We start from the raw sequence: 461373 nt of genomic DNA on the forward strand, positions 1-461373 counted from the left end.
CCTTCGGTGGCAGGCGGCAGAGCAAAAGCGCCCACACCGAGGCGCTTGCTGGTTGCGCTCACCCATGCGTCGAGCTCCGCGGCCCACGCCGGATCGGTCTCCTGAGCGCTTCCTGCCAGGTACCGCACGAACGGCACAGTCAAGGGCAGGTCCGTCCGCCGGCCTTGACGGCCATCGAGATCCCAGACGATCTCGGTCAGGGTCCCCGCGGGCAGAAATGGGCTTGGAACATCGCAGTCGGCGATCTCGAAGGCATAGCGGTAGGCGTCATAGGTGCGGTGAGGCAGCTCATGCTCATACTTTCGGAACAACTGCCTCAGCTGATCCCAGGCTTGTTGGTCGATACGGGGTGCACGTGAAGTGCCGAGTGCGTCACCGCCTAGGATCGACGATCCATCCCAGTCGCGGTCACGGACGAACTGGGGAATCTGCCAGCCGAGGTTCTGCGCTTCCAACTCCCTGAAGCGATCCTGCATCGACCTGGCGATGTGGACCAGCCCCTGCACGCTCTCATCCAGGGTTTTCTCAGCGAGTTCCTGCAGCAGCACTTCGGTGAACTGTCCTGCGCCGCGGTGCGCCAGGTTCTGGGCTTCCTCTCCTTCCCGTGATGCATAAAGGGTGAACTGGTGACGACGCGGGACCGTGCCGCCGGGGTTGCGGTCCGAGGTCCCGAATCCTGGCGGGGATTTGACCCTGCAGGCGTCGACCAGTGCCACCTGCAGCCGAAAACGCGGCGGTCCCACCTCATCGGATTTCCACCATCTGAGTGTCGACTCCAGGTTGAGATGCCGGCCGTCCTTTCTCCTCGCGTCGGCGTACGGCAGCAGCATGTCGTTGCGTGAGTCGGTAAAGCCGTGCCCTGCCCAGAAGATCCACAGCAGGTCGCCGTCGCACTCGGGGAGGTCCCGGATGAGTGCATCTTCCACCTCCTCCCGACGGGCCTGCCGACAAGTACCCCTGAGCTCGGCCAGCCGTGGCGCTGCATCCCAGCCGAGCGACGTCGATTCCAGAGGTGAGAGAAAAAGCCGTACATGCGCCGGCGGGACACCCGCCGGCCCGGTGAGCCACTGGGCGAACCGCAACGCGTCCCGCGCCGCGCCCGGGAGGTTCCACGTGTGGCCGACCTCGTACTCTTCGATGCCCACGACCAGCGCGAAGACCCGGCCAGGGGATACGGACGAGAGATCCGCGCTGGGCATCTCTACCCGGAACCCTTCACAGCGTCGGCGATCCGGTCGTACACCGAGTCCAGCTTCCAGTAGGCGCTGTGGCACACGGGGAAGGGCTGTCGGCTGCTCACCTCGAAATCCGTGACGTCAGCGCCGGCGGGGAAGATCGGCTGTGCCTGGTACGCAAGCAGGTCCTGCCGGTCGTAGATGTTCAGCCACGTCGGGAAGCCCCTCGGCAGACCATCACCGGGCTCCAAGCTCGTGAGAGCCCCCAGCTCGTGCAGGAACGGCGCCTGGGAGCCGACAGTGGCGAGGAGCTTGAGCCCGGGCAAGGGATTTTGCTCGGCAGCCGCCAGTGCCAGCACGTCGACCAGGGCGATTCCCCCCAAGCTGTGCCCGATGACCACGGTCGGCCCGGGCGCTGCCTCGATCGTCTGCCGCACGTAGTCCCGCAGGGGCCCGCCGCGGGCCTGGTAGCGCAGGATGTCGCCCACCGCGGGAGTGGCTCCGGTGGTGATCCGGCCGCGCCAGTGGTTCAGCGCGGGCTGGGTGGTCACCCGCAAGGCGAGTGTTCCGAGTACCGCTCCGATTTTGTCCAGTGGGCCGCGGGCGGTGCCACCGAGCCGCTCGGTGATCATGTTAACGAGCTTGTCCCGCTCGGCGCCGGTGCAGAGGGCACTCTCGTCGGCGGCAGCCAGGAGCCAGGCCACCACGGCGCGTGCGGCAGCGGATGTCACCTCTCCGGTCGCGTCGGAATCCTGTGCCCGCGCGCATGCCGTCTTGAACTCACTGGCCTCGGCGACCGCTGCGAGCGCGGCCGAGTAGTACTCCGACAGGCCGGTCGCTCGGAGCAAGGCCTCCAGCGTGTCTGCGGCGGGCATGTCCGATGGAAGCTGGGCAAGCCGGTCGGCAACGGCTCGACCGGCGACCTGGACCCCGGGAGTCCCGTATCCCTCGGCGACACTGCTCAGCTCCGCCAGCACTCTCAACTCGCACAAGGGATCGGCCAGCAACAAGTGCCACTCGGCAGTCTCCTGATCCAGTGGAGTGGCCCCACCCGGGGCACCGCGAGTCTGGTGGTGCCCCGGGATCGACTTTCCGCCGGCGCCCAAGGAGGCACCGTGCGTGTCACCCCAGTAACAGGGCGGGATGTCGGCGTCAGGGAAGCGCTTGTGCAGCGCTTCCCTGACTTGCTTGAAGAGGGTGTCAAAGCGCTCACGCCGTACGCCGGTCCCATGAACGAAGAGGATCCGCACCAGCCCTCACCCTTCTCGAGCCCGTCAAACAGCATGGCATGTCAGATATGAGCTAAATCTACCGCTATCGAGGCATTCACGGACCTTGTGCGTACTCCATGTGCGCGTTTCAGTGACCCTGGCAGGCGAAGGCCGCCCACTGCTCCGGGGCCGCCGGATCGGCGTCGTGGAGGATGTCGGCCACGGCCCTCGGCATGCCGTCCGGGAGTCGCCGGTCGGGGTCCGGGCGCCACCGCTGAGTCTCGCGCCAGCGCCCGGGCCAGGGGCACACCGTGCCGGAGTCGGTCGTGGCACACGTACATCATCAGCCCCGTCGGCCCGTCCAACACCTCCCAGCGCGAGCCGGCCACACCGGTCGCTCCGGCGGCGAGGAAGGCCGTGGACAGGGTGACGGACTCGTCGAACTCCCCCGCCAGGTGGTCGCTGACGCAGGCGTCGAGCACGACGAGCCCGCCCGGCGCCCCCGCCGGGCGGGCTCGGGCCTGCTCCAGGATCACGCGGACCGAAAACGGGGCCGATCCCTCGGCGGCCCCGCGAGGAGCAGGCAAGCGTCGAGGGGCGACACACCCGAGGGCCGGGCGTCGCACGCCAGGTGCAGCACTGAGGCTCCTGCCCTTGCCCGCCCCGGCAGCGCCGACAGGATCTCGGCCGGCGCACCCGGCCCTTCGCCTTGCGGACCCGGCCGAGCAGCAGACCCTTCGGGTAGAGCGCCGCATGGATCTGCCGGGCCTCCGCGGCCGCCCCGGGCAGGGAGTCGTCCGGGTTGCCAACGATCACCGGCGACGCGCCCAGGGGCATCCGGGGACGCCCGGTCACCTCCTGGAGCTGGCGAGCCGCGGCCGCGTACGACAGGATCGTCCACTCCACGGCGCGGACCGGCCGACCGTCCTGCCGCAGCCCGATGCTCAGGACGGCCGCGTGCCACGGGATGCCGCCGAGCTCACCGAACGACACGAGCACCAGGTGAGGTTCGGAACCGGCCCCGCGGATGAGGGGGGAGCGGAGCAGCGGGGCCATCACCACGGGCCCGCCACCGTCAAGCGGACGACACATGCCGCAGAGGCGTGAAGGGCGACCGGACATGGGCCGCCCCGACGACTCTATTACCTGGTCGGCCGACCCAAAGGTCGTGGTCATCTACAAGGGGTACAACGTCTATCCGCAGCCGCTAGAAGAGCTGCTGTGCTCCACCCGGCGGTCGCGCGGGCGGCCGTAGTCGGCGCCCGAGCCAGACCGCAGGTGAAAATTCCCGACGGCTTCGCCGTCCTGGCCCATCTGCGATGCGGTGACACCTACGCCCAGTTCGCCGCCGGCTTCGGTGTCGGCATCGCGACCGTGTACCGCTACATACGCGAGGCCGTCGAGGTCCTGGCCGCTCTCGCACCCACCCTGGCCGAGGCGATGCACATCGCCCGGACCAAGGCGTTCGTGATTCTGGACGGCACTCTGTTGCCGATCGACAAGATCGCCGCCGACACCCCGTACTACTCGGGCAAACATAAACGTCACGGCGTGAACGTCCAGGTCCTCACCGATCCCTTCGGGCGGCTGCTGTGGGCCTGGCCCGCGCTGCCCGGCTCCACTCACGACCTGACCGCCGCCCGCACCCACGGCATCGTCGAAGCGCTCGCCGAGGTCGGCCTCAAGTGCTGGGCCGACAAGGCGTATCAGGGCGCCTGCAGCTCCATCCGTGTGCCCCTTCGAGGCCGTCGCCTCAAAGCGGTGGCAGCGCCGGCACAACAGCACGCGTGCCAAGATCCGCTGCCTCGGCGAGCAGGCCATGGCCACGGTGAAGGGCTGGTGCCTCCTGCGGAAGCTCCGCTGCAGCACCAACCGCATCACCGCGATCGTCCAGGCTGTTCTGGTCCTTCATCACGTGTCAGCGTGAGGGCGGAAAAGGCTCACGGTAGAAATCCACAGCTGCCGTGGCATAGCCGCATGGCGTCGACGACGGTCGTCTTCCCAGCACCCTCGCACAGGAGAACGGTTACACCGGGCGTCAGCTCCAGTTCGAGCGGATCTCCCGTTTCCTCGGGCGATCTCCGGGCACCGAAATCGCCGAAGGCCGGCGCCACAGGCGGGCGCAGGCGCGCATCCTCGGAACCCGGTCTGTCGCAGATGTCGGAGTTCAACGCTGCGTAGTCAGCACCAAGTCAGCACGGGAGGGGTTGGCACGGGTGCTGACATGGGGTTTCAGTCAGCACCAAACCAGCACGGGAGTCAGCACCGCGCCACCAAAACGTGCCCGATCAGTGCATCCCGGACAGCCCCTCTCCAGGCCCCTCGAAGGCCTTCGACAGGGTCGCAACAGCGGGCCATGGAGGCCGGGCGCACACGGCGCACCCGAACTATGGTGTCCCACCACATACGCCCCTGACCTGCTGCTTCCTACGGTGTGGCGACACCGAATCGTCCCCGTACCTGCCTGGAAGTGGTGCACATGGCCGCCGCAACTCCCTCCCCGACGCCACCCGGATCGCTGAAGCGCATCGTCGCCGCCAGTCTCATCGGGACCACCATCGAGTGGTACGACTTCTTCCTGTACGGGTCCGCCGCGGCCCTTGTGTTCAACAAGCTGTTCTTTCCCGAGTCCGATCCGCTCGTCGGCACCCTGCTGTCCTTCCTGACGTACGCCGTCGGGTTCGCCGCGCGGCCGCTCGGGGCGCTGGTGTTCGGGCACTACGGCGACCGGCTCGGGCGGAAGAAGCTGCTCGTGCTCAGCCTGCTGCTCATGGGTGGGGCCACGTTCGCCATCGGGCTGCTGCCGACGCACGCGACCGTCGGGTCCGCGGCGCCGGTGCTGCTGACCGTGCTGCGTCTCGTGCAGGGTTTCGCCCTCGGTGGTGAGTGGGGCGGGGCCGTGCTGCTCGTGTCCGAGCACGGGGACGCCAAGCGGCGCGGGTTCTGGGCCTCTTGGCCGCAGACCGGGGCGCCGGCCGGGCAGTTGCTCGCGACCGGTGTGCTGTCCGCGCTGACCGCCCTGCTCTCGGACGCCGCCTTCGCTTCCTGGGGCTGGCGCATCCCGTTCCTGCTCTCCGGCGTGCTGGTGATCGTCGGCCTCTGGATCCGTCTCTCCGTCGACGAGTCGCCCGTCTTCAAGGCCGCGCTCGCCGCCGCCCAGGAGCGCAAGGCGGTCGAGGGAGAGGGAGAGGGAGAGGGAGAGGGAGAGGGAGAGGGAGAGGGAGAGAAGCTGCCCCTGGTCGCGGTCCTGCGGCACCACTGGCGGGACGTGCTCATCGCGATGGGCGCCCGCATGGCGGAGAACATCTCGTACTACGTGATCACCGCGTTCATCCTCGTCTACGCGACCACCCAGGTCGGCCTGAGCAAGCAGACCGCCCTGAACGCCGTCCTCATCGGCTCCGCGGTCCACTTCGCGGTGATCCCGCTCTGGGGCGCGCTCTCCGACCGGCTCGGCCGCCGGCCGGTCTACCTGATCGGTGCGATCGGTGTCGGCGCCTGGATGTTCCCGTTCTTCACGCTGATCGACCGGGGCACCTTCGGCTCCCTGCTCCTCGCCGTGACCGTCGGCCTGGTCCTGCACGGAGCGATGTACGCGCCGCAGGCCGCCTTCTTCTCCGAGATGTTCGCGACCCGGATGCGCTACTCCGGCGCCTCCATCGGCGCCCAGTTCTCCTCCGTGGCCGCCGGCGCCCCGGCGCCGCTCATCGCGACCGCGCTCCTCGCCGACTACGGCGACTCGACCCCGATCGCCCTCTACGTGATCGCCGCCGCGCTGGTCACCGTCGTCGCCATCGCCTGCGCCAAGGAGACCCGCGACCGGGACCTCGGCGAGATCGCCGAGCGGACCCCCCGGGAGTCCCGGGTCGGTGCCGACGTCTGACGGATGCGGCATGGCCCCGTGGCCCGCTCCCGGTGAGCGGGGCACGGGGCTCTTCGCCCGTCACTTCCCGGGGACGGCGGCCGAGAGCGCGTGCAGGCGCAGGGCCAGCTGGATCTCCAGGGTGCGGGCCGGGGACTGCCAGTCGGGGCCGAGGAGCCGGCCGACCCGTTCCAGGCGCTGGGCCACCGTGTTGACGTGGACGTGGAGTTCGTCCTTGGTGCGGGCCGGGCTCATGCCGCTCGCGAAGTACGCGTCGAGGGTGCGGACGAGGTCGGTGCCGCGGCGGCGGTCGTACGCGACGACCTGGCCCACGGTCCGGTCCACGAAGCCGTCGATGTCCCGGCTGTCGGCGAGCAGCAGCCCGAGGAAGCCCAGGTCCTCGGCGGCCGCGCCCTCGCCGGAGCGGTGCAGCAGCCGGAGCGCGTCGAGGCAGCGGCGCGCCTCCTCGTACGCGACGGCCACCTGGTCCGGGTGGTCGAGGGGTGCGCGTACGGGGGCCGAGGCGCCGACGGTGACGGGCTCGCGCAGGGTGCCGCCGAGGTGGCGGGCGGTCTGGCGGGCCAGGTCGGCGGCGCTCTCCCCCGGGCCGAGCGGCAGCAGGAGGACCGTGCCGCCGTCGCGTGCGGAGGCGAGTCCGTGCCGGGTGGCGGCGAGGTGCGAGGCGGCGGCCCCGAGGCGCCGCCGGTCGGCGCTCTCCCGCCGGCCCTCGTCGGTGTCGGCCGCGCCGCCGGCCCGGTCGACGCGGGCGGCGAGCACGACGTGCGGCGCGTCGCTGTCGGTACGGAGCCGGGCGGCGCGCTCGCGCAGCAGGCGGCGGTCGCGGTCGGGGGCGTCGAGGAGGTCGTCGAGGAGTTCGCCCCGTACCCGCTGTTCGGCCTCGCCCGCGGAACGGCGGGCGAGCAGCAGCAGGGAGGTGACGAGGGCGGCCCGCTCCAGGGTGCGCTGGTCGACGGGGTCGAGGTCGGGCTGGCCGTGGAGCACGAGGGCGCCCAGGGTCTCGCCGCCGGCGGAGACGGCGGCCACCCAGTCGTCGCCCTCACGGACGGCGTGGCCCTCGGCGCGGCGGACCGAACCCGCGTCCGCCTCGGTGAACTCGACGGTGCCGCCGAGGACTTCGGAGACGGCGTCGGCCACGTCGTGGACGCCGCCGCCGTGCAGGACGAGCTCGGAGAGCCGGTCGTGGACCTCGGAGGCCCGCTCGATGACACCGCTGTGCTCACGGATGATGTCGTTGGCCCGCTCCAGCTCCGCGAGGGCGGAGCGGGTCTCGGCGAGGAGGTTGGCCGTGTCGATGGCGACGGCGGCGTGCGCGGCGAAGGAGCCGAGCAGCGCGACCTGCTCGCGCTCGAAGACCCTGGCCCTGCGGTCGGCGGCGAAGAGGACGCCGATGACCTGGCTGCCGAGGCTGAGCGGCACGCCGAGGATGGCGACGAGGCCCTCGTCCCGCACGGCCGTGTCGATCGTCCGGGTGTGCTGGAAGCGCGCGTCGTCGAAGTAGTCGTCCGTGACGTACGGGCGGGCGGTCTGGGCGACGAGCCCGCCGAGTCCCTCGCCCATCCCCAGCCTCAGCTGCTGGAAGCGCGCGGAGACGGAGCCCTCTGTGACCCGCATGTACGTGTCGCCGGCGGCCGGGTCGTTGAGGCTGAGGTAGGCGACCTCGGTGCCGAGGAGCGAGCGGGCGCGCTGGACGATCGCGCGCAGCACGGCGTCGAGGTCGCGGAGTCCCGCCAGGTCGTGGGCGGTCGCGAAGAGCGCGGACAGCTCCGCCTCGCGGCGCCGTCGTCCCTCCAGCTCGGCCCGGACGCGCAGGGCGAGCAGCTTGGCCTCTTCGAGCTCGGCCAGCGCCTCGGGGCCCGCGCCGCTCGCACGGGCGAGCAGCACGGGCCGGTCGTAGGCCTCCGTCGCGGCTCCTCGGGCGAGGAGTTCCAGGTAGGAGACGTGTTCGTGGGACATGGACACAGGGATACCTGCCGTACGTGTGGTCGCACCACCCCTGTGGACGACCTTCACCGGGGCATCCACAGAGGCGTCCTCAGTGAGCGGTCCAGCCGCCGTCGAGAGTGAGCGAGGTGCCGGTGATGAACGAGGCCTGGGGGGTGCAGAGGTAGAGGACGGCCTCGGCGACCTCCTCCGGTTCGATGAGCCGCTTGAGCGCCGAGTCCTTGAGCAGGACCTCGGTGAGGACCCGCTCCTCCGGGATGCCGTGGGCGGCGGCCTGGTCGGCGATCTGCCGCTCGACGAGCGGGGTGCGCACATAGCCGGGGTTGACGCAGTTGGAGGTGACCCCGCGCGGGGCGCCTTCGAGGGCGGCGGTCTTCGAGAGGCCTTCCAGACCGTGTTTGGCGGCCACATAGGCCGACTTGAAGGCGGAGGCGCGCAGGCCGTGGACGGAGGAGAGGTTGACGATCCGTCCCCAGCCCTGGTCGTACATGTGCGGCAGCGCGCCCCTGATGAGCCGGAAGGGTGCCTCCAGCATCACGGTGAGCACGGTGTGGAAGACGTCCGGCGGGAAGTCCTCGATGGGGCGGACGAGCTGGAGTCCGGCGTTGTTCACGAGGATGTCCGCACCGGCGGCGGCGCTCTCGGCCGCGTCGAGGTCGGTGAGGTCGAGGAGCCGGGCCTCGACGGTCCCGGGGAGCCCCGCGGCCTCGCCGACCAGGGCTTCCAGACCCTCGGCGGCCCGGTCGACGGCTCTGACCCGCGCCCCGGCGGCGGCGAGCCGCAGCGCGCAGGCGCGCCCGATGCCGCCGGCCGCGCCGGTGACGAGCGCGGTGCGGCCGGTGAGGTCGAGGGCGACGGCGTGGGGCAGGGGTGCGGTGGAGACGGAGCCGGAGCCGGGTCCGGTTACGGAGCCGGGCCCGGAGAGGGGTCCGGAGACCGAGCCGGGTCCGGAGACGGGTCCGGAGACCGAGCCGGGTCCCGAGACGGAGCCGGAGCCGGGGGCGGTGATGGGGGCGCTCATGCTCCGCACCTTATGAAGGGCCCACTCCCCCACCGATGTGTTCCCCGCCCATAGTTCAGCTGGTCTCTGTGGTGCGGAACCATGTGGGTTCGTCGGCGAGCGCCTTCTCGATCCGGAGGTACGAGAAGCGCTTCATCTCCGGCAGGTCGTCCACCTCGAACCAGCCGACCGCGGTCGACTCCTCGTCGTTGACCCGGGCCTCGCCTCCGACGGCACGGCAGCGGAAGGAGACGTCCATGTACTGGCAGGTGTCGCCGTTGGGGTAGACGACGGGCTTGCGCAGGGTCTCGACGAGCACGACCCGCTCGGGCACGCAGTGCACGGCGGTCTCCTCGTACACCTCGCGCACCGCGCAGTCCGCGGGCTGCTCGCCCGGGTCGACGATGCCGCCGATGATCGCCCACATCCCGTTGTCGGACCGTCGGCCGAGCAGGACCCGGCCGCGGTCGTCGAAGACGACGGCGCTCACCCCGGGGAGAAAGAGGAGCTGGTGGCCGGCCGTCTCGCGCAGTTCGCGGATGAAGTCAGGGGTACCCATGACTTCGACCCTAGATCATTCCTATGATCACATGTCGGGGCCTGGGCCCCGGGCTCCCCCGCCCGAGGTCGCGACTCCTTGGCCGGCGCTTGCCCGCCTCAGGCCGGGGGCCTACTCCGCGCGCGTGCGGCGGGCCCGTACGGAGCGGAGCGCCGACCAGCCGAGGCCCGCGGCCGCGAGCGCCACGAGCAGGGCCTCGGGCAGGGTGCCCATGCGGGTCGCCGGGGTGAGCGAGGAGCGCAGCGGCACCTCCTCGACCAGGACGTCGGGGGTGAACATCTTCGTCTGCGCGACGATCTCGCCGTCGGGGCGGATGACCGCGCTGACGCCGCTCGTGACGGGCACGACGACCGACCGGCTGTGCTCGACGGCCCGCACCCGGGACATGGCGAGCTGCTGGTAGGTCATCTCGCTGCGGCCGAAGGTCGCGTTGTTGCTGGGGACGGAGATGAGCTGGGCGCCGTGGGTGACGGTGTCGCGCACGGCCCAGTCGAAGGCCGCCTCGTAGCAGGTCGCGAGGCCGACCTTGGTCCCTGCGAGGTCGAAGACGCCGACCTTCGTGCCGGCGCCGAAGTCGCGGCTCACCCGGTCGACGTTGCTGTTGAAGAGCCGTACGAGGGGCCGCATCGGGATGTACTCGCCGAAGGGCTGGACGTGCCGCTTGTCGTACGTGGCCACGGGGCCCCGCTCCGGGTCCCACTCGATGAGGGTGTTGCGGAGCTTGCCGGTCGGCGGGGCGATGACCGCGCCGATCACGGTGGGTGCCCCGATGGCCCGGACGGCTCCGTCGATGACGTCGGCCGCGTCGGGGTTCGCGTACGGATCGATGTCCGAGGAGTTCTCCGGCCACAGGACGAAGTCGGGCTGCGGCTCGCGGCCCGCCCTGACGTCCTCGGCGAGCTCGTGGGTGCGGGCGGCGTGGTTGTCGAGGACGGCGCGGCGCTGGGAGTTGAAGTCGAGGCCGAGGCGGGGCACGTTGCCCTGGACGGCGGCGACGGTGGCGGTGCCGTCCTCGGCCGTGTCGTCGACGAGGGGCAGCGCCGCCACGGCGCCGGTGACCGGGACGAGCACGGCGAGCGCGGCGGCGGCGAGCGGGCCGCGCGGGACGGTGCCGGTGGCGCGGTGCACGCGGAACCGCCGGTACGCCTCGTACAGGCCGAAGCCGCAGAGGGCGACGGCGAAGCCGAGCACCGGCGTGCCGCCGACCGCGGCGAGCGGGAGGAAGACGCCGTCCGCCTGCCCGAAGGCGATCTTGCCCCAGGGGAAGCCGCCGAAGGGCACGCGCGCGCGTGCCGCCTCGGCGAGGATCCACACCCCGGCCGCGAAGAAGGGCCACCACGGAAGCCGGGAGACGGCCGCGATACCGAGGCCCGCGGCGGCCACGAAGAGCGCCTCCATGGCGGCGAGGGCGAGCCACGGGCCCGGCCCGACCTCCTCGCCGGTCCAGATGAGGAGCGGAAGCATGAAGCCGAGACCGGCCAGGTAGCCGAGGCCGAAACCGGCGCGGAGGCGACGGCCCCGCAGGGTCCAGCCGAGCAGCGCGAAGGCGGGCAGGGCGAGCCACCACAGGGGGCGCGGCGGGAAGCTCAGGAAGAGCAGGAGCCCGGACAGCAGGGCCGTCCCGGGCCGCACGAACCGTCGCAGGGGGGAACCCGGCTCGGGCGTGGTGTCGGCTCCGGACGCGGGGACGGGGGTGATGGTGGCGCTCACCTTGCGGAGTCTACGGGGCGTCCCTGTCGACGGAGTGGCGGCGGGTACGGAGCCGGCGGACCGGCCGTGCCGCCGCGTTCCACCGGCTCGGAAGCGGTTCAGACGCCCGTCGGAGCGGGCGGTACCGGCGGGGCGGGGTGGTGGAGACGGTCGCGGATGACCCGGACCGCGGACTCGGCGTCGTCGACCGTGACCGTGAACGTACGGCCGTCGCCGAGGCGCAGGATCAGGCCCTCGCCCCGTCTGACGACCACGGCGGTGCCCTTCTCCGGGCGCCAGCGGTAGCCCCAGCCGCCCCACTGGCGCGGGTCGACGCTCGGGGCGAACTCGGCGCCGACGACGTGGGAGAGGAGGATGCGCCGGCGCGGTACCCCGATGTGGCCGCAGCGGACCTCCATCGCGCGGTCGTCGACCCGCACGGCCACGTGGACGAAGGCGAGCGTGCCGAAGAGGACGAGCAGTCCGGCCGCGACGCAGCCGATCACCGCCATCAGGAGGGGCGCGATGCCGGAGGTCCACGCCGACGCGACGGCGATCGTGATGCCGAGGGCCATGAAGGCGGCACCGGCGGAGGCCGCCAGCCACTGGAGGCGGTTGGTGGCGCGGCCGGTCCAGACGGCGGGCGTCCGCTCGTCGGCTCGCTGATCCCGGGGGTACTGCCTCATACCGTGAATCGTACCCAGGATGGTGCGGACTCAGCGCGTCGAAGCGGGGTCACCGACTCACGCTCAGTGAGCGGGTGCGGCTGCCCCGAGCAGTCGGCCTTCGGCGTAGCCGAGGGCGGTGACGGGAAGCTGTCCGGGGCGTCCGCTGAGCAGGACGGAGAGGCCGCCGGTCGGGTCCGCGTCGGGCGCGGGCTCTGCGCCGATCCGGCGCAGGGCCTGAGCGGCGACGGCGTCGGCGGAGCCGTGGAAGACGATCGGCGGCAGCCCGGCGCGGCGGCGCGCCTCCAGGGCGGCGAGGATGCGCCCCTCGACCAGCTCGTAGTGGGTGCAGCCGAGGACGACGGCGCGGACGTCGGCCGGGGTGAGGGCGGCGGCCGCGGCGACGGCCCGGTCCACGGCCTCCTGGTCGGCGTGCTCCACGGCGTCGGCGAGCCCCGGGCAGGGCACCTCGGTGACCTCGGCGCCGTCGGCGAAGTCGCGGATGAGTCCGCGCTGGTAGGCGCTGCCGGTGGTGGCCGGGGTGGCCCAGATGGCGACCTTGCCTCCGCCCGCGGCGGCGGGCTTGATGGCGGGGACGGTGCCGATGACCGGGATGTGCGGTTCGAGTGCGGCGCGCAGGGCGGGCAGGGCGTGCACGGTGGCCGTGTTGCAGGCCACGATGAGCGCCGCGGGCCGGTGCTCGGCGGCGGCGAGGGCGACCGCGAGGGCGCGCCCGGTGAGGTCCTCCGGGGTACGCGGACCCCACGGCATGCCGTCGGGGTCGTTGGAGAGGAGCAGATGCGCGTCCGGCCTCAGCCGACGCACCGCGGCCGCCGCCGGGAGCAGGCCGATTCCGGAATCCATGAGCGCGATCTTCACCCGGTCACCCTAGCCGATGGGCCTTCCCCGGCCGGAGATCTGGGGCAGACTGCGGCGAATGAGCACCTTCGCCTGGTTCGCGATCGCCTCCCTGGCCGTCTGGGTCTGGCTGCTGTTCGGCCAGGGCTTCTTCTGGCGCACGGACCAGCGCCTGCCGCCGGTCCCCGAAGGCCGCGCCCTGCCCTCCGGGGGCGGATGGCCGCGGGTCGTCGTCGTCGTACCGGCGCGGGACGAGGCCGAGGTGCTCCCCCTGAGCCTGCCGTCGCTGCTCGCCCAGGACTATCCGGGCGAGGCGGAGGTCGTCCTCGTCGACGACGGGAGTACGGACGGCACCGGGAAGCTCGCCGTCGAGCTGGCCGGGGCGGCCGAGCGGTGCGGCGGACTGCCGCTGACCGTCGTGTCTCCGGGCGAGCCGGAGCCGGGCTGGACGGGGAAGCTGTGGGCGCTGCGGCACGGCATGGCGCTGGCACGCGCGCGTGAGCCGGAGTTCCTGCTCCTGACGGACGCGGACATCGCCCACGAGCCGGACAGTCTGCGGCTGCTCGTGGCCGCGGCGCGGGAGAACGGTCTCGACCTGGTCTCGCAGATGGCCCGGCTGCGGGTCGCCAGTCCGTGGGAGCGGCTGGTCGTGCCCGCGTTCGTCTACTTCTTCGCGCAGCTCTACCCCTTCCGCTGGATCAACGGGGCGCGGCCCCGGGCGACGGCCGCGGCGGGCGGCTGCGTGCTGCTGCGTACGGAGACGGCGGTGGCGGCGGGCGTGCCGGAGGCGATCCGGCGGGCGGTGATCGACGACGTGTCGCTGGCCCGGGCGGTGCGCCGGTCCGGCGGGCGGATCTGGCTGGGGCTCGCGGAGCGGGTCGACAGCGTCCGTCCCTATCCGGGGCTCGCCGAGCTGTGGCGGATGGTGGCGCGGAGCGCGTACGCGCAGCTGCGGCACAATCCGCTGCTGCTCGCGGGGACGGTGGCGGGTCTCGTCGTGGTGTATCTGGTGCCGCCGGTGGCCCTGGTGGTGGGCGCTGCGGCCGGGGACGCTCCGGCGGCCTGGGCGGGCGGTGCCGCCTGGGCCGTGATGGCGGGGACGTACCTGCCGATGCTCCGGTACTACCGGCAGCCGCCGTGGCTCGCGCCCCTGCTCCCCTTCACCGCTCTCCTCTATCTGCTGATGACGGTGGACTCCGCCGTGCAGCACTACCGGGGCCGGGGGGCGGCGTGGAAGGGCCGTACGTACTCCGCCGACTACGCGTCCCGGCACGGGGAGTAGCGCCGGCGATTCGGCACGTGCGCGCCGGGGTCGGCCAGGAGCGGCCACGTGCGCACCGGGGCCGGCCGTCACGGCCGCCCGTGCCGCCGGGGTCGGCCGTCACCCGTGCGCACCGGGGTCGGCCGTGGCACCGCCGCCCGTGCCGCCGGGCCGGATCGCCCCCTGCTGCCTATGGTGAGAGGAGTGCAAGGCCGGACGGTTCCGTGCGGGCAGGTGGAATGTGGGTACTACCGACATCGACTTCGAAGCGGTCTTCCGTGCCCTGCCCGGCGCGGTCGCCCTGCTGGACACGGACCTCGTCTTCGCCGACGCCAACGAGGCGTACCTGGCGTTGGCCGGCCACACGCGTGAGCAGGTGACGGGCCGCTACCTGTTCGACGTCTTCCCTGACAATCCCGGCGACCATGCCGCGAGCGGGATGGTCAACCTGCGCTCCTCCCTGCAACGGGTCGTGTCGAGCGGGGAGAGCGACAGCATGGCTCTGCAGCGCTACGACGTGGAGGACCCCGAGCGGCCGGGGGTGTGGGAGAAGCGGTACTGGAGCCCGGTCAACGTTCCGGTGTTCGGTCCGGACGGCACCGTGGCGCTGGTGCTGCACCGGGTGGAGGAGGTGACCGAGCTCATCCGTGCCCGGGGCACCCGCGGCAGCGGTGAACGTTCCCAGGTCCTGGAAGCCGAGCTGTACACCCGCGCGCGGGAGCTCCAGGAGCTGAACCAGCGACTGCGCGAGGCGCACGCCCGTGAGCGCGAGGTCGCGCTGCACCTCCAGCGGGCGATGCTGCCCGGGCTCTTCCCGCTCGACCACCACCGTGCGGCGGTGCGCTACCGGCCCGCCACCGGCTCCCTCAACGTGTGTGGTGACTGGTACGACCTGATCGACCTGCCCGACCGCGGGCACACCGTCGTCGCCGTCGGTGATGTCGTCGGCCACGGACTTCCCGCCGCCGGCGTCATGGGCCAGCTCCGCAGTGCCCTGTCCGCCGCCTCCAGGGTGGCGGCCGGTCCCGCGCAGGCCCTCGAAGCGCTCGGCCTGTACGCCCGCCATGTCGACGGCGCGGAGTCCACCACGGCCGTGTCGGTCTTCATCGACTGGAGCGGCCACTCCCTCGTCTACAGCAGCGCCGGTCATCCGCCGCCCGCGCTCTGTCACCCGGACGGCACCGTGACCTTCCTCGACCAGGCGACGGACCCCCCGCTCGGTGCCCGCCTCGAACACGAGGCCCGCCCCCAGAGCCGGACCGGCTTCACCGACGGCTCCACTCTCATCCTCTACACCGACGGACTGATCGAGCGTCGCCACGAGGACATCGACGCGGGCCTCCAGCGGCTCGCCGACTCCCTCTCCCGCCATCGCACCGCCGACCCGGACGACCTCGCCGACGCCGTCCTGGCCGACCTGATTCCGCCCGCGGGCATCACCGACGACACCGCTCTGGTCGTCCTCCGTCTGTGACCGCGCGGCGTGCGCGGGAGGACAGCGGGCCGTTACGGCTTGGACGAACGGGGCTGGGTCGTGGGGATGCGCTGCGTGAAGAACAGGGCGATGAGCGCGGCGAAGGCGAGAATCGCGAGTGCGGCGCGCAGTCCGTCGAGTCGCGCCGCGGCGTTCGCGTCCAGCGCATCCTGCGTCAGCTCTTCGCTGGTGCCGGCTTCGTCGAGGGCGCTCCGCAGCTGAGCGTCGGACAGGAACGGTACGCCGCTTTGGAGTTCGACGGCCGCCCGGCTCTTCACACTGGCCGGGACATCCGGATTCTGCTCCACGCCGGCCAGGAACGACGACGTGAGCGAAGCGATCAGGATCGATCCGGCGAGTGCGGTTCCGATCGAGGCGCCGAGGTTGGTGACGGCGTTCTGGACGCCACCGACCTCCGCGCTCTTCTCCTCCGTCACCGCGGAGACGGTGACGGACCCCAGTTGGGAGGCGAGTGCGCCCATCCCGAGCCCGATCAGGAGCATGGGAACCGCCACCACTTCCGCTCCGGCGTCCGCGTCGAGCGCGGCCATCAGGATCACCGCTCCGAGGAACAGCGCGATGATGCCGACCCGTACCACTCGTCGGGGTGAGACGTCCGGGAGGAGGCGCGGGATGAGGACCGCGGCCGCGAGCAGGGACACGGAGAGCGGCAGGAGCCGGGCACCGGTCGCGAGCGCGGACAGGCCCAGGGCGACGGAGAGGTAGAGCGGGACGACGAAGAAGACGCCCATCTGGACGAGGTACTGGAAGAAGAACATCGTCAGCCCGCCGCTCAGTTGCTTGTTCTGCAGCATGGCGGGGTCGAGCAGCGGTTCCCTGTGCTGCCGGACGAGGCGGGCCTCCCAGCGGAGGAACAGCCACATGAGCCCCGTCCCCAGCAGCATCAGCCACACCGTCAGGGAGACGCCGAACAGGGCGGGTGCGTCCGGCTTGGGCTGGAACCATCCCCACTCGTCGGAGCGGAGCACACCGTAGACGAAGCTCCCGAGCCCCAGGGCCGAGAGCGCCGCACCGACGAGGTCGATGCGCTTCCGTTCCGTACTCACCGCGTCGACGATCGGGCGTGCGAGGACGAAGATGCCCAGCACCACGAGGACCTCGCCGGCGAACACCCATCGCCACGAGAAGTACGTCGTCGCGACACCGCCGATGAGCGGGCCGACCGCGATCGCGACCGCTCCGGCCGCGGCGACGAGACCATAGGCGGCGGGACGGCGTTCCGTGGCGAAGTTGCCCGCCACGAGCGCCACGATGGCCGGCAGGATCAGCGCGGCGCCGATGCCTTCCAGGAAAGCCCAACCGATCAACAGCACAGGAAGATTGGGCGCGAGGGCCGTGGTCAGGGAACCGCATCCATAGATGACGCAGCCGATGAGAAACGCGCGCTTGCGGCCGATCAGCGCCCCGACCTTGCCGCCGGGGATCATGAACATCGCCATCACCAGGGTGTAGGCGGTGATGGCCCCCTGGATCCCCGCCACCGTCGTGCCGACATCCTCTGCCACGGTCGCGATCGAGACGTTCATGACAGAGCTGTCGAGCGCCATCAGGAACTGGCCCGCCGCCAACGCCAGCAGAACGATTCGCGCCTTCGCGGAGCCTTCGGCAGTGCCTGTTCCCCTTGCCATGCCCGGATCGTGCCAGAGACCTCAGGGGACGCGACGTACGACCCGCCGCACGCCCGGTGATCAAGCCGTGGGCGCCGGCGGCGCCGGTGCTGCCGGTGCCGTCGGCGGTGCCGCAATGGAAGAGAGCTTTGTCGGACCTTCGCCTTTCGACGACATTTCTCGTCGTCGAGTTCCCGGGCAGCGGCGTCACGGGGAAGACCTTCTTGACGCCGAGACCCACGAATGGCGAGCACCAGGGGGATGTCGCCCTTTGTAGCCCGTCCGCCACTTCTCGTTACCCCTGGAAACCTTGGGTGAAAAAACCCTCGCCGTTAACGCAGTCTTTAACGATGTTTTGGCAGGTCAGGCAGACAAAACCAGCGTAAAACGGATGACCCTAAGATGGGGGCTCCCCAACCAGCACATCGTGGGCTTAACTTATGTGCCATGACCTCCCCCCGCTCCTCCTATGGAGGCGGCTACTACACCGCGCCGTCCTTCCCGGACACCCCGATCTACGACTCCCTGGTCGCGGAGCGGGGCACGCCTCAGATCGCCCCGATCCGAGTGCCCGCCGCCTACGACACCGGCAGCAGCTTCCCCGGAAGCGGTTCCTACCTGCCGGCGCTCCCCTCGGCACTGCCCGCCCTCCCGGCGGCACCGAGTCCCCACCCCGCCCCCGCCTACGGCGGCGGGTACGGCTATCCGCAGCCTTCGCCGCAGATGGCCCCCGCGCCGCTCCAGCACGCCCCCGCCCCGTACATCCCGCAGCAGCCCGTGGCCCCGCGCGGCTACCCGGGCCCCCAGTACCCGCAGCAGCCCCGCCCGGCCGCGTCCGGGTACGAGGCGATGCGCCCGGCCGCTCCGCGGCCCGTACCCGCACAGGCTCCGGCCCCCGCGCCGGCGGCGTACCACGACCCGTACAACCGCCCCTACCAGGGCGGGGGTTACTGACCGGGCCACCCGCACCGGCCGACGGAGGCCGGGGCGGCTGGCAGGATGACGGCATGTCCACTCCTGTTCTCCGCTCCGTCCACGTCCACCCGGTGAAGGCCATGCGCGCGCTGACATCCACGGAGGCCGAGGTACAGCCCTGGGGGCTGGCCGAGGACCGCCGCTGGGCCGTCGTCGACGCCGCGGGCAAGGTCGTGACCCAGCGCCGTCACCCCCGGATGGCGCTGGCCACGGCGGATCCGCTGGCGGACGGCGGCGTCGTACTGTCCGCGCCCGGTCACCCGCCGCTGGCGGTCGAGGTGCCGCGCCCCTCGACCACCGTCACGGTGGAGATCTTCGACAAGTTCGTGGAGGCGGTCCCGGCCCACCCCGAGGCGGCCGCCTGGCTCTCCGCGTTCCTGGAGACGGAGGCCCGGCTCGTGCACATGGACGCGCCCGAGCACCGGCGCCCGGTCGACCCGGAGTACGCCCTGCCCGGCGAGACCGTGAGCTTCGCGGACGGCTATCCGCTGCTCGTCGCCACCACCGCCTCGCTCGACGCCCTCAACTCCCTCATCGCGCGTGGGGACCACGCCCACGAGGGCCCCCTGCCGATGAACCGCTTCCGGCCGAACCTGGTGATCGGGGGGACCGCCCCCTGGGCGGAGGACGGCTGGACCCGGCTCGCGGTCGGCGAGGTCACCTTCCGCGTCGCCAGGCCCTGCGGGCGCTGCGTCGTCACGACGACGGACCAGTCCACCGCCGAGCGCGGCAAGGAGCCGCTGCGCTCCCTCGCCCTGCACCGCAAGAGCGGCGGCCGGGTCATCTTCGGCCAGAACCTCGTCCCCGAGCACCGCGGCACGGTCCGGGTCGGCGACCCCGTGAAGATCCTCGACTGAGACCCGGCGCACCCGGCCCGATCCGCAGGACGGCCTCCCGCCGCGCCCCTCGCGCCTCACCGGCCCGACAGGCGGGGAACCGTCCCCCGGGGCACACTCGTTGGAGGAGCGGCGAACAACGAGGGGGTTCCGACGTGCGCGCAGCCACCGGACTCTGGCGCTGGCGGCACAATCCCCTGCGCCGGACCACGGACCTGATCGAGGCGTGGGTCGCCTTCGCGGCGGTCGTGCTGCTCTGTCTCCTCGTACCCCTGGCCGGCTGGGCGGCCGGCTCGTCCGCGCACGGCTCTCTCCAGCGCGCGGTCCGCGCCCAGCAGGAGCAGCGGCTGCCGACGACGGCCCGGGTGGTCCGCCTCGCCGACGGGCCCGCGAGCGGACCCCGGACGACCGAGACCGCCGGGGAGGAGCGCCTGCGCCGCTCCGTGGTGGCGCGCTGGACCGCCCCGGACGGCACGGCCCGTACGGGCACGGTGCCCACGGCGAGGCGGCACTCCGCGCCCGGTGACGCCTTCCCGCTCTGGACGGACCGCGACGGGCGCCCGGTGTCCGCGCCGATGCGGGCCGGCACGGCCCGCGCCCACGCGGCCGTCACCGGACTGATGGCCGCGCTCCTCACGGGCCTGCTCGTGGAGACCGTCCGCCGGCTCGCGGTCCGCCGGCTGCTCCTGCGGCGGTACGCGCGCCTGGACCGCGCGTGGGCCTCGGCCGGCCCGGACTGGGGCCGCGCCGACACCGGCAGCTGACCCCCTCCGCACCCCGTACGGGTAAGCCCTCACGACCCGTCAACCCCCACGCGCCGCGCGCGCTACGGTGGGGCATCCGATCAGCGGCGAGGCACGACGCGGGGGCAGGGCACACCCATGGCACAGGGCACGGTCCAGGTGACGCACACCGGCACATCGCGGTGGCGGCGCCGCACGGGCGAGTACGCCTCCCTCGCCGCCGCCCTGGAGGCCGCGAGCGACGGGGACGTCCTCACGGTCGCGCCCGGCACCTACCGGGAGAACCTGGTCGTGCGGCGGGCCGTCACCCTGCGCGGCCCCGAGGGTGGCATCGGCTCCGTGCGGATCGCGCCGCCGGACGGGGTGGCGCTGACCGTCCGTGCCTCCGTCACCGTCCAGGACCTGCACATCGAGGGGCAGGACGTCGCGGCGCCCGCGCTGCTCGTCGAGGACGGCACTCCGGAACTGCTCGACCTGCGGATCATGACCCGCTCGGCCGCCGGGATCGAGGTGCGGGGCGCCGCCCGCCCGACGGTCCGCCGCTGCACGATCGACAATCCGGCCGGGGTCGGCATCGCCGTGGTCGACGGCGCGGGCGGGGTCTTCGAGGAGTGCGAGGTGGTCTCCGCGGGGCAGGCGGGCATTTCGGTGCGCGGCGGGGCGCACCCGCGCTTCGAGCGCTGCCGGGTGCACCACGCCTCCGGCGCCGGGATCGCCGTCACGGGCGAGGGCAGCGGCCTGGAGGGCGTCGGCTGCGAGGTGTACGAGATCAAGGGTGCCGGTCTTCAGATCGCGGCCCGCGCCACGGCCCACCTCACCGACTCCTCGGTGCACCGCACCTCGGCGGACGGCATCACCCTCGACACGGACGCCGTGCTCACGCTCTCGGACTGCGACATCCACGACGTCCCGGAGAACGCGGTGGACCTGCGGTCGCGCTCGGTGCTGACCCTGACCCGGTCGACCGTCCGCCGCTTCGGCCGCAACGGCCTCTCGGTGTGGGACCCGGGGACCCGGGTGGACGCCAACGGGTGCGAGATCCACGACAGTACGGGCGACTACCCGGCGGTGTGGGTGAGCGACGGGGCGACCGCCGTCCTCGACGCCTGCCGGGTGCACGACGTACCGGACGCGCTGTTCGTCCTCGACCGGGGTTCGCGCGTGGACGTGGTCGACAGCGATCTGTCGCAGGTGCGGAACACGGCGGTGTCGGTGAGCGACGGGGCGACGGCCCAGCTCGACGACTGCCGGATCCGGGAGGCCTCCACGGGCGCCTGGTTCCGGGACCACGGCAGCGGCGGCACCCTGGCGGGGTGCACGATCGACGCCGTGCAGACCGGAGTCATCGTCACCAAGGGCGCCGACCCGACGATCGAGCGGTGCACGGTCACCTCGCCCGCCGAGGCCGGTTTCTACGTGTCGGCCGAGGGCCGCGGCTCCTTCCACGGCTGCCGGGTCACGGGCAGCGGCGGGTACGGCTTCCATGTGACGGACGGCTGCCGGACGAGCCTGCGCAAGTGCCGTACGGAGCGGTGCGCGCGCGGCGGGTACGAGTTCCCGGAGGAGGGCGCGGTCGCGGAGCAGTGCACCAGCGACGAGAGCGCGGTCCGCTCCTCCGTGCCCGACGGCGGCGCCGTCCTGACGGCCACGCAGTCGGCGGGGCTCCTCGGGGCGGTTCCCGTGCCGCGCACCCAGCCGGCCGCCCCGGCGCCGGTGGTACCCGAACCCGCCCCGGAGGCCCGCGCCTCGCAGGACGTGCTCGGCGAACTGGACGCGCTGGTGGGCCTGGAGAGCGTCAAGCACGAGGTGCGGACGCTCACGAACATGATCGAGGTGGGGCGCCGGCGGCAGGAGGCGGGACTCAAGGCGGCCTCGGTCCGCCGTCATCTGGTCTTCACCGGCAATCCGGGCACCGGCAAGACGACGGTGGCCAGGCTGTACGGCGAGATCCTCGCCTCGCTCGGCGTCCTGGAGCGGGGACACCTGGTGGAGGTCTCCCGGGTGGACCTGGTGGGCGAGCACATCGGCTCGACCGCGATCCGTACGCAGGAGGCCTTCGACCGGGCGCGCGGCGGGGTGCTGTTCGTCGACGAGGCCTACGCGCTGTCGCCGGAGGACTCGGGGCGGGACTTCGGCCGGGAGGCGATCGACACGCTGGTGAAGCTGATGGAGGACCACCGGGACGCGGTGGTGGTCATCGTCGCCGGGTACACGGCGGAGATGGAGCGCTTCCTCACCGTCAACCCCGGTGTGGCGTCACGCTTCTCACGGACCATCAGCTTCGGCGACTACGCGCCGGAGGAGCTCCTCAGGATCGTGGGGCAGCAGGCGGACGAGCACGAGTACCGGCTCTCGCCGGGCACGGACGAGGCCCTGCTCGTCTACTTCACGAAGCTGCCCAAGGGCCCGGCCTTCGGCAACGGCCGTACGGCACGGCAGACCTTCGAGTCGATGGTGGAGCGGCACGCGGGCCGGGTCGCCTCGCTCGCCGAGCCGAGCACGGACGACCTGACCCTGCTCTACCCGGACGACCTCCCCGAACTCCCCTGACGGTGCCGCTCGTCGGGCTCGCGGCGCTGGTGGGGCAGGGCCGGCGGCAGCCGGTCGAGGAGAGCGGTGCGCCGGTCGGCGAAGGCCGGGTCGGCCTGGTAGTCGGAGTGGCCCAGGATCGGTTCGGGCAGCGGGTGTTCGCGGGTGCGGCCGTACGCGACCGGGTCGCGCAGCACCTCCCCGTCGACGGCCGGCCTGCCGTCCTCCGCGGGTACGTGGACGGGGCCGCCGATCGGGTCGGTGGCCCGGTGGAGGTTGGTCCAGCAGTGCACCGTGCGGTTGAGGGCGCGCAGCGCCTCGGGCCCGAAGTAGGCGGGGAACCAGCGTCCGTAGAGCCGCTCCAGGGGTGAGCCGTAGGTGAGCAGTGCGACCCGCCCGCGGGTGGCGGGCGTCAGCTGCCAGACGGCGGCCGCGGCGAGCACGCTGCCCTGGGAGTGGCCGGAGATGACGAGGCGGCCGCCGGTGCCGCGGGTCCAGGAGCTCATGCGCCAGGTGAGGTCGGGGACGGCCCGTTCGGCATAGCAGGGCGGGGCGAAGGGGTGGGCGGCGCGCGGCCAGAAGGTGCCGACGTCCCAGAGGATGCCGATGGTGCGGCGGGCCGAGGCGTCCTTGTAGGCGCGGCGGCCCCAGGTGACGAAGAGGAGGAAGCCGAAGCCGATCATCCAGGACCCGAGGGCCTGGGCGGCGGTGGCGAGTGAGGCGATCGCGGGGTGTGCCCCGTCGAAGGCCCGGCCGGGGACGTTTCCGCTGGCCCAGGCGCCGACGACGGAGGCCGCCCCGAGGAGCAGGGTGGCGCCGGCGACGACGCCGACGAGGACCGGCGCGGAGTCGGTGAGCGCCGCGCGGGCCCGGCCGGCCGCGATCTGTCCGGTCCGGACCGGGTCGGGTTCCGCGTGGGCCCCGTAGTCGGCCTCGACGGCCGGCCGCAGCCGCCGGGCGGCGAACACGGTCCGTACGGCGAGGAGGGCGGCGGGCGCGAGCAGCAGCAGGAGCAGGACGGGGATGACGGAGGCCTGCCAGCTCAGCAGGACGGGCGGGCCGATCCGGGGTCCCTGGCCCATGCCCGGGGTGGCGGGGCCGTCGAGCCAGTCGGCGACGCGCTGGGCGACGCCTCCGGACATCACCCCGGCGAGGGCGCAGGCGAGCATGGCGACGGCCGGGCCGCCGAGGCCGCGCAGCGCGGTGCGGGGGTCCCTGCGGGGGCGCTGGAGCAGCAGGGCGACCACGCCGAGGGCGACGACCAGGCCGCCCTGGACGAGGGTGAGCGCGCCGAAGACGGCGTCTCCGGGGAGGGTGCCGGTGGAGACCCAGCCGGGGCGGGACCAGCCGGCGTGCAGGGCGGTGAGGGCGAGCAGGAGGAGTGAGGCGGCGGGCAGCCAGGAGACGAGGGCCCGCTCGAGGCACAGGTCGAGGCGGCGCTCGCTCCGACCGCGGCGGCAGACGACCCAGAGGACGACGGCGCAGAGGACGACGAGGGCGGCCCGGAGGGCGAGGCCGAGCGCGGCGCGCGTCCCCGTGTCGTGGCGGGCGGTGGCGGCGGCCAGGGCAGCGGCGACGGTGAGGAATCCGGCGGCGGTGTGCGCGGCGCGGAGACGGGCGACGAGGCGGCGCCCGTACCAGAATCCGGGGCGCCCGAGGGCTGGCCGGAGCTCGGCGGGGGCGGGGCCGACGGGGCGGTCCTCCTCGTGGGCGGCGGCCTCCGGGGCGGCCTGCAGGGCGGCCTGCGCGTCGGCCTCCGCGGGGGCTTGCGTCCCTGTTTGCTCCTCTTCCTGCGCCTCTGCCTGCACCTCTGTCGGTGTGTCGCCTTCCGTCGCGGCCCGTGCGTCGGCCCGCGGTTCCGGCGCGGGGGCGTCGTAGCCGGTGGGCGGGCGCTGGGCCTCGTACGCGCTCCAGGTCCGGTTGGAGAGATACCAGAGGAGTCCGACGAGCGCGGTCGGCACCAGCGCCGCGAGGGCGAGGCGGCGCCCGGGCACGGACCACCAGCCGCCGCTGTCGGCGGCGAGGAAGCCGAGCCAGGAGTACGCGTCGGCGCAGGCGGCGGTGCCGGCGCACTGCCAGGCCGTCAGGTCGAGCGCGACCTCGCAGGCCGCGGCGGTCAGGAGCACGGTCAGGGTGAGGGCGACGAGCCGGACGAGGACTCCGTACAGCCGGACGAGCCCCGGTCGGCCGACGGCGGGCGGGCGCATCCAGTGCGCCAGGTTGGCGACCATGAAGGGCAGGAGCAGCAGCCAGAGGGCGCGCGCGCCGTCGCCGGAGGTGAGGTTGGACCAGCAGTACGCCTCCGGTACCGGGCGCGCCGCGTACCGCTCGGGGTGGTCCTCCGCGTCGAGGTCCTCGGCGCGCCGGTGCACGGCGGCGGTCCGGTCGCCGGTGACCCGGACGGTCCTGGGGTCGTCGAGCATGTCCTGCGGGGTGGCTCCGCCGACCCCGTGGACGAGGAGTTCGAGCGCCGCGCCCCCGGTCTCCGGGGCGGGTGTGGCAGGGGACACTTAGGGGACTTCCTCTCTGAGTGGGAGGATGCGACGTCGGAATCAGGATCGCGGACGACCGTGCGGCAGCGCACGCACTCTCACCGAATCCGACACTGATCCCCTTGTCTCCTTTGGAAGGACCGGCCCCGGCGGTGACTGACAACCAGAACCTCCTCGCGGAACAGCGGCGCGCCCTGATCCTCGACGAGGTCCGGCGGCGCGGCGGTGTGCGGGTGAACGAGCTGACCCGCCGGCTCAACGTCTCGGACATGACGATCCGCCGCGACCTGGACGCCCTGGCCCGACAGGGCATGGTGGCGAAGGTGCACGGCGGTGCCGTGCCGGTGATCGAGGCGAGCACCCACGAGCCGGGTTTTGAAGCCAAGTCGGTGCTCGAACTCAGCGCCAAGGACGAGATCGCGCGGGCCGCCGCGGCGCTCGTCGTGCCGGGCTCGGCGATCGCCCTGTCCGGCGGGACGACGACCTACGCCCTGGCCCGGCACCTCCTCGACGTGCCGGACCTGACGGTGGTGACGAACTCGGTGCGGGTCGCGGACGTCTTCCACGAGGCGCAGCTGACCGGCGGCGGGGCCGAGGCGCGGCGCGGGGCGGCGACCGTCGTCCTGACCGGCGGGGTCCGCACACCGTCCGACGCGCTGGTGGGCCCGGTGGCGGACCGGGCGATCCGCTCGCTCCACTTCGACCTGCTCTTCCTCGGGGTGCACGGCATCTCGGTGGAGGCCGGTCTCTCGACGCCGAATCTGGCGGAGGCGGAGACCAACCGGTGCCTGATGCGGTCCGCGCGCCGTGTGGTGGCGGTCGCCGACCACACCAAGTGGGGCACTGTGGGCCTGAGTTCCTTCGCCGACCTGGGCGAGGTGGACACCTGGGTCACCGATCGCGGCCTGAGCGACGGGGTCCGCGGCGAGGTCGTGGAGCACCTGCCGGGACTCCTGGTGGCGGGCGAGGAACCGGCGTGACCCTGTTCCGGGTCGGGCGGACCGTACCGCTGGCGCCGGACGAGGTGTGGCGGCGGCTGACGGACTGGCCGGCGCACGGCCGTCAGGTGCCGCTGACCCGGACGAGCGTGCTGACTCCGGGCCCGAACGGGGCGGGGACGCGGTTCACGGCGCGGACCGGGATCGGCCGGCTGGCCTTCGACGACCCGATGGAGGTCGTGCGCTGGGAACCGCCGGAGGCGGGGCGGCCCGGCGTGTGCACGTTGGAGAAGTCCGGCCGGGTCGTACGGGGTTGGGCGACCGTCGAGGTGACGGACTCTCCCGGCGGCGGCAGCCGGGTGGAGTGGACGGAGGAGCTCTCGGTGCGGGGCCTGCCACGCGTCTTCGATCCGCTGCTCAGGCGGGCGGGGCGGGTGCTGTTCGGGCGCGCCGTGGACGGGCTGCTCCGGCAGGGCTGATCGCCGGGGCGTTTCCCGGCTCCCCTCACCCTCTGTGCTGTTGACATGACGTCAGCTAGGGTGCACTTCCGCGTCCGTCCTGGGGAGGTTCGGTCCATGGCACGCCGACTGAGGCCGGTGGAGCTCGACTTCACCGCATCCGCACCCGTCCGTCTGGCCTTCACGGCGACGCTGGCCGCACCACCGCCGGCCGTCTACCGGTCGGTGGCCGTGGAGGTGGGGAGCCTGCCCGCCTGGTTCACCGCCGTCACCTCCGCCGTCCCGACGGGCGACGGGGCGGGCCGGACCGTCCGGCTGCGGGGCGGGATCACGTTCGAGGAGACGATCCTCGCCTCCGAGCCCGAGGTCCGCTACGCCTACCGGGTCGACACGACGAACGCCCCCGGCGTGACGGCCATGGCCGAGGAGTGGGCCCTCTCCCCCGCCGGGAAGGGCACGCGCCTGCGCTGGACCATGGCCGTCGACGGCGCCGCCCCGTTCCGGTTCGCGGTCCTCCTCGCCCGCCCGGGCCTCGGGCTCTCCTTCCGGGACGCGGCGCGCCGCCTGGACCGGCGGCTCACTCCGGCCAGGCCCCCGTCTCCAGGAAGCGCTCGATAGCGGCGGTGTACGGGGCGATGTCGAGCCCCTGGTCCGCCAGCCACGCGTCGGAGTAGTACTTGTCGAGGTAGCGGTCGCCCGGGTCGCAGATCAGGGTGACGATGCTGCCGGTGCGCTCCTGGCGGACCATCTCGGCCACGATCTTGAAGGCGCTCCAGAGGCCGGTGCCGGTGGAGCCGCCCGCCTTGCGGCCGATCGCGGTCTCCAGGGCACGGACGGCGGCGACGCTCGCCGCGTCGGGGACCTTCATCATGCGGTCTATGGCCCCGGGGACGAAGCTCGGCTCCATCCGGGGGCGGCCGATGCCCTCGATGCGCGAGCCGCAGTCGGCCGTCGCGTCCGGGTCGCCCTGCGTCCAGCCGTCGAAGAAACAGGAGTTCTCCGGGTCCGCGACACAGATCCGGGTGTCGTGCTGCATGTAGTGGACGTAGCGGGCGATGGTCGCCGAGGTGCCGCCGGTGCCCGCGGTGGCCACGATCCAGGTGGGCTCCGGGTACCGCTCCAACGTCAGCTGCTGGTAGATGGATTCGGCGATGTTGTTGTTGCCGCGCCAGTCGGTGGCCCGCTCCGCGTAGGTGAACTGGTCCATGTAGTGGCCGCCGGTGCGCGCGGCGAGGGCGGCGGACTCCTCGTAGATCGTCCGCGAGTCGTCGACGAAGTGGCACTCCCCGCCGTGGAACTCGATGAGCCGGCACTTCTCGGGGCTGGTCGTGCGGGGCATCACGGCGATGAAGGGGACGCCGACGAGCTTCGCGAAGTACGCCTCGGAGACGGCGGTCGAACCGCTGGAGGCCTCGATGACGGGCTTGCCGGGGCGGATCCAGCCGTTGCACAGCCCGTAGAGGAAGAGGGAGCGGGCGAGCCGGTGCTTGAGGCTGCCGGTGGGGTGGGTCGACTCGTCCTTGAGGTAGAGGTCGATGCCCCACTTCTCGGGGAGCGGGAACCGCAGCAGGTGGGTGTCGGCGGAGCGGTTGGCATCGGCCTGGACCTTGCGGACGGCTTCCTTCAGCCAGGCCCGGTACGCCGGGTCGCTGCGGTCGACGTCGACGGTCGTCGGCGCGGCGGTCGCACTGTTCTCCGTGGTGCTCATCCGTCCCACTCCTTGCTCACTGCCACTGGTTCCCGCTGCCGACAATACCCCTCTCACCTGGGCAAACGTTCCCTTTGATGTTCCCATAGGCATCCCTTGTGGCAGGGCTACTGGTGCGGTCACGGGCGGCCCGGCACACTGGGAACGGCAACCGGGTGAAAGGGGCGGACCGGCATGGCGGAACCCGAGTTCAGCGCGAGGGGCGTACGGATCGCACGCTGGCCCCGTTCCCTGACGCGCGCGGGAGAGGTGCGGATCGAGGACGGCCGGCTCGCGCTGCTCACGAGCTACGGCAGCGAGATCGACAGCGCGCCGGTGAGCGCCGTCCGCGCCGGGCGGCCGTGGTTCGCGAAGGCCGACGAGGCGGTCGCGACCGTGAACGGGACCCGGTACCGACTGACCCTGCACCATGAGGGCGGCGACGGGCGAGGCGGGGGCGAGGCCGAGGAGTCAGGGCGCTTCCTCGCGGCGCTCAAGCGCGCGGCACATCGGTCCTGACCTGCCACGGATTGCCGCGAGTTGCGGGGCGGTCACCACTGGTTCACTCTGGAACCACCTCACTGAGGGTTCACCGGTGGTGACGTTACGATTCGGTCGCCACCCTGCTGTAACGCATGAGAGATCCGAATCTTCGTCTTCTTCCGGACTACTTCGGGGAGTCGCAGCCGTGATCAGCGAGCCGAGCAGGTACTACGCGGTGGAGCTCCAAGCCCTGCCGTCGCGGATCGGACAGGTCCGCAGAATTGTCTCCGCGCATCTGCGCCACTGGCATCTCGACGCCTTGATCGACCAGGCCGCGCTCGGTGTCACCGAGCTGCTGACCAATGTCCACCGGCACGCACAGCCGGACAAGCGCTGCACGGTCGAGATCGAGTTGCTTCTCGACCGTCTGACCGTGTCGGTCAGGGACCACGACCCCCGAATACCGGCGGCCGGTTCCCTTGGCGGGCTCGGCGGACCCGACGAGTGCGAGGGCCTCGCCGCCTTCGACGCGGGCGACGGGCTCGCCACCTCCGGCCGGGGCCTCGCCATCGTCGGTGCGGTCAGCGAGAGTTGGGGCATCCGCCCGTGCGGCGACGACGGGAAGGTCGTGTGGTTCACCCTCTCGGCGCCACCGTCCGTCGTCCCGTTCGAGGAGCACGCGCACGCCCTGCACGGCTCCACGACCGAGAGTCCCTACGGGGGGTACGCCCCGTTCCCCGGCGTCCCCTTCGGCACCCCGGCCGAGCCGGCCCTGGCTCCGATCTCGGCCCGCACGGCCCGGACGGTCCTCGCGGGCGGCGCGGCCCGCTCGGCCGGCACTGCACGCTCGGCCGGCACGGTCCCCGCGGGGCGAGCGGGCTGATCCCCGCGGGGCGAGTGGGTTGATCCCTGCGGGGCGAGTGGGCTGATCCCCGCGGGGCGAGTGGGCTGATCCCTGCGGGGCGAGTGGGCTGATCCCCGGCGGAGCGGGCGGGTTGATCCCGCGGGGACCTCCCCCGGTCACTCCGTCGCGATCGCCCGGAGGATCTCCAGGCGCGCCGCCCGGCGCGCCGGGCGCCAGGCCGCCACGGCTCCCGCGACGAGACCGACGAGGGCCACCGCCGCGAGGCGCACCGCGGGTACGGCGAAGGCGAGGGCGCTGTCGCCCGTCCCCTCCGACGCTCGGACGAGCACCCACCCGAGGAAGCCGCCGAGCACGAGTCCGCCGAGCGTGCCGAAGGCGGCGACGAGGACGGACTCCCAGCGGACCATGGCCCGCAGCTGGGCGCGGGTCTGTCCGACGGCCCGCAACAGGCCCAGCTCGCGGGTCCGTTCGTGGACGGCGAGGGTCAGCGTGTTCGCGATGCCGAGCAGCGCGATCAGGACCGCGAGCGCGAGGAGCGCGTAAACGAGGGTGAGCATCATGTCGATGCCGCCCGCCGAGGCCTCCGCGTACTCCTCCCGGGTCTGCACCTCCGGTTGGCCGTACCGGTCCGCGACCTCGGTCACGGCGGCCCTGCCCTCCTCGGTGGACACGCCGTCCCGGAAGGCGACGGCGACGAGCCGGTCGGCGTCCTGTGTGCGGTGCGGGGCCCAGGCATCCCGGGTGACGAGGTAGTCGCCGGCGAGGTCGGCCCGCTCGTAGACCGCCCGGACGGTGAAGGTCCGCCGGGTGCCGTCCGTGAACGTCAGCTCGGCCGTGCGGCCCGGCGCGAGGCCGACGGCGGCGGCCTCGTCGGCCGCGACGGCGAGGCCGTCCGCGCCGAGGCCGGTGAGGGAGCCCCGTACCTCCCCCAGGTCGAGGGTGCGGGCGAGCGCCGCCGGGTCGGTGACGGTCAGGGCGCGGCCCCGGCCGTCGACCTCCGCCACTCCGCGCCCCAGACCCACGGCCGTGCCGACCTCGGGGAGCGCCGCGACGGCCGGGGCGAGCCGGGGGCTGAGGCCGCTGCCGCCCGCGCCGAACGAGGGCGCGCCGATGGCCACGTCGCCCGCGAAGGAGCGGTCGACCGTGCGGTCCATGGTCGCCTTGAGGGAGGCGCCGAAGACGGTGAAGAGGGTGACGACGGCGACCCCGATCATCAGGGCGGTGGCGGTCGCCGCCGTACGCCCGGGGCTGCGCAGGGCGTTGCGGCGGGCGAGGCCGCGGTTGGCCCCGCGCAGGGGGCGGCCGAGCGCCCGTACGGCGACCGAGGCGGCCACGGGTCCGAGGACCACGAAGGCGGCGACGGCGAGGCCCGCGCCGGTCGCGGCGAGCCACGGCGACGGCGTGCCGAGCACTCCGGCCAGGACCGTGCCGGCGGCGGTGACCAGGAGTGCGCCCCCGGTCAGCGCGCGGGCGCGGGAGGTGCCCGAGCCGTCCACGTCCGTCTCGCGGAGCGCGGCGAGCGGGGCCGTGCGTCCGGCCCGTACGGCGGGGAGGAGCGCGGATCCGCCACAGACCGCGAGCCCGACGCCGAGGGGTAGTGCGAGGGAGGTGGCGGTGACGACCAGGTCGCCTTCGGGGAAGGGGAAGCCGATGGCCGGGAAGAGGGCCTGGAGCCCGGCGGCCACGCCGATCCCGGCGAGGAGTCCGGCGGCGGAGGCGAGCAGTCCCACGGCGAGCGCTTCGGCGAGGGTGCCGGTGACGACCTGACGGCGGGCGGCGCCGACGGCGCGGAGCAGGGCGTTCTCGCGGGTCCGCTGGGCGACGAGGACGGCGAAGGTGTTGTGGATGGTGAAGACGGAGACGAGCACCGCGACCCCGCTGAAGACCAGCAGGAAGGTGGTGAAGAGGTCGAGGAAGCGGCCGGAGACCATCTCGGTGTTCTCCTCGGCGGCGCGCTGCCCGGTGATCGCCTCGACCCCCTCGGGCAGGGCGGGGGCCAGTGCGGCGACCAGCTCCTCCTGGGTGACACCGGGCCCGGCGCGTACGGCGATGCTCGTCGCCTCGCCGGGGCGGGCGGTCAGGTACCGCTCGGCGTCCGCGCGCGTCAGGCCGGCCCAGGTCACCTGCCCCATGCCGTCGGCGCCGCCGAAGGTGGCGAGTCCGACGACGGTGACCCGTACGGGGTCGGGGGTGCGCAGGACGGTCGTGTCGCCGACGTCGAGGCCGGCGGCCTTCGCGGCGCCCCGGTTGACGACGGCCTCGCCCGGGGCGCGCGGGGTACGTCCTTCCGCGAGCCGGTACGGGTTCAGGGCGGCGTCCTCGATCCAGTTCCCGGCGAGGGTCGGCGGGCCCTCGCCGCCGACGGGGGTTCCGTCGGCGGCGAGGAGCTGGCCGGCGCCCTCGATCAGGGGTGCGGCGGCGGCGACTTCGGGGACCCGGGCGGCGAGGCGCTCGGCGAGGTCGGCGTCGACGGGGCCGCGGGTGCCCTGGGCCTCGCCGGCGGCCGTGACGGTGGTGGCGCTGCGGACGACGGCGTCCGTGCCGCGGGTGGCGCCCGTGAACATCGAGTCGAAGCTCGCGCGCAGGGTGTCGCCCATGACGAGGGTGCCGGTGAGGAAGGCGACCCCGAGGAGGACGGCGGCGAAGGTGCCGAGGAAGCGGCGCCGCCGGGCACGGAGGGAGGAGAGCGTGAGCCGGAGGGTGGCGGGGGTGCTCATGGCGCTCCTCCTGCGGTCGTGCCGGCAACGGGGTCGGTCGGGGTCCCCGCACCGGTCGAGGTCCCCGCACCGGTCCCGGTGCCCACGCCGGTTTCGGTGCCCACGCTGGTCCCGGTGCCCACGCCGGTCCCGGTCCCCACGCCGGTCCCGGTCCCCACGCCGGTCCCGGTCCCCACGCCGGTCCCGGTCCCCACGCCGGTCCCGGTCCCCACGCCGGTTTCGGTCCCCATGCCGGTTTCGGTCCCGGGCTCGAAGGCCTTCATGCGGTCGAGGACCCGGTCGGCGGTCGGGGCGGTCATCCGGTCGACGAGCCGCCCGTCCGCGAGGAAGATCACCTCGTCGGCGTGGGCGGCGGCGACCGGGTCGTGGGTGACCATGACGACCGTACGGCCGGTCTCGCGCACCGTACGGCCGAGCAGCCTCAGGACCTCCTCGCCGGAGCGCGAGTCGAGGTTGCCGGTGGGTTCGTCGGCGAAGACGACGTCGGGGTCGCCGACGAAGGCGCGGGCGACGGCCACCCGCTGCTGCTGTCCGCCGGAGAGTTCGCCCGGCCGGTGGTGGAGGCGGTCGCGCAGGCCGACGGTGTCGACGAGTCGGTCGAACCGGGCCCGGTCGGCGGTTCTCCCCGCGAGGTCGAGCGGGAGGGTGATGTTCTCCGCGACGGTGAGGGTCGGCAGCAGGTTGAAGGCCTGGAAGACGAAGCCGACGCGGTCGCGGCGCAGCAGTGTCAGCCGGCGGTCGTCGAGCGTGGAGAGGTCGGTGTCGCCGACGAACGCGGCGCCGGAGGTGAGGGTGTCGAGTCCGGCGGCGCAGTGCAGGAGCGTGGACTTGCCCGAGCCCGACGGACCCATGACGGCGGTGAAACGGCCGGCCGGGAAGTCGACGCTCACCACGTCGAGGGCCCTGACCTCGGTGTCGCCGCGCCCGTAGACCTTGACGGCGTCCAGGACCCGGGCGGCTGCGACGGCACTCGTGGCCGGGACGCGGGAGACGGGGGTGTGTGTGGCGGAGGTGTGCGTGGCGGGAGTCATGCCCGGCGCCCCTTGGTGGTCGCGGCGCGGCCGAACTGCTCCTCCAGGACGGTGAGCCGCCGCCAGTACTCGTCCTCGTCGATCTCCCCGGCGGCGAACCGGTGGCCGAGCAGGGCGATCGGCGAGTGCTCGTCCGGCCCGCCGTCGCGGCCGGGGCGGCCGCCTCGGCCCGGGCGCCAACCGGCGCGGCGGGCGAGGGTGACGATCCCCGCGACGGCGACGGCCCAGACGAGGGGGAAGAGGAGGACCCACGGGCCGGGGCCCGCGTGGGCGAGTGTGTTCATGGTGGTTCAGCTCCTCGGTGCGCTGTGGTGATGTCCGTGGTTCGAGACTCGCGCGGGGAGGGGGTCCGGGGCGTCGTACGGGCAGCGGCTTCGCGCGTACGACGACGGGAGTACGGCGGGAGGGCTGCGGGAGTACGGCGGGAGGCGTGACGGACCTTCCTTCTGTACCTACTGGTATGTACAGTGCGGTCATGAGCACCCCGAAGACCACCTCCGAGCGACTGGTCGAGGCGACCCGCGAGCTGCTGTGGGAGCGCGGCTACGTGGGCACCAGCCCCAAGGCCGTCCAGGAGGCGGCGGGCGCGGGCCAGGGCAGCATGTACCACCACTTCTCGGGGAAGCAGGACCTGGCGCTCGCGGCGATCCGGCGTTCGGCCGAGGAGCTGGGTGCGGCGGCCGAGGCGGTGCTGGGCGGTGGGGGTTCGGCGTACGCCCGGATCGAGGCGTACCTGCTGCGCGAGCGCGAGGTCCTGCGCGGCTGCCCGGTGGGGCGGCTGACCATGGACCCGGAGGTGATCGCCCGGCCGGAGCTCCGCGCGCCCGTGGACGAGGTGCTCGGCCGGCTGCGCGGCAGACTCGCCGAGGTCGTCCAGGAGGGCGTGGACAGCGGGGAGTTGAGCGGTTCGCTCGATGCCGGGGAGATCGCGGCGACGGTCGTGGCGACCGTGCAGGGCGGCTATGTGCTGGCTCGCGCCACGGGCTCACGAGCGCCCTTCGACAGCGCCGTACGCGGTCTGCTGACGCTGCTCGCCGCCGCCTGATCGCGTACCCGGGAGAAGCCGCCTGCTCCCGTACCCGAGAGAACCGGAGACCGTTCCGTGCACGCGATGCAGTACGAGATCACTCTGCCTGCCGACTACGACATGGGGATCATCCGCGAACGGGTCGCGACGAAGGGGCATCTGCTCGACTCCTTCCCCGGTCTCGGTCTGAAGGCCTATCTGATCCGGGAGCGGGAGGCCGGGTCGCCGGTCGACCAGTACGCGCCGTTCTATCTCTGGGCCACCGCCGAAGGCATGAACTCCTTCCTCTGGGGGCCGGGTTTCCAGGGCATCGTGAACGACTTCGGCCGGCCCGTGGTGCAGCACTGGACGGGCCTGTCGTACGAGGAGGGACCGGCGGCCGCGGCGGCTCCCCGCACCGCGACGCGCCGCAGGACGCCGCTCGGGGAGGGGGTCCCGCCCGGCGAGGCCGTGGCGGACGCGGTGGACCGGCACGCGCGGGAGGCGCGCCGGGACGGGGTGGTGGCCTCCGCCCTGGCGGTGGACCCGCGCCACTGGGAGCTGCTCTCCTTCACCCTGTGGGCGGCCACGGAAGCGCCCGCCGACGAGGGCGAGCGCTTCCAGGTGCTGCACCTGTCGGCCCCCGGTCGCGGGGAGTTGGGGGCCGGGCGGCGGTGGTGATCCGGTCGGGGGCCGGTCTCGGCCGCATCCGGTCTCGGGGCCGGTCTCGGCCGGATCCGGTCGCGGGCCGGTCTCAGCCCACGGCGACGAGGGTCAGGTACGTGATGCCGAGGACACGGCGGTAGCCGTTCAGCCAGGTCGACCGCTGCCGGTCGACGCGCTCACGGGTCTCGGCGGCGAGCGGGTGGTCGGGGTGGGCGGCGAGCCAGACCTCGGTGTCGTAGCGGTAGCCGGACTCGAACTCCTCCCACTCCTCGCTGCTCGCCGTCTCGATCCACGCGGGACGGAACCCCGCCTCGATCGCGAGGTCCACGAGGGAGCCGAGGGAGAGGTGGTCGCCGGCGTTCGCGCCGGGCCACATGCCGGCCAGCTCCTCGTCCGTAGGGGTGCGCTCCCAGAAGCCCTCGCCGAGGACGACCCGGCCGCCGGGCCGGACCAGGCGGCGCAGTTCGCGGAGGGCGGCGGCGGGGTCGTGCGGCTGGTCGGGGTCGCAGAGCGCCTGGCTCGAACCGAGACAGAGGATCGCGTCGACGGGGCCGCGGTCGGTGCCGAGCGCCGACTCCTCGACGAAGGCCACCCGTTCGGCGAGACCGCGCTCCTCGGCGAGGGCCCGGCCGCGGGCCAGGTCCTCGGCGTTGATGTCGATCCCGGTCCCCTTGGCCCCCGGGGTGTTCTCCAGGACACGCAGGAGCAACTCGCCCCAGCCGCAACCGATGTCGAGGACATCGGCCGGCTCCGCGGCGGCGAGCCGTTCGATCATGCGGGTGGCGCGGGCATCGGAGAGCGGCCCGTGGAAGGTGAGGTTGCCGAGGCGCGGGGGAAGATCGGAGTCGGAAGTGATCATGAGGCGGAACGTTACGTCGTACGGCCTCCACCGACCAGCGGTTTTCCGAAGTCCGCGTTTCCCCTTCGGCCGCGTCCGTCAGCCGTGCTCCTTAGGCGCCGGCCTCGCGGACGGCCGGGGCGATCTCGCGGCCCCAGCATGCGAGGGAGTCGATGTCCTGTGTGCCGCCGCCGGGTGAGAAGAGGACGAAGCCCGAGGCGCCGTGCTCCAGGACGGCCCCGGTGAGCTCCTCCACCCACTGGTCGACGGAGCCGCCGATCCAGCGCCCGTCCTCGTCGCGCGTGGCGGTCAGCGGCCGATCGGTGATGCGTCCCGGGAAGTTGAAGACGGTGCGGATCTCGCGCGGGTCGCGGCCCGCACCCACCGCCGCCTCGTCGACGACCGGCCGCGAGGTCCGGTACCGCTCGCTGAGCCAGTCCGCCGCGTGACCGGGGAGCCAGCCGTCGGCGACCCGGCCGGTGGCCTCAGGCGGACTCCCGGCCCAGCGCGACCAGCGGATCGTCCAGCACCGGCTGCCAGGCCAGCTCGGCCGCGCCGACCAGGCTGTTGTGGTCCAGGGTGCAGGGGAGGATCGGTACGCCGCCGCTGCGGCCCCAGAGGCTGCGGTCGGCGACGACCGCGCGGAGGCGTTCGGGGTCGGCGTCGAGGAGCTCGCGGTGGAGCCCGCCGAGGATGATCCGGTCCGGGTTGAGGATGTTCACCAGACCGGCGAGACCGAGCCCCAGCCGGTCGATCAACTCCCCCACGGCCACCCGGACGCCCGGGTCGTCCGGGCTCGTCCGCAGCAGGTCACGGGCCTGCTGGAGCAGTGAGACCTCGGGGCCGGGGTCCCGGCCCGCGACCGTGAGGAAGGCGAGCGGGTCGGTCTCGACGTCGAGGCACCCGCGGCTGCCGCAGTGGCAGGGACGCCCCTCCGGATTGACCGTCAGATGGCCGACCTCCAGGGCGAGCCCCGAGCTGCCGGTGTGCAGGCGTCCGTCGAGGACGAGCGCGCCGCCGACGCCCCGGTGGCCGGTGGCCACACAGAGGAGGTCACGGGCGCCGCGCCCCGCGCCGTGGCGGTGCTCGGCGAGGGCGGCGAGGTTGACGTCGTTCCCGGTGAAGGCCGGGCCCTCGATCCCGGCGGCCCGCACCCGCTCGGCGAAGATCTCCCGGACCGGCGCCCCGGCGGGCCAGGCGAGGTGGAGCGGGTTGAGCGCGGTGCCCTCGGGTTCGGCGACGGCGGAGGGCGCGGCGAGTCCGGCGCCGACGCAGCGGCGGCCGCTCTCCCGGAGCAGGGTGGCCCCGGCGTCGACCACGGCACCCAGGACCTGGGCGGGGTCGGCGGAGACGGTGACGCAGCCGGGGGCGGTGGCGACGATGGTGCCGCCGAGACCGACGAGGGCTGCGCGGAAGCCGTCCGCGTGCACCTGGGCGGCGAGGGCGACGGGCCCCTTCTCGTCGACGGCGAGCCGGTGGGAGGGGCGGCCCTGGGAGCCGGCGGCGGCGCCGGGGTTGGAGTCGACGCGGATGAGGCCGAGCGCCTCCAGCTCGGCGGCGACCGCGCCCGCGGTGGCCCGGGTGACGCCGAGTTCGGCGGTGAGGACGGCCCGCGTCGGAGCCCTGCCGGTGTGTACCAGTTCCAGCGCGGGGCCGAGCGCGTTGCGCCCCCTGTCCAGCCGTGTCCGGGTCGTCGTCGCCTTGCCGTTCATGGGGGCGAGTCTCCCATGATCGGGGCGCGCGCCGGACCCGGCCCCGCCCCGACTCCCCTGACCCGCACCCCCGGGCCGGTGCCGACGGGGACGATCCCGGGCCCACCACCGACCGGCCCACGAGCCCGGACCCGGCAGGTTGAAACCAGGGCCCGTCGACCCCTATCCTGAGTTTGTGCCGCTACTAAACAAAGTACGGACGGCCGCAACGGGGGGCCTCGGCGGAGACACCGCCATCCACTCCCTGTCCCGCCTCCGCTCCGCCCTGACCCTCTTCTTCGCCCTCGACGGATTCCTCTTCGCCGGCTGGGTGGTCCGCATCCCCGCCGTCAAGCAGCAGACCGGCGCCTCGGCCGGCGACCTCGGGCTCGCCCTCCTCGGTGTGTCGGCAGGCGCCGTCGTGACCATGACCCTGACCGGCCGGCTCTGCCGCCGCTACGGCAGCCACGCCGTCACCGTCGCCACCGCCGTACTGCTCTCCCTCTCGGTCGCCCTGCCGGCGCTCACCCGCTCCCCGCTCGCCCTCGGCCTCGTCCTGCTCGTCTTCGGAGCCGCGTACGGCGGGATCAACGTCGCCATGAACAGCGCGGCCGTGGATCTGGTGACCGCCCTGCGGCGCCCCGTGATGCCGAGCTTCCACGCCGCGTTCAGCCTCGGCGGCATGCTCGGCGCGGGCATCGGCGGGCTCCTCGCCGGGAGCCTGTCCCCCACCACCCACCTCCTCGGGCTCACGGTCGTGGGTCTGGCCCTGACGGCAGCCGCCGGGCCCGTGCTCCTGCGCCACCCCGCCCCCGTGGCGCCGGAGGCCCTCCCGCGCGGAGCGCACGCCGGGCCCGGTAAGCCCTCCGGCGCGGGAAGGCCTTCGGCAGCGGAAAAGCCGTCGGCGGCGGCACGCCGTACCGTCCTCGTCTTCGGCGTGATCGCGCTCTGCACGGCGTACGGCGAAGGGGCGCTGGCCGACTGGGGCGCGCTCCACCTCGAACAGGACCTGGGCGCCCATCCCGGGGTGGCGGCGGCCGGATACTCCGTCTTCGCCCTGACCATGACCGCCGGCCGGCTCTCCGGGACGCTTCTCCTGGAACGGCTCGGCCAGACCCGTACGCTCGTCGCGGGAGGGGTCACGGCCGCCGCCGGGATGCTCCTCGGCGCACTCGCCCCGACCGTCTGGGCCACCCTGCTCGGCTTCGCGGTCACGGGGCTCGGCCTCGCCAACATCTTCCCCGTCGCCGTCGCCCGCGCCGGTGCGATCGCGGGTCCCAGCGGGGTGGCGACGGCCTCCACCCTCGGTTACGGCGGCATGCTCCTCGGCCCGCCGTCCATCGGGTTCCTCGCCGACTGGTTCTCCCTGCCGGTCGCGCTCACCACGGTCGCGGTGCTCGCCGCCGGCGCCGCGGCGATGGGGTACTGGGCACGGAACGCGGGTGCTCAGCAGACGAGTTGAGTAGCCGTACTCACGCGGGCCGGAGCGTTCCGCCGCACGATGGGAGCACCCCGGGAGGCAACCGACCAGGCCCGGGGGAAGCGCTGTCGAAGCGGCGGGCGTTCCGCCGCGCACGAGGAGTCGCGATGACCAACCGGCACCCGCGGACGTTCGTCCGGCTCGCCTTCACCAACACGGCGTCGCTCGCGTATCTCTGTCTCGTCGCGGCGATCTCGGGCATCGTGGCGTACGACCTCGTCGTCACCCAGGCCTCCGGCGGCCTGGTGGGCGTCTGGCTCTTCTTTGTCACCCTGCCGACCAGCCTGGTGCTCCTCTCCCCGCTGGTCGACTCCACCTCGGCGGACCCGCTCTCGCTCTGGACGATCGGCGCCCTCCTGCTCGTGTCCGCGCTCGTCCAGTCGCTCGTCATCGGGGCGGTCCACGGCGCGATCACCGAAGTCGTACGCGAGCGGCGCCGGCGATCGGCCCCGTGAGCCCGCCGGCCGGCGCCCGCTCCTGCCAGAATCCGCCCCTTGGGCACAACCACCAGGGGATGGGGAACCATGAAGATCACGGAACACGTCGAGGCGCTGGAGACGGCCGGCCGGGCCCTCGCGGAGGCGGCTTCCGAGGCCGGACCCGACGCGGAGGTACCGACCTGCCCGGGGTGGCGGGTCCGGGACCTCCTCCGCCACACGACGATGGTGCACCGCTGGGCCACGACCTTCGTGGTCGAGGGGCACACCGAGTACCACCCGGGCGGCGGCGAACCGGCTCTCGACGGCGACGAGTTGCTGGCGTACTACCGGGAGGGGCACGCGGGCCTCGTCGCCGCCCTGCGCGCGGCACCGGAGGAGCTGGAGTGCTGGACCTTCCTCCCCGCGCCCTCGCCGCTCGCCTTCTGGGCGCGGCGGCAGGCGCACGAGACGACCGTCCACCGCGCGGACGCCGAGTCGGCGCTCGCGACCGGCCCGGGGACGGTCTCCCCGGCGCTCGCCGTCGACGGGATCGACGAACTGCTGTGCAGCTTCCACGGCCGCGACCGCAGCCGGGTGCGCACACCCGAGCCGCGGACCCTGCGGGTGCGCACCACCGACACGGGTGATGTCTGGACCGTACGCCTGTCCGAGACGGAACCGCCCCGGACGGAGCGGGGCTCCCGGGCCACGGCGGAGGACGACGACACCGGAAAGCCCGTGGACACGGAGCTGAGCGGCCCCGTCGGCCGGCTGTACCTCAGCCTCTGGAACCGGCTGCCGGCCGGCGCCGTGGAGCTCACCGGGGACGAGACTCTCGCCCGGCTGTGGCGCGAGAACTCAGGGATCACTTGGTCCTGAGGTTGGGGGCGGGGCGGTCCTGAGGCCGGGGCAGGGCGCCGAACCCTTCAGGGCTCGGCGTCCGGGATCGGGAGCCGCGTCCGGCGCGCCCGCGGTCACGAGCCGCGGACCCGGGCGTCCGGGGTCAGGAGCCGCGGACCCGGCGTCCGGGGTCAGGAGCCGCTGTTCAGCATCCGGGTCAGGACCTCGCGCTGGAGCGGCAGGACCTCGGCGTGACGCGCGAGTCCCTTCTCCGTGAGCCGCACCCGGACGCCGCGCCGGTCCTCGTGGCACATCCCCCGCAGCACCAGGCCGTCCTTCTCCAGGCGTGCGACGAGCCGGGACAGCGCACTCTGGCTGAGATGGACCCGCCCGGCGAGCTCCTGGACGCGCCAGGAGGCCGGGCCGTCCTCGGCCGCGCCCTCGGCGAGGACGTCGAGGACCTCGAAGTCGCTGGCGCCGAGCCCGTGCGGATGGAGGGCCCGGTCGAGCTCACAGGTCGTCCGGGCGTGCAGGGCGAGGACGTCACGCCACTCGTCCACGAGCGCGCGTTCGGACTTGTTCGCTGCCATGACCCGCACGTTAGCAGAAACGACCTCTTTTGTTGCACAGGAATTAAATGCGTTTGCATTCAATGCACGTGCATGTACCGTGCTGCGCATGACCTCTCCGCTCACCGCCGCACCCACGGCCGCCGCGCAGGAACGCTGGAGCCCGCGGCTCTGGGGCACCCTCCTCGTCCTCTGCGCCGCGATGTTCCTCGACGCCCTCGACGTCTCGATGGTCGGCGTCGCCCTGCCCTCGATCGCCACCGACCTCGACCTCTCCACCGCCACCCTCCAGTGGATCGTGAGCGGCTACATCCTCGGCTACGGCGGCCTGCTGCTCCTCGGCGGCCGAGCGGCCGACCTCCTCGGCCGCCGCCGGGTCTTCCTGATCGCGCTCGCCGTCTTCGCGATCGCCTCCCTGCTCGGCGGACTCGTCGACTCCGGACCGCTCCTGATCGCCAGCCGGTTCATCAAGGGCCTCAGCGCCGCCTTCACCGCCCCCGCCGGTCTGTCGATCATCACGACGACCTTCAAGGAGGGCCCGCAGCGCAACCGTGCCCTGTCGATCTACACCACCTGCGCCGCCACCGGCTTCTCCATGGGCCTGGTCCTCTCCGGTCTGCTCACCGAACTGAGCTGGCGCTGGACCATGCTGCTCCCCGCCCCGGTCGCCCTGATCGCCCTCGTCTTCGCGCTGCGCCTCATCCCGCACAGCCCCCGCGAGAACTCCTCCGGCGGCTACGACCTGCCGGGCGCCGTCACCGGCACGGCCGCGATGCTGCTGCTCGTCTTCACCGTCGTCCAGGCCCCCGAGGTCGGCTGGACCTCCGCCCGCACCCTGCTGTCGTTCCTGCTGGCCGCCGCCCTCCTCGTCACCTTCGTCCTGGTCGAACGGCGCAGCGCGAGCCCGCTCGTACGGCTCGGGGTCCTGCGTTCCGGCTCCCAGGTCCGGGCCCAGCTCGGCGCGGCGGCGTTCTTCGGCTCGTACGTGGCCTTCCAGTTCATCGTGACCCAGTACATGCAGTCGCTGCTCGGCTGGTCCGCGCTCCAGACGGCGCTCGCGTTCCTCCCGGCCGGTGCGCTCGTGGCGCTCTCCTCCACGAAGATCGGCGGGCTCGTGGACCGCTTCGGCACGCCCCGGGTGATCGCCGTGGGCTTCACACTGCTGGTCGTCGCGTACGCCCTCTTCCTGCGGATCTCCCTGACCCCGCAGTACGCGGCCGTGATCCTGCCCTCCATGCTGCTCCTCGGCGCCGCCTGCGCCCTGGTCTTCCCCTCGCTCAACATCCAGGCCACCAACGGCGTGGACGACCACGAGCAGGGCATGGTCTCCGGTCTGCTCAACACCTCGATCCAGGTCGGCGGCGCGCTCTTCCTCGCCGTGATCACCGCCGTCATCACCGCGGACGGGGACGCGTCGGCCTCCCCGCAGGCGGCCCTGGACAGCTTCCGCCCGGGTCTGGCCGTGGTCACGGTCATCGCCCTTGCCGGACTCCTGATCACGCTGCCGGGGCTCCGGAAGCGGGGGAAGGCCACCACGCCGCACGTCACCGAGTCGGTCGTGGTGGCGCGCTCCACACCCGAGAACTCCACGTCCACGGACTCCACGTCTGCGGACTCCACGTCCGCGGACTCGCCGGCGAAGGTCGCGGTCCGCGACTGAGCCCGGGTCGACTGGGCCGGGGGCTGGAGACCTACTGGGCCGGAGGCTGGGGCTGGGGGCCGGCTGGGCTGGGTGGGCTGGGGCCGGACCAGGGGCTCCGTGCGGAGCCTCAGCCCAGCCAGCCCGGCCGCACGAGTCCCGACTCGTAGGCGAGCACGACGAGTTGGGCCCGGTCCCGGGCGCCCAGCTTCACCATCGCGCGGCTCACATGGGTCTTCGCGGTGAGCGGGCTGACGACCAGTCGGCGGGCGATCTCCTCGTTCGACAGGCCGATGCCCACGAGGGCCATCACCTCCCGCTCCCGCTCGGTCAGCGCACCGAGCGCGGCGGTGGCCGCCGGGGCCTTGGAGCGGGCCGCGAACTCCTCGATCAGCCGGCGGGTGACGCCCGGGGAGAGCAGCGCGTCCCCGTGGACGACGGCCCGCACCGCCCGCAGCAGCTCCTCCGGTTCGGTGTCCTTGACGAGGAAGCCGGAGGCGCCGGCGCGGATCGCCTCGAAGACGTACTCGTCGAGTTCGAAGGTGGTCAGCATGACGACCCGTACCTCGCCGAGGTCCGGGTCGTCGGTGATGCGCCGGGTCGCCTCCAGGCCGTCGAGCCGCGGCATCCGGATGTCCATGAGGACGACGTCGGGGCGCAGCGCCCGGACCCGTTCCACCGCCTCGCCGCCGTCCGCGGCCTCCCCCACCACCTCGATGTCCGGCTGGGCGTCGAGCAGCGCACGGAACCCGGCGCGGACCAGCGACTGGTCGTCGGCGAGCAGCACACGGATCACGGGGTCTCCTCCGGACGGAGCGGGAGCACGGCGTGGACGCGGAATCCGCCGTCCGGCCGGCCGCCCGCCTCGATCGTGCCACCGAGCGCGGCGGCCCGCTCCCGCATTCCGGCAAGTCCGTTGCCGCTGCCGCCCGCCTCGGTGCCGGTGGCGGGCCCGTCGTCGTCGACGCGCAGGTCCAGGCGTCCGGGACCGTGCCCGATCTCCACCCGGGCGGTGCGGGAGCCGGAGTGGCGGACGACGTTGGTGAGAGCCTCCTGCACGATCCGGAAGGCCGCGAGGTCGGCGCCGGGCGGCAGCGCGGCGGCGGGCGGGCCGCTCGTCGTGACGGTGACGGTCAGGCCGGCGGCGCCGGCCTGCTCGACGAGTTCGGGGAGGCGGCCGAGGCCGGGTGCCGGGGCGCGGGGGGCGTCGCCGGGGGTACGGAGGGTGTCGAGGACCTGGCGCACCTCGCCCAGCGCCTCCTTGCTCGCCGCCTTGATGGTGGTCAGCGCGGAGCGGGCCTGTTCGGGGTGGGAGTCGAGCAGGGCGAGACCGACCCCCGCCTGCACGTTGATCACGGAGATCGAGTGGGCGAGCACGTCGTGGAGTTCCCTGGCGATGCGGAGCCGCTCCGCGTCGGCGCGGCGCCGCTCGGCGGCGGCCCGCTCCGCCCGCTGCTGCGCCCACTGCTCGCGCCTGACCCGTACCAGCTCGGAGGCGGCGAGCACGGCGACGGCGAAGGCCCCCGCGGGAAGCTCCTGGCCCCAGGGGGCGGGACCGTCACCCGTCGGGGGCAGCCACCGGTAGAGCCAGTGCGAGAGCAGCAGATGGCCCGCCCACAGCAGGCCGAGGGCCCACCAGGCGGCGGTCCTGTGCCCCTGGACGACGGCGGCGAAGCAGGCGACGGCGACCATGACGAAGACCGGGCCGTACGGGTAACCGGCCGCGAGGTAGCCGAGGGTGACGGCCGCGACGCCGAACACGACGGGTACGGGCCTGCGGTGACGGAACACCAGGAGCGCGGCCCCGAACAGCAGCAGGCCGCGTCCGAGGAGGTCGAGCGCCTCACGGTCGGGCTGGTTCCGCCCGGCGAAGCCGGTCCCCGCCATGACCAGTACGGCGATCACCAGCGTGGACCTCCACGGCAGCCCGCCCGTGTCCCGTTCCTCGGCCCACCACCCCCACGGCGCCCGGCCCGGCCCTTCGACACCGCGCCCGGCGGTCCGCTCCTCGTCCATACCCGCCACGCTAGCCGCGCCCGCCCCGGGAGGACGTCACCCCGGTGGGGTGGTTGCCCGTACTCCCTCCGGAGTAGGCGGCACCGAGGACGGCGCCGGGACGCGGGTGGGTCGGCGCGCCGGGCGGGGGCGTCGAGCGGGGGCGGCTCAGGCGCGCGGGAGCAGGCCCACGTCCTGGCCCAGGCGGCGGGCGGCCGTCGTGAAGAAGGCGTCGCGGTCCTCGACGACGCGGTGGAACTGGCCGAAGACCTCGAAGGAGACCAGGCCGAAGAGCTGGGACCAGGCCGCCACCAGGGCGACGCCGAGGGCCGGGGGGAGGTCCGGGGCCATGTCGGCGGTGAGGCGGACGGCCTCGGGGAGGAGGGAGTCCGGGAGCGGGGGGAGGGCGACGCCCTCGCCCCGGTGGGCCTCGCGGGCGATGTCGACGAGGACGAGTCCGACGCGGGCGGCGGGGGCGTTGGTGTCCTGGGGTGCGGTGTAGCCGGGGACGGGGGAACCGTAGATCAGGGCGTACTCGTGCGGGTGCGCGACGGCCCAGGCGCGGACGGCCCGGCAGGCGGCGGTCCAGCGGACGAGGGGACGCTCCCCGGCGGCCTCGGCGGCGGCCCTCTCGGCGGCGGCGCCCACGGCGTCGTAGGCGTCGACGATGAGGGCGGTGAGCAGGTCGTCGCGGCTGGGGAAGTACCGGTAGAGCGCGGAGGACACCATGCCCAGCTCACGGGCGACGGCGCGCAGGGACAGTTTCGCGGCGCCCTCGGCGGCGAGCTGGGTACGGGCCTCGGCCTTGATGGCAGCGGTGATCTCGATACGGGCGCGGGCGCGGGCTCCTCTGACGGTGGTCATGGAGAGCAGTGTGCCATTCGCAGAGCATCGATCCAATACGAGAGCGGTGCTCTTGCATCAGAGCACCGCTCCGTGCAGACTGGACCTGAGCGAGAGCACTGCTCACACTTTGATTCTCCGGGAGGAAACCCATGTCTGCTCAGCCCGCCACCCCCGCCGGCTCCCACGTCATCAAGCCCGGCTGGTTCACGATCAACGTCGTCAACCGCGCCGTCGCCTGGATGACCCGCCGTGGCATCAGCGTCTGGGGCTCCCGCGTCCTCGCGGTCCGCGGCCGCAAGAGCGGCGAATGGCGCCGCACCCCCGTCAACCTCCTGACGGTGGACGGCGCCCAGTACCTCGTGGCCCCGCGCGGCCACGTCCAGTGGACCCACAACATGCGCGCCGCCGGCGGCGGGCAGCTGCACCTCGGCAAGCACGCGGAGGCGTTCACCGCCGTCGAGGTCGCCGACGACGACAAGCCCCCGCTGCTCCGCGCCTACCTCAAGCGCTGGAAGGCCGAGGTCGGCGTCTTCTTCGGCGGGATCGGCCCCGACTCCTCCGAGGCGGAGCTCCGCGCCATCGCGCCGAAGCACCCCGTCTTCCGCATCACGACGACGGGCCCCGCCACCCCGGCCGTATGAACGGGCCGGGGCGGCGAGGCCCGTACGCATCGAACCCACCGCGGTACCGGTGGATCCGTCAGAACGCTGGGAGCGCCTCAGAACACATCAGAACGCGTCAGGCATCTCAGAGCGCCCCGGAAGCCTCCGAGGTCCCGGACCCGTCCCGGCCTCCCGCCTCCGACTTCGAGTTCGACTCCGACTTCGACTCAGACTTCGAGTTCGCCTCCGTGTCCGACCCTGTGCCCGGCCCCGTGTCCGCCCCCGTGCCCGACTGCGTCCCGGGCTCCGTCCGCTCCTTCGGCCCGACGCCCCGGCCCGCCGGGCCGACACCCGCCGAGCTGTCCATCCGCTTGTCCAGGATCTCCAGCGCCCGCCGGGCCATGCCGTTCGAGCGGACCATGCCGCCGAGCGTGGCCGATCCCCGCGTGATGTCCGCGAAGGCGTTCCACGCGGGCCGCAGCCCCGTGATGGTCGCGTGCAGCAGCCCCGGGCGCCGCTCGAAGAGCGCGAGCATCCGCCGCCCGACCGCCATCTCCACACCGAGCCCGGCCTTGATGGCGAACGCGTAGTTCAGGGCCTGCCGCCGGGCGTCGACCGCGTCGTTCGCCTCGGCGACCCGTACCGCCCACTCCCCCGCGAGACGTCCCGAGCGGAGCGCGTACGAGATGCCCTCGCGCGTCCACGGCTCCAGGAGCCCGGCCGCGTCGCCGCAGACGAGGACCCGGCCACGGGAGAGCGGCGAGTCGTCGGTGCGGCAGCGCGTGAGGTGCCCGGAGGAGATCGTGGGCTCGAAGCCTGCGAGGCCCAGCCGGGCGACGAAGTCCTCCATGTACCGCTTGGTGGCGGCGCCCTCGCCGCGCGCCGAGATGACGCCGACGGTCAGCGTGTCGCCCTTGGGGAAGACCCACCCGTAACTGCCGGGCATCGGACCCCAGTCGATGAGGACGCGGCCCTTCCAGTCCTCGGCCACGGACGGCGGCACCGGGATCTCCGCCTCCAGGCCCAGGTCGACCTGACCGAGCTTCACCCCCACATGCGCCCCTATGCGGCTGGCGCTGCCGTCGGCACCGACGACCGCGCGCGCGAGGACGGTCTTGCCGTCGGCGAGGACGACGGCGACGGTCCGCCGGTCCGGCACGGAGGGGCCGTGCTGCTCCACCCGGCTCACGGTGGCGCCGGTCCGCAGTTCGGCGCCCGCCTTCTGCGCGTGCTCGACGAGCTGCGCGTCGAACTCGGGGCGGTTGATGAGCCCGAAGAGCATCCGGCGCGAGCGGCGGGTGCGGGCGAAGCGGCCGTCCAGGGAGAAGGTGACGGCGTGCACCCGGTCCTGCAGGGGCAGTTCGAAGCCGGGCGGGAGCGAGTCCCGGGAGGGACCGATGATGCCGCCGCCGCAGGTCTTGTACCGGGGCAGCTCCGACTTCTCCAGGAGCAGGACCCGCCGGCCCGCGACGGCCGCCGCGTAGGCCGCGGACGCGCCGGCCGGGCCGGCGCCGACCACGACCACGTCCCAGACCTCCGCCGCCTCGTCCGCGCCGACCTCATCGGAGGCGGCGGTTCCGGGAGCCGTACCCTCAGGGTCCGCGCCCTCCTGCGCCGCGCCCTCCGGGACCGTGCTCTCCGGGACCGTGCTTTCGGGAGCCGTGTTTCGGGGAGCGGCACTCTCAGGAGCGGTGCGCTCGGAATCGGCGTTCTCGGGACCGGCGTTCTCTACCTGCTCGCTGCTCACGATGTGCTTCTGCTCCTGCATCCGACCGGTGGTCTGCTCTCGACGCATCCTACGGCGCGGTAGTCGAGACCCCGCGCCGTAGGATCTACGGTGCGTTCGCCGTACCACGACATACGACGAACGCACTCCCCACGTCGTAACGTCGCACCCACCAGGAGCGTGCCCATGACCGCGAATCCGATCGCCGAGACCGTCCGGTCCCTGATGCCCCGGGCCAAGGCCGAGCTCACGGAGCTCGTGGCCTTCGAGTCGGTGGCGGACGAGGCCGTGGCGCCCCGCAGCGAGTGCGAGGCCGCGGCGAACTGGGTCGCGGACGCGCTGCGCGCGGAGGACTTCCAGGACGTGGCGCTGCTCGACACGCCCGACGGTTCGCAGGCCGTGTACGGCATCCTGCCCGGCCCGGCCGGGGCCCCGACCGTCCTCCTCTACGCGCACTACGACGTGCAGCCGAAGCTGGACGAGTCCGCCTGGCTGACCCCGCCGTTCACGCTGACCGAGCGGGACGGCCGCTGGTACGGGCGCGGCACGGCCGACTGCAAGGGCGGGTTCGTCCTGCACCTGCTCGCGCTGCGCGCCCTCAAGGCGAACGGCGGCGTCCCGGTGACGGTCAAGGTGATCGTCGAGGGTTCGGAGGAGCAGGGCACCGGCGGTCTCGAGCGGTACGCGGAGCAGCACCCCGAGGTGCTGGCGGCCGACACGATCGTCATCGGCGACGCGGGCAACTTCCGGGTGGGTCTGCCGACGGTGACCGCGACGCTGCGCGGCATGACGATGATCCGGGTGCAGATCGACACCCTGGAGGGCAACCTGCACTCCGGTCAGTTCGGCGGTGCCGCGCCGGACGCGCTGGCCGCGCTGATCCGCGTCCTCGACTCGCTGCGCGGCCCCGACGGCTCCACCGTCATCGACGGCCTGCCCGGTGACAAGGCGTGGGAGGGCCTCCAGTACCCGGAGCAGGACTTCCGCAAGGACGCCAAGGTCCTCGCGGGCGTGGCCCTGCCGGGCGCCGGCACCGTCGCGGACCGGATCTGGGCGCGCCCGGCCGTGACCGTCGTCGGCATCGACTGCCACCCGGTGGCCGGGGCGACCCCGTCGATCCCCGCGTCGGCCCGCGCCCAGATCAGCCTGCGGGTGCCGCCCGGTCAGGACGCGGCCGAGGCGACGAAGCTGCTCTTCGCGCACATCGAGAAGCACACGCCGTGGAACGCCCGGGTGTCCATGGAGCAGGTCGGCCAGGGCCAGCCCTTCCAGGCGGACACGTCGAGCCCGGCGTACGCGTCGATGGCCGAGGCGATGAGGATCGCGTACCCCGGTCAGGAGATGCAGACGGCGGGCATGGGCGGCTCGATCCCGCTGTGCAACACACTGGCCACGCTGTACCCGGAGGCGGAGATCCTGCTCATCGGCCTGAGCGAGCCGGAGGCGCAGATCCACGCGCCCAACGAGTCGGTCTCGCCCGAGGAGCTGGAGCGGCTCTCGGTCGCCGAGGCGCACTTCCTGGTCAACTACGCCCGCTCGAAGCAGGTCTGACGGTCTGACACCGGGTCGGATTCAGCGCTCGGCGAAGCTCGCCGAGAGCGGACAGCCATATGGCGGACCTGCGCGGATGCGTAGGTTCGCCATATGGAACTCATCAGGATCACCCCTCGGCTGCACCTCCTCGACTTCTCCATCGGCCAGGCCTACCTCTGGCAGGACGAGCGGGAGCTGACGCTCATCGACGCCGGGTGGGCCGGTTCGGCGGACGCGACGACGGCGGCGATCCGGGCGGCGGGGCTCGACCCGGACCTGCTGCGCAGGATCGTGCTGACCCACTGCCACCCGGACCACGTGGGCGCGGCGCGGGAACTGGCGGACCGCCACGGCGCCGAGATCCTCGCCCACCGGCTCGACGCACCGGTGATCCGGGGCGAGGCCCCGGTCCCCGAGCCGGACCTCCTGGACTGGGAGCTCCCGCTGTACGAGCACGGCATGACCGTGCCGGAGGCGCCGCCGACCCGGGTGGACCGGGAGGTGGAGGACGGCGAGGAGCTCGGCTTCGGCGACGGCGCGGTGGTGGTCCACACCCCGGGCCACACCCCCGGTTCCCTCGCGGTCCATCTCCCGCGCCACGGCGTGCTGTTCACCGGTGACACGGTTGCGGCGGTGCAGGGCGTGACCTTCGGCGTCTTCCACGTCGACCGCGCCCTCGCCATGGACTCGATGCGCCGCCTCGCGAAGCTGGCCCCCTCGGTCCTCTGCTGCGGCCACGGCGCCCCGGTGACCTCGGACACGGCGGCCCGACTGGCCGCGGCGGTCGACTGAACGCCCCCGGCGCACACCGCCGACCGCGCCCCCCGGCCCCGCGGACCGGAGGAGACAGCCTCGTGATCATGAACCCGTCGCCCCGGGGCTTAGCCGGACGCCGGGCCCCGGACGCCGGACCCCGGGGCCGGGGCCCGAGGACGGGGACCCACCGCAGGCCTTGGACTCCGTGCCCGGGCGTCCGCCGCAGGCTCCCGGCCCCCGCCGGTGTTCACCCCACCGGGACCCCCGCCTCCAGGTTGAGCACCGTGCCGCGTTCGCGGGCGCGGAGGGCCCAGCGGAGGCGGTGGTAGCGGACCGGGGGCAGGAGTTCGGCGGCCTCCTCCTCGGTGACGAAGCGCCAGCCGCGGAGTTCGGAGCCGGGGAGACGGAGGCGCGCCGTGTCGGCGGCGCGGAGCCTACCGCCGTCGAAGAGGAGGCGGAGGCCTCCGTACCCCGGGGGCTGGGGACGTTCCCAGTCGACGAGCAGCAGACGGGGCACCGCGTCGAGTTCGAGGCCGATCTCCTCGGCCACCTCGCGCATTCCGGCGCGGGCCGGCGGTTCTCCCGGTTCGACCACGCCGCCGGGGAACTCCCAGCCGGGCTTGTACGTGGGGTCGACCAGCAGGAAGCGGTCCTCCTCGTCGAAGAGCAGGACGCCGGCGGCGAGCGTCTCGCCGGTCGGCTCGGGCGTCTGGACGATCCCGCACGGGGCGGCCAGCTCGGCCCGGACCGCGTCGGCGACGGTCCGGGCGACCTCGGCCACGGTGAGCGCGGAGGTGTCGACGGTGTACGCGTCCCCGGCGAGCCAGTCGAGCGCGGCGCGGTACGGCGGGATGTGGCCGTGACACCACTGCCGTACGCGGGCGTCGGCCTCGGGGTCGCCGTACTCGGCCCGGCCGTCGATCCGCTGCCGCAGGATCGTTTCCTCCGGAGCGAGGAGGACATGGCGCACCTCGATGCGGCGGGCGGCGAGCCCGCCGAAGATCTCGTCCCGGTACTCCTGCCGGAGCAGGGTCATGGGGACGACCAGGACCCCGCCGACCTCCGCGAGGAGAGCCGCCGCCGTGTCGACGACCAGGCGCCGCCAGATCGGCAGGTCCTGGTAGTCCTCGACCTCGGCGAGGCGCTTGGCCGGGAGCAGCCGACCCATGGCCCCGCCGACGAGTTCGGGGTCGTACAGCGTGCTGTTCGGGATCAGATCGACCAGTTCGCGCGCGGTACTGGACTTCCCCGCGCCGAACGCACCGTTGATCCAGACGATCACGATTTCCCCCTCTTCGGTAGCCCCCAGTGGCTTGCCCGCAACACCCTGCCACGAAAACCAGCGAACACATGTCCGAGCGGACGCTCGCGGGGCGCCCGGGGTCAGGCGCCGGTCCGGGCCACCGTCCCTGCCGCCCCTCCCGCCCCCGCCCATGTCGCCGCCGCCGCTCCGAGCAGGCCGGCGTCGGTGCCCGTGGCGGCCGGGACGACCGTCAGGTTCCGTACGAAGGAGAGCGTCGCGTAGCTCCCGAGGCTGCGGCGCAGCGGATCGAAGAGGACGTCGCCCGCGCCGGCCACCCCGCCGCCGACGACCGCGATGTCGATCTCGACGAGGGTCGCGGTGGCGGCGATGCCCGCCGCGAGCGCCCGCGCGGCGCGCTCGAAGGACGCGAGGGCGACCGGGTCCCCGGCGCGCGCGGCGGCGGCCACCGCCGCCGCGGAGGCGTCGCCGTCGGGCCCCGGCCGCCAGCCGTTCTCCAGGGCGCGGCGGGCGATGTGCGGGCCGCTGGCGAGGCGTTCGACGCAGCCGCGTCCGCCGCACGCGCAGAGGTCCCCGTCGAGGTCGACCGAGATGTGGCCGAGGTGACCGGCGTTGCCGGTGGGGCCGGGGTGGAGCCGGCCGTCGAGGACCAGGCCGCCGCCGACGCCGGTGGACACCACGAGGCAGAGCGCGTTGTCGTGACCGCGGGCCGCGCCGAGCCAGTGCTCGGCGGCGGTCATGGCGACCCCGTCGCCGACCAGGGTCACGGGACGTGCTCCGGTCCTCCGCCGGACCCGCTCGACGAGCGGGAAGTCGCGCCAGCCGGGCACGTTGACCGGGCTCACCGTCCCCCGCGAGGCGTCGACCGGTCCCGCGCTGCCGATGCCGACGGCGCCGGCCGCCTCCCACAGCGGCGAGGCGGCGAGCTCGTCCAGCACCGCCTCGACGGCCTTCATCACGGTCTCGCCGTCCTCCCGCGCGGGCGTGGGCCGTCGGGCCCGCACCCGGACGAGCCCCGCGGCGTCGACCAGCGCACCGGCGATCTTGGTGCCGCCGATGTCGAGAGCGACGACGACGGGACCGGAGGCGGGATCGGCGGGGGCAACGACGGCGGGACCAGAGGCGCATCCGGAGGCCGGGTCGGTGTGCATGGGCGCGGAGCCTCCAGTCGGGGGCCGGGCGAGCGGCCGAGGGCGTTCCGTACAGTCTCCCCAGTCTCCCGCGTATGACAACGTTATCCAGGGCCTATGCTCGGACTGAGACCGAGATCCGGACCACAGCCCCGGACACGGAACAGGAACATGGATCCGGAACCGGGGTCCGCGACGCGGACGACCCGGATCCGATACGACGGAGGAACCGCGCACCGTGGCCGACATCGCCCGCCGCACCGAGCACCGCTACGGCAATCGGCCCACGATGAAGGACGTCGCCGCCCGCGCGGGCGTCGGCCTCAAGACGGTGTCCCGGGTCGTCAACGGCGAGCCGGGGGTCACCCCGGACACCGAGCGCCGCGTCCAGGAGGCCATCGAGGCCCTCGGCTTCCGGCGCAACGACAGCGCGAGGGTCCTGCGCAAGGGCAGGACCGCCACCGTCGGGCTGGTCCTGGAGGACCTCGCCGACCCCTTCTACGGGCCGCTCAGCCGCGCGGTCGAGGAGGTCGCGCGGGCGCACGGGGCGCTCCTGATCAACGGCTCCAGCGCCGAGGACCCGGACCGGGAGCAGGAGTTGGCGCTCGCGCTGTGCGCGCGCCGGGTCGACGGCCTCATCGTCATCCCCGCCGGTGACGACCACCGGTACCTGGAGCCGGAGATCAGGGCGGGCGTCGCCACGGTCTTCGTCGACCGGCCGGCGGGGCGGATCGAGGCCGACGCCGTGCTCTCCGACAGCTTCGGCGGGGCGCGCGACGGCGTGGCCCATCTGATCGCCCACGGACACCGCCGGATCGGCTTCATCGGCGACCGCCCGCGCATCCACACCGGCGCCGAGCGGCTCCGGGGCTACCGCGCGGCGATGGAGGACGCGGGCCTGCCGGTCCGGGACGCGTGGGTCTCGCCCGGGTCGACGAACCCGGAGCGGGTGAGCGCCGCCGTACGGGAGATGCTGACCGCGCCGGAACCGGTGACGGCCCTGTTCGCGGGCAACAACCGGGTCACCGTCACGGTGGTCCGGGCCCTCGCCGGCCATCCGCACCCGGTCGCCCTCGTCGGCTTCGACGACATCGAACTGGCCGACCTGCTCGGCATCACGGTCATCGCCCAGGACGCCGCCGCCCTGGGCCGTACGGCGGCGGAGCGGCTGTTCCGGCGCCTCGACGGGGCCGAAGGGGCGCCGGAGCGGGTGGTGCTCGGCACGACGCTCCTCGCCCGTGGATCGGGCGAGATCGTGGCGTCCGCCGTCTGAGCTCGGCCCCTCAGTCGTCTGAGCGCGGCCCCTCAGCGGTCTGAGCTCGGTCCCTCAGCGGTCTGAGCGCGGCCCGTCAGCAGATCCGCAGGCCTGCCACGGGGCCGCCGCCCGCGCCGCCCGCGAGGTGCAGCACGCTGAGGTAGACGTTGGTGTTGCCGCTGTCGTCGTCGGTCCTGGCGAACCAGCGGCTGCTCCCGCCGCCGTACGTCTCGCCGCGGTCGAGGTCGACCTGGCAGAAGAAGACGTGCGGGCCGGCTCCGACCGTGCCCATCTCGCCGCCGTCGTAGCGGGTCGTCGTCGCGCTCCGCACGACCTGGCAGGTGGCGGAGGAGCCGACGGGGTCGCAGCCCGCGGGTGGTGCGGGGGCCTCGGTGCTGGGCGCGGCCGTGCTCCCGCCGGCCCCGGCGGAGGTGCCCGTCGTGGCGGTGCCGCCGCCGGGGGCGCTCGGGGCCGTCGTCCCACCGGGGGCCGGACCGTCTCCGGAACCGGGCTCGGTTCCGGTGCCGGTACCGGCGCCGCCCGCCGCCCCCGTGCTCCCGGCGGACGTACCGGATCCGGCCCCGGAGCCCGTACCGGGTTCCGAGTCCTCGGGGCGGGGGCCGTCGCCGCCCGGTCCCCGGTCGCTCGGACCGCCGGTGGCCGACCCGGAGGGTGCCGGCCGGGCGGAGCCCGTACCGGACGTCGGGGCGGTGCCGCCCGGTGCGCCGGAGGCCGGCGCACCGCTGCTCCCCGGGTCCAGCAGGCGCCCGGTGTCCCCGTCCGGCGCGCCGCTCGCCCCTTCCGCCGGGTTCCCGCCGGCCGCTTGGCGCGTGGTGTCGCGGTCCATGAGGGAGTACGTGATGCCACCACCGGCCAGCAGGACGGCGGCCACGGAGGCGGCGACCAGCGCGTTCCGGCGGCGTCCGGGCGGCGCGGCGGGCCGTCCGGCAGGGGCCCGGCGGCGCCCCGGACCCGCGGTACGGGACCCGGGAACCGGCACCGACGGCGCAGGCATCGCCGGGGGCACCGACCCCACCGGTGGCACGGGCACCACGGGCGGGCCGAAGCCCACGGGCCGCGCGGCGGGCGGACCGCCGCCCCACCCGCTCTCCGCGAAAGCCGCCGCGCCGGGGGCCGCTGCCGCTCTCGCGGGAGCCTCTGCCTCGGGCCCCGCCCCGCCGGGATCCGCCACCGCGGGAGCCACAGCCGCAGCCGCAGGAGTCACCACGCCTGGAACCACCCCGGGAAGCTCCCCCGGAACCACCCCGGGAACCACCCCTGGAACCGCCCCGCCGCGCCCCGGCCCCGCAGCGGTCTCCGTCACCGCGCCCAGCAGCCGTGCCGCCTCGCGGGCGCCCGGTCGGGAGGTCGGGTCCTTGTCCAGGAGGCGTGCCAGGACCGGGGCGAGGGGGCCGGCGCGGTGGGGTTCCGGGAGGGGTTCGGTGACGATGGCCGCGAGGGTCGACCAGGTCGACGTACGACGGAAGGGCGAGGCGCCCTCGACCGCCGCGTACAGCGTCGCGCCGACCGCCCACACGTCCGACGCGGGGCCCGGGTCCTGCCCGCGGGCCCGCTCGGGGGCGAGGAAGTCGAGGGAGCCGACGATCTCGCCGCTGCGCGTGAGGTGGGTCGCGGATCCGTCGCCCGGATCCTCCATGGTCGCGATGCCGAAGTCGGTGAGGACGGTCCTGCCCGAGCGGTCCAGCAGGATGTTGCCGGGCTTCACGTCCCGGTGCAGCACTCCCACGTCGTGCGCGGCGGCCAGCGCCTCCAGGACGTGGGCGCCGATCCGGGCTGCCTCGACCGGGTCCAGGGTGCCCCGCTCCCGCAGGACGTCGTCGAGGGAGGGCCCGTCGACGAGCTCCATGACGATGACGGGCCGGCCCTCGTGCTCGGTGACGTCGTGGACGGCCACCACTCCGGGGTGCCGGACGCGGGCGGCGGCCCGCGCCTCGCGCGTCATCCGCAGGCGCAGATCGGCCAGTTCGGGCGCGGCCGCGTCCGAGTACGTACGGAGTTCCTTGACGGCGACCTCGCGTCCGAGGACCTCGTCGACGGCCCGCCAGACCACTCCCATGCCACCGCGCCCGAGTTGGCGCACGATTCTGTAGCGGCCCGCGAGCCGCTCGCTCTCCCCCGATGACACCGCTGCCCCGTTCCTCTGTCGAGCACGTACGCGCTTCACGCGCGAACTCGCACAGGGTACGGGGCAGTTGGCCGGATCGGGTCGCCTCGGCGGTCGGCTCGGGACGGTGTGGGACGGCTCGGGACGGTGCGGGACGGCTACTCGGCGGAGGCGGTGAGGTCGCCTCGGCGCGGGGCGGCGAAGCGGTCGAGGGCGGCGCGGCTCATGCCGGTGAGGGCGTCGACCTCGGCGGTGTCGAGGGCGCCGCAGTCGATGCCGCGGAGCAGGTAGGAGGAGAGGGCCTTGGCGGTGGCGGGCTCGTCCATGACGTCGCCGCCCGCGTGGTTCGCGTAGGCGGAGAGTCGCTTGGCGGCGGCCTCGAAGCCCTCGCGGTAGAAGGCGAAGACGGCGGCGTAGCGGGTGGGGATGTGGCCGGGGTGCATGTCCCAGCCCTGGTAGTAGGCGCGGGCGAGGGCGCGCCGGGTGAGTCCGTAGTGGAGGCGCCAGGCCTCGTGGACGTGTTCCCTGGAGCCGACCGGGAGGACGTTGGTGGAGCCGTCGGAGACGCGGACGCCGGTGCCGGCGGCGGCGACCTGCATGATCGCCTTGGCGTGGTCGGCGGCGGGGTGGTCGCTGGCCTGGTAGGCGGCGGAGACGCCGAGGCAGGCGCTGTAGTCGAAGGTGCCGTAGTGCAGCCCGGTGGCGCGGCCCTCGGCGGCGCCGATCATGCGGGCGACGGCGGCGGTGCCGTCGGTGGCCAGGATGGACTGGCTGGTCTCGATCTGGATCTCGAAGCCGAGGCGGCCGGCGTCCAGGCCGTGGGCCTTCTCGAAGGCCTCCAGGAGGCGGACGAAGGCGGAGACCTGCTCGGGGTAGGTCACCTTGGGGAGGGTGAGGACGAGGCCGTCGGGGAGGCCGCCGTTCTCCAGGAGGCCGGTGAGGAAGACGTCGGTGGTGCGGATGCCCCGGTCGCGTACGGCGGACTCCATGCACTTCATCCGGATGCCCATGTACGGGGCGGCAGTGCTGTTCCCGTACGCCTCCGAGATCAGCCGGGCGGCGCGGGCGGCGTCCTGGTCCTCGTCCGTGCCCGCGTAGCCGTCCTCGAAGTCGACGCGCAGGTCCTCGATCGGCTCGCGCTCCAGCTTGGCACGGACGCGGCCGTAGACGTCCTCGGCGAGGTCCTCGGTGAGGCCGAGGACGGCGGCGAAGGAGGCCGCGTCGGGGGCGTGCTCGTCGAGCGCGGCGAGTGCCTGGTCGCCCCAGGAGCGGATGGTGCCGGCGTCGAAGACGTTACCGGGGACGTAGACCGTGTGGACCGGCTGGCGGGTGCCGGGGTCTCCCGGGTAGCGGCGGTCGAGCTCTGCGTCCACCGGCGCCAGGGAGGCGCTGATGCCCTCGCTGACCGCGCCCGCGAGGCTCGTCGACACCTTCTCCTGCTGACCCATCCCACACCCTCCTGTTTTCCGCTGCACGGAATCAACAATCCGTATAGCGAAGTTAATAGTCGGTCGGGACCCACGTCAATGGGTGTCCGAAACGGCCGGGGGCCGCGCGGCGACGAATCGCCACGCGGCCCCCGGACCGTACAGAACCGCAGGTCAGCCCTTGCGGGCCTGGACCTCCGCGGTCAGCTGCGGGACGACGTCGAAGAGGTCGCCCACCACGCCGTAGTCGACGAGGTCGAAGATCGGGGCCTCGGCGTCCTTGTTGATGGCGACGATCGTCTTCGAGGTCTGCATACCCGCGCGGTGCTGGATCGCACCGGAGATGCCGGAGGCGATGTACAGCTGCGGCGAGACCGACTTGCCGGTCTGGCCGACCTGGTTGGAGTGCGGGTACCAGCCGGCGTCGACCGCGGCGCGCGAGGCGCCCACGGCGGCACCGAGCGAGTCGGCGAGCGCCTCGATGATCGCGAAGTTCTCGGCACCGTTGACGCCACGGCCGCCGGAGACCACGATCGCGGCCTCGGTCAGCTCCGGGCGGCCGGTCGACTCGCGCGGGGTGCGCGCGGTCACCTTGGTGCCGGTGGCCAGCGGGCCGAAGGAGACCGCGAGGGCCTCGACGGCGCCGGCGGCCGGGGCGGCCTCGACCGGGGCCGAGTTCGGCTTGACCGTGATGACCGGGGTGCCCTTGGAGACACGGGACTTGGTGGTGAACGAGGCGGCGAACGCGGCCTGCGTCGCGACCGGGCCCTCATCACCGGCCTCCAGGTCCACGGCGTCGGTGATGATGCCGGAGCCGATGCGGACCGCGAGGCGGGCCGCGATCTCCTTGCCCTCGGCGGAGGAGGGGATGAGCACGGCGGCCGGGGAGACCGCGTCGTACGCGGCCTGGAGCGCGTCGACCTTCGGGACGACGAGGTACTCGGTGAACTCGGGGGCGTCGGCGGTGAGGACCTTCACGGCGCCGTGCTCGGCGAGCGCGGCGGCGGTGTCGGCGGCGCCGTTGCCGAGGGCGACGGCGACGGGCTCGCCGATGCGGCGAGCGAGGGTCAGCAGCTCCAGGGTGGGCTTGCGGACGGCTCCGTCGACGTGGTCGACGTAGACGAGAATCTCAGCCATGGGACTTCAATCTCCTGCGAACGAAAAGAGGGCGGACTGAAACGGCTCGCGCGAGCCTTAGATGAACTTCTGGCTCGCGAGGTACTCGGCGAGCTGCTTGCCGCCCTCGCCCTCGTCCTTGACGATCGTGCCCGCGGTACGCGCCGGACGCTCGGCGGCCGAGTCCACAGCGGTCCAGGAGCCCTCGAGGCCGACCTCGTCGGCGTCGATGTCGAGGTCGTCGAGGTCCAGGGACTCCACCGGCTTCTTCTTGGCGGCCATGATGCCCTTGAAGGACGGGTAGCGCGCCTCGCCCGACTGGTCCGTCACGGACACGACGGCCGGAAGCGAGGCCTCCAGCTGCTCGGAGGCGGTGTCGCCGTCGCGACGGCCCGTCACTGTGCCGTTGGGGCCACCCTCGATCTTGACCTCGGAGAGCAGCGTGACCTGCGGGACGCCCAGGCGCTCGGCGAGGATCGCCGGCAGGACACCCATGGTGCCGTCGGTGGAGGCCATACCGGCGATGACGACGTCGTAGCCGGTCTTCTCGATCGCCTTGGCGAGCACGAGCGAGGTGGCCATGACGTCGCTGCCGTGCAGGTCGTCGTCCTCGACGTGGACGGCCTTGTCGGCGCCCATGGAGAGCGCCTTGCGGAGCGCGTCCTTGGCGTCCTCGGGGCCGACCGTCAGCACGGTGACCTCGGCGTCGTCCGCCTCTTCGGCGATCTGCAGGGCCTGCTCGACGGCGTACTCGTCGAGCTCCGACAGCAGGCCGTCGACGTCGTCGCGGTCGACCGTCAGGTCGTCCGCGAACTTGCGGTCTCCGGTCGCGTCGGGCACGTACTTCACACAGACAACGATCCTCAAGCTCACGCCGGCTCTCCTACTGCATCGTCATAACTTGGCTGCCTTGTTGCTCGCAGCATAGGCGCCTGAAGGGCTGGTTTCCGGTTGGGGCGCCGGACGCCCCGCCCAAAATATTACTCGCCAGTACACCCAGTCCGTTACCAGTAAGCAAGCGCTCAGCCATGTGACCTTGCCAACGCGCGGAGAGCGGCGCGCGCGGGAACTCTCAGTCGCGCAGCGCGTTGAAGCGCCCGTGGTGGTAGAGGAGCGGCCGGCCCGCCCCGTCAGGGTCCCCCGCGACGGCCTGCGCGATCACGATCCGGTGGTCACCGGCGGGCACCCGGGCGATCACACGGCAGACCAGCCAGGCGAGGACGCCGTCGAGCACGGGCACGCCTTCCGGCCCCACGCTCCAGCGGGTCTCCCCGCCGAAGCGGTCGGCGCCGCTGCGCGCGAAGGTGGCGGCCAGCTCCTGCTGGTGCTCGCCGAGTATGTGGACGCCGATGTGCTCGGCCTCGGCCACCACGGGCCAGCTGGACGAGGTGGTGCCCACACCGAAGGAGATCAGCGGGGGATCGGCGGCGACGGAGTTGAGCGAGGTCGCGGTGAAGCCGACGGGACGCTCGCCGTGCGCGGTGATCACCGCGACACCGGCCGCGTGGCGGCGGAAGACGGAGCGGAGCAGGTCGGGAGAAGCCTGCCGGGGTGCGCCGATCGTGGGAACGGTACTGAGCTGGAGGTCCGGCGAAACCGTCATGGAGTTGTCCTTCTGCGAGGGCGTCATGAGGGGAGTCCTGGGGTGGTCAGACACCCGGACAGCGCGCGCTCGCGTTGCGGGCCAGGTCCACATGGGCCCGGCCGTAGAGAAGGAGTTCTGTGGGCACTCCGCCAGGGTGACGATCGGTGGCGGGTGCAGTCAAGTGCGTCCCGGGATGTGGGAGATGTGTCACCGCGTCAGACCGCCCGCCCCAGCGCGGCGATGACGTCCGCCCTGCGGGGCTGTCCGGCGGCCCGGCGGACGACGCGGCCCGTCCGGTCGAGGACGAGGACGGTGGGCGTCTTCGCGATGCCCAGTTCCCGTACGAGGTCGAGCCGTTCCTCGGCGTCGATCTCCACATGGGCGACGCCCGGCACCATGGCGGCCACTTCGGCGAGGGTGCGGCGGGTGGCGCGGCAGGGCTGACAGAAGGCGGTGGAGAACTGCACGAGGGTGGCCCGCTCCCCCAACTCGGCGCCGAGCACCTCCGGCCCCAGGACCTCCGACATCCTTCTCCCCTTTCCCGTACGGCTCTTCTCCCCCTTCAGCAGCGTCGCACGCAAGCGATCGATTCCCGCCACGACCACCGGGGGTGACGAGAATCTCCCTGTACGAAGCCGCCTGGACTGGTCACGGCGCCCCACATGGGGCACGATCTGCCCAAAGCCGAAAACCTACGGCCGCGTAACTTCGCCGGGAGAACCCGCTCCGGGCACACGAAGAAGAGGTTCCTCTCCGATGGCAGAACTCGTCTATCGACCGGTCGTCGGTGCCGCGCTGACCCTGTTCAAGGCACTCGACCTGAAGATCGACACCCAGGGTTCGGAGCACATCCCCCGCACGGGTGGTGCGGTGCTCGTGAGCAACCACATCAGCTATCTGGACTTCATCTTCACGGGGCTCGCGGCCCTGCCCCAGAAGCGTCTGGTGCGCTTCATGGCGAAGGACTCCGTCTTCCGGCACAAGGTCTCGGGACCGCTCATGCGCGGCATGAAGCACATCCCCGTCGACCGCGCGCAGGGCGAGCACGCCTACAAGCACGCGCTGGAGTCGCTGCGGGCCGGCGAGATCATCGGTGTCTTCCCCGAGGCGACGATCTCCCAGTCCTTCACCCTCAAGGGCTTCAAGACCGGTGCGGCGCGGCTCGCGCAGGAGGCCGGCGTCCCGCTGATCCCGATGGCGCTCTGGGGCACCCAGCGGGTCTGGACGAAGGGCCGCCCCCGGAACTTCAAGCGGAGCCACATCCCGGTGACGATCCGCGTCGGCGAGCCCATGGAGGCCCCTGCCGACCAGTACGCGGGCGCGATCACGCGGCGGCTGCGCGAGCGCGTCCAGGAGCTCCTGGAAGCCGCGCAGCGCGCCTACCCGGTCCGCCCCAAGGACGCGAGCGACACGTGGTGGGTGCCCGCGCACCTCGGCGGCACGGCGCCGACGCCGGCCCAGGTCAAGGAAGCCGGCTGACGCCACCGGTACGCGGGGTCAGAGCTCCGTAGGGAGCGTCCGCCCGAGGTACGGCCGGTCCGGGGCGGACTTCAGCACGCCCAGGACGGCCGGGTGCGGTTCGGCGTGGAGCACGGGGTAGTCCACCTCGCCGGACTCCGGCCGCACGGTCCAGGCGAGGCGCTCCTCCCCCAGCGAGAACCGGGCGTCGACGCCCGGCTTGTTGCCCCGCACGTCCTGGCGGGCCCACTTCCGCTCACCGGGCAGCAGGAGCGCGACGAGGCCGTGGACCACCGGGTTCGAGCCGTCCTCGTCGGTGAGCCGCTGGTAGCACAGGGCCGCCGGGATGCCGCGGGCCCGCAGCAGCGCGGCGTACGCGATGGACTTGGCGTAGCAGATGCCGGTGCGCCGCTCCAGGACGTCGGAGGCGCGCCAGGTGACGCGGAGGTCCCCCGAGTCCATGGAGTGCGGGATGGTGTCGCGTACGTACGCGTAGGCCGCCTCGGCGTATGAGTATGCGTCGGGATGATCGCCGGAGAGGCGGGCCGCCACCTCCCCGATGAGGGGGTGGTCATGGTCGACGGCCTCGCCGACCGCGAGGTAGGCCGAGATCTCGGGGTGCTGCTGCACGAGTTCCATGCGGTGAGAGCGTAAGGAAACGGCCGGACGGAAGTCAATGACTTTCCGCCCGGCCGTATATTCATGCAGCCGGTGCCCTGGGGCGACTACTGGCGTGCCAGCTCTTCCTTCAGTGCCTGGAGGAAGGAGTCCACGTCGTCCTCCGTGGTGTCGAAGGCGCACATCCAGCGCACGTCGCCGGCGGCCTCGTCCCAGAAGTAGAAGCGGAAGCGTTCCTGCAGGCGCCTGCTCACCTCGTGCGGCAGCCGCGCGAAGACCGCGTTGGCCTGCACCGGGTAGAGGATCTCCACCCCGTCGAGCTCGCGCACGCCCGCCGCGAGGCGCTGGGCCATCGCATTGGCGTGCCGGGCGTTGCGCAGCCACAGGTCCTTGGCGAGGAGCGCCTCCAGCTGCACCGACACGAAGCGCATCTTCGAGGCGAGCTGCATGGACATCTTGCGCAGGTGCTTCATGTGGCTGACCGCGTCCGGGTTGAGGACGACGACGGCCTCGCCGAAGAGCATGCCGTTCTTCGTCCCGCCGTACGAGATCACGTCCACGCCCACCGCGTTGGTGAACGCGCGCATCGGCACGTCCAGCGAGGCGGCGGCGTTGGCGATGCGGGCCCCGTCGAGGTGGACCTTCATACCCTTGGAGTGGGCGTGCTCGACGATCGCGCGGATCTCCTCGACCGTGTAGACGGTGCCCAGCTCGGTGTTCTGGGTGATCGAGACGACCTGGGGCATCGCCCGGTGCTCGTCCTCCCAGCCCCAGGCCTGCCGGTCGATCAGCTCGGGGGTGAGCTTGCCGTCCGGGGTCGGCACGGTGAGCAGCTTGAGGCCGCCCATCCGCTCCGGCGCCCCGCCCTCGTCCACGTTGATGTGCGCGGACTCGGCGCAGATGACGGCGCCCCAGCGGTCCGTGAGCGCCTGGAGGGCGGTCACGTTGGCCCCGGTGCCGTTGAAGACCGGGAAGGCCTCGGCGCTGGAGCCGAAGTGGCTGTGCATGATGCGCTGGAGGTGCTCGGTGTACTGGTCCTCGCCGTAGGCGACCTGATGGCCTTCGTTGGCGAGGGTGAGGGCCGCGAGGACCTCGGGGTGGGCGCCGGCGTAGTTGTCGCTGGCGAAGCCCCGGACCGACGGGTCGTGGTGGCGACGCGCGTCGGTCCGCGGGCCGAGGGCCGCTGTCACGGCTTGGGGGTCAGCCACAGACGCTGTCCATTCACTTCCTGGGCGGGCTTGCTCCACAGGCCGACGATCTCGTCGGCCAGGTCCTTGACGTCGGTGAAGCCCGCGAACTTCGCGTTGGGGCGCTCGGCGCGCATCGCGTCGTGCACCAATGCCTTGATCACCAGGATCGCAGCCGCCGCCTGCGGGCCGTCGTCGCCCCCCAGCTTGCGGAACGAGTCCGCCATGGCGAGGGTCCAGGCCTCGGCCGCCGCCTTGCCCGCGTTGTACGCGGCGTTGTTGGCCAGCGGCTTGTGCGCGCCGACCTGACTGATCAGCGCGTACCGGCCGCGCCCGCCGGCGCGCAGCAGCCCGTCGTGGAAGGCGAGCGAGGTGTGCTGGACGGTACGGATGAGGAGCTTCTCCAGGAAGTCCCAGTCCTTGAGCTCGGTCTCCATGAAGGAGCTGCTGCCGCGCCAGCCGCCGACGAGGTGGACCAGGCCGTCGATCCGGCCGAACTCCTTCTCGGTCTTCGCGGCCCAGTCGCGGGTGGCGTCCAGGTCGAGGAGGTCGACCGTGTCGCCGATGACCCGGGCGCCGCCGTGGGCGTAGCGGGCGGCGTCGACGGCCTCCGCGAGGCGCGCCGGGTCGGCGTCGGAGCCGACGACGGTGGCGCCCGCCTCGGCGAGGCGCAGCAGGGTCGCTCGGCCCGCGGGGCCGGCCGCGCCGGCGACCGCGATGACGGCGCCGTCCAGCGGCCCGCCGTTTCCGTTGGCGTTCATGGGCGACGCCTCCTCCGTGGTCTCCGTGCTGTCGGTGGAGTCGCTCACGCGGCGGCCCGCTCGGTGCGCGAGACGTCGGCGGCGGTGATCCCCTTCGTATCGGCGATCACGCCCTTCAGCTTCTTGGCAAGGGCCTCAAAGAACATGCTGAGCGGAAACTCGTCCGGAAGCACGTCGTCGACGAGCTTGCGCGGCGGGAGGGAGAGGTCGAGGGCGTCGGGGCCCTTGGCCCACTTCGATCCCGGGTGCGGGGCGAGGTAGGTGGAGACGAGCTCGTACGCCTTGAACCAGTGGACGAGCTTCGGGCGGTCGATGCCGTCGCGGTAGAGGGTCTCGATCTCGGCGCAGAGCTGGTTGGTGACCTCGGGGGCCCGCTGCCAGTCGATCTTGAGGGTGTTGTCCGTCCAGCGCACCACGTCGTTCTTGTGGAGGTACGCGAAGAGGAGCTGACCGCCGAGGCCGTCGTAGTTGCGGTTGCGGTCGCCGGAGAGCGGGAAGCGGAACATCCGGTCGAAGAGGACCGCGTACTGCACGTCGCGGCCGTGCGTGTTGCCCTCGGCCTCCAGCTTCACGGCCTCCTTGAAGGCGGTGAGGTCACAGCGGAGCTCTTCCAGGCCGTACATCCAGAAGGGCTGGCGCTGCTTGATCATGAAGGGGTCGAACGGCAGGTCGCCGTGGCTGTGGGTGCGGTCGTGGACCATGTCCCAGAGCACGAAGGCCTGCTCGCAGCGGGTCTGGTCGTCGATCATCGCGGCGATGTCCGCGGGCAGCTGGAGGCCCAGGGTGTCGACCGCGGCCTCGGTGACCTTGCGGAAGCGCGCGGCCTCGCGGTCACAGAAGATGCCGCCCCAGGTGAAGCGCTCGGGAGCCTCGCGCACGGCGATGGTCTCCGGGAAGAGCACGGCCGAGTGGGTGTCGTACCCGGCGGTGAAGTCCTCGAAGGTGATGCCGCAGAAGAGCGGGTTGTCGTAGCGGGTGGCCTCCAGCTCGGCGAGCCACTCCGGCCAGACCATGCGCAGCACGACCGCTTCGAGGTTGCGGTCCAGGTTGCCGTTCTGCGTGTACATCGGGAAGAGCACGAGGTGCTGGAGCCCGTCCACGCGGTCGGCGGCCGGCTGGAAGGCCAGCAGCGAGTCCAGGAAGTCCGGGACCGCGAAGCCGCCCTCGGCCCACTTGCGCAGGTCGGAGACGAGCGCGCGGTGGTAGGCGCCGTCGTGCGGGACGAGCGGGGAGAGCTGCTCGACCGCGGCGATGACCCGGTCGAGGGTCAGCTCGACGAGGGCGCGGGCGGGCGCGCCCTCGGGCTCGAAGTCGATGGAGCCGTCCGCGCTCTGCCAGGCGCGGATCTCCTCCACGGCACTCTTGAGCTCGGCCCAAGCCGGGTGGTCGATCACCCGGGCGTCGGTGGATATCCCCCCACCGGTCACGTCCTGCACAAGAATTTCCGTCATGCCTCTTCCTTCACAGGAGAACCTCGCGTCAAGACACCGTAACCATTGACGGTTCCTTGCCACAAGGGGAGCAAGAGAAATTATCCTGCGCGCCCCCCATGGAGACAGAAGTTTTTCCTGTCAGTCACCCCTCAGGCCACCCTTCCGCCGTGTGGATCGGTTCTGCCGCGTCAGCTCAGCGGCTTGATCAGCAGCTCGAACCGCAGATCGTCACGCTGAGGCACACCGAAGCGCTCGTCCCCGTACGGGAAGGGCGTCATCCGCCCCGTACGCCGGTAGCCGCGCCGCTCGTACCAGGCGATGAGCTCCTCGCGCACGGAGATCACCGTCATGTGCATCTCACGGACGTCCCACAGCTCGCGCACCCGCCGCTCCGCCTCCTCCATGATCCGCTTGCCGAGGCCCGCGCCCTGGAGCTCGGGGCGGACCGCGAACATGCCGAAGTAGGCGGCCTCGCCACGGTGCTCCAGCTGGCAGCAGGCGACGACCTCCCCGTCGCGCTCGACGACCAGCAGGCGGCTGCCCGGCGTGGTGATGACGGCGGCCACGCCCTCGGGGTCGGTGCGCTGCCCCTGGAGGATGTCCGCCTCCGTCGTCCAGCCGCCCCGGCTGGCGTCGCCCCGGTAGGCCGACTCCACGAGCGGGACGAGGACCGGAACGTCGTCCAGTACCGCCTCCCGGTAGTCGATCCGGCCGGTCTCCTGGGACGTGGCGGTGTCCATACGTACGGGCTCCCCTCGGGCGCTGACGATCGGCGTGCGCGATCGTCCCGAGCCTAACTCGCGCACCGCGCACTCCCCCTCGTACATCCGTGCGCGCCCGTGCGCCCGCGTGCGGCCCCCGGGCGGCGGGCATTCCTCTCGGCAGAGGGGGGAGGTGTGCTGTGCACGGAGCGGCCCTGTCGGGGTGGTTGATGGTCGCGCTCTGCGCCGCCACGGGCACGTACTGCCTGCTGCGGATGCGCGCGTGCGACGGGGAGGAGCGGCGCGCCGCCGGCGGCGAGGCGCTGATGGGCTTCGGCATGGCGGTCATGGCACTCCCGGCGGCGGTGGTGACGCAGCCGGGCTGGAGCTGGGCCGTGTACGCGGCGGTGTTCGGCGGGACGGCGCTGCTCGGCCTGGCAGGAGCCGCCCGGCGCGGCGGCCACCACCTGCACCACCTCGTCGGCTCGCTCGCGATGCTCTACATGGCGGTGGCGATGGCCTCCCCCGTCGCACAGGGAGCGCACGGGGGGCACGCCGCGGGGACGGCGGGCGGCATACCCGCGCTGACGGGCGGGCTGCTCCTCTACTACACCGTGTACGTGCTGCGCGCGGGGGCGCGGCTCGCACCCGTGGCGGCGGCTCCGGCGGCGGCGACGGCGGGCGGTCCGGGCCCGGCCTGGGCGACCCGGCCGGAGCTGACCCTCGCGTGCCGGCTCTCGATGGCCCTCGCGATGGTGGCGATGCTGGTGACCCTGTGAGCACGGGCGGCTCGGACTGATCGTCTCGGGCGGCAAGGGCAGTCCGGAAAGCGTGGACAACGAAACCGTGGCGTACGTCACTTGCCGTCCGAGGCCATACCCCCGACCAGTACCGCGCTCATAGGCTGACGCCCATGTGGGTCTCCCTCGCGCTGCTCCTGCTCGGCGTTCTGACCGCCCTCGCGGCCCCCCGACTGCTGGCGCGGGCCGACTGGGTGGAGCGAGAACCCGTCGTGGCGCTCTGGGTCTGGCAGTGCGTGGTGGCCGGGGTCCTGCTGAGCTTCGCGCTGTCGATGACCTTCAGCGCGTCCACGGCCTGGCAGACGGTACGGGGACAGCTCTTCGCGCCCGCGCCGCGCGCGGTGGTCGACGCGTACGAACTCGGCACGACCGGCCCGTGGTCGGGGGTGCTCGCGGTCGCCCTGGCCTGCGGCGGCGTCTGGACCGGGGCGATGCTCGGCCGGGAGATCGGCCAGGCGCGCGCCCGGCGCAGGCAGCGCCGCCGCGAGCTCCTCGTCCGCGCTCCCCTGTTGCCCGGGGAGCAGCCCGGCAGCGAGCGGCTGGTGGTCCTGGAGGGCGAGCGGGCGGACGCCCGGTGGATGGCGGGGACCACACCCCAACTGGTCATCACCACGGCCGCGCTGCGGCGCCTGAAGGGCCGGCAGCTGGACGCGGTCCTGGCACACGAGCAGGGTCACGCCCGGGCCCGGCACGACTGGCTCCTGCACTGCTCGGCCGCGCTTGCGGGCGGCTTCCCGGGGATCCCGGTCTTCGCCGCCTTCCGTGAGGAGATGCACCGACTGGTGGAGCTGGCCGCCGACGACGTGGCCTCGCGCCGGTTCGGCCGCCTGACGATAGCGCTGGCCCTCGTCGAACTGAACGAGGACCGGGGCGTGTTCGGTCCGGGCCCGGCGCCGGACGCCGATCTGCCTCAGCGGGTGCACCGGCTCCTGACCGCGACGCCCCGGCTGACGGCGGGGCGCCGGCTGCGCCTGACGGCGGCCGCGTCCCTGGTGCCCGTGGTCCCGGTCCTCGTGGCCTTCGTCCCGGCGCTCACCGCGCTGGGATAGCCGGGCTGTTCGCACCGTGGTCGCCGGTGGCTCGCACCGTGGTCGCCGGTGGCTCGCGAGGTGGTTGCCGGACACTCGCGCCGTGGTTGCCGGTCGCTCGCGAGGTGGTTCACCGGACGCTCGCACCGTGGTTGCCGGACGCTCGCACCATGGTCGCCGGTGGTGCGCCGAGCCGTTCGCCGTAGTGCAGCGGGGCCGTGCGTCACGTGGGACGCGTGCGACGGCGCGCGCGCAGGGTGCGCGGAGAGTCGCAAGGGGCGGTTCGTCGGGCAGGATCGGCGCATGCGATCCTCCGCCGTGGTCTCCGGAGTCCTGTCCGTACTGCTGCTCGTGCTCGTCGCAGTGGGGTGGTCCCCGTTGCTCTCCTTCGACCGGTCGGTCGCCGACGCACTGCACCGCGACGCCGTCGCCCGCCCCGGCTTCACCGACCTCAACCGTGCGCTCAGCGACTGGGTGTGGGATCCATGGACGATGCGTGCCCTGGCCGCCGTGGCCGTGGTCCTGCTGTGGTGGCGGCGGGAGCGGCGCATGGCCCTCTGGGTGGCCGCCACGAGCCTGGTCGCCGTCGGCCTCCAGCAGGGACTCAAGGCGCTGGTGGGGCGGGACCGGCCCGAGTGGCCCGACCCGGTCGACTCGGCGCGCTTCGCGGCCTTCCCCTCCGGACACGCGATGACCGCGACGGTGACGTGCGGGCTGCTCCTGTGGGTGCTCGCGCTGCACTGGCGGGAGGAGTGGCGCGGCTGGGGCGTCCTCGCCGGCGCGGCGGTCGTCTCGGTGCTCGGGGTGGGCTGGACGCGGGTCTACCTGGGCGTGCACTGGCCCTCGGACGTCCTCGGCGGGTGGCTGCTCGGCTGGTTCTGCGTGGCCGTGGCCGTCCTCACGTACCGGTGGAGCGAGCGGCGCGGCGCGGAGAGCCGGCTCTCCCGGGGCCCCGGGGCCTCCCGGGCGTCCGGGAGGAGAATGGGAGAAACACGATGAAGCCGCCTGTTCTGGACGATCCCCCGTGTCGCCCAGAACAGACGGCCTCCCCGTCGGCCTGCCACGGGGGCGCGCCGACGGGATGCGCTGAGTATATTGGCCGGCAGCCAGTCAACGCAGGAGCCAAGCATGTCCCCGCGCAGCCCATCGGTCAATGAAGAGCTCCGGCGTCGCTCACGTGAGCGGATTCTGCAGGCGACGGTGGAGCTGGTGTCGACGCACGGCTACGAGGCGACCACTCTCGGAGACATCGCGGAGCGTGCCGGTTCGGCGCGCGGACTCATCTCGTACTACTTCCCGGGGAAGCGGCAGCTCCTCCAGTCGGCGGTGCACCGGCTGATGCACCTCACGCTGGAGGAGGCGCTGGAGCGCGAGCCGCGGACGGAGGACGGGCGCGAGCGGCTGGCCCGGGCGATCGACGCGATCCTGGGGCTCGCGGTGGAGCGGCCCACCCTGATGCGGACCCACATGGCGGGAATCCTGCAGGCCGAGGGGTTCGTGCAGTGCTCGGAGCAGCAGCGCCTCGCCTTCCTGCTGCGGGACACGGTCACCCGGTACGGCTCCGAGGACGTGGACACGGACTATCCGCTGCTGCGCGCGCTGCTGATGGGCGCGGTGGTGGGGGTGCTGCTGCCGGGGGCCCCGATGCCGATGGCGCGGCTGCGGTGGGAGCTCTTCCAGCGGTACGGGCTCGGCTGGGAACAGGGCGCGCCGCCGGACGGGGGTCCGCCCGACGGCGCGCAGGTGGAGCGGGTCTGTCAGTCGTCGAAGTCGAAGTAGTCCGGCTGCGTCTGGACGTTGAGCTCGTCCATCCGGATCCGCTTCGCGGGGTCGGTACGACGGTCGGAGAGCTTCAGGACGTCGAAGCCCTTGGCGATGTCGTTCGAGTAGATGTAGCCGTTGTAGTAGTACGCGGACCACGAACCGCCCGTGGCGATGGTGGTGGCGGACAGCGGGCCGCGCTCGAAGTAGGCGATCTCCGTCGGCTTGGACGAGTCGGTGAAGTCCCAGACGGAGACGCCGCCCTGGTACCAGGCCTGGACCATGAGGTCCTTGCCCTTGACCGGGATCAGGGAACCGTTGTGGGCGACGCAGTTCTCGGTGTCGGCCTGGTGGCGCGGGATCTTGAAGTAGCTGCGGAAGACGAGCTTGCGCTTGTCGCCCTTGCCGACGATGTCGTAGATGCCGTCGGCGCCGCGGTTCGGGCCGACCACCGCGTTGCAGGTGGCGCCGCCGCCACCGCCGAGCTCGTCGGTGAAGACGACCTTGTTCGCCTTCTGGTTGAAGGTCGCCGAGTGCCAGAAGGCGAAGTTGACATTGTCCTGGACCTGGTCGATCACCCTCGGGTGCTCGGGGTCCTCGATGTCGAAGAGGATGCCGTCACCCATGCAGGCGCCGGCGGCGAGGTCCTTCTCCGGCAGCACGGTGATGTCGTGGCAGCCGGTGGTCTTGGAGACGCCCGGGTTGGTGGGACCGCCCGGGTTGCCGCCGCCGTCCGGGCCCTCGCCCGGGAAGAGGACGGGGAAGTTGACGATCGCGGCCTTCTCGGGCGCCTTGCGCGGGACCTTGATGACCGAGATGCCGTCGTGCGGGGGCTGGCAGTCGGGGAAGGCCGCGTTGGGCGAGTACGAGGAGACGTACACGTACACGTTCTTGCCCTTCGGCAGGATCGTGTGGGTGTGCGAACCACAGGCGGTCTCGACGGCGGCGACGTACTTCGGGTTCGTGATGTCGCTGATGTCGAAGATCTTCATGCCCTCCCAGGATTCCTTGACCGAGGCGGGCTGCGTCGTGCTGGCGCACGAGTTGTCGCTCCGGGAGGAGTCGGTGGAGAGGAAGACGAGGTTCCCGGAGACGGAGATGTCGTTCTGGGAACCGGGGCAGAGGACCTGGGCGACGGTCTTCGGGGACTTCGGGTCGCTGATGTCGAAGATCCGGAAGCCGTCGTAGTTGCCGGCGAAGGCGTACTTGCCCTGGAAGGCCAGGTCCGAGTTGGTGCCCTTGAGGGCGTCCTTCGGGATGTTGACGAGGTGCTCGATGTTCTGGCTGTGGACGATCTCGTCCACGCCGGGTATCTCACCGCTCTGAATGGCGGAACGCGCCTCTGCCGCCTGCTCCGTGGAGACGGTGCCCTGGACGAGGGCGTCTCCGGGGTCGGGGGTGGCCGCCGAGGGTCCGGCCGCCAGCATGGTGGCCAGCAGGCCGGCCGCGGCGGATGCCACGCCCAGGCGTCTGATCCGTGCACGCGAGTTACGCGGGGTACGCGGGATTCGCAACGAAGTCACTCCGTCCTCGCTGGTATCCGTTCAGCCTTGAACGGATGTTGGACCCCGGCAGTATGGTCCGTGGCGTGCTCATCTCAACAGATGGCAACACAGACGTAATGAAGGATTTTGATCGGTCCACACGAGAAAAGTGCTAGGAACGGTCACTGTCCCCGTAAGAAAACCTGGAGGTCGCGTTGTTGATCCGCCGTCAGCGTGCCGTCGTCGCCGTGGCCCTGTCCGCCGTCGCCGTACTCGCCCTGAGCGCCTGCGAGTCGGGGTCCGGGAAGGACACGCCGCAGTCCAAGGCCTCGGCCGGGGGCTCGGTGGTGGCACCGGGGAAGCCCGGCGAACCGGCCCGGCGCATATCGCCGGAGGAGGCCGCCCGGCTGCTCCCCGACGATAGCCCGAACAGTGCCGACTTCCGCTACACGCAGATGATGGTCGTCCACCATCGCCAGGCGCTCACGATGACGGAACTGGCCCCGCAGCGGGCCGGATCCACGCAGGTCAAGAAGGTGGCCGAGCGGATCGCGGCCGCGCAGCGGCCGGAGATCGACGCGATGGAGGGCTGGCTGAAGAACAACGGCGGGCCGCGCGAACAGAGCGGCCACGACCATCACTCGATGCCGGGCATGGCGACCGAGGCCCAGCTGAAGGAGCTGAGGAACGCGAAGGGCGAGGCCTTCGACGAGCTCTTCCTGAAGCTCATGATCACGCACCACGAGGGGGCCGTGACGATGGCGGCCGAGGTGCTGAGCGAGGGGAACAACGTCCTGGTCGAGGAGATGGCGAACGACGTCATCGCCCAGCAGACCTCGGAGATCAACCGCATGCGGTCGCTGTAGCGCGGCCGCCGTCCGGCCTGAACCAGGCCCCCTGGACACCTTCCGGCCCGAAGTACGCCTCCCGGGCACCTTCCTGCCCGAACTACGCCTGCTGGACACCTTCCTGACGGTCGGCCTGGGCCCCGGCCGCCGTCAGGACGGTGTCCAGGAGGCCGGGGAAGAGGGCGTCCAGGTCATCCCTGCGCAGGGCGTTGAGCTTGGCCGTGCCCCGGTACATCTGCTGGATGACACCGCTCTCGCGCAGGACGCGGAAGTGGTGCGTCGTCGTGGACTTGGTCACCGGGAGGTCGAAGTACGAGCAGCTCAGCGCGGCGTCCTCGCGCGCCATGTCCCGCACGATGCGCAGGCGCACGGGGTCCGAGAGCGCGTGGAGCACCCCTTCGAGGCTGATCTCGTCCCGCGTGGGGTGCTCAAGGGCGCGAGGGCTGGTGGCGGTCGTCATGACGGCGGCTCCACTTCATCCGGGTGACCCTCATTGTACGAGACCTCTCGTAGTTTGACAGATGCCGTACTACGATGAGTATCGTACGAGCGTCCTTCGAGGCCCCCGAAACGGAGTCCGTCATGAGCGTCGCCCTGTTCCAGCCCTACACCCTGCGTTCGCTGACCGTGCCCAACCGGGTCTGGATGGCACCCATGTGCCAGTACTCGGCCGAGCCGACCGGACCGAACGCGGGTGTGGCCGGGGACTGGCACTTCGCCCACTACGCCTCCCGGGCCACCGGCGGCACCGGACTCATCCTGGTCGAGGCGACCGCCGTCGCCCCCGAGGGCCGGATCAGCCCGGCGGACCTCGGCCTGTGGAACGACACGCAGACGGAGGGGCTGCGGCGGATCGCCGGCTTCCTCAAGGAGCACGGCACCGTGCCCGGCATCCAGATCGGTCACGCCGGCCGCAAGGCCTCCACCAACCGCCCGTGGGAGGGCCGCGGCCCCGTCGAGCCGGGCGGCCCCGGCTGGCAGCCCGTCGGCCCCAGCCCGGTCGAGTTCGACGAGGGCTACCCGGTGCCGACCGAGCTGACCGTGGAGCGCATCCGGGAGATCACCGGCCGGTTCGCGGACGCGGCCCGGCGTGCTCTGGACGCCGGCTTCGAGGTCGTCGAGGTGCACGGCGCCCACGGGTACCTGATCGGCGAGTTCCTCTCCCCGCACAGCAACCACCGCACGGACGAGTACGGCGGCTCCTTCGAGAACCGGACCCGGCTCGCCCTGGAGATCGTGGACGCGGTACGGGCCGTCTGGCCCGAGGAGCTTCCCGTCTTCTTCCGGATCTCCGCCACCGACTGGCTGGAGGAGCAGGGCTGGACGGTCGACGAGACCGTACGGTTCGCCGCGCTGCTGCGCGAGCACGGTGTCGACCTCCTCGACGTCTCCAGCGGCGGCAACGGCGGCCCGGCCCGGATCCCCGTGGGCCCCGGCTACCAGGTGCCGTTCGCGGCCCGGGTCAAGGCGGAGACCGGGCTTCCCGTGGCCGCCGTCGGCCTGATCACCGAGAGCCAGCAGGCGGAGAAGATCCTCGCCAACGGCGAGGCCGACGCGGTCCTCCTCGGTCGCGAACTGCTCCGCGACGCCTCCTGGGCCCGCCGCGCGGCCCGCGAACTCGGCGCGGAGATCCAGGCCCCGGCCCCGTACGCCTGGGCGATCTGACCGCTGCCGCCCCTACCCCTGCCCGGGGCGTCCGGAGGTGCGCGGGGACGTGTGCGGGGAGGTGTGCAGGGAGGTGCTCCGGAGCGTCCGGGGCGAGCGTCCCGCGGCGCCCGGGGAGGTGTCCCGCGGTGTCCGTCGGGGGTGTCCGGGGGCCGTTGTCAGTGGTCCGGTGCAGACTGGCCCGTATCCGCGACAACGGCGTCCTGGAGGTGGCAGACATGCCCGAGGTACTCCTCACCGTAGGCACCCGCAAGGGGCTCTTCATCGGCCGCAGGCACGACGGCCGATGGGAGTTCGACGATCCGAGCTTTCCCGCGCAGGCCGTCTACTCGGTCGCGATCGACACCCGGCGGCCGACCCCGCGCCTGCTCGTCGGCGGGGACAGCGCGCACTGGGGACCGTCCGTCTTCCACTCGGACGACCTCGGCAGGAACTGGACCGAGCCCGCGCGGCCCGCGGTGAAGTTCCCGGAGGACACCGGGGCCTCGCTGGAGCGCGTCTGGCAGCTCCACCCGGCACCCGGGCACTCCCCCGACGTCGTGTACGCGGGGACGGAGCCGGCGGCGCTGTTCCGCTCGGCGGACGGCGGGGAGTCCTTCGAGCTCGTCCGCCCGCTCTGGGAGCATCCCACCCGCTCCGGATGGGTGCCCGGCGGAGGCGGAGAGGCCGTGCACACCGTCGTCACCGACCCCCGCGATCCGGCGGCGCTCACCGTCGCGGTGTCGACCGCGGGGGTGTTCCGCTCCCGGGACGGCGGGGCCGCGTGGGAGCCGTCCAACCACGGGGTGTCCGCGGTCTTCCTGCCCGACCCGAACCCCGAGTTCGGGCAGTGCGTACACAAGATCGCCCAGGACGCCGGCGACAAGGACCGGCTGTACCTCCAGAACCACTGGGGGGTGTTCCGCAGTGACGACGCGGGCGTCAACTGGTCCGACATCGGGAAGGGACTCCCCTCCGACTTCGGCTTCGCCGTCGCCGCCCACCCGCACCGCCCGGACACCGCCTACGTCTTCCCCATCACGGCCGACTCCGACCGCGTCCCGGCCGGTCGGCGCTGCCGCGTCTACCGGACGAACGACGCCGGAGCCAGCTGGGAGCCGCTGACCCGCGGGCTGCCCGAGGGGGACCACTACGGCACGGTGCTGCGGGACGCTCTCTGCACGGACGACGCGGACCCGGCGGGCGTCTACTTCGGCAACCGCAACGGCGAGCTGTACGCGAGCGCCGACGACGGCGACAGCTGGCAGCTCCTCGCCGAGCATCTGCCGGACGTGCTGTGCGTCAGAGCGGCGGTGGTCTGAGCTTCCGGCGCCTTCCGGGCGACGGGCAGCCGTCCCGGGTCGACTCGGGACGGCGTGGGTCGTGTTCGGGTCGACTCGGGACGGCGTGGGCGGAGTTCGGGTCGCACGCGCATGTGATCCTCAGGCGGTGATTCCCGGCCAGCGACCGGGTTCCTTCCTGATTGCAGAGGACCACGGACCATGAAGCCCAGCCCTCTCTCCCGCGCCCGGCGCGGCCTGCTCGTACTCGCCGCCGCCCTCGGCCTCGTCTTCGGCGTCACCGCCGCACCGGCCCAGGCCGCGTCGAAGACCTACGACTTCACGTACACGATCAGCCCGCAGCACGCTCCGGGCATGTGCCTGGAGGTCGCCGACTGGAGCCTGGCGAACGGCGCGGCCGTACGCCAGTGGCCGTGCACCGGCAAGCCCAACCAGAAGTGGCACAAGGTCTACAACGAGGGCGAGTCCGGCGGCCCCTATTGGTACATGAACGCGAACAGCGGCAAGTGCCTGGAGATCGGCGGCTGGGCGACGAACAACGGCGCGACCGCCAACCAGTGGGACTGCCACTACGGGGCCAACCAGACCTGGTACGGCAACTCGGGTCTCATCTACCCGTCGTTCGAGTACGCCTCCAGCAAGTGCCTGGAGATCGAAGGCTGGAGCCTGAGCGCGGGCGCAAGGGCGCGCCTGTGGGACTGCCACTACGGCGCCAACCAGAAGTTCAACTTCACCTTCGCGTAAGCCGTCGCACGGGCCCTGGGACGGGCGTCGGGCAGTCGCCCGGCGCCCGTACGCCCCGCACGGGGACGCGAGGGGCGCACAGGGACGTGAGAGTCAGGGCAGGCGCCAGTCGACGGGCTGGGCTCCCTGGTTCAGGAGGAGCTCGTTGGCCCGGCTGAACGGGCGGGAGCCGAAGAAGCCGCGGTCCGCGGACATCGGCGACGGGTGCGCCGACTCGATCGCCGGGAGGTTCCCGAGGAGCGGCCGGGCGTTGCGGGCGTCCCTGCCCCACAGGATGGACACCAGGGGCTTGCCACGGGCCGCCAGGGCGCGGATCGCCTGCTCGGTGACCTCTTCCCAGCCCTTGCCCCGGTGGGCGGCCGGCTTTCGCGGGGCCGTGGTCAGGGCCCTGTTCAGGAGCAGGACGCCCTGACGGGTCCAGGGGGTCAGATCGCCGTTCGACGGCCGGGGCAGACCGAGGTCGGTGTTCAGCTCGCGGAAGATGTTCTCCAGGCTCCCCGGCAGCGAGCGGACCTCGGGCGCGACCGCGAAACTCAGCCCGATCGCCATTCCCGGCGTCGGATAGGGGTCCTGACCCACGATCAGGACCCGCACCTCGTCGAAGGGCTGCTGGAACGCCCGCAGGACGTTCGGCCCGGACGGCAGATACGTCCGGCCCGCGGCGATCTCCGCGCGCAGGAAGTCGCCCATCTCGGCCACACGCCCCGCGACGGGGCTCAGAGCCTCCGCCCAGCCGGGCTCCACCAGTTCGTTCAACGGTCGCGCTGTCACAGTCCGTCACTCTACCGGCCTACAGTGACACCCCGGTCCGGCCTGATCGGCGAGGCACACCCTAGACTCCCGCCACTTGCCCTGCCCCTGCCCCACTCCCACCAGGACGGTGCAACGTGGTTCCTGAGGTTCCCGTGGCTTCCGCGCTTTCGGCACTTTCCGTGGGTTCCGTGAACGAGTCCTCCGACGGCCTCGTCGTCGGCGTCGACTCCGGCGGGTCGGGGCTGCGGATCGCCCTGGCCGAGGCCGCGAGCGGCACGGTCCTCGACACGCTCGCCTCCCGCGAGCCCGTGCGGACCGGGCCGGGCGGAATCTCCGCCGCCCACTTCCTGGAGCAGGTCGTGCCGGCCGTCCGCACCCTCCGGGAGCGCGCGGCGGTGCGGGCTCCGGGCCGACGGCCGGTGCTCGCGGTGGCCGTGGGCGCCGCCGGAATGGCGACGCTCGGGGACGAGCTGCGGGACCGGCTGCCCGCGGCCTTCGCCGGAGCATGGGGAGTGCGCCGCCTCGCGCTCGCGGCCGACGCCGTCACCGCGTACGCCGGGGCGCTCGGCCAGCGGCCCGGCGCTGTCGTCGCGGGCGGTACGGGGATGATCGCGCTCGGCACGGATCTGGCGGCGTGGCGCCGGGCCGACGGCTGGGGGCACCTCCTCGGCGACTGCGGCAGCGGTGCCTGGATCGGCCGGGCGGGCCTGGAGGCGGCGATGCGCGCGCACGACGGGCGTCGTGGCGGTTCGGCGGCGCTGCTGGCCCGGGCCGAGAAGCTCTTCGGCCCGGTGGCGGGCCTGCCGGGCGTGCTCTACCCCCGTACCGACCGGCCCGCCGTGCTCGCCTCCTTCGCCCCGGAGGTGGGGGCCTGCGCGGCGGCCGGCGACCCGGTCGCCGCGGACGTCCTCGCCCGGGCGGCCGACCACATCGCGGACGCCGCCGAGGCCGCGTGCCCGCCGGACCCCGGGGCCCTGGTGGCGCTGACCGGCGGCCTCTTCAAGATGGGCGACCCCCTCCTCGTACCCCTGCGGGCCGCGCTCGCGGAGCGGATTCCGTACGCCCGGATCGTGGCGCCCGCGGGTGATCCGCTGGCCGGGGCGGTCGCGCTCGCCTCGGCGCTCGCCACCGGGACGCTGCGGCTGCCGGTGGACCGGACGCTGCTCCGCCTCTTCGGCGACCTGGCGCCGGAGACGGCGAAGGCGGCGAAGGCGGCGAAGTCACCGGATGAGGCGGACAGGACGAATACGGCAGATGCAGCGGATACGCCCGAGACGGCGGTGACAGCAGGGACGGCAAGGGCGGCAGGGGCGGCAGATGCGGCGGAGGCCACGACATCCGTCCAGGTCGGGGGTGGTACGGAGACCCCGGACCCGGCCGGAAGTGGGCAGGGAGACCAGACATAGCGGGACAGACGGCGCGCGATCGCACCTCACCGAACAGCGTGGCAGGCGAAACCAGTAGCATGCGGCGCCATGAGCTCCCCCACTGGGCCTGCTTCCGGCCTGCCTGTACGAATGCCTCGACCCCGCCAGTCCGGGCGGCACCGTCGCCCCGAACCCGCGGCGGCGCCCGAGGGCGCTCCCGCGCTGGTTCTCGCCGTTCCCGGTGTGCCGTCGGCCGCCATACGCTCCCTCGCCGAAGAGGTCGTGAGCATCGCCCGCTCGGAGCTGCCCGGCCTGGAGGCCGTGATCGGTTTCCTGGACGGCGACGACACCGAGTACCCGTCCCTCGCGACCGCGCTCACGGCGACCGCCGCACTGCGCGCCCAGCGTTACGAGCTGGCCGTCGCCGCGGGCCGTGACGTCGCCGCCCCGACGGGTCCCGCCGCGGTCGTGGTCCCGCTGCTCGCCGGCCCGGACAGCGCCCTGATGCGCCAGGTGCGCCAGGCCGTCATGGACAGCGGCAACACCGCCGAGCTGACCGAGGTCCTCGGCCCGCACCCCCTGCTCGCCGAGGCGCTGCACGTGCGCCTCTCCGAGGCGGGTCTCGCCCGTGCCGACCGCGCCCGGCTGTTCACGGTCGCGACGGCCGCCGACGGCATCATCCTGGCCACGGTCGGCGGCGAGGAGGCCGTGCAGGCCGCCGGGATCACCGGCATGCTGCTCGCCGCGCGCCTCGCCGTGCCGGTGATGGCCGCCGCGCTCGACCAGGAGGGTTCGATCACCTCCATCGCCGATCAGCTGCGCGCCGCGGGCTCGGCCCAGCTGGCACTCGCGCCGTACCTGATCGGCCCGGAGCTGGCCGAGGGTCTGCTCGACGAGGCCTCGAAGGAGGCCGGGTGCGCCGCCGCCGAGCCGCTGGGGGCCTACCCGGCGATCGGCAAGCTGGTGCTCTCGCAGTACACGGCCGCGCTGGGCATCCCACCGCAGCAGCCGCAGGGCGCGCCGTCGCTCTGAGACGTGCCGTAGTCGCTCTGAGACGTGCCGTAGGGGAAGGGCCCGCACCGGGAATCCGGGTGCGGGCCCTTCTCGTGTACGGCTCGGCAACGAGCTCGTGTGGGCTCAGCCGAAGACGACGCAGGAGGCCGCCGGGGCGTCGATCGCGCCCGCCCTGGCCGGGACGCCGGTCTCCGGGTCGAGGTCGAACCAGGTGACGTCACCGGAGCGCTCGTTGGCCGCGTACAGGCGTCGTCCGGAGGGGTCGAGGGTCAGGTCACGGGGCCAGGTGCCGCCGCAGGGCACGGTGGCGATCAGCTCGGCCTTCGCGCCGTCCGGGCAGAGGGCGAGGACGGCGAGGGTGTCGTCGCCGCGGACGGCGGCCCACAGGAAGCGGCCGTCGGGCGCCACGACGACCTCGGAGGGGTAGCTGGGGCCCGCGGTGCCCGCGGGGACGACGGAGGTCTCGCCGAGCGGTTCGAGGACGCCCGCCTCGGCGTCCCAGCGGCAGACGGTGAGGGTGGGCTCCAGCTCGTTGAGGACGTAGGCGTGGGTGCCCGCCGGGTGGAAGGCGAGGTGGCGCGGCCCGGTTCCGGGCCGCAGCGCGGACTCGGCGTGGAGGGTGAGCGTGCCGGTCGCGGGGTCGAGGGCGCAGACGCGTACGGAGTCGGTGCCGAGGTCCACGCTGACGATCCACCGGCCGGAGGGATCGGGGAGCACCTGGTGGGCGTGGGCTCCGCTCTGGCGGTCGGTGACGGGGCCGCTGCCCTCGTGCGCCAGGACCGTCGCGGCGGGGCGGGGGATGCCGTCCTCGGCCAGCGGCAGGGCGGTGACGCTGCCGGAGGTGTAGTTGGCCGTGAGGAGGTGGCCGGCGGCGAGGGCGAGGTGGGTGGGGCCCGAGCCGTCGACGGGGACGGGTGCGCCGAGCGGCAGGGGTACGGGGCCGGTCACGTCGAAGGCGGCGACGGCGCCCGGCTCGGTCTCGGAGACGGCGTGCAGCACGGGGCCGGCGAGGGCGAGGAAGGAGGGGTCGGCGACGGCGTCGGAGGCGCCGGTGACGGTCAGCGCGCCCGTGTCCTCGTCGACGTCGGCGGCGAGAACACCGAGCCCGCCCGCCGACGTGAACGATCCGATGTACGCCCGCGGCGCGCTCCGGCCCTGTACCGCCCCTGTGTCGCCCATGGCGCCTCCCCTCCCCGGGGCCGGTCACGGTCGACCGGCCGTCGTCCGGCCGACGGTAGCAGGCGGTCTAGACCAACCCGTTCCGGTGGGGGCGGGTGCGGCGGCTCGGGCCGCCGGGACCAGCGGGACGCGCCCGGCTCAGGCCGCCGGGACCAGCGGGGCGCGCGGCGAGGTGCGCAGCGGCGCCGCCGGGTCGACGGGGCCTGCTCCAGGCCGTGCAGGGGCCGAGGGGCCGCCTCGGCTTGCGGGCGCGCAGCGGGGCTCAGCGGGTGCACGAGCGGTGCGAGGGAGAGCCGGGCCCGGCCGAGCAGGAGCTCCAGTGCGACGGCGTGCGGCGCCGGGTCGGCGACGGCCGAGCAGCGCGTGGAGGAGTCCGGCCGACTGGCTCTGGCCTCGGAGCAGTCCCGCCCCACACGGCCCCTCTCAGGAACGGACCATCCACGCACCGGGCGGAGTCCGCAACGGAGCGTCCAGCTCCGTGAGCACGCGGGCGAGCCCCCTTGCATGGGCGAGAGCCGGCGCACCCGCGTGGACATCGCTCTCGGTCCGGAGGTGACCGTCCAGCTCCACCGCAGCCCCTTCGCGGGAAGTGAGGGCTTCCACGGCGGCCTCGACTCGCCAGCAGGCGGCAGCCAGGCGGGCGTCGTGACTGGCGTCCGGGTCGGCGGCCACAGCAACCAGTCCCCGCACCTCTCCGGCCGCTTCATCGAGGAGCACGAGGACTCGACGCGCTCGCTGCTTCCTCCCCCTGAAGGGGGTCAACGGATGCACCAGCGGAGCCAGCGAGAGCCGCACACGCCCGAGAAGTGCCTCCAGCTCGGCAGCGTGCGGCGTCGGGTCGGCGGCTTCCTCGCCGGCGAGGCGCCGCACGGACGCCGAGGTGGCGGACCGGACGCAGAGGAGCGCTCGCTGGATCCACGCGTCGTTCGTCGTATGCGTCCGGACGGGAAGGACCAGCGTCACGGCAAGGCCGGCACACGCGGCCCCGACGCCAGTCTCGGCCACGCGCAGGAGGAGCAGCGCGCCGTCCAGCACCCCCAGCAGCCCGTAGAGCAGGCTGGCCATCACGGTGACCGCCAGGATCATCCAGCTGTACGAAACGGCGGCGGTGTAGAAGATCCCGAACACACACACGGCGACCAGCAACGCGGTAATGACGGGCGCGCCGCCCAACGGGATGGCGACGAGGAATCCGGCGGCGATGCCGGCGACGGTGCCGAGGACGCGGCGGAAGCCCCGTACGAGCGTCTCGCCCCGTGAGGCCGTGTTGACGAAGATCCACCAGACGGTGCCGACGGCCCAGTACCAGCGCTCCTCCGAGAGGAACTGCCCGATGACGAGGGCCGCCCCCGAGGCAACGGAGACCTGGACGGCCTGACGGGTGGTAGCCCGGGCGAGCCCCGTACCGGGCAGAGCGGCGGGCACTGCCGGCGGCGGGACACGGCGCTCGATGGGCCACAACACGAAGCGCACGGTCGCGGCCGCACCCAAGGCAATGCCGGTGGCCGCGTACAGCTCGGGGAGCTGGGCGGGGAGGGCGTGCAGGAACTGGGTCACGAAGAACTGCATGAAGGCGAAGATGCCGAGCGCGTGTCCACGCGGCCCCCAGCGGCGCGCGTACACGCCGGCGAAGATCACGAGCAGCCAGGCCGCGTCGCGCAGGAGCGGGGCGCCGTGCAAGAGGGTCGCGACGGCGAGGACGGGGAAGCCGACCGTCGGCAGCAGGGCGGTGGTGACCGCCTGGCGGCGCACCGTGGGGTCGGCGACCGTGAAGAGGGCGAGCAGCGCGGCGAGGCCGGCGGTGATGGACGCGACGAGGGACAGACCGAGCAGCTCGGCCAGGGCGACCGCGAGCACGATGCCGACGACGGCACGCAGCGAGACCCTGAGCCTGACCCGCCCCGGATCCGGGGCCATGAAGTACTTCTGCACGGCGGCCAATCCCGCCCCCCTTGATCTGTTCCTCACCGCGCGCGAGGCTCCCCGGGGGTGGTGGGGGCTCGGACACGACGAAAGCACCGCGGGCCGGTCCGGCCTCGTCGCCGGACGGCGCTGCGCGGCGCCGAAGGTGTGTGATGGCTACAAGGATAGACCGAAGGGGGTACAGCGGCTCAACTCACTGACGAAACGGTGGGCCATTGGCCCACCATCGCAGCGGGGCGAGTGACCAGACGGGGCCATTGGCCCACGCCGCCCGCACACCGCCCGCCGGCGACGTACCGCGCCCTACCCCTCCGGGGCATCAGGGACAGCGAATATCCCGACGATCCGGAAACGCCGTGAATTCTGAGATCACGCACGGGCGTGTTCTTCACATCAGCGTCAGAGCCATTGAACGTGATTGAGTCTTGGGTGTGCCGACGAGGTCGGTGACGATCGCGAAGAAGCGGGCGTCGACGGAATCCTGGTCGCCGCCGGGGTTGTGTGGCGTGCGGCGCTCGTACTGGGCGATCCTCGTGTGGACGAACCGGGGAGCCACGCTCGCAGCCCTGGAGTTCGCCTGGGTCATCGACGAGATGCCCGCGTCTCTACTGGCCATCGTGGACGGCCGGCTCAGCTGGCCGGCCTGACAGGCTGTCCCCACCCTGAGCGCCTACGGCCCTGCAGCGGACAAGATCGCCAGGTGAGACACCGTCCAAGGGATGTCCCGCCAATAGGGTTCCGCCAGTCGACCCGGATCAGGGGTTCCGCCCGGTGGGGCCGCGGGCCCCTCATCGACGCACCGTGGCACACTCCTCCGTTGATCGCGAGGGCGCATGCCCCCCGGGGGCCTGGGAGGGAACAACTGTGAACAGGATGAAGCGTGCCGTCGTGGCAATCGCGGTCATCGCGCTTGGAACCGGGGGTTGCGGCGAGAGCGGTACCGGCACCGGGACAACTGCCGCTCCCGTGCAGGCGTCGCCACGGCCCGCGGGCACCGGGCCGCTCACGAAGGAGGTCGTGCGCATCGACCTCGACACCTCGGTCGCGGCCGTCGGCGTTCCGGCGAACGCGCCGGAATACGCCCGTCCATTCGAGGACGCTCCGGCCGGCTCGCCACCCTCGTGCGCCGTCGCTTTCAGGGGCATCGGTGACGAGACGGCCCCGCTTGACTTCGACCGCTTCAAGGCGGTGGTGGGCGAGCTGCGTGAACGCGACTGGCAGCAGTCTGGGGGGCTGAGGGAGCGCGAGACCCTGGACGGGGTGATCGGCGAGGCCCACGCGATCCTCAAGCAGCGTGGCTGGACCGTGAGCGTGCAATACGGGATCGCCGAGAAAACGAGCGCGATTACTCTGACGGCCTACGACGAGGCATGCATGAAGAGGAGTGGCGCCGACGCGAGTCCGCTCGGCTGACCGATCGCCCTTGCACAACCCACGAAGATCGGCTGGTGTGCCCGGCCTCATGGACACGGCGCCTGGGCAGCATGATGCCCTCCGTGACGAACAGCGCAGACCTGCATCCTGCCCGGATACCGGGCTATGGCGGTGGCCCCCTCACGTACCAGGCCGGGCTCCTGGACGAGCCGCTCTTCTGGCTGGGGCACCTCTCCTCGTGCATCCAGAGCGAGGAGGCCGAGGAACTGCTGTTCGGCGCGGAGTACGACGCGGCCGGCGCGTTTCAGCGGCGGCTGTGGGAGCGAGCCGAGTGGCCGACCGCCTGGCCCGGGTGGCCACCGCACTGGCGCCGTGACCAACCCGCGCCATTTCCCAGCGGGCGACGGGTCCGACGGATGGGTAGGCGTCCTACACGTCGAAACCGTCCACCCGCGCGCCCCCACGCCAGGCGCACCTCGGAAACCGCGCCACTTCACGCCTTGGGCGAGGAGGGCTTCCCGAGCCGCATCGACGGTGTAGGGCACCGTCGGAAATATGGTCGCCGGGTCAACCGTTTCAGCCGTTCCTGCACTGGGATGCCCCAGCAATGCGGTGACAACACTCATGGTGACTGCTGTGATTGCAAAACGAGTTCGTCACACTCGCCGGATCTCCCTTTCGCCAAGGAAATCGGAAATCCGGAAGTCCGGGAGAAGTGGACGGGATGAATGCGCAGGGGCCGGGTCAGACGTGCATTTCGGCCGATGCCGTGAGGAAGCCCAGTTTCGCCGCGCGGGCCCCGGCCTGGCTGCGGGAACTGGCGCCCAGGGCCGCCATGATTTCGGCGACGTGCCGCCCGTAGGTACGGACCGAGACCTCGAGTTCGCGGGCGGCCGCCTCGTCGGTGATCCCCCGCTGGAGGGCGCCCAGGATCCGCCGGGCGAGCGCGGTCCGCTCGCCGAACACGAGGCCGTCGCTGGCCGGGGTCGCCCCGCTCCACACGCCCCGGAACAGACTGCGCATGGCGTGCACGACCTCGGGGGCACGGATCAGCGAGACCCTGCCGCCTCCCGCGGGCCCGGCGACCACCAGTGCCGTCCGGCCGTCCACGACGAGTGCCTGGAGGGGAGGAACGGCGGCGACCCGGATCTCCACGGGGTTCTCGCTGCGCAGCTGGTCCCGGACGAAGTCCCCGTCGAGCCTGCTCGGCACGGCCAGCAGGCGGACCTTCACACCGGCCGCGGCCCGGCGCAGCTCGTGCTCGGCCCAGGACAGCCGGGCTGCCTGCGCGGAGAGGCTCGGTCCGCGGGCGTGGACCATGTCGATGCTGTGCGTGGCACCGTCGATGAGCTCGCACACGGTGTCGAGCACGTCGGCGCAGGTGCCGTCCAGCCGGGTGATCAGCCGTTCCTTGACGTTGCGGTCCCGGTGGAGGGCGATGGAGAGTTCGATGAGCGCCTGCACCTCCAGCAGCCCCCGCTCCAGCTCGTCTCGGGGTTGTACGGACGGTTCGATCACGCCTTCTCGCTTTCCGTGCGGCCGGTGGGGCCGTGAGGGGGGAGGGTGGGAGAGGTGGGGGGGGAGTGGGGGTGAGGGGACGCGGGGCAAGCCGAGTCAGTCGGAGACCAGGCCGAACTCGATCGCTCGGACGCCGACTTGGAACCGGGATCCGGCATCGAGTTCCCGCATGATGTCCGCGACGTACCGCCGGTACGTGCGCAGCGACACGGCAAGGTCCCGGGCTGCCGCTTCGTCGGTGCTGCCGGAGCAGAGCTGCCGCAGGACGTTCCGGCCCAGCTCGGAGCGGAGTCGCGGACCGAAGTGGAGCTGGTCATTCAGCCGTGGGCGCCCGGCCCACACGCACGCGAACAGCAGCTCCAGGGCCTGGACGGTGCCGACATCGCCGATCACCACGGCGGCTCCCTCCGCAGCCGTGCCGGAAACCACGGCGGCGGTGCCGTCCACGACGAGGGCGGCCCGGAGTTCCCGGTCGGTGACGCGGATCTCGGTGCGCGGCCGCTCCTGGAAGCGGCTCAGCCGGTCGGCGTGGACGTCGGCGGCGGTGGCGGTGCACAGCACCCGCACGGGCAGACCGGCCGGCACCCGGTTCAGGTGCCCGAGTACCGCATCGGTGAACTCTCCCGCCTCGGTCAGGGCAATGGCGATGTCGCGCCCGCCCTTGTCCAGCACCTGCGCCACCGCGTCGGCGAGCTCACTGCGCCCGGTGTGCGTCACCGGAACGGGCTCGGCCGACCCCGCGGCCTCCCGAATCAATGTCGAGAGGGTGGATTCGATGAGCTCCCGCCCCCGGAAGAGTGCGTCCTGCAGCCGGACGACGGCGTCCTGCTCCGGCCACCCTCTGCGTTCCGCGGGTACGTCACGTTGTTCCGCTGTCGCCGCCATTCGTGTGCCCCCAGCAACACGCGCAAATGATGCCTGCTCTCGCCCCCACGCAACTACGAGCTCCGCGCAGCCATTACCGGTTCAGCGGGTCCGGACCTTTCGTATACAACTCCGTATACAAGCGGAATCATAGCCTCACGTGGTGAAGATTTCACCAATCATTGAGAACGGGGCCGATATTAGGACGAGCACCTAGGCTCGTCAAATCGCGTCCAAAACAGCCGCCACCCCCGCACCGACCTGCGCCTTTCATGACCGCGCGACGGGGCAACCTCCCCGCGATGAACAGTCGTCGGTGGCGCATCACACACCATTCACTTATTGAAGGGTGTAACAATTCAACGGCAGAAATTCCCTTTCGTCCGGGCCTCACCCCCGGCGTCCCGGTATTCTCCCGTCGTTTCCCACGCGGACACCGAAGGGTCGGCACTCGGACCGCCCGGAGCGCTCGGACCGCTCGGCGCAATCAGCGCTCCGCCCGGTCGCGGACCCTCGCCAGCAGCCCCCGTACCGCCTTCGTGTGCGCGCCCGACTCGATGACCAGCTGCCGGTACACGAAGCCGAACGGCCCCGGGAACACCGCGTACGTACCCGCCACCAGCACCGTCCCCGAACCGTCCGGCTCCGGCTCCAGCGCGACGATCAGCGTGTACCGCGAGAGGAAATGGCGTCCCGTGAGGACGGCCCGGACGCCCGGTACGGACTCCACGACACGCATCCCGGGCAGCGTCGAGCCCAGCTCCAACGGCGGTCCCGAAGCGGCTGCCGGCTCGGCGCGCACCAGTCGGGCGTACGCCTCACTGCGTCCGCCCCGCTTCCGTCCGACCACCTCGGTCAGCGTCCGCCACACCTGTGCGGCATCCGCGGCCACCAGCACCCGGTGCTCGTCCACGAACGGCAGCCCCGTCAGCGGGTCCCGCCCGCCGGGCACGGACGGCCGGCCCCCGGCCCGCCCCTGCTCCCCCGCCCCGCTCACAGCGCCACCTTCCCGGCAACGACCTGCGCCCACTCGCGGTACCCCTGGGCGGAAGGGTGGAACCGGTCCCGGGCGAAGAAGTCCGGACCCATCGGCAGGACGTTCGCGGACGGGATCCACGTCACCCCCTGGACCTCCGAGCAGACCCGCTGCGCGACCTCGTCCAGCACCGCCGCCCGCTCCCCCAGGTAGCGGCCCAGCGTTTTCGGGATGGAGGGGAACTCTCCGAACGGCGGTATCCCCGTCACCAGGACCTGGTCCGCCCGCTGCGCGAGCTCGCCGACCACCGCCGCCAGATCATCGCCCCAGTCCTGCGAACTGCGCCGGGTCAGTACGTCGTTGACCCCCGCCAGCAGCGCCGCCACGTGGAGGCCGGTGTCCAGCTCGGGCACCAGTCGGTACCGGATACGCCGCGCCGTGGCCCCGTACCGGCCGAAAACCGACCAGTCCACGGGGCGCCCGGTGCGCGCACTGAGCTCCCGCGCGAACTGACCGGTGAATCCGTCCTCGTGCCGCTCCACTCCGCAGCCCGCCGCCGTCGATTCGCCGACCACCGCTATCCGCAGCGGTCCGGCACCGGCCGCCGCGTCGGCCGCCGCGCCCGCCGTTCCGCCGGCCGTACCGGAGTCGGGCCCGCCCGCAGGTGGCAGGGTCTCGGTGGACAGGCGCACGTACACCGCTTGTGCGGCGACGACGGGGATCAGCAGGGGGTTCATGAACGGGTCTCCCTAAGAGTGAGAGAGGTCGGGGTCCTCGCGGAATCCGGCACGGCCGTCCCAACCGTCCCAGCGGGGCACGACAGTAACCGACTGAGCGGGCAACAAGAAACCGGGCCACGAGCCTGGTTCCGCTCCCTCCTCAGCCTGGACAGTTTCGGACAGGCCACCAGGTCTTGAGGCCTACGTGGCGATACTACGGCCCGTTCCGGTCACGGAACTTGGCAGCTTTCCGCCGCTACTCGCCGGTTGCCTTCCGCCCCCGCCTAGCCTCCCCCCACGACGACCGGCGAAAGCTGAGCAACAACGGGGGAAGTGCATATGACGGGCGCAGATCGGCACCGGATAGCGATCGTGGGGATCGCCTCCCGGCTGCCCAACGCATCGGGACCAGAGGAGTTCTGGCGCCTGCTGGCCGAAGGCCGCGACGCCATCCGCGACCGCGCTCCCGAGCGCCCCTTCGGCCCCGCCCGGGGAGGATTCGTCGACGGCGTCGAGGAGTTCGACGCCGAGTTCTTCCGCATGTCCCCCAAGGAAGCCGCGGAGACCGATCCGCAGCAGCGTCTCGCCCTCGAACTCGCATGGCAGGGGCTGGAGGACGCGCGAATCGTCCCCGGTCCGTCCGAGACCGCGGGCCGGGAGGACCTCGAGACCCGGGAGGAAGCCAAGACCCGAGAGGAAGCCGAGCACCGGGCCGGACGGATCGGCGTCTTCCTCGGCGTCATGGCCGCCGACTACGCGGACCTCGTGGCCCGGGGCGACAGTCGCGACATCAGCCGCCACACCCTCACGGGCACCGGCCGCGCCATGATCGCCAACCGGATCTCGCACACGCTGGGCCTGCACGGACCCAGCATGACCGTGGACACCGGCCAGTCCTCCTCGCTCGTCGCCGTCCACCTGGCGTGCGAGAGCCTCCGTCGCGGCGAGGCGGACACCGCTCTCGCGGGTGGCGTCCACCTGATCGTCAGCCCGCTCAGCACCGCGGTGGTCGAGGCGGCCGGCGCCCTCTCGCCCGACGCCACCAGCTACGTCTTCGACGAGCGCGCCAACGGTTACGTACGCGGTGAAGGCGGCGGCCTGGTCGTCCTCAAGCCGTACGACCGGGCGGTCGCCGACGGCGACCGCGTGTACGCGGTCATCGAGGGCAGCGCCCTGGGCACCGGCACCGGCGAGGGCGGCCTCACCGTCCCCAGCGCCGCCGCCCAGGCCCGTACGGCCGGCGAGGCCCTGGCCCGCGCGGGTCTGGACGCGACCCAGGTCCAGTACGTCGAACTGCACGGCACCGGCACCCGCGTCGGCGACCCGATCGAGGCGGCGGCCCTGGGCGAGGCCTACGCGCAGGCCGCAGAGCGTACGGCCCCGCTGGTGGTCGGCTCCGTGAAGACCAACATCGGCCACCTGGAAGGCGCGGCGGGCATCGCCGGACTGATCAAGACCGCGCTGTGCGTGCACCACCGGACCCTGGTCCCGAGCCTGAACCACGTCCGTCCCAACCCCGACATCCCCCTGGACGACCTGGGGCTCCGGGTCGCCACGGCCACCGAGCCCTGGCCCGCCACCAAAACCCCGCAGATCGCCGCGGGCGTCACCTCGCTGGGCATCGGCGGCACCTGCTGCCACGTGGTCCTGACCGGTGTCCCCGATGATGTCGGGGGTACGGAACGCCACCGCGGGGAACTCCCGGCGGTTCCGGGTGTTCCGGCGGTTCCGGCGGTTCCGGCGGTGGTTCCGGCTGTTCCGGTGGTGGTGTCGGCGAAGTCCGTACCCGCGCTGCGTGCGCAGGCGGAGCGGCTGCGGGCGCACCTGAGCACCCGAGCTGAGTCCGGGCTGCTGGACACCGCGTACTCCGCGGCCACCACCCGCGCCCAGCTGGAACACCGCGGTGTCGTCGTGGCGGGTGACCGGGAGCAGCTGCTTGCCGGGCTTGCGGCTCTGGCCGCCGGGGAGCCCGGCCCGGGGGTGTCCCAGGGCCGTCCGGTGGGTGGCAAGACTGCCTTCCTGTTCACCGGGCAGGGTGCGCAGCGCGCGGGTATGGGTCTGGAACTGGCCGCCGCCTACCCCGTGTTCGCCACTGCCCTGGATGAGGTGTGCGCGGAGCTCGATCCGCTCCTGGATCGTCCCCTGCGTGAACTCCTCGCCGCCCCAGACACGACCCTGAACGCCACCGAGTACACCCAGACCTCCCTCTTCGCCATCGAGGTCGCCCTGTACCGGCTGGTCGAATCCCTCGGCATCCGCGCCGACTACTTGATCGGCCACTCCGTCGGCGAGATCGCCGCCGCACACGTCGCAGGAGTCCTCTCCCTCACCGACGCCTGCACCCTCGTCGCCGCCCGCGGCCGCCTCATGGGCAACCTGCCCGACGGCGGCGGCATGGCCGCCATCCAGGCCGACGAATCCGAAGTCACCGAAGCACTGGCCGGATACGAGGGCCGCCTGGAGATCGCAGCCGTCAACGGACCACGCTCCATCGTCGTCTCCGGCGACCTCGACGCCCTCGACACCTGGCTCCCCCACTGGGACAAGCTCGGCCGCAAAACGACCCGCCTGCGGGTCAGTCATGCCTTCCATTCCCCGCGTATGGAACCCATGCTCGCCGAGTTCCAGAAGGTCGCCGAAGGCCTGACCTTCCACCCGCCGCGCACCGCCGTCGTCTCCAACGTCACCGGCGACCTCGTCACCGACGAGCTGACCGACCCCGGGTACTGGGTCCAGCACGTCCGCAACGCAGTCCGCTTCCACGACGGCATCCGCACCCTCCACCACCAAGGCGTCACCCGCTACCTCGAACTCGGCCCGGACGCCATCCTCACCGCACTCACCCGCCACATCCTCGAAGACGAAGACAACCTCGTCCTCAGCCCCGCTCTCCGTGCCCGCCAGTCCGAGGCCGGTACCTTCGCCGCCTTCCTCGGCCACGCCCACACCGCCGGCATCCCCATCAACTGGCACACCTACTACGCCAACACCGGCGCCCACCCCATCGACCTCCCCACCTACGCCTTCCAGCGCGACCGGTTCCGCCTCGCGCGCACCTCCGGTGCCGGCGACCTGACGGCCGCCGGGCTCGGGCAGGTGGACCACCCGGTGCTCGCCGCCTGCACTCAGGTCGGCGACCGTGACGAGTGGCTGTTCACCGGCCGCATCTCCGGAGAAACGTTGCCCTGGCTGGCGGATCACGTGATCGTCGGCGAGTCGCTCGTTCCGGGTGCCGCGCTCCTGGAACTGGTCCTCGCTGCGGGCCGCGAGGCAGGCTCCCCCACCGTTGAGGAGCTGGTGCTCCAGGCCCCGCTGACGCTGCCCGCCGACGCGTCGGGCACCCAGGTGCAGGTCACGCTCGGCGCTCCCGACGAGGACGGGCGGCGCGAGGCCGCCGTCTACAGCGGTTCCCGGTCAGAGACCGTGTGCCACGCCCGGGGAGTCCTCGCCGTCCCGGCGGTGTCGGGCCAGGACTGGGACGCGGTCGAGTGGCCCCCCGCGGGCACCGAGCCGATCACGGTCACGGATCTGTACGAGAGCCTCGGTGACGCCGGATACGAGTACGGTCCGGTCTTCCAGGGAGTACGCGCCGCTTGGCGTGACGAGCGGTACGTCTACACCGAGATCGCGCTCCCCGAGGACGCGGCGGACACGCGCTTCGTGATGCACCCGGCTCTCCTCGACGCGGCCCTCCACGGCCGGCCCGCCAAGCATCGTTCCGGCATCGCTGCGCCCGAAATTCCCTCCACCTGGTGCGGATTCACCGTCCGAGCCGGTTCCGCGGCACCCGCCCGGGTCCGGATCGAGGCACAGGCCGAGTCCATCCTGCGGATCGACCTCGCGGACACGAACGGGCACGCGTGCGCCACCGCACACAGCGTGGTACTCAAGGCTGCCCCGCGCCGACCGGCGACGGATGCCCTGTACCGGGTGGAGTGGGTTCCCGCCGCCACAACACCCGTTGCCGCGGCCCCGGTTCGGGTCGAACTCCTCGGCCACACCTACGCGGACCTGGCCGCCCTGGCCACGGCGGTGACCTCCGGCCTCGATCTGCCCGAGTTGGTCGTGGCCGAGGTGGTGCCGCAGTGCACTCCCCACGAGACGACCCTGTGGGCCCTCGCCCTGCTCCAGGAGTGGCTGGCGACCGACGCCTTCGCCGACGCCCGCCTGATCATCGCCACCCGCAACGGCATCGCCACATCCGAGGGCGAAGCCCCCGAACTCGCACAGGCCCCCATCTGGGGACTCGTCCGCAGCGCCCAGTCCGAACACCCCGACCGCATCCTCCTCATAGACCTCGAAGACAACACCGACACCACCACCCCCGACTGGGCCGCACTCGCCGGCCTGGACGAGCCTCAGCTCGCCGTCCGTGGCGAGGAGGTCCGCGTACCGCGTCTCGGCCGGGCGCAAGCCCCGGCCACCGGTGCGGTGACCCGGTCCCTGGACCCGGAGGGCACGGTCCTGATCACCGGTGGTACGGGTGGTCTGGGCGCACTGTTCGCCAAGCACTACGTGGAGGCGTACGGAGCCCGACACCTCCTGCTGGTGAGCCGCCGCGGCACCACCGCCGAAGGCGTCACCGAACTCGTCACGGAACTGACCGAGCTGGGCGCCAAGGTCGACGTCGCCGCCTGCGACGTCAGCGACCGGGACGCACTGGCACGGATCATCGGCTCCCTGGAGCGTCCGCTCACCGCCGTCGTCCACGCCGCCGGAATCCTCGACGACGCCACCATCGAAACCCTCACCCCCGCCCACATCGAACGAGTCCTCGCACCCAAGATCGACGCCGCCCTGCACCTGCACGAGCTGACGGCCGGTCTGGAACTCTCCTCCTTCATCCTGTTCTCCTCTGTGGCCGCCCTCATCGGCAGCCCCGGCCAGGGCAACTACGCCGCCGCCAACGCCACCCTCGACGCCCTCGCCGCCCGGCGCCGGGCAACCGGACTCCCCGCCACCTCCCTCGCCTGGGGCCTGTGGGCCGAAGCCGGCGGCATGGGCGGAACCCTCGACGAGACAGAACTGGCCCGACTCGAACGCGCCGGTATGAGCGGCCTCTCCGCCGAACAAGGCCTCGAGCTCTACGACGCCGCACTCCGTCACGACTCCGCACTCCTGGTACCCGTACGCCTCGAACAGCCGGCCCTGCGCGACCAGGCCCGCTCCGGCCTGCTCCCCGCACTCCTGCGCGGACTCGTCCGCACACCCGCACGCCGCACCCAGCCCGCCGGCGGCTCCCTCGCCCAGCGCCTCGCCGAGACGGCAGAGGCCGACCGTCCGCGTCTGGTCCTGGAGCTTGTACGGGCCCAGGCCGCCGCCGCACTCGGCCACGCCTCAGCGGACACGGTCGATCCCGGCCGGGCCTTCAAGGACCTGGGCCTCGACTCGCTCGGCGCCGTGGAGCTCCGTAACCGCCTCACCCAGGCCAGCGGCGTACGTCTGCCCTCCACCCTCGTCTTCGACCACCCGACCCCCCAGGCGGTGGCCGAGTTCCTGCTCGCCGAGGCCGGCGGAGCGGACCCGGGCAGAACCCGTCCGGCGGCCCGTGCCGCCCGCAAGCCCGTCGACGACGAGCCGCTCGCCATCGTCGGCATGAGCTGCCGCTACCCGGGCGGGGTCACCTCGCCCGAGGAACTGTGGCAACTCCTCGCCGAAGGCCGCGACGCCATCACCCCGCTCCCGGACGACCGCGGCTGGGGCGAGGGTCTGTACGACGCAGACCCCGAGAAGGCCGGAAGGATCTACACCCGGGGCGGCGGATTCCTCGACGGCGTGGGCGAGTTCGATGCCGGGTTCTTCGGCATCAGCCCCCGCGAGGCCCTGGCGATGGACCCGCAGCAACGGCTGATGCTGGAAGCCGCCTGGGAGGCCTTCGAGGCCTCGGGCATCGACCCGGTCAGCCTGCGCGGCAGCGAGACCGGCGTGTTCTGCGGCGTGATGGCCATGGGCGACTACGGCGGCGGTGCCGGAGCCTCGCAGCCCGAGGTGGAGGGCTTCCGCCTCGCGGGCAGCACCACGAGCGTGCTGTCGGGCCGGGTGTCGTACGCCTTGGGCCTGGAGGGTCCGGCCGTGTCCATCGACACCGCCTGCTCCTCCTCGCTCGTCGCCCTGCACCTGGCGGCGCAATCCCTGCGCTCGGGCGAATGCTCCCTCGCCCTGGCCGGCGGTGTCACGATCATGTCCGGCCCGTTCCTGCTCACCGAGTTCAGCCGCCAGCAGGGTCTGGCAGAGGACGGGCGCTGCAAGCCGTACTCCGCAGCCGCCGACGGCACCTCCTTCTCGGACGGCCTGGGCCTGCTGGTTCTGGAACGCCTCTCGGACGCCCGCCGCAACGGCCACCGCGTCCTCGGTGTCCTGCGCGGCAGCGCCGTCAACCAGGACGGCGCCTCCAACGGACTGACCGCCCCCAACGGCCCTTCGCAAGAGCGGGTCATCCGCCAGGCCCTCGCCAACGCCCGGCTCGCCGCGGGCGATGTGGACGCGGTGGAGGGTCACGGTACGGGCACGCGGCTCGGCGACCCGATCGAGGCGCAGGCACTGCTGGCCACGTACGGCCAGGAGCGCGAGAACGGACCGCTCCGCCTGGGCTCCATCAAGTCCAACATCGGCCACACGGCCGCGGCCGCAGGCGTGGCGGGCGTCATCAAGATGCTCAAGGCGATGCAGTACGCCACGCTGCCGGGCACCCTGCACCTCGACGCTCCCTCTCCGCACGTGGATTGGTCGACGGGCGAGGTACGTCTGCTGGCCGAGGCCGAGCCGTGGCCTGCGGCCGAGGGCCGTCCGCGCCGCGCGGGCGTTTCCTCCTTCGGCATCAGTGGAACGAACGCACACGTGATCATCGAGGAGGCCCCGGCCGTCCTCGCGAAGACCACGGAACCCACCGGTGAGGAACTCCCCGCTGTTCCGGTGGTGGTGTCGGCGAAGTCCGTACCCGCGCTGCGTGCGCAGGCGGAGCGGCTGCGGGCGCACCTGAGCACCCGGCCTGAGTCCGGGCTGCTGGACACCGCGTACTCCGCGGCCACCACCCGCGCCCAACTTGAACACCGCGGTGTCGTCGTCGCCGGCGACCGCGAGGAGCTGCTCGCCGGGCTCGCGGCTCTGGCCGCCGGTGAGCCCGGTCCGGGGGTCTCTCAGGGCCGTCCGGTGGGTGGCAAGACCGCGTTCCTGTTCACCGGGCAGGGTGCCCAGCGTGCGGGTATGGGTCTGGAACTGGCCGCCGCCTACCCCGTGTTCGCTGCCGCGCTCGATGAGGTGTGCGCGGAGCTCGATCCGCTGCTCGGCCGTTCCCTGCGTGAACTCCTCGCCGCCCCAGACGCGACCCTGAACGCCACCGAGTACACCCAGACCTCGCTCTTCGCCATCGAGGTCGCCCTGTACCGGCTGGTCGAATCCCTCGGCATCCGCGCCGACTACCTCATCGGCCACTCCGTCGGAGAGATCGCCGCCGCACACGTCGCAGGAGTCCTCTCCCTCCCCGACGCCTGCACCCTCGTCGCCGCCCGCGGCCGCCTCATGGGCAACCTGCCCGACGGCGGCGGCATGGCCGCCATCCAGGCCGAGGAATCCGAAGTCACCGAAGCACTGGCCGGGTACGAAGGCCGCCTGGAGATCGCAGCCGTCAACGGACCGCGCTCCATCGTCGTCTCCGGCGACCTCGACGCCCTCGACACCTGGCTCCCCCACTGGGACAAGCTCGGCCGCAAAACCACCCGCCTGCGGGTCAGCCACGCCTTCCACTCCCCCCGCATGGAACCCATGCTCGCCGAGTTCCGGAAGATTGCCGAAAGCCTCACCTTCCACCCGCCGCGCACCGCCGTCGTCTCCAACGTCACCGGCGACCTCGTCACCGACGAACTGACCGACCCCGGCTACTGGGTCCAGCACGTCCGCAGTGCCGTCCGATTCCACGACGGCATCCGCACCCTCCACCACCAAGGCGTCACCCGCTACCTCGAACTCGGCCCCGACGCCATCCTCACCGCACTCACCCGCCACATCCTCGAAGACGAAGACGGGATCGTCCTCACCCCCGCTCTCCGTGCCCGCCAGTCCGAGGCCGGCGCCTTCGCCGCCTTCCTCGGCCACGCCCACACCGCCGGCATCCCCATCAACTGGAACACCTACTACGCCAACACCGGCGCCACACGCATCGACCTCCCCACCTACGCCTTCCAGCACGAGCACTACTGGCTCGGCTCCGGCAGTGAAACGGGCGACGTCACCTCAGCGGGACTCGACTCGTTCGGGCACCCGGTACTGGCTGCCGCCGTACAAGTGGGTACCGCGGACAGCTGGCTGTTCTCCGGGCGCATCTCCCGCGAGACCCAGCCCTGGGTCGAAGACCACGTCGTCCTCGGCACACTGATCGTCCCCGGCGCCGCCCTCGTGGAACTCGCACTCTCCGCCGGCCGCCACACCGGCACACCCGTCCTCGAAGAACTCGTACTCGAAGCCCCCCTCGTCCTGGACACCGACTCCACCCGCCAACTCCAGGTCACTGTCGGAGAACCAGAGGAAGACGGACACCGCCAGGTCGACCTCTACTCCCGCTCCGGCACCGAGGCCGTGTGCCACGCACGCGGCCGACTCGCCCCCGAAACCACCACACCCGTACAGGGACTACCCACCGCCTGGCCGCCCACCGGAGCGACCCCGATCTCCGTGGACACCCTGTACACGGAACTCGCCGACGCCGGATACGAATACGGCCCCCTCTTCCAAGGCGTACAGACCGCCTGGCGCACCGACGACGCCGTCCACGCAGAGATCGCCCTCCCCGAGGGAACCCCTGTCGACGGCTTCGCCATCCACCCGGCACTGCTGGACGCCGCCCTGCACGGCGGCCTCGAATGGCTGAACAGCGGGCCCGGCAACACCACAACCGCCCTGCCCTTCGCCTGGACAGGCGTCAACCTGCCCCGGACAGCGGGGACCCGGATCCGGGTGCGGATCACCCGCGCAGGCGACGACGCCCTGCGCATCGACCTCGCCGACACCGACGGCACGCCCGTGGCAACCGTCGACACCCTCACCTTCCGGCCCGTGGCACGCGCCCAACTCGGTGCGGCGGCCGGTCGTGACGCCGGGCACGAGTCGCTGTTCCAGGTGGAGTGGGTCCCCGTGGTCCTGCCAGAGGCGGGAGCGCCGTTGCGGGTCGAGCGGATCGGTGGGGACGCGTACGCGGATCTCGCGGCACTCGCCGATGCGGTGGCGCACGGGGTTCCGGTGCCGGAGCTCGTCGTCGCCGAAGGCGTACGCTCCGCTTCGGCTCAGGAGACCACCGAGCATGCGCTCGCTCTGCTCCAGGAGTGGCTGGCGGCCGACGTCTTCACCAACGCCCGCCTGATCATCGCCACCCGCAACGGCATCGCCACAGCCGAAGGCGAAGCCCCCGAACTCACACAGGCCCCCATCTGGGGACTCGTCCGCAGCGCCCAGTCCGAACACCCCGACCGCATCCTCCTCATCGACCTCGAACACGACACCGACACCACCACCCCCGACTGGGCCGCACTCGCCGGCCTCGACGAACCCCAACTCGCCCTGCGAGCCGGAGGAATTCTGGCTCCTCGCCTGAGCCGGGCGGCCCTCGCCGGGACTCCGGCGGACGCGGCCTGGCGCCTCGGGGTGGCGGAGAAGGGCTCGCTCGAGGGGCTGGCCCTCGTGCCTTCGGGGGCAGACCGGCCGCTGGACGCCCACGAGGTGCGGGTCGGAGTGCGGGCCGCGGGCCTGAACTTCCGCGACGTACTGATCGCGCTGGGCATGTACCCCGGTGAGGCCCCGCTCGGCAGCGAGGCCGCCGGCGTGATCCTCGAGGTCGGCTCCGGAGTCACGGACCTGGCACCGGGCGACCGCGTGATGGGCCTGATCCTGGACTCCTTCGGACCGATGGCCATCGCCGACCGGCGTCTGGTGGCGCCGATCCCCGCAGGGTTCACCTTCGCCCAGGCGGCCGCGGTGCCCCTCGTGTACCTGACCGCGTACTACGGTCTGGTCGACCTCGCCGGCCTGCGCGCCGGCGAACGCCTCCTGGTCCACGCGGCCGCGGGCGGCGTCGGCATGGCCGCCGTACAACTCGCCCACCACTTCGGCGCCGAAGTCTTCGCCACCGCCTCCACCCCCAAATGGGACGCCGTCCGCGCCCTCGGCATCACCGACGACCACATCGCCAACTCCCGCGACCTCACCTTCCGCGAACACATCCTCAACACCACCAACGGCAACGGAGTCGACGTCGTACTCGACGCACTCGCAGGCGAATTCGTCGACGCGACCCTCGACCTCCTCCCCCACGGCGGCCGCTTCATCGAAATGGGCAAAGCCGACATCCGCGACCCCGAAGTCATCGCCAAACAATGGCCCGGAGTCCACTACCGCTCCTACGACCTCTTCGAAGCAGGCCCCGACCGCATCCAGGAAATGCTCCAAGAGATCGTCACCCTCTTCGAACAAGGCACCCTCACCCACGCACCCCTGCGCACCTGGGACGTCCGACGCGGACAAGAAGCCTTCCGCCACCTCCGCGAAGGCCGCAACACCGGCAAAATCGTCCTCACCGTCCCCACCCCCTTCAACCCCGACGGCACCGTCCTCATCACCGGCGGCACGGGTGGTCTGGGCGCACTGTTCGCCAAGCACTACGCACAGACCTACGGAGCCAAGCACCTCCTGCTCCTCAGCCGCCGCGGCACCGCCGCCCAAGGCGCACCCGAACTCGCCGCAGAACTGACCGAGCTCGGCGCACACGTCGACATCGCCGCCTGCGACGTCACCAACCGCGAGGAACTCGCCCACCTCATCGGCGCACTCGAACACCCCCTGACCGCCGTGATCCACGCCGCTGGCATCGTGTCCGACAGCACCATCGAGGCCCTGACCCCGGATCAGATCGAGCGCGTCATGCGCCCGAAGCTGGACGCGGCCCTGTATCTGGACGAGCTGACGGCGGACAGCGAACTCTCCTCGTTCCTGCTGTTCTCCTCCGTGGCCGCCCTCATCGGCAGCCCCGGCCAGGGCAACTACGCCGCCGCCAACGCCACCCTCGACGCCCTCGCCGCCCGGCGCCGGGCAGCCGGACTCCCCGCCACCTCCCTCGCCTGGGGCCTCTGGGCCGAGGAGCGCAGCATGGCCAGGCTGCTGGACGAGAGCAGCGTGGCACGCTGGGCACGCATGGGCGTCGGGGCCATCCCCAACGACCTCGGCCTGGAACTCTTCGACCGCGCCGGGCAGGTGGACGGCGCCCTGGCGGTACCCGTACTCCTCGACCAGGCCGCGTTGCGCGCCCAGTCCCGGGCCGGCCTGCTGCCGGCCTTGATGCGGGGCCTCGTACGGGCCCCCGCCCGCCGCGAGCAGACAACGGGCGGCGGCACCCTCGCCCAGCGGGTGGCGGCGGCGCCCGAGGCGGACCGGCCGGGGATCGTCCTGGAGCTGGTGCAGGCACAGGTCGCGGCCGTGCTCGGACACTCCTCACCGCAGGCGGTCGACCCGGAACGGGCCTTCAAGGAACTCGGGTTCGACTCCCTCGCCGGTGTCGAACTGCGCAACCGCCTCACCCAGGCCGGCGGCGTACGGCTCCCCTCGACCCTGGTGTTCGACCACCCGACCTCCGGGGCCGTGGCGGCATACATCCTCACCGGCCTCGGAGAACCCGCGGCGCAGCGGAGCCTCTCCCCGTTCGAGGAGGAGCTGCAGAAGGTCGAGGCCCTGCTCAACCAACTGGCCGGAGACAGCGCGCAACTGGCCGAACTGGAGCCACGGCTCCGCGCCTTCAACAACCGGCTGTGGTCCGTCCTCGGCGGATCCGCAAGCCACCGCGACGAAGCGGAGCAGGACCTCGTCGACGACCTCGACGACGTGTCCGACGAAGAAATGTTCGACTTGATCGACAAGGAGCTCGGAACGTGACCCAGGGTACGGCTGACCAGCAGAGCAGCCGCTCGATGAGCGACGAGCAGAAGCTCCGCATGTACCTCAAGAAGGTCACCGGAGAGCTGCGCACCGCCAACCGCCGCGTCCGCGAGCTGGAGCAGCGCGACATCGAGCCGCTGGCCATCGTGGGCATGAGCTGCCGCTACCCGGGCGGGGTCACCTCGCCCGAGGAGCTGTGGCAGCTCGTCGCCGAGGGCCGCGACGCGGTCTCGGCGCTGCCCGGAGACCGCGGCTGGGAGCAGGGCATCTACGACCCCGACCCCGAGCGGATCGGCAAGATCTCCGCGAGCGGCGGCGGGTTCGTCGCCTCGGCGGGCGACTTCGACGCGGGCTTCTTCGGGATCAGCCCGCGCGAGGCCCTCGCCATCGACCCGCAGCAGCGCCTCACCCTCGAGGCCGCATGGGAGGCCCTGGAGGACGCGGGGATCGACCCCACCTCCCTGCGCGGTTCGAACACCGGTGTCTTCTGCGGCGCCCTGGCCTCCGACTACGGCGGCCAGATGCCGCCCGAGCTGGAGGGCTTCCGCCTGACGGGCACCACCACCAGCGTGCTGTCGGGCCGCGTCGCCTACACCCTGGGCCTGGAGGGCCCGGCCGTGTCCATCGACACCGCCTGCTCCTCCTCGCTCGTCGCCCTGCACATCGCCTCCCAGGCGCTGCGCTCCGGCGAATGCTCCCTGGCCCTCGCCGGCGGCGTCACGATCATGGCGGGACCCTTCCTGCTCACCGAGTTCAGCCGCCAGCGCGGACTCGCCGCCGACGGACGCTGCAAGTCGTACGCGGAGGGCGCGGACGGTACGGGCTTCTCCGACGGCCTCGGCCTGCTCGTCCTGGAGCGCCTGTCCGACGCCCAGCGCAACGGCCGTCGCATCCTCGGCGTCATCCGCGGCAGCGCCATCAACCAGGACGGCGCCTCCAACGGACTCACCGCGCCCAACGGCCCCGCCCAGGAACGCGTCATCCGCCAGGCCCTCGCCAACGCCGGACTCACCCCCAGCGACGTCGACGCGGTGGAGGGTCACGGCACGGGCACCCGCCTGGGCGACCCGATCGAGGCGCAGGCACTGCTCGCGACCTACGGCCAGGAGCGCGAGAACGGACCGCTCCGCCTGGGCTCCATCAAGTCCAACATCGGCCACACCTCCGCCGCCGCGGGCGTCGCGGGCATCATCAAGATGCTCAAGGCCATGCAGTACGAGACCCTGCCCGCCTCCCTGCACCTGGACGAGCCCTCCCCGCACATCGACTGGACCGCGGGTGACGTGCGCCTGCTGGCCGAGGCCGAGCCGTGGCCCGCCGCCGATGGCCGCCCGCGCCGCGCGGCCGTCTCCTCCTTCGGCATCAGTGGCACCAACGCCCACCTGATCATCGAGGAGCCCCCGACCGCGACCGCGGCCACGGAGCCGGAGACGGAGACGGAGGCGGCAGACGGGCCGGGAGCTCCTGTACGGACCCTGCCCGCCGTTCCCGTGGTGGTGTCGGCCAAGTCCGTACAGGCCCTCCGCGCCCAGGCCGAGCGCCTGGCCGCCCACGTGGCGGAGCAGTTGGAAGCCGGGCTGCTGGATGTCGGATACTCCGCGGCCACCACCCGCGCGCAGCTGGAGCACCGTGGTGTCGTCGTGGCGGGTGACCGGGAGCAGTTGCTTGCCGGGCTTGCGGCTCTGGCCGCCGGTGAGCCGGGACCGGGGGTGTTCCAGGGCCGTCCGGTGGGTGGCAAGACCGCGTTCCTGTTCACCGGACAGGGTGCCCAGCGCGCGGGCATGGGCCTGGAACTGGCCGCTGCCTACCCGGTGTTCGCTGCCGCGCTCGACGAGGTGTGCGCGGAGCTTGATCCGCTGCTGGATCGTCCGCTGCGTGAACTCCTCGCCGCCCCAGACACGACCCTGAACGCCACCGAGTACACCCAGACCTCCCTCTTCGCCATCGAGGTCGCCCTCTTCCGGCTGGTCGAATCCCTCGGCATCCGCGCCGACTACCTCATCGGCCACTCCGTCGGCGAGATCGCCGCCGCACACGTCGCAGGAGTCCTCTCCCTCAACCACGCCTGCACCCTCGTCGCCGCCCGCGGCCGCCTCATGGGCAACCTGCCCGACGGCGGCGGCATGGCCGCCATCCAGGCCACCGAATCCGAGGTCACCGAAGCACTGGCCGGATACGAAGGCCGCCTGGAGATCGCAGCCGTCAACGGACCGCGCTCCATCGTCGTCTCCGGCGACCTCGACGCCCTCGACACCTGGCTCCCCCACTGGGACAAGCTCGGCCGCAAAACCACCCGCCTGCGGGTCAGTCACGCCTTCCACTCCCCGCGCATGGAACCCATGCTCGCCGAGTTCCAGAAGATTGCCGAAAGCCTCACGTTCCACCCGCCGCGCACCGCCGTCGTCTCCAACGTCACCGGCGACCTCGTCACCGACGAACTGACCGACCCCGGGTACTGGGTCCAGCACGTCCGCAGTGCCGTCCGATTCCACGACGGCATCCGCACCCTCCACCACCAAGGCGTCACCCGCTACCTCGAACTCGGCCCCGACGCCATCCTCACCGCACTCACCCGCCACATCCTCGAAGACGAAGACAACCTCGTCCTCAGCCCGGCCCTGCGTTCCCGCCAGCCCGAGACCGACACCTTCGCCGCCTTCCTCGGACACGCCCACACCGCCGGCATCCCCATCAACTGGAACACCTACTACGCCAACACCGGCGCCACACGCATCACTCTCCCCACCTATGCCTTCCAGCGCGACCGGTACTGGGTGGCCTCCGGTGGCGGTTCCGGTGATCTGAGTGCCGCTGGTCTCGGCCGGTTCGGGCACCCGGTGCTGGCTGCTGCCGTGCAGGTGGGTACCGCGGACAGCTGGCTGTTCTCCGGGCGCATCTCCCGCGAGACCCAGCCCTGGATCGAAGACCACGTCGTCCTCGGCACACTGATCGTCCCCGGCGCCGCCCTCGTGGAACTCGCACTCTCCGCCGGCCGCCACACCGGCACACCCGTCCTCGAAGAACTCGTACTCGAAGCCCCCCTCGTCCTGGACACCGACTCCACCCGCCAACTCCAGGTCACTGTCGGAGAACCAGAGGACGACGGACACCGCCAGGTCGACCTCTACTCCCGCTCCGGCACCGAAGCCGTATGCCACGCACGCGGCCGACTCGCCCCCGAAACCACCACACCCGTACAGGGACTACCCACCGCCTGGCCGCCCACCGGAGCGACCCCGATCTCCGTGGACACCCTCTACACGGAACTCGCCGACGCCGGATACGAATACGGCCCCCTCTTCCAAGGCGTACAGACCGCCTGGCGCACCGACGACGCCGTCCACGCAGAGATCGCCCTCCCCGAGGGAACCCCTGTCGACGGCTTCGCCATCCACCCGGCACTGCTGGACGCCGCCCTGCACGGCGGCCTCGAATGGCTTGACGGCGGTTCGGGCAACACCACAACCGCCCTGCCCTTCGCCTGGTCGGGTGTCAGCCTGACGGGGACTGCGGGGACCCGGATCCGGGTGCGGATCGCCCCCGTGGGCGAGAACGCCCTGCGGATCGACCTCGCCGACGCCGACGGCGCACCCGTGGCAAGCGTGGACACCCTCACCTTCCGCGCCGTCGACGCGGCGCGGCTGGAGCAGTCCGGCCCGGCCGCTTCCGAGCCCCTCTACCAGGTGAACTGGGTTCCGGCTCCGGCCGCCGATGCCGCTGGACCGCTGCGCACGGTGGTTCTGGGCGAGGAGTACGCGGACCTGGCCGAGCTGGTCGCGGCCGTCGCCGCCGGTGCCGAGGTACCCGAGGCGGTCGTCGTCCCGGCCGAGGCCACGTCCTCGGTCCGTGAGACGACCCTGTGGGCCCTCGCCCTGCTCCAGGAGTGGCTGGCGACCGACGCCTTCGCGGATGCCCGCCTGATCATCACCACCCGCAACGGCATCGCCACAGCCGAGGGCGAAGCCCCCGAACTCACACAGGCCCCCATCTGGGGACTCGTCCGCAGCGCCCAGTCCGAACACCCCGACCGCATCCTCCTCATCGACCTCGAACACGACACCGACACCACCACCCCCGACTGGGCCGCACTCGCCGGCCTCGACGAACCCCAACTCGCCCTGCGCGGCGGCCACACCCTCGCCCCCCGCGTCGCCGCGGCCGAGACCACGGTGGCGACCGAACCGCGTGCGCTCGACGTGAACGGGACCGTGCTCATCACCGGTGGTACGGGTGGTCTGGGCGCACTGTTCGCCAAGCACTACATACAGGCCTACGGAGCCAAGCACCTCCTGCTCCTCAGCCGCCGCGGCACCACCGCCGAAGGCGTCACCGAACTCGTCACGGAACTGACCGAGCTCGGCGCACACGTCGACGTCGCCGCCTGCGACGTCACCGACCGGGACGCACTGGCACGGATCATCGGCTCCCTGGAGCGTCCACTCACCGCCGTCGTCCACGCCGCCGGAATCCTCGACGACGCCACCATCGAAACCCTCACCCCCGCCCACATCGAACGAGTCCTCGCACCCAAGGTCGACGCCGCCCTGCACCTCGCCGAACTCACCGCCGACCTCGACCTGTCCTCCTTCGTCCTCTTCTCCTCCGTAGCCGCCCTCATCGGCACCCCCGGCCAGGGCAACTACGCCGCCGCCAACGCCACCCTCGACGCCCTCGCCGCCCGGCGCCGGGCAGCCGGACTCCCCGCCACCTCCCTCGCCTGGGGTCTCTGGGCCGAAGCCGGCGGCATGGGCGGAACCCTCGGTGAGGCAGAGCTCGCCCTCCTCGCCCGCATGGGCATCAGCGCCCTGCCCGCCGAGCTCGGGCTCCGCCTCTTCGACCAGGCGCAGCAGACGGGTGCCGCCCTGCTGGCACCCGTACTGTTCGACCAGTCGGCGCTGCGCGCCCAGGCCCGCTCCGGCCTGCTCCCCGCGCTCCTGCGCGGACTCGTACGCATACCCGCACGCCGCACCCAGCCCGCCGGCGGCTCCCTCGCCCAGCGTGTGGAGGCGGCCTCCGAGGCCGACCGCCCGCAGATCGTCCTGGATCTCGTGCAGGCGCAGGTCGCGGCCGTACTCGGCCACGCCTCGCCGCAGGGCATCGATCCGGAACGGGCCTTCAGGGAGCTCGGGTTCGATTCACTCGGTGCCGTCGAGCTGCGCAACCGCCTCACCCAGGCCAGCGGTGTACGCCTGCCCTCCACCCTCATCTTCGACCACCCCACCCCGGCCGCCGTGGCCCTGCTCCTGCTCACGCAGGTCGCAGGAACGGAGTCGGCCCGCAAGCCCGTCGTGCAGGCGGCGCAGACCGGGGCCGAGGACGAAGAGCCGTACGCCATCGTCGGCATGGGCTGCCGCTACCCGGGCGGGGTCACCTCGCCCGAAGAGCTGTGGAAGTTCGTGTCCGAGGGGCGGGTCGGGATCTCCGAGTTCCCGCAGGACCGCGGCTGGAACCTCGACGGTCTCTTCCACGAGGACCCCGACCACGCCGGCACCTCGTACACCCGCGAAGGCGGATTCGTGCACAGCGCCGGTGAGTTCGACGCCGGGTTCTTCGGCATCGGGCCCCGCGAGGCCATCGCCATCGACCCGCAGCAGCGTCTCCTCCTCGAGACGGCCTGGGAGGCCTTCGAGGATGCCGGCATCGACATCACGGGGCTGCGCGGCAGTGACACCGGCGTCTTCTGTGGGGTGATGTACCAGGACTACGGCTTCGTCGCCCAGCAGAGCGACCGGCGCGCGGAGATCGAGGGGTACATGACCATCGCCTCCGCGGGCAGCGTCGCCTCCGGACGGCTCAGCTACACCTTCGGCTTCGAAGGCCCGGCGGTCACCGTCGACACGGCTTGCTCCTCGTCGCTCGTCGCCGTGGACATGGCCATCAAGTCCCTGCGGGCCAAGGAGTGTTCACTCGCACTGGTCGGCGGTGTCACCGTCCTGGCCAGGCCGAACGTGTTCGTCGAGTTCAGCCGCCAGCGCGGGCTGTCCCCGGACGGACTGTGCAAGGCCTACGCGGCCGGAGCCGACGGCGTCGGCTGGGCCGAGGGCGCCGGACTGCTCGTCCTGGAACGCCTGTCCGACGCTCAGCGCAACGGCCACCGGGTCCTCGGCGTCATCCGCGGCAGCGCGGTCAACCAGGACGGCGCCTCCAACGGGCTCACCGCGCCCAACGGCCCTTCGCAGGAACGCGTCATCCGCCAGGCCCTCGCCAATGCGCGTGTGACGGCCGCCGAGGTCGATGTCGTCGAGGGTCACGGCACGGGTACCCCGCTCGGGGACCCGATCGAGGCGCAGGCACTGCTCGCGACCTACGGCCAGGAGCGCGAGAACGGACCGCTCCGCCTGGGCTCCATCAAGTCCAACATCGGCCACACCCAGGCCGCGGCGGGCGTCGCCGGCATCATCAAAATGGTCAAGGCCATGGAGCACGAAACGCTCCCCGCCACCCTCCACGTCGACGCACCCTCCCCGCACATCGACTGGACCGCCGGCGACGTACGACTCCTCACCCAGGCCGAACCCTGGCCCGCCACCGAAGACCACCCCCGCCGCGCAGGCATCTCCTCCTTCGGGATCAGCGGGACGAACGCCCACGTGATCCTGGAGGAAGCGCCGGGCGCGACGGGCGGTACCGCTGTCGCGGTGCGGGGCCCGGGTGTGTTCCCGGTGGTCGTGTCGGCGAAGAGCGAGCGGGCTCTGCGTGAGCAGGCCGGGCGCCTGGGTGCGCATGTACTGGCAGACCCGGAGCTCGATCTGCGGGATGTGGCGCTGTCGTCGGTAGCGACTCGCGCCCAGCTGGAGCACCGTGGTGTCGTCGTGGCGGGTGACCGGGAGCAGCTGCTTGCCGGGCTCGCCGGTCTGGCCGCCGGTGAGCCCGGCCCGGGGGTGTCCCAGGGCCGTCCGGTGGGTGGCAAGACCGCGTTCCTGTTCACCGGACAGGGTGCCCAGCGCGCGGGTATGGGTCTGGAACTGGCCGCTGCCTACCCGGTGTTCGCTGCCGCGCTGGACGAGGTGTGCGCGGAGCTCGATCCGCTCCTGGATCGTCCGCTGCGTGAACTCCTCGCCGCCCCAGACACGACCCTGAACGCCACCGAGTACACCCAGACCTCCCTCTTCGCCATCGAGGTCGCCCTCTTCCGGCTGGTCGAATCCCTCGGCATCCGTGCCGACTACCTCATCGGCCACTCCGTCGGCGAGATCGCCGCCGCACACGTCGCAGGAGTCCTCTCCCTCAACCACGCCTGCACCCTCGTCACCGCCCGCGGCCGCCTCATGGGCAACCTGCCCGACGGCGGCGGCATGGCCGCCATCCAGGCCGACGAATCCGAAGTCACCGAAGCACTGGCCGGATACGAGGGCCGCCTGGAGATCGCAGCCGTCAACGGACCACGCTCCATCGTCGTCTCCGGCGACCTCGACGCCCTCGACACCTGGCTCCCCCACTGGGACAAGCTCGGCCGCAAAACGACCCGCCTGCGGGTCAGTCATGCCTTCCATTCCCCGCGTATGGAACCCATGCTCGCCGAGTTCCAGAAGATTGCCGAAGGCCTGACCTTCCACCCGCCGCGCACCGCCGTCGTCTCCAACGTCACCGGCGACCTCGTCACCGACGAGCTGACCGACCCCGGGTACTGGGTCCAGCACGTCCGCAACGCAGTCCGCTTCCACGACGGCATCCGCACCCTCCACCACCAAGGCGTCACCCGCTACCTCGAACTCGGCCCGGACGCCATCCTCACCGCACTCACCCGCCACATCCTCGAAGACGAAGACGAAAGCAACCTCGTCCTCACCCCGGCCCTGCGCGCCCGCCAGCCCGAGACCGACACCTTCGCCACCTTCCTCGGACACGCCCACACCGCCGGCATCCCCATCAACTGGAACACCTACTACGCCAACACCGGCGCCCGCCACATCAGCCTCCCCACCTACGCCTTCCAGCACGAGCACTACTGGCTCAGCCCCGCTCCCGTCACCGGCGACGCCGCCGGGGCCGGGCTCGACCGGCTCGGGCACCCGCTGCTCGCCGCCGCCGTCAAGGTCGGCGACCGCGACGAGTGGCTGTTCACCGGCCGCATCTCGGCCGGCAGCCAGCCCTGGGTCCTGGACCACGGGGTGTTCGGCACCGTCCTGCTGCCGGGTGCGGCCCTCGTCGAGCTGGCGCTCGCCGCGGGACGCCGGGCCGGGACGCCCGTACTCGACGAACTGGTCCTCGAGGCGCCGTTCGTGCTGCACGGCACGGCGGCCGCGCAGCTCCAGGTGACGGTGGGGAACCCCGACGAGGACGGTGTCCGCGAGGTGGCCGTCTACTCCCGTCCCGAGGCCGACACCGCGGGCGCGGGCGACGGCGACCCGGACGAGGACGCCGGCCGTGAGGCCGTCTGCCACGCCCGGGGCACCCTGGCTCCGGCCACGGGGCTGCCGGAGGTCTCGTCCCTGCCGTCGGCCTGGCCCCCGGCGGGGGCCGAGCAGGCACCGGCCGGTGCGCTGTACGCGCGCCTCGCCGAGGCCGGGTACGACTACGGTCCGGCCTTCCAGGGCGTGCGGAACGTGTGGCGTACCGATGGGGTCCTCTATGCCGAGGTCGCCCTGCCGGAGGAGCACGCGGACGGCGCCGAGGGATTCGGTCTGCATCCGGCGCTGCTCGATGCCGCCCTGCACGGCGGGTTCGACCTGCTGAAGCGGGAGGGCGAAGACTCCGCCACCCGTCTGCCCTTCTCCTGGTCGGGTGTACGGATCGGACGCACCGGTGCCTCTGGGCTCCGGGTCCGCGTCGGCCTCGCCGGCGACTCGGACCTGCGGATCGACATCGCGGACGAGCACGGCGCGCACGTCCTGACCGTGGAACGGCTCGCCCTGCGCGCCGTGGAGCAGGCCCAGCTGGAGGCGCGGAGCCGGACCGGCGTCAGTTCGCTCTACCAGGTGGACTGGGTGCCGGTGGCTCTGCGCGGGACCGCGGCCCCGCTGCGGGTCGAGGTCCTCGGGGAGAAGTACGCCGACCTGGCCGCGCTCGAGCAGGCCCTCGCCGAAGGTGTGGGTGCTCCGGACCTCGTGGTCGCCCATGCCGCTCCGGCCGCCGCCGTCGCAACCGGCACCGCCGTGGCAACCGGCACCGCCGTCGCCGCCGTTCACGAGAACGCCGAGCACGCGCTCGGTCTCGTACAGCAGGTGCTGTCCAGTGCCTGGCTGGGCGAGGAGACCCGGCTGCTCGTGGTCACCCGGCAGGCCGTCGCGGCCGTCCGGGGAGAGGACGTGCGGCCCTCCGAGGCCCCGGCCTGGGGTCTGGTCCACAGCGCCCAGTCGGAGCATCCCGACCGCTTCCTGCTCGTGGACGCCGAGGAGTCCGGCACGACCGCCGGGGTCGCGGGCGTCGACTGGGCCGCGCTGGCGGGTCTGGACGAGCCCCAGCTCGCGGTGCGCGGCGGGCGGGTGTTCGCACCCCGCCTGGCCCGGGCCGAGCTCGCGGAGCCGAGCGGGCCGTCCGCTCCGGACCCGGAGGGCACGGTCCTGATCACCGGCGGCACCGGCGGCCTCGGCGCCCTGTTCGCCCGGCACCTGGCCGGTACCCACGGGGCGAAGCGGCTGCTGCTGGTCAGCCGGCGCGGTCCGGCCGCGCCGGGGGTGGACGAGCTGGTCGCGGACCTGGCCGGGCTCGGCGCCGAGGCCAGGGCGGTGGCCTGTGATGTCACCGACCGCGGTGAACTCGCCGCGCTGCTGGGCGCGCTGGAGCACCCGTTGACCGCCGTCGTGCACTCTGCCGGAGTCCTCGACGACGGCACCGTAGAATCGCTGACGCCGGAACGCCTCCAGCGGGTGCTGCGGCCCAAGGTGGACGCGGCCCTGCACCTGCACGAGCTGACGGCCGGTCTGGAACTCTCCTCCTTCGTCCTGTTCTCCTCGGTGGCCGCCCTCATCGGCAGTCCCGGCCAGGGCAACTACGCCGCCGCCAACGCCACCCTCGACGCCCTCGCCGCCCACCGCCGCGCCCTCGGCCTGCCCGCCACCTCCCTCGCGTGGGGTCTGTGGGGCGAGACCGGCCACGCCGGGCTCGCGGGCACGGCGGGGTCCCAGGGTTCGGCGGACGCCGCGGGCACGCCCGGTGATGCGGCCGGTATGGGGAGCGGCCTCGACGAGGCCGAGCTGGCCCGTCTCGCCCGTATGGGCATCGGGGCCCTCCCGGCCGCGACCGGCCTGGAGCTGTTCGATCACGCGCTGACGCAGGACACGGCTCTCCTCGTGCCCGTCCGGCTCGACCAGCCCGGGCTGCGCGCCCAGGCCGGCGCGGGCACGCTGCCGACGCTGTTCCACGGACTGGTACGGATGCCCGTACGGCCTGCCGACACGGCGGCCGGTGGCACTCTGGCCGAACAGCTGGCCGCGGTCGGCGGGGCCGAGCGGGAGCGGGTGGTACTGCGGCTGGTGCAGGCGCAGGTGGCGGCCGTTCTCGGCCACGCCTCCGCCGAGGCGGTCGAACCCGAACGCGCCTTCAAGGAGCTGGGCTTCGACTCGCTGGGCGCCGTCGAGCTCCGCAACCGGCTCAGCCGGGCCAGTGGTGTGCGGCTGCCTTCGACGCTGGTCTTCGACCACCCGTCGCCGGGTGCCGTGGCGAAGTACCTGCTCGCCGAGGCCGTCGGCGGGGCCGCCGAGGAACCTGCCGTCGACCGGGAGCTCGAGAAGCTCGAGGGCATGGTCGCCGACCTCGCCGCCGGGGACCGGCAGCGCGTCGCGGACCGGCTGCGCGGCCTGCTCGCCACCCTCACGGAAAGCAAGCAGGACATGAGCGAGCTGATCGGGGCGGCCACCACCGCGGACGAGATGTTCCAGCTCCTCGACGCCGAATTCGGCGAGGTGTGACGCGTGACACCGGGATCTGACGCGCGGAATGACAACGCGACGCGTGACACCCAGATGTCACGCATGAACACGCAGTACCAGACGACCATCCAGGGGGACAGCGCAGTGAGCGCCGCAGGCAACGATCAGCAGCAGGAAAAGCTCGTCCGGTACCTCAAGCGGGTCGCCGTCGACCTGAACGAGACCCGGGCCCGCCTCAAGCAGTACGAGGACCGCGCTGCCGAGCCGCTCGCGATCGTCGGGATGGGCTGCCGCTACCCGGGCGGGGTGAGCTCTCCCGACGAGCTCTGGAAGTTCGTGGCCGAGGGGCGGGTCGGGATCTCCGAGTTCCCGCAGGACCGCGGCTGGGACGTGGAGGGGCTCTTCCACGAGGACCCCGACCACGCGGGCACCTCGTACACCCGCGAAGGCGGATTCGTCGAGGGTGCGGCCGATTTCGACGCCGCCTTCTTCGGGATCGCCCCGCGCGAGGCCGCTGCCGTCGACCCGCAGCAGCGTCTCCTCCTCGAGACGGCCTGGGAGGCGTTCGAGGATGCCGGCATCGACATCACGGGGCTGCGCGGCAGTGACACCGGTGTCTTCTGCGGGGTGATGTACCAGGACTACGGCTTCGTCGCCCAGCAGAGCGACCGGCGCGCGGAGATCGAGGGGTACATGACCATCGCCTCCGCGGGCAGCGTCGCCTCCGGACGGCTCAGCTACACCTTCGGCTTCGAAGGCCCGGCCGTGTCCGTGGACACCGCCTGCTCCTCCTCTCTGGTCGCCGTGGACCTCGCCTGCAAGTCCCTGCGGGCCCGCGACTGCTCCCTCGCGCTGGTCGGCGGCGTCACCGTCCTCGCCCGCCCGAACGTGTTCATCGAGTTCAGCCGCCAGCGCGGGGTCTCCCCGGACGGACTGTGCAAGGCCTACGCGGCCGGAGCCGACGGCGTCGGCTGGGCCGAGGGCGCCGGCCTGCTCGTCCTGGAACGCCTGTCCGACGCCCGCCGCAACGGCCACCGGGTCCTCGGCGTCATCCGCGGCAGCGCCGTCAACCAGGACGGCGCCTCCAACGGGCTCACCGCGCCCAACGGCCCCTCGCAGGAACGCGTCATCCGCCAGGCCCTGTCCAACGCCGGACTCGCCACCTCCGACGTCCATGTCGTCGAGGGGCACGGCACGGGTACCCCGCTCGGCGACCCCATCGAGGCGCAGGCGCTGCTCGCGACCTACGGCCAGGAGCGGAACGAGAACGGACCGCTCCGCCTGGGCTCCATCAAGTCCAACATCGGCCACACCCAGGCCGCGGCGGGCGTCGCCGGCATCATCAAAATGGTCAAGGCCATGGAGCACGAAACGCTCCCCGCCACCCTCCACGTCGACGCACCCTCCCCGCACATCGACTGGACCGCCGGCGACGTACGACTCCTCACCCAGGCCGAACCCTGGCCCGCCACCGAAGACCACCCCCGCCGCGCAGGCATCTCCTCCTTCGGCGTGGGCGGCACGAACGCCCACGTGATCCTCGAGGAGCCCCCGGCGCTGACGGAGCAGCCGGAGACGGCGAGCACCGCGGGCACGGCCGGTACGGACGCCGTGGCCGAGGCCGCCGCCCCGGAGGCTCCCGTCGCTCCCGCCCGTGAGCTGCCCGCCGTGCCCGTCCTGGTCTCCGCCCGCAGCGAGGCCGCCCTGCGCGCCCAGGCCGACCGGCTGCGCGCCCATCTGATCGCCGAGCCGGCGCTCTCCGTGAGCGACGTGGCCTTCTCGCAGGCCACCACCCGCGCCCACCTGGAGCGCCGGGCCGCCGTCGTCGCCACCGACCGGGGCGCGCTGCTGGCCGGGCTGGCCGCGCTGTCCGCGGCCGAGCCCGCCGGCCACGTCTTCCAGGGCCGCTCCGGTGGCGACGAGACCGTGTTCGTCTTCCCCGGCCAGGGCTCCCAGTGGGAGCGGATGGCCGTCGAACTCCTCGACTCCGCGCCCGTGTTCGCCGAGGAGATCGCCGCGTGCGGCGAGGCCCTCGCCCGCTACGTGGACTGGGACCTCGAGGAGGTCCTGCGCGGTGCCCCCGGCGCGCCGACGCTGGAGCGCGTCGACGTCGTCCAGCCCGCGCTGTTCTCCGTGATGGTGTCCCTGGCGAAGCTGTGGCGTTCCCACGGCGTCGAGCCGTCCGCCGTCGTCGGCCACTCCCAGGGCGAGATCGCCGCCGCCTACGTGGCGGGCGGCCTCAGCCTCGACGACGCCGCCCGTGTGGTGGCCCTGCGCAGCCGTGCCGTACGCGAACGCCTCGCCGGGCAGGGCGGGATGATGTCGGTCCTGCTGCCCGTGGACCGTGTCGAGAAGTATCTGGAGCGGTTCGACGGCCGGATCTCGGTGGCCGCGGTCAACAGCCCCGGCACCGTCGTGGTCGCGGGCGAGCCCGCCGCGCTCGACGAACTCCAGGCGGCCTGCGAGCAGGACGGGGCCCGCGCCCGCCGCATCCCCGTGGACTACGCCAGCCACTCCGTGCAGGTCGAGGGCATCCAGGAGGAGCTGCTGCAGCTCCTGGCCCCGGTCGCCCCGCGCAGCGGCACGATCCCCTTCTACTCCACCGCCCGCGGCGACTTCCTCGACACCGCGGAGCTCGACGCCGCGTACTGGTACCGCAACCTCCGCGGCCGGGTCGGCTTCGAGCCCGCCGTCCGCGCCCTCGTCGGCAACGGCGCGAAGCTGTTCGTCGAGCTCTCCCCGCACCCCGTCCTCACCATGGCCGTCGACGAGATCGTCCAGGACCTCGACGCTGCCGGGCGCGTCCGGTCCGTCGGCTCGCTGCGCCGCGGCGAGGGCGGCCCGGCCCGCTTCGCCACGTCCCTCGCCGAGGCCCACGTCGGCGGGGCCGCCATCGACTGGCACACCTTCTTCGCCGGTACGGGTGCCGAGCGCGTCCAGCTCCCCACCTACGCCTTCCAGCGCGAGCGGTACTGGCTGACCCCCGGCACCGGCACCGGCGACGCCACCGCGGCCGGACTCGGCCGCCTCGACCACCCGCTGCTGTCCGCCACCGTCCAGGTCGGCGACCGTGACGAGTGGATCTTCACCGGTCGTCTCGCCCGTACCTCGCAGCCCTGGACCGAGGACCACGCCGTCCTCGGTACGGTCCTGCTGCCCGGCGCCGCCCTGGTGGAGGCCGCCCTCACCGCGGGCCGCCAGGCGGGCACGCCCGTGCTCGACGATCTCGTGCTCGAGGCTCCGCTCGTCCTCGACGAGGACTCCGCCCGGCAGCTCCAGATCACCGTGGGGCGCCTCGGCGAGGACGGCCGCCGTGAACTGGTCGTCTACTCGCGCTCCGAAACCTCCGGGGAGGACGGGGACCGCCCGGTCACCCGCCACGCCCGCGGCTGGCTCACCGCCGACGCCGAACCGGCCCCCGCGTTCCCCGCCGCCTGGCCGCCCGCCGGAGCCCGGCCCGTCGCCGTGGACACCCTCTACGCCCGCCTCGCCGAGGCCGGTTACGACTACGGTCCGCTCTTCCAGGGCGTCCGCGCCGCCTGGAAGGCGGGCTCCGACATCTGCACCGAGATCGCCCTGCCGGAGGACGCGCGCACCGAGGGCTTCGTCCTCCACCCGGCCCTCCTGGACGCCGCCCTGCACGGCGGCCTCCTCGACAAGGAGCCCGGCGCCACCGCCGATCTGCCGTTCTCCTGGTCCGGCGTCCGCGCCGGCATCACCGGCACCGCGGCCGGCGTCACCCGTGCCCGGGTGCGTATCAGCCCCGCCGGGGACTCCGCGCTGCGCATCGCCCTCGCCGACGAGAACGGCGCACCGCTGCTGACCGTGGAGACGATGGCCTTCAGGCCCGTGGACCTGGCCCAGCTGGAGTCCGCCCAGCGCGGCGGCCAGAACTCCCTCTACCAGCTCGACTGGCTGCCCGTCCCGGCCTCGGCCGGCGCCCCGGCCGCCGAGCAGGGTGGTGTCTGCGTCCTCGGCGAGCTCGCCGCGGCCCCCGCGGAGTGGGACCGCTACCCGGACCTGACGGCCCTGGAGAACGCCCTCGCCAAGGGGGCCCCGGTACCCGGGACGGTCCTCGCCGCCCTGGACACCGACCCGGCGGCCGACGCGACGGATGCCGGAAGCAGCACCGCGGAGGCCGTGCACGCGAGCGCCGCCCGCGCCCTCGGTCTGCTCCAGCAGTGGCTGGCCGCCGCGCCGCTCGCCGACTCCCGCCTGATCGTGGTCACCCGGCGTGCCGTCGCCGCGAACGGCTCGGCGCCCGAGCTGGCGCAGGCCCCCGTGTGGGGTCTGGTGCGCAGCGCGCAGTCCGAGCACCCGGGACGGTTCGGCCTGATCGACCTCGACTCCGAGGGCGACCAGGTCGCCGGGGCCGAGGAGAACGAACTCGACTGGGCGGCGCTGACCTCCCTGGACGAGCCCCAGATCGCGGTCCGGGCGGGCGAACCCCTCGTACCCCAGCTGGGCCGTGCCGAGCTCTCCGCCCTCGCCGGGAACACCTGGCGGCTGGGTGTGGCGCGCAAGGGCTCGCTGGAGGGGCTGGCGCTGATGTCCTCGGACGCCGACCGTCCGCTCGGGGTCCACGAGGTGCGGGTCGGGGTCAGGGCCGCGGGCCTGAACTTCCGCGACGTACTGATCGCCCTGGGTCTCTACCCCGGTGAGGCCCCGCTCGGCAGCGAGGCCGCCGGCGTGGTCCTCGAGGTCGGCTCCGGAGTCACCGACCTGGCACCGGGCGACCGCGTGCTGGGCCTGGTGCTCGACGCGTTCGGACCGGTCGCGATCGCCGACCGCCGGATGATCGTCCCGATGCCCGAAGGGTTCACCTTCGCGCAGGGTGCGGCCGTCCCGGTGGTCTATCTGACCGCGTACTACGGTCTGGTCGACCTCGCCGGCCTGCGCGCCGGCGAACGCCTCCTGGTCCACGCGGCCGCGGGCGGCGTCGGCATGGCCGCCGTACAACTCGCCCACCACTTCGGCGCCGAAGTCTTCGCCACCGCCTCCACCCCCAAATGGGACGCCGTCCGCGCCCTCGGCATCACCGACGACCACATCGCCAACTCCCGCGACCTCACCTTCCGCGAACACATCCTCAACACCACCAACGGCAACGGAGTCGACGTCGTACTCGACGCACTCGCAGGCGAATTCGTCGACGCGACCCTCGACCTCCTCCCCCACGGCGGCCGCTTCATCGAAATGGGCAAGGCCGACATCCGCGACCCCGAGGTCATCGCCAAACAATGGCCCGGAGTCCACTACCGCTCCTACGACCTCTTCGAAGCAGGCCCCGACCGCATCCAGGAAATGCTCCAAGAGATCGTCACCCTCTTCGAACAAGGCACCCTCACCCACGCACCCCTGCGCACCTGGGACGTCCGACGCGGACAAGAAGCCTTCCGCCACCTCCGCGAAGGCCGCAACACCGGCAAAATCGTCCTCACCGTCCCCACCCCCTTCAACCCCGACGGCACCGTCCTCATCACCGGCGGCACGGGTGGTCTGGGCGCACTGTTCGCCAAGCACTACGCACAGACCTACGGAGCCAAGCACCTCCTGCTCCTCAGCCGCCGCGGCACCGCCGCCCAAGGCGCACCCGAACTCGCCGCAGAACTGACCGAGCTCGGCGCACACGTCGACATCGCCGCCTGCGACGTCACCAACCGCACCGAACTCGCCCACCTCATCGGCGCACTCGAACACCCCCTGACCGCCGTGATCCACGCCGCGGGCGTGCTCGACGACGGGCTGCTGGAGGGCCTCACCCCCGAGCGGCTCGACCGTGTCATGCGCCCCAAGGTGGACGCGGCCCTGCACCTGCACGAGCTGACGGCCGGTCTGGAACTCTCCTCCTTCATCCTGTTCTCCTCCGTGGCCGCCCTCATCGGCAGCCCCGGCCAGGGCAACTACGCCGCCGCCAACGCCACCCTCGACGCCCTCGCCGCCCACCGCCGCGCCCTCGGCCTGCCCGCCACCTCTCAGGCGTGGGGCCTGTGGGCCGATGCCACCGGCATGACCGGCGACCTCGACGCGGCCGAACTGGCCCGCGTGGAGCGCATGGGATTCGGCGCCATCTCCAACGAGCTCGGCCTGGAACTCTTCGACCAGGCCCAGAAGTCGGACGCCGCGCTCGTGGTGCCCGTACTCCTGGAGCAGGCGGCCCTGCGCACCCAGGCCCGGGCCGGCCTGCTGCCCGGACTGCTGCGCAGGCTCGCCAAGGTGCCCGCCCGCCGCTCCGGCTCCGGCACGGCCTCGCTCGCCCAGACCCTGGCCGCGGTACCGCCGGAGGAGTGGGAGCGCGTCGTACTGGACCTCGTACGCGGCCAGGTCGCGGCCGTACTCGGACACTCCTCACCCGATGCCATCGAGGCCGAACGGGCCTTCAAGAGCCTCGGGTTCGACTCCCTCGCCGGTGTCGAACTGCGCAACCGCCTCACCCAGGCCACGGGCCTGCGGCTGCCCACCACCCTGGTGTTCGACCACCCGAACCCGGCCGCCGTCACCCGCTACCTGGTCCCTCTGGCCACCGAAGGCGTCGCCGCGACCGGACACCAGTCCTCCGAGGAGGACCGGATCCGGGAGGCTCTCGCCGCCATCCCGCTCGGCCGGCTGCGCTCCGCGGGCCTGCTCGACGTCCTCCTCGAACTCGCCGTCGGCGACCCGGAGGAGACCGAGCAGACCGCCGAGGACTCCGAGTCCATCGACGAGATGGACGTCGAGGCCCTCATCCGCATGACGCAGGAGGACTCGGCGTGAGCACCGCACCCATCACGGCCCGGGCGGCAGCCGCACGCCCGCTGACAGCCCCGGCCGTCACGGCCTCGGCGGCAGCCACAGCACGACCGCACGAGGAGCGCTAACACCCATGGCAGATCAGAAGGACCTCATCGAGGCGCTCCGCAAGTCCTTGAAGGAGACCGAGCGCCTCCGCCTCCAGAACCGGCGGCTCCTCGCCCAGTCGACGGAACCGATCGCGATCGTCGGCATGAGCTGCCGCTACCCGGGCGGGGTCACCTCGCCGGAGGAACTGTGGCAGCTCGTCGCGGAAGGCCGCGACGCCATCACCCCGCTCCCGGACGACCGCGGCTGGGACCTGGCCAACCTCTACGACCCCGACCCCGAGCAGACCGGCAAGGTGTACGCCACCGGCGGCGGCTTCGTCGACGGCGTCGGTGACTTCGACGCGGGCTTCTTCGGGATCAGCCCGCGCGAGGCCCTCGCCACCGACCCCACCCAGCGGCTCGTCCTCGAAGCCGCCTGGGAGGCCCTGGAACACGCCGGCATCGACCCGACCTCGCTGCGCGGCGGGGACACCGGAGTGTTCTGCGGAACGGTGTCCTCCGAATACGGTGGCGAGAGTACGACCGACCTGGAGGGCTTCCGGCTCGCCGGCAAGACCGCCAGCGTCGTATCGGGCCGCGTCGCCTACACCCTGGGCCTGGAGGGTCCGGCCGTGTCCATCGACACCGCCTGCTCCTCCTCCCTCGTCGCCATGCACCTCGCGGCCCAGTCCCTGCGCTCCGGCGAATGCTCCCTCGCCCTGGTCGGCGGCGTCACCGTGCTCGGCGGCCCCTTCCTCCTCGTCGAATTCAGCCGTCAGCGCGGCCTCGCGGCCGACGGCCGCTGCAAGCCGTACGCGGCCGGGGCGGACGGTACGGGGTTCTCCGACGGGGTCGGTCTGGTCGTGATGGAGCGCCTCTCCGAAGCCCGCCGCAAGGGCCACCGCGTCCTGGCCGTGATCCGCGGCAGCGCCGTCAACCAGGACGGCGCCTCCAACGGCCTCACCGCCCCCAACGGCCCCTCGCAGGAACGCGTCATCCGCCAGGCCCTCACCAACGCGGGACTCGAGGCCAAGGACGTCGACCTCGTCGACGGCCACGGTACGGGCACCCGCCTCGGTGACCCGATCGAGGCGCAGGCACTGCTGGCCACCTACGGCCAGGGTCGCGAGAACGGCCCGCTCCGCCTGGGCTCCATCAAGTCCAACATCGGCCACACCTCCGCCGCCGCGGGTGTCGCCAGCGTGATCAAGATGGTCATGGCGATGCAGAACGACACCATGCCCGCGACCCTCCACGTGGATGCCCCGTCCCCACATGTGGACTGGGCCTCGGGTGAGGTGCGCCTGCTGGCCGAGGCCGAGCCGTGGCCCGCCGCCGAGGGCCGCCCGCGCCGCGCGGCCGTCTCCTCCTTCGGTATCAGCGGCACCAACGCCCACCTGATCCTCGAGGAGCCCCCGGCCGGCACGCCCGCCGAGACCACGGGGACCACGGGGGCCGCTGGGACCGCTGGGACCTCTGGGACTGTTGGGTCCGCCGAGACTGCCGAGACCGCCAGCACCGAGACCGGGAACGGGCCGGCCGCGCTTCCGGTGATCTTGAGCGGCCGCGATGAGGCCGCGCTGCGTGCGCAGGCGGAGCGCCTGCGGGCGCACCTGAGCACCCGAGCTGAGTCCGGGCTGCTGGATGTCGGATACTCCGCGGCCACCACCCGCGCGCAGCTGGAGCACCGCGGTGTCGTCGTGGCGGGTGACCGGGAGGAGCTGCTTGCCGGGCTTGCGGCTCTGGCCGCCGGTGAGCCCGGTCCGGGGGTGTTCCAGGGCCGTCCGGTGGGTGGTAAGACCGCGTTCCTGTTCACCGGACAGGGTGCCCAGCGCGCGGGTATGGGTCTGGAACTGGCCGCCGCCTACCCCGTGTTCGCTGCCGCGCTGGACGAGGTGTGCGCGGAGCTCGATCCGCTCCTGGATCGTCCGCTGCGTGAACTCCTCGCCGCCCCAGACACGACCCTGAACGCCACCGAGTACACCCAGACCTCCCTCTTCGCCATCGAGGTCGCCCTGTACCGGCTGGTCGAGTCCCTCGGCATCCGCGCCGACTACCTCATCGGCCACTCCGTCGGCGAGATCGCCGCCGCACACGTCGCAGGAGTCCTCTCCCTCAACCACGCCTGCACCCTCGTCGCCGCCCGCGGCCGCCTCATGGGCAACCTGCCCGCCGGCGGCGGCATGGCCGCCATCCAAGCCACCGAATCCGAAGTCACCGAACAACTGGCCGGATACGAAGGCCGCCTCGAGATCGCAGCCGTCAACGGACCACGCTCCATCGTCGTCTCCGGCGACCTCGACGCCCTCGACACCTGGCTCCCCCACTGGGACAAGCTCGGCCGCAAAACCACCCGCCTGCGGGTCAGCCACGCCTTCCACTCCCCCCGCATGGAACCCATGCTCGCCGAGTTCCAGAAGGTCGCCGAAGGCCTCACCTTCCACCCGCCGCGCACCGCCGTCGTCTCCAACGTCACCGGCGACCTCGTCACCGACGAACTGACCGACCCCGGCTACTGGGTCCAGCACGTCCGCAACGCAGTCCGCTTCCACGACGGCATCCGCACCCTCCACCGCGAAGGTGTCACGCGCTACCTCGAACTCGGCCCGGACGCCATCCTCACCGCGCTCACCCGCCACATCCTCGAAGACGAAGACAACCTCGTCCTCAGCCCGGCCCTGCGTTCCCGCCAGCCCGAGACCGACACCTTCGCCGCCTTCCTCGGACACGCCCACACCGCCGGCATCCCCATCAACTGGCACACCTACTACGCCAACACCGGCGCCACACGCATCACTCTCCCCACCTATGCCTTCCAGCGCGACCGGTACTGGATCGCGCCCAGCTCCGGTTCTCACGATCCGGCGGCTTCGGGTCTCGGCAGGTTCGGTCACCCCGTCCTCGCCGCGGCCGTCAAGGTCGGCAACCGCGACGAGTGGCTGCTGACCGGACGCATCTCGACCGACGCTCAGCCCTGGGTCGCCGAACACGTACTCCTCGGCAACATCGTCGTGCCCGGCACGAACCACATCGAGCTCGCCCTCGCCGCGGGCCGCCACACCGGCACGCCCGTCCTGGAAGAGCTCGTCCTCGAAGCCCCGTTGCTCCTCCAGGAGGGCGAGTCGGTTCAGGTACAGGTCACGGTCGGGGAGCCGGACCAGGACGGACGCCGGGAGGTCGCCGTCTACACCCGGCCCGAGGCCCGTGACGCGTCCCGGACCGAGGACGGGGAGGCCCCGGAGGCCACCTGCCACGCTCGCGGCACCCTCGCCCCGAGCGTCGAGGCCCCCGCGGCCTGGCCCGCCCAGTGGCCGCCGGCCGGTGCCACGGCCCTGCCGGTCGACACCCTCTACTCCCGTCTCTCCGAGATCGGCTACGACTACGGCCCGGTCTTCCAGGGGCTGCGCGCCGCCTGGCGTGACGGCGACACCGTGTACGCCGAGGTCTCCCTCGCGGACGAGCACGTCGACGCGACCGCCCGGGACTTCGGGATGCACCCGGCGCTCCTCGACGCGGCCCTGCAGAGCGGCGCCGTCCTGTTGAACGACGGCGAGGGCGGCCGCCAGTGGATGCCCTTCAGCTGGTCCGGCGCCCGGCTCGACCGGCTGGGCGAGACCCGGCTGCGGGTCCGTGTCGTCTCGATCGGCGATGCCTCACTGCGCCTGGACGCCGTCGACGCTGCCGGGGACCACGTCGTCTCCGTACGTTCCATCGTGGCGCGCCCGGTCGAACAGGCCCAGCTGGAAGGCGCCCGCCGCTCCGGAGCGTCGCCGCTGTACCGGGTGGACTGGACGACCGTTCCCGCACCCCGCCGGTCGGAGGCCACCACCCGCGTCGAGGTCCTCGGCGGGACGTACGCCGACCCGGCCGAGCTCGACCGCGCGGTGACCGCCGGCGCGCCGGTCCCGGACGCCGTCGTCGCAGTCATCGACCCGACGGGCTCCGGCCGGACCGCCGCGACGCTCGGGCAGACCGCCGAGCACGTCCTCGGTCTGCTCCAGCAGTGGCTGGCCACCGAGGCCCTCACCGGCTCCCGCCTGATCGTGGCCACCCGCCGGGCCGTCGCGACCGCCGTGGGCGAGACCGCGGATCCGAGCCAGGCCGCCGCCTGGGGTCTGGTCGGCAGCGCCCAGTCCGAGCACCCGGACCGCATCGTCCTCGTGGACCTGGACGAGCACGCCGCCGGCAAGGCGGACCTCGACTGGGTGTCGCTCGCCGCGCTGGAAGGGGACCCGCAGCTCGCACTCCGCGAGGACCGGGTCCTCGTACCCCGGCTGGCCCGCGCAGCCGTCACCTCCGACCGGTCGGCGGCCCCCGCCCTGGACCCGGAGGGCACGGTCCTGATCACCGGTGGCACCGCCGGCCTCGGCGCCCTCTTCGCGAAGCACTACGTACGCAGCTACGGAGCCCGACACCTCCTGCTCCTCAGCCGCCGCGGCACCACCGCCGAAGGCGTCACCGAACTCGTCACGGAACTGACCGAGCTGGGCGCACACGTCGACGTCGCCGCCTGCGACGTCAGCGACCGGGACGCACTGGCACGGATCATCGGCTCCCTGGAGCGTCCGCTCACCGCCGTCGTCCACGCCGCCGGAGTCCTCGACGACGCCACCATCGAAACCCTCGCCCCCGCCCAACTCGCCCGCGTACTGGGCCCGAAGGCCGAGGCAGCACTCCACCTCGACGAGCTCACCGCCGACCTCGACCTGTCTTCCTTCGTCCTCTTCTCCTCCGTCTCCGCTCTCCTGGGCGGTGTCGGCCAGGGCAACTACGCCGCCGCGAACGCGGCTCTGGACGCTCTCGCAGCTGCCCGCCGGGCAGCCGGACAGCCCGCCACCTCCCTCGCTTGGGGCCTGTGGGCCGAAGCCGGCGGCATGGGCGGAACCCTCGACGAGACAGAACTGGCCCGCCTCGAACGCGCCGGTATGAGCGGCCTCTCCGCCGAACAAGGCCTCGAGCTCTACGACGCCGCACTCCGTCTAGACTCCCCACTCCTGGTACCCGTACGCCTCGAGCAGCCGGCCCTGCGCGACCAGGCCCGCTCCGGCATGCTCCCCGCACTCCTGCGCGGACTCGTCCGCATACCCGCACGCCGCACCCAGCCCGCCGGCGGCTCCCTCGCCCAGCGCCTCGCCGCCGTCGCGGAGGAGGACCGGCTCCGCCTGGCGCTGGACCTGGTACTCACCCAGGTCGCGGCCGTCCTGGGGCACGCGTCACCGGCCGGTGTGGACCCCGAACGCGCCTTCAAGGAGCTCGGCTTCGACTCGCTCGGCGCCGTGGAACTCCGCAACCGGCTCACCCAGACCACCGATCTCCGTCTGCCTTCCACCCTCGTCTTCGACCACCCCACCTCTCTGGCGGTGGCCCGGTTCCTGCTGACCCAGGCCGGTGCGGTGGAGACCGCCGAGACCCGTCCGACGGCCCGTGCCGCCCGCAAGCCCGTCGACGACGAGCCGCTCGCCATCGTCGGCATGAGCTGCCGCTACCCGGGCGGAGTCACCTCGCCCGAGGAACTCTGGCAACTCCTCGCCGAAGGCCGCGACGCCATCACCCCGCTCCCGGACGACCGCGGCTGGGACCTGGCGAACCTGTACGACCCCGACCCCGAGCGGCCGGGCACGCTCTACGCCCGCGGCGGCGGGTTCATGTCGGGCGTCGGCGAGTTCGACGCGGGCTTCTTCGGGATCAGCCCGCGCGAGGCCCTCGCCATCGACCCGCAGCAGCGCCTCACCCTCGAAGCCGCCTGGGAAGCGTTCGAGAACGCGGGCATCGACCCGACGCGTCTCCACGGCACCGACACCGGCGTCTTCTGCGGGGTCGTGGCCACCGACTACGCCTCCCGGGCCCCCGAGGAACTCGACGGCTTCCGGCTCACGGGCACCACGGCCAGCGTGCTGTCCGGACGTGTGGCCTACACCCTGGGCCTGGAGGGTCCGGCCGTGTCCATCGACACCGCCTGCTCCTCCTCGCTCGTCGCCCTGCACCTCGCCTCCCAGGCGCTGCGCTCCGGCGAATGCTCCCTGGCCCTCGCCGGCGGCGTCACGATCATGTCCAGCCCGTTCCTGCTCACGGAGTTCAGCCGCCAGCGCGGTCTGGCAGAGGACGGCCGCTGCAAGTCGTACGCGGAGGGCGCGGACGGTACGGGCTTCTCCGACGGCCTGGGCCTGCTCGTTCTGGAACGCCTGTCCGACGCCCAGCGCAACGGCCGCCGTATCCTCGGCGTGGTCCGCGGCAGCGCCATCAACCAGGACGGCGCCTCCAACGGAATGACCGCCCCCAACGGCCCCGCCCAGGAACGCGTCATCCGCCAGGCCCTCGCCAACGCGGGCGTCGCTCCCACCGAGGTCGACGCCATCGAGGGTCACGGCACCGGCACGCGGCTCGGCGACCCGATCGAGGCGCAGGCACTGCTGGCCACCTACGGCCAGGAGCGGCACGAGAACGGACCGCTCCGCCTGGGCTCCATCAAGTCCAACATCGGCCACGCCTCGGCGGCCGCCGGTGTGGCCGGCGTGATCAAGATGGTCATGGCGATGCGGAACGGCCTCCTGCCCGCCACCCTCAACGTGGACGAGCCCTCCTCCCACATCGACTGGGAGGCCGGGGAGATCCGCCTGCTCACCGAGGCGGAGGAATGGAAGTCCACGGCGGAACGCCCGCGTCGGGCCGGCGTCTCGTCCTTCGGCATCAGCGGCACCAACGCCCATGTGATCCTGGAAGAGGCCCCGGCCTCCCCGGAGCCCGTGGCGATCTCCCGCGAGGAGTTCCCGCCGGTTCCGGTGGTGGTGTCGGCGAAGTCCGTGCCCGCGCTGCGTGCGCAGGCGGAGCGGCTGCGGGCGCATCTGGCGGAGCGGCCCCAGGCGAGCCTGCTCGACGCCGGGCTCTCGGCCGTGACGACGCGCGCGCAGCTGGAGCAGCGGGCCGTGGTCGTGGCGGGCGACCGGGAGCAGCTGCTTGCCGGGCTCGCGGCTCTGGCCGCCGGTGAGCCCGGTCCGGGGGTGTCCCAGGGCCGTCCGGTGGGTGGCAAGACCGCGTTCCTGTTCACCGGGCAGGGTGCGCAGCGCGCGGGTATGGGTCTGGAACTGGCCGCCGCCTACCCCGTGTTCGCTGCCGCGCTCGATGAGGTGTGCGCGGAGCTCGATCCGCTGCTCGGCCGTTCCCTGCGTGAACTCCTCGCCGCCCCAGACGCGACCCTGAACGCCACCGAGTACACCCAGACCTCGCTCTTCGCCATCGAGGTCGCCCTGTACCGGCTGGTCGAATCCCTCGGCATCCGCGCCGACTACCTCATCGGCCACTCCGTCGGAGAGATCGCCGCCGCACACGTCGCAGGAGTCCTCTCCCTCCCCGACGCCTGCACCCTCGTCGCCGCCCGCGGCCGCCTCATGGGCAACCTGCCCGACGGCGGCGGCATGGCCGCCATCCAGGCCGAGGAATCCGAAGTCACCGAAGCACTGGCCGGGTACGAAGGCCGCCTGGAGATCGCAGCCGTCAACGGACCGCGCTCCATCGTCGTCTCCGGCGACCTCGACGCCCTCGACACCTGGCTCCCCCACTGGGACAAGCTCGGCCGCAAAACGACCCGCCTGCGGGTCAGTCACGCCTTCCACTCCCCGCGCATGGAACCCATGCTCGCCGAGTTCCAGAAGATTGCCGAAGGCCTGACGTTCCACCCGCCGCGCACCGCCGTCGTCTCCAACGTCACCGGCGACCTCGTCACCGACGAACTGACCGACCCCGGGTACTGGGTCCAGCACGTCCGCAGTGCCGTCCGATTCCACGACGGCATCCGCACCCTCCACCGCGAAGGTGTCACGCGCTACCTCGAACTCGGCCCGGACGCCATCCTCACCGCGCTCACCCGCCACATCCTCGAAGACGAAGACGAAAGCAACCTCGTCCTCACCCCGGCCCTGCGCGCCCGCCAGCCCGAGACCGACACCTTCGCCACCTTCCTCGGCCACGCCCACACCGCCGGCATCCCCATCAACTGGAACACCTACTACGCCAACACCGGCGCCACACGCATCGACCTCCCCACCTACGCCTTCCAGCACGAGCACTACTGGCTCTCGCCGGACAGCGGGGCCGGAGACCTCACGGCGGCCGGGCTCGGGCAGCTCGGGCACCCGCTGCTCGCCGCCGCCGTCAAGGTCGGCGACCGTGACGAATGGCTGTTCACCGGCCGCATCTCGCGGGAGTCGGCTCCGTGGGTACAGGACCACGGCGTCCTGGGCATGGTCATCGTGCCCGGCACCGCCTTCGTCGAGCTGGCCGTGGCCGCGGGCACGCACGCCGGCAGCCCCGTACTCGAGGAACTGGTGATGGAGGCGCCGCTGATCCTGGACGAGGGCGCCGTGCGCCTCCAGGTCACCCTCGGCACGCCGGACGCGGAGGGCCGCCGTGAGGTTGCCCTCTACACCCGCCCCGAGTCGGGCGAGGACGAGGAGCAGGAGGCCGTGTGCCACGGCCGTGGCACTCTCGTTCCGGCTGACGCGCAGGCGAAGCCCGCCTGGCAGCCCACCGAGTGGCCGCCCGCCGAGACGGAGCCCGTCTCCGTCGACGATCTGTACGGCCGTCTGACGGAGCTCGGGTTCGACTACGGCCCGGCCTTCCAGGGCGTGCGAGCCGCCTGGCGCGGCGATGACGCCGTCTTCGCCGAGGTGGCACTGCCCGACGCGACCTCCGCGGACGGCTTCGCCCTGCACCCCGCCCTCTTCGACGCCTCCCTGCACGGCGGGCTGTCCTGGCTCGACCGGGGTTCGGGCTCCAAGGCCCGGCTGCCCTTCTCCTGGTCGGGTGTGAGCTTGACCGGGACGGCCGGGCAGCAGGTCCGGGTCCGGATCGCCTCTGGCGGCGACTCCGCCCTGAGCGTGGACGTCCTCGGTGTGGGCCGGGTGGAGACGCTGGCCTTCCGTGAGGTCGACCCCGCGAACCTGGACAACCTGCGCCGCTCGGGAGCGGCACCGCTGTACAGCGTCGACTGGACGGCCGTACCGGCCCCGCAGTCCGGCTCGGACGCCCGGATCGTGGTCCTCGGCGGGGAGTACGGGGATCCGGCGGCGCTCGGCGCCGCGGTGGCTGCCGGGCAGCCGGTACCGGAGCTGGTGGTCTCGGTGGTGGACTCCGCCGACGCCACGGTCCGGGAGGTCACCGAGCGGACCCTCACCCTGCTCCAGCAGTGGCTGGCGGCCGACGCACTCGCCGGAGCCCGCCTTGTCGTCGCCACCCGGAAGGCCGTCGCCGTGACCGCCGCCGAGGTCCCGGAGCTGGCGCAGGCACCGGTGTGGGGCCTGGTGCGCAGCGCCCAGTCGGAACACCCCGACCGCTTCCTGCTCGTGGACGTCGAGAACGCCGTGGACGCGGCGGCCGTGGACTGGTCCGCGCTCGCGGGCCTGGACGAGCCTCAGCTCGCCGTCCGTGGCGAGGAGGTCCGCGTACCGCGTCTCGGCCGGGCGCAAGCCCCGGCCACCGGTGCGGTGACCCGGTGCCTGGACCCGGAGGGCACGGTCCTGATCACCGGTGGTACGGGTGGTCTGGGCGCACTGTTCGCCAAGCACTACGTGAAGGCGTACGGAGCCCGACACCTCCTGCTGGTGAGCCGCCGCGGCACCACCGCCGAAGGCGTCACCGAACTCGTCACGGAACTGACCGAGCTGGGCGCACACGTCGACGTCGCCGCCTGCGACGTCACCGACCGGGACGCACTGGCACGGATCATCGGCAACCTGGAGCGTCCGCTCACCGCCGTCGTCCACGCCGCCGGAATCCTCGACGACGCCACGATCGAGTCCCTCACCCCCGGCCAACTCGCCCGCGTACTGGGCCCGAAGGCCGAGGCAGCACTCCACCTCGACGAACTCACCGCCGACCTGGACCTGTCCTCCTTCGTCCTCTTCTCCTCCGTGGCCGCCCTCATCGGCAGCCCCGGCCAGGGCAACTACGCCGCCGCCAACGCCACGCTCGACGCCCTGGCGATCCGCCGCCGGGCCGGGGGCCTGCCCGCCACCTCCCTCGCCTGGGGCCTGTGGGGCGAAGCCGGCGGCATGGGCGCCGGCCTGGACGCGGCGGAGCTCGCCCGACTCGAGCGCATGGGAGTGGGCGCCCTCTCCGCCGAGCAGGGCCTGGCCCTGTACGACGGGGCGCACCAGCTCGACTCCGCTGCGCTGGTTCCCGTACGTCTGAACACGGCGGCGCTGCGGGCGCAGGCCCGTGCCGGGATGCTGCCCGCACTCCTGCGCGGACTCGTCCGCACCCCCGCCCAACCCACCCACCACACAACACCCGACACCGGATCACTCGCCCGGCAACTCGCCACCGCCACCGAAGAAGACCGCGAACGCATCGCCATCGAACTCGTCCAAACCCACGTCGCAGCCGTCCTCGGACACACCACACCCGAAACCGTCGACCCCGAACGCGCCTTCAAGGACCTCGGCTTCGACTCCCTCGGCGCCGTAGAACTCCGCAACCGCCTCACCCAGGCCACCGGAGTCCGACTCCCCTCCACCCTCGTCTTCGACCACCCCACCCCCACCGCCGTCGCCCACCACCTCCTCACCGAAATCGGCGACACCATCACCACCGCCCCGGCGGAGCCGGTGATCGACCGGGAACTGAGGAAGTTCGAACGGGCACTCACCGAGGTCCTGGAGGAGGACAGGCAGCGCGTCGCGGCGCGGCTGCGGACGCTGCTGGCGTCCTTCGGCGAGTCGGAACAGCCGGCGGCTCAGCGGTTCGGCGCGGCCACCACGGCGGACGAGGTCTTCGACCTCATCGACGCGGAGTTCGGAGCGCTGTGACGGGCCAGGCAACGGAAACCGGCAACTTCATGACGACCAGGGGGAAGAGAAGATGAGCAGCGAAGAAAGCGATCTCCAGCAGGAGAAGCTGGTCCGGTACCTCAAGCGGGTCGCGGCCGACCTCAGCGAGGCCCGGGCCCGGCTCCAGGCGTACGAGGACCGCGCCGGGGAACCGCTCGCGATCATCGGCATCAGCTGCCGCTACCCGGGCGGGGTCACCTCGCCCGAGGAGCTGTGGCAGCTCGTCGCCGAGGGCCGGGACGCGATCTCTCCCCTCCCGGACGACCGGGGCTGGGACCTCGAGAACCTGTACGACCCCGATCCGGAGCAGCTCGGCAAGGTGTACACCCGCGGCGGCGGGTTCATGTCGGGCGTGGACGAGTTCGACGCGGGCTTCTTCGGGATCAGCCCGCGCGAGGCCCTCGCCATCGACCCGCAGCAGCGTCACACCCTCGAGGCCGCGTGGGAGGCCCTGGAGGCGGCCGGCATCGACCCGACCTCGCTGCGCGGCACCGACGCCGGCGTGTTCGTCGGCGTGGGCACCTCGGACTACGGGGTCGTCCCTGCGGGCGGGCTCCCCGAGGTGGAGGGCTTCCGCCTGACCGGCGCCACCACCAGCGTCGTATCGGGCCGCGTCGCCTACACCCTGGGCCTGGAGGGCCCGGCCGTGTCCATCGACACCGCCTGCTCCTCCTCCCTGGTCGCCCTGCACCTCGCGGCGCAGTCCCTGCGCTCCGGCGAATGCTCCCTCGCCCTCGCGGGCGGCGTCACGATCCTGTCCGGCCCGTTCCTGCTCACGGAGTTCAGCCGCCAGCGCGGTCTGGCCGAGGACGGACGCTGCAAGTCGTACGCGGAGGGCGCGGACGGAACGGGCTTCTCCGACGGCCTCGGCCTGCTCGTCCTGGAACGCCTGTCCGACGCCCAGCGCAACGGCCGCCGCATCCTCGGCGTCCTGCGCGGCAGCGCCATCAACCAGGACGGCGCCTCCAACGGAATGACCGCCCCCAACGGCCCCGCCCAGGAACGCGTCATCCGCCAGGCCCTCACCAACGCCGGACTCACCCCCAGCGACGTCGACGCGGTCGAAGGCCACGGCACCGGCACCCGCCTGGGCGACCCCATCGAGGCCAAGGCCCTGCTCGCCACCTACGGCCAGAACCGTGAGAACGGCCCGTTCCATCTCGGCTCCATCAAGTCCAACATCGGCCACACCTCCGCCGCCGCGGGCGTCGCGGGCGTGATCAAGATGGTCATGGCGATGCGGAACAGCCTCCTCCCCGCCACCCTCAACGTGGACGAGCCCTCCTCCCACATCGACTGGGAGGCCGGGGAGGCCCGCCTCCTCACGGAGGCGGAGCCCTGGCCCGCCACCAAAGGCCGCCTCCGTCGCGCGGGCGTGTCCTCGTTCGGTGTGAGTGGCACGAATGCGCACGTGATCCTGGAGGAGGCTCCGGCCTCCGCGGAGCCCGTGGCGATCTCCCGCGAGGAACTCCCCGCTGTTCCAGTGGTGGTGTCGGCGAAGTCCGTACCCGCGCTGCGTGCGCAGGCGGAGCGCCTGCGGGCGCACCTGAGCACCCGGCCTGAGTCCGGGCTGCTGGATGTCGGATACTCCGCGGCCACCACCCGCGCCCAGCTGGAACACCGCGGTGTCGTCGTCGCCGGCGACCGCGAGGAGCTGCTCGCCGGGCTCGCCGGTCTGGCCGCCGGAGAGCCGGGCCCGGGGGTGTCCCAGGGCCGTCCGGTGGGTGGCAAGACCGCGTTCCTGTTCACCGGGCAAGGTGCGCAGCGCGCGGGTATGGGTCTGGAACTGGCCGCCGCCTACCCCGTGTTCGCTGCCGCGCTGGACGAGGTGTGCGCGGAGCTCGATCCGCTGCTCGGCCGTTCCCTGCGTGAACTCCTCGCCGCCCCAGACACGACCCTGAACGCCACCGAGTACACCCAGACCTCCCTCTTCGCCATCGAGGTCGCCCTGTACCGGCTGGTCGAATCCCTCGGCATCCGTGCCGACTACCTCATCGGCCACTCCGTCGGCGAGATCGCCGCCGCACACGTCGCAGGAGTCCTCTCCCTCAACCACGCCTGCACCCTCGTCGCCGCCCGCGGCCGCCTCATGGGCAACCTGCCCGCCGGCGGCGGCATGGCCGCCATCCAGGCCGACGAATCCGAGGTCACCGAACAACTGGCCGGGTACGAAGGCCGCCTGGAGATCGCAGCCGTCAACGGACCGCGCTCCATCGTCGTCTCCGGCGACCTCGACGCCCTCGACACCTGGCTCCCCCACTGGGACAAGCTCGGCCGCAAGACCACCCGCCTGCGGGTCAGCCACGCCTTCCACTCCCCCCGCATGGAACCCATGCTCGCCGAGTTCCGGAAGGTCGCCGAAGGCCTCACGTTCCACCCTCCGCGCACCGCCGTCGTCTCCAACGTCACCGGCGACCTCGTCACCGACGAGCTGACCGACCCCGGGTACTGGGTCCAGCACGTCCGCAACGCAGTCCGCTTCCACGACGGCATCCGCACCCTCCACCACCAAGGCGTCACCCGCTACCTCGAACTCGGCCCCGACGCCATCCTCACCGCACTCACCCGCCACATCCTCGAAGACGAAGACGAAAGCAACCTCGTCCTCACCCCGGCCCTGCGCGCCCGCCAGCCCGAGACCGGTACCTTCGCCGCCTTCCTCGGCCACGCCCACACCGCCGGCATCCCCATCAACTGGCACACCTACTACGCCAACACCGGCGCCCGCCACATCAGCCTCCCCACCTACGCCTTCCAGCACGAGCACTACTGGCTCTCGCCGGACAGCGGGGCCGGAGACCTCAGCGCGGCCGGGCTCGGGCAGGTGGACCACCCGGTGCTCGCCGCCTGCACTCAGGTCGGCGACCGCGACGAGTGGCTGTTCACCGGCCGCATCTCGGCCGGCAGCCAGCCCTGGGTCGAGGACCACGTCGTCCTCGGGACCGTCATCGTCCCCGGCACCGCGCTGGTGGAGCTTGCGCTCGCCGCGGGACACCACGCCGGGACGCCCGTACTCGACGAACTGATCATGGAGGCGCCGCTGTTGCTGGACGGGAACACTGCCGTTCAGCTCCAGGTCGTCGTGGGCGAGAGCGCCCCGGACGGCCGACGTGAAGTCGCCCTCTACTCGCGCTCCGAGGACGGTGCGGAGGACGAGGGTCGCGAAGTGACCTGCCACGCCCGCGGAACCCTGTCCGCCGAGGTGGAGCAGTCTGCGGTCTGGGCGGCGCAGTGGCCGCCTGCCGGGGCGGAGCCCTTCACGGCCGAAGCACTGTACGACCGCCTCGTCGGCATCGGATTCGACTACGGTCCGGCCTTCCAGGGCGTGCGGGCCGCCTGGCGTGCCGGGGACGCGGTCTACGCCGAGGTCGCCCTGCCCGAGGGGCACGCCGAGACCGCCGGCGGATTCGGCATACACCCCGCTCTCTTCGACGCCTCCCTGCACAGCGGTCTGGACTGGCTGCTCCAGGGCGACGGGCCCTCGGTCGGACTGCCGTTCTCATGGGCGGGCGTACGTCTCGGCGAGACCGGGCGGGCCCGGGTCCGGGTCCGGATCGGATCGGCCGGCGAGAACGCGCTCCGTGTCGACGTCGCCGGAGAGCAGGGCGAGCCCGTCGTCAGCGTGGCGAAGCTCGCCTTCCGCCCAGTGAGCCGGGAACAGCTGGAGGCGGCCCAGGGCGGTCGGCAGAACTCTCTGTTCCGAATCGACTGGACGGCCGTACGCGCCTCCCGTGACACGGTGAGGACCGACGTCACCGTGCTGGGCGGGGAGTACGGGGATCTGGCGGCGCTCGGCGCCGCGGTGGCTGCCGGGCAGCCGGTACCGGAGCTGGTGGTCTCGGTGGTGGACTCCGCCGACGCCACGGTCCGGGAGGTCACCGAGCGGGCCCTCGCCCTGCTCCAGGAGTGGCTGGCGACCGACGCCTTCGCCGACGCCCGCCTGGTCATCGCCACCCGCAACGGCATCGCCACAGCCGAAGGCGAAGCCCCCGAACTCACACAGGCCCCCATCTGGGGACTCGTCCGCAGCGCCCAGTCCGAACACCCCCACCGCATCCTCCTCATCGACCTCGAAGACAACACCGACACCACCACCCCCGACTGGGCCGCACTCGCCGGCCTCGACGAGCCTCAGCTCGCCCTGCGCGGCGGCCACACCCTCGCCCCCCGCGTCGCCCGCGCCAACACAGCCGCACCCACCCCACATCCGATCCTGGATCCGGAGGGCACGGTCCTGATCACCGGTGGCACCGCCGGCCTCGGCGCCCTCTTCGCGAAGCACTACGTACGCAGCTACGGAGCCCGACACCTCCTGCTCCTCAGCCGCCGCGGGACCACCGCCGAAGGCGTCACCGAACTCGTCGCGGAACTGACCGAGCTGGGCGCACACGTCGACGTCGCCGCCTGCGACGTCACCGACCGGGACGCACTGGCACGGATCATCGGCAACCTGGAGCGTCCGCTCACCGCCGTCGTCCACGCCGCCGGAGTCCTCGACGACGCCACGATCGAGTCGCTCACCCCCGGCCAACTCGCCCGTGTACTGGGTCCGAAGGCCGAGGCAGCACTCCACCTCGACGAACTCACCGCCGACCTGGACCTGTCCTCCTTCGTCCTGTTCTCCTCCGTGGCCGCCCTCATCGGCAGCCCCGGCCAGGGCAACTACGCCGCCGCCAACGCCACCCTCGACGCCCTCGCCGCCCGGCGCCGGGCAGCCGGACTCCCCGCCACCTCCCTCGCCTGGGGCCTGTGGGCCGAAGCCGGCGGCATGGGCGGAACCCTCGACGAAACAGAACTGGCCCGCCTCGAACGCGCCGGTGTCGGTGCCCTCAGCGCCGACCAGGGTGTGGAGCTCTTCGACCAGGCGGTACGGCGCACGGACACCCACCTGTCCGTTCCCGTGCGCCTGGATGCGGGGGCTTTGCGGGCGCAGGCGCGTGCCGGGATGCTGCCCGCACTCCTGCGCGGACTCGTCCGCACCCCCGCCCAACCCACCCACCACACAACACCCGACACCGGATCACTCGCCCGGCAACTCGCCACCGCCACCGAAGAAGACCGCGAACGCATCGCCATCGAACTCGTCCAAACCCACGTCGCAGCCGTCCTCGGACACACCACACCCGAAACCGTCGACCCCGAACGCGCCTTCAAGGACCTCGGCTTCGACTCCCTCGGCGCCGTAGAACTCCGCAACCGCCTCACCCAGGCCACCGGAGTCCGACTCCCCTCCACCCTCGTCTTCGACCACCCCACCCCCACCGCCGTCGCCCACCACCTCCTCACCGAAATCGGCGACACCATCACCACCGCGGCAGCCTTCGGCGAGGTCCCGGGGGCCGTGGCGTCAACTGCGCAGAGCCGTGCGGAAAACCGGTCCGGCCTGGGCACTCTGGGGACCCTGCTGCGCCACGCACACACCTCGGGCTCGATCCGGCACACGGTGCCGCTGCTGTTCGAAGCCTCGCGGTTCCAGGACTCGTTCGCCTCTGCGGCCGAGCTCGGGGACACCAGTGGATACGTCGTCCAACTCGCGGCCAGGTCGGCCCCGGACACCGCCGCCCCGGACACCGTCGCCGCGGACGGGACAGCGGACGGGACCCCGGACGACCCCACGGCCGTCGTCCGCCACGGGGCCGGCGAGGACGAGAAGCGACTGAAGATCGTCTGCGTTCCGTCCTTCGTGGTCGGCTCGGGCCCGCACCAGTTCATGCGGTTCGCGGCCCGGTTCGAGGGCCGGCGCGACGTCTACGTCTGCACCCTGCCCGGATTCCGCGGCGGAGAGCCCGCACCCGCCAGCTGGGAGGCGGCCATCGAGGTCCTCGAACAGGCGATCCGGCACGCCGTGGGCGAGGACCCCTTCGTCCTCGTCGGATACTCCATCGGCGGGGTGGTCGCCCACTCCCTCGCGGCCCGGTTCGAGGCTTCCGGGGACTCCCCGGTGCCCGTGGTGATGATCGACACTCCCACCCCGGACGGCGAGGAGGAGACCGACCGGGTCTTCTCGATGGTGATGACGGAGATCCTGAGCCGCGAGGACGCGGCCATCGTCGTCGACGACGCCAACTGGCTCTCCATGGGCACGTACATGAGGCTCCTCACGGAACGCCCGGCTGCCCGGATCACCTCCCGCAGCCTCCTCATCCGCGCCGGTGAACTCCTCGGTGACACCGGGCAGTCCTGGCCGGCCTGGGAGATCGCGGACGACGAAGTGGAAGTCACCGCCGACCACTTCGCCCTGATCGAGTCGGCCGCCGCGGACACGGCGGACGTTACGGAAAGGTGGATCAAGGCATGAGCCTGCACCACACCACCGCCCCGGCGGCGCCTGCCTCCGGGTCGGTACCGGAGGTCCTCGCCGCCCGGCGGGGGCTGTCGATCGCCGTGGTCCTCACCGGGGTCTTCGTCTCCTCCCTGGACCTCTTCATCGTCAACATCGCCTTCCCGGAGCTGGCCCGGTCCTTCCCGGACTCCACGCTCGGCGACCTTTCCTGGGTACTCAGCGCGTACGCGATCGCCTTCGCCGCGCTGCTGATGCCCGCGGGGTCCTGGGCCGACCGGTCCGGCCGCAAGCGGGCCTTCATCGCCGGGTTCGTGCTGTTCACGGCGGCCTCGGCGGCCTGTGCCTTCGCCCCCTCGCTCGGTGTGCTGGTGGCAGCCCGGATCGCGCAGGCCGTCGGCGGCGCAATGATGCTGCCCAGCTCGCTCGGGCTGATGCTGCCGCTGTTCCCGGCGGAGAAGCGCGGCGCCGCGGTCGGACTGTGGGCCGCGATGGGCGGCGCGGCCGCCGCGGCCGGACCGCCCGTGGGCGGCCTCCTGGTCCAGGCGGACTGGCGTTGGGTGTTCCTGGTCAACCTGCCTCTCGGGCTCGTCGCCGTCCTCGTGGCCTGGCGGGTGCTTCCCGAGATCCGCGACAGCAGCCGCTCGGCCCCGGACGTGACCGGCGCGCTGGTGCTCGCCGCCACCATCGCGGCCGTGGTCGCCGCGATCGTGCAGGGCGAGGTGTGGGGCTGGGACAGTGTCCGGGTGCTCGCCCTGGCCGGAACCGGTGCGGTCGGTCTCGCGTACAGCGTGCGGCGGATCCTGCGCCACCCCTCGCCCGTCGTGGAACCGGCGGTCCTGCGCATCCGCTCGGTGGCCTTCGGGGATCTCGCCACGCTGCTGTTCTTCTCCGGCTTCGGCGCGATGATCCTGGGCTCCACCCTGTTCCTCACCCAGGTCTGGGGGCACTCCGTCCTGCGGGCCGGGATGGAGATCGCGCCCGGGCCGCTGATGGCGGCCGTGTGTGCGGTCCCCGGCGGAATCCTCGCCTCCCGCTACGGTGCCCGATGGGTCGGATTCGCCGGCAGCGTCCTCTTCGCCGTCGGAGGAGTCTGGTGGGCCGCCGCGACGGCCGTCGGCCCGGACTACGCCTCCGCGTTCCTCCCGGCGGGCATCGTCGCCGGCATCGGCTCGGGGCTGGTCCTGCCCAGCCTGTCGGGGGCGGCGACGCTGCCGCTGCCGCCGGAGCGTTTCGCCACCGGCACGGCCCTGATGTCGATGTGCCGGCAGGTGGGCCTCGCCCTGGGGGTGGCCGTGGTCGCGGCCGTCCTCGGCGCCCGGCCCGCGCTGGCCGAGTTCCACACCACCTGGCTGTTCATGGCGGGCTGCGGACTGGCCGGGGGCCTGGCCATGCTCCTCATCGGAACCGACCGGGGACCCGCCCCCGCCCCGGCCCCGGCCCCCGCCCCCGCCCCCGCCCCGGCCAGGCCCTGACCGCACCGCAGCACTCCACCCCGCAGCACTCCACCCCGCACCACACCCAAAGATCCGTACCTGATCCGCACCTGTGCGCAGGGGCGGGCGGATGTCACCGCCCGCCCCGGCACCTCGAAAGGATGACCCGCAGTCATGAACGCACCCCAGCATGCGGCTCCCGAGACCGGGCCGGCCGACGAGGCGCTCGCCGCCGCGTCCGGATGCCCCGTCGACCACACCGCGGCCGCCGCGGCCAGTACCCGCCCGTCCATACCCGCCGAGGCGCTGCCGGGGCCCAAGGTATCCGCGCTGCGTCAGATCCTCTCGTACTGGAAGAGCCCCTCGGACTTCGTGGAGAGCTGCCGGGACCAGTACGGGGACCGGTTCGCGCTGCGCATCCGGGTCCCTCCCCGTCCGCTCTACGTGCTCTCCGCGCCCGATGACATCAAGCAGATGTTCCTCGCTCCGGCCGACGTGCTGCACACCGGAACCGGCTCCGCCACCATCGAGAAGTTCACCGGCCAGTCCGGGCTGGCCTGGCTGGACGAGGACGCCCACAAGATCCGCCGCAAGCTGCTGATGCCGAGCTTCCACGGCAAGGCGCTGCACCGCATCGAGGACTCCGTCAACCGCATGGCCGTGGAGGAGGTGGCGAACTGGCCGCGGAACAAGGCCATGTCGCTGCACCCGCTGGTGCACCGTTTCACCCTGAACGTGATCCGTGAGGTCATCTTCGGGCGCGTGGTGCCCGCTCAGTGGGACGAGCTCCTCGAAGTCCTCATCGGGATGATGAAGTTCAACAACAGCATGGCCTCGGCCATGATGATCCACAAGATGTCGCCCGCGGCGGTGCGCGTGCTGCGCATGATCCGGCCTCTGGGGCTGGACGAGTTCCTGATCCTGCGCGAGCGCGCCAACGCCCTCATCGCGGGTGCGGTGGCGGACCGCCGGGCTGCCGGGGACCTCGACAACGACATGCTCTCGGTACTCCTCGGCATCACGCACGAGGACGGCACTCCCCTGTCCCAGACGGAGCTGCGCGACGAGATGATGACCATCTTCCTCGCCGGCACCGAGACGACCGCCGCCGCCATCTCCTGGGCCTTCGAGTTCCTCAGCCGCGAGCCGGAGGCGCTGGAGCGGCTGGTCGCGGAGATCGACGCGGGCACGGAGGACGCGTACCTGACCGCCACCGTCCAGGAGGTGCTCCGGGTACGGCCCTCGATCCCGCAGATCATCCCCCGTACCGTCGTCAAGCCCATCGAGATCGGCGGGGTCCGCTTCGAGCCGGGCATGGTCCTGTGGGCGAGCGCGTACCTCATGAACCGCGACCCCCAGCTCTACCCCGAGCCCGACCGGTTCCGGCCGGAGCGCTTCCTCGGGAGCAAGCCGGGTGTCTACACCTGGATCCCGTTCGGCGGCGGCCGGATCCGCTGCCTCGGCGACAAGATCGCCCTGCTGGAGATGAAGACCGTCCTGCGGGAGGTGCTGAGCCACTGCGAACTCCACCGGATCGACCCCGCGCCGGAGGCGACGAAGAGCCGCAGCGTCTCCACCCTCCCCGCGAAGGGCGCGTTCCTGGAGCTGCGCGCCCGTACCCCCCGGACGAGCCGCGCCGGAGACTGAGCCACCGGGCGGCGGGCAGCGACACGCTCCCGCCGCCCGCCCGACGAAGTACCGCGGTGCCGGTCCGGCCTCGTCGCCGGACGGCGCTGCGCGGCGCCGAGGGCCCTCCGCGCGTCGCAGGACGTCAGCCGCCGTTCAGTGCGTCGGCGACCGCGTGCGCGAACGCGTCGGGGTTGTCGAACATGATGTTGTGGCCGCAGTCGGGGATCTCCCGAACGGTCACACCCGAGGCCCGCAGTCCTGCCGCGTCGACGGGCTCGCCGTCGGCCGCCGGGTGGAGGAAGGTGCGGGGGACGGACAGACCCGCCAGATGCTCGCGCAGGGCGGGGGCGGTTCCCCGGGCCCGGTGGACCGTGGTGCGGTACAGGGCCTCGCGTCCCGCGAGGCGCATCGTGGACCACCAGAACGAACCGACCCGCTCCTCGGTCATCCGCCACCCGTCGGCCAGGAACTCCTCCTCCGTGTAGGCCGTGATTCCGCTGCTGCCGGGAGCGGGGACCGGAGGCGCGGGGTCCAGGACGGAGTCCACGAGGACCAGGTTCGCGACCAGCCGCGGGTGCCGGGCGGCGAGCAGGATCGCCACCGCCCCGCCCAGGCTGTGCGCGACGACTTCGACGCCCGTCACTTCGGCGGCCTCAAGTGCCGCCGCCACGGCGTCCGCGTGCGACTCCAGCGTGTAGGTGAAGTCCGTGGGGCGGTCGCTGATGCCGAAGCCGATCAGGTCGAGCAGCAGTGACCGGCGGCCGGTCAGCAGAGGGTGCGCGGCGGCGGCGGCCCAGTACACCGGCGAGGTGGCACCGAGTCCGTGCAGGTAGAGCCGGGTGGGCTCGGCGCCGGGGATCTCCACCCACCGGATCTGGTCGCCGTTCGGGGTCACGGGGGCATGGCGCATGGCCGACTCCTTGCTCGTGGGGTGGGGTGACACGCGACGATACCTCGGCATCGAGGTATAGCGGTACCGATATACCTCGCGACATCGAGGTGATCTGACAGCATGGCCCCATGCTCAAACTCGCGATTCTCGGGTTCCTTCGGGACCGGCCGATGCACGGCTACGAACTGCGCCGGCACCTGGCCGCGCTGACCGGCCACATCCGCCCGCTCAGCGACGGCACCCTCTATCCGGCGATCAAGCGCCTCGAAGCCGACGGCCTGCTCGTCCGCGAGACGGAGCCCGGATCGACAGCCGCCCCCCGGCACACCCTGCACCTCACCGCGGCCGGGCGGACGGCGCTGCTCGAACGCCTGCGCACGCCCGAGCAGCTGGACATCAGCGACGAGAACCGCTGGTTCACCGTGCTGGCCTTCCTCCGCCACCTCGACGACCCCGCCGAGCAGGCCGCCGTACTCCGCCGCCGGCTCGCCTTCCTCGACGAGCCCGCCAGCTTCTTCTACGACGACGCCCGGCCGCTCGGCGCCGAGGAGATCACCGACCCGTTCCGCAGCGGCATCCTGCTGATCGCCCGGGCGACGTCGCAGGCCGAACTCGCCTGGCTGCACGACATGATCGCCGCCCTGGACGACCAGCCCCACCCGCCGGCGGCGTAACCCCCTCCCCGCGCCGGGGCGCGTCCACGCCCCGGTGACTTTCCCCCGCGCCAGGTTTTGAAGCGATCGATTCAGAACATGCTACGGTTCCGTTCGGTCCCGATCGGAACCTCGGGGGAGGCCCCGATCGACGCACACGGAACCACCGTCGGTCACGGGGACTTCACGGCGCAGGCCCGGCAGGCCCTGACCAACGTGTCCACCGTCCTGAAGAACGCGGACTCCGGCCTCGACAAGGCGGTCAAGCTCACGGCCTTCGTCACGGACATCGATCACCAGCACGCTTTCGCGGCCCTCCGCGCGGAGCACTACGCCCCACCCTTCCCCGCGGAGAGCTTCATACAGGTCGCCGCGCTAGCGGACCCCGACTGGCTCGTCGAGATCGAGGCGATCGGTGCCGTCGCGAGCGACTGAGCGACCAGCCCTGCGGTCTGACCGCGGTCGTGGCCGGATGGGTCGAGGCAACGGGGAGCGGCCGCCCTGGACCTCCCTGGGGGCCCTCGGCGGCGGATGGACTCGCCGCCGCCGAGGGACCGTCACGCGTCCGGCGCTAGAACGTCGTTGGCGCGTAGACCTCGAACTCGTACAGCGAGAAGCCGTACTGCGTCGCCCGCGCTGTTCCCTGCATGCGGACGTAGCGGCCCGAGCCGGACAGCCCGGTCAGGTCGTCGGTGCCGCCGTCACCCGTGGTCGTGGTGTAGACCGTCGTCCACACTGTGGCGTCGTTCGACGTCTGGATCCTGTAGCCCGAGCCGTACGCGTACTCCCAGAGCAGCTTGACGCCCCCGATCTGACGGACCGTTCCGAGATCGACGGTGATCCACTCGTTGTCGGTGTAGCCGCTGGACCAGCGGGAGAAGTAGTCACCGTCCACGGCATTCACACCGGGCAGGTTCACCGTCTCGGTGCTGGAGACCGTCACCGGCTTGTTCGCGGCGAGGTTCCCGGCCTGGACCGACGTCGTCCAGGCGGGGTTGCGGCCGATCGCGTTGATCACCGTCACGAAGTTCGTCCATGGCGTCACCAGCTTCGGTGAGCCCCACGTCTGCTGGGCCAGCATCCGCAGCCCCTGCTTGATGTCGGAAGCGATGCGCTCCTCGGTCGCGACCCCGGGGTTGTCGCACCACACGTGGATCTTCGATCCGAGGTTCTTCACCTTCGACGCGCTGGTGATGGTCTGGCCGCCCTCGAACAGGTCGGGGTTCCACGTGTCGTAGCCCCACTGGCTGGACGGGCCACTCGGGCCGCCGGGGTAGAGCACGTAGTACGTGGGGCTCCAGCTCTCGTTGGAGATCAGGTGCCCGGCGTCGATGTGCGCCTGCGGCGACTTGCCGTGGTTGTACCAGAACTCCACGATGACATTCGGGTTGACGGTCACCGCGACGCCACCGCCGATGCCGTCGTTCCAGGCGCGGGCCGTCTTGCCGGCCGCGCGGACGATCCCGTTGGCCCAGTTGATGAAGCCGAGGTAGGCGTCCTTGCCGATGGCGTTGGCGCCATAGGTGGCCTTGGCGTACTGCTCCAGCTGCGGGTGGGCGCTGTAGGAGATGCTGTACTCGTCCGCGCCGATATGGAAGTACGGGCCGGGGAACAACGGCAGATACTCGTCGTACAGGTCCTTGATCAGCGCATACGCCGCGGGCTTGGACAGGTCGATGTACTGGTTCTGCACCACGCCGGTACTGGAGACCAGCTTCAGCTCCGGGTGGGCGGCCAGAATCGGAGCCATGTGGCCCGGCGCGTCGATCTCCGGCACGATCGTGATCTTGTACTTCGCCGCGAGCGCGACGAGGTCCCGCACCTCCTGCTTCGTCAGATGCTCCGCCGACACGACCTCAGGGTGCGAGCCGCTCTCGATCCGGAAGCCCTCGTTGTCCGAAAGATGCAGGTGGAAGTAGTTCATCTTCAAGTAGGCCAGTTCCTTCACGTGATCCCGCAGCCAGCCAGGGGTGAAGTACTTGCGCCCGTTGTCCACCATCAGACCGCGCTCCGGCTTGAGCGACCAGTCCCGCGCCGTACCCCGCGGGATCGACGATCCCTGCTTGAGCAGTTGAAGCACGGTCCGGGTGCCGTAGAACGCACCCCGATCATCACGAGCGGTGATCGTGATCCTGTCGGTGACGGAGAGCGTGTAACCCTCGTCGCCGATCTTGGTGTCGGTCGAGCCGAGCGACAGGAAGATGTCGCCCGCCTGCAGGTCGGCGGTGGTACCGGTCGACCGGGCGACGGTACGGCCGGCGAGCGCCCGCAGGTCATCGGCGAACACCTCACTCGTCGACGACAGGGCCGACGCGTGCGCGGTCGACGACACGATCCGCGTGGCGTCGGTGAACGTGAACGAGCCGGTGCCACCGGTCCACTCTTGCAGGGCCGGGATGGTCAGGGGCTTCGGATTCGCCGCCTGCCTCGCGGCCACCGGGCTGGCCGAAACCGAAACGGTGGCAACCAGACAGACGACCACGGCAAGCACGCCGCTGGACAACAATCGCAGGAGTCTCATCGGAACCTCGATGGGAGTAGGGACAGGACCCGTCTCAAGTAGATGACAGGTCCGGACCAATGGTCTAAACCACTTGACCAGTGGAGCGCCTTGTCGCGCCCATGTCAAGGGCGCGACGGCGGCCACGGGACCGGTGAGGAGACGGGCCCCACCGGCGCGGTCGTCGCCGGTGAGCGCGCGCACGGCGAGGGCGGCGCCGGCGTCCTCGTGGAGAGGGCTTCAGCCCTCGCCCGGCGGGAGCGTCAGGGCAAGCCGTTCCAACAGCCGTGCGTGGTCCGCCTGTTCATTCCCGTCGAGCCCCGCGAGGAGTCGGCGCCGGTTGTCCAGGTGGACGACGATGAGCTCGTCGGCCAGCGCGACGCCCTCGGCGGTGAGGGTGACGAGACGCCCCCGCGAATCGGCTTCGGCGACGGTCCTGGCGACCGGACCACGACCTTCCAGCCGGTCGACCCGCTTGGTGATCCCGCGGTGGTGACCAGGACGGTACGACTGAGTTCGCCCGCGGACAGCACGTAGGGCCCGCCGGCCCGCCGCAGCGCGGCGATCCTGCTGTACGCCGAGCGGTCGCTGCCCGCACACGCGGTCGTCCCCTCCGAGGCCGGCCCCCGGACCCCACGGGCCGACCCTCCCCCGGCCCTCCGCGCTCTCGGCTCCGACGCGCCGGGGTAGGTTCGTGGGACGTGCAGCGGGGTCGCCGACCGCCCCGGCCGATCACCCGCAGGAGCGCCAGGTGCACAGCCTCACCCACGACGACATCAAGACCGCCGCCGACCGCATCGACGGTCACGTCCGGCCCGTCGCCCTCGCCGGGCCCACGGACCCCGGCGGGATCCATCTCGCGCTGGAGCACATGCAGCACACCGGCTCCTTCAAGGCCCGCGGCGCCCAGAACTTCCTCCTGGCCCACCGCGAGGCCGGCACCCTCCCCGCCGCCGGGGTCACGATCGCCTCGGGCGGGAACGCCGGTCTCGCCTGCGCCTGGGCCGCCGGCCGGCAGGGCGTCCCCGCCACCGTCTTCCTGCCGGCCACCGCGCCCCGCGTCAAGGTCGCCAGGCTCCGCGGGTACGGCGCGGACGTCCGCCTGGTCGGCAACGAGTACGCGGAGGCCCTCGCCGCCTGCGAGGAGTTCGCCCGGTCGACCGGAGCGCTCGCCTCGCACGCGTACGACCATCCGCTGATCGCCGCCGGAGCCGGCACGCTGCTCGACGAGATCCGACTGCGGGTGCCCGGTCTCGACACCGTCGTCGTCGCGGTGGGCGGCGGCGGTCTCTTCGCCGGGGTCGCGACGGCGGCCCGGCACCACGGCATCCGTACCGTCGCCGTCGAGCCCGAGAACTGCCGCGCCCTCGACGCCGCCCTCCGGGCCGGCCACCCGGTCGACGTCACGGTCGACTCCGTCGCCGCGGACTCCCTCGGCGCCCGCCGCGTCTCCGCCACCGCGCTGCACGCCGCCCAGCAGGACGGCGTCCGCTCCGTCCTCGTCCCCGACGCCGCGATCGTCCGTGCCCGTCAGGCGCTCTGGGACGACCGGCGGCTCGCCGTCGAACACGCGGCCGCCACCGCCCTGGCCGCCCTGACCCACCCCGAACAGGACGTTCCCGGGCAGGAAGCTCCCGCTGCCGGATACCGGCCCGCGCCCGGCGAGACGGTCTGCGTGATCCTCTGCGGCGCCAACACCGACCCCACGGACCTCGTCACCCCCTAGAGGGGGGCGGAGCCGGAGCGGGAGCGGCGGGCACTCGCGGACGCGTCGCCGACGGTGGCACACTGGCCCGTCGATCCGCCGAAGGAGCACTCCGTGTCCATGATCCAGCGCCTGCGCAGAGCCGTCCGTCTGACGTACCGGCGTGCCGTGGACCTCAGCCACCCCGCCCGATCCCCGCTGGGCAGCGCGGTGGTCAACTGCGTGGTCTACATCGACGGCGTACGGTGCAACGGGCGCGGTTCGGCCGAGGAGGCACTGCGCCAGGTCCGCAAGGCCGTCGACGGCTTCGTCTGGATCGGCCTGCACGAGCCGGACGAGAAGGAGTTCACGGGGCTCGCCGATCTCTTCGGGCTCCACCCGCTGGCGGTCGAGGACGCCGTCAACGCCCATCAGCGGCCCAAGGTGGAGCAGTACGACGGGGTGCTGTTCGCCGTCTTCAAGACGGTCCGCTACGTCGAGCACGAGGAGCTCACCGCCACCAGCGAGGTCGTCGACACGGGCGAGCTGATGGCCTTCGTCGGGCCCGACTTCGTCATCACGATCCGGCACGGCGGCCACGGTTCCCTCGGCCCGCTGCGCGAGGCCCTGGAGGACCTGCCCGAGCAGCTGTCCAAGGGACCCTCCGCCGTGCTGCACGCGATGGCGGACCACGTCGTGGACGACTACCTCGCCGTGGCCGACGCCGTCCAGGACGACCTGGACGCGATCGAGAGCGCGGTCTTCTCCGAGCAGGCGGACCGGCGCGACGCGGGGCGGATCTACCAGCTCAAGCGGGAACTCCTCGAACTCAAGAGGGCCGTGACGCCGCTGGGCCGGCCGCTCCAGCACCTCGCCACCCAGCCGATGCCGCTGATCGACCCGGACATAAGGGCGTACTTCCGCGACGTGGCCGACCACCTCTCCCGGGTCACCGAGCAGGTCGGCTCCTTCGACGCCCTGCTCGACTCGATCCTCCAGGCCCATCTCGCGCAGGTGACGGTCGCCCAGAACGAGGACATGCGCAAGATCACCGCCTGGGCCGCGATCGTCGCCGTTCCCACCATGGTCTGCGGCGTGTACGGCATGAACTTCGAGCACATGCCCGAACTGCGCTGGACCTACGGCTACCCCGCGGTCCTCGGCGTCATGGTCACGGCCTGCTTCGTCATCCACCGGGGCTTCCGCCGCAACGGCTGGCTCTGACCCCCGCGGGCGCGGTGTCGCGGGGCGCGGTGATCACGCTGCCCGGGAAAGGTGATCACGGCCGTGCGGCGCCTGGCACGATGCTCGTGTGACCGACCGAGACCCCGCCACCCAGGACCTCTCCTCCGAGGACCTCTCCTCCTCGGGCCTCTGCTCCTTGATGGAGGACCCCGCCCGGGTCCTCCGCCACGACCGGGCCGCGCTCCGTGCCCGGCTGGCCGCCCTGCCCGGCGATGCCGGCGGCGTGGGCCGTGAGGTGTTCACCCAGGCCGAGGCCGTGTTCGGGGGCGCCCGGGTGTCCTCCGCCGAGTTCGCCTCGTGGCTGCACTTCGCCGCGACCGTCCTCGGGCACCACGCCTACGCGGAGCGGGTGGCCGCCGCCGAACCGGGGCTGCCGTGGCGGACGGTGTGGGCGTGGTGGCGGCCGGTCGGAGCGTACGAGGCGGAGCCCAACCTGAGCGGCGACCGATCGGCCGTGGTGTACGAGGCCGAGGGCCGGCAGCTGGTGAAGGTGTGGGCGCTGTGGTGCGAGGGCGCCTGGTTCGAGCTGGCCACCGGCCGGCCGTGCGCCGCCCCGGACGAGGAAGCGGCCGAACTCCTCGACGACGTGGAGCCGGACGGACCCCGGCTCTTCGACGGGGACGAGGACGCGTGGCCGCTGCACGCCCCGGAGTCCTGGGAGGAACCTCTCGTGGTGGACGGCGGACGGTACCTCTTCCTCGACGCGCGCGGGGTGGTGCTCGTCGAGGAGAACGAGAAGGCGTCGACCGACCGGACGGGAGGCGAGACCGACCCGGTGCGATGGACGGCGCCGGGCGGCGAGCCGTGGTTCCTGCCCCGGAACGACGGTGGCGGCGAGGGCGGTGCGGCCACGCGTGCGCGGAACGGTGCCGGGCCGCTCACCGCGGGCCGGCTTGAGCGGGTGTTCGGGCCCTCCTGGATCGTGCGGGTCCCGGAGGCGGACCTCCCCGGGGTCCTCACGCATGTGCCGACCAGGGCGCTCCTCGTCGGCATCGGCCTGCCCCGCCACTGGGGGGCCGGCATCACCTCGTTCGCGGTGGCGGGGGCCGAGGAGCTGCTGCGGCCCGGCGCCGACGGTCTGCTGCGGATCGGCGCCTTCGACCTCGGCTACTGCGATCCAGGGGAGGTCTTCGTCCACCCGGTCACCGGCGCGGTCTCCCTGCGGCAGCCGGACGGCAGCCACGGGCCGGGCGGGGACAGCCCCTTCCCCCTCGTCCGCGATCTGGAGGCCTTCGTCCGGTTCCTGGAGGGTGTACGCCGCCACATGGGCGCCTGCTGGGACCCGTACCCGGGCGAGGGCGGACCGGAGGAGTTCCTGCGGGCGATGGCCGCCGTGGACGCCGGGGCGCTGGCCGAGGGGGCGCCGGGATCGCAGGTCTGGGAGCACCTCTTCGCCTCGATCACCGAGCTCGGCGTCGAGGGCTACTGAGACGGCTGTCGAGCGGGGGCCCCGGGTACGAGCGGGGGCCCTGGGTACAGTCGAGAACCGGACATACCGACCGCGGGGGGCGAAGGAGGCCGAGCGGCCATGGCGGTGGACGAACTCGACACCCGCGTCCTGCGGCTCCTCATCGAACAGCCGCGGACCAGCGTGCGCGAGTACGCGCGGATCCTCGGGGTGGCCCGGGGCACCGTGCAGGCGAGGATCGACCGGCTGGAACGCGAGGGTGTGATCACGGCGACCGGTCCCGTCCTCTCCCCCGCCGCCCTGGGGCATCCGGTGCTCGCCTTCGTGCACGTCGAGGTGGAGCAGGGCCATCTCGACGAGGTCGGCGACGCGCTCGCGGGCGTGCCGGAGATCGTCGAGGCCTTCTCGATCACCGGCGGCGGGGATCTGCTGACGCGGGTGGTGGCCCGCGACGCCGGCCATCTGGAGGACATCATCCAGCGGCTGATCCAGGTGCCCGGGGTGGTCCGCACCCGGACCGAGATCGCGCTGCGCGAGCGGGTGGCGCACCGGCTGCTGCCGCTGGTCGAGGCCGTCGGGCGCCGGTCGGGCGGCTCGTGAGGGGAGCGCCGGGCTTCGGCGATTCCTCCAACGAGGCTGGCGGATGCGCCGAGATCACCCTTGATCCATTGCATCTGAGAGTCTGAACGACCTACCGTGGCACGCATGCAGTCCTACACCATCGGGCAGGCGGCGCGCCTGCTCGGCGTCAGCCCCGACACGGCCCGCCGATGGGCCGACGCCGGCCGGGTCGCGACCCATCGCGACGACGGCGGCCGGCGGCTCATCGACGGCCGCGCTCTCGCCGCCTTCTCCGTCGAGATCGCGCAGAACGCCCCGGGCGACGAGGACGACGCGTACACCTCGGCGCGCAACGCGTTCCCCGGGATCGTGACCGCGATCAAGCTCGGCGATGTCGCCGCGCAGGTCGAGATCCAGGCGGGCCCGCACCGGCTGGTCTCGCTCCTGACCCGCGAGGCGGTCGAGGAGCTGGGGCTGGAGGTCGGCATGCGGGCGACGGCTCGTGTGAAGTCGACCAGCGTGCACATCGACCGCGTCTGATCCGCTGATGCGCTGATCCGCCGGTCCGCCGGTCCGCCGGTCCGCCGGTCCACGGGCGGCGGGGCCGCCCAGGACGCGGAAGAACCTCCGGGACACGGGCTGTTCGACAGCCGTGGCCCCGGAACCCCTCGTGGGGGCTGTCCGCGTCCGGGGGGACGGGCAGCCCCCACCTCGACCCCCGTCAGGGAACACCGATGACACGCCTCCGCGTTCGCCCCGCCGGTCACGGCCCCCGTACCCCGATCGTCCTCGCCGTGCCCGCGCTGCTCGCCGTGGCGTTCCTGGTCCTCCCGCTCGTCGGAGTCCTGACCCGTACCGAGTGGGGCGCCTTCGGCGCGCATCTGACGGACCCCGGCACCGTGCAGGCCCTGAAGCTGTCGTTGGTGGTCTCCTTCTGGGCGCTCGGCCTGTCGCTGCTGCTCGGCGTGCCGCTGGCCTGGCTGCTGGCCCGGGTGCCGTTCCGCGGCAAGGCGCTCGTCCGCTCCCTCGTCCTGCTGCCGATGGTGCTGCCGCCGACCGTCGGCGGTGTGGCGCTGCTGCTCGCGTTCGGCCGACGCGGGCTCCTGGGCCCCTGGCTGGAGTCCACCTTCGGCATCACGCTCCCCTTCCACACCTCGGGGGCGGTCCTGGCCGCGACCTTCGTGGCGATGCCGTTCCTCGTCATCAGCCTGGAGGGCGCGCTCGGCGGACTGCGCCCCCGGTACGAGGAGACGGCCGCCTCGCTCGGCGCCTCGCCGGTCCGGGTCTTCTTCACGGTCACCCTGCCGATGGTCGCCCCCGGGCTGCTCGCGGGCGCCGCGCTGACCTGGGCGCGGGCGCTGGGCGAGTTCGGCGCGACGATCACCTTCGCCGGCAACCTGCCCGGCACCACCCAGACCCTGCCCCTCCATGTCTACCTGCTGCTCCAGGAGGAGCCCGAGGCCGCGACCTCCGTCTCCCTGCTGCTGCTCGCCATCGCGATGGCGGTGCTCGTCGCCCTCCGCGGCCGCTGGACCGGCACGCCGTCGTCGCCCCGGCGGGCCGCCCCCGCCCCGGAGCCCGGCCCCGAGCCGGTCGCGGGCGTCGGGCCGGTCGCCGGCTCCGCGCCCACGCCCGTACCCGGGCCCGGCACGGCCGCCGGGGAGCCGGCCGCCGGGGAGCCGGGCGGCGGGCGCTGGGCCCTGCATGCCGAGGTCGACGGCTTCACCGAACTCGCCCTGGACGCCGACCCCGGCACCACCATCGCCGTCGTCGGCCCGAACGGCGCCGGCAAGACGACCCTGCTCCGGGCCCTCCTCGGCCTCACCCCCCGGGCCCACGCCACCCTCCGGCTCGGCGACGCCGACGTCACCACCCTGCCCCCGCACCGGCGGCAGGTGGCGTGGGTGCCGCAGGACGGGGCGCTGTTCCCGCATCTGTCGGCCCTCTCGAACACCGCGTACGGACTGCGGGCGGGCGGGGTTCCGCGCGCCGAGGCGCGGCGGGCGGCCCAGGCCTGGCTGGACCGGCTGGGCGTGGGGCACCTCGCGCACCGGCGCCCCGCGCAACTGTCCGGCGGCCAGGCCCAGCGGGTCGCGCTGGCGCGCGCGCTGGCCGCCCGGCCCCGGCTCCTCCTCCTCGACGAGCCGCTGGCCGCGCTCGACCAGACGACCCGGGCCCATGTGCGGCACACCCTGCGCACCCATCTCGCCGGGTTCGGCGGTGTCTGCCTGATCGTCACCCACGACCCCGTGGAGGCCGTCTCGCTCGCCGACCGGGTCCTCGTCCTGGAGGACGGGCGCACCCTCCAGGACGCCTCGCCCGCCGAGGTGTCCCGCCATCCCCGGTCGCCGTGGGTCGCCCGGATGCTGGGCAGCAACGCCTGGCCGGGGTCCGCGAACGACGAGGGGCTCGCGCTCGACGGGGGCGGGACCCTCGTCGCCGCCGAGCCGCCGCCGCCCGGCACGCGGGCCCTCGCGATCATCGCGCCCGAGGCGGTGGCCGTGCACCGCGAGAAGCCGGGCGGCAGCCCTCGTAACGTCTGGCCCGGCACCGTACGGGAGGTCACCGCGAGCGGCAGTCGGCTGCGGGTCCTGGTCACCTCCGACCGGGCCCCCGACCTCGTCGCCGAGATCACTCCGCAGGCCGCGGCCGAACTGGGCCTCGCGGACGGGGTGCCGGTCTGGACCGGGGTCAAGGCCACCGAGGTGACCGTCGTGCCGCTGTGACCTCGACCCTCCGAGGACACGGCACGGCACGGCCGGGCGGGAAGTCGCGGAGGCGAGGGCGCGCGCCTCAGCGGGGGGGGGGAGCGTCCGTCTCAGCGGGTGGAGAGCGCGCCTCAGCGGGTGGAGCGACCGTCTCAGCGGGTGGAGAGCGCGCCTCATTGGGTGGTACGGGCCATGAGCACCGCCACGTCGTCCTGCGCCGGACCGACGAGGAGCCGCGCGAGGACCTCGTCGCACAGGGTGTCCAGCGGCCGGTCGATGCCCCTGAGCGCCCGGGCGAGCTGGCTCATGCCCTCGTCGAGGTCCCGGTCCCGGGCCTCGATGAGGCCGTCCGTGTAGAGGACGAGCAGGGCGCCCCGCGGCAGGGTGACCTCCTCTGTACCGAAGTCACGGGCTCCCGTGCCCAGGGGGGTGCCGGGGGGTCCTTCGAGGAAGGTGACGGTCCCGTCCGGGGTGGCGACCGCCGGGGGCGGATGGCCCGCGCGGGCGATGACCCAGCCTCCGGTCGCCGGGTCGTGGACCGCGTACACGCAGGTGGCCATCTCGTCCTCGCCGAGGTCGGCGACGACGGCGTCGAGCGAGCTGAGCATCCGGGCCGGGGCGATGTCGTGGCGCGCCAGGGTCCTCACGGCGGTGCGCAGTTGGCCCATGACGGCCGCCGCGTGGATGCCGTGGCCCATCACGTCCCCGATGACCAGGCCCGTCCTGCCGCCGGGGAGGGCGATGACGTCGAACCAGTCCCCGCCCACGTCGTGGGCGCTCGCGGGCAGGTAACGGCCGGTGAGTTCGAGCCCGGTGACGTCGGGCAGCGCGCTGTTGGTGAGGCTGCGCTGGAGGGTGATGGCGGCTTCCCGCTGCGTCGTGTAGAGGCGGGCGTTGTCGATGTTGAGGGCGGCCCGGGCCACGACCTCGTCGATCAGGACACAGTCCTGCGCGTCGAAGCGCTCGCGGGTCCGCAACCGGGTCACCGTGACCGCGCCGAGCACCTTGCCCCGGGCCACCAGCGGGACGAGCCGCGCCGAGCCGATGCGGGTGGCGAAGTAGGAGCGGAGCGCCTCCGTGCGCGGGTCGGTGAAGAGCGCCGGCAGGTCGGAGATGTAGAGGTCCGTGGGTCTCCCCCGGTCGACGACCTGCTCGTACACGGAGTCCAGTGGGAGCTGGAAGGTCTGGCCGGGGGCGAGGAGGGCCGTGGGGGCGGTCGGGTCGGGGAAGCCGGCCGCGAGCCGCCGGAGCACTCCGCGCGTGGAGGCGGCCGGGTCGTCCGGTTCGAGGACCGCTTCCAGCATCTGTACGTCGGCGGAGTCGGCGAGCTGCGGGACGAGGAAGTCGACCACCTCCTCCGCAGTCTGCTTCAGGTCGAGGGTGGTGCCGATCCGGGCGCCGGCCTCGGCGAGCAGGGCGAAGCGGTGCCGGGCGCGCTCGACCTCGATGTGCGCCTCCTGGCTCTCGGTGATGTCCACGAGGGAGGCGATGAGCCCCAGCGGCTGTTCGGTCCGGTCGCTGAGGGGCGCGTACGAGCAGGACCAGATGTGGTCGCGGTCGGGGTCGGCGGGCGTACGGCCCACCCGGCGGGCGTCGACGACGGCGGTCCCGCTCTCCAGGACCTGGCGCATCAGGTCTTCGAGGGCGGTGGCGTTGACGCCGGGCACCACCTCGGTGAGGCGCCGGCCGACGTGGGCGGCGGACGGGACGCCGTTCATCCGGGCCAGGGCGTCGTTGACACGGAGGAAGCGCAGGTCGGGACCGAGGAGGGCGAGGCCGATGGGCGACTGCGTGAAGAGGCTCTCCATCGCCGCGAGGTTCTCCCGCATGCGCAGGACCTCGGAGGTCTCCACGGCGATGAGCATCGCCCCCGGCCGGCCGGCCGGGTCGGCGGCCGGCACGATCCACATCTCCATGGCGACCGAGTGGCCGTCCCGGTGGCGGACGGGGAGCGTACCGACCATGGTCTCGCCGTTCTGGACGCGGCGGGTGAGCCGGTCGGCGAGCTCGCGGTTGGCGTCGGGGACGAGGAGCGGGGTCGCGAGGCGGCCGAGCGCGTGCTCGGGCCGGTGGCCCAGCAGGTCCTGGGCGGCGAGGGACCACTCGACGATGCGGCCCTCGGCGTCCTCCCGCCAGAGGGCGATGGGCAGCAGCTCGCGGAGCACGCCCGCGTCACCGACGGCCGCCCGGGGCGGCTGCGGAACCTTGCTAGACGACTGGTGAGTCTCCAACGCATCGACCTACGTATCGGCCTGGCCCCAGAGGGCTCAATCCCTACCGAATCACCCTAGCCGAGTAGGTGTCCGCGGGCGCTGCGCAGTGCGTCCGTTCGATTCCGGGCCGAGACGTCGGCCGATCGGGCAGCGGCACCGTGAGCAACATCCGGGGGCCCCGGAGGCCGCCGCCGGGCTGGGGACACCCGGGGGTCGCCGCCGTGTACGCCGGAGACACCCGGAGGGCGCCCGCCATGCCGGGGACACCCGGGTGGCACCGCCGCGCCGGGGACACCCGGGGGCGCCGCCGGCCGGGCTGGGGACACCCGGGGGGCGCCGCCGGCCGGGCTGGGGACACCCGGCGGGACCACCACGTAACGCCAGGGGACACGCGGCCCGGCCGCCGCGCGGTTCGCCGCCCTGCCACCGACGGTTCCGTAGTTCTACGGATGTGCGGGCGGCGGCGGTCTGCGAGAGTGGCCACGACCTCTGGGTACGCGCATCCGGGGATGTTCCCTCGTCCCCGTGCCGAGCCCCGCCCACCCCTTCCGGTTCCCCGCCCTCTTCCCCCTCCCCGGAGCACCCCGCATGACCAGCCGCCCGCCCGACGCGCGTCCGTACGACCGGGGGCCCGGCGGCGGTGTGCCCGGCGACCGGGTGCCCGGCGGCGGTGCGCCTGAGGACCCGCACGCCCTGCTGGACCGGGCCCGGCGGCTCTCCGCGGCCGGCGGACATCCCGGGGCCGGGGGCGCCTGGGAGCGGGCCGCGACGGCCCTGCGGCGCGCGGGCGGGGCCATCACGCCCGGGGACCACGCCGACGCGCTGGACGCGACCGCCCTCGACTGCCGGGGCCGGGCCGGACCCGCCGCGGAGACCCTCTTCTCCCGCGCCGCCGAACTGCACGAACGCGCCGGGCAGCACGGCAAGGCGCTGATCTCACGGGCCCGGGCGCTCCTCGCCGGCCCGACGCCGGCGGCGACAGCCCGCGCCGAACTCACCGGACACCCCGGACACCCGGGACTCCCCCGACACCCCGGGCTGTCCGGGCCGGCCGGGCACTCCGGGCACTCCGGGCACTCCGGGCTCTCCGGACTGGCAGCGCTCTGCGAGCGGGCCACCGCCCTGCACACGACCGGCGGGGCCACCACGGCGCAGACCGCCACGGTGCTGGTGCTGCGCTGCCGGGCCCGCGCCGACCTCCTCGACACCGCCTCCGACCCGGCGGCCGAAGCCGCCGCCCTGCGTGAGGACCTCGCCCGGGTCGTCGCCTTCGCCGCACCGCGCAGGGCCGACCCGACCGTCCTCGGCCCCCTAGCCGACGCCCGCGCGCTCCTCGGCCGGATCACCGCCCCCGACGACCCGCCCGCCGCCCTCGCCCACCTGCGGGCCGCGGTCGCCGACCACCGGGGCTCGGGACGGCCCTGGCCGCCCACCGAGACCGAGCTGCTGCTCGCCGGGGTACTCCGGGCCACCGGGGCACCCGAGGAAGCGGCCACCGTGCTCCGTACGGCCCTCGGCCCCGGCGAGGAGACCGCGCTGCTCCGCGCCGCCGACCGGGCCCGCATCTGCCTCGCCCTCGCACGGACCCTCACGGGACCCGGCGGACTCGGCGGACCCGGGGGCCCGGGCGGACTCCGCGGGGGCGAGGGGCGCGGCACGCACGGCCGGCCCCGTCGGGCGGCGGGCGAGGAGGAGCTGACACTGCTCACGGAAGCCGTCCACCAGGCCGACCGGGCCGGAGAGGACCGCCGTCTGGGCCTGTTCGCCCGGCTGCGCCTGTGCACTGCCCACGCGGAGCGGGGCCGCTGGCAGGAGGCCGCCGCGGTCACGGAGGAAATCCTGTCCGCGCTGACGCGGGACGGGGACGAGGCCGCTCGCACACCGGCCAGGGCCTGGCTCGCGTACTGCTGCCTGCGCCGGGGAGAACCCGACCGGGCCGCACGGGAGTACGCGCTCGCGGCGGCGGAGGCACGGCTCCGGGACGACCGCGACGACGGTGCCGCCCTGAGCCACCGCGCCGCGCACGCGCTCGCTGTGGCAGGGGCGCCGGAGAAGGCGGCCCGGGCCTACGAACGCGCGGCCGACCTCTGGCGTTCGGTCGGCGACCACGGCGCCGCCGCTCGCTCCCTGCGCGCCCGGGCCCGGCAGGCACGGACGGCATGGGGCGCCGCCAGGGCCGAGGTGATCCTGGAGGAGGCCCTCCGGGAGGCCCGCCGCGGCCTCCGCGGCGCGGCGGGGCCGGGGGAACGCGACCGGCTGCGTACCGAACTCGAAGAGATCCGAAGAGAACTGGCGGAACTCCACGGCCCCGGCGCCACGGTCTCCGCCGTGGCCGACGCCGTGGACGCCGTCGATGGTGGTGGCGGGAGTGGCGGCGGTGGCGGCGGCGGTGGCGAGAGCGGTCCCGGGCCGTGGCTTCCGCCGGATCCGTACGGGCCGTCAGGTCGCTATCAGGTGGACGTGTACGGCGAAGTGGGCGGGGCCGGCTCACGCGCGGCCACCGCGCCGAGGACCCGAGTACAGGGGTGCGTGTGAGCAGAGTGATCGACGGCCGCTTCGAGCTGGTGGAGCGCCTGGGCGGGGGCGGGATGGGGACGGTCTGGCGCGCCCGCGACCTGGCCCTCCACCGTGACGTGGCCCTCAAGGAGGTGCGCCCGCCGGATCCCGCGATGGCCGAGTACGACGTCGAGGGCGCCCGGACCCTGCGGGCGCGGGTGCTCCGCGAGGCCCGCGCGCTGGCCAGGGTCGACCATCCCGGCGTGGTGACGATCCATCACATCGTGGACGCCGGCGAGGGCACGTACCCCTGGCTCGTGATGGAGCTCGTCACCGGCGGTTCCCTGCAGGACCGGCTCGATCGCGGCACGATGACGCCCACCGAGGCCGCCGCGCTCGGCCGCCGGCTGCTCGCGGCCCTGACCGCCGCCCACGAGCAGGACATCGAGCACCGTGACGTGAAGCCCGCCAACGTCCTGCTGCGCCCGGACGGGCGGCCGGTCCTGACCGACTTCGGCATCGCGGCGATCCGCGAGTCGACGGTCCTCACGGCCTCGGGTTCGATCATCGGCTCGCCCGACTACATGGCGCCCGAGCGGATCCGCGGCGGTTCCAGCGGTCCGGCCGCCGACCTGTGGTCGCTGGGCATGCTCCTGTACGTGGCGGTGGAGGGCCACCACCCGCTGCGCCGCGAGAACACCCTGGCGACGCTGGCGGCCGTGCTCTCCGACGACGTACCTCCGCCGCGGCGGGCCGGTGGGATGACGGACGTCCTGACCCGCCTGCTGGTACGGGACCCGTCCGCCCGCCCGGACACGGCCGAACTCGAACGCGCCCTGGCCGCCACCGCGAACACGGCGACCACGACGAACGCGCCGCCCGCCGGGACCGCCGGGATCGCCGCGGAACCGACGGACGCGATCCCCGCGAAAGCGGCGGACGGCGAGTCACCTGTCGGTGAAGTAGCGGTGGGTGAGGGGCCGATCGGTGGCGGGGCAACGACCTCGTTCCGGCTGGCACCTCCCGCGGCCGGGCATCCCGAGACGGCGCCTTCCGCACCCACACCCGCATCCGCTCATCCCGGGACTCAGGCATCCGCGTCCCTCCCCTCGTCATCCTCGTCGCCCTCGTTCTCATCGACGGGGGTTTCGGATCCGGGCTTGTCGGCGGGCGTTTCCGAGCCGGGCCCGTCGGCGCTCGCCGACGGTGGACGGCGGCGGGGCCGGGCCACCCGGTTCTTCGGCAGCGCCGTCGTCGTGGTGCTCGCGGTCGGCATCCCCCTCGGCGCCATGACCTGGGACTGGCGGCCCGGTGAGCCGAAGAGCGGCCCCAGCTCCGCTGCGCCCTCGCAGCGGGGCCCGGCGGCACAGCGCCCCGCTCCGTCGACGGCGCCGGCGCCGGGGAAGACATCGGCCCCGAAACAGCTCGACCTGCTCACGCCCGCCGGGATCAAGGCCGCCGTGAACGCGGTCCACGCCGCCACGAACGGCGCGAAGGTCACGGGCTTCGTCGTGTACCCGGACTACGCGGTGGCCGAATCACTGGTCAAGGGCAGTACGAAACGGTACGACCGGTACGTCTACCGGGGCGAGGACGTGGCCGTGCGCCAGGGCCCCGGCGGCACCGCCTTCCCCGGCGCGGTCCCGGTCGACCTGGACGCCTTCGACTGGGACGCCCTGCCCGCGCTCATGAAACGGGCCGACAAGGAACTGGGCATCGACATCCCCACCAGCCGGTACCTCGTCATCACCCCCGCGTCGACACTCCTCGGGAGCGACGCGGGGCTGAGCCTCTACCTGCACGACACGTACGGAGTCGCCTATCTCACCGCCGACACCAACGGTCGGGTGACCTCCACCTATCCCCGCAAGGACTGACCGCCGCCCACCCCGTTCCTGACGACGAGCGAGGCGAGGCCCGCCCGCGTCTCCACGCCCGTCTTGCGGTAGACCCGGGCGACATGGCTCTCGACCGTGCGGGGGCTCAGACAGAGCCGGTCGGCGACGGCCTGGTTGGTCAGACCTTCGGCCACCAGGGCCGATATCTCCCGCTCGCGCGGGGTGAGTACGGCGAGCCGCCCTCCGGCGCCCCCGTCGGCCGGGGCCGGTCCGGTCCGGTCGGCGAGGTCGACCAGCAAGCGGGCGCCGCCCTCGGCGGCCAGTCGGCGGCCCCTCCGCCACAGCGCGGCGGCCCGTGGAGCGTCGCCCGAGGCCTGCACGTGCGGGGCGGCGAGGAGCAGGCTGTGGGCCTCGCGCAGGGTGGCCCCGGAGCTCGCGCTCTCCCGCGCCGCCTCGATGAAGGCCCCGGCGGCGGCCGCCGATTCGCCCCGGTGGGCCAGCACCCGCCCCCGGGCGCGCTGGGCGGCCCCGCGCTGGACGGGCAGGCCGAGCCCTTCCGCCTCGGCGAGGGCGCGCCGGGTTGCGCGCTCCGCCTCCGCGAGGTCTCCGGCGGCGAGGGCCGCCCCGGCGAGGAGTTCGAGATAGCCCGGTCGCAGGGAGGGCTGGAGCCGGGACAGGTCCGGGTCGCCGCCCGCGCGCACGAGCGCCTCCCGCACCCGGTGCGGGTCGTGGCCCAGCGGGAGGCAGTGGGCCAGCAGGCAACGGGCCTGGGTGGGCCACCAGCCCTGGGCGGTGCCCACGGTCGCCGCGGCCTGCTCGGCGGCTGCCAGTGCCTCGGGGTCGTCGATGGGCCGGGCGTGGAGGAGGACCGTCGCGCGGATCGCCCCGCTGAAGCCGAGGAGTTCGGCGCCGCCCAGGGTGCGGGCGACGGCGAGGGACTCCTCGGCCAGGTCGAGCGCGGCTCCGACCCTGCCGGTCAGGAGGTGGACGTACGCCGAGCAGAGGAGGAGCTGCGAGAGCGCGAAGGGGCGTCCGGCCCGGCGGGCCGCGGCGATGCCCCGGGCGGTGTGGCGCTCGGCCGTCCGGTACTCCTCCAGGAACGCCTCGGCCCAGGCGAGGCGCACCAGCGATTCGGCGTGGTCGGCCAGTTCGCCGTCCGTCAGGGCGTCGGTGAGGGCGGCGGCCTCCGTCGCGCGGGCGCGGGCGGTGGCGGTCTCGCCCTCGTACACCTCGCCGAGGGCGGACAGCGTCAGCACCTCTGCCGTCTCCGCCTCGTCGCGGCGGCTCCGGGCCTCGTCGAGGGTCCGGTCGGCCTCTTCGCGGACCTCGGGGTAGCGGGTGGCGAAGAGGGCCCGGGCGCCCCATTCGACGACGAGCCCGGTCCGCAGGTCGGGCCGGGGGCCCGGGGTCCGCTCCAGCTCGCGGCGGAGCAGCGCGTCCGCCTCGGCGTACCGGCCGAGATGACGCTCCATGAACGCGCACAGCAGGACGGCGGAGGTCCGGAGCCCCGCCGTGTCCGGGAGGCCCGGGGCGGGGCCGGGGGCGGGGACCGGACCGGAGCTGAGGCCGGGGGCGGGGGCGGGGGCGGAACTGAGACCGGAGCCCGGGGCAGTGCCGGGGCCCGGGGTGGTGCCAAAGCCCAGGGCAGTGCCGGGCCAGGGGCGGCACGTGTCGATGAGCCGGTGGAGGAGGTCGCGGCTCTCGGCGACGCGTCCCGCCGACCCGAGGGCCTGGGCCCGTCGGAGCGTCAGTTCGCCCCGGCGGGAGAGGTGTTCCGGGGTGTCGGGGAGCTGGTCGAGGGCGGCCGCGAGCCAGTGGGCGGCGCGCGCCGGGTCGACCGTCCCGATCCGCTCGGCGGCTTCGACGAGTACGGCGGCGGTCGCGGCGTCCCGGCCCGTCGCGGCGCCCATGAGGTGTGGGGCGCGCTCGGTCGCGGGTGCCCCGGCCCGGGCGAGTGCGAACGCCGCCCGCCGGTGCAGCTCACGGCGGCGCCACGGGTCCAGGGCGCCCCTGATCAGTTCCGGCAGGGCGGGGTGGCGCGGGCCGAGGGTGCGTCCGTCCTCGTCGGGCCGGAGCAGGTCGCGGCGGGCCAGGTCACGCAGGGCCTCGCCGATCGTCTTCCTTTTCTCACCGACCTCACCGGCCTCACTGCCCTCACTGCCTTCGCTGCCCTCACTGCCCTCACTGCCTTCACCGCCGGTGGCCACGGCCGCGAGCAGCTCGGGCGTCGCACGGCCGTCGAGCACGGCGAGCGCCTCGACGACCGCGCGCTCCGCCGGGCCGAGCGACGTCAGTTCGTCGAGGAGCAGCGCCGCCGGTCCGGAACCGGGCGCCCCGCCGCGGCGGGTGCGGGCATGGGCGAGCGCGCGGAAGTAGAGCGGGTTGCCGCGGCTGGCCGCGTGGAGCTCCGCGACCGTGTCCGGCGGCAGCCCCGGGGTGACCGTCCCGGCGCAGTCGTGCGGCTCCAGCGGGCCGAGGTCCATTCGGGCGAGGACGCCGCAGTCGGCGGCCCTGGCGAGGGCGGAGGCGAGGGCCGGCGGGGTCTGGCGCTCGCGGCGGGCCACGACGAGCAGCACGGGAGCGCGCAGCGGGTGCCGGAGGAGGTGGTCGACGAGGGCGACTGAGGCCGGGTCGGCGCCGTGGAGGTCGTCGAGGAGGAGGACGAGCCCGGGTGCCGGGACGCGGCCCAGCGCCGCGCCGATCCGCCGCACCCGCTCGCCGTACCCCTGGCCGCCTTCCCCGGCACACGCGCCGCTCTCCTCGGCAGCCACGCCGACCACCCCAGCCACCCCAGCCGCCTCGGCCGACCCGTCGCGCTCGACGAGCCGGGCGAGTTCGGCCAGGGCCGAGGTGATGGCGCGCTCCCGGTGGCCGAGGTCGGCGAAGGCGTCCAGAAAGGCCTGGAAGGGGGTGGTCCTGTCCTCTTCGGCTGCGCCGGCCCGGCCGCTGAGCACGGTCACGCCGCGGGCCCCGGCCCGTACCGCGAACTCGGTCAGGAGCGCGGTCTTGCCGATGCCGGGCTCTCCCGTGACGTCCACGGCCGCCGGACCGGCGCCCTCCGTCCGGCAGCCGAGCAACGCGTCGAGCCGGTCCACCTCCCGGGCACGCCCGACGAGGGGTGCGCGGTCGACGAACCCCCGGTCCGCGAAAGTGTCCACGTACAGTCCCCCTCGTGCGGTCGTCCGTCGCACGGTCGTGCGGTCGTGCCGTCCTGCCTGTCTTCCCCGCCCTCAGTTGTACGGCACGCCACCGACAGCGGCGGCGCCGGACGTCGTCAGCCGAGGGTGAGGGCCTTGAAGGCGCGGGTCTGCTCCGTCACGGCCCGCTCCGTGGGCAGGCGTTCGATCGACGAGGCCCCGAAGAAGCCGACGACTCCGGTGGTGTGCTCCAGATGATCAGCAGGTCGACCCCACCGGCCTCGGCGCACTTCGCGGAGAGGCCGGTGCCGGCTCCGGCGCCGACGATCGGACGGCCGGCGGCGACCCGGGCGCGCAGCCGGGCGAGGACGTCCTGGCGGCTGATGGTGGATCCGGTGGTCACGGTGGTCACTCCTCGCTGTCGGCGGGGGAGGGAGTCGAGGTGTCGCTGAATCACTGAATCGCTGTGTCGCGTTGCCGCTGTGCCACGTTGCCGCGTTGCGTGTTGTCGCGTTGTGGGGTTGTCGCTGCCGGCCCTCGGGCCGGGCCCTCGGGCCGGGCCCTCGGGCCGGGCCCGAGGGCCGTTCAGCGGCCCGGACCGCGGGCGCCCTCGGCGATCAGCTGGTGGAGTCGGTCGGCCATGGCCACCGCGAAGGAGGCGTCGTTGATGTGCGCGTCGAGCTCGTGGACCCGGACCTCGCCGCCGCGGACGGCCGCGCGCAGGGCGTCGAGACCGGCCCGGTCCGCCTCGGGGTCCTCGAAGGGACCGTCGGCCGTGTCCACGGCCGAGATGCCGCGCAGGGGCCAGAAGACCTCGGCGGGGCCGCGCGCGACGCGGAGCTTGCGGCCGATCCCGGTGCCGAGTTCGGTCATCTCGGCGGCCGTCGTGCGCATGAGGGTCACGGTCGCGTTGTGTATGAGGAGGCGGCGCTCGGTGAACCGCTCGGGCACGGTCGAGGCCGGCCCGAAGTTGACCATGTCGAGGGCTCCGGGGGCGACGACCTGCGGAATGCCCATGGCCCCGGCGGCGGTGAGCCGGGCGGCGCCCGCGCTGAGCACGCCGCCGACCAGCTCGTCGGCGAGCTCGGTCGTCGTCAGGTCCAGTACGCCGTCGAGCACGCCGTCCCGGGCGAGCTTCTCGACCGCCCGGCCGCCCGCCCCGGTGGCATGGAAGACGAGGACCTCGTAGCCCAGTTCGGCGAGTCGTGCGCGGGCCGCGTCGACGGCCGGGGTCGTCACGCCGAATATCGTCGCCGCGACCACCGGGCGCCCCCGGCCGGCGGGCTCGTCGTGGTTGCGCTCGTGGCGGCGGGCCATTCCGGCGGCGGCAGCGGCGGCGTTGCCGAGGACCTGGCAGGAGACGGCGTTGAGGCCGGAGATGTCGACGACGCTGTACATCATGGTGAGGTCGCTGCTGTCGACGTACGGGGAGACGTCCCCGCCGGCCATGGTGCTGACGAGCACCTTCGGTACGCCGATCGGCAGGGCGCGCATCGCCTCGGCGGCGACCGCCGAGCCGCCGCTGCCGGCCGCGGCGAGCACGGCGTGCAGCTTGCCCTTGCGGTAGAGGTCGAGGACGACCCGGGTGAGGCCGTGCGCCATCGCGGAGACGGCCTCGCCCCGGTCGCCGGCGGCCCGCAGCTTCACCAGGTCGTGGCCCGCCGCGCGCGCGACGACATCGGCGGTGACGTCGGGCACGGGCGCGTGCGCGGGTGGCGGCATGACACCGGTGTCGACCAGGAGGACGTCGCTCCCGTACTCCCTGAGCCGCTCCCGCAGCCAGGCGTACTCCTCCCCCTTGGTGTCCAGCGTCCCGACCAGCACGACGGTGGCCATGCCCTCACCCTTCTCCCGGTCCCGCTCCGGTCCCGCGGTCCGGTCCCGTTCTCCCGCCGATCCTCCGTCGTCGGACCTGTGGCGACAACGACCACTCCGGGCGGATTGGCCTGCGTCGTGGCGCAATATGGGTGCCATGGCCAGCGCGAACTGGCCCTGGTCCTCGGCCTGAGCCGGTCCACGGTCACGTCCGCGTACGGCCCCTCCTGGAGGCCGCCGGCGGGCGGCGCCGCGCTCTGGGTGCGCGTCCCGGGTGCCGACACCGAGACCCTGGCCCAGCCGGCACGGCGCCGCGGCGTCTCGGTCGTCCCGGGAACGGCCTTCTCTCCGGTGGACGGCTTCCGGGACCGGCTCCGGTTGCCGTACGCGCACGGGACGGCCGCCCTGGAGGCCGGGCTTCCCGCACGCCTGGAGTGCGCGGAACGCGCGACGGCCGGGTGATCGCCCACGGGGGGGGGGGGCGACGCGGCCTGTCCAGAACTGGCCATGCTCCGCCGTCCGGGAGCGCCGCCCACGCGCTCCGACCGCCCGCAGGGGCCCCCTTCTGTACGTCAACTCCGAGGCACCCACCTCGTGTCCGACGGTGCCGATCCGGCCAGGAGCGGTGGCTCACCACGGACGACGCGGGGCGTCCGAGCCGCGCGGGCGGCCCCGTCCCGGAGGCGTACGTCACCCTGCGGCGGGTCGTCGAGAACTGGCTCGTCCTCCTCGACCCGCCCCGGCACACACGGCTGCGCGCGCGGGTGACACCGCCGCTCGGTGCCACCGCGGTGACGGCGCTGCGCCCCCGCGTACGGGAGATCGCGGAGGAGCTCGTCGCACCGCTCGCGCGGCGGCCGGTGGTGGAGCTCGTCGAGGGCTTCGCCGCCCCGTATCCCCTGCTGGTCATCGGCGGGTTGCTCGGCGTGGAGGCCGAGCGGTGGCCGTGGTTCCGCGCACAGGCGCTGGCCCTCCAGCAGGCGGGCTCCACGGGGCGACCGGACACCGGCGGCGCTGGACCGGGCGGAGCGGTCGCGCCCCGAGGTGGCGGACGAACTCCGCTCCGATCCAGTGCGTGTCCTGACCTCACGGGAACACCCTCATCCCACTCCTCGTTGCACCCACATACCCCCTATGGGTATATGGATACAACGAGGAGGCTCCGTGACCACGAGAAGACTGACCGCGCTCACCCCCGAGCAAGCGCCGGGCCGCGCGGGCGAGTTACTGACCGACATCGTCGAACGGCACGGTTCGGCAGGCGAGATGGTGTCGACCATGGCGCACTCGCCCGCGCTGCTCGACGGCTACCTGAGCCTGTCCCGGGCCATGAAGCGGGTGAAGATCCCCCGCACCCTCAGCGAGAAGCTGTCGATCGCCGTGCAGGAGTGGATCGGCTGCGGCACCTGCCGCGAGGCTCACCGCGCCGCCGGGCGCGCGGCGGGGCTGAGCGAGACCGATCTCGAACTGGCCCGCCAGGGCACGTCGACGGATCCGCGCGAGGCCGCCCTCATCGGCCTCGCGCTCCGGATCCTCGCCGAACCGGGCGCCCTGTCCGACGACGACATTACCGAGGTACGGGCGCACGGCTGGAGCGACCGGGTGATCGCGGAGGTGGTCGGAGTGGTGACCCTGAATCTGCTGACCGGGGCCTTCAACCTGCTCGCGGGAATCCAGCCGGGGCCGGAGGAGTGACCAAGGGCGCGGCAGGGCACGCACATTGACGAAGCGACAGGCGACAGGCCTGACGGCTCCGAGGGCTCCGAAGGTTCCGCAGCTTCCGGCGGGTCCCGACTACGAGGCTCCGGACGAACCGGCCCGGAGGTCGGCGAGCAGTTCCGCCTGCCCCGCGAGGACACCGGAGAGGATCGAGCGCGCCACGATCAGCAGCTCCGCCACCTGTGGGCTCGTCAGCGTGTAGTAGACGGTCACGCCCTCGCGCCGGGCGACGACCAGGCTCGCCCGGCGCAGCACGGCCAACTGCTGGGAGAGGTACGCCGATTCGACGCCGGTGTCGCGCAGCATCTCGGCGACCGCGTGCTCGCGCTCGCTCAGCAGCTCCAGGACACGGATCCGGACGGGGTGCCCCAGCGTTTTGAAGAACTCCGCCTTCAACTGATAGAGCGGCGCACTCATCGCACCCACCCCGGACCTCGCGTCGACCCAGCACTCTGCACCATGCCCCCTATCCTCGCGCCTGCCGGGGCACACGAGTTACCGGGGTCCCCGGCGAGCCGGAAGGGCGCGCCGGGCGGGACTCACTCGCTCGGCCACGCGTCGCTGCGCCAGGCGCGCTGCTCCGCACCCGCGTCGAGGTGCGCGGCGAGCGCGGCGTCCAGGTCGCAGTGGACCGGGATCGTGGTGCCGCCGCCGTCGCCGTCGGGGACGAGGGAGCCGTCGGCGGGGATCGCGGCGAGTTCGAGGGTCCGGCCGGCCACCCGGAGCCGGTGGGCCGCCTCGGCGACGGCGATCCGGCCGCCCGCGGACCAGCCGCGCAGCCGGCTCAGGTCGAGGACCACCGGCCCTGTGCCACGCGCCACCGCCCATCCCACGGCCCCGGTGAAACGACCGACGGCGTCCGTGCCGAGGAACCCGGCGAGGGACAGCACCCCCAGCTCCTGCTGGACGGTGTAGCGCCATTCGATGGTCATGCGGGTGGCCTTCCCTCTCATACAGATGGGCGCAGCCCGATCAGAATGTATGGAATTGCAAAATTATGCAATTCCATGATGAGACGGTCACCCGGCGTACACGGTCTCGTCCCGGGAGAGCCGCTGGATCGAGCGGCAGCTCGGCCACCCGGTGGTCAAGGCCTTCAACGGCACGTACGCGGAGGACATCCTGGAGCGCCCGCGCCCGGCGGGCCGCACGCCGGACGGCGTGGCCGGCTCAGCTCGGCGCGGGGGCCGCGAAGGTGACGGCGGAGGCGGGCACGGTGACCTCGGCGTCGCTCCCGAGGGCGTACGCGGCGACCCGGGAGACCGTCGCCGCCGGGACGACCTCGCTGACCCCCGGCACCGCCGGGCAGTCCTGGGTGGCGTGGGCGTCGTGCGGCACGACCACCCGGTAGCCGCGCTCCAGGGCCGTGCGGGCCGTCGCCTGGACGCACATCTCGGACATCACTCCGCAGACGGCGACCGCCCGCACGCCCGCGCCGGTGAGCACCTCGCCCAGCGAGGTCGCGTGGAATCCGTCGTCGCGGGGCTTGCGGATCACCAGCTCCCGGGGGCCGGGCTCGACGGCGTGGTGGAGCTCCCAGCCCGGCGTGTGGGGCTCGTCCTCCGCGCCGGGCGGCCCGTCGTTCTGGAGGTGGACGACGAGCGCCCCGTCCCTTCGCGCCCGGGCGATCAGGTCCGTCGTCCGGTCGACGAGCCGGGCGGCGGCCGGTACGGCCCCCTCACCGGTGACGAACGCGGACTGCACGTCCACGACGATCAGGGCGTCCACGGGCTGCGCATGCTGGGTCATCCGGCCATCATCACTTCCGCGGCCTGCCCGGCTCCACAGGATTTCGGGGGTGCCGCGTCCTGCTCGTCACTCCCACCTCGCGGACTCCGGATCGACGCCGTGGGCCTCGGCGTTCGCGAGGATCACATCGCGCAGCCGGCCGGTCAGGCCCGGGGCGACCGCCTCGTAGGCGTAGCCGGGCTCGTCGACGTACGTCCGTCCCATGCAAGCCTGCATCGAGTGCGTGCAGTCGACGTACCTCGACATCAACGCGCGATGGCGCTCCGCGAGGACGTTCGCCTCGCCGGAGCCGGGTGCGACTCCGGCGCGTTTGGCCGTGGCGAGGTCGGCGTTGAGAACATCGGTCGCGGCCGCGAGGCAGTCCTCGATCCGGTCCCACACCTCCGCCTCCCTCATCCGGCCCAGGGCGGTCAGGTAGCGCGGGTCCTCGACGTCGACACGGAAGCCGCCGCCCATCCGGTTGCATCCGGACCAGGTCCACATCGCCCATCACCGACATGGCGCTCTGCAGCGGGCCGAGTATTTCTCGCGGGGCGTCGGGCCGCTCCTCCAACGGGCCCCGCAGGAGATCGAGCATGGCCGAAGCGGTGTCATGAACAACAATCCTCATGCCCTGGGACCGTAGGGCCTCCCCTTACGGGAGGGTCCAGCCGTGCGGGCGGACGAACCGGCCCTCGCCAGGAGCCATCGGCCCGATACGCCGGTGACGAAGAGGCCGGTGACGAGGGCGAGGAGCGAGGCTCCGGGGCCCGAGGTCCAGTCGACGGCCCGGGCGTGGACGGCGAGGACGACGGCGGTCGCGAGGGCCACCGCCGGGACGGCCGTGAGGGCGGGGCGGATACGGGCCAGGTCGTCCTCGACGAGGGAGCCGAGGACGCCGACGCCGAGGGCAAGCGCCCACACGCCGAGGCCCTGCGCGTCGGCGCGGTTGACCGTCCAGGGGACCAGCGGGCCCCAGAAGGCGGGGAAGGCCAGCAGACCGGCGCCGATTCCGAGCCATCCCGAGCCGAGGACCGCGAGCAGCGGCTTCGACCAGCCGGGCAGCGGTGCGACGGGCCGCCGCGCGGCCCCGGCCGGCGGGGCGGGCCTGCGGTACTGGGCACCGAGGCACACGACGGCGCCGAGGGCGAGCAGTCCGAGGGTGGCGACCCAGCCGAGGCTGAAGAGCGCGAGGAACAGCGGGCCGCCGCGGACGGCCTGGAGGCTGCCGCCGTTCAGCAGGCTCACCGCGAAGAGACCGACGAGGACGATCGCGAGCGGCAGGACGAGGCTCCGTACCTCCTCCCAGACGCGGGCCCGGCCGATGGTGAACAGCGCGGGTGCGACGCCTGCCATGGCCGCCCCGACGAGTCCGGGGCTGAGCGCCTCGGGGGACACCCAGGCGCCCGCCGCGTGGCCGGTCAGGCTCGTGACGGCGAGGAGGGCACCGACGGTGAGGCTGATGCCGCCGACGACGCCGCTGAGGACCACGACGGCGGGAGAGAGTTCCCTGCCCTCGACCGCGACGGCATCGGTCACGGTGTCCGAGGCACGGTCGGTGACGGCGTCCGTCACGGTGTCCGGGGCCTCCGGCGTCTCCGAAGTGCTCATCAGCGGTCACCTTCCCGCGTGGTCGCCGCGACGGGGGCGGCCTTCGGGGCCGCCGTCGCGGGGCCGGTGGGCAGCTCGGCGAACGCCCGCCGCCGTTTGAGGAGTTCACGCCCGTACAGCACGCGCAGGCTCACCACGGTGACGGCCGCGTAGGCGAGCATGCCGCCGCCGATGCCGACGCCCGCGATCAGCGCCGTGAGCCGGTCGAGGCCCATGGTCAGCTCCAGGACGGGTACGGCGGCCGCCGAGAACGCGGGGGCCAGGCACAGGGCCGCCAGGTGCAGGCGCCACTCCTCGCGCGCCCGGTCGGCGCCCCGCACGCGCGCGCGTGCCGCCCGCACGGCGATGACGACGTGGATGAAGGCGTGCGGGACCAGGTAGGCGAGGAGCAGCCGACGCCCTCCCGTCCCCTGGTCGAGGAAGGCGACGGTGATCCACGCGAGTCCGGCGACACCGGCGAGGTGGGCGGCGACCAGCACCGGCCCCGGGCACCACGTGCCGGTCGGGCCGGGGACGGTGGTGCGCCGGTCGAGCGCGCGGGAGGCGAGCAGCGCGCCGAAGGAGACGAGGGAGCCGAGGTGCATGATCGCGACGCGGTTGATGTCCTGGATCGAGAGCCCGGGGTAGAGCCAGGGCAGGAAGCCCCATTCCAGCCGGAGCAGCGGAGCGGTCATCAGGAAGCCGTAGCAGAGCAGCATCCAGCGCTGGTGCAGGTCGGGGAGGCCGCGGACGGCGGCGAGCACGCCGAGCGTCACGCTGCCCACGGTGCCGACCAGGATCGTGGCGAGGACGATCCAGAACGCGGCCCCGCTGAACGCCTCCTCCGGCGGCGTGCGGACGAGGTAGAGGGCGGCGCCCGCCATCGACACGTACACGGTGACGGCGAAGACGGTTCCGGCGATCCGGTGCAGCCGGATCCGGCGCCGTACCGCCGAGAGCAGCTGTACGGGGCCGAGCAGCATCAGCAGCCCGCCGAGGACGGAGTGCACGATCAGCGGGACCAGGCTCCGGCTGTACGGGCCCATCCGGTCGCGCACCGCCTCGGCCACGAACTCCGGGGAGACGGACCGGCCGAGGAGCCACTCACCGAGGGCGGGCGCCCCGGGGCGGGCGTACGGCCAGAGCTCGGTCACGGCAATCGGCGCGTACGCCAGGCAGACCGCGGTCACCGCGACGGCGGCCGCCCTCCCCCATCTCGTGCTTGTCGGACGCCCCATGGCGGATCCCCCTCCGAACGCGCGATAGTCCTGTCTGGACTATGGAGGAAGGTAGGGCGGGACGCGGCCGGGGTCAACCGGTCGGTAACACCGCCGGTAACAACGTCAGGGCTCGCGGCCCTCCACCCACTGCCAGAAATCGACCATCATCCGCTCGTAACGGATGCCGAACTCCAGCGCCTCGCGCTGTCCGCGCGTCAGCAACTCCCCGACGCCCTCCGCCAGTTCCTCGTACTCGCCGAGGGTCCGGCGGTGCTCGTCGACCTGGACCGGGGCGTGGACGCGCGGGCTGGCGCCGAACCACAGCTTGAGGATGCCGCGTTCGCGGGCCTCGACCGGTACGAAGGAGGAGTCGGCGAGCCAGTCGCGCAGCGCCGACGTCCCCTCCTCCGTCAGCTTCATCAGGCGCCTGTTCCGGCCACCGGGCTGGCGGATCTCCGACAGCAGTCCCGCCTCCAGGAGCCGGTCGCACTGGGCGTAGACCTGCGCGTGCGGCATCGACCAGAAGGGGGCCACGGTGCGCGCGGCCTCCACCTTCACGTCGTACGGACTGGCCTCGCCCAGCTGGTCGATGATGCCGAGCACGAGGTAGGAGGGCGTGGTCAACCGGACTTCAGACATGCGGCGACCGTATCGCGGCGCTCGCCGCGGTCACGGTCACCGCGGTCACGCTCGCCGCGGTCGCGGTCGCGGTCGCCGCGGTCACGGTGAGCGGGCGACCTCGGCGAGCGGGCGACCCCGGCGTGCGGCAGCTCCGGGCAAGCGTCAGCCCCCGGGCGTGCGGCGGCCGGTCACTCCGCCCGCAGGGCGCGTGCCGTGCTCGTACGGGCCGCCCGGCCCGCCGGGAGCAGGGCTCCGGCCGTCGCGATCACCACCCCGGCGGCGGCGAGGAGCGCGAGCAGGGGCGCGCCGTACACATCGATGTCGGCGGGCGGGATCGTCGTGCCGACCGCGCGGCCCATCGCCGGCATCACCCAGCCGTGGAGCCCCACGCCCAGCGGGACGCCGACGGCGCCCGCCGCCAGACCGATGCCGCCGACCGAGGTGAGGACCTGAGCGACCGTCTGGCGCGGGGTCATGCCCAGCGCCTTGCAGACGCCCAGGTCACGGACCCGGTCGCGGGTGTCGAGGACCACGGTGTTGAACACCCCCAGGCAGGCGACCACGACCAGCATCACCGTGAGCACGGCGACGAGCGCCTGCATCGCCCGGATGACGCTCGACTTGCCGCTCTCGGTCACGGCGGCCCGTGCGCCGAGCGGCGCCACGGCGGCGTCGAGGCGCTCGGCGTACTCCGCCCGGTCCGTACCGGGGGTGACGGTGATCGCGAAGTCCCCCGGCAGGTACCGGGGTTGCAGCACGGCGACGGAGGCGGTGGCGGTACGCAGGGCCATGCCGCTGTCGCCCAGGTCGAAGACCTCGCCGACGATCCGGACCCGGACGGTGCGGCCCGCTTCGGAGAGGGCGACCGTCTCCCCCACCCGTACGCCCGTGGCGCGCAGGAAGCGCGTCGCGGCGACCGCCTCCCCCGGGGCCCCGAACCAGCGTCCCTCGACCATCGTGTGACGGCTCCCCGAGGTGTCCCCCTCGTACGCGACGAGCGGCGCGCCGCCCTTGAGCCCGGCCACGCCGATCTGCGTGCGGGCGGTCCGGTAGACGGAGCCGGTGCCGGGGAGCGCGGCGGTGGCCTCCGCCACGGCGGCCGGGTCGGCGGGCTTCCCGGGCATCGCCTCGCCCGGGCCCCCGGGCGGGGCGAGGGTGCGGACGGTGACGTCTCCCCCGCGGTCCGGGTCCCCGTCGGTCTTGACGGCGAGCAGGGTGCTGCCGAGCCCCACCGCGAAGGTCACCGCGAGGGCGCCGAACGTCACCGCCGCGGCCGTCGTCGCCGAACGCGCGGGGCGGGCGAAGGGCGCGGCGAGCCCCAGGGTGACCGGGCGCGGCAGCGGCAGCCGTCCGAGCAGGGCGCGGATCCGGCGGCCCCGGGCGCCGCCGGTGGCCGGTCCGACACGGAGGACCGTCGAGGTGGGCAGCCGGGCGGCCCTGAGCGCGGGGACGAAGGCGGTGACGGCCACCACCGTGAGGGCGCCGGCGGGCACCAGGAGGTCGACCCAGAGGGGGATGCGCACCGCGGCCGTCCCGTACGCCTCCGCCACCTCGGCCATGAGGGGTACGGCGAGCGCGTTGCCGAGGGCGACGCCGAGCAGGGCGCCCAGCGAGCCGGGGAGCAGCGCCTGGGCGACGTACGCCCGCCCGATCTGGAGCGGGGTGAAGCCGAGGGACTTGAGGATGCCGATCCGCCGGGTCGCGGCGCCGACGGCGCCGCTGACCACGATGCCGATCACCAGGACCGACATGGCGATTCCGAGGATGGCGAAGGCGGAGACGAAGGGGACGAAGGCCGCCGTGTTCTCCTGGGCCGTCTCGCGGACGTCGAGGTACGACTGGGTCCCGGCGAGCGAGCCGGTCGGGACGGCGGCGGCGATCGCGTCCCGCCCCGCGGCGACCTCGGCGCGGGTGTCGGCCCGCGTGAAGCGGTAGAGCATCTGGTACGCGGGGCGTTGTGCCCCCGCGAGGGAGGTGAGCTGCGCGGGTACGACCCAGGCGTCGGCGCTGGCACCGGCGGTCACGGCGATGCCGACCACGGTGAGTTCGGCCGCACCGGCCGTTTCCGTCGTACCTGCCGTTTCCGCCGTACCTGCCGTGCCCGCCGTACCTGCCGTGCCCGCCGCACCCGCCGTGCCCGCCGCACCCGCCGCACCCGCCGCACCCGCCGTCATCCGGTCCCCGATACGCAGACCCGGCGGCCGCGCCCCCGCCTCCAGGACGATCTCCCCGGGGCCACGGACCCAACGGCCCTCGACCAGCTCCACCGCGTCCACCGCGTCCGCCTGAACGTCGGCGGAGGCCCGGCCGACCACGGTCAGGGGCGGCGGTTCGAAGCCGGGCGGAGCCTCCCCACCACCCCGGAGGCGTACGGAGACGAGGGCGAAGGGGCCCGCCGCCGCGGCCACGCCGGGCGCCCGCGCCGTCGATGCCAGTCGGTCCGCGGTGACGGCCGAGCCGTCGAACTCCGCGGTCAGATGGGCCCCCTGCTGGCGGGCGAAGGCCCGGTCGAAGGGAGCGGCGGAGGCGACGAGGAGGCCGACCGCCAGGACCGCCGCGGCAACCGGAAGCAGTGTCGTCAGGACCATCACGACGGTCTGCGTGCGGCGCCGCCCGACCCCGGCGCGGACGACCCGGCCGAGGGCTCCGCCGCGCTTCGGCCCGGCGCCGGTCGGGAGACGGCCCATCGGGAGACGCCCCGCCGGGTCGGGACCGCTCGTACGGGAACTCATCGGGCCACGCCCGCTCGTACCGGTGCTCATCGGGCCACCGCCATGACGTCCCGGGCGATGCGGCCGTCGACCAGTTCGATCGTGCGGGTGGCGCAGGCCTCGGCGAGGGCCAGGTCGTGGGTGACGAGGACGATGGTCTGGCCTTCGGCGTTGAGCCCGCGCAGCAGCTCGCGGACGTCCGCGCCGGACGCGCTGTCCAGGGCGCCGGTGGGTTCGTCGGCGAGGAGCAGCGGCGGACGGTTCATCAGGGCCCGTGCGACGGCGACCCGTTGTCGTTCGCCTCCGGAGAGCCGGCCCGGATGGGCGCGCGCGTGCCGGGCGATGCCCAGCCGGTCGAGGAGCTCGGCCGCACGGGCCGCCGCGCGGGCCCGGCCGGTGCCGGCCAGCTGCGCCGGGAGCAGCACGTTGTCGAGGACGGTCAGATCGTCGAGGAGGTTGAAGAACTGGAAGACCATGCCGATCCGGCTCCGCCGGTACTTCGCGGACGCGGCTTCGCTCATCCGGTCGACGCGCAGCCCGTCCACGGTCACCCGACCGGTGCTGGGGCGGTCGAGCCCGGCGAGGAGGTTGAGCAGGGTCGACTTGCCGCTGCCGGAGGGCCCGAGGACGGCGAGCGCCTCCCCGCGCCGCACGCGCAGGGTCAGTTCGGTGAGGGCGGCGGGGCCGTCGTCGTACGTCCTGCCCACCTCGCTCAGGTCGATCAGGTCCGTCGGATGCGTCGGGAACTCGGGTTCGGGCACGGGCGCTCCAGGGCTCGGAGGACAGCGGTGGGCGGGGACGAGGAAGGAAGCAACAAAGGAAGGAAGGAGAGGGCCCGGACCGCTCGTCCGGCGCGGCACCGACGCTAGAAGCGGCCGTGCCCCACGCGCGTCGGCCGCGGTGCCGAGGATCCGTACCGCCCTCGGTGGAGGCCCGGCCGCGTCATCCGCGCGATGTACTCCGCCGGGTCGCGCCCCTGCTCCCACGGGTTGATCCGCTTTCCGGCCCCTCTTGTCACACTGACCCGGTGAGCAGGTACGAGACATTCATCGACCGGGTGCGCCGGCCGCGCGCGCTGGGGGCGCCGCCCCCGCTGTCCCGCTGGGCGTGGGCGGCCGACGGCCTGCTCGCCCTGTCCCTCGCCGTCGCGACGGTCGTCGGTGACCTCAACCGCTCGTACGTGGAGGTGTGGCCCGACCTGGACGAGCTGCCTCCCCCGCTCCCGGTGACCGGCGAGGTGCCCGCGCCGCCACCGCCTCCCGCCCCGCCGTCGCCTCCGGCCCCGCCGTCACCCCCCTCCCTGCCGTCACCTCCTGCCCCGCCGTCGCCACCCGCCCCGCCGTCGCCGCCCGTGCCCCCGGCGATCCCGGAGGGCGCGCCGGGTCCGCACATGCCGCATCCCGTGCCCGCCGTGGAGCACGTACTGCCGCCGGTCGAGGCCTGGGAGATGGTGGCGGCCCTGCTGACCGCCCTGCCCCTGGTGTTCCGCCGCAGGTTCCCGCTCGCCGTCTACTGGGTGGTGACCGGGGCCGCGGTCCTGCTGCACCTCGGCGACGTCTCGGCGGACGCGACCAACGTCACCTTCATGTCCGGTCTCGTCGCGGCGTACAGCGCGGCGATGTACAGCCCGCACCGGAAGACCGTCCTGGCCTCGCTCACGGCCGGTGCCGTGCTGTACGCGGCCGTTCCGCTGGTCCCCGACGTGGACAGCGGCCTGGTGCTCGTCCTGGTCCTGCTCCCGCTGGCCCTGGCCACCCGCGGCGTCCATCTGTGGCGGCAGCGGGTGCGCGCCCTGCGGGCCGAGCAGGAGGCGGCGCTGCGGCGGGCGGTGGAGGCGGAGCGGGCGCGGATCGCCCGGGAGCTGCACGACGTGGTCACCCACAACGTGAGCATGATGACGATCCAGGCCGGTGCCGCGCGCATGGTCCTCGACAGCTCCCCCGACCAGGCCCGGGAGGCGATGCGGGCGGTGGAGGCGGCCGGGCGGACGGCGATGTCGGAGCTGCGGCACGTGATGGGGCTGCTGACGATGGCCGCGGACGGTCCCGATCCGGCGACCGACGTGGACCTCGCGCCGCAGCCGGGGCTGGACCGGCTGGCGGAACTGACGGACCGGGTGCGTTCCTCCGGGGTGCCGGTGGAGGTGGAGGTGCGGGGCGTCCCGGTCGCGCTGTCGGCCGGGGTGGACCTCGCCGCGTACCGGGTGGTGCAGGAGGCGCTGACGAACGTGGTCCGGCACGCGCCGGGGGCGCGGGTGTCCGTCGCCGTGGAGTACGGACCGGAGGAGCTGCGGGTGGAGGTCTCGGACACGGGCAGACGGAAGTCGCGGTCGGCGGAGCCCGAACCCGGCGGCGGGCACGGCCTGCTCGGTCTGCGCGAACGGCTCGCGGTCTACGGCGGTACGCTGCGGGCGGGCGGGCGCCCGGGCGGTGGGTACCGGGTCCGCGCGGTGATTCCCCTGGAGGCCTCGTGACCGACGCGCCGCGCGTGGTGATCGTCGACGACCAGGCCCTCGTGCGGACCGGATTCCGGATGATCCTGGCCGCCGACGGCATCGAGGTCGTCGCGGAGGCGGCCGACGGCGACGAAGCCGTCTCCGCCGTCCGCAGGACCCGGCCGGACGTGGTCCTCATGGACATCCGGATGCCGGGCACCGACGGTCTGGAGGCCACGCGCCGCATCCTCGCGGACGCGGAGGAGACGGCGGCGCCCAGGATCGTCGTGCTCACCACGTACGACCTCGACCGGTACGTGTACGCGGCGCTCGGCGCCGGTGCGAGCGGCTTCCTGCTCAAGGACGTCACTCCCGAGCATCTGACGGCGGCGGTCCGGCTGGTGCGCTCGGGGGACGCCCTGCTGGCGCCGGCGATCACGCGCCGGCTGGTGGAGCGCTTCGCCGGGTCGGGTGCGCGGACGGCTCCCCTGCACCGCGATCTCGCGACGCTCACCCCGCGCGAGCTGGAGGTCCTCGAAGCGCTGGCGCGCGGCCACACCAACGCCGAGCTCGCCGCGCGGTTCCGGCTGAGCGAGGCGACGGTGAAGACGCACGTCGCCCGCATCCTGTCGAAGCTCCGGCTGCGCGACCGCGCCCAGGCGGTGATCGCCGCCTACGAGACGGGGCTCGTCACCCCGGGCTCGGGGGGCCCGGGCTCCGGCGGTGCGCAGCCGGGGTAGCTGGGTAGTCGGGGTACTCGGGGCGCTCGGGCCGGAGGAGTTCGCCGAGCGCTGCGAGGCGGATGAGCCGGAGGATCCACGGCTGGTCGCAGATCAACCGCCAGCGGGCGCCCCGCGCCTGGGTCCGCCCCGCGCAGTGGGCGAGCAGACCGAGCCCGGTGGCGTCGCAGAAGGTGAGACTGCGGATGTCGACGGTCAGGGCCTCGGACTCCCGGACGAGGGCGTCGAGCTCGGGCCTCAGGTGCCGCACCAGAACGAGGTCGAGCTCGCCGCGGAGCGCGGCGACGGTGAGTCCGCCGGTCGAGCGGACGTCGAGGTGCGGGTCGTGACGGGGAATCAGCTGCATCGGACGCTCCACAGGGTGGGTCCTTGTGTCCCGTCGAGCGTGGCCGCGCCCCCGGCAAGAGGGACGTTTCGCCTCGACCACTGTCACCTGAATCGGTGAATACGCGGGCCGCCTGGAGTCATCGACCCCCACTGTTCCGAACGCATGGCCGAACGAACGCGCTCGCCTACGGGAGCCGCGGGTGACGTGCCCAACGACGAACCCCCGCCCTTCCGCGCCGGAAGGACGCTATCCACGTGCAGGTGGTCCATGTGCCGCGTCACGGGCCGGTGTACCAGGCAATTTCACGCCCGCCAGGCATTTCACGCCCGCCCAGGCATTTCACTCCCGCCTGGCCTTTTCACGCCCGCCTCGGGGCGCGTCATCCGCCCTCGGCATCCTCGGCATCCTCGGCGTCCTCGGCGTCCTCGGCGTCCTCGGCGTCCTCGGCCTCCCAGCGCAGCAGGTCGCCCGGCTGGCACCCGAGCACCTCGCAGAGCGCGGCGAGCGTCGCGAAGCGCACCGCCTTGGCGCGGCCGTTCTTGAGTACCGCCAGGTTGGCGGGCGTGATCCCCACGCGGTCCGCGAGCTCGCCCACGGACATCTTCCGCCTGGCCAGCATCACGTCGATGTCGACGGCGATCGGCATCAGATGACCTCGTCCAACTCGGCCTGCATCTGCGACGCTTCGACGTCACGCGCGACGGCCTGGGCCAGCAGCAGCCGCAGCACGAGCACGAAGAGAGCGACCCCCAGGATGGCCACGCCGACCCCGCCCATGATGACGGTGACACCCGGGTCGTCCCGCTGGCCGGGCGCGTTGAGGGCCGTCACCGCGAACCACACGAGGGCAGCCGCCACGATCGCGCCGATCACGACGTCCACGTACCGGAAGGCGGCGTGGGAGAACACGGTTCCGCGTCGCACCATCGTCACCAGCCGCCATACGCAGACCAGGGCGACCTGGGCCGACACCATGCCCAGGATCGTGAGCACCCGCAGCGGGTTCAGCGGGAGCGACCCGTCCTCCGGGTCGGTGGCCAACGCCCACACCATCAACGCCTGTACGAACACGGTGCCGGCGAGCACCACCACGAGCACGGCGCGCAGCGCAGCCACTGTCAGCTTTCCCATAGCCCATCCTTCCATCGAGTCACGATGGGAATCTATCGAATCTCGATAGGTGAAGCAAGGGCTGGAACGTGCGACGGGCCCCGGCACCCCTCCCGCGCTTCTTCGCAGGGGGGATGCCGGGGCCCGTCACGGGCGGGGGCCGGGCGGATCAGCCCGCGAAGCGGGCCATCCACGCCTCGACCTCGTCCGAGGTGCGCGGCAGCCCCTCGGACAGGTTCTCGTTGCCGGTCCCGGTGACGACCAGGTCGTCCTCGATGCGGACGCCGATGCCGCGCCACTCCTCCGGCACGGTCAGGTCGTCCGGCTGGAAGTACAGGCCGGGCTCGACGGTGAGCACCATGCCGGGCTCCAGGACGCCGTCGACGTACTCCTCGTTGCGCGCGTGCGCGCAGTCGTGGACGTCCAGGCCGAGCATGTGACCGGTGCCGGCCATGGTGAAGCGGCGCTGCAGACCGAGCTCGTACGCGCGGTCGACGGGGCCCTCGATGAAGCCCCACTCGACCAGCTTCGCCGTCATGCTGCGCTGGGACGCCTCGTGGAAGTCGCGGTACGGGGCGCCCGGCTTGACGGCGGCGATGCCGGCCTCCTGGGCCTCGTACACCGCGTCGTACACCTTGCGCTGCACCTCGGTGAAGGTGCCGCTGATCGGGAGGGTGCGGGTGACGTCGGCGGTGTAGAGGGAGTTCGTCTCCACTCCGGCGTCGAGGAGGAGCAGCTCGCCGGGGCGGACCGGGCCGTCGTTGTCGGTCCAGTGCATGATCGTGGCGTGCTCGCCCGCGGCGCAGATCGAGCCGTAGCCGAGGGCGTTGCCCTCCAGGCGCGCGCGGCGGAAGAAGGTGCCCTCGATCCAGCGCTCGGAGGTCGCGACCGCCCGGGACAGCTCCGAGACGCAGTCGGTGAATCCGCGCACGGTGGAGTCCACCGCCTTGCGCATCTCGCCGATCTCCCAGTCGTCCTTGACGAGGCGGAGGTCGCTGAGCACCTCCTCCAGCTCGTAGTCGCGCTCCTCGTCGGTGGTGACCGCGGCCTCCAGCGCCGGGTCGTGACCGCGCACGATCCGGGTCGGAACCGCGGTGGAGGCGGCGGCCAGGTCCTCGGCGATCGTGCGGACGTCGCGACAGGGCAGACCGAGGACGCTCTCCGCCTCGGCGAGCGAACGGCGCCGGCCCATCCACAGCTCGGCCGAGTAGCCGATCCAGAACTCGTCGTTGTCCCGGCTGTCCCGGGGCAGCTGGTAGCAGTAGGCGTCGTGGCCGCCGTCCGCGCGGGGTTCGAGCACGAGGGCGCCGTCGCGGGCCTGGTCGCCGGTCATGTGCACGTAGCCCGTGTAGGGGCGGAACGGGTAGGTGTCGTCGTTCGAGCGGGTCTTGAGGTTCCCGGAGGGGATCACCAGGCGCTCGCCGGGGAAGCGGGCCGAGAGCGCGGCGCGGCGGCGGGCCGCGTACGGGGCCTGCTCGTCGAGCTCGAGGTCGTGGCGCTCGGTGTCGGCCCAGCCCGTCCGCATCAGGGCGGAGAGTTCCGCGGAGACCCCGTCGTAGAGCCCGTTCTTTCGACGCTTCGCCATGCGATGCACCTTCTTCTCGGTGGGTTTCCTCGGCCACCGGTCGTCGGCGGCACCCGGACAGTACTGCGCCGGACGGCCGCTGGGTGCCAAGGACCGCCAGTGGCACAGATCGGCCATCGGGCCCTCCCCCCATGGGTGCGGAGGGGCCACCGGGCCGTCGATAATGCGGCTCATGGCGAAAGCAAAACTCGGTGAGGCCCTCCGGCTCCTGGGGATCGATCACGACGCGGGCCGCGTGTACGAGAAGCTCCTGGAGATGGCGCCCGCCCCGCTGAGCGCGATCGGCTCCGCGGCCGGTCTGGACGGGGCGGCGCTCACGGCCGCGTACGGCGAGCTGGTCGACGCCGGCCTGGCGAGTGCCGCCGTCGAGGGCCAGGACGTCGTGGCCCCCGTCCCGCCCGCCGCCGGCCTGGAGATCCTCGGCCGGCACCGGGCGGCCGAGCTCGACGAGTCCCGCATCACCGTCGGGGGCGCGTTCGAGTCGTTCCGCAGGCAGCGGCTCGCGGGCGAGCACGACCACCTCGTGGAGATCGTCACCGGCGACGCGATCGGCCTCCGGATGCGCCAGGCCTGGGCCAGTGCCCGCGCGCAAATCCGCCAGCTCGACTCCCCGCCGTACTTCCCGCTGCCCGGCGCCACCGAGGACGCGCTGGCGACCCTCGCCCGCGGGGTGACGCAACGTGTCGTGTACTCGCGGGAGTCGCTGGAGCTGCCGGGCAACCTGGAGTCGGCCATCGAGCCCTGCATCGAGGCCGGGGAACAGGCCAGGGTGCTGCCGTCGGTGCCGGTGAAGCTGGTGATCATCGACGACGCGTACGCCCTCGTGTCGCTGTCGATCAAGGAGGCCGACGTCCACAACACGATGCTGGTCGTACAGCCCTGCGGCCTGCTCTCGGCTCTGGTGGCACTCTTCGAGCAGTCCTGGCAGAGTGCGCTGCCCTTCCACGGGCACATCGCCCGCCCGGGCGGTCTGCCGCCCGCCGACCGCCGTCTGCTGTGGCTCCTCGCGGGCGGCGCGAGCGATGACGTCATCGCCCGGGAGCTCGGCATCAGCCGCCGGACGCTGTTCCGCCGGATCCAGATCCTGATGGCCCGGCTCGGCGCCACGAGCAGGTTCCAGATGGCCCTGCAGGCCCAGCGCTCCGGCTGGCTGTGACGCAGGACAGGCCCTAGGGGCCGTGGCCGCCCCCGACGTGGACGCCGACATGGGCCCCGTACGCGCTGGCCGTGGAGCTGAACAGGACCAGGTCGAGGGGCTGCGCGACCTCCACGTGGACCGTGGCTCACGCCCATCCTCGGCGCGGGCGCGGGCGCGTCCTGCGTTCAGGCCGCGGCGCGGAAGACGTACGCCGTCATCGGGGCGGTGACCGGCCCCGGGCCCAGTCGGGCCGTCATCTCCTCGATGACGGTGGCCCGGACGGCCGGTCCGTCGCCGCGCTCCTCGACGGCCACGCGCACCGGTGTCCCGGCGAGGTACCCGGTGGCGAGGTCGGCGGTCGACGCGGCCCGGCCCTGAAGCGTCAGCTCCTGCTGGTCCTCGACGGCCGCCAGATCAGCGGCCACGACAGCGGGGTCGGCGTAGCCGTGCGGAACCGTCGGGAAGAACCGCGGCGGGTCCACCGGAAAGGCCCGCTCCAGCCCGGCCTGCAGCGCGACTTCGAAGGCGTGCGTCCCGAGCGGGCCCCAGGTGTTGAACAGGAACCGGCCGCTCGGGGCCAGCACCCGGCGGACCTCGGTGAAGGCCGCGACCCGGTCGGGGAAGAACATCACGCCGAACTGGCAGACCACCAGGTCGAAGCCGCCGTCCGGGAACGGCAGCCGCTGTGCGTCGGCCTGCCGCCACACCGCGCCCGGGGCCCGGGTCGACCCGAAAGCGACCATGGCCTCGTTCAGGTCGGTGGCCGTCACCTCGGCCGACGGTGCCGCTGCGACCAGGCCCGCCGTCAACACGCCAGTCCCCGCGGCCAGTTCAAGGACTCGACGAGGGTGGAGTACCCTCGCCCGGGCGGTCAGGTCCGCGGCGAAGGGCCGGAAGACCACCGGCACGAGGTACTGCTCATAGGCCGCCGGCATGGACTCGGACCACCACCGGTCGGCATTGATTCCTGTCACCCGCACGACGGTAGCGCCGCGCCAGGAAGCCTCTTCCCTGCCGCGCCGCCGTGCGCATCACCTTCGCCCTCGCGCTGGTGAGACCCGGCACCGCAGGAACTCGGCTTCGGCCGCGACGGTCATCGGTACCACAACTGCGACACTGCCCACCGTGGCGGGCAGCGTCGCAGTCAGCGGGTGTGATCGGTGCCACCGGTCAGCGGGCCGGTGATCGCCGTGGATCAGAAGGTCGGCTTGCAGCTGTTGATGCCGTCGGCGTGAAAGCTGAACAGGTCCTGGACCCTGAGCTTCCGGGTGCCGTTGGCGATCGCTTCGTCAGCCGTGGGCAGGGGATCAGGGGTTGATGGTGAGGGCGACGTCGTCGATCACGAAGGACGTCGTGTACCACTCGTCCTCCGTGCCCGTGGACTTCAGGGTGACGCTCTTTCCGGCGAAGGCGGACAGGTTGACGGTCTTCTTCACGTAGCCCTCGGCCGCGTCCAGGTTGGAGGCCGTGGCCACGGTGGCCGTGTTGGCCTGAACCGTCAGCTTGTCGTACTGGATTCCGGCCATGGCCTCGTCGGTGTTGATGTACTGCCAGTACGTCAGGGGCGCGCTGCAGCCGGCCGGGAGGGTCACCGTCTGGGAGAGGGTGTCGGTGCTCGCGTGGTCCCGGCCGTTCAGCCACGCCCTCCATATACCGGTGTGTGCCGGCTGGCTCCAGGAGTTGTCGATGACGCCGGTGGTGGCGGTCCACACGGTCTTACCGGACTCGAAGCCGGGGTTGCCGAGCAGCTGCTTCGGGTCGCAGGGGCCGGGCGCGTAGATCTTCCAGGTGAAGGTGGTGGTGCCGGTGGCGTTGGTGGAGTCCTTCGCCGTGACCGTGACGTTGCTGGTGCCCAGCGTGGTGGCGGTGCCGGTGATCTTGCCGGTGGAGGCGTTGATCGACAGGCCCGCGGGCAGGCCGGTGGCCGAGTAGGTCAGCGTGCCGGGGTTGGTGCTGGTGGCCTGTGGAACGGGTAACCCCCGGGATTCCCCCAGGAGTCGGTGCCCGCGGAATGCGCGTATCGAGCAAGCGAACTGACGTAAGATCGGCAGAATTGACCCGTTCATGTCAGTAGTGCGCAATGAAGTTGACACACGCGCAGCAATGAGGAGGACCCCCCACATGTCAGTGATGCGTGAGTCACGTCGCCGAATAGCCACGGCCGCGGCCATCGCGGTCGCCGCCCTCGCCCTCGGCTCCGCCGCCACCCTCCCGGCTGCCGCCGCACCGGCCGCCCCCGAGGGTGTCATCGAGAACGCCGGAGCCGAAGGCACCATCGCGGGCAGCTACATCGTCACCCTCGACGAGTCGGCGCAGGCCGAGACCGCCAAGGGCCGGGCCGTGGTCGCCAAGTTCGGCGCGAAGATCGAGCGGACGTACACCTCGGCGATCAACGGCTACGCCGTCGAGCTCTCCGAGGCGCAGGCGCGGAAGCTCGCGGCCGACCCGGCCGTGAAGTCCGTCGTGCAGAACCGCGTCTTCACGATCGACGCCACGCAGCCCTCCCCGCCGTCCTGGGGCCTCGACCGGGTCGACCAGAAGACCCTCCCGCTGAACCAGAGCTACAGCTACCCGGACTCCGCGGGCCAGGGCGTCACCGCGTACATCATCGACACCGGTGTCCGCATCAGCCACAGCGACTTCGGCGGCCGCGCCTTCAACGGCTACGACGCCATCGACAACGACAACACCGCCCAGGACGGCCACGGCCACGGCACCCACGTCGCCGGCACCGTCGCGGGCACGTCGTACGGCGTAGCCAAGAAGGCCAAGATCGTCGGCGTCCGCGTCCTCGACAACTCCGCCACCGGTACCACCGCGCAGATCATCGCGGGCATCGACTGGGTCACGCGGAACGCCGTCAAGCCGGCCGTCGCCAACCTGAGCCTCGGCGGTGGCGCCAACTCGGCCCTCGACACGGCCGTGCGCAACTCGATCGCCTCGGGCATCACGTACGCCGTCGCCGCCGGCAACAGCAACAGCGACGCGTCCGGCACCTCGCCGGCGCGCGTCCCGGAGGCGATCACGGTCGGCTCCACGACCAGCACCGACGCCCGCTCCAGCTTCTCCAGCTACGGCTCGGTCCTGGACATCTTCGCCCCGGGCTCGTCCATCACCTCGGCGTGGAACACCAACAACACCGCCACCAACACCATCTCCGGCACGTCGATGGCGGCCCCGCACGTCACCGGCGCCGCCGCCGCATACCTCGCCGGCAACCCGACGGCGACCCCGGCGCAGGTCTCCGCGGCCCTGACCACCGCCGCCACCCCGAACGTCGTCACCGACCCCGGCACCGGCTCCCCGAACCGGCTCCTCCACGTCGGCACCACCACCCCCCCGCCGCCCAGTGTCCCGAAGTTCGAGAACACCGCCGACTACGCCATCGCCGACAACGCGACCGTCGAGTCCCCCGTCACCGTCAGCGGCGTCACGGGCAACGCCCCCTCCGCCCTCCAGGTGCCGGTGAACATCGTCCACACCTACATCGGTGACCTCCAGGTCCAGCTGATCGCCCCCGACGGCTCGGCGTACACCCTGAAGGAATTCGGTGTCGGCGCCAGCGTGGACAACATCAACACCACGTACGTCGTGAACGCCTCCTCGGAGGTCGCCAACGGCACGTGGAAGCTGCGGGTCACGGACGAGGTGTCCGGCGACAACGGCAAGATCGACTCCTGGGCCCTTCAGTTCTGAGCCCGAGGGACCTCTGAGCCCGAGGGACCTCTGTGCCCGACCGGACCGTGATCCGATTCCCATCGGACCGGAACATGAAGGGTGAGGGGCGGTCGCCCGAGGGCGGCCGCCCCTTCCGTCAAACGCTGGAGCCGCCGAGTCCTACCAAGCAGCCGTCACCCTCGCCTCGCTCCTGATGTGGCGTGACACTTTGACGGCAATCCCTGGGGCCTGTCCGGCGGATCAGGGTCGGACAGGCCCTACGTGACGGAGGGTCAGCCAGTGGCCGGGCCCGCGAGGCGCTGCCACAGGAACGTGTGGACGAGGGCGCTGTTGTGGGCGGCCTGTTCGTTGTCGCCGGCGCCCGCGTGCCCGCCGCCGGTGTTCTCGTGGAACAGCACCGGATGGCCGAGCTCCCGCAGCCGTGCCGCCGTCTTCCGGGCGTGGCCGGGGTGGACGCGGTCGTCGCGGGTCGAGGTCATCAGCAGGACCGGCGGGTAGACCGTGTCCGCCGCGAGGCGGTGGTACGGGGAGATCTCACGGAGGTGCGGCAGGTCGGCCTCGTCGTCGGGATCCCCGTACTCGGCGATCCAGGAGGCGCCCGCGAGGAGCCTGTGGAAGCGGGTCATGTCGAGCAGCGGCACCTGCGCGACGATCGCGCCGAACAGCTCGGGGTACCGGGTGAGCATCGCGCCCATGAGGAGGCCGCCGTTGCTGCCGCCCGAGGCGCCGAGCATGGCCGGCGTGGTGACACCCCGCGCGACGAGGTCCTCGGCGACGGCCGCGAAGTCCTCGAAGGCCCGGGGCCGGTCCGCGCCGAGCGCGGCCTGGTGCCAGTCCGGTCCGTACTCGCCGCCGCCCCGGATGTTGGCGATCACGTAGGTGCCGCCGCGCTCCAGCCACGCCCGGCCCGTAACGGAGCCGTAGTAGGGGGTGAGGGAGACCTCGAAGCCGCCGTAGCCGTACAGCAGGGTGGGGCCGGGCCCGGTGACGGCGTGGTCGGGGCCGATGACGAAGTACGGCACGCTCGTGCCGTCCCGGGAGGTCGCGAAGTACTGCTCCACGGACAGTCCGGCCGCGGCGAAGCGGTCCGGGGCCTGCTTGAGGAGTTCCGTGTCGGCGCCGATCAGGCCGCGGTACAGGGTGGAGGGCTGGAGGAATCCCGATACGTCGAGGAAGTACTCGTCGGAGACGTCGGGGTCGGTGTCCACGATGCTGACGGCGGAGAGCTCCGGCACGCCGACGAGCGGTTCGCGGGTCCATCCGCCGTCGGGGGCGGGGGTGAGGACCTCGATGCGGGTGCTGACGTCGTGCATCGTCTCCAGGATCAGGTGGTGACGGGTCCACGCGTGCCCGGCGAGGGCCGTCCGCTCGTCCGGGGTGAACAGCACCTCGGGGGTGCGGTCGCCCGCGAGGAAGGCGTCGAAGTCGAAGGCGAGGAGGGAGCCCGTCGGCTGTCCGAGCCACTCGGACTTCAGGGTGACGACGAGATGCCGGCGGTGGGCGTACGCGACGGCGTCGTCGGGCACGTCGATCCTGACGAGCGCGCCGTCGGGCCGCAGGAGGTGCGTCTCGCTGCGGAAGAAGTCCAGCGAGCGTCCGACGAAGTCCCGCTCGAAGCCGGGTGTGGTGTCGCGGTGCCCCCAGGCCGAGACGTCTGTCTGCTCCGCCTCGAAGACGAGCTCGGCCTCCTCCACCGGCGTGCCGCGCCGCCAGCGGCGGACCTGGCGCGGGTAGCCGGAGTCCGTCAGGGTGTCCGGCCCGGTGTCCGTGCCGACGAAGACGGTGTCGGCGTCGATCCAGCCGATCCGCGTCTTCGCCTCCGCCACCTCGAAACCGCCGTCGACGAACGCCCCGGTGCCGAGGTCGAACTCCCGGACCACGACGGCGTCCCCGCCGTCTCGCGACCGCCGCACCAGTGCCCGGTCGTGGTCGGGGTGGCGCACCCGGGCCCCGTCCCACACCCACTTCTCGTCCTCGGCGGCGGCGAGCGCGTCGACGTCGAGGAGGACCTCCCACTCGGGGGCGTCCTTGCGGTACTGCTCCAGGGTGGTGCGGCGCCAGACGCCCCGCACGTGCTCGGCGTCGCGCCAGAAGTTGTACAGGTGCGCGCCCCGGCGGACGGTGTAGGGAATGCGGTCCGCGGCGTCCATCACCTCGCGCAGGCGCTCCTTCAGCGGAGCGAACGCGGGGTCGGCGGCGAGGACGTCGGCCGTCTCGGCGTTCCGCTCGGCGACCCACGCGAGCGCGGCCTCGCCCGACACCTCTTCCAGCCACAGGTACGGGTCGTCGTCGCTCACGCTCTGCGTGTTCCGCATGGATCAGTTCCCGTTCTCGCGTCGGAGGTGTGCCGAAAGGTGGTGCTGCAACGGCCGGCCGACCGCCGCGAGGTCGTGGAGGAAGTCGAGCGTGTCCGCGTCCGTCAGCGTGTAGCGGCGGCGGGTGGCGGTCACCTCCTTGGCCGTGGGGGTGAGCGCCACCTGATGGGTGGTGAGGTCGATCCGGCCGTCCGCCGCGGTGCCGACCAGGATCTCCGCGATGCCGGTGGGCTGGGTGATCAGCGCCTCGACGCGCCCTTCGGGCTGGATGCGCCACCAGCCGCTCTCCCGGGCCGCGGGCCGCAGCGGGGCGCCGTCCGCGTCGATCAGCCAGGCGCGGGCCTCGTAGTGGAGGAACGGCCGCCCGTCGTGGCTGAAGGTGACCTGCTGCTCGTACGTGAACTCCTCGGCCAGCGTCGGGTACTCGCCGCGGCCGCGGCCGGCCCAGGTGCCCAGGAGACCGGTCACCGGCGCGAGCAGCGGGTGCGGCGCGGGCGCCTCGTCCGGCCGGAGGGCGTCGGGGTACGGGTGCTTCCGGTCGCGGTCGAACATGAGGTGCGCTCCTGGGTCGGGACCTGTGCCGGATGGCAGCTTAGGTCGTCGGCCCGCCGCCGGTCGCGGTTCCCCCGCCCGCGACCGGTCGTCTCCCCCGGGTCTATCCCCGGCTGCGTATCAGCAGGTAGAGGAAGTACGGGGTGCCGATCACGGCCGTCATGAGGCCGGCGCCGAGCTGGGCCGGTGCGATGACGGTGCGGCCCACCAGGTCCGCGGTACAGACGAGGACGGCGCCGAGGAGCACCGCGACGGGAACGACGCGGGCGTGCTGCCGGCCGACGAGGGCGCGGGCCGCGTGCGGTGCCACGAGTCCCACGAAGCCGATCGCGCCGGCGGCGGCCACGGCGGTGGCGGTGAGCAGGACGGCGAGGGCGAGGAAGCCGAGGCGTGTGCGTCCCAGGCCGAGGCCGAGGAGGCGCGGGGTGTCCTCGTCGAGGGAGACGAGGTCGAGTTCGGCGCGCCGGGCGAACGCGACGGCCGTGCCCACGGCGAGGACCGCGACGAGGGGTACCACGTCGGGCAGGGACCGCCCGTAGGTGGAGCCCGAGAGCCAGGTGAGGGCCTTCGTCGCGTTGAAGGGGTCGGTGAGGATGATCAGAAGGCTGATCAGGGCGGTGGCGGCGATGGCGACGCCGAAGCCGACGAGGACGAGCCGGTTCTGCTGGAAGCCGCCCCGCGCGGCCAGTCCGAAGACGAGGACGGAGCTGGCGACGGCGCCCGCGAACGCGGCGCCGGCCATGCCCCACGAACCGGCCAGGGGCACGGTCGTCACGAGGAGTACGGCGCCCAGCGCGGCGCCGCCGGAGACGCCCAGGACGCCGGGTTCGGCGAGCGGGTTGCGGGTGACGGCCTGGACGAGGGTGCCGGCCAGGGCGAGCGCCGCTCCCGCGAAGAGGGCGGCGAGGACGCGGGGCACCCGGGTGTCGAGGACGAAGGTGAGGGTCCGGCCGGCCTGGCCCTGGGCCCAGTTCACGACGTCGCCGAGGAGGAGTTTGCTGTCGCCGAGGAGTACGGCGGCGATGGCGACGCCGATCATCACGGCCACCAGGACGGCGGTGACGGTGAGGAAGCGGGCCCTGCTCCTGATGCGGAGTCGCTCGGTGGCGGTGGCTCCGGCCGTGTCCCGGACGCGGGTGGCCATGACGATCAGGAAGACGGCGCCGACGAGGCTGGTGACGACGCCGGTCGGCACGGAGACCGCCACGTCCGCCGGTACGAGGGCACGCAGCAGGACGTCGGAGCCGAGCACCAGGGCGGCGCCGGTGAGACCGGCGACGGGCAGGAAGCCCCGCGACCGGGTGAAACCGCGGAACCTGCGGGCGAGCGGGCGGACGAGTGCGGGGGCGCACAGTCCGACGTAGCCGACGGGTCCGGCGAGGGTGACGGCGGCCGTGGAGAGCAGGGCCGCGAGGACGACGGCGGTGACCCGGGTGGCGCGGACGGGCACGCCGAGGCCGTGGGCGGCGTCGTCGCCGAGGGCGAGGGCGTCGACCCGGCGGGCGAGGAGCAGCAGTCCGACGAGGCCGATGACGGCGATCGGGGCCATCTGCAGGACGCCGTCGAAGCCGTTCTGGCCGATGCTGCCCTGGTTCCACTGGTAGAGGCCCTCGGTCTCCGCGGGGAACAGCAGGAGCATGCCTTCGGTGACGGCGGTGAGGCCGAGGGTGAGGGCGCTGCCGGCGAGGACGAGCCGGACCGTTCCGGCGCCCAGGCCCGAGAGGGCGAGGACGACGGCCGCCGCCACGAGACCGCCGACGAACGCGAGGGCGGAGGAGGCGAACAGCGGGAGCGAGAGGCCGAAGGCGGCGCCGAGGCCGAGCGCGAAGTAGGAGCCGGCGTTGACGGCGAGGGTGTCGGGCGAGGCGAGGACGTTGCGGCTGACGGCCTGGAGGGCGGCGCCCGCGATGCCGAGGACGGCGCCGACCAGGAGGCCGGCGGTCATCCTCGGCAGGCGGGAGGCGACGACGACGGACGCGTCGGCCGGATCGGCCTGGCCCGTGAACGCCTTCCACACCTCCGGGGCGCCGACCGCGGCCGTGCCCTGGGTGATGTCCACGAGCGCGAGGGCCGCGACGAGGAGGACCAGGGCGGCCGTCACCGGGGCCGCGCCCGTCCGGGACGTGGCCGTCGGCGGACGGGTGGCGGGAGTGGTTGCGGTGACGGCCATGGTGTTACTTCGTCAGGGCGGCGACGACGGAGTCGACGTACTTGCTCATCGACTGGGGGCCGCCGAACATCCAGATGCCGTCGGGCAGCCGGTGCACGTTGCCCTTCTTGACGAACGGCAGGGACGTCCACACCTTGTCCTTGGCCAGGACTCCGGTGAACGGGGTGCTGCCGGCGTCGCCGTCGTTGCCGACGTAGGCGAACTGGACGTCACCGAGCTTGGTGAGGCCCTCGACGTCGGTGGCGCCGAGACCGTAGGCCGGGTCGCCCTTGACGGTCCAGGCGTTCTTCAGACCGAGCTTCTCGCTGACCGCGCCGATCAGCGAACCGCTGGTGTAGGGGCGGATCGAGACCTGGTTGGACATGACGTAGCCGTCGGCGAAGGCGTACTTCGTCCCGGCGAGGCCGGCGTCGGCGAGGGCCTTCCTGCCCTCGTCGAGCTTCGTCTGGAACTGCTTCTTGAGTTCCTCGGACTTCTGCGTGGTGCCGGTGGCCTTGGCGATGGCGTCGAGGTCCGCGTTCATCCGGCCGATCGGGTCGGCGGCGTCGGCGGCCTTCAGCGTCAGGACCGGGGCGACCCTGCGCAGCTGCTTCACGGCGGCCGGCGGCAGGTCCGTGGTGGCGACGATGAGGTCGGGCTTCAGGGCGGCGACGGTCTCCACGCTCGGCTCGCCGCGGGTGCCGATGTCCTTCGGCTCGTTCTTGAGCGGGACGGCGGTGTCCCAGGTCTTGTAGCCCTTGACGTCGGCGACGCCCACCGGGTCGACGCCCAGCGTGATCAGGTGCTCGACGACGTTCCACTCGGTCCCGACGACCTTCTTGGCGGGGCCGTCGAGCTCCACCTTCTCGCCCGTGGAGTCGGTGAGGGTGATGCGCTCGGTGGTCTTCTTCGCGTCGTCCGCGGCAGGCTCGGTGGTTCCGCAGGCGGACAGGGTGAGGGCCGCGGTGGTGGCGGCCGCCGCGGTGATGAGGAGTCGTCTCATGAGGTGGTGCTGAGCCTTTCGCTTCGCGAGTGGTGCCGGCCGATCGCGCGCGTGCGCAGCCGTCCGGTCAGGGGGTCGGTGTCTACGTCGATGCGGATGCCGTACGTGTCGGTCAGCCGCTCGGGAGTCAGTACGTCCTCGGGGTCGCCGTCCGCGACGACCCGTCCCGCGTCGAGCAGGACGATCCGGTCGGCGACGGCCGCGGCCTGGTCGAGGTCGTGGAGGACGGCGCCGACGGCGATGCCGTGGTCGTCCGCCAGATCGCGCATGAGGTCGAGGAGTTCGACCTGATAGCGCAGGTCGAGGTAGGTCGTGGGTTCGTCGAGGAGCAGCACTCCGGTCTGCTGCGCGAGGCAGCCGGCCAGCCAGACGCGCTGGAGCTGGCCGCCGGAGAGGTGCTCGGCGCCGCGTTCGGCGAGTTCCGTGACGCCCGTCATGGCGAGCGCGCGGTCCACCGCGGCCCTGCCTCCCGGGTCGGCCCTGCCCCAGCGTCCGCGGTACGGGTAGCGGCCGAACTCGACCACGTCGCGCACGGTCAGGCCGCTGGGCGTGGGCCGTCCCTGCGTGAGCAGCGCGACGTGGCGCGAGAACTCACGGGGGCTCAGGGCGAGGCCGTCGGTGTCGCCGTCGATGACGAGCTCGGCGGTCCGTGGCTGCTGGAGGCGCGCGATGGTGCGCAGCAGCGTGGACTTGCCGCTGCCGTTCGGGCCGACCAGGACGGTCACTTCGCCCGGGCGCAGCGTCATGGAGGCGTCGTGGACGACATCGACGCCGTCGTACGCCACGGTGACGCCCGTGGCCGAGAGTTCATGACCGTGGGGGCCGAGGGCCGCGGAGGTCTCTTCACCTGCTTGCACGTCCCGAAGGTTAGCCTAACCTTAGCTAGACGCAAAAGGGGGGTCGGAAGTCGGCCGCAAGACGAATTCCGGCCAAGCCCGCAGGTCCACGCCCCGAGACGGTCGTTGACCCTCCCCACGGGGGCCGCTACCTTCGCGCCATGTTGCGTACAGCACTGCTCACCACGCGCGGTCACATCGACCTGCTGCGGGTGGCCTCCGCCGCGTGTCGCCGCGGCCGCTGACGCCTCCTCACCTCACTTCACCTCACCACCTCTTCTCGCCCCGATCCGTCGTGCGCGCGTGCCCGCTCCGCGCCCACGGCCGCCGGGGTGAACCTTCGACGCGCCTACGGAAAGGCCTTCCTATGACCGTCCACCTGCACTGGTTCCTGCCGACCGGCGGCGACGGCCGGACCCTCGTCGACCGGCACGCCTACACGGACGGCGGGATCACCCGGAACGGAACCGCGCCGGGCGTGCGCGCGCCCGACATCGACTACCTCACCCAAATCGCCAAAGCCGCCGAGCGGTTGGGCTTTGAGGCGGTGCTGACACCGACCGGGACCTGGTGCGAGGACGCCTGGCTGACGACGGTCGCGCTCGCACAGCACACCGAGCGACTCAAGTTCCTGGTGGCCTTCCGGCCGGGGGTGATCTCCCCCGTCCTCGCGGCCCAGATGGCGGCCACGTACCAGCGGATCACCCGCGGCCGGCTGCTGCTCAACGTGGTGACCGGGGGCGACTCCGCCGAGCAGCGCCGCTTCGGCGACCGACTCGACCACGACCGGCGGTACGCGCGCACGGCCGAGTTCCTCTCGGTGGTGCGGGGCGTGTGGGGCGGCCGGCCGTACGACTTCGACGGCGAGCACTTCCGGATCGAGGGCGGGCTCACCGCCCTGCCGCCGGACCCGCTGCCGGAGATCTTCTTCGGGGGGTCGTCCGCGGCGGCGGGCCCTGTCGCGGCGGAGCACGCGGACGTGTACCTGACCTGGGGCGAGCCGCCGTGGCAGGTGAAGGAGAAGATCGACTGGATCCGGCGCCTCGCGGAGGAACGCGGCCGGAAGGTCCGCTTCGGGATCCGGCTGCACACGATCTCGCGCGACTCCGCGCGCGAGGCCTGGGCCACCGCCGACCGCCTCCTCGCCGACCTCGACGGCGAGACGGTCGCCTCGGCCCAGCGACTCCTCGGCCGCAGCGAGTCCGTCGGCCAGCAGCGCATGCTGGCCCTCCACGGGGGCGGCTCGCTGGACCGGGACAAGCTGGAGATCTCGCCGAACCTGTGGGCGGGCGTCGGCCTGGTGCGGGGCGGGGCCGGCACGGCACTGGTCGGCAGCCACGCCGATGTCGCGGACCGCATCGAGGAGTACCACGACCTGGGTGTGGAGCACTTCGTCCTGTCGGGCTACCCGCACCTGGAGGAGGCGTACTGGTTCGGGGAGGGCGTGACTCCGGAGCTCGCGGCGCGCGGCCTGCCGGCCGGGCGGGAAGATCCGCGACCCCCGCGGAGTTAGTAGAACCGTGAACGATTCTGGGGCAGCAGCGGTCGCACGGGGCAGGACGGTGGACGTCGTCGTCATCGGCGCCGGACAGGCGGGGCTCTCGGCCGCCTTCCACCTGCGGCGCGCCGGCCTGGAGCCGGACCGGGACTTCGTCGTGCTCGACCACTCCCCGCGCGCGGGCGGCGCCTGGCAGTTCCGGTGGCCCTCCCTCACGTACGGCAAGGTCCACGGGATGTACGCGCTGCCCGGCATGGAACTGACCGGCGCCGACCCGGCGCGCCCCTCGTCGGAGGTGATCGGCACGTACTTCGACACGTACGAGCGGACCTTCGACCTGCGCGTCCACCGGCCCGTCGACGTCACCGCCGTCCGGGAGGGCGACGGCGGGCGGCTGCTGGTCGAGACCTCCGAGGGCGGGTACGCGACACGCGCCCTGATCAACGCCACCGGCACCTGGGACCGCCCCTTCTGGCCCCGGTACCAGGGGCAGGAGACCTTCCGCGGCCGCCAGCTGCACACCTCCGGCTATCCGGGCCCGGAGGAGTTCGCGGGGAAGCGGGTGATCGTCGTCGGCGGCGGGGCCTCCGGGACCCAGCACCTCATGGAGATCGCCGAGGTCGCCGCCGGGACGACCTGGGTGACCCGGCGCGAGCCCGTCTTCCGCGAGGGCCCCTTCGGGGAGGCGGAGGGGCGCGCCGCCGTGGCACTCGTCGAGGAGCGGGTACGCCTCGGACTACCGCCGCAGAGCGTCGTCTCGGTAACCGGACTGCCGCTCAACGACGCGATCCGCGAGGCCCGCGAGCGCGGTGTCCTGGACCGGCTGCCGATGTTCGACCGGATCACCCCGACCGGGGTGGCCTGGGACGACGGGCGGACCGTCGACGCGGACGTGATCCTGTGGGCGACCGGCTTCCGCGCCGCGATCGACCACCTGGCACCGCTGCGCCTGCGCGAACCGGGCGGCGGCATCCGGGTGGAGGGAACGCGTGCGGTCCGGGACGAGCGCGTCCACCTCGTCGGCTACGGCCCCTCGGCCTCGACGATCGGCGCCAACCGGGCCGGTCGCGCCGCCGTCTCGGACATCCGCCGCCTCCTGGACCGCGAGCCCGCCACCACGCGATGAACCGGCGTCGAACGTTCCCGCCCGGTCACGCCCTAGGACGTCCGGGCGCGCCGGTTGGCGTTGAACTCCGCCACGTTCTCCTGGTGGAGCGCGTAGTCGGCCGTGAAGCGGGTGTCCCCCGGGGCCACGGTGACGAAGTACAGCCAGTCGCCGTCCGCCGGGCGGACCACCGCGTCCATGGCCTGGTCCCCCGGGTTCCCGATGGGGGTCGGCGGGAGGCCCTTCCGTTCGTACGTGTTGTACGGGCTCGCGATCCTCGTGTCCTCGAAGGTCGTGTCGACGGTGCTGCGGCCCAGCGCGTAGTTCAGGGTCGAGTCCATCTGCAGGGCCATGCCCCGGTCGAGCCGGTTGTGCACGACCCGGGCGACCTTGGCCATGTCCTCGGGGCTGTCCGCCTCGGCCTGCACGATGCTGGCCGCGATCACCGCCTGGTACACGCTCATCCCGTACGCACGCGCGCCCTCGGCGATCCGCTCGGTGCCGAACCGCTTGCCCGCGGTCTCCACCATGTAGCGCAGCAGCCCTTCCGGGGTGGTGGCGGCGACGACCGGATAGGTCGCGGGGAAGAGGTACCCCTCCGGGTTGCCGCCGGCGGCGGCGGGCAGCGGGAGGGCGGCGCCCGGCGCGGTCACGGCCTTCCGCGCCGTCCCCTCGGGGAGGCCGAGCGTCCGGTCGACGGCCGTGTAGATCCGGCCCGCCCGCCAGCCCTCGGGGACGAGCAGGGTGCGGGGCTGCTCGACGGCCGGTTCGTCGCGCGGGAGCAGCAGGAGCGGCACGGTGATCGCGGCGGCGACGGCGACCACGGCTCCGAGCAGGAGCGCCATGCGGCCGCGCCGGGTGAGCCGGGCACGGCGGGGCGGCCGGGGGAAGGAGGGGCGTCGGGGGCGGCGCGGGGGTGCGTACGGTGACGGCTGCCGGTACGTCATGGCCGCACGCTAACCCGCCCCGTGCGGGATTCCGGGGAGCCCCGCGCACGCGGCGGCGCCGCCGGCCCCCTGGGACGGGGAACCGACGGCGCCGGGCACTGCGATCGTCAGACGAGCCAGCCCAGGAAGTGGAGGACGCCGGCGAGCAGATCGGTGATGACGTTCATGATGGTGCTTCTCCTCGTACAGGTACATCAGTGGGACTGTGCGGTCGCGGTCTGCAGCCCGTCGCTCGCACTCCGTAATCATCCGATGCCGTAAGGGAGTTGAGCAACGAATCCCGGCACGATCACACGTTCTGGCGAACAACCGATCCCGCGTTCGTTTGTTCGCTTCCGGTGCCGAGCGGCTCGACCGGCCCTGCCGCCCCGGCGGTCCGGGCGTCCCTGGCGTCTCGGCGGACCAGGGCCGCGTACCGCCCGTCCCGGGCGAGCAGTTCCTCGTGCGTCCCGCGCTCGGCGATGCGGCCCGACTCCAGGACGACGATCTGGTCGGCGTCGCGGACGGTGGAGAGCCGGTGGGCGATGGTGATGGTCGTGCGGCCGGCCGAGAGGGCGTCGATGGCCCGCTGCACCGCGTGCTCGGTCCGCGTGTCGAGGGCGCTGGTCGCCTCGTCGAGGATGAGCACGGGCGGGTCGCGCAGGATGGTCCGCGCGATGGCCAGGCGCTGCTTCTCGCCGCCCGAGAACCGGTAGCCGCGCTCCCCCACGAGGGTGTCGTAGCCGTCCGGCAGCGAGGCGATGTGGTCGTGGATCTGGGCGGCGCGCGCGGCGTCCTCGATCTCCTCGTCGGTGGCGTCCGGCTTGGCGAAGCGCAGGTTGTCGGCGACGGAGGCGTGGAAGAGGTAGGTCTCCTGGGAGACGACCCCGACCGCGCGGGCGAGCGTGTCGAAGTCGAGGTCGCGCACGTCGACCCCGTCGAGGGCGACCCGGCCGCCGGTCACGTCGTAGAGCCGGGGCACGAGATAGCTGAGGGTGGACTTCCCGGAGCCGGTGGGGCCGACGACGGCGAGACTGCCGCCGGCCGGGACGGTCACGTCGATCCCGTCGAGGGTCGCGCGGCCCTTCCCCTCGGCGTCGTAGCGGAACTCGACCTTCTCGAAGCTCACCTCGCCGCGGACCTTCGCGAGCCGGACGGGCTCGGCGGGCTCGGTGATGTCGACGGGCAGGTCCAGGTACTCGAAGATGCGCTGGAAGAGGGCGAGCGAGGTCTGCATCTGCACTCCGGTGGAGAGCAGGCTCACGGCGGGCCGGAAGAGGCCCTGCTGGAGCGAGACGAAGGCGACGAGTGTGCCGAGCGAGATCGCGGCGCCACCGGACTGGAGCGCGATGCCCGCGGCCCAGTAGATCAGGGCGGGCATGGCGGCCATGACGATGCCGATGGTGGACATGCGCCACCGTCCGGCCATGGAGGAGCGCACTTCGAGGTCGACGAGGCGCTCGGACTCCTCGGCGAAGGACTTGGTCAGGGAGTCGGCGCGGCCCATGGTGCGGCCGAGGAGGATGCCGCTGACCGACAGGGACTCCGTGACGGTCGCGGCCATGGTGGCCATCTGCTTCTGGCGCTGGGTGGTGATCGCCTTGCGCTCGCGGCCGACGCGGCGGCTGATCCAGACGAAGACGGGCAGCAGGAGCAGCGAGACGACGGTGAGCCGCCAGTCGAGGGCGAGCATGGCGACGACGGTCGCGACGACGGCGGTGAGGTTGGAGACGAGGGAGGTGGCCGTGGACGTCACGGTCGCCTGCATGCCGCCGATGTCGTTGGCGATGCGGGACTGGACCTCGCCCGTGCGCGTGCGCGTGAAGAAGGCGAGCGGCATCCGCTGGAGCTGCTCGTAGACCCCGGTGCGCAGGTCGTGCATGACGCGCTGGCCGACGGTGGTCGAGATCAGGGTCTGGAGCACGCCGAAGACGCTGGTGAGGACGGCGGTGACGATCATGCCGAGGGCGAGCAGGCTGAGCAGCCCCGTGCGGCCCTGCGGGATCGCGGTGTCCAGGATCTCCTTGAGCAGGAACGGCGAGGCGACCGAGACCAGCGAGGCAGCGCCGACCAGGAGGCCGACGAGCGCGAGGCGGGCGCGGTAGGGACGGAAGAGCCGCAGGATGCGCCGCGTCTGGGCGGGCTCCTTCGGCTGCGTGGAGTCGCGGGGTGGGGGCGTCCAGTCGGACTGGTCGTGGGGGCGCATGGGCTCCTTCGGGGGTTCGGTGGTCGATCAGACCATAGCTCATTGTTACCTATACTCACAATGAACATGGTCCTGATATTGTTCCCGCATGAGCACCTCCGACCGCCTGAGCAGGACCGATGCCGACGGGCTCCTCGCCGAACAGCTGCTGCGGCTCACCCGGCGCCTGCACCGCATCCAGAAGCGCCACCTGGAGCCGGTCGGCATCACCCCAGCACAGTCCCGGCTCCTGCGCACGGTCGCGCACTTCGGGGAGCCGCCCCGGATGGCCGATCTCGCGGCCCGCCTCGAAGTCGTCCCCAGGGCCGTGACCAGTCTCGTCGACGGTCTGGAGGCGGGCGGCCGGGTCCGCCGGGTGCCCGATCCGAGCAACCGCCGCGTGGTGCGGATCGAGATCACCGACACGGGGCGCGCCACGCTGCGGGAGCTGCGGAGCGCGCGCCGGGCGGCCGCAGAGGACATCCTTGCTCCATTGACCGTCGATCAGCGCGAGGTGCTCGGAGGTCTGCTGTCCGCCCTGGTCGACCGTGGCCCGGAGAGCGGCTGCTGATCCTCCGGGCCCGGGGACGCGCCGAAGGGGAGCCGTGACATGCCGCTGCTTGAGCCGAACCCGCAGGCCCTTCGCCCCGGGACGAAGCGGAGTCCGGCGCCGGACCGGGTTCCGGAGCTCCAGTCGCGGGGGACGCCACGGCGGCTGCGTGAGGAGCTGACGGAGCTCCTGGGTGCGGGGAAGGTGCTGTCGAAGATCTCCGATCTGGTCCGTTACGCCTCGGACGCGAGTCCGTACCGGTTCGTGCCGCAGGTCGTGGTGGTCGCGGAGGACATCGACGATGTGTCCGCGGTCCTGTCGTACGCGCACGGCAAGGGCCGTGAGGTGGTGTTCCGGGCGGCGGGGACGAGCCTGAACGGGCAGGCGCAGGGCGAGGACATCCTCGTCGACGTCCGCCGCCACTGGGTGGGGGTGGAGGTCCTGGACGGCGGCGCCCGTGCCCGGATCCGGCCCGGCACCACGGTCGTCCGGGCGAACGCGGCGCTCGCGCCGCACGGCCGGGTGCTGGGGCCGGATCCGGCCAGTGCGATCGCGTGCACGCTGGGCGGGGTGGTGGCGAACAACGCGTCGGGGATGACGGCGGGGACGACGCGGAACTCGTACCGGACGCTGGCCTCGCTGACCTTCGTGCTGCCGTCGGGGACGGTGGTCGACACGGCCGACCCGGCAGCGGACGAGGAACTCGCGCGGGCGGAGCCGGGGCTGTGCGCGGGGCTGATGGCGTTGAAGGCGGAGATCGAGGCGGATGCCGGGCTGACGGCGCGGATCCGGGCGAAGTACGAGATCAAGAACACCAACGGCTACCGGCTCGACGCCTTCCTCGACGGGTCGACGCCCGTGCAGATCCTGCGCGGGCTGATGGTCGGCTCGGAGGGCACGTTCGGTTTCATCGCCGAGACCGTCTTCGACACCCTGCCGCTGGACCGGAAGGTGTCCACGGCCCTGCTGTTCTTCCCCTCGCTCCCCGCGGCGGCCGCGGCGGTGCCGTTGTTCAACGCGGCCGGGGCGCTCGCGGTGGAGCTGATGGACGGCAACACCCTGCGGGCCTCGGTGAGCGTGGCGGGGGTCCCGGCCGACTGGGCGGAGCTGCCGAAGGAGACGGCGGCGCTGCTGGTGGAGTTCCGGGCCCCCGACGAGACCGGGCAGGAAGCGTACGAGGCGGCTGCCGCCCGGGTCATGGAGCGGCTGGATCTGGTCGCCCCGGTGGCCTCCGTGGACAACGTCTTCACCCGCGACCCCAAGAGGATCTCGGGTTACTGGAAGGCGCGGAAGGCGTTCGTGACGGCCGTGGGCGGCTCACGCCCCTCGGGGACGACCCTGATCACCGAGGACTTCGCCGTCCCCCCGGCGCGGCTCGCCGAGGCATGTGCGGACCTGCTGGACCTGCAGTCCCGGCACGGTTTCGACGCGGCGGTGGCCGGTCACGCGGCCCACGGCAACCTCCACTTCCTCCTCGCCTTCGACGCCGGCGACCCGGCCGACGTCGAGCGGTACGCGGCCTTCATGGACGAGTTCTGCAAGCTGACCGTGGAGCGCTTCGACGGCTCGCTCAAGGCCGAGCACGCCACCGGCCGCAACATCGCCCCCTTCCTGGAGCTGGAGTGGGGCACGCAGGCGACCGACCTGATGTGGCGGGTCAAGGAGGTCCTCGACCCCGACGGGATCCTCGCCCCCAGGATCGTCCTCGACCGCGACCCCCAAGCCCATCTGCGCGGCCTGAAGACCATCCCCAAGGTCGAACAGATCGCCGACCCGTGCATCGAGTGCGGCTTCTGCGAACCGACCTGCCCCAGCCACGATCTGACGACCACGCCACGCCAGCGGATCGTGCTGCGCCGCGAGATGATGCGCCAGCCCGACGGCTCCCCCGTCGAGACCCGCCTCCTCCAGTCCTACGGCTACGACGCCGTCGACACCTGCGCCGGCGACTCCACCTGCGCACTCGCCTGCCCCGTCGGCATCGACACCGGCGCGCTCATGAAGGAGTTCCGCCATCAGCGGCACTCACCCCGCGAGGAACGCGTCGCCGCCCTCACCGCGAAGAACTTCCGGGCGGTCGAAGCCTCCGCACGCCTCGCCGTGGCCGCCGCGGACCGGATCGGCGACCGGGTCCTCCAGAAGGTCACCGGCACGGCCCGCAGAGCGATCCGGCCCGACCTCGTCCCCGAATGGCTCCCCGAGATCCCCGGCCCGGCCGCCCGCCGGCTGCCCCGCACCCACCGTCCGGCCGCGGTCGCCGTCTACTACCCGGCCTGCGTCAACCGCATCTTCGGCGCCCCCGACACCCACCACGGGCCCTCCCTCCCCGAGGCCGTCATCGCCCTCTCCGCCCGCGCCGGGAAACCCGTCTGGATCCCCGACGACGTGACCGGAACCTGCTGCGCCACCATCTGGCACTCCAAGGGATACGAACAGGGCAACGAGATCATGGCCAACCGGATCGTCGAGGCCGCCTGGGGCTGGACCGGCGGCGGAAAACTCCCCCTCGTCGTCGACGCCTCCTCCTGCACCCTCGGCATCGCCCACGAAGTCGTCCCCTACCTCACCGACGACAACCTCGAACTCCACGCCGAGCTCACCGTCCTCGACTCCCTCGTCTGGGCCGCCGACCACCTCCTCCCCCGCCTCCGGGTCCACCGCCGGATCGCCACCGCCGTCGTCCACCCCACCTGCTCCATGCGGCACCTCGGCGACGAGGGGAAGCTGACCGCGCTCGCCGAAGCCTGCGCCGACGAGGTCGTCGTCCCCACCGACACCGGCTGCTGCGCCTTCGCCGGCGACCGCGGCATGCTCCACCCGGAGCTGACCGCCTCCGCCACCGCCCGCGAAGCCGCCGAGGTCACCGCCCGGCCCTTCGACGCCCACCTCTCCGCCAACCGCATGTGCGAGATCGGCATGGACCGCGCCACCGGCCGGAGCTACCAGTCCGTCCTGCTCACCCTGGAGCGCGCGACCCGCCCCTGACCCTCCGTCAGCCGCAGACGCGAAGGACCCCTCACCCCGGCCGGTGAGGGGTCCTTCGTATGTTCGGGTGATGATCGGCAGTCGGTACGGCTCGACGCGATATCCGGAACAGTAAAGTCCAACTACCCGTCGCAAGAGTCCTATCGGCGCCCTTGCGCACCGTCGGTCATCGGGCCAGGGTCCTGTGCGGGATTCATGAAACAGCCGTGCACACAGCTCCTGGAGGTTCCATGAACGAGCAGGTACCGCACACCCCGAGCCGGCGGAAGGTCCTCAAGACCACCGCCGGAGCGGCCGGAGCGGGTCTCGGCATCGCCGCCGTCGGCGCCCAGCCCGCCCACGCCACCACCGGATCCGCCCCCACCACCCCCGAGACCGCGGCCGCCCCCACGCCGAGGCGCCGCGGGGCGACCATGGCCGGGGTCCCCTTCGAGCGCCGCTCCACGGTCCGCGTCGGGATCATCGGCCTCGGCAACCGGGGCAACGGCATGATCGGCCTCTTCCTCGCGCTCCCCTGGGTGCGGGTGGTCGCCGTCTGCGACCCGGTGCGGGAGAAGGCCGAGCGCGCCGCCGCGAAGGTCGTCGCCGCCGGCCAGCCCGCTCCCGCCGTCTACACCCACGGCGAGGACGACTACGAGAACCTCTGCGCCCGCTCCGACCTCGACTTCGTGTACGTGGCCACCCCCTGGGACCTCCACCACGCGATGGCCAGGGCGGCGATGCTCAACGGCAAGCACGTCGGCGTGGAGTGTCCGATCGCGATGGAGCTCGACGAGCTCTGGGACCTCGTCGACCTGTCCGAGCAGACCCGCCGCCACTGCATGCAGCTGGAGAACTGCTGCTACGGGCGGAACGAGATGCGGGTGCTGCGGATGGCGCACGCCGGCAAGTTCGGCCAGTTGCTGCACGGCGCGGGGGCGTACAACCACGACCTGCGCGGCCTGATGTTCTCGCCGACGTACTACGAGGGTCCCTGGCGCCGGCTCTGGCACACCCGGCTGCGCGGGGACCTCTACCCCAACCACGGCTTCGGCCCCGTCGCCAACTACATGGACGTCAACCGGGGCGACCGGGTGGTGAGCATCAGCAGCTTCGGCACCCCGGCGCTCGGCCTGGCCGAGTACCGCGCGGAGCACATGCCGCCCGGCGACCCGAGCTGGAAGGAGACGTACATCGAGAGCGACCGGACGATCAGTCTGATCCAGACCGCCAAGGGCCGGCTCATCCGCCTCGAACACGACGTCTCCACCCCGCACCCGTACAGCCGGATCAACAGCCTCGGCGGCACGAAGGGCGTCTTCGAGGACTACCCGGCCCGGATCTACCTCGAGCCGGACCACAGCAACGACCAGTGGGCCGACTTCTCGTCCTACGCCGACGAGTTCGACCACTGGCTCTGGAAGGAGCACGCCAATCCGCCCGGCGGCCACGGTGGCATGGACTACATCATGATCTACCGGCTGATGCAGTGCGTGCAGCTGGGTCTGGTGCCGGACTTCGACGTGTACGACGCCGCGACCTGGACGGCTCCGGTGCCGCTGAGCCACGCCTCGATCAAGGCGAAGGGCGCGCCCCAGGAGATCCCCGACTTCACGCGCGGCGAGTGGCGCAAGGCACGCGCGGGCGTGGACTCGTTCAAACCCGCCTGAGAAGCCCGCCCGACGGGACCGCCCGACGAGCGCGCCTGACGAGACCGCCCGAGTACGCGGCGCCCGGCCCCCGAGCGGGGCCGGGCGCCGACGTCGGTTCAGCAGCGGCGCAGATCCCTCGTGAGGGTGCCCTGAACCGTCGTCAGGGTCCGGTCGTAGCAGCCCTCGGAGCCGTACAGCCGGTACCGCTCGGTCGTGGTGCCGACCGCGTGCCGCTGGTCGCGCGGTACGCCGGTGGTGTAGGTCGCGTCCCCGCTGTACGTGTCGTCGAGGACCGACCAGGACAGCCGCCGTCCGTCCCGGAGGACGAGGGTGTCGGCGCGGTCCCCGAGGGTGAGGACCGTGCGCAGCCGGTCGCCCGCGCCGACCGTCGTCTCACCGTCCATGGTGTACGCGCGCTGGACACGGGTGACGGTCCGGCCGGAGGTCACGGTCTCGTCGTCCGTCCAGCGCGCGGTGAGCGCGTCCGGGTTCTCCCCCTCGCCCCAGCGGTGGACGGAGGTGTGGCCGACGGTCCGGCTGACGGTGGTGTCGACCCGGCCGTGCGAGGTGTCGAGGTGGCCGCCGACGGTGAGCCGGTGCCCGGCCCCGGTGTCGACGTGGTGCGGGGAGCTCCCGGTGGCCGGTGTGTACACGGAGGAGTTGCGCGGGGTGCTCTCCTCGTGGCGGTCGAGCGCGCCGGTGACCACCCGGCTGCCCTCGTCCTGCCAGAGCAGCACGTTGGTGGGGGTGGACCAGCCGCTCAGGCCGGCCGGGACCCCGGCGACCGCGACCTCCACCCGGTGGGCACGGCCGTCGTTGAGGAGGGCGGCGAAGGGGGTCAGGTCGTAGACGATCGGCCGCACGTCGAAGGCGCGCGGGCCGGGGGTGACGTACCAGAGGAAGGGGTTGGACCAGCCGCCGGTCCAGACCGTGGGGAAGGGGGCCGCGATGCCCGCGAGCCTGCCGTCGACGGAGACGCGGACCTCCCGGTGGGGGCCCTCGGCCGCCCGGCAGGAGTACGGGGCGGTGTCGGGGACGGAGAGGTACCAGTACTCCTCGCAGCCGCCGCCGGAACCGGTGGCGTACACCTCGGCGAGGACCCGTTCGGTGTTGCGCGGGGTGGTGAGGGTGGAGTCGGTGAGCGGGATCACCCGGTCGGGGGTACCGGCGGCGGGCTTCACGCGGCCCTCGGCGGTGTGGAAGGTGAGGGTGACCCGGACGTCGAGAACGCCCGTGTAGGTCTCGTTCACGACATTGCCGATGAGCATCTCGACGGGCTGCGGGCGGCTGAGGGTGTCGCGGTAGCGGGTGACGTCCTTCTCGACCGACCAGGTGATGCCGTCGGGCGAGGGCTGGGGTGTGGAGGTGCGGAGAATCTCCACGCCGCCGACGGCGAGGTGGCCGAGCCGGTCGTACTGACGGCCCTTCACGCTCCCTTCGAGGCGGAGGACGATCTTGTTCCAGCGGGTGCCGCACTCCTTCGGCGGGGCGTATTCGCCCTGGTACGGGGTGAAGTCCCGGAACTGGGCGGCGGCGAGGGTGACTTCGCAGCTGCGGGTGCCGGGGGTCGCGACGGGCGGGGCGGCGGTGACCGGGTCGTGCCAGTCGCTGGTGAACTCGGCCGGGGGCGCGGGGTCGTCCGCGCCCTGGGCGGCGGCCGGATGGGCGGCCATCAGTGCTCCGGCGGCCAGGACCAGACCGCTGATCATGCTCATGATCTTGAGTGATCTCATGAGGCGGAAGTGAAGCGCGGTCACCACGGCGCGGTCCAGAGGACGATGAGCGGACATGGCGCAATCTGTTCCCTCATGTGGAAAATCGATTGCCGCGCCCCGGGGAAGAAGCGAACCTTGCACGGTTTCCTCACCGCCGCCGGGAGCCGCGACCGCGCACCACCGTGCGCGGTCCCCCGGACAGACCCGAAGACCCTGGGACGCCATGCAGATTCGAGATCTTCCCTTCGCCGACCCAGGGGTCCCCGATGTCCGCTCGGGCACCCGGCTCCTCCTCTGGCTCGGCCGCAACCAGCTCGGCGGGCAGGTGAAGGCCCTCCTCTGGGGGCTGCTGCTCCAGCTGGGCATCGCCGGGCTGCCCTTGGGCGTCGGGGTCGCCGTGCAGGCGGTCGTGGACCGTGACGGCGGGCGGCTCGCCCTCGCGGGCGGCCTGCTCGTGGCCTTCGGGCTCGCGATCGCGGTCGGCGACACGATGCTGCACCGCGTCGCCGTCACCAACTGGATCACCGCCGCCGCCCGGGTCCAGCAGCTCCTCTCCCGCAAGACCGCCGAGCTGGGTTCGGTCCTGACCCGGCGGGTCGCCGCGGGCGAAGTCGTATCCGTTTCCACGGGCGACGTCGAAAAAATCGGATGGTTCGTCGAGGCGCTGTCCCGGTTCGCCGCCGCGGCCCTCTCGCTGCTGATCGTCTGCGTGGGTCTCGTCGTCTACCAGCCCGCCCTCGGCATCGTCGTGGCCGTCGGCGTCCCCGTACTCGCCCTCGCCGTGCTCCCGCTCCTCCCCCGCGCGACCCGCCGGGCGGACGTCCAGCGCGAGAAGGCGGGCAAGGCCACCGAGCTCGCCTCCGACACCGTCGCCGGACTCCGCGTCCTGCGCGGCATCGGCGGTGAGGAGCTGTTCCTCGGCCGCTACCGCGCCGCCTCCCAGGAGGTCCGCAGGGCGGCCGTGCACAGCGCGCGCATGTGGGCGCTGATCGCCGCGATCCAGGTCGTGCTCCCCGGCATCCTGCTCATCGTCGTGGTCGCGTACGGGGCGCGGCTCGCGCTCGACGGGCGGATCACGGTCGGCGAGCTCGTCACCGTCTACGGCGCCGTCGCGCTCACCCATCACCCGATGAGGAACTTCGAGGAGATCGCCATGGCCTTCTCCTTCTCCCGGCCGTCCGCGAAGCGGGCCGCCCGGGTGCTCTCGCTGACCCGCACGACGACCACCACCGCCGGGGCCGCGGGCGAGGAGCGCAAGGCGACCGGCGATCTGTACGACCCCGTGACCGGGCTGCTCGCCCCGGCCGGCCGGTTCACCGCGGTCGTCTGCGGCGACCCGGACGTGGCCGGACGGCTCGCGGACCGGCTCGGCGGCCACCCGGCCGAAGCGGACCCCGCGGAGCAGGCCCACACCTCGGTCCTGCTCGGCGGCGTCCCGCTGGACGAACTGCCGCTGGATGCCGCCCGTACGGCCGTCCTCGTCCAGGACAAGGACCCGGTCCTGCTCTCGGGCACGCTCCAGGACCTCCTCGACGTGCCGTCCTCGGGAGCCGTCCGGGCCGAGGACGCGCTCGCCGCCGCCCAGTGCGGCGACGTCCTCGACGCGCTCGCGCAGGCCTCCGTCGACACCGACGGGGATCCGATGCGGACCCGGATCACCGAGCGGGGCCGGTCGCTCTCCGGCGGCCAGCGCCAGCGGCTCGCGCTCGCCCGCTCGCTGGTGACCGACCCGGAGGTGCTCGTCCTGGACGAGCCGACCTCGGCGGTCGACTCGCACACCGAGTCCCGGGTGGCCGACGGCATCGCCCGGCTGCGCGAGGGCGGGACCACCGTGGTCCTCGCCTCCTCGCCGCTGCTCCTGGACCGCGCCGACCGGGTGGTCCTGGTCCACGACGGGCAGGCGATCGCCGTCGGCACCCACCGCGAACTCCTCGCCACAGAGCCCCGCTACCGCGCGGTCGTCACCCGCGAGACGGACGAGGAGCTCGCCACGGCGAGCGGCCGGCTCCATGACATCGAACCGGGCGGACGCCCGGCGGACGAGATCCCGACGGACGAAATCCGAGCCGGCGAACTCGAAGCACTGGAAGGGGAATCGGCATGATCGGCCTGGCGCCACCGGAGTACGACCCGGCGGCCCCGAAGACGGCGACGACGCTGCCCGTCGCGGGCAGCGCGACCGTGAGGATCTACGTCCGGGAGCTCCTGCGCCGCCATCGCAGGGCGTTCGCGCTGCTCATCGGGGTGAACGCGGTCGCCGTGATCGCCTCGATGGCCGGCCCGTACCTCCTCGGTTCGGTGGTGGACACGCTGTCCGCCGGTGCCCGTGAGCTCCATCTGGAGCGTACGGTCGCGCTGTTCGCGGTCGCCCTGCTCGTCCAGACGGTCTTCGTGCGGCTCGTCCGGCTGCGCGGGGCGATGCTCGGCGAGGAGATGCTCGCCGATCTGCGCGAGGACTTCCTCGTCCGCTCCGTCGGCCTGCCGCCCGGCGTCCTCGAACGGGCCGGGACCGGCGACCTCCTCTCCCGCATCACCACGGACGTCGACCGGCTCGCCAACGCGATGCGCGAGGCCGTGCCCCAGCTGGCCATCGGCGTCGTCTGGGTGGGCCTGCTGCTCGGCGGACTCGCGGTCACCGCGCCCCCGCTCGCGCTCGCGGCCCTGCTCGCCGCCCCGGTGCTCATCGTGGGCTGCCGCTGGTACTTCAAGCGGGCGCCGTCCGCGTACCGCTCGGAGTCCGCGGGGTACGCGGCGGTGGCCGCCGCGCTGGCGGAGACCGTCGACGCGGGCCACACGGTGGAGGCGCACCGCCTGGGCGCGCGCCGGATCGCCCTCTCCGACCGGCGCATCACCGAATGGGTGGCGTGGGAGAGGTACACGCTCTTCCTGCGCTCGGTGCTCTTCCCCGTCGTGACGCTCACGCACACGACGGTGCTGTGCGGGGTCCTCCTGCTCGGCGGGGTCTTCGTCTTCCAGGGCTGGATCGACGTCGGCCAGCTGACGACGGGCGCGCTGCTCGCGCAGATGCTCGTGGACCCGATCGGGATCGTGCTCCGCTGGTACGACGAGCTCCAGGTCGCACAGGTCTCGCTGGGCCGGCTCGTCGGCGTCCGGGACATCGAGCCGGACGCGGGAGACCGGGAGGTGCGGCCGGAGGGCAGGGCGGTCCGGGCGGACGAGGTCCGGTTCGGCTACCGCGAGGGCGTCGACGTGCTGCACGAGGTGTCCCTGAAGGTGGCGCCGGGCACCCGGATCGCCCTGGTGGGGCCGTCCGGCGCGGGAAAGTCCACGCTCGGCCGGCTGCTCGCGGGCATCTACGCCCCGCGGACGGGCTCGGTCACCCTCGGCGCCGCCGAACTGGCGCGGATGCCCGCCGAGCGGGTCCGCGAGCACGTGGCGCTGGTCAACCAGGAGCATCACGTCTTCGTCGGCTCGCTCCGCGACAACCTGCTGCTCGCCCGGACCGGCGCAGCCGACGGCGAGCTGTGGGAGGCGCTGGCGGCGGTGGACGCGGAGGGCTGGGCCCGGGGCCTGGACGAGGGTCTGGACACCGAGGTCGGCTCGGGCGGCCGTTCGCTCACGCCGGCGCAGGCGCAGCAGATCGCGCTGGCCCGGCTCGTCCTCGCGGACCCGCACACGCTGGTCCTGGACGAGGCGACCTCGCTCCTCGACCCGCGGGCGGCCCGGCACCTGGAGCGGTCCCTGGGCCGGGTCCTGGACGGGCGCACGGTCGTGGCGATCGCGCACCGGCTGCACACGGCGCACGACGCCGACCTGATCGCGGTGGTCGAGGCCGGCCGGATCAGCGAGCTCGGCAGCCACGACGAGCTGGTCGCGGCGGACGGCGCGTACGCGGCGCTGTGGAGGTCCTGGCACGGCTGACCGGCGGATGGGGCGCGCCCGAACCCGGCCGACCGGCGGGGTGGGGCGCGCCGGCCGACCGGCGGGGTGGGGCGCGCCCGGACCGGCTGACCGGCGGGTGGGGCGGCGCCCGGACCGGCGCGCCCCGCCCCTCAGTAGCCGATCGTGAAGCGGCGCTGGACGAAGCGGGGCAGTTCCGCCTCGTCGACGAGGGCCACGGCCGCGTCCTCCGCCGAGACGCGGCTGCGTCCCTCGGCGTCCCTGATCGGCTGGTCCTCGCCGATGCGGAAGCGGCCGGTGCGCTCGCCGGGGGCGATGTCCTCGGCTGGGCTGAAGTAGGTCCACCGGCGGTTCGAGGTGCGGAGCACGTTCAGGGCGTCCCGGTGGCCGCGTACCGCTGCCGCGTAGTCACGGGGCAGCCCGACCGAGTCGAGGGTCTCGTGGAGGCGGTCCTCCGCGTCCGCGAGGACGAGCCCCGGCTCGACCTCCAGGCTGCCGGCGCCGCCGATGACGATCAGCCGGGTCCTGGGGTGGGTCTCCAGGGCCTTGAGCAGGGCGCGGGCCGCGGTGGCGTAGACGGTGGCGTCGGCGATGGAGCGCCGCACGGTGTCGGTGAGGTCCCGGGCGGCGTTGCCGGGCTGGAAGGCGCTGATCAGGACGTCGAGCCCGGGCAGGACGGCGGCGATGCCCTCGGGGTCGAGGACGTCGAGGCTCGCCCACGTGATGTTCTCGCGGGTCTCGCCGGCCGCCGCCTCGGTGGCGTCGCGGCCGAAGGCGTTGATGTGGTGCCCGCGCTCCAGGGCCTCCGCGACGACGCGGCTGCCGATGGTGCCGGTGGCTCCGATGACTCCGATGCGCATGACTCTCCCCTGTGATCACAGCTCTGGCGTACGCCGTGAGAAAACTATACGCCGTGAAGTTCACGGCGTGCAGTTTTCATACACCCCTCAGCAGGACGGTAGGGTTCCCGGATGACCGGGACATCGGAAGCACGGACAGGGACAGGGACACCGCCGGCCGGCCGGGGGCGCCGCGAGCGGCTACGGGCCGAGACGACGGCCGAGATCAAGGAGACGGCGCTGCGGCTGATGGCCTCCGGCGGGCCCGACGCGATCACCCTGCGGGCCATCGCCCGCGAGATGGGCATGACCGCCAACGCCATCTACGGCTACTTCGCCACCCGCGACGACCTGGTCACCACGCTCATCGACGACGTGTACTCCGCGCTCGCCGACGACGTGGACGCGGCCTGGGCGAAGGCCCCCGCAGGAGACCCGGCCGCCCGCATCCTCGCCTGGGCCCGCGCCTTCCGCACCTGGGCCCTGGCCAACCCCGAGGGCTTCCGGCTCGTCTACGGCGACCCCGTCCCCGGCTACCGCGCCCCCGAGGACGGCCCCGCCCCCGACGCCGCCCGCCGGGTGTGCACCGGGCTCACCGCGCTCGCCGCGGCCGCCTGGCCGTACGCCGAGCCCCTCTACCGGGACAGCTCGTTCACCTGGTCCGACTTCGACGCCGGGCTCCTCGACAAGGTGCGCCCGGCCTTCCCGGAGCTGCCACCCGCCGCCGTCGCGCTCGCCCTGCGCATCTGGGGGCACCTGCACGGACTGGTGGCCCTGGAGGTGTACGGCCATCTCGGGCGCCAGACGGCGAGCCCGGACAAGCTCTTCCAGGAGGAACTGGCCCAGTTGGTGAGGACGCTGGGCGTCCCCCGGTCCTAGGGCGTGTGTCGAAAGTAGCGCCGTCTGCCCGAAGGGCCGGGCAGGCGGGACTTTCGACACACGCCCTAGCGGAAACGGCCGGCGGAAGCGGCTAGAAGAAGCCGAGCGCCGAGGCTCCCCCGACCCCGCCGAGCAGCATGAAGGCGGGCATGAGGACCTTGAGCTCGACCCAGCTGCCGGCCCGGAAGCGCATCCCCTTCGGCGGGCCGATCGGGTACCAGCGCTTCCGGCCCACGGGGATGGGCCACAGGATCGGGCAGCCGGAGACCGTCAGGGCGTCGCCGATGTCGTGGACGAGGGCGCCCAGGACGATCGGCAGGCCGAGCCACAGGTACTCCTGGCCGGGGCCGGTGAAGAACCAGTCCGCGCCGTTGCCGGGCTTGTCGAGGACGCCCGCCAGGATCCAGGCGCTGGTCGCGCCGAGCAGCCAGACCAGGATGTCGCTGGACATCCTGGCGGCCCGCCACAGCAGGCCTTCCACGGCGAGGACGAGGTGGACGAAGAGGATGGCCAGCACCGCCCACCGGCCGCCGGTGACCGCCGCGACGGAGGCGCCGCCGCCGATGAGGACGGCCCAGAGCCAGGTGTGGGTGAGCGTCCGGTGCCCGCCGGACCTGCGGGGGTCGGCGGAGGAGCGGGTGGCCTTGTAGACGGCGTACGACAGCTTGTCGACGATCTCGCAGAGGCCCCGGGACACCGGCCCGAAGGCGCGGGAGATGGTCGCCGACTTGTGGTCGAGGTCGGGGGCGAGGGCGGCGCCCGCGCAGATGAGCGCCCCGACGAGGAGGACCGGCCACGGCATCGGGCGGTCGAAGGCGGCGGCGGCCGCTCCGACACCCAGCCAGGCCGCCGCTCCGGACAGTGAGTGCGCCGGTCCCATCATGGTCGCTGCCGCCCCGTTTCTCGCGCGCCGGCGCTCAGTTGACGACCGGTCGACGGACGAGCCTATCGTCCGTGATCAAGGAGGCCGGCGGCCGGTTCCCTCATCCGAGCGGAATCCAGGCAAGATGGGGGGCGTGACCCTTATCGATCAGCTTCCGCCGACCGCCGACCCCGACGCCCTCTTCGAGGCCTTCTCCTCATGGGCCGAGGACCAGGGCATCACGCTCTACCCGGCCCAGGAGGAGGCGCTGATCGAGGTGGTGTCCGGGGCGAACGTGATCCTGTCCACCCCGACCGGCTCCGGGAAGTCGCTGGTCGCGGCAGGGGCGCACTTCACGGCGCTCGCGAACGACCAGGTCACCTTCTACACGGCGCCGATCAAGGCCCTGGTGTCGGAGAAGTTCTTCGACCTGTGCAAGCTCTTCGGCACGGAGAACGTCGGCATGCTCACCGGCGACGCCTCCGTGAACGCGGACGCGCCGGTCATCTGCTGCACCGCCGAGGTCCTCGCCTCGATCGCGCTGCGCGACGGCAAGTACGCCGACATCGGCCAGGTCGTCATGGACGAGTTCCACTTCTACGCGGAGGCGGACCGCGGCTGGGCCTGGCAGATCCCGATCCTCGAACTGCCGCAGGCGCAGTTCATTCTCATGTCGGCGACGCTCGGTGACGTGTCGATGTTCGAGAAGGACCTGACCCGGCGGACCGGCAAGCCGACCTCGGTGGTCCGCTCGGCGACGCGGCCGGTGCCTCTGTCGTACGAGTACGAGCTCACGCCGATCACCGACACCCTGACGGAGCTCCTGGAGACCAGGCAGGCCCCCGTCTACATCGTCCACTTCACGCAGGCGCAGGCCGTCGAGCGGGCCCAGTCGCTCATGAGCATCAACATGTGCACGCGCGAGGAGAAGGACAAGATCGCCGAGCTGATCGGCAACTTCCGCTTCACCACCAAGTTCGGGCAGAACCTCTCGCGGTACGTCCGCCACGGCATCGGCGTCCACCACGCGGGCATGCTGCCCAAGTACCGGCGGCTCGTCGAGAAGCTGGCCCAGGCCGGTCTGCTGAAGGTGATCTGCGGGACGGACACCCTCGGCGTCGGCGTCAACGTGCCCATCCGCACGGTGCTGTTCACGGCGCTGACCAAGTACGACGGCAGCCGGGTGCGCACGCTGCGGGCCCGTGAGTTCCACCAGATCGCCGGCCGGGCCGGCCGGGCCGGCTTCGACACGGCCGGTTACGTGGTCGCGCAGGCGCCCGAGCACGTCATCGAGAACGAGAAGGCGCTCGCGAAGGCCGGTGACGACCCGAAGAAGCGCCGCAAGGTGGTCCGCAAGAAGGCGCCGGAGGGCTTCGTCGCCTGGAGCGACACCACCTTCGAGAAGCTGATCGGCTCCGAGCCCGAGCCCCTGACCTCGCGCTTCAAGGTCACCAACATCATGCTGCTCTCGGTGATCGCCCGGCCGGGCAACGCCTTCGAGGCGATGCGCAAGCTCCTGGAGGACAACCACGAGCCGCGCAAGGCGCAGCTGCGGCACATCCGCCGGGCCATCGCGATCTACCGCTCGCTGCTCGACGGCGGTGTGGTGGAGCAGCTCGACACCCCGGACGCCGAGGGCCGCACGATCCGGCTGACCGTCGACCTCCAGCAGGACTTCGCGCTCAACCAGCCGCTGTCGACGTTCGCGCTCGCCGCCTTCGACCTGCTGGACCCCGAGTCCCCCTCGTACGCGCTCGACATGGTGTCGGTCGTCGAGTCGACGCTCGACGACCCGCGCCAGATCCTCGCCGCCATGCAGAACAAGGCGCGCGGCGAGGCCGTCGGGCAGATGAAGCGCGACGGCGTCGAGTACGAGGAGCGGATGGAGCGGCTCCAGGAGATCTCGTACCCGAAGCCGCTGGAGGAGCTGCTCTGGCACGCGTACGACGTCTACCGGAAGTCGCACCCGTGGGTCGGCGACCACCCGGTGTCGCCGAAGTCGGTCATCCGTGACATGTACGAACGGGCCATGACCTTCACCGAGTTCACCTCCTGGTACGAGCTGGCGCGGACCGAGGGCATCGTGCTGCGGTACCTCGCGAGCGCGTACAAGGCCCTCGACCACACCATCCCGGACGACCTGAAGACCGAGGACCTGGAGGACCTGATCGCATGGCTGGGCGAGATGGTGCGGCAGGTGGACTCCTCGCTGCTCGACGAGTGGGAGCAGCTGGCGAACCCGGAGGTCCAGACGGCCGAGGAGGCCCAGGAGAAGGCCGACCAGGTCAAGCCGGTCACGGCGAACGCCCGTGCCTTCCGCGTCCTCGTGCGCAACGCGATGTTCCGCCGGGTGGAGCTGGCGGCCCTCGACAACGTGGACGCGCTCGGCGAGCTCGACGCGGAGTCCGGCTGGGACGCGGACGCATGGGGCGACGCCATGGACGCGTACTGGGACGAGTACGACGACCTGGGTACGGGTCCGGACGCGCGCGGCCCCAAGCTGCTCGCCATCGAGGAGGACGCGGCGCACGGTCTGTGGCGCGTCCGGCAGACCTTCGCCGACCCGAACGGCGACCATGACTGGGGCATCAGCGCGGAGGTGGATCTCGCGGCCTCCGACGAGGAGGGCCGGGCGGTCGTGCGCGTGACGGCCGTCGGCCAGCTGTAGACGCCGGCCGGCTGTGGACGTCGGTCGGCTGTAGAGGAGGAGCGGAGTGGTGACCAACCCTGCCGAGAGGCTCGTCGATCTGCTCGATCTGGAACGGATCGAGGTGAACATCTTCCGTGGGCGCAGCCCGCAGGAGTCGCTGCAACGGGTCTTCGGCGGGCAGGTCGCCGGGCAGGCCCTCGTGGCGGCCGGCCGCACCACGGAGGACGACCGGCCGGTGCACTCGCTGCACGCCTACTTCCTGCGGCCCGGCCGGCCCGGGGTGCCGATCGTGTACCAGGTGGAGCGGGTGCGGGACGGCCGTTCGTTCACGACGCGCCGGGTCACGGCCGTCCAGGAGGGACGGACGATCTTCAATCTGACGGCCTCCTTCCACCGGCCCGAGGAGGCCGGCTTCGAGCACCAGCTGCCGCCCCGGCACGTACCGGACCCGGAGACGCTGCCGAAGGTCGCCGACGAGATCCGCGACCACCTGGGCGCGCTGCCGGAGGCGCTGGAGCGGATGGCCCGCCGCCAGCCCTTCGACATCCGGTACGTGGACCGGCTGCGCTGGACGAAGGACGAGGTCCGGGGCGCGGATCCGCGCAGCGCGGTGTGGATGCGGGCCGTGGGGACGCTGGGCGACGACCCGCTGGTGCACACCTGCGCGCTGACCTACGCCTCGGACATGACCCTCCTGGACGCGGTCCGGATCCCGGTGGAGCCCCTGTGGGGACCGCGCGGTTTCGACATGGCGTCGCTGGACCACGCGATGTGGTTCCACCGGCCGTTCCGGGCCGACGAGTGGTTCCTGTACGACCAGGAGTCGCCGATCGCGACCGGCGGCCGGGGGCTCGCGCGGGGCCGGATCTACGACCGCGAGGGGCGGCTCCTCGTGTCGGTGGTCCAGGAGGGCCTGTTCCGCAAGCTGTGAGGAGCGCCGCGGGCGGTCACTCGTACTCGGTGCCGCCCTTGCGGGTCAGGTAGGCCGGGCTGACCGCCTTGGCGATGGCCCGGCCGCCGACGACCGGGCTGTACCGCTCGGTCGCGGGCCGGATGACGACGCCCTCCCGCAGGTGCGTCTCCCGGCCGGAGACGGTCTCCCGGCCGCCGGCGTGCGCGAGGACCGTGTCCAGGTCGTACGGGCCGGAGTACAGGCTCGGTACGAGGGGGACCTCGCCCGCCTCCAGGACCTCGGCCGGGTCCAGCCAGTGGACCCGGCCGTCGATCTCGGCGGACACGTCGAAGAGCGCGTACCCGACGGTCTCGGAGCGGGCGTCGGCGCCGTACGCGAGATCCTGCACCCCGGCGCCGTACACCTCGCCGAAGAGCCCGACGCGGCGGGCGCCGAGACGTTTCGCCAGCCGCTCGGCGACGGCGGAAAGGCCGTGGCCGTGGACCGCGCGCCAGTACAGGTTGCGCGGGTCCTCCTGGAGGGCGAGGCCCTTCGACCCGAAGCCCTTGGACGAGACCTGGACGCGTCCCTCCTCGGCGAAGTAGGTCAGCAGGCAGGCCGTGCCGTGCAGCTTCTCCGTCAGGACGACGGGCTCGCCGGGCTCGAAGATGCCCGGGTAGCGCTGGAGGTTCTCGATGTCGACCCAGGGCAGCAGGTCGGGCGCGGCCTCCACGTCCCCGCTCATCGTCGGCGGTATCGGCGGCACCCACTTGACGATCCCCAGCGCCTCCGCGAAGTCGGTCCCCTCGGCCGCCGCCCGCGCCAGGTCGGTGCCGGCGAGCGCGCCGGGCCTGCACACGATCCCCTGGGACAGCTCGCCGCGCAGCCGTACGGCCTTGACCCGGTCCGACGCCTTCCCGGCCAGGCGGCCCGTCAGCCCGAGCTCGTCGACCAGGGGGGCGGGCAGCACGGCCTGCTCGGGGATGTACAGGGCTGCCTCTCCGGTCCGATAGGCGCCCTTGGCGACGACGGCACGGTAGAGGCCGACCTGGGCAAGCTCCAGGGCGTCGGCGTTGGGGTGGGGGTGGACGGTCAGGACTTCGGCGGTGACGCGCAGGGTCGACATCTCAGGACTCCGGTGGCTCGGGTTTCGCTCTCATCGGTGATCACTGTGCCGAGGCGAATTCCCCTGGGCGATCGATTTGTCGCCTGGTAGCGTCGCCGGGTTCCGGACGGCCACCTCGCCACGGGTCCTCCCCACGGGTCCTGGCCACAGGTCCTCGCTACAGGTCCTCGTCGATGCCCGGGAGGGTGTCCTGGGCGACCTCGTGGCGGCGCGAGCGGATGTCGGGGCCCGGCGGGTGGAGTTTGGCGTCGCAGGTCGGCCCGAGACCGGTACGGCGGGAGTCCGCGCCGGTCAGGGGGCGGCCGCAGAGCCGGCAGCACACCCGGTGCGGTCTTTCCTCCGATGCGGAATCGATCGCGATTGCCAGTCGTTCGTCTCCCATGTTGAGATCAAACCCTATTTCTTCGAGGAGCAGCTCATGAGTCTCTACGACATCCCCCTGACTTCCCTGACCGGCGAGCCGGTCTCCCTTGGCGACTACCGGGACCGCGCGGTCCTGGTCGTGAACGTGGCCTCCAAGTGCGGTCTGACCCCGCAGTACGCGGGGCTGGAGCGGCTGCAGAAGGAGTACGGGGAGCGCGGCTTCACCGTGCTCGGCGTGCCCTGCAACCAGTTCGCGGGCCAGGAGCCGGGCAGCGCGGAGGAGATCCAGACCTTCTGCTCGGCGACGTACGGGGTGTCCTTCCCGCTGCTGGAGAAGGCCGACGTCAACGGCGACGGCCGCCACCCGCTCTACACGGAGCTGGTGAAGGTCGCCGACGCCGAGGGCGAGGCCGGTGACGTCCAGTGGAACTTCGAGAAGTTCCTGATCGGCCGCGACGGCCGGGTCACCCGATTCCGTCCGCGCACCGAGCCCGACGCCCCCGAGGTCGTCTCCGCGATCGAGGCACAGCTTGTCTGACGCCGGCACGGGCACGGTCACGGGGGTCGTGGAGCGACTGCGGGCCGCCGGGTGCGTCTTCGCCGAGGAGGAGGCGGAGATGCTCCTCGCGGCGGCCTCCGGGCCCGGCGAGCTGGACGCGATGGTCGAGCGGCGCGCCGCCGGACTGCCGCTGGAGCACGTCGTGGGCTGGGCCGAGTTCGGCGGGCTGCGCGTCGAGGTCGACGGCGGGGTCTTCGTGCCCCGGAGGCGTACGGAGTTCCTCGTCGGGCGGGCGGTGGAGCTGGCCCGGCCGGGCGCCCTCTGCGTGGACCTGTGCTGCGGCTCGGGCGCGGCGGGCGCCGTGCTGCTCGCCTCGGTCGAGGGCGTGGAGGTGCACGCCTCGGACATCGAGCCGGCGGCGGTGGCCTGCGCCCGGCGGAACGTCGAGCCGCGCGGTGGCCGCGTGTACGAGGGCGACCTCTTCGCGCCGCTGCCGGCGGAGCTGCGCGGCCGCGTCGAGATCCTCGTCGCCAACGTGCCGTACGTACCCACCGAGGAGATCGGTCTGCTGCCGCCGGAGGCGCGGGACCACGAGCCGCACGTCACCCTGGACGGCGGCACGGACGGGCTCGACGTGCTCCGGCGGGTCGCCGCCGAGGCCGCGGAGTGGCTGGCGCCGGGCGGTCACCTGTTCGTGGAGACGAGCGAGCGGCAGGCCGAGGAGGCCGCCGCGGTGGTGGCCGCGTGCGGGCTGACGCCGGAGGTCGTCACCTCCGAGGAGTGGTGGGCGACGATCGTCGTCGCGACCCGGCCGTAGGCGCCGGGGCCCCGGGCCGGCGGACGGGCCGCGGCCCCCGGCGTCGTCGGGTGACGGTGCCGGGGGCCGCGGGCTCGTACGTGGTCGGGACCGGGTGATCAGGACCGGGTAGTCAGGACCGGGTGGTCGGGACCGGGTGGTCGGAGCCGGCTGGTCGGAGCCGGCTGGTCAGAACTGCAGGTTCCAGGCGTTCAGGGTGCCGGTGTCGTTGACCGCGTTGTCGGTCACGCGCAGCTTCCAGACGCCGTCGGCGGTCTCGGAGGAGGCGTTGACGGTGTACGTCGCCTGCACGTTGTCGGCGCTGTCGTTGGCGTTGTAGTCCTTCAGGAGATAGGCGCTGCCGTCCGGGGCGATCAGCTGGAGCCGCAGGTCACCGCGCCAGGTGTGGCGGATGTCCACGGTGACCGCGAGCGCGGCGGGCGCGGCGCCGCCGACGCCGCTCACGGTGACCGGGGAGTCCACGGTCGCGTTGTCCCGCACGGCGTAGTCGGCGGTGTTCTCGAACTTCGGGCCGGTGGGCGGCGGCGTGGTGGTGCCACCGCCGACGGTGAGCAGCCGGTTCGCCGAGCCGCTGCCGGGGTTGGTCACCTTGCCCGTGGCGGCGTTCGCGACGAGCTGGTCCCGTACCTGCTGCGGGGTGAGCCCGGGGGCGGCGGAGAGCAGCAGGGCGGCGGCGCCGGCGACGTGCGGGGCGGCCATCGAGGTGCCGCTCATGCCGGTGCTCGTGGAGTTGCCGCTGTTCGAGGCGGAGACGATGTCCGAACCGGGTGCGAAGAGGTCCAGGCAGCTGCCGTAGTTCGAGTACGAGGCGCGGGCGTCGTTCCGGTCGGTGGCGCCGACCGTGATCGCGGCGGCCAGCGAGGCGGGCGAGGAGGAGCAGGCGTTGGCGTTGCTGTTGCCGCCGGCGACCGCGTAGGTGATGCCCGCCGCGATGGACCGGGCGACCGCGTCGTTGACGGTCTGGTCGGTGGAGCCGCCGATGCTCACGTTGGCGACGGCCGGCTTCACCGCGTTGGCGGTGACCCAGTCGATGCCCTTGATCACGGTCGACCAGGGAGCCTGCCCGTTGCAGTCGAGCACCCGCACGGAGACGATCTTCGCCGCCTTGGCGACCCCGTACGAGGCGCCGCCGACGGTACCCGCCACGTGCGTGCCGTGGCCCTGGCAGTCGGAGGCGTCGGCGTCGCCGTCCACGAAGTCGTAGCCGCTGACCGCGCGCCCGCCGAAGTCCTGGTGGGTGAGCCGGACGCCGGTGTCTATGACGTACGCGTTCACCCCGCTGCCGGTGTTGGGGTACGTGTACGAGCTGTTCAGCGGCAGGGAGTTCTGGTCGATCCGGTCCAGGCCCCAGGACGGCGGGCTCGGCTGGGTGCCGGCGATGGTCGCGATGCCGTCCGCCTCCACCCGCACCACGCCCGGTTCGGCGGCCAGCCTGCGGGCGGCGGCCTCGGGGAGGCGTACCGAGAAGCCGTTCAGGGCCGCGGTGTAGACGTGACCGAGGCTGCCGCCGTGACGGCCGCTGAGGGTCCGGGCCAGACCGGGGACGTCGGCGGGGCGCGTCCCGTCGGCGAGCGTGACGATGTACGCGCCGGCGATGGCCCCGGGCCGGCCGGCGCCGACGAGGGTGCCCTCGTCGGCCTGGGCGGGGGCGGCGGCGAGACCGGTGCCCGCGAGAGCGAGCAGTACGGTCGCGGCCGCGCCCGCGGTGGTCTTCCGGTGGAGCCGTCCTCGAAGTCGCATGGGGTCTCCTGAAGCGTGACCGGACCGCGGTGGTCCCGGTCGGGGTGTGGGGGTGCTGCCTGGGTGATGTCCGGGCGTGATGCCGGGGGTTGATGCGTGGGGGGGGACGTCGAGCCGTGCGCCGTTCTGCCCGGCCCGGCGTCCTCCCCCCGAACCGGCCGCGCCCGCACGGATGGTGGGGAGTGCGCGGCCACCGGCAGGGGCGGTGGCCCGCTCGCCTTGGGGAGGACGAGCGGAGCCGGTGCCCGGAGGGCGTGACGGTCCCGTCCTCCGCACTCCTCATGAGAGTGCGGAGGGACCGGATCCGGTCACGGCCGCTGCCGACGGGGAAGAGCATCGGGCCCCGTCTCCACCGGCGACCAGGGCCGGGAGCACCCAATGACGGCGCCGGCCGCACCCAGAAAACCGGCGGTCCACCGCGAGTTCAGCGGTCGGAGAGAGCCGCCGCGAGCGCGGTGCGGGAGGTGACGGACAGTTTGCGCATGGCACCGGCGACGTGGTGCTCCACCGTGCGCCGCGACAGCACGAGCCGGTCCGCGATCTCGGCGTTGCCCAGCCCCCCGGCCGCCAGCACGGCGACCTCCCGCTCGCGCGGGGACAGGGCGTCGCCGTAACCGGGCCGCCCGCCGCGGGTGGGCGGCGTGATCCCGTGCTCCTTCAGCAGACGCCGGGCCAGGGCGAGATCCCCGTGCGCACCGAGCGCGGCGAACCGGTCGACGGCCGTCAGGACGTCCTCCGTGCCCGTCCCGTCCGCCGTGAGCCGGACCCGGCCGCGCGCGAGCCGGGCCCGGGCCTCCTCGTACGGGCGGCCGGCCCGCGCCCATGCCCGCTCGGCCACCGTCCAGCGCTCGACCGCCTCCGCGACCGCCGCGGCCCCGTCCGCCGGCTCGCCGCGCCCGGTCCGCTCCGCAAGGCCGTTCACGGGCGGCGGGGTCCGCCCGGGTGCTCCCCGCTCCTCCGCGAGCACGGCACGGCAGGCCTCGACGGCCGCCCGCGCTGCCGGCGCGTCCCGCCCGGCGACGCCGTCCGCGAACTCCTCCGTCAGCGCCTCCGCCGCCTCGGCCTCACCCAGCCCGAGCAGCGCCTCCACCGCCGCCGGCACCACGTCCGCGCCCCACACCCACGCCCCGACCCGCCGGACCGTCTCGACCGCCCGGGCCGCCCGGTCCCAGGCCCGCTCCGGATGCCCGTTCGCGAGGTCGAGGCGGCACAGGGCGCCCGCCGCGCCCGCCGTCACCACCCCCGTGTCCAGCCGGACCGTCGCCGCCGCCTGTTCGAGCAGCCGCCGGGCCGTACCGGTACGGCCCCCCGTCAGTTCGAGGAGCCCCCGGACGAGCGTCGCCTCGGCGGCGAGCACCGGGATGTCCGCGTACTCGCCCGCCACGGCCTCGGCCCGGACGGCCAGGCCCTCCCAGTGCCCGCCGGTCCAGTCGAGGAGCAGGCCGGCCGTCCGTACCAGGCCCGCGTAGTACGGGCTCTCGGCGCCCCGCAGCAACTCCTCGGCGCGGGCGACGAATCGGGCGGCGGACTTCGGGTGTCCGAGCATCAGGGTCGCGTGTGCGAGGTTCGCCCGCGCCCGCAGCAGATGCTGCCGCTCGGCGGACGAGCCCGGATCGTCGGGGAGTTCGCGTACGGCCCGCCAGGCCAGCGGGTCGCCCGTGAACATCAGCGTGGCGGCCCGGTTGGCCCGTACGGTGATCCGCATGACGGGGTCGTCGACCCCCGTGGCCAGCTCCTCCGCCCGCGTCATCCAGCTGAGGTGCCGCGCGAACGGCCAGCCGTCGATCGCGGGCACCGAGAGTGCCGACATGGCCCGCGCCGCCAGCTCCGGGGCGTGGGCGAGGTCGTGGATCGCCTCCGCGATCAGCGTGCGGCCGGCGGCCCCCGAGCCCGCCTGATTGCGGAGCAACAGCCCCAGGTGGAGGCCGATTTCGCCGCGGTGCTCCGGCCTGAGCCCCGGTTCGGCCAGGACCGACCTCAGCAGTGCGACGGTGCGCTCGTCCGGCAGTCCGGTCAGCGCGGCCCGGCCCGCCTTCAGGGCCAGCCGGGCCCGCCGGGCCCCGGTGGCGTGCTCCGCCGCCTCCGTCAGGAGGTCGACCGCCCGCGCGCCCAGGCCCGCCCGCTGCGCCCGGTCGGCCGCCGCCTCGGCCAGCCGCGGCCACCCGGGCGATCCGGCGGCCCGGTGGTGGCGGTACAGCTCTTCCAGCGGCGCCCGGTCGGGACCGGGGTCGGACCGGATGCGGCGGGCCGCTCGCAGGTGCAGCTCCCGGCGGCGCTCCGGGGTGAGCTGCGCGTAGACCGCCGCGCGGACCGCCGGGTACGCCGGTACGAAGCGGCCTTCGGGGTCCACCGCGAGCAGCCCGGCATCGGCCGCCGCCCTCAGCAGCGGCGCCGCGCGCGGGAGGGTGATCCCGGCGACGGCCGCGGATTCGGCGATCTCCGCGGGGCGTTCGAGCACGGCGGCGGCGTCCACGAGTTCCCGGGCCGCGGGTTCCAGCGCCGCGATCTCGCCGAGCACCCTGCGGCGGACCGCCGGCGGCACCGGCAGGGCGTCCAGGGCCCGGGCCGGCGCGACCGGGTCGTCCGCGCCCGCCGGGCCGCGCCCCGCCGCCGTGATCAGTGCCGCCGCCACTCCGGGCAGGCCGGCCGACCTGCGCCGTACCTCGGCGGCGAACTCGGGTGTGACGCGCTCGGTGCCGAGCAGGCGCCGGGCCAGCTCCCCGACCTCCGTCGCCCCGAGGGGTGTCAGACGGATCTCCTCGACCGTGACCGAGGGACCGGCCTCGGCGAGCACTCCGGCGAGCAGTACCTCGGCCCCCGCCGTGGCGCGGGCCGTGAGCACCAGGCCGACACGGGCGGGCAGCCGGGCGATCAGGTGCCGCAGGTACGCCAGGGTCGGGGCGTCCGCCGCGTGCAGGTCCTCCAGGACGAGGACCGGGCCCACGGCATCGAGCAGTGCGGTCAGCCCACGGAACTCCCGATGCCCCACCGCCCCGTCGGCCTCGCGTACCCCGTCGCCCTCACGCCGCCGATCGACTTCGCGCCGCCGGTCGCCCTCACGCCGCTCGCCGCCCTCTCGCCTCTCATCGCCCTCGCGTCCGCCGTCGCTGTCCGGCCGTCCCGACGGTTCGGCCGACGTGGGCAGCCGCTCACCCAGCTCCGGTAGCAGGTGCGCCAGTTCCGGCAGGAGTCCGCGCAGGGTGCCCGTCACGGCGGGCAGGGCCGCCGGGACCGGCAGTGCGGGGCCCGCCGCGGCCAGCGCCTCGACCACCGGCGCCAGCGGGAACCCGCCGCCCGGCGCGGCGGAACAGCTGCCGCGGAGCACCGGCCGCGCGGCGAGGGCCGCGTCCGCCACCAGGGCGGCCACCAGCGTGCTCCGGCCCACCCCCGCCGGGCCGGTGACCACGAGCACCGCGGGTGAGCGCTCCGCGAGCAGGGCCGCCGCGCGTGCCGGGACGGAGGTGGGCTCGGACTCGGCACGGCGGGGTCTTCTCACGGCAGCCTCTCCGGAACGGGGCGCTCACGATAAACGGCGACCCGCCGGGGAGCGGCCGTCACCGGGAAAGACCCGTGGACCGCCGGAGTTCTCTGGGTAGTCGTCGGGCGGGGGCTCCGGGTCAGGCGGTACGGGGGCGGAGCCGGCAGCGCGCCGGGCCCGCCGCCTGGAGGGTGATCGCGGGGGCGACGGGGACCTCGGTGTCGATGGCCTCGAAGCCGTACCGCTGGAGGATCATCGCGAGGGCGACCACCGACTCCAGCATCGAGAAGTGCTGGCCTATGCACGCGCGCGGACCGCCGCCGAAGGGGAACCAGGCGTACCGGGGCCGGGCCGCCTCCGCCTCGGGGGTGAAGCGGTCGGGGTCGAAGCGCTCCGCGTCCTCCCAGTAGGCCGGGTGGCGGTGGGTGACCCAGGGGGCGACGATGACGTCCGCGCCCGCCGGGATGGTGACGCCGTCGATCTCGGTGGCGGCGACGGCGCGGCGGCCGATGACCGGCGCGGCGGGGAAGAGCCTCATCGACTCCTTGAGCACCTGCGTGACGTACGGCAGGGAGTCGAGGTCGGCGGCGCCGGGGGTACGGCCCGCGAGCACCCGGTCTACCTCCTCGTGGGCCCGCTTCTGCGCCTCGGGGTGGCGGGCGAGGAGGTGGAGGGCGAAGCCGAGCGAGGTGGCGGTGGTCTCGTGGCCCGCGACGAGGAAGACGAGGACCTGCTCACGCAGTTCGGCGGCGCTGAAGCTGCCGTCCTCGGCGCTCTCGGCCTCGGCGAGGAGGGTGAGGAGGTCCTGTCCGTCGCCGGGGGCGCGGCCTGCGGCGCGGCGCTCGGCGATGATCCGGTCACAGGCCTCGTAGAGCGCCGTGTGGACGGCGGCGGCCCGGCGGTTGCCGGGGGTGGGCCAGTCCCGGGGCAGCTTGACCGGGGAGTAGCCGCGGCGCAGTACGTAGGAGCCGACCTCGGGGAAGCAGCGCTCGACGACGTCGACGGCCGTGTCGACGTCGGTGCCGAAGAGGATGCGGGCGACGGCACGGAGCGCGAGCCGGGTCATCTGCTGGAGGACGTCGACGGAGTCGACGGCGTCCTCGCGCCACTCCTCGGTGAGGGTGGTCACCTCGGCGGCGATGGCGGCGGCGTAGCCGTCGACGCGGCGCTTGGTGAAGAGGGGCTGGACGAGCCGGCGCTGGCGGAGGTAGTCCTCGTCCTGGCTGGTGAGCAGGCCGTTGCCGAAGGACTCGCGGATCTCCTGGTAGAAGGCGTTGTCCTTGCGGAAGTTGGCCGATTCCCCGGCGAGGACCTGCTGGGCGCCCTCGGCGGAGAAGACCCCGTAGACGGTGGCGCGGATCCCGGGCGGCCCGGCGGTGATCCGTACGACGTCGCCGTGCTCGCGGCGGGCGCGCAGGAAGGTGCCCAGGGAGTCGTTCTTGAGGTCGAACATGGAGCCGAGCAGCGGTAGTCCGGAGAGTTCGGGCGCCTCGGCCCGGGTGGTGGTGGCCATGATCGGCTCCCTTTTGATCGTCACCGGCGGGGCGATTCTCCCTCAGGAAGTAACCCACAGACAGCCCCGACTGAACACCCGTCCGAATTCGGCCGGTTGGTTCGGCCCGTGCGACCGTCAGAGGCGTCTGGGAGGCTCGTTCCATGGACCGACCCGAGCTCACCCTGCAACTGACCATCGACTGCGCCGACCCCCAGCGCCTGGTGCCCTTCTGGCTGGCGGCCCTGCGGTACGTCCCGGACCCGCCGCCCGAGGGCCACGCCACCTGGCGGGAGTACTGGCGGGCGATCGGCGTGCCCGAGGAGGAGCTGGGCGAGGACGCCGGAGAGCTGCCCGAGTCCATCGTGGACCCGAAGGGCTTGGGCCCGCGCGTCTGGTTCCAGCGGGTCCCGGAGCCCAAGACGGTCAAGAACCGCGTCCACCTCGACCTCAAGGTCGGCGGCGGCCGCACGGTCCCGCTCGCGCTCCGCCGGGAGCGGGTGGACGGGGAGGTGGCCCGCCTGACGGCGCTTGGCGCCACGATTCTGTACACGATGGACGAGCCGAACGGCATGGACTACTACGCGGTGGTGCTCCAGGACCCCGAGGGCAATGAGTTCTGCCTCGTGTGAGCCACGAGGCCGTGTGAGCCGCGAGGCCCAGCAGGCGCCGCCGCCGGGGCGCGGGGGACGGTACGCCAACACCCCCACGCTCCGCCGGCCGCTCGCTCCCGCTCCCGCCCCGCGCCCGCCCCTCGCCCGCTACTTCGCGAGCGCGCGGCTGATGACCATGCGCTGGATCTCGCTCGTGCCCTCGAAGATGGTGTAAATGGCCGCGTCGCGGTGCATCCGCTCCACCGGGTACTCGCGGGTGTAGCCGTTGCCGCCGAGGATCTGGATGGCCTGGCCGGTGACCTGCTTGGCGACCTCGCTCGCGTACAGCTTGGACATGGAGCCCTCGGCCGAGGTGAAGGGCTTGCCGGCGGTCGCCATCCAGGAGGCGCGCCAGACGAGGAGCCGGGCCGCGTCGATCTGGGTGCGCATGTCGGCGAGCTGGAAGGCGACGCCCTGGTTCTCGATGATCGGGCGGCCGAACTGGACGCGGGTCTTCGCGTAGTCGAGCGCCACCTCGTACGCGGCGCGGGCGGTGCCGACGGCCATGGCGCCGACCGCCGGGCGGGAGGCCTCGAAGGTGGCCATGGCGGCGTTCTTCACCCTCTCTCCGCCGCCCGCCTTCGCCTTCTCGCGGGCCCGGGCGAGGCGCTCGTCGAGCTTTTCCCTGCCGCCGAGGAGGCAGTGACCGGGGACGCGCACGTCCTCAAGGACGACCTCGGCGGTGTGGGAGGCGCGGATGCCGTGCTTCTGGAACTTCTGGCCCTGCGAGAGTCCGGGGGTGTTCGGCGGCACGATGAAGGAGGCGTGGCCCCGCGAGCCGAGCTCGGCGTCGACGACGGCGACGACGACGTGCACGTTGGCGATGCCGCCGTTGGTCGCCCAGGTCTTGGTGCCGTTGAGGACCCACTCGTCCTTGGCCTCGTCGTACACGGCCCGGGTGCGCATGGCGGCGACGTCCGAGCCGGCGTCGGGCTCGGAGGAGCAGAAGGCGGCGACCTTGACGTCGTTCGCGTCGCCGTACATCTGCGGGACCCAGGTGCCGATCTGCTCCTCGGTGCCGTTGGCGAGGACGCCGACGGCGGCGAGGCCGGTGCCGACGATGGAGAGCGCTATGCCGGCGTCGCCCCAGAAGAGCTCCTCCATGGTCATCGGCACGCCGAGGCCGGTCGGGTCGAAGAACTGCTGGGCGTAGAAGTCGAGGGAGTAGATGCCGAGCTTGGCGGCCTCCTGGATGATCGGCCAGGGGGTCTCCTCACGCTCGTCCCATTCGGCCGCCGCGGGGCGCATCACATCGGCGGCGAACCCGTGCAACCAGTCGCGGACCTGCTTCTGGTCGTCGTTGAGTTCGAGCGTGAACTCGGCCATAGTTCCCTCCCAGCAGTACGTTACTTGCGGTAACAGCAGTCTGTTACCGGCGGGTACGGCTGTCAACCTGCGGTGGAGCGGTTCGGGCCGCCCGGCACAGGGTGCCGCACGGGTGTTACGTTGCGACAGCCTCACGGAATCGCACGGGCGGGGAGACACGCTTATGGACATCACACACCGGGCCACCGACCAGCAGAAGCCCGCGGAACAACGGCGGCGCGAACTGCTGGAGGCGGCGGACCGGGTGGTGCTCCGGGACGGGCCCAAGGCCTCCATGAACGCCATCGCGGCGGAGGCCGGCATCACCAAGCCGATCCTCTACCGGCACTTCGGAGACAAGGGCGGCCTCTACCGCGCCCTCGCCATCCGCCACACGGACGGGCTCCTCGCCGCGCTCCGGGCCGCGCTCGACGCCCCCTCCGACCGGCGCCGGCGCGTCGAGTCCACCCTCGACACCTACCTCGCCTCGATCGAGGCGATGCCCCAGGTCTACCGCTTCCTCATGCACCCGGCGGAGGAGTCGCACCAGTCCGAGCAGGGCTTCGACGTCGGCCGCCACTCGGCCCCGCTGCTCCGCCGCATGGGCGAGGAGCTCGGCCAGGTCATCGCCGAACGCGTCGACCTCGGCCCCGCATCCGACGTCCAGGCCCGGATCTGGGGCCACGGCATCGTCGGCATGATGCACGCGGCCGGCGACTGGTGGCTCGGAGAACGCCCCTGCTCCCGCGCCGACCTGGTCAGCAGCCTGGCCGACCTCCTGTGGGGGCGGCTCGCGATGGCCGACGACCTCCCCGGCGGGCCCGGCTTTTAGAGGGCTCGGATCGCCGCCCCCCTTTTTGGGGCTCGGTTCGCCTCCGGGGCGCCTCAGCCGGGGGAACAGGGACGACCGTGCTCGCCTCCCTCGTTCCTCGGGAGGCTCCGCGCGCTCGTCCCTGTTCCCCCGGCGCGCCCCTTCGGCTCACTCGCCGGGTCCTGGGTGCGCCCCTTCGGCTCACTCGCCGGGTCCTGGGCGCGCCCCTTCGGCTCACTCGCCAGGCCCGGTGGGACAGGCCCGGTGGAATCAGCGCGAACCCTCCAGTACGGACGCGTCGCCGCCCCACGGCTGCTTGCGGATCGTCTTCAGCAGACGTGACTTGCGCCACCCCGTCACGTGGTCGGCGTAGACCCCGCCCGCCAGGTGGTCGGTCTCGTGCTGGAGGCAGCGGGCGAAGAAACCCGTGCCCTCGATCCGTACCGGAGTGCCGTCGATCCGTACGCCCTCCACGACCGCGCGGTCGTGCCGGGGCGTCGGCGCCTCAAGGCCCGGCAGGGAGAGGCAGCCCTCCGGGCCCCGGATCACCTCGCCGTCCGCCTCCACCAGCGTCGGGTTCACCACATGGCCCAGATGGCGCGTGTCCTCGTCGTCGGGGCAGTCGTAGACGAAGACCCGCAGGCCCACGCCCACCTGGTTCGCCGCCAGGCCCACGCCCTGCGCCGCGTACATCGTCGCGAACATGTCCTCGACGAGCCGGGCCAGTTCGGGGCCGAAGTCGGTGACGGGCGCGCAGGGCGTGTGCAGTACGGGGTCGCCGAGCAGAGTCATCGCTCGGACGAGGCCGGAACTGCCGGGGATGGGGCGGTTTCGCATGGCCGTAAGGGTACGGTCCCCCGTGACCTGGCTGTTTCGCACGCCTCACGGCGGTGCCGCTGTTCGGGCTGCTGGCCGGATCTCGATAGGCTGAGCCCGGACCGACGCAAGGAGGAACAAGAACGATGTCAGGACACCCCGGTAATCCAGAGCCGCTGTCGCCGCGCGCCAAGCTGGCCGTGACGGCGGGCAAGGCCGCGGCCGCGGTGTCGCGGGCGGCGGGGCGCGGCAGCGGATCGGTGATCGGCGGCAAGGTCGCGCTGAAGCTCGACCCGGACCTCCTCGGTCGACTCGCGCAGCACCTGGACGTCGTCCTGGTGTCGGCGACCAACGGCAAGACCACGACGACCCGGCTGATCGCAGAGGCCCTGCGCGCCGCCGGCCCGGTGGTCTCGAACGCGCTCGGCGCCAACATGCCCGCCGGCATCACCTCGGCGCTGGCCGGCGGCTCGGACTCCAAGTACGGCGTCATCGAGGTCGACGAGAAGTACCTCGCCGGCGTCGCCCGCGACACCACGCCCAAGGCGATCGCGCTGCTCAACCTCTCCCGCGACCAGCTCGACCGCGCCGCCGAGACCCGGATGCTCGCCGAGAAGTGGCGCGAGGGTCTCAACGGCACCAAGGCCGTGGTCATCGCCAACGCCGACGACCCGCTCATCGTGTGGGCCGCCTCCTCCTCCCCCAACGTGGTGTGGGTGGCCGCGGGCCAGGAGTGGAAGGACGACGCCTGGTCGTGCCCCGCCTGCGGCGGTGTGATGCAGCGTCCGGGCGACGACTGGTTCTGCGGCGAGTGCGGCTTCCGCCGTCCCGCGCCGAGCTGGGCGCTCAGCGGCGACCACGTGCTCGACCCGCACGGCTCCGCCTGGCCGATCCGGCTCCAGCTGCCGGGCCGCGCCAACAAGGCGAACGCCGCCACCTCCGCCGCGGTCGCCGCGGTCTTCGGGGTGCCGCCCCAGGTGGCCCTGGAGCGCATGTACCAGGTCCAGGCCGTGGCGGGACGCTATGACGTCGTCTCGTTCCAGGGCCGCGACCTGCGCCTGCTGCTCGCGAAGAACCCGGCCGGCTGGCTCGAGACCTTCTCCCTCATCGACGGGCCGCCGGCCCCGGTGATCCTCTCCGTCAACGCGCGCGGCGCCGACGGCACGGACACCTCCTGGCTGTGGGACGTGGACTACGGGCGGCTCGCCGGCCACCCGATCATGGTGATCGGCGACCGGAAGCTGGACCTCGCGGTCCGCCTGGAGGTCGCGGGTGTGGACTTCCGGGTGTGCGAGACGCTCGACGAGGCCGTCGCGATGGCCCCGCCCGGGCAGATCGAGCTGATCGCCAACTACACCGCCTTCCAGGACGTCCGCCGCCGCGTCGGCAACTGACCCGTAGAGGACTTGCAGCATGAGTGACAGCAGCCTGCGCCTGGTCTGGGTCTACCCCGACCTGCTCAGCACCTACGGCGACCAGGGCAACGCCCTCGTCGTCCAGCGCCGCGCCGAGCAGCGCGGTCTCAGCGTCGAGCGCGTCGACGTCCGCAGCGACCAGCCGGTGCCGACCTCGGGCGACATCTACCTGATCGGCGGCGGCGAGGACCGTCCGCAGCGGCTCGCGGCCGAGCGGCTGCGACGCGACGGCGGACTGAGCCGGGCCGCCTCCAACGGGGCGATCATCTTCTCGGTCTGCGCCGGCTACCAGATCCTGGGCCACGAGTTCATCAACGACATCGGCGAGCGGGAGACCGGCCTCGGTCTGATCGACGTGATCTCGACCCGCGGCGAGGGCGCGCGGTGCGTCGGCGACGTCCTCGCGGACATCGACCCGCGGCTCGGCCTGCCCCAGCTGACGGGCTTCGAGAACCACCAGGGCATCACCCATCTCGGCCCGACGGCCCGGCCGTTCGCCCGGACCGTCCTCGGCAAGGGCAACGGGACCGGCGACGGCACCGAGGGCGCGTACAACGACACCGTCTTCGGTACGTACATGCACGGCCCCGTCATGGCCCGGAACCCGCAGATCGCGGACCTGCTCCTGAAGCTGGCCCTCGACGTGAACGCGCTGCCGCCGACCGACGACCGGTGGTACGAGGCCCTGCGCGCCGAGCGCATCGCGGCGGCCACGCAGCCCGCCTGAGCCACCCCCCACGGACTCGTACGAAAGTACGGTGTCCACTGTGCGGACAGCCGGTTCGGCCCCGCCACCCAGCACCGATAGGGTGGCGGGGATCCAGCCGGACGACGTGGTCCGGGAGTCGGCCCACGTTGCAAAGGTTTTTGGGCTATGCGCATTGGTGTGCTCACCTCCGGCGGAGACTGCCCCGGTCTGAACGCCGTCATCCGTTCCGTCGTGCACCGCGCCGTCGTCGACCACGGTGACGAGGTCATCGGCTTCCACGACGGGTGGAGGGGCCTGCTGGAGTGCGACTACCGCAAGCTCGACCTCGACGCGGTCGGCGGCATACTCGCCCGCGGCGGCACCATCCTCGGCTCCTCACGCGTCCAGCCCGCGCACCTGGTCGGCGGCGTCGAGCGCGCCCGCGGCCACGTCGCGGACCTGGGCCTCGACGCCATCATCCCGATCGGCGGCGAGGGCACGCTGAAGGCGGCCAACCTCCTCTCCGAGGCGGGTCTGCCGATCGTCGGCGTCCCGAAGACCATCGACAACGACATCGCCTCCACCGACGTCACCTTCGGCTTCGACACGGCCGTCACCGTGGCCACCGAGGCGCTCGACCGGCTGAAGACGACCGCCGAGTCCCACCAGCGGGTCCTCGTCGTCGAGGTCATGGGCCGGCACACCGGCTGGATCGCGCTCCACTCCGGCATGGCCGCCGGCGCGCACGCCGTCGTCGTCCCGGAGCGCCCCTTCGACATCGACGAGCTGACCGCCCGGGTCGGGGCGCGGTTCGAGGCCGGCAAGCGCTTCGCGATCGTCGTCGTCGCCGAGGGCGCGAAGCCGCGTGAGGGCTCGATGGACTTCAAGACCGCCGGCACCGACATCTACGGGCACGAGCGGTTCACCGGCATCGCCAACCAGCTCTCCGTCGAGCTGGAGCAGCGTCTCGGCAAGGAGGCCCGCCCGGTCATCCTCGGCCACGTCCAGCGCGGTGGCACCCCGACCGCGTACGACCGTGTCCTCGCCACCCGCTTCGGCTGGCACGCGGTGGAGGCGGCGCACCGCGGCGAGTTCGGCATGCTGACCGCGCTGCGCGGCACGGACATCGTCATGGTCCCGCTGGCGCAGGCCGTGGAGTCCCTCAAGACGGTCCCCGAGGACCGCTACGCCGAGGCCGAGTGCGTGCTCTGACGACTCCATGAGGTGACAACCGCCCCCGGTCGCAGTCGCGGCCGGGGGCGGTTCTAGTCTGGTGCGGACAACAAGCGCGAATCGGGCTCCAGGAGTACGCAGATGGATCACAGCGGGCACGGCATGACCACGGATCTGCCGCCGTTCACGCTGGGGCGGGGCCTGGAGTTCTCTCCCGACCTCTTCTTCCTGATCGGTTGCCTCGCGGGGCTCGGTCTGTACGGCTGGGGTGTGGCCCGGCTGCGGCGGCGCGGCGACGCGTGGCCGGTGAGCCGGACGGTGTTCTTCACGGTCGGCGTGCTGACCATCGCCCTGGTGATGTGCACGAAGCTCAACGACTACGGCATGGTCATGTTCAGCGTGCACATGGTGCAGCACATGGTGATCTCCATGCTGTCGCCGATCCTGCTGCTGCTCGGGGCGCCGGTGACGCTGGCGCTGCGGGCCCTTCCGGTGGCGGTCCGGGGCTCGACGGGACCGCGCGAGCTGCTCCTGAAGCTGCTGCACAGCCGGTACATGAAGGTGATCACGCACCCCGGCTTCACGATCCCGATGTTCATCGCGAGCCTGTACGCGCTGTACTTCACGCCGCTCTTCGACTTCCTGATGGGATCGAAGCCCGGGCACATCGGGATGATGGTGCACTTCCTGATGGTCGGCGTGGTCTTCTTCTGGCCGATCATGGGCGTCGACCCGGGCCCGCACCGGCCGGGGTACGTGATGCGGATGCTGGAGCTGTTCGCGGGCATGCCGTTCCACGCCTTCTTCGGCATCGCGCTGATGATGGCCAGCGAGCCGATGGTGAAGGCGTACCAGAACCCGCCGGCCTCGCTGGGGATCGACGCCCTCACGGACCAGAACGCGGCGGGCGGCATCGCCTGGGCGTTCAGCGAGATCCCGTCCGTCCTGGTCCTGATCGCGCTGGTCTACCAGTGGTACCACTCCGAGCAGCGACAGGCGGTCCGCCTGGACCGGGCCGCCGACCGGGACGGGGACAAGGAGCTGGAGGCGTACAACGCGTACCTGGCCTCGCTCCGGTCCCAGGGCTGACGAGCATTTCCCGGCCGGTTCCGTCTCCGGCGCGCGCCGGAGCGTCCGGGGAGTAGCGCGCGCCCCCCTTCCGGGGTCACGATGGGCTGGACGACTTCCGCGGCCCCGGTCGGGAGGAGGCGGACAGATGTCCGGTCCTACGAAGGCGATGGCGGTGCTCACCGCCGCGGCGCTGGTGCTGACGACGACCTACACGGTGGCGCTGGGCAGCAGCGGCTGGCTCTGGTTCGGGCTGGTGATACTGGTGGTGGTCACGATCGGGATGGCGGCGGCGGACAGCACGGTGCCGGCCGACCCGCGCGACCGGCGCCCACCGAGCCGGCCCGACGCGGCGCAGCCCTGACCCGCTCCCCCTGACCTGCTCCCCCTGACCCGCTCTCCCCTGACCTGCTCCCCCTGACCCGCTCTCCTGCCTCGCTCTCCCCCCCCTGACCTGCTCCCTCTGACCCGCTCCCCCCTGACCGGCTCCCCCGACCCGCTATCCGCGCGGGGCGAGGACGACCCAGGTCTGTCCCGGGGCGAAGGCGAGGGGTGCCCCGTCCGGGGTGGTGTAGGTGGTGCCGGCCGCCGGCGAGGGCCGGGACCAGCGGGCCTCGTACGCGCGGCCGTCGCGCAGGACGAGCGCGGTGCCGCTGCCCGTGGTCTCGGTGTACGGGGAGACCGCGCCGTACCGGTCCCGGAAGCCGGACGGACGGACGGTGACGCGCTGGACGACGACCGTCTCGGGGGTGAGCGGTCCCGTGTCCGTGGCACGGGCCTCACGGCCGTCCATCGCCACCCGCCAGGCGCGGTCGGCCGCGGACCACGTGAAGGTGTAGCGGGCGGCCGGGAAGCGGACGGCCGAGGAGTCGACCGGGGTGCCGCCGGCGGGGGCGGGCCCGAAGCGGAAGCCGATGTCCCGGGCGTTCTCGGCCCTCGGGTCGGTGGCGAGGGCGCGGTCGGGGCGCAGGTAGAGGTTGTGCGGGGCGGCCCGGTCCGGGGAGCGCAGGAAGGCCCCGGGGGCGGTGGTCTCGGTGACGAGACGCAGCGGTGCGGCGGTCAGGAGGGGGTTCAGGGCGGACTGTGCCCCGGAGTAGCCGAGCACCGGCCGGCCGAAGGCGGCGAGGAGGGCTATGTCGGACTCGCGGGCGCTGCGGACGGGGCCGGTGAGCTCGGGGAGGCGGGAGGAGTAGACGGCGAGGAGCCGGGTCACCCCGCCCTCGACCTGTTCGACGTAGACGAGGTCGGCCGCGCCGAGCCCGGTGTGGGGGCGGGCCGCCGCCACGTTGTCGATCTTGACGGCGAGGACGGGGGCGGGTCGCGCGGGGAGACCGGTGAAGGGCGAGCGCCCGGTGGGCGCGGAGGCCGTGGCGGGCGGGGTGGCCGGCGCGGGGGCCGTGGTGGCGGGCGCGGGCGTCGGCGTGGGCTCGCGCGGCCCGGGGTCGGAGCAGCCGTAGAGACCGGCCGCGGTCAGCGCGCACAGCAGCGCGGTGAGGACGCGGCCGGGGCGTCCGAGAGGTGTCCTGTCTCCGCGCTCCGCCGTCATCTTGACGCTCCCCCACCAGTGGACCACGGGCGCTCGCACGGATACAACGGGCATGACGGACGACGAACGGGGGCCGCGGGTGTTCTACCACCTGATGAAGTACGTACTGCTCGGTCCGCTCCTCAGGCTGCTCTTCCGGCCGCGGATCGAGGGGCTCGAACACATCCCGGAGGAGGGCGCGGCGATCGTCGCGGGCAATCACCTCTCCTTCTCCGACCACTTCCTGATGCCGGTCGTGCTCGAACGGCGGATCACCTTCCTCGCCAAGCAGGAGTACTTCACGGGGTCTGGGCTCAAGGGGCGGCTCACGGCCGCCTTCTTCCGGGCCGCCGGTCAGATCCCGGTGGACCGGTCCGGGAAGGAGGCCGGGAAGGCGGCGATCCGCGAGGGGCTCGGCGTCCTGGACAAGGGCGAGCTGCTCGGCATCTACCCCGAGGGGACCCGCTCGCACGACGGGCGGCTCTACAAGGGCAAGGTGGGCGTCGCGGTGATGGCGCTGACGGCCGGGGTCCCGGTGGTGCCGTGCGCGATGGTCGGCACCTTCGAGATCCAGCCGCCGGGAAAGGTCGTGCCGAGGATCCGCCGGGTCACCATCCGCTTCGGGCCGCCGCTGGACTTCTCCCGCTTCACGGGGTCGGCGGGCGAGCGGGCGGTGGTCCGCGCGGTGACCGACGAGATCATGTACGAGATCCTGCGGCTCTCCGGGCAGGAGTACGTGGACGAGTACGCGGCGGTCGTGAAGGCCGCGGAGCCGGGGAACGCCGGTCCGGAGCGAAAGTTCCCCCGCCGGAAACGCTGAGGGCGGATCCGCGCACGGCGCAATCCCCTGGGCCACCGTCCGGGGCGCCCGTAGCGTCCCGTCCATGACCAAAGGACACGCGTTCGTGCTGGGTGCGTCGGGACAGGTGGGGCGGGCGGCCGTGCGGGCCCTCGTCGCGGACGGCTGGGAGGTGACGGCCGCCTCGCGGGGCGGCCGCAGGGACGAGAGGTGGCCGGACGAGGTCCGGTCGGTGCGGCTCGACCGGACCGAGGAGGGGGCGCTGGCGGCGGGGATCGGCGACGGCTGTGACGTGCTCGTCGACATCGTCGCGTACGACGGCGCGCACGGGCGGCAGCTGACCGGTCTCGCCGACCGGATCGGTTCGGCCGTGGTGGTGTCGAGCGGTGCCGTGTACGAGGACGAGCACGGCCGCAGCTTCGACACGCAGGACCGGCCGGACGGCTTCCCCGCCTTCCCGGTGCCCATCCCGGAGGAGTGGCGGACGGTCGCGCCCGGCGACGGCACGTACAGCACGCGGAAGATCGCCCTGGAGCGCGAGCTGCTCGCGGCGGGCGACGCGCTGCCGACCACGCTGCTGCGGGCGGGGGCGATCCACGGTCCGTACAGCCCGGGGCCGCGCGAGCTGTGGTTCGTCAAGCGGGCGCTCGACGGACGGCCGGTGCGGCTCCTCGCGTACGGCGGGGCCTCCCGCTTCCATCCGGTCCACGTCGACAACCTCGCCGAGCTCGTCCGGCTCGCGGCGGCGAATCCGGGCAGCCGGGTGCTCAACGGCGGGGACCCCGAGGCCCCGACGGTGGCGGAGATCGGCGCCGCGATCGACGCGGTCATGGAGGTGGAGAGCGAGACGGTGCTGATCGAGGGGGCGCCGGAGGGCACCGTGGGGTCCACCCCGTGGACCGCCGAGCGCTCCGTCGTGTACGGCATGACGGCGGCGGAGCGGGAGTTGGGGTACCGGCCCGTGGTGTCGTACGCCGCGTCGCTTCCTGAGACCGTCGAGTGGCTGACCGGGCACCTGGCGGACCGTGAGTGGCGGGAGGCCTTCCCGGGACTCGCGAAGTACGGGGTGGACCTCTTCGACTACGCGGCGGAGGACGCCTGGCTGAAGTCGTCCCGGGGCTGACCCGCGCGGTGCGAGAGGGGCGGCCGTCGGACGGCCGCCCCTCTCCTCATACCGCCGTGTGGGCCGTTACGGCTTCGGGGTGGCGTGCGGCGCGCACGTCACGTCCCGGGCGTCCAGCTTCCCGGTCAGCAGGTAGGCCTCGACCCTGGTGTTGAGGCACGGGTTGACCAGGTTGGTGATGCCGTGCGAGCCGGCGTCCTTCTCCGTGATCAGGCGCGAGCCCTTGAAGCGCTTGTGCAGCTCGACGGCGCCCTCGTACGGGGTGGCGGCGTCGCGCTCCGACTGGGTGATGAGCACGGGCGGGAGGCCCTTGTCGGTCTTCACCACGGTCGGGCGCTGGCGCGGGGCGGACCAGGTGGCGCAGGGGAGGTTCATCCACGCGTTGGCCCAGGTCATGAACGGGTACTGCTCGTGGAGGCGGGAGTTGTCCCGGTCCCACTTCTTCCAGCTGGTCGGCCAGGGGGCGTCGGCGCACTCGACCGCGGTGTAGACGGCGTTGCCGTTCTCCGAGGAGATGTTGCCGGCCGTGTCGGTGGGGTCCGCGGCGGCCGAGTCGATCAGCGGCTGCGGGTCACCGGCGGCGTACGCGCTCCAGGCCTCGGCGACCGGGGCCCACATGGAGTCGTAGTACGGGGCGTTCTGGAAGAAGCCGATGAGCTCGGCCGGTCCGACCTTGCCGCCGAGGGGCTCCTTCTTGGCGGCGGCGCGCAGGGTCTCCCACTGCTGCCGGACCTCCGCCAGGGTGTCGCCGAGGTGGTAGGTGGCGTCGTGCTGGGCGACCCAGGTCATCCAGTCCGTGAGCCGGCCCTCGAAGGCGATGTCCTGGCCGAGGTTGGCCTCGTACCAGATCGAACGCGTCGACGGGTTCACGACGCTGTCCAGGACCATGCGGCGGACGTGCGTCGGGAAGAGGGTGCCGTAGACCGCGCCGAGGTAGGTGCCGTACGAGACGCCGACGAAGTTCAGCTTCTTCTCGCCGAGGGCGGCGCGGACGACGTCCAGGTCGCGCGCGGTGTTGAGGGTGTTGATGTACGGCAGGATGTCGCCGCTCTTCTCGGCGCAGCCCTTGGCGTACTCGGCGGCGAGCTTGCGCTGCGCCTGCTTGTCGGCCTCGCTGTCGGGGACCGGGTCGAGCTTGGGGCCCTTGACGAACTCGGTCGGATCGACGCAGGAGATGGGGGCCGAGTGGCCGACACCGCGCGGGTCGAAGCCCACGAAGTCGTAGGCCTTGGCGGTGCTCGCCCAGATCGCGTTCTTGGTGGTGACGCGGCGCGGGAAGCGGAGGCCGGAGCCGCCGGGGCCGCCCGGGTTGTAGAGCAGGGCGCCCTGGCGCTCGGCCGGGGTGCCGGTGGCGTTGATGCGGTCCACCGCGATCTTGATCTTCTTGCCGTCGGGCTTGGCGTAGTCGACCGGGACGGTGACCCAGCCGCACTGGATCGGCTTCTCCAGGCCCCAGTCGGCCGGACAGTCCTGCCAGTCGATGCCCGTCTGGGCGGCCCGCGCGGCGGCGACGGCGACGCCGATCGCCTCCGCGTCGCGCAGGTGCCGGTTGCTGTCGGCGTTCGCCGCCGGAGCCGTGAGCGCGCTCACGACGAGCGTGCCCGCTATCAGAGTGCCGGCCGAGCCGAGCGCTGCTGTACGTCGCACGTGTTCTCCCCCCTGAATGGGCGCCGCCCCCGTGGCAGCGCCGTGTGTTGGGTTGTCCGGGGGATCCTTTCGTCCCTGGGGCTCACGAGGTAAGGGCGTACATGTGTTTCTTTGCCGAACCAATAACCGGAGAGGGGTGTACCGCTGAGCGGTGACCTCCCGGACCCGCCTCAGAGCGGGGCGAGTTCGGCCAGGGCCGCGTCGAGGAGCCGGCGGAGCGCGAGGGCGTCGGGGGCGACGGCGGTGACGAGGGCGGCGGGGCCGGCGAGCGGGGCGATCACGGCCCCGCCACCGAGAAGCCGGGATTCCACCGGTTTGTCGGTGAAGTCGGGATCGACGACGAGGAGTTGGCCGGTGGCCCGGTGCCCGCCGAGGACGGCGCCGCCGTCCCAGCCGTCGGGGGCGCCGGGACCGTACGCCAGCTCCTGGTCGAGCAGCGGCCGACCGGCGCGGCGGACGGTGAGACGGGTGACGAGGGTGCCGGGCGGTTCGCCGTGCCGGCCCAGGATCTGCTCCTCGCGGAGGACGAGCCGTGCCGTGGGGGCGAGTTCGACGGTGGTGCGCATCCGCAGGTCCGAGCCGTGGGCGGAGACGAGCTGTTCGGGCAGCCAGCGGAGCGCCCCCTCCTCCCCCACCGTCATCCGGAGGTCGTACGCGGCGGGCTCGGCGCTCCGGCCCGGCAGCGCGAGGGTGGCGGCGGCCGAGTCGACGAGGAGGCGGGCCCCGTCCCGTACCTCGGTCTCGATCGCGAGCCGGTCACCGCCGAGCGGGGCGCTCATCGCCCCGACGACGGTGACCCGGGTCCAGGCGCCGACGGCCCTGGTGCGGCGCAGGGCGAGGGGGCCGTCGCTCTCCAGGAGCGGCAGCCCGCCGTCGGCCCCGGCGGCGATCCGTGCGGTGGCACGCAGGCTCACGCGGTCCGCGTCCCTGCCGCGGTCCACGCCCCGAGCTGGGCGCGGACCCAGTCGGCGACGGGCGCGACGCCGTCCTCGGCGCGCAGGGAGGTGAAGGCGACGGGCAGCTCGCCGCGCTGCTCCTTCGCGTCGCGGGCCATCCGCTCCAGGTCGGAGCCCACGTAGGGGGCGAGGTCGGTCTTGTTGACGACGAGGAGGTCGGCGGTGGTGACGCCGGGGCCGCCCTTGCGGGGGATGTCGTCGCCGCCGGCCACGTCGATGACGAAGATCTGGGCGTCGACGAGCCCCTTGGAGAAGGTGGCGGTGAGGTTGTCGCCGCCGGACTCGACCAGGATGAGGTCGAGCGGGCCGACGGCCTCCTCCAGCTCCTCGACGGCTTCGAGGTTGGCGGAGATGTCGTCGCGGATGGCGGTGTGCGGGCAGGCACCGGTCTCCACGGCCTGGATGCGCTCGGGCGGCAGGACGGCGTTGCGGAGCAGGAACTCGGCGTCCTCGCGGGTGTAGATGTCGTTGGTGACGACGGCCAGCGACAGGGTGTCCCGCAGGACCCGGCAGAGGGCGGCGACCGTGGCGGTCTTGCCGGAGCCGACCGGTCCGCCGAGCCCGATGCGCAGGGCCCGGCGGGTGCCGTCGGGGCGGTGGGCGTCGGCGGAGACGGCTCCGTGGTGGGTGTGCCCGTGGTCGAGGTGCATGGGGCGGCTCCCGTGGGTCGTGGGTGGGCTGGGTGGGGTGTGGCGTGCAGCCGCGGCGTACGGGTGCGGTCGCCTCAGGAGGCGAAGAGGCGGACGGGCCAGGCCGCGTGCTGCTCCGCGGTGAGGTCGAGCAGCGGCGCGGACGCGGCCGGCAGCGCGTCGACGCCCTGCCGGGCGGCGGCCGCCGCACGCTCCGCGACCCGGTCCATCTCGGGTGCGAGGCGGGCGAGGACGGCCGTCGCCCGGTAGGGGTCGAGGCCGAGGAGGCGTACGACGGCGGTGGCGGGACCGCCGACCGTCTCGTACGCGACGCAGTGGGCGGCGTCCTCGGGGCCGAGGCCGGCGGCCCGTGCGGTGGCGCCGAGGACGACGGGCTGGTGGGCGCCGCGCGGGAAGGCCTCCGCCAGCGCGTCGAGTTCGGGACTCGGCCAGGTGGCGCGGGCGGCCCGCATCAGCTGACGGCCGAGTCTGCGGGCGGCGGCGCGCAGCGCGGGTGAGGGCGTACGGGCGTCGGCGGCCGCGTCGAGCTCGTGCGGGTCGAGTCCGTACGCGGCTCCGGCGGCGAGCGCGGCGGAGGTGAGGCCGGTGGTGTGCAGGCGGCCCCGGCAGAAGGCCTCGAGTCCGGCGGCGTCCGTGATGCGGCCGGCCCGGACGGCGGCCTCGGCGCCGCCGGAGTGGGCGTGCCCGCCGGCGGGGAACCGCCCGTCGGCGAGTACGAGAAGGGCCGATCGTGACGTCATCAGAAGAGGAAGTAGCGCTGGGCCATGGGCAGTTCGACGGCGGGGGCCGGTTCGACCGCCTCGCCGTCGATGGTCACCGTGAAGGTGTCGGCGTCGACCTCGACCCGGGGCAGGGCGTCGTTCTCGCGCATGTCGGCCTTGGTGACCCGCCGGGTGTCGCCGATGGCGGTGAACTCCTTGTGCAGTCCGAGCCTTCGGGGCAGGTCGTCCTCGATCGCCGCCCGGGCGACGAAGTTGACCGAGCCGGCCGCCGCGGCCCTGCCGAGCGCGCCGAACATCGGGCGGGGCATGACGGGCTGGGGGGTGGGGATGGAGGCGTTGGCGTCGCCCATCTGCGCGTACGCGATCTGGCCGCCCTTGACGACGGTGAGCGGCTTCACGCCGAAGAAGGCGGGGTCCCAGAGCACCAGGTCGGCGAGCTTGCCGGTCTCGACCGAGCCGATCAGGTGGTCCATGCCCTGGGCGACGGCCGGGTTGATCGTGTACTTGGCGACGTAGCGGCGCGCCCGGTGGTTGTCGGCGCGGCCGTCGCCGGGGAGGGCGCCGCGCCGCTTCTTCATGACGTGGGCGGTCTGCCAGGTCCGCATGATCACCTCGCCGATCCGGCCCATGGCCTGGGCGTCGGAGGAGATGATCGAGATGGCGCCCAGGTCGTGGAGGACGTCCTCGGCGGCGATGGTGGAGGGCCGGATGCGGGACTCCGCGAAGGCGAGGTCCTCGGGGACGGCCGGGTTGAGGTGGTGGCAGACCATCAGCATGTCGAGGTGTTCCTCGATGGTGTTGACGGTGTGCGGGCGGGTCGGGTTGGTCGAGCTGGGCAGGATGTACGGCTCGGAGACGACCGTGATGATGTCGGGCGCGTGCCCGCCGCCGGCACCCTCCGTGTGGTACGCGTGGACCGTCCGGCCCGCGATGGCGGCGAGGGTGTCGCCGACGAAGCCCGCCTCGTTCAGGGTGTCGGTGTGGATGGCGAGCTGGGCGCCCGTCTCCTCGCAGACGCCCAGGCAGGCGTCGATGACGGCCGGGGTGGCGCCCCAGTCCTCGTGGATCTTGAATCCGAGGGCGCCGCCCCTCAGTTGGGAGTGCATGGCCTCCCGGGACATGGTGTTGCCCTTGCCGAGCAGGCCGATGTTGACCGGGAAGGTGTCCAGGGCCTCGAACATCCGGGCGAGGTGCCACGGGCCGGGCGTGACGGTGGTGGCCTTGGTGCCCTCGGCGGGTCCGGTGCCGCCGCCGACGAGCGTGGTGACGCCGGTGGCGAGCGCCTGCTCGACGATCGTCGGGGAGATGAAGTGGACGTGGGCGTCGACGGCGCCCGCGGTGACGATCTTGCCGTTGCCGGCGATGATCTCGGTCTCGGGGCCGATGACGAGGTCGGGGTGGACGCCGTCCATGGTGTCGGGGTTGCCGGCCTTGCCGATGCCGGTGATGCGCCCGTCGCGGATGCCGATGTCGGCCTTGACGATGCCCCAGTGATCGATGATCACGGCTCCGGTGATCACCGTGTCGGGGGCGCCCTCGGCGCGGGTGGTGCGGGCCTGGCCCATGGACTCGCGGACGACCTTGCCGCCGCCGAAGACGGCCTCCTCGCCGGCGCGACCGGGGCCGCCGCAGCGGTCCTCCTCGATCTCGACGAGGAGGTCGGTGTCGGCGAGCCGGATGCGGTCGCCGGTCGTGGGGCCGAACAGGTCGGCGTAGACGGTGCGGTGCAGGTCAGGCACGAGGGCCTCCGTTCGTGCCGGTGTCCCCGGCGGCTTCGTCGAGAGGGCCCGCGGCTTCGTCGAGGGGGCCGGCGGCATCGAGAGGGCCGGCTTCGTCGAGAGGGCCGGCGGTCTCGCCGCGCAGGCCCGGGACGATCCGGCGGCCGGCGATCGGGACGAGTTCGACCTCGACGGGGATGCCGGGTTCGAAGCGGACGGCGGTCCCGGCGGCGATGTGGAGGCGCAGCCCGCGCGCGGCGGCGCGGTCGAACTCCAGACCCGGGTTGACCTCGGCGAAGTGGTAGTGGGAGCCGACCTGGACGGGCCGGTCGGCGGCGTTGAGCACGGTCACGCGGGTGACGGGGCGCCCCTCGTTGAGGGTGACGGGCTCATCCGCGTACAGGATCTCTCCGGGGATCATCGGCGCGCGCCCCGCTCAGACGATGGGGTCGTGGACGGTGACGAGCTTGGTGCCGTCCGGGAAGGTGGCCTCGACCTGGACGTCGTGGATCATCTCGGGGATGCCGTCCATGACCTCCTCGCGGGAGAGCACCTTGCGGCCGGAGGCCATGAGCTCCGCGACGGTGCGGCCGTCCCTGGCGCCTTCCAGGATGTGGGAGGTGAGCAGGGCGACGGCCTCGGGGTGGTTGAGCCTCACACCCCGGGCCCGGCGCTTCTCGGCCACGTCGGCCGCGACATGAATGAGCAGGCGTTCCTGTTCGTGCGGGCTCAGTTGCACTCTTCCACCTCACAGTCGTCGACCGGGACGGCACCCGGACAGCTGCGGACCCTACCGAGCGTCAACACTCTGTTGAGCTGCGAAGAAGCGGTGCGCGGCCAGACATTGCACGTTAGGGCGGAAGTTTTTCCGGCTCGTTAACTCCGGCTTTGCGTTTCCATGATCATCCGACCGGATCGACGGTCATGGACATCAGCCCTCGGAGTTTGTTCTTCAGGATCTCGACGGCGACGTCCCCGAAGAGCGCCTGCTGGGCGACGAAGCCCTGGGCGACGGCGATGAGGGTCCGGGCCACATGGTCGGCGGGAACGTCGGCGTGCAGGAGGCCGCTCGCGCGGTAGGCGGTGACCAGCTCCGTCCACGCGGCACGCATCCCGTGGTAGCCCTCCGCGAGGGTCTTCGCCAGCTCCTCGTTCCGCAGGGTCTCCGTCCACACCTGGATGATCAGGCGCGCGAAGGCCTGCCGGTCGGCACCCTCGATCCGCTCCTCCAGGAAGAGCCGGAGCACCGCTCCGAGCAGCGCGTCGGGGGTGGGCGGCGGGGTGGACCTGGACGCCTCCTCGAACGCACCCCGGATGCCGGCGAACGCCTCGGTGGCGATGGCCCCGATGAGTTCGTCCTTGCCGCGGAAGTACCGGTAGACCGCGCCGGCCGAGAGGCCATCGAGGACACCATGTCCGCCACCGCCTCCGCCGTCGGCGCGGCACGCAGAACCATCGCGGTGATGGTGCTGATCCCGACCGTCGTGGCCCTGGCCCTCTGGGCCTTCGCCTGGCCCGCGGCCCGGACGGCCCCCCGCGACCTGCCGATCGGCGTCGCCGGTCCCGCGACGGCGGTCACCGCCGTGGAGCGGGGACTCGCCCGCCACGAGGGGGCCTTCGAGATCCACCGCTACGAGACGGCGCCGCGGCCCGCGCCGCCGTGAAGAACCTGGATGTATACGGAGCGGTCGTCGTGACCCCGGGCGGTACGGAGCTCCTGACCGCCTCGGCGGCGAGCACCGTGGTGGCCGGGCTGCTGCGCGAGGCCGTGACCGCCCAGGCCCCGGAGGGCACGACGATCCCGGGGCGTTCCTGATGATCCTGCTCGGCAATCCGTTCTCGGGAATCGCGAGCGCGCCGGAGCTGCTGCCCACCGTCGCGGGCAGGCTCTGCCAGTGGCTGCCGCCTGGCGCCGGGGCCTCGGCCCTCCGGTCCGTCTCCTCCTTCGACGGGGCGGCGGCGGGCGGGCCGCTCCTGGTCCTCACCCTCTGGGCCGTGGCGGGGCTGACCGCGACCCTGCTGGGTGCCCGCGGGCGCCGTACGGAGCCGGAGACCGCTCCGGCACCGACCTCGGCCCCGACGCCGACGCCGGGGGCTGAGCCCGGCGATCGAGCCCGCAGCGGGACCGCGTCGGGCGTGACGGAAGACAGCCGGGTGCCCCCTCCCCAGCAGGAGGGGGCACCCGGCTGTCGTCGTCCGCGAGAACGCGGGCCGCCGGACACCTGGCGCCGGGCGCCGGGCGCCGACCGCCATGCCCTGCCCGAGAGACCCGGGCGCCGCCAGGGCCTTGTCCGGACGGGCCCTACGAGACGCCGGGGTCTCGGTGATGGGCGGCGATGCCGAAGCGGCGCTGTTCGCCCGTGGCGGAGTCGACCGGCCTCAGGGCGGAGACCGACCTGAGCACCTGCTCCTCCGCCGGCTCGTGCCCCGCCTCCAAAGCCTCCAGGTCAGCGGCCGACACCAGGGCGACGAGCGGCCTCCCGTGACGGGTGACGACCACGCGCTCGCCGCCGTACACGACGCGGTTGATGAGGTCGGCGAGCTCAGCCCGCGCTTGCGTCACCGGGATCTCGTAGGTCATGCTCCCCATCTTACGGGTTGTACGTCCTGTACATTTTTGACAGATGCCAGACGGAGGTGCTCAGCCATGGACGCTCGCTACGTTCTGCCCGAGTTCACGGAGCGGACCAGCTTCGGGACCCGGACCCTCGACCCGTACTCGAAGCTCCTCGAATCACGGATCGTCTTCCTCGGTACGCCGATCGACGAGACCTCGGCCAACGACGTCATCGCCCAGTTCCTGCACCTCGAATACGCGGCGCCGGACCAGGACATCTCGCTCTACATCAACTCCCCCGGCGGCTCCATCAGCGCCATGACCGCGATCTACGACACGATGCGGACGCTCGCCTGCGACGTGGAGACCACCTGCCTGGGCCAGGCCGTGTCCACCGCGGCCGTACTGTTCGCGGCCGGCGCCCCGGGCAAGCGCCTGATCCTCCCGGGCGCCCGGATCACGCTCCAGCAGCCGAACCTGGACGAACCCCTCCAGGGGCAGCCGAGCGACCTCGACCTCCATGCGCGCGAGATGCTGCGTCTGCGGGCGCTGGTCACCGGGATGCTCGTCGAACACACCGGGCAGGACCCGGAGCGGATCGACGCCGACATCGACCGCCTGACCGTCCTGGACGCGCCGGCGGCCGTCGCGTACGGCCTGGCGGACCACGTGGTCGCGAGCCGGCGCGCCGCCGCCGGCGGTTCGGCCGGGTGAGCCGGCCGTGGTCCCCGAGCTGCCGCCGCTGCCCGCCCTGACGCGCGCCGAGGGCGAACTCGTCGACGCGTACCTCGAAGTCATCGACCTCCTTGGGAAGATCAATCCATCCAGGGGTACGCATACCTATGGGGCGTTGCGTGCGGCTCAGGCCCTGGTGGGGCGCGCGGAGGCGCTGCGCGAGGCTCTGACGCTCATGCATATGCGGGGTGAGAGCGAGGTGCACGCGGACACATTGGCGCGTGCCCTAAGGGTGTTGGACGGGGAGCGCCGGGCGGACCGCGTCACCGTCCCCCGGAGTCGCGAGAGTTGACATTCCCGCGTGTCGTGTAGAGGTCCGGACGGCCGACGCGCGCCGCAGAATCCCTCGCCCGTTCGGCGTAGTCGACGAGTCGACAGATGAAGCGTGCGACTTGCTCAACAGATGTACGCATTTGGCGGAATCGAACGTTCCGCCGCTGGTGCGAGGCTCGTCGACCAAACCTCCGAAGATCGCAAAGGCTGTCTGTCCACCCGAACGGATCAGTCGTGAGGAGCCTCACATATCGCCGTTTCAGCTCGGTTTTCGCCCATGTCGTGGGTCAAGATCCGTGACGACGACAAGCCCCCGCCGCCGCGGCGGGGCGGTCCGGGCGGACGCCGAGTCCTGCCGCTGTCCCGGACGTCTGGTCGACAGGATTGGATCGGCAGGAGTGGAGGACCCGAGCAGTACGGGACGTTCACGCTGTTAGCGCAGCGGGGTCGTTCCTCGGGGTGAAGCCGCAGCCGCGGCCGGGCATCTTCGCCTGCCCGAACCCGACAGGTCATCCTTCACAGGCGGCTGACGAAGGGTTGCGCATGACCGCGCAGATGCATGTCCCGTCCCTGCTGTCCCGGGCCGGAGCCGTCTCGGCTCTCACCCTCGCCGCCGTCGGCGGCACGCTGTTCGCACCAGGAACGGCGTCGGAGGCCCAGGCAGCGACGACACACGCGAACAAGGCACTGAGCATCGCCGTCTCCAAGAAGGGATCTCCGTACCGGTACGGAGCCGCCGGACCCACCCGGTTCGACTGCTCCGGTCTGACGCTCTACGCCTACAAGCAGGCGGGCAAGTCGCTGCCCCGCACCGCGCAGCAGCAGTACAACAAGACCCGGCACATCTCCGCCTCCAGCCGGCAGAAGGGGGACCTGGTCTTCTTCCACTCGGGCGGGAGGGTCTACCACGTCGGCATCTACGCCGGCAGCGGCAAGATCTGGCACTCGCCCAAGACGGGCTCCTGGGTGAAGCTCGACAGAATCTGGTCGTCGAAGGTCTACTACGGCCGCGTCCGGTGACGGCCCCCGGGCGATGACGGCCCCCGGACGATGACGAGCCACGGTCGGTGAGGGATCCCTGGGGTTGACGGACCCCGGAGGTTGACGGGCCCCGGAGATTGACGAACCACGGGGCTGACGCCCGGTCAGGGTGTGTGGTGGCGCCGCCGCACCCCGGCCGACCGAAGCCGTACCGTCCCGGCCGCACGACTCGACCGGCGGTTCACGGCCTGCGTCGCCGACGGCTCGCGGCCGTCACAGGAGCTGCACGCAGGCCTAGCCCGCCGGCACGGGGGCCGGGGTCCACGGGAGCGTGATCCAGACCGTCTTGCCGCCCTCCTCGGTCGGGGTGACCGAGAGACGGCCACCGGCCTCCGCCGCCAGCACGCGGATGATGACCATGCCGCGGCCGTTGTCCTGCTGGACCGCCGCCGGAAGGCGACGGGGCCAGCGGGGGTGGCTGTCGGTGACCCCGATGCGCAGCCGCTCCTCCCGCTCCAGGCGGAGGTCGACGGTGAAGGTGGGCGACTGCCCGAAGGTGTGCTGGACGGCGTTGGTGGCCAGCTCCGAGACGATCAGCCGGATCGAGTCCGCCGTCTCCGCGGAGCCGTCGAGCCCCCAACCGACCAGGACGTCCGCGACGTACCTCCGTGCCGTGGGGACCGAGGCGGGATCGCTCGGCAGCGTGACGGATGCTTCCTGATGGTCTGCCATGGCGACGCTGTCCCTTTCCCACCGGGTACACCGCCCCGGATTGCGCTTCGCGTCAGAGTGCCACCGATCGTGCCGCCCCGGACGGCGTTCCACCACGCTATGTGCGGATCTATCGCCCGAAGCGGTGAACTCTGCTGCCGGGGAACGCTTTTGGGCCGTTGACCACCCTCGTCCTCGATCACGAAGTCCCGAGGGGCCGCCAGGCCGCGAGCCCCCGCCGCCCGCTCAGGCGGCGGGTGCCGTCCGCAGGATCGTCCCCACCGCCCGTTCGAGCTCGGTGTCCGTGAGGTCGGCGCGGGCCGTGAGACGGAGCCGCGAGATGCCGTCCGGTACGGACGGGGGCCGGAAACACCCGACCGCCAGGCCCTGTTCGCGGCAGTCCGCGGCCCAGCGCAGCGCCGCCTCGGGCGAGGGCGCGCGCACCGAGACGACGGCCGCGTCCGGCCGGGCTGCGGTCAGTCCGGCCGCCGTGAGGAGCTCGTACAGGGTGGTGGCGACGGTTCGCGCCCGTGCGGCGAGCGCCGGTTCGGCCGCGATCAGGCGCAGGCTCGCGAGCGCGCCGCCCGCGGCGGCGGGGGCGAGCCCGGTGTCGAAGATGAAGGTGCGTGCCGCGTTCACCAGGTGCTCGACGACCCGGGCCGGGCCCAGGACGGCGCCGCCCTGGCTGCCCAGGGACTTGGAGAGCGTCAGGGTGGCGACCACGTCCTCGTCGCCCGCCAGGCCCACCTCGTGCAGGGCGCCCCGGCCGCCCTCGCCGAGGACGCCGAAACCGTGGGCGTCGTCGACGACGAGCCCGGCGCCGTGTGCGCGGCAGGCGTCGGCGAGCTCCGGCAGCGGGGCCTTGTCCCCGTCGACGGAGAAGACGGAGTCGCTGACCACGAGCGCCCGGCGCCCGTGATGTGCCTCCAGGGTCTTGCGTACGGACTCGGGGTCGGCGTGCGGGACGACGGCCGCCTCGGCGCGCGCGAGCCGGCAGCCGTCCACGATCGAGGCGTGGTTGGAGGCGTCCGAGACGATCAGGGAGTCGCGGCCGCCGAGCGCCGTGAGCGCGGCCAGGTTGGCGGCGTAACCGGAGGAGAAGACGAGGGCCGCCTCGAAGCCGCAGAACTCGGCGAGCTCGCGTTCGAGCCGGGTGTGCAGCCGGGTCGTTCCGGTGACGAGCCGCGAGCCGGTGGCGCCCGCGCCCCAGCGCCTGGCCGACTCGGCCGCCGCCTCGGTGACCTCCGGCCGGCGGGTGAGGCCGAGGTAGTCGTTGCTCGCCAGGTCGAGCAGGTCCGACTCCGCCGCCCGGGGCCGCAGCGTACGGACGAGGCCGGCCTCCGCCCGGCGGCGCGCCTCGGCGTCGGTCCAGTCGAACGCGGTACGGCGCGGGCCCTCGGCCCGGGCGTCGTCGGCCTGTGGCATGCGGCGATCCTTTTGTAGGCAGCGCACAGACCCTAACCGCAGCGCGCCGAGGTCGGGATGTGGTCATCCACACACCTCTATCGGGGGCGTTTGTTCGGATCCTCCTTGGCCCGGGGGTGGCCGGTAGGCAAGGATCAACGGTTATGGACCTGCTGAACACGCTGGTGGAGAAGGGGTTGCGGCGCGAGCTGCCGACCCGTGAAGAAGCGCTCGCCGTACTGGCGACCTCCGACGACGAGCTGCTCGATGTGGTGGCGGCCGCCGGCAAGGTGCGCCGTCAGTGGTTCGGGCGGCGGGTGAAGCTCAACTACCTCGTCAACCTGAAGTCGGGGCTGTGCCCGGAGGACTGCTCGTACTGCTCGCAGCGCCTCGGCTCCAAGGCCGAGATCCTCAAGTACACGTGGCTGAAGCCGGACGAGGCGTCCCAGGCCGCCGCGGCGGGTGTCGCGGGCGGGGCCAAGCGGGTCTGCCTGGTGGCGAGCGGGCGCGGTCCGACGGACCGGGACGTCGAGCGGGTCGGCAGGACCATCGAGGCGATCAAGGAACAGAACGAGGGCGTCGAGGTGTGCGCCTGCCTCGGCCTGCTCTCGGACGGTCAGGCGGAGCGGCTGCGGGAGGCCGGCGCCGACGCGTACAACCACAACCTCAACACGTCCGAGGCGACGTACGGCGGGATCACCAAGACCCACACCTACGCCGACCGGGTGGACACCGTGCAGAAGGCGCACGCCGCCGGTCTGTCGGCCTGCTCGGGTCTGATCGCGGGCATGGGCGAGACCGACGAGGACCTGGTCGACGTCGTGTACGCGCTGCGCGACCTCGACTCGGACTCGGTGCCCGTCAACTTCCTCATCCCCTTCGAGGGCACGCCGCTCGCCAAGGAGTGGAACCTCACCCCGCAGCGCTGTCTGCGGATCCTCGCGATGGTGCGGTTCGTCTGCCCCGACGTCGAGGTGCGGATCGCCGGCGGCCGTGAGGTGCACCTGCGCTCGATGCAGCCGCTGGCCCTGAACATCGCGAACTCGATCTTCCTCGGCGACTACCTGACGAGCGAGGGCCAGGCCGGCCAGGCCGACCTCGACATGATCGCGGACGCGGGCTTCGAGGTGGAGGGCGCGGGCACGACGACGCTGCCGCAGCACCGGGCGGACGCGCTCGCGGCGGCGGGCGCCGCCGCGGCCGGCGGCTGCGGTTCGCACGCCTCGGCCGAGGGCACGGGCTGCGGCTCGCAGGCCCCGGCGGAGGGCGCGGGCTGCGGCTCGCACTCCGGCGGCGGCTGCGGTCCCTGCGGCGGTCACGCGGCGCAGCCGGCCGCGGAGGTTCCGGCGGCGGAGGCGACCGAGGCGGCCCAGGCTGCTCCGGCGGCCTCCGCGGCGAACACCGCCAGGACCGACCTGGTGGCGGTGCGCCGCCGGGGTGCCGGCACGGACCTGGCGCCGAATGCGTAACGACGAACTCCTCGCCCTGGACCGGGCGCACGTCTGGCACCCGTACGGCCCCATGCCGGGCCGTACGGACCCGCTGGTCGTCGCGTCCGCGTCCGGTGTGCGGCTCCGGCTCGCCGAACCGGCCGAGGGACAGGCCGAGTTGATCGACGGCATGTCCTCGTGGTGGTCGGCGATCCACGGCTACAACCACCCCGTCCTCAACGAGGCGGTCCGCGGCCAGCTGGACCGGATGAGCCACGTCATGTTCGGCGGGCTCACCCACGAACCGGCCGTCCGGCTCGCCGCCCGGCTCGTCGAGATCACCCCGGAGCCGCTGCGGCACGTCTTCCTCAGCGACTCCGGTTCGGTCGCCGTCGAGGTCGCGGTCAAGATGTGCCTCCAGTACTGGCGCTCGGTGGGCCGGCCCGGCAAGCAGCGGCTGCTGACCTGGCGCGGCGGCTACCACGGGGACACCTGGCAGCCGATGTCCGTGTGCGATCCCCAGGGCGGGATGCACGAGCTGTGGTCGGGCGTCCTCCAGCGGCAGGTGTTCGTCGACGCGCCTCCGGCCGCGTACGAGGAGTCGTACGCGGAGCTGCTGCGGACCGAGATCGGCCGCCACGCGGACGAGCTCGCCGCGGTGATCGTGGAGCCGGTGGTGCAGGGCGCGGGCGGGATGCGGTTCCACGACCCGGCGTACCTGCGGGTGCTGCGGGAGGCCTGCGACGCCCACGACGTGCTGCTCGTCTTCGACGAGATCGCGACCGGGTTCGGGCGGACCGGCACCCTGTTCGCCGCGGACCAGGCGGGGGTCTCCCCCGATGTGATGTGCCTGGGCAAGGCGCTGACCGGCGGCTATCTCTCGATGGCGGCGACGCTCTGCTCCAGCCGGGTCGCCGACGGCATCTCCCGGGGCGAGGTCCCGGTCCTCGCCCACGGGCCGACCTTCATGGGCAACCCGCTGGCGTCGGCGGTGGCCTGTGCCTCCCTCGACCTGCTGCTCTCGCAGGACTGGGCGGTGGACGTCAAGCGGATCGAGGCGGGGCTGCGGGAGGGACTCGCTCCCCTCTCCGACGTCCCGGGCGTGCGCGAGGTGCGCGTGTGCGGCGCGATCGGCGTCGTGCAGCTCGACCACGACGTCGACATGGCGGCGGCGACGCGGGCCGCGGTCCGGGAGGGCGTGTGGCTGCGCCCGTTCCGGGACCTCATCTACACCATGCCGCCCTACGTGACGGGCGACGAGGACCTGGCCCGGATCTGCGCGGCGGTACGCGCGGCCGCCGCGGCGGGCTGACCGGACGGACGGAAGGACAGGGACAGCAGTGGGAATCGTGGTGGTCTCCGGTACGGGGACGGAGATCGGCAAGACGATCGTGACCGCGGCGGTGGCCGCCGTGGCCATGGCCACCGGGCGGTCGGTCGCGGTGTTGAAGCCCGCGCAGACCGGCGTCGGGCCGGACGAGAGGGGCGACGCGGACGAGGTGGTCCGCCTTTCGGGCGCCTCGTCCTCCGTCGAGCTGGGGCGTTTCCCGGAGCCGCTGGCTCCGGGGACGGCCGCCCGGCGTGCCGGACTCGCCCCCGTCGGGCCGCGTCAGGTCGCCGAGGCGGCCCGTGAGCTGGCCGCCTCGCACGACCTGGTGCTCGTGGAGGGGGCGGGCGGACTGCTCGTCCGCTTCGACGAGGAGGGCGGGACGCTCGCGGACGCGGCGGCGCTGCTCGGCGCGCCGGTCCTGTGCGTGGTCCCGGCGGGTCTCGGCACGCTCAACACGACGACCCTGACGGCCGAGGCGCTGCGGGCCCGCGGCATCGACCAGCTGGGCGTGGTGATCGGCAGCTGGCCGGCCGCGCCGGACCTGGCGGACCGCTGCAACCTGGCGGACCTGCCGGAGTCGGCGGGCGCGCCCCTGCTCGGGGCGGTGCCGGAGGGGTCGGGCACGCTCGACCCGGCGGAGTTCCGCGCGGCGGCGGGCGGCTGGCTCGCCCCGGCGCTCGGCGGGACGTGGGACGCGAAGGCCTTCGCGACCGAGTTCACGACGGAGTTCACGACCGAGTTCACGACGGCATTCGGGGCCTGAGGGCGGGACGGGGGCCTGAGGGCGGGACCGGGGCTTGCGGGCGGACCGGGGCCTGAGGGCGGGACCGGGGCCGTGTGTGCACAGGGCCCCGGCCTCGCCGGTTTCGGAGGCGGCTTCCGGGCGGGTCCGGGGTCGTCGCGGGCCCGATTCCGTGGCGGACTCCGTACGCTGGGCGCATGCGCGCTCACGTTCAGGAGATCGTCTTCGACTGTGCCGATCCGGCCGTACTCGTCCGCTTCTGGGCCGGGCTCCTCGGCGGTGATCCGGTCGACCGCTCCGGCGACTGGTCGTACGTCGATCCGCCCGAGTTCGTGCGGCTCGCCTTCCAGCGCGTGCCGGAGGGCAAGTCGGTGAAGAACCGGGTCCATCTCGACCTGGAGGTGGCGGACCCGGACCGGGCCGCCGACGAGGCGCTGCCCGCCGGCGCGGTCCGTTTCGGCGGGCTCGTCACGGACGAACAGGGCTCCTTCCAGGTCATGCGGGACCCGGAGGGCAACGAGTTCTGCTTCGTGACCGGGTGACGGCGGCCGTACGGTGACTCCCCCGGTTCCGACTCCCCCGCGCCCCGGCTCCCCGGCGCCCCGCGTCCACCACCCCCTGTTCGCCCGCTTCTACGCCCGCGTCAGCGTCTCCGCCGACGAGCGCGGCGGCCTCGGCGCCCTGCGCGAGGAGCTGCTCTCCGGACTCACCGGCCGGGTGATCGAGATCGGGGCCGGCAACGGACTGAACTTCGCGCGCTATCCGGCCGGGGTCACCGAGGTCGTGGCCGTCGAACCGGAACCCCGTCTGCGGCGGCTCGCCGAGGAGGCCGGGCGACGGGCGGCCGTCCCGGTGACCGTGCTGCCGGGCATGGCCGAGGCGCTGCCGGCGGAGGGCGGTGCCTTCGACGCGGCCGTGGCCTCGCTCGTGCTGTGCACGGTACGGAGCGTGCCGGAGGTCCTCGCGGAGCTGCGGCGCGTCCTGCGCCCCGGCGGCGAGCTCCGCTTCTTCGAGCACTGCGTGGCGGGGACGCCCGGGCTGGCCCGTGTGCAGCGGGGCCTCGACCGCACGGTCTGGCCCCTGCTCTTCGGCGGCTGCCACACCTCCCGGGCGCCGCTCGCGGCGATCGAGGAGGCTGGCTTCACCCTCGTCTCGTACCGCGCTTTCGACCTCCCGGAGAACGGGCCGCGCCTGCCGACCTCCCCGTGTGTCCTGGGCGTGGCCCGGCGGTGAGTGGCGTGTCCCGGTCGCCGGAACTCCCTGGCACCGGTTCGGCCCCGCATGATGGGATCCGGCCATGATCGAGTTGCAGATACGCGCTGCCACACCCGACGAGGCCGAGGCCGTCCTGGCCTTCTGGAAGGAGTCCGCCGAGGGGACGTCCATCTCGGACGACGCGCGGGGGGTGACCCGGCTCGTCGAGCGGGACCCGGACGCGCTCATCCTCGCGCTGGCCGACGGTCTGATCGTGGGGTCCGTGATCGCCGGCTGGGACGGCTGGCGCGCCTCCCTCTACCGGCTCGCCGTACTGCCCTCCCACCGCCGGCGGGGCATCTCCACCGCGCTTCTGCGCGCGGCCGAGGAGCGGTTCGCCGCGCTCGGCGGACGGCGGGCGGACGCGATGGTCCTGGAGGCGAACGAGACGGGCCGGCGGCTGTGGGCGGCGGCCGGGTACGAGCGCGAGGAGCGCTGGCGCCGATGGGTGAAGCCGCTCAACGGGTAGTCACCGGACGGGCGGGACACCTCGCGAGGCGACCGTCCCCCAGGGGGCCGAAGCATCTCGCGGGGTGATCACCACCCTGCTTTGCCCATCCTTTACCATGGTTCCTCATCCCGACATCCCGACGACCGAAAGGTGTGAGCGTCCGCCCATGGGCGAGCCTCCCAGTAGCACTGGTTTCGACCGAGCGATCCTCCTCCCGCTGACTGATCATGGGACGGAGGTGAACCGATGACCGAAGTGCTTCTGCTCATGCTGGCGCTCCTGCTCTCGCTCGCGTGCGGCGCCTTCGTCGCGGCCGAGTTCTCTCTGACGACGGTCGAGCGCGGCGAGCTCGAAGCCGCCGTGGAGCGCGGCGAGCGAGGGGCGGCGGGCACGCTCAAGGCCGTCCGTTCGCTGACCTTCCAGCTCTCCGGTGCCCAGCTGGGCATCACCGTCACCAACCTGGTCGTCGGCATGCTCGCCGAGCCCTCGGTCGCCAAGCTGATCCAGGGGCCGGTCGAGGCCCTCGGCCTCTCCCCCGCGGTGGCCTCCTCGGTGGCCCTCGTCATCGGCACCGCCCTGTCCACCGTCGTCCTGATGGTGGTCGGCGAGCTGGTCCCGAAGAACTGGGCGATCTCCTCGCCCCTCGCCGTCGCGAAGGTGGTGGCGACCCCGCAGCGGGTGTTCACGGCCGCCTTCAAGCCGCTGATCAGCCATCTCAACAACACCGCGAACCGGATCCTGCGCCGCCTCGGCATGGAGCCGACCGAGGAGCTGGCCTCCGCGCGCTCCCCGCAGGAGCTGGTGGCGCTTGCCCGGCACTCCGCGAAGGAGGGCTCCCTGGAGGCGGACACGGCCGAGCTGTTCGTCCGTACCCTCAACCTCTCGGCGCTGACCGCCGAGAACGTGATGACGCCCCGCGTGCAGGTCACCGCCCTGGAGGTGCAGGCCACCGCCGAGGACGTGGCGAACGCGACCCGCGCGACCGGGCTCTCCCGCTTCCCCGTCTACCGGGGCAACCTCGACTCCGTCGTCGGCATCGCGCACATCAAGGACGTGCTCGCCATACCGGCCGGCGAGCGGGCGCGCCGCCGGATCGGCGAGATGGTGCGCGAGCCGCTGCTCGTCCCCGAGACCCTCACCGTGGACCGGCTCCTCGACCGGCTCTCCGGAAAGCAGACGATGGCCGTCGTGATCGACGAGTACGGCGGTACGGCCGGTGTGGTCACTCTGGAGGACATCGTCGAGGAGGTCGTCGGCGAGGTGCGTGACGAGCACGACCCGCACGAGACGCCGGACCTGGCGCGGGCGGGCGAGGACGCGGACGGCCGCGAGCTGTGGTCCGCGGACGGAGCCGCCCGTACCGACCAGGTGGGGGCGATCGGCCTCCGGGTGCCGGACGGTCCGTACGAGACCCTCGCGGGTGTCGTCGCGACCGAGCTGGGCCGCATTCCGACCGTCGGCGACAGTGTGGAGCTGGCCGGCTGGCAGCTCGACGTCGTGGACGCCTCGGGCCGGCGCGCCGCGCGCGTGCTGCTGCACGCCCCGGCGCACAACGCCTCGCATGACTCCGACGAGACCAAGGAGGCCGGCCGATGATCGCGATCCAGTTGTTGATCGGCCTGCTGACCCTGGTCGTCAACGCCTTCTTCGTCGGCGCCGAGTTCGCCCTGATCTCGGTCCGCCGCAGTCAGGTCGAGCCGCTGGCGGAGGCCGGGAACCGGCGGGCGCGCAGCGTCATCTGGGGCCTGGAGCACGTCTCCGCGCTGCTCGCGGCGGCGCAGCTCGGCATCACGCTCTGCACCCTGGTCCTCGGCATCGTCGCCGAACCGGCCATCGCGCACCTCCTGGAGCCGGTCTTCGACGCGCTGGGCGTGCCGCACGGTCTGGTGCACCCGATCTCGTTCGTGATCGCGCTGTCGGTCGCGACGTACCTGCACATGCTGCTGGGCGAGATGGTGCCGAAGAACATCGCGCTCGCGGAGCCGACCCGCACCGCACTGGCCCTCGGCCCGCCCCTGGTGACGTTCGCGCGGGCGCTGCGGCCGGTGATCTTCGCGATCAACGCCTTCGCCAACGCCCTGCTCAAGCTGTTGCGGGTGGACGTCAAGGACGAGGTCGCGGCGACGTTCTCGGACGACGAGCTGGCCCGTATGGTCACCGACGCCGGTCACGCCGGACTCCTGGACGACCGGGCCGCCGAGCGGCTGCACGACGCACTGGAGCTGGGCCGACGCCCCGTCCGGGACGTCGTGATGCCGGCCGACAAGGTCGTGTACGCGCAGGTCGGCACCACTCCGGAGGAGCTGGAGGCGCTGTCGGCGTCCACGGGCTTCTCGCGCTTCCCGGTGGTCGACTCGGAGCGCAGGATCCTGGGCTATCTGCACGTGAAGGACGCCCTGGACGTCACCCCGCGCGATCTGCCGTTCCCCGTGACGGCGCTGCGGCCGATCGCCCGGGTCCGGGCGGCCACGCCGCTGGACGACGTCCTGACGGCGATGCGCCGCAGCCGTACGCATCTGGCGGCGGTCCTCGACGAGGACGGCAAGCCGGCCGGCCTCGTGACGATGGAGGACGTGCTGCGGGAACTGGTGGGCCGGCCGACGGCGCCGTAGCCGACGCCTCGGCTGACGTCGCGTTGGCCGCCGAGGGGCCCCGGGAGTTCTCCCGGGGCCCCTCGGGCGTGTCAGAGCGAGGTGGCGGCGAGCCAGGCGTCGAGGAGGTCCCGGTCACCGGAGTGGACGAAGCGCGGGTCGTCGGCTGCGTACCGGCGGTGCAGGAGGAGGAGCAGTTCGCCCGCCTCCGCCTCGACGCTCGTGGTCGGTTCCGTGTCCCCGCGGCCGCGCCGCCGGGCGAAGCCGCCCCCGCCGAGGGTGAGGGTCCACTCGGTGCCGGTGTCGCGGGCGGTGAGCAGGAGCACGTCGCCGTCCCGGCCGAGGTGGGCGAGGGACTCGGCGGTGCACGGGATGTACGGCAGGTCGTCGAGGAAGTGCTCGATGCCGTCGACGGCGGTGCCGGAGGCGATCGGGGCCGCGTCCCCGCCGAGGGCGATCTCGGCGTCGGCGAGGTGCACGACCGTCTCGAAGAGCAGATGGCGCGGGTAGTACCGGGCGTGCGGGTCCGCCCCCGGGGACCAGAGCGGGGTGTCCGGGTCGGCGGCCCGCAGGGTCGCGGTGGCGGCCTCGGCGCCGGCGGCGAGCCACCCGGCGTACGCGGCGGGGTCCCGCGGCGGGTCGAGCGGGAGGTCCCGGGCGAGGACGCGGGCGGTGGCCCGGGTCCGTACGAGGTGTTCGGCCCAGTGGTGCCCGGTGCCGAGGTGCCGGGTCAGATCGGCCAGCGTCCAGCCGGGGCAGGTGGGGACCGGGGTGGCGGGATCGGCGTCCCGGACGACGGCGGCGAAGCGCGTGGCCTGTTCCAGGGCGGCCTCGCAGGTGGCCGCGTGGACGGACTCGGTGAGGGCGAAGCCCTCCGGGACCTTCAGCGGCTCGTCCCGCCGGCGGCCCTCCGGGTGGCGCAGGGCCGCCGCCCGGAAGAGCCCGTCGAGGGCGCGCCGGTCGGCCGCCGGAAGGCCGGAGAGCGTGGACGCCGTGCTCTCCAGCCACGTCACCGCCGTGTCGGGGTCGAGGACCTCGTCGTCACAGCTCTCGACGGCCGTCACCAGCTCGGCCAGGGCCTCCGCCAGTGTGCTCAGGAGCGCGTCGCTCATCGGGTCTTCCCCTCCCGGGTTCTCCACGGCATCCCCCGCATACCGCGCGGTATGATCTCTCCGCAATGGAGATCAATGCCACCTACACCAGTCTCGTCGCCCTCGGCGACAGCTTCACCGAGGGTATGTCGGACCTGAGGCCCGACGGCTCCTACCGCGGCTGGGCCGACGTCCTCGCGGGCCGGCTCGCCGCCCGTACGCCCGACTTCCGCTACGCGAACCTCGCCGTGCGCGGCAAGCTCATCGGCCAGATCGTCGACGAGCAAGTCGACCTGGCCGCAGGCATGAAGGCCGATGTGGTGACCCTCGTCGGCGGGCTCAACGACACCCTGCGCCCCAAGGTCGACATGGTCCGGGTACGGGACCTGCTCACGGAGGCAGTGGAACGCCTCACACCCTCCTGCGGGCAGCTGGTCCTGATGCGCAGTCCGGGCCGCGACGGTCCGGTCATGGAGCGGTTCCGCCCCCGTATGGAGGAGCTCTTCGTCCACATCGACGAGCTCGCCTCCCGGCACGGCGCGCTCGTCGTCGACCTGTACGGGACGCCGGCCCTCGGTGACCCCCGGCTGTGGGACGTGGACCGGCTCCACCTGACCGCCGAGGGACACCGGCGGGTGGCCGAGGCCGTGTGGCAGAGGCTGGGCCTCCCTCCCGAGAACGACTGGCGGGCGCTCCTGCCCCCGGCCGGACGGTCCGGCTGGGCGAGCCGGCGGATCGCGGACGCCCGCTTCGCCAAGGAGCACCTGGGCCCGTGGATCGGACGGCGGCTGACCGGCCGCTCCTCCGGCGACGGCCTCGCACCCAAGCACCCCGAACTGCTGCCGTACGAGGCCCCGGCCGGACCGTGAGCGGGGCACCGGGGCGCGGGTGCCGGAGCGCGGGTGCCGGGGCGCGGGATGCTGGGCCCTGAATGCCGGGCGCTGGAGCCGGGGCCCGAAGCACCTGGACGGCGGGCTCCCCTTCGGTGACCTGCGTCTCGTAGCAAGCTCCACATCGGACCGTGGCGCTGGCCTGCAGAAACCGCCAGTAGAATCTCTCCACGTGACTGCTGTGACTGCGAAGCCCCGTATCCCCAATGTTCTGGCCGGCCGCTACGCCTCCGCGGAGCTCGCCGTCCTCTGGTCCCCCGAGCAGAAGGTGAAGCTGGAGCGTCAGCTGTGGCTCGCCGTGCTGCGTGCGCAGAAGGACCTCGGGATCGAGGTTCCGGACGCCGCCCTCGCCGACTACGAGCGCGTTCTCGACCAGGTCGACCTCGGTTCCATCGCCGAGCGCGAGAAGGTCACCCGGCACGACGTGAAGGCCCGGATCGAGGAGTTCAACGCCCTCGCCGGCCACGAGCACGTCCACAAGGGCATGACCTCGCGCGACCTCACCGAGAACGTCGAGCAGCTCCAGATCCGCCTCTCCCTGGAGCTGATGCGGGACCGCACGGTCGCCGTCCTCGGCCGCCTCGGCAAGCTCTCCGCCGAGTACGCGGAGCTGGTCATGGCCGGCCGCTCGCACAACGTCGCCGCCCAGGCGACCACCCTCGGCAAGCGCTTCGCGACCGCGGCGGACGAGCTGCTCGTGGCGTACGCGCGCCTGGAGGAGCTGCTCGGCCGCTACCCGCTGCGCGGCATCAAGGGCCCGGTCGGCACCGCGCAGGACATGCTGGACCTGCTCGGCGGCGACGCGGGCAAGCTGGCGGACCTGGAGCAGCGGATCGCCGGTCACCTCGGCTTCGCGCACGCCTTCACCTCGGTCGGCCAGGTCTACCCGCGCTCGCTCGACTACGACGTGGTCACCTCGCTGGTGCAGCTGGCCGCCGCCCCGTCGTCGATCGCCAAGACGATCCGCCTGATGGCCGGCCACGAGCTGGTCACGGAGGGCTTCAAGCCCGGCCAGGTCGGCTCCTCGGCGATGCCGCACAAGATGAACACCCGCTCCTGCGAGCGCGTCAACGGCCTGATGGTCATCCTGCGCGGCTACGCCTCGATGACCGGTGAGCTCGCCGGCGACCAGTGGAACGAGGGCGACGTGTCCTGCTCCGTGGTCCGCCGTGTCGCCCTGCCGGACGCCTTCTTCGCGCTGGACGGTCTCCTGGAGACCTTCCTCACCGTGCTCGACGAGTTCGGCGCCTTCCCGGCGGTCGTCGCCCGCGAGCTCGACCGCTACCTGCCGTTCCTGGCGACCACCAAGGTCCTCATGGGCGCCGTGCGCGCCGGTGTCGGCCGCGAGGTCGCCCACGAGGCCATCAAGGAGAACGCCGTCGCCTCCGCCCTCGCCATGCGCGAGCAGGGCACCGTGCAGAACGAGCTCCTCGACAAGCTGGCCGCCGACGAGCGCATCCCGCTGGACCGGGCGCAGCTCGACGAGCTGATGGCGGACAAGCTGTCCTTCACGGGCGCCGCCGCCGACCAGGTCGCGTCCGTGGTCTCCCGCATCGAGGAGATCCTGAAGCAGCACCCGGAGGCCGCCGCCTACGCCCCCGGCGCGATCCTCTGACCGGGACTCCCCGGTTCACCCAGCAGGAGCTGGAGGCCGCCCGTGACCGCGTCGTTCCCGACGTGGTGGCGGGCGGCCTTTCCGTCCTCTTCTGCGGGATCAACCCGGGTCTCATGACGGCGGCGACGGGCCACCACTTCGCCCGTCCCGGCAACCGGTTCTGGCCGGTGCTCCACCTGTCGGGATTCACCCCGAGGCAGCTGCGGCCGGACGAGCAGGAGGAGCTCCTCTCGTACGGTCTCGGCATCACGAACGTGGTGGCGCGGGCGACCGCGCGGGCCGACGAGCTGAGCCGGGAGGAGTACCGCGAGGGCGGTCGGATCCTCGTGGAGAAGGTGGAGCGGCTCGCGCCGCGGTGGCTCGCGGTCGTCGGCGTCACGGCGTACCGGACGGCCTTCGGCGAGCCCAGAGCCGCCATCGGGCCGCAGGAGCGCATGATCGGTGCCACCAGGATCTGGGCACTGCCCAACCCGAGCGGACTCAACGCCCATTGGACGGCGGCGACGATGGCCGAGGAGTACGCCAGGCTCCGGGAGGCCGCGCGGGCGCCCGGTTCGTGAAGGGAGCGCCCGGCGTCGGCCCCTTCTCTTCACGGTCGTGGCCTGCGGCGGCCGGCTCGACGGGCGCGACTCGCACGGGGACTCCCGGAAGCTCGCCGACTCGGCCGTCCCCTACGCCTGGGGCGGATCCCCCTATGCCTGAGGCGGATCCTCCTACGCCTGAGGCGGATCGACCTGCGCCTGAGGTGGATCCACCGCGGTCACCACGGCGAGGAGCCGGAGCGGGAGCTCCTTGTCCCACTGGGAGATGCCCAGGCCGATCCACCGCCCGTCGTCCCGCCACAGGCGCAGCTCCGGGGTGTGGGCGCAGAGGGTGGACCAGGGCTCCGGTAAGGACTCGCCGGCCAGGCTCCGCTCCAGGACGGGCCAGAGGTCCAGCTCCGTCGGCGGGCCCCAGCGCGCCGTGAGCAGGGCGGCCAGCCCGTCCCGTTCCGCTTCGTACTGGTCCTCGGCGAGCGCCCGGCGGCTGCCGTCGTCGTCCCAGAAGTCCTCGCTCGTCGCGAGCTCCGCCAGGTGGAAGCCCGGAGCGCCCCCGGGACCGCCGGAGGGGCGGGCCCGGAGCTCGTCGATCGTCGCCAGGTGGCGTGCCGTGGTCATGGGGCCAGTAAAGCCCCCACCACTGACAGTTGGCGTCGCGTCAGGCGGGCCGGCGGGGGGTCCGGCCGGCCCGGTCCGGGGGCGGCACTCGCCGCGCCCCGGACCATTGAGTACCATCCGCCTGAGAGGTGCACGAGCTGGAAGGACACACGGTGGGGCGGCTGACCGGCGGGGATCCGTCTCTGCTGCGGCGGATCAACTCCGCGGTGGTACTCCATGCTCTGCGTGGCGCCGACGCGCCCACGCTCACGGACCTGACCCGGATCACGGGTCTGTCCCGGCCGACGGTCGAGGGGGTCGTCGAGGGACTCATCGAAGGCGGTCTCGTCGTCGAGTCGGCGCCCGAGGAGGGCGAGGCCCGGCGTCAGGGGCGTCCGGCGCGGAGGTTCCGTTTCCGCGCGGAGGCCGGCCATCTCCTCGGCATCGAGATCGGCCCGCACCGGGTGGCCGCCCTGCTCTCCGGTCTGGACGGGCGGATCATCGGCGCCGGTTCCCGCGAGGTGTCGGAGACGGCCCCCGAGGACGAGCGCCTGGACAAGGTCCGCACGGTCGTCGCGGACGTACTGCGCAGGGCCGGGGTCGCCCGGTCCAATCTGCGGGCCGTGGGCGTCGGTACGCCCGGCATCGTGGAGGCCGACGGCACGGTGCGCCTCGGCACGGCGCTGCCCGGCTGGACGGGCCTCGCGCTCGGCGAGCGGCTGCGGCGCTCCTTCCGCTGCCCGGTGATCGTCGAGAACGACGCGAACGCGGCGGCCGTCGCCGAGCACTGGAAGGGTGCCGCGACCGACTCCGACGACATCGTCTTCGTCCTCGCGGGGCTGAGCCCGGGCGCCGGATCACTGATCGGCGGCCGGCTGCACCGCGGCTACGGCGGGGCCGCCGGGGAGATCGGCGCGCTGCACCTGTTGGGCCGGGGGGTGACCCCGGAGCACCTGCTGTCGACCACCGACGAGCCGCTGCACCCGCTGGACGAGCAGGCGGTCGCCGAGGTCTTCGCGCTGGCCCGCAAGGGCGACGCGCGGGCGGAGGCCGCGGTGGAGCGGTTCATCCAGCGGCTCGTGCACGACGTGGCGGCGCTGGTGCTCGCGATCGACCCCGAGCTGGTGGTCGTCGGCGGGTGGGCGGCCGGGCTCGACGGGGTGCTCCCGCCGCTCCGCGAGGAGCTGGCGCGCTTCTGTCTGCGGCCGCCGCGCGTGGTGCTGTCGCTGCTCGGCGAGGCCGCCGTGGGCACGGGTGCGCTGCGGCTGGCCCTGGACCACGTGGAGGAGCAGCTCTTCGCGGTCGACGGAACGGTGACGGCCCGCCGCTGAACCGCCGGAGTGGCGGTCCCTCGACGGGCCGGTGTGCCTGATGTGCCCGGTGTGGCGACTGGCTACGAGGCCATGACCAGGTCGACCGAGTCGCCGAAGGTGAGGCGGCAGGTGTCGGCGCGGTACGTGGCGACGGAGACCGCGGCGGTGCGTCCCCCGGAGAGGTAACGGGTCGTCACGACGAGGACGGGAGCGCCCGGCAGCCGGTCGAGCTCCTTGGCGTCGTCGGCGCGGGCGGAGCCGAGCTCCACGGAGCGGTCCTGGCCGTCGAGGGCGAGGTGCTGGAGCTCGCGCAGCACCGCGCGGGCGCGGGCGGGTCCGGCGGGGGCGTCGATGGCGCTGAGCCCCGGGACCGAGGCGGCGGGCACGTACAGCAGCTCGGCGGCGACCGGCTGGCCCTGGGTGACGCGGAGGCGGCGGACGACGTGCACCCGCTCCTCGGCGGAGGTCTCCAGGACGCGCGCGACGGCGGCCGGGGCCACGTCGCCGGCGGAGTCCAGGGACTGCCAGGTCTCGTCGCCGACACCGGGCCAGGCGTGCTGGTCGGTGGAGACGTCCACGCCGACGCGCGGCGGGGCGACCGTGGTGCCGACGCCGCGGCGGCGCTGGAGGCGGCCCTCCAGCTCCAGCTGCTCCAGGGCCTGGCGGAGCGTGGCACGGGCGACGCCGAAGCGTGCCGCGAGCTCCCGCTCGTTGGGCAGGATCTCTCCGACGGCGAAGTCGGTGTCGAGTGCTTCGCCGATCACTGTCTTGAGGTGCTGGTACTTCGGCTCCGGTACCGATTCCAGCTGCGTGGTCCCCACCCTGATCCTCCGCAATTCGCCGTGTCCCGCGGCGTTTCCGCGCCCTTGTTTATTAAAGGTTCCTGCACTAACTCTGCGACCATAAGGCGAGCCACCCCCTTGGTCAAGACCAATCCTCCGACAAACGCCCCCGAATGTGACCCTCTGACCTAGATCGTTCACAGGACGTTCGCGCCCCCGTGAGCCCCGCGCAGCAAAGGGCCCCGCCTCCCGGGACGGAAGACGGGGCAGGACACCCCCGAGGGCGGTGCCGGTCAGAGGTCGGCGAGGCCGCGCAGCTTGTCGGGGTTGCGGATGATGTAGACACACTGGATGCGCCCGTCGCGGACCTCGACCTGGAAGACCGCGTCGGGCCTGCCGTCGACGAAGGAGAGCACGGCGGGGGCGCCGTTGATCTCGGCGAAGCGGTACTCGTACGCGTCCCCCGCCCCCTGGGACACGCCGCGGAAGAAGCGCCCGATCTTGTCGGCGCCGTCGATGACCCGCAGCGGGGCCTTGGACTTGCCGCCGCTGTCCCCGACGAGGCGCGCGTCGGGGGCGAGCAGGGCGAGGAGCTCGCCGAGGTCGCCGCCGGACGCCGCGGTGAGGAAGCGCTCGGTGAGGTCGCGGCGCTCGGCCGGGTCGACGTCGTAGCGCGGCTTGCCCTCGTCGACATGGCGCCGGGCGCGCCCGGCGAGCTGGCGCACAGCCGCCTCCGAGCGGTCGAGGGCGGTGGCGATCTCCCCGAACGGGAAGCCGAAGGCCTCACGCAGCACGAAGACGGCCCGCTCCAGGGGCGAGAGGGATTCGAGGACGACGAGGACGGCGAGCGAGACGGAGTCGGCGAGCAGGGCGCGCTCGGCGGTGTCGGGGGCGGCGGGGCCGAAGTCGGTGACGACGGGCTCGGGCAGCCAGGGGCCGACGTACGACTCGCGGCGCGCCTGGGCCTGACGGAGCCGGTCGATGGCGAGCCGGGTGGTGATCCGTACGAGGAAGGCGCGTGGTTCGCGGACGGCGGTGCGGTCCTCGGCGGTCCAGCGGAACCAGGCCTCCTGGACGACGTCCTCGGCGTCGGCGGCACGTCCGAGCATCCGGTAGGCGACGCCGAGGAGCATCGGGCGGTGTTCCTCGAAGAGGTCGGTCAGGGTGTCGGTCGGCGTATCGGTGGGCACTCGTCCATCCCAGCCGACCGCCGCCGCCCTGTCCAGCTCCGGCCGTGGCGTGGTCGTGGGCGTCGTCGAGGGCGTCGTCGTGGTCGTGGGGCTGCGGGTCTTGAACTCACGGCTACCGACCGGTAATTCTTGCTGACGAGCCGTCCAAGAATCCTCGGACGCCAGGTGTTCACGACAGGTGTTCACGTCAGATGTTCACGACATGTTGTCCACAACAGCCGTTTACGACAGTTGTTCACGACAGGGAGCCGGAATGCCCGCACGGATCGCGTTCACGTTTCGGACCACGTCGGGTCCCCGCACGACGTCCATGGCGTACGAGCGGAGAGGGGCGGGGGAACCGCTGCTGCTGCTCCACGGCATCGGCCACCACTGGCAGGCCTGGGAGCCGGTCCTCGACATCCTCGCCGCCGAGCGCGACGTGATCGCCGTCGACCTGCCCGGCTTCGGCGCCTCGGACGGGCTTCCGGAGGGCTGCGCCTACGACCTCTCCACCGTCGCGCCGGTCCTCGGCGCCTTCTGCGAGGCGGTCGGGTTCGCCCGCCCGCACGTCGCGGGGAACTCGCTGGGCGGGCTGCTCGCGCTGGAGCTCGGCCGGCAGGAGCTCGTGCGCTCGGTGACCGCCCTCTCCCCCGCCGGCTTCTGGTCGGAGGGCGAGCGGCGGTACGCCTTCGGAACCCTGCGGGCCATGCGGGGCGCGGCCCTGTCGATGCCCGTGCCGGTGATCGAGCGGCTCTCCCGTACGCCCGTCGGCCGTACCGTGCTCACCAGCACGATCTACGCGCGCCCCGGCCGCCGTTCACCCGAGGCGGTCGTCGCCGAGACGCTCGCGCTGCGCGAGGCCTCCGGCTTCCACCAGACCCTCGCCGCGGGACGGGACGTGCTCTTCCGCGAGGACGTGCCCGGCGTCCCCGTCACCGTCGCCTGGGGCACCCGGGACCGGCTGCTCCTGCGCCGCCAGGGCGTCCGCGCCAAGCACGCCCTGCCCGGCGCCCGGCTCGTGCGGCTGCCCGGCTGCGGGCACGTGCCCATGAACGACGACCCGGCTCTCGTCGCGCGCGTGATCCTCGACGGCAGCCGCTGACCTCCGACGCGTGAACAGGCCGGTGCCCAGGGCGGCGCCGGCTCCCACGAGGAGGCTGCCCGCCGCCTGCGGGAGGCCGAAGGCGGCGTCCGCGACCAGGGCCGCGCTCAGCGCCGCGGCGACCGGGATCGCCCCGGTGTAGAGGGTGGCCCGCTCCATGCCGATCCGCTGGACGCCCATGTAGAAGAGGACGAATCCGACGACGGTGGCCAGGGCCGCCTGCCAGACCAGGGCGCCCGTCTCCACGGCCGTCGGCGTCCGGACGAATCCGGCCCCGTCCACGGCGAGGCCCACGAGCGCCGCCTCGACCGCGCCGACCCCGCAGACGGTGGCGGTCAGCAGCTTCGGCCCGAGCAGCCGCAGCACCGGTACGGCGAGCACGGTGAACCCCACCTCGCCGGCGAGCGCCGCCACCGACCAGCCGATGCCGGCGAGGTCGGTCCGCCCCCAGCCCTGCACGGTGAACGCGCCCGCGGCGACGAGCAGCGCCCCGTACAGGACGGGCCGGGCGGGCCTGCGGCCCTCGGTCAGCGGGACGAGGACGGCGACGACGACGGGGGCGCAGCCGACCAGGACACCGGGCACGGCCGGCTCCGCGGTGCGTTCGGCGGCGAGGACCGCGAGGTTGAAGCCGATCATGCCGACGGCGGCGACCGCGCCGAGCCGCAGCCAGTGACGGACGGTCAGGATCCGGAGCGGGGCGAGTCCGCCGCGGCCGAGGAACGGGAGCAGCAGCAGACAGGCCGCTCCGTAGCGCAGCGCCTGCCCGCCCGCGTACGGATAGTCGCCGAGCAGGCTGTTCGCGGTGAAGGAGGCGCCGACGAGGGCGTAGGCGAGGGTCACGAGGAGGACCCCGCGCAGGGAGTTCGCGTTCATGCTCCCCACGCTAGGAAGCCTGGCGGTCCCGGTTGAGGTCCACTTTCCTCACGTCATCGGGGACCACTTCGCGTGGCGCGGAAGGTTCGGCGGTAGGTGTCCGGCGGCACACCGACCGTGCGGTTGAAGTGGCGGCGCAGGGTCGTGGCGGTGCCCATGCCGGTGGCCGCCGTGATGGCGTCGACGCTCTCGTCGGTGGTCTCCAGCAACTCCTGGGCGCGGCGGATCCGTTGGGTGAGCAGCCACTGGAGCGGGGTGGTGCCGGTCGCCGCCCTGAAGTGGCGGCCCAGGTGGCGCGAGCTCATCCGCGCCTGGCGGGCCAGGTCCTCCACGGTCAGCGGACGGTCGAGCCGCTCGACCACCCAGGGGAACAGTTCGGTGAGCGGGTGGTCGTCCTCGGCGGGCATCGGGGCGGTGACGAACTGGGCCTGGCCGCCGGCCCGGTGCGGGGGCACGACCAGGCGGCGGGCGACCGTGTTGGCGACCGCCGATCCGTGGTCGAGGCGGACCAGGTGCAGGCAGAGGTCCATCGCGGCGGCCTTGCCGGCGGAGGTGAGCACACTGCCGTTGTCCACGTAGAGCACGTCCGGGTCGACCTCCACCCGGGGGTAGCGCTCGGCCAGGACGTCGGTGTGCGCCCAGTGCGTGGTCGCGCGCCGGCCGTCCAGCAGGCCCGCGGCGGCCAGGACGAACGCGCCCGTGCAGAGGGAGGCGACCCGCGCGCCCGCCTCGTGGGCCGCGCGCACAGCGTCGACCAGTTCGGCGGGCGGGTCCACGTCGACGTCTGCCCAGCCAGGGACGATCACCGTGTCGGCGTCCGCGAGCCGGTCGAGTCCGTGGTCGGGCTCCAGGCCGAACCCGCCGACCCGCACGGGGCCCGGCCCGTGGACGGTGAGGTCGTACCAGGGGTCGGCCACGTGGGACAGGTCGGCGCCGAAGACCTCGTACGCCACGGACAGTTCGAAGTGCAGCATTCCGTCGGTGACGGCGAGAGCGACTCTACCCATGTCCGAAATTGTACGCGGCATGTCGTTCCCGACACTCACGCCGGCCGATCATCTCCGGCCAGGATGTACACAGTTGAACAACCGAGCGCGGCAGGAGAAGGCAATGAGTTCGGAACGAGTGGTGGCGGTATTCGGTGCCTACGGACACACCGGGCGCTTCGTGGTGGCGGAGCTGCTGAACCAGGGGTTCGTCCCCGTCCTGACCGGACGCGACGCCGACAAGCTCCAGGCCCTCGCCGCGTCCCACCCCGGGCTCGACGTCCGGCCGGCCACGGTCGACGACCCGGCCTCGCTCGACCGCGCACTGGCCGGCGCCGCCGCCGTGATCAACTGCGCCGGCCCCTTCGCCTCGACCGCCGCCCCCGTGATCGAGGCGGCCCTGCGCGCCGGGATCCCGTACGTGGACGTGGCCGCCGAGATCGAGGCCAACCTGGACACGTTCGCGCACTTCGCGGATCGCGCCGCCGCCGCGGGCACCGTGATCGTCCCCGCGATGGCCTTCTTCGGCGGCTTCGGCGACCTGCTGGTCACCGCGGCGATGGGCGACTGGACCTCCGCCGACGAGGCGCACGTCGCGTACGGCCTGAGCAGCTGGCACCCCACCGCCGGCACCCGCACCGCCGGCACCGTCTCCCGGCAGCGGAGGGGGGACGGCCGGCGTCTGGTCTACAGCAACGGGCGTCTCGAGCACCGCGACGACGCCCCGCCGACGCTGAAGTGGTCCTTCCCCGATCCGCTGGGGGTCCGCTCCGTGATCGGCGAGTTCACCATGGCCGACGTCGTCACCGTCCCCAGCCACCTCGCCATCCCCGAGGTGCGTACCTACATGACGGTCGAGGCGGCCACGGACCTGGCGGCTCCGGAGACGCCTGCGCCGGCAGCGGTCGACGAGAGCGGCCGGTCCGCGCAGACCTTCCTGGTCGACGTCGTCGTGCGCTCCGGCGGCGAGGAGCGGCGGGCCGTGGCGAGCGGGCAGGACATCTACGCCGTCAGCGCGCCGCTCGCGGTGGAGGCGGTCCACCGCGTCCTCACGGGACGGACCAGGACGGTCGGTGTGGCCTCGGCCGGCGCGGTCTTCGACGCCCCCGACTTCCTGCGCGCGCTGTCCGCGCACGTCTCCGTCGAGCTGAGCCGGTAGCGGGAGCCTCGCCGATACCGGACGGGGCACCGGCGCTCGCGCGGCTCCCCGGCCCCGGACGCGCCCGCGCGTGTCACTCTTGATCTCCGTGCGTCAAGAACACGTCAAGGGCGCGCCGGGCAGGGCGGGAGGGGCCGTGACGGAGAGAGCGCCGATCGAGGAGTATCTGGAGGGGTACGCCGAGATCCTGGCGGGGGTGTGCGCGGCCGGCCGGAGGCTCACCCGCGAGGAGCGCGAGAGCCTGCGCGCCCGCGGAGAGCGGGCCGCGGAGGCCGGCATCGGTCTGCGGGCCCTCGTCCGCGCCCATCTCGCCGCCGCGCAGCGGGTCCTCCCCGAGGTGCGGGGGGCCGGCGCCGACCATCTGCTGAGCGCCGTCGAGCAGGCCGTCGACGCCTTCGCCGAGGGGCACGAGCGGGCGCAGCGCCTGGCGATCCGTCAGGAAGAGGCGGCACGACGGGAGTTCGTCGACGACCTCCTCTACGGACGCAGCGACCTCGGCCGGCTCGCCGAACGCGCGGTGCGTTTCGGCCTGCTCCTGTCCCACGCCCACGCGGTGGCGGTGGCGCAGGGTCCGGAGCCGTACGACGACGGCTGCGCGGTCTCGCGTGCCGTCGAGTCCTCGCTCTTCGCCCGCTTCGGCGATCGCCGCGTGCTGCTCACCACCAAGGACGGGCGGCTGATCTGCGTCGCACCGGCGGACGAGCCCGACGTGCTCGCCCACTTCGCCAAGCAGGCGTACGCGGCGACCGACGGCCAGGTCGCCGTCGGCCGCGCGCATCCGGGCGCCGGCGGAGTCGTCCACTCCTACGAGGAGGCTCTCAACGCCCTCGACCTCGCGGCCCGCATGCACCTGGACGACCCCGTCCTGCACGCCTCCGACCTGCTCGTCTACCCCGTTCTCGCCCGGGACCGGCAGGCCATGGCCGATCTCGTACAGACCGTGCTCGGCCCGCTCCAGCAGGCGCGCGGCGGCGCGCGGCCCCTGCTCGACACCCTGACCGCGTACTTCGACTCCGGGTGCGTCACCGCTCAGGCGGCCCGCCATCTCAGCCTCAGTGTGCGGGCCATGACGTACCGGCTGGACCGCATCCACCGGCTGACGGGTGCGGACCCCGGTGATCCGGTCCAGCGCTACACGCTCCAGACGGCCGTGATCGGCGCCCGGCTCCTCGGCTGGCCCGACCAGCCGCTCTGAGCCCGCGCCGGCCACCACCCCGTCGACGACGGCATCAAGAACGCGTAAAGACTGCCGGGATCCGGCAATGAAATGCGGTGCCGTGCCGTGGAAACATTCCTGTGGGGCCCGAGCAAGGCCCTACGGGGCAGGGTCGTACGGGGCGGGGTGGCGCGGGTGGCATGGTTTCTCGGTCTCGGCAGCGTGGGCCTCGTCCTGCTGCTCCTCGCCCTCGTCTTCGACGGCATCCTCGAAGGACTCTTCGACGGACTCGGAGGCGGCCTCGGAGGGGGCCTCGACGGGTTCCTCTCGCTGCCGGTGATCGCCGGTTTCGTGTCGGCCGTCGGGTTCACGGGGGCCATCGCGACGGGCGCCACGGGTGCCGGACCCGGGATCGCGACCCTCACGGGCCTCCTCGTGGGCGCCCTCGTGGCCTGGCTGACCTGGCGGTTCAGCCGGGCGCTGCTCCGGGACGGGGCAGCGCCCGCGCCGCGGAGCGAGGACCTGACGGGTACATCCGGAGCGGTGGTCACGGCGATTCCCGCCGGAGGCTACGGCGAAGTCCTGCTGTATCTGGGCGGGCAGCCGGTGAAGTACGCGGCGAAGGCCGCGTCGCCGGTGGCGCGGGGCGCCGAGGTATGGGTGGAGTCCGTGCTGTCGCCGACGTCGGTGGCCGTGCGCCCCGTCGAACGCTGAGGCGCGGCTCCCGGCCCTCGCTCCCTTCTCCCCCTCCGTCCCTCCCCTTCACTCTCCCTTCTTTCGCTTCCCTTCTTTCGCTTCCCTTCAAGGGGGTCTCACCATGAGTCCTGTCCTGGCCGCCGTCGTGGGCATCGTCGTCCTCGTCGTACTCCTCGGCCTGGCCGTCGTCACGCGCTACAAGGTGGCCGGTCCCAGCGAGGCGTTCATCATCACCGGGCGGCGCGGCAAGCAGGCCACCGATCCCGCGACCGGCCGGGTCTTCACCGACAACAGCGGCCAGAAGGTCGTGGTCGGCGGCGGGGTGTTCGTCGTCCCGTTCGTGCAGCAGAAGTTCACCCTCGACCTGTCGAGCCGGCACATCCCGGTCGCGGTGCGCGGCGCGGTGACCCTCCGCGGGGTGAAGGCCCATCTGGAGGGCGTCGCGATCGTCAAGGTCGGCGGCACCGAGGACTCCATCCGGGCGGCCGCCCAGCGGTTCCTGATGCAGCAGGACGGCATCGTCGGCTTCACCCAGGAGGTGCTGTCCGGCGCCCTGCGCTCCATCGTCGGCCGCATGTCGGTCGAGGACATCATCCGGGACCGCGCCGCCTTCGCCGGGCAGGTCGCCGAGGAGGCCGAAGCCAGTCTCTCCGGGCAGGGCCTTGTCCTGGACGCCTTCCAGATCCAGGACATCACCACCGAGGGCTCCTACCTCGAAGACCTCGGCCGTCCCGAGGCCGCCCGCGCCAAGCAGGAGGCGGACATCGCCGAGGCCGTCGCCCGCCGTGCCGCCGAGCAGGCCCGGCTGAAGGCCGAGGAGGAGATCGCGATCGCGCAGCGGACCCTCTACCTGAAGCAGGCGGAGATCAAGGCCCAGACCGACGAGGCCGCCGCCCAGGCGAACGCCGCCGGCCCGCTCGCCGACGCCGCCCGCCGGCAGGACATCCTGGCCGAGCAGGAGAAGGTGGCCGCGCGCCAGGCCGCGCTGACCGACCGCCAGCTCGACACGCAGGTCCGCAAGCCCGCCGACGCCGCCCGCTACCAGGCCGAGCAGGAGGCCGAGGCCCGCCGCATCGCCCAGGTCAAGCAGGCCGAGGCGGACGCCCAGCGGGCCAGGCTCACCGGTGAGGGCGAGAAGGCCCACCGCGCCGCGCTCGCCGACGCCGTGCGCATCGAGGGCGAGGCGGAGGCCGCGGCCATCGCGGCGAGGGGTTCCGCCGAGGCGGAGGCGATGGAGAAGAAGGCCGACGCCTTCGCCCGGTACGGGGACGCCGCCGTCCTGCAGATGGTCGTCGAGGTCCTGCCGCAGGTCGTCGCCAAGGCGTCCGAGCCGCTCTCGGCCGTCGACAAGATGACCGTCATCTCCACCGACGGGGCGAGCCAGTTGTCCCGTACGGTCGCCGACAACGTCGCCCAGGGCATGGAGCTCCTCTCCTCCACGACCGGGGTCGACCTGGCCCAGCTCCTCCAGGGCTTCACCCAGCGGAAGCCGGCTCCGGTCCCGGAGCAGGCGCAGGCGGTGCCGTCGGTCGGCGGAGCCATCGAGATCACCGACTAGTGCTGTGACCGGGAACCTTTGCCGGGTTGCTCGCAGTGCTAGGGCGTGTGTCGAACTCGAAGCCTGACGTCTCCGCACGGGCAACAATCTCGCGAACGGCCCCCTGGTGAACCTTCCCGGTCACAGCACCAGATCCTGGAAGCCGGAAGGCGTTGCCCTCTTCCCTCGCGATACGGTGCTGCGATGTCTCGATCAGTCGAAGCCGGATCAGTGTTGTCTCCCGTCACCGCGGACGACGTCGACCTTGCCGTGCGGCTCGCCGTGGGCATCCTTCGGGACGCACCCGCGGAGGGGTGGGGCGGTAAGGCCGGTTCGCTGGAGTGGGACTGCTGGGAGACCGCCGAGCACCTCGCCAACGACCTGCTCTACTACGCCGTGCAACTGGGGCCGCAGAGCCCGCCGCTGGACACCCATGTGCCTTTCGCGTTGAGCCAGAAGAGGCCGGACGGACCCGCGGTCTTCGTCTTCGCGGACCGTGACGCGGGTCCGGCCGGCCTGGTGCAGGTGCTGGAGGCGTGCGGCGCGCTGCTGGTCGCCATGGTGCGTACCACGCCGCCCCGGGTCCGCGCCCACCACGCCGCCGGGGTGTCGGACCCCGAAGGCTTCGCGGCGCTGGGGGTGCAAGAGACGCTGGTGCACATGCACGATCTGGCGGAAGGCTTCGGGCTTGCCTGGACCCCGCCCTCCGCTCTCTGCTCGCGGGTGCTCGCCCGTCTGTTTCCGGAGGCTCCGGGCGGCGCGGATCCCTGGCTCACCCTGTTGTGGGCCACCGGCCGCGCCGAACTGCCGGGGCACCCTCGTCTCACCACGTGGCGCTCGGACAGCACCCCGCGGTCGTAGAGCGGATCGGCCTCGGCCGCGGCCAGGCTGATGATCGTGACCCTCCCGCGGTGAGAGCACACCGGGCCACCCGTCCTGAATCTCTGCTGGGACGATTCCCAGCCGCACCGTCACGTCGTTTCCCCGGCACGGCATACTCGTCCGGAGCGCCCCCAGGAAGAGGATCGTGAGGCGGACGTGTCATCGCCCCGGACGAGTCAGACGTGTGATGCCCATGGCACCGCGTCGGACGGATCCCTTCCGGATACCGGCCCGAGTGGAACGGCGACCGATGCCGTCCCGCACGGGCAGCCCACCACCGCCGGTCCGCACGCCCGGCCCACCACCGCCGGCCGGCACGCCCCGACCACCACCGCCGGCCCACACGGCCAGCCGGCCTGGGAGTTGCTGCTTCCGGCGGTCGCCGCCCCGGCGCGGCGGCGTGGTCGGGCCCTTCAGGAGGCGCTGCGGGACGCGGTGCGCTCGGGTCGGCTGACGGCGGGGACCCGGCTGCCGTCGAGCCGTGAGCTCGCCGCCGATCTTGGGGTCTCCCGCGGCCTGGTCACCGAGGCGTACGAGCAGCTCACCGCCGAGGGGTACCTGCGCAGCGACCGGGGCGCGGGGACCTGGGTGGGCGGTGCGGCGCGGTCGGCCGTGCGCGGGGCCCTCGATCCGGCGCCCGGCGCGCCGGGGGTCCGGGTGGACTTCCATCCGGGGACCCCGGACCTGTCGCTGTTCCCGAGGGCCGCGTGGGCCGCGGCCCAGCGGTCCGTCATGGCTCGGCTGCCGCACCTGGCGCTCGGCTACCCGGATCCGCGCGGGCTGCCCGAGCTGCGCGAGGCGCTGGCGGGGATGCTGGCGCGGCGGCGGGGTGTGGTGGCCGATCCGGAGCGGCTCGTGGTCTGTTCGGGCGTGGCCCAGGCGTCGACGCTGATGGGTTTCGTCCTGCGGGCGCGGGGGCTGCGCACGGTCGGCGTCGAGGATCCGGGCAGCCCGGAGCACGGGCGGCTGTTCGCGAGCACCGGGATGGACACGGTGTGGCTGCCGCTGGACGAGGAGGGGCTGCGGCCCGGGCCGCTCGCCGCCTCCGGGGTGCGCGCGGTGGTCGTGACGCCCTCGCACCAGTTCCCGTCCGGGATCAGCTGGTCGGCGGAGCGGCGCGCCGCGCTCCTCGACTGGGCGCGGGCGGTGGACGGGTACGTCCTGGAGGACGACTACGACGGCGACTTCCGTTACGACCGGGCGCCGGTCGGCGCGCTCCAGGGCCTGGACCCGGAGCGCGTCGCGTACGCGGGCACGGTCAGCAAGTCGCTGGCGCCGGGGCTGCGGCTCGGCTGGATGCTCGTCCCCGGTGCGCTGCTCGGCGAGGTCGTCGAGCGCAAGAGGACGATGGACCTCGGAAATCCCGTACTCGACCAGGCCGTTCTCGCCGAGTTCGTGGCGCGGGGCGGGTACGACCGCCAGTTGCGGCGGTGTCAGCGCGCCTACCGGGAGCGGCGGGACGTGCTGCTCGCCGCCCTCGACGAGCAGCTGCCCGGCACCCGGGTGAGCGGGATCGCGGCCGGGCTGCACGTCATCGCGCGCGTGCCGGGGCGTTTCGGGCCCCCGGCGCGGTTCCTGGCGCGGGCGGCGGAGGCGGGGGTGGCGCTGCGGTCGCTGGAGGAGTACGGCACGGCGCGGCCGGCCGACGGGGACGTACGGCTGGTCATCGGGTACGCGCATCTGTCGCCCTCGGTCATCGCGCGCGGCGTCCGGCTGGTGGCCGAGGCGGTGGGCCGGGAGTGATCTGTTCACGCGGGGTTGGTGTGGGCGCCGCCCCCGGCCGTTAGGCAGGGGGCGGCGGCGCGACTCCCGCGCCCGGACAGGTCTTCGGAGGTCTTCCATGTCCCACTCCGTGCCCGGTACTCCCCCCTCCCCGGCCCGGCGCGGCCTGCTGCGCGGTTCGCTGGCCGCCTCGGCGGCGCTCGCGCTCGGCGGGGCCGGCCTCGCGGCCCCGGCGTTCGCGCTCTCGGGCCGGCCGCGGGCCGGCTGGGGTGTGCAGACGGGCGATGTCACGGCCTCCTCGGGTCTGGTGTGGGTGCGGTCGGACCGGCCGGCGCGCATGCTCGTCGAGACCTCGGCGAGCGAGTCGTTCCGGCGCGTACGGAGGCACCACGGGCCGCTGATCGGCGCCGGTACGGACTTCACCGGCACGGCGGCGCTGCGCGGACTGCCGGCCGGCGAGCAGATCCACTACCGGGTGACACTGGCGGACCCGGACGATCCGCGCCGGACGGGCGAGCCGGTGGTCGGCACCTTCCGTACGGCTCCGGAACGGCGGCGGGACGGCGTCCGCTTCCTGTGGTCGGGGGACATCGCGGGCCAGGGCTGGGGCATCAACCCCGACATCGGCGGCTTCCGCGCGTACGAGGAGATGCGTCGGCTCGACCCGGACTTCTTCCTGTGCAGCGGCGACTCGATCTACGCCGACGGGGTGATCCAGCCCAGCGTGACGCTGCCGGACGGGCGGATCTGGCGGAACGTCACGACGCCGGAGAAGTCGAAGGTCGCGGAGACGCTCGACGAGTACCGGGGCAACTTCCGCTACAACCTGCTCGACCACAACGTGCGGGCGTTCAACGCGCAGGTGCCGTCGGTGGTGCAGTGGGACGACCACGAGGTACGGAACAACTGGTACCCGGGCCAGATCCTGGACGACGCGCGCTACACGGAGAAGGACGTCGACGTCCTCGCCGGCCGTGCCCTGCGCGCCTTCGGCGAGTACACGCCGGTGTCCACCCTCCACGCGCGCGGGGGCGGTGGGGCCTCGCGATCGGGCCGGATGCACCGCGTGGTGCGGTACGGGCCGCTGCTCGACGTGTTCGTGCTCGACATGCGCTCGTACCGGAACGCCAACTCCCCCGGGCGGCAGGCCGACGACACGACCGGCATCCTCGGCGCGGAGCAGCTGGCCTGGCTGAAGCGGGAGCTGGCCGCCTCCGCCGCGGTGTGGAAGGTGCTCGCGGCGGACATGCCGCTCGGCCTGGTCGTGCCGGACGGCTCGGCGAACTTCGAGGCGGTCGCCCAGGGCGACCCGGGCGCGCCGCTGGGCCGCGAGCTCCAGATCGCGGAGCTGCTGCGGTTCGTGAAGCACCGCCGGATCACCGGCACGCTGTGGCTGACGGCGGACGTGCACTACACCTCCGCCCAGCACTACGCGCCGGAGCGGGCGGCCTTCCAGGACTTCGCCCCCTTCTGGGAGTTCGTGTCCGGTCCGCTGGCCGCGGGCGGGTTCCCGGCGAACGCGCTGGACGCGACCTTCGGTCCTGAGCGGGTCTTCGTCCGGGCTCCGGAGCGGGCGAACCTGTCGCCGATGGAGAGCCCGCAGTACTTCGGCGAGGTCGACATCGACGGCCACAGCGGCGAGCTGACGGTGCGGCTGCGGGCCGAGGGCGGGTCCGTGCTGTTCAGCAAGGTGCTGCGGCCCGGGCTCGTCGGGCAGTAACTCCTGGTCGGAGGCGGTACGGAGGGCTCCCCGCGTGATTGTCAGTGGGGGGTCCTAACGTTTTCCCCATGACGCGATCCGTACAGGCGCTCGCCTACGCACGCCCTTCCGCACTGGAGTCCGCGGGCTCCGGCCGGCTGCTCGGCCTGGAGACCTCCGGGGGTCTCACGCCTCGTGGGGTCGAGGCACATCCCCGCTTCTTCTCCGGTTTCCTGGCCGCGCCGCAGGCCGCCGCCCGCGGTCTGCTCGCGGTCGCGGACGTGGCGGCGGCCCGCTACCACCAGCGGATCCAGGCGCGTTCGCTCGACCCGGTGGTGACGGGGAACGGGGACCGGCTGCGGTTCGAGTCGTTCTCCGGCTGCGGCGGGGTGTACGCGCGTCTGGACGTGCTCGAAGAGGGGCTCGGTGGCGCGGAGACCGGACACGGCACGACCAATGTGGACGTCAACAACCCGCTGCGTGAAGCGCTGTCGCGGATGACCGGGGACGATCCGCTGCATCTGCGGGTCGGTCCCGAGGAGATGGCGGTGACCACCCTCGCGGGGGCGGTCGTGGAGAAGAAGGTCCCGCTGCCGGACCGCTGGCTGCGGGGGTTCGCCGAGGCCCAGGTCGCCTCGGCCCGGTTCGACCTGCGGGCCGAGCTCTCCGGGGCGGAGGCCGTCCGGTTCCTGCGGTCCCTGCCGCGCACGCAGGCCCGGGGGCGCGGCCCGCTGTGGATCGTCCCCGCGGGCCGGACCCTGCGTCCGACGACGCGGCCGGGTCCGGGTGCGGTGTGCCTGCCGGGTCCCGACCGGCTGGTCGCCCTGGAGCGGGTACTGCGGCACGCCACGGGGCTGCGGGTGTACGGGCCGGTGCCGGACGGCGTGGCCACGGCGAGCGCCTGGGAGGTGACCCTGCCGGGGATGCGGCTCACGCTGACCCTGTCGCCCGATCCGGCGCGGGGCTTCTCCGGCGAGGGCGGGGTGCTTGAGGCGCTGGCGACGGAGGAGGCGGCGCAGGACGCCGAGCTGGCCGCCGTGCTGCTGGCCTGGGAGCCGCGGATCGACCCGGCGGACCTCGCGGCGCAGGCCGGTCTCACGGTCGACCGGGTGCGCGCGGCGCTGACCCGGCTGGGCACGGCGGGGCGCGTGGGGTACGACGTGGCGGAGGCGGCCTACTTCCACCGGGAGCTGCCGTACGACGCGGACCGCGCCGAGCGGCACAACCCCCGTCTGGTGGACGCCCGGCGGCTGGTGGCGGAGGGCGCGGTGGAGGTCGAGGGAGACCTGGCGACGGTGGCCTCGGGAGAGCGCCGTTACCGTGTGCGGGAGTCGGACGGGGCGCTGAGCTGCACCTGCCGGTGGTGGGCGGACTATCAGGGACGGCGGGGCCCGTGCAAGCACGCGCTCGCGGTGCGGATGGTCCGGCGGGGCGCGAAGGCCGCCGAGGTGGTGCCGGACGCGGTGGCGGACGCGGAGCCGCAGGAACGGGCCGATCCGGTGGCGGACCTGGAGCGGATGACGGACACGGGGCCGGGGGCGGTGCGGTGAGGGGCTCGGTGACGAGGCTCGAGGCGGAGGAGCCGAAGATGGGGGTCGGGGCAGTGACGCGAGGGACGGAGAAAGCCGTGGGGACGGAGAAAGCCGTGGGGACGGAGAAGGCCATGGGGACGGAGAAAGCCGTGGGGACGGAGAAGGCCATGGGGACGGAGAAGGCCATGGGGGTCGAGCAGTCCGTGGGGGTCGAGGAGCTGGTCGGGGCCGTGCGCGGCGGACGCGCCGATGAGGTGCCCGCGCTGCTGGAGGGGCTGGGACCGGCGGAGCGGAGGACGGTCCTCGCGGAGCTGAAGTCGCTGCGCACCGAGGTGCGGGGCTGGGAGAACAAGCGCCCGCGAGAGGCGGCCGACGTCCGGCGCGCGCTGTACGTCGCGGGAGCCGGCTGTCACCCGGGAGCCTCGGCGGCGGCGACCTGGCTCGGCGGCCGTGATCTCGTCCCCTGGCGTTCGGACGGCTGTGCCCCGGCGCTCCTGGCGACCGTCGGCCAGGCTCCGGAGTGGATGGCAGACGTGGCGGGCCGGCTCGCCGCGCGGCCGGCCGTCGCGGAGCACAGCTACGAGCTGATCCGCGGCCTGGTGGAGCGGTCCGGCTGCGCCGTGCCGGCGTCCGACGGCTACGTCCTCGGCTGGGTATGGGCGTTGGTGTCCACCCGCCGCGCGAGGTGGGCGGCGGAAGGTCCCCCGCTCCTGGAGCAGCTGCGGACGGATCCGCAGACGCCGGTCCTGGCGGTCCACGCCCTCTCGATGACGGAGGCCCCCGACGCGCTGACCTGGACGGTCACCGAGGCCGCCCAGGCGCACTGGCCCACGGCGGTCGCGACGCTCGTCGGGGAGGGCCTGCTGGACCGGGCCGAGGTCATCGACACCGCCGTCTCCCGGCTGCTGCGGGGCGGCCGCCCCCGCGACCTCCGGTTCCCGCTGGAGGTGCTGCGGCTGGTCGAGCCGACCGCGGCGGAGTTCCTGGAGCGGGTCCCCGACCTGGTCGGGATGACGGCGGACACTCCGTCGCCCATCGCGGGGTACGCACAGGAGGTGCTGGCGGGGCTGGCCTCGGACGGGACGCTGTCGACCGCCGCACTGGCCGAGATGACGGGTGCCGTGCTCTTCCGGACCGAGAAGAAGCTGGTGCGGGCCCAGTTGACGCTGGTCGGCAAGGTGCTGGCGCGGGAGCCCGGCGCGGCGGCCGAGCTGTTGCCCGCGGTGGCGGAGGTCTTCGGGAACGAGGACACCGACCTCCAGGGGCGCGCGCTGAAGCTGGTGGGCCGCCATCTGTCCGCCGTGGACGCCTCCGTACGGCTGGAGCTGGCCGGTCAGGCCGGGCTGCTGAGTCCGGTGCACCGGCAGGCCGCGGTGGCGCTGTTCGGGGAGGTCGCGGAGGAGGGGAGCGGGGGTCCGTACGAGGAGATCCTGCCGCCCGTGCCCGAGCCGCAGCCGGTCGGGCCCCCGGCGTCGACGATCGAGGCGCTGGTGGAGGACCTGCTGGCGAAGGGGGTCTCCGACGACCCGGTGCGGTTCGAGCGGGCCCTCGACGGTCTGGTGCGGCACGCGCACCGCGACCGGGACGGGCTGACGCGGGCCGTGCGCGAGGCGTTCACCATCTCGGTCTGGCAGCAGCCGCACCACTTCACGCACTCCTCCCACGGAGTCCACGCGGCGCTCGCGGGGCTGGTCGGGGCGGTGGAGCGGTCGTGGATCGACGCCCGGCTCACCTGGGAGCCCCGGGCCACGGCCTGTCTCCATGAGGTGTTGACGGGGATCAAGGACACCCGGCTGTGGGAGGCCGCCGCCCTCATCGGCACGGACGCGCTGCCCTTCCTGCTCGCCACGCCGACGCTGAGCACCGGCGCCATCGATCCGGCGACGCTCGTGGAGCGGCTGCGCTCCTACCGGGACGCGGGTGTCGAGCCCGCCCCGGCCGATCTGGCCCAGGCCCTGCTGCGGGTCCGGCGGACGGGCCCGGCGGCCGAGCGGGCGGCCGGGGACGCGGAGGCGCTGGACACCCCGGCCGGGCGGCGGCTCGCCACCTGGCTGCGGACGGACGAGCCCGTGGCGGCGTCCGTGCGGATCCTCCGGCGGGAGGAGGACCGGATGTTGGAGCTGTGGTCCCTGTACCAGCGCCTGGTGGTCGAGATCGCCGACCGCGCCGTGGTCCGGGAGGAGTTCCCGCCCGCCTTCCGGTGGCTGGGCGGCTCACTGGAGGCGACGCCCCGCCGTTGCTACCACTGGATCGAGGGCGCCGAGCACTGGGCGCCGATCCTGCCCGAGGACCGCGAGGTACTGGCGGTGTGCGTCCTGCCGTCGCTCACCCACGCCCTCTTCGGCTCGCGCGAGAGCTCCGAGCCGCTGACCGGGCTGGCCGAGGCCGGCGGCCGGGGCGGCCGGGCCGTCTCCCTCGCCCTGGCGGTCGCGCTGGGCAACGGGGACGCGGACGACCGGCTGCGCGCGGTGGACGCGCTGCTGGTGCTCGCGTCCCGGGGCGAGCTGGACGCGCGCCAGGTGGGCGAGGAGCTGGGCCGGCTGGTCACCGAGGGTTCGGTCAAGCCGAACCGGCTGGCGGACGCGGCCCGGACGACGGCGGCCACCGGGGCGTACGGGACGACCTGGGCCCTGCTGGCGGCGACGCTGCCGGAAGCGCTGGTCGCGGAGAAGCCGGTCCGGGGGCTCGGGGAGCTCCTCGCGGTGGCGGCCGACTGTGTGGAGCGGTGCGGGGCGGGCGGCGAGCTCCCCGGGCTCGACGGTGTGGCCTCGGGATCGGGTTCCTCGCAGCTGGTCGTCCAGGCGAAGCGGCTGCGGACCGCACTGCTTCAGGGAGCGGGCCAGGGCGCCGCGCGGTAGGCCTGCCGCTCGCGCCGGTCGCCAAGGTGATCAGAGGGCCGATTAGTAGGCCGGTGAGGGAGCCGGTCAGAGGGGCGATCAGGCTTGGACCCAAACGGTCCGAATCCATCTCTAAGGCACCAGATCGGCGCTTAACCCGTCAGTCACAAAGCGTTCGTGATCACGCAACACCGCTGAGTCACAGTGAAGCCATGACCGATGTGACGTCTTCGAAGAGCAACCGCCGCCCGCACCACTGGCGGCACGACCTGATCGAGCTCGCCGCCCTGTTCACCGCCGTGGTGGTGGCCGACACGATCGCCAAGACCATCGCCAAGGGGCCCGACGGCCACTACCTCCTGGTCTTCTCGGCGATCGCGCTGGCCGCCACCGCCGGCTTCCACACGTGGTGGGCGCGGCGGCACAGCCACAGCCATGCACCGCCCGCCGGTGATACCGGCGGGCCGGCCGCCCGCACCGCTGCCTCCGCGTCGACCGACCCGGCCGAGCCGAGCGACCAGGCGGCATCCGCGTCCAGGCCGGCCGGGGAGACCGTGCTCTGGCGGATGCGGACCACCGTCCAGGACACCCCGGGCAGCCTCGCCGCCCTGTGCACGGTCCTCGCCCGCCTGGGCGTGGACATCCTCACCCTGCAGACCCACCCGCTCGCCCGGGGCACGGTCGACGAGTTCCTGCTCCGCGCCCCCGCCGACCTCTCCGCCCAGGCCCTCGCCCGCGAGACCGCGGCGGCCGGCGGCCGCGACACCTGGACCGAGCGGGCCGACGCCCACGACCTGGTCGACACCCCCACCCGGGTCCTCGGCCTCGCCACCCGTACGGCGCTCGACGCGGCCGAACTGCCGCTCGCGCTGCGCCAGCTCCTCGGCCGCTGCACCCTCCACTCCGTACCGGCCCTCTCGCTCACCGGCCGCCCCATCGGCGAACAGGCCCCGGTCGAAGGGGTCCTGGAGGAGACGGTGATGCGGCTGCGCGACCCGCACGGCGGCACGCTCATCGTCGAGCGGCCCTATCTCCCCTTCACCCCGACCGAGTTCGCCCGCGCCCGCGCGCTGGTCGAGCTCGACGCACGGCTCGGCCCGCGTCTCCCGCACAGCCAGGACGTGCTGACCCTTCCGGAAGGCAACGAGATCACCATCCGCCGCGCCGACCAGCGCGACGTGCCCGCCGCCCGGGCCATGCACGACCGCTGCTCGACCCGCACGCTCGGTCTGCGCTACCACGGCCCGATCGGCGACGCCGACCGCTACCTCGACCACCTGCTCAGCCCCCGCTTCGGGCGCACGCTCGCCGTGCAGACGACCTCCGGGCGGCTCGTCGCCCTCGGTCACCTGCTGTGGGACGGCGACGAGACGGAGGTCGCCCTGATGGTCGAGGACGACTGGCAGCGGCGCGGCATCGGCTCCGAGCTCCTCGGCCGGCTCGTGGCGATGGCCGAGGAGGCCGGCTGCGAGAGCGTGTACGCCGTGACCCAGGCGTCCAACACCGGGATGGTGGCCGCCATGCGGGCGCTGAACCTTCCCCTCGACTACCAGATCGAGGAGGGCACCCTGGTGATCACCGCCCGACTGGCCGCTCCACCGCGACCGGCCCCGCGCCCTGCGTCACCGTCGCGGTCGCTGCCTCACGGAGAGGTCCGGCGGGCGGAGCGCTGAGCGCCTGCGTCAGGTCCCGCCAGAGGTCCTCGACGTCCTCGAGACCGACCGACATGCGCAGCAGCCGGTCGCTGACGCCCGCCGAGCGCCGGTCTCCCTCGGCCACGATCCGGTGGCTGATGGAGGCCGGGTGCTGGATGAGGGTGTCGACGCTGCCGAGGCTCACCGCCGGGGTGATCAGCCGCACGCCGGCGATCACGTCGTGCGGGTCCCCGTACACCTCGAAGGCGATCATCGCGCCACCGATCCGCGGATAGTGGACGCGGGCGATGCGGGGGTCGGTGGCAAGTCGCCGGACGAGCTCCGCCGCCGAGGCGGACGCCGCCCTCACCCGTACGGGGAGGGTGGAGAGTCCGCGCAGCAGCAGATAACCGGCGAGCGGGTGCAGCACCCCGCCGGTGGCGAAGCGGACCTGGCGGAGGGTACGGGCGAACTCCTCGTCGCAGGCCACGATCCCGCCCATGACGTCGCCGTGCCCGCCCAGGTACTTGGTCGCGCTGTGCAGCACGATCCGCGCGCCCTGTTCGACGGGGCGCTGGAGGACCGGCGTGGCGAAGGTGTTGTCGACCAGGAGCGGCACGGAGCCGCAGGAGTAAGCGAGGGCGCGGATGTCGGCCTCGGCGAGGGTCGGGTTCGCCGGGGACTCGACCATGACGAGGCCGGTGTCGGGCCGTATCGCGTCGGCTATGCCCGCCGGGTCGGTCCAGGTCACCTCGGTGCCGAGCAGCCCCGCGTCCAGGAGGTGGTCGCTGCAGCCGTACAGCGGGCGGACCGCGACCACGTGGCGCAGCCCCTGGCTCGCCCTGGCCAGCAGGACCGCGCTGAGGGCGGCCATCCCGCTGGCGAAGGCCACGGCGGACTCGGTGCCCTCCAGTCGGGCCAGCGCCTCCTCGAAGCGGGCCACGGTGGGGTTGTCGAGCCGGGCGTAGACGGGCGGGCCGTCGAGCCGGGCCCCCGTGGTGGCGAACTCGTCGATGCGGGCGGCCTCGGCCCGGGCGTCGTACGAGGGGTAGGTGGTGGACAGGTCGATCGGCGGGGCGTGCACTCCGAGCGTCGCGAGGTCCTCGCGGCCGGCGTGTACGGCTTCGGTGGCGAGCGCCCTCGGGGTGGCCGAGGGGTCGCGGTCCATGGCGTCCATGGCGGCACTGTGAACGTATACCGGAAGGTAGCGGGAAGTAGCCGTGCTACGTTCGACCGATGGCTGAATCTGTCGTACTGGACGCGGTCGATCTGCACATTCTTCGCCTCTTGCAGAACGACGCCCGGACCACCTACCGCGAGCTCGCCGCCGAGGTCGGCGTGGCGCCGTCGACCTGCCTCGACCGGGTGGCACGGCTGCGCCGCACGGGCGTCATCCTCGGACACCAGCTGCGACTGGATCCGGCCAAACTCGGCCGCGGACTTGAAGCGCTTCTCCTCGTCCAGGTCCGCCCCCACCGGCGGGAACTGATCGGTCCGTTCGTGGACCGAATCCGGGCCCTGCCCGAGTCCCGGGCCCTGTTCCATCTGACCGGACCCGACGACTACCTGGTGCATGTGGCCGTGGCGGACCCCGCCGACCTGCAGCGACTCGTGCTCGACGAGTTCACCTCGCGCCGCGAGGTGGCCCGGGTCGAGACCCGGCTGATCTTCCAGCAGTGGGAGTGCGGCCCGCTGCTGCCACCGTCGACGGGCCCTTCCTTGTCAGCCGACTGAGACCGGACGAGGGTGACGCGGCCCCGCCGGAGGCATCAGGATGGCCCCCATGCCAGAGACTTCCAGCAGCCCGCTGCCCCGCCAGGTCGCCGACGCCCACGTCGACGCACTCATCGCCCTCGACCCGATCACCGGTACGTACCTGGGAGTCAAGGAGAGCGCCGGTCGTCTGCCCGACTTCTCGCCCGACGGGCAGAAGGCCGTGGCGGAACTGGCCCGGCGGACGCTCGCCGCGCTCGACGAGGCGGAGCGCGCCGCGGGCGCCTCGACCGACGCCGAACAGCGCTGCGCCCGGCTGCTGAGGGAGCGCCTCACGGCCGAACTCGCCATGCACGAGGCCGAGGAGGGCCTGTGCACGGTCAGCAACATGCGCTCGCCCGCCCACAGCGTGCGCATCGTCTTCACCGTGATGCCGACGGAGACCCCGGAGGACTGGACGGCGGTCGCCGCCCGTCTGCGGGCCGTTCCCGCCGCACTGGAGGGGTACCGCACCGCGCTCGAACTGGGCCTGGAGCGCAAGCGGTTCGCCGGACCGCGCCCCACCGCCACCTTCGTCGAGCAGCTCACCGAGTGGGCGGGCGGGGAGAGCGGAAGGCCGGGCTGGTTCGAGGAGTTCGCCGCCGCCGGCCCCGAGACGCTGCCCGAGGAGCTCCGCACCGAGCTCGCGGCGGCCTCCCGGGGCGCCACGGAGGCGGTCGCGGCCCTGCGGGACTGGATGCGGGACGTGTACGCCCCGGCCGTCGCGGACGCCCCCAACACGGTGGGCCGTGAGCGCTACCAGCGCTGGACCCGCTACTTCAACGGCACCGACCTGGACCTCGACCAGGCCTACGCGTACGGCTGGACCGAGTACCACCGACTCCTCGGTGAGATGCGGACCGAGGCCGAGCGGATCCTGCCCGGCGCGGGCCCCTGGGAGGCGCTCGCCCACCTCGACGAGCACGGGACGCACATCGAGGGCGTGGAGGAGGTCCGGGTCTGGCTCCAGGAGCTGATGGACGAGGCCATCGCGGCCCTCGACGGCACCCACTTCGAACTCGCCGACCGGGTACGGCGGGTGGAGTCCCGGATCGCCCCGCCCGGCGGCGCCGCCGCGCCGTACTACACCGGCCCGTCCGAGGACTTCGCCCGCCCCGGCCGCACCTGGCTGCCGGTGGACGGCACGAACCGCTTCCCGGTGTACGACCTGGTGTCGACCTGGTACCACGAGGGTGTCCCCGGCCACCACCTCCAGATCGCGCAGTGGGTGCACGTCGCCGACCGGCTCTCCCGCTACCAGGCCACCATCGGCAAGGTGAGCGCCAACGTGGAGGGCTGGGCGCTGTACGCGGAGCGGCTCATGGACGAACTCGGCTTCCTGCCCGACGCGGAGCGGCGCCTCGGCTACCTCGACGGCCAGATGATGCGCGCGTGCCGGGTGATCGTGGACATCGGCATGCACCTGGGTCTCGAGATCCCGGCCGACTCGCCGTTCCACCCGGGCGAGCGGTGGACCCCGGAGCTCGCCCAGGAGTTCTTCCAGCTGCACAGCAGCCGCCCGCCGGCCTTCGTGGAGAGCGAGATGACCCGCTACCTCTCGATGCCGGGACAGGCGATCGGCTACAAGCTGGGCGAGCGCGCCTGGCTGCTCGGGCGCGCCAACGCGCGGGCCGCGCACGGCGAGGCGTTCGACGCGAAGGCCTGGCACATGGCGGCCCTCTCGCAGGGCCCGCTGGGCCTCGACGACCTGGTCGACGAGATCTCCCGCCTCTAGGCGGGGCGCTGCACGACCCTGCCCCGCGCTACGCGTTCACGGCACCGACCGCGTACCGCTCCAGGGGAATCCCCGGCTGTTCGCTTGATCGGCCGGGGATTCCCCTGCTATTTCTCCTGCATGACCACCGCATACACCCCGGACGCCACCGACTGGCGCATCCTCGAAGCCCTCCAGTCCGAGGGCCGGGCCAGCTTCGCCGAGCTCGCCCGCGCCGTGTCGATGTCGCCGTCCGCCGTGACCGAGCGGGTGCGGCGCCTGGAGGACGCCGGAGTGATCGCCGGGTACACCGCGATCGTCGACCAGGACCGGCTCGGGCTGCCCATCCTCGCCTTCGTCCGGCTGCGCTATCCCCACGGCAACTACAAGCCGTTCCACGACCTCATCGCCACCACTCCGGAGGTCCTGGAGGCCCACCACGTCACCGGCGACGACTGCTTCGTCCTCAAGGTCGCCGCCCGTTCGATGAAGCACCTGGAGGAGATCTCCGGGAAGATCGCCACGCTCGGCTCGGTCACGACGAGCGTCGTCTACTCCTCGCCGCTGCCCCGGCGCTCCATCAGCCGCTGAGCGCGTCCTCGCCCGTACGCAGCCTCACCGCGGAGCCCTGCCGCGCCTTGACGACCTCCAGCTGGGCGGGGATGCGGCGGCGCAGATCGCCCACGTGGCTGACGATGCCGACGCTGCGGTCGCGTTCGCGCAGCGAGTCGAGGACGTCGAGGACCTCGTCGAGGGTCTGCTCGTCGAGGCTGCCGAAGCCCTCGTCGATGAAGAGGGTGTCGAGCCGGACGCCGCCGGCCTCGTCCGTGACGACGTCGGCGAGACCGAGCGCGAGCGCGAGGGAGGCGAAGAAGGTCTCGCCGCCGGAGAGCGTGGCGGTGTCGCGTTCGTTGCCCGTCCAGGCGTCGACCACGTGCAGCCCGAGGCCGGCCCGCTTGCCGCCGGTGCGCGCGTCGGAGTGCACGAGCGTGTAGCGGCCCGAGGACATGCGCTGGAGACGGGCGGTCGCGGCGGCGGCGACCTGTTCGAGCCGGGCGGCCAGGACGTACGACTCCAGGCGCATCCGGCGCTCGTTCTCGGCGGACGTTCCCGCGGTGAGCCCGGCGAGGCGGGCCACCCGGTCGTACTCCTCGCGGATCGGGCCGAGCCGGCGGACCTCGGTGCCGGCCTGCCGGGAGAGCCCGGTCAGTTCGGTCCCCCGCTCGCGCGCGGCCGCCAGCGCGGACGAGGCCTGTCGCAGGGCACGGTCCGCCGCGGCGTGGGCGGCCGCGGCCGCGGCCGGGTCGGCGGACGGGAGTGCGGCGGCGGCCGCGGTGCCGGGCTCGGCGAGCCGGTCCGCGACGGCCGCGGCCTCCGCCTGCCAGGCGTCCACCCGCTGCTGGAGGGCGCGGCGGGCGGCCTCGTCGAGGAAGGCGGCGCGGGCCTCGGCCGGATGCGCGAAGCCCGCGCGGTAGGCGGCGTCGGCGAGCCGGGCGTCGGCCTCCTTGAGCCGCTGGGCGGCGAGTTCGGCATCGCGTACGGCCCCGGCGGCGTCGACCAGGACGGCGATCTTCCGCTCCAGCCGGGTGGCGTGTTCGGCCACGCTGCCGAACGCACCGCGCCCACGGGCGAGTTCCTCGTCGAGCGCGGACCGCTCCCGCTCCAGCGCCTCGCGGCGCGAGGTGCGTGCGGCGACCCGCCGCTCGGCCTCCCGCTGCGCGCCGACCCGCTCCTCGTGCTCCCGCTCGGCGCGCGCGAGCGCCTCCCGGGCGGCATGCGTCTGCCCGGCGAGCGCGTGCGCCTCGGCGTGGAGCCGGGCCAACTCCCCCACCTCGCGGTCGAGTTCGCCGACGGTTGGGTCATTGGTGGAGGAGGAGGTGGAAGCGGCGGAGGGCCCGGGGCCGCCGGAATCGGGCAGGGCCTCCGCCCGGGCCGTGGACCAGGCCTCCCGGGTGACGGCCAGCTCGCGCTCCGCGGCGGTACGGGCCTCGTCGGCGCGGGTGTAGGCCGCGTAGGCGGCGTCCTCCGTGGCGCGGTCGACGTGGTCGGCGGTGGTGCGGGCGGGGGCCGGGTGGGCGGCGGAGCCGCAGACCTGGCAGGGCTCGCCCTCGGCGAGGGTGGCCGCGAGTTCGGCCGCGATCCCCCGCAGCCGGCGGGACTTGACGTCGAGCCACTCCTCGTGGGCGGTGTTCCGGTGCTCGCGGGCGTCCGTGAGCCGGGCCTCGGCGGCCGTCGTGTCCCGCGCCAGGGCGTCACGGCGGCGGGCCGCGGCGAGGCGTCGGCGGGCGGGCTCCAGACGGCCCGCGAGGTGTTCGGCGCGGGCCGCGGCGTCCGTCGCGGCCTCGACGCGTGCCGTGAGGGCGGCGCGGCGCGGCTCCCAGTCGGCGAGCCAGCCGGCCGCGTCCTGGAGGACGTCCTCGTCGGCCCGGGCCTCCCGGGCCAGGACGGTGCGCTCCTCGGCGATCTCGGCGGCACGGAGCTCGGCGCGCCGCTCGGCACGGCGGGCCTCCTCGAGTCCGCCGAGCTCGCCTCGCAGCCGGTGCTCCAGGGCGGAGAGGTGCTCGGCCCCGGCGTCGGCGAGCTCCGCCGGCAGCAGGGCGCGGAACCGCGCGCGGGCGGCGTCCGCGGTGGCGTGGTCGCGCTCGGCCTCCTGGCGCAGCGCGAGCGCGGGCGTGACGCGCTCGGCCTTGAGGGAGCGGTCGAGGGCGGCCTGGTGCCGGTCGCGCTCGGGGGCGCGGGCGGTGAGCTGCTCGCGGCGCCGGAGCGCGTCGGCGTGCCGGGTCTGGCGGTCCGCGAGCTCCTTCTCGGTGTCGAGGGCGGCGCGCGCGGCGATCTGCCCGCGCTCGGCGGCGGCGAACCGTACGTCGGCGATGTCGAGGGCCTCGCGGGCCTCCGTGCGGGCGACCGCGGCCCAGGTCAGGACGGAGTCGGCGAGGCCGGGATCGCCGGGCCGCCCCTCGACGGGCGTGCGGGCGGCGTCGAGTCCACCGGCGGCCTGCGTCATGCGGTGGGCGAGGGTGAGGAGCCGCTCGTCCCCGTCCCGTACCTGCTGCTCGGCGGCGCGCCGCAGCTCGGCGAGGCGTTCCTCGACGGCGGCGAAGCGGCGGGTGTCGAAGAGACGGCCGAGGAGCTTGCCCCGGGCCTCGGCGTCGGCGCGCAGGAACTTCGCGAAGTCGCCCTGCGGGAGGAGGACGACCTGGCAGAACTGTTCGCGGCTCATGCCGACGAGCTGGGTGATCTCCTCCCCGACCTCCTGGTGGGAGCGGCTGAGCCCGGCCCACTCACCGGTGGCGGCGTCGTACTCGCGGAGCCAGGTCTGGGCCTTCTCCGTGGTGAAGCCGCCGCCGCGCTTCTTGGGCCGCTGCTGTGCGGGACGGCGGGTGATCTCGACGCGCCGCTCGCCCACGGTCAGGTCGAGGAGGACCTCGGTGTACGTGCCGACGGGGGCGTGGTCGCTGCGCAGGGAGGCGCCGGGGCTCTGCCGGACGCCGGGCACGCTTCCGTAGAGGGCGAAGCAGACGGCGTCGAGGACGGAGGTCTTCCCGGCACCGGTCGGTCCGTGGAGGAGGAAGAGCCCCGCGGAGGACAGGGCGTCGAAGTCGACCGTCTGCGTGGTGCCGAAGGGCCCGAACGCGGTGATCTCCAGGCGGTGCAGCCTCACCGGCCCACCTCGCGCTCGGCCGCGTCGACCCGTACGTCGTCGAAGGCGCCGTACAGCACCGTCCGCTCCGGGCCGTCGAGTCCCGCGCCGCCGCGCACATGGGCCACGAAGTCCTCCGCGATCTGCTGGTCGCTGCGGTCCCGGAGCCGCTGGGCGTAGGAGGCGCCGGCGCCGCTGTCGGTCCGCTCGGGGTCGAAGACGAGGTTCAGGGTGTGCGGGAAGCGCCCGGTGAGCCGCGCCATGGGATCGGCGGGCCGTACGGGGTCGGTGAGGGTGGCCTCGACCCAGGACTCCTCGTGCGGCGCGAGCGCCGGGTCTGCGAGGAGGTCGTCGAGCCGTCCACGGATCCGCGCGAGGGGGCGGGGTACGGGGCAGTCGACGCGCTCGGCACGGAGCAGCGCGCCGTGGGGGCCGTCGGGGTCGGCAGCCTGTCCGTCGGAGTCGGTGGCCGGGGGGTCGGCGTGGGTCGCCCGGCCGGCGGAGCCGGTGGCCGGGCGTCCGGAGTCGGTGGCCGGGGCGTCGGAGCCGGTGGCCGGGCCGGCGGAGTCGGTGGCCGGGCCGAGGTCGACGAGCCACATCGTCTTGCGGTGGTCGGCCTCGGAGAAGGAGTACGCCAGCGGGGAGCCGGAGTAGCGCACCCTCGGGGTGACGGTCTGGCTGCCGTGGAGGTGGCCGAGCGCCACGTAGTCGACGCCGTCGAAGACCCCGGCGGGGACGGCGGCGACACCGCCGACGGTGATGTCCCGCTCACTGTCGCTGGGGGCTCCGCCCGCCACGAAGGCGTGGGCGAGGACGACGGAGCGGGTGCCGGCGGGTCGGCCCGCGAGGTCCGCGCGGACCCGGTCCATGGCGGCGGCGAGGACGGCCTCGTGTCCGGCCTTCTCGGCGCCCAGCTGTCCGCGGACGAGCGCGGGTTCGAGATAGGGCAGGCCGTAGAGGGCCACCTCGCCGTGGGCGTCGGAGAGGACGACGGGGGTCCCGATCCCGGCCGGGTCGGTACGGAGGTGGATGCCGGCCCGCTCGATGAGCCCGGCGCCGACGCCGAGGCGGCGGGCCGAGTCGTGGTTGCCGGAGATCATGACGGTCGGCACCCCGGCCTCGGCGAGGCGGTGCAGGGCGGTGTCGAAGAGCTCGACGGCCGGCAGCGGCGGCACGGCCCGGTCGTAGACGTCCCCGGCGACGAGGACGGCGTCCACCTCGTGCGCGTGGACCGTCGCCACCAGGTGGTCGAGGAAGGCGGCCTGGGCTTCGAGGAGACCGACGCGGTGGAAGGACCGGCCGAGATGCCAGTCCGAGGTGTGCAGGAGCCTCACGATGCCGTCCCACCCCGCATGTGTGCCGCTCCTCGCCGCCGGTTCCCGTCGTGTGCGCCCTCCACGCTATCCCGGCCGGGGGTGTGGGCGAGGCCGTACGGGATTCGGGCGTCCCGGTTGCATCCCGGCTCGGGCGTCCCGGTTCAGGCGTCCCGGTTCAGGCGCCCGGGTTCAGGCGCCCCGGTTCAGGCGTCCCGGTTCAGGCGCCCGGGTTCAGGCGCCCCGGTTCAGGCGTCCCCGTACGCCTCGCCGCCGAGGGTGAACTCCGCCGTGCCCGCCGTGGTGTCGGCGAGCCAGGCCCGGAAGGCCGGGACCTCCCCGTCCGGCAGGCCGATCTCGATCGTGACGGCCTCCGCGTACCGCACGTCCCGGACCGCGCGGCCGGTCGCCCGCAGGTCGTTCTCCAGCTTCCCGGCCCGCTGGTGGTCGACGGTGACGGTGGCGAGCCGGAAGCGCTGCCGGGTCACCGTGCCGAGGGCGTCGAGCGCCTCCCCGACCACGCCGCCGTAGGCGCGGATGAGACCGCCCGCGCCGAGCTTCACGCCTCCGTAGTAGCGGGTGACGACGGCGGCGACGTAACGCATCTCACGCCGCAGGAGCATCTGGAGCATCGGTACGCCCGCCGTGCCGCCGGGCTCGCCGTCATCGCTCGCCTTCTGGACGGAGGCGTCGGCGCCGAGGACGTACGCGAAGCAGTTGTGCGTGGCGGTGAGGTGCTCCTTGCGGATGCGTGCGACGAAGTCCTGCGCCTCCCGCTCGTCGGCGACGGGTGCGAGCGCGCAGAGGAAGCGCGAGCGGTTGATCTCGGTCTCGTGCACACCCTCGCGGGCCAGCGTGCGGTACTGCTCCTGCATCCCGCCAGCCTACGTTCCGTCGGTCTCGTACTCCCCGGCGGCCGGTTCGGGGCCGTCCGCCAGACCCGCGTACGGCAGCGCGCGCAGCGCCAGGGCCCAGCCGAGGCGGGCCTCGCCGGACTCGCTGGAGCGGCCGGTGAGCTCGGCGATGCGGCCGATGCGGTTGAGGACGGTATTGCGGTGGCAGTAGAGGTGTTCGGCGGCGCGGGCGGCCGAGCAGCCGTGGTCCAGCCAGACCCGGAGGGTGGTCAGGAGCGCGGCCCGCTCGCCGCCGGTGGCGAGGACGGGCCCGAGGTGGACCGTGACGATCCGCTCGGCGATGTCGGCGCGCCCGCTGAGAAGCACCTGGGCGAGCCGGTCGTCGAAGACGGCGACCTCCCCGCTGCCCGCCGGGAGGGTACGGAGGGTCTGCTCGGCGAGCCGCAGCGCGCGGCCGGCCTGGGAGAGCCGCTCGAACTCCGGCGAGACGCCCGCGGTGGCGCCGGTCAGCTCCCGCAGGACCTCCAGGAGGGCGCGCGTCGCCGGGTCGGCGGAGCCGCCGGGCCGGGCGGCGGGCCGGCCGGGGGGCGTGTCGCGGCGGGGCAGCCGGACGATCCCGGCGTACCGGCCGGAGCGGGGCCGCCAGAACGACCACATCCCCTGGGCCTCCAGGACGGGCGCGAGGTGCGGCGGGGCGGCCGGATCCTGCGCGGCGACCACGACGACGTACCGGTCGAACGCGGGCACGCCGAGCGCGGCGGCCGCGGCCGCGGCGACGGCGGGGTCGTCGGCGCGGCCGTCGAGCAGCGCCTCGAAGAGCGCGACGCGCCGGGTGTCCTGGCGGCTCTGGAGCTCCAGCTGGGCGAGCCGGTACGCGTCGGCCATCGCGACGGAGTAGCGGTCGATGGTCTCCCAGACCCCGCTCGCCATGTCGAGCTCGATGTCCCTGCTGTCGGCCTCGCGTCCGGCCCGGGCGCGTAGGTGTTCGGCCATGACCTGCCAGAGGACCCGGCCGCCGCGCCGGTAGGCCTGGAGGACGGTGTCGAGGGGAACGCCCTGCTCGGCGCGGCGCCGGCCGGTCTCGCGGGCGGCCCACTCGAAGTCGCCTCCGGTCGGGGCGAGGCCGCCGAAGTCCTCCAGGGCGCGCAGGAGGTTGTCGCGGCAGATCGCCCAGAGGTCCTCGCGGGTGACGGGGGCGTCGGAGGCGTACGTACCGGAGTGGGCGCGGATGTCGTCGACGGCGCGGTCGGTGAGCCGGTCGATGTCGGCGCGCATCGCCATCGAGAGCGCACGCCGCAGCTCCCCGGACCCGGCGTCGAGCCCCAGGGGCGTATGGGTCCCCCCGGAACGCGCGGCACCGGGCCGGGAGACACCGGCGCGCGGAGCGGCGGAGCGCGGCTCGGCGGAGCGGGCGGCGGCCGGACGGAGGCCGCCCGCTCGGGAAGCGGCCTGGCGGGGCGCGGGCTCGCGGGAAGCGGCCTCCCGGGAAGCGGGCTCGCGGGAAGCGGCCTCGCGGGGCGCGGGCTCGCGGGCGGTGGCGCCGGGGCGGGGTGCGGCCGGGCTGTGCGTCATGGCTCGCACCGTAACCCCGGGATTTGGCGAATGCCACGGGTCGTGCGCGGCAGTGGGGCCGCTGCCCAGCTCGCCGCGCCACATGGTGGGCACCTGCACATGGCGTCCGGGCGGCGGCGCGACGGATTCTGTGCCGTGTCAGCCGATCGTCAACAGCGCTGTTGCCTCCGCGTCCCTGGAGCGTGTCATGTCACTGAGCGTCGCCGACGTGCTGGGCGAGTCCGCCCGTCACTTCCCCGACCGGATCGCCCTCGTCGAGGGTGCGGCCCGGCTCACCTACCAGGAGCTGTGGACAGAGGCGCTCCGCTGCGCCGCCGGGCTGCGGGAGGCCGGGGTGAAGCCGGGCGACCGGCTGGCCGTGCTGCTGCCGAACACGACCGAGTTCCTGCGGGTGTACTACGGCGCGCTCGCGGCCGGTGCGACCGTCGTGCCGGTGCACGCGCTGCTCGTCGCCGACGAGGTGCGGTACGTCCTGGAGCACAGCGGCGCGGTGGGCATCGTGAGCGGCGGGCCGCTGTGGGCGGTGGCCGACGAGGCGGCGCGGGCGGCCGGGGTGCGGGCGTTCCAGGGGGCGCCCTCGGCGGCCGAGCCGCTGGCCGCGGCGGAGCCGGCCGAGCCCTCGGACACCGCGGTGATCCTCTACACGAGCGGGACGACGGGCCGCCCCAAGGGGGCCCTGCTGACCCACCTCAACATCGTCATGAACGCCTCCGTGACCTCGCAGGACCTGCTCGGTCTTGGCGAGGGCGACGTGGTGCTCGGCTGTCTGCCGCTCTTCCACAGCTACGGCCAGACCTGTGCGATGAACGGGACGCTGCGCCAGGGCGCGACCCTCGTGCTGATGCCCCGGTTCAGCGGCCCGGCGGCCCTGGAGGTGCTCGCCGACGAGGACGTGACGGTCTTCATGGGGGTGCCGACGATGTACCACGCGCTCGTGGAGGCCGCTTCGGTCTCCGACCGGCGCCCGACGGCCCTGCGCGCCGCCGTCTCGGGCGGCGCGGCCCTGCCGGTCGCCGTCCTGGAGCGCTTCGAGGAGACCTTCGGTACGCGGGTCCTGGAGGGGTACGGCCTGACGGAGACCTCGCCGGTCGCCACCTTCAACCAGCCGCACATCGGCCGCCGGCCGGGGACGGTCGGGCACCCGGTGTGGGGCGTGGAGGTGGGGATCGCGGACGCGGCCGTCGACCAGGAGGTCGTCCTGCTCGCGGACGGCGTGATCGGGGAGGTCGTGGTGCGCGGACACAACGTCTTCGCCGGGTACCTCGACAATCCGGAGGCGACGGCGGCGGCGATCGTGGACGGCTGGTTCCGCACCGGCGACCTGGGCGTCCTGGAGGAGGGCGGCTTCCTGCGGATCGTGGACCGGAAGAAGGACCTGGTCATCCGGGGCGGCTACAACATCTACCCGCGCGAGGTCGAGGAGGTGCTCGTGCGCCACCCCTCGGTCTCCGAGGTCGCGGTGATCGGCGTCCCCGACGACGCGAAGGGCGAGGAGGTGTGCGCGGTGGTGGTACGCCGCGGGGGCGCCGCCCCGCTCTCCGAGGAGGAGCTCGTCGCCTGGTCGCGGGAGCGGCTCGGCCGCCACAAGTACCCCCGGATCGTGCGCTTCGTCGAGGAACTGCCGCTCGGCCCGACCGGCAAGATCCTCAAGCGGGCGCTGGTGTCGGGGGGTTGACCGCAAGCCCTCCCTTAACCCCATGATCTGGACGGTCCGTCACCGTCGACCCGAGGAGAAGGTGAATCGATGTCGGAGCACGTCGCGGAGCACGTCCAGGACGACCCCGGGGCCCGCACGAGGAACGGCGTTCTGCGGGGCGCCCTGAAGGACGGCGTGGCGTCCTTCCTCGGCATCCCCTACGCGCAGGCCCCCGTCGGGGAGTTGCGTTTCCGCGCACCGCAGCCGGCGGAGGCCTGGGACGGGATCCGGGAGGCCACCGCCTTCGGGCCGACGGCGCCCAAGCGCCCGTACGCCCCGCCGCTCGCCGCGCTGCTCCCCGACCCCGAGGTGGCCGGCGACGACTGCCTCAACCTCAACGTCTGGGCCCCCTGGCCGGCCACCGGTCCCGGCGTGGACGGCTTCGGCGAGGACGGTCCCGGTGACGGAGGCACCGCCGACGGCGGGCGCCCCGTCATGGTCTGGATCCACGGCGGGTCGCTGGTCCACGGCTCCTCGGCGGTCCCCGTCTACGACGGCACCGCCTTCGCCCGGGACGGCGTCGTCCTCGTCTCGATCAACTACCGCCTCGGCGTCGAAGGGTTCGGGGTCTTCCCCGACGCGCCCACCAACCTCGGTCTGCGCGACCAGATCGCCGCGCTGACCTGGGTGCGGGAGAACATCGCGGCCTTCGGCGGGGACCCGGAGCGGGTCACCGTGTTCGGCGAGTCGGCCGGTGCGATATCGATCGCCGCCCTGCTGGCCTCGCCGCTCGCGAAGGGCCTGTTCCGGCGGGCCGTGCTGCAGAGCGGCGCGCCGACCTCCCGGTCGATCGCCACCGCCCGGAAGACCACGGAGGCGATCGCCGCACGGCTCAAGGTGCCGGCTACGGCGGAGGCGTTCGCCCGTGTGGACCCGGAGCGGCTGCTCGCGGCGCAGACCGCGGTGACGGGCAAGGGATCGCCGTTCATCGCCGGCAACCCCTTCCACATCGCCGTGGACGGCGACGTCGTGCCGGAGGATCCGGGGGACGCGCTCGTGGACGGCGCTTCGGCAGAGGTGGAGCTGCTGATGGGCACGAACACGGATGAGTACCGGCTGTGGTTCGTACCGGACGGACACGCCGACCGGGTGGGGCCGTTGGGTCAGCGGCTCCTGCTCCGGAAGGGACAGATACCGTCCAGCACGGCGAAGGTGTACCGGGAGTGCCGGCCGCAGGAGAAGCCGGGCGAGGTCCTGGGCGCGATCGCGACGGACAGACTGCTGCGGGTCCCGCTGAACATGCTGGCGGACTTCCGGCTGCACTCCGGAAGAGCCGCCGCGACCTATCTGTACGAGTTCGGCTGGCGCTCCCCCGTGCTCGACCTCCGCGCCTGCCACGCGCTCGAACTCGGCTTCGTCTTCGACACGCTCGATCTGCCGGAGACGCGGGCGCTGACGGGCCCCGACGCGCCGCGGGAGCTGGCGACGGCGATGCACGCGGCCTGGGTGGCCTTCGCCGCGACGGGCGACCCGGGCTGGCGTCCGTGGGATGCGTCCCGCCCGGTGATGACCTTCGGCCCGGGCCTCCCGTCCCTGGTGGAGGCGCCGCGCGAGGCCGAACGGCGCGCCTGGGAGCTCTGAGGCCCCGGCCGGGAATCACGGCACGGCGCGGCTCGTTCTCCTCTGTGACGGGCCGTGCCGAGGAGAGGCAGCAGGAGAGATGAGCGTCGACACCACGACCACCGAGCCGGCGGACGAGCCGGCGGGAGACCCGACCGGACCCACCGCGTACTCCGCTTCGGAGGCGGTCCGGCGGATCCTGACGTCCACGGGCGACACGTGGGCGGTGGTGGGGCTCTCCAACAACCGGGCGCGGGCCGCGTACGGGGTTGCGGCCGTCCTCCAGCGCTTCGGCAAGCGGATCGTGCCGGTCCACCCGAAGGCGGAGACGGTCCACGGCGAGCAGGGGTACGCCTCGCTCGCCGACATCCCGTTCCCGGTCGACGTCGTGGACGTCTTCGTCAACAGCGAGCTGGCGGGCCGGGTCGCCGACGAGGCCGTCGCGATCGGCGCCCGGGCGGTCTGGTTCCAGCTGGACGTGATCGACGAGGCCGCCTTCGCCCGTACCCGCGAGGCGGGCCTGGACATGGTCATGGACCGCTGCCCCGCGATCGAGATCCCGCGCCTCGGCTGAGCGCTACCGGGCGCCCGCACCCGCGCCTCGGCTGACCACCGTCGCCTGGGGCCTCAGCCGACCGGGACGCCGAGGCCCTCCAGGACGACCGCGCCGGGGAGTTGGGCGAAGGCCTTGCCCGGCACGATGAGCTTGCCGCGCCTGCGGCCGCTGCCGATGAGGACCCACTCGGTGTCCACGACGGCGGCGTCCACGAGGAGGGGCCAGTCGGCCGGGAGGCCGACGGGGGTGATGCCGCCGTACTCCATGCCGGTCTCGCCGGTCGCGGTGTCCGTCGGTGCGAACGAGGCCTTGCGGGCGCCGAGGTGCTTGCGTACGACGCCGTTGACGTCGACCCGGGTCGCCGACTTCACGACGCACGCGGCCAGGGTCGTCGTCTCGCCCCGCCTGCCCGCGACGACCACGCAGTTGGCGGACTCGTCGAGGAGCGCGGGCCCGTAGTGCTCCACGAAGACGGCCGTGTCGGCGATGGCCGGGTCGGTGTCCACGTACAGCAGCTGGTCGGCCGGGACGGGACCCCGCCAGGCGCGTACGGCGGCGGCGACGGGGCCGGTCAGCTCGTCGAGGCAGTCGGGGGCCGGCCGGGCGGTCTCGAAGTCTCCGATGGGTGCGCGCATGCGACCCACGCTAACAACCGGCGCCCGGAGTACGGACGCTCGTCTCAGCGTGCGGGCGGGATGGAGACCGCCATCGTCATCTCGACGGTTTCGTCGCCGTTGTTGCGGTAGGCGTGGGCGAGGCTCGCCTCGAAGACGGCGGAGGTGCCCGCCGGCAGCACGTGCTCCACCTCGTCCACGACGAGGGTGAGGACGCCGGCGGTGACGTGCAGGAGCTCGGTCGTGCCCTCCGGGTGCGGGTCGGAGGCGCTGCCGTCGCCCGGCATGAGCGTCCAGGACCAGAGCTCCAGCGGACCGCGGGCCTCGGTGCCGACCAGGAGGGTGGTGTGGCTGCCGGTGGAGGTGGACCACATGCGGACGGCCTGGTCGGGCGGGACGAGCCGGACCTGGGGGCCCTGCTCGTAGTCGAGGAGGGTGGTGATGGAGACGCCGAGGGCGTCGGCCAGCTTCACCGTGGTGCCGACGCTGGGGTTCGTCCTGGCCTGCTCGATCTGGATGATCATGCCCCGGCTGACCCCGGCCCGTGCGGCGAGCGCGTCCAGGGTGAAGCTCCGCTCCTTGCGCCAGCGCTTCAGATTCCGGGCGAGCGACTGCGTGAGCTGATCGAGGTCCGACACATTCCGTCCAATATTTTGGATGACAGAGTTCAATGCACTGAACTACGGTGAGCTGTACCCGATTGTTCACTGCACTGTACTGCGTGCTGCCGTACGCGACTGCGAGGATCCATGACCGCCCTGTTCGCCCTGGCCACCAGCCTTCTGTGGGGCCTCGCCGACTTCGGCGGCGGGCTCCTCACCCGCCGGATCCCCGCCCTGACGGTCGTCGTGGTCTCCCAGGCCCTCGCGGTCCTCGTCCTCAGCTCCGTCGTCCTCGCCACCGGAGCCTGGACCGAGGCGGGACCCCAGCTCTGGTACGCGGTCGGCGCCGGAGTCGTCGGCCCCGCGGCCATGCTCGCCTTCTACAAGGCGCTCGCCCTCGGCCCCATGGGCGTGGTCTCCCCGCTCGGCTCGCTCGGCGTGGTCGTCCCCATCTCGGTGGGCCTGCTCGCCGGCGAACTTCCGGGGCTGTACCAGGTCGGCGGCATCGTCGTGGCGATCCTCGGCGTGGTCCTCGCCGGCGGCCCGGAACTGCGCGGCGCGCCCGTCCAGCGCCAGGCGGTCCTGCTGACCCTGGGCGCGGCCTTTGGCTTCGGCGCGGTGATGGCGTTCATCGCCGAGTCCGCGACGACCGTCACCGGCCTCTTCCTCGCCCTGTTCGTCCAGCGCGTCACCAACGTCCTGGTGGGCGGCGGAGCCCTGTACGCCTCGGTGCGGCGCGGCGGCCGGGCCCTTCCCGAGGGCGGCCCGCGGGTGGTCCGCGCGGCGCTCCCGGCCCTGGCCTTCGTCGGCCTCGCGGACGTCGCCGCCAACGGTACGTACGCGATCGCCGCGCAGCAGGGCCCGGTCGCCCTCGCCGCCGTCCTCGCCAGCCTCTACCCGGTGGTGACGGCCCTCGCCGCCCGCGGCGTCCTCAAGGAACGCCTCCGCGCGATCCAGGCGGCGGGCGCGGGCCTCGCCCTCGCGGGCACGGCCCTGATCGCCTGGGGCGCCTGAGCCCCCTCCTGACCCGGTCGGGTCAGGAGGGGACCGCCTCGGAGGAACCGGCCACCTGGTCGGCCTCCCACGCGGCGAGCGCCGCGAGCTGCTCCGAGGTCACGTCGTCCGGGAGCGGGACCGGGGCCGGGGTCCGCAGCGGCGGCTGCCAGCCCTTCTCCGCGTCCCAGCTGCGCACGACCTTGGCCGGGGCGCCCGCCACGACCGAGTGGTCCGGGACCTCGCCGCGTACCACCGCGCCGGCCGCGACCACCACGTTCCGGCCGATGCGCGCGCCGGGCAGGATCACCGCCCCGGTGCCGAGCCAGCAGCCGGGCCCGATGGAGACCGGCTCCGAGCGGGGCCACTGGCGGCCGATGGGCTCGTCCGGGTCGTCGTAGCTGTGATTGGTCGAGGTGATGTAGACGTACGGGCCGCAGTAGGTGTCCGAGCCGATGGTCACCGTCGTGTCGGCGATGACGTGGCTGCCGCGGCCGAGGACCACCCCGTCCCCGAGGGTCAGGACCGTCTCCGTCCCGAGGTCGAGGCCCGGCAGCATCCCCGCCGTGAGCGTGACCTGCTCGGCGATGATGCAGCACTCGCCGATCTCGATCCACCGCTCGCCGAAGACCGTGCCCTGCGGGAAGGCGAGCCGGGTACCGGCGCCGAGGCGGCGGAAGCGCAGCCGTCCCGGGTGCTCGGCTGTGACGGAACCGGCCTGCTGCAGCCAGCGCCAGCCGCCCTGCACGGCACGGGCGACGACCCGGCGACGCCAGGCGGCGAGAGAGGAGAACGTGTTTCTGTTCCTGGCCACCCGGCCACGGTAGTCGGCGCCGTCGTGCCTGATCAGTGCGGTGCGCTGTGATGTCCGTCATGAGCACGGCATAGGCTGCGGCCGGGGGCGACCCCGGGCGCGACACGACGGCAGACGATCAGGAGCGAACCATGGCAGAGGCGTTGATCAAGGGCGTGGGCGGCAAGGAGCCGCGGATCGACCCGACCGCGTTCACCGCACCCACCTCCGTGGTGCTGGGCGAGGTGACCCTCGGCGCCCGCGCCAGCATCTGGTACCACGCCGTGCTGCGGGCGGACTGCGGTCCCATCGCGATCGGCGAGGACTCCAACATCCAGGACAACACCACGGTCCACGTCGACCCCGGCTTCCCCGTCTCGATCGGCGCCCGCGTGACCGTCGGGCACAACGCCACCGTGCACGGCTGCGTGATCGAGGACGACGTGCTCGTCGGCATGGGCGCGACGGTCCTCAACGGGGCCCGGATCGGCGCGGGCTCGCTCGTGGCCGCCCAGGCGCTCGTGCCGCAGGGCATGGAGGTACCGCCTGGCTCGCTGGTCGCGGGCGTCCCGGCGAAGGTGCGCCGCCCGCTCACGGAGGAGGAGAAGGCGGGCATCAAGCTGAACGCCGAGATGTACCTGCTGCTGGCCAAGGGCCACGCCGAGGCCTTCGAGGACTGATCGGTACACGAAGAAGGGCGGCACCCTTCACGGGTGCCGCCCTCTTCTGCGCCTGCTGTCAGTCCCCGACGGCGACCGGATCCGGCTCCGCGGTGGCCGGCCGCTCCGCAGCCGCCTTCTTGGCACGGTTCTTGATGATCAGCATCGAGGCGACGCCGATCAGCACGGCCAGCACCAGGCCGAGCCAGGAGAAGCGCTTGAGCCAGGCCTCGGCGACGATGCCGACCGAGTAGATGACGGCCGTGGTGCCGCCGGCCCACAGGATGCCGCCGAAGACGTTGGCGATGAGGAACTTCCAGTACGGCATGTGCAGGACGCCCGCGAGCGGTCCGGCGAAGATGCGCAGCAGGGCGATGAAGCGGCCGAAGAAGACCGCCCACATGCCCCACTTCTGGAAGGAGCGCTCGGCGAGCGCGATGTTGGCCTCGCTGAAGTGCTTCGGGAACTTCTTCCCCAGCCAGGCGAGCAGCGGCCGGCCGCCTCTGCGGCCGATGGCGTAGCCGATCGAGTCGCCGATGATCGCGCCGGCGGTGGCACAGGCACCGAGCACGTACGGGTTGATGTCGCCGTGCTGCGAGGCGAGCAGCGCGGAGCTGACGAGCACGATCTCGCCGGGCAGCGGGATGCCCAGGCTCTCGAGCCCGATCACCACGCCCACCAGCGCGTAGATCGCGACCGCCGGGATCGTCTCCAGCCATTCCTGCACGTGCAACGCGGTTCCTCCCGTATCGGCCGCCCGGCGTGCACCGCGTCGGGGCACGCCGGGGCAGCCTACCCGGTCAGGAGGGGCCGACCTCGACGCCGAGGGTGAGGCCGGGGTCGCTGGAGGAGGCGCCGACGCGGACGGTCCCGCGGCCCGTGCCGAGGGGGCGTGACGCCCTGCGCCGCGTACCAGCGGTGGCCGACGTGGACGCCCTCGCCGTACTCCTCCACCCCACCCTCGCCCGGGTAGCGGCGCGGGTTCCCGGCCGTGGGGTGGCGGTCCTCGGCGGCCGGGAAGGTCCGGGTGAGGCGGCCGCCGGGGTCGGCGTCGCCGAAGAGGACGGCCGTGGTCGCGGCGGCGCGGGCCGTCCGGCTCAGGCGTTCGGGCGGAGCGTCCACACGACGGTCATCTCGCCGGTGACGGCGCCGTCCTCGCGGGTGATGTCGATGCGCACCGGGAACTCCGGCCGCTGCCCGGCGTCCAGTTCGGCGACGACATCGGCGACGGGGCGGCCCAGGGTGGCGGTGGCCGTGACGACGCCCATGGCCAGCTTCTTGTAGCCGATCTCGGCGCTGACGGCGAGCGGGACGGCGCGGCCGAGCTGGTCGCCGAAGGCGGCGAGCACGATGGCGCCACTGGCGGACTCGGCCAGGGTGAACATCGCTCCGGCGTGCGGGCCGCCGACGTGGTTGTGGTACGCGGGCTGGTCCGGCAGGCGCACGACGGCGCGCTCGGCGGTGGTCTCCAGGAACTCCAGGTTGAGGGTTCCGGCCATGGGGACCGTCGCGGCGAGCATCTCGCCGACGGTCATCTGGTCTGCGCTCATGAGGCGTGATGTTACCCGTGAGTAGCAGCCTTGGCCATCCCTCTCGTGGTCCGGCCGCCCCCGCACCTCTATGGTTACTGGCCATGTGGCCAGGACAGCAGCCGCCCGGGGGCGAGCAGAACCCGCAGGACCAGAGTCAGAACCCCTACCAGCAGTCGGGGTACCAGCAGCCGAACCCGTATCAGCAGCCGCCTGCCCAGCCCGGGTACCCGCAGCCGCCGACGCAGCCCGGCCATCCGCAGCAGCCCGCGCAGCCGGGCTACCCGCAGCAGGGGTACGGCCAGCAGGCCCATCCCCAGCAGCCGGGATACGGACAGCCGAACCCGTACCAGCAGCCGACCGTGCCGCAGTACGCGGTGCCGGGGCAGGGACAGATGCCGGGACAGCCCGGTGCGCCCGGTCCCGACGGCGGGAAGAAGAAGCAGACGACCCTCGTGGCGATCGTCGCCGCGACCGCCGTCGTCGTCGCGGCGGGCGTCACCGGCTTCCTGGTCCTCTCCAAGGACGACGAGAAGACGCCGAACGCCGACGACAAGAAGCCCTCCGTGTCGGCCCCGGCCTCCGGTCAGCCGTCGGCGGGCACCGAGTCCTCCGCACCGCCCCTCGACAACCCGCGTGACGGTGCCGCCCAGCAGCCGACGATCCCCGGCTGGAAGGTCGTCCACAACCCCAAGTACGGCACCCTCTTCGACGTACCGCCCGAGTGGCAGGTGCTGAAGCCCGGGATGATCACCGCCTTCGAGGACGAGAAGAAGAACGACGGCACCCCGCTCATGACCATGACCAGCCCCACCCGCCTCAAGAGCGAGTGGTGCACCTACGACGTCGACAAGAACGGCACCCAGGAGACCTGGGGGCTGAGCACCGCCGGCACCAAGGGCGGCCAGGGCGCGAAGAACACGTCGGACGCCGCGTACGGCGAGGCCGGTTCATGGGTGTGGGGCGGCTACGCGCAGCACATGCCCAAGAACACCATCAAGATCACCAAGGCCGTGCCGTACACGACGAAGTCCGGGCTGACCGGCAGCATGTCGACCGCCACGGCGCCGGGCGTCAAGAAGCGCAACAAGTGCGAGTCGGACGGCAAGTCGATCGCCTTCACCTTCAAGAACGCCAAGGGCGACTTCACGACCTGGGTGCTCTACGGGGCCGACGGCGTCAAGGACGAGGTGCCGGACGCCACCATCCGGCAGATCCTCTCCACGGTCAGGCTCACCTCCGCTTCCTGACCCGGCCGGCGGACGGAGCGCCGTGGAGCGTTCCTCACCGTCCGGATATCGGTTTGGCAGGAGGGGGAGGCGGCAGGGATAGTCCCGGGGTGACGAAACCCGCCGCCTCCCCCCGCCGCACCCCCCTCGGCTCCCGCCGCCCCGAATGGGCGGGCCGCAACTACGTCCTGCTGACCGCCGCCACGATCGTGACCAACCTCGGCGCGCACGGCGCGCTGATCGCCACCACGTGGGCCGTCTTCGAGACCGGGGGCAGCGCCGGCGACGTGGGGCTCGTGGCGATGGCGCGGTTCCTGCCGCTCGTCCTCTTCCTGCTCATCGGCGGCGCGGTGGCGGACCGGATACCCCGCCACCGCGTGATGGTCGCCGCCAACGCCCTCAACTGCGTCTCGCAGGCCGTCTTCGCGGTCCTCGTCCTCTCGGGCGAGGCACGGATCTGGCAGATGATGGTGCTCACCGCGCTCTGCGGCACCGGCCAGGCCTTCTTCAACCCGGCGGCCGAGGGCATGCTGATGAGCAGCGTCAGCGGCGAACAGGCCGGCCGGGCGTTCGCCGTCTACCGGATGGCCATGCACGGCGCCGGTATCGGCGGAGCCGCGCTCGGCGGTGCGCTGGTCGCCTTCGTCGGTCCCGGCTGGGTCCTCGCGATCGACGCGCTCGCGTTCGCCGTCGCGGGCGGACTGCGCGCCTTCCTCGATCTGAGCGGCACCCCGGAGCGCGCCCCTGGCGGCGGACTCTTCGCCGATCTCCGGGAGGGCTGGCAGGAGTTCATCGGCCGGCCGTGGCTCTGGTCGATCGTCGCCCAGTTCTCGGTGGTCGTCGGCCTGATCGGCGCGGTCGAGTCGGTGTTCGGGCCGCTGGTCGCCCGGGACCAGCTGGGCGGCGCCCGGCCCTGGGGCATCGCGCTCGCCGCGTACGGGGTGGGCACGGTCGCTGGCGCCGTTCTGATGACCCGGTGGAAGCCGCGCCGGATGCTGTTCGTCGGAACGCTCTGCGTCTTCCCCATCGCGCTGCCCTCGGCCGCGCTCGCCGTGCCGCTGGACGCGGTGGGCCTCACGATCGCGATGTTCGTCAGCGGTGTGGCGATCGAGGTCTTCGGCGTCTCGTGGATGACGACGATGCACCAGGAGATCCCGGAGGAGAAGCTGTCCCGGGTCTCCGCCTACGACTGGTTCGGTTCGACCGCCCTGCTGCCGCTGACCACGGCGCTGGCGGGCCCCGCCGAGAGCGCCTTCGGCCGGAACGAGGCGCTGTGGGGAGCCGCGGCCCTGATGGTGCTCGTCACGGCGCTGGTCCTGCTGGTGCCGGACGTACGGAACATGACCCGCCGTCCGCACACGAAGGCGGTCGCGGGCGGGCCGCCCGCATCCACCGCGGCCGATGTCTCGGTCGATGCCTCGGCGGACGCTTCGACGGCGGGCTCAGCCGATGCCGAAGGCACCCTCCGGCGGAACGGGTGACGGTACGGCTCCGGCGTCCAGGACCGGCTCCGCGTCCCCGGTGAACCGGTCGAGGGTCTCCCCGTGCTCCACGCGCGCGGGGAAGGCGTCCGCGGCGGCCCGCCGCGCGAGGTGGGCGATGTCGATCTCCCGGCCGGAGGCGACCAGGACCGCGTTCCCGAAGCGGCGGCCGCGCAGCACGGCCGGTTCGGCGACGAGGGCCAGCTCCGGGAAGACGGCGGCGAAGGTGGCGAGCTGGGAGCGGAGGAACGCGAAGGGCGCGCCGTCGGCGAGGTTGGCGGCGTAGAGCCCGCCGGGCCGCAGGACGCGCCGGACCTCCCGGGCGTACTCGACGGAGGTGAGGTGCGCGGGTACGCGCGAGCCGCCGAAGACGTCGCCGACGATGAGATCGGCCGAGCCGTCGGGCGCGGCCTCCAGCCAGAGCCGGGCGTCCGCGCCGTGCACGGTGGTGCCCGAACCCTCGGGCAGCGGCAGGTGCTCGGCGACGAGGGCGAGCAGCTCCCGGTCCGCCTCGACCACGTCCTGGCGCGAACCGGGGCGGGTGACGGCGACGTACCGGGGCAGGGAGAGCGCCCCGCCGCCCAGGTGCAGGACGTCCAGGGGCTCGCCCTCGGCTGCCGCGCCGTCGACGACATGGGCGAGCCGGCGCGCGTACTCGAACTCCAGGTACGCCGGATCGTCCAGGTCGACGTAGGACTGGGGGGCGCCGTCGACCGTCAGGAGCCAGGCGCGCTCCCGGTCCACGTCGGGCATGAGGCGCGCGGTGCCCTGGTCGACCTCGCGGATGACGGGGATGTGCTCGTTCACACCCTCATTGTGCGGTGCGTCGGGTAGGGGCCGTCAGTCGGCCCATACGGCGGCCACCGCCTCGGCGTGGGCCACGGCCTGGGCGCGCCCGGCGCGGGCCGCGGCGGGCCGGCGGCCGGGGTGGGTCAGAGGTTCTTGAGGGCCTCGCGGACGGAGAGCGGGGAGAGCACGGAGGCGTTCGCGGCCACGAAGGCGCGCACCTCGCCGGGCGCGGTCTTCCCGTACTCGCGCAGGCTCCAGCCGATCGCCTTGCGGACGAAGAAGTCGGGGTGGTCGGCGCGGCGCAGGCAGTGGGCGAAGAGCCGGTCGGCGTCGGTGTCCTCCTTGAAGCGGAGCTGGTGGAGGAGCGCGGTGCGCGCCACCCACAGGTCCTCGTCCTCGATCCACTCGTCCATGCGGGCCCCGAGGGAGCGGTCGGCCGCGACGAGGCCGCCGACGACGTGGGCGGCGAGGTGGTCGACCGTGTCCCACCAGGAGACGGTGGTGACGAGCCGGCGGGCGACGGGGAGGAAGCCGGAGGAGCAGCGCTTCACATGGCGGCGGAGGTAGTCGACGGCGAAGTAGTGGTACTCCCGCTCGGGCAGGGCGAAACAGCGCAGGGCGACGGCGGCGCAGTCGTCCTCGTCGGGGCGCGGGATGCCGTCGAGGACGGTGCGGGACAGGGCGCGGCGCTCGGGGGTGCGGACTCCGAGGAACGGGGCGACGCCCTTCATGTACGCGACCATCTCCTGGGCCCGGAAGGGGTTCCCCGCTGCGGGGTAGAGGGTCGTGAGCCGGTCCAGGACGGTGTCGGCGAGGGCGCTGTCGGGCGGCGCGGTCTCGGTCATGGTGCCCTCTCGGTCACGGCGCGCTCCGGGCTCTGGGGTCTGTCCGGCGGATCAGGGCCGGACGGGCCCTGGCCCGGACAGACCCTGGACCGGACGGACATGACGCGCATTACGGCGATCATACGGACGCGTCCGTTACTCTCCCCGAATGCTCGCTCCCGCGCCCCGGCCGCCGGGCTCCCTCGCCGTCCGCTGTTCCCGGACCCTTCTCTCGCCCCGCTCGCGGCTCTCGATGCTCGCCCTGCTGCTGCTCACCGCGGCGGGGCTCGTGCTGCTGTACGAACCCCAGCGACTGCTGTCCTCGGGGTGGCCGCCGCAGACGAGCGGCGCGGGAGCGGTCCTGCTCTTCGGTCTCGCGTACGGCGTGTGCACGGCGGCGTTCGTACCGCGCCCGGTGCTCAATCTGGCGGCGGGGGCGCTGTTCGGCACCGCCGCCGGTCTGACGGCGGCGGTGGCGGGAACGGTGCTCGGCGCCGGAATCGCCTTCACCCTCGGCCGGGTCCTGGGGCAGGACGCGCTCCGGCCGCTGGTGCGGGGCCGCTGGCTGACGGCGGCGGACGGCCAGCTGAGCCGGCACGGCTTCCGCTCGATGCTGGCGATCCGGCTCTTCCCCGGGGTCCCGTTCGCGGCGGCCAACTACTGTGCGGCGGTCTCCCGCATGGGGTACGTGCCGTTCCTCCTCGCGACGGCGATCGGCACGGTCCCGAACACGGCGGCGTACGTGGTCGCGGGCGCCCAGGCCGGTTCACCGGGGTCACCGGCCTTCCTCTTCTCCGCCGGGTTCATCGTCCTGTCGGGCCTCGGCGCGGCGGTGGTGGCCTGGCGCAAGCGTCACGACCTGCGGGCCCCGGTCGCGGACGTGGACGCGGCCGTGGCCGTGGCCCCGGAGGCGGACGTGGCCCCGGACGCGGCTCCGGGTGCGGTTCCCGCTCCCGGGCGGGAGCCGGTCGGTACCGCCCCCTAGGGGGTCAGAGCGCCTCGACGATCATCGCGTTGGCCAGGCCGCCCGCCTCGCACATCGCCTGGAGGCCGTAGCGGGCGCCCCGGGCCCGCAGGGCGTGGACGAGGGTCGTCGTGAGGCGCGTACCGCTGGCGCCGAGCGGGTGGCCGAGGGCGATGGCCCCGCCGTGGACGTTGACCCTGGCCGGGTCGGCGCCGGTCTCCTGCTGCCAGGCGAGCACGACGCTCGCGAAGGCCTCGTTGATCTCGAACAGGTCGATGTCGGCGAGGGAGAGCCCGGCTCGGCGGAGCACCTTCTCGGTGGCGGGGATGACGCCGGTGAGCATCAGCAGCGGGTCGGATCCGGTGACGGCGAAGCTGTGCAGCCGGGCGAGGGGCCGCAGGCCGAGGCTCCGGGCGGTGTCGGCCGCCATGACGAGCACGGCGGAGGCTCCGTCGTTGACGGGGCTGCTGTTCCCCGCGGTGACGGACCAGTCGATCTGCGGGAAACGGTCGGCGAAGCCGGGGTCCTCGAAGGCGGGCCGGAGACCGGCGAGGATCTCGGGGGTGGTCGTCGGGCGCACCGACTCGTCGCGGTCGACCCGCTCGTACGGGACGACCTCGGCGTCGAAGAGTCCGGACGCCCAGGCCCTGGCCGCCCTGGCGTGCGAGCCGGCGGCGAACTCGTCCATGGCCTCGCGGCCGATCGACCACTTGGCGGCGATCAGCTCGGCGCTGACGCCCTGCGGGACGAGCCCCTCGGGGTAGCGCTCGGCGACGCCGGGTCCGAAGGGGTCGGCGCCGGGCGGCACGTTCGACCACATCGGGACCCTGCTCATGGACTCGACCCCGCAGGCGACGACGATGTCGTACGCCCCGGAGAGCACGCCCTGGGCGGCGAAGTGGACGGCCTGCTGGGAGGAGCCGCACTGCCGGTCGACGGTGGTGGCGGGCACGGACTCGGGGAATCCGGCGCCGAGCCAGGCGTAGCGGGTGGTGTTCATGGCCTGCTCGCCGACCTGGTCGACCGTTCCGCCGATCACGTCGTCGACGAGGGCGGGGTCGACGCCGCTGCGTTCGATCAGGGCGCGCAGGGTGTGCGAGAGGAGGGCGACGGGGTGGACATGGGACAGGGCTCCTCCTGCCTTGCCCTTTCCCATCGGGGTACGGACGGCTTCGACGATGACGGCGTCACGCATGACAGGCTCCTGGGTTGGAAAACTGGACCAACACTCGTCGGTAACATATCCCAGCGAGTTGGATTTTCAAACCCTCGATCTCCCCCTGCCCTAGGCTGACCCCATGAAGGCCGCCCCCCGCCCCTGCTCGATCGCCGACACCCTCGTCCTCGTCGGCGAGAAGTACGCGCTGCTCGTCCTCCGCGAGGTCTCCCTCGGCGTGCACCGCTTCGACCGGATCGCCCGCAACACCGGTGCGCCGCGCGACATCCTCACCGCACGCCTCAAGCGGCTGGTCGAGGCGGGGATCCTGGAACGGGTGCCGTACAGCGAGCGCCCGCGGCGCTTCGAGTACCGGGCGACGGCCGCAGGCGAGGAGCTCCAGCCGGTCCTCGTGACCCTGATGGCGTGGGGCGACCGCCACCTCAACGAGAACGACCGTCCCGTCGTCCTGGAACACGACTGCGGCGAGATCCTCAGTCCCCGCCTCATCTGCGCCCACTGCGGCGGCGAGGCCGACCGGCAGAGCCTCAGCGCGCACGTCCGGGCACCGGGATGGACGACGGCGGGCCCTGAGCCGGACGGGGAGCGGGAGGCGGAGCGGGAGGCGGAGCGGGAGGCGGAGCGGGAGGCGGAGCCGGACGGGGAGGCGAACCCGGGGGCGAACCCTCGCGCGACCTGATCACCGGGCCGTCACTTTGGGACGGTACGCTGCGCACGACCTGATGACCGCACACGTACATAACGGGACGGCTTTAGCCCCATGAGTTGGTTCGAATCGTTCATCCTCGGACTCGTGCAGGGGCTCACGGAGTTCCTTCCCATCTCGTCCAGCGCGCACCTGCGCCTCACCGCGGCCTTCGCCGGCTGGGAGGACCCGGGCGCGGCCTTCACCGCGATCACCCAGATCGGCACGGAGGCGGCCGTCCTGATCTATTTCCGCAAGGACATCGCGCGGATCGTCTCGGCCTGGTTCCGCTCCCTCACCGACAAGGCGATGCGCTCCGACCACGACGCCCAGATGGGCTGGCTGGTGATCGTCGGTTCGATCCCGATCGGTGTCCTCGGCGTCACGTTCAAGGACCAGATCGAGGGCCCCTTCCGCGATCTGCGGCTGATCGCCACCACGCTGATCGTCATGGGCATCGTCCTCGGCGTCGCGGACCGGCTGGCCGCCCGTGACGAGGCCGGCGGCCGCCACCGGGTGGTCCGCGAGCGCAAGACGCTCAAGGAACTCTCCGTGAAGGACGGCCTGATCTTCGGCTTCTGCCAGGCGATGGCGCTGATCCCGGGCGTCTCACGCTCGGGCGCGACGATCTCCGGCGGTCTGCTCATGGGGTACACGCGCGAGGCGGCCGCCCGCTACTCGTTCCTGCTCGCGATCCCGGCGGTCCTCGCCTCCGGGGTCTTCGAGCTGAAGGACGCGGGCGAAGGGGGGCACGTCTCCTGGGGCCCGACGATCTTCGCCACGATCATCGCCTTCGCCGTCGGTTACGCGGTGATCGCCTGGTTCATGAAGTTCATCACCACCAAGAGCTTCATGCCCTTCGTGATCTACCGCATCCTGCTCGGCATCCTCCTCTTCATCCTGGTCGGCACGGACGTCCTGAGCCCGCACGCGGGCGAGTCCGCGGGCTGACGAGGCCGCCACACCCAGCACCCTCCAGCGCATTCGGAGACCGAATGAAGGGCCCGCACAGCATTGGCTGTGCGGGCCCTTCCGATGGGAGCCCGGCGAGGACCGACACCCCGTAACCGGTCAGAGCCGCTCGACCCGGAAGTCGCCGGTGGCCGGGTGGGGTTCCGCCAGGATGTCGCCCGAGGAGCCCAGTCTCGCCCGGAGGTGGAAGGTCGCCCCGACCACCACGTCCCGGAGGAGCTCGCGCCGGACGCCGAGACTCAGCCGGGAGCCCGTGAGGTTGGGGGAGATCAGGTCGGCCATGCCCGGTACGGGGAGGGAGGCGAGTACCTGGCAGGTGGCGAGGTCCCACTCGTCGAGCCGTGGGTGGGCGGTCCGGGCGACGAGCCGGAGGGTGAGTGCGGTGAGGTTCTCGACGGCCTGGACCACGTGTTCACACCCCCACGGGAGCCGCGGCCCGGCGGCCGTCGAGGTAGGCGACGAGCGCCGAGGAGATGGGCAGGCCGGTGTGCGCCTCGTAGTAGCTGTAGGCCGGCATGGGATTGACCTCGAAGCACACCCACGCGCCGTCGGGTGTGCGGCGCAGGTCGATGCCCGCGAGCGGCAGGCCGAGCGAGGCCGCGAGCTCCACGCAGCGCCGGGCCGTGTCCGGGGGCAGGTCGTGCGCGGCGAGCCGGGCGGACTCCCCGCTCTGCTCGGCGTAGCGGTAGTCGATCGCGTCGCTGTCGACGGCCGCGGCGTAGGTGTCCTCGCCGACGACGTGGACGCGTACGTCCTGGCCCGGCACGTAGGCCTGGAACTGCGTCGGGAGCCCGCGGACGAGAGCGAGGCGGCTCTCGTCGGCGTCGGTGAACTCCCTGACGATGGAGCGGATGCCGCTGACCGACTTGTAGACGATCCGGCCGTGCCGGGCGCGGAACGCGAGGATCTCGTCAGGGTCGTCGCTGACCAGGGTCTCCGGTACGGCGAAGCCGGAGCGCCCGATGAGCTGGGCCTGGTACGGCTTGGAGGAGTTGGACTCCATGGCGCGGGGCCGGCTGACCACGACGGCCGGGGTCGTGTCGAGCCAGCCGACGAACCACTCCTGGAACGCCGCCGCCCGCGCCCGGGCCGCCGGGTCCCCGTCGGCGGGCGGCTCCAGCGGGCGGGCGTACACGGCCGACACGTCACCGAGCAGGACCCGCATCCCCTCGACGGTCACCTGGGCGTCCAGTTCGTCCGTTCCGACGACGAGGTCGTACCGGGCGGTGCGGGCCTGGTCGATCACCAGGTGCCGCAGGTCGGCGTCGCGTGCGGCGCTGATCGCGCGGGTGAGGGGCGGGTCGTCCGTACGGCCGAAGAACAGGATCACTCGGGCCTCCTCGTGGGCTGTTCCGCGACGGCCACCATGAAGGAGGCGGTGGCCTCGACGTGCAGCGGGTCGTCCAGGCGCGGGCACAGGTGCACGTCCGTCACGACGGCGCCGGTCGCGCGGGGCGCGAACCGGAGCTCGAAGTGCCGTGTGCCGAGCGCGTCGGCGAGGCGTTTGCAGCGCTCGCCGTGGTCACCGGCGCGGGGACCGATGACGCGGTCCCCAGCGACGAGCAGGCTGTCGTGGTACGCCGCCGGCGCCGCCGGCAGCACGTCGACCGGGACCGGTGATCCGGGGCCGCCCGGCCACGCGAGGCGCGGCACGTGCCGTTCCCCGGGGGCGGGCCGGCCCACCAGGCCGCCGCGCGTCGCCCCGCCCCGCCGGGCCACCGGCAGGCCGCACTGCTCGGCGTGGACGAGGGCCGTCGTCCGGGAGACGGTCCCGTGGGCAGTTCCGTACGCGCTGATCAGGCCGATCACCCGGGGCGCGAGGGAGAGCAGCCAGCTGGCGACCAGGGCCTGCCGCTCGCTGTGCGTGTACAGGGCGTCCTTGGCACGGGGGCCGTTCTCGGCGCCCGCGGCGGGCGGCAGGCCCGGCAGGCGGTGCAGCACCGCGCCGATGGTCCGGTCGTCGAGCACCCGCCCGGTGGGCAGGGTGATCCGGGTGGACGCCTCTCCCCCACCGTTCACCCGGTGGCTCCACCGGGCGCGGGCGAGGTCGGCGGGCGTGAGGGTCAGGACATCTCCGTGGCCGCCCCGGGGCGACAGCGCGCGGGCCACCGCCGCCGCGCCGCCGTCGCCGGGTGCGGCCAGGAGCAGGAGCGTTCCGCTCACTGCGGGGGGAGGCTGTCGTACGACCGCTTGGCCTGCGCGTCGCCGGCCTCGACGGCCTCCCGCAGCGCGTCGGCGCCCGATCCGTACTGCGGCCCGCCGATCAGGTCGGGCCGCAGTTCGGTGCCGATGAACGGCTCGGCGGGGTCGCCCGCGCCGCCGGCCCCGCCCAGGGTCTGCTCCAGCGCGGCGAGCCGGGTCTGCAGGTCCACGATGGCGGCGGCGGTGGGGTCGCCCTCCCCGCCCGTCGACCGCGTCAGCACGTCCGGAGGGTTGTCCCAGTCGTCCTTGATCTCCTTGTACGGCGTCTTGTTCTCCCGCCGCTCCTTGAGGTCCTTGTGCTCCTTGAACGGCTCCTTGGACTTCACGTCCACGTCCTTGCGGTGGTCCAGGAGGTCCTTCACCTCCTTGGACGGTTCCTTCGCCTCCTTGAACGGTTCCTTGATCTCCTTGCGCTCCTTGATCTCCTTGATCTCCTTGATCGGGGCCTTTCCGCAGGAGACCGCCACGGAGGCCGTCATGGTGGCCGCCGACGGCGAGATCCGGGTGACGGAGACACAGGAACCGGCGCCCGCGTGGGACTTCGAGTCGGGTGCGCTGGAGGAGGTGAACGTGGTGTTGCCGCTGCTTCCGGGGTACGGATCGCCGTCGTCGCCACGGTTCTGGTTCAGTTCGAGGTTGCGCTTGTTGTCGGCCTGCACCAGGCCGACCTTGTAGTGGTTCTCGTCCTTGTTGTTCGGCTGGTTCTCGTCGATGTGCCAGATCAGCAGCCCGTCTCCCGGCAGCGAGGCGTCGTAACCGGTCCGCTGGCGGTTCTCGAGGAGGAAGTACTCGCTGCCGCCCGCGCCGTTCTTCCAGAGCCGGTGGACGGTGCGGCTGGATTTGACGTCCGGGAAGGACTCATCGCCGCTGGTGGTGATGACCTTGGTCGTGGCCCAGCCCTGATTGACCTTGCACCAGGCGGACGGGTGGGTGGGGATGTCTCCGCCTCCGCCCCAGGAGCCGGCTCCCATCAGGCACCACGATCCGACGCCCTCGGAGCTGTTGTCCGTGTCGTAGAGGTCGGGGAAGCCGAAGAGCAGATGTCCGAGTTCGTGCGCGCAGACGCCGATCTTCGCGTCTTCGGAGATGGTCAGATAGCCGTAGACCTTGGTGCCGTCGGTCTGGTGCACGGCGGGCAGGGTCGACTTGTGCGACCAGATGTGGTTCGGGTTTCCGGTCTCGTCGGCTGCGGGCCCGGCGTGCACCACGATGAAGGCGTCGACGAAGCCGTTCCCGTCGTTGTCGAACGGCGCGAAGTTCACGCTCGGGTCCGCGGCCTCCACGGCGGACTTCGCCATCGCCGGTGACCGGAACGGCCCGCTGGGCTGGGCGACGCCGTAGTTGCCGGCCGCGTACCAGTCCATGGTCTCGGGCATGCGGTACGGGCCGTGGACATCGCCGACGAGGTCCACCAGGCCGTTCGTGACCTCGCGGTAGTACTCGCGCACGCTGCCGTGCGGCATCGCGCCGAGCGAGAAGAACAGCTTGTCGAGGTCCGCCGCCGTCTTCGTCATCGGCTTGTCCGAGAAGTCGACCAGGACGACGACCGCCCTGATGGTGCCGCGCAGCGGCGCCCGGTCGGCCGCCGCCGCGCTGATGGTGGCGCGGGAGGTCCCCGGCGGAAACTCCTCCGGCGGGAAGATCGTTCCGTCGTCGAAGCCCAGGGGTGTGGGCGTGCTCGTGAAGCCCAGCAGGTTCGTGAGCTCGCCCGGACCACCGCGTACTTGGTCGAGTTCGTCCAGCATGCGCCGGCGCAGTTCCGGGCTGGGGGCGACGGCGCAGAACGAGGAAGAGACGGCGGCACGGTCGGCCATGTCGACTCCATGGAGTGATGAAGTGTCGCTTACCGTAGTCACGGTAGCCGTCGCCGGTTACGGGGGCGCGCTGGACGAACCAGCCATCGACATATGCGCTCTCCTGGGCGGCGCGCGCGGCGCACAAGAAAGGGCCAATGTGCGCCGTCGCGCCTCCACGCGGGCGAGTCCGCGGGCTGATGCCCCGGCCGCCCGGTCGGGCCGTCAGGCCCGGTAGGGCACGCGGGCGATCTCCTTGATGCCGCCCGGCGTGCCCCACTCGTTCTTGCCGAGCCGGGTCAGCGGGCGCATCAGCGCCATCTCCGGATGGCCGTCGACCATGACCGACTCGTCGACCGCGGCGTGCACGACCCGGCCGAAGACGACCGTCGAGTCACCGATCCGCACCGTGCTGTGCAGCTCGCACTCGAGCGCCACCGGCGACTGGGCCACGCGCGGCGGCTTCACCCGCAGGCTCGGCTCCCGCTCGACGCCGCAGGCCTCGAACTCGCTCACCCCGCGCGGGAAGTCGGTCGCCGTCGCGTTGATCTGCTCGAAGAGGCCTTCGGGGGCGAGGTTGACGACGAACTCCCCCGTCTCCTCCACGTTGCGCAGCGAGTCCTTGCGCCCGACCGATGTGAACTGGACGACCGGCGGCACGACCGAGGCGATGGTGAAGAAGGAGTGCGGGGCGAGGTTGTCCGTCCCGTCGGCCGACGACGTCGACACCCAGGCGATCGGCCGGGGCACGACGGTGGCTGTGAGCAGCCGGTAGAAGGAGGTGCGGTCGGTCTGTTCGGGATCGATGTTCACGCGCATGCCGGACAGTATGACCGCGGCTCCGAACTCCCCGCGCACGCCCCTTGGCCCCACGCGCCGACTGCCCGAGACTGAACCGATGACGCAGCGTGTGGACCTCGCGACCGTGATGGACCGACTCGCCGTCGACGACCTGATCACGGGGTACGCGGCGGCCGTGGACGACGCCGACTGGACCGCCTACCGGGCCCTGTTCGCCCCGGACGGCCGGGCCGACTACCGGGGCTCGGGCGGGATCGAGGGCCCCGCCGCCGAGGTGGCCGACTGGCTCGCCGAGACCATGACCCTCTTCCCCGTACGCCAGCACCTCATCGTGAACCGACGGGTCCTCTTCCGGGAACGGAGCGGGTATCCGGAGGCGGGCGACGGAGCGGACGTCCGCGCCGACTACGTGAACCCGATGCGCTTCGCCTCCGGCGAGGACTTCGTCTGCGGAGGACGCTACGCCTTCGCCGCGCTGCGCACCGCCGACGGCTGGCGGCTCCGCTCGGTCGTCGTCGAGGAACGGTGGCGCCGGCACTGAAACGGCGAGCCCGGCCCGGCCGGCGGCCCCACCGTGCCGCGCCGGGCTCCGTCCCGCCCGACACTGAAGGCAGGGACGGGAGGCCGCCATGCGAATTCCGTTCATGAAGCGGGACCGGGACCGGGGCCAGGACCGGGGACGGGACCAGGACCGGGGCCAGGACCAGGACCGGGGCCGGGACCAGGGCCAAGGTCGTGGCCCGGCGCGTCGGCGCGGGGTCGGCCGTTCCGTACTCGCCCTCGGCTGCGGCGCGCTGCCCGCCCTCGCCTTCCCCGCTCCCGGGCTCTGGTGGTGGGCGTACCTGGCGCTCGTCCCGTGGCTGCTGCTGATCCGGACGGCTCCGGGGGCGCGTCGCGCCGCCCTGGACGGCTGGCTGGGCGGGGCCGGGTTCGTGCTCGCCGTCCATCACTGGCTGCTGCCCAGCCTGCACGTCTTCCTCCTGCCGCTCGCCGCGCTGCTCGGCCTGTTGTGGCTGCCGTGGGGATGGCTCGTACGGTCCGTGCTCGGCGGCACGCCGTCACCGCCGCGGGCCGCGGTCGCCCTGCTCGCGGTGCCCTCCGGCTGGCTGCTGATCGAGATGGTCCGCTCCTGGGAGGGCCTCGGCGGGCCGTGGGGGTTGCTCGGGGCGAGCCAGTGGGAGGTTCCGGTGGCGCTCCGGCTCGCCTCGGTCGGCGGCGTCTGGCTGGTGAGCCTGCTCGTGGTGGCGGTGAACACGGCCGTGGCCCTGCTCCTCACAGCGCCCGGGCCGCGTGCCGTCGGGGTCGCGGGACTCGCCGCCTGCGCGCTCGTCGCGGGCTCGGCCGCCTGGGGGGTCGGGGCGCCGCGCGAGAGCGGGACGGTGCGGGTGGCTCTCGTACAACCGGGGGTGTTCGAGGGTCCGGACGGTGCCGAGCGGCGGTTCGCGCGGGCCGAGGAGCTGACCCGCTCCCTCGCGGGGCAGCCGCTCGACCTGGTGGTCTGGGGGGAGAGCGGCGTGGGCACCGATCCGGCGGGCCGTCCCGAGCTCGCCGCCCGGCTCACCGCCCTGGCGCGGGCGGTCGACGCGCCGCTCCTGGTGAACGTGGACGCGCGCCGGTCCGACCGTCCCGGGATCTACAAGAGCGCCGTCCTGGTCGCTCCGACGGGTCTCACGGGTCAGCGATACGACAAGATGCGGCTCGTGCCGTTCGGCGAGTACGTTCCGGCGCGCGCGGCCCTGGGCTGGGTGACCTCGGTCGGGAAGGCCGCGCAGGAGGACCGGCGGCGGGGCACCACGCCGGTAGTGATGACGCTGCCCGCCGCCGGAGGGGTCGCCGCCGGAGCGGTCCAGGGCCTGCGGGTCGGGCCGCTGATCTGCTTCGAGTCCGCGTTCCCCGACATGAGCCGACGGCTCGTCCGGGACGGTGCCGGGCTGCTTGTCGTCCAGTCGGCGACCAGCACGTTCCAGGAGAGCTGGGCGCCCGCCCAGCACGCGTCCCTGGCGGCCCTGCGGGCGGCGGAGACGGGCCGGCCCGTCGCGCACGCGACGCTCACCGGAATCAGCGCCGCGTACGGCCCGGACGGGCGCCGGATCGGGCCGGTGCTCGGCACGGAGGCGAGCGCCGTCGCCGTCCGTGAACTGCCGCTCTCGGCGACGACGACGCTCTACGTCCGATGGGGCGACTGGCCGCTGTACGGGGCGCTCGCCGTGGTGGGCGCGGTCTGCGCAGCCGAGGGCGCGGGCGTCCTCGGACGGCCCGGATCCCCGCTCAGGAGGTCTGGGCCGAGGCCTGGGTCAGGGCCTCGCGGACCACGCGCTCGCACAGCTCGTGGGTGAGCAGGGCGTCGCGCGCGCTGAGCACCCGCCCGTCGCGTACGGCGTCGAGGAAGGCGAGTACGGCCTGCTCGATCCCGCGCTGGCGGGCCACGGGGACCCAGTCGCCGCGCCTGCGCACGGTCGGCTGGCCCTTGTGGTCGATGACGTCGGAGAGGTTGAGGACCTGGCGCTTGGTGTCCTGCCCCGAGACCTCCAGGACCTCCTCGGTGGAGCCGTTCATCCGGTTCATCATGCCGATGGCGGTGAAGCCGTCGCCGGAGAGCTGGAGCACGACGTGGTGCATGAGCCCGTCGCGGATCCGGGTGCGCACGTCGACGTGCTCGACCACGCCGGGGAGGAGGAAGCGCAGGGTGTCGACGACGTGGATGAAGTCGTCGAGGACCAGGGTGCGGGGGTCCTCGGGCAGGCCGATCCGGTTCTTCTGCAGGAGGATCAGCTCGCGCGGGTGCTCGACGCACTGGGCGTAGGCGGGGGCGAGGCGCCGGTTGAAGCCCACGGCGAGGCTGACGGAGCGCTTCTCGGCGAGCTCCACGATCCGCTCGGAGTCGGCGTACTCGTAGGCGAGGGGCTTGTCGACGTACGTGGGGACGCCCGCTTCGAGGAGGCGGCCGGCGATCTCGGCGTGGGCGGAGGTCGGTGCGTGGACGAAGGCGGCGTCGAGTCCCACGGCGAGCAGCGAGTCGAGGTCGCCGTGGCGCTGCGCGGCGGGCAGGTGGAGGGTGTCGGCGACCCGGCCCAGGGTCGCGGCGGTGCGGGTCTGGAGGTGGAGTTCGACCCCGGGGAGGGTGGCGAGGACGGGGAGGTACGCCTTCTGCGCGATGTCGCCGAGTCCGATGCAGCCAACCTTCACGGGGTCTCCCTTGTCGTGTCGCTCGTTTCCACCGGCCGCGCTCGCACGGGCCGTTCGCCCTGGTCAGCTTACGCGGGACGGGCCGGGGCCACCGGCGGGTGCCAGTCGGCGATGCCGTCGAAGCCGCGCAGGACCAGGCCCGGGCCGAAGCGCGAGACGGCCCCGACGAGCGTGGAGCGCAGGGCGACGGCGGGGCGGGCCGCGAGCATGGTCAGCGCTCCGGTGCGGGCGGCCTTGCGCACGATGGCGGTGGTGCGCGGCAGCCGGTCGGCGGTGTACGCGGCGAGCGCGCGGCCGGGGTCGAAGCCCGGTGCGGAGCGGGCGTGGTGGGCGAGGACGACGGCGTCCTCGATCGCCTGGTTCCCGCCCTGGCCGAGGCTCGGCATCATCGCGTGCGCGGCGTCGCCGAGGAGGGCGACCCGGCCCCGGTGGAAGGCCGGCAGCGGGTCGGGCAGGTGGTGGACGTCGTGGCGCAGGACCTGGCCGGGGTCGACGGCGGCGAGGATCTCGGGGACGGGGTGGTGCCAGTCGCCGAAGAGGCGCAGGAGCTCGGCCTTCTCGTCGTCGGGCGCGCGGCCCCCGGCGGGGGCGGCGGCCATGGCGTACGCGTAGATCCGGCCGTCCTTGAGGGGTTGGGTGCCCCACAGGCGTCCGGCGCCCCAGGTCTCGTGCGGGGCGAAGGGCCGTTCCGGGGCGGGGACGACGACCCGCCAGGTGGTGCAGCCGGCGTACCGGAGGCCTGGGTGCTCGGGGAAGAGGGCGTGCCGGGTCGCGGACCGGATGCCGTCGGCGGCGACGACGAGCTCGGCCTCGATCTCGCCCTCCGGGGTGGTGAGCCGGGCGGGGCGGTGGTCGTCGCCGGGATCGGCGAGCGTGGCGGCCGCTCCGGTGCGGACGGTGCCGTCGGGCAGGGCAGAGGCGAGGATCTCGACGAGGGTGGCGCGGTGGAGGAGGACGAGCGGCCCGCCGAAGCGGGCGGCGGCGGCCTTGGCGTTCGTCCGGGCGAGCCAGCGGCCGTCGGGGGCGCGCATGCCGCCGTCGCCCTGCCAGGCGGCGAGTTCGCGGACGCGGTCGCCGAGGCCGATGACGTCCAGGGCGCGCTGGGAGTTGGGGGCGAGGCCGATGCCCGCGCCGACGGGGGCGAGGTCGGCGGCGCGCTCCAGGACGGTGACCCGCCACCCGTTGCGGTGGAGGGCGACGGCGGCGGTGAGTCCGCCGATGCCGGCTCCGACGACGACGGCGCGGTGCTGTTCCATGGCTGCTCCCCTGAGCGCGAAAACTACAGGTGTAGTACGTCGGACGCCATGACCGTACTACAGCTGTAGTCGGGCCGGTAGTAGGTTGTCCCCATGACCGCACCGACCACACCGCCGGCGCCCGTCTCGGAGACCGGCCCGGAGACCGCCCGGGAGACCCCCGCCTCCCGCGCCGAGCGGATCGGCGACGCCGCCCTCGACCTCCTCGTCGAGCGCGGCATGCGGGGCCTGACCCACCGCGCCGTGGACGAACGGGCCGGGCTGCCGCAGGGGTCGACGTCGAACCACGCCCGCACCCGCCAGGCCCTTCTGGAGGCGGCCGTCCGCCGCCAGGTCCACTGGGACACGCGCGTCCTGACCCTGGAGGAGCTGCCGGGCGTCGGCGACGGCGCTCCCCCGGACGCGGACGCCCTCGTGGACGCGCTCGCACTCGCCCTGCACCGGTATCTCACCGACCACCGCGCGCTGCTCGTCTCCCGCTACGAGCTGGCCCTGGAGGCCACCCGCCGCCCCGAACTCCGCGCCTTCTTCGACGCGGCGGGCTCGGCGTTCCACGGCCCGCTGGTGGCGATGATGACGGCGGCCGGCTCACCGGCACCCGAGCGGCACGCGCTCTCCCTCATCGCCTGGTGCGAGGGGCTGCTGTTCTCCTGCGCCGCCGGCTCCTTCCACTCGGCCGTGCCCGGCCACGCCGAACTGCGCACCGGCTTCGACGAATTGCTGCGGGGCATGCTCGGGGGCCGGAACGGCTAGGGGGCGCGTCCTTCGGGGAGCCGGGCTCCCCCGCGTGGCCGCGGCCCGGCGGGAAAGCGGTGGCGTGGCCGGTGATCATGGGGGACGATGCCGCGCATGACCACCGAACGCACCGAATCCGTGCCCCGCGTCGACCCGTCCACCACCTCGGGCGAGCGCGAGGCGCTGGAGCAGTGGCTCGACTTCCATCGCGCGACCCTCGCGAGCAAGTGCGAGGGGCTCGACGACGCCCAGCTGCGCACCCCCTCCGCCCCGCCCTCCGACCTCAACCTGCTGGGCCTCGTCCGGCACATGGCCGAGGTCGAGCGCGGCTGGTTCCGCCGCGTGCTGGCCGGTGAGAAGGCGGGCTGGATCTACACCACCGAGGAGGACCACGACCGGGACATCCACGCCACGGACGAGGACACCTACGAGGAGGCCTACGCCACCTGGCAGGCGGAAATCGCCCACGCGCGCGCCCTCGCCGCCCCGCACGGCCTCGACGACCTGGGCGTGGGCGAGCACCGCACCGGGCGGACGTTCAACCTCCGCTGGATCTATCTGCACATGATCGAGGAGTACGCCCGTCACAACGGCCACGCGGACCTGATTCGGGAGCGGATCGACGGCGCGACCGGCGACTGAGCGACGGGCTACCGGCCCCGGCTGCCGGACCCTGCCACTCGGGCACCGGCCACCGGCCGCCGGGCACCGGGCACCGGGCACCGGGCACCGGGCACCGGGCACCGGGTATCGGGCGGGTCAAGCCCGGGCCCGTCGTGGCTCACCCGTGCGGGGCATTCCCGGCCGGTAGGGGCGCGAAGATCACCGCCGGACCAGCAGAGTGGCGCGGTGCATGGAACCCGAACCACAGCGAAGATCCTGCTCGGGGCGGCGGTCGCCGCCCTGGCGGGCTGCGTCTCGGTCGACGCGCCGCCACCGGCGCCCGCCCCCGCGCCCGCGGCGGAGACCTCCGCCCTCCCCGCCCAGGAAGTGGCGCCGCAGATCGTCGAGGGCCCGGCCCGCGAGGCCCTGGAAGCGGCCCTGCCGGATCCCCCGCCGTCCGCCACGCCCCGCGCGACACCCGCACCCGCGGCCGTACCCGAGCGGCGTCGGCGGGTGGCGGCCCCGCCGCACCCCCGGCCGTCGCGCCCCACCGCCGTACCCCGGCACCGTGAGAATCCGCGCCCGGCACCCCGGCCGGCCGTGCCCGAGCTGCCGGGACTCGCGGAGCTCCCGAAGGAGCCGCCGCTCTCCCGGACGGACGTCTGCGACCTGGGCGAGCGGTACGGGGGCTGGGGCCCCGGCAGCGACCAGGCCAGGATCTGCCACGGCACGTACGGCCGGTGAGCCGGCGCGGGAGGACCCGGACCCACCGCACGGCCGGCTCCACGGGGCGGGCGCCTCACATGGCCCGGAGCCGCAGCTCCAGGCGCTCGATCGCCGCCCGGACCCCGTTCCCGTAGCTGTCGTCGTCGAGCGTGTCCGATGCCGCGCGGGCCCGGTCCAGATGGATCCGTGCGGCATCGGGCTGCTGGAGCTTGACGTAGTCGGCGGCGAGGTTGAGGTGGAGCGAGGGGTACAGCGCGCGCAGCGCGACGGCCGAGCCGTGCGCCGCGAGCCGCTCCTCCGCGAGCCCCTCGGCCGCGCTCAGCGCCCGCAGATCCCAGGCCAGCTCGGTGTCGGGGTCGTCCTGGGCGTCGGCCATGTAGTGGGCGAGGGTGCAGCGGTGCAGCGGGTCCCCGTCGGGGCCGATCTGCTGCCACAGCACCCCGAAGCGGTTGCGGGCCTCCTCGCGGTCACCGCCGTGGAGCAGCATCATGGCCTGCCCGATCCTGGTCATGACCCCGTCGTCCGACGCCTGCTGCTGCTCGGTCACGCCGACCTCCACCCGCTCGCCCATTGGGAGAGCCGACGCTAGCCGCACCCGGCCCCGATCCGGCCGAGGCTCAGCCGAGGTCCGGGATGCGCCAGTCGATCGGCTCGTGTCCCTGGGCCGCGACGGCCTCGTCGATCTGGGTGAAGGGGCGCGAGCCGAAGAACTTCTTCGCCGACAGGGGCGAGGGGTGGGCACCCTTCACGACCACGTGCCGCTCCTCGTCGATGAGCGGCAGCTTCTTCTGGGCGTAGTTGCCCCAGAGGACGAAGACGACGGGGTCGGGACGCGCGGCGACGGCGGTGATCACGGCGTCCGTGAACTTCTCCCAGCCCTTGGCCTTGTGCGAGTTCGCCTCGCCGGACCGGACCGTCAGGACCGCGTTGAGCAGCAGGACGCCCTGCTCGGCCCACGGCATCAGATAGCCGTTGTCCGGGACGGGGTGGCCCAGCTCCGCCTGCATCTCCTTGTAGATGTTCCGCAGGGAGGGCGGGGTCTTCACCCCGGGGCGGACGGAGAAGCAGAGACCGTGCCCCTGCCCCTCGCCGTGGTAGGGGTCCTGACCGAGGATCAGGACCTTCACCTTGTCGTACGGGGTGGCGTCGAGGGCGGCGAAGACCTCGTCCTTCGGCGGGAAGACCGGCCCCTTGGCGCGCTCCTCCTCGACGAACTCGCTGAGCTGCGCGAAGTACGGCTTGCGCAGCTCCTCGCCGAGAACACCCCGCCAGGACTCGGGCAGCATGCTGGTGTCGGTCACGGTCAACAACCTCCGGTGGACGTTCCTGTCTACGTCCCAGAACCTACCGGGGGCCACTGACAGTGGCCCCCACAGGCCTTCTACCAGCTGGCCCGGCGGTGCAGCTCCCACAGCTGCATGACCGTCTGCGGGTCGAGGGCGCGCTCGCCGCCGCCGACGTCCTCGCCGGCCGCGATGTACAGCTTGCCCTGCCACAGGGGCAGCAGCCGGACGTCCTGGACCAGGATCTCCTGGGCCTCGACGAACTCGTCCGTGACGGTCCCGCGGTCGCTCTCGCGGCGGGACTTCGGGAGCAGCTCGTCGGTGATCCGCTTGCTCACGTAGGGCGTGCCGAGGACGTTCTCCTTGCCCACGAAGGGGGCGACGAAGTTGTCCGGGTCCGGGAAGTCGGGGAACCAGCCGCGGCCGAAGACCGGGTACTCGCCCTTCTGGTAGCCCGCCTGGAACTCCTTCCAGGGCTTGCCGTGCAGCTCGACCTTGAAGAGGCCGGACTCCTCCAGCTGCCGCTTCAGCTCGGCGAACTCGGCGGCCGTCGAGGAGCCGTACCGGTCCGTCGTGTACCAGAAGGTCAGCTCGACGGGCTCGGTGATGCCGGCGTCCTCCAGGATCTCCTTGGCCTTGGCGACGCTGGGCATGCCGAAGCGGTCGAAGAACTTGGTGGTGTGGGCCGCGATGCCCTTGGGCACCATCGAGTACAGGGGCTCGGCGGTGCCCTGGTAGACCTTGTTCACCAGCTCGTCGCGGTCGACGACCTGGGCGATGGCCTTGCGGACGGGAAGCTTGGCGACCGAGGGGTCCTGGGTGTTGAAGACCAGGTAGCGGATGTCGGCGCCGGTCGACTCGACGAGCTGGAGGCCCTTGTTCTCGGGCTTGTCGTCCTGGAGCCCGACGACGTCCTCGGCGCTGAGGCCGCGGTACGTGGCGTCGATCTCGTCCTTCCGGAGCGCGGCGACCATCGCGTCGGACTCGTCGAAGTACCGGATCGTGACGCCGCCGTTCTTACGGTCGGCGAAGCCCTTGTAGGTCGGGTTCTTGGTGAGCTCCGCCGCCTTCCGCTCGGAGTACGAGTCGAGGACGTACGGGCCGGAGCCGACGAGCTTGCCGTCGGTGCGGAGCTTGTCGGCCGGGTACTCGGCCGGGTCCACGAGCGACATCGCGGGGGTCGCCAGGACGAAGGGGAAGGTCGCGTCCGACTTGCTCAGCCGGAAGACGACCGTGCGGTCGCCGACGGTCTCGATCTTGTCGAGCGAGCCGAGCATGCCGTTGGGGCCGCCCTTGTGGTTGATCTTGCGGATGCGCTCGATCGAGTGGCGTACGGCCTCGGCGTCCAGCTTGTGCCCGTTGGAGAACTTCAGGCCGTCCAGGAGCTTGCACTCGAAGATCCGGCTGGAGGTGTCCGTGAACTTGCAGTCGGCGGCGTCGGCCTGCGGGGTCGTACTGCCCGTCGGGAAACTCACCAGCGTCTGGAACACATTCCGGAAAAGCTCCCAGGAATTGTCCCAGGCGGCGGCCGGGTCAAGCGTGGTGGGAGAGCTCGTCGTACCGATGACGATTCTCTGATCCCCGGCGGATTCACTGTCAGAAAAGACACCGCATCCGGCTACCAGGGATATGGACGCAAGGGCTGCAGCGGCCTGCAGACTGGTCCGGTTGAACACGTGCACGCTCCTCGTTCAGCCACGGGTCGGCCGACGATACCGCAGCACCCCGTCAGGTCAATCGTCGAGCCCGACGGGGCACTTAAGGCATTCAACGTATAACCGGGGCCAATCCGGACAGCGATTCCGGAAAGTGTCCGGTTATCGGTCAGCCGACTCCGGCGTTCAGGAAGATGCCGCCGTCGACGACGAGGGTCTGGCCGGTGATCCACTCCGACTGGGCGGAGGTGAGGAAGGCGGCCGCGCCGCCGATGTCCTCGGGGGTGCCGAGCCGGCCGAGCGGATAAGCGGCGGCCGCCTCCGCCTCCCGGCCCTCATAGAGCGCCTGTGCGAACTTCGTCTTCACGACGGCCGGGGCAATCGCATTGACCCGGACCAGCGGCGCGAATTCATGCGCCAGCTGAAGGGTCAGATTCACCATCGCCGCCTTGCTCATTCCATAGGCGCCGATGAAAGGCGAAGCGGAGACGGCGGCGACGGAGGCGATGTTCACGATCGCACCGCCGTGCTCCTTCTGCCAGGCGTGCCAGCTCCGCTGGGCGAAGCCGAGCGCGGAGATCACGTTGGTCTCGAAGACCTTGCGGGCCACCCCGAGGTCCAGGTCGGCCATGGGGCCGAAGACCGGGTTCGTGCCGGCGTTGTTGACCAGGAAGTCCAGCCGGCCGAAGCCGTCCATCGCCGCCTCCACGGCGGCGGCCTGGTGGGCCAGGTCGTGGGCCTTGCCGGGGATGCCGATCACCCGGTCGGCGCCGAGCCGCTCTGCGGCCTCCTTGAGGGCATCCTCGCCCCGTCCGGTGATGACGACGCGGTCGCCTCGGGCGACGAGCGCCTCGGCGATGCCGTAGCCGATGCCCCGGCTCGCGCCGGTGACGAGGGCGACCTTGCCGGAGAGCTCCGGCCGTTCGTTCGCGGTCATACCCGCCTCCTCCTCTCGCTGCTGTCGGTGCGTCAGTTGAGCGGGCCGCCGGCCACGTACATGACCTGGCCGGAGATGAAGCCGGCGTCGTCGCCGGTGAAGAAGGCGATCGCGTGTGCAACGTCCTCGGGGCGGCCGACCCGCTGGACCGGGATCATGGAGGCGGCGGCGGCCTGGAACTCCTCGAAGCCCATGCCGACGCGCTCGGCGGTCTGCGCGGTCATCTCGGTGACGATGAAGCCGGGGGCGACGGCGTTGGCGGTGACGCCGAACTTGCCGAGCTCCTTGGCGAGCGTCTTGGTGAAGCCCTGCAGACCGGCCTTGACGGCCGAGTAGTTGGCCTGGCCGCGGTTGCCGAGCGCCGAGGAGGAGGAGAGCGACACGATCCGGCCGAAGCCCGCGTCCACCATGTGCTTCTGACAGGCCTTCGCCATCAGGAAGGCGCCCTTGAGGTGCACGTTCATGACGAGGTCCCAGTCGGACTCGTCCATCTTGAAGAGCAGGTTGTCGCGGAGCACGCCCGCGTTGTTGACGAGGATCGTCGGCGCGCCGAGCTCGGCGGCGATCCGCGCGACGGCGGCCTCCACCTGGGCGCTGTCGGAGACGTCGCAGCCGACCGCGAGGGCGGTGCCGCCCGCGGCGGTGATCTTCTCGACGGTGTCCTTGCAGGCCGCCTCGTCGAGGTCGAGTACGGCGACGGCGCGGCCCTCGGCCGCGAGGCGGAGCGCGGTGGCGGCGCCGATGCCTCGTGCGGCACCGGTGACGACGGCTACGCGCTGCTCGGTGGTGGACATGCTTGGTTCTCCTCGCCCTTGGATCGTCCCTGATCGCGGACGGCCCGGCCGTCCCGCTCCTGCGTCCCGCACATGAGCGACCGCTTAGTATCGTCCGCAGAACGAGACGCTAGAAGCGATGGCACCCGGTGTCAACGGCCCACCGGGTGCACCAGGTCACTCCCCGTGCCGGAACGGTTCGGGAACCCCTCCACCGGCGGCCTCAGCGCACCAGCAGTTCGAGCAGCCGCTCCACCTCCGCCTCGGGGTCGGTGGTGAGGCCCGTGTGCACGGGCCCCGGCTGCACGACCGTGGAGCGCGGCGCGATCAGCCAGCGGAAGCGCCGCCCCGCGTCGTCGCGCGCGGCCTGCCCGGCGTCGTCGCCGCCCAGACAGACCCCCTCGACCGCGCGCAGCGCGGCCCGGACGCCGGTGACGTCCGCCGCCGGGTCGAGGACCGCCAGCTTGGCCTCGTCCAAATGGGTACGGGCGGCAACGTACGACCGGGCGCGGCAGTAGACGACCACGCCCGCGTTGAAGCACTCACCGCGCTCGACCCGCGGCACCACGCGCAGCAGCGCGTACTCGAAGACATCGCGGTCGGTCACGTGGTGCTGTCCTTCTCGGTGGAGGTGGAGGACGGCCGGGGCGCGAGTCGCTCGGCCAGCCAGCCGGGCGGCTGCTGGGGCCGGTTCTCGGAGCGGGGGCCGAGCGTGATCCGCTCGTGGATGGTGGCGGCGCGGGGCAGGAGGGCGGCGACGTAGGCGGCGCGCACCTCGTCGGTGCTCGAGAAGCCCGGCTCGTCGACGAGCCACTCGTCGGGCACGTCGGCGGCGACCTCGTCGAGCAGCTCGCGGGTGACGAGCGGCGCGAGCTCGGCCGCCGCGGCGGCGACGTCCGGCGCGAAGGGTGCGAGCGCGTGGTCGGAGGCGTCGTACGGCTTGGCGGCGGAGGCCTGCGCGCCCGGCCAGTTGTGGTGCCAGATCATGGTGGCGCCGTGGTCGATGAGCCACAGGTCGCCGTGCCAGACGAGCATGTTCGGGTTCCGCCAGGACCGGTCGACGTTGTTGATCACCGCGTCGAACCAGACGACCTTGCCGGCCTCCTTCGGATCCACCTCGTACGCCAGCGGATCGAAGCCCAGCGAACCGGGCAGGAAGTCCATGCCCAGGTTGAGCCCGCCGCTCGCCTTGAGCAGCTCCTGCACCTCCTGGTCGGGCTCGGAGAGGCCGATGACCGGGTCGAGCTGGATCGCGGCGAGCTCCGGCACGCGCAGCCCGAGCCTGCGGGCGAGCTGCCCGCAGACGACCTCGGCGACCAGGGTCTTCCGCCCCTGTCCCGCACCGGTGAACTTCATGACGTACGTACCGAGATCGTCGGCCTCGACGATCCCGGGGAGCGAGCCGCCCTCACGCAAGGGCGTGACATAGCGGGTCGCTACGACCTCTTCCAACACTTTCCCAGGCCACCCATCTCTTCAGCCTTACAATCCACGGACGACTTCTCCGGGGCGTAGAGGCAGGAATCACCGGTCAACGGCGCTGGGGAGAATCTGGGAAGTTTCGGCCGGCGAGCCGGTCTCCCCGCCCCCCAAGCAGACCGTCGATGATGCCGCGCCCCTTGCTGCCGGCTTCCGGCATGAAGTGAGCATAGTAACCGAGGGTGATCGCCTGCGAGGAGTGTCCGAGCCACCGAGCCAGGGTCGGGTCACGACGGACTCTCCGGCTCCCAGCATGATCGAGGCGTAGGTGTGCCGAACCACATGGAAGCCGCCCTTCGGGGCCGCCGCCCCCCGCCAGGCGTGTTACGAGCTTTGAGCCGAGCCTTGTAGCGCACTCGGAGAGGCGCATTCCAGCGCGGGGACGAAACGGAAATTTCGATGTCCGGATTCAGTGCACCCTAGCTGGAGCTGTGTGAACTGTCCGGGTTGTGAAGTCGGTTGACGCCCCGTGATCCACCTGGCTAGACAGTCGTCTCCTCGTTGCGCCTTGCGAGGATGGCGGGCTGGGGAATCCCAGTCCGGTGGTTTGGCGTGCCCGGAAACCGCCGCAATTGCGGAGCCGGGCCGCCATCTACGGAAAGAGCATGGGACGTGAAAGTCCGATACAGGAGACTGATCTCCTGCCTTGTCGTTTCAGCGGTGGTGGGCACTGTCCTGCCGCAAGCCGCGTACGCCGCACCCGCTTCGTCGGCCTCGGCCGGTGAGGACGAGGGCGGGGTCATGGACTCGATCGTGAACTTCTTCACGGGTGACGACGGGGACGATGACGATGACGAGCCGCCGGTCGGCGGCGAGTTGGAGATACCCAGTCGGCAGAAGCTGCCGAAGGGCGAGGACGAGAAGCCCGCGAAGCGGGTCAAGGAGCTGAAGGACAAGCGGACCTCGACCGCGCGCTACTGGCAGCTGTCCGACGGACGTGTCGAGGCCGAGCTGTCGGCGCAGCCGCTCGCGTACCAGGACGGCAAGGTCTGGAAGTCCATCGACATCTCGGTCGAGAAGACCGATGCGAAGGGCTTCGAGTTCGCGAACACCACCAACCAGGGCCGGAGTTGGTTCGGTGACCGCTCGCAGAAGCTGCTGAGGTTCGCCGCTCCTGACGGTCGTACGGTGACGCTCGGCCTGGACGGGGCGGACAAGGCGCTCGCTCCGGTGGTCAAGGGCGCCCAGGTCACCTACAAGGACGCTGTCGCGGGCGCGGACCTGGAGTATCTGGTCGGACGTGGCCAGGTGAAGGAGAACATCGTTCTCGACCAGGCCCCCAAGGGCCCGGTCAGCTATGTTTTCACCCTGGACACCGCGGGTCTGACGCCGAAGCAGAACAAGGACGGGTCGATCGGCCTGTACGGCGAGCTGCCGCACACGCCCGTCATGCTGATCCCCGCTCCGTACATGACGGACGCGAAGAAGGATCCGACGTCGCCCACCGGCGGCACCTTCTCGACGGCCGTCCAGCAGAAGCTGACCCGGGACGGCAAGGGCTACAAGCTCACCGTCACCCCGTCGGCGAAGTGGCTGGCGTCCGAGGACCGCCGGTATCCGGTGAAGATCGATCCGACGATCACCATCGCGCCGGACGCGGCGACCTCGCAGGACACGATGGTCCTGTCCGATCAGCCGGCGGTGAACTTCAACACCACCTGGAAGCTGTCGGCGGGCAAGACGGACACGGGTATCGCCCGGTCCCTGGTCAAGTTCCCGCTGACCGGCATCCCGTCGGGTACGACGATCGACACCGCGCGCCTGGAGCTCTACTACGACCAGTCGCACACCACCAACGGCAACGATGTCACGATGGAGGCGCACCGGGCGACCGGCGCGTGGGACGAGGCGAGTGCGACCTGGTCCAACACCTCTGCCCTGTCGGGCGAGTTGTCGGGGACGACGGTTCAGATCGACGACGGCGACACGGGTACGGCCGCTGTGGGCGAGTGGCCGCGCGGTACGACCACCGGTGGCGCGGCGGTCGGTGACGACTTCGCGTACAACAAGAACACCGCGACCGGCGAGACGTACACCTGGCAGCCGCGGATCAAGGAGACGGCGTCCTACCGGGTCGAGGCGCACTACCCGCCGGCGACGGACGGTGCCACCGCGGCCCCGTACACGATCACGCACCGGGATGGCACCGCGCCGGTCAGGACGGTCGACCAGTCCGGCTCCGCGGCCGCCTGGAAGACGGTCGACGCCACGCAGTACTACTTCGCGGCGGGCAACACGGGCAAGATCGTCCTGGGTGACACGGGCAGCTCGACCACGCGGAACATCGCCGACGCGCTGCGGCTGTTGAACCCGGGCCAGATCGTCAAGAACAAGGGCGAGTACAACTCCTGGCACAAGTTCGCGGTCACCGACACGGTCCAGAAGTGGATCTCGGGCACGGCCACGAACCACGGCTTCGTGATCCAGGCCAAGGACGACGGTGTCGCCGCGACCCCGACCGGCGGTCCGCGCTACGAGGCCGGCGACGGTTCGGTCTACGGCGGCGAGACCTCGACGATCCCGCGGCTGACCATCACGTACGGCAAGACGGGCACGACGCTCAACTCGCCGACCGTGGTGCACTCCACGGGCCCGGAGCTGTCCTGGGCGAAGTACACCAACAACTCCGGTGACAGCGGTCTGGACATCGTCGAGTACCAGCTGCACCGCTCCACGCAGCAGACCTTCACGCCCTCGGCCGCGACGCTCGTCGCCCCGATCGCGTCCTCGGCCACCGCCTACACCGACACCACGGCGGTGCCGACGCCGGACTCGAACGCGAACGAGATCGGCAAGTCGTACTACTACCAGCTGGCCGTGAAGACCAAGGACGGCCAGCTGCTGGGGTCGCCGACGCGTGTGGTGGGCATCCCCAAGGCCGGCCGGACGATGAAGATCATCCAGGGCAGTCAGGGCGGTGTCACCGACACCACGCTCTCCTCGCAGCAGCCGACCACCAACCAGGACACCATCCAGTCCTTCGCGGTCGGCCAGAACTGGCTGTCCGTCGGCAACAACTCCACCACCTACGGCAAGACCCGTGCCGCGCTGAAGTTCCCCACCGCCTCGATCCCGGCGACCGCAACGGTCCTTGACTCGAAGATGTACATGTGGGGCGCCGAGACCACCACCGGCACCGACGGCGCGATCTACGAACTGCACGCGCTGACCCGTGACTTCGACGAGACCACGGCCACCTGGAACAACGCGAACGCCACCACCGCGTGGACCGCGGCGGGCGGCGACATGTCCGCCGCCGTCTCCGACACGGTCGCACAGGTGTCCGAGGTCGGCCGCCACTGGTGGGACGCCACCGGCCTGACCCAGGGCTGGGTGAAGACCCCGGCCGGCAACAAGGGCGTCGCGGTCAAGCTCAAGGACGAGACCACGGCCGGCCCGCAGGAGCGCACCCTGTTCCTGTCGGCCGAGGCCCAGGACCCGCAGCTGCGCCCGTACATCCAGGTGATCTACGTCGACTCCACGACGGAGGACACCTACTACGCGCCGCAGACCCCGGCCCGGATGACCCCCAACTCCACCTACACGGTGGAGTTCACGGTCACCAACACCACGGCCACCGCGTGGGCGGCGGGTGAGCGCGAGCTCTCCTACACCTGGAAGCTGCCCGACGGCACGGACGTGACCAACGGCGGCAACCAGCTCAAGACCGCGATCCCGGCGGTCCTTCCGGGCAAGTCCGCCACCATCCAGGCCAAGGTCCAGACCCCGATCAACTCGGACTCCGGCTCCAAGCGCACGGAGTACGTGCTGGGCTGGGACGTCCGTAAGGTGTCGGACGGGTCGTGGCTTTCGGCCGGTACGGGCGGTATCCCGTCGCTGAAGCAGAACGTCGCGGTCGAGGACCCGACCTCCAACGCGATCGGCCTGGAGAAGTTCTACTCGTACACCGGCAAGAACACCGGCGCCGGTTCGACCGTCATGAACAACCTGGCGGCCGGTAACAGCGTGTGGCAGTACAACGCGTTCAACAACCCCGGCCGGGGCCTGAACACGTTCTTCCGCATGGCGTACAACTCGCTGGACACCTCGGACACGGTCTCGGGCCACGGCTGGTCCGTACAGGCTTCCGGTCCGACCCGGCTCGGTGCTCCGCTGGACTTCCACCCGAACCCGAACCCCACGGAGATCCGTCTGCCGGACGGCGACGGCACGACCCACGTCTTCCGCAAGCAGGGCGACGGCAGCTGGAAGGCCCCGGCGGGTGTGCACTACAAGGTGACGCCGAAGGCGGGCCTGGACTGCACCCCGGCCAAGGACCCGGTTGGGGACGCCTGGACGCTCACCCGCCCGGACGGCACGCGGTTCCTGTTCGGCTGCGACGGCTACATGACGTCCGTGATCGACAGGAACGGCAACACCCAGCTCTTCACGTACGAGGAGCGCAGGTCCAACAACAAGCCGACCAAGTTCCTCACCTACGTCACCGACCCGGCCGGCCGGCAGACGCTGACCGTCGACTACTGGGAGAAGGGCCAGTCCGGCTACCAGTACGTCGACGACTCGGGCGTGCTGACCACCGACACCGGCAAACTGAGCAACTCCAAGATCTACGACCACATCCGCTCGGTGACCGACGTCTCCGGCCGGAGGATCGAGTTCTTCTACACCACCAAGGGGCTGCTCGGGCGGTTCACCGACGGTGTGGGCGCCACGCAGCCGAAGGTCTTCGGCTTCACCTACGACGCGACGCAGGGCAACAAGAACGTCAAGCTGGTCCGGATCACCGACCCGCGCGGCAATGCCACGAAGCTGGCGTACAACGAGCCGTCGGCCGGTGACGATCCGAAGTACCACTGGTGGACCAAGACGATCACCGACCGTCTCGACGGTGTCACCGGCTACACCTACACGGTGAACGCGTCGAACGCGAAGTTCACCGACACCGAGGTCACCGACGCCGAGACGCACGCCACCACGTACGTGACGGACGACTTCGGCCGTCCGGTGCAGACGACCAACGCCAAGTCCCAGACCACCAGGACGGCGTGGGACGCGGACAACAACGTCACGTACCTGGAGGAGGCCAACGGCGCGAAGACGGCGTACTGCTACGACCAGAAGACCGGCTACCCCCTCTGGATGCGGGACGCGGAGAACAACAAGGCCGGTGTCCCGGCTCCCGCGGAGTGCGCTCCGGGTACGTATCCGGCCGACTCGCAGCGGTACGGCTACCAGACCCGCCTGGACGGCTACAGCGCCGACCTGTCCACCAAGACCTCTCCGGAGGGCCGTAAGTGGCAGTTCGGCTATGACTCGTTCGGCAATCTGAAGACGGTCACCGACCCCAAGGGCGTCGCTACCGCGACGGCGGGCGACTACACCACCGCGTACGAGTACAACGCGTACGGCCAGTTGACCAAGGCGACCGACGCCAACGGCAACCCGACGACCAACAGCGGCTTCGGTCCGACGGGCTACCCGGCGAAGATCACCGACGCGCTGGGCAAGGCGACGGACTTTGTCTACGACGAGCGCGGCCAGGTCACCGAGATCACCGACGCACTGGGCAAGAAGATCACACAGACGTACGACGTCTTCGGGCGTTCGCTGGTCAACACGGTACCCAAGGACCAGGCAGCCGGCGTGCTGATCACGTCGCCGGCACCGGTCTACGACGCGAACGACAACGTCACCACCTCCACAGCGCCCAACGGCGCGGTCTCCACGGCGGTCTACGACGCGGCGGATCAGATGGCCTCGGCCACCTCGCCGAAGGACACGCCCACCTCGGAGGAGCGCAAGACGGTCTACAGCTACGACAAGGTCGGCAACCTCAGGACGACGACCGAGCCCAAGGGCGCGCTGACCACGTCGGACCCGGCCGACTACGTCACGACGCAGTACTACGACGCGATCAACCAGCTCACGTCAGCGGTCAACACGTCCGGTGACAAGGTCGGTTACGAGTACGACAGCGTCGGCAACCTGACCACGGTCATCGACCCGAAGAAGAACGCGACCGCGGACACGACCGACTACACGAGCAAGACCGCCCATGACCTGAACCACCGGGTCACCACGGTCACGGACGCGGCCGGCAAGTCCACCTCGCGCACCTACGACAAGGACTCCCTGGTCATCCAGACCAAGGACGCCGAGGGCAACGTCAGCTACGTCGATTACGACGAGCGCGGGAAGCAGAAGGAGGTCCGCGCGCCCTACGAGGGGGCTACGTTCCGCAAGACCCAGTTCGAGTACGACCAGGTCGGCAACACCACCAGGGTGATCACCCCGCGTGGTACGGCCACCGCCGCGGCGGACGACTTCGCCTCGCGCACCGAGTACGACGCGCTGAACCGTCCGGTCAAGCAGTTCCAGCCGTACGACCCGGCCGACGCCCGCTACAACAACCCCGGCGTCTACACGCAGACCGTGTACGACGCCGTGGGCCGCGCCTCGAAGACGTCGCTGCCGCCGTCGGAGGGCCAGACGGTCCGCAACGACACGGTCTACGAGTACTTCGACAACGGCTGGGTGAAGAAGTCCACCGACCCGTGGGACATCTCCACCACCTACGACTACACCGAGCTCGGGCAGCAGAAGGCCCGCACACTCACCTCCGCGGGCGGCTCCTCGGACCGCACCATGTCATGGGCGTACTACCCGGACGGCAAGCTGAAGTCCAAGTCGGACGACGGTGTGCCGGTGGGCAGGTCGGTGGTCCTGGTGGACAACTCCGACAGCCGGCACACCTCGGCCACGGGCACGTGGACGAAGGGTGACATCGCCGGGCAGCAGGGCTATGACCACCACACCCACGCGGCCGGAACGGGCACCGACGCCTACACATGGACGCTGAACATCCCCAAGGACGGCACGTACACCGCGTACGTGAAGTACCCGAAGGTGACCGGCGCCGCCACCACGGCGAAGTACACGCTGTCGCAGGGCACCACCACCCACCCCGCGGTCACCAAGGACCAGAACGCCGCCACCGGCACCTGGGTCGCGCTCGGCTCCTACAGCCTCAAGCAGGGCAACGACGCCCGGCTGAAGCTGGACCAGAACAGCGCCGGCATCGTCGTCGCCGACGGCGTCAAGCTGGTGCGCGACATCTCCGGCGACACGGACTCCGAGAAGAAGACCTTCACCTACGCCTACGACGCCAACTCCAACCTGACCTCGGTCGACGACACCTCCTCCGGTGCCGGGATCGACGTCTACACGGTCGCCTACACCGGCCTCAACCAGGTCCAGAAGGTGACCGAGGCGCTCGCGGGTGCGGAGAAGAAGGCCACGTCGTACACCTACGACGCCAACGGCCGGCCGGATACGATCACCCACCCCGACCAGTTCTCCAAGTACACCTATGACCTGCGCGAGTTGGTCAAGACGGTGTCGGTCGGCAAGACGGCTTCGGACGCCTCGCCGAAGGTCACCTCGTACACGTACACCGACCGCGGCCAGAAGCTGCGGGAGACCAAGGCCAACAAGAACACGGTCGACTACACCTACTACCTCAACGGCGCCGCGAAGACGACGTCGGAGAAGAAGAGCTCCGGCACGCTCGTCTCCTCGCACGCCTACGCCTACGACGCCAACGGCAACAAGGCGCAGGACGTCGCGAAGAAGATGAACGCCGACGACAACTCGGCCTACCTCGAGTCGACCACGGACTACACCTACGACCCCGTGGACCGGCTCGCCAAGTCGGTGAAGACCGGCACCGGCGCGGGCACCGAGACGTACGTCCACGACGACAACGCCAACGTCATCAGCCAGGCGGTCAAGGGCACGTCGTCGACGTTCACCTATGACCGCAACCGGCTGTCGACCGCGACCACCGGCAGCTCGACCGCCGACTACAACTACGACCCGTTCGGCCGCCAGGAGTCGGTCACGGCGGGCGGCAAGGTCATCGAGCGATCCGTCTACGACGGCTTCGACCACGTGGTGGAGTCCCAGAAGATGGACGCCGCCGGAGCGTTGAAGTCGACGAAGTACACCTTCGACCCGCTGGACCGCACCGCGTCGAAGACGGCGGACGGCAAGACGACCGACTTCCACTACCTCGGCATGTCCGGGGAGATCCTCGGCGAGGAAGTCGCCGGCGAACTCACGAAGTCCTACCAGTACAGCCCCTGGGGCGAACGGCTCTCCCAGGTCAAGCACAACACCGACGGCACCAGCGAAGACGGCTACTACGGCTACAACTCGCACACCGACGTCGAAACCCTGACCGACAAGAACGGCGACTCCAAGTCCACCTACGGCTACACCGCCTACGGCTCCGACGACAAGGACGAGTTCACCGGCATCGACAAGCCCGACGCCGCCGACCCGACCAAGGAGGCGTACAACCCCTACCGCTACAACTCCAAGCGCTGGGACGCCGGCGCCGGCACCTACGACATGGGCTTCCGCGACTACGACCCCGGGCTCAACCGCTTCACCACCCGGGACATGTACAACGGCGCCCTCGCGGACATGGGGCTGGGAGTCGACCCGTTCACCGGCAACCGGTACGCCTTCACCGGCGGAAATCCCATCAACCGCGTCGAGATCGACGGGCACGACTCCTGGTTCACCGACGTTCTCGAGCGGGTCGAAGAGGCAGTAGTCGAGGCGGCTGAGAGCCAAAGCTCCCGGAGCATCTGGGACACGGCGAGGACCGCCGCCAAGCGAAACCTCCTGGGTGCCGCGATCGGCGCGGTGACGGACATCGCGCAGGGCGAGGACCCGCTGAAGGCCCTGGTGTGTTCGGCGGGATGCCGTACCCACAATGCCCGGAACCTGGCGGATCGCTTCAGGTGCGAGTCCCAGTCGCGAGAGGAGAGGTACATGTACTTCCCGCTCGTGAACGGGAATGCGACCGGAGCCACTGCCCTCATCTGCCCCAGCGACCTCAAGCCGCCGAACTCGCGCAGTACCGAAGACACGTTCACGCCGGAGGGCTTCCCTGTCGGCGTGAGGGACGCGAACGGTGACGCTCTTTACAATCGGTCTCACATCATCGGGGACAGGTTCAACGGGGCGAACATAGCGGAAAACATGTTCACGGGTTATCGGCGCTTCAATGTGAGCGGCATGAAGACCTGCGAGAACAGGATGGCGGAGGCTCTCGCCACAGAGCCTGTGACCTACGGCGCGGTTCTGGAGTACGGCGATCCGACCGCACCCCGGCGGCCGACTGCGATCACCATGACCGCGTCCACGCCGACCCGTAAGCTGTTCAGCGTGCGGATAGAGAACAAGAACGCGAACGGGGGCGGCTGTTGAGCATCGAATCCCTGGAGGCCGCACTGCCGGGGCTGGTGGCGCAGCGACTCCAGACTCCACGGCGAATCGACTGGGCAGTGATCTTCGGCGGCCTGGGGACACAGCTGCCGGACGATTACGTCGGTCTGGCACAGTCGTACCCCAGGCTGGAGATCGGGCGATTCCTCACGGTGACGGCTCCGGCCCCAGGGTACGAAGAGGGCTTCGTCGAGTCCGCGAGAATGGATCTAGCCGGCGCCGAGGAAATGTCGCAGAAAGGGATGACCGGCGGCTATCCCGTCTTCCCGGCACCAGGAGGACTGCTGCGATGGGGCAGCTCGATCGATGGCGACGAGTTCCACTGGCGCACAGAAGGGCAGCCGAACGAATGGACTGTCGTCGTGGCCGGCCGGAATGACGACTGGTTCCACCACGAGGGCAGTCTCACAAGCTACCTGTCCGGGCTCTGCTCCGGGACGATCCCGCCCTACGGGCTCCCCCCGAACTTCCCGGGTCCTGATCCTGCGGTATCCGTAGGCTGAGGAAAATCGAAATACTGAGGGGGCCCGTTCGATCTCGGGCCCCCTCAGTCCTTTACTGCGTAAACATGTGAATCAGCCTCTTTCATCCTGAATAGCTGCAGGTCAGCAGTGTGTGGACGGCCTGGACGATGGTGCCGATGCGGCGGGTGGAGCATCTGGCTCGGCGAAGCAGTCGCCAGGACTTCAGCTGGGCAAAGGCGCGTTCGCCGGGGGCTCTCAGTCTGGCGTGGTCGCGGTTGAACTGCTGGTACTGCTCTGGCTGTTCGCGGTGGTGGTAGTAGGGGGTGCGAAAAGTGGCGCCGGCGCCCTGGTAGGCACGGTCCGCGAGTACGAGGATCTGCCGGGTGAGGCAGGCCTGCAGGATGCCGTGGGCGCGGGCCGCGGTCAGGTCGTGGGTCCGGCCTGGCGTCGCGCGGGAGAACCACAGCGGTGTGCCGTCGGACCGGGCGATGACCTGCACGTTCATCCCGTGCCTGCGGTGCTTCATCGAGTAGTACGGCTCGTCCGCGTGGATCCGGTCGGTAGGGATCAGGGTGCCGTCAACGATGACATGGTCGCCTTCACCGAGCCCGGTGAGGGCTTCCTGGAGGCCCGGCGCCCAGCCGGCCAGAACGTCCAATGCCTCGTCAACGTAGCGCCAGGCGGTGGCCTGGGATATCCCGAATCCGGCTCCGAGCTGCGAGAACGTCTCGTTCTTGCGCAGATGGACGAGGGTCAGCAGCGCCTGCTGGAAGCAGCCAAGCTTGCGCCAGCGGGTGTTGCGGGCTTGGCGGCGCTCGTACAGCAGCCAGGCGACATGTTCGACGAGCTCATGCGAGACATCGAGCGTGGCAGGATACGGAACCAACAGGGCCCCTTCGGTCGCCGGTGTGATGAGTGGAATCACCACGCCAACGACGAGGGGCCCTGCCTCGTCACCACACCCGCCGACCAGCCCACTTCACCCACCAGCACAGGATGAAAGAGGCTCAATGAGTGTGCATACCACCTGACCAGCCGCGGGTCAGGCGTCCTTCTTCACCGGCTCCAGGATCGCCACGCACTCCACGTGGTGCGTCACAAGAAACAGGTCTACCTAGAGCATGTCGAAGAAAACCGCAGGTCAGCGGCGCGCTGATGGCGAAACGGACACAAGATCAATGTGCACTACGTGCGCTATGGGCGCTACGTGCGACCTCTGACGCACGCCCGAAGGGCAGCTGAGGCATCCCGCAGCCGAGAATCGCGCAGTTTGGCATTCCAAATGCCCTTCTTGCGTCATGGCTGGCTACGACACCGACTACCCGCCCGGTGGCGGCTCCAGTAGCGGTGGCTCCGTCCTTCTGACCGCTGGCATCCTGTGAGCGGGTCGGCAAGCGTGGCGTTTCCGCGCAGCGGCAGATCGAGCGCGACAACCTGGACGAGCTGACCCTCGGCTTCGACAAGACAAACGGCCCCACCGATCCCGCGCGGCGGCCGCCAAGCGGGCCAGGCTGCCCGGTGGTACTCCATCCGATGCCGGCGCGGCCGCCCGAGCGGCGCGCTTGCTGTCCGATCTGAAGTCCACCGGGCTGCACGCGGTCATCGATGCCGGGTGGCTCGGATGGTCAGCGGGCGTGGAGGAAATAGCGGTCCGCATCCGTGAGGGCCTGCCCCAGCAGATCGACGATGTGGTCGAGTTCGTCGCGGGTGGAGATCAGGGGTGGTGCGATCTGCACGACCGGGTCGCCGCGGTCGTCCGCGCGGGCCAGGAGTCCGAGGCCGCGCATGCGTGCGGGAAGGAACTGCTTGACGAGTTCGTCCTGGCGCTCAGGGGTGAAGCGTCGGCCGTCCGCTCCGGCGACGAGTTCGAGGGCCCAGAAGAAGCCGTCGCCGCGTACGTCGCCCACGATGCTCAGATCGGTCAGTTCGGCGAGCCGCTTGTGGAGGTGGCCGGTCAGGCCGCGGACGTTGTCCAGCACGCCGTCTCGTTCGAAGATGTCGAGGTTGGTCAGGGCGGTGGCGGCGGCGACCGGATGCCCGGCGAAGGTCAGCCCGTGCAGGAGGGTCACGCCGTCGTTGAAGAAGGGCGCGGAGACGTTGTCGGACACCAGGACGGCGCCGAGCGTGGCGTAGGACGAGGTGAGGCCCTTGGCTGTGGTGATCATGTCGGGGATCGCACCGTACTTGGTCACGGCGAAGTATTCGCCGATGCGGCCGAAACCGGTGATGACCTCGTCGGCGACCAGGAGGAAGCCGTACTGGTCCGCCATCGCCCGTAGCCCTGCCCAGTAGCCCGCCGGAGGCGTGAGGCAGCCTCCGGAGTTCTGCACGGGTTCGGCGATGAGCATGGCCACGTTCTCCGGGCCGGCCTCCAGCACCGCCGCTTCGGTTTCGGCCAGCAGCCGCCGGGTGAAGGCGTCCTCGTCGGTGTCGGTGGTGCGGTAGCGGTTGGTGTTGGGTGCGTGGGTGACCTCGAAGGCTGGTGCGCCGAAGGGTTCCTTGAGCGCCGGGATTCCCGTGAGCGCGAGGGCGCCCATGGTCAGGCCGTGGTAGGCGGTGCGGCGGGCGATGGCTTTGGTGCGCTGAGGCTGGCCTTGGGCGACGTGGTACATGCGGGCGAGTTTCCACGCGGACTCCACGGACTCCGAGCCGCCGGAGGTGAAGAACACGCGGTTGATGCCGTCGGGTGCCAGAGCGGCAAGCCGCTCGGCCAGCTCGATGGCGGCGGGGTGCGCGGTGTTCCACAAGGTGCTGAACGGCAGGCGGTTGAGCTGCTGTTCGGCCGTCTTGGCGAACTCGGGGCCGTAGGAGTAGCCGAGCTGTGCGCAGAACAGGGCGGACAGGCCGTCGATATAGCGGGTTCCAGTCGTGTCGTAGACGTAGACGCCGTCGGCCCGGTCGGGCAGGAACATTCCCTGACCGTTGCGCAGGCTCGCGTGTTGGCCGAAGTGCAGGAGCAGGTGTTTGCCGGCTGCTTCGCGCAGCCGGTCGGCCTGGTGTGTGGTGGCGGGGTGGTCGGGCATGGTGTTCTCCGGGGAGGTCGGCGGGCACATGAGGGGCAGACTGCAGGCCCGGCGGAGCGACTGGGCGGACCCAGGCGCAATGGGCGGCAGCATTTTGTGAGCAGCTGCCGACCGCTGGAGCGGTATCTGAACGGCGGCTCCGAGAGGGCTCGGCAGCGGAGACTCGGCGCCCGCTGCGGAGCCAGGGCGTCAGGCGCCGGGCTGTCGGTCGCGACCGCGGGACCGCTGGGTGTCTCAGGCTCCTGTCGATCCGGCCCGGGCGGGATGCAGCGAGCCGAGTCCGGCCATGATCTGGCCCTTGTCGTAGCCCTCGGTGGCGGGCGGGAAGGGGGGCGGGGCGTCGCGCAGCTGCTTCCACAGGGGGTTCAGGCCGAGGGTGCCGCGTTCACGGGTGGTGGCCACGAGGTCGAGGTCGAGGTGGAAGGTGAGGAACTCCTCGCCTGCGCCGCCCTGGGCCAGCACGCGGCCTTCGGGATCGGTGGCGATGCTGCGGCCGGTGCCGAAGACGCCGCCGATGTTCGGGTTGAGAACGTACACCTGGTTGGTGATGGCGTTGGCGCGAGCGAGGACCAGTTCCTGTTCGCGGTCGGAAGTGCGGGTGTAGGTGGGCTGGATGATGACCTCGGCGCCCATCCAGGCGAGGGTGCGGGAGATCTCCGGTACCCAGCCGTCGTAGCAGATCGCCAGGCCGAAGCGGCCCACCTGGGGGATGTCGAAGGTGACGTAGGTGTCGCCGGGCACGGAGGTCTCGTACGGCATCCAGGGGAAGATCTTGCGGTACGAGGCCACCACTTCACCCTGCGGGGAAATGGCGACGGCCGTGTTGTGGACGCCCTTGGCCGACCGCTCCGGGATGCTGCCGGGGACGATCCACAGCCCGGTGTCGGCCGCGAGCCGGCACACCGCGTCGGTGGTGGGGCCCGGGATCGGTTCGGCGAGGCGGTCGAGGTAGCCGGCCGGATGGCGGGCGTCGAAGCTGCCGAAGGCGCTCAGGTACAGCTCGGGGAAGACCACCAGGTCGATGGACGGGGAGAGGGCTTTGAGGGAGCGCACCTCGCGGCTGAACTTCGCGAATGTGGCCTGGGGGTCACCGGTCACGGGTGCGACCTGGGCGAGGGCGACGCCGAGGATTCGGCTCACTGGAGGGCTCCTTGTGCGGTGGCGGCTGCGGGTGTGCTCGGCGGGGTGTCGTCCGGTGGGCGGAGCCCGGGGACGGCGTCGAGCAGCCGGCGGGTGTAGGGGTGCTGGGGGGAGTCCAGGACCTGGGCGGTGGGCCCGGTCTCGACGAGTTCGCCGCGCAGCATGACGCTGACCCGGTCCGCGATGTGCCGGACCACGCCCAGGTCGTGGGTGATGAGGAGGAAGGCGAGGTCGCTGTGCTCGCGCAGGTCGAGCAGCAGGTTGAGGATCTGGGCCTGGACGGAGACGTCGAGGGCGGAGGTGGGTTCGTCAAGGACCAGCAGCGAGGGCCCGACGGCGAGGGCGCGGGCGATGGCGACGCGCTGGCACTGGCCGCCGGAGAGCTGGTGGGGGTAGCGGGTGAGGACGGTGGCGGGAAGGCCGACGCGGGCGAGTTCCGCGGTGGCGTCGGTCACGGGGCGGCCGGCCTCGCGCAGTGGTTCGGCGATGAGTTGCCGGATGGTCATCCGGGGGTTGAGTGCGGCGTAGGGGTTCTGGAAGACGATCTGTACCTGGTGGCGCAGCCGCCGCAGCTCCTTGCGGCGCAGCCCGGTGAGCGGGCGGCCCGCGATGTGCACGGTGCCGGAGGTGGGCTGGATCAGGCCCAGCACGCAGCGCGCGAGGGTGGTCTTTCCCGAGCCCGATTCGCCTACCAGCGCGTGTACTTCTCCTGCGGTGATGTTGAGGTCGACGCCGGCGACGGCGGTGTGCGAGCCGAAGGTCTTGACGAGCTGCTGTACGTCGAGGATCACGCGGGGACTCCCTTCGGCTGGGTGAGGTGGCAGGCGCTGGCCCGCGCTCCGGCGGCGTTGAGAGGCGGCGGTGTGGCGCATGCCTCGGTGGTGTGGGCACAGCGGTCGGCGAAGGGGCAGCCGGTGAGGAGGTCGGGGCGGTCAGGCACGCTGCCGGGGATGGAGGGCAGCGCTTTGCCGGGGGCGGCCCGGTCGGGGAGGGCGGCGAGCAGGGCGCGGGTGTAGGGGTGGTCCGGGGTGTCCAGTACGTCGGCCACCGGTCCTGATTCGACGACCTGACCGGCGTAGAGCACGTACATCCGGGTGCACAGTTCGCGGACCTCGCCCAGGTTGTGGGTGATGTACAGGACTCCGAAGCCGTGCTCGGCCTGCAGGCGGCGCAGCAGGGAGCGGATCTCCTTGGCCACGGTGACGTCCAGGGCGGTGGTCGGTTCGTCGGCGATGAGCAGATCGGGCCGGCACAGCAGAGCGGCGGCGATCATGACGCGCTGCAGCATGCCGCCGGAGAGCTGGTGGGGGTAGGAGCGTGTGACGCGCTCGGCGTCCAGGCCCACTTCCGTCAGTGCGGTGCTCACCTGCTGGGCCGCTTCGCTCCGGGTGCCGCCCTGGTGGAGGCGTACCAGGCGGTCGAGTTGGCGGCCGAGCGGGGTGACGGGGTCGAAGGAGGCGGCGGGGTTCTGGAAGACCATGGCCACCTTCCGGCCGCGGATCGTGTGGAAGCCGGCGGCCCGCAGGTCCTGGCCCTGGAGCCGGATGGCGCCGGAGGTTTCGGCTCCGGCGGGGAGCATGCCGAGGACACTGAGGGCGGTCAGGGACTTGCCGCAGCCGCTCTCGCCGACCACCCCCACGACCTCGCCCGCGCGCACGCGGAGGGAGACGTCGCGTACGACGGCGGCGTCGCCGATGGTGACGCGCAGCCGGGAGATCTCCAGCAGGGGTGCAGTCTGACCGTCTGCGCGCTGCTTGCCCGGGCCGGGCGCGGTCTCGTCCTCAGTGGCCGGCAGGGGGCTCGCCGCGTCGGTGTCCTTCCCCTCCGGCCGGCGCCGCAACAGAGCGGCGGCCTGCCCGGCCAGTGTGCGCAGGCCACGGCGCGCGGCGGCGGAGCGGGCTTCCGTGCGTGGGTCGAACACGTCACGCAGAGCGTCGCCGAAGAGGTTGAAGGCCAGCACGGTGAGGAGGATCGCCAGGCCCGGGAAGAGCGCCGCCCACCAGTGGGTCTGGAGGTCGCCGCGGGCCTCGGCGACCATCAGGCCCCAGTCCGCCTGCGGCGGGCGGGTGCCCAGGCCGAGGAAGGCCAGTGACCCGGCGGCCAGGATCACGGTGCCGATGTCGACGGTGGCCTGCACCAGAATCGGTGAGACGGCGTTGCGCAGGATATGCCGGACCATGACGACTCGGTCCTTGAGCCCCAGGGCGCGCGCTCCCTCGACGAAGGGCCGCTCACGCATGGATGCGGTGATGCCCTGGACCAGCCGGGTGTACCAGGGCCACCAGGCGATGGCCAGCGCGAGGGCGGCGTGCTCCAGGCCGGGGCCGAGGGTGGCGACGATGGCCATGGCGAGCAGCAGGGGCGGGAAGGCCAGGAACATGTCGCACAGCCGCATGATCGCCTCGCCCACGCGCCCGCCGCGGAAGCCTGCGATCAGTCCCAGCGGGACGCCCACCAGCACGGCGAGCCCGACCACGAGGAGCGGGACGGTCAGCGCCGGCCGGGCACCGTAGATGATGCGGCTGAGCACGTCGCGGCCGAGGTTGTCGGTGCCGAGCAGGTGGCCGGCGCCGGGTGGCAGGTGGCGGGCGGCGACCTCGGCGGCTCCGGCGCCCTGATCAGGGTGCGGGGCGAGCCAGGGGGTGAGCAGGGCGGCGGCGACCAGGGCCGCGAGCAGCACCAGGCCGAGGACGGCGAGCGGGTCGCGGAGCAGGGCGGTGAAGCGGGCGCTGCGCGGTGGGATGGTCTGCGGGCTGTGGCTCATGCCGGCCTCACTCGCGGGTCGAGGCGCGCGTGGACGAGGTCCACCGCGAGGTTGACGAGGACGTAGGCGACGGCGCCGATGAGGGTGACGCCCATGACCGCCGGGTAGTCCAGGCTCAGCAGGCCGGAGGAGGCGTACTGGCCGAGGCCCGGCCAGTCGAAGACCACTTCGACGAAGAACGCGCCGGTCAGGGCGTAGGCGGCGGTCAGGCCGAGCACCGTGACGGTGGGTGGGAGGGCGTTGCGCAGGGCGACGCGCCAGACGAGGGTGCGTTCGGGGACGCCGTAGGCGCGGCCGACGCGGATGTGGTCTTGCTGGAGCGCCTCCAGCATGCTGGTGCGGGTCATGCGGGCCACTACGCCGAGCGGGTAGGCGGCCAGTGTGAGGGCCGGCAGGATCAGGTGCGCCGAGGCGCTCGCCAGCGCCACCCCGTTGCCGGTGAGCAGCGCGTCCACCGTGTTCAGTCCGGTGATCGAGTGGATCGGGGCGGTGAACTCCAGGTCGCTGTCGATGCGTCCGGTGGGCGGCAGGAGTCCCAGGCGGCCGAAGACCAGCAGCTGGAGCAGCAGCCCGAGCCAGAAGGCGGGCACCGATACGCCCGCGATGGACAGCAGCCGCACCGCCTGGTCGATCAGCCTGCCGGGCCGCACCGCGGCTATGCAGCCGAGCGTGACGCCCAGCACCAGCGCCACCGCCATGGCGGCGCCGACTAGTTCGAGGGTGGCGGGCAGCCGGTCGCCGAGCTCGCCGAGGACCGGCTGCTTGGTGGCGATGGAGGTGCCCCAGTCCCCGGTCAGCACATTGCGCAGATACGACAGGTACTGCACCGGCAGCGGCTGGTCGAGGCCGAGGGCGTGTGTCACCCGTTCTACTTCCTCGGGCGTCGCCTTGGCGCCGACGTAGGTGAGGGCGGGGTTGGAGGGGATCACCCGGGCTATGACGAAGGTGATCGCGCTGACCCCGAGCAGGACGAGCAGGGAGCCCCGCAGTCGGCGCAGTAGGAAGCGCGGCATCAGCTGGCTCCGCGGTGCAGCTGGTGGAACGGGATGGAGAAGGAGTAGTTCGGGTTGCAGGCGAAGCCCTTGACCTCGCTGTTCATCACGACGGGGGTGCGCATGTCGTAGAGGAACGCGCCGGGGGCCTGCTCCAGCAGCCGGCGCTGCGCCTTGCCGTACAGAGCGGCGGCCTTGTCCTGGTCGGTGGCGGTGTGGGTGCCGGCCTCGTCGACGAGCTTGTCGTACGTGGCGTCCTTCCAGTAGCTGAGGTTGAAGAACGGCTTGTCGCTGCTGCGGAAGAGCGAGACCAGGTTGTCCGAGCCGGCGTCGGAATAGGTCGGCCAGTACATCAGCAGGAAGATGTCCTGCGCCTTGGCCGGGTCCGCCTTGGCCTTCTCCCACTGCTGGTTGAACAGGATCGGCTGCAGTTCGACCGACACGCCCACCTTGGCGAAGGAGTCCTTGATCAGCGGGGCGTACTTGGCCTGCTGTGCGTTCTCCGCCGCGTAGCTGAGGGTCAGCTTCAGGCCCTTGCCGCCCTCGTATCCGGCCTCTGTGAGCAGCCGACGGGCGGCCTCCAGGTCGTACGGCGTCTGCGGCAGCTGCTCGTCGTAGGGGAAGGCCCCGGCCGGTACGGCGCCGCGAGCGCGGGCGCCGAAGCCTTCGGCGCCCACCTTGACGATGTCGTCGTACGGGATTGCCTGCGCCAGCGCCCGGCGTACCTTCACGTTCTTCAGCGGGCCCTTGGTGGTGTTGAAGAAGGCCGTGTGGCTCTGGAAGGTGGGACACTCGGTGACGGTGTAGCGCTTGTCCTTCTTGAACCGGGCGACGTTCTCCAGTGGCAGCGCGGCGGCGTAGTCGACCTGGCCGGACTGGAGCATCTGTTCCTGCGCGGTCGGCTCGGCGGTGATCCTGGCGACGACCGTGCGGTAGCGCTCGCCCTTCCAGCCGCCCCAGTACTTGTCGTACGCCTTGAGTACGACCCTCTTCTTGGCCTGGTACTCCGAGACCCGGTACGGGCCGGTGCCTGCGTCAACGCCCTTGGCGAAGTAGTCCTCGCCCCTGGCCAGGGCCTTGGGGCTGACGATCCACGCCCCGTACATGGACGAGGCGATCATGTCGACCGGGGCGGCGCTCTTCAGCTTGAGCACGACCGTGTGCTCGTCCGGTGTCTCGATGGTGTCCAGCGCCGACCAGATGAAGGCTGCGCCGCCGTCCTTGGCGGAGGCTTCCAGGGACGCCTTGACCGCCGCGGCGTTCATCGGCTCGCCGTCGTGGAAGGTGACCCCCTTGCGCAAATGGAAGGTCCACGTCTTGGCGTCGGCGGAGGACGACCAGCGCTCGGCGAGGGCGGGGCGGAAGCGCTCCTTCGAGCCGGGCGGGTTCATCCACAGCAGCGGCTCGTAGACGTTGCTGAGGTAGTAGACCTCGGTGGAGAAGGACTTCACCGGATTCCAGGTCGTCACCTCGGCGGTGGTTGCCACATTGAGGATCTGCCCGGTGCCGCTGTCGGTGCCGCTGTCGCTACCGCTGCAGGCGGACGCGAGCAGACCGCAGGCCACCAGAGCGGCGGCGGCGGGTGTTCTTCGGGACGTGGCCATGAGTTCGCTCCTCGGGAAGGCGCATTCGCCGGCTGTTCACAGTGAGGCAACAATGGGCCGGGTGAGCTATAACCTCAAATACTTGATGGGATTGACTTTCATGCCTGTGAGGCATGGGTTGGAGGTTCGCTGTGGAGCTGAGGGTGCTGCGCTACTTCCTGGCGGTCGTCGAGAGCGGCTCGGTGACCAGGGCGGCAGCCGAAGTCCATATCGCCCAGCCCTCGCTCTCCCGCCAACTGCGTGGACTTGAGGCGTCCCTGGGAGTGACACTGTTCGACCGCACGGGCAATCGGATGGAACTCACGGCGGCGGGCCGCCGATTCCTGCCCCTCGCCCGGGACTTGGTGACCCGCGCCGACACCGCCCTCGCCGCGGCCGGCTCGCTGGCGTCCGGGCGGGCGATGCGGCTCACTGTGGCGGCCCCCGCCACCACCATCACCGATGTGATCGCCCCGTTCCTGGCCACCTGGGGTCCAGAGGATCCCCTGGTCACGGTGCAGGCGGAGAGCCCGGTACGCGCCTACCAGGCCCTCACCCGGGGCGCCGACGTGGCGATCTCCTCAGCCCCGCCGCGCCACCGCTACGCCGGGCTGGCCGTAGCCCGGCTGCCGCTGTGGGCCTATGTGCCGCCCTCACACCCCTGGGCAGGCGGGGACCGGGTCACCATCCAGGAGCTGACCGGTGAGCCGCTGATCGTCCTCACCCTCGCGCACGGCACCCGCCGCATCCTGGACCAGGCGGTACAGGACGCGGGCAGTTCCCTCGACATCGTCCTGGAGTGCGACACCCCGCAGGTCGCCCAGGCGATGACCGCCTCCGGTCACGGCATCGCCGTCGTCTCCGACGACCCCCGCTTCGGTCTGCACCCACTGCTGATCATCGACCGGCACGGGGAGCCCCTGCAGATCCGGCTGCACGCGGCCTGGGACGCCGGCCACTACGCGCTGCGCACCATCGAGTCCTTCGCCACCGGCCTGGCCCGTTTCTGCGTCGAGCAGTACGGGCCGCAGGCAGCGGGGAGCTGAACCTGCCGGCATTGGGCCGGTCTGGCACGAAAGCCATTCAGGAGTCGTGGCCGGCTCGGGACGGTGTCTGGTCCAACCGGTCCCGCGACAGAGGGAGACGGCCGGACCGGAACACGGCGCGCTGCTCGCAGACCCATCGCTCGACCTGATCCACGGATTCCGGCACGCGCTCGTTCATGGTGTCGAGCAGGTGGGTGCACCATCGCCGGTCGTCGGCGCTCCACCCCGTCCAGCGGTGCCGGGCCCATACAGAGCCGGCTGCCGTCGATGACGGCGTCGGTTCGGCATCGGGAATCCTCCGCCTGCTTGCTGTGCCAGGCGGCCCAGCCGAGGCCGGCACCAACCACCGGAACGTCCCCGCGACCCTCGCACGGTGAGCCTGCTCAGGAGGTCGACGTCCCGGTCCTGGTACTCCAGCGCACGACGCACCCGCCTCTCGGTCATGCGGTTGCGCCACCGGCGGTCGGCGCCTTCCGGCACACCGAGCTTGTCGAAGACATGCCCGGCGAGCCGCCCAGCCGCTTGCCGACCCCGTAGGCCGGCGTGGTCTCGCCCGGACAGCTGGACCCGGCGATTCGAGCAGCATCCGACCTGGGTGGCAGGTCAGCTGTGGCGTTCTCGGCAAGTTCACGCAGACCTGGCTTCTCGTCTACCGCCCCGGCGATGCGGCGCACTCCGCCGGAGAACCTGCCCCGATGCTTTTGAGACACCGTGGCCAGTCCTGACAGGCATTGGACAGCTCTCGCTGCGCGCACCCACCATGCCGCAACAACAGACCCCGCCCGGAAGAGGGACATCCATGACCTCCAGTCCGCCCACCCGCCGCCCACGCGCCATGCGATGTCTTGCGACGGCCACGGCACTGCTCACCGTGCTGCTCGCCGGCGTGTTCACCGCTCCATCCCCCGCGCTCGCCGAAAGCGCGGCCCCCGTGCCGGGCGACCCGCTCACCGGCAACGGCGCCGTGCCCCGCACGGTCCTCACCGCGTCCCAGCTCTCCAGCGCCACCCCCACCGACACCGTCGTAGACAGCGCCTTCGCCCTGCCCGCCGAGGCGGCCCCGCCCGCACACACCTTCGAGGGCACTCTGACCCTCAACGGCACCGCCACGGCCGGCGGCTACCGCAAGCTGAAGGACCCCAACCGCTACTCCCGCACCGAGGCCACCAAGCACCTCCCCCCGTTCAGCGCCACCCTCGTACAGAACGGCAGCCACCTCATCCCCACCGTGCGCGGGCTGCGCTACACCGGGAACGCCTCCTGGAACCTCGCCGTGGGAGCAGGCCGGGCCTGGCAGGAAGACGGCGACGGCGGCCGCACGCGCGCCGCGCTGCCCTTCGCACTGGTCGAACGGAACGCCAACTGCGTGCACAACGGGGTGCTCTCCTTCCTCTTCGACGCATCCTCCATCTCCCAGGTCCGCTACCAGATCACCGCGGAAACCTGCGCCTACCACCAGTTCGACATGTGGGGCCAGGTGGCCGCCACCTACCAGCCGGGCACCGTTCCCGATGGCGAAGCCGCACGCGCCGCCTACGCGGCCGAGGTCGCAGGCCGGCTGCCCACCAAACCCATCGCGCAGCTCGCCACCGACCACCCCGGCGCCGGCGTGGACACCTCGAAGTTCGGCGCGGGAATCACCCCCACCGCGCTCAGCACCTACGGCTTCTACTACGACGGCGTGAACTACGTCGGCGGCTGCCAGACCAGGCGGGGCCAGTACCCGTTCTGCGGGCAGATGCTGCTGCCCTCCTACTCCACCGCCAAGTCCGCCTTCGCCGGCACCGCCCTGCTCCGGCTCGCCCAGCGCTACGGCACCGGTGTCGCGGACCAGCGCCTGACCGACCTGATACCGGAAACCGCCGGGAAGAGCGCCTGGTCGAATGTCACCGTCGACCACGCCCTGGACATGACCACCGGCAACTACACCTCGGCGCTCTACGAGACCGACGAGTCGGGCAGCACCATGACCGACTTCTTCCTCGCCGAGCCCTACGCCACCAAGATGGACAAGGCGCTGTCCTTCCCACGCAAGGCCACCCCGGGCAGCAAGTGGGTCTACCACTCCTCCGACACCTTCCTGGCGGCCCGCGCCATGAACAACTACTACCGGAGCAAGGCAGGTTCCGGCGCGGACCTGTTCCACATGCTCCGCGACGAGGTCCTCACCCCGATCGGCATCAGCCCGGACGCCCGCATCTCCTCCCGTACGGACAACAGCGCGGCCGGTGTCCCCTTCGGCGGGTACGGGATGTTCTGGACCAAGGACGATGTCGCCAAGTTCGCCAAGTTCCTGAACAACGATGCCGGCGTGGTGGCCGGCACTCAGGTGCTGCACCCGGGCCTGCTGGCCGACTCCATGCAGCAGAACCCGTCAGAACGCGGCGCCACCACGACCGGCAGCACACCGATGCGCTACCAGAACGGCTTCTGGGGCCGGGAGTTCACGGCCGCAGACAACCCCGCCTACACCGAGCCGTTCCACGTACCGTTCATGTCCGGATACGGAGGCATCACCGTCGCGATGATGCCCAACGGCTCCACGTACTACTACTTCAGCGACAACAACGAATTCTCCTGGATCGCGGCAGTATCCGAGTCCAACAAGCTCGCCCCCATGGCCTCACTGCAGAGTCCTTCCTGATCGACGACGCCACCGTCCGCGTGAACTGACTGAACACCTCCGGTCAAGGGGCGGACGCCGAGCTCAGACAGCTTGATCGATACGCGGTCGCCGCACAGTTTCGACCAGTCGTCGCGGTCGAAGGCCGCGTTCCAGTGGAGCTGCGGAGCGGAGCGCCATCGCGGCCACGAGTGCGTCGATGGCGTACTCGTGGCCGTGCAGGCCGCCGGCATCACTCAGCAGCTGCACCGCGGTGAGGCTGTCCCCCTGGGTGACGTCATGGACCTGAAGCCGGGAGAGCACTCAGCGCAGCCGGGTGGTACCTGTCTTCCCGAAGACGGCCTCCACCACCGTCAGGGCCGACACGAGGACGGGGACGCCTACGCGCCGGGCGGCCTCGATCCGGATGACCATCTGTCGGTCGTTGCGCAGGAGCAGCGACCGACAGCGCATGGGAGTCCAGAACCAGGGACCTGGCCGCGGCTCCCTTCCTGCGGCGCTGTCGCCGGATGCGTACGGCGCCGGTGCGTCACCGAACAGGTCGCGTTGCCCGGCCTGAACTTCGGTCTCGCTCAGCGGTTCGTGCTCGGCTTCGCAGGAAGCCACAATCTCGGCGAGGCCGTCCATCGCCGGCTGGGGCCGGACTGCTGCGGTCACGTAGGCGGACACGCCGCGCTTGCCGGTGCGCGTGCGCAGAGCACCGAGGAGTTCCGAGGGCATCGAGACGGAGATGTTCGGCAACACCTTCTCGGCAGACCAGCCTTCGTGGTGCCTGGCCGGGAAGACCCGCATACGGGTCCGCGAGCGGGGTGGACTGCGGCTCACAGCCGCCGAGCCCGGAGTCCTCGTCTTCTTCCGGGCGCCGTACCCATGGCAGGTTCCCGCTCCAGCCAGTCTCAGCAGTCCGGTGATGTCGTCTGCCTGGCCGTCGTCGCGTACGTCCTGGCGTGCTCCACGGCATGGACCGGGAACGGCGGGTCCAGAACTACCTCATCGGCCTGTACCACTGCGCCGACCTGTCGACCGAGGAACTCTGGCTCGGCGAGTAAGACCAGCAGTCTGAGCAGCGCCCCAGTCTCTCCCCGAGGCTGGGGCGCCTCTTCGTGCACGCCGGCATCACTGGTCGGTGCAGGACGCGCATATGGTCATGGTCAGAAGCTACTTCGAGGGGAAATCCGGACTGTTCGCTGCGCTGGTGGCAGTGCTAGCGATCGTCGGTGGTCTCTTTGGCAGCGTGCTGGGGCGAAGATTCAGGCGAATGGTGGTCGGGATCAGGCGAGGGCGGCTCGCGATGCGAGCATAGATATCCGCCGAGGCTCAATACGTGGCTGTCCTCTGGTCTGTCAGGCAGGCTCAGGCGGCCGACTTCATTCAGTCCATCCACGCGTCGCATAGCGAGCAGGTACTGCACTCCCGGCGCGCGACCGTTCTGTCCTGGCTCGGCTGGTGCCGGGAGCGCGGCTACGACGGTTCCGGCGTCCCGGCCTGGGCCAAGCGGCTGGCGGTGCCGGACTCCGAGACCCCGGCCCGCTCGCGCATGACGATCGACGACGTGCTGGAGCTGGGGGGCCGGGCACGGCCGCGACCCGCTGTTTCTTCGCCCACGAAGGCTTCACCGACCAGGCAACCGACTTCAGCCCCGTCGGGCTGGAGCAGCTGAGTGACGTCGCCCGCTCCCAGGGCGTCGAGGAGCGGATGACCACCGCGGTGCACGACGTGCGCGAGCCGCTGGCGCTGGCGCTGCCGGGACGATCGCCTCCTCCACCGCGCGGATCGGCTTCGGCCTGGACTCGGTCATCGAGGTCTCCTCCGCCACCGCCGCGGCCTGGCGGTTCTCCGCCCGCGACCACGCGGTACGCGAGGCACGGGAGAAGCGCACGCTGCGGATCATCGCGATCTCGTTCTTCGTACTTGCCTCGTATGTCACCGTCGACGCCGCCCGCGCGCTGGCTGGCACCGGCGAGGCGAACGCTCCATCCCCGGCATCGTCATCGCCGCCCCATCCCTGGGCGTGATGCCGTTCCTGTCCGTCGCCCAGCGCAAGGCCGGACGGGAACTCGGCTCCGCCAGCGCGGTCGCCGACTTCGAGCAGACCCTGCTGTGCGCCTACCTGTCCGCAGTCCACCTGCTCGGCCTGGTCCTCAACGCCACCCTCGGCTGGTCCTGGGCCGACCCCATCGCCGCCCTGGTCATCGCCGCCATCGCAATCAAGGAAGGCCGCGACGCCTGGCAGGGCAAGGGCTGCTGCGCGACACCGGCCGCCGCCGCGGTAGCGCCGGCCGCCGGCGGGGAGACGGATCCAGCTCCTCCACGTAGAGGATCTCCTGCGTTTGCTGGAACTGGTGGTGAATGTGCCGACCGGCGTAGGCATGCGGTGCCGAGCCGACCTTGCTGCTGACGAGAAGGCCGTTGCTCGGGTACTCGTGCAAGAGTCGGCGCAGCATGCGTTCAGTTCGACGGGCGCCGTAGGAGTGCTGCGGTGTCCAGGAGGTTGGCACCGAGCTCGACGGCGCGGCGCAGGCCATCGAGGAAGCGCCCGTCCTCCGTCTCTGACTCAGTGCCCTGTGACAGTCCGATGGCTCCGCAGTTGACGCCGAGCGGATGGACGAAGAATCGTCGGCCGAGATGGCGTCGCGTGAGGTCGAGAGGGGTCATCGACGAGGGCCTGCTGGAAGGGTGAGGATAGCGATGACGATCTTTCCGTTCTCGGTCTCCTCGACCGACCAGGCACTGGCAAGGCTGTCCACGATGAACAGGCCGCGCCCGCTTGCAGCCACCGTCCCTTCGTCAACGGATGAGTTCGAAGGTCGGACAGGGACGGCAGTGATGTCGTCCCCGCGGTCAACGACGCCCAACGCCGCACCGAACTCGTAGACCTCAACCCTTATGAGGACCGCACCGCAGCTGTGCTGGATGGCGTTGGCGATGAGCTCGCTGGCCACCAGCATGGCGTCGAAGAGCTGATCCTCCGCCTTGCCGTCCAGGACGTCGGCCAGGACGGTACGGGCGGCGCGCTGCGGAGCATCGTGTCCGTCGAGCACCACATCACGGTGGAGCAACAGGTCTCCGAGGCTTCGGTCATGCACCATTTCGGCAGTTGTCGGGGGCATCCTCGTCTCCTCGCATCGGGAGGGGAGCTACGCGGTGACTCGGTCCGTGGCCGCGGTGTCATCGTCGAAGGTCGTCTCCGGCGCGGGCCGGCGGAAGCCCTTGGTCAGGACGGCCAGGTAGACGACGCCGATCGCCAGCCAGACGCCACCGATCTGGAGTGCGACGTCACCGAGCCTCGTGAGCAGGTAGAGGGAAACGCCGACGCCGATGGCCGGCATCACCAGGTACGAGAAGAGGTTGAGGGTGCGGCCGTGTCTGCGCTCTCGGACCAGGTGGGCGATCACGCAGACGTTCACCAGGGCGAAGCCGAGGAAGGCGCCGAAGTTGATGAATGAGGTGGCTGTGGTCAGGTCGAGTTTCAAGGCGATGACACCGGCGGCCGCGGTCAGCAGCAGGTTCAAGACGGGCATGCCGGTCTTCCCCGACAGCTTGCCGAAGACGGCCTTGGGCAGTGCGCCGTCGCGTCCCATGACATACATGAGGCGGGCAGCGGAGGCTTGCAGGGCGATACAGGAGGCGATGGATCCGGCGATGGTGACGAAGTTGATGATCTCGGCGTACGTCTCGCCGCCGACCTGGACTTTCAGGTGATAGGCGGCCGCGTCGACGTCGACGAACTTCGCGCCGGGGTGGACCAGTTGCATCACGAAGGACAGCACGATGAAGATCGCTCCGGCGGCAATGACACAGCCGATGATGCCGCGGCCGATCGTCCTCGCCCCGCCCCTGGCCTCCTCGCCCAGCGTGGAGACGGCGTCGAAGCCGAGGAAGGAGTACGCGGCGATGGCGGCGGCCGCAGTGACCGCGCCGATCGAAGTGCCGGAGTTCCACAGAGCGTCCGTGGCGGGGGCGGAGGAGCCGTGCTTGCCGAGGAAGACGACACACAGGGTGGCGAAGAGGACCAGCGACCCCAGAGCGATGAACATCAGGACCTTGTTGACGCGGTCCGCGAGCTTCATGCCGAAGACGTTGATGGCAGTGGTGATGCCCACCGAGACGATCAGCCAGACCCACTTGGGTATCTCAGGGAACTGGGCGTTGAAGTAGATCGCCGTGATCAGCCAGCCGACCATCGGGATGAAGAAGTAGTCGAGCAGCATGACCCAGCCGGACAGGAAACCGATGCGGCTGTCGAGCATCTTGCGGGCGTAGGTGTAGACCGACCCGGCGCCGGGCACGGCGCGCGCCATCTTCGCGTAGCTCAGTCCCGTGAGCAGCATCGCGAGGGTGGCGAGGGCGAACGCGGTCGGGGCCACGCCTCCGCTGGTGGCGGCGACCACGCCGAAGATTGTGACGACGATGCCAGGGGAGATGTAGGCCAGGCCGAACAGGACGACGGAGAAGAGGCTCAGGTCGCCCTTCAGTCTCATGGTCTTCCCAGTGGTCGCGCTGTTCATCGTCGTGGCTCCTCGGTGGTGCGGGCGGGGTTCCAGGTGGCGGGGTCGATGCGGCCCCCGTACAGCGGGAGCTCGAGGGCTGGGTCGCCGGGGCGGAATTGGTCCCAGATCCGGTTGAGACCAGCGGTGCCGTAGCGGCGGACGTTGCTGACTTCGTCGAGGTCGATCACGTCGGTGAGGGTGGAGTCACTGGCATCGACGGTTTCGGCGCGCACCGTGCCCTGGGGATCGATGACGAGGCTGCGGCCGATCCCGGAGGGAGCAGCGGAATTGACGCTGGCGACGAAGACCTGATTGGTGATGGCGTTGGCGCGGCTGAGCACGACTTCCTGCGCGCGGTCGCTCGTCGACGTGCGGACCACGTTGACGATCAGCTCTGCGCCCATCCAGGCCAGATGGCGGGAGATCTCCGGGAACCAGGTGTCGTAGCAGATGGACAGCCCGATGCGGCCGACCCCGGCGAGGTCGACGACCTCGAACCGGTTGCCGGGTGTGGTCGTCTCGTACGGGCGCCACGGACAGATCTTGCGGTACGCGGCGAGGCGCTCACCCCGTGGTGAATAGACCGGTGTCGTGTTGTGGACGCGGTCGCCGGTGCCTCGCTCGTAGACGCTGCCAGGTACCAGCCAGATGCCCAGATCCCCCGCGAGCTCGGCGAAAGCCGCATCGCGTTTGCCGTCGAGCGGCTCGGCCCCCTCCTCCGGGGAGGCCGGGACGCCGGGGGCGCTCTCGCCGAGGTGAAGTTCGGGGTAGACGACGAGGGCGCCGGGTGCGTGCAGTTTCACGCGCCGCTCCACGTCGGCGGCAAAGCCTGCGAGGTCGTCGGCCGGGCGGCCGGGCGCCTGGGCGAGGATCAGGGGCAGGGGGCGGGCCATGGGGGAACACCAGCCAATCGAAGGCACTATTTTACGAGGAGAAGTCGACGGAGATTCGGGCGTCGGTAACCAAAAATTCCTGTGAAATAAGAATGCAACCAGTCAGCCATAGCCTCAAATACTTGGAAGGGCTGATTGTCATGCCTTCGAGGCATGAAGGCGTCATGCCTCCTCTGCCTCCCGAGGGACCACCGCCATGGAAATCCGAGTGCTGCACTACTTCCTGACCATCGCGGAGACCGGTTCCGTCACCAAGGCGGCCGAGGTGGTCCGCGTCGCCCAGCCCTCGCTGTCGCGCCAGCTGCGCGGCCTGGAAAGGGCCTGGGGGATGACACTCTTCGACCGCGGCGGCAAGCAGATGGCCCTTGACGGCGGCCGGCCAGCGCTTCCTTCCCCTGGCCACGCCCCGGTCGCCCGCGCGGATGCCGCCGAGGCCGCAGTCGGTGCGCTGGCCGCCGGTCGTCCCATGCGGATCACCGTGGCGGCGCCGCCCACCACCATCGCCGACGCGATCGCGCCGTTCCTGGCCATCCGGGGCCGGATGCACCCGCCTCACCGTACCGAAAGGTAACGACTGGATTGCGGGGTGTAATCGGTAACGATTTCGGTGCACACCTTGCGTCACGGCTCGTGACCTCTAGCCTCCGTGCATGGCATTTCTCTCAAGTCGCCGCAGACGGGCACGTCTCGTCCTGGAGCTCGACGACGCTGCCCTCAGCCGACTGCTGAAGTCCCTCCAGGCGACGACAAGTACGGGCGCGATCGCGACAACGGACCTGTACATGGCCCAGATATCCCGTTTCCTGGATCAGAGCCGGGCCGACTGGGACCGCCGCACCCACCAGCTCTCCGTGCTGGCGAACCGCCTGTCCGAATCGCACGGGCCCCGTGCCTGGGCAACTCGTGAGCCGCGCAACGCGAGCGCGCTCGTCCTCTCCGCATGGGCGCAGCTCGAACGCGGACGCTCCCGAGGGCGTCTGGAGGACGCGGCCGGCATCGCCGACAGTTGTCTGCGCGCCGCCGAACTGGCGCCGGAGGACCCCACTCCCTGGGTGGTCCTGTTGGGTCTGTCACGGCTGGAGCGCCGCAGTCAGCCGGAGGTGTTCGGCCTGTGGAACGAGGTACTGACCCGCGACCGCTGGAACCGCGAGGCGTATCTGGGCATGCTGCGCTATCTGGGGCCGGAGGAGATGGGATCGCGCGTCCAGGTACTGGACTTCGTCGACGCGGTCCGCGCCCACATACCCGCGAACGCCCCCTGCGCGGCCACCGAGCTCACCGCCCAGGTTCTGCAGTACCACTCCGTCCTCACCCGGGGCGGAGTCGAGGCGCTGATGGCACGCAGCCACTGGTCCCACGCATCGGCCGCCCAGGCCCTCGACCGTGCGGCACACGCCTGGGCCCAGCCCGGGTTCTTCCATCACGCGGCGGCCCTCGCCGACCTGAACCTGCTGGCCTACGCGCTGATGGCCGCCGAGCGTCGCGGCGAGGCCCGTCCGGTCTTCGAGGCGATCAACGGTACGGTCGCGGCCTGGCCTTGGAGCGTCGGAGGCGACCCGGTGTCCGAGTTCGAGAAGGCGCGGAGCAGAAGCGGGACCGGCGTGTGAGTTGCGGGGACCCCCACCCCTCGGCTTGGAGGACCGGACAGCTCTTGACGGCAGAGCAACGTGGGAGGGGGACGCCAACCGCGGATGATGTGCCCGGCCTCGGGGGTCCTTCTGGCCATGGGTGACGTCAAACGTGACGTCACGGTGCCGCTGGCCGTCCTGCGTCCTTCGATCTCGCCGGGAGTGCCGGCAGGAGTTGAGTAGCGGGATCTTCCGTTGCTGGGAGACACCCGGCGCCGTTCTCCCCTGCATCGGCCGCTACCGCAGTCCTGCCATGCTGTGGCACGACCAGACCAAGGTCGGCAACTGCAACAAGGGCTTCCGCATCCCCGAGCCCGTGTACCAGCGTCTCGACGCCCGCCGAACCAAGACACTCCAGCTCTTTTTGAAGCCGTATCTCAACCGATCTTGGAACGCGTGGATCGAACGGAGTTCCTGGTCGGGTGACCTTCCGGATTCTCGCCCTCTACGGCATCACATGATCAAACCGGACGACTCAGGCACTCGCCGGGGCCCTGGGGGAAACCCCGCCTGAGCGGCGGCTGAGTTACTATGTTTTCCAGGATCTCCGCATTTGCTGCGTCGACACAATACGCCACTCACAGCGACGGGCCACACGAGACGCCCCGAGTGACGACCCGTTTCTTGATGATACCGGTTATCGGATTCATCGCCGTTCCTCGCCCCTGGAACGCCCGTGACCGCACTGCATGCCCGAGCAACCGCCCTCTTCGGCTGCCTTGCCCTCTCGGCACTGGCCCTGACTTCCTGCGGCCCGGGCCCCACCGACACACCCGAGAAGCCATCGGTGGCCACATCCGCCGCGAACGTAGGCGGCATGGACGCACTGATCGCCGCCGCTAAACAGGAGGGCAAGCTCAATCTGATGGGGCTCCCACGCGACTGGGCCGGCTATGGAGCTCTGATCGATGGATTCGAGAAAAAATACGGGATCAATGTGAGCGACGAGAACCCGTGGTGGGCTACAGTCTCGGACCAGATTAACGGTGTGAAGAGCCGGAAAGGCCAGGCCAACGCCCTCGACGTGATCGGAGCCGATGCCGCGTCCATGCGGGCGGCAGCTCGTCAGCACCTACTAGCCCCGTACAGGGTCGCCGCGTACAACGTGATCCCGAATAACCAGAAGGACCCGAATGCCCGCTGGACTAACAGCTACGGCGGCTACATCTCCATCGGCTGCGACGCCACCCGCGTTGAGAAGTGTCCCCAGACTTTCGCCGATCTGCTGAAGCCTCGGTACAAAGGTAAAGTCTCGGTCACCGACCCCACCAGATGGATTCCCGGGTTCGCCACTGTTTACGCAGCGGCCCTTGCGAACAACGGCTCGTTCGACGACATCAACCCCGGTCTTGACTTCTTCGCCAAGCTCAAGAAGATGGGTAACGTTAATTCTATCCCGCTTTCCGTAGCCACGATCGAAAACGGTCAAACACCCATCTCAATCGGCTTCGATTTCGCAAATCTAACCTACACCGGCGAGCTGCTTAGTGAGGGCGTGAAATGGCGAGTCTCCATCCCCTTGGACGGCAGCTTCGCCCAGTACTATGCGCAGGGAATCAATAGGGACGCCCCGCACCCAGCGGCCGCGCGCCTGTGGCTGGAGTGGCTCCTCAGTCCCGAGGGTCAGAACCTCCGGCTCGACGGTTACGCTCGCCCGGTGCTGATGGACGTTATGGAGAAGAACGGCACCCTCGATAAGGTCGCCGCATCAAAGCTGCCGACTGTCGAGGGCACGCCCGAGTTTCCCACAGACGCGCAGATCGAGAAGGCTAGAGCAGCAATCATTCGAGACTGGGTGAAGACCGGGGTGTAACCCTGCAGGAAGGCAGGCGCGACCCTACGCCGCGTCTCCAACACCCCTGACAGGTCCTTAAAAAGCGCTACAGCCGCATTCCAGCGGCTGTCGAACACCCCGGCCTGGCCTTGTTCCCTTCCCGATGCGCAACCTCAATGGCCGTCAGCCGATCCCCTACGGACACCTCAACGAGCGTTTCAGGGCCTGGGTCGCCAGCCTCAACCTCGGCGACGCGTACGTCGCCCACCAAGCCCGCCACGCCCTGCCCACCAACCTGCTGCGCGCCGGCGCCACGCTCACCCACATCCGCCCCCACCTGGGCCAGCTCTCCGGACGCATGACCGTGCACTACGTGAAGATCGCCAACAGCGCCTCGAAGACGTCCTGAACACCGTCTGGGTCGCCGGGGCCCGGCGCCCCCAACCCAGGCAAACTCCTCTCCGGCGCCCCCATGGACCGCGAGAGGCCCTCGCGCTGGCCCTGGTCCGCTTCTACGTACGCGACCAGGACCAGAGTGCCTAGGGCCGTCGGCACGTACAAGATCCGGACGCCATCCTCGCGGTGTCCACGGATCGCGCCATGCTTCGAGAGGCCGCCGATCTCGGGATTCCTGGAGATGGCCACCAGCGCGAGGTCCAGCCGGAGGCGCTCGGCTTCCGTCATCTTCTCGATCTGCTCTTGCACCCTAACTAGCGTCACGGAACGTCAGCACCGAGAAGCGGACGTGCAGGGGCAGCCAACAGCTCGGCAGCCAGTGCCCCGGCCACTTCAAGGTGTCCACCGCGATACAGCTGAGGACTCCGCCCGGCAGTCGCCAATCACGCATGACGCCCCATCAGGAACCGCGCGTCCGTGCGTCAAACGTGCGTCACGTGCGTCAGATATCGCACCTAACGCACGTAACCCCCATAACGCACACTCGGAGAAACGCCAGGTCAGCGACCCTTTTCAGCAGGCTCAAGGATCGCGACGCACTCGACATGCTGGGTCATCGAAAACATGTCACGTCGCGCCGACGTGAGAGAACGTGCAGGTCGGACCGGGTTTTGCGGTCCCGCCAGGAGGCTGTCGGACACCCGGAGCGTCATATGAGCGTCACAGATGCCAAGCGGTGAGGCCGTACTCCGCCCTGCTGGGAGGCAGCACCCCAGCTGTCGCGCTCGGCGCAGCTGGGGACGTAAGTGCCCGTTGTGTCCTTGCGCGCGCATGAGGCACTGGGCCGGCGGATGGCAGGCTCGTCCAGCGCCGCAGCCTGCTGGGCTGCGTGCCGTGGGCTGCCAGTGCTCACAGGCGCCGTCCACCCTCGCGCGTCGCGACGGCCCACCCCCCAGGCCAGTTCCTTGGCGTGGGGCCGGTTGACGGAGGTCATCGGCCTGCTCGCCGCCCGCATCCACTGCCTGGAGCGGCCCGGAAGGGCCCCACACGGGCGTGAGCCGTGCTCAAGAGTCAGCCTCGGGCGAGCGTCGGCAGGATCTCCTTCCAGCCGAGTTCGCCGCCGGCGGCCTCCATCACCAACCAGGGATTCCAGAAGTCGCGGTAGAGCGCGATCCGGCCCTGCTCGAAGCGCACCACCGAGAGGTAGGTCTGGTGGTACTGGCCTCCCGTGGCCAGCAGTGTGCACTCTCCGGTGAAGCCGGCCACGACCAGACCGTCGCCGGCAGCGTAGAACTCGGGCTCGGAAAACTCGACTTTCAGTTCCTTACGGAACATCGTCATCTGAGCGAGCAGCGCTTCGCGGCCCTGCATACGGGACGGGACGCCATAGGCCGGGTACGGAAATTCGAGGACACCGTCCTCGGCGAAGAGGTCGATCCATTCCTCGATCCTCTTCTCAGTCAGCAGGCGCAGACTGTGCGTGAACAGGTCCTTCAGTTCCTGAGGTGTGGCCATACCGATGTTCCTCCTGTTGTGATGTCGTTCGCGCTGCCGATGTTCAGTTGGCGGGAGTGACGATGCCGCCGAGGATCCGGTCCAACGCCCGGTCGGGCAGCAGCCTGGCCAGCACGCGGCTGCCGGCTGCGTCCCGGCCGACGGCGTAGCGGCTCCGGGGTCGCTTGGTGACCAGCGCGCGGAAGACCACGCGGGCGACGTCGTCGGGCGTCGTGTGGCTGGTGCGGGCCGAGGTCTCGTTGGTTTCCATGAACTGCAGGAACGCGCGACGGTAGAGACCCTGGATCGGCTCCGGGACGCTCTCCAGCGCCCGGTTCCCGTCCACGGACATCTTTCCCCAGAGCGGAGTGAGGACGGCACCTGGTTGCACCACAATGACGGGGATTCTCTGCGGAGTCAGCTCTCGGCGCAGCGCGTCACTCAGTGCCTCCTTGGCGAACTGGGCGGCGGCGTAGGCACCGAGGTAGGGGATGGCAATGTTCCCCAGGCCCGAGGTCACGTTGACGATCCGTCCGGCTCCGGCCCGCAGCAGCGGCAGGAACCCCTGGATCACCCTCAGTTGACCAGTCACATTGGTGTCCATCTGACGGCGCATCTGCTCCATCGGTACGCACTCCAGCGGGGCCGTGACAGCGATGCCCGCATTGTTGACAAGCCCCCACAGTCCGGCATCACCGATCAGGTCCGTGACCTCGTGAACAGCTGCCTGAACCGACTTCTCGTCTGTCACGTCGAAGATCACCGGGGTCAGACGCCCCGTGGCGGCAACCCGCAGACGCTCTCCGTCCTCGGGACGACGCACCCCGGCAATGGCATGGAAGCCCACCCGTGACAGGTGGAGCGCGCAGGCTTCCCCCAAGCCGGATGAGGCTCCGGTGATCAGCACGGCCCGGCCCGCCGGGGGCGTCGGACCCAACGACTTCAACACGTACTGGCTCCACTTCAGGATCCGGGGCGGACGATGCCACGTGCAGCGGTTCACTGGCGAGCCGTCTCGCTTGCTCCGCCGTGGCCATGCTCCTGCACGGGTACCCGGTATATCGCCCCATGGCATGGCTTGTCCGTCGCAACAGTAGGGGATGTTGACGGGCGGTCTCTCGAGGAGCCCTCATGAACTGCAGACCGCGGCGCCTCCGGCGACGTTCGCAACAGCGGCGCGCAGGCGGCAGGACATAGCGCCGACCCACCGCCTCCGCCCTGGTGCCGACGGGGCCTCCGCCCTGCCCGCGTTCAGATCTGCCGGACGCGCCCACGGCGGGGGTGACGCTCGCGCCCGAACGGGTGAAGGGCGGGCTCGCCGGGTTGCGACCCCACAACAGGCCCCGAGAAGATCCACACGACACCTCCCCCCACACCAAAGGGACCAAGCGTGACTATTGCGGCACAGGACGTCATCACCGCCAAGCTCGAACGTACGTTCGACACGATGGACGCCAACAACGACGGCTACCTGGACTGGTCGGACTACCAGCACCTCGCCGAGCGCTACATCCAGGCGTACAAGCTGAGCAAGGACGACCGCCGGGCCAGGGCCCTTCACGCCTACTTCCAGACGTATTGGCTGGAGCTGCTGCGCCACGCGGGCGTCCAGCAGGACCGGCTCTCGAAGGACGAGTTCATCACGGCCAACCGCCTCGCGAGCGTCGACACCAGTCGCCTCAACCTGGCCGACGGCGCCGGGCATGTCGTCTTCGACGTCATCGACGCCGACGAGGACAACGAGATCAGCAAGGACGAGTTCGCCCGCTTCCTGAAGGACGTGTGGAAGACCGACGCGCCCATGGACACGTTCACCCAGCTCGACACCGACGGGGACGGTGCGATCTCGCGCATGGAGTTCGTCCGTGCGGTGCGTGAGCACTTCCTCTCGGACAACCCGGATGCTCCGGGCAGCCTGTTCTTCGGGCATGTCTGAGTGAACACGGGTGAGCCGGCCCGCAGCCGTGCTGGTTGCGGGCCGGCTCACCTGACGAGCGTGACCATGACGATGCGATGCGGTACCTCACGGCGGCCCGAAGTTGGTCCACCCGTGGACTCCAGCCATCTGGGCGGGCCCCTGCACTGGGTACCGCCGCGGCCCGAAGGCCCGGCTGGAGTCGGGGTCACCTCGCACCGTCATGGCCACGAGCGGTTCGGCACGGTCCCACAGGCCCGTTACGGACTTCCGACGACCGTCCGCACCCCGCATTCCGAGTAGCGAGATCCACTTCATGTCCTCCTTACCCCTCCGCGACCACTGCCCGTACACCCTGGACGGCAGCGCCGCGGACATCCACGGGGAAGCCGCAGCACTTCGGGCCATGGGGCCCGCCGCCCCCGTCGAGTTGCCCGGTGGCGTACCGGCGTGGTCGGTCACCGACCCGGAACTCGTCCGGCGGCTGCTGGTCCATCCGCACGTCTCCATGGACGCCCACCAGCACTGGCCGGCCTACCTCAATGGAGCCCTCCCCGCCGACTGGCCCCTGCGGATCTGGGTCGACATCCGCACCGTCCAGACCGCCCACGGCCCCGACCACAAGCGGCTGCGTCAACCGCTGGTACCCGCGTTCACCGCCCGCCGAGTGCGCGCCCTCGCATCGCGGATCGCGGACACCGCAGCCGCGGTACTGGACGACGTCGCCAAGGTGGCCGCCGCCGCCCCCGACGGAGTGGTGGACTTGCGGACGCACTTCGCCTCCCGGCTTCCATGGCTGATGGTCACCGAGCTCCTCGGCCTCCCGGAGGCCATGCACGACGGCTTCCAAAGAGTCAACGACACCGTGTTCGCCACGGATCTGACCGCTGAGCAGGCCGCCGCGAACACCGCCCAGGCCACACAGCTCCTCGGGGCCCTCATCGCGGTCAAGACCGAGCACCCTGGTGACGACGTCACCAGCGCTCTCGTCCATGCCCACCGCGCGGGCCGGCTCAGTGAACAGGAACTGGCCGACAGCCTCTGGATGATGATGGGCGCCGGCTACGGGACCACAGCGGCCCTGCTGGACCACGCGGTCGTCAACCTGCTGACGCATCCGGACCAGCTGGACCTGGCCATGTCGGGCCGGGTCGGATGGGACCAGGTGGTGGAGGAGACTCTGCGCCACCAGGCCCCGGTGGCCAATTTCTTCCTTCGCTTCCTCACCGAAGACCTGCACGACGAGGCGACCGGCCTGACCTTCGCACAGGGCGACGCACTCGTCATCAACTACGCCGCGGTCGGCCGCGACCCCGGGGTACACGGCACGGACGCCCATGTCTTCGACGTCACCCGCCCCACCGCCCGAAAGCACCTGGCTTTCGGCCACGGCTCCCACTACTGCATGGGAGCCGAACTCGCCCGGCTCGAAGGGCGCATCGCCCTCCCGGCGCTCTTCTCCCGCTACCCCGGTCTCACGTTCGCCGTTGCGGCGCCCGACCGTCTCACTCCGCTGCCCTCCCTCATCTTCAACGGGCATCGGGAGCTCCCCGTACGGCTTGAAGGAACCTCGAACAGGTGGACATGAACGATCAGACGCCGACCGAACTGACGGGGTACCAGCGCGACCTGTGGTCGGCCGGTTCCCAGGCCCCGGCGTCCCCGCAGTTCAACTGCGTCCTGCACGAGCGTCTGTACGGCGAGGTGGACCGCGACCGGCTTACTGCCTGCATCAGGCGCGTGTTGCACCGCCATGACACCTTCCGGCTGCGGTTCGCCGACAACGCGGGGGTCCCCTTCCAGCGGGTGGCACAGGAGGCTGTCCCTGTCACCGTGGTCGATCTCTCGCGGGAACCCGAACCGGAGGCAGCCTGCGCCGCGTGGATGCGTCGCTCAATGGCCAAGGCGCTGTCCCTCACGAGCGGTTTCCTGGTCGAAGCCACCCTGCTGCTGGAGAGAGCGGACGTCACACATCTGCACGTCAAGGCCCATCACATCGTCGCCGACGGCTGGACCCTCAACCAGCTGAGCCATCAGATCTTCCAGGAGTACACCCAGGAGCCGGGCGGCGGTCCGCGGCAGGGCGACCGTGACGCGCCTTCCTATCTGGCGTTCGTCGAGGAGGATGCCGTCTACCGCGCCGGTGTGGACGGCGACCGCGACCGTGCCTTCTTCCGAGAAGGCCTCTCCAGCGTGTCTCCCGCGCTGTTCACGCGGACGACAGACAGGGGCACGCGTGAACGCGGTCGCCACACCTTCGTGATCGACGGTGCCCTCGCCGGCCGGGTCCGCGCCGCGGGCTTCTCTCCGTTCACGTACCTCGCGGCCATGCTCGGTACGTACCTGACGCGCCTGCACCGCAGCGAGGAGGTGGTTCTCGGCGTCCCCTTCCTCAACCGTCCGGCCGAGCATCACAAAGACATCCTCGGCCAGTTCGCCAATACCCTGCCGCTTCGGATCCCGGCACACGGTGGGCGGACCGTGCGGGAACTGCTCACCGACATCCAGAGTGCGACTCGTCGGCTCCGGCGTCATGAGCGGCTCGCACTCGGCGACGCCCTGCGAGCACAGTCGGCACCGGCACGCGGTCCGCGGCAGCTCTTCGACGTGACCCTCTCCTACATGCACTGGTCCTGGCCGGACCGGATCCCCGGAGTCGAGCGGCGGCCGGCCCTGATGGCCCCCTCGCACGACCAGGACGCACTGGGCGTCGTGGTGTCCGCCTTCGACGACACGGCTGACATCCACGTCGACCTGGACTACGCCTGCGACATCTTCGACGAGGACTTGCCCATCGCCTCGGTGGTCGGTCACCTCACGACGCTCCTGGAGCACGGTCTGGACCTGGCGGACAGGCCGCTGTCCGACGTGCCCATGCTGACTCCGGCCGAACACGAAGAACTCACTGCCGGGCGCGCACGCGGCCCACAAGTGCCCTACCCGGACCAGGCCACCCTGCACGGCCTGTTCGAAGCCCAGGCCGCCCGCCGCCCCGACCGGATCGCGGTCACCGCGGCGACGGGTGAGACGCTCACCTACGCGGAACTCGACGAACGGGCCAACCGTGTCGCGCGGGCCCTGCGCGCGGAGGGCGTCGGGCCGGACGACCGGGTTGCGGTGATGATGGAGCGGGGGCCCCAGCTGCTGGTAGCGCTGCTCGGCATCCTGAAGTCCGGCGGCGCCTACGTTCCCGTGGATCCGGGCTATCCGGCTGAGCGGGTGCGCTTCATGTTGCAGGACAGCCGAGCCAAGGTGGTGATCGTCGATGACGACGCGCCCGCCGGCGTCCCCGGGGACGCGCCCCTGCGACCCGTCGCCGGCCTGCTGACCGGCAGCGGAGCCCCGGTCGAGGCGTTCGTCACCTCCCGTGACCTCGCCTACGTCATCTACACCTCCGGCTCGACCGGGCAGCCCAAGGGCGTCATGGTCGAGCACCGTAGCGTGGTCAACCGCCTCGCGTGGATGCAGCGGCGCTACCCGCTTGGTGAACGGGACGTTCTCCTGCAGAAGACGCCCGTCTCGTTCGACGTCTCGGTGTGGGAGCTGTTCTGGTGGGCCGTCGAAGGTACGACCGTGGCTCTGCTGCCGCCCGGCGGTCACAGGGACCCGCGCGAGGTCCTGCGGGCGATCCGCGAGCACCAGGTCACCCGCGTGCACTTCGTGCCCTCGATGCTCGGCCCATTCCTCGACCTGCTGGAGGAGTCAGCGGCATCGCGCCGGGCCATCCGAACCCTGCGGTATGTCTTCTGCAGTGGCGAGGTGCTGCCCGGTGCCCGGGTGGATCAGTTCAACCGCCTGGCCGAGCAGTGCCGTCGGGAGAGCGGTGCCGAGAATTCCGTACGGCTGGTGAACCTGTACGGTCCGACCGAGGCCACGGTCGACGTGTCGTTCTACGACTGCCCGGACGACCCGGGCCTCAGCATCGCGCGGGTGCCGATCGGCCGGCCCATCGACAACACCACGCTGTACGTGCTGGGCGCTGACGACCTACCGCAACCCGTCGGGGTCGTAGGCGAGTTGTACATCGGCGGAGCCGGTGTCGCCCGCGGCTACCTCGATCGCCCGGAGCTGACCGCCGAGAAGTTCGGCGACGACCCGTTCGTGCCGGGCGGCCGCCTCTACCGCAGCGGAGACCTGGCCCGGTGGCTCGCGGACGGCACCCTGGAGTACCTCGGACGGATCGACGGCCAGGTCAAGATCCGGGGAAACCGCGTCGAGACCGACGAGGTGGCCGCCGCCCTGCGCGCGGTCCCCGGCGTACGGGACGCCGTCGTCGTGGGACATACCGTCTCCGACTCGGGTACTGTCCTGGCCGGCTACTACGTCGCCGACGCCCCCATCGACACCCTGCAGCTGCGTGATCAGCTCGGGCAGACGCTGCCGACGTTCATGGTCCCGGCATCCTTCACCCGGATCGACGACATTCCGCTGACCCCCAACGGCAAGGCGGACCACGACGCGCTCCCTCTGCCCTACGACACGCCACAAGCCGCCACGGACGGCCGGCCTCGCAACCGTACCGAGGCGGTCTTGGCCGAAGTCTGGGCCCGCGTCCTCGGCTGGGAGACCGTCGGAGTCCACGACGACTACTTCGCTCTCGGCGGCGACTCGATCAGGATGCTCACGGTGCGCGCCGAGGCGGAGGCCAGGGGCCTGCGCTTCTCGCTCAGCGACCTCCTGCAGAACCCGACGGTGGCCGGCCTGGCCACGCGCACCGAAACCTGTGACGCGCCCGGGACCGAGGCCGTCGAGGCCCCGTTCGCCCTCGTTGCCGACGTCGACCGGTCCCGCCTGCCCGGCGCTGAGGACGCCTACCCGCTGACCCGGCTCCAGCTCGGCATGCTCTACCACAGCCGCAGGCACGAAATCTCTGCCAAATACCGGGACGTCTTCCGGTATACCCTCGAAATGGCCTGGGACGAGACGAAGTTCCGCCACGCCTTCGACCGACTGACGGCACGGCACCCCGCGCTACGCTCGGCCTTCGACCTGTCGGGCTCCGAACCGCTGCAGGTCGTCCACCCCCGAGTCCACGGCGGCCTGGAGGTCGCCGACCTGCGTCCGCTCGACAGCGCCGCGGCCGAGGACGAGGTGTGCGCACACATCGAGGAACGCCGTCACCATCCTTACGTGTTCGACCAGGCGCCGCTGTACCTGTTCCGGGCCCACCTACTGCCCTCCACCGTCGACCTGGTCCTCAGCTTCCACCACGCGCTCCTCGACGGCGGCAGCGTCGCCACCCTGCTCCGTGAGCTGCTCCAGGACTACGCCCACAGCCTCGGCCTGGACACCGGGCCCCTCGACGGCACGCCGCCCCCGTCAGCGGCGCTCCACGTAAGGCAGGAGCAGGCCGCCCTGCGCTCGCAGGAGACCCGGCGCTACTGGCAGGAGAAGCTGGCCGGCTCCGCGCCGTTGCCGATCGAGGCGTTCGCGCCTCACCGCCCTGTCACCGGCCACCGTCCGGTCTCCCGGTGGGTCGAACTGCCCGGCACCCTCGTCGAGCAAGTGCGGCACTTCGCGGCCGAACACACACTCCCCGTGAAGTCCGTACTCTTCGCCGCGCACACCCTGACGCTTGCCATGCTCGCCGGCACCCGTGACGTGACCACCGGCCTGATCACCCACTGCCGGCCCGAACTGGCCGGTGCGGAGCGCACCGCCGGGCTCTTCCTGAACACCGTGCCCGTGCGCCTGGACACCACGCGGGACAGCTGGCTGGAGGTGGCGCGCGAGAGCTTCCGCCAGGAGCAGGACGGCCACCCTCACCGCCACTACCCGCTGAGCGCCATCCAGGAGGACCACGGCGGCCCCGTCCTGGAAACCGCCTTCAACTACGTCCACTTCCACCAGCTTTCGCATGTCCTCGACCTCTCCGGCCTCCGGCTCACCCAGTTCCGCACCTGGGAGGAGACGGACCTGCGACTTCTGGTGAACGCGGTCACCGAACCGGACGGCAGCGGCATCCGGCTGCGGGTCGACTGCGACGGCGAGACGTTCTCCGCCGAGCAGGGCGACCTCTTCGCAACCGGCTACCTGAGCATCCTGCGCCGCTTGGTCGAGCAACCCGACGACGAACCGGACTTCACCTTCCTCGCCCCCCCGCCGGTCCGTGCCGTTCCGGCACAGCACCCCACGGTCGTGGCGCGCTTCGCCGAACAGGCCGCGCTCACCCCGGACGCAACCGCCGTGGTCATGGACGAGGAGCGCTGGAGCTACGCACAGCTGTCCGAGGCCGCCGAGAACGTGGCCGGACACCTGTGCGCGCTCGGTGCCCCGGCAAACGCCCGGATCGGGATCGCCATGGACCGTACGCCGCGCGTCATGGCCGTGCTCATGGGCGTCCTGCGGGCCGGATGCGCGGTCGTCCCCCTGCCACCCGGCTACCCTGCCCCCCGGCTGGCCGCGATGGTGGAGCAGGCCCGGCCCTTCCGCGTCGTAGCCGAGGCCCCGTACGCCCATCTCGCCGGAGAACCGGCGCTCCTACTGCCCGCCGAGATGGTGACGGCACCGACGACGGAGCGCGAGAGGCCAGCCGGAACCGCGCCCACGACGGTGGCCGAGCGGCAGGCCGAAGTCGTCCCCGAGAGCACCGCGTACGTCCTGTTCACCTCCGGATCCACCGGGACCCCCAAGGGCGTCGCCATGCCGCACCGCACCCTGGCGGGCCTGGTGGCCTGGCAGACCCGGGCGCCCAGCGCGGCCCCGGGTGGGGTGACCCTGCAGTACGCGCCGCTGAGCTTCGACATCTCCTTCCAGGAGATCTTCTCCACCCTGTGCTCCGGGGGCACGCTGTGCCTGGCGAGCGATGCGGAGCGGCGCGACATGCCGGCCCTGCTGCGTCTGCTCGACCGCGAGCGCGTCGAGCAGGTCTTCCTTCCCCCGGTGGCCATCCAGCAACTGGCCGAAGCCGCCGGCACGCTGGGCATCATCCCCCGGGCCCTGCGGGTACTGATCTCCTGCGGCGAGCAGCTGCGCGTCACCCAGGAGATCCGCGCGCTGTGCGCCAAGCTTCCGGGAGCCGTGCTGGACAACCACTACGGCCCGACCGAGACACACGTGGTCACCGCGTACACCATGACCGGAGACCCCGCAGCCTTCCCAGCGCTGCCGCCGATCGGCCGCGCCATCGACGGCGCCGAGGTGCACGTCCTGGACGAGCAGCTGCGTCCGGTCCCGGCCGGGGCGCCCGGCGACATCTACCTGGGCGGCTTCTGCCTGGCCGACGGCTACGAGGGCCGCCCTGACCTGACCAAGGAGCGTTTCCTCCCCCAGTCCTCCCCGGACGGCGGCGCCGACCGCCGTCTCTACCACACGGGCGACATCGGCATGCTGCTTCCCGACGGAGACCTCGTCTTCCTCGGACGCGCCGACGCACAGGTCAAGGTACGGGGCTTCCGCGTGGAGCCGGCCGAGGTGGAACTGGCCATCACCGGCCTGGCGCAGCGGTACCCGGGCCTGCGCGACGCCGCGGTCGTGGCTCGCCGGCACGAGAACGACGAAGCCTTTCTCGCGGCCTTCCTCCTCGGCGAGGGCACGGACGAAGACCTGGCCGACATCCGTGAGCGGTTGCGTGCCGGCCTGCCCGACTACATGGTCCCCTCACACCTGCAATGGGTCTCGCACTTCCCGCTGACCCCCAGCGGCAAGCGTGACGACGCCACACTGCGCCACACCCCGCTGTCCACCCCGGCCCGCACCCCCGACGCCGCGCCGCGCGACGCGTACGAGCAGGCACTGACCGAGATGCTGGCGGACGCCATGTCCCTGGACGCGGTGGGGATCCACGACAACCTCTTCGACCTCGGTGGCACATCCCTCACCGCGATGCGACTCGTCGTACGGATCGAACGGCGCTACGGAGTGCACATCTCCCTGGCGGACTTCATCGCGGCACCTACCTGCGCCGGAATCGCGGCACGGCTGCGCGATGGCGGGGCGACAGCCGCGTACGACCCCGTGGTGCCGATCCACCGGCAGGGCACTCACCCGCCCCTGTTCATGATCCATCCCATGGGCGGCAACGTGCTGTGCTACGTCGGTTTCGCCCGGCACCTTCCGGACGACCAGCCGGTGTACGCGCTCCAGGCCGCCGGAGCCGACCCGGGCACCACACCGCTGCGTACTGTCGAGGAACTCGCGGACAGTTACCTCACCGCACTGCGGACCGTACAGCCGCACGGCCCGTACTCCATCGGCGGATGGTCCTTCGGTGGCTTCGTCGCCTTCGAGATCGCCCGTCGCCTGCGGGCGGCCGACGAGCAGGTGGCCCACCTGCTGGTCCTGGACACCACCGCCCTGGACTCCGGGCCGCGCGCCCCGCACGACGACGAGGCCGTACTGGAGTGGTTCTTCCAGGACCTGCTCCGGCCGAGGGACGGCAACGAGTCACGCACTCGCGTCATCCCCGAAGCACTCGGCTCGCTGGAGGAGAAGTTCGCGTACATGGCCCGCATCGCGAGCGAGAGGGGTGCCCTGCCGGCCGGCAGTTCCCGGACCCTCATCCGCCGTCTGTTCGGAGTCTACCGGGCGAACTGGCAGGCAGCGCTCGCCTACCGGCCCCCGCGCGAGGAGCACGACCTCACCCTGATCCGCGCCACGGAGCCCTTGCCCGCCGTCCTGGCTTCCATGCACCGGGCCGCCAGAAGCCGCCATGAGGACACCTTCAATGGCTGGAAAGCCATGACCAACGGCCGTATCCACGTCGTCGGAGTCCCCGGCGACCACCTGACGATCATGGAGGAACCGCACGTGGCACACGTTGCCGCAACCGTCGCGGAACTGATCAGGACCGACTCCACCCCGACCGGCCGGGAGAGCTGACCGCATGGCATCGGCACGGCCCGTGAAAGCCCTCGTCGTCGGTGCCGGTATCGGCGGTCTGACCTGTGCGATCGCGCTCAGACGCATGGGTATCGACGTCGAGGTGCACGAGCGCGCCACCGAGCTGAGCGACGTCGGCTCCGGTCTGTCGGTCATGAGCAACGCCGTCACCGCCCTGGCATGCCTCGGCATCGACCTCGGCTTGGAAAAGCGCGGCCAGGCGGTGGAGTCCTTCACGGTCATGGACCGGCGCGGCCGACGGATCAGAGACCTGCCGTTCAAAGAGGTCTGTGACAAGGTCGGCGCACCCAGCTTCTGCCTGAGCCGCGCGGACCTCCAAGAGGCCCTGCTGGCCGAGGCCGGCGACTGCCCGATCCGCCTGGGAGCGACCGCCGTCGACTTCGAGACCCACGACGCGGGCGTCACCGTCCGCTTCACGGACGGCAGTACGGCGAACGGGGACCTCCTGATCGGCGCCGACGGCTTCAACTCGGCCGTACGGCGCCATCTCGTCGGCTCCGAGGTGCCACGCGAGAGCGGCTACCTCTTCCGGCTCGGCATCGTCCCTTTCGAACACCCGAGCGTCACCACGGGCAGCGTGCGCCACTACTGGGGCAGCGGACAGCGTTTCGGTCTCATCGACATCGGCCAGGGCCGCTGCTACTGGTGGGCTGCCATGAGCACACCCGCCGATCCAGCCGACCGGGACCGCGTCAAGGACGCCGTCAAACAGGCATACGCGGGCTGGGCTGACGAGGTGAGGGCGGTGATCGAGGCCACGCCGCAGGAGGACATCCTCACCGTGCCTACCCGTGACCGGGCCTTCCTGGAGCGGTGGGGCGACGGACCAGTCACCCTTCTCGGCGATGCCGCCCACCCCATGCTCGTCACACTCGGCCAGGGTGCCGCCATGGCCATGGAGGACGCCGTCGTACTGGCACGCACGCTCGCCGAACCCGCGACGGGCAAGGATCTGGTGGAGGCCCTGCACGTCTACGAAAGCCGGCGCCGCGACCGCACCAGGGCGATGGTGGCCGCGTCCCGCCGGATGAGCGACCTCACTCAGGGGGCCCACCGCCGCGGGCGCCTGCTCCGCAACACCTACTTCCGGCTGATGCCCCGCCCCGTCCTCGCCAGTCAGACCGCGTGGGCGCTCACTTACCCGGACGGCCCGGCCGCCGAGCCCAGCAGCGTCCGGCGTGAACTCAGTCCCCTGGAACGCCTGTACTGGATCGCCGACCAGACCTCACCCCTCAACGTCATCGCCCGGGCCCGCGTCCACGGACACCTGCCCCCGCTGCTCCACCGCCGCGCCCTGGACATCCTCCAGGTCCGCCACCCCCTGCTGCGTGTCGCGATCACCGACGACGGCACCGGCGAACACCCTGCCTTCACACCGTTGGACGGGCAGCAGATCCCGCTCCGCCACGTCGACGTGCCACCGGACGTCCCCGAGCCCGACAGCCAGTGGCAACACGAGATCAACGACCGCGAACTCAGGGAGAGCGTCGACTGGCGCACCGGACCGCTGCTGCGCGCGGTGGTGATCACCGCACGAAGAGCGGGAGTCGAGGGCGGAGAAGGCATCCACGACCTGGTGCTGACGGCATCGCACACCATCGCCGACGGCAAGACGTGCCTGTCCCTGCTCCGGGAGTGGATCGAACTCGCCGCCCAACTGGACCACGGCACGCTGCCTCAAGCCGCCCCGCGACGGGTACTGCCGGCGACGGACGACCTGCTGCCACGTCGCCACCGTGGCGTGGCGGGAATCGCAGGGCTCGAAGCCATGATGCTGCGCGACCAACGGGCGGCGCGGCGGCATCCCTTGCAGCGGATCGTTCCCAGCCGCCAGGTCCCGTTCGAGCAGCGGCGCACCCGGATGGTGCACAGACTGCTTACCGCCGACCAGCTGGATCTGCTGGCGCAGACGGCCAAGCGGCACGGCACCACGGTCCACGGAGCCCTGGCCGCCTCGATGGTGACGGCCGTCGCCCGGGACACGGGAACTGAGGCCTCCGCGCACTTCTCGATCGGTTCGCCGGTCGACTTCCGCAGTGACCTGGAGCCTGCCGTCGCCCACGACGAGGTCGGCACCTTCGTCGCCACGGTGCCCTCCCTCATCCGCTACGAGCCCGGCCAGCCGCTGTGGCCCATGGCCCGGGCGATCAGCCAGGACCTGGTGCGACGCCGGAGACGCCAGGACCACCTGGCCACGATCAGCCTTCCGCGTTGGGCAGGACCCAGATCGCTGGCCGACAGCGCGTCGTTCATGCGGTTCATGGACGAGGAGGGCCCGATCAACCTGTGCCTGTCCAACGTCGGCCGCTACGAATTTCCCGTCCACGTGGGAGCGTGGCGAGTCAGCGACGCCCAGTTCATCACAGGCGTCTCGGTGATGGGAGCCATCGTGGCGACGGCAACCACCAGCCACGGCCAGCTCGCGTGGAACTTCAGCCACGTCGAGGACCTGATCCCGGCGCAGCGCGCCGAGCGCATCGCTGACGGCTCCGTTCGAACCGTGCTCTCCGCCCTCACCGAGTGACCGGCAAACCGCAACAGCCCACGTGCCGGACCCGGCCGGATATCCGCACGGCTTCGCCCCTCCGACTCTGCCGGCCCTTCAGTCGAAAGGCTCACACTGCCATGACCACCGCTTCGATTCAGACACTGACGCGGCGCCGTGTCCTGCCCGTCGGCGAGAACGGCACTCTGTGGGAAACCCGGTCCTCGTACGGGATCTTCGAGCTACACGGCATGCGTCTGCGGATCGCGGTGGAGAATCCTGCCGAGGTGCTGTTCCCGACCGACTGCGGGCTGAGCCTCGTCGCCGCCCTCAACGGCGACAACGCTCCTGATCTGAGGGCCGTCAACGCGCTGGACATCGGGGCCGGCTCCGGCCTCTACAGCGTCGCCCTGCTCGCGGCCGGTGCCGAGCGGGTAACCGCACTGGACATCAACCCCGCCTCCGCCGTCCAGACCGAGGCCAACGTGGTGGCCAACGGCCTCGACGCGGCTCGGCTGCACTGCGTGACCTCGCCGCTTGAGGAGTACACACCGGACGAGAAGTTCGACCTTGTGATCACCAACCCGCCGCATCTGCCCTACGACCCGAGTTATGCGAGGGGGGACGGGCTGGAGACGGCTCTCGTCGCCCGGAGGGGCGGCCGCGCGGTGTACGACTCTGTCGTCGAGCGCGTGGAGGTGCTCCTCGCACCGGGCGGCACGCTGCTCATGGCGCACTCCTCACTCGCTGACATTCCCCGGACCGTCACGGAACTCACCACGCGTGGCTATGAGGCCGAGACGCTTGAGGTCTTCGAGATGGACATCCCACTCCTGGCGTACGCCGAGCACAAGGAGACCATGCTGACCCTGCTCAAAGAACGGCGCGCAACGGGCCGGGCGGAATTCGACGGGTCGCGCTTCACCGTGCACGCCCTGATGTTCCGGCGCCCTGGGAACGCCACCGGCCGCTGACATCACTTCAGCGCTGCCCGACAGCATCGGAGCGGATGGGCTCGCGGATCTCTCGGCGGGCCCATCGGGAACCCGGCCGCCCGGCAACCCCTCGACACATGCTCGGGCCGCGGCGGGCAGCCGCCCCGGTCCGCCCACATGGTGCGGCTGCCGAACGACCCTGTCGGCGGTCGTGTGTACCACCCCAGAAATCGTGGCTCTTCAGACCGGCGCGTCTTGCATGTCCTGCATCAATTGCGCGACTTCGCCCAGGGTTTCCGCTTCCGCGAGTTCGTCGAAGCTGATCTGCAATCCGGGATCGCCTTCCAGCACGAGGAAAAGTTCCACCACCAACATTCCCTCTTCCACTGCACATTCCATACCCGCTTGACACGATTCTCCGCACCATTGAGTTTGGCCAGAAAAACTGCCTCCGCCGGCGTCGCGTTGTGGATGCCGATCTCCATGGCGGACGCGGTCGAGTCGCCGCGTGACACGCCGAACAGGCGGGGCACGAAGTAGCCGACGCCGAGGCTCAGCACGGACAGCAGCAGAGTCGCCGGGCCCAGTTGGGCGGTGTGCTCCCGCAGCGCAGCGAACTGCGATATGACGGCGGCCGCGATGACCAGTGCGAGGGCCACCGTGGAGAAGATCTTGACGGCCTTGTCCGTCCCCCGGGCCCGATCCGGGAATCTGCCGCGGACCACCGTGCCGACGGCAACAGGCACCAGGGCGATCGCGAAGACCTGCGCCACCTTGCTGAACTGCAGCCCGACAGTGGCGTCGTCGCCGAGGAAGTGCGCGATGGACAGGCCGATCACGAACGGCAGTGTGAAGACCGACAGCACCGGGTTGACCGCCGTGAGCGTGATGTCGAGTGCCACTTTGCCGCCGGCCCGGTGACTGATGATGTACGCCGAGGAGCCCCCAGGGGGAGGCGACCAGCAGCATCATGCCGACCGCCAGCAGGCCGTTCAGCCCGAAGGCCACGACGAGGCCCAGGCAGATCACGGGAAGGACGACGATCTGACAGACCAGCCCGATGAGCGCGGGCTTCGGGACCGGATCACCCGGCCGAAGTCGCCCACGGTCAGGGACAGGCCGAGGCAGAACATGAGCGCCTGGTAGGTCTTCCAGCTGACGCCGACGGCCTGGAGGCGTTCGGCGTACGTGCCCCAGGTGAAGCCGCCGGGGATGTAGTCGTTGTTGTAGACGGCGGTGACAAGGACCGTACCGCCACTTGTGCCGGTCATGGCGTAGTCGCGACTGCACCGAGGCGTGGTACTGGTCGGAGATCGTGAACGTGGAGGCCAGAGCGGCGTAGAAGGGCATGTCGGCGGGCTCGTAGAAGCCGTGCCCCAGCCATCCGCTGGAGCGTCCCGTGACATGGCCGTCGGCCCGTCCGTCGTTCCGGAGCGGCAGGGCAGAGAGTCGATGAACCCGAACTGGGGCGCCTCCTGCCGGTAGGCGTTGGTGTGCGCGGCGTTCATCGCGTACGGGAGCAGAAAGCCCTCAGCGCGGGACGGATCCGGCTGGTGGAAGACGGACCTGCCGTTCGTCCCGCGTACCGCTGTACGGTCGCCGAGGCCGCGGACGCCACTGCGGGTGCCGAAGTAGTGGTCCAACGAGCGGTTCTCCTGCATGAAGACGACCATGTGCTCGATGTCCTGCAGCCGGCCCGGCCTGACCGGGGCTGCCAGTGCGTCGCACACGCTCAGCGGGAGGGCGGAGAGGACAGCGGCTCCGGCCGCTCCGCCGAGCGTGTACGCGGCGCGAGACGTCAAGGGGCATGAGCGATGCCCCTTTGGGTTCACTACTTTGACGCAACTGTTGGACGAGACCCGTCATCCTTACGAGATATTGGCGTCCACGGACAGTGGCGAGCAAGGATTCCGGCGGAATCTCCGCGAGGCGATACCAGGCAGACGTGGCATACGTTCCAGTCATGCCAGGACGTCGCCGGCCTCATATCCCCTCCCTGCCTTCCGTCATGCGGATCGGATGATGCAGGGGAGTGTCGGCTTCATGTTATGTACAGATGTCCCACCGTGGACGGCCCCTCAAGGGGCCACGACCTGGGGCCTGCGGTTCCAGTGCGGGAGCAGGACCAGGCCCGCGATGCAGGCGGCCGCCGCGAAGGTGTAGAAGAGCGGGGTCGTCGAGAGGAAGCCCGGCAGCAGGCCGCCGAGGATGGCACCGACCGAACCGAAACCGTTGATGACCCCGGTCGAGGTGCCCGCTCCCGCGGCGTTGCCGAAGTCGACCGCGGCGACTCCGACGATCATCGCGTCGGCCGCGTACAAGGCGAGGCCGATAACGGCCAGCACGGCGATCATCACCCAGACGCTGCCGGTCGCGGTGAGCGGCATGAACAGCACCAGTACCACCACGAGCAGCCCCAGCGACAGCACCAGCGGCGGGATGCGGCGGGAGTCGAAGACCTTGTCGGAGAGCCAGCCGATGACCATCGGCGCGATGACCCCGGCGACGGCGACGGACACCGGGATGAACGTGGCTCCGGCCATGCCTACCTCGGGCAGCCGGCGGCTGACGATCACCGGGCCCCAGAGCAGCAGGGCGTACCGGGCGGGCTTCAGCAGGAAGTAGGCGACCGCGAGCGTCATCACCATCCTGTCGCGGAGTGCCTTGCGGTACAGCGCGAACGTGTCGCGTGCGGCGCGCCCGTCGTTCCGCGGAAACTTGGCCGTGTCGTCGTCGATGGCCGGGAGGCCCACGTCAGCGGGGGCGTTGCGCTGGAAGACCACGAACAGGACGAGGGTGAAGGACATGGCCGCGGCGCCCGCGATGAACGCGGCGTGCCAGCTGTCGAAGACGGAGTACGCCCACCAGCCGAGGAACGGCGGGGCGGCGAGTCCGCCGAAGGCGTAGCTGGAGCACCACAGGCCCATGACCCGGCCACGTTCCGGGACCGGGAAGAAGGAGACCATGTTCTTGCAGAGCGGTGCCCAGCCGGTGGCCTGGGCGAGACCCTGGATGCCCATGGCGAGGGCGAAGACCAGCAGGGAGCTGCCCACGCCGAGGGCGAGGGAGGCGGCGATGGCGGCGGTCATACCGCCGATCACCACGATCCGGGGTCCGAAGCGGTCGGCGTACGCTCCCCACAGGAACTGCCCGACGGCGTACAGGGCGAGGTAGATACCGTCGATCACGCCGAGCGCCTGCTCGGTGAGGACCTTGTTCACGCCCGGGTCTTCGAGGATGCCCAGCTTGGCGACGGAGAACGCCTGGCGGACGAAGTAGTACCCGGCGTACGCGACCCACGTGACGGCGAAGACCCGCCAACTCCAGGACAGAAAGCGGGATACGGGGAGGCGTGAGCCGCTGTCCTCCGACGCCGGCGGGGCTTCGGCAGGGTCGATCGTCGGGTTCGTGGGTCTGCTCATGGCGGAGGCCTGCTTCCGTTCGGACGAAATAATGACATGGACATGACGTACCTACGGTCGGCCGTCTGCAGCGACAGGGACCGGAAGGAAGGGAGGGGAAGAGCGAGAGAAGCGTGCGAGCGGGAGGGGGCGACGGTCGGCGGGGCGGGCATCACCGCCGACCGTCACCACGGACTCAGATCGTGGACCGCAGCGATTCGTCGAAGGTGGCGGCCGCCAGGCCGAAGCTCAGGGTCATACCGATACCGGAGGTGACGGACAGGGCCCGCACGCCCGGGGCGAGGTCGCGTACGAGCAGCGGTCCGCGGGCGCTGCTGGCATAGACACCCTGCCAGCGCTCGACGACATCGAGGCGTTCGACACCGAGGAGGCCCGCGATGGACTCGATGAGCAGAGTGGAGACACGCTCGTCCAGGAAGGGCGGCGCGGTGGTCCCGTAGTGGTGCGAGTCCCCCACTATGAGGGATCCGTCGGGGAGCCGGGTGAGCATGACGTTGGCGCCGATGTCCATCAACTCCTTGCTGTGTGCCTCCGTTTCGTCCCGGAGAGGGATGGCCGACGGCTGCGCGGTGAAGCCGTCGTAGCGCAGCATCGAGGTGCCGGTGAGAACCGCCGCGTCGGTGCGGAATCCACCAGGAGCTACGACCCTCGCCATATTGAGCCGGCAGCGCCGGATCCCGTGATCCTCCGCCGCCTCAGGGAAGAGCCGGTCGAGGTCGTGGCCGACGCAGACCAGAATGCGATCGCCGCGCACAGGGCCGCGAGTGGTGTGCACGATGCCGGCCTCGACACCGATGACGGATGTGCCCCACAAGACGCGGGCGAGAGACTGCTCCGACAGCCACTCCGCGAGGGCGGGGGCGGCGGTACGGGGGTTCACCCGGAGGTCGTCCGGGAGGAAGGCGCCGCCCACGATGCCGCCGTGCCCGGCGGGTGCGCCGAGGGTCTTGCGGATCTGGCCGGCAGTCCGCATCCGCACCGCGTCGTCGCCGCGCTCGGCGCACAGCTCCTCGAGAACGGCCAGTTCGGTGACGGATCTCGCCACTACGTACGCGCCGGCCTCCCTGGCCCACATCCCGGTGCTCTCGGCGGCCCGCAGCCAGCCAGCCCGTGAGCGGTAGGCGATGTCGAGCAGTTCCCCGTGCTGTGCGGTGATACAGCAGTGGCCGAAGTTACGGATGGACGCGCCGACCGGCTCCCAGTCACGTTCCACGACGGTGACGGAGAGACCCCGGCGTACAGCCTCGTAGGCATGTGCCAGTCCGACAATGCCGGCGCCCACGATCACGACGTCGCTGTGGACTGCGGTGCCTGCGGAAGGACCGGGGGCGGTGTTTGCAGCAGTACTCATGCCGGGAGCCTGCGCCGCGACGGGAGACCGGTCAAGGCCTATACATACAAGTAGCCGACTGGCGCCTCAGATTTTACTTGGCGGCGCTCCGGGGAGGGAGTCATTAACGAGGATGTTACGGACCAGGGCTTGGCCACGGCCCCGAAAGGGTGCGATGGTCTTCTTGTGATGACAAGTAAGGGTGTCCCGCTCCATCAGCGGCTCGGCGAGGAGATGCTGCGGCGCATCGAGTCGGGTGAATGGCCGGAGGGCGAGGCGGTACCCAGTGAGGCACAGCTCTGCCAGGAGTTTGGGACCTCCCGCGGCCCGGTGCGCCAGGCACTGGCCATGCTGCGCCGCGACGGGAACCTTGTCGGCGGCCAGGGCAAGCCGCCCGTCGCCCGCAGAGCGGCGCCGTCCCAGTCGTTCGCGACGCTCATATCGTTCACCCAGTGGGCGAAGTCCATCGGCCGCGAGCCCGGCCAGCTCACGGTCGAGGTGGCCCGCCGTCGGGCCGGACCGGAGGCCGCGGGCCGTCTCGACATCGAGGAAGGGGATCCGGTTGTGGAGCTCATCCGGCTGAGGCTGCTGGACGGGGTGCCCACGATGGTCGAGCGCTCCACGTTCGTGCATGACGTGGGGCGGTACCTGTTCGACTTCGACCCGGACTCCGGATCCATCTACGAGGCACTGTGCCGGGCCGACGTCGATCTGCACCACGCCCGTCACACCATCGACGCCATCACGGCGGAAGAGCAGGACGCGGAACTGCTCCGCGTCGAGCCGGGCGCGCCCCTGCTCCGGGTGCGCCGGCTGACCTCGTCGGCGGCCGGTGTCCCGCTGGAGAGCGCTGACGACCGTTTCCTGCCGACGATGGCCAACTTCACCATCGAGAACACCACCGAAGGCAGGGCCGTCATCGGGCGGTACCGCACAGATGAGGAGTCCCACCTTGCTTGAACTCGCCGTATTCGACATGGCAGGCACCACCATCGACGAGCACGGCGCCGTGTACGCGGCACTGCGCGAGGCGGTCGAGCGCACCGGAGTGAGTGTTGCCCCGGGTGATCTGCAGACCTGGATGGGCACGGACAAGCGCGAGGCCATCGACGCCCTGGTCAGGATCGGCGGCGGCACCGTCACACCGGAACTGGTCGAGGAGGGGTACGCGGCCTTCCGGAGCATCCTTCAGGAGCGCTACCGCACCAAGGCCCCGGTGGCCCTGCCCGGTGTCGAGCAGGCGCTGGCCGAGCTCCGCGCCCGCGGCATCAAGGTGGCCCTGACCACGGGCTTCAGCGATGAGGTCGCCGGTCCGCTGCTGGCCTCGCTCGGCTGGTCCACGGAGGAGGGCGGCAATCTGGACGCTGTCGTCACCTCCGACGAGGTGCGGCGCGGCCGCCCTGCCCCGTACATGATCCACCGCGCGATGGAGAAGACCGGCGTCATCGACGTGACGAAGGTCCTGACGGCGGGCGACACAGTCGTGGACGTACTGGCGGGCAGGAACGCCGGGGCGGGAGTCGTGATCGGTGTCCTGACCGGCGAGCTGCCCCGCGAGGCGTTCCAGGACCTGCCGTACAGCCGTGTCCTGGGCAGTGTCGCCGAGGTGCCCGAGCTGGCGGAGACACGACCGGCGGGCTCGTCCTGATCAGTTGAGGTCGGAAGCAGAGGTTCTGATGTCCTGTTCGGCCCGGACCAGTTTTGCCGGTGGGGGTCCGGCAGGACGGACCCCGGGAGACTGGGCGGGGTCGACGGCGGGCCGGCCATGGCTGGAGATGTCGGCGTCACGACGGCCCCGCCAAGCCGGAGAACTGGTTCGCCGCGCTCTGTAACTACAACTCGGGTTCAACGCCCCCACCGCCCCGGGAGCCCCCTGGGGTCTGGGCTGGTACAACAACCCCGCCAACCCGATGTACCCGGCGAGCCGCGGCGCTTTCATGGACGGAAGTCCGCACGACGCGGCACGCCCGCAGGACTGGCCGTACTCGGAGAAGGTCCTCGGCTGGGCGGCCTGATCCATCGACACGGGCCGCTCCTATTCGACCGACGGCCGACAGGACCGGCCTGGTGAATCCGGCTTCTCCTCCGCGGGCTTCCGGCCGGCCTGGTGGATCAGCGTCCCGGACCGCACGCGGGTCAAACCGCCACTGAGTGCCTTCTGCAACACCACGAACAGCTGCGACCCGAACACCCCCCAGGCCGCCGCTCCGCAACCGCCGCCCACCCGAGCGCAAGAAGCGCAGGAAGCGGCATGGCGCCACGCCACCCGACTCGCGGAGTACGTGAGCGCCGTACGCACCCGAGTCGAGACCATGCCGCCGGGGCAAACCCGAACCGAATCCGAGGCATGGATCATCCTCGGGCACTGGAGTCCCTACGGCCCCTGACACGACATCCGCCCGACACTCGCCCCTGGATCACGGAACGTCACGACCGAGAAGCGATGGGGCGAGGTCGGCCAACCGCGCGACAGCCGGCCTCATCACCCCATCGCGGCATTCACCTTCACGCAGGTGACCGTCCGTCCAGGAGCCTCAAACCACGCATGACGGGCAATCAGGCAATGCGCCGTTCGTGCGTCAAACGTGCGTCACGTGCGTCGAATATGCGTCAAGGTATCGCACCTAACGCCCGTAACGCCCATAACGCACACTCGGAGAAACGGCAGGTCAGCGGCCCTTTTCAGCAGGCTCAAGGATCGCCACGCACTCCACGTGGTGCGTTATCGAAGACATGTCAATGAAAAACAAGTCAAAGGAAATCGCAGGTCAGAGACGTGATAGGAATAAAGTGGACCCAAGATCGAAGTGCATTACGGGGGCACTATGGGCACTACGTGCGGTCCCTCGAGGCCCTTGCAGTCCGACGCGAGGCAAGCGTGGCTCCGACAGCTAGGTAGCTGGCTCACTGACGGCCCGCCCTGCTCGCTTTGGGCGCAGGCTCGCACATCACGCCCCGCATCGCTTCTACGGCCGCCACAACGGAGGCATGACCCCCGGCCCCCAACGTCCCGTGCCCGCGCCGAGAGGCCTCTCGGCGCGGACGGCGAGGACCTCGCAATGTACTGGGCGAAGCACCGGCGCCGTCTTCTGAAGTGGCGGGACGCGCTGCATGGACCGACGCACGGTGTCGTAGAGCTGCCCTGCTGCACCTGACCTGATCCGGGATGGCCTCGTACGACTCCTTGGTAACGTGCAGCTGCCCAGGAAGCAGGACGGCCAAGTTTTCCGTTGGTCACGGAGAATTACTCAGTGCAGCGTGATGACGGTAGCCGTGCCCAGTGAACCTGGAGTCGAAATTGTACGGACTGTGGTCTCACGGTTTCCGCTCAGCTTCTGCAGGCCGGCTGTGCTTGGCTGCAGGCGGCCCCTTTCGAAGAGGAGCAAGCTGACGCGGGTGCCTTCAGGTGCACGCATCTTGCGGTACTGCGCGTAGGTGACGGCATCGCAGCCGGAGTACCACCCGACCTCAGGCTCGTAGCCCGTGACCACGAGACAGGGAGCGGGGGAAGAGAGCTGTCGAGCTGCGGGAACAGTCGAGTCGCTCAGACGGTCGGGTCCCGGCATTGCACCATGGGCGACAACCTGTGTCGTGCCGAGAACGGTTACGACGGAGAGCGCGCTCACAGCAGTGAGGACGGGCGCGGCCCATCGCCCCGCCAGTTCGGCCACGGACTGGACGCCGATCACAGTGAGCAGAACGACGGACAGGTAGACGAAGCGGGGCTCACCATCCGTAGCGATGCCGAGCACTACGAAGACGAGCAGAGCGGTGGTGCCGAGAAACGCCTCCCGGCGATCAACTATCCGTGTCGCGTACGGGTCCGCTCGGCGGCACTGCAGAAGTCGCCTCAAGGCCATTCCGGTGGCGAAAACTCCCGCAGCCATGATGACCGCGCCCAGGTCTCCGGCAAGGCGATAGGGAAAGATTGCCAGATAGTAGAGGAGACCGTCTCCCACGAAAGCTCGATTGGCTTGGCTGGTCGCCGAGAAGATGAGGCCGAGCGGCCAGCCTGTGACCTTCGTGGCATAGAGCAAGTGCGGAATCAGGCCAACAAGAAGGATCCCCGCTGCGATGCCCAGGCGTCGGCCCAGTGCTGCCCAGGCGCGTGGACCGTAGGCGAGCAGCGCGGCAAGACCGACTGCCACGAGATTCCCCACCACCCCGTAGCGCAGGTAGAAGGCCGCCAGCACGACGAGGGGCAGGGCTGGCAGCGACCGCGAACCCGGCTTCTCCTGCACGCGGACGAGTAGGAAGACGACCAGGAGAAGAAGGCCGGTAGTGCCTATGTCATTGAGCTCTTTCCAACCTGCGGCAGGAGCTTGGCGGTTGGGCTGACAGCGTGGTGAAGCCCCTGGTAGATGGGTTTTCGACCAAGAGAACCGTCTCCACCAGAGGCTTCGCATGCTTGTCTACCCGTCGGGTGTCGACGTGTCCAGTTCTGCCCTGCGTTTCCTGTCCACCCGTCTGCGGCAGCACCGTCGTGCGATCGGCTCCCGTTGGCGGCGTCTGAGCGTCGGCCGTCAGGCCCTGCTCGCGCTCGCCCATCTGCGGGTGGGGCACACATACGCCCAGCTCGCAGCCGGATTCGGCATCGGAACCACGACCGCCTACCGGTACGTCACCGAAGCCGTCGACCTCTTGGCCGACCTTGCCCCCACCCTGGCCGACGCCGTGCGAACGGCATCGACGAAAGCGTTCGTGATCCTGGACGGCACGCTCCTGCCGATCGACCGCATCGCCGCGGACCGGCCCTTCTACTCCGGGAAACATAAGAAGCACGGGATGAACGTGCAGGTCCTCACCGACCCCTTCGGTCGGCTGCTGTGGGCCTCGCCGGCCCTGCCCGGCGCCGTCCACGATGTCCGCGCGGCCCGCGAACACGGCATCGTCGACGCCCTTGCCGAGGTCGGCGTCACCTGCTGGGCGGACAAGGCCTATCGGGGTGCCGGTGGAACGGTCCGCACCCCCTACTGGGGCCGCTGGGAAACCCTTTCCACCGGTCAGAAGGCCGTCAACCGCTCGCACGCGAAGATCCGCGCACTCGTCGAGCAGGCCATGGCCACCCTCAAAGCCTGGCGACTTCTCCGCAAGATCCGATGCTCGACCACCCGCATCACCGCACTCGTCCAGGCCGTCCTCGCCCTGCATCTGGCCAGCTCAGAGCGATGATGGAAAAGACTCACTGACAGCGTCTGAACCAGCGTTGTCCGCTCATGCCTGCTCGCCCTGGGCGTCCTGCAGGCGTGCGGGTTGCAGACGGTCCCGGATCAGGGCGTACAGGTCGGCGATTTCCTTCGGCATAGGGTGTTGGCTGGCGAAGGCAGCCCCGATTCGGGGTTTACTCCGTCCCTTGTCGACCTGGCTCAGCAGCTCGAGGTTCAGCCGCTTGAGGTATGCCTCGAACTCTCCGGCCGCGGTGCCGTCGTTCCCGAAGACGTTGGCGAGGCTGAACACGTTGTGCGCCGCCCAGAATGCCTTCCACGCGTCGAAATCGGGTTCCGCGCTGTCGGGCTCCGTGGCGGTTAGGATCCCCTGCTTCTTCATCTGCTGGTGCAGATCGCTGGCGGGGCGCAGGGCAGGGCCGTCCGCGATGGCGACCCACGGGATGCTGAAGGCTTTCAGGAACTCGATGTAGCGACCGAATGATTTGTCTCCGCCAACGTCGATCAAGGAGATGTTGGCACCGCTGGGCGGGTTGCTGCTTCCTTCCCACCAGGTGCCCAGGGCGCTGACTTCGGTGGAACCTTCACACAGCACGGCGCCGGCTGAGAACAGCAGCGCGCGTACGTCACGCGGGCCGAGGGTCTGCAGCCAGCGTGTCTGGTCCTTCGGGTCGAGGTGACCAATGCGGTGGGCTTGGCTTCCGTCGTGCGAGGGGGCGAGACGAACGATCCGGGCAAGGTCTCCGGGTGCCGTGACGGGCACGAGGTCGGCGCTGTGGGTGATGACGAGGCACTGAGTGGTGCTGTCAGGAGCTTGGATGAGGCGGCGCTGCAGCGTGGGCTCGATGTGGACTCCGGGCTCGTCCAGCACGATGACGCGCCCGGGGTCACCGCCGAGAAGCGTGCTGAGGAACAGTGCCTCTTGCCGGCCGGCGCCCGAGAACGCGATCGGGTACTCGTGGTCGCCCTCCGGCACGGTTACATCGATGAGGAGGTTTCCCGGGCGCTCGGGGTCGGGCGTTGCCTGGACGTCGAACCCGGTGCCGACCAGCTCCGTGAAGCGAGCTTGAATCCGCTGGTAGCGCTGCCTCAGCGGCAAGGGGCCGTTCTTGAGCCGATAGAGTTCGCAGGGGATCTGGCTTCCGTCTTCGAGGTCGGCCTCTCCACCGACGGCCTCCAGAGGAAAGGTTCGCGCCAGCGGCAGCCGTCGGTTATCCGTCAGCACGCATGCGCGTTGGAGTACGACGTCCAGGACGTGGACGAAGTCAACCTGCCCACGACGGGCGTCTTCCATATCCCAGCCCAGGAGCATGTAAAGATCGCGGACGCTGTCAAGGAGGGGAAGGTTATCTTGATGCGCGCCCGTGCGGAGGCTGATCGGGTGCTCGAGCCGTTTGAGGATGCCCATGAAATCAAGCTGCTCCGGCATCGGCGTCCGCGCGTCTATCTGATCGTCGGGAAAGACACGGCGCCACGCATCGGCAAGAGAGAGCGCAGGCGCTGAGGGCTCCTGCTTGACCCTCATCAACGGTCCCCCGTTGCGCAGGTTCATGATCCAGACCGGCTCAACGGCTTCGTAGAGGTCTCCGGTAGACGAGTGGTGCCAACTGGCCCGCCATCGGGGCCGCGCCCCTTCGTCGTAGTGGATGACAAGAAACCCGCGCAGCAACACGGCCACGCTTTCCGGAGCGAGCCGCCTGCGGGCGTCCATATCCCTGCGTTCCGCTGACACGTTTGGCGAGTGTGCCGGCCTGGGCAGCTCGACGGCGCTTGAAGCGTAGGCAGCGCGGACGAAGGTGGCGATGAGTTCCTGCTCCCACGGCTGGTCCAACTCGATACCTACGGCGAGCCGAAACCGTCGTGTCCCGTGCCGAGGGGCACGTTCGTAGACGTCGAGCCGATTCCCGCGCTGCGAACCGGCATGAGAGGCCACAGTCAGGCGGGCCACGTCGATGATCCGTCCAAGGTTCGACTTGCCCGCAGCGTTGGGGCCAGTCACCACCGTCACGCCCTCGTTCAGCTCCAAATCGATGCGGTCGAACGACATGAAACCCCGCGCCGTTACGCGTGAAATCTTCACTCTTCCACCCCCTCGGGTAGGGGGATCATGCCAGAGTCACGCGCCTCGCCCCGAGGTGGTCGATGATCCGATCCGCCGCGGATGTGGAAACCCCCAACAACGCAGCCAGTCGCGGCGTGGCCAGGTTTGTTCGCCAGTAGGCCGCGACCAGTGCCCAGCGGTGCTCGGCCCCCAGCACCAGACGGCCCGCGATGCTCCGGCACTACGCCGAGCCCTCGATCTACCCACCAGGTTGTTCAATGCCATCAGACGGATGCCGACAGTACTGTCCGGTGAATCTGCGGCGGCTGGGCTGAGTGCCAGGACGACACTGGACTCTCCAGGGGGCTCCCCTCTTCGTTCAGATACTCAGTGACGAGATGCCGCCCACGTTCCCCGCTTGGAGGCCCGCCCACTAGTGTGCGGGGCTTCGTAATTCACCGAGTCAGGCTCCCGTGGTCAGCGTGGGACAAGACGGGCGGTCACCGGTCAATAATCACAGTCCCAGCGGCGATGAGCGCGGAGGCCACCGTCAGCGTCGCCGCGAACGCGGTAGCGGCACGGCTGATCGCGGCCGGATAGGTAGCGTTGTCACGGCGAGCCAGATAGCCGGCCCCGCCTGCGGCCAGCACGGCGAGAACCAGGACAACCACAGCAGCGAACATCAGCACAGTGAACCGGTACGGCACGGTCGTTTCCCTTCTTGGCGACAGCGCGTCTGCAGCGCTGCTCTGCAACCGAATCTGCCGGACCAGGTGTTCGCCATGGTTCACGTGAACAATGATGAACACTGGTGAACAGCGCGGTGGGGGATGCGAAGGTTGAGCAGGTACACGAACGCAGAACCAAGCAAGGCGCGCGCCGAGCTTCAGGAGAGGCTCAACGAGGCGTTGGCCAAGTCGGGGCTCAGCCAAACCCAGCTGGTCCAGCGTGCCCGTCTGAATCGGGGGACGATCAACGCGGCTCTGCGGTCGCCAGACAAGCCGCTGACCGCTCGTACCGTCGCTGCCTTGGCTAAGGCCTTGGGCGTCGACAGCGATACACAGAGCGCTCTCCTGCAACTGCAGCGGGACGCGTCGGCTTCCCGTGGAGCCGACGGTGCCCTTGAGGCGAATGCTGTCGGACAGGTAGGGCGGCCGGTCAGAGAGTGGGATCCGTACGACCTGGAAGTGCACCCCGCCAGCACTCCCCTCGCCTTCAAAGCAACCGCCCATGAGCCGGTCCGTGATGCGCAGCATCCCGTGCTGCCCGGATACGTACCGCGTTGCCATGACCACATACTCACGGACATGGTCAGGGCGGCTGTGGACGGGCGAAGCGGAATGCTCGTCCTGGTCGGCTCATCGTCCACCGGGAAAACCCGAGCGTGCTGGGAAGCCGTTCAGCAGCTTCCCTCGATCTGGCGGCTGTGGCATCCCTTCGATCCCACCAGGGCCAAGGCAGCGCTCGCCGACATCCAGCATGTGGGGCCGCACACGATCGTCTGGCTGAACGAGGCCCAGCACTATCTCGGCGACCCACGCCACGGCGAAGCCATCGCGGGCTCGCTCCATACGCTTCTGACCGATCCCTCCCGCGGGCCAGTTCTGGTCCTGGGAACCTTGTGGCCTGACTACGAGCGCAGTTACAACGCTCTGCCGATCCCTGGCAATCCTGACCCACACACACAGGTCCGCCAGTTGCTGGCAGGCCGAACACTGCCTGTCCCTGAATCGTTCGACCAGCCGGCGCTGGACGCCGCCCGTGTCCTCGCCAACGACGGGGACAACGTGCTGTCCTCAGCCTTGGAACGCACCACAGACGGGCGGATCACCCAGGACCTCGCCGGAGCCCCTGAACTCCTTCGCCGGTACCGCACGGCCAGCCCGCCCGCGCGCGCGATCCTCACCGCCGCGATGGACGGCCGTCGGCTCGGCGCCGGCCTCCACCTACCTCTCGCCTTCCTCACTGCCGCGGCCGAGGACTACCTCAATGACCATGAGTACGACGCCCTCCTTCCTGACTGGGAGGAGCAGGCGCTCGCCGAACTCGCCAAACCCGTCCACGGCCAACTAGCTCCACTGCGACGGGCGCGGCCCCGCGCAGCCCACCGCTCCCCCGGTATCCCAGTTGACTCCCGATCGGGCACATCCGCCGCAGCCGATAGCGTCTACCGCCTCGCGGACTACCTCGAACAGCATGGCCGGCAGGAACTTCATCCTTCCTGCCCTCCAGAATCCTTCTGGGGTGCTGCCGCCGACTACCTAGCCGGGCCTGACGAGCTGACCGCACTCGCTCGCGCAGCCGCGAACCGCCTCCGATACCGGGTGGCTGCCAGCCTGTTCAAAATGGCTGATCGTCGTGGAAGCCCCACCGCGTGGCACGGAATGGCATCGATGTGGATGGAGGCGGGTCAGCACGAGCAGGCTGTACGGGTGGCCGAGAAGGCCGCGGCAGGCGGCAGCGCCGACGCACTTCTATGGCTGGCGCGACATCATGAACTGGCTGGCGCCGACGAGTCAGCGAACACTTTCACGTTGCGGGCTGTCCAAGCTGGGCACCCCGAAGCCCTAGCCGGTCTGGCCTGGGTTCGCTATCGCAGCGGGGACCATGCGTCCGCAGAAGAACTCGCATGGCAAGCGGCCGAAGCCGGTCACTCCCAGGCCATGGTCCTCCTGGGACATATCTACATGAAAGCTGACAACCGATTGGAGGCGTTGAAGTGGTACGGGCGCGCTGCGCAAGACGACGACGCTGACGGTCTCGCCAACCTGGCGACCCTGCTGGAAGAAGACGGAGACAACCGGGGCGCTGAGCACGCCGCAGTTCAGACTGACATCACCGTCGGAGACACCGCCACCCTGGAGAACCTGATCGAGTGGCGGGAAGAGCGCGGGGACTACGACGGCGCCGAAGCCGCAGCACAGCACGGAGCCGACGCAGGAGACCCTGGCTATCTGGAGCACCTCGCCCGGCTGCGTGAAGGACGAGGGCAGATGACAGAAGCGGTACGACTTGCCAGACGCGCGGCCGATGCCGGTGCGCCGGGAGAGCTCCTACGGCTGTCTCTTCGCCGACGCCAAAGCGGAGACGTGGGCGCTGCGGACCGGCTCTTCGAATACGCCCGAGAAAGAGCATCCGGAATCGAGCTCTTCTCATGCGCGCGGGAATGCGAGGGCACAGGCGGCGACCGGAGCGAAGCGGAGCGACTCTACCGAGCAGCCGCTGACGCGGGCCTGATGGTGGCCTTCGTCTATCTGGCCAGAATGCACGAGGAGGACGGCAATCACGAACAGGCAGGCCAGCACTACCGGCACGCCGCCGATGCACACGTCCCGCTCGCCTTGCTGTGGCTGGCCAAGCAGCTGGAGGATAGTGGGGACCCAGACGGGGCCGAGAAGGCCACATTCGCTGCGCTGGCCGACGATGACTACAGAGACGATGCTGCCGAAGGTCTTCTTTGGCTTATGCGGCGGCGGGAAGAAAGAGGAGACGGCGTCGGGGCTGAGCGGCTGGCACGCCGCGCCTTCGATGAGGACGAGCCCGGCGTGCTGAACTGGCTGGCTGAACAGCGCCACAAGTCCGGAGACCTCCAGGGCGCCAAGGGGCTGTTCCACTATGCCGAACAGGCCGGCACCCTCCTCCCCAGCCTGGTCGATTACCTCGCGAAGACAGACCGGGAAGCAGGACGTGCCATGCTCCTTCATCGGGTCAACTCGGGCTACTGGCGCGCCGGACATGGGATGGCAGACTTCCTAGGAGGCGCGGAAGGCCAGCAAGTGCGCCGGTACGGGTTGAAACCGGACGGATCGCTCTCCGACCCGTGGGACTCACCGTGCGCAGGTCCAGCTTGAAGTTCTTGGCGTGGAAGTAGGGGCCGGACTCGGTACCGCCGATGATGGTGATCTCACAACAGCTGACCATCCTGGGTAATGACAGCCTGGACGGTGCGGCCGCGGACGCCGGCGGGAGAGAGCCGACAGCCGCTTACGTTTTGACCACGGTCGCGGAGCCGAAGGCAACCTCGGTATCGAGGTTGCGGCCGACGGCGTTCAGAAGGTGCCGGCGGTGTGCACAACCCTGCCGCAGGAGCCGCCCTTCAGCACGGGTCAGGAATTCGGTACGGCCGGCATCGTGCTGTCCGGCGCGGCCGGACGGACTGACCGGCGGCGAGGGACGAAGGGAGGCAACACGGCAAAGCTGGTTCCGCGTGCTCTGCAGACGTCGCGGTCGCCCCAAAGTGGTCCTACGAACCAGAGGTTCGGCCGCTTACACCGGCGGATCGGTGAAGCTGCGCAGCGTCCGCTCTATGTGAGCAACACAGGCCACGCCACCTAGCAACTTGCGAAGCACAGGTCGACAGCTCTACGGGCGAGTCCATCTAAGGCCAGTTGAGACCACACACAACAAGCCGTGAATCAAGGTTTCGCTCACCAAAGTGAGCAATGCCTAGCTCGGAGACCACTGCCCTGCGCACCTTCAACCGAGCCGCAACATGTGCTCCGGGCTCCGATGGTGGCCGTGGCGTCGCGCAGGAGCTGGGTGAGGCCGTAGACGTGGGCCGGGTGCAGGGCGAGATCATGGCGCTTGCCCACCAGGATCTCCAGCATCTCCCCCTGAACTGTGTAGCCCGGCGCCGTACGGACCGAGCTGGTCAATGCGGAGGCCAGGTTGTGCAGGTGGGCCATCGTCTCGCCCCCGGACAGCTCCACCCGCGCCCGGAACAGGACGTCATCCGGATTGGCGAGGGACAGCAGCACCCCTGGCCGCTCGAACGACTCGAAGCGGTCGACCGGTTCGGGGTGGGATGCATGAAGGCGGGTGAGCGCGTGCCACATGTCGTCTGGATCGTGGCGCCGGAGTCCGGCCATGTCCTCTTGCAGCTTGTTTCGTGTCATGGCTCCGGTCTACGGCCAGCGAGGGGGCGTCGGCCGGCTCCGGCCCGCCGCATCCCAGACGGTGACGCCACGACCTCAGGAAACGTCCCGTCACGCGATCCGGACGCTGGGCAAGCCCTCCCTACCGATGGCTTGCCCAGCGGAACCCGTGCCCGATCGGCAGGCCGGGCGTGACCGATCCGTCTCCCGCGATCGGTCAAACAGCACGTCAGCGCCGTGACCGACCCATGCAACTCCCGACCGCAGCGGTGACCGGTCATCGGTCAGCCGCGGCCTCGCCGGGAAACCCGGAGTGGGCCATGACCGACTCCGCCTGGCCGGCCGAAGTGGGCAAGCCGGTGGTCGGGGCGGCTTGCCCAGGCTCCCCTTGGGCTTACCCAGCGCCGGTCAGCGGCCGACGGCTTCGGGGTAGCGGATGCGGCGCCGGTCCGGGGCGTCGACGCCGATCTCGTACCAGGGCTCGCCGCGCTGGAGCCGGGGCAGGGTGTTGGCCCACACCGCGATGGTGATGCCCTGCACGTCGGCGGTGAGCGCCCGAAGGCGGTTGTCGAGAAGATGCTCGGCCTTGCCTGCCAGGACGACGTGCAGCCGCGGGAAAGTCTTGGAGCGGGTGTAGCGGTGGCGCTGCCAGAACGGGTACGTCCCGCCGATGGTGCCGCGGGCGCCTTCCCAGACGCGGTGCCCGGCGTAGCGCTCGTAGTCCCAGACCTCCTTGGCGAGGCGGGCCTGGGACATGGTGCCGTTGTCGAGTTCGAAGAGGCGGACCTCGCTGGTCGTGGTGGGCACGGCGAGGACGGCGTCAGTGTTGAAGCTCAGGCCGGTCTCCTTGATGGCGTGGTTGACCTCCACCTGCCAGTCGGTCAGGTACTCCCGGCCCCCGCGCAGGACGGTGTCGGTGTAGGTGAGGATCGTGTCGGTCACCGCGACGGCGTGCGGGCCGAACCCGGCTCGGACTGCCTTCGCTCCGGTGCCGGCCTTCGGTCGGGGTGGCAGCTCGTTGCCGTCGGCCAGAGCCTTCTGCCCTGCTGGGGTGAGGTTCCAGATCTGGTGCTTGCCGTCTTTCCCGTTCGTCTCCGCCAGCCCGAGCTTCGCCAGTTCCACCATGGCTCTGCGCACGTACGACCGGCCGTCCGACTCCTCCTCCGTGATCACCTGGGCCATCTGCCGGACCGTGGCTACCCGTACGCACCCCAGCATCCGCAGTGCATCGGCCCGTACCTTCCCGGCCGTGGGAGTGGACTTCTTCCCCTTCGCCGACGTCTCAGGGGAAGGGAGAGAGGTGTCAGCGTGCCAGGAGGCCCCTTGTCGCGCGGCGTGAGCTGCGGTGATGGGCACGACGTTGGAATCGTTCGCGGCACCGTTCACGGCACTGGATTCCGGGTCGCCCGGAGGGCGTTCAGAAACCCTTGACACGGTCGGACGCGGCTTCGGGTCGGGCTGCCTGGCGCTGCTGGTGTACGTCATGATCAGGCTCCTCATGCAGGTGGCGCGGGGGTCCGGATGGAATCCCCCCGTCGCTTGCTAGAGGTGTGGCGAAGGTCGACGGTGTGACGCTCGCTTGAGCGCCGTTACCGATCCGTGATCGTCAGGCAGTTGCGGCGCAGAGCTCGGAGACGATCGTGAACGAGGTCGTCACCATCGGCACCGCCATGGCCGGCGGCATCACCGTGTGGGTGGTCTGGCCGTGCGCCATGCCGTTGCGGATCTTCCGGCCGTAGTCGAGGTACTCCGCCTGCCGTTCCGTCAGGATGCCCGCGTCGGCGCCCTGCTTGATGAGCTGGAACAGCGGCTTGGTGCCCGCGTCCGGGATGCGGTCACGCAGCACGATCTCCACCGCGATCAGGGAATGCATGACGGCCACGGTGGAGAACTCGTAGCAGTAGTACGACTGGCGCAGCAGCTCGCGGGCCGTACGCAGGACCGTCGCCGCGGCCTCGGCCACGCCGTCGGGCACGACCAGGTCCTCAACGAGGTCGTGCATGTCGGCGTAGCTGTCGACGAAGTAGTGGGCGCGTTCGTCCGGGACCGGGAACGGCATCCGCTGCGTGCTCATCCCCGAAGTCTCCCAGCGGCACGCCCTACCTGGCAGCGGCTTTTCCCCGGTCGTCGCTCAGCGTGCCGGGACGGAGATTTCTCCCCCATCGAAATGGGCGGTATGTCGCACGTAGCGGACGAGGTCAAGGAGAAGCGCGGCGCGGCATCTGTGACGACGCAGGGTAGGTGGCAAGAGCACTCGTAGGACGCCGCAGGTCGCAGCGTTGTGACGCCTCGTAGTGGGCAAGGATGACGCAGCTTAGTTGGCATGCAGTGATCACCGAATGTGACCGGGCGATCTGCAGCTCGTGTTGGTGTAGTCCGGTCCCTTGGAGTGGCTGGAGGGCACCTGCGGGTTGCGGGCGCCCTCCAGCCTGGTGTGGCAGGGGTCAACAGCTGGTCAGGGTGTCGCCGGTGTCGGCGGTGCAGGTGTCGGTGCCGAGGCCGCCGTTGGCGGTGTCGCCGCCGGCCCCGTCCTGGACGTCGATGCTGTCGTTGCCCAGGGCGCCGCTCATGGTGTCGGTGCCGGAGGTGTCGACGAGGACGTCGTTGCCGTTCTGTCCGTCGAGGTCGTCGTTGCCCGGGCCGCCGTAGATGTGGTCGCTGCCGTTGTCGAACAGGTACAGCAGCGAGCCGAGGAGGGTCTCGCCGTAGTTGGTGTCGTTCCCGGCCCCGGCATACAGGGTGTCTGCGCCGTTCCCGCCGCCCATGATGTCGTCGCCGGAGCCTCCGTAGAGGGTGTCGTCGCCGTTCTTTCCGTCGATCGTGTCGTTGCCGCCCAGACCGCAGATCACGTCAGCGGCGTTCGTGCCGTTCAGGGTGTCGTTGCCGGGAGTGCCGGTGATGGTGCACCCGTTGCCGTTGTTGACCGTGGTGGTCTCGGCGTCCGTGTTGTTCGCGGGTGCCGGGTCGTCCTGGTCGGCGTCCGAGACGGTGGTAGCGGTGATGCTGCCGGTTGCCGCGGGTTCCACCGTGATCGTGACGGTGGCTGAAGTTCCATCGGCCAGGGCACCGAGCGCGCAGGTGACGGTGGGGGCGGTGATCGTGCAGGAGCCCTGTGAGCTCGTGGCGGAGCTGATGGTGCGGGCCGCACCCGACAGCGTCGTCGTCGCGGTGGCGCCGGTGGCGTCGTCGGGTCCGTCGTTCGTCACGGTGGCGGTGTAGGTGTAGGTGCCGCCGAGGGCGGCGGGGTCGGCGGAGTCGGCGGAGTCGGACACGGACACCGACAGATCCGCAGCCGGGTCACCGCCGCCCGCCTTGGCGAAGGCGACCGAATACGGGAACGATCCGAGGGCGAAGGTCGCGGTGACCGCGTTGGTGGCCGTGTCGATCACCGACATGGTGCCGGCGTAGCCGTTGGGCACGTAGGCGAGGGTGCCGTCGGGGGTGACGGCGCTCTGGAACGGGCCGTTGCCGACGCCCACGGTCGCCGTGACGGTGTTGGTGGCGGTGTCGATCACCGACACGGAGGAGGAGGAGTTGTTACTGGCGTAGGCGCGACTCCCGTCCGGGGACAGGGTGAGGCCGAAGGGGCCGATGCCGACCGGGATCGTGGCGGTGACGGTGTTGGTGGCGGTGTCGATGACCGACACGTTGTGCGAGTTCTGGTTGCCGACGTAGGCGCGGGAGCCGTCCGGGGTCACCGCGATGAAGTTGGGCTTCTGACCGACGCCAACGGTCGCCACGGTCGTCGCGGTGGCGGTGTTGATCACCGATACCGTGTTACCGCCGTTGTTGGACACGTAGGCCCGCGCACCATCGGGAGACAGCGCTACACCGAACGGCTGGCTGCCCACCGGAATGCTCGCGGTGACGGTGTTCGAGGCGGTGTCCACCACCGAGAGCGTGTTCGCGCCGCTGCCGGCGGTGTAGAGGTTGTCCCCGGAGGGGGAGACGGCCACGCCGATCGGTCCCGCGCCGACCGGGACGGTCGCGGAGACGGTGTTGGTCGCGGTGTCGATCACCGACACCGAGTCGGAGCCGTTGTTGGCGACGTACACGCGTGCCGCGTCCGGGGAGGCCACCGCCCCGATCGGACTGCTGCCGACGGGGATCGTGGCCGTAACGGTGTTCGTGGCGGTGTCCAGCACCGACACCTTGTTATCGAACAGGTCGGTGACGTACGCGAACGGCGCCGGTGCGAGCGCCTGCGCGGGTGGGGCGACCAAGGCGACCAGTCCGCTCAGCGCCAGAGCGCTCCCGGCGGTGGCAGCGGTCAACCGGCGTCTCCACGACGCCAGCGCGCGGCGGGGTCTGGCAGGTAAAGCAGTCACGGTCTTTCCCTTCGAAGGGCCCGCACCCGTCGGCGGCCCCGGTAGGGCCTGAAGGACCGGCAGCAGTGCGGCCACGCGAGCCCCGCTCGCAATGGGCCGGTGGGGCGGCCGTGCGGGGCCTCGAACATCACGCACCGCACCACCCAGGACGGCCCTGGGGTGCACGGCCTCACGCTGCGCACCACTGCGGCAGGATGTGGGGGCCGCAACAGCCTTGCCCGCCCAGAAACCTGCCGAGGGACGGCAGCCGGGTAGCGCCACGGGCATCATCCCGATCGTCGGTTCGGCACTGACGCCACACCTTCACGACTGTCCGCATACAGTCGCAAGCTGTCCGTAAACAACCGGTTAATGCCCCGCTAAGGGCTGTCCCGCAAGTGATCTTGCTCTGCGATGATCTCGACCGTGTCACGTGTGATCACAGCGTCCGAGCCATCCTGGATAGCCCCGTTCACTGGCGTGGCTCCGCGCCAGTTCAACCGGGTGGTCCGTGCACTGCGGCACGAAGGCGCCGACATCACTCGGCGGGGTCGGCCATGGGGGATTCCGCTAGAGGATCGAGTGCTTCTGGTGGCTGCGTACTGGCGTACTAACCTGACGCTGCGCCAGCTCGCTCCGCTCTTCGGCGTCTCGAAGTCCGCAGCCGGCCGCATCGTCAGGCAGGTCGGGCCTCTTCTCGCGTTCCGGCCCAGGAAGCGGTTTCGCAAGGACGCCGTGCTCATCGTGGACGGCACTCTGGTCCCCACCCGCGATCACACGGTGGCGGAGCGGTCCAAAAACTACCGCTACTCGACGAATCACCAGGTGGTCGTCGACGCCGACACCCGACTGGTGGTCGTGGTCGGCAGACCGTTGCCGGGCAACCGCAACGGCTGCAAGGCATGGGAGCTATCCGGGGCGAAGGCCGCCGTCGGGAACACCGTAGTGATCGCCGACGGCGGCTATCGAGGTACCGGGCTCGTCATCCCGCACCGCCGCGACCCTGAACAGAGCGAACTGCCCGCCTGGAAAGAAGAACACAACACCTCCCACCGCAAGGTCCGCGCTCGGGTCGAGCATGCCTTCGCCCGGATGAAGACCTGGAAGATCCTGCGCGACTGCCGCCTCAAGGGCGATGGCGTGCACCGCGCGATGCTCGGCATCGCTCATCTGCACAACCTTGCGCGCCGCGGCTGACCACACCCGACCGAAGCGCGGCCCGTTCAGGATTCGGCGGGCAGGAACTGGACCTTCTCTGCACCAACGCGGTTGCCGGTGGTGTGCGATGACGTCGATCGAGCAGGTCGCCACTCTCGCGACGTTCGGATCGGTGTGGGCTGTGCTTGCAGTCGGCCACAACCTCGCTGATCACGTATTCGGTCAGACCGACCACCAGGCCGACAAGAAGGCTGCGCCGTCGGCAGACGAGGTCGCCGCCGGCGTCAGCCCGCGGCGGGGCTGGGGTGCCTGTCTGGGGCACGTCATTTCTCTCGGGGTTAGGGGCGGGTGAGTCCGGTGGGTGTCGCGGTCGCCCAGCTCAGTGGCATGTAGCGGTGGTTGTTGGGTGCGCGACACGTGTCGCGCACCACCGCGGGGGCGGCGGCCTGACGCTGTTCTCCGAGAGCTGGCGCATCTGGCCGGCGACTACCCATCTATCGCTTCCAACACCGTTTCCACCATGCAGAAGGGCTCGGTGCCGTGAACCGACCGGGCTCGGCACACTCGACACGGGCCCGGTACAGGCCCGGTTCGGGAAGTCGGCGGCTTCCCGAACGCAGAGCTGTCGTCGACAGGCACGGGCCTCGGCGTAGGCTCCGGCAGGTGCTACTCGACTTCCTCGAAGTTGTAGCTGGAGCTATTGCTGCCGATCTTGAGCCGAACGGTCCGGTAGCCCGGCTCGCCGTTCTTGGCGTGCTCGCCCCAGTACTGGCACGTGAAGCCGGTGTCGGCCCCGTAGTCGAATGCCTTCGCGGCGGGAAGTTTGTCGCAGGCGACCTTGCTCGCGTCGGTGCGCCCGGACTCGGCGCCGTACCTCTCGTTGATCATCTGGTAGACGAGCTTGTCGACCAGGAGCGCCTTCTTGGGCTCCTTGGTGTACGAGATGATGCTGCTGCCCGCTGTGTAGCTGTCGCTGATCTTGACGTCGTAGGGGATCTCGGCCCCCGCGTACGTCACCACGCACTTGCTGACCGCACCGGACTTCAAGGTTATGCCGGCGGGACACTTGGCGCTGGTCTCTCCGGGGACCTTGGCAATGCTGAGCACGTTCTCCCGCAGTGCGTGCTGCACCTTCTGTTCGATGGGAGCGCTGATCTCGGGGAACGGCTTGACTCGCAGAGCGTCGCCGCCGCCACGCATGTACACGTCCGACTGAGGGCCGGTGATGGCGACCGGCAGGGCCTTCGCCGCGTCGTCCGTGCCGCCGCCCTGGGCGGTTTCCGAAGTGCCGCAGCCCGCGCTGAGCAGGGTCACCGCGGCCACGCTTGTCAGAATTCTGGGGAATCGCATGGGAGGAGCGTAAGTACCCCAGACCGGCGGGCCGTGCCCGGGTCCGGCAGTTCCACGCCCGCTGCCCTCGCGAGCGGCCGTGCCGAGTCTGTGCGATGAGTCACGAGCCTTCAACGACAACTACGACGTGCACGACACGGCGACGCGAACCGTCGCACACAACACCCCACCTGGGGGTGACACGACAGTGCACGACGCTTTTACGAGCCAGAGAGAATGTCGCCCAGTACCACCTGGTCATGGCGGTGGTGCTGGGCCTGGCCTGGGCCGTTCTCCCGCTTCAGATGTCCTGGGTCGGCCTGGCGGCAGGCCTTGTCGTCTCGGCGGTGACGCATGCGTTCTTCGATCGCCGGTGGCCGGTGCGCTGGCTGTTGCAGCACACCGGCTCGCCGGACTTCGCGGAGTTGAGGGCGGCCGGGCTGAACGGCATGTATTTGACCGATCAGGCCCTGCACCAGACCGCTCTACTGGTGTCCGCGCTGCTGATCACTCTGGTGTGATCGGAGGCCGAGGATGAGGAATCCCCAGGTCAACGGTCCCGACCCGCTGGAAGCGGCTGGTCTGCTCCCGTTTGCTGCGGAGGAAGTTGAGCGTCAGGTCGATTCCTTCGATCTCACCCTGCCAGCCCTCGGCGACGGCCCGCTTGCGGCGGGCCAGGAGGTCCTCCTCGATCTCGTCCAGGCGGGGCAGCATCTTGGGGTTGACGCTGAGCATCGGGCAGCGGATGCCCCGTTGACTGAACGAACCACGCTGATTGTGCAGTTCAGGGCACAGGTGGGGTTGTCGCCCAGTACGGTCTGCGGTCGTGATGAACGATCGTGTGCCCGAGCGGGATCTGTCGAGGCTGGCCGTTCCTCGGTGGGGTCGGCTGGTGGAGACCGGCGACCGGTACGAGCCCTACCGGCTCGTCGACGCCGACGGCGCGGCCGTGGTACCGGTCGCGGTGTTCTTCCAGGAGCTGCTCGCAGCCGGGAAGGCGGCGGCGACCGTCCGCTCATACGGCATGGACCTGCTGCGGTGGTGGCGGTTCTTGCACGCGGTTGAGGTGCCGTGGGAACGAGCGACGCGCGTGGACGCTCGGGATTTCAGCTGCTGGATCCAGCTGACGGTCAAGCCACGATCGACCGCGGCCAAGCGGCGGCTGGCCCGCACCGTCGGCACCCCAAACCCGGTAACCGGGAAAACGAGCCCTGGGCTCGGCTATGCCCCGTCGACCGTCGCCCACAGCGAGACGGTGCTGCGCAAGTTCTACGACCTGCACCGTGATGCCGGATCCGGGCCGCTGATCAACCCGTTCCCACTGGACCTGGCGCGCCGCTCCGGCCGCGCGCACGCACACCACAACCCGACGGACGCCTGGGCACCGGAGCGGACAGGCCGCTACCGGCCCACGGTTCCGCGCCGGATTCCGCGCTCGATCCCGGACGAGTGGTTCAACACGCTGTTCGCGGCCCTGCCGTCGAACCGGGACCGGGCAATGATCGCGTTTTGGATCTCCAGCGGAGTCCGGGCCTCGGAGCTGATCGGGGTCCGGCAGTGCGACGTCGACTCGGGACAGCAGCTGATCAGCGTTGTGCGGAAGGGCTCCCGAGCACGGCAGCAGGTGCCAGCCTCGGCAGATGCGTTCGTATGGCTGCGGCTCTACCAGCAGGAGCTGCACGGGCTGATGCCGCGAGGCCGGACACAGCCAGTGTGGTGGACGCTGCGACGTCCGTTTCAGCCGCTGACGTACCACGGCGCCCATCGAATGTTCGAGCGGGTAAACGCCACCATCGGTGCGGACTGGACCCTTCACGACCTTCGGCACAGTGCCGCCGCCCGCATGATCCGCGATCCAGCGCTGACGCTGACCGACGTGCAGTGGGTCCTCGGGCACGCGCATCTGACCACGACCGAGATCTACCTCGCGCCGCGCCAGGACGAGGTCGTGGCCGAGGTGCTGGCCCACCACGCTCGGCAGGCAGACCGACATGCCGAGCCGGCGCCGCCGCCTCCGGCACCCGGCTACGACCCGGAATCCATGGACGTGCTCTTCGGGCGGTCTTCATGACCACCACCACGAAGCACTCGACGCGCCGACAACTGCAGACCGCGAATGCAACAGCCGAACAGGCCCGGGCACAGAACAACGTACTGCGGGAACGGTTCCCGCCCCGCTCCGCGGAGGCGCTGTGGCCGGCGACAGCACAGTCGGCGGATGAGGTGCTGCGGCGGCTCACGTCGCCACCGTTCTTGCCAGCGGCCAACGCCACCCGGGCCGGTCGACGACGCGGAGTCGCAAAACTTCTGCGCTGGCTGTCCAGCCTCCCAGGGGAGACCTGGCAGCAGCGTTGGAAGACCAGCCGCGCCGAGGAGATCCCCGGCGCGGACTGGACAGATCTCCCGCTGCGCTTCTTGCGCCAGAGTGGGCCGTCGCCGTCGTATGAGCGCGTTGACCTGACCTCCGGGCTGCTGATGCTGGTCTGCGGCGATGTCATCCGTCCCGACCTGGCCTGGATGCTCACCCGCACCCACAAGCACCTGGCCCCGGTCATGGCCGAGGTCCGCGACCCCGAGGGGTTCACAAGGCTGGCCCAGCTGGCCGAGTCCGGGCTGGCCAGTGCCCGAGGCGAGTCCACCATCGCAGCGACCCGGATCGCGATGCTTCTGGCCTGCAAAGGTGGGTCGATCGCTGACATCACCGTCGGCGACTGCGTGGAGTTGGTCGATACCTTGCGTCGGGTCCATGTCCGCGGTGGTCAACGCAAAGTCGACTTCTACCTCCGACTGCGGGCCTTGGATATCTTCCCTGCGGACGCCCCGGCTACGATCCGGGCGTTCGGGCTTGCCGCCGGCCGGCTGAGCATCGAAGAACTCGTGGATCGCTATCCGATCCGGTGCCGCCCGGTCCGCGATCTGATCGTGGACTACCTGCGCGAACGGCAACCGTCGTTGGATTACACCAGCCTGGACGCGGTGTCGCGGACGCTGGCAGGGCTGTTCTGGGCCAGGGTCGAAGCGCTCTCGCCGGGCATCGACTCCCTGCGGCTGCCACCGGCACTGGCCCGGGCCTGGAAGACAGACGTCGCCACCAAGAAGCGCACCACGATCGGTGCAGATGGCACCCCCGTCGAGGTTGCCAGCCCCAGGCTGAATGCCAAGGACGAGCTCATCCGCGTCCGCGCCTTCTATCTGGACATCGCCCAGTGGGCTGCGGAAGAGCCGGTCCGCTGGGCGCCGTGGGTGGTGCCCTGCCCGATCAGTGATGAGGAGATCAGCAAGGCCAAGGACCGCAAACACCGCAAGGCCCGGATGGACCAGCGCACTCGCGAACGGCTTCCCCTCCTGCCGGTGCTGGCCGACAGCGTTGGTCGCAGGCGCCGGGCCGCAGCCGAACTACTGGCTGCCGCCGAGCACACCCGGCCCGGGGATCTGATCCCGAACACCGCCGGAGCCTTGCGGAGAGCGGTCGCGCCCAAGGCGGCCGGGCATCTGACCTGGGCAGAGGAGACCTCGACCGGGCGGCGGCGGAACCTCACCTACGAGGAGACCGAAGCCTTCTGGGCCTTCGCCGCGATCGAGGTCCTGCGCCTGACCGGCATCCGCAACGAGGAGCTCTTGGAGCTGACCCACCACAGCATCACCGAGTACCGGCTACCCAGCACCGGCGAAGTCGTACCCCTGCTGCAGATCGCCCCATCGAAGACCGACAGCGAACGGCTCGTACTGGTCAGCCCGGAACTGGCAGACGTCCTTTCCACCATCATCCGCCGCCTGCGGGGAAGCAGTCGCGCGATCCCGCTGGTGACCTCCTACGACGTCCATGAGCGGGTCTGGAACCCACCGATGCCGCTGCTGTTCCAACGCAATATCGGCACCGAACAACGCGCTTTCACCCCGACCGCGCTCCGCAAGCTTCTGATCAACGCGCTGGCCGCCACGGGCCTGACCGATGCCGCCGGCGAACCGCTCGTCTTCTCCCCGCACGACTTCCGCAGGATCTTCGTCACCGACGCCATCATGAACGGCCTACCACCGCATATCGCCCAAGTGATCTGCGGGCATAAGAGTCTTGATACGACGATGGGCTACAAGGCGATCTACCCTGCCGAGACCATCGAGGCTCATCGCGCCTTCATCGCCCGCCGCAGGGCCACCCGGCCCAGCGATGAGTATCGAACCCCCACCGAGGAGGAATGGGACGCTTTCCTCGCGCACTTCGAGAAGCGCAAGGTCTCCATCGGCACGTGCGCTCGTGCCTTTTCAAGCCCTTGTGTTCATGAACACGCTTGCATTCGTTGCTCGCTCCTCCGGCCGGACCCGGTCCAGCGCAGCCGGTTGGAGGACATCCGCGACAACCTCGTCGCCCGCATCGCCGAGGCCGAGCGCGAAGGCTGGCTCGGTGAGGTCGAAGGACTTCGGGTCAGCTTGGCCGGCGCCGAAGACAAGCTCGCCCAGGTCGACGCGCTGGCCGAGAGACAGTCGGCTGCGGTCCAGCTGGGCATGCCGGGCTTCAGCCGGTCCGGAGAAACCGCTGGGACGCCGAGACTAATGTCATGATCGAAACCCGAGGCGAGCGAAGACGAAGATCAAAACGGAACCGACAGCCCGGCATCGCGCAGCTGGGACAGGGCTGCGGACATACATTGCTGCACAGTCCTCCCGTCAGCACGCATTCCATGCTCCAAGGGACCCCCACTGGCGCCGAACGTCCACGCCGGCGCGTTGTCGGCCACCCTCTCGGCGTCCACTCTGATCATGGCGTTCACGCCCTGCTCACCCAGCCATTCCAGGATGAGGAGTGTCACGTCCTCGATGCCACCATCCTGGTCGAGCTTTGGCCAGCGGCCGTGGTTTCCCGTCATTGCCCAGACTCTACCGAGGGGGCCCAAGCTGTCGGCGTCCAGCGGTCAGGTCGGAAGGCTCAGTGCCTGGTTTCCCTTCTGGCAAAGAGTTCAGCGCACTCGCTCGCGAAGGAACAGAGCTGGTCCACGACCTGCTGGTACTCCCGCGGATCCCGCACCGTGTTCGGCGTGGCCTCGGCCCACTGCTGCCACAGGCCACCGGCGGCAAGGTATGGGGCTGCTCGCTCGGTCCCAAGGACGGCATCGAGGTGAAGCAGCGTGCTGAGAACCTCAGTCTGGTCCCAGACGAGGTCGGGTTGAGGCAGGTAGCGATCAAGGTACCTGCAGACCAGATCGGCGTCTGCGCTGGTGCCGAAGGTGGCAAGAGCGATGCAGAAAGCCCCGCGGTAGGGGCCTCCGCTGGCCAGCAGGAGTTCGCCGATGCGGCTGCGGAACTCGGTCCTGCCGGCCACGGCAACCAGCCAGGAGGCAGTCTTACGCTCTCGCCAACCGCCTTCGAAAAGGATGCCGAGTTCAGCGGGAGTGATCTCCCCGGCAGCCTGGACCAGCTCCCTCATGAACGTGTCGCGCTCAGGCCCGCTAAGCCGCAGCGAGCTTCCACCCAGCCGCATGTACCGCCGGCCGGGCGTGACGAATCGTCGGACTAGGTCCATCAGCTCGGGGTCGGTGTTGGCATAGCGCATGGCTGCATCTTTGCCCGGCGAGGACCCAGCTGCCAGCGGTTTACCCAGAGCCAGAGTAGCGATCGCTAGTTCAGAGAAGCAGGCGTGCTCGTGCGCGCAGGGAGTTCCGTAGGGCCGACCGCAGGAACCGAGTTCGATGCGGCGCTTGTCGAAGTGCTCCTGGAAGTCGGTCCACTCCTCCGGCGTGGGGTCTCGGTACTCCGCCTTCGGCCGTTCGGCCCGGCGCCGGGAGAGGAACTGGTGGTAGTTGCTGATCACGTCCTCGTCGAAGACCGCGACGTAGCCGCGGGTGGTTCGGATATCGAGATGGCCGAGCAGAGCGGCGCCGATGTGGATCGGCAGGCCGTTGTTGACCAGCTCGGTGGCGAAGAGCCTGCGGAAGTCGTGGGGCGCGAACCGGATGTCCTTGAACTGCGGGTGGGTCAGTGCGAGTTCGTCGCATGCTCTGCCGATCAGGCGCCAGACGGTGATGTTGGCCATGCCTCGCTGGGTGCCGCCGTGGAAGTTCTGGAACAGGTAGGGCAGTGGTTCGCTCCAGGTCCTCTCGTGACTGTCGTAGCGGACGCAGACCGGGACGGTGCCGTGCTCGTTGCGGTGGCGCCGGATGACCTGGGCGATGACGTGGAAGAGCTCGGCGGACATGGGGATGATGCGTTCGCGGTCGCTCTTCGAGGGAGTGACGACGAGCAGAGCCACGACCTCGCCGTTGGGCCGCTGGTACTGCCGGACCCTGAGATGCGTCAGCTCGATCAGTTCTTCGGCCCGCAGGCCCGCCAGCCGCAGCGTTTCGACGATGGCCCACTGCCAGAAGGCATAGCCCTCGTCCCGCGAGACGTGGACCAGTTCACCGGTAGCGCGGTTGACCGCTCGGACTGGCGGGCGGTTGTGCCGCTGGTCCTTGGTGGAGACGCGGAGCCAGGTGATGCCCTCGGCGGTGAACTCCTCGCCGTTCTCGACCATGAGGGCGGCGTCCAGCAGGGTTCGCAGGCGGTGCCATCTGTCGTTGACGTACTGGGAGAGGATCGGAAGGAGGGGCTGGCGGTCGCGGGTGCGGTTGGCCATGCGTTCTTGCAGGCGGCGACGGCGGACCTGGAACCATCGCAGGTCGGCGTCGCGGATCGGGCAGGGGGCGACCCATTTCGCCCAGCGTTCCGGCTCGGCGGCGGCCCAGCTTTGCAGGTCGAGGTAGAGCGCGCGGACGGCCATCAGCGGTCCGTCGACGTCAAGCCGTGGCTTGCCGTCGGGCAGGACCATCAGCCATTCCTTCCACTGCGTGAACGTCTCCTCCGACAGCTTCAGGTCCTTCTGGCCGGGGTTGATCTTCTCGATCTGTTTCCAGAAGGTTCTGACCAGGAGGTTCGTCAGTCTTCGCAGGGTGGAGTAGTCCAGGTTCGCCGAGCGGCGGCGGATGTACTCGACCAGCAGGTCGCGCATCTCGCCGTTGTGGAGCTGGTGGCGGTCGACGGCTTCCTCGACGGAGACCTGCCCGCGGGTAACGGCGCCGCGCAGGCTGCGGGGCGCCGACGCCGGGAAGTGGCCCATCTCGTGCAGGATCGGCCAGGCCAGGGTGCCGGCGAAGCTGCTCTTCTCCCCGGCCAGTTCGTGCTTGCGGGACTCGACGGCGTAGTGGAGCAGGGCCTCGGGGGTCAAGTCCTTCAGGTCGATGCCGAAGACGGTCAACGCGCAGCAGACGTCGAACTTGGTCCGGGTCCGGCGGGCCTGGCTCATCGGCAGCTGGTCGGCCCGTCGGCAGAACTCCTCCAGCAAGGGGTCCTGGGCGACGCTGCGGAACCAGGGCGAGTAGTGGAAGAAGCGGTTGCAGCGGAAGCCCAGGAGGGTGGGACGCACCAGCCGCAGGGCGAACGCCTGGCCGGTCGCGCAGTTCAGCTTCATGCGCAGGGGCCTGTTGTCACCGGCGGTGTCGCCAACGGGCCGTCCCTCGTCGTGGCCGGAGGCTTCCCACCGCTCTTGCCACGTGTCTCCGGGGAAGGCGGCGAGGTGACCGAGGAAGGCCCGCATGTGGCTGCGTTGCTTCCACTTGATGGTCTCGGACTGGGAAAAGTGATCCGCCGTGCAGTTGACGATGTCCTCCGCCGGCGCCGCGCTGAAGTCACCCAGCGAGCGTGGTGGCCGAGACGGTGGCGGAGGTGGAGCCGGGAGGATCGCGGTCGGCGCGTAGATGCCGTCCAGGACAGGGCCCTCGGCATCGTGGCGGCGGACCCGGTTCGTCGTCGGGCCCTTGATCCGCATGCTGTTTCCGACCTTACTGCCCGGCACCGAGCACCGCCTCAATGTCGTCTGCGGCGTACTGGGTCGGCCACGACACCGGCTGAACCGGCCGGGCGTAGTAGGCCCCGAGCTTGTCCAGCAGGTCGTCCAGGCCGACGGCCGTGTAGAGCTCGGTGGTGCTGATATGCGCGTGGCGCAAGATCGTCTGTACTTCGTGCAGCTTCAGCTCCGGGTCCCGGGCCATCCGCTTCGCGGCGGAGTGGCGCAGGTCATGCAGGGTCCAGTTCGCCCCGAGCACCTCGCAGGCCCGCTGGAAGACGCGGCGGGCCGCCCAATAGGTCAGCGGGCGGGACTCGCCTCTGCGGGTCCGCCAGACGGGCATCCCCTCGGGCGGCAGTCCGTCCTCCTCCAGGTAAGCAGCCAGGTAGGCCAGCCCTTCCGGGGAGGTCGGGACCGGCTGCCGGGCCCGGGTGCCCTTGGAGATCACCCAGAGCTGGCCCTTGGTCCACTCGATGTCTCCAAGGCCGACCCCCAGCAGCTCGGACGCCCGGGAGGCAGAGGCCAGGTAGTTCGACAACAGGGCCTTGTCCCGGACGCACTTCATCTGCGTGAACAGCTCGTCCCACTGATCATCGGGGATGGACCGCGGATGCCGGATCGGCACCTTCGGCCGCAGCCGGGCCCGCCGGTGCTGCTGGCGGACCTCCAACGGCGAACGGTGGGCCAGCGCGGCCCATCGAGCCGCGCTCTCCGGAACCGGGTTCACCACCGGCCCGCGGCCGAAGGGATGGTGGAAGGCGTAGAAGCCGTGGACCACCGTCAGGTTGTGGGCGATCGTCGACGGCGCGTATCCGGCCCGCAGGGTGGGCTTGCCCGTCTTCGGGTTCACAGACCCGGCCGGGTGGCTGCCGGGGCGCCGACGTTCGCGCTGGGGGTTGCGGGCGTGCCGCAGCCAACCGACCAGGGCGGCGGTCTCCGCCTCGGTGACCTGTTCCCATCCCACGTCCAGGGCCCAGAGCACACGGTGCCAACGCAGCAGGTCGTAGCCGTAGCTCCGGCAGGTCGCCGTACTGGCGTCGCCGAGCACCCGGTCCCGCAGGTAGACGCTGACCGGCTCGATCTCACGGCCGGCGGCATCCACCACCAGCCACGGCAGCGACGGCGTCGTACCAGCGACCACAGCCCCGACCCGCGGCAGCCGTACCCGCCCGTCAATCAGATCTCGATGAAGTGAAGGAGTCTCATGCACGCTCACATGATCAGAACTCAAGGCCCCCGAACCGAACGAGAGCCCCAGTTGGTGCAGTTAACAGACCAGGCCGACCCAGTTCTCCTCGTCCACCTTGGTCTGCATGGCGCGGACCCTCCAGCGGCCGGCCGGCAGTGGGACCGGCGCCTCAGCGGGCATCCCACCGTCGGGGTACTCGACGCCCACCTGACTGCCGCCTCCCACGTGGTGGCACCACGACCTTGGGGCAGCAAGTGCCGCTGTGCGGCGGCATGCCAGTCTCCGTGGTCACGTCGGCGTCGGTAGTGCGCGTTCGCTCCTGGTAAGGCGGTGAGGGCGGCGAAGGCCCAGAGGAAGCCGGCGTTGATGAGGCGGTTGTTCTTGACGAATCGGCGGCCGACGAAGCGCTTTTTGCCGGAGGCCCGGGTGATGGGGGCGGATCCGGCGTACGACTTCAGCGCCCGGGCGTCGGCGAACCGTGCCCGGTCGTCGCCCAGCTCGGCGAGCACGCGGGCACCGAGCATGGGCCCCAGGCCGGGGAAGCTGAGCAGGATCTCGCTGTCGGTGTGCTGGTGAAAGGCGACGGTGGCCGCCTCCGCGAGATCGTTCGCGGCCTGGCAGGTGGCGTCCAGTTGCTTGAGCAGGGCCAGGAGCTGGTGACCGAAGGCATCCTCGACGCCGGGCAGCTGGTGGGCGTACTCGGCGCGGAAGACGTCCCGCAGCCGCTCGGCTTCCGCGTCGCAGCCGCGGAGGCGGCCACTGCGTTTGAGGGCAGCCCGCAGCTGGGCGAGGGTGAGCTTCGCGGCCTTGGCCGGAGTCGGTGCCAGAGTGAGGATGACGCGGGCGTCAGCCCTGGTCAGACCGCCTTGCTTGCTCTGGAAGGCCAGCAGAGCAGCAGGGTAGTACTCGCGTAGGAGGGAGCGGACCCGGCTGGCGACCTGCTGCCGAGTCCAGACGGCATCCTGCTGGGCTCGGGCCAAGACCGTGATGGCCTGGGCGAGTTCGGAGTCGGCCGGCAGGGGCCGGTGGGCGTGCAGTCGGTGCGCAGGATGTTCGCCAGGACCAGGGCGTCGCCCGGGTCGGACTTCTTTCGGCTGACGCCGTGGCGGTCGCGGTAGCGCGCGGCGGCGAGTGGGTTGATCGCGAAGACCCGACGGCTGTCAGTGCGCAGGCTCGCGACCAGGAGGCCGTGGCTGGTCTCGATGGCCACGGGTATCGGATCTTCCGGGCTGTCTCCGTGCTCGGCCAAGAGGTCCAGGAGCTTGTGGTAGCCGGCCACGTCGTCGGTGATACGGGCTTTGGCGAGCAGAGTGCCGGCTTCGTCGACGAGGGCGATGTCGTGGTGACGCTCTGCCCAGTCGATGCCGCAGAACACGGTCAAGCTGTCCTCCCAGATCCGTCCGTTTATGCAGGTCACGAGCACATGCGGGTCACGCGGCGCCCTAATCCAAGGACTCGTTGGTCCGCCATCTCAGTAGCCGTTCGCGACACCAGCGAACTCCAGGGGCTCGATCTTTCTGCAGAGCTCTCGGGCTCGCGGATGAACAAGAGGTCGACCCTGGAGAGGGCTCGCGCCGTGACGATTAACGTCCGACCTGGCCCTGCGAGTTTCGCGGTGATCACGGAGGCGCCGGGCTGCGCCGCTCTTGACAGAGGCCTCAAGGGCCCGGGGAAACGGAGGCATCAGCCCGGCGCCCGCGTCATCACCGCGAACCCCGCAACGGACAGCGATGCCGCTCTTTGAGGAGGCCTTGACGGCCAGGGGGGATCCAGGCATTCGCTGTCCAGCGCAAGCAGTCGTCCCGGGGCGTTGCATGGTCCCTGGCCGTCTGCTTACGCACTGGATTAGGAGAAGCGTCGCGGTAGCAGAGCTGGACAAGGGGGTGTAGCGGAGCCGGACAAGGGGGCCGCGCGCGTCCGGCCGCACCCGGACAAGGGGCCGCCGGCGGCGGGCGCACCGGTGCGGTGCGGAGCATCAGGTGCGGCGCACCAGCGCGCGAGAGTGCCGGGCATCGTCAGGTGGTGCGGTGCACCGGTGCGGTGGCGCACCATCGCGGTGCACACCACGGTGGAGTCCATCGTCGTCCGACGCACCGGAGTGGGCTCCACTCAGTGGACGATGCCCGGCATCGTCACCACAGCCAGGCGTTGGAGTGCCGCACCCGGGACAGGGCGCGGGCGTCGCGGCGCGCGGCAGCGTTGCCGATCCGGCTCTGCCGGGAGCGAGGCCGGCGCGAGTTCCGCGCGGCGAGACGGCGCTTGGCGGCTTCCTGGAGTCGCTTCCGCTGCTTGCGCAGCTCCGCCTTCTTCGCCGCCTTCGGCTTAGTAGCTGTTGTCGTTCCGATCTTGAGGGGTGGGCGTCGAACGGGAGTCTCGATCGGGTGATCGCGGCCGGCCGCGGGCATGAAGGCAGGGCCTCTTGGTAGCTCGGGGTTGCGAAGCCAACCGAGATCCAGGAGACCCTGTTGCCGCAGTTGTACGTGCTCGCGCCGGTGGAGTTCAACTCGGCTGCTCCGTCGTGTGATTGTGTCGCTCACCGGTTCGGGAACGCGGCCGATCACTCGGAACGTGTTCGGAGGTATCCATCGGACATGACGGACACGGAGTGGGCTGTGGTCCGGCCGCTCCTGCCGGTGCCGGGCTGGATGCGGGGCCGGGGCGGGCAGCCGGAGGCGTACTGCCACCGGGCGATACTGGACGCGATCCGGTATCTCGTGGACAACGGCGTCAAGTGGCGGGCGATGCCGGCCGACTTCCCGCCGTGGGACCAGGTCTACGCGTTCTTCCGCCGCTGGCGCGACCACGTGCTGGTCAGGGAGTTCCACGACCGGCTGCGCGACCGGGTCCGCGAGAGGGCGGGCCGGGATGCAGAGCCGACGGCCGGCGTGATCGACTCGCAGTCGGTCAAGGCGGACGCCGTCGTCGGCGCCGACAGCCGCGGCTTCGACGGCGGCAAGCTGATCAACGGCCGCAAGCGGCATGTCGTGGTCGACACCCTCGGCCTGCTGCTGGGCGTCATGGTTACGAGCGCGGACATCGGTGACCGCGCCGCCGCGAAAGTGCTGCTCGCCCAGGTGGCCGACGCCCACCACCGGCTGGAACTCGTCTGGGCCGACGGCGGCTACACCGGCAGTCTCGTCGAGCACTGCCTGGCCGCGCTCGCCCTGGTCCTGGCGATCGTCAAGCGCAGCGACGACACGCGCGGCTTCGTCGTGCTGCCCAAGCGGTGGATCGTCGAGCGCCTCTTCGCCCACCTGATGCGCACCCGCCGCCTGGTCCGCGACTACGAACGCCGCACCGCCAGCGCCGAGGCGATGACCTACTGGTCGATGACCATGATCATGACCCGCCGCCTGGCCCGTTCACGCCTCGCGCGAGCGTGAACCGGCCCGGCGCCGGCTCGGCAAGCCAGCCCCGCGCGACCAGGCGTTTCGCCTTCGACCGCAACGCCTCCACCTTCGACGGCACGGTGTCCAGGCCGAACAAGACGGCCATCTCCTGGCAGGTCAGCGGCCCCTGATGGAGGCAATGCCGGTCCGCGAGAGCCTGCAGAATGCGCTGGTAGTCCACCGACAGCACCGACGCGTCCAGCCCCTCGCGCCGCACCGGCACCTGCGACTTCGGCCTCGCTGCCATTGACACCGGTGCTGCCTCCTCGGCCTGCCCCTGGGCCGGCATCGCCCGCTCGGTCCGGACGTGATCTTCGGTCTCGTCCACCGGACCCAGCACCTCGCCGACCCGCGATCGGGCGATGACCCACTCCTTCCAGTCCCGCTCGGCCGCGGCCAGCTCGGCCTGGACGCGGTCGGCCTCCTCCCGCAGCTCGTCCACACGACGGCGAGCACCCAGCTCACGCTGCTCGAGCAACCCCACGACCGACGGCATCCACGGCCTCCCCAGGAACGATGAAACAACAGGCGACCACTCCCACGGGAGCACCGAACCTATGCCTGGCCAGCGAAAACACCGGTCTCAGGTTCGGTACGACAACACCTACTAAGGCACGACCGGGGCCGCCCGTACACTCGACGTGTGCGTATGACACCGTCCGTTCGACTGGGTCTGCTCGTCGCGATCCTGGCTGCGGCGGCCGGTTCCCTGCTCCTGTGGAGCCCTCAACGACTGCTCTCGCAGGGGCTCACCTCTGACGTTCCGCCCGGCGGCGGTCACTATACGTGACTGTCACCGCCACGGGCGGCAATGGGCAAGTCTGACGCGTATTTGGCTGCACTGGCAGTCGAGTTGGAGGACCGGCCCAGCGGGCCGGGTAAGGTCACCGGCTGCCCGGTGGAGGTGCATGTCGGCGGGCCGTGGTCCCAGTAGCGCGGGAGGCCGCTCATGATCACGACATGACCTGCAAGGCTCAGTCCTCCATGGTGTCCGCGATCTCTTCCCGCAGGCGCTTCTGCTCACGTGTGCTCAGCGATGCGCCCTCGGTCACGTGGAGCGCCCAAGGAGTCTCACACGGACCGTCGTGTTGGTGATCGGAACATATGTCGGCGACAAAGCGGTCGACGAGAGCGTCCTTTTGCTCCCTGGTTGCCACCAGGGAGATGACGACTTTCCACAGCTCGGGAGTGTCACTCATCTTCAAGCCCTTTGATGAGAAGGAGGAGGGGTCCGGCTGCCAGGACCGGCGACCGGACCCCATTCTTACGAGCTAGGAGGGATCAGACCATCACGGACCGCATCCGCACCAGCTGCCGTACGTACCGCGCCAGACCTGCGAGTAGAACAGGATGCCGCCGGACCAGCGGTTCGCCCGACGCATCCAGTTCGGAGGGTTCCGCAGATGGATGGTGCGGGGGTTGAAGTCGGAGTCCCACCACTGCTTGAAGCGGTTCTTCGTGCACTCCACCGCCCGGCAGTGCTTGGTCTTACAGCCGCGAGGCGCCTGGCTGGAGGCATCCTTCTTCGCTCGCTTCACGGCTTCGGACTCTGTCTTGCCCTCGCCGGCGCCCCAGACAGGACCGGTGCATTCGGCGGCAGGTCCCTCCAGACTGCACTTGGCCTTGCACTTCCACTTCTGGCCGTCGAGGTCGTACTGGCTGATCGGGTCGCCCGGGTAGCCGTACAGGTTCGCGCCACCGTCCACGATCGGGTCGACGGAGAGGAAGCGCCCGGTTGCGGGGTTGTAGACGCGAACGCCCATCAGGGTGAGGCCGCTGAGGGTCTCGCTGGAACGCTGCTTTCCACCAAGCCAGCCGTACCGGAGGTCGGCCTGGCCGGCGCGCGGGTTGCCGTACTCGTCACTGTCAACGGCGAGCGGAGCAGAACCCCCGTCGAGGGGAAGCAGCAGGGCCACATCTCCATGGATGTTGGCCAGCTGCAGGATCCGGTCTCCGGTCTTGCTCGTGGTCGCCGTGAGGCTGCCACTCGCGGTGGCGACGTTCCGGGTCAGAGCACCCGTCGCCGTGTCCTCGACGATCCATCTAGGGCTGTCGGACTCGTTGCAGTAGTGGTTGAGCTTCGTCTGCAGCGTGCTCCAGGTGCTGCCGCTGCCGGATTCCACGGTCCAGGAGCGGAATCGCTGTGCCGGGTCGAGGGTCCAGGTCTGGCGCTCGCCGCCTGTTGTCTGCTGGTGAACGAGATCGTTGGTGTAGTAGCTGAACGTGCCGTTGGCCGGCACCGCGGTGGAGCGGCCGAAGGCGTCGTAGGCGTAGCCGGCGTCGACAAGCCGGTCCGCGCTGTCATACGTGTGGGAGGTTGTCGTGCCTCCCGTGATGGGGCAGTCTAGCCCCGGCGCCGCCGCGGCAACCGTCTTGGACTTGCGGTTGGCCCGCGTGTCGAACACGTAGGTGTTTCGGGTGCAGACCGTCTGCGAGGTGTCCTCGACGGTGGTCAGACGCCCCACAGCGTCGTACTGGTAGTTCTGGTCCGACCATCCCGCATGCCGGGAGGTCTGGCCGTGGGCCGTGGTCGCCACACTGTCCGTGTAGACGACGGTCCCGTCGCTGTCGCGCGTGTAGACGCGGTTGACGGTCGCGCCGGTGGTGTCCTGGGTCACCGAGAGGGTGTATCCGCCGGGGAGTTTCTCCTCGGTGACGGTACCGTCCGCGTCGTACGTGGCCACGAAGGCGCCCGCGACGGAGTCGGTCGTGACCGTGGCGAGGCCGCGCGGCTCGGCGACGTGGTCGTAGGTGTAGGTGACGGTCGACGGAACGGTGTCGCTCACCTTGACCGGCCGGTTGAGCTGGTCGAGTTCCGTGGTGGTCTTTCCGCCGTCAGCGTCTGCGTACGAAATCTGGCGGCCGAGCTTGTCGTACTCCTTGGTGATGGTTCCAGCGGTGGGGGACACGGTCCTGACCGCACGCCCGGTGGCCGGGTCATACTCCGTGGTGACCTCCGGGAGCGCCTGGCCGGTACCTCCGGTGGTCTTCACCGTCGTCGGGCGGCCGGCCGCGTCGTACGACGTCGTGGTCGTCCGGGTGACGCCGTTCGCGGTGTCGGTGACCTTGGCGGGGTTACCCCACCAGTCGTATTCGGTGGTGGTGACCGGCAGCTGAGCGGGGTTCGATCCGCCGCCGGTGATCGCGCCTCCGGGGCCTGTCGAGCAGACGCTGTCGGCCCATTCGGGGCGTCCCTGGCAGGCACCGGTGCCACCCGCAGCCCAGTACGTGATCACCTGGGCGGAGGCGCTGGTGGCCGTGGCTCCGGGCTGGATCTTCTTCGTGATCCGGCCCTGGGAGTCGTACTCGGTGGTGGTGGTCAGCGCCAAGCCGGAGGGGTCCTGGATGGACTTGGTGGCCAGGCCCTTGCTCCAGTCGTAGACGGTCTGCGTGACGCGCGCCTCGCCTCGGATGCCGGGGTGCTCACGTACCTGGAGGCCCGTGGTGACCTTCGTCAGCTGGTCCTTGACCTTGGCGGTTCCATCCGTGGGCCGACCCGTGTCGTACTCGTTGACTGTCCAGGACCGGCCGGTCACCGAGGTGCCCGCCGGGACGAGCGTCGTGGTGCCGGACTTCAGGTCTGCCGTCAGGTCGACGCGGCTCAGCGGGCCGAACTCCTCAAGCTGACGCGTGCCGTCGTCGTTGTACACCCAGCGGTCGGACAGCAGCTCGGCGCGCTCGGTGCTCGTGAGTTGGGCGATGCCGAGTTCTGCCTGGCGTGCTCTGTCCTCGGCGGTGAGGCCGAGCGCGAGGGCCCGGTTGGCTGCTGTGAGCCCGCGGACCGAGTTGCCGAATCGATCGTGCTCGGTGGTCGTGGTGTGTCCTCCGGGAATGATCGTGTTGACCTCTCGGCCGGAGACACCGAGGTAGTGCGCGCTTGCGCGCCGGTAGTCGGCAGCGGCGAGGGCGCCGCCTGCGTGTGAGGAGGGGGTGACGTCGGCCAGGAAGATGGCGGTGGCATCCGTCGGGGCCTCTGTCTGGGCCCAGCCCTTCACATCAGCGGCGCCCATCTTGTAGGGGGCGTTGGTGCCGGTCAGCGGAACGTCGTAGACGACACTCGTCACTGCGGTCCCCGTCACCACATCCTTGGTTCCCTGCTGCAGCGCCGGGCGGGACACGGTGAGCAGCATCCCGTCGGCAGCGGCCGACCCCGATCCCGCCTTGCCGTACGTAAAGTTCCAGGGCAGGTCGCCCGGCTCAGTGATCTGAGTGACGCGCCCAGACGTTTCGTATGTGTAGGAGGTCTTCAGCGCGGGCGTGAGCAGTGGATTCCACGCTTCCCGCAGGCGGCCGAGGTCGTCGTACGCGTATGCCTGGACGGTCTTCGCCGTGGCGGCTGCAGCACCGGGCTCGGTCGCCCAGAGCCGGATCCCCTTCACCTGACCGCTGTAGTCCCCGAAGGCGCTGCTCGTGGCGGTGGTGGCATTCGCGTAGACGAACTCCAGCACGCGGCAGCCCTTGGTGGAAGGAGTTGCTGCACAGGTCCCGGAGGCCACGCTGGAGTTCGGTGCGATGACACGCGTGGGCCGGGCCAGCTTCTGGGTGCCGACGGTGACGGTCTCGGACACGAGCGTGGTGGTGCTGCCTGCGAGGCCGGCCGGGCCGCTCGTGGACACCTGCCAGGTGGTGGCCGCCGAGTCGGGCTTGGCGAAGACGATCTCGATGCCCTCGGTGTCGGAGAGCGTGAAGTTGCCGGTGACGCTGCCGGTGAGGGTCAGCTCCTCGGAGCCCGGCTCCGGGATCCATCCGGTCCTCGCCGCGTTGGCAGTGAAGTGGACGGTGTCGCCGTCGGCCGAGACCATGACGACGGCCGTGTCGGACACCCGGCGGATGTGTGTCTGGGCGGAGTCGGTCAGCTGTGCGACGGTGCCGGAGACCCACTCCTTGCCGAAGATCGGAGCCTGGCCCTCCGCCTTGGCACCCTTGTCGGGGGTGCGGGAGGACGCAGTGCGCGAGACGCTGAGCGCGAACGCCGATACGTCAGTGGTGGAGACCGTGTAGTCGCCGGTGAGCAGGTTCACCAGGCCAGGTCCGAGCCGCTCGGCGGAGGCGCCCTCCGCATTGCGATCGACGACGGCGGCCAGTGGTTCGGTGCTCCCCGATGCGGAACCGGGGCCGGTGAAATCGGCCTTGATCTGAATGCTGCCGTCGGGGTCGACGGTGTCAGTGGCGTTCCATACCAGCGGGGTGTTCTTGCCTGCTGTGAGCGCAACGGGCCACGAGGTCAGAGCCGTGCCGCCGGAGAGGACATCCGCCGCGGGTATCTGCACCCAGGGGTCGGCCGCGGCGCGGCGCCAGGAGAAACTGACCTTGTCGTACTTGCTGGCGTCCGCTTCGGCGATCAGAGGGAGACGCTTGGCCGTGCGCTCGCCGTCGGTCGGCTGGAGGAAGCCTCCGGGCCCTGCGTGGAAGGTGTACTCAACCGGTTCGGACTTGTTGTCCGCCTTGTCGACTGCCCGCACCTGGAGGGTGTGGGTGCCGTCCCTGGGCGGGGTGACGGTGATGGTCTTGGCGGTGGTGGAGCCTCCGGTGGCGACCTTGGTCCAGGTCACGCCGTCCAGTGACCACTCCAGCCAGTTGTGGTCGGTGCCGTTCGGTGTGACGGTGAAGGCTCCGGCTTGTCCCGCGCCCTTGACCCACGCGGTGGACGGGTAGTCCGTCGAGGTGATGCCGGTGGGGGCGGATGGTGCGGTGGTGTCGACCGTGAAGGTCTTCCACTCCGACCAGCCCAGGTTGTAGTGGGCTCCGTCGTAGGGCGAGGTGCGGAACTTGTACGTCTTGCCGTTGGTCAGCACGCCGACCGGTACGGCCACGGAGGCGACCTGACCCGAGTTCACCCACGGGGAGACGATGACATCGCCGACCTGCGTGTCGGTGGCGGAGTCGAAAATCTGGAAGGTGCCGTTGACCTTGTCACCGTTGGCGTCGACGAAGGTGTCCCGCAGCGTCGGCGTGACCGTGTTCACCACGTAGGCGCCGCTGTAGGAGAAGTACGGCGGGCCTGCCTCCTGCTTGGTGCCGGTTCGCGGCCGGTAGTTGTAGGTGACGGTCAGTTTCGGAACGTTCGAGGCGGCGTTGGCGGAGTTGACCCGCTTCCACTCCTTGATGTCGTTCTCGTCCGTGGCCTTCAGTCCCATGCCGGCGTAGGACCACTTGTTGTTCGCCCAGTGCTGGACCAGGCTGGTGACATCGGCGTTGATCCACCCGTCGGGCTGCGTGGAGCAACCCGGGTTTCCCTTGGTCTGGGTGGAGGTGGCCATCTTGGTCACCATGGCCGGCCGGTTCGTCCAGCGGGAGGCGGTGGAGGCGTTGTTCGCCGTCCACACCTCCCACGGCTGCGCGGTGCAGTCGGTGTTGCCGGAGTGGAAGTTCCACAGGCTCAGGGTGGCGCTGGAGACCATGGCGTCGGAGACCGGCGCGGTGTTCCAGGTGATGTAGGACTGGGCGATGCGGTACGTGCCGTCCGCGTTCTTCGTCCCCGGGTTGCCGAGGTCGAGTTCGGTGTCAGCAGACCAGTCGACCGTCTCCCCCTGCTGGACGTAGGTGTCGAACAGGTTCCCCAGAGCCGAGGTGGAAGGGTCGACGGTGACCGGGTACTTGGTGGCCGGGTCGGCAAGGAAGGCCGCGTCCGGAGTGATGACCAGATCGACACCGCCCTTCGTCTTGACGACCTTCATCGCGACCCTGGAACGGCGGGTGTGCTCACCGGAGACCTCGTCGACGGTGGCGTCCCACATCACCGGGGCCGGCATCGTCGCGGTCTTCTTCGACTTCTTGTCCGTGAACAGCACACTGCCGTCGGCCTGCTGCTCGACCTTCAGGCCTTTGGTCCGGAGCGGCAGCGTGTAGGAGAAGCCGTCGGTGGTGGGCCTCTGCTTGAGCTCGACGAATTGCTCGAAACCCGTGCGGGTGGCCTCGACCACCACATCGGCGCCGGGCACCGCGTTCACGTAGGTGGCACGCGTGCCGTCCAGCCGCGGCGCGGGCAACCCGCCCCGCCACTGCAGGGTGATCTGTTCGTCACCCTGGCCGAGCGTGACCAGATCAGTGGCGGCGGCTGTCTGGGCTGCACGTAAGGAGCGCGCGGGCACACCCGTCTTTCCGGCCAAGGTCAGACCTTCTGGATGCGCCTTGGCAGCGACCGAGCCGTCAGTCTGAGCGACCAGGTCAACATCCACGTCGCGCCAGGCACCCGTAGCGGAGTCCTGGAAACGCACCGGCCCGGCAGCCAGTTCGGTGGTGAGAGAACCGTCCTTGTTGGCCCAGGTGGTCGACGTCTCGGTTCGCTCGGAGAGCGCCTCAACCCTCTTGCCGGACAGCTTCGCGGCCACGCGCGCCGACGCGATGTCGGCTGCCTGCGTCACCGCCTCCTGCTTAGGTTCGGCCGCAGGCGCTTGCTGCGGCTGGGCCGTTGCCGAGCCAACGCCGTCCAACATAGTGATGGCCATGGTCAGGGCGATACCGCTTGCTAAGAAGCGGATTCTTCGTCCGGACCAAGTCCGTCCGCGCCGGTCCGGCGCGGATGAGTGAAGCGTCATGATCCCTCAGTTTCTTAACGTTCTTGACGCACCGTCTTGTGATGCACTGGTGAAAGTACCTAGGGAAAAAACGGCCAAGGATTCACAAAGATCACGTAAGGCGACAGCGCGGGTCCCGCCTATGCGGGTGATCTACGCCACTCCCCCCCGTGGGGGGATCCCGTCGATCTGCGTTCCTCCGGGCTGTGGGCAATGTTGGGGCCTTGTACACAGACCTGGGTTACTGTGGCTGGGCTGTACGCGCTCGGCTCCTCGGTACCGACGGGCTCTGTCCTGCCCGCTTCACCACCTCTGTGATCAGCAACCTTGGGACTGTCTGGCCTCGGCCTGTCCTCCAAGGCCGCGCTCATCGAGCAGGTAGTGAACCTTTTCCAATCTCACGTTGAGGCGTGGTGAAGGACGACGACGGCCTTCACCACGTCCGTGATCCGGTTTGTGCTGCAGCGGAGCTTCCGGAGGAGGCGCCAGCCCTTGAGGGTGGCCATAGCGCGTTCGCCGAGGCAGCGGATCTTGGCGTGGGTGCTGTTGTGACGACGCTTCCATCGCTTGAGTCGACGGCCGCGAAAGGGCACCCGGACAGGTCCACCGGCTCCTTGGTACGCCTTGTTTGCCCAGCATTTGAGGTCCGCATCGGCGAGGGCTTCGGTGATCCCGTGGTGGCGTGCGGCGGTCAGGTCGTGAGTCGATCCGGGCAGAGCCGGCGAGGCCCAGAGCAGCCGTCCGAACGGGTCGGTGAGGACCTGGACGTTCATGCCGTGGCGTTTGTGTTTCCCGGAGTAGTACGGGGTGTCGGCGGCGATCCGGTCGATCGGCAGCAGGGTGCCGTCCAGGATCACGAACGCCTTCATCCGGATCGTCTTCATCGCCTCGGCCAGGGATGGGGCGAGGGCGGCCAGTACGTCGACGGCCTCGCGTATGTAGCGGAAGGCGGTCGCGATCCCGATACCGAACCCGGCGGCGAGCTGGGCGTAGGTGTCACCACACCGCAGGTGGGCGAGGGCGAGCAGGGCCTGACGCCCTGGTGTCAGTCGTCGCCACCGCGTACCGATCTCCTGCCGCCGGGAGGTGAGTTGTCCGGCCAGATACCGCAGGGTGCGACTGGACAGGTCGATCGACGACGGGTAGACAAGCACGCGAGGCTCCTGGCAGGACGGTGGATCTTGGTCGTGACACCGTCTACCAGGAGCTTCGTCGTTGCGCAGGAGCGTCCAACTCGTGGCTGCTGCCACCAGGTTGGAAAAGGCTCATTGAGGAACTCCGGAACTCGGCGAAGGAACCCGAGCCCACTGAGTACGAGGAGCATGATGACCGCACCCCGCCGGGGTGACGTCCAGGCGGCGGCAACCAGGTACGTGGTCGCCAGCGTGAAAAGCACCAGGACGAGGGCTACTACCCGCAGGGCTCCGACGCTGTCATGGAGCGCGAGCGCAACGCTCCCGACTACGGGAAGCCCGACCGGTCTGTACGTACCCCAGCCGGCATCCGGAGTCTCGCCTAACCATGCGCGGGCCTTGTTGGCGTACACCGCTTCCTCATGGCCGAGGTGAGGCTCGTGGTCCTGAAGCAGGGCCCACACCCCGACAGCCAGGGCGAGCACCCCGGCGGCGTAGATCGCCGGGGGCACCTGCCGCAGCCTGTCCATCAAAGGAAGCAGGGCATACGGATCGTCTGTTTGGCTCCATCCGGAACGGGCCAGCAACCATGCCGGAACAGCGATCAACAGGTAGGGCCATGGCTGCCATCCGGGTAACCAACTTCCGAGGCCCACCATGAGCATCATCTGTTGCAGGAAGGCCAACACGGTCATGACGACCGCCGCCACGAATGCCCTCCGTTGCGCCGTCGAACGCGTCGACGAGATGAACACGAGGCATACCTCAATTCCGTGACGGGTCGACGATGCACCCTTGATCGCAGTACGGCGCACCAGGGACGCTGAGAAAGCTGGCCTCCCCACTCCGGAGCCCTGAGCACAGGGCTGGTCGAAGACGGGGAGGCGCCGGGCACGGGTGAGTATTCAAGAGCACGATCGCGCCGGCGGAGATCGACCACGCGATGTAGCTGTTCAACCACACGGTTCTGCTCCATCGACCGGACTCAGCACCTGTGTTGACCAGGGCGAGCAGCCGCTCAAGCTCGGCAGACCGCTTGTGTTCTCACGCGCGCGGTGACAGGGACCTCTCCGTACGAAGAAGCAGCCACGTGGCCGACAACAGGACTACGCCGACGAGGGACAGCACCGCCAAGGCCGTGCTCGAGTTCGGGGACCCGGGCGAAGCACTCCACCAGTAGAGCTTCCACTGTCCGTCCTCGGAGAACTCCATCCACGAGGCGATCCAGTAATGGGGCATCCACGCACGGAAGTCCGTGGTCACGAGAGGCAGGGTCACAGCCACAGGACCCGCGCCCAGTACGGCACCGGTGATAACGGCTCGCGCAGCGGCGGCCGCGCATGCGGTGAACGTGGCGAAGAACGACAGAACGAGGAGGGCCTTGGCATAGGCTTCCCAGGCTTTGCCCCAGTCAGGCAGTTGCCTCAGGCTTTCCTGGGACGCCTGGCCTGCCGGCAGTAGGTCATTCACCGGTCCCGCTGGTGGCTGAAGGGCCTGGCTGAGGTGGACGGCCGCCCACAGCGTCACTGCGGTAAAGATCACGCTGAGTGCCGCAAGGAACAGCACGATGAGCAGCTTGCGTACCACGAGCAGGAAGACACGTGCTTGGTACAGCCGCACGAGCGACCATGTCCCACCTTCAAGCCCTTCAGCCAGTACCACTCCTCCGATGAGGGCGACGAACAACAGCCCGAGCAGTGAGGAATGCTGCCATGCCGCAGCCTGGAGGGCCCCGGCCGGGGTGTCGAGCGCAAGGATGCTCTTGTCCAGACCGTTCACTCCGCGGTTGGCACCATCGAGATACAGGAGAACGGCACGCGTCACCGCTGCCGCTGCCACAAGCACGCCGAGTACGAGAGCGGGCAGAGCGGCCAGCCGCATCTCGGCCCGCAGCGGGCCGAGCAGCGACGCCGTGCGCCGAGTCTCCTTGACGCGAGCCCTCTTGGCGCTCTTCCGGATGGGCGTTGCCCCCATCGTCCCAGCTGATTCACGGCGGGTCATCGTCGGGCCCTTCACACCAGGTTCCGCGACCGAGTGCGCCAGTTGTGCCAGAGAACCAGTGCCAACAGCACGATCCAAGGCAGCGCTCGTGCGACAGCGGGAACCGAAGAGTCGACAGTGGTCGTCCACAGGTGATCCCATGAGTTCAGGCTTGCGCTCAAACCCATACCGTCGGAGACAACCGGGCCCGGCAGTGAAGCTTCCCCTTGATCGTGGACACCTGGAGACTGGGACCTGAGGTTCCAGAGGAAGTAGCACCAGGTGGGAAGCAAGTACACGAAGCGGTACACCGAGGAGTTCAAGCGGGACGCGATCGCGCTCGTCGATTCCTCGGGAAAGACGGTTACCGCCGTCGCCCGGGAACTCGGCATCAGCTCCGAGTCCCTGCGGGGCTGGTACCGCCAGGCCAAGGCCGGCCGGGGCGAGGGCGCCACGGGCGAGCTGACCAGCGCCGAGCGCGAGGAACTGCGCCGGCTGCGCAGGGAGAACCGCGAGCAGCAGCAGACGATCGAGATCCTGAAAAAAGCGACGGCCTTCTTCGTGAAGGAGAGCGACCGGTGACCACGTTGTACCGGTTGATCCACGCGGAGAAGGCGAACTACCCGATCGTGCTGCTGTGCCGGGTGCTGCGCGTGACCCGCTCCTCCTACTACGCCTGGCACGAGGGCGAGGCCGCCCGCCGAGAGCGCCAGGCGGCCGACGACGCACTCGCGCACGAGATCACCGTGCTCCACATCGCCTCCCGCAAGACCTACGGCGTCCCGCGCATCCACGCCGAACTACGGCGTCTGGGGCACCGTGTGAACCACAAGCGCATCGCCCGCGTCATGCGCGAGCGCGACATCCGCGGCGTCACCCGCCGCAAGCACCGCTCGCTGACCCGGCCGGATGCGAAGGCGAAGCCGGCCCCGGACCTGATCGGCCGCGACTTCCACGCCGAGCGCCCCGGCACCAAGCTGGTCGGCGACATCACCTACCTCCCGACGGCCGAGGGCTGGCTCTACCTCGCCTGCTGGCTGGACCTGGCCACCCGCGAGATCGTCGGCTACGCCATGGCCGACCACCACCGCGCCGAGCTCGTCGTCGACGCCCTCGCCATGGCCCACGGCCGAGGCGGTCTGGAGCCCGGATGCGTGGTCCACAGCGATCGCGGAAGCGAGTACACCTCAGCTCAATTCCGCGATCGAATAAGGGAGTTGGGGCTACGGCAGAGCTGCGGACGCACCGGATCATGTTTCGATAACGCCGCGGCGGAGAGTTTCTGGGCCCTGCTCAAGGAAGAGATCGGAACCCGGACCTGGCCCGACCGGGCCACCGCCCGCGCCGAGGTCTTCACCTTCATCGAGACCTTCTACAACCGCCGCCGCCTGCGCAAGCACAAGATCTTCGGTTACCTCACCCCGGCCGAGACCAGGCAGCGGCATCAACACGCCCTCGCGGCATAACGAACGAGTGTCTAAGATCATGGGGAAACTTCAGTCGGCGCCACCACCCCCTGGAACAACACCCGCAACTCGTCCGCACCAGCCGTTCGACCAAGGTCAGTCGATTCAGTGGACGTTCACGCCGCAAGAAGCGAAGCCTTAAGGATCTGTCTACTGCCCAGGTTACCTGACGACGGTCTAGACCCTTGATGCTTTCGTGATGAAGATGCTCGCGGGCAGCGCGATGCCAGTTCTCGGTCAGGGAGGTAGGGCTGATGGTCGGCACTACCTGCGTCCGATGCCGCCGACCGGATGGCTCGGAGATCGACCGTTCGACGCGACTCCGGAAGCCCGTGTCGGTGAAGGTCCTGACGTCTTCCGACTCGCCGTAGTGGGTGGCGGGCCCCGTGCCACGTACGCGCTCGAACGTCTCTCCGCGACGATCGACCGCCTTGGCGGGAACGGCTCGACATCCATGTGTACGAACGCACGCGGGAGTTCGGCGCGGGGCAGGTCTACAGCACCGGCCAGCCGTACACCAGCTACCTCAACCGGTGCGCCGCCCAGATCGACTTCGCGGCCGACCCCTCGGTGTCCGGCGCGGACCGGACTCGCGCCGCGGAGGAGCGGCCGACGCTGCACGAGTGGTGCCGACGCCGTTTCGCGAGGACGAGGGACCCGGCCTCCCTTGACGTTCGGGGATAACAGGGCAATCTGCACCGTGTTGGCGGCCGGCCCTACCCATACGTCTCGGCCGCGTATGGATCTGTGAGACCGGCCTGAGCTCAAGCCTGGGGTTGATGGGTTGAGACGACGACTGGCTTCGGTGAGAACGGACAAGAGCACTGTCCGCTGTCATCCAATCGAGGCGTTTGACAGCGAACCCAGTCGTTTCGGCTTCCTTGCCAGTGAACCTAGTCGTACGGGAGGGGACGTACTGGGGGTGCTGGATGGCCGTACCGGTCGGGACGGATCTTGCGGAGTCGCATGTCGAGCTGTCGTACGTGGATGCCGTACGCGAGTCCCGGCGGCGTCTGCTGTTGGACTGTGCGACAGTGCGGTTCGAGGACGTGGCCGCGGTACGGCCGTTTCGCTGGTCGCGTGGCGAGCGTCACCTTTCGGGCTGGTACTGGGCGGCGACGACCGGGCGGCATGTCGGTTTCGAGTCGTGGCTGGAGCGGGACCGGCTTCTGCTGATGGACTTCGATCCCGGAGTCGTGGGGATCGCCTCGCAGCCGTTCTGGCTGCATTCGCACGACGGCGAGCGTGAGCGTCGGCACGCTCTGTCCTGCTCCTCCATCAACGTCTACTTCCGGTCCCGCCCACGACCCGCGCGCTTTACCACTGAGCCCTGACACGGTCTGTCGATCGGGAGCGACAGCGCCCGGTGTCGGCGGAGAACCGGCTTGGCCAGTGCTCCGCGGAGAGATCATCATGTGGGAATGTCTGACAACCGATCCGCTGCGGCACCCACTGTGGTGCAGCTCCCCCAGTACACGAAGGCGGACCAGGAAGAGATCCTTGGCAACGGCGATGATCCCTTCGGTGTCGCCTCGACCGGTCTGACCTGGCTGCCGAAGGAAGAACACTTCGGCATCAGACACGAAGACCGGCTCGTGGCACACGCTGGTCTGCTGCGACTGCCTGTCGCGATCGGCGACGCCGACACAGAGGTGGTGGGCGTCGGCGGGGTGGCCGTCGCACCCGGCATGCAAGGTCAGGGCCTGGCTCGGCTCGTCGTCACAGTTGCCCTGGAGCACGCCCGCACGATGGGTCCTCAGCACGCACTCCTGTTCTGCCGACCTCCCCTCGTGTCGCTCTACCAGCGCCTCGGATGGCACCCACTCGACAAGGCGGTACTCGTCGAACAACCCGAAGGCCGCCTGGTGACTATGCCGCTGCGGACTATGGTGACGCCCCTGCGCGACGATGCCCGCTGGCCCTCGGGGCCAGTACGGCTGTTCTCGCTCCCTATGTGACGGAGGGTCGCCCAGCGCGGCGACATGGGTTCATCCATCCCACACCGGTGGCCGACTCGCCTTACCTGATCGTTTGCCAATCAATCCAGTCGCCGCAGGCCAACGCGAACAGAGCGACTACTGAGGTTGAACTCGTGATGTCGCGTCCTTGCTCAGGCGGGTCTGATGGTCAGGCCGGTCTCGGCAAGGCAGCCGTCTATGAGGTCGCTGCGGTACTGGATGTGCCGTAGACCGCGTCGGATTCCCAGACGAGCACGATCGGGCCGCCGAGCTGCTGGTGAGCGGCGATCAGCAGATCGCGGTAGTCGCGCCAGGAGAAACTCTTGCGGCCGTCGCGCTGACCGTCGTCCCGGCGCGGCCGGTAGATCAGCCGGGATCGGTGGCCGGGTTTGTAGCAGGTCAGCGCGGCGATCGATATCCGTCTGCGGGAACGGCCCCGCACCCGCACCACCGGGGTCCGCCCACGCTGCGACCAGGTCCTGGCCTGCGGCGGCGTCATGGAGAATCCGGCCTCGTCCTCGAAGACGAGCCAGGCTCCACTCACCGCCGCGAGTCTTCCGCGCAGAGCCACACCTCCTTGACCCACCCGGCCACCGCGGCGTCATCGCGTTCCATCGCCCGTCGGGCCGGCACCTGACAGGACCAACCGTTGCGCACCAGCAGTTTGCGCACGCCCTGGACGGTGTAGGTCAGGTGGAAGCGTCGACCGATCACCGTCTTCACACGGCTCAGGGTCCAGCGCTGGTCTTCCCAGCCGTGCGCGGCCGGGCCCTTGGCCAGCTCCGCCTCCAGCTGGGCGAACTGCTTCTCGCTCAGCCTCGGCAGTGACGCCGGCCCCTGCGACCGCAAAGCCCGCGGACCGCCCTCGTCCCACATCCGCCGCCACCGCTGCACCGAGCGGACGCTGACCCGCAGGCCCTTGGCGATCACCGAGCTCGCCTCACCCCGGGCGAACCGTTCCGCTGCCTGGAGCCGTAACTCCTCGCGGAACTGCTGCCGTTCGGCGGTCAGCCCGCCCCCTTGTGGATACCGCACGCTTCAGGTGATACCGCAGCGAGCGACGAGACGTCAGCCCCTACGACATCACGAGTTCAACCTCAGTAACTTCGCTGTCAAAGGACAAGCACCCGTTCGGGCTGCTGGCAGATCCCTCGTGTCCTGTCTCACCGAAGCTTGATCAGTGTCAATGAGGATTGACTGGCCTTGGGGGTTACACGCCTGTCTTGGTCACAGCCCGGGGATCCCGGTTCGCTGCATGTGCAGTTCAGAGCGGACAAGTTCGAGGAGACGGCCCGTCCAGTTGCGGCCTCGGCCGGCGTTGTCACCCCAGAAGGTCGAGTCCATGTCGTCGTAGATCATGGTGGCGTCGTCCGTCGCCAGCAGGATCTCGGCCAGCTCGGGATGCTGGTCGTACTTGGCGCGGAGCAGGCTGGTCTCCCTGGCCTCCCTGACCATCGGATGGAAGCGGTATACGAAGGGGACGGCGGCCACCACCCCCGCGCCCTTGGCCTGTTCGGCCATCAGCTGTGCCGTCGGGGCCTCGGTCGCCAGCGGTTTCTCGCAGATCACGGCCAGACCGGCGTCCATCGCCTCGAGCGCGATGGGGGCGTGCAGATGGTTGGGGGTGCAGACGTGGAGGACGTCGATCAGGCCGGACGTGATCAGTTCCGTGACCGAATCGAAGGCCTTCTCGGCGCCGAGCGCCTCGGCGCCCTCCGTGGCATTGGCAAGGTCCGCTCCCGCGATGCCCACCAAGCGGGCGCCGGCCTGTCGGGCGGCTCGGGCGTGGATCCGGCCAATGAAGCCAGTTCCTACGATACCTACCCCGACTTCCGCCGACTGTCATCGCATATCGAGCATGTTTCGGATCCTAGGGATGACTTATTACGGCTGTCAACCATAAATACGCCGGGAGTTATGATTAGTGGATCCCACCAGCCGCAGCACCGACATGGATGGAGGCAGCACTTGACCACCGAACCGGCAGGCGCCGGCGCCCTTCTGGCGATCCTGCGCGACGGCCGCGCACGCACCCGCACCGAGCTGGTGCAGCTCACCGGCCTCGCCAGGTCGACCGTGACCCAGCGGCTCGACGCCCTGGCGGACCAACAGTGGATCCGGCCCTCGGACGACGCGATCTTCTCGGGAGGAAGGCCCGCCGTGGCCTTCTCCTTCAACTCCGGGGCACGGACGGTCCTCGCGGCCGACCTCGGAGTCACCCACGCGCGGATCGCCGTCACGGACCTCGCCACCCGCGTGCTCGTCGAACGCAGCCGCGACATACGGATCACCGAGGGTCCGGAGCGCGTCCTGGGCTGGCTCGTCGACGAGTTCACGGAGCTGCTGGCCGAGGCCGGGCGCACCCTCGCGGATGTGTGCGGCGTGGGCATCGGTCTCCCCGGCCCCGTCGAGCACACGTCGGGCCGGCCCGTGAATCCACCGATCATGCCGGGCTGGGACGGCTTCGACGTGCCCGGCTGGCTCGCACCCCGCCTCGGCGCCCCCGTCCTGGTCGACAACGACGTCAACATCATGGCCCTCGGCGAACACTGGGCAGCCAGCCCCGAGGTCGAGCACCTCCTCTTCGTGAAGGTCGGCACCGGTATCGGTTGCGGCATCATCACGGAGCACCGACTCCACCGCGGTGCCCAGGGCTCGGCCGGCGACATCGGCCACATCCAGGTGGCCGGGGCCGCGAACGAGCCATGCCGCTGCGGAAACACCGGCTGCCTCGAAGCGGTGGCCGGGGGCGGCGCCCTCGCCGCACGCCTCCGGGACTCGGGGCTGGACGCCGCGGACGGCCGGGACGTGGTGGCCCTGGTCCGGGCCGGCAACCCGACCGCGATCCAGTTGATCCGTCAGGCGGGCCGGGACATCGGCGACGTCCTGGCCGCGCTCGTGAACTTCTTCAACCCGGGGGTGATCGTCATCGGCGGCGACATCTCGGAGGCCGGAGAGCACCTGCTCGCCGGGGTGCGCGAGGTCGTCTACAGCCGCTCCCTCCCGCTGGCCACCCAGCACCTCTCCATCCGAGGACGACAACTCGACGACCGCGCCGGCGTCATCGGCGCCGCCGTCATGGTCATCGAGCACACCCTCAGCCCCGCGGCGGTCGACCGGGCCATCGCGACCTCGGACGTTCAGGTGCTCACGGCTCCGTAAGCAAGTGCGGGGCGGATGCCCCGGAGAACCGCGGGCAGGTGGTACGCCGCCCCGGTCGCCACTGCCACGGTGCCGACGGTCACCCATTCCTGACTGGCCGGCCGGTCGCCGTGGACGCGGCCGGGTTGTCGAGGGCCTTGCCGCGTCCACGCCGCCACGGTGTCGTACATACCGCGCCGCGGCAGCGGCACTTGGGGCGGCCCAGCGGCCGCGGCCGTATACGACACGATGCCACCAGGAAGCGCCGCGACCGCACCCGCGGTCAGCGCGGCCGCCGCGATGAAGCCTCTGTGGCCGAACGGGTCGTCCGGGAAAGTCATGACATGACTCCTTCGATGAAAGGAGAGCCCGGAAGGGGCACGCCGAGGCGACCGGTGGGCGACATGAGGCCGAGCGGTGTCTCGTCCCCATCGACATACGGCGCATGTTAACGCAACCATGCGTTTTGCGACACACCCCTGTTTCGCGCCGGGTCAGTACGGCACGCGCCACTGCAGCGAGGCCAACCACAGCCCCCCGCCGCCGCGTTGGCGTCGACACCGCCCGCGCCGCGGCCTGCGCCTGCCCCCGCGTGAGGGACGACCGGGCCCCCTCCGACGGCCCTGGGCCACCGTCGGCGCCTGGTCGCACCCATGGCCGCGACCAGGCGCACGCACGACACGCACGGACGGCGTGGGGCTCTTCGCTCCGCATGGGCGCATGGAACCGCTCCTTGTGACGGAAGGCCGCCGGCGCCGACGGCTGCGGCCGCCCCTCGCCGAACGCCTGCTCGCGAGACGAGGTCCGACGAGGAGGGCTCCCAGAGGTCGGATCTCCCGCCGCACTGGCAGCGCCCTCGCGAATCCCCTCATTCATCTGAGGTATGAGGATGGAGCACAGCGTCACCGCAAGCCGCCAGGGAGGCGTGCGATCCACGGGTAATGCCGCACCAACTGCCAATTCTCGAAATCTACGCGAGTCGGAGCGAGCCGCCTTTGCCGAGCCGGCCCCCGAGCATTGATCCGATGAATCGCTTGCTCGGCGGCAGCCGCCTGAGTACTGTCGACCGCACCAGCCCAACTGTGACGAGGACACCCCATGAAGCTGATGCGCCTGGGCGAGCCCGGGGCCGAACGCCCCGCCTTGCTCCTCCCGGACGGCCGGGTCCTGGACGCGGCACCGGTGACGAGCGACTTCGACCGGCGGTTCTTCGCCGACGGCGGCCTTGAGCTGCTGCGCGGCGCCGTCGAAGGCGGCGTGCTGCCCGAGATCGACCCCGCGGGTCTGCGGATCGGTCCGCCGGTGGCCGGCCCGGGAAAGGTGGTGTGCGTCGGCCTGAACTACCGCGACCACGCCGCCGAGACCGGCGCGACGATCCCGGCCCGGCCGGTGGTGTTCATGAAGGACCCCTCCACCGTGGTCGGCCCGCACGACCAGGTGCTGATTCCCCGGAAGTCCACCCACACCGACTGGGAGGTGGAGCTCGCCGTGGTGATCGGATCGACCGCCCGCTATCTCGACTCCCCCGAGCGGGCGAGTGAGGTGATCGCCGGGTACGCGATCAGCAACGACGTGTCCGAGCGGGAGTTCCAGCTGGACTTCTCCTCGCAGTGGGACCTGGGCAAGTCCTGCGAGACCTTCAACCCGCTCGGTCCCTGGCTGGTGACCACCGACGAGGTCCCCGACCCGCAGGCCCTCGGGATGCGGCTGTCCGTCAACGGTCGGCTCCGCCAGGACGGCAACACCAAGAACATGATCTTCGACGTGCCGTACCTGGTCTGGTATCTGAGTCAGCACATGGTCCTCAACCCCGGCGACGTGATCAACACCGGCACCCCGGCCGGCGTCGCGCTCGGCCTGCCCGACACCCCCTATCTGCGCGCTGGCGACACGGTCGACCTCGCCATCGACGGCCTCGGCCGCCAGTCCCAGACCTTCGCCCCGGCATAGCGGCCACGTACGACCGGCGGCAGGACAGGAGAAAACCCGTGACCCCGAGCATCACCGCGCTCGACACCTTCGACATCCGCTTCCCCACCTCGCGCGAGCTCGACGGCTCGGACGCGATGAACCCCGACCCCGACTACTCGGCCGCCTACCTGGTACTGCGCACCGACGCCGGGGACGGTCTGGAGGGCCACGGCTTCACCTTCACCATCGGCCGGGGCAACGATGTCCAGGTCGCCGCCATCGAGGCGCTGCGCCACCACGTGGTCGGCCGGCCGGTCGCCGAACTGTGCGCGGACCCGGGCTCGCTCAACCGGGACCTGATCGGCGACAGCCAACTGCGCTGGCTGGGGCCGGAGAAGGGCGTGATGCACATGGCCATCGGCGCCGTCGTGAACGCCGTCTGGGACCTGGCGGCCAAGCGCGAGGGCAAGCCCCTGTGGCAGCTCCTCGCCGACGCCGAGCCCGAGTGGCTGGTCTCCCAGGTCGACTTCCGCTACATCGCGGACGCCCTCACCCCGGAGAGGGCGCTCGACCTGCTGCGGCGTGGCCGGGACGGCTCGCACGACCGCGCTCGTACGCTGCTGGAGCGCGGCTACCCCGCGTACACCACCTCCCCCGGCTGGCTGGGCTACTCGGACGAGAAGCTGACCCGGCTGGCGAAGGAGGCCGTCGCGGACGGGTTCACCCAGATCAAGCTGAAGGTCGGCGCGAACCTCGCGGACGACATCCGCCGCTGCCGCGCCGCCCGCGCCGCCGTCGGCCCCGACATCCGGATGGCGATCGACGCCAACCAGCGCTGGAACGTCGACGAGGCGATCGAATGGACCACCGCGCTCGCCGAGTTCGACCCGTACTGGATCGAGGAGCCGACCAGCCCCGACGACATCCTCGGCCACGCCACCGTCCGCCGTGCCGTCGCGCCGGTCAAGGTCGCCACCGGCGAGCACGTACAGAACCGCATCGTCTTCAAGCAGCTGCTCCAGGCCGGCGCCATCGACGTCCTCCAGCTGGACTCGGCCAGGGTCGGCGGTGTCAACGAGAACCTCGCGATCCTGCTGCTGGCCGCCGAGTTCGGCGTCCCGGTCTGCCCGCACGCCGGTGGCGTGGGCCTGTGCGAACTCGTCCAGCACCTCTCGATGTTCGACTACGTCGCCCTCACCGGCACCACAGAGGACCGGGTCGTCGAGTTCGTCGACCATCTGCACGAGCACTTCCTCACCCCCGCGCGGGTCGTGGACGGCCACTACACCACGCCCACCGCTCCGGGTTTCTCCGCCCAGATGTACGCGGAGTCCATCGCCACGTTCACCTACCCGGACGGCTCGTTCTGGGCCGCCGACCTCGCGGACCTCGCGGACCTGAAGGGAACGACGGCATGAGCGACCTGGACGGAATGACCGCCGTGGTGACCGGCGGAGCCTCCGGCATCGGCCTGGCGACGGTTCACGCGCTCACCGCGCACGGCGCACGCGTCGCCGTCCTGGACCTCACCCCCGGCGACATGCCCTACGGCTTCACCGCGGACGTCGCCGACGACGCCTCGGTCCGCGCCGCCGTCTCCGGCGCGGCCGAGGCGCTCGGCGGGATCGACATCCTGGTCAACAACGCCGGCATCGGCGCGGCCGGCACGGTCGAGGACAACACCGACGAGCAGTGGCACACGGTGCTGAACGTGAACGTCCTCGGCATCGTCCGCACCACCCGTGCGGCCCTCCCCCATCTGCGACGCTCCCAGCACGCCGCGATCGTCAACACCTGCTCCATCGCCGCCACCGCGGGCCTCCCCCAGCGGGCTCTCTACTCCGCCAGCAAGGGTGCCGTGCTGTCGCTGACCCTGGCGATGGCCGCCGACCACGTTCGCGAGGGCATCCGCGTCAACTGCGTCAACCCCGGGACGGTCGACACCCCCTGGGTGGGCCGGCTCCTGAAAGCCGCCGCCGACCCGAGCGCGGAACGCGCCGCGCTCGACTCCCGGCAGCCCACGGGACGGCTGGTCAGCGCCGATGAGGTCGCCGCGGCCGTCGTCTATCTGGCCTCGCCCGCCGCCGGATCGGTCACCGGCACCGCCCTCGCGGTCGACGGCGGCATGGCCGGCCTGCGCCTTCGGCCCGAGCCGGCCCGATGAACCAGCACAAGCTCGGCCGCAGCAACGTTGCCGTCAGCGCCCTCTCCTTCGGCGGCGCCGCGATCGGCAACCTCCTCACCCGTGTCCCGGACCACGAGGCCGACCAGGCGGTCAACGCCGCCTGGGAGAGCGGGCTCCGCTACTTCGACACCGCACCGCACTACGGTCTCGGCCTCTCCGAGCGCCGCCTCGGGCGGGCCGTACGCGGCCTCCCTCGCACGCAGTTCACCGTCTCGACCAAGGTCGGGCGCATCCTGGAGCCGGTCGCCCGCCCCGTCGGGGACGATCTCGTCAACGGATTCGCCGTGCCGGCCACCTATCGGCGCCGATGGGACTTCAGTGCCCAGGGCGTACGGCGCTCGCTCTCGGAGAGCCTGGAGCGGCTCGGGCTCGACCGGATCGACATCGTGTACCTCCACGACCCGGACGACCACGCCGAGCAGGCCCTGACCGAGGCGTACCCGGAGCTGGAGCGGCTGCGCGCCGAGGGCGTGGTCGGCGCGATCGGTGTCGGCATGAACCAGGCCGGGCTGCCTGCCCGCTTCGTCCGCGAGACCGACATCGACGTGGTACTGCTGGCCGGACGCTACAGCCTGCTCGATCAGGGCGGCCTGACCGAGTTGCTGCCCCTCGCCGCCGAACGCGGCGTCAGCGTGGTGATCGGCGGCGTGTTCAACTCCGGGCTCCTGGCCGACCCGCGTCCCGGCGCCACCTTCGACTACGCCGCCGCGCCCGATCGGCTCCTGAACCGGGCGCTGGAGTTCAAGGCCGTCTGCGAACGCCACGGGGTGCCGCTACGGGCGGCCGCGCTGCAGTTCCCGTTCGGCCACCCGGCGGTCGCCTCCGTGCTGGTCGGCGCCCGGAGCGCCGCCCAGGTCAGGGACGCCGCCGCCCTGGCGGTGCTCCCGGTACCCGCCGCCCTCTGGGCCGAGCTCAGGGAGCACGGGCTGCTCGGCCCGGACGTCCCCGTTCCCGGAGAGGCGAGCTGATGCGGATCGCCCTGTTCATCACCTGCTTCAACGACACGCTCTTCCCGGATACCGGCAAGGCGGTGGTGCGACTGCTCGAACGGCTCGGCCACAGCGTGGAGTTCCCGCTGGAGCAGACCTGCTGCGGCCAGATGCACTTCAACACCGGGTACCGGCCGGAGGCCGTGCCGCTGGTGCGCCGGTTCGCGGAGGTCTTCGGCGGTTACGACGCCGTGGTCACCCCGTCCGGCTCCTGTGCGGGCATGGTGCGCGAGCACCACCCGCTTCTCGCCGCCGGGTTCGGCGATCCGGCACGGCAGGCGGAGGTCGCCGGCGTGGCTTCGAGGGTGTACGAGCTGTCGGAGTTCCTGGTCGACGTGCTCGGGGTGACGGATGTCGGCGCGTACTACCCGCACCGGGTCACCTACCACCCCACCTGCCACTCCGCCCGGATGCTGCGGGTCGGCGACAAGCCCCTCCGGCTGCTGCGCGCGGTCGGGGGAATCGACCTCGTCGAGCTCCCGGACGCCGATGGCTGCTGCGGTTTCGGCGGCACCTTCGCCCTGAAGAACGCCGACACCTCGGCCGCGATGCTCGCCGACAAGATGCGCTGCGTCCTGGACACCGGCGCCGAAGTGGTCTCCGCGGGTGACAACTCCTGCCTGATGCACATCGGGGGCGGCCTGTCCCGGCTGCGTACCGGCGTGCGGACCGTCCACCTGGCCGAAATCCTCGCCTCCACCGAAGGAGACCTGCCATGAGCCTCGTCTGGCTCGGCACTCCGGCCTTTCCCGAGGCCGCCCGGGAGGCCCTCGCCGACCCCCGGCTGCGCCGCAACCTGCGCAAGGCCACCGGCACGATCCGCGCCAAGCGGCTCGAAGCCACCGGTGAACTGGACGACTGGGAGCAGCTGCGTGACGCCGGCGAGGCGATCAAGCGGCGGACCCTGCGTCATCTCGGCGGCTACCTGAAGCAGTTGGAGGAGTCGGTCACCCGGGCCGGCGGCACCGTGCACTGGGCGGTCGACGCCGCCGAGGCGAACCGGATCGTCGCCGATCTGGTGAAGGCGACCGGCGAGAGCGAGGTCGTCAAGGTCAAGTCGATGGCCACTCAGGAGATCGGCCTCAACGAGGCGCTGGCCGACGAGGGGATCGCCGCGTACGAGACCGATCTCGCCGAGCTGATCGTGCAGTTGGCCGACGACCGGCCCTCGCACATCCTCGTCCCCGCCATCCACCGGGGCCGCGCCGAGATCCGGGAGATCTTCCGGCGCGAGATGCCGCGCTTCGGGCGGCCGGCGCCCGAGGACCTCACCGACGATCCGCGAGCGCTGGCGGACGCGGCCAGGCTGCATCTGCGGGAGAAGTTCCTGCGGACGAAGGTGGCCGTCTCCGGCGCCAACTTCGCGTGCGCCGAGACCGGTACGGTCGTGGTGGTGGAGTCGGAGGGCAACGGGCGGATGTGCCTGACCCTGCCCGAGACGCTGATCACCGTGATGGGCATCGAGAAGGTCATCCCCGCCTTCACCGACCTGGAGGTGTTCCTCCAGCTGCTGCCCCGTTCGTCCACGGGCGAGCGGATGAACCCGTACACCTCGCTGTGGACCGGCGTCACTGCTGGCGACGGGCCGCAGGCCTTCCATCTGGTGCTGCTCGACAACGGCCGCACCGCGACTCTCGCCGACGAGGTCGGGCGGCAGGCGCTGAACTGCATCCGCTGCTCGGCCTGCCTCAACGTCTGCCCGGTCTACGAGCGCACCGGCGGCCACGCCTACGGCTCGGTCTACCCCGGGCCGATCGGCGCCGTGCTGACTCCGCAGCTCGCCGGGATCGAGCAGGCTTCCTCGCTTCCCTTCGCGTCCACGCTGTGCGGGGCCTGCTACGACGCCTGCCCGGTGAAGATCGACATCCCTGAGGTGCTCACCCACCTGCGGTCCCGCGCCGTCGAGGCGAAGCGGCCCTCGGCGGAGGGGCTCGCGATGAAGGCGGCCGCCGCCGTGCTGTCCTCCCCCACCCGGCTCGCCGCAGCCCAGAAGGCTGCCGCGCTCGGCGGGCGGCTGCTCGGGCGCGGCGGGGTGATCGGCAGGCTTCCGGGGCCGATGCACGGATGGTCCGACACCAGGGACACGCCGGTCCCGCCCACCGAGTCGTTCCGGGCCTGGTGGCAGCGCACCCACGAGGAGGGGAGAAAGAGTTGAGCAGCCGTGAGGAGATCCTGAGCCGCGTCGCGCAGGCCCTGCGCGACCTCCCGGAGAACGAGAAGCCCGATGACGTCGCCGTCCCCCGGGCGTATCGGCGGTCCCACGCCGACGGCTCGCCGGTCGGGTTGTTCGCCGAGCGGGTCGCCGACTACCGCGCCACGGTGGTGCGGGCGGGCGTCGCGGAGGCCGCCGAGGTGATCGGCCGCACGCTCGCCGGGCGCGGGCTGACCCGGGCCGTGGTGCCCGCGGGTTTCCCCGACGCCTGGCTCCCCGCCGGCGCGTGGAGCTGGCTGCGCGACGACCCCGAACTCACCGTCGAGCAGCTCGACCGGGCGGGCGCCGTGCTCAGCACGGCCGCCCTCGGCATCGCCGTCACCGGCACCATCGTGCTGGACGCCGGCCCCGGCCAGGGCCGCCGGGCCCTCACCCTGCTGCCCGACTACCACCTGTGCGTCATCCGCGCCGACCGGATCGTCGGCGACCTGCCGGACGCCGTCGACCGGCTCGACCCGACGCGCCCGCTCACCCTGATCTCCGGCCCGTCCGCCACGAGCGACATCGAACTCGACCGCGTCGAGGGCGTCCACGGCCCCAGGATCCTCGACGTCCTCGTCATCGACTAGGGCATGTCCGGCGGATCAGGGCCGGACAAGCCCGAGGAGGCACCCGTATGAGAGTCGCCCTGCACACCCGCGTCCGCGCCGACCGGATCGACGCGTACGAGGCCGCGCACCGCGCCGTTCCCTCCGAACTCACCGACGCGATCCGTGCCGCCGGGGTCACCGAGTGGACCATCTGGCGCTCCGGTCGCGACCTGTTCCACGTCGTCGAATGCGCCGACTACGCCCACCTGCTCGACCACCTGGAGAAGCTGCCGGTCAACATCGAGTGGCAGGCCCGGATGGCCGAGCTGCTGGACGTCGTCCACGACTACTCCGCCGAGGGCGCCGCCGCCGGACTCCCGACGGTCTGGCAGCTCTGACCCGGCCGACCGCCCGAGCCCGGCCGCCGCCAGGGCGGCCCTGACGCCTGTGCCGACGGGCGGCCCCAAGGACACGCATCGCCCCCGACACCTCATATGAATGCGGAGACGATCCCCCACCCTTGGTGGAGTTCCGGCGACATACAATGCTTACATCGGATGTCTTGAGATGGGGAGCCAGACGTGGCCGTGACCGACGAAGCGATCGGCAAGATCAAGGACATGATCGTCTCTGGTCGGCTGCGCCCTGGCGAGAAGCTGCCCCGAGAGGCCGACCTGGCGTCCGAGCTCGGCCTCTCGCGCAGCTCGCTGCGCGAGGCGGTCAAGGCGCTGGCGCTGATGAACGTCCTCGACGTGCGCCAGGGCGACGGCACCTACACCACCAGCCTGTCCCCCGCCCTGCTGCTCGAAGCGCTGAGCTTCATCGTGGACTTCCACCAGGACGACTCCGTACTCGACCTCTTCGAGGTCCGCCGGATTCTGGAACCGGCCGCGACCGGGCTGGCCGCGGAACGCATGAGCGAGGACGACCGCATCGAGCTGGGCAAGGTACTGGAGAGTGTCCAGGCCGCCGCCACGGTGGAGGAGCTGGTGGCGGCCGACCTGGAATTCCACCGCCGGATCGCGCTCGGCGCGGGCAATCCGGTCCTCGCCTCCCTGGTGGACAACATGTCGGCGCCGACCGTCCGGGCCCGGATCTGGCGCGGCGCCACCGAGCAGGGTGCGCTGGAACGCACCCTCGCGGAGCACCGCGCCATCTACGGCGCGATCATGGCCCGGGACAGGCAGCTCGCCCAGTCCTGGGCGCTCGTCCACGTCGGCGGCATCGAGTCCTGGCTGCGCACCGCCCTGGCGGATCAGCCCGCCTGACGCCCACCGCCGCGCCGCTGCCGACCGCCGCGCCGCTGCCGACCGCCGCGCCGGGCCCGCAGGCCTGACGGGGCGCGTGGTCAGCCCGGCTCAGATCCCGTAGACGCGGGCGGCGGTGCCGCCGAAGACGGCTTCCAGTTCCTGATCCGTCAGAGCGTCGGTGAGCTCACGTGCCGTGCCCAGCACCCGCGCGTAATCGGCGGCGAGGGTGCACACCGGCCAATCGGAGCCGAACATCAGCCGGTCCGGGCCGAAGCAGTCCAGCGCCGTGTCGGTGAAGGGCCGCAGACCGGCGGTGGTCCAGTGGCGCCAGTCGGCCTCGGTGACCAGGCCGGAGAGCTTCGCGGTCACATGGGGCCGGGCCGCGAGGCGGGCCAGTTCGGCCGCCCACGGCTGGAGCTCGCCCTGCGCGACACTCGGCTTGCCGAGGTGGTCCAGTACGAAGGAGAGCTCGGGAACGGCCCCGGTGACGGCGGTCGCGGCGGGCAGCTGGTGGGCGAGGACGAGCAGGTCGTAGACGAGGCCGGCTTCCGCCACCGCCTTGAGTCCGCGCACCACCTCGGGGCGCTCCAGCCAGTGCGGGTCCTGCTCGTCCTGCGCCTGGTGGCGGATGCCCACCAGATGGCGGCCGCCCGGGCCTTCACGGAGCGCGGCGATGTCGTCGGCGACGCCCGGTGCGGTCAGGTCGACCCAGCCCACGACGCCCGCGATCAGGTCGCTGGTGTCGGCGAGCGCGAGAAGACCCGACGTCTCCTCGATCCGGGAGACCGTCTGGACGACGACGGTGGCGTCGACGCCGGCGGCATGGGCCTCGGCCGTGAGGGCGTCGGCGGTGAACTCACGCCGCAAGGGGGCGAGTCCCACGGCCGCCAGCCACGGTTCGCGGAGCGCGGACGCACCCCAGAGATGGTGATGGGCGTCGACGATGCGCATGGCGGTCACGCGGTCTCCAAAGTGGCATGCGAACACACCGCCCGAATACCTCGGATGAATGCGGTGGATTTCCTCGCACTTTAGTGGCGTATCAGGATTCACGCAATGGTTACATCGGATGTCTTGCGACCAAGGGGCTCAACAAGTCGATCGCGCTGCGCGGGGCTCGGCGGACGGTGGCGACCGGCTCGATCCTGCGTCTCGGAGAAGTCCGGTGATTCTGCCCGGCTGCTTGACAGGCCCTACCGGGGCTCCCAGACTCTCAGCCAGCCTCACGTTTACGCAAACACGTGGGCGACGCATCACTCCAACACGGCAGCGCCAGCCCTTCCCGCTCCGGCGGCCTTCACGGCTGCCCGATCGCCGACTGCGCTGCCGCCACACCTCCCGACACCCCCCGGGCAGGTCTTTCTTGCGCACCACGTGCGCGCCCCGTACGACGAACAGCAGGGGGCACGTGCCCATGCGACGCGAACCCGACAGAACAGCGGTGCCCACAGCGCCGCCGGCCGGCAGCAGACCTGCCGGCTCACGCGGGCGCAGCGGTCCGCGTCACCCGGCCGTCGTCCTTGAAGTGGTCCGCCGTGACCTTCGCATCCTGTCGACCCAAGGAGCAGCACCGTGACGTCCGAATCCACCCCCCGACCGCCGTCGGACGGCCGCAGGCCCGAGGTGTCCCGCCGTGGCGTTCTGAGAGCGGCCGCCGCTTTTGGAGCGTTGTTCGCGATGTCGTCGCTGCCCGAGTTCACTCCGGCCGCCGCGGCGGTGACCCGGCCGACCTCGCTGACGCTCGTACCGGAGGACGAGGCGCTGTCGCTCTGGTACCGCTCGCCGGGCCGGGAAGGCGTGATCATGGAGGAGGGCCTGCCCGTCGGCAACGGGCGGCTGGGGGCCCTGGTGTCCGGCGACCCGTCCCGGGACGTGCTCGTCCTCGCGGACGCGACGCTGTGGACGGGGAACGCCAACGCCGCGCTCCAGTCCGACGGGCAGTTCCCCTACGGTACGAACGACTTCGGTGCCTTCGGCATGCTGGCCAAGGCGTACCTGGAGATCCCGGCCCACACCGACTCGGCGGTCAGCGGCTACCGCCGCTCCCTCGACATGAGCAACGGCCTGGCCACCGCCTCCTACCAGCTGGGCGGCGTGACGTACCGGCGCGAGGTGTTCTCCAGCCACCCGGACGACGTGATCGTCGTGCGCCTGTCGCAGAGCGGCGGTGGTTCCTACACGGGGTCGTTGACGCTCACCGGCACGCGGGGCGAGACGGTGACGTCCAATGCCGGCGCGGCGGAGGCGTCGTTCGCGGCGGCACTGCCCAACGCGCTGAAGTACGCGGCACGGGTCAAGGCGGCCGGTACGGGCGGTAGCGTCTCGGCGACAGGCACGAAGGTGACGTTCACCGACTGCACCGAGGTCGTGCTGATCCTGTCCGGCGGCACCAACTACAAGGCCGACGCCTCCGTCGCCTACAAGGACACCGCCCTGGTGCCGCTGACGGTGGCCGGCAGCAAGGCGACGGCCGCGGCGGCGGTGACCGGCACGGCGCTCCTTGCGACGCACGTCGCGGACTTCCAGCGGCTGCAGCAGCGGACGTCGGTGAACCTGGGGGCCTCGACGGACGCGCAACGGGCCCTGGACACCCCCGCACGGCTGGCGGCGCGTTCCGCAGCCGGCTCCGCGCCCGACCCGGAGCTGGAGGCCGCCTACCTGGAGTTCGGCCGCTATCTGACGATCACCGGGTCCCGGGACAGCCTGCCGACGAATCTGCAGGGGCTGTGGGTCGACAGCAACACTCCCGAGTGGATGAGCGACTACCACACCGACATCAACGTCCAGATGAACTACTGGCTGCCCGACCGGGCGGGCCTGTCGGAGTGCTTCGACGCGTTCACCGACTACTGCGTCGCGCAGCTCCCCGGCTGGCAGGCCAGGACGAAGAACCTCTTCCAGGACTCGCGCAACCGGTTCCGCAACACCTCGGGCAAGGTGGCGGGCTGGACTGTGGCCATCTCCACCAACGTCTGGGGCGGCAACGGCTGGTGGTGGCATCCGGCCGGCAACGCGTGGATGTGCAACTCGCTGTACGAGCACTACGAGTACACCCAGGACACCGGCCACCTCGCCAAGATCTACCCGCTGCTCAAGGGCGCCTGCCAGTTCTGGCAGGCACGGCTGATCACGACGACCGTCACCGACCCCGTGACCGGCGCCGCTCGCCAGGTCCTGATCGACGACCACGACTGGTCCCCGGAACACGGTCCCGAGAACGCCCGGGGCATCACCTACGCCCAGGAGCTGGTCTGGCAGCTGTTCAAGAACTACCAGGCCGCCGCGGCGAAACTCGGCAAGGACGCCTCCTACGCCTCCGCCGTCGCCCAGCTTCAGAGCAAGCTCTACCTGCCCGAGGTCAGCGCCACCAGTGACTGGCTGGAGGAGTGGATGAGCGACGCCAACCTCGGCGAGACCACCCATCGCCACCTCTCCGCCCACATGGGCCTGTTCCCCGGCGACCGCATCAGCCTGCAGGACTCCCCCGCCGCCCTCGTCGCCGGCGCGACCAAGCTCCTCGAAGCACGCGGCATGGAGAGCTTCGGCTGGGCCACCGCCTGGCGCGCGATCTGCTGGGCCCACCTCAAGCACGCCGACAAGGCGTACCAGTGCGTCATGAACGTGCTGAAGCCCTCCGTCGGCTTCAGCAACGGCTCCGCCATCAACCTCTTCGACATGTACAGCCTCGGCGGCAGGTCGGTCTTCCAGATCGACGCCAACTACGGCACGCCCGTGGCGATGCTCGAGATGCTGGTCCAGTCCCGCCCCGGACGCGTCGAGCTCCTGCCCGCCCTGCCCGAGGCGTGGGCGGCTTCCGGCTCGGTGACCGGCATCGGCGTACGAGGCGGTCTCACCGTCGACCTCGCCTGGTCGTCCGGACAGGTCACGAGCGCCACGCTCCGCGGCACGGCAGGCCGGTCGACCACCGTCGTCTTCGGCGACTGGAGCCAGACCGTGACCATCCCCTCCGGTGGGTCCGTCACCGTCACACCGCCCGCCCAGCACACCGTGTTCCAGCTGATCAACCGCCACAGCGGTAAGGCCGTCGACGTCCCCGGCGCCTCCACCAGCCCCGGCACCGAGCTCATCCAGTACACCCCGAGCGAAGCGGCCAACCAGCAGTTCCGCTTCATCCCCCTGGGAAGCGGCGTCCACCAGATCCGCACCACCGACGGTCTGTCCTGGGACGTCAGCGGCGGCGGCACCGCCGACGGCGCGAGAATCGTCCAGTGGAACTCGACCTACGCCGACAACCAGCGCTGGAAGGTGACCGACACCGGCGACGGACACGTCACCCTCACCTGCGTCCGCAGCGGCAAGGTGCTCGGCATCACCGACCGGTCGACCTCCGACGGCGCCACACTCGAACAGCAGACCCCCGACGGCAGCGCCCAGCAGCAGTGGCGCCGCGTCGACAGATAGGTTCCTCACTCGGCCGGAAGCCGGGAGCGGCCGTGGCGCGCTCCCGGCTTCCGCCTTGTCGGGTGGGTATCAGGGGGTGAGGGTGACCTGGTCGATCGTCCAGAAGGAGCTGTTGGTGCCCGTGTAGCGGAAGGACAACTTGGCGGTGGTGGCGCCCGCCGGGACGGCGACGGTGAGCTTCTCGAAGGCGTTGCGGTCCGCGCGGTAGGACTGCAGGAGCTGCGGGGCGCCGCCGTCGAAGGAGATGTAGACGTCTCCGGTCTGCGGGCCGTCCACCCGGTAGTTCGTCGCGTACGAGACGGTCGCCGTCGCGCCGCCGGTCACGGCGAAGGCCGGGCTGACGAGGGTGGAGTCGAACTGCCCGGCGCCGTGGGCCTTGTCGTCCCACTCGTCGGAGTCGGCGACGGCGAAGACGTTGCGCGCCCGGACGTTGGTCTCGCGGCCCTGGCCCAGGTCGGTGTTGGTCCAGAACTCGTCGGTCGCGAAGGACCAGCCGCGCCACTCGGTCACACCGCCGGTGGGCATGGCCGAGTTGTCGATGGTCCAGCCGGTGGGCGCGGTGGTCGTCCAGCCCTTGAGGGTGGTGGGCAGGGCGAGTTCGTCGACCCGGGTGTTCAGGGCGGGGCGGAGGGCGTCGAAGGCGTCGGGCGTGATGGTGCTGATCGCCTTGCCGTCGAGCTGCCACGCCGGGTCGGCGCTGACCCCGAAGTGGGAGAGGACGGTCGGGGCGATGTCGGTGATCTTGACGTCGTTGCGGACCGACCCCGGGGTGAAACCGGTGCCCTTGGCGATGACGAACGTCTGGCGCTCGCTGGGGGAGTTGCCGCCGTGGCCTCCGCCGGGCAGGTGGCCGTGGTCGGCGGTGACGACGATCTGCCAGTCCTCGTCGGCGTACGTGGCACGGGAGGTGACGGCGTCGAGGATCTGGCCGATCTGGGAGTCGGCGGTGGCGAGGGCCGTCAGGTAGGCCCGGTGCTCGGTGCCGTAGTAGTGGCCGGCACCGTCGACCTCGTCGAGGTGGACGAAGGTGGCGTCCGCGTCGGTGGTCTTGAGCTTGGAGACGGCGGTCGCCGTGGTGTCGACGTCGCTGACACCTCCGAGGCGGGTGTCGACGGCGGGACCGAAGACGGTGTTGGGGATCGGGCTCCAGGTGCCCACGACCAGGGTGTTGTACGCCGGGTTGACGCCCTCCAGGCGGGTGGCGTAGTCGGGGTACAGGTCGTACCGGGCGCCGTTGAAGCTGTTGTCGATGACCTTGTGCTTGTCGGGCCAGGCGCCGGTGGCGATGGTCGACCAGCCCGGGCCCGAGGAGGTGGGGGCCATCGGGTTCGCGTAGAGGTTGCTGGTGGCGGTCATGCCGCCCGCCATGAGGCCCTTGACCTTCGGCATCTTCGCCTTCTCGAACTTGGCGAAGGTCGCGCCGTCGATGCCGATCACCAGCGACTTGGGGCGCTTGACGGCGGCGGTGGCGGAGGACGATTCCTCCTTCTTGCCCGCGGCGTCGGCGTGGGCCGCCGCGGCGATCGGCAGCACGGCTGCCGCGACGGTGACCGCGATGGCGGCGCGAAGGGAACGGGACAGGTGCACGGAATCTCCTTGGGAGGACCGGTGGGTTGGCGCACGACCGTCATGGCCGGATGTCGATGAGCCTGAGCCCGGCCAAGGAGCAACAGATTTACACAGAAGTCCTCGCGGGTGAACAGACGACGACGACTGGTTCAGACCCGTTACTTCCCTGTGATGTCACGAAGGCGCCCCGAACGCGGCGGTGCCCCTCCACCGCGAGGATGGAGGGGCACCCGGAGGGAGGCATCACCGTCAGGCGATGGTCCGCTCCCACTGCTGGTTCTGACCGCTGTTGCAGGTCCACTGGTCGAGCGCGGCGCCGTCGGCGTACGAGTAGTCGGCGACGTCAAGGCACTTGCCGCTGTGCCGGGCGACCAGCTGGTTGTAGCCGGCGTCACCCGTCGGCTCGATCTTCCAGTGCTGGGACTTCGCGGTGCCACAGGTGTTCTGGACGACCTTGGCGCCGTCGTCGAGGGAACCTCCGCTCACCTCGAGGCACTTGCCGCTGTTGCGGGCCATGATCTGGACATAGCCGCTGGTGCCCACGTTCTTGAACCAGTACTGCTGGTTGATGTCTCCACCGCAGCCCCACTGGACGATCTGAGCGCCGTTGGCGGAGTCGAAGTTGGAGACGTCGGCGCACTTGCCGCTGCTGCGGACCGACAGCGTCTCCCACATCACGTTCATGCCGGTCACCTTGCCGGCCGCGGCGTCGATCGTGACCTTGGGCGAGTAGTCCATGGTCATGGTGGTCTTGGTGGGGAACTTCAGCGGGAGCCAGACGTACTGGGAGTCCTGGACCATGCCGCCCATGGAGTTGCCCCAGCGGTCACCCATGTACATGTAGCTCGTCGCCCCGTTGGTGCCCGTCACCGGGAGGACATAGGCCGTCTGGGTGCGGTAGGTGTTCCAGTTGCCGATGTCCTTCAGACCGCTCCACGCACCGGTGATGCTGGTGGCGGTGGCGTACTTCTGCTGGTTGGGCGCCCAGCCCGTGGCGCCGGAGGTGAGCAGGAAGTAGATGCCGTTGCGCTTGAACATCGCGGGGGCCTCCCGCGACCCTCCGGCCCACAGCTTCTTCACCTGGGTGTCGATCGCGGTGTAGTCGGCGGTGAGGCGGTAGACGTGCAGGTCGGCGTTCTCGTTGGCCGCCGAGATCATGTAGCCGGTGCCGTCGGTGTCCACGAAGGTCGTGATGTCACGGGACATGTGGCCGAGCGGGCGGAAGCTGCCCTTCCAGGTGTAGTCGCCGTCCACGGTGTCCGACACGGCGACGGCGGCACGGGCCTCGCTGTAGTCGGTGGCGCTGCCTTCCTTGTGCATCCACATCACGAACTGGCCGGTGGCCTCGTTGTACATGACCTTGGGCCGCTCGATGTTGGCGCCCGCGAGCTCCGGGTCGGTCTCCTGCTTGAGGACGTGGTTGCGGAACTCCCACGTCTTCAGGTCCGTCGAGCGGTAGGCGGAGACGTACCGGAAGCTGTTGTCGGCGTTGCGGTCCTCACCGAACCAGTAGTAGTACTCGCCGACCTTGACGACCCCGCCGCCGTGGGCGTGGACGGGGTTGCCCGCCGGGTCGGTGAACTGGGTGGCGTTATCGACGCTCACCGAGGCCGCGTGAGCGGTGCCCGTCGCACCGACGAAGGACAGGAGGAGGGCGGACAGAGCGGCGATGGCCGCCGTTGCCCCAGTTCTCTTACGCGCCATGATCACTTACCTCGTGCTGTGCGGAACCGGCACGTACGGGTCGCGCTCTCGCGGCGAACCGGACGTGCCCGTGCGGGGTGGGGGGTGTGGGGTGTGGATGCGTACAGAGGAGGCGTACGCGAAAGGCGACGGCCGACCGGATCCGCGTGTGCGGCAGTGGGGGTCGGAACAACGCAGCCCGTGTGCGGAGGGAGGTGGCTGCCGTGTTACGGCTGCGTGTCGCCTCTTGATGTTTACGTTAACGCGGGGTGTTGAGAGAGAGTCTGTGAGTACAACCGTGGCCTGTCAAGAGACCAAATTGGGGACGCACGCGCCGACAGACCTCAGGGGCTTCCCACGCCCTCCGCCCCCGGCACCGTTACCGTTGGTCAGCCCGCTGACCAGCTTGACAATCCATGGTCGAAGTCCGCTTTCCCTGCCCGGACCGATGCTCCCGCTCCCGCGCGACCGTCGACGAATCCGGTCCGGTTAGCCGCCGTTCACCCCTCGATGGCCTTTGTCCAGTTCTCCTCCACCACCCGCAGCGCCTTCTTCAGCTGCGCGTCGGTGGGGAAGGTCGGGGGGCCGCCCTCGACCGTCGGCAGCCGCGCCGCCTTGTCCTCGTCGAGAGTGCCGTTCTCCGCCATGACGTCCATGAGCACGGGGCGGGCGTAGCCCGTGAGCCGCAGGTTCTGGCCCTGCGTGCTGGCGAGGTACTCCTGCCACAGACGGGCCGCGGCCGGGTGCGGGGCGTACTTGTTGATCGCATTGGCGTAGTACTGCGAGAAGCTGCCGTCGAACGGGATGGACACCTTCCAGTTCACGTCGGTGCCCCGCAGCTCGTCGATGTGCTTGAGGTTGAGGAAGTCCCACTCGATGCTGACCGGGGTCTCGCCGCGGGCGATCGCCGCCGGATTGGGGTTGCCGCGGTTGTAGTTGCCGACGTCGTCGAGCTTCGCGAAGAAGTCGATGCCCGGCTGGATGTCGTCGAACGAGCCTCCGTTGGCCAGGGCGGCGGCGTATACAGCGGCGAAGGCCGACCCGGCCGTCGTGGGGTTGCCGTTGAGCGCGACCATGCCCCGGTAGTCGGGCTTGAGCAGATCGGCGAAGGAGACGGGGCAGACCGCGACCCGGGTCTTGTCGCAGCCGATGGCCACATAGCCGCCGTAGCTGTTGAACCAGGCGCCGTTCGCGTCCTTCTGGTTCGGCGCGATGCTGTCCCAGTCGGCGACCTTGTAGGGAGCCAGCAGGCCCTGCTCCGCGGCCGACTGGGCGAAGGCGTCACCGAGGTCGAGCACGTCGGGGGCGCTCGCCTTGCCACGGCTCTTCTTGATGTCGTCGATCTCCTGCTGGCTCGACCCGAACGGGTTGCTGTTGACGATCTTGATCCCGTACTTCTTCTCGAAGCCGTCCATCAGGCCGCCGTAGTTCGCCCAGTGGCGCAGCAGGGTCGTCGTGTGGAGCGTGCCCTCCTTCTTCGCCGCCTTGACCAGCGCGTCCATGCCGCCGGCTTCCTCGGCTGAGCCGGCCATGGCGGGGGGCACCACCCGCACGGGCTCGTTCTCCTCCCCGCACGCACCGAGGCCCAGCGCCATGGCGCAGAGGCAGGCGACCAAAGCGACTGCGCGCATCCGGAGAGGTCCGACCATGGCGTCTCCACAAGGGCCAGGGGCAACGGTGCGGGTGCTCCCCAGCCTACTCGCGCGTTCCCGTGCTGTCCGTGCGGAGCCGGCCCGCCGACGGGCCCTCACAGCTCGACGTCGTCCCACTGGCTGAGGATGTCGTCCTCCCCCAGCTGGTCCAGGTCCGGCCCCGCGCCGGGGCCGATCGCCTGGGCGGCCCAGATCGTCTTTCCCCGGGGGGAGTAGCGGGTGCCCCACTTCTCGGCGTACTGGGCGACGAGGAAGAGGCCGCGGCCTCCCTCGTCGGTGTCACTGGCGCGCCGGATGTGCGGGGAGGTACTGCTTCCGTCGGAGACCTCGCAGATCAGGGACGTGCTGTGCAGGAGCCGCACCCGGATGGGCTCGATGCCGTAGCGGACGGCGTTGGTGATCAGTTCGCTGAGGATGAGTTCGGTACCGAAGGCGATGTCCTCCAGGCCCCACTCGGCCAGCTTGCGGGCGCAGGCGTTGCGGACCGGGCTCACGGCCGCGGGGTCGCGCGGCACGTCCCATTCGGCGACCCGGTCGGGGTCCAGGCGGCGGACGCGCGCCACGAGGAGTGCGACGTCGTCGCTCGATCCCGCGGGCAGCATCGTGTCGATGACGGCGGCGCAGGTCTCCTCCGGCGTGCGGTCGGCCCCGCTGAGGGCCTCGCGGAAGGCGTCCAGGCTCGCGTCGAGGTCCCGGCTGCGGTCCTCGAGGAGACCGTCGGTGTAGAGCACGAGCCGCGAGCCCTCCGGCAGGGTCGTCCGGGCCGTCTCCACGGGCATGCCGGCGCCCAGTCCGAGCGGCGGGGAGACCGGGGACGCCAGGTATTCCACGCTTCCGTCGGGCCGGACGACCGCCGGCGGCAGGTGTCCCGCCGTGGCCACGGTGACCTCGCCGGAGACGGAGTCGTAGACGACGCACAGGCACGTGGCTCCGGTGATCATCTCTCCCCCGCCCTCGGACGAATCGTCCTGGACGTCGATGAGGGCCACGAGTTCGTCCAGGTGCCCGATCAGGTCGTCCGGGGAGAGGTCGAGGGCCCAGAAGTTGTGTACGGCGATGCGCAGCCGGCCCATGGTGGCCGCGGCGTGCAGGCCGTGGCCGACGACGTCGCCGACGACCAGTGCCACCCGGGCGCCGGGCAGCGGGATCACGTCGAACCAGTCGCCGCCCACGCCCGACTCCGCGGGCAGGTAGCGGGAGGCCACGTCGAGCGCCTCGTCGTCGGGGAAGCCGCGCGGCATCAGGCTGCGCTGCAGGGTGACCGCCATCGCGTGCTCGCGGGTGTAGCGGCGGGCGTTGTCGATGGAGACCGCGGCCCTGCTCGCCAGCTCCTCGGCGAAGGACAGGTCCTCGTCGGAGAACGGTGTGGAGGCATCCGACCGCCAGAAGTTCGCCACCCCCAGGACCACGCCCCGCGCGCGCAGCGGCACGACCGCCAGGGAGTGGATGCCGTAGAGAAGGATCCGCCGGGCCCTTTCCTCGTCCTGGGCGCGCCATCCGGGCGAGGAGGCGAGATCGCTCACGACCACGGAGCGGCCTTCGCTGACGCTGGTCTCCACCGGCGTTCCGGGCACAAAGCGGATCAGCTCTCCGGAGGGGTAGAGGGGGTGGTCCTCGGTGAGGCCGGCGACCGCCGTCCGGCGCAGCTCGGTGCTCGCCCCGGCCGGTTCCCCACCGCCCAGGACGGGGTCCAGGAGTTCGACGGTGACGGCGTCCGCGAACCTGGGGACCGCCACCTCCGCCAGCTCCTCGGCGGTACGCACGACGTCCAGGGTCGTCCCGATGCGCACCCCGGCGTCGTAGAGCAGCGTCAGCCGCTCCCTCGCCACCTCGGCCCGCCCGGACAGGGAGCGCAGCTCGGTGGTGTCCCGCAGGGTCACCACGCTGCCCTGCTGGCCGCCGAGGGGCAGTGTGGCCCGTTTGTTGAGGGCGAGGAGGCGGTCCGCCGCCAGGTGCACCTCGTCGGTGGCGTTCCGGTCCGATGTCAGGAGGGAGGCGAGGGAGGCGTCGATGCCCAGGTCCGTGACGCGGCGGCCCTCCGCGTCCCCCGGCAGGTCGAGCAGTCGGCGGGCCTCGTCGTTGGCGAGCAGCAGTCGGTTGTCCCGTCCGGTGATGAGCACGCCCTCGCGGACGGCGTGCAGGACCGCGTCGTGGTGTTCGTACATCCGGGTCATCTCCGCCGGGCCCAGGCCATGCGTCTGGCGGCGCAGCCGTCGGCTCACCAGGCCCGTGCCGATGGCGACGAGGCCGAGGGCGACGCCCGCGCTGCCCAGGAAGACGGGCAGCTGCTGGTCCACCGAGTCCCGGACCTTCTCGACCGTCACCGCCGCGGACACGATGGCGACCACCTCCCCCTCGGCGTTCCTGACGGGAGCCGCCGAGACCACGGAGAGGCCCAGGGCGCCCTGGAAGGTGCGGGTGAAGGTCCGGCCGGCCGCCGCTTCGGCGTACGGGCCGATGACGTGCTTGCCGAGCTGTGTGGGGTCGCTGTGGGTCAGGGTGATCCCGTCGAGTTCGTACACGATCAGGGCGTCGATGCCGGCGGCCTGGCGGGCCCCTTCGGCGAGGGGCTGGAGCACGATCGTGGGAAAGTCGCTCTCCAGCGCCTGAACGAGACCCGGAGCGTGCGCGAAGGTCTCGGCGGCGGCGACGGTCCGGTGCCGGGCGTCGGTCAAGGTGTCGCGCTGGGCCTGCACGACGATCGCCACGACCGCGGCGGCGACGAGGAGGACCACGAGAACCAGCTGGAGGAGGAAGACCTCGCGGGCGACGCTGCGCGTGGTCAACCAGGACCCGATGCGCCGCGGGCCCTTGGTGGGGCTTTCGTCGGGATCACCTCGCTTATGACCCGCTTCTCCGCTCATGTTTCATATTATTCATTAATCCCTTTTGGATTCGTGTCCGGCGAGCACGGAAGAACCGCGCCGTCCGGGGCGGCGGGCGGTCCGGGGCGGCGGGAACGTCAGGCGTTTTCCGGGCCGGCCAGGACCAGCCGGCCGACCTCGCGGCTCAGCACCGACCGGGCGTCCTCGGCGAGGGCGTCGTCCGAGACGTAGTAGTCGATCTCGGAGAGCGCGGCGAACCGGCTCAGCCCCACCACACCCCACTTGCTGTGGTCCGCGACCACGGCGATCTGCGTCGCGGAGTCGATCAGCGCCCGGTTGGTCTGCGCCTCGGCGAGGTTCGGAGAGGTGACGCCCGCGCGCTCGGACACCCCGTGGGCGCCCATGATCAGGAGGTCCACCTGCAGCGAGCGGATCGCCTGGTCGGCCAGCGGCCCCACGAGCGATGCGGACCTCGTCGGGGCGCCGCCGGTGAGGAGTACGGTCGGGGCGCCCCCGTCGGGCTCCTGGGCGTACCCGCGCAGCAGGTCGGCGACGGGCAGCGAGTTGGTCACCACGGTCAGACCGGGGATGTACCGGAGTCCGGCCGCCACCGCGAAGGCGGTCGTGCCGCCGGAGACGGCGACGACGCTGCCCGGCTTCACGAGGCCGGCCGCCGCCGTGGCGACCGCGGCCTTGGCCCTCGACTCCAGGTTGACCTTCGCTTCAAACCCGGGTTCCTCGCCGGTGGTGGTCGTGGAGGTCGCGACGGCTCCTCCGTGCACCTTCTCCAGGGAGCCGGACCGGGCCAGCGCCTCCAGGTCCCGCCGGACGGTCATGTCCGAGACCCCGAGCTGTTCGACAAGGCTGGCCACGCGCACGGCGCCGTCACGGCGTACGAGGTCGAGGATCACCGCTTGCCGCTGCAGCGCCAGCATCGACTCCCCCGTCCCCATGTCGTCCGCCTCGGGTGGGAGCCGGTCGACGTGAGGCCCACCGAAGTCATCACATCCGAACAGAATACATTCCTCCGTCTGAGGGGGGGCGGCTCGCACCACCCCGGCCGGTGAACGCCGGAAAGGCCGGTCCGGAAGCCGGGTGGCTTCCGGACCGGCCGGGGCGCTGCTAGGAGAGGCTGAGCTGCTGGTTGGCGCCCGTGCCGCAGGCGTACTGGACGACCTCGGCGCCGTTCGCCGTGGAGGCGCCGCTCACGTCCAGGCACTTGCCGCTGTGGCGGGCCAGCAGGGTGATGAAGCCGTCGGACGACTTGTGCACCGACCACTGCTGGTTGGCACCGCTGCCGCAGGCGTACTGGAAGACGATCGCGCCGTCGGCGGTCGACTCGTTGGTGACGTCGAGGCACTTGCCGCTGTGCCGGGCGACCACGTTGACGTAGCCACCGCCCGCGGGACGCAGGGACCACTGCTGGTTGGTCGCACTGCCGCAGTTGTACTGGACGACCTGGGCGCCGTCCGCGGTGGACGCGCCGGTCACGTCCAGACACTTGCCGCTGTGCCGCATGCGCAGGGGCGTCCAGGTGTCCGCGGCGACGGAGCGGAAGGTCCAGGACTGGTTGGACCCGGTCGTCGGACGGTAGACGCCGACGGGCGCACCGTCATTCGTGGACTGGCCGCTGACGTCCAGCAGCTTGCCGCTGGCACTGTTGACGAGGGTGTAGTGTCCCTCGCCCGTGGTGGACAGCAGCCACTTCTGCTCGGCGGAGGTGCCCGAGCTCACCATGGCCAGGGCGTCGCCCTGGGCCGCGAGCGCCTTGCCGCTGGCGACGCTCGTGATGCGGTAGGCCGCGGTGTTGCCCCAGTCGGTCGAGGCGAGCTTGGTGAACTTCCACTGCTGCGACGTGGTGCCGGGGCTGGAGGTGCGCTGGACCAGCGTGCTCTGGCCGCCGCTCGTGGCGACGGCGAGGGCCTTGCCGCTGTTGTCGTTGAGCAGCTGCCGCGCGGCGCCGGTGGGGGCCGTGGTGTCGTTGACGTTCACGCCCGTCGCGGCGGGCAGGACGAACGTCGTGACGGAGCCCGCGCCCACGGTGGCGGTGAGCGTCTTGCCGACGGGGGCGAGGTCGCTCTCGCGCTGCAGGTCCTTGGTGCCGTCGGTGGTGTAGCGCTGGACGGCGCCCGTACCCACGTTCTGGAACCCGGCGAGGTTCAGGGTCAGCCGCTGGGGGTCATTGGTGGGGTTGGTGTGGACGACGACCGCGCCCTGGCCGGCCGGCCGCAGGGCGGCGAAGGTGTCGGCGTTGTCGGTGTTGATGACGCGGGCGCCCGGACGGACGAACTTGGTGTAGTTCGCCATCGCCCAGTACTTCTTGTTCTTGCGGATCGGCTCGGTGGCCGCGTCGGCCGGGGTGAAGTCGGTCTGGATGAGGCCCCAGTTGGAGTTCTCGTGGTCCGGCGTCATGTTCTCGTAGTCCTCGACGGCCTGCCACAGGACCCAGGCGCGGGGTTCCAGCTCGCGGAAGTCCTCGTTGACGCGCTGGGTGAGGTCGAGGGCGGGGCTCATGTCGGTGAAGCTCTGCCCGACGCTGCCGCCGAGGTCCACCTCGGACATCCACAGCGGCTTGGCCGAACCCTTGGCGATGTCACGGACTCCGGTACGGCCGCCGGTGCTGTACGTGTGGGTGTTGAGCTGGCCGAGCGCGGCCTTGGCCGCCGTGTCGTAGGTGTCCCAGTTGGTGCGGAAGGTGTTCGGGTTGGTCTCGTCCATGGCGGCGATGGGCGTGGTGATGCCGTCGGCGTTCAGCCGGGCCCGCATGGTGGTGTACATGCGCGACTGGGAGGCGGGGTCCCAGTGGGAGCCTTCCTGCCGGCCGCCCGCCCCCCAGTAGCTGGTGTTGGGTTCGTTGATGGGGGAAAGGGTGTTGAAGGTGACACCGGTGGCGTTCTGCGCGCGCTGCATCGCGCCGGAGAGGTATGTGGCGAACCGCTCGTACTGGTCGGAGCGGAGGTTGTCCCACCCGGCGTTCCAGTTGCCCGAGACGAGACCGCTGTTCGTCATGAAGTAGGGCGCGGAGTTGGAGAAGGCCTCGAACTTGTCGGCGCCCCGCGCCTTGGCGGCGGTGAGCCACCAGCGCTGGTTGGCGTCGGCGTTCGGGTTCCAGTGGGTGGGGTTGTTCGGGTCCCACCAGTCGGGGGACTCGGCCCCGGGGCGGTTCCAGTAGCCGGGGACGGCGGCGCCGGCCCGCATGTAGGGGGTGGTCTCGGGGCTGTCGCCACCGCCGATGTTGTAGCGGGCGATGTTGAGGCCGAGGCCGTCCTGGCCGTAGAGGGCGTCCGCGAGCGCGTTGCGCTGGGCATCCGGCCAGCCTCCGGTCACGTTGGCGAACCAGGCGAGCGCGGTGCCCCAGCCCTCGAACGGCTGCTGCTGGTAGCTCGGGTCGGGGCGGACGGTCACCGCCTGCTCGGTGCTCGCGGCCGCCGCGGTTGTCACGGGCGTGAGGCCGGTCGCGAGGAGCGCGGCCACGGCGGCGGTGCCCAGGACCGCTCCGCTCCTGCGCATGCGGTTCGGGGGTCGTTCACGGGTGGAGGGCATGGTCGATCTCCCTGACTTCATCATTGATCGCCGAGGGGGCCGCGGGCGACGGGGGCCGGCGCGGCCGGGCGGTGCGGGTGCGGGTGCGGGACGAGCGGTCGTGGGTGGGGCAGGCCCCGACGGGGGGCGGGGCCTGCCCGGTGCGGTCCGGACGGCGATCAGGCAGCCGTGCGGAGCCACTTCTGGTTGGCGGCGCTGCTGTTGCAGCTCCACTGGATGAGCGGCGTGCCGTCATTCGTGGACGTGTTCATGACGTCCAGGCACTTGCCGCTCAGCACGGGGGACAGCTGCACGGTGTTGCCGGAGCCGATCACCTTCCACTGCTGGGCGGACGTACCGTTGCAGGCGTACTGGACGATGGCGGCGCCGTCGGCGGTCGACCCGTCCTGGGGGGCGAGGCACTTGCCGCTGTACCGGGCCACGATCTGCACCCGGTTGTTGCCGGCGGACTTGAGCCAGAACTGCTGGTTGACGCTGTTGGCGCAGCCCCACTGGATGAGGGCGGCACCGTCGGCGGTGGAGCGGTCCGCGACGTCGGCGCACTTGCCGCTGTGCGAGGCCTTCAGCGTCTGCCACGTTCCGAGGCCCTGCACCGTACCGGTGGCCGTGTCCACGGTGACCTGCGGGAAGTAGTCCATGGTCATGGTGGTGTTCGTGGGGAACTTCAGCGGCGCCCAGACGTACTGGGAGTCGTTGACCATGCCGCCGATGGAGTTGCCCCAGCGGTCGCCCATGTAGAGGTACGAGGTGCCGGACGTGCCCTGGACCGGCAGGACGTACGCGGTCTGGGAGCCGTAGGTGTTGTAGTCGCCGATGTCCTGCAGCCCGGTCCAGGAGCCGGTGATGCTGGTGGCGGTGGCGTACTTCTGCTGGTTGGGGGACCAGCCGGTGGCGCCGGAGGTGAGCAGGAAGTAGACGCCGTTCCGCTTGAACATCGCGGGGGCCTCACGCCACTGCCCGGACCAGAGCTTGTTCACCTGGGCGTCGATCGCGGTGTAGTCGGCGGTGAGGCGGTAGACGTGCAGGTCGGCGTTCTCGTTGGCCGCCGAGATCATGTAGCCGGTGCCGTCGGTGTCCACGAAGGTGGTGATGTCACGGGACATGTGCCCCTCGGGGCGGAAGCTGCCGCGCCAGGAGTAGTCACCGTCGACGGTCGAGGAGACCGCGACCGCGGCACGCGCCTCGGAGTAGTCGGTGGCGCTGCCCTCCTTGTGCATCCACATCACGTACTGGCCGGTCGAGGCGTTGTAGATGACCTTGGGCCGCTCGATGTTGGCGCCCTGGAGCTCCGGATCGGTCTCCTGCTTGAGGACGTGGTTGCGGAACTCCCACGTCTTCAGGTCGGTGGAGCGGTAGGCGGAGACGTACCGGAAGCTGTTGTCGGCGTTCCGGTTCTCGCCGAACCAGTAGTAGTACGCGCCGACCTTGAGAACCCCGCCGCCGTGGGCGTGTACGGGGTTGCCCGCCGGGTCGGTGAACTGGGTGGCGTTGTTGATGGTGACTGCCGCCGCGTGAGCGGTGCCGGCGGTGCCCAGCAGGGACAGGAGAACGGCACAGAGTGCGGTGAGCACGGTGGCCGTCCCCGAGGATGTGCGTCGCATGATCGCGTACCTCGTGGTTCTGGGGGGGAAAGTGGCGGGTGGGGCGGATGAGGCAGGCGTAGGCGCACCTCTGGTGCGGGGGTGCCTGCGGATGAGGGGGGAGCCCGTTGTTCGGCTCGTGTGCCGCGCGGAAGGCGACCGCCGGGTGGGTCCGGAAATCGCCGACTGAAGGTGACCTCCGTGTTACACGGAGGTGTCGCCTTCCCATGTTCGCGTTAACACGAGCGCTTGGGACGAGAGTTTGGGAGTGACCGAGAGCACTGTCAAGGATTCGGACAAGATTCGCCGAAGTTTGACCGGCCGGTATGTTTACGCCAACATACTTAGGGCCCCCGCGCGGGCGGCCCTGGACGTCTCTGGATGTCTTTGGATGTCTTCCGACGGAAGGTCGCGAGCATGGCGACGGAGAACAGAACACGGTCGCCTCGCTCCCGGGCGGCCCGCCAGTGGCCCTCCATGGCGGAGGTCGCCACCCTGGCGGGCGTCTCCTCGCAGACGGTCTCCCGGGTGGCAAACAACCGGGAGAACGTCGACTCCGCCACCCGCGAGAAGGTGCTCGCCGCCATGCAGGCGCTCGGCTACCGCCCCAACACGGCGGCCCGCGCGCTGGTCACCGGCCGGTTCGGGGCTCTGGGCGTGGTCAGTTTCGACGTGGGCGCGCACGGCAACGCCCGTACGCTCGGCGCGATCGCCGACGCCGCACGCGAGGCCGACTTCTCCGTGAACTTCATGGGCGTACGGGCCCAGACAGAGGCCGCCGTACGCCACGCGTTCCAGCATCTGATGCTGCAGTCCGTCGACGGAATCGTGCTGGTCGAGTCGCAGATGCTCGACACCCCGTCGCTGCACCTGCCGCCGTCCATGCCGGTGGTCGTCGCCGACGGCGACACCGGCCACGAGTATCCCAACGTCGACTTCGACCAGGCCCACGGCTCCCGCAGCGTGGTGTCCCACCTGCTCGGCCTCGGCCACCGTACGGTCTGGCACCTCGCCGGCCCGCCCGACTCCTTCGCCGCGCGCCGGCGCGCCGACGCCTGGCGCCGGACCCTGACGGACGCGGGCGCGCCCGTCCCGCCGGTGGCGTACGGGGACTGGTCGGCGAAGTCGGGCTACCGGGCCGGTCTCGACATCGCCCGGCATCCGGAGGTCACGGCCGTCTTCGCCGCGAACGACCAGATGGCGATGGGCCTGATGCGCGCCCTGCACGAATCGGGCAAAAGCGTGCCGGGGGACGTCAGCGTGGCCGGTTTCGACGACATCGCCGAGGCCGCGTACCTCCATCCGCCCCTGACGACCGTGCACCAGGACTTCGAGGTGGTCGGCAAGCACTGCGTCGCGCTGCTGCTCGACCAGATCGAAGGCCGTACGGACGGACCGCGGCGCAGGGCGGTGGAACCCGCCCTCGTGGTGCGTTCGAGCACGGCTCCGCCGCGGCCCGGCGCCATGGCCTGAAGCCGGCCCGGCCCTCTACCGCCGGCAGCCCGCCGCGCCCGGCAGACATCGTCCTCCTGCCGGCCCTGCTGTCATGCCCGGTCGACGTCGGCGTCGTCCTTCCCCCCCTTCCCTTCCCTTCCCTTCCCTCCCCGGGCGTACGGTCTCAGCGCTCCCGTCCGCGCGCGCCGGGGGACGCCGTACTGCTCCGCTCCACCAGGGTGGTCGCCACGAGCTGCACCCCCGTCACCGTCTCGCCCGCCAGCTCCCTCAGGACGGCCTCGACGCACAACGCTCCGACCTGGGCGAAGTCCTGGTGGATGGTGGTCAGGGGCGGGATGAAGGAGGCCGCCTCGGGGATGTCGTCGAAGCCGACGACGCTGACGTCCTCGGGGACGCGCACGCCGCGGGAGTGGAGGGCCCGCAGCAAACCGAGGGCCATCTGGTCGTTCGCCACGAACACCGCCGTGCAGTCGGCCTCGTCGGCGATCCTCAGGCCGGCTTCGTAACCTGACTCGGGGGTCCAGTCCCCGCGCAGCACGGGCGGCACCGTGCGCCCTTCCTCGCGCAGCGCCGCCTCCCACGCCTCGGCACGACGGCCCGCGGCGAAGGACTCCTCGGGTCCCGCGATGTGCCACACCGTGCCGTGGCCGAGATCGAGCAGATGCCGCACCACGGCGCGGGCGCCCTGCCGCTGGTCCGTGTCCACCACCGGGAAGCGTCCGGTGGCGTCGGAGTCCACCACGACCACCTTGACGTGCGGCGGCAGGGTGAGGGCGGCGGTGTCGAGCAGGTGCACCTCCATGATCAGCACGACTGCGTCGACCGCCAGCTCGTCGAGGCGGGTGAACGCCCCCTTGACGTTCTTCTGCGTGGGCGCGTCGAGCGGGATCAGGGTGACCGCGTAGCCGGCGCGGGACGCCGAGCCCGCTATGGCGTCCAGAGTCCGGACGTTACCCGTGCTGGTGAGCCCCATGGTGATGACGCCGATGGCTCGAAACTCACCCCGCTTGAGGGCGCGAGCCGCGCTGTTGGGGCGGTATCCCAGCTCCTTCATCGCGTCGAGGACCTTCTTCCTGGTGGCCTCGACGACGGCCGCGTCGCCGTTGGAGACGCGGGAAACCGTCTGCGAGGAGACCCCCGCCCGCTGGGCGACATCCGCCATGGAAACACGGCGCGGCCTGGTTCGCGCCCCCCGTCGGCCGTCATTCACGGCCGCCGCCGACCGACCGGTCGCGTTCTGCTCGGTCACCCGAATCCCTCTCATTCGCTACCACTTCGTGCTTGACGCCCCTCAGCGGGAATGTCACCATCACGCTACCGATGATTACGTAAACATTTCTCGTCGGCCAACCCTTCCACAGGGTCGGTTCTCGGCCTCAGGCCGCACTACTTTCGCTCCCCGTCTCCGGACCGCTCGGTCACCGACGCTAGGACCCAAGCCCATGACGCTCCTGTCGACGCGTGCTACGGCAGCACCACCGCCCCGCCCACGAGCCCGTTTCCGCCTCCGCAAGGAGGCCCTCGTGGGCTGGGGGTTCGCCGGCCCGTTCGTCGCGGTCTTCGGCCTCGTCTTTCTCGCGCCGATCGGGTACGCCGGGTACCTGAGTCTGTTCCAGGACCGGCTCATCGGCGGCACCTCCTTCGTCGGTCTCGACAACTACGGCGAGGCCCTCACGGACCCCCGCTTCTGGGACGGCCTGATGCGGGTCGGCCTCTTCCTGCTGATCCAGGTACCGGTCATGCTGGGCATCGCGCTCCTCGCCGCCCTCGCGATCGACAGCGGCCGGCTCTACGGCAAGACGTTCTTCCGCGTCTCGATCTTCCTCCCGTACGCCGTACCCGCCGTCGTCGCCAGCCTCATCTGGGGCTTCATGTACGGCAACCAGTTCGGCCTGGTGGGCAACATCAACGACGCGCTCGGCGTCAACCTCCCCAACCCGCTCTCCCCCTCCCTCGTACTCGCCTCCATCGGCAACATCGTTACCTGGGAGTTCGTCGGTTACAACATGCTGATTTTCTACTCCGCTCTCAAGGTCGTCCCCCGCTCGCTCTACGAGGCGGCGTCGATCGACGGCGCCGGGGAGTGGCGCATCGTGACCTCGGTCAAGTTGCCGGCCATCCGCAGCGCACTGGTCATCGCCACGATCTTCTCGATCATCGGCAGCTTCCAGCTCTTCAACGAGCCGAGCATCCTGCAGAAGCTCGCCCCCAACGCCATCACCAGCGACCTGACCCCCAACCTCTACACGTACTCGCTGTCCTTCTCGGGCCAGCAGCACAACTACGCGGCGACCGTGGCGATCGTGATGGGCGTGATCACCGCGATCATCGCCTACGCGGTCCAGCTGCGTGGCATGCGGAAGGGCTGAGCCATGACCACCTCCATGACCACCGCGGCCGCCGAGCCCACCCCGTCTCCCACGGAGCCGCGGACCGGCAGCGCCCCCGCCTCCTCGCACCGCACCCGCCCCACCACGGCCAAGCGCCGCAAGCTCCCGCACACTCCGCTCAACCCCCGCCGCAGCATCCCGCTGACCCTCGTCACCGGCCTGGTCCTCGTCTACACTCTGCTCCCACTCGCCTGGCTGGTCATCAACGCCACCAAGAGCCAGCGGGGACTCCTCGACTCCTTCGGGCTGTGGTTCGCCGACGACTTCAACCTGTGGGACAACATCACCCGCACGCTGACCTACGACGACGGCGTCTTCGTCCGCTGGCTGCTCAACACGCTGATGTACGTCGCCGCCGGCGCGGGCGGCGCCACGGTCCTCGCCGTCCTGGGCGGCTACGCCCTGGCGAAGTTCGACTTCCCGGGCCGCAAGGCGGTCTTCGCGGTCGTCATCGGAGCCGTGGCCGTCCCCGGCACCGCCCTGGCGGTACCCACCTTCCTGATGTTCAGCAACATGGGATTGACGAACACCCCCTGGGCAGTCATCATTCCCTCACTCATCTCGCCCTTCGGGCTCTACCTCATGTGGGTCTTCGCCTCCGAGGCCGTTCCCACCGAGCTCCTCGAGGCCGCGCGCATCGACGGCTCCGGCGAGCTGCGCACCTTCTTCACGATCGCGCTGCCGCTCCTCGTGCCGGGCACCGTCACCGTGCTGCTGTTCTCCATGGTCGCGACCTGGAACAACTACTTCCTGCCGCTGATCATGATCAAGGACCCCGACTGGTACCCCCTGACCCTCGGCCTCAACGCCTGGAACGCCCAGGCGCAGACGGCCGGCGGCGAGGCCGTCTTCGACCTCATCGTCACCGGTTCCCTGCTGACGATCGTCCCGATCGTGGCCGTCTTCCTGATGCTCCAGCGGTACTGGCAGTCCGGCCTGGCCGCCGGCAGCGTCAAGGAATGACCGCCCACCCCTGACCCGCCCCCTCCCGAAAGTCCCTCCCCACCCGCACCACCGACCAGGAGCACCTCCCATGCGTAAGCACACCACTCGCAGACTGCTCGGCTCGCTCGCCGTGCTCGCCACGCTCACGATGACCGCCACGGCCTGCGGCTCCGACGACTCGGGCAACGGCTCCGCCGGCGGCGCCCCGAAGGACATCAACGCCGCGCTCGAGAAGGGCGGAAAGGTGACGGTGTGGGCCTGGGAGCCCACGCTCAAGAAGGTGGCGGAGGACTTCGAGAAGAAGTACCCCAAGGTCGACATCGAGCTGGTCAACGCGGGCACCGGCGACAAGCAGTACACCGCCCTGCAGAACGCGATCTCGGCCGGCAACGGCGCCCCCGACGTGGCGCAGGTCGAGTACTACGCCCTCGGCCAGTTCGCCATCGGCAAGTCCGTCGAGGACCTCTCCCCCTACGGCGCCCAGAAGTACGGCACGAGCTTCACCCCCGGCCCGTGGAACGCGGTCACCGAGGACAAGGCGATCTACGCCCTGCCCATGGACTCCGGCCCCATGGCGTTCTTCTACAACAAGAAGATCTTCGACAAGCACGGCATAAAGGTGCCGACGACCTGGGACGAGTACGTGGAGGCGGCCCGTACCCTCCACAAGGCCGACCCGAAGCTCTTCATCACCAACGACACCGGCGACGCCGGCGCCACGACCAGCCTCATCTGGCAGGCCGGCGGCCGCCCCTACCAGACCGACGGCACCGACGTCACCGTGAACTTCGGCGACGAGGGCACCAAGAAGTACAGCGCCACCTGGCAGAAGCTCCTCGACGAGAAGCTGGTCGCGCCGATCAGCTCCTGGAGCGACGCCTGGTACAAGGGACTGGCGGACGGCTCGATCGCCACCCTCTCCATCGGCGCCTGGATGCCGGCCAACCTCACCTCCGGAGTCGCCTCCGCCTCCGGTGACTGGCGGGTCGCCCCGCTGCCGGCGTGGACGAAGGGCGACAAGACCAGCGCCGAGAACGGCGGCAGCTCGCTCGCCGTGCCGAAGGCCGCCAAGAACAAGGAACTCGCCTACGCCTTCACCGAGTTCGCCACCACCGGCGCCGGCGCGAGCGCCCGCGTCGCCGAGGGCGCCTTCCCCGCCACCCGCGCCGACCTCGAGTCGAAGGCGTTCCTCGACGCCAAGTTCCCGTACTTCGGAGGCCAGCAGGCCAACCGGATCTTCGCCGAGTCCGCCCGTAACGTCGGCGCCGACTGGTCCTACCTGCCCTTCCAGGTGTACTCGAACTCGGTCTTCAACGACACCGTCGGCAAGGCGTACGTCTCCTCGACGAAGCTCGACGACGGCCTGAAGGCCTGGCAGGACGTCAGCGTCAAGTACGGCAAGGACCAGGGCTTCACCGTCAACAAGTAGCTCCACCACCGCGGGGCGGAGCCGCATGGCGACTCCGCCCCCGCAAGCCTGTAGAAAGGGCTTGCCATGTCCTGTATGTTTACGCAAACAAACAGGGCGACGTCTCAACCCGCACGACCCTTCACGTAACAGGAGCAAGCAGCGCATGCCCGTTCTCCAGACAGACAAGGCCGGATTCCTGCTCGACGGCCAGCCCTTCCGTTTCCTGTCCGGCGGGCTGCACTACTTCCGGGTCCACCCCGAGCAGTGGCAGGACCGGCTCCGCAAGGCCCGGCTCATGGGACTCAACACCGTCGAGACCTACGTCCCCTGGAACCTCCACCAGCCGCGCCCCGACCGTTTCGTGATGGACGGCGGGCTCGACCTCCCCCGCTTCATCGAACTCGCCGCCGCCGAAGGGCTGCACGTCCTGCTGCGCCCCGGCCCGTACATCTGCGCGGAGTGGGAGGGCGGCGGTCTGCCCTCGTGGCTGCTCACCGAGCCGGACATACAGCTGCGCACCCGCGACCCCCGGTTCCTGGCGGCGGTGGACGACTTCTTCAACCGCCTGCTCACCCCGCTCCGGCCGTACCTCGCCTCGCAGGGCGGCCCGATCCTCGCCGTGCAGGTGGAGAACGAGTACGGGGCCTACGGCGACGACACCGCCTATATGGAGCACATCGCCGACTCGCTGCGCGCCTGCGGGGTCGACGTCCCCCTGTTCACCTGCGACCAGCCGGTCGACGTGGAGCGGGGCGCCCTGCCCGGCGTCCTCGCCACCGCCAACTTCGGCAGCCGCTCCGCCCATCACCTGGCCGCCCTGCGCGCGCTGCGCCCCGAGGGGCCGCTGATGACGACGGAGTTCTGGATCGGCTGGTTCGACCGCTGGGGCGCCCAGCACGTGGTCCGCGACCCCGACGACGCCGCCCGCGAGCTCGACGAGGTCCTCGCCACCGGCGCCTCCGTCAACTTCTACATGTTCCACGGCGGCACCAACTTCGGCTTCACCAACGGCGCCAACGACAAGCACACCTACCGGCCCACCGTCACCTCCTACGACTACGACTCGCCGCTCGACGAGGCCGGGGACCCGACGGAGAAGTACACCGCCTTCCGCGAGATCATCGCCAAGTACGCGCCCGTGCCGAGCGATGGCGTCCCCGCCCCGGGCGCCAAACTGGCCGTCCCCGCGGTCAAGTTGACGGAGAGCGCCGAGCTGCTGCCGAGCGCGGCGGCGCTGACGCCGCGGATCGACTCCCGACGGCCGCTGACCATGGAGGAGCTGGAGCAGGACTTCGGCTTCGTCCTCTACGAGACCACCCTGCCCGTGCGCGGCCCGGCCCTGCTGGAGATCGAGCACGTCCGCGACCGCGCCCAGGTCTTCGTCGACGGGCAGCCGGTGGGCGTCCTGGAGCGCGAGAACCACGAGCACTCCCTGGCCTTCACGGTCCCCCGGGCGGGCAGCGTGCTCTCGATCCTGGTGGAGAACCAGGGCCGGGTGAACTACGGCCAGGGCATCCACGACCGCAAGGGACTGCTCGGCGCGGTCCGTCTCGACGGCGTCGAGCCGGTGGCCTGGACGAACCGGCCGCTGCCGCTCACCTCGCTGGAGGACATCCCCTTCGCGGCCACCACGACGACTCCCGTGGGCCCGACCTTCCACCGGGGCACCTTCGAGCTCACCGAGGCGGCCGACACCTTCCTGCACCTCGAAGGCTGGACCAAGGGCAACGCCTGGGTGAACGGCTTCGCGCTCGGCCGCTACTGGTCCCGCGGCCCGCAGCAGTCGCTGTACGTCCCCGCTCCCGTCCTGCGCGCCGGTACGAACGAGATCGTCGTCCTGGAACTCCACGCCGGCCCCCGGGCCCGTACCGTCGACTTCCGCGAGACGCCCGACCTCGGCCCCACCGAGGAGTAGGAACCCCCGGCGATGCCGGGCTCGGACGCGCCCCCCCGTGCGCCCGAGCCCGGCTTTCGTCGTTTCCCGCTGTCCGCCCTCCCGCTCTCCGCCCTCCCGGTCCCCGGGAGGGTCTTCGTCGTACCGGGGCCGGGGCCGGGAGGGCTCTTCGTCGCCCCGGGGCCGGGAGGGCACTTCGTCGCACCGGTCCCCGGAGGGCTCTTCGTCGTCCCGACGCCGTCGGCGTCGGTGCCCGCATGCCCAGGGAGTCACCCTGACCAGCGCCCGGGCGGACCAGGTCTCCACGACCCCCGTGACCCTCAGCCCCCAGGTCCAGGCCGTCACCCGCGACGCCGGCGCCTCCCGACCCGCACGGCCACCGGTGTGCCCGTCGGCCTGACGCTGAACGCCCCCACGGGGCGACCGCACCAGGACGCGGCTGCTCGGCAGCCCCGGCTGCGAGTCGGGCAGGACGGTGCGGAAGACCGGCGGTACTCCGACCTGATCACGTACGGCGGCCACGCCCGGAAGACCATCGGTCTCGGTGCCGTCGCCGGACCGTAGTCACCCTGACGCCCACTTCCCAGGAGGACCTCGCCGTCCCGACCCACTTCCCGCTGGACGACACCGCGCTCACCATCCCTCCCGGACAGCCGCGGAAACGCCGCGAGGCCCGCTCCCCGAAGGGGGCGGGCCTCGTCCGTGTGTCCGGTCAGTGGGGCAGTCCCACGGCCCGTTCACCGTTGCGGCGCTGCTGGATGACCACGGCGGCCACGAGCAGGGCGCCCTGGGCGACGTTCTGCCAGAAGGTGTTGATGCCCTCGACGGTCAGGCCGTTCTCCAGTGCGCCGAGGAGGGCGACGGCGAGCAGGGTGCCGCCGACGCCGCCCTTGCCGCCCTTGAGGGCGCAGCCGCCGAGGGCGGCGGCGGTGATGGCCTTGAGTTCGAGGCCTTCGCTGCCGGAGACGGGCTGGCCGGAGCCGGTGCGGGCGGTGAGCAGGATGCCGGCGACGGCGGCGACGACGCCGATGAGGGCGTAGACCGCGACGAGGTACTTGTTGATGTTGATGCCGGCGAGGCGGGCGGCGGTGTCGTTGCCGCCGATCGCGTAGAGGTTCCGGCCGAGGTCGGTGTACCTGAGCATCACGTGCACGGCGATCGCGACGACGATGAGGAGCCAGACCATCACGGGCAGGCCGGCGATCTTGCCGCGGCCGAGGAACACGAAGATCGGGTCGTTGAGGACGTAGCCCTGGGCGCGGCCGTCGGACAGGAGCTGGGCGAGGCCCTTGTAGGCGGCGAGTCCGGCGAGGGTGGCGATGGTCGGGTTGACGCGGCCGTACACGATGACGATGCCGTTGAGGACGCCCACGAGTATGCCGACGCCGACGGCGGCGAGCATGCCGACGATCGCGCTGGAGCCCGTGCTGGTGAAGACCATGGCGCTGACCACGGAGGCGACGCCGACCTGGGAGCCGACGGAGATGTCGAGGCCGCCGCAGATGATGACGACGGTCTGGACGATCGCCAGCAGGCCGGTGATGGTGGCCGCCTCGGCGATCACCTGGATGTTCGAAAGGCTGAGGTAGTTCTCGTTGAGGGCGCCGAACAGCCCGAGGACCACGACGAGCGCACCGATGAGGCTGAGGTTCTGCCCACCCAAGGCGGCCAGCGGCGAGCGCTTGCGGGCCGCTGTCGGGGCCTTCTCGGTCTCGGCCGGGGAGGTGGCGGTGGTGGTCATCGGGAGCCTCCATGGGCGGAGTCGGTACGGGGCCGGGCGGCGGCCGGGGTGGGGGCGGCGTCCACGGTGGCGAGGTCGTCGGCCATGGCGAGGTTGAGGATCGATTCCTCGGTCGCCTCGGCCCGACTGAGTTCGCCGGTGATGCGACCGTTCTGCATCACCACGACGCGGTCGGCGAGTCCGAGCACCTCGGGGAGCTCGGAGGAGATCACGAGCAGCGCGACGCCGTCCCGCGCGAGGTCGGCGATGATCCGGTAGATCTCCGCCTTGGCGCCGATGTCGATGCCGCGGGTGGGCTCGTCGAGGATCAGGACCTTCGGCCGGCGCAGCAGCCACCGGGCGAGGACGACCTTCTGCTGGTTGCCGCCGGACAGCTTGCGCACCTCGTGCTCGATGGACGGGGTGCGCACCCTGAGCCGGTCGGAGAACTCCTGGGCGACGGCCTTCTCCTGGCCGCTGCGGACGAAGCGCATCCGGCGCAGCCGCTCCAGGCTGACCAGGGAGGTGTTGTCACGGATGGACCGCTGCAGGAAGAGGGCCTGGGCCTTGCGCTCCTCCGGGGCCAGGCCGATGCCGGCCCGGATGGCGTCCTTCGGGCTGCGCAGCCGCAGGGGCTTGCCGTTCAGGGAGATCCGCCCGGAGCGCAGGGGCCGGTCACCGGCGAGCGCGAGCCCCAGCTCCGAACGCCCGGCGCCCATCAGCCCGGCGAGGGCGACCACCTCTCCGGCCCTGACCTGGAGGCTGATGTCGGTGACGTCGTCGGTGGTGACGCCGTCCAGGTCCAGGACGACCTCGTCCCGGGCCACGTCCTGCCGTACGAACAGCGAGGAGAGGTCACGGCCGACCATCATCCGGACGACTTCGCTCTCGGTGGTCTGCGCGGCCTCGAGGACACCGGCGGAGGCACCGTCACGGAGCACCGCGATCCGGTCCGCGAGCCGGAAGATCTCCTTCATGCGGTGGGAGACGTAGATGATCGCGATGCCCTGGGCGCGCAGCCGGTCGATCAGGGCGAACAGGGCCTCGGCCTCGTTCTCCGCGAGCGAGGAGGTCGGCTCGTCGAAGGCGATGACCTTGGCCTCGCCGGTGAGGGCCCGCAGGATCTCCACCAACTGCCGCTGAGCAGCGGTCAGTTCGGAGCCGAGCTGGTCGGGGTCGATGACCTTCTCGAAGCCGAGCCGTGCCAGGTCGCTGGTGATCCTTCGACGCAGCTCGGCGCGGTCGAGACGTCGGCCGGCCTTGCGGGGAAGGGATCCTGCGTAGACGTTCTCCGCCACGGAGACGTGCGGGATGATCTCCGGCTCCTGCGGGATGATGCGGATCCCGGCCTTGCGTGAGTCCTGCGGCGAGGCGAACGAGACCGGCTCGCCGTCGAGGAAGACGCGTCCTTCGGTGGGCTGGTGGTCACCGGTGAGGATCTTCAGCAGCGTGGACTTGCCCGCGCCGTTCTCGCCCATGAGGGCGGTGACCTGCCCCGGGGGGAAGGTCAGGGTGACGCCACCGAGGGCTTGGACGGCGCCGAAGCGCTTGGTGATGTTCTCGACGGCGACACCGGCACCTGGGGTCGCCGGCGTGGGGGGTCGGGTGCCGGGTGTGGTCATGGTGGCCTCACGGGCTGGAGGGACGGGAACGGACCGACGGAGCGCCGGGCGGCGGGAGAGGCCGCTACGGCGATGCGGCGGGCGGCCGGAGAAGCCGGTGCGGCGGGCGGGACGGGACCGCCGCACCGGCGCCGAGGGGCCGCGGCTCAGCCGCAGGTGACTCCGGCGGACTTCCAGGTGGAGGCGTCGACCATCGTGGTCGGGGCGAAAGCCTCCTTGGGGAAGGCCTTGCCGTTCTTGAGCTTGTCGTACATCGTCTGCACGGCCAGGGCGCCGACGTCCTCGCCGTTGATGAACAGCGCGGCCTTCATGCCGGACGGCTTGCCGGAGCTCCAGTTCTTGCAGGCGAGGTAGGCGCCGAGGCCCACGCCGATGACGTCGTCGGCCTTGAAGCCGGCGTTCTCCAGCGCGGTCAC

The 461373-nt window shown here is 71.7% G+C and carries 342 protein-coding genes, 21 pseudogenes and 1 riboswitch (2 of these 364 cut by a window edge); of the genes and pseudogenes, 174 read left to right on the plus strand and 189 right to left on the minus strand.

Annotation, left to right across the window (positions count from 1 at the left end; translation table 11 throughout):
* The 3 genes in view from OG361_RS04345 to OG361_RS04355 are tightly spaced (at most 41 nt apart) and all read right to left on the minus strand, a layout consistent with a single transcriptional unit that may run on beyond the window.
* On the minus strand, positions 1–1199 hold the 5' portion of the coding sequence (locus OG361_RS04345) for a hypothetical protein (RefSeq protein ID WP_405851932.1). It extends 805 nt beyond the left edge of the window; 1199 of the gene's 2004 nt are visible here — the first part of the coding sequence; the start codon lies at positions 1197–1199; the stop codon falls past the left edge of the window.
* Positions 1200–1201: 2 nt separating this feature from the next.
* Positions 1202–2425, minus strand: coding sequence for a hypothetical protein (locus tag OG361_RS04350; RefSeq protein ID WP_405851933.1), 1224 nt, complete (start codon positions 2423–2425; stop codon positions 1202–1204).
* A 41-nt stretch (positions 2426–2466) separates the two neighbouring features.
* Positions 2467–3141: a CHAT domain-containing protein gene (locus tag OG361_RS04355; RefSeq protein ID WP_405851934.1), complete on the minus strand. Its 675-nt coding sequence runs from the start codon at positions 3139–3141 to the stop codon at positions 2467–2469.
* Positions 3142–3691: 550 nt separating this feature from the next.
* On the opposite strand from OG361_RS04355, the pseudogene OG361_RS04360 reads away from it, so the two are divergent.
* A pseudogene (locus tag OG361_RS04360) lies at positions 3692–4313 on the plus strand (transposase family protein); the annotation flags it as partial.
* Between the two features lie 552 nt (positions 4314–4865).
* Positions 4866–6269, plus strand: a complete 1404-nt coding sequence (locus OG361_RS04365; RefSeq protein WP_405851935.1) for an MFS transporter — start codon at positions 4866–4868, stop codon at positions 6267–6269.
* A 60-nt stretch (positions 6270–6329) separates the two neighbouring features.
* Here the strand turns inward: OG361_RS04365 and OG361_RS04370 are convergent, their stop codons facing one another.
* The 6 genes from OG361_RS04370 to OG361_RS04395 form a co-directional block, all read right to left on the minus strand.
* A complete protein-coding gene (locus OG361_RS04370) occupies positions 6330–8222 on the minus strand; it encodes a helix-turn-helix domain-containing protein (protein ID WP_405851936.1) in 1893 nt (630 codons plus the stop codon).
* 79 nt (positions 8223–8301) lie between these two features.
* Positions 8302–9231, minus strand: coding sequence for a 3-hydroxybutyrate dehydrogenase (locus OG361_RS04375; RefSeq protein ID WP_405851937.1), 930 nt, complete (start codon positions 9229–9231; stop codon positions 8302–8304).
* A gap of 55 nt (positions 9232–9286) precedes the next feature.
* Entirely contained in the window at positions 9287–9769 is a 483-nt protein-coding gene (locus tag OG361_RS04380; RefSeq protein WP_405851938.1) for an NUDIX hydrolase, read from the minus strand.
* 111 nt (positions 9770–9880) lie between these two features.
* Entirely contained in the window at positions 9881–11479 is a 1599-nt protein-coding gene (gene lnt, locus OG361_RS04385) for an apolipoprotein N-acyltransferase (protein WP_405851939.1), read from the minus strand.
* A gap of 98 nt (positions 11480–11577) precedes the next feature.
* Positions 11578–12144, minus strand: a complete 567-nt coding sequence (locus tag OG361_RS04390) for a hypothetical protein (protein WP_384572644.1) — start codon at positions 12142–12144, stop codon at positions 11578–11580.
* Between the two features lie 63 nt (positions 12145–12207).
* Positions 12208–13002, minus strand: coding sequence for a glutamate racemase (locus OG361_RS04395; protein WP_405851940.1), 795 nt, complete (start codon positions 13000–13002; stop codon positions 12208–12210).
* Between the two features lie 58 nt (positions 13003–13060).
* Between OG361_RS04395 and OG361_RS04400 the strand changes: the two genes are divergently transcribed.
* Complete coding sequence (locus tag OG361_RS04400; RefSeq protein ID WP_405851941.1) at positions 13061–14263, plus strand: glycosyltransferase; 1203 nt, start codon at positions 13061–13063, stop codon at positions 14261–14263.
* Positions 14264–14483: 220 nt separating this feature from the next.
* Entirely contained in the window at positions 14484–15716 is a 1233-nt protein-coding gene (locus OG361_RS04405; protein WP_405851942.1) for a PP2C family protein-serine/threonine phosphatase, read from the plus strand.
* A gap of 32 nt (positions 15717–15748) precedes the next feature.
* On the opposite strand, the gene OG361_RS04410 is transcribed toward OG361_RS04405, so the two are convergent.
* Positions 15749–17365 (minus strand): MFS transporter, encoded by a 1617-nt coding sequence (locus OG361_RS04410; protein ID WP_405851943.1) that lies wholly within the window; start codon positions 17363–17365, stop codon positions 15749–15751.
* 426 nt (positions 17366–17791) lie between these two features.
* On the opposite strand from OG361_RS04410, the gene OG361_RS04415 reads away from it, so the two are divergent.
* The 4 genes from OG361_RS04415 (at position 17792) to OG361_RS04430 (ending at position 22448) form a co-directional block, all read left to right on the plus strand.
* Entirely contained in the window at positions 17792–18298 is a 507-nt protein-coding gene (locus OG361_RS04415) for a DUF6643 family protein (RefSeq protein WP_405851944.1), read from the plus strand.
* Between the two features lie 53 nt (positions 18299–18351).
* On the plus strand, positions 18352–19176 hold the full coding sequence (locus tag OG361_RS04420; RefSeq protein WP_405851945.1) for an MOSC domain-containing protein: 825 nt from the start codon (positions 18352–18354) through the stop codon (positions 19174–19176).
* Between the two features lie 134 nt (positions 19177–19310).
* The gene (locus OG361_RS04425; protein WP_405851946.1) at positions 19311–19919 is read left to right on the plus strand and encodes a hypothetical protein; all 609 of its coding nucleotides are present in this window, start codon (positions 19311–19313) and stop codon (positions 19917–19919) included.
* 117 nt (positions 19920–20036) lie between these two features.
* Positions 20037–22448 carry a right-handed parallel beta-helix repeat-containing protein gene (locus OG361_RS04430; protein WP_405851947.1) on the plus strand — a complete coding sequence of 804 codons (2412 nt, stop codon included), beginning with the start codon at positions 20037–20039 and terminating at the stop codon, positions 22446–22448.
* Here OG361_RS04430 and OG361_RS04435 read toward each other — a convergent pair.
* Complete coding sequence (locus OG361_RS04435) at positions 22418–24937, minus strand: hypothetical protein (RefSeq protein ID WP_405851948.1); 2520 nt, start codon at positions 24935–24937, stop codon at positions 22418–22420. The genes OG361_RS04430 and OG361_RS04435 overlap by 31 nt on opposite strands.
* A 134-nt stretch (positions 24938–25071) precedes the next feature.
* Between OG361_RS04435 and OG361_RS04440 the strand changes: the two genes are divergently transcribed.
* The 3 genes from OG361_RS04440 (at position 25072) to OG361_RS04450 (ending at position 26933) form a co-directional block, all read left to right on the plus strand.
* Positions 25072–25899, plus strand: coding sequence for a DeoR/GlpR family DNA-binding transcription regulator (locus tag OG361_RS04440; protein WP_405851950.1), 828 nt, complete (start codon positions 25072–25074; stop codon positions 25897–25899).
* Positions 25896–26336 (plus strand): SRPBCC family protein, encoded by a 441-nt coding sequence (locus tag OG361_RS04445; protein WP_405851951.1) that lies wholly within the window; start codon positions 25896–25898, stop codon positions 26334–26336. The genes OG361_RS04440 and OG361_RS04445 overlap by 4 nt, the downstream gene beginning before the upstream one ends.
* 96 nt (positions 26337–26432) lie before the next feature.
* On the plus strand, positions 26433–26933 hold the full coding sequence (locus OG361_RS04450) for an SRPBCC family protein (protein WP_405851952.1): 501 nt from the start codon (positions 26433–26435) through the stop codon (positions 26931–26933).
* On the opposite strand, the gene OG361_RS04455 is transcribed toward OG361_RS04450, so the two are convergent.
* Positions 26893–28023 carry a PLP-dependent cysteine synthase family protein gene (locus OG361_RS04455; protein ID WP_384572608.1) on the minus strand — a complete coding sequence of 377 codons (1131 nt, stop codon included), beginning with the start codon at positions 28021–28023 and terminating at the stop codon, positions 26893–26895. The genes OG361_RS04450 and OG361_RS04455 overlap by 41 nt on opposite strands.
* Before the next feature lie 174 nt (positions 28024–28197).
* On the opposite strand from OG361_RS04455, the gene OG361_RS04460 reads away from it, so the two are divergent.
* Together OG361_RS04460 and OG361_RS04465 are read left to right on the plus strand one after the other, a co-directional pair.
* Entirely contained in the window at positions 28198–28521 is a 324-nt protein-coding gene (locus tag OG361_RS04460) for a hypothetical protein (RefSeq protein ID WP_405851953.1), read from the plus strand.
* Positions 28522–28690: 169 nt separating this feature from the next.
* The gene (locus OG361_RS04465; protein ID WP_405851954.1) at positions 28691–29368 is read left to right on the plus strand and encodes an ATP-binding protein; all 678 of its coding nucleotides are present in this window, start codon (positions 28691–28693) and stop codon (positions 29366–29368) included.
* Positions 29369–29505: 137 nt separating this feature from the next.
* On the opposite strand, the gene OG361_RS04470 is transcribed toward OG361_RS04465, so the two are convergent.
* From OG361_RS04470 to OG361_RS04480, 3 genes and pseudogenes are all read right to left on the minus strand, one after another.
* Positions 29506–32067: an FtsX-like permease family protein gene (locus OG361_RS04470; RefSeq protein ID WP_405851955.1), complete on the minus strand. Its 2562-nt coding sequence runs from the start codon at positions 32065–32067 to the stop codon at positions 29506–29508.
* Positions 32068–32315: 248 nt separating this feature from the next.
* A pseudogene (locus OG361_RS04475) lies at positions 32316–33098 on the minus strand (ABC transporter ATP-binding protein); the annotation flags it as partial.
* Complete coding sequence (locus tag OG361_RS04480) at positions 33095–33382, minus strand: SHOCT domain-containing protein (RefSeq protein ID WP_384572594.1); 288 nt, start codon at positions 33380–33382, stop codon at positions 33095–33097. The gene OG361_RS04480 and the pseudogene OG361_RS04475, both read right to left, overlap by 4 nt.
* A 176-nt stretch (positions 33383–33558) precedes the next feature.
* Here OG361_RS04480 and OG361_RS04485 point away from each other — a divergent pair, with 176 nt between their 5' ends.
* On the plus strand, positions 33559–34143 hold the full coding sequence (locus OG361_RS04485) for a TetR/AcrR family transcriptional regulator (protein ID WP_384572591.1): 585 nt from the start codon (positions 33559–33561) through the stop codon (positions 34141–34143).
* Between the two features lie 57 nt (positions 34144–34200).
* The gene (locus OG361_RS04490; protein ID WP_405851956.1) at positions 34201–34785 is read left to right on the plus strand and encodes a DUF4865 family protein; all 585 of its coding nucleotides are present in this window, start codon (positions 34201–34203) and stop codon (positions 34783–34785) included.
* Between the two features lie 73 nt (positions 34786–34858).
* Here the strand turns inward: OG361_RS04490 and OG361_RS04495 are convergent, their stop codons facing one another.
* The 3 genes from OG361_RS04495 to OG361_RS04505 all read right to left on the minus strand — a co-directional run bounded on the left by OG361_RS04495 (position 34859) and on the right by OG361_RS04505 (position 37320).
* Complete coding sequence (locus tag OG361_RS04495; protein WP_405851957.1) at positions 34859–35629, minus strand: SAM-dependent methyltransferase; 771 nt, start codon at positions 35627–35629, stop codon at positions 34859–34861.
* A 91-nt stretch (positions 35630–35720) separates the two neighbouring features.
* Positions 35721–35993: a hypothetical protein gene (locus tag OG361_RS04500; RefSeq protein ID WP_405851959.1), complete on the minus strand. Its 273-nt coding sequence runs from the start codon at positions 35991–35993 to the stop codon at positions 35721–35723.
* Positions 35994–36093: 100 nt separating this feature from the next.
* A complete protein-coding gene (locus tag OG361_RS04505) occupies positions 36094–37320 on the minus strand; it encodes an ROK family protein (protein WP_405851961.1) in 1227 nt (408 codons plus the stop codon).
* A 175-nt stretch (positions 37321–37495) separates the two neighbouring features.
* Between OG361_RS04505 and OG361_RS04510 the strand changes: the two genes are divergently transcribed.
* The 3 genes from OG361_RS04510 to OG361_RS04520 all read left to right on the plus strand — a co-directional run bounded on the left by OG361_RS04510 (position 37496) and on the right by OG361_RS04520 (position 40077).
* Entirely contained in the window at positions 37496–38761 is a 1266-nt protein-coding gene (locus OG361_RS04510; RefSeq protein ID WP_405851962.1) for an MFS transporter, read from the plus strand.
* Between the two features lie 125 nt (positions 38762–38886).
* Entirely contained in the window at positions 38887–39234 is a 348-nt protein-coding gene (locus tag OG361_RS04515; protein WP_405851963.1) for an SCO4225 family membrane protein, read from the plus strand.
* A 69-nt stretch (positions 39235–39303) separates the two neighbouring features.
* On the plus strand, positions 39304–40077 hold the full coding sequence (locus tag OG361_RS04520; protein ID WP_405851964.1) for a maleylpyruvate isomerase family mycothiol-dependent enzyme: 774 nt from the start codon (positions 39304–39306) through the stop codon (positions 40075–40077).
* A 152-nt stretch (positions 40078–40229) separates the two neighbouring features.
* Here OG361_RS04520 and OG361_RS04525 read toward each other — a convergent pair whose 3' ends face one another.
* A complete protein-coding gene (locus OG361_RS04525) occupies positions 40230–40628 on the minus strand; it encodes a MarR family winged helix-turn-helix transcriptional regulator (protein WP_405851965.1) in 399 nt (132 codons plus the stop codon).
* Between the two features lie 88 nt (positions 40629–40716).
* Between OG361_RS04525 and OG361_RS04530 the strand changes: the two genes are divergently transcribed.
* The gene (locus OG361_RS04530; protein ID WP_405851967.1) at positions 40717–42267 is read left to right on the plus strand and encodes an MFS transporter; all 1551 of its coding nucleotides are present in this window, start codon (positions 40717–40719) and stop codon (positions 42265–42267) included.
* Between the two features lie 109 nt (positions 42268–42376).
* Here the strand turns inward: OG361_RS04530 and OG361_RS04535 are convergent, their stop codons facing one another.
* From OG361_RS04535 to OG361_RS04545, 3 genes are all read right to left on the minus strand, one after another.
* Positions 42377–43042, minus strand: a complete 666-nt coding sequence (locus OG361_RS04535; RefSeq protein WP_405851968.1) for a response regulator — start codon at positions 43040–43042, stop codon at positions 42377–42379.
* Positions 43039–44262: a sensor histidine kinase gene (locus OG361_RS04540; protein ID WP_405851969.1), complete on the minus strand. Its 1224-nt coding sequence runs from the start codon at positions 44260–44262 to the stop codon at positions 43039–43041. The genes OG361_RS04535 and OG361_RS04540 overlap by 4 nt, the downstream gene beginning before the upstream one ends.
* Before the next feature lie 147 nt (positions 44263–44409).
* On the minus strand, positions 44410–45105 hold the full coding sequence (locus tag OG361_RS04545) for a TetR/AcrR family transcriptional regulator (protein ID WP_405851970.1): 696 nt from the start codon (positions 45103–45105) through the stop codon (positions 44410–44412).
* A 131-nt stretch (positions 45106–45236) separates the two neighbouring features.
* On the opposite strand from OG361_RS04545, the gene OG361_RS04550 reads away from it, so the two are divergent.
* Positions 45237–45728, plus strand: a complete 492-nt coding sequence (locus OG361_RS04550; protein WP_405851971.1) for a nitroreductase family deazaflavin-dependent oxidoreductase — start codon at positions 45237–45239, stop codon at positions 45726–45728.
* 106 nt (positions 45729–45834) lie between these two features.
* On the opposite strand, the gene OG361_RS04555 is transcribed toward OG361_RS04550, so the two are convergent.
* Positions 45835–47214 carry a geranylgeranyl reductase family protein gene (locus tag OG361_RS04555; RefSeq protein ID WP_405851972.1) on the minus strand — a complete coding sequence of 460 codons (1380 nt, stop codon included), beginning with the start codon at positions 47212–47214 and terminating at the stop codon, positions 45835–45837.
* Positions 47215–47335: 121 nt separating this feature from the next.
* Between OG361_RS04555 and OG361_RS04560 the strand changes: the two genes are divergently transcribed.
* From OG361_RS04560 to OG361_RS04570, 3 genes are all read left to right on the plus strand, one after another.
* Positions 47336–47518 carry a hypothetical protein gene (locus tag OG361_RS04560; RefSeq protein ID WP_405862067.1) on the plus strand — a complete coding sequence of 61 codons (183 nt, stop codon included), beginning with the start codon at positions 47336–47338 and terminating at the stop codon, positions 47516–47518.
* An 83-nt stretch (positions 47519–47601) separates the two neighbouring features.
* Positions 47602–48966, plus strand: a complete 1365-nt coding sequence (locus tag OG361_RS04565; RefSeq protein WP_405851973.1) for a dipeptidase — start codon at positions 47602–47604, stop codon at positions 48964–48966.
* 93 nt (positions 48967–49059) lie between these two features.
* A complete protein-coding gene (locus OG361_RS04570; RefSeq protein ID WP_405851974.1) occupies positions 49060–49740 on the plus strand; it encodes an MBL fold metallo-hydrolase in 681 nt (226 codons plus the stop codon).
* 211 nt (positions 49741–49951) lie between these two features.
* Here the strand turns inward: OG361_RS04570 and OG361_RS04575 are convergent, their stop codons facing one another.
* Positions 49952–50986: an NUDIX domain-containing protein gene (locus OG361_RS04575; RefSeq protein WP_405851975.1), complete on the minus strand. Its 1035-nt coding sequence runs from the start codon at positions 50984–50986 to the stop codon at positions 49952–49954.
* Positions 50987–51087: 101 nt separating this feature from the next.
* Positions 51088–52116 carry an ROK family protein gene (locus tag OG361_RS04580; protein WP_405851976.1) on the minus strand — a complete coding sequence of 343 codons (1029 nt, stop codon included), beginning with the start codon at positions 52114–52116 and terminating at the stop codon, positions 51088–51090.
* 217 nt (positions 52117–52333) lie between these two features.
* Between OG361_RS04580 and OG361_RS04585 the strand changes: the two genes are divergently transcribed.
* Positions 52334–53368 (plus strand): LacI family DNA-binding transcriptional regulator, encoded by a 1035-nt coding sequence (locus OG361_RS04585; RefSeq protein WP_405851977.1) that lies wholly within the window; start codon positions 52334–52336, stop codon positions 53366–53368.
* 76 nt (positions 53369–53444) lie between these two features.
* Here OG361_RS04585 and OG361_RS04590 read toward each other — a convergent pair whose 3' ends face one another.
* The 6 genes from OG361_RS04590 to OG361_RS04615 form a co-directional block, all read right to left on the minus strand.
* Positions 53445–55496 (minus strand): protein kinase domain-containing protein, encoded by a 2052-nt coding sequence (locus OG361_RS04590; protein ID WP_405851978.1) that lies wholly within the window; start codon positions 55494–55496, stop codon positions 53445–53447.
* A 137-nt stretch (positions 55497–55633) separates the two neighbouring features.
* A complete protein-coding gene (locus OG361_RS04595; protein ID WP_405851979.1) occupies positions 55634–56923 on the minus strand; it encodes a DUF6986 family protein in 1290 nt (429 codons plus the stop codon).
* Positions 56924–57076: 153 nt separating this feature from the next.
* The gene (locus OG361_RS04600; RefSeq protein WP_405851981.1) at positions 57077–58039 is read right to left on the minus strand and encodes an electron transfer flavoprotein subunit alpha/FixB family protein; all 963 of its coding nucleotides are present in this window, start codon (positions 58037–58039) and stop codon (positions 57077–57079) included.
* A 57-nt stretch (positions 58040–58096) separates the two neighbouring features.
* On the minus strand, positions 58097–58891 hold the full coding sequence (locus OG361_RS04605) for an electron transfer flavoprotein subunit beta/FixA family protein (RefSeq protein ID WP_384574893.1): 795 nt from the start codon (positions 58889–58891) through the stop codon (positions 58097–58099).
* Positions 58892–59090: 199 nt separating this feature from the next.
* Positions 59091–59621: a flavin reductase family protein gene (locus OG361_RS04610; protein ID WP_405851982.1), complete on the minus strand. Its 531-nt coding sequence runs from the start codon at positions 59619–59621 to the stop codon at positions 59091–59093.
* Positions 59622–59818: 197 nt separating this feature from the next.
* Positions 59819–60130, minus strand: a complete 312-nt coding sequence (locus tag OG361_RS04615) for a TlpA family protein disulfide reductase (protein WP_384574896.1) — start codon at positions 60128–60130, stop codon at positions 59819–59821.
* Between the two features lie 229 nt (positions 60131–60359).
* Here OG361_RS04615 and OG361_RS04620 point away from each other — a divergent pair, with 229 nt between their 5' ends.
* A complete protein-coding gene (locus OG361_RS04620; RefSeq protein ID WP_384574899.1) occupies positions 60360–61082 on the plus strand; it encodes a lysophospholipid acyltransferase family protein in 723 nt (240 codons plus the stop codon).
* 18 nt (positions 61083–61100) lie between these two features.
* On the opposite strand, the gene OG361_RS04625 is transcribed toward OG361_RS04620, so the two are convergent.
* The 5 genes from OG361_RS04625 to OG361_RS04645 form a co-directional block, all read right to left on the minus strand.
* Positions 61101–61700 carry a transglutaminase family protein gene (locus tag OG361_RS04625; protein WP_405851983.1) on the minus strand — a complete coding sequence of 200 codons (600 nt, stop codon included), beginning with the start codon at positions 61698–61700 and terminating at the stop codon, positions 61101–61103.
* A gap of 86 nt (positions 61701–61786) precedes the next feature.
* Entirely contained in the window at positions 61787–62869 is a 1083-nt protein-coding gene (locus tag OG361_RS04630) for a threonine aldolase family protein (protein WP_405862069.1), read from the minus strand.
* Positions 62866–63627, minus strand: coding sequence for an SDR family NAD(P)-dependent oxidoreductase (locus OG361_RS04635; protein ID WP_384574905.1), 762 nt, complete (start codon positions 63625–63627; stop codon positions 62866–62868). The genes OG361_RS04630 and OG361_RS04635 overlap by 4 nt, the downstream gene beginning before the upstream one ends.
* Positions 63628–63671: 44 nt before the next feature.
* Positions 63672–65078 (minus strand): DUF6421 family protein, encoded by a 1407-nt coding sequence (locus OG361_RS04640; protein WP_405851984.1) that lies wholly within the window; start codon positions 65076–65078, stop codon positions 63672–63674.
* 170 nt (positions 65079–65248) lie between these two features.
* Complete coding sequence (locus tag OG361_RS04645; RefSeq protein ID WP_405851985.1) at positions 65249–65800, minus strand: GNAT family N-acetyltransferase; 552 nt, start codon at positions 65798–65800, stop codon at positions 65249–65251.
* Positions 65801–65961: 161 nt separating this feature from the next.
* Between OG361_RS04645 and OG361_RS04650 the strand changes: the two genes are divergently transcribed.
* The 4 genes from OG361_RS04650 (at position 65962) to OG361_RS04665 (ending at position 69368) form a co-directional block, all read left to right on the plus strand.
* Positions 65962–66540, plus strand: a complete 579-nt coding sequence (locus tag OG361_RS04650; RefSeq protein WP_405851986.1) for a DUF5134 domain-containing protein — start codon at positions 65962–65964, stop codon at positions 66538–66540.
* A gap of 134 nt (positions 66541–66674) precedes the next feature.
* Complete coding sequence (locus OG361_RS04655) at positions 66675–67610, plus strand: M56 family metallopeptidase (RefSeq protein WP_405851987.1); 936 nt, start codon at positions 66675–66677, stop codon at positions 67608–67610.
* Between the two features lie 282 nt (positions 67611–67892).
* Complete coding sequence (locus tag OG361_RS04660) at positions 67893–68588, plus strand: phosphatase PAP2 family protein (RefSeq protein WP_405851988.1); 696 nt, start codon at positions 67893–67895, stop codon at positions 68586–68588.
* Between the two features lie 129 nt (positions 68589–68717).
* Positions 68718–69368, plus strand: a complete 651-nt coding sequence (locus OG361_RS04665; RefSeq protein WP_405851989.1) for a TetR/AcrR family transcriptional regulator — start codon at positions 68718–68720, stop codon at positions 69366–69368.
* On the opposite strand, the gene OG361_RS04670 is transcribed toward OG361_RS04665, so the two are convergent.
* Positions 69347–70777 (minus strand): LVIVD repeat-containing protein, encoded by a 1431-nt coding sequence (locus OG361_RS04670; protein WP_405862071.1) that lies wholly within the window; start codon positions 70775–70777, stop codon positions 69347–69349. The genes OG361_RS04665 and OG361_RS04670 overlap by 22 nt on opposite strands.
* Before the next feature lie 272 nt (positions 70778–71049).
* Here OG361_RS04670 and OG361_RS04675 point away from each other — a divergent pair, with 272 nt between their 5' ends.
* On the plus strand, positions 71050–71700 hold the full coding sequence (locus OG361_RS04675; protein ID WP_405851990.1) for a DUF305 domain-containing protein: 651 nt from the start codon (positions 71050–71052) through the stop codon (positions 71698–71700).
* Positions 71701–71782: 82 nt separating this feature from the next.
* On the opposite strand, the gene OG361_RS04680 is transcribed toward OG361_RS04675, so the two are convergent.
* Positions 71783–72142, minus strand: coding sequence for an ArsR/SmtB family transcription factor (locus OG361_RS04680; RefSeq protein WP_405851991.1), 360 nt, complete (start codon positions 72140–72142; stop codon positions 71783–71785).
* Positions 72143–72264: 122 nt separating this feature from the next.
* Here OG361_RS04680 and OG361_RS04685 point away from each other — a divergent pair, with 122 nt between their 5' ends.
* The 3 genes from OG361_RS04685 (at position 72265) to OG361_RS04695 (ending at position 75371) form a co-directional block, all read left to right on the plus strand.
* A complete protein-coding gene (locus OG361_RS04685; RefSeq protein WP_405862073.1) occupies positions 72265–73347 on the plus strand; it encodes an NADH:flavin oxidoreductase/NADH oxidase in 1083 nt (360 codons plus the stop codon).
* Between the two features lie 218 nt (positions 73348–73565).
* Positions 73566–74648 (plus strand): WD40/YVTN/BNR-like repeat-containing protein, encoded by a 1083-nt coding sequence (locus tag OG361_RS04690; RefSeq protein WP_384574933.1) that lies wholly within the window; start codon positions 73566–73568, stop codon positions 74646–74648.
* 180 nt (positions 74649–74828) lie between these two features.
* Positions 74829–75371, plus strand: a complete 543-nt coding sequence (locus OG361_RS04695) for an RICIN domain-containing protein (RefSeq protein WP_384574936.1) — start codon at positions 74829–74831, stop codon at positions 75369–75371.
* 93 nt (positions 75372–75464) lie between these two features.
* On the opposite strand, the gene OG361_RS04700 is transcribed toward OG361_RS04695, so the two are convergent.
* A complete protein-coding gene (locus OG361_RS04700; RefSeq protein ID WP_384574939.1) occupies positions 75465–76142 on the minus strand; it encodes a uracil-DNA glycosylase in 678 nt (225 codons plus the stop codon).
* 161 nt (positions 76143–76303) lie between these two features.
* On the opposite strand from OG361_RS04700, the pseudogene OG361_RS04705 reads away from it, so the two are divergent.
* A pseudogene (locus OG361_RS04705) lies at positions 76304–77296 on the plus strand (N-acetylglucosamine kinase); the annotation flags it as partial.
* A 303-nt stretch (positions 77297–77599) separates the two neighbouring features.
* A complete protein-coding gene (locus tag OG361_RS04710) occupies positions 77600–78523 on the plus strand; it encodes a sirohydrochlorin chelatase (protein WP_405851992.1) in 924 nt (307 codons plus the stop codon).
* A 105-nt stretch (positions 78524–78628) separates the two neighbouring features.
* Here OG361_RS04710 and OG361_RS04715 read toward each other — a convergent pair whose 3' ends face one another.
* The gene (locus OG361_RS04715) at positions 78629–79684 is read right to left on the minus strand and encodes a lactonase family protein (RefSeq protein ID WP_405851993.1); all 1056 of its coding nucleotides are present in this window, start codon (positions 79682–79684) and stop codon (positions 78629–78631) included.
* A 423-nt stretch (positions 79685–80107) separates the two neighbouring features.
* A complete protein-coding gene (locus OG361_RS04720) occupies positions 80108–81601 on the minus strand; it encodes an FUSC family protein (RefSeq protein ID WP_405862075.1) in 1494 nt (497 codons plus the stop codon).
* Positions 81602–82038: 437 nt separating this feature from the next.
* On the opposite strand from OG361_RS04720, the gene OG361_RS04725 reads away from it, so the two are divergent.
* On the plus strand, positions 82039–82254 hold the full coding sequence (locus tag OG361_RS04725) for a hypothetical protein (RefSeq protein WP_405851994.1): 216 nt from the start codon (positions 82039–82041) through the stop codon (positions 82252–82254).
* Between the two features lie 370 nt (positions 82255–82624).
* Entirely contained in the window at positions 82625–83020 is a 396-nt protein-coding gene (locus tag OG361_RS04730; RefSeq protein ID WP_405851995.1) for a hypothetical protein, read from the plus strand.
* A gap of 705 nt (positions 83021–83725) precedes the next feature.
* On the opposite strand, the gene OG361_RS04735 is transcribed toward OG361_RS04730, so the two are convergent.
* The 4 genes from OG361_RS04735 to OG361_RS04750 all read right to left on the minus strand — a co-directional run bounded on the left by OG361_RS04735 (position 83726) and on the right by OG361_RS04750 (position 87076).
* Positions 83726–84499, minus strand: coding sequence for a LuxR family transcriptional regulator (locus tag OG361_RS04735; RefSeq protein WP_405851996.1), 774 nt, complete (start codon positions 84497–84499; stop codon positions 83726–83728).
* Positions 84500–84595: 96 nt separating this feature from the next.
* Positions 84596–85384, minus strand: coding sequence for a DNA-binding response regulator (locus OG361_RS04740; protein WP_405851997.1), 789 nt, complete (start codon positions 85382–85384; stop codon positions 84596–84598).
* A gap of 466 nt (positions 85385–85850) precedes the next feature.
* Positions 85851–86360 (minus strand): hypothetical protein, encoded by a 510-nt coding sequence (locus OG361_RS04745; RefSeq protein ID WP_405851998.1) that lies wholly within the window; start codon positions 86358–86360, stop codon positions 85851–85853.
* Positions 86357–87076: an SGNH/GDSL hydrolase family protein gene (locus OG361_RS04750; RefSeq protein ID WP_405851999.1), complete on the minus strand. Its 720-nt coding sequence runs from the start codon at positions 87074–87076 to the stop codon at positions 86357–86359. The genes OG361_RS04745 and OG361_RS04750 overlap by 4 nt, the downstream gene beginning before the upstream one ends.
* A gap of 321 nt (positions 87077–87397) precedes the next feature.
* Between OG361_RS04750 and OG361_RS04755 the strand changes: the two genes are divergently transcribed.
* The 7 genes and pseudogenes from OG361_RS04755 to OG361_RS04785 all read left to right on the plus strand — a co-directional run bounded on the left by OG361_RS04755 (position 87398) and on the right by OG361_RS04785 (position 136786).
* Positions 87398–98968: an SDR family NAD(P)-dependent oxidoreductase gene (locus OG361_RS04755; RefSeq protein WP_405852000.1), complete on the plus strand. Its 11571-nt coding sequence runs from the start codon at positions 87398–87400 to the stop codon at positions 98966–98968.
* The gene (locus OG361_RS04760) at positions 98965–109821 is read left to right on the plus strand and encodes an SDR family NAD(P)-dependent oxidoreductase (protein ID WP_405852001.1); all 10857 of its coding nucleotides are present in this window, start codon (positions 98965–98967) and stop codon (positions 109819–109821) included. Before OG361_RS04755 ends, OG361_RS04760 begins: the two co-directional genes overlap by 4 nt.
* Positions 109822–109884: 63 nt before the next feature.
* Complete coding sequence (locus OG361_RS04765; protein ID WP_405852002.1) at positions 109885–116535, plus strand: type I polyketide synthase; 6651 nt, start codon at positions 109885–109887, stop codon at positions 116533–116535.
* 151 nt (positions 116536–116686) lie between these two features.
* Complete coding sequence (locus tag OG361_RS04770) at positions 116687–127402, plus strand: type I polyketide synthase (protein ID WP_405862077.1); 10716 nt, start codon at positions 116687–116689, stop codon at positions 127400–127402.
* Positions 127403–127475: 73 nt separating this feature from the next.
* Positions 127476–133721: pseudogene (locus OG361_RS04775) on the plus strand (type I polyketide synthase); the annotation flags it as partial.
* Complete coding sequence (locus OG361_RS04780) at positions 133718–135178, plus strand: MFS transporter (protein ID WP_405852003.1); 1461 nt, start codon at positions 133718–133720, stop codon at positions 135176–135178. The pseudogene OG361_RS04775 and the gene OG361_RS04780, both read left to right, overlap by 4 nt.
* Before the next feature lie 135 nt (positions 135179–135313).
* A complete protein-coding gene (locus tag OG361_RS04785; protein WP_405852004.1) occupies positions 135314–136786 on the plus strand; it encodes a cytochrome P450 in 1473 nt (490 codons plus the stop codon).
* A gap of 124 nt (positions 136787–136910) precedes the next feature.
* Here OG361_RS04785 and OG361_RS04790 read toward each other — a convergent pair whose 3' ends face one another.
* Positions 136911–137678: an alpha/beta fold hydrolase gene (locus tag OG361_RS04790; RefSeq protein WP_405852005.1), complete on the minus strand. Its 768-nt coding sequence runs from the start codon at positions 137676–137678 to the stop codon at positions 136911–136913.
* A gap of 110 nt (positions 137679–137788) precedes the next feature.
* On the opposite strand from OG361_RS04790, the gene OG361_RS04795 reads away from it, so the two are divergent.
* Positions 137789–138334 (plus strand): PadR family transcriptional regulator, encoded by a 546-nt coding sequence (locus OG361_RS04795; protein WP_405852006.1) that lies wholly within the window; start codon positions 137789–137791, stop codon positions 138332–138334.
* A 78-nt stretch (positions 138335–138412) separates the two neighbouring features.
* Positions 138413–138748: a RidA family protein gene (locus OG361_RS04800; protein WP_405852007.1), complete on the plus strand. Its 336-nt coding sequence runs from the start codon at positions 138413–138415 to the stop codon at positions 138746–138748.
* Positions 138749–138884: 136 nt separating this feature from the next.
* Here OG361_RS04800 and OG361_RS04805 read toward each other — a convergent pair whose 3' ends face one another.
* Both OG361_RS04805 and OG361_RS04810 read right to left on the minus strand, forming a co-directional pair.
* A complete protein-coding gene (locus tag OG361_RS04805) occupies positions 138885–141017 on the minus strand; it encodes a family 20 glycosylhydrolase (protein WP_405852008.1) in 2133 nt (710 codons plus the stop codon).
* Between the two features lie 36 nt (positions 141018–141053).
* Positions 141054–141413: a MarR family winged helix-turn-helix transcriptional regulator gene (locus tag OG361_RS04810; RefSeq protein ID WP_405852009.1), complete on the minus strand. Its 360-nt coding sequence runs from the start codon at positions 141411–141413 to the stop codon at positions 141054–141056.
* A gap of 151 nt (positions 141414–141564) precedes the next feature.
* Here OG361_RS04810 and OG361_RS04815 point away from each other — a divergent pair, with 151 nt between their 5' ends.
* The 6 genes from OG361_RS04815 (at position 141565) to OG361_RS04840 (ending at position 148437) form a co-directional block, all read left to right on the plus strand.
* The gene (locus OG361_RS04815; protein ID WP_405852010.1) at positions 141565–142539 is read left to right on the plus strand and encodes a threonine/serine dehydratase; all 975 of its coding nucleotides are present in this window, start codon (positions 141565–141567) and stop codon (positions 142537–142539) included.
* A gap of 99 nt (positions 142540–142638) precedes the next feature.
* The gene (gene corA, locus OG361_RS04820; RefSeq protein WP_405862079.1) at positions 142639–143721 is read left to right on the plus strand and encodes a magnesium/cobalt transporter CorA; all 1083 of its coding nucleotides are present in this window, start codon (positions 142639–142641) and stop codon (positions 143719–143721) included.
* An 88-nt stretch (positions 143722–143809) separates the two neighbouring features.
* Positions 143810–145171: an SUKH-4 family immunity protein gene (locus tag OG361_RS04825; protein ID WP_405852011.1), complete on the plus strand. Its 1362-nt coding sequence runs from the start codon at positions 143810–143812 to the stop codon at positions 145169–145171.
* 99 nt (positions 145172–145270) lie between these two features.
* Entirely contained in the window at positions 145271–145750 is a 480-nt protein-coding gene (locus tag OG361_RS04830) for an Lrp/AsnC family transcriptional regulator (protein WP_405852012.1), read from the plus strand.
* Between the two features lie 105 nt (positions 145751–145855).
* The gene (locus OG361_RS04835; RefSeq protein WP_405852013.1) at positions 145856–146251 is read left to right on the plus strand and encodes a molybdopterin-binding protein; all 396 of its coding nucleotides are present in this window, start codon (positions 145856–145858) and stop codon (positions 146249–146251) included.
* Between the two features lie 194 nt (positions 146252–146445).
* Positions 146446–148437 (plus strand): ABC transporter permease, encoded by a 1992-nt coding sequence (locus tag OG361_RS04840; protein ID WP_405852014.1) that lies wholly within the window; start codon positions 146446–146448, stop codon positions 148435–148437.
* A 155-nt stretch (positions 148438–148592) separates the two neighbouring features.
* On the opposite strand, the gene OG361_RS04845 is transcribed toward OG361_RS04840, so the two are convergent.
* Positions 148593–150650: a SpoIIE family protein phosphatase gene (locus tag OG361_RS04845; protein ID WP_405852015.1), complete on the minus strand. Its 2058-nt coding sequence runs from the start codon at positions 150648–150650 to the stop codon at positions 148593–148595.
* 570 nt (positions 150651–151220) lie between these two features.
* Between OG361_RS04845 and OG361_RS04850 the strand changes: the two genes are divergently transcribed.
* Both OG361_RS04850 and OG361_RS04855 read left to right on the plus strand, forming a co-directional pair.
* Positions 151221–153167, plus strand: a complete 1947-nt coding sequence (locus tag OG361_RS04850) for a hypothetical protein (RefSeq protein ID WP_405852016.1) — start codon at positions 151221–151223, stop codon at positions 153165–153167.
* Between the two features lie 53 nt (positions 153168–153220).
* Positions 153221–155005, plus strand: coding sequence for a protein kinase domain-containing protein (locus OG361_RS04855; protein ID WP_405862081.1), 1785 nt, complete (start codon positions 153221–153223; stop codon positions 155003–155005).
* Here OG361_RS04855 and OG361_RS04860 read toward each other — a convergent pair.
* The 4 genes from OG361_RS04860 to OG361_RS04875 form a co-directional block, all read right to left on the minus strand.
* On the minus strand, positions 154987–158124 hold the full coding sequence (locus OG361_RS04860) for an AAA family ATPase (protein WP_405852017.1): 3138 nt from the start codon (positions 158122–158124) through the stop codon (positions 154987–154989). The genes OG361_RS04855 and OG361_RS04860 overlap by 19 nt on opposite strands.
* 116 nt (positions 158125–158240) lie before the next feature.
* Positions 158241–158312 carry a hypothetical protein gene (locus OG361_RS04865; protein ID WP_405862083.1) on the minus strand — a complete coding sequence of 24 codons (72 nt, stop codon included), beginning with the start codon at positions 158310–158312 and terminating at the stop codon, positions 158241–158243.
* Entirely contained in the window at positions 158282–158506 is a 225-nt protein-coding gene (locus OG361_RS04870; protein ID WP_405852018.1) for a phosphoenolpyruvate hydrolase family protein, read from the minus strand. Before OG361_RS04870 ends, OG361_RS04865 begins: the two co-directional genes overlap by 31 nt.
* A gap of 182 nt (positions 158507–158688) precedes the next feature.
* Positions 158689–159939 carry a Tm-1-like ATP-binding domain-containing protein gene (locus OG361_RS04875; protein ID WP_405852019.1) on the minus strand — a complete coding sequence of 417 codons (1251 nt, stop codon included), beginning with the start codon at positions 159937–159939 and terminating at the stop codon, positions 158689–158691.
* 117 nt (positions 159940–160056) lie between these two features.
* On the opposite strand from OG361_RS04875, the gene OG361_RS04880 reads away from it, so the two are divergent.
* Together OG361_RS04880 and OG361_RS04885 are read left to right on the plus strand one after the other, a co-directional pair.
* Positions 160057–160380 carry a hypothetical protein gene (locus tag OG361_RS04880; protein ID WP_405852020.1) on the plus strand — a complete coding sequence of 108 codons (324 nt, stop codon included), beginning with the start codon at positions 160057–160059 and terminating at the stop codon, positions 160378–160380.
* 702 nt (positions 160381–161082) lie between these two features.
* Positions 161083–161613, plus strand: a complete 531-nt coding sequence (locus tag OG361_RS04885; protein WP_405852021.1) for a carboxymuconolactone decarboxylase family protein — start codon at positions 161083–161085, stop codon at positions 161611–161613.
* 99 nt (positions 161614–161712) lie between these two features.
* Here the strand turns inward: OG361_RS04885 and OG361_RS04890 are convergent, their stop codons facing one another.
* Both OG361_RS04890 and OG361_RS04895 read right to left on the minus strand, forming a co-directional pair.
* Positions 161713–162054 carry an ArsR/SmtB family transcription factor gene (locus OG361_RS04890; protein WP_384575524.1) on the minus strand — a complete coding sequence of 114 codons (342 nt, stop codon included), beginning with the start codon at positions 162052–162054 and terminating at the stop codon, positions 161713–161715.
* 122 nt (positions 162055–162176) lie between these two features.
* Complete coding sequence (locus OG361_RS04895; RefSeq protein ID WP_405852022.1) at positions 162177–162569, minus strand: anti-sigma factor antagonist; 393 nt, start codon at positions 162567–162569, stop codon at positions 162177–162179.
* Between the two features lie 115 nt (positions 162570–162684).
* Between OG361_RS04895 and OG361_RS04900 the strand changes: the two are divergent.
* A pseudogene (locus OG361_RS04900) lies at positions 162685–162804 on the plus strand (NADP oxidoreductase); the annotation flags it as partial.
* Positions 162805–162807: 3 nt separating this feature from the next.
* Here the strand turns inward: OG361_RS04900 and OG361_RS04905 are convergent.
* From OG361_RS04905 to OG361_RS04935, 7 genes are all read right to left on the minus strand, one after another.
* The gene (locus tag OG361_RS04905) at positions 162808–163386 is read right to left on the minus strand and encodes an isochorismatase family protein (RefSeq protein WP_405852023.1); all 579 of its coding nucleotides are present in this window, start codon (positions 163384–163386) and stop codon (positions 162808–162810) included.
* A gap of 66 nt (positions 163387–163452) precedes the next feature.
* A complete protein-coding gene (locus OG361_RS04910) occupies positions 163453–163869 on the minus strand; it encodes a TipAS antibiotic-recognition domain-containing protein (protein ID WP_405852024.1) in 417 nt (138 codons plus the stop codon).
* Positions 163870–163992: 123 nt separating this feature from the next.
* On the minus strand, positions 163993–164976 hold the full coding sequence (locus OG361_RS04915) for a hypothetical protein (protein WP_405852025.1): 984 nt from the start codon (positions 164974–164976) through the stop codon (positions 163993–163995).
* Positions 164976–166193, minus strand: a complete 1218-nt coding sequence (locus OG361_RS04920; protein ID WP_405852026.1) for a DUF2306 domain-containing protein — start codon at positions 166191–166193, stop codon at positions 164976–164978. The genes OG361_RS04915 and OG361_RS04920 overlap by 1 nt, the downstream gene beginning before the upstream one ends.
* 105 nt (positions 166194–166298) lie before the next feature.
* Positions 166299–166814, minus strand: a complete 516-nt coding sequence (locus OG361_RS04925) for a PadR family transcriptional regulator (RefSeq protein WP_405852027.1) — start codon at positions 166812–166814, stop codon at positions 166299–166301.
* 170 nt (positions 166815–166984) lie between these two features.
* On the minus strand, positions 166985–169528 hold the full coding sequence (locus OG361_RS04930) for an ABC transporter permease (protein WP_405852028.1): 2544 nt from the start codon (positions 169526–169528) through the stop codon (positions 166985–166987).
* Positions 169529–169554: 26 nt separating this feature from the next.
* Positions 169555–170268, minus strand: coding sequence for an ABC transporter ATP-binding protein (locus OG361_RS04935; protein WP_405852029.1), 714 nt, complete (start codon positions 170266–170268; stop codon positions 169555–169557).
* A gap of 266 nt (positions 170269–170534) precedes the next feature.
* Between OG361_RS04935 and OG361_RS04940 the strand changes: the two genes are divergently transcribed.
* Both OG361_RS04940 and OG361_RS04945 read left to right on the plus strand, forming a co-directional pair.
* The gene (locus OG361_RS04940) at positions 170535–171980 is read left to right on the plus strand and encodes a sensor histidine kinase (RefSeq protein WP_405852030.1); all 1446 of its coding nucleotides are present in this window, start codon (positions 170535–170537) and stop codon (positions 171978–171980) included.
* The gene (locus OG361_RS04945; RefSeq protein ID WP_405852031.1) at positions 171977–172681 is read left to right on the plus strand and encodes a response regulator; all 705 of its coding nucleotides are present in this window, start codon (positions 171977–171979) and stop codon (positions 172679–172681) included. Before OG361_RS04940 ends, OG361_RS04945 begins: the two co-directional genes overlap by 4 nt.
* On the opposite strand, the gene OG361_RS04950 is transcribed toward OG361_RS04945, so the two are convergent.
* The 4 genes from OG361_RS04950 to OG361_RS04965 form a co-directional block, all read right to left on the minus strand.
* Positions 172632–173027, minus strand: a complete 396-nt coding sequence (locus OG361_RS04950; protein WP_405852032.1) for an STAS domain-containing protein — start codon at positions 173025–173027, stop codon at positions 172632–172634. The genes OG361_RS04945 and OG361_RS04950 overlap by 50 nt on opposite strands.
* Before the next feature lie 361 nt (positions 173028–173388).
* Positions 173389–173655, minus strand: coding sequence for a helix-turn-helix domain-containing protein (locus OG361_RS04955; protein WP_405852033.1), 267 nt, complete (start codon positions 173653–173655; stop codon positions 173389–173391).
* Positions 173655–174140: a DUF2975 domain-containing protein gene (locus OG361_RS04960; protein ID WP_405852034.1), complete on the minus strand. Its 486-nt coding sequence runs from the start codon at positions 174138–174140 to the stop codon at positions 173655–173657. Before OG361_RS04960 ends, OG361_RS04955 begins: the two co-directional genes overlap by 1 nt.
* Before the next feature lie 148 nt (positions 174141–174288).
* The gene (locus OG361_RS04965; protein ID WP_405852035.1) at positions 174289–175704 is read right to left on the minus strand and encodes an aminopeptidase P family protein; all 1416 of its coding nucleotides are present in this window, start codon (positions 175702–175704) and stop codon (positions 174289–174291) included.
* A 172-nt stretch (positions 175705–175876) separates the two neighbouring features.
* On the opposite strand from OG361_RS04965, the gene OG361_RS04970 reads away from it, so the two are divergent.
* The gene (locus tag OG361_RS04970) at positions 175877–176860 is read left to right on the plus strand and encodes a LuxR family transcriptional regulator (protein WP_405852036.1); all 984 of its coding nucleotides are present in this window, start codon (positions 175877–175879) and stop codon (positions 176858–176860) included.
* Between the two features lie 167 nt (positions 176861–177027).
* On the opposite strand, the gene OG361_RS04975 is transcribed toward OG361_RS04970, so the two are convergent.
* Positions 177028–177777, minus strand: coding sequence for a class I SAM-dependent methyltransferase (locus OG361_RS04975; RefSeq protein WP_405862085.1), 750 nt, complete (start codon positions 177775–177777; stop codon positions 177028–177030).
* Positions 177778–178149: 372 nt separating this feature from the next.
* Complete coding sequence (locus OG361_RS04980; protein WP_405852037.1) at positions 178150–178908, minus strand: putative Ig domain-containing protein; 759 nt, start codon at positions 178906–178908, stop codon at positions 178150–178152.
* A gap of 55 nt (positions 178909–178963) precedes the next feature.
* Between OG361_RS04980 and OG361_RS04985 the strand changes: the two genes are divergently transcribed.
* Complete coding sequence (locus OG361_RS04985; protein ID WP_405852039.1) at positions 178964–180538, plus strand: S8 family peptidase; 1575 nt, start codon at positions 178964–178966, stop codon at positions 180536–180538.
* A 254-nt stretch (positions 180539–180792) separates the two neighbouring features.
* Here OG361_RS04985 and OG361_RS04990 read toward each other — a convergent pair whose 3' ends face one another.
* From OG361_RS04990 to OG361_RS05010, 5 genes are all read right to left on the minus strand, one after another.
* The gene (locus OG361_RS04990) at positions 180793–182835 is read right to left on the minus strand and encodes a prolyl oligopeptidase family protein (RefSeq protein WP_405852040.1); all 2043 of its coding nucleotides are present in this window, start codon (positions 182833–182835) and stop codon (positions 180793–180795) included.
* Positions 182836–182838: 3 nt separating this feature from the next.
* Positions 182839–183387, minus strand: a complete 549-nt coding sequence (locus OG361_RS04995; RefSeq protein WP_405852041.1) for an FABP family protein — start codon at positions 183385–183387, stop codon at positions 182839–182841.
* A 103-nt stretch (positions 183388–183490) separates the two neighbouring features.
* Complete coding sequence (locus OG361_RS05000; RefSeq protein ID WP_405852042.1) at positions 183491–185557, minus strand: iron ABC transporter permease; 2067 nt, start codon at positions 185555–185557, stop codon at positions 183491–183493.
* Positions 185558–185561: 4 nt separating this feature from the next.
* Positions 185562–186539 carry an iron-siderophore ABC transporter substrate-binding protein gene (locus OG361_RS05005; protein WP_405852043.1) on the minus strand — a complete coding sequence of 326 codons (978 nt, stop codon included), beginning with the start codon at positions 186537–186539 and terminating at the stop codon, positions 185562–185564.
* Positions 186536–187396: an ABC transporter ATP-binding protein gene (locus OG361_RS05010; RefSeq protein WP_384575573.1), complete on the minus strand. Its 861-nt coding sequence runs from the start codon at positions 187394–187396 to the stop codon at positions 186536–186538. Before OG361_RS05010 ends, OG361_RS05005 begins: the two co-directional genes overlap by 4 nt.
* 140 nt (positions 187397–187536) lie before the next feature.
* On the opposite strand from OG361_RS05010, the gene OG361_RS05015 reads away from it, so the two are divergent.
* The 3 genes from OG361_RS05015 to OG361_RS05025 all read left to right on the plus strand — a co-directional run bounded on the left by OG361_RS05015 (position 187537) and on the right by OG361_RS05025 (position 189999).
* A complete protein-coding gene (locus OG361_RS05015; RefSeq protein ID WP_352027631.1) occupies positions 187537–187620 on the plus strand; it encodes a putative leader peptide in 84 nt (27 codons plus the stop codon).
* 122 nt (positions 187621–187742) lie between these two features.
* The gene (locus OG361_RS05020; protein ID WP_405852044.1) at positions 187743–188888 is read left to right on the plus strand and encodes an LLM class flavin-dependent oxidoreductase; all 1146 of its coding nucleotides are present in this window, start codon (positions 187743–187745) and stop codon (positions 188886–188888) included.
* Positions 188889–188895: 7 nt separating this feature from the next.
* Entirely contained in the window at positions 188896–189999 is a 1104-nt protein-coding gene (locus OG361_RS05025; RefSeq protein WP_405852046.1) for an NAD(P)-binding domain-containing protein, read from the plus strand.
* 32 nt (positions 190000–190031) lie between these two features.
* Here the strand turns inward: OG361_RS05025 and mltG are convergent, their stop codons facing one another.
* Positions 190032–190925 (minus strand): endolytic transglycosylase MltG, encoded by an 894-nt coding sequence (mltG, locus tag OG361_RS05030; RefSeq protein WP_405852047.1) that lies wholly within the window; start codon positions 190923–190925, stop codon positions 190032–190034.
* 289 nt (positions 190926–191214) lie between these two features.
* Positions 191215–193110, minus strand: a complete 1896-nt coding sequence (locus tag OG361_RS05035) for an ABC transporter ATP-binding protein (RefSeq protein WP_405852048.1) — start codon at positions 193108–193110, stop codon at positions 191215–191217.
* A gap of 88 nt (positions 193111–193198) precedes the next feature.
* Here OG361_RS05035 and OG361_RS05040 point away from each other — a divergent pair, with 88 nt between their 5' ends.
* The 3 genes from OG361_RS05040 (at position 193199) to OG361_RS05050 (ending at position 198273) form a co-directional block, all read left to right on the plus strand.
* Positions 193199–193660: a MarR family winged helix-turn-helix transcriptional regulator gene (locus tag OG361_RS05040; RefSeq protein ID WP_384575585.1), complete on the plus strand. Its 462-nt coding sequence runs from the start codon at positions 193199–193201 to the stop codon at positions 193658–193660.
* Positions 193661–193699: 39 nt separating this feature from the next.
* Positions 193700–196624 carry an FAD-binding and (Fe-S)-binding domain-containing protein gene (locus OG361_RS05045; protein ID WP_405852049.1) on the plus strand — a complete coding sequence of 975 codons (2925 nt, stop codon included), beginning with the start codon at positions 193700–193702 and terminating at the stop codon, positions 196622–196624.
* Positions 196625–196854: 230 nt separating this feature from the next.
* The gene (locus OG361_RS05050; RefSeq protein WP_405852050.1) at positions 196855–198273 is read left to right on the plus strand and encodes a Gfo/Idh/MocA family protein; all 1419 of its coding nucleotides are present in this window, start codon (positions 196855–196857) and stop codon (positions 198271–198273) included.
* 98 nt (positions 198274–198371) lie between these two features.
* Here the strand turns inward: OG361_RS05050 and OG361_RS05055 are convergent, their stop codons facing one another.
* Positions 198372–199988: a peptide-N4-asparagine amidase gene (locus tag OG361_RS05055; RefSeq protein WP_405852051.1), complete on the minus strand. Its 1617-nt coding sequence runs from the start codon at positions 199986–199988 to the stop codon at positions 198372–198374.
* Between the two features lie 205 nt (positions 199989–200193).
* Between OG361_RS05055 and OG361_RS05060 the strand changes: the two genes are divergently transcribed.
* Together OG361_RS05060 and OG361_RS05065 are read left to right on the plus strand one after the other, a co-directional pair.
* Positions 200194–202074, plus strand: coding sequence for an ABC transporter transmembrane domain-containing protein (locus tag OG361_RS05060; protein ID WP_405852053.1), 1881 nt, complete (start codon positions 200194–200196; stop codon positions 202072–202074).
* Positions 202071–203852 carry an ABC transporter ATP-binding protein gene (locus tag OG361_RS05065; protein WP_405852054.1) on the plus strand — a complete coding sequence of 594 codons (1782 nt, stop codon included), beginning with the start codon at positions 202071–202073 and terminating at the stop codon, positions 203850–203852. Before OG361_RS05060 ends, OG361_RS05065 begins: the two co-directional genes overlap by 4 nt.
* A 131-nt stretch (positions 203853–203983) precedes the next feature.
* Here the strand turns inward: OG361_RS05065 and OG361_RS05070 are convergent, their stop codons facing one another.
* On the minus strand, positions 203984–204691 hold the full coding sequence (locus OG361_RS05070; RefSeq protein ID WP_405852055.1) for an NAD(P)-dependent oxidoreductase: 708 nt from the start codon (positions 204689–204691) through the stop codon (positions 203984–203986).
* Positions 204692–204802: 111 nt separating this feature from the next.
* Between OG361_RS05070 and OG361_RS05075 the strand changes: the two genes are divergently transcribed.
* On the plus strand, positions 204803–205549 hold the full coding sequence (locus OG361_RS05075; RefSeq protein ID WP_405852056.1) for a TetR/AcrR family transcriptional regulator: 747 nt from the start codon (positions 204803–204805) through the stop codon (positions 205547–205549).
* Between the two features lie 91 nt (positions 205550–205640).
* Here OG361_RS05075 and OG361_RS05080 read toward each other — a convergent pair whose 3' ends face one another.
* Positions 205641–206432: a metal-dependent hydrolase gene (locus OG361_RS05080; RefSeq protein ID WP_384575607.1), complete on the minus strand. Its 792-nt coding sequence runs from the start codon at positions 206430–206432 to the stop codon at positions 205641–205643.
* 133 nt (positions 206433–206565) lie between these two features.
* On the opposite strand from OG361_RS05080, the gene OG361_RS05085 reads away from it, so the two are divergent.
* A complete protein-coding gene (locus OG361_RS05085) occupies positions 206566–209079 on the plus strand; it encodes a DEAD/DEAH box helicase (RefSeq protein ID WP_405852057.1) in 2514 nt (837 codons plus the stop codon).
* 49 nt (positions 209080–209128) lie between these two features.
* Positions 209129–209992 carry an acyl-CoA thioesterase gene (locus tag OG361_RS05090; RefSeq protein ID WP_405852058.1) on the plus strand — a complete coding sequence of 288 codons (864 nt, stop codon included), beginning with the start codon at positions 209129–209131 and terminating at the stop codon, positions 209990–209992.
* Between the two features lie 16 nt (positions 209993–210008).
* Here OG361_RS05090 and OG361_RS05095 read toward each other — a convergent pair whose 3' ends face one another.
* Positions 210009–211079: an RNA ligase (ATP) gene (locus OG361_RS05095; protein ID WP_405852059.1), complete on the minus strand. Its 1071-nt coding sequence runs from the start codon at positions 211077–211079 to the stop codon at positions 210009–210011.
* Between the two features lie 157 nt (positions 211080–211236).
* Positions 211237–211461 carry a DUF6011 domain-containing protein gene (locus OG361_RS05100; RefSeq protein WP_405852060.1) on the minus strand — a complete coding sequence of 75 codons (225 nt, stop codon included), beginning with the start codon at positions 211459–211461 and terminating at the stop codon, positions 211237–211239.
* A gap of 36 nt (positions 211462–211497) precedes the next feature.
* On the opposite strand from OG361_RS05100, the gene OG361_RS05105 reads away from it, so the two are divergent.
* Together OG361_RS05105 and OG361_RS05110 are read left to right on the plus strand one after the other, a co-directional pair.
* A complete protein-coding gene (locus tag OG361_RS05105; protein ID WP_384575621.1) occupies positions 211498–211980 on the plus strand; it encodes a glutathione peroxidase in 483 nt (160 codons plus the stop codon).
* A complete protein-coding gene (locus tag OG361_RS05110) occupies positions 211973–212758 on the plus strand; it encodes a putative protein N(5)-glutamine methyltransferase (RefSeq protein WP_405852061.1) in 786 nt (261 codons plus the stop codon). The genes OG361_RS05105 and OG361_RS05110 overlap by 8 nt, the downstream gene beginning before the upstream one ends.
* Positions 212759–212926: 168 nt before the next feature.
* Here the strand turns inward: OG361_RS05110 and OG361_RS05115 are convergent, their stop codons facing one another.
* From OG361_RS05115 to OG361_RS05125, 3 genes are all read right to left on the minus strand, one after another.
* Positions 212927–214498: a S8 family serine peptidase gene (locus OG361_RS05115; protein WP_405852063.1), complete on the minus strand. Its 1572-nt coding sequence runs from the start codon at positions 214496–214498 to the stop codon at positions 212927–212929.
* Between the two features lie 424 nt (positions 214499–214922).
* Positions 214923–217994 (minus strand): LuxR C-terminal-related transcriptional regulator, encoded by a 3072-nt coding sequence (locus OG361_RS05120; RefSeq protein ID WP_405852064.1) that lies wholly within the window; start codon positions 217992–217994, stop codon positions 214923–214925.
* Between the two features lie 121 nt (positions 217995–218115).
* Positions 218116–219489 carry a cytochrome P450 gene (locus tag OG361_RS05125; RefSeq protein WP_405852066.1) on the minus strand — a complete coding sequence of 458 codons (1374 nt, stop codon included), beginning with the start codon at positions 219487–219489 and terminating at the stop codon, positions 218116–218118.
* A gap of 143 nt (positions 219490–219632) precedes the next feature.
* On the opposite strand from OG361_RS05125, the gene OG361_RS05130 reads away from it, so the two are divergent.
* Positions 219633–220100, plus strand: a complete 468-nt coding sequence (locus OG361_RS05130) for a VOC family protein (protein WP_405852067.1) — start codon at positions 219633–219635, stop codon at positions 220098–220100.
* Positions 220101–220229: 129 nt separating this feature from the next.
* On the opposite strand, the gene OG361_RS05135 is transcribed toward OG361_RS05130, so the two are convergent.
* Positions 220230–221447 (minus strand): acyl-CoA dehydrogenase family protein, encoded by a 1218-nt coding sequence (locus OG361_RS05135; protein ID WP_405852068.1) that lies wholly within the window; start codon positions 221445–221447, stop codon positions 220230–220232.
* A gap of 163 nt (positions 221448–221610) precedes the next feature.
* Between OG361_RS05135 and OG361_RS05140 the strand changes: the two genes are divergently transcribed.
* A complete protein-coding gene (locus tag OG361_RS05140; RefSeq protein ID WP_405852069.1) occupies positions 221611–222258 on the plus strand; it encodes a TetR family transcriptional regulator in 648 nt (215 codons plus the stop codon).
* Positions 222259–222507: 249 nt separating this feature from the next.
* Here the strand turns inward: OG361_RS05140 and def are convergent, their stop codons facing one another.
* Positions 222508–223074: a peptide deformylase gene (gene def / locus OG361_RS05145; RefSeq protein WP_405852070.1), complete on the minus strand. Its 567-nt coding sequence runs from the start codon at positions 223072–223074 to the stop codon at positions 222508–222510.
* Between the two features lie 125 nt (positions 223075–223199).
* Here def and OG361_RS05150 point away from each other — a divergent pair, with 125 nt between their 5' ends.
* The 5 genes from OG361_RS05150 (at position 223200) to OG361_RS05170 (ending at position 227761) form a co-directional block, all read left to right on the plus strand.
* Positions 223200–224447, plus strand: coding sequence for a MurT ligase domain-containing protein (locus OG361_RS05150; RefSeq protein WP_384573563.1), 1248 nt, complete (start codon positions 223200–223202; stop codon positions 224445–224447).
* A 19-nt stretch (positions 224448–224466) separates the two neighbouring features.
* Positions 224467–225195, plus strand: a complete 729-nt coding sequence (locus OG361_RS05155; RefSeq protein ID WP_405852071.1) for a type 1 glutamine amidotransferase — start codon at positions 224467–224469, stop codon at positions 225193–225195.
* A gap of 147 nt (positions 225196–225342) precedes the next feature.
* Positions 225343–226368 (plus strand): 6-phosphofructokinase, encoded by a 1026-nt coding sequence (locus tag OG361_RS05160; protein WP_384573568.1) that lies wholly within the window; start codon positions 225343–225345, stop codon positions 226366–226368.
* 102 nt (positions 226369–226470) lie between these two features.
* A complete protein-coding gene (locus tag OG361_RS05165) occupies positions 226471–227418 on the plus strand; it encodes a cytochrome c oxidase assembly protein (RefSeq protein WP_405852073.1) in 948 nt (315 codons plus the stop codon).
* A gap of 127 nt (positions 227419–227545) precedes the next feature.
* Positions 227546–227761, plus strand: a complete 216-nt coding sequence (locus OG361_RS05170) for a hypothetical protein (protein ID WP_405862724.1) — start codon at positions 227546–227548, stop codon at positions 227759–227761.
* A 135-nt stretch (positions 227762–227896) separates the two neighbouring features.
* Here the strand turns inward: OG361_RS05170 and OG361_RS05175 are convergent, their stop codons facing one another.
* Positions 227897–228943 carry a DUF3048 domain-containing protein gene (locus tag OG361_RS05175; protein WP_405852074.1) on the minus strand — a complete coding sequence of 349 codons (1047 nt, stop codon included), beginning with the start codon at positions 228941–228943 and terminating at the stop codon, positions 227897–227899.
* 79 nt (positions 228944–229022) lie between these two features.
* Between OG361_RS05175 and OG361_RS05180 the strand changes: the two genes are divergently transcribed.
* Together OG361_RS05180 and OG361_RS05185 are read left to right on the plus strand one after the other, a co-directional pair.
* A complete protein-coding gene (locus OG361_RS05180) occupies positions 229023–229742 on the plus strand; it encodes a lysophospholipid acyltransferase family protein (RefSeq protein ID WP_405862088.1) in 720 nt (239 codons plus the stop codon).
* Positions 229743–229806: 64 nt separating this feature from the next.
* Entirely contained in the window at positions 229807–230844 is a 1038-nt protein-coding gene (locus tag OG361_RS05185; protein WP_405852075.1) for an NAD-dependent epimerase/dehydratase family protein, read from the plus strand.
* Between the two features lie 66 nt (positions 230845–230910).
* Here the strand turns inward: OG361_RS05185 and OG361_RS05190 are convergent, their stop codons facing one another.
* From OG361_RS05190 to OG361_RS05225, 8 genes and pseudogenes are all read right to left on the minus strand, one after another.
* The gene (locus tag OG361_RS05190) at positions 230911–232491 is read right to left on the minus strand and encodes an alpha/beta hydrolase (RefSeq protein WP_405852076.1); all 1581 of its coding nucleotides are present in this window, start codon (positions 232489–232491) and stop codon (positions 230911–230913) included.
* A gap of 170 nt (positions 232492–232661) precedes the next feature.
* On the minus strand, positions 232662–233405 hold the full coding sequence (locus tag OG361_RS05195) for an urease accessory protein UreD (protein WP_405852078.1): 744 nt from the start codon (positions 233403–233405) through the stop codon (positions 232662–232664).
* Complete coding sequence (gene ureG / locus OG361_RS05200; RefSeq protein ID WP_405852079.1) at positions 233402–234097, minus strand: urease accessory protein UreG; 696 nt, start codon at positions 234095–234097, stop codon at positions 233402–233404. The genes OG361_RS05195 and ureG overlap by 4 nt, the downstream gene beginning before the upstream one ends.
* 74 nt (positions 234098–234171) lie before the next feature.
* Positions 234172–234837: an urease accessory protein UreF gene (locus tag OG361_RS05205; protein ID WP_405852080.1), complete on the minus strand. Its 666-nt coding sequence runs from the start codon at positions 234835–234837 to the stop codon at positions 234172–234174.
* Positions 234837–236558 carry an urease subunit alpha gene (locus OG361_RS05210; protein WP_405852082.1) on the minus strand — a complete coding sequence of 574 codons (1722 nt, stop codon included), beginning with the start codon at positions 236556–236558 and terminating at the stop codon, positions 234837–234839. The genes OG361_RS05205 and OG361_RS05210 overlap by 1 nt, the downstream gene beginning before the upstream one ends.
* A gap of 94 nt (positions 236559–236652) precedes the next feature.
* Positions 236653–236958 (minus strand): annotated as a pseudogene (locus OG361_RS05215) (urease subunit beta); the annotation flags it as partial.
* 15 nt (positions 236959–236973) lie between these two features.
* A complete protein-coding gene (locus OG361_RS05220; protein ID WP_030545977.1) occupies positions 236974–237276 on the minus strand; it encodes an urease subunit gamma in 303 nt (100 codons plus the stop codon).
* A 163-nt stretch (positions 237277–237439) separates the two neighbouring features.
* A pseudogene (locus tag OG361_RS05225) lies at positions 237440–237937 on the minus strand (TetR/AcrR family transcriptional regulator); the annotation flags it as partial.
* 12 nt (positions 237938–237949) lie between these two features.
* Between OG361_RS05225 and OG361_RS05230 the strand changes: the two are divergent.
* A pseudogene (locus OG361_RS05230) lies at positions 237950–238628 on the plus strand (ABC transporter permease); the annotation flags it as partial.
* Positions 238629–238839: 211 nt separating this feature from the next.
* Here the strand turns inward: OG361_RS05230 and OG361_RS05235 are convergent.
* A complete protein-coding gene (locus OG361_RS05235) occupies positions 238840–239118 on the minus strand; it encodes a type II toxin-antitoxin system Phd/YefM family antitoxin (RefSeq protein ID WP_405852084.1) in 279 nt (92 codons plus the stop codon).
* A gap of 66 nt (positions 239119–239184) precedes the next feature.
* Here OG361_RS05235 and OG361_RS05240 point away from each other — a divergent pair, with 66 nt between their 5' ends.
* The 3 genes from OG361_RS05240 to OG361_RS05250 all read left to right on the plus strand — a co-directional run bounded on the left by OG361_RS05240 (position 239185) and on the right by OG361_RS05250 (position 241122).
* The gene (locus tag OG361_RS05240; protein WP_405852085.1) at positions 239185–239808 is read left to right on the plus strand and encodes a ClpP family protease; all 624 of its coding nucleotides are present in this window, start codon (positions 239185–239187) and stop codon (positions 239806–239808) included.
* 7 nt (positions 239809–239815) lie between these two features.
* A complete protein-coding gene (locus tag OG361_RS05245) occupies positions 239816–240121 on the plus strand; it encodes a hypothetical protein (protein ID WP_405852087.1) in 306 nt (101 codons plus the stop codon).
* Positions 240122–240435: 314 nt separating this feature from the next.
* Positions 240436–240642: riboswitch (cyclic di-AMP (ydaO/yuaA leader) on the plus strand.
* A gap of 3 nt (positions 240643–240645) precedes the next feature.
* Positions 240646–241122 (plus strand): C40 family peptidase, encoded by a 477-nt coding sequence (locus tag OG361_RS05250; RefSeq protein WP_405852089.1) that lies wholly within the window; start codon positions 240646–240648, stop codon positions 241120–241122.
* A gap of 255 nt (positions 241123–241377) precedes the next feature.
* Here OG361_RS05250 and OG361_RS05255 read toward each other — a convergent pair whose 3' ends face one another.
* Together OG361_RS05255 and OG361_RS05260 are read right to left on the minus strand one after the other, a co-directional pair.
* Positions 241378–241815 carry an ATP-binding protein gene (locus tag OG361_RS05255; protein ID WP_405852090.1) on the minus strand — a complete coding sequence of 146 codons (438 nt, stop codon included), beginning with the start codon at positions 241813–241815 and terminating at the stop codon, positions 241378–241380.
* 225 nt (positions 241816–242040) lie between these two features.
* Complete coding sequence (locus OG361_RS05260) at positions 242041–243219, minus strand: 8-amino-7-oxononanoate synthase (protein ID WP_405852091.1); 1179 nt, start codon at positions 243217–243219, stop codon at positions 242041–242043.
* 143 nt (positions 243220–243362) lie between these two features.
* On the opposite strand from OG361_RS05260, the gene bioB reads away from it, so the two are divergent.
* The 8 genes from bioB to OG361_RS05300 all read left to right on the plus strand — a co-directional run bounded on the left by bioB (position 243363) and on the right by OG361_RS05300 (position 251017).
* The gene (gene bioB, locus OG361_RS05265; RefSeq protein ID WP_405852092.1) at positions 243363–244667 is read left to right on the plus strand and encodes a biotin synthase BioB; all 1305 of its coding nucleotides are present in this window, start codon (positions 243363–243365) and stop codon (positions 244665–244667) included.
* Positions 244660–245940 (plus strand): adenosylmethionine--8-amino-7-oxononanoate transaminase, encoded by a 1281-nt coding sequence (locus OG361_RS05270; RefSeq protein WP_405852093.1) that lies wholly within the window; start codon positions 244660–244662, stop codon positions 245938–245940. The genes bioB and OG361_RS05270 overlap by 8 nt, the downstream gene beginning before the upstream one ends.
* Before the next feature lie 28 nt (positions 245941–245968).
* Entirely contained in the window at positions 245969–246721 is a 753-nt protein-coding gene (bioD, locus tag OG361_RS05275; protein WP_405852095.1) for a dethiobiotin synthase, read from the plus strand.
* A 176-nt stretch (positions 246722–246897) separates the two neighbouring features.
* On the plus strand, positions 246898–247242 hold the full coding sequence (locus OG361_RS05280; RefSeq protein ID WP_405852096.1) for a VOC family protein: 345 nt from the start codon (positions 246898–246900) through the stop codon (positions 247240–247242).
* Positions 247243–247255: 13 nt separating this feature from the next.
* Complete coding sequence (locus tag OG361_RS05285; protein ID WP_405852097.1) at positions 247256–247933, plus strand: class I SAM-dependent methyltransferase; 678 nt, start codon at positions 247256–247258, stop codon at positions 247931–247933.
* A gap of 64 nt (positions 247934–247997) precedes the next feature.
* Positions 247998–248423, plus strand: a complete 426-nt coding sequence (locus OG361_RS05290; protein ID WP_405852098.1) for a GNAT family N-acetyltransferase — start codon at positions 247998–248000, stop codon at positions 248421–248423.
* A 228-nt stretch (positions 248424–248651) separates the two neighbouring features.
* Positions 248652–250001 carry a hemolysin family protein gene (locus tag OG361_RS05295; protein WP_405852100.1) on the plus strand — a complete coding sequence of 450 codons (1350 nt, stop codon included), beginning with the start codon at positions 248652–248654 and terminating at the stop codon, positions 249999–250001.
* Positions 249998–251017, plus strand: a complete 1020-nt coding sequence (locus tag OG361_RS05300) for a hemolysin family protein (RefSeq protein ID WP_405852102.1) — start codon at positions 249998–250000, stop codon at positions 251015–251017. Before OG361_RS05295 ends, OG361_RS05300 begins: the two co-directional genes overlap by 4 nt.
* Before the next feature lie 71 nt (positions 251018–251088).
* Here the strand turns inward: OG361_RS05300 and OG361_RS05305 are convergent, their stop codons facing one another.
* Positions 251089–252108 carry a maleylpyruvate isomerase N-terminal domain-containing protein gene (locus OG361_RS05305; protein ID WP_405852103.1) on the minus strand — a complete coding sequence of 340 codons (1020 nt, stop codon included), beginning with the start codon at positions 252106–252108 and terminating at the stop codon, positions 251089–251091.
* 65 nt (positions 252109–252173) lie between these two features.
* On the opposite strand from OG361_RS05305, the gene OG361_RS05310 reads away from it, so the two are divergent.
* The 3 genes from OG361_RS05310 to mug all read left to right on the plus strand — a co-directional run bounded on the left by OG361_RS05310 (position 252174) and on the right by mug (position 255152).
* Complete coding sequence (locus OG361_RS05310) at positions 252174–252956, plus strand: SGNH/GDSL hydrolase family protein (RefSeq protein ID WP_405852105.1); 783 nt, start codon at positions 252174–252176, stop codon at positions 252954–252956.
* A 193-nt stretch (positions 252957–253149) separates the two neighbouring features.
* On the plus strand, positions 253150–254592 hold the full coding sequence (purB, locus tag OG361_RS05315) for an adenylosuccinate lyase (RefSeq protein ID WP_187623649.1): 1443 nt from the start codon (positions 253150–253152) through the stop codon (positions 254590–254592).
* Between the two features lie 62 nt (positions 254593–254654).
* Entirely contained in the window at positions 254655–255152 is a 498-nt protein-coding gene (gene mug, locus OG361_RS05320; protein ID WP_405852107.1) for a G/U mismatch-specific DNA glycosylase, read from the plus strand.
* A gap of 153 nt (positions 255153–255305) precedes the next feature.
* Here the strand turns inward: mug and OG361_RS05325 are convergent, their stop codons facing one another.
* Positions 255306–255749 carry a hypothetical protein gene (locus OG361_RS05325; RefSeq protein WP_405852108.1) on the minus strand — a complete coding sequence of 148 codons (444 nt, stop codon included), beginning with the start codon at positions 255747–255749 and terminating at the stop codon, positions 255306–255308.
* A gap of 152 nt (positions 255750–255901) precedes the next feature.
* On the opposite strand from OG361_RS05325, the gene OG361_RS05330 reads away from it, so the two are divergent.
* Positions 255902–257059: an ROK family transcriptional regulator gene (locus OG361_RS05330; RefSeq protein ID WP_384573651.1), complete on the plus strand. Its 1158-nt coding sequence runs from the start codon at positions 255902–255904 to the stop codon at positions 257057–257059.
* A 62-nt stretch (positions 257060–257121) separates the two neighbouring features.
* Here the strand turns inward: OG361_RS05330 and OG361_RS05335 are convergent, their stop codons facing one another.
* Positions 257122–257862 (minus strand): GntR family transcriptional regulator, encoded by a 741-nt coding sequence (locus OG361_RS05335; RefSeq protein WP_405852109.1) that lies wholly within the window; start codon positions 257860–257862, stop codon positions 257122–257124.
* Positions 257863–258116: 254 nt separating this feature from the next.
* Positions 258117–259013 (minus strand): RNA polymerase sigma-70 factor, encoded by an 897-nt coding sequence (locus OG361_RS05340; protein ID WP_405852110.1) that lies wholly within the window; start codon positions 259011–259013, stop codon positions 258117–258119.
* Positions 259014–259266: 253 nt separating this feature from the next.
* Here OG361_RS05340 and OG361_RS05345 point away from each other — a divergent pair, with 253 nt between their 5' ends.
* Entirely contained in the window at positions 259267–260097 is an 831-nt protein-coding gene (locus tag OG361_RS05345; protein WP_405852112.1) for an alpha/beta fold hydrolase, read from the plus strand.
* A gap of 39 nt (positions 260098–260136) precedes the next feature.
* On the opposite strand, the pseudogene OG361_RS05350 reads toward OG361_RS05345, so the two are convergent.
* Together OG361_RS05350 and OG361_RS05355 are read right to left on the minus strand one after the other, a co-directional pair.
* A pseudogene (locus OG361_RS05350) lies at positions 260137–260973 on the minus strand (EamA family transporter); the annotation flags it as partial.
* Positions 260974–261026: 53 nt separating this feature from the next.
* Positions 261027–261980 (minus strand): helix-turn-helix domain-containing protein, encoded by a 954-nt coding sequence (locus OG361_RS05355; protein WP_405852113.1) that lies wholly within the window; start codon positions 261978–261980, stop codon positions 261027–261029.
* 103 nt (positions 261981–262083) lie between these two features.
* Between OG361_RS05355 and OG361_RS05360 the strand changes: the two genes are divergently transcribed.
* From OG361_RS05360 to OG361_RS05405, 10 genes and pseudogenes are all read left to right on the plus strand, one after another.
* Positions 262084–263118, plus strand: a complete 1035-nt coding sequence (locus OG361_RS05360; RefSeq protein ID WP_405852114.1) for a saccharopine dehydrogenase family protein — start codon at positions 262084–262086, stop codon at positions 263116–263118.
* A 136-nt stretch (positions 263119–263254) separates the two neighbouring features.
* Entirely contained in the window at positions 263255–264313 is a 1059-nt protein-coding gene (locus tag OG361_RS05365; RefSeq protein ID WP_405852116.1) for a PucR family transcriptional regulator, read from the plus strand.
* Positions 264314–264469: 156 nt separating this feature from the next.
* Positions 264470–264988, plus strand: coding sequence for a hypothetical protein (locus OG361_RS05370; RefSeq protein ID WP_405852117.1), 519 nt, complete (start codon positions 264470–264472; stop codon positions 264986–264988).
* Between the two features lie 103 nt (positions 264989–265091).
* Complete coding sequence (locus OG361_RS05375; RefSeq protein WP_405852119.1) at positions 265092–266528, plus strand: flotillin family protein; 1437 nt, start codon at positions 265092–265094, stop codon at positions 266526–266528.
* Between the two features lie 183 nt (positions 266529–266711).
* Positions 266712–267368, plus strand: coding sequence for a hypothetical protein (locus OG361_RS05380; protein WP_405852121.1), 657 nt, complete (start codon positions 266712–266714; stop codon positions 267366–267368).
* Positions 267369–267734: 366 nt separating this feature from the next.
* Positions 267735–269132, plus strand: a pseudogene (locus OG361_RS05385) (PLP-dependent aminotransferase family protein); the annotation flags it as partial.
* A gap of 97 nt (positions 269133–269229) precedes the next feature.
* A complete protein-coding gene (locus OG361_RS05390; RefSeq protein WP_405852122.1) occupies positions 269230–270831 on the plus strand; it encodes an alkaline phosphatase D family protein in 1602 nt (533 codons plus the stop codon).
* A 68-nt stretch (positions 270832–270899) separates the two neighbouring features.
* Positions 270900–272360 carry an SWIM zinc finger family protein gene (locus OG361_RS05395; protein ID WP_405852124.1) on the plus strand — a complete coding sequence of 487 codons (1461 nt, stop codon included), beginning with the start codon at positions 270900–270902 and terminating at the stop codon, positions 272358–272360.
* Positions 272361–272473: 113 nt separating this feature from the next.
* On the plus strand, positions 272474–275200 hold the full coding sequence (locus OG361_RS05400; RefSeq protein ID WP_405852126.1) for a DUF6493 family protein: 2727 nt from the start codon (positions 272474–272476) through the stop codon (positions 275198–275200).
* Between the two features lie 191 nt (positions 275201–275391).
* The gene (locus tag OG361_RS05405; RefSeq protein WP_405852128.1) at positions 275392–276852 is read left to right on the plus strand and encodes a GNAT family N-acetyltransferase; all 1461 of its coding nucleotides are present in this window, start codon (positions 275392–275394) and stop codon (positions 276850–276852) included.
* Here the strand turns inward: OG361_RS05405 and OG361_RS05410 are convergent.
* A complete protein-coding gene (locus OG361_RS05410; RefSeq protein WP_405852130.1) occupies positions 276755–277990 on the minus strand; it encodes a trans-sulfuration enzyme family protein in 1236 nt (411 codons plus the stop codon). The two genes, OG361_RS05405 and OG361_RS05410, sit on opposite strands and share 98 nt — an antisense overlap.
* 59 nt (positions 277991–278049) lie before the next feature.
* On the opposite strand from OG361_RS05410, the gene OG361_RS05415 reads away from it, so the two are divergent.
* The 3 genes from OG361_RS05415 to OG361_RS05425 all read left to right on the plus strand — a co-directional run bounded on the left by OG361_RS05415 (position 278050) and on the right by OG361_RS05425 (position 280870).
* Positions 278050–278547, plus strand: a complete 498-nt coding sequence (locus OG361_RS05415; RefSeq protein WP_405852131.1) for an Lrp/AsnC family transcriptional regulator — start codon at positions 278050–278052, stop codon at positions 278545–278547.
* A gap of 49 nt (positions 278548–278596) precedes the next feature.
* Entirely contained in the window at positions 278597–280300 is a 1704-nt protein-coding gene (locus OG361_RS05420) for a DUF885 domain-containing protein (RefSeq protein ID WP_405852132.1), read from the plus strand.
* Between the two features lie 120 nt (positions 280301–280420).
* On the plus strand, positions 280421–280870 hold the full coding sequence (locus tag OG361_RS05425) for an Lrp/AsnC family transcriptional regulator (protein ID WP_405852133.1): 450 nt from the start codon (positions 280421–280423) through the stop codon (positions 280868–280870).
* Here OG361_RS05425 and OG361_RS05430 read toward each other — a convergent pair.
* The 4 genes from OG361_RS05430 to OG361_RS05445 all read right to left on the minus strand — a co-directional run bounded on the left by OG361_RS05430 (position 280860) and on the right by OG361_RS05445 (position 287658).
* Positions 280860–283940, minus strand: coding sequence for an AAA family ATPase (locus OG361_RS05430; protein ID WP_405852135.1), 3081 nt, complete (start codon positions 283938–283940; stop codon positions 280860–280862). The two genes, OG361_RS05425 and OG361_RS05430, sit on opposite strands and share 11 nt — an antisense overlap.
* A complete protein-coding gene (locus OG361_RS05435) occupies positions 283937–285253 on the minus strand; it encodes an exonuclease SbcCD subunit D (protein WP_405852136.1) in 1317 nt (438 codons plus the stop codon). The genes OG361_RS05430 and OG361_RS05435 overlap by 4 nt, the downstream gene beginning before the upstream one ends.
* A 227-nt stretch (positions 285254–285480) precedes the next feature.
* A complete protein-coding gene (locus OG361_RS05440) occupies positions 285481–286107 on the minus strand; it encodes a YigZ family protein (protein WP_405852138.1) in 627 nt (208 codons plus the stop codon).
* Positions 286108–286116: 9 nt separating this feature from the next.
* A complete protein-coding gene (locus tag OG361_RS05445; protein ID WP_405852140.1) occupies positions 286117–287658 on the minus strand; it encodes a helix-turn-helix domain-containing protein in 1542 nt (513 codons plus the stop codon).
* A gap of 187 nt (positions 287659–287845) precedes the next feature.
* Between OG361_RS05445 and OG361_RS05450 the strand changes: the two genes are divergently transcribed.
* From OG361_RS05450 to OG361_RS05460, 3 genes are all read left to right on the plus strand, one after another.
* Positions 287846–289333, plus strand: a complete 1488-nt coding sequence (locus OG361_RS05450; protein WP_405852141.1) for a long-chain-fatty-acid--CoA ligase — start codon at positions 287846–287848, stop codon at positions 289331–289333.
* Positions 289334–289402: 69 nt separating this feature from the next.
* The gene (locus OG361_RS05455) at positions 289403–290935 is read left to right on the plus strand and encodes a carboxylesterase/lipase family protein (RefSeq protein ID WP_405852143.1); all 1533 of its coding nucleotides are present in this window, start codon (positions 289403–289405) and stop codon (positions 290933–290935) included.
* Positions 290936–291014: 79 nt separating this feature from the next.
* Entirely contained in the window at positions 291015–291488 is a 474-nt protein-coding gene (locus OG361_RS05460; protein ID WP_405852145.1) for a CoA-binding protein, read from the plus strand.
* Positions 291489–291541: 53 nt separating this feature from the next.
* On the opposite strand, the gene OG361_RS05465 is transcribed toward OG361_RS05460, so the two are convergent.
* Entirely contained in the window at positions 291542–292105 is a 564-nt protein-coding gene (locus tag OG361_RS05465; protein ID WP_405852147.1) for a YbaK/EbsC family protein, read from the minus strand.
* 44 nt (positions 292106–292149) lie between these two features.
* A complete protein-coding gene (locus OG361_RS05470) occupies positions 292150–292722 on the minus strand; it encodes a helix-turn-helix domain-containing protein (RefSeq protein WP_405852149.1) in 573 nt (190 codons plus the stop codon).
* Positions 292723–292833: 111 nt separating this feature from the next.
* On the opposite strand from OG361_RS05470, the gene OG361_RS05475 reads away from it, so the two are divergent.
* The gene (locus OG361_RS05475; RefSeq protein WP_405852151.1) at positions 292834–293700 is read left to right on the plus strand and encodes an EamA family transporter; all 867 of its coding nucleotides are present in this window, start codon (positions 292834–292836) and stop codon (positions 293698–293700) included.
* Between the two features lie 22 nt (positions 293701–293722).
* Here the strand turns inward: OG361_RS05475 and OG361_RS05480 are convergent, their stop codons facing one another.
* On the minus strand, positions 293723–294493 hold the full coding sequence (locus tag OG361_RS05480) for an acyltransferase (RefSeq protein WP_405852152.1): 771 nt from the start codon (positions 294491–294493) through the stop codon (positions 293723–293725).
* A 131-nt stretch (positions 294494–294624) separates the two neighbouring features.
* On the opposite strand from OG361_RS05480, the gene OG361_RS05485 reads away from it, so the two are divergent.
* Entirely contained in the window at positions 294625–295152 is a 528-nt protein-coding gene (locus OG361_RS05485) for a gamma carbonic anhydrase family protein (protein ID WP_405852153.1), read from the plus strand.
* Positions 295153–295210: 58 nt separating this feature from the next.
* Here OG361_RS05485 and OG361_RS05490 read toward each other — a convergent pair whose 3' ends face one another.
* From OG361_RS05490 to OG361_RS05500, 3 genes are read right to left on the minus strand one after another with little or no spacing between them, the layout of a single operon-like run.
* Entirely contained in the window at positions 295211–295864 is a 654-nt protein-coding gene (locus OG361_RS05490) for a DedA family protein (RefSeq protein WP_405852155.1), read from the minus strand.
* Between the two features lie 59 nt (positions 295865–295923).
* Positions 295924–296253 carry a hypothetical protein gene (locus OG361_RS05495; RefSeq protein WP_405852156.1) on the minus strand — a complete coding sequence of 110 codons (330 nt, stop codon included), beginning with the start codon at positions 296251–296253 and terminating at the stop codon, positions 295924–295926.
* A complete protein-coding gene (locus tag OG361_RS05500) occupies positions 296229–296666 on the minus strand; it encodes a DUF4442 domain-containing protein (protein ID WP_405862090.1) in 438 nt (145 codons plus the stop codon). Before OG361_RS05500 ends, OG361_RS05495 begins: the two co-directional genes overlap by 25 nt.
* A 98-nt stretch (positions 296667–296764) precedes the next feature.
* On the opposite strand from OG361_RS05500, the gene OG361_RS05505 reads away from it, so the two are divergent.
* On the plus strand, positions 296765–297910 hold the full coding sequence (locus OG361_RS05505; RefSeq protein ID WP_405852157.1) for a hypothetical protein: 1146 nt from the start codon (positions 296765–296767) through the stop codon (positions 297908–297910).
* 89 nt (positions 297911–297999) lie between these two features.
* Complete coding sequence (locus tag OG361_RS05510) at positions 298000–299370, plus strand: MFS transporter (protein WP_405852158.1); 1371 nt, start codon at positions 298000–298002, stop codon at positions 299368–299370.
* Here the strand turns inward: OG361_RS05510 and OG361_RS05515 are convergent.
* Positions 299332–300177 carry a spermidine synthase gene (locus OG361_RS05515; protein ID WP_405852159.1) on the minus strand — a complete coding sequence of 282 codons (846 nt, stop codon included), beginning with the start codon at positions 300175–300177 and terminating at the stop codon, positions 299332–299334. The two genes, OG361_RS05510 and OG361_RS05515, sit on opposite strands and share 39 nt — an antisense overlap.
* Before the next feature lie 125 nt (positions 300178–300302).
* The gene (locus tag OG361_RS05520; protein WP_405852160.1) at positions 300303–301004 is read right to left on the minus strand and encodes a DNA alkylation repair protein; all 702 of its coding nucleotides are present in this window, start codon (positions 301002–301004) and stop codon (positions 300303–300305) included.
* Positions 301005–301152: 148 nt separating this feature from the next.
* Between OG361_RS05520 and OG361_RS05525 the strand changes: the two genes are divergently transcribed.
* Positions 301153–301968, plus strand: a complete 816-nt coding sequence (locus OG361_RS05525; protein WP_405852161.1) for a TVP38/TMEM64 family protein — start codon at positions 301153–301155, stop codon at positions 301966–301968.
* Between the two features lie 4 nt (positions 301969–301972).
* On the opposite strand, the gene OG361_RS05530 is transcribed toward OG361_RS05525, so the two are convergent.
* Complete coding sequence (locus tag OG361_RS05530; RefSeq protein WP_405852163.1) at positions 301973–303142, minus strand: thiolase family protein; 1170 nt, start codon at positions 303140–303142, stop codon at positions 301973–301975.
* Positions 303143–303245: 103 nt separating this feature from the next.
* Here OG361_RS05530 and OG361_RS05535 point away from each other — a divergent pair.
* Positions 303246–303695, plus strand: a pseudogene (locus tag OG361_RS05535) (winged helix-turn-helix transcriptional regulator); the annotation flags it as partial.
* A gap of 189 nt (positions 303696–303884) precedes the next feature.
* A complete protein-coding gene (locus OG361_RS05540; protein WP_405852165.1) occupies positions 303885–304760 on the plus strand; it encodes an undecaprenyl-diphosphate phosphatase in 876 nt (291 codons plus the stop codon).
* Between the two features lie 120 nt (positions 304761–304880).
* Here OG361_RS05540 and OG361_RS05545 read toward each other — a convergent pair whose 3' ends face one another.
* From OG361_RS05545 to OG361_RS05565, 5 genes are all read right to left on the minus strand, one after another.
* Positions 304881–305189, minus strand: coding sequence for a hypothetical protein (locus OG361_RS05545; protein ID WP_405852166.1), 309 nt, complete (start codon positions 305187–305189; stop codon positions 304881–304883).
* 4 nt (positions 305190–305193) lie between these two features.
* Positions 305194–306111 (minus strand): RimK family alpha-L-glutamate ligase, encoded by a 918-nt coding sequence (locus OG361_RS05550; RefSeq protein WP_405852167.1) that lies wholly within the window; start codon positions 306109–306111, stop codon positions 305194–305196.
* On the minus strand, positions 306108–306944 hold the full coding sequence (locus tag OG361_RS05555) for a hypothetical protein (RefSeq protein WP_405852168.1): 837 nt from the start codon (positions 306942–306944) through the stop codon (positions 306108–306110). Before OG361_RS05555 ends, OG361_RS05550 begins: the two co-directional genes overlap by 4 nt.
* Complete coding sequence (locus tag OG361_RS05560; protein ID WP_405852170.1) at positions 306941–308797, minus strand: M6 family metalloprotease domain-containing protein; 1857 nt, start codon at positions 308795–308797, stop codon at positions 306941–306943. Before OG361_RS05560 ends, OG361_RS05555 begins: the two co-directional genes overlap by 4 nt.
* Positions 308798–309001: 204 nt before the next feature.
* Complete coding sequence (locus OG361_RS05565) at positions 309002–309595, minus strand: flavin reductase family protein (protein ID WP_384566829.1); 594 nt, start codon at positions 309593–309595, stop codon at positions 309002–309004.
* A gap of 79 nt (positions 309596–309674) precedes the next feature.
* On the opposite strand from OG361_RS05565, the gene OG361_RS05570 reads away from it, so the two are divergent.
* Both OG361_RS05570 and lnt (OG361_RS05575) read left to right on the plus strand, forming a co-directional pair.
* A complete protein-coding gene (locus OG361_RS05570) occupies positions 309675–310118 on the plus strand; it encodes a nuclear transport factor 2 family protein (protein WP_405852172.1) in 444 nt (147 codons plus the stop codon).
* An 88-nt stretch (positions 310119–310206) separates the two neighbouring features.
* On the plus strand, positions 310207–311913 hold the full coding sequence (gene lnt, locus OG361_RS05575; protein WP_405852173.1) for an apolipoprotein N-acyltransferase: 1707 nt from the start codon (positions 310207–310209) through the stop codon (positions 311911–311913).
* Here lnt (OG361_RS05575) and OG361_RS05580 read toward each other — a convergent pair.
* Entirely contained in the window at positions 311846–312763 is a 918-nt protein-coding gene (locus OG361_RS05580; protein ID WP_405852174.1) for a Gfo/Idh/MocA family protein, read from the minus strand. The two genes, lnt (OG361_RS05575) and OG361_RS05580, sit on opposite strands and share 68 nt — an antisense overlap.
* Positions 312764–312831: 68 nt before the next feature.
* Positions 312832–314019, minus strand: coding sequence for an FAD-dependent monooxygenase (locus OG361_RS05585; protein ID WP_405852176.1), 1188 nt, complete (start codon positions 314017–314019; stop codon positions 312832–312834).
* A 93-nt stretch (positions 314020–314112) separates the two neighbouring features.
* Between OG361_RS05585 and OG361_RS05590 the strand changes: the two genes are divergently transcribed.
* From OG361_RS05590 to OG361_RS05600, 3 genes are all read left to right on the plus strand, one after another.
* Complete coding sequence (locus tag OG361_RS05590) at positions 314113–314772, plus strand: TetR/AcrR family transcriptional regulator (protein WP_405852177.1); 660 nt, start codon at positions 314113–314115, stop codon at positions 314770–314772.
* A gap of 96 nt (positions 314773–314868) precedes the next feature.
* A complete protein-coding gene (locus tag OG361_RS05595) occupies positions 314869–315396 on the plus strand; it encodes a DinB family protein (RefSeq protein ID WP_405852178.1) in 528 nt (175 codons plus the stop codon).
* A gap of 207 nt (positions 315397–315603) precedes the next feature.
* A complete protein-coding gene (locus OG361_RS05600; protein ID WP_405852179.1) occupies positions 315604–316101 on the plus strand; it encodes a hypothetical protein in 498 nt (165 codons plus the stop codon).
* A gap of 55 nt (positions 316102–316156) precedes the next feature.
* Here OG361_RS05600 and OG361_RS05605 read toward each other — a convergent pair whose 3' ends face one another.
* From OG361_RS05605 to OG361_RS05640, 8 genes and pseudogenes are all read right to left on the minus strand, one after another.
* Positions 316157–316630, minus strand: a complete 474-nt coding sequence (locus OG361_RS05605) for a hypothetical protein (protein ID WP_405852181.1) — start codon at positions 316628–316630, stop codon at positions 316157–316159.
* Between the two features lie 70 nt (positions 316631–316700).
* Entirely contained in the window at positions 316701–317384 is a 684-nt protein-coding gene (ung, locus tag OG361_RS05610; RefSeq protein WP_384566805.1) for a uracil-DNA glycosylase, read from the minus strand.
* An 80-nt stretch (positions 317385–317464) separates the two neighbouring features.
* On the minus strand, positions 317465–319042 hold the full coding sequence (locus tag OG361_RS05615; protein ID WP_405852182.1) for an ABC transporter substrate-binding protein: 1578 nt from the start codon (positions 319040–319042) through the stop codon (positions 317465–317467).
* 148 nt (positions 319043–319190) lie between these two features.
* Positions 319191–319958 (minus strand): SDR family oxidoreductase, encoded by a 768-nt coding sequence (locus OG361_RS05620; RefSeq protein WP_405852183.1) that lies wholly within the window; start codon positions 319956–319958, stop codon positions 319191–319193.
* A gap of 32 nt (positions 319959–319990) precedes the next feature.
* A complete protein-coding gene (gene fabG / locus OG361_RS05625) occupies positions 319991–320752 on the minus strand; it encodes a 3-oxoacyl-ACP reductase FabG (protein ID WP_405852184.1) in 762 nt (253 codons plus the stop codon).
* A gap of 202 nt (positions 320753–320954) precedes the next feature.
* Positions 320955–321338, minus strand: a complete 384-nt coding sequence (locus OG361_RS05630; RefSeq protein ID WP_405852185.1) for a DUF3037 domain-containing protein — start codon at positions 321336–321338, stop codon at positions 320955–320957.
* Positions 321335–322186, minus strand: coding sequence for a HipA family kinase (locus OG361_RS05635; protein ID WP_405852186.1), 852 nt, complete (start codon positions 322184–322186; stop codon positions 321335–321337). The genes OG361_RS05630 and OG361_RS05635 overlap by 4 nt, the downstream gene beginning before the upstream one ends.
* Positions 322187–322262: 76 nt before the next feature.
* Positions 322263–322528 (minus strand): annotated as a pseudogene (locus OG361_RS05640) (site-specific integrase); the annotation flags it as partial.
* A 345-nt stretch (positions 322529–322873) separates the two neighbouring features.
* Between OG361_RS05640 and OG361_RS05645 the strand changes: the two are divergent.
* Positions 322874–331450, plus strand: coding sequence for a DNRLRE domain-containing protein (locus OG361_RS05645; protein ID WP_405862092.1), 8577 nt, complete (start codon positions 322874–322876; stop codon positions 331448–331450).
* Positions 331447–331971 (plus strand): SMI1/KNR4 family protein, encoded by a 525-nt coding sequence (locus OG361_RS05650; protein ID WP_405852187.1) that lies wholly within the window; start codon positions 331447–331449, stop codon positions 331969–331971. The genes OG361_RS05645 and OG361_RS05650 overlap by 4 nt, the downstream gene beginning before the upstream one ends.
* 82 nt (positions 331972–332053) lie before the next feature.
* On the opposite strand, the gene OG361_RS05655 is transcribed toward OG361_RS05650, so the two are convergent.
* The 7 genes from OG361_RS05655 to OG361_RS05685 all read right to left on the minus strand — a co-directional run bounded on the left by OG361_RS05655 (position 332054) and on the right by OG361_RS05685 (position 341455).
* The gene (locus OG361_RS05655; RefSeq protein WP_405852188.1) at positions 332054–332860 is read right to left on the minus strand and encodes an IS5 family transposase; all 807 of its coding nucleotides are present in this window, start codon (positions 332858–332860) and stop codon (positions 332054–332056) included.
* 697 nt (positions 332861–333557) lie between these two features.
* Positions 333558–334955, minus strand: coding sequence for an aminotransferase class III-fold pyridoxal phosphate-dependent enzyme (locus OG361_RS05660; protein WP_405852189.1), 1398 nt, complete (start codon positions 334953–334955; stop codon positions 333558–333560).
* 234 nt (positions 334956–335189) lie between these two features.
* Positions 335190–336095, minus strand: a complete 906-nt coding sequence (locus tag OG361_RS05665; RefSeq protein ID WP_405852190.1) for a carbon-nitrogen hydrolase family protein — start codon at positions 336093–336095, stop codon at positions 335190–335192.
* On the minus strand, positions 336092–336886 hold the full coding sequence (locus OG361_RS05670; protein WP_405852192.1) for an ABC transporter ATP-binding protein: 795 nt from the start codon (positions 336884–336886) through the stop codon (positions 336092–336094). The genes OG361_RS05665 and OG361_RS05670 overlap by 4 nt, the downstream gene beginning before the upstream one ends.
* On the minus strand, positions 336883–338859 hold the full coding sequence (locus OG361_RS05675; RefSeq protein WP_405852194.1) for a dipeptide/oligopeptide/nickel ABC transporter permease/ATP-binding protein: 1977 nt from the start codon (positions 338857–338859) through the stop codon (positions 336883–336885). The genes OG361_RS05670 and OG361_RS05675 overlap by 4 nt, the downstream gene beginning before the upstream one ends.
* Positions 338856–339872, minus strand: a complete 1017-nt coding sequence (locus tag OG361_RS05680) for an ABC transporter permease (RefSeq protein ID WP_405852195.1) — start codon at positions 339870–339872, stop codon at positions 338856–338858. Before OG361_RS05680 ends, OG361_RS05675 begins: the two co-directional genes overlap by 4 nt.
* On the minus strand, positions 339872–341455 hold the full coding sequence (locus OG361_RS05685) for an ABC transporter substrate-binding protein (RefSeq protein ID WP_405852196.1): 1584 nt from the start codon (positions 341453–341455) through the stop codon (positions 339872–339874). The genes OG361_RS05680 and OG361_RS05685 overlap by 1 nt, the downstream gene beginning before the upstream one ends.
* Positions 341456–341586: 131 nt before the next feature.
* On the opposite strand from OG361_RS05685, the gene OG361_RS05690 reads away from it, so the two are divergent.
* Together OG361_RS05690 and OG361_RS05695 are read left to right on the plus strand one after the other, a co-directional pair.
* Positions 341587–342480, plus strand: a complete 894-nt coding sequence (locus OG361_RS05690) for a LysR family transcriptional regulator (RefSeq protein WP_405852197.1) — start codon at positions 341587–341589, stop codon at positions 342478–342480.
* A 799-nt stretch (positions 342481–343279) separates the two neighbouring features.
* Positions 343280–345124 (plus strand): hypothetical protein, encoded by a 1845-nt coding sequence (locus OG361_RS05695; protein ID WP_405852199.1) that lies wholly within the window; start codon positions 343280–343282, stop codon positions 345122–345124.
* 71 nt (positions 345125–345195) lie between these two features.
* Here OG361_RS05695 and OG361_RS05700 read toward each other — a convergent pair.
* A pseudogene (locus tag OG361_RS05700) lies at positions 345196–345572 on the minus strand (PIN domain-containing protein); the annotation flags it as partial.
* A 23-nt stretch (positions 345573–345595) separates the two neighbouring features.
* Positions 345596–345823 (minus strand): annotated as a pseudogene (locus tag OG361_RS05705) (hypothetical protein); the annotation flags it as partial.
* 1004 nt (positions 345824–346827) lie between these two features.
* Here OG361_RS05705 and OG361_RS05710 point away from each other — a divergent pair.
* A pseudogene (locus OG361_RS05710) lies at positions 346828–347501 on the plus strand (cation transporter); the annotation flags it as partial.
* Between the two features lie 50 nt (positions 347502–347551).
* Here OG361_RS05710 and OG361_RS05715 read toward each other — a convergent pair.
* Genes OG361_RS05715 through OG361_RS05730 form a run of 4 tightly spaced genes read right to left on the minus strand, consistent with a single transcriptional unit; the run spans position 347552 to position 350486 of the window.
* Positions 347552–347758 carry a hypothetical protein gene (locus OG361_RS05715; RefSeq protein ID WP_405852200.1) on the minus strand — a complete coding sequence of 69 codons (207 nt, stop codon included), beginning with the start codon at positions 347756–347758 and terminating at the stop codon, positions 347552–347554.
* Positions 347755–348213, minus strand: a complete 459-nt coding sequence (locus OG361_RS05720; protein WP_405852201.1) for an ATP-binding protein — start codon at positions 348211–348213, stop codon at positions 347755–347757. Before OG361_RS05720 ends, OG361_RS05715 begins: the two co-directional genes overlap by 4 nt.
* 27 nt (positions 348214–348240) lie before the next feature.
* Positions 348241–349611: an APC family permease gene (locus OG361_RS05725; protein ID WP_405852202.1), complete on the minus strand. Its 1371-nt coding sequence runs from the start codon at positions 349609–349611 to the stop codon at positions 348241–348243.
* On the minus strand, positions 349608–350486 hold the full coding sequence (locus tag OG361_RS05730) for a carbon-nitrogen hydrolase family protein (protein ID WP_405852203.1): 879 nt from the start codon (positions 350484–350486) through the stop codon (positions 349608–349610). The genes OG361_RS05725 and OG361_RS05730 overlap by 4 nt, the downstream gene beginning before the upstream one ends.
* A gap of 196 nt (positions 350487–350682) precedes the next feature.
* On the opposite strand from OG361_RS05730, the gene OG361_RS05735 reads away from it, so the two are divergent.
* The 4 genes from OG361_RS05735 (at position 350683) to OG361_RS05750 (ending at position 354297) form a co-directional block, all read left to right on the plus strand.
* Positions 350683–351057 carry a LysR family transcriptional regulator gene (locus tag OG361_RS05735; protein WP_405852204.1) on the plus strand — a complete coding sequence of 125 codons (375 nt, stop codon included), beginning with the start codon at positions 350683–350685 and terminating at the stop codon, positions 351055–351057.
* 79 nt (positions 351058–351136) lie between these two features.
* On the plus strand, positions 351137–352093 hold the full coding sequence (locus tag OG361_RS05740; protein WP_405852205.1) for a hypothetical protein: 957 nt from the start codon (positions 351137–351139) through the stop codon (positions 352091–352093).
* A 697-nt stretch (positions 352094–352790) separates the two neighbouring features.
* Positions 352791–353927 carry an ABC transporter substrate-binding protein gene (locus OG361_RS05745; protein ID WP_405852207.1) on the plus strand — a complete coding sequence of 379 codons (1137 nt, stop codon included), beginning with the start codon at positions 352791–352793 and terminating at the stop codon, positions 353925–353927.
* 124 nt (positions 353928–354051) lie between these two features.
* A complete protein-coding gene (locus OG361_RS05750) occupies positions 354052–354297 on the plus strand; it encodes a tyrosine-type recombinase/integrase (RefSeq protein WP_405852208.1) in 246 nt (81 codons plus the stop codon).
* On the opposite strand, the gene OG361_RS05755 is transcribed toward OG361_RS05750, so the two are convergent.
* The 3 genes from OG361_RS05755 to OG361_RS05765 form a co-directional block, all read right to left on the minus strand.
* Entirely contained in the window at positions 354258–354593 is a 336-nt protein-coding gene (locus OG361_RS05755; protein ID WP_405852210.1) for a hypothetical protein, read from the minus strand. The genes OG361_RS05750 and OG361_RS05755 overlap by 40 nt on opposite strands.
* A gap of 762 nt (positions 354594–355355) precedes the next feature.
* A complete protein-coding gene (locus OG361_RS05760; protein ID WP_405852212.1) occupies positions 355356–355799 on the minus strand; it encodes a nuclear transport factor 2 family protein in 444 nt (147 codons plus the stop codon).
* Between the two features lie 43 nt (positions 355800–355842).
* A complete protein-coding gene (locus OG361_RS05765; protein WP_405852213.1) occupies positions 355843–356685 on the minus strand; it encodes an SDR family oxidoreductase in 843 nt (280 codons plus the stop codon).
* A 483-nt stretch (positions 356686–357168) separates the two neighbouring features.
* Here OG361_RS05765 and OG361_RS05770 point away from each other — a divergent pair, with 483 nt between their 5' ends.
* The 5 genes from OG361_RS05770 (at position 357169) to OG361_RS05790 (ending at position 369993) form a co-directional block, all read left to right on the plus strand.
* Entirely contained in the window at positions 357169–357714 is a 546-nt protein-coding gene (locus tag OG361_RS05770) for an EF-hand domain-containing protein (RefSeq protein ID WP_405852214.1), read from the plus strand.
* Positions 357715–358009: 295 nt separating this feature from the next.
* Complete coding sequence (locus OG361_RS05775; RefSeq protein WP_405852215.1) at positions 358010–359281, plus strand: cytochrome P450; 1272 nt, start codon at positions 358010–358012, stop codon at positions 359279–359281.
* Complete coding sequence (locus OG361_RS05780) at positions 359278–366513, plus strand: amino acid adenylation domain-containing protein (RefSeq protein ID WP_405852216.1); 7236 nt, start codon at positions 359278–359280, stop codon at positions 366511–366513. Before OG361_RS05775 ends, OG361_RS05780 begins: the two co-directional genes overlap by 4 nt.
* A gap of 4 nt (positions 366514–366517) precedes the next feature.
* Positions 366518–369058 (plus strand): FAD-dependent monooxygenase, encoded by a 2541-nt coding sequence (locus OG361_RS05785; protein ID WP_405852217.1) that lies wholly within the window; start codon positions 366518–366520, stop codon positions 369056–369058.
* A 101-nt stretch (positions 369059–369159) separates the two neighbouring features.
* The gene (locus OG361_RS05790; RefSeq protein ID WP_405852218.1) at positions 369160–369993 is read left to right on the plus strand and encodes a methyltransferase; all 834 of its coding nucleotides are present in this window, start codon (positions 369160–369162) and stop codon (positions 369991–369993) included.
* A gap of 230 nt (positions 369994–370223) precedes the next feature.
* On the opposite strand, the pseudogene OG361_RS05795 reads toward OG361_RS05790, so the two are convergent.
* From OG361_RS05795 to OG361_RS05815, 5 genes and pseudogenes are all read right to left on the minus strand, one after another.
* Positions 370224–370892, minus strand: a pseudogene (locus tag OG361_RS05795) (bile acid:sodium symporter family protein); the annotation flags it as partial.
* Between the two features lie 87 nt (positions 370893–370979).
* A complete protein-coding gene (locus tag OG361_RS05800) occupies positions 370980–371225 on the minus strand; it encodes a hypothetical protein (protein ID WP_405862726.1) in 246 nt (81 codons plus the stop codon).
* Positions 371226–371435: 210 nt separating this feature from the next.
* Positions 371436–371627, minus strand: a pseudogene (locus OG361_RS05805) (alkaline phosphatase family protein); the annotation flags it as partial.
* Positions 371628–372032: 405 nt separating this feature from the next.
* Positions 372033–373376, minus strand: a complete 1344-nt coding sequence (locus OG361_RS05810; protein ID WP_405852219.1) for an MFS transporter — start codon at positions 373374–373376, stop codon at positions 372033–372035.
* A 175-nt stretch (positions 373377–373551) separates the two neighbouring features.
* Positions 373552–374727, minus strand: a complete 1176-nt coding sequence (locus OG361_RS05815; RefSeq protein ID WP_405852220.1) for a TIGR03364 family FAD-dependent oxidoreductase — start codon at positions 374725–374727, stop codon at positions 373552–373554.
* Positions 374728–374895: 168 nt separating this feature from the next.
* On the opposite strand from OG361_RS05815, the gene OG361_RS05820 reads away from it, so the two are divergent.
* The gene (locus OG361_RS05820) at positions 374896–375666 is read left to right on the plus strand and encodes a GntR family transcriptional regulator (RefSeq protein ID WP_405852221.1); all 771 of its coding nucleotides are present in this window, start codon (positions 374896–374898) and stop codon (positions 375664–375666) included.
* Entirely contained in the window at positions 375659–376354 is a 696-nt protein-coding gene (locus tag OG361_RS05825) for a phosphonatase-like hydrolase (RefSeq protein WP_405852222.1), read from the plus strand. Before OG361_RS05820 ends, OG361_RS05825 begins: the two co-directional genes overlap by 8 nt.
* A 1600-nt stretch (positions 376355–377954) precedes the next feature.
* On the opposite strand, the gene OG361_RS05830 is transcribed toward OG361_RS05825, so the two are convergent.
* Complete coding sequence (locus OG361_RS05830) at positions 377955–378947, minus strand: hypothetical protein (RefSeq protein WP_405852223.1); 993 nt, start codon at positions 378945–378947, stop codon at positions 377955–377957.
* A 163-nt stretch (positions 378948–379110) separates the two neighbouring features.
* Here OG361_RS05830 and OG361_RS05835 point away from each other — a divergent pair, with 163 nt between their 5' ends.
* Entirely contained in the window at positions 379111–379878 is a 768-nt protein-coding gene (locus OG361_RS05835; RefSeq protein ID WP_405852224.1) for an IS5 family transposase, read from the plus strand.
* Positions 379879–379920: 42 nt separating this feature from the next.
* Here OG361_RS05835 and OG361_RS05840 read toward each other — a convergent pair whose 3' ends face one another.
* The 3 genes and pseudogenes from OG361_RS05840 to OG361_RS05850 form a co-directional block, all read right to left on the minus strand.
* Complete coding sequence (locus OG361_RS05840; protein ID WP_405852225.1) at positions 379921–381951, minus strand: TOPRIM nucleotidyl transferase/hydrolase domain-containing protein; 2031 nt, start codon at positions 381949–381951, stop codon at positions 379921–379923.
* 49 nt (positions 381952–382000) lie between these two features.
* Positions 382001–382126 (minus strand): annotated as a pseudogene (locus OG361_RS05845) (transposase family protein); the annotation flags it as partial.
* A 286-nt stretch (positions 382127–382412) separates the two neighbouring features.
* Positions 382413–382703, minus strand: coding sequence for a hypothetical protein (locus tag OG361_RS05850; RefSeq protein ID WP_405852226.1), 291 nt, complete (start codon positions 382701–382703; stop codon positions 382413–382415).
* A gap of 48 nt (positions 382704–382751) precedes the next feature.
* On the opposite strand from OG361_RS05850, the gene OG361_RS05855 reads away from it, so the two are divergent.
* The gene (locus tag OG361_RS05855; protein WP_405852227.1) at positions 382752–385763 is read left to right on the plus strand and encodes a transcriptional regulator; all 3012 of its coding nucleotides are present in this window, start codon (positions 382752–382754) and stop codon (positions 385761–385763) included.
* 576 nt (positions 385764–386339) lie between these two features.
* Here OG361_RS05855 and OG361_RS05860 read toward each other — a convergent pair.
* The 4 genes from OG361_RS05860 to OG361_RS05875 form a co-directional block, all read right to left on the minus strand.
* The gene (locus OG361_RS05860) at positions 386340–386807 is read right to left on the minus strand and encodes a hypothetical protein (protein WP_405852228.1); all 468 of its coding nucleotides are present in this window, start codon (positions 386805–386807) and stop codon (positions 386340–386342) included.
* A 387-nt stretch (positions 386808–387194) separates the two neighbouring features.
* Positions 387195–388286: a replication-relaxation family protein gene (locus tag OG361_RS05865; RefSeq protein ID WP_405852230.1), complete on the minus strand. Its 1092-nt coding sequence runs from the start codon at positions 388284–388286 to the stop codon at positions 387195–387197.
* A gap of 106 nt (positions 388287–388392) precedes the next feature.
* Positions 388393–388860: a hypothetical protein gene (locus OG361_RS05870; protein ID WP_405852232.1), complete on the minus strand. Its 468-nt coding sequence runs from the start codon at positions 388858–388860 to the stop codon at positions 388393–388395.
* A gap of 370 nt (positions 388861–389230) precedes the next feature.
* On the minus strand, positions 389231–391060 hold the full coding sequence (locus OG361_RS05875; protein WP_405852234.1) for a beta-propeller fold lactonase family protein: 1830 nt from the start codon (positions 391058–391060) through the stop codon (positions 389231–389233).
* A gap of 459 nt (positions 391061–391519) precedes the next feature.
* Here OG361_RS05875 and OG361_RS05880 point away from each other — a divergent pair, with 459 nt between their 5' ends.
* Positions 391520–392290, plus strand: coding sequence for a transposase (locus tag OG361_RS05880; protein ID WP_405862094.1), 771 nt, complete (start codon positions 391520–391522; stop codon positions 392288–392290).
* Positions 392291–392378: 88 nt separating this feature from the next.
* Positions 392379–392603: a hypothetical protein gene (locus tag OG361_RS05885; protein ID WP_405852235.1), complete on the plus strand. Its 225-nt coding sequence runs from the start codon at positions 392379–392381 to the stop codon at positions 392601–392603.
* 314 nt (positions 392604–392917) lie between these two features.
* On the opposite strand, the gene OG361_RS05890 is transcribed toward OG361_RS05885, so the two are convergent.
* Positions 392918–393574: a hypothetical protein gene (locus OG361_RS05890; RefSeq protein WP_405852236.1), complete on the minus strand. Its 657-nt coding sequence runs from the start codon at positions 393572–393574 to the stop codon at positions 392918–392920.
* A gap of 266 nt (positions 393575–393840) precedes the next feature.
* Here OG361_RS05890 and OG361_RS05895 point away from each other — a divergent pair, with 266 nt between their 5' ends.
* Positions 393841–394101 (plus strand): hypothetical protein, encoded by a 261-nt coding sequence (locus OG361_RS05895; RefSeq protein ID WP_405852237.1) that lies wholly within the window; start codon positions 393841–393843, stop codon positions 394099–394101.
* Here the strand turns inward: OG361_RS05895 and OG361_RS05900 are convergent.
* Positions 394088–394315, minus strand: coding sequence for a recombinase (locus tag OG361_RS05900; RefSeq protein ID WP_405852238.1), 228 nt, complete (start codon positions 394313–394315; stop codon positions 394088–394090). The genes OG361_RS05895 and OG361_RS05900 overlap by 14 nt on opposite strands.
* A gap of 94 nt (positions 394316–394409) precedes the next feature.
* On the opposite strand from OG361_RS05900, the gene OG361_RS05905 reads away from it, so the two are divergent.
* Together OG361_RS05905 and OG361_RS05910 are read left to right on the plus strand one after the other, a co-directional pair.
* Positions 394410–395651 carry a tyrosine-type recombinase/integrase gene (locus OG361_RS05905; RefSeq protein WP_405862096.1) on the plus strand — a complete coding sequence of 414 codons (1242 nt, stop codon included), beginning with the start codon at positions 394410–394412 and terminating at the stop codon, positions 395649–395651.
* Positions 395648–398140, plus strand: coding sequence for a tyrosine-type recombinase/integrase (locus tag OG361_RS05910; RefSeq protein WP_405852239.1), 2493 nt, complete (start codon positions 395648–395650; stop codon positions 398138–398140). The genes OG361_RS05905 and OG361_RS05910 overlap by 4 nt, the downstream gene beginning before the upstream one ends.
* A gap of 29 nt (positions 398141–398169) precedes the next feature.
* Here the strand turns inward: OG361_RS05910 and OG361_RS05915 are convergent, their stop codons facing one another.
* The 5 genes and pseudogenes from OG361_RS05915 to OG361_RS05935 all read right to left on the minus strand — a co-directional run bounded on the left by OG361_RS05915 (position 398170) and on the right by OG361_RS05935 (position 404990).
* Entirely contained in the window at positions 398170–398445 is a 276-nt protein-coding gene (locus tag OG361_RS05915; protein WP_405852240.1) for a hypothetical protein, read from the minus strand.
* A 59-nt stretch (positions 398446–398504) separates the two neighbouring features.
* Positions 398505–401147, minus strand: coding sequence for a DUF6000 family protein (locus tag OG361_RS05920; protein WP_405852241.1), 2643 nt, complete (start codon positions 401145–401147; stop codon positions 398505–398507).
* A gap of 244 nt (positions 401148–401391) precedes the next feature.
* The gene (locus tag OG361_RS05925) at positions 401392–402537 is read right to left on the minus strand and encodes a tyrosine-type recombinase/integrase (RefSeq protein WP_405852243.1); all 1146 of its coding nucleotides are present in this window, start codon (positions 402535–402537) and stop codon (positions 401392–401394) included.
* A 296-nt stretch (positions 402538–402833) separates the two neighbouring features.
* A pseudogene (locus tag OG361_RS05930) lies at positions 402834–403981 on the minus strand (IS110 family transposase); the annotation flags it as partial.
* A 736-nt stretch (positions 403982–404717) separates the two neighbouring features.
* Positions 404718–404990, minus strand: a complete 273-nt coding sequence (locus OG361_RS05935) for a hypothetical protein (RefSeq protein ID WP_405852244.1) — start codon at positions 404988–404990, stop codon at positions 404718–404720.
* Positions 404991–405176: 186 nt separating this feature from the next.
* Here OG361_RS05935 and OG361_RS05940 point away from each other — a divergent pair, with 186 nt between their 5' ends.
* Entirely contained in the window at positions 405177–405968 is a 792-nt protein-coding gene (locus tag OG361_RS05940) for an IS5 family transposase (RefSeq protein WP_405852246.1), read from the plus strand.
* Here OG361_RS05940 and OG361_RS05945 read toward each other — a convergent pair.
* From OG361_RS05945 to OG361_RS05965, 5 genes are all read right to left on the minus strand, one after another.
* Positions 405925–406470, minus strand: coding sequence for a hypothetical protein (locus OG361_RS05945; RefSeq protein WP_405852248.1), 546 nt, complete (start codon positions 406468–406470; stop codon positions 405925–405927). The genes OG361_RS05940 and OG361_RS05945 overlap by 44 nt on opposite strands.
* A 478-nt stretch (positions 406471–406948) precedes the next feature.
* Positions 406949–407173: a hypothetical protein gene (locus tag OG361_RS05950; RefSeq protein ID WP_405852250.1), complete on the minus strand. Its 225-nt coding sequence runs from the start codon at positions 407171–407173 to the stop codon at positions 406949–406951.
* A 90-nt stretch (positions 407174–407263) separates the two neighbouring features.
* On the minus strand, positions 407264–413422 hold the full coding sequence (locus OG361_RS05955; RefSeq protein ID WP_405852251.1) for a DNRLRE domain-containing protein: 6159 nt from the start codon (positions 413420–413422) through the stop codon (positions 407264–407266).
* A gap of 467 nt (positions 413423–413889) precedes the next feature.
* Positions 413890–414645, minus strand: coding sequence for a transposase family protein (locus tag OG361_RS05960; protein WP_405852253.1), 756 nt, complete (start codon positions 414643–414645; stop codon positions 413890–413892).
* Between the two features lie 1023 nt (positions 414646–415668).
* A complete protein-coding gene (locus tag OG361_RS05965; RefSeq protein ID WP_405852255.1) occupies positions 415669–416625 on the minus strand; it encodes a hypothetical protein in 957 nt (318 codons plus the stop codon).
* Between the two features lie 261 nt (positions 416626–416886).
* Between OG361_RS05965 and OG361_RS05970 the strand changes: the two genes are divergently transcribed.
* The 5 genes and pseudogenes from OG361_RS05970 to OG361_RS05990 all read left to right on the plus strand — a co-directional run bounded on the left by OG361_RS05970 (position 416887) and on the right by OG361_RS05990 (position 420028).
* Positions 416887–417186 (plus strand): transposase, encoded by a 300-nt coding sequence (locus OG361_RS05970; protein WP_405852256.1) that lies wholly within the window; start codon positions 416887–416889, stop codon positions 417184–417186.
* Positions 417183–418070 (plus strand): IS3 family transposase, encoded by an 888-nt coding sequence (locus OG361_RS05975; RefSeq protein ID WP_405852257.1) that lies wholly within the window; start codon positions 417183–417185, stop codon positions 418068–418070. The genes OG361_RS05970 and OG361_RS05975 overlap by 4 nt, the downstream gene beginning before the upstream one ends.
* A 444-nt stretch (positions 418071–418514) precedes the next feature.
* Positions 418515–418754, plus strand: a pseudogene (locus OG361_RS05980) (FAD/NAD(P)-binding protein); the annotation flags it as partial.
* Positions 418755–418999: 245 nt separating this feature from the next.
* On the plus strand, positions 419000–419404 hold the full coding sequence (locus OG361_RS05985; RefSeq protein ID WP_405852259.1) for a TnsA-like heteromeric transposase endonuclease subunit: 405 nt from the start codon (positions 419000–419002) through the stop codon (positions 419402–419404).
* An 87-nt stretch (positions 419405–419491) separates the two neighbouring features.
* Positions 419492–420028, plus strand: a complete 537-nt coding sequence (locus OG361_RS05990; protein WP_405852260.1) for a GNAT family N-acetyltransferase — start codon at positions 419492–419494, stop codon at positions 420026–420028.
* Between the two features lie 152 nt (positions 420029–420180).
* Here the strand turns inward: OG361_RS05990 and OG361_RS05995 are convergent.
* From OG361_RS05995 to OG361_RS06005, 3 genes and pseudogenes are all read right to left on the minus strand, one after another.
* A pseudogene (locus OG361_RS05995) lies at positions 420181–420527 on the minus strand (hypothetical protein).
* Positions 420528–420568: 41 nt separating this feature from the next.
* A complete protein-coding gene (locus OG361_RS06000; RefSeq protein WP_405852262.1) occupies positions 420569–421063 on the minus strand; it encodes a winged helix-turn-helix domain-containing protein in 495 nt (164 codons plus the stop codon).
* Positions 421064–421255: 192 nt separating this feature from the next.
* The gene (locus tag OG361_RS06005; protein WP_405862098.1) at positions 421256–421846 is read right to left on the minus strand and encodes a Gfo/Idh/MocA family oxidoreductase; all 591 of its coding nucleotides are present in this window, start codon (positions 421844–421846) and stop codon (positions 421256–421258) included.
* 150 nt (positions 421847–421996) lie between these two features.
* Here OG361_RS06005 and OG361_RS06010 point away from each other — a divergent pair, with 150 nt between their 5' ends.
* Positions 421997–423190 carry an ROK family protein gene (locus OG361_RS06010; protein WP_405852263.1) on the plus strand — a complete coding sequence of 398 codons (1194 nt, stop codon included), beginning with the start codon at positions 421997–421999 and terminating at the stop codon, positions 423188–423190.
* On the opposite strand, the gene OG361_RS06015 is transcribed toward OG361_RS06010, so the two are convergent.
* Positions 423169–423510, minus strand: coding sequence for a hypothetical protein (locus tag OG361_RS06015; RefSeq protein ID WP_405852265.1), 342 nt, complete (start codon positions 423508–423510; stop codon positions 423169–423171). The two genes, OG361_RS06010 and OG361_RS06015, sit on opposite strands and share 22 nt — an antisense overlap.
* A 757-nt stretch (positions 423511–424267) precedes the next feature.
* Here OG361_RS06015 and OG361_RS06020 point away from each other — a divergent pair.
* The 9 genes from OG361_RS06020 (at position 424268) to OG361_RS06060 (ending at position 432264) form a co-directional block, all read left to right on the plus strand.
* Positions 424268–425119 (plus strand): fumarylacetoacetate hydrolase family protein, encoded by an 852-nt coding sequence (locus OG361_RS06020; protein WP_405852267.1) that lies wholly within the window; start codon positions 424268–424270, stop codon positions 425117–425119.
* 38 nt (positions 425120–425157) lie between these two features.
* Positions 425158–426498, plus strand: a complete 1341-nt coding sequence (locus OG361_RS06025) for an L-fuconate dehydratase (RefSeq protein WP_405852269.1) — start codon at positions 425158–425160, stop codon at positions 426496–426498.
* On the plus strand, positions 426495–427244 hold the full coding sequence (locus tag OG361_RS06030) for an SDR family NAD(P)-dependent oxidoreductase (protein ID WP_405852270.1): 750 nt from the start codon (positions 426495–426497) through the stop codon (positions 427242–427244). The genes OG361_RS06025 and OG361_RS06030 overlap by 4 nt, the downstream gene beginning before the upstream one ends.
* Complete coding sequence (locus OG361_RS06035) at positions 427241–428233, plus strand: aldo/keto reductase (RefSeq protein ID WP_405852271.1); 993 nt, start codon at positions 427241–427243, stop codon at positions 428231–428233. Before OG361_RS06030 ends, OG361_RS06035 begins: the two co-directional genes overlap by 4 nt.
* Positions 428233–428973: a (Fe-S)-binding protein gene (locus OG361_RS06040; protein WP_405852272.1), complete on the plus strand. Its 741-nt coding sequence runs from the start codon at positions 428233–428235 to the stop codon at positions 428971–428973. Before OG361_RS06035 ends, OG361_RS06040 begins: the two co-directional genes overlap by 1 nt.
* A complete protein-coding gene (locus OG361_RS06045) occupies positions 428970–430409 on the plus strand; it encodes a LutB/LldF family L-lactate oxidation iron-sulfur protein (protein ID WP_405852273.1) in 1440 nt (479 codons plus the stop codon). The genes OG361_RS06040 and OG361_RS06045 overlap by 4 nt, the downstream gene beginning before the upstream one ends.
* A complete protein-coding gene (locus OG361_RS06050) occupies positions 430406–431035 on the plus strand; it encodes a lactate utilization protein C (RefSeq protein WP_405852274.1) in 630 nt (209 codons plus the stop codon). Before OG361_RS06045 ends, OG361_RS06050 begins: the two co-directional genes overlap by 4 nt.
* Before the next feature lie 47 nt (positions 431036–431082).
* Entirely contained in the window at positions 431083–431394 is a 312-nt protein-coding gene (locus OG361_RS06055; RefSeq protein ID WP_405852275.1) for an L-rhamnose mutarotase, read from the plus strand.
* Positions 431395–431577: 183 nt separating this feature from the next.
* A complete protein-coding gene (locus OG361_RS06060) occupies positions 431578–432264 on the plus strand; it encodes a FadR/GntR family transcriptional regulator (protein ID WP_405852276.1) in 687 nt (228 codons plus the stop codon).
* A gap of 90 nt (positions 432265–432354) precedes the next feature.
* On the opposite strand, the gene OG361_RS06065 is transcribed toward OG361_RS06060, so the two are convergent.
* The gene (locus OG361_RS06065; RefSeq protein WP_405862100.1) at positions 432355–433197 is read right to left on the minus strand and encodes an amidohydrolase family protein; all 843 of its coding nucleotides are present in this window, start codon (positions 433195–433197) and stop codon (positions 432355–432357) included.
* Positions 433198–433818: 621 nt separating this feature from the next.
* Here OG361_RS06065 and OG361_RS06070 point away from each other — a divergent pair.
* The gene (locus OG361_RS06070; RefSeq protein ID WP_405852278.1) at positions 433819–436668 is read left to right on the plus strand and encodes a glycosyl hydrolase family 95 catalytic domain-containing protein; all 2850 of its coding nucleotides are present in this window, start codon (positions 433819–433821) and stop codon (positions 436666–436668) included.
* A gap of 69 nt (positions 436669–436737) precedes the next feature.
* Here OG361_RS06070 and OG361_RS06075 read toward each other — a convergent pair whose 3' ends face one another.
* The 7 genes from OG361_RS06075 to OG361_RS06105 all read right to left on the minus strand — a co-directional run bounded on the left by OG361_RS06075 (position 436738) and on the right by OG361_RS06105 (position 449541).
* Positions 436738–438255 carry an alkaline phosphatase family protein gene (locus OG361_RS06075; protein WP_405852280.1) on the minus strand — a complete coding sequence of 506 codons (1518 nt, stop codon included), beginning with the start codon at positions 438253–438255 and terminating at the stop codon, positions 436738–436740.
* Between the two features lie 231 nt (positions 438256–438486).
* Entirely contained in the window at positions 438487–439941 is a 1455-nt protein-coding gene (locus tag OG361_RS06080; protein WP_405852281.1) for an RICIN domain-containing protein, read from the minus strand.
* 479 nt (positions 439942–440420) lie between these two features.
* Complete coding sequence (locus OG361_RS06085) at positions 440421–441569, minus strand: ABC transporter substrate-binding protein (RefSeq protein ID WP_405852282.1); 1149 nt, start codon at positions 441567–441569, stop codon at positions 440421–440423.
* A gap of 98 nt (positions 441570–441667) precedes the next feature.
* Positions 441668–444436, minus strand: coding sequence for a SpoIIE family protein phosphatase (locus OG361_RS06090; protein ID WP_405852283.1), 2769 nt, complete (start codon positions 444434–444436; stop codon positions 441668–441670).
* A 98-nt stretch (positions 444437–444534) separates the two neighbouring features.
* Positions 444535–445350: a DeoR/GlpR family DNA-binding transcription regulator gene (locus OG361_RS06095; RefSeq protein ID WP_405852284.1), complete on the minus strand. Its 816-nt coding sequence runs from the start codon at positions 445348–445350 to the stop codon at positions 444535–444537.
* A gap of 169 nt (positions 445351–445519) precedes the next feature.
* Positions 445520–447940, minus strand: coding sequence for an RICIN domain-containing protein (locus OG361_RS06100; protein ID WP_405852285.1), 2421 nt, complete (start codon positions 447938–447940; stop codon positions 445520–445522).
* A gap of 158 nt (positions 447941–448098) precedes the next feature.
* Positions 448099–449541, minus strand: a complete 1443-nt coding sequence (locus OG361_RS06105) for an RICIN domain-containing protein (protein WP_405852286.1) — start codon at positions 449539–449541, stop codon at positions 448099–448101.
* Positions 449542–449997: 456 nt separating this feature from the next.
* On the opposite strand from OG361_RS06105, the gene OG361_RS06110 reads away from it, so the two are divergent.
* Positions 449998–450993: a LacI family DNA-binding transcriptional regulator gene (locus OG361_RS06110; protein WP_405862102.1), complete on the plus strand. Its 996-nt coding sequence runs from the start codon at positions 449998–450000 to the stop codon at positions 450991–450993.
* 145 nt (positions 450994–451138) lie between these two features.
* On the opposite strand, the gene OG361_RS06115 is transcribed toward OG361_RS06110, so the two are convergent.
* Positions 451139–452137, minus strand: coding sequence for a LacI family DNA-binding transcriptional regulator (locus tag OG361_RS06115; RefSeq protein ID WP_405852287.1), 999 nt, complete (start codon positions 452135–452137; stop codon positions 451139–451141).
* A gap of 280 nt (positions 452138–452417) precedes the next feature.
* Here OG361_RS06115 and OG361_RS06120 point away from each other — a divergent pair, with 280 nt between their 5' ends.
* From OG361_RS06120 to OG361_RS06140, 5 genes are all read left to right on the plus strand, one after another.
* A complete protein-coding gene (locus OG361_RS06120) occupies positions 452418–453344 on the plus strand; it encodes a carbohydrate ABC transporter permease (RefSeq protein WP_405852289.1) in 927 nt (308 codons plus the stop codon).
* Positions 453345–453347: 3 nt separating this feature from the next.
* Entirely contained in the window at positions 453348–454328 is a 981-nt protein-coding gene (locus tag OG361_RS06125; protein WP_405852290.1) for a carbohydrate ABC transporter permease, read from the plus strand.
* A gap of 70 nt (positions 454329–454398) precedes the next feature.
* Entirely contained in the window at positions 454399–455739 is a 1341-nt protein-coding gene (locus OG361_RS06130) for an ABC transporter substrate-binding protein (RefSeq protein WP_405852291.1), read from the plus strand.
* Between the two features lie 145 nt (positions 455740–455884).
* The gene (locus OG361_RS06135) at positions 455885–457636 is read left to right on the plus strand and encodes a beta-galactosidase (protein WP_405852292.1); all 1752 of its coding nucleotides are present in this window, start codon (positions 455885–455887) and stop codon (positions 457634–457636) included.
* A 363-nt stretch (positions 457637–457999) separates the two neighbouring features.
* Positions 458000–458179 carry a hypothetical protein gene (locus tag OG361_RS06140; protein ID WP_405852293.1) on the plus strand — a complete coding sequence of 60 codons (180 nt, stop codon included), beginning with the start codon at positions 458000–458002 and terminating at the stop codon, positions 458177–458179.
* A gap of 148 nt (positions 458180–458327) precedes the next feature.
* Here the strand turns inward: OG361_RS06140 and OG361_RS06145 are convergent, their stop codons facing one another.
* The 3 genes from OG361_RS06145 to OG361_RS06155 form a co-directional block, all read right to left on the minus strand.
* Positions 458328–459356: an ABC transporter permease gene (locus tag OG361_RS06145; RefSeq protein WP_384566712.1), complete on the minus strand. Its 1029-nt coding sequence runs from the start codon at positions 459354–459356 to the stop codon at positions 458328–458330.
* Positions 459353–460957, minus strand: coding sequence for a sugar ABC transporter ATP-binding protein (locus tag OG361_RS06150; protein ID WP_405852294.1), 1605 nt, complete (start codon positions 460955–460957; stop codon positions 459353–459355). Before OG361_RS06150 ends, OG361_RS06145 begins: the two co-directional genes overlap by 4 nt.
* 146 nt (positions 460958–461103) lie before the next feature.
* A protein-coding gene (locus tag OG361_RS06155) for a substrate-binding domain-containing protein (RefSeq protein WP_384566707.1) crosses the window boundary here: on the minus strand, positions 461104–461373 show its 3' portion. 786 nt of this gene lie beyond the right edge of the window; 270 of the gene's 1056 nt are visible here — the last part of the coding sequence; its start codon lies off the right edge, out of view; the stop codon is at positions 461104–461106.

The organism is Streptomyces sp. NBC_00090, from assembly GCF_045160815.1.
In the GTDB taxonomy this organism is placed as follows: domain Bacteria; phylum Actinomycetota; class Actinomycetes; order Streptomycetales; family Streptomycetaceae; genus Streptomyces.

What these genes read in the sequence shown, in the direction of transcription:
- OG361_RS04925 (WP_405852027.1), bottom strand. Translation starts at nt 166,814, where the DNA reads ATGTCTGAAGTCCGGTTGACCACGCCCTCCTACCTCGTGCTCGGCATC.
- OG361_RS05305 (WP_405852103.1), bottom strand. Translation starts at nt 252,108, where the DNA reads ATGAGCGACGCGCTCCTGAGCACACTGGCGGAGGCCCTGGCCGAGCTG.
- OG361_RS05585 (WP_405852176.1), bottom strand. Translation starts at nt 314,019, where the DNA reads ATGGAACAGCACCGCGCCGTCGTCGTCGGAGCCGGCATCGGCGGACTC.
- OG361_RS06035 (WP_405852271.1), top strand. Translation starts at nt 427,241, where the DNA reads ATGAACCAGCACAAGCTCGGCCGCAGCAACGTTGCCGTCAGCGCCCTC.
- OG361_RS06100 (WP_405852285.1), bottom strand. Translation starts at nt 447,940, where the DNA reads ATGCCCTCCACCCGTGAACGACCCCCGAACCGCATGCGCAGGAGCGGA.
- OG361_RS04710 (WP_405851992.1), top strand. Translation starts at nt 77,600, where the DNA reads ATGAGCTCCCCCACTGGGCCTGCTTCCGGCCTGCCTGTACGAATGCCT.
- OG361_RS05185 (WP_405852075.1), top strand. Translation starts at nt 229,807, where the DNA reads ATGACCAAAGGACACGCGTTCGTGCTGGGTGCGTCGGGACAGGTGGGG.
- OG361_RS04800 (WP_405852007.1), top strand. Translation starts at nt 138,413, where the DNA reads ATGCTACGGTTCCGTTCGGTCCCGATCGGAACCTCGGGGGAGGCCCCG.
- OG361_RS04625 (WP_405851983.1), bottom strand. Translation starts at nt 61,700, where the DNA reads ATGGAACTCGTGCAGCAGCACCCCGAGATCTCGGCCTACCTCGCGGTC.
- OG361_RS04380 (WP_405851938.1), bottom strand. Translation starts at nt 9,769, where the DNA reads ATGGGTACCCCTGACTTCATCCGCGAACTGCGCGAGACGGCCGGCCAC.
- OG361_RS04905 (WP_405852023.1), bottom strand. Translation starts at nt 163,386, where the DNA reads ATGACCCAGCATGCGCAGCCCGTGGACGCCCTGATCGTCGTGGACGTG.
- def (WP_405852070.1), bottom strand. Translation starts at nt 223,074, where the DNA reads ATGCGAAACCGCCCCATCCCCGGCAGTTCCGGCCTCGTCCGAGCGATG.
- OG361_RS06125 (WP_405852290.1), top strand. Translation starts at nt 453,348, where the DNA reads ATGACCACCTCCATGACCACCGCGGCCGCCGAGCCCACCCCGTCTCCC.
- OG361_RS05950 (WP_405852250.1), bottom strand. Translation starts at nt 407,173, where the DNA reads ATGAGTGACACTCCCGAGCTGTGGAAAGTCGTCATCTCCCTGGTGGCA.
- OG361_RS04830 (WP_405852012.1), top strand. Translation starts at nt 145,271, where the DNA reads ATGGCGGTGGACGAACTCGACACCCGCGTCCTGCGGCTCCTCATCGAA.
- OG361_RS05345 (WP_405852112.1), top strand. Translation starts at nt 259,267, where the DNA reads ATGCCCGCACGGATCGCGTTCACGTTTCGGACCACGTCGGGTCCCCGC.
- OG361_RS04410 (WP_405851943.1), bottom strand. Translation starts at nt 17,365, where the DNA reads ATGGCAAGGGGAACAGGCACTGCCGAAGGCTCCGCGAAGGCGCGAATC.
- OG361_RS05945 (WP_405852248.1), bottom strand. Translation starts at nt 406,470, where the DNA reads ATGCCGTCGGTCGTGGGGTTGCTCGAGCAGCGTGAGCTGGGTGCTCGC.
- OG361_RS05250 (WP_405852089.1), top strand. Translation starts at nt 240,646, where the DNA reads ATGACCGCGCAGATGCATGTCCCGTCCCTGCTGTCCCGGGCCGGAGCC.
- OG361_RS04415 (WP_405851944.1), top strand. Translation starts at nt 17,792, where the DNA reads ATGACCTCCCCCCGCTCCTCCTATGGAGGCGGCTACTACACCGCGCCG.
- OG361_RS05125 (WP_405852066.1), bottom strand. Translation starts at nt 219,489, where the DNA reads ATGGCCACCACCACCCGGGCCGAGGCGCCCGAACTCTCCGGACTACCG.
- OG361_RS05255 (WP_405852090.1), bottom strand. Translation starts at nt 241,815, where the DNA reads ATGGCAGACCATCAGGAAGCATCCGTCACGCTGCCGAGCGATCCCGCC.
- OG361_RS05005 (WP_405852043.1), bottom strand. Translation starts at nt 186,539, where the DNA reads ATGAGACGACTCCTCATCACCGCGGCGGCCGCCACCACCGCGGCCCTC.
- OG361_RS05870 (WP_405852232.1), bottom strand. Translation starts at nt 388,860, where the DNA reads ATGAGCACGCAGCGGATGCCGTTCCCGGTCCCGGACGAACGCGCCCAC.
- OG361_RS06095 (WP_405852284.1), bottom strand. Translation starts at nt 445,350, where the DNA reads ATGGGGACGGGGGAGTCGATGCTGGCGCTGCAGCGGCAAGCGGTGATC.
- OG361_RS05835 (WP_405852224.1), top strand. Translation starts at nt 379,111, where the DNA reads ATGCTTGTCTACCCGTCGGGTGTCGACGTGTCCAGTTCTGCCCTGCGT.
- OG361_RS05565 (WP_384566829.1), bottom strand. Translation starts at nt 309,595, where the DNA reads ATGCGCGTGAACATCGATCCCGAACAGACCGACCGCACCTCCTTCTAC.
- OG361_RS04455 (WP_384572608.1), bottom strand. Translation starts at nt 28,023, where the DNA reads ATGAGCACCACGGAGAACAGTGCGACCGCCGCGCCGACGACCGTCGAC.
- OG361_RS05270 (WP_405852093.1), top strand. Translation starts at nt 244,660, where the DNA reads ATGCGTAACGACGAACTCCTCGCCCTGGACCGGGCGCACGTCTGGCAC.
- OG361_RS04990 (WP_405852040.1), bottom strand. Translation starts at nt 182,835, where the DNA reads ATGCGGAACACGCAGAGCGTGAGCGACGACGACCCGTACCTGTGGCTG.
- OG361_RS04890 (WP_384575524.1), bottom strand. Translation starts at nt 162,054, where the DNA reads ATGAGTGCGCCGCTCTATCAGTTGAAGGCGGAGTTCTTCAAAACGCTG.
- OG361_RS05280 (WP_405852096.1), top strand. Translation starts at nt 246,898, where the DNA reads ATGCGCGCTCACGTTCAGGAGATCGTCTTCGACTGTGCCGATCCGGCC.
- OG361_RS05050 (WP_405852050.1), top strand. Translation starts at nt 196,855, where the DNA reads ATGAACGAGCAGGTACCGCACACCCCGAGCCGGCGGAAGGTCCTCAAG.
- OG361_RS05860 (WP_405852228.1), bottom strand. Translation starts at nt 386,807, where the DNA reads ATGACACGAAACAAGCTGCAAGAGGACATGGCCGGACTCCGGCGCCAC.
- OG361_RS04715 (WP_405851993.1), bottom strand. Translation starts at nt 79,684, where the DNA reads ATGGGCGACACAGGGGCGGTACAGGGCCGGAGCGCGCCGCGGGCGTAC.
- OG361_RS05455 (WP_405852143.1), top strand. Translation starts at nt 289,403, where the DNA reads ATGTCGGAGCACGTCGCGGAGCACGTCCAGGACGACCCCGGGGCCCGC.
- OG361_RS04495 (WP_405851957.1), bottom strand. Translation starts at nt 35,629, where the DNA reads ATGATCACTTCCGACTCCGATCTTCCCCCGCGCCTCGGCAACCTCACC.
- OG361_RS04390 (WP_384572644.1), bottom strand. Translation starts at nt 12,144, where the DNA reads ATGAGGCAGTACCCCCGGGATCAGCGAGCCGACGAGCGGACGCCCGCC.
- ureG (WP_405852079.1), bottom strand. Translation starts at nt 234,097, where the DNA reads ATGCACCTCGACCACGGGCACACCCACCACGGAGCCGTCTCCGCCGAC.
- OG361_RS04400 (WP_405851941.1), top strand. Translation starts at nt 13,061, where the DNA reads ATGAGCACCTTCGCCTGGTTCGCGATCGCCTCCCTGGCCGTCTGGGTC.
- OG361_RS05540 (WP_405852165.1), top strand. Translation starts at nt 303,885, where the DNA reads ATGAGTTGGTTCGAATCGTTCATCCTCGGACTCGTGCAGGGGCTCACG.
- OG361_RS04895 (WP_405852022.1), bottom strand. Translation starts at nt 162,569, where the DNA reads ATGACCATCGAATGGCGCTACACCGTCCAGCAGGAGCTGGGGGTGCTG.
- OG361_RS04910 (WP_405852024.1), bottom strand. Translation starts at nt 163,869, where the DNA reads ATGTGGACCTGGTCCGGATGCAACCGGATGGGCGGCGGCTTCCGTGTC.
- OG361_RS06090 (WP_405852283.1), bottom strand. Translation starts at nt 444,436, where the DNA reads ATGAGCGGAGAAGCGGGTCATAAGCGAGGTGATCCCGACGAAAGCCCC.
- OG361_RS05295 (WP_405852100.1), top strand. Translation starts at nt 248,652, where the DNA reads ATGACCGAAGTGCTTCTGCTCATGCTGGCGCTCCTGCTCTCGCTCGCG.
- OG361_RS04450 (WP_405851952.1), top strand. Translation starts at nt 26,433, where the DNA reads ATGGCACGCCGACTGAGGCCGGTGGAGCTCGACTTCACCGCATCCGCA.
- OG361_RS05445 (WP_405852140.1), bottom strand. Translation starts at nt 287,658, where the DNA reads ATGACGCACAGCCCGGCCGCACCCCGCCCCGGCGCCACCGCCCGCGAG.
- OG361_RS05500 (WP_405862090.1), bottom strand. Translation starts at nt 296,666, where the DNA reads ATGACCGTCGGCGAGATGCTCGCCGCGACGGTCCCCATGGCCGGAACC.
- OG361_RS05060 (WP_405852053.1), top strand. Translation starts at nt 200,194, where the DNA reads ATGCAGATTCGAGATCTTCCCTTCGCCGACCCAGGGGTCCCCGATGTC.
- OG361_RS05160 (WP_384573568.1), top strand. Translation starts at nt 225,343, where the DNA reads ATGCGCATTGGTGTGCTCACCTCCGGCGGAGACTGCCCCGGTCTGAAC.
- OG361_RS04655 (WP_405851987.1), top strand. Translation starts at nt 66,675, where the DNA reads ATGTGGGTCTCCCTCGCGCTGCTCCTGCTCGGCGTTCTGACCGCCCTC.
- mltG (WP_405852047.1), bottom strand. Translation starts at nt 190,925, where the DNA reads ATGACGTACCGGCAGCCGTCACCGTACGCACCCCCGCGCCGCCCCCGA.
- OG361_RS04970 (WP_405852036.1), top strand. Translation starts at nt 175,877, where the DNA reads ATGGCGAAAGCAAAACTCGGTGAGGCCCTCCGGCTCCTGGGGATCGAT.
- OG361_RS05505 (WP_405852157.1), top strand. Translation starts at nt 296,765, where the DNA reads ATGTGGCCAGGACAGCAGCCGCCCGGGGGCGAGCAGAACCCGCAGGAC.
- OG361_RS05170 (WP_405862724.1), top strand. Translation starts at nt 227,546, where the DNA reads ATGTCCGGTCCTACGAAGGCGATGGCGGTGCTCACCGCCGCGGCGCTG.
- OG361_RS05290 (WP_405852098.1), top strand. Translation starts at nt 247,998, where the DNA reads ATGATCGAGTTGCAGATACGCGCTGCCACACCCGACGAGGCCGAGGCC.
- OG361_RS05240 (WP_405852085.1), top strand. Translation starts at nt 239,185, where the DNA reads ATGGACGCTCGCTACGTTCTGCCCGAGTTCACGGAGCGGACCAGCTTC.
- OG361_RS05760 (WP_405852212.1), bottom strand. Translation starts at nt 355,799, where the DNA reads ATGGCCACACCTCAGGAACTGAAGGACCTGTTCACGCACAGTCTGCGC.
- OG361_RS05410 (WP_405852130.1), bottom strand. Translation starts at nt 277,990, where the DNA reads ATGGACGCCATGGACCGCGACCCCTCGGCCACCCCGAGGGCGCTCGCC.
- OG361_RS04750 (WP_405851999.1), bottom strand. Translation starts at nt 87,076, where the DNA reads ATGAACCCCCTGCTGATCCCCGTCGTCGCCGCACAAGCGGTGTACGTG.
- OG361_RS05475 (WP_405852151.1), top strand. Translation starts at nt 292,834, where the DNA reads ATGACCGCCCTGTTCGCCCTGGCCACCAGCCTTCTGTGGGGCCTCGCC.
- OG361_RS05395 (WP_405852124.1), top strand. Translation starts at nt 270,900, where the DNA reads ATGACGCGATCCGTACAGGCGCTCGCCTACGCACGCCCTTCCGCACTG.
- OG361_RS04580 (WP_405851976.1), bottom strand. Translation starts at nt 52,116, where the DNA reads ATGCACACCGACCCGGCCTCCGGATGCGCCTCTGGTCCCGCCGTCGTT.
- OG361_RS04530 (WP_405851967.1), top strand. Translation starts at nt 40,717, where the DNA reads ATGACCTCTCCGCTCACCGCCGCACCCACGGCCGCCGCGCAGGAACGC.
- OG361_RS06130 (WP_405852291.1), top strand. Translation starts at nt 454,399, where the DNA reads ATGCGTAAGCACACCACTCGCAGACTGCTCGGCTCGCTCGCCGTGCTC.
- OG361_RS04420 (WP_405851945.1), top strand. Translation starts at nt 18,352, where the DNA reads ATGTCCACTCCTGTTCTCCGCTCCGTCCACGTCCACCCGGTGAAGGCC.
- OG361_RS04695 (WP_384574936.1), top strand. Translation starts at nt 74,829, where the DNA reads ATGAAGCCCAGCCCTCTCTCCCGCGCCCGGCGCGGCCTGCTCGTACTC.
- OG361_RS04950 (WP_405852032.1), bottom strand. Translation starts at nt 173,027, where the DNA reads ATGCAGCTGATTCCCCGTCACGACCCGCACCTCGACGTCCGCTCGACC.
- OG361_RS05155 (WP_405852071.1), top strand. Translation starts at nt 224,467, where the DNA reads ATGAGTGACAGCAGCCTGCGCCTGGTCTGGGTCTACCCCGACCTGCTC.
- OG361_RS05785 (WP_405852217.1), top strand. Translation starts at nt 366,518, where the DNA reads ATGGCATCGGCACGGCCCGTGAAAGCCCTCGTCGTCGGTGCCGGTATC.
- OG361_RS05360 (WP_405852114.1), top strand. Translation starts at nt 262,084, where the DNA reads ATGAGTTCGGAACGAGTGGTGGCGGTATTCGGTGCCTACGGACACACC.
- OG361_RS05885 (WP_405852235.1), top strand. Translation starts at nt 392,379, where the DNA reads ATGACGTCGATCGAGCAGGTCGCCACTCTCGCGACGTTCGGATCGGTG.
- OG361_RS05775 (WP_405852215.1), top strand. Translation starts at nt 358,010, where the DNA reads ATGTCCTCCTTACCCCTCCGCGACCACTGCCCGTACACCCTGGACGGC.
- OG361_RS05105 (WP_384575621.1), top strand. Translation starts at nt 211,498, where the DNA reads ATGAGTCTCTACGACATCCCCCTGACTTCCCTGACCGGCGAGCCGGTC.
- OG361_RS05915 (WP_405852240.1), bottom strand. Translation starts at nt 398,445, where the DNA reads ATGACGGGAAACCACGGCCGCTGGCCAAAGCTCGACCAGGATGGTGGC.
- OG361_RS04780 (WP_405852003.1), top strand. Translation starts at nt 133,718, where the DNA reads ATGAGCCTGCACCACACCACCGCCCCGGCGGCGCCTGCCTCCGGGTCG.
- OG361_RS05420 (WP_405852132.1), top strand. Translation starts at nt 278,597, where the DNA reads ATGCCAGAGACTTCCAGCAGCCCGCTGCCCCGCCAGGTCGCCGACGCC.
- OG361_RS04565 (WP_405851973.1), top strand. Translation starts at nt 47,602, where the DNA reads ATGACCGCGAATCCGATCGCCGAGACCGTCCGGTCCCTGATGCCCCGG.
- OG361_RS04955 (WP_405852033.1), bottom strand. Translation starts at nt 173,655, where the DNA reads ATGCCGATCGCCGTCGACATCGACGTGATGCTGGCCAGGCGGAAGATG.
- OG361_RS05790 (WP_405852218.1), top strand. Translation starts at nt 369,160, where the DNA reads ATGACCACCGCTTCGATTCAGACACTGACGCGGCGCCGTGTCCTGCCC.
- OG361_RS05115 (WP_405852063.1), bottom strand. Translation starts at nt 214,498, where the DNA reads ATGCGACTTCGAGGACGGCTCCACCGGAAGACCACCGCGGGCGCGGCC.
- OG361_RS05450 (WP_405852141.1), top strand. Translation starts at nt 287,846, where the DNA reads ATGTCACTGAGCGTCGCCGACGTGCTGGGCGAGTCCGCCCGTCACTTC.
- OG361_RS04995 (WP_405852041.1), bottom strand. Translation starts at nt 183,387, where the DNA reads ATGTTCGACCGCGACCGGAAGCACCCGTACCCCGACGCCCTCCGGCCG.
- OG361_RS04595 (WP_405851979.1), bottom strand. Translation starts at nt 56,923, where the DNA reads ATGGGTCAGCAGGAGAAGGTGTCGACGAGCCTCGCGGGCGCGGTCAGC.
- OG361_RS04645 (WP_405851985.1), bottom strand. Translation starts at nt 65,800, where the DNA reads ATGGACACCGCCACGTCCCAGGAGACCGGCCGGATCGACTACCGGGAG.
- OG361_RS05235 (WP_405852084.1), bottom strand. Translation starts at nt 239,118, where the DNA reads ATGACCTACGAGATCCCGGTGACGCAAGCGCGGGCTGAGCTCGCCGAC.
- OG361_RS04795 (WP_405852006.1), top strand. Translation starts at nt 137,789, where the DNA reads ATGCTCAAACTCGCGATTCTCGGGTTCCTTCGGGACCGGCCGATGCAC.
- OG361_RS04790 (WP_405852005.1), bottom strand. Translation starts at nt 137,678, where the DNA reads ATGCGCCATGCCCCCGTGACCCCGAACGGCGACCAGATCCGGTGGGTG.
- OG361_RS04765 (WP_405852002.1), top strand. Translation starts at nt 109,885, where the DNA reads ATGAACACGCAGTACCAGACGACCATCCAGGGGGACAGCGCAGTGAGC.
- OG361_RS05595 (WP_405852178.1), top strand. Translation starts at nt 314,869, where the DNA reads ATGACCACCGAACGCACCGAATCCGTGCCCCGCGTCGACCCGTCCACC.
- OG361_RS05260 (WP_405852091.1), bottom strand. Translation starts at nt 243,219, where the DNA reads ATGCCACAGGCCGACGACGCCCGGGCCGAGGGCCCGCGCCGTACCGCG.
- OG361_RS05935 (WP_405852244.1), bottom strand. Translation starts at nt 404,990, where the DNA reads ATGCCCGCGGCCGGCCGCGATCACCCGATCGAGACTCCCGTTCGACGC.
- OG361_RS04600 (WP_405851981.1), bottom strand. Translation starts at nt 58,039, where the DNA reads ATGGCTGAGATTCTCGTCTACGTCGACCACGTCGACGGAGCCGTCCGC.
- OG361_RS04620 (WP_384574899.1), top strand. Translation starts at nt 60,360, where the DNA reads ATGGCAGAACTCGTCTATCGACCGGTCGTCGGTGCCGCGCTGACCCTG.
- OG361_RS04610 (WP_405851982.1), bottom strand. Translation starts at nt 59,621, where the DNA reads ATGACGGTTTCGCCGGACCTCCAGCTCAGTACCGTTCCCACGATCGGC.
- OG361_RS04545 (WP_405851970.1), bottom strand. Translation starts at nt 45,105, where the DNA reads ATGACCACCGTCAGAGGAGCCCGCGCCCGCGCCCGTATCGAGATCACC.
- OG361_RS05720 (WP_405852201.1), bottom strand. Translation starts at nt 348,213, where the DNA reads ATGCCCCCGACAACTGCCGAAATGGTGCATGACCGAAGCCTCGGAGAC.
- OG361_RS05725 (WP_405852202.1), bottom strand. Translation starts at nt 349,611, where the DNA reads ATGAACAGCGCGACCACTGGGAAGACCATGAGACTGAAGGGCGACCTG.
- OG361_RS05985 (WP_405852259.1), top strand. Translation starts at nt 419,000, where the DNA reads ATGGCCGTACCGGTCGGGACGGATCTTGCGGAGTCGCATGTCGAGCTG.
- OG361_RS06085 (WP_405852282.1), bottom strand. Translation starts at nt 441,569, where the DNA reads ATGGTCGGACCTCTCCGGATGCGCGCAGTCGCTTTGGTCGCCTGCCTC.
- OG361_RS04740 (WP_405851997.1), bottom strand. Translation starts at nt 85,384, where the DNA reads ATGGCGGCGACAGCGGAACAACGTGACGTACCCGCGGAACGCAGAGGG.
- OG361_RS05405 (WP_405852128.1), top strand. Translation starts at nt 275,392, where the DNA reads ATGACCGATGTGACGTCTTCGAAGAGCAACCGCCGCCCGCACCACTGG.
- OG361_RS05020 (WP_405852044.1), top strand. Translation starts at nt 187,743, where the DNA reads ATGACCGTCCACCTGCACTGGTTCCTGCCGACCGGCGGCGACGGCCGG.
- OG361_RS04690 (WP_384574933.1), top strand. Translation starts at nt 73,566, where the DNA reads ATGCCCGAGGTACTCCTCACCGTAGGCACCCGCAAGGGGCTCTTCATC.
- OG361_RS04755 (WP_405852000.1), top strand. Translation starts at nt 87,398, where the DNA reads ATGACGGGCGCAGATCGGCACCGGATAGCGATCGTGGGGATCGCCTCC.
- OG361_RS05150 (WP_384573563.1), top strand. Translation starts at nt 223,200, where the DNA reads ATGTCAGGACACCCCGGTAATCCAGAGCCGCTGTCGCCGCGCGCCAAG.
- OG361_RS05590 (WP_405852177.1), top strand. Translation starts at nt 314,113, where the DNA reads ATGACCGCACCGACCACACCGCCGGCGCCCGTCTCGGAGACCGGCCCG.
- OG361_RS04930 (WP_405852028.1), bottom strand. Translation starts at nt 169,528, where the DNA reads ATGAGTTCCCGTACGAGCGGTCCCGACCCGGCGGGGCGTCTCCCGATG.
- OG361_RS06105 (WP_405852286.1), bottom strand. Translation starts at nt 449,541, where the DNA reads ATGCGACGCACATCCTCGGGGACGGCCACCGTGCTCACCGCACTCTGT.
- lnt (WP_405852173.1), top strand. Translation starts at nt 310,207, where the DNA reads ATGCGAATTCCGTTCATGAAGCGGGACCGGGACCGGGGCCAGGACCGG.
- OG361_RS05310 (WP_405852105.1), top strand. Translation starts at nt 252,174, where the DNA reads ATGGAGATCAATGCCACCTACACCAGTCTCGTCGCCCTCGGCGACAGC.
- OG361_RS06045 (WP_405852273.1), top strand. Translation starts at nt 428,970, where the DNA reads ATGAGCCTCGTCTGGCTCGGCACTCCGGCCTTTCCCGAGGCCGCCCGG.
- OG361_RS05865 (WP_405852230.1), bottom strand. Translation starts at nt 388,286, where the DNA reads ATGAGGAGCCTGATCATGACGTACACCAGCAGCGCCAGGCAGCCCGAC.
- OG361_RS04525 (WP_405851965.1), bottom strand. Translation starts at nt 40,628, where the DNA reads ATGGCAGCGAACAAGTCCGAACGCGCGCTCGTGGACGAGTGGCGTGAC.
- OG361_RS05015 (WP_352027631.1), top strand. Translation starts at nt 187,537, where the DNA reads ATGTTGCGTACAGCACTGCTCACCACGCGCGGTCACATCGACCTGCTG.
- OG361_RS06015 (WP_405852265.1), bottom strand. Translation starts at nt 423,510, where the DNA reads ATGACTTTCCCGGACGACCCGTTCGGCCACAGAGGCTTCATCGCGGCG.
- OG361_RS04965 (WP_405852035.1), bottom strand. Translation starts at nt 175,704, where the DNA reads ATGGCGAAGCGTCGAAAGAACGGGCTCTACGACGGGGTCTCCGCGGAA.
- OG361_RS06080 (WP_405852281.1), bottom strand. Translation starts at nt 439,941, where the DNA reads ATGGCGCGTAAGAGAACTGGGGCAACGGCGGCCATCGCCGCTCTGTCC.
- OG361_RS05075 (WP_405852056.1), top strand. Translation starts at nt 204,803, where the DNA reads ATGACCGGGACATCGGAAGCACGGACAGGGACAGGGACACCGCCGGCC.
- OG361_RS04375 (WP_405851937.1), bottom strand. Translation starts at nt 9,231, where the DNA reads ATGAGCGCCCCCATCACCGCCCCCGGCTCCGGCTCCGTCTCGGGACCC.
- OG361_RS05570 (WP_405852172.1), top strand. Translation starts at nt 309,675, where the DNA reads ATGACGCAGCGTGTGGACCTCGCGACCGTGATGGACCGACTCGCCGTC.
- OG361_RS05920 (WP_405852241.1), bottom strand. Translation starts at nt 401,147, where the DNA reads ATGCGGGCCTTCCTCGGTCACCTCGCCGCCTTCCCCGGAGACACGTGG.
- OG361_RS04920 (WP_405852026.1), bottom strand. Translation starts at nt 166,193, where the DNA reads ATGGGGCGTCCGACAAGCACGAGATGGGGGAGGGCGGCCGCCGTCGCG.
- OG361_RS05940 (WP_405852246.1), top strand. Translation starts at nt 405,177, where the DNA reads ATGACGGACACGGAGTGGGCTGTGGTCCGGCCGCTCCTGCCGGTGCCG.
- OG361_RS05205 (WP_405852080.1), bottom strand. Translation starts at nt 234,837, where the DNA reads ATGACGTCACGATCGGCCCTTCTCGTACTCGCCGACGGGCGGTTCCCC.
- OG361_RS05895 (WP_405852237.1), top strand. Translation starts at nt 393,841, where the DNA reads ATGGCGGTGGTGCTGGGCCTGGCCTGGGCCGTTCTCCCGCTTCAGATG.
- OG361_RS05780 (WP_405852216.1), top strand. Translation starts at nt 359,278, where the DNA reads ATGAACGATCAGACGCCGACCGAACTGACGGGGTACCAGCGCGACCTG.
- OG361_RS05695 (WP_405852199.1), top strand. Translation starts at nt 343,280, where the DNA reads ATGACCTCCAGTCCGCCCACCCGCCGCCCACGCGCCATGCGATGTCTT.
- OG361_RS05140 (WP_405852069.1), top strand. Translation starts at nt 221,611, where the DNA reads ATGGACATCACACACCGGGCCACCGACCAGCAGAAGCCCGCGGAACAA.
- OG361_RS05680 (WP_405852195.1), bottom strand. Translation starts at nt 339,872, where the DNA reads ATGCCGCGCTTCCTACTGCGCCGACTGCGGGGCTCCCTGCTCGTCCTG.
- OG361_RS05990 (WP_405852260.1), top strand. Translation starts at nt 419,492, where the DNA reads ATGTCTGACAACCGATCCGCTGCGGCACCCACTGTGGTGCAGCTCCCC.
- OG361_RS04660 (WP_405851988.1), top strand. Translation starts at nt 67,893, where the DNA reads ATGCGATCCTCCGCCGTGGTCTCCGGAGTCCTGTCCGTACTGCTGCTC.
- OG361_RS04430 (WP_405851947.1), top strand. Translation starts at nt 20,037, where the DNA reads ATGGCACAGGGCACGGTCCAGGTGACGCACACCGGCACATCGCGGTGG.
- OG361_RS05965 (WP_405852255.1), bottom strand. Translation starts at nt 416,625, where the DNA reads ATGACCCGCCGTGAATCAGCTGGGACGATGGGGGCAACGCCCATCCGG.
- OG361_RS04960 (WP_405852034.1), bottom strand. Translation starts at nt 174,140, where the DNA reads ATGGGAAAGCTGACAGTGGCTGCGCTGCGCGCCGTGCTCGTGGTGGTG.
- OG361_RS05095 (WP_405852059.1), bottom strand. Translation starts at nt 211,079, where the DNA reads ATGTCGACCCTGCGCGTCACCGCCGAAGTCCTGACCGTCCACCCCCAC.
- OG361_RS06055 (WP_405852275.1), top strand. Translation starts at nt 431,083, where the DNA reads ATGAGAGTCGCCCTGCACACCCGCGTCCGCGCCGACCGGATCGACGCG.
- OG361_RS04520 (WP_405851964.1), top strand. Translation starts at nt 39,304, where the DNA reads ATGAAGATCACGGAACACGTCGAGGCGCTGGAGACGGCCGGCCGGGCC.
- OG361_RS06030 (WP_405852270.1), top strand. Translation starts at nt 426,495, where the DNA reads ATGAGCGACCTGGACGGAATGACCGCCGTGGTGACCGGCGGAGCCTCC.
- OG361_RS04875 (WP_405852019.1), bottom strand. Translation starts at nt 159,939, where the DNA reads ATGGCCACCGTCGTGCTGGTCGGGACGCTGGACACCAAGGGGGAGGAG.
- OG361_RS05355 (WP_405852113.1), bottom strand. Translation starts at nt 261,980, where the DNA reads ATGGGTAGAGTCGCTCTCGCCGTCACCGACGGAATGCTGCACTTCGAA.
- OG361_RS05040 (WP_384575585.1), top strand. Translation starts at nt 193,199, where the DNA reads ATGAGCACCTCCGACCGCCTGAGCAGGACCGATGCCGACGGGCTCCTC.
- OG361_RS04460 (WP_405851953.1), top strand. Translation starts at nt 28,198, where the DNA reads ATGGCGGAACCCGAGTTCAGCGCGAGGGGCGTACGGATCGCACGCTGG.
- OG361_RS05620 (WP_405852183.1), bottom strand. Translation starts at nt 319,958, where the DNA reads ATGACCGCGAACGAACGGCCGGAGCTCTCCGGCAAGGTCGCCCTCGTC.
- OG361_RS05560 (WP_405852170.1), bottom strand. Translation starts at nt 308,797, where the DNA reads ATGGCCGACCGTGCCGCCGTCTCTTCCTCGTTCTGCGCCGTCGCCCCC.
- OG361_RS04985 (WP_405852039.1), top strand. Translation starts at nt 178,964, where the DNA reads ATGTCAGTGATGCGTGAGTCACGTCGCCGAATAGCCACGGCCGCGGCC.
- OG361_RS05100 (WP_405852060.1), bottom strand. Translation starts at nt 211,461, where the DNA reads ATGGGAGACGAACGACTGGCAATCGCGATCGATTCCGCATCGGAGGAA.
- OG361_RS04570 (WP_405851974.1), top strand. Translation starts at nt 49,060, where the DNA reads ATGGAACTCATCAGGATCACCCCTCGGCTGCACCTCCTCGACTTCTCC.
- OG361_RS05910 (WP_405852239.1), top strand. Translation starts at nt 395,648, where the DNA reads ATGACCACCACCACGAAGCACTCGACGCGCCGACAACTGCAGACCGCG.
- OG361_RS04680 (WP_405851991.1), bottom strand. Translation starts at nt 72,142, where the DNA reads ATGACGACCGCCACCAGCCCTCGCGCCCTTGAGCACCCCACGCGGGAC.
- OG361_RS04485 (WP_384572591.1), top strand. Translation starts at nt 33,559, where the DNA reads ATGTACAGTGCGGTCATGAGCACCCCGAAGACCACCTCCGAGCGACTG.
- fabG (WP_405852184.1), bottom strand. Translation starts at nt 320,752, where the DNA reads ATGTCCACCACCGAGCAGCGCGTAGCCGTCGTCACCGGTGCCGCACGA.
- OG361_RS04720 (WP_405862075.1), bottom strand. Translation starts at nt 81,601, where the DNA reads ATGGCCCCGGATCCGGGGCGGGTCAGGCTCAGGGTCTCGCTGCGTGCC.
- OG361_RS05080 (WP_384575607.1), bottom strand. Translation starts at nt 206,432, where the DNA reads ATGATGGGACCGGCGCACTCACTGTCCGGAGCGGCGGCCTGGCTGGGT.
- OG361_RS04505 (WP_405851961.1), bottom strand. Translation starts at nt 37,320, where the DNA reads ATGAACGGCAAGGCGACGACGACCCGGACACGGCTGGACAGGGGGCGC.
- corA (WP_405862079.1), top strand. Translation starts at nt 142,639, where the DNA reads ATGATCCAGCGCCTGCGCAGAGCCGTCCGTCTGACGTACCGGCGTGCC.
- OG361_RS04840 (WP_405852014.1), top strand. Translation starts at nt 146,446, where the DNA reads ATGACACGCCTCCGCGTTCGCCCCGCCGGTCACGGCCCCCGTACCCCG.
- OG361_RS06150 (WP_405852294.1), bottom strand. Translation starts at nt 460,957, where the DNA reads ATGACCACACCCGGCACCCGACCCCCCACGCCGGCGACCCCAGGTGCC.
- OG361_RS05400 (WP_405852126.1), top strand. Translation starts at nt 272,474, where the DNA reads ATGGGGACGGAGAAAGCCGTGGGGACGGAGAAGGCCATGGGGACGGAG.
- OG361_RS05070 (WP_405852055.1), bottom strand. Translation starts at nt 204,691, where the DNA reads ATGCGCATCGGAGTCATCGGAGCCACCGGCACCATCGGCAGCCGCGTC.
- OG361_RS05675 (WP_405852194.1), bottom strand. Translation starts at nt 338,859, where the DNA reads ATGAGCCACAGCCCGCAGACCATCCCACCGCGCAGCGCCCGCTTCACC.
- OG361_RS06135 (WP_405852292.1), top strand. Translation starts at nt 455,885, where the DNA reads ATGCCCGTTCTCCAGACAGACAAGGCCGGATTCCTGCTCGACGGCCAG.
- OG361_RS04665 (WP_405851989.1), top strand. Translation starts at nt 68,718, where the DNA reads ATGTCCCCGCGCAGCCCATCGGTCAATGAAGAGCTCCGGCGTCGCTCA.
- OG361_RS05440 (WP_405852138.1), bottom strand. Translation starts at nt 286,107, where the DNA reads ATGCAGGAGCAGTACCGCACGCTGGCCCGCGAGGGTGTGCACGAGACC.
- OG361_RS06110 (WP_405862102.1), top strand. Translation starts at nt 449,998, where the DNA reads ATGGCGGAGGTCGCCACCCTGGCGGGCGTCTCCTCGCAGACGGTCTCC.
- OG361_RS05165 (WP_405852073.1), top strand. Translation starts at nt 226,471, where the DNA reads ATGGATCACAGCGGGCACGGCATGACCACGGATCTGCCGCCGTTCACG.
- OG361_RS05135 (WP_405852068.1), bottom strand. Translation starts at nt 221,447, where the DNA reads ATGGCCGAGTTCACGCTCGAACTCAACGACGACCAGAAGCAGGTCCGC.
- OG361_RS05800 (WP_405862726.1), bottom strand. Translation starts at nt 371,225, where the DNA reads ATGACCGGCACAAGTGGCGGTACGGTCCTTGTCACCGCCGTCTACAAC.
- OG361_RS05485 (WP_405852153.1), top strand. Translation starts at nt 294,625, where the DNA reads ATGGCAGAGGCGTTGATCAAGGGCGTGGGCGGCAAGGAGCCGCGGATC.
- OG361_RS04685 (WP_405862073.1), top strand. Translation starts at nt 72,265, where the DNA reads ATGAGCGTCGCCCTGTTCCAGCCCTACACCCTGCGTTCGCTGACCGTG.
- OG361_RS05740 (WP_405852205.1), top strand. Translation starts at nt 351,137, where the DNA reads ATGGCATTTCTCTCAAGTCGCCGCAGACGGGCACGTCTCGTCCTGGAG.
- OG361_RS05520 (WP_405852160.1), bottom strand. Translation starts at nt 301,004, where the DNA reads ATGACCGAGACCGCGCCGCCCGACAGCGCCCTCGCCGACACCGTCCTG.
- OG361_RS06020 (WP_405852267.1), top strand. Translation starts at nt 424,268, where the DNA reads ATGAAGCTGATGCGCCTGGGCGAGCCCGGGGCCGAACGCCCCGCCTTG.
- OG361_RS04850 (WP_405852016.1), top strand. Translation starts at nt 151,221, where the DNA reads ATGACCAGCCGCCCGCCCGACGCGCGTCCGTACGACCGGGGGCCCGGC.
- OG361_RS05425 (WP_405852133.1), top strand. Translation starts at nt 280,421, where the DNA reads ATGACCACCGCATACACCCCGGACGCCACCGACTGGCGCATCCTCGAA.
- OG361_RS04480 (WP_384572594.1), bottom strand. Translation starts at nt 33,382, where the DNA reads ATGAACACACTCGCCCACGCGGGCCCCGGCCCGTGGGTCCTCCTCTTC.
- OG361_RS05065 (WP_405852054.1), top strand. Translation starts at nt 202,071, where the DNA reads ATGATCGGCCTGGCGCCACCGGAGTACGACCCGGCGGCCCCGAAGACG.
- OG361_RS04550 (WP_405851971.1), top strand. Translation starts at nt 45,237, where the DNA reads ATGTCTGCTCAGCCCGCCACCCCCGCCGGCTCCCACGTCATCAAGCCC.
- OG361_RS05905 (WP_405862096.1), top strand. Translation starts at nt 394,410, where the DNA reads ATGAACGATCGTGTGCCCGAGCGGGATCTGTCGAGGCTGGCCGTTCCT.
- OG361_RS04975 (WP_405862085.1), bottom strand. Translation starts at nt 177,777, where the DNA reads ATGCCGGCGGCCTATGAGCAGTACCTCGTGCCGGTGGTCTTCCGGCCC.
- OG361_RS04670 (WP_405862071.1), bottom strand. Translation starts at nt 70,777, where the DNA reads ATGCTGGCGGCCGGACCCTCGGCGGCCACCCCCGACCCCGGAGACGCC.
- OG361_RS05460 (WP_405852145.1), top strand. Translation starts at nt 291,015, where the DNA reads ATGAGCGTCGACACCACGACCACCGAGCCGGCGGACGAGCCGGCGGGA.
- OG361_RS05660 (WP_405852189.1), bottom strand. Translation starts at nt 334,955, where the DNA reads ATGCCCGACCACCCCGCCACCACACACCAGGCCGACCGGCTGCGCGAA.
- OG361_RS05000 (WP_405852042.1), bottom strand. Translation starts at nt 185,557, where the DNA reads ATGGCCGTCACCGCAACCACTCCCGCCACCCGTCCGCCGACGGCCACG.
- OG361_RS05730 (WP_405852203.1), bottom strand. Translation starts at nt 350,486, where the DNA reads ATGGCCCGCCCCCTGCCCCTGATCCTCGCCCAGGCGCCCGGCCGCCCG.
- OG361_RS05465 (WP_405852147.1), bottom strand. Translation starts at nt 292,105, where the DNA reads ATGCGCGCACCCATCGGAGACTTCGAGACCGCCCGGCCGGCCCCCGAC.
- OG361_RS04540 (WP_405851969.1), bottom strand. Translation starts at nt 44,262, where the DNA reads ATGGACGAGGAGCGGACCGCCGGGCGCGGTGTCGAAGGGCCGGGCCGG.
- OG361_RS04855 (WP_405862081.1), top strand. Translation starts at nt 153,221, where the DNA reads ATGGGGACGGTCTGGCGCGCCCGCGACCTGGCCCTCCACCGTGACGTG.
- OG361_RS04515 (WP_405851963.1), top strand. Translation starts at nt 38,887, where the DNA reads ATGACCAACCGGCACCCGCGGACGTTCGTCCGGCTCGCCTTCACCAAC.
- OG361_RS05685 (WP_405852196.1), bottom strand. Translation starts at nt 341,455, where the DNA reads ATGGCCACGTCCCGAAGAACACCCGCCGCCGCCGCTCTGGTGGCCTGC.
- OG361_RS05900 (WP_405852238.1), bottom strand. Translation starts at nt 394,315, where the DNA reads ATGCTCAGCGTCAACCCCAAGATGCTGCCCCGCCTGGACGAGATCGAG.
- OG361_RS05045 (WP_405852049.1), top strand. Translation starts at nt 193,700, where the DNA reads ATGCCGCTGCTTGAGCCGAACCCGCAGGCCCTTCGCCCCGGGACGAAG.
- OG361_RS04355 (WP_405851934.1), bottom strand. Translation starts at nt 3,141, where the DNA reads ATGCGGCGCTCTACCCGAAGGGTCTGCTGCTCGGCCGGGTCCGCAAGG.
- OG361_RS05175 (WP_405852074.1), bottom strand. Translation starts at nt 228,943, where the DNA reads ATGACGGCGGAGCGCGGAGACAGGACACCTCTCGGACGCCCCGGCCGC.
- OG361_RS06065 (WP_405862100.1), bottom strand. Translation starts at nt 433,197, where the DNA reads ATGCGCATCGTCGACGCCCATCACCATCTCTGGGGTGCGTCCGCGCTC.
- OG361_RS04365 (WP_405851935.1), top strand. Translation starts at nt 4,866, where the DNA reads ATGGCCGCCGCAACTCCCTCCCCGACGCCACCCGGATCGCTGAAGCGC.
- OG361_RS04785 (WP_405852004.1), top strand. Translation starts at nt 135,314, where the DNA reads ATGAACGCACCCCAGCATGCGGCTCCCGAGACCGGGCCGGCCGACGAG.
- OG361_RS04980 (WP_405852037.1), bottom strand. Translation starts at nt 178,908, where the DNA reads ATGAACGGGTCAATTCTGCCGATCTTACGTCAGTTCGCTTGCTCGATA.
- OG361_RS05325 (WP_405852108.1), bottom strand. Translation starts at nt 255,749, where the DNA reads ATGACCACGGCACGCCACCTGGCGACGATCGACGAGCTCCGGGCCCGC.
- OG361_RS06145 (WP_384566712.1), bottom strand. Translation starts at nt 459,356, where the DNA reads ATGACCACCACCGCCACCTCCCCGGCCGAGACCGAGAAGGCCCCGACA.
- OG361_RS05390 (WP_405852122.1), top strand. Translation starts at nt 269,230, where the DNA reads ATGTCCCACTCCGTGCCCGGTACTCCCCCCTCCCCGGCCCGGCGCGGC.
- OG361_RS04370 (WP_405851936.1), bottom strand. Translation starts at nt 8,222, where the DNA reads ATGTCCCACGAACACGTCTCCTACCTGGAACTCCTCGCCCGAGGAGCC.
- OG361_RS05035 (WP_405852048.1), bottom strand. Translation starts at nt 193,110, where the DNA reads ATGCGCCCCCACGACCAGTCCGACTGGACGCCCCCACCCCGCGACTCC.
- OG361_RS05300 (WP_405852102.1), top strand. Translation starts at nt 249,998, where the DNA reads ATGATCGCGATCCAGTTGTTGATCGGCCTGCTGACCCTGGTCGTCAAC.
- OG361_RS05820 (WP_405852221.1), top strand. Translation starts at nt 374,896, where the DNA reads ATGACAAGTAAGGGTGTCCCGCTCCATCAGCGGCTCGGCGAGGAGATG.
- OG361_RS06040 (WP_405852272.1), top strand. Translation starts at nt 428,233, where the DNA reads ATGCGGATCGCCCTGTTCATCACCTGCTTCAACGACACGCTCTTCCCG.
- OG361_RS05735 (WP_405852204.1), top strand. Translation starts at nt 350,683, where the DNA reads ATGGAAATCCGAGTGCTGCACTACTTCCTGACCATCGCGGAGACCGGT.
- OG361_RS05380 (WP_405852121.1), top strand. Translation starts at nt 266,712, where the DNA reads ATGTCTCGATCAGTCGAAGCCGGATCAGTGTTGTCTCCCGTCACCGCG.
- OG361_RS06120 (WP_405852289.1), top strand. Translation starts at nt 452,418, where the DNA reads ATGACGCTCCTGTCGACGCGTGCTACGGCAGCACCACCGCCCCGCCCA.
- OG361_RS04635 (WP_384574905.1), bottom strand. Translation starts at nt 63,627, where the DNA reads ATGAACGCCAACGGAAACGGCGGGCCGCTGGACGGCGCCGTCATCGCG.
- OG361_RS04470 (WP_405851955.1), bottom strand. Translation starts at nt 32,067, where the DNA reads ATGAGCACCCCCGCCACCCTCCGGCTCACGCTCTCCTCCCTCCGTGCC.
- OG361_RS05810 (WP_405852219.1), bottom strand. Translation starts at nt 373,376, where the DNA reads ATGAGCAGACCCACGAACCCGACGATCGACCCTGCCGAAGCCCCGCCG.
- OG361_RS04835 (WP_405852013.1), top strand. Translation starts at nt 145,856, where the DNA reads ATGCAGTCCTACACCATCGGGCAGGCGGCGCGCCTGCTCGGCGTCAGC.
- OG361_RS04915 (WP_405852025.1), bottom strand. Translation starts at nt 164,976, where the DNA reads ATGAGCACTTCGGAGACGCCGGAGGCCCCGGACACCGTGACGGACGCC.
- OG361_RS04640 (WP_405851984.1), bottom strand. Translation starts at nt 65,078, where the DNA reads ATGACGGAAATTCTTGTGCAGGACGTGACCGGTGGGGGGATATCCACC.
- OG361_RS05715 (WP_405852200.1), bottom strand. Translation starts at nt 347,758, where the DNA reads ATGACCCCTCTCGACCTCACGCGACGCCATCTCGGCCGACGATTCTTC.
- OG361_RS05815 (WP_405852220.1), bottom strand. Translation starts at nt 374,727, where the DNA reads ATGAGTACTGCTGCAAACACCGCCCCCGGTCCTTCCGCAGGCACCGCA.
- OG361_RS05525 (WP_405852161.1), top strand. Translation starts at nt 301,153, where the DNA reads ATGCTCGCTCCCGCGCCCCGGCCGCCGGGCTCCCTCGCCGTCCGCTGT.
- OG361_RS05055 (WP_405852051.1), bottom strand. Translation starts at nt 199,988, where the DNA reads ATGAGATCACTCAAGATCATGAGCATGATCAGCGGTCTGGTCCTGGCC.
- bioB (WP_405852092.1), top strand. Translation starts at nt 243,363, where the DNA reads ATGGACCTGCTGAACACGCTGGTGGAGAAGGGGTTGCGGCGCGAGCTG.
- OG361_RS06115 (WP_405852287.1), bottom strand. Translation starts at nt 452,137, where the DNA reads ATGGCGGATGTCGCCCAGCGGGCGGGGGTCTCCTCGCAGACGGTTTCC.
- OG361_RS05955 (WP_405852251.1), bottom strand. Translation starts at nt 413,422, where the DNA reads ATGGCCATCACTATGTTGGACGGCGTTGGCTCGGCAACGGCCCAGCCG.
- OG361_RS05415 (WP_405852131.1), top strand. Translation starts at nt 278,050, where the DNA reads ATGGCTGAATCTGTCGTACTGGACGCGGTCGATCTGCACATTCTTCGC.
- OG361_RS05530 (WP_405852163.1), bottom strand. Translation starts at nt 303,142, where the DNA reads ATGCGTGACGCCGTCATCGTCGAAGCCGTCCGTACCCCGATGGGAAAG.
- OG361_RS05375 (WP_405852119.1), top strand. Translation starts at nt 265,092, where the DNA reads ATGAGTCCTGTCCTGGCCGCCGTCGTGGGCATCGTCGTCCTCGTCGTA.
- OG361_RS05750 (WP_405852208.1), top strand. Translation starts at nt 354,052, where the DNA reads ATGCGCAACCTCAATGGCCGTCAGCCGATCCCCTACGGACACCTCAAC.
- OG361_RS05130 (WP_405852067.1), top strand. Translation starts at nt 219,633, where the DNA reads ATGGACCGACCCGAGCTCACCCTGCAACTGACCATCGACTGCGCCGAC.
- OG361_RS04615 (WP_384574896.1), bottom strand. Translation starts at nt 60,130, where the DNA reads ATGTCGGAGGTCCTGGGGCCGGAGGTGCTCGGCGCCGAGTTGGGGGAG.